General features: G+C 49.9%; 413 protein-coding genes and 1 tRNA gene (2 of these 414 only partly in view). 212 read left to right on the top strand and 202 right to left on the bottom strand.

The genetic code is table 11. From position 1 onward, the window contains the following. The 6 genes from BTA51_RS06680 to BTA51_RS06655 form a co-directional block, all read right to left on the bottom strand. On the bottom strand, nucleotides 1-798 hold the 5' end (the start) of the coding sequence (locus tag BTA51_RS06680; RefSeq protein WP_094706619.1) for an ATP-binding protein. 1,173 nt of this gene lie to the left of the window's left edge; only the first 798 of its 1,971 coding nucleotides appear in the window; it begins with the start codon at nucleotides 796-798; its stop codon lies beyond the left edge, outside the window. Between the two features lie 263 nt (nucleotides 799-1,061). After that, nucleotides 1,062-1,832, bottom strand: a complete 771-nt coding sequence (locus tag BTA51_RS06675) for an ABC transporter substrate-binding protein (RefSeq protein WP_094706755.1) — start codon at nucleotides 1,830-1,832, stop codon at nucleotides 1,062-1,064. A gap of 153 nt (nucleotides 1,833-1,985) precedes the next feature. Next, on the bottom strand, nucleotides 1,986-4,031 hold the full coding sequence (gene recD, locus BTA51_RS06670) for an exodeoxyribonuclease V subunit alpha (protein ID WP_094706618.1): 2,046 nt from the start codon (nucleotides 4,029-4,031) through the stop codon (nucleotides 1,986-1,988). Then, nucleotides 4,028-7,699 carry an exodeoxyribonuclease V subunit beta gene (recB, locus tag BTA51_RS06665; RefSeq protein WP_094706617.1) on the bottom strand — a complete coding sequence of 1,224 codons (3,672 nt, stop codon included), beginning with the start codon at nucleotides 7,697-7,699 and terminating at the stop codon, nucleotides 4,028-4,030. Before recB ends, recD begins: the two co-directional genes overlap by 4 nt. After that, a complete protein-coding gene (gene recC, locus BTA51_RS06660) occupies nucleotides 7,699-11,001 on the bottom strand; it encodes an exodeoxyribonuclease V subunit gamma (RefSeq protein ID WP_094706616.1) in 3,303 nt (1,100 codons plus the stop codon). The genes recB and recC overlap by 1 nt, the downstream gene beginning before the upstream one ends. A gap of 202 nt (nucleotides 11,002-11,203) precedes the next feature. Then, a complete protein-coding gene (locus BTA51_RS06655) occupies nucleotides 11,204-12,127 on the bottom strand; it encodes an NAD(P)-dependent oxidoreductase (protein ID WP_094706754.1) in 924 nt (307 codons plus the stop codon). Between the two features lie 185 nt (nucleotides 12,128-12,312). Between BTA51_RS06655 and BTA51_RS06650 the strand changes: the two genes are divergently transcribed. Further along, a complete protein-coding gene (locus tag BTA51_RS06650; RefSeq protein ID WP_094706753.1) occupies nucleotides 12,313-13,251 on the top strand; it encodes a DMT family transporter in 939 nt (312 codons plus the stop codon). A 126-nt stretch (nucleotides 13,252-13,377) separates the two neighbouring features. Here the strand turns inward: BTA51_RS06650 and BTA51_RS06645 are convergent, their stop codons facing one another. The 5 genes from BTA51_RS06645 to BTA51_RS06625 form a co-directional block, all read right to left on the bottom strand. After that, nucleotides 13,378-14,112 (bottom strand): bifunctional 2-polyprenyl-6-hydroxyphenol methylase/3-demethylubiquinol 3-O-methyltransferase UbiG, encoded by a 735-nt coding sequence (locus BTA51_RS06645; protein ID WP_094706615.1) that lies wholly within the window; start codon nucleotides 14,110-14,112, stop codon nucleotides 13,378-13,380. A 274-nt stretch (nucleotides 14,113-14,386) separates the two neighbouring features. Further along, nucleotides 14,387-15,331 (bottom strand): hypothetical protein, encoded by a 945-nt coding sequence (locus tag BTA51_RS06640; protein ID WP_246840947.1) that lies wholly within the window; start codon nucleotides 15,329-15,331, stop codon nucleotides 14,387-14,389. Nucleotides 15,332-15,375: 44 nt separating this feature from the next. Next, nucleotides 15,376-15,627 carry a hypothetical protein gene (locus BTA51_RS06635; protein WP_094706614.1) on the bottom strand — a complete coding sequence of 84 codons (252 nt, stop codon included), beginning with the start codon at nucleotides 15,625-15,627 and terminating at the stop codon, nucleotides 15,376-15,378. 3 nt (nucleotides 15,628-15,630) lie between these two features. Then, nucleotides 15,631-15,981 (bottom strand): hypothetical protein, encoded by a 351-nt coding sequence (locus BTA51_RS06630; protein WP_094706613.1) that lies wholly within the window; start codon nucleotides 15,979-15,981, stop codon nucleotides 15,631-15,633. 95 nt (nucleotides 15,982-16,076) lie between these two features. After that, nucleotides 16,077-16,736 carry an SGNH/GDSL hydrolase family protein gene (locus BTA51_RS06625; RefSeq protein ID WP_094706751.1) on the bottom strand — a complete coding sequence of 220 codons (660 nt, stop codon included), beginning with the start codon at nucleotides 16,734-16,736 and terminating at the stop codon, nucleotides 16,077-16,079. A 628-nt stretch (nucleotides 16,737-17,364) separates the two neighbouring features. On the opposite strand from BTA51_RS06625, the gene BTA51_RS06620 reads away from it, so the two are divergent. Beyond that, nucleotides 17,365-21,897, top strand: coding sequence for an RHS repeat protein (locus tag BTA51_RS06620; RefSeq protein WP_094706612.1), 4,533 nt, complete (start codon nucleotides 17,365-17,367; stop codon nucleotides 21,895-21,897). A 114-nt stretch (nucleotides 21,898-22,011) separates the two neighbouring features. Here BTA51_RS06620 and BTA51_RS06615 read toward each other — a convergent pair whose 3' ends face one another. Further along, the gene (locus tag BTA51_RS06615; RefSeq protein WP_094706611.1) at nucleotides 22,012-22,902 is read right to left on the bottom strand and encodes a hypothetical protein; all 891 of its coding nucleotides are present in this window, start codon (nucleotides 22,900-22,902) and stop codon (nucleotides 22,012-22,014) included. A gap of 228 nt (nucleotides 22,903-23,130) precedes the next feature. Here BTA51_RS06615 and BTA51_RS06610 point away from each other — a divergent pair, with 228 nt between their 5' ends. After that, a complete protein-coding gene (locus tag BTA51_RS06610) occupies nucleotides 23,131-23,613 on the top strand; it encodes a DM13 domain-containing protein (protein WP_094706610.1) in 483 nt (160 codons plus the stop codon). Here the strand turns inward: BTA51_RS06610 and BTA51_RS06605 are convergent. The 4 genes from BTA51_RS06605 to BTA51_RS06590 form a co-directional block, all read right to left on the bottom strand. Further along, nucleotides 23,579-25,339, bottom strand: a complete 1,761-nt coding sequence (locus BTA51_RS06605) for an alpha-amylase family glycosyl hydrolase (RefSeq protein ID WP_094706609.1) — start codon at nucleotides 25,337-25,339, stop codon at nucleotides 23,579-23,581. The genes BTA51_RS06610 and BTA51_RS06605 overlap by 35 nt on opposite strands. Before the next feature lie 130 nt (nucleotides 25,340-25,469). Beyond that, a complete protein-coding gene (locus BTA51_RS06600) occupies nucleotides 25,470-26,693 on the bottom strand; it encodes a glycosyl transferase (protein ID WP_094706608.1) in 1,224 nt (407 codons plus the stop codon). Between the two features lie 62 nt (nucleotides 26,694-26,755). Continuing rightward, nucleotides 26,756-27,619, bottom strand: a complete 864-nt coding sequence (locus tag BTA51_RS06595; protein ID WP_094706607.1) for a mannosyl-3-phosphoglycerate phosphatase — start codon at nucleotides 27,617-27,619, stop codon at nucleotides 26,756-26,758. Nucleotides 27,620-27,755: 136 nt separating this feature from the next. Continuing rightward, complete coding sequence (locus BTA51_RS06590; protein WP_094706606.1) at nucleotides 27,756-28,673, bottom strand: hypothetical protein; 918 nt, start codon at nucleotides 28,671-28,673, stop codon at nucleotides 27,756-27,758. A gap of 225 nt (nucleotides 28,674-28,898) precedes the next feature. Between BTA51_RS06590 and BTA51_RS06585 the strand changes: the two genes are divergently transcribed. Together BTA51_RS06585 and BTA51_RS30140 are read left to right on the top strand one after the other, a co-directional pair. After that, complete coding sequence (locus BTA51_RS06585; RefSeq protein WP_168188080.1) at nucleotides 28,899-29,657, top strand: DUF3800 domain-containing protein; 759 nt, start codon at nucleotides 28,899-28,901, stop codon at nucleotides 29,655-29,657. A gap of 535 nt (nucleotides 29,658-30,192) precedes the next feature. Further along, entirely contained in the window at nucleotides 30,193-30,369 is a 177-nt protein-coding gene (locus BTA51_RS30140) for a hypothetical protein (RefSeq protein WP_168188045.1), read from the top strand. An 11-nt stretch (nucleotides 30,370-30,380) separates the two neighbouring features. Here the strand turns inward: BTA51_RS30140 and BTA51_RS06580 are convergent, their stop codons facing one another. From BTA51_RS06580 to BTA51_RS06570, 3 genes are all read right to left on the bottom strand, one after another. Then, nucleotides 30,381-30,722 (bottom strand): hypothetical protein, encoded by a 342-nt coding sequence (locus BTA51_RS06580; RefSeq protein ID WP_141215557.1) that lies wholly within the window; start codon nucleotides 30,720-30,722, stop codon nucleotides 30,381-30,383. Nucleotides 30,723-30,960: 238 nt separating this feature from the next. After that, complete coding sequence (locus BTA51_RS06575) at nucleotides 30,961-31,215, bottom strand: hypothetical protein (protein WP_094706603.1); 255 nt, start codon at nucleotides 31,213-31,215, stop codon at nucleotides 30,961-30,963. Between the two features lie 186 nt (nucleotides 31,216-31,401). Next, a complete protein-coding gene (locus BTA51_RS06570; RefSeq protein WP_094706602.1) occupies nucleotides 31,402-31,875 on the bottom strand; it encodes a DUF4262 domain-containing protein in 474 nt (157 codons plus the stop codon). A gap of 445 nt (nucleotides 31,876-32,320) precedes the next feature. Between BTA51_RS06570 and BTA51_RS06565 the strand changes: the two genes are divergently transcribed. Then, on the top strand, nucleotides 32,321-32,530 hold the full coding sequence (locus BTA51_RS06565) for a cold-shock protein (protein WP_094706601.1): 210 nt from the start codon (nucleotides 32,321-32,323) through the stop codon (nucleotides 32,528-32,530). An 83-nt stretch (nucleotides 32,531-32,613) separates the two neighbouring features. Here BTA51_RS06565 and BTA51_RS06560 read toward each other — a convergent pair whose 3' ends face one another. Next, nucleotides 32,614-32,955: a hypothetical protein gene (locus tag BTA51_RS06560; RefSeq protein ID WP_094706600.1), complete on the bottom strand. Its 342-nt coding sequence runs from the start codon at nucleotides 32,953-32,955 to the stop codon at nucleotides 32,614-32,616. A gap of 238 nt (nucleotides 32,956-33,193) precedes the next feature. Between BTA51_RS06560 and BTA51_RS06555 the strand changes: the two genes are divergently transcribed. Continuing rightward, a complete protein-coding gene (locus BTA51_RS06555) occupies nucleotides 33,194-34,564 on the top strand; it encodes a thioredoxin domain-containing protein (RefSeq protein ID WP_094706599.1) in 1,371 nt (456 codons plus the stop codon). A 143-nt stretch (nucleotides 34,565-34,707) separates the two neighbouring features. On the opposite strand, the gene BTA51_RS06550 is transcribed toward BTA51_RS06555, so the two are convergent. From BTA51_RS06550 to BTA51_RS06530, 5 genes are all read right to left on the bottom strand, one after another. Continuing rightward, nucleotides 34,708-35,682 (bottom strand): SGNH/GDSL hydrolase family protein, encoded by a 975-nt coding sequence (locus tag BTA51_RS06550; protein WP_094706598.1) that lies wholly within the window; start codon nucleotides 35,680-35,682, stop codon nucleotides 34,708-34,710. Nucleotides 35,683-35,922: 240 nt separating this feature from the next. Next, nucleotides 35,923-36,921: a type I glyceraldehyde-3-phosphate dehydrogenase gene (gene gap, locus BTA51_RS06545; RefSeq protein ID WP_094706597.1), complete on the bottom strand. Its 999-nt coding sequence runs from the start codon at nucleotides 36,919-36,921 to the stop codon at nucleotides 35,923-35,925. Between the two features lie 205 nt (nucleotides 36,922-37,126). Then, on the bottom strand, nucleotides 37,127-37,825 hold the full coding sequence (locus BTA51_RS06540; protein WP_094706596.1) for an FKBP-type peptidyl-prolyl cis-trans isomerase: 699 nt from the start codon (nucleotides 37,823-37,825) through the stop codon (nucleotides 37,127-37,129). A gap of 76 nt (nucleotides 37,826-37,901) precedes the next feature. After that, nucleotides 37,902-38,402 carry a DUF4124 domain-containing protein gene (locus BTA51_RS06535; RefSeq protein ID WP_246840946.1) on the bottom strand — a complete coding sequence of 167 codons (501 nt, stop codon included), beginning with the start codon at nucleotides 38,400-38,402 and terminating at the stop codon, nucleotides 37,902-37,904. A gap of 33 nt (nucleotides 38,403-38,435) precedes the next feature. After that, entirely contained in the window at nucleotides 38,436-38,981 is a 546-nt protein-coding gene (locus tag BTA51_RS06530; protein WP_094706595.1) for a TIGR02444 family protein, read from the bottom strand. 78 nt (nucleotides 38,982-39,059) lie between these two features. Here BTA51_RS06530 and BTA51_RS06525 point away from each other — a divergent pair, with 78 nt between their 5' ends. After that, nucleotides 39,060-41,009, top strand: coding sequence for an ATP-binding cassette domain-containing protein (locus BTA51_RS06525; protein WP_094706594.1), 1,950 nt, complete (start codon nucleotides 39,060-39,062; stop codon nucleotides 41,007-41,009). A gap of 17 nt (nucleotides 41,010-41,026) precedes the next feature. Here the strand turns inward: BTA51_RS06525 and ppx are convergent, their stop codons facing one another. Then, nucleotides 41,027-42,565 (bottom strand): exopolyphosphatase, encoded by a 1,539-nt coding sequence (gene ppx, locus BTA51_RS06520; protein ID WP_094706593.1) that lies wholly within the window; start codon nucleotides 42,563-42,565, stop codon nucleotides 41,027-41,029. 250 nt (nucleotides 42,566-42,815) lie between these two features. On the opposite strand from ppx, the gene trxA reads away from it, so the two are divergent. The 4 genes from trxA (at nucleotide 42,816) to BTA51_RS06500 (ending at nucleotide 47,344) form a co-directional block, all read left to right on the top strand. Beyond that, nucleotides 42,816-43,142, top strand: a complete 327-nt coding sequence (trxA, locus tag BTA51_RS06515) for a thioredoxin TrxA (protein WP_094706592.1) — start codon at nucleotides 42,816-42,818, stop codon at nucleotides 43,140-43,142. A gap of 293 nt (nucleotides 43,143-43,435) precedes the next feature. Then, on the top strand, nucleotides 43,436-44,698 hold the full coding sequence (gene rho / locus BTA51_RS06510) for a transcription termination factor Rho (protein ID WP_094706591.1): 1,263 nt from the start codon (nucleotides 43,436-43,438) through the stop codon (nucleotides 44,696-44,698). Nucleotides 44,699-44,866: 168 nt separating this feature from the next. After that, complete coding sequence (gene ubiD / locus BTA51_RS06505; RefSeq protein ID WP_094706749.1) at nucleotides 44,867-46,339, top strand: 4-hydroxy-3-polyprenylbenzoate decarboxylase; 1,473 nt, start codon at nucleotides 44,867-44,869, stop codon at nucleotides 46,337-46,339. 3 nt (nucleotides 46,340-46,342) lie between these two features. Continuing rightward, entirely contained in the window at nucleotides 46,343-47,344 is a 1,002-nt protein-coding gene (locus tag BTA51_RS06500; RefSeq protein ID WP_094706590.1) for a 2Fe-2S iron-sulfur cluster-binding protein, read from the top strand. Between the two features lie 25 nt (nucleotides 47,345-47,369). Here BTA51_RS06500 and BTA51_RS06495 read toward each other — a convergent pair whose 3' ends face one another. The 6 genes from BTA51_RS06495 to BTA51_RS06470 form a co-directional block, all read right to left on the bottom strand. Then, a complete protein-coding gene (locus BTA51_RS06495) occupies nucleotides 47,370-48,620 on the bottom strand; it encodes a heme biosynthesis HemY N-terminal domain-containing protein (protein ID WP_094706589.1) in 1,251 nt (416 codons plus the stop codon). Continuing rightward, entirely contained in the window at nucleotides 48,617-49,786 is a 1,170-nt protein-coding gene (locus BTA51_RS06490; protein ID WP_094706588.1) for a uroporphyrinogen-III C-methyltransferase, read from the bottom strand. The genes BTA51_RS06495 and BTA51_RS06490 overlap by 4 nt, the downstream gene beginning before the upstream one ends. Before the next feature lie 56 nt (nucleotides 49,787-49,842). Continuing rightward, complete coding sequence (locus BTA51_RS06485; protein ID WP_094706587.1) at nucleotides 49,843-50,607, bottom strand: uroporphyrinogen-III synthase; 765 nt, start codon at nucleotides 50,605-50,607, stop codon at nucleotides 49,843-49,845. A gap of 8 nt (nucleotides 50,608-50,615) precedes the next feature. Continuing rightward, nucleotides 50,616-51,551, bottom strand: coding sequence for a hydroxymethylbilane synthase (gene hemC / locus BTA51_RS06480; RefSeq protein WP_094706586.1), 936 nt, complete (start codon nucleotides 51,549-51,551; stop codon nucleotides 50,616-50,618). Nucleotides 51,552-51,664: 113 nt separating this feature from the next. Then, nucleotides 51,665-52,399, bottom strand: a complete 735-nt coding sequence (locus tag BTA51_RS06475) for a LytTR family DNA-binding domain-containing protein (RefSeq protein ID WP_094706585.1) — start codon at nucleotides 52,397-52,399, stop codon at nucleotides 51,665-51,667. A 98-nt stretch (nucleotides 52,400-52,497) separates the two neighbouring features. After that, complete coding sequence (locus tag BTA51_RS06470) at nucleotides 52,498-53,532, bottom strand: sensor histidine kinase (protein ID WP_094706584.1); 1,035 nt, start codon at nucleotides 53,530-53,532, stop codon at nucleotides 52,498-52,500. Between the two features lie 216 nt (nucleotides 53,533-53,748). On the opposite strand from BTA51_RS06470, the gene argH reads away from it, so the two are divergent. Further along, nucleotides 53,749-55,146: an argininosuccinate lyase gene (gene argH / locus BTA51_RS06465; RefSeq protein ID WP_094706748.1), complete on the top strand. Its 1,398-nt coding sequence runs from the start codon at nucleotides 53,749-53,751 to the stop codon at nucleotides 55,144-55,146. A 5-nt stretch (nucleotides 55,147-55,151) separates the two neighbouring features. On the opposite strand, the gene BTA51_RS06460 is transcribed toward argH, so the two are convergent. The 3 genes from BTA51_RS06460 to BTA51_RS06450 all read right to left on the bottom strand — a co-directional run bounded on the left by BTA51_RS06460 (nucleotide 55,152) and on the right by BTA51_RS06450 (nucleotide 58,456). After that, nucleotides 55,152-55,961 (bottom strand): methyltransferase domain-containing protein, encoded by an 810-nt coding sequence (locus tag BTA51_RS06460; protein ID WP_094706583.1) that lies wholly within the window; start codon nucleotides 55,959-55,961, stop codon nucleotides 55,152-55,154. Nucleotides 55,962-56,061: 100 nt separating this feature from the next. Further along, nucleotides 56,062-57,927 carry an ATP-binding protein gene (locus tag BTA51_RS06455; protein ID WP_094706582.1) on the bottom strand — a complete coding sequence of 622 codons (1,866 nt, stop codon included), beginning with the start codon at nucleotides 57,925-57,927 and terminating at the stop codon, nucleotides 56,062-56,064. A gap of 25 nt (nucleotides 57,928-57,952) precedes the next feature. Beyond that, on the bottom strand, nucleotides 57,953-58,456 hold the full coding sequence (locus BTA51_RS06450; protein WP_094706581.1) for a hypothetical protein: 504 nt from the start codon (nucleotides 58,454-58,456) through the stop codon (nucleotides 57,953-57,955). A 129-nt stretch (nucleotides 58,457-58,585) separates the two neighbouring features. On the opposite strand from BTA51_RS06450, the gene BTA51_RS06445 reads away from it, so the two are divergent. The 8 genes from BTA51_RS06445 (at nucleotide 58,586) to BTA51_RS06410 (ending at nucleotide 68,473) form a co-directional block, all read left to right on the top strand. Further along, complete coding sequence (locus BTA51_RS06445; RefSeq protein WP_246840945.1) at nucleotides 58,586-61,522, top strand: class I adenylate cyclase; 2,937 nt, start codon at nucleotides 58,586-58,588, stop codon at nucleotides 61,520-61,522. 118 nt (nucleotides 61,523-61,640) lie between these two features. Then, on the top strand, nucleotides 61,641-61,790 hold the full coding sequence (locus BTA51_RS30880) for a lipoprotein (protein ID WP_094706579.1): 150 nt from the start codon (nucleotides 61,641-61,643) through the stop codon (nucleotides 61,788-61,790). A 41-nt stretch (nucleotides 61,791-61,831) separates the two neighbouring features. Further along, the gene (gene lysA / locus BTA51_RS06435; protein ID WP_094706578.1) at nucleotides 61,832-63,100 is read left to right on the top strand and encodes a diaminopimelate decarboxylase; all 1,269 of its coding nucleotides are present in this window, start codon (nucleotides 61,832-61,834) and stop codon (nucleotides 63,098-63,100) included. 10 nt (nucleotides 63,101-63,110) lie between these two features. Next, nucleotides 63,111-63,941: a diaminopimelate epimerase gene (gene dapF / locus BTA51_RS06430; protein WP_094706747.1), complete on the top strand. Its 831-nt coding sequence runs from the start codon at nucleotides 63,111-63,113 to the stop codon at nucleotides 63,939-63,941. 125 nt (nucleotides 63,942-64,066) lie between these two features. Beyond that, the gene (locus BTA51_RS06425) at nucleotides 64,067-64,786 is read left to right on the top strand and encodes a DUF484 family protein (RefSeq protein WP_094706577.1); all 720 of its coding nucleotides are present in this window, start codon (nucleotides 64,067-64,069) and stop codon (nucleotides 64,784-64,786) included. 36 nt (nucleotides 64,787-64,822) lie between these two features. Beyond that, nucleotides 64,823-65,752: a tyrosine recombinase XerC gene (gene xerC, locus BTA51_RS06420; protein ID WP_094706576.1), complete on the top strand. Its 930-nt coding sequence runs from the start codon at nucleotides 64,823-64,825 to the stop codon at nucleotides 65,750-65,752. 68 nt (nucleotides 65,753-65,820) lie between these two features. Continuing rightward, nucleotides 65,821-67,590 carry a GGDEF domain-containing protein gene (locus BTA51_RS06415; RefSeq protein ID WP_094706575.1) on the top strand — a complete coding sequence of 590 codons (1,770 nt, stop codon included), beginning with the start codon at nucleotides 65,821-65,823 and terminating at the stop codon, nucleotides 67,588-67,590. A gap of 259 nt (nucleotides 67,591-67,849) precedes the next feature. Continuing rightward, on the top strand, nucleotides 67,850-68,473 hold the full coding sequence (locus BTA51_RS06410) for a response regulator transcription factor (protein WP_094706574.1): 624 nt from the start codon (nucleotides 67,850-67,852) through the stop codon (nucleotides 68,471-68,473). Between the two features lie 53 nt (nucleotides 68,474-68,526). Here the strand turns inward: BTA51_RS06410 and BTA51_RS06405 are convergent, their stop codons facing one another. The 3 genes from BTA51_RS06405 to betC all read right to left on the bottom strand — a co-directional run bounded on the left by BTA51_RS06405 (nucleotide 68,527) and on the right by betC (nucleotide 72,887). Then, nucleotides 68,527-70,323, bottom strand: coding sequence for a SulP family inorganic anion transporter (locus tag BTA51_RS06405; protein ID WP_094706573.1), 1,797 nt, complete (start codon nucleotides 70,321-70,323; stop codon nucleotides 68,527-68,529). 39 nt (nucleotides 70,324-70,362) lie between these two features. Beyond that, entirely contained in the window at nucleotides 70,363-71,268 is a 906-nt protein-coding gene (locus BTA51_RS06400; protein ID WP_168188093.1) for a choline ABC transporter substrate-binding protein, read from the bottom strand. Between the two features lie 104 nt (nucleotides 71,269-71,372). Next, on the bottom strand, nucleotides 71,373-72,887 hold the full coding sequence (betC, locus tag BTA51_RS06395) for a choline-sulfatase (RefSeq protein ID WP_094706571.1): 1,515 nt from the start codon (nucleotides 72,885-72,887) through the stop codon (nucleotides 71,373-71,375). 205 nt (nucleotides 72,888-73,092) lie between these two features. Here betC and BTA51_RS06390 point away from each other — a divergent pair, with 205 nt between their 5' ends. After that, nucleotides 73,093-74,013 (top strand): LysR substrate-binding domain-containing protein, encoded by a 921-nt coding sequence (locus BTA51_RS06390; RefSeq protein WP_094706570.1) that lies wholly within the window; start codon nucleotides 73,093-73,095, stop codon nucleotides 74,011-74,013. On the opposite strand, the gene BTA51_RS06385 is transcribed toward BTA51_RS06390, so the two are convergent. Beyond that, a complete protein-coding gene (locus BTA51_RS06385) occupies nucleotides 74,010-76,001 on the bottom strand; it encodes a hybrid sensor histidine kinase/response regulator (protein WP_094706569.1) in 1,992 nt (663 codons plus the stop codon). The genes BTA51_RS06390 and BTA51_RS06385 overlap by 4 nt on opposite strands. A gap of 172 nt (nucleotides 76,002-76,173) precedes the next feature. Then, nucleotides 76,174-76,407, bottom strand: coding sequence for a DUF2789 domain-containing protein (locus BTA51_RS06380; RefSeq protein WP_094706568.1), 234 nt, complete (start codon nucleotides 76,405-76,407; stop codon nucleotides 76,174-76,176). A 233-nt stretch (nucleotides 76,408-76,640) separates the two neighbouring features. Here BTA51_RS06380 and BTA51_RS06375 point away from each other — a divergent pair, with 233 nt between their 5' ends. Both BTA51_RS06375 and BTA51_RS06370 read left to right on the top strand, forming a co-directional pair. Next, nucleotides 76,641-79,199, top strand: coding sequence for an ATP-binding protein (locus BTA51_RS06375; protein ID WP_094706567.1), 2,559 nt, complete (start codon nucleotides 76,641-76,643; stop codon nucleotides 79,197-79,199). Between the two features lie 182 nt (nucleotides 79,200-79,381). Beyond that, nucleotides 79,382-79,747 (top strand): phosphoribosylformylglycinamidine synthase subunit PurS, encoded by a 366-nt coding sequence (locus tag BTA51_RS06370; protein ID WP_141215555.1) that lies wholly within the window; start codon nucleotides 79,382-79,384, stop codon nucleotides 79,745-79,747. Between the two features lie 66 nt (nucleotides 79,748-79,813). Here the strand turns inward: BTA51_RS06370 and BTA51_RS06365 are convergent, their stop codons facing one another. From BTA51_RS06365 to BTA51_RS06345, 5 genes are all read right to left on the bottom strand, one after another. Then, nucleotides 79,814-80,005, bottom strand: coding sequence for a CPXCG motif-containing cysteine-rich protein (locus BTA51_RS06365; RefSeq protein ID WP_094706565.1), 192 nt, complete (start codon nucleotides 80,003-80,005; stop codon nucleotides 79,814-79,816). Between the two features lie 125 nt (nucleotides 80,006-80,130). Beyond that, nucleotides 80,131-80,937 (bottom strand): hypothetical protein, encoded by an 807-nt coding sequence (locus BTA51_RS06360; RefSeq protein WP_094706564.1) that lies wholly within the window; start codon nucleotides 80,935-80,937, stop codon nucleotides 80,131-80,133. Nucleotides 80,938-80,973: 36 nt separating this feature from the next. Further along, complete coding sequence (locus tag BTA51_RS06355; RefSeq protein ID WP_094706563.1) at nucleotides 80,974-81,270, bottom strand: DUF2470 domain-containing protein; 297 nt, start codon at nucleotides 81,268-81,270, stop codon at nucleotides 80,974-80,976. 10 nt (nucleotides 81,271-81,280) lie between these two features. After that, nucleotides 81,281-81,874, bottom strand: coding sequence for an alpha/beta hydrolase (locus BTA51_RS06350; RefSeq protein ID WP_094706562.1), 594 nt, complete (start codon nucleotides 81,872-81,874; stop codon nucleotides 81,281-81,283). A 48-nt stretch (nucleotides 81,875-81,922) separates the two neighbouring features. Continuing rightward, nucleotides 81,923-82,480, bottom strand: a complete 558-nt coding sequence (locus tag BTA51_RS06345) for a thioredoxin family protein (protein ID WP_094706561.1) — start codon at nucleotides 82,478-82,480, stop codon at nucleotides 81,923-81,925. Nucleotides 82,481-82,586: 106 nt separating this feature from the next. On the opposite strand from BTA51_RS06345, the gene BTA51_RS06340 reads away from it, so the two are divergent. Continuing rightward, nucleotides 82,587-83,174, top strand: a complete 588-nt coding sequence (locus BTA51_RS06340; protein WP_094706560.1) for a hypothetical protein — start codon at nucleotides 82,587-82,589, stop codon at nucleotides 83,172-83,174. Nucleotides 83,175-83,184: 10 nt separating this feature from the next. On the opposite strand, the gene BTA51_RS06335 is transcribed toward BTA51_RS06340, so the two are convergent. The 6 genes from BTA51_RS06335 to BTA51_RS06310 form a co-directional block, all read right to left on the bottom strand. Next, on the bottom strand, nucleotides 83,185-83,598 hold the full coding sequence (locus tag BTA51_RS06335) for a hypothetical protein (RefSeq protein WP_141215554.1): 414 nt from the start codon (nucleotides 83,596-83,598) through the stop codon (nucleotides 83,185-83,187). A gap of 17 nt (nucleotides 83,599-83,615) precedes the next feature. After that, a complete protein-coding gene (locus BTA51_RS06330) occupies nucleotides 83,616-84,281 on the bottom strand; it encodes a GntR family transcriptional regulator (RefSeq protein WP_094706558.1) in 666 nt (221 codons plus the stop codon). Between the two features lie 513 nt (nucleotides 84,282-84,794). Then, nucleotides 84,795-85,907: a dihydrolipoamide acetyltransferase family protein gene (locus BTA51_RS06325; protein WP_094706557.1), complete on the bottom strand. Its 1,113-nt coding sequence runs from the start codon at nucleotides 85,905-85,907 to the stop codon at nucleotides 84,795-84,797. Next, on the bottom strand, nucleotides 85,904-86,932 hold the full coding sequence (locus BTA51_RS06320) for an alpha-ketoacid dehydrogenase subunit beta (protein ID WP_094706556.1): 1,029 nt from the start codon (nucleotides 86,930-86,932) through the stop codon (nucleotides 85,904-85,906). Before BTA51_RS06320 ends, BTA51_RS06325 begins: the two co-directional genes overlap by 4 nt. Nucleotides 86,933-86,944: 12 nt before the next feature. Then, a complete protein-coding gene (gene pdhA / locus BTA51_RS06315) occupies nucleotides 86,945-88,048 on the bottom strand; it encodes a pyruvate dehydrogenase (acetyl-transferring) E1 component subunit alpha (RefSeq protein WP_246840944.1) in 1,104 nt (367 codons plus the stop codon). Between the two features lie 7 nt (nucleotides 88,049-88,055). Then, complete coding sequence (locus BTA51_RS06310) at nucleotides 88,056-89,093, bottom strand: amino acid dehydrogenase (protein ID WP_094706554.1); 1,038 nt, start codon at nucleotides 89,091-89,093, stop codon at nucleotides 88,056-88,058. 357 nt (nucleotides 89,094-89,450) lie between these two features. Here BTA51_RS06310 and BTA51_RS06300 point away from each other — a divergent pair, with 357 nt between their 5' ends. Further along, nucleotides 89,451-90,302, top strand: a complete 852-nt coding sequence (locus tag BTA51_RS06300) for a fructosamine kinase family protein (protein ID WP_094706552.1) — start codon at nucleotides 89,451-89,453, stop codon at nucleotides 90,300-90,302. A gap of 47 nt (nucleotides 90,303-90,349) precedes the next feature. Here BTA51_RS06300 and BTA51_RS06295 read toward each other — a convergent pair whose 3' ends face one another. From BTA51_RS06295 to BTA51_RS06275, 5 genes are all read right to left on the bottom strand, one after another. Continuing rightward, a complete protein-coding gene (locus BTA51_RS06295; RefSeq protein ID WP_094706551.1) occupies nucleotides 90,350-92,173 on the bottom strand; it encodes a diguanylate cyclase in 1,824 nt (607 codons plus the stop codon). A gap of 123 nt (nucleotides 92,174-92,296) precedes the next feature. After that, the gene (locus BTA51_RS06290) at nucleotides 92,297-94,429 is read right to left on the bottom strand and encodes a hypothetical protein (RefSeq protein ID WP_094706550.1); all 2,133 of its coding nucleotides are present in this window, start codon (nucleotides 94,427-94,429) and stop codon (nucleotides 92,297-92,299) included. Continuing rightward, a complete protein-coding gene (locus BTA51_RS06285) occupies nucleotides 94,426-96,741 on the bottom strand; it encodes a di-heme-cytochrome C peroxidase (protein ID WP_246840943.1) in 2,316 nt (771 codons plus the stop codon). Before BTA51_RS06285 ends, BTA51_RS06290 begins: the two co-directional genes overlap by 4 nt. A gap of 104 nt (nucleotides 96,742-96,845) precedes the next feature. After that, the gene (locus tag BTA51_RS06280; protein ID WP_246840942.1) at nucleotides 96,846-98,504 is read right to left on the bottom strand and encodes a cytochrome c; all 1,659 of its coding nucleotides are present in this window, start codon (nucleotides 98,502-98,504) and stop codon (nucleotides 96,846-96,848) included. 261 nt (nucleotides 98,505-98,765) lie between these two features. Beyond that, nucleotides 98,766-99,707: an NADP-dependent oxidoreductase gene (locus BTA51_RS06275; protein WP_094706549.1), complete on the bottom strand. Its 942-nt coding sequence runs from the start codon at nucleotides 99,705-99,707 to the stop codon at nucleotides 98,766-98,768. A 252-nt stretch (nucleotides 99,708-99,959) separates the two neighbouring features. Here BTA51_RS06275 and BTA51_RS06270 point away from each other — a divergent pair, with 252 nt between their 5' ends. Continuing rightward, nucleotides 99,960-100,916 carry a L,D-transpeptidase family protein gene (locus BTA51_RS06270; protein WP_094706548.1) on the top strand — a complete coding sequence of 319 codons (957 nt, stop codon included), beginning with the start codon at nucleotides 99,960-99,962 and terminating at the stop codon, nucleotides 100,914-100,916. A 43-nt stretch (nucleotides 100,917-100,959) separates the two neighbouring features. Here BTA51_RS06270 and BTA51_RS06265 read toward each other — a convergent pair whose 3' ends face one another. Next, nucleotides 100,960-101,265 carry an alanine-zipper protein gene (locus tag BTA51_RS06265; RefSeq protein WP_094706547.1) on the bottom strand — a complete coding sequence of 102 codons (306 nt, stop codon included), beginning with the start codon at nucleotides 101,263-101,265 and terminating at the stop codon, nucleotides 100,960-100,962. A 398-nt stretch (nucleotides 101,266-101,663) separates the two neighbouring features. Between BTA51_RS06265 and BTA51_RS06260 the strand changes: the two genes are divergently transcribed. After that, the gene (locus tag BTA51_RS06260) at nucleotides 101,664-103,580 is read left to right on the top strand and encodes an ATP-binding protein (protein WP_246840959.1); all 1,917 of its coding nucleotides are present in this window, start codon (nucleotides 101,664-101,666) and stop codon (nucleotides 103,578-103,580) included. Nucleotides 103,581-103,670: 90 nt separating this feature from the next. Then, complete coding sequence (locus tag BTA51_RS06255; RefSeq protein ID WP_305794053.1) at nucleotides 103,671-105,068, top strand: sigma-54 dependent transcriptional regulator; 1,398 nt, start codon at nucleotides 103,671-103,673, stop codon at nucleotides 105,066-105,068. A gap of 23 nt (nucleotides 105,069-105,091) precedes the next feature. Here the strand turns inward: BTA51_RS06255 and BTA51_RS06250 are convergent, their stop codons facing one another. Then, nucleotides 105,092-105,685, bottom strand: coding sequence for a GNAT family N-acetyltransferase (locus BTA51_RS06250; protein ID WP_246840941.1), 594 nt, complete (start codon nucleotides 105,683-105,685; stop codon nucleotides 105,092-105,094). Between the two features lie 251 nt (nucleotides 105,686-105,936). On the opposite strand from BTA51_RS06250, the gene BTA51_RS06245 reads away from it, so the two are divergent. After that, entirely contained in the window at nucleotides 105,937-106,509 is a 573-nt protein-coding gene (locus BTA51_RS06245; protein ID WP_246840940.1) for a macro domain-containing protein, read from the top strand. 95 nt (nucleotides 106,510-106,604) lie between these two features. After that, complete coding sequence (locus BTA51_RS06240; RefSeq protein WP_094706544.1) at nucleotides 106,605-107,528, top strand: DUF4124 domain-containing protein; 924 nt, start codon at nucleotides 106,605-106,607, stop codon at nucleotides 107,526-107,528. 41 nt (nucleotides 107,529-107,569) lie between these two features. Here the strand turns inward: BTA51_RS06240 and BTA51_RS06235 are convergent, their stop codons facing one another. After that, nucleotides 107,570-108,292: an FMN-dependent NADH-azoreductase gene (locus tag BTA51_RS06235; RefSeq protein ID WP_094706543.1), complete on the bottom strand. Its 723-nt coding sequence runs from the start codon at nucleotides 108,290-108,292 to the stop codon at nucleotides 107,570-107,572. A gap of 122 nt (nucleotides 108,293-108,414) precedes the next feature. Between BTA51_RS06235 and BTA51_RS06230 the strand changes: the two genes are divergently transcribed. Beyond that, nucleotides 108,415-109,296: a LysR substrate-binding domain-containing protein gene (locus BTA51_RS06230; protein ID WP_094706742.1), complete on the top strand. Its 882-nt coding sequence runs from the start codon at nucleotides 108,415-108,417 to the stop codon at nucleotides 109,294-109,296. A 59-nt stretch (nucleotides 109,297-109,355) separates the two neighbouring features. Here BTA51_RS06230 and BTA51_RS06225 read toward each other — a convergent pair whose 3' ends face one another. Continuing rightward, nucleotides 109,356-109,940 (bottom strand): TetR/AcrR family transcriptional regulator, encoded by a 585-nt coding sequence (locus BTA51_RS06225; protein ID WP_094706542.1) that lies wholly within the window; start codon nucleotides 109,938-109,940, stop codon nucleotides 109,356-109,358. 164 nt (nucleotides 109,941-110,104) lie between these two features. On the opposite strand from BTA51_RS06225, the gene BTA51_RS06220 reads away from it, so the two are divergent. The 5 genes from BTA51_RS06220 to BTA51_RS06200 all read left to right on the top strand — a co-directional run bounded on the left by BTA51_RS06220 (nucleotide 110,105) and on the right by BTA51_RS06200 (nucleotide 114,833). After that, entirely contained in the window at nucleotides 110,105-110,785 is a 681-nt protein-coding gene (locus BTA51_RS06220) for a glutathione S-transferase family protein (RefSeq protein WP_094706541.1), read from the top strand. A 12-nt stretch (nucleotides 110,786-110,797) separates the two neighbouring features. Further along, a complete protein-coding gene (locus tag BTA51_RS06215; RefSeq protein WP_094706540.1) occupies nucleotides 110,798-111,493 on the top strand; it encodes a glutathione binding-like protein in 696 nt (231 codons plus the stop codon). Between the two features lie 258 nt (nucleotides 111,494-111,751). After that, a complete protein-coding gene (locus tag BTA51_RS06210; RefSeq protein ID WP_168188079.1) occupies nucleotides 111,752-112,597 on the top strand; it encodes a transporter substrate-binding domain-containing protein in 846 nt (281 codons plus the stop codon). A gap of 92 nt (nucleotides 112,598-112,689) precedes the next feature. Further along, entirely contained in the window at nucleotides 112,690-114,384 is a 1,695-nt protein-coding gene (locus tag BTA51_RS06205; RefSeq protein WP_094706538.1) for a methyl-accepting chemotaxis protein, read from the top strand. Between the two features lie 92 nt (nucleotides 114,385-114,476). After that, a complete protein-coding gene (locus BTA51_RS06200; RefSeq protein WP_094706741.1) occupies nucleotides 114,477-114,833 on the top strand; it encodes a hypothetical protein in 357 nt (118 codons plus the stop codon). Between the two features lie 32 nt (nucleotides 114,834-114,865). Here BTA51_RS06200 and chrA read toward each other — a convergent pair whose 3' ends face one another. The 6 genes from chrA to BTA51_RS06170 all read right to left on the bottom strand — a co-directional run bounded on the left by chrA (nucleotide 114,866) and on the right by BTA51_RS06170 (nucleotide 121,350). Then, entirely contained in the window at nucleotides 114,866-116,203 is a 1,338-nt protein-coding gene (gene chrA / locus BTA51_RS06195; protein WP_094706537.1) for a chromate efflux transporter, read from the bottom strand. Then, nucleotides 116,203-117,045, bottom strand: coding sequence for a chromate resistance protein ChrB domain-containing protein (locus tag BTA51_RS06190; protein WP_094706536.1), 843 nt, complete (start codon nucleotides 117,043-117,045; stop codon nucleotides 116,203-116,205). Before BTA51_RS06190 ends, chrA begins: the two co-directional genes overlap by 1 nt. Before the next feature lie 200 nt (nucleotides 117,046-117,245). Next, nucleotides 117,246-118,310 (bottom strand): AbrB family transcriptional regulator, encoded by a 1,065-nt coding sequence (locus BTA51_RS06185; RefSeq protein WP_168188078.1) that lies wholly within the window; start codon nucleotides 118,308-118,310, stop codon nucleotides 117,246-117,248. A gap of 95 nt (nucleotides 118,311-118,405) precedes the next feature. Further along, nucleotides 118,406-119,926 (bottom strand): tripartite tricarboxylate transporter permease, encoded by a 1,521-nt coding sequence (locus tag BTA51_RS06180; RefSeq protein WP_094706534.1) that lies wholly within the window; start codon nucleotides 119,924-119,926, stop codon nucleotides 118,406-118,408. Nucleotides 119,927-119,930: 4 nt separating this feature from the next. Continuing rightward, a complete protein-coding gene (locus tag BTA51_RS06175) occupies nucleotides 119,931-120,365 on the bottom strand; it encodes a tripartite tricarboxylate transporter TctB family protein (RefSeq protein WP_094706533.1) in 435 nt (144 codons plus the stop codon). A 7-nt stretch (nucleotides 120,366-120,372) separates the two neighbouring features. Further along, nucleotides 120,373-121,350: a tripartite tricarboxylate transporter substrate binding protein gene (locus BTA51_RS06170; protein WP_094706740.1), complete on the bottom strand. Its 978-nt coding sequence runs from the start codon at nucleotides 121,348-121,350 to the stop codon at nucleotides 120,373-120,375. 139 nt (nucleotides 121,351-121,489) lie between these two features. On the opposite strand from BTA51_RS06170, the gene BTA51_RS06165 reads away from it, so the two are divergent. The 6 genes from BTA51_RS06165 (at nucleotide 121,490) to BTA51_RS06140 (ending at nucleotide 127,898) form a co-directional block, all read left to right on the top strand. Continuing rightward, nucleotides 121,490-122,170: a response regulator transcription factor gene (locus BTA51_RS06165; RefSeq protein WP_246840939.1), complete on the top strand. Its 681-nt coding sequence runs from the start codon at nucleotides 121,490-121,492 to the stop codon at nucleotides 122,168-122,170. Continuing rightward, a complete protein-coding gene (locus BTA51_RS06160) occupies nucleotides 122,157-123,608 on the top strand; it encodes a sensor histidine kinase (protein ID WP_094706531.1) in 1,452 nt (483 codons plus the stop codon). Before BTA51_RS06165 ends, BTA51_RS06160 begins: the two co-directional genes overlap by 14 nt. 5 nt (nucleotides 123,609-123,613) lie before the next feature. Then, nucleotides 123,614-124,684: an ABC transporter substrate-binding protein gene (locus BTA51_RS06155; protein WP_168188077.1), complete on the top strand. Its 1,071-nt coding sequence runs from the start codon at nucleotides 123,614-123,616 to the stop codon at nucleotides 124,682-124,684. 168 nt (nucleotides 124,685-124,852) lie between these two features. Continuing rightward, nucleotides 124,853-126,589 carry a serine/threonine-protein kinase gene (locus BTA51_RS06150; protein WP_246840938.1) on the top strand — a complete coding sequence of 579 codons (1,737 nt, stop codon included), beginning with the start codon at nucleotides 124,853-124,855 and terminating at the stop codon, nucleotides 126,587-126,589. A 183-nt stretch (nucleotides 126,590-126,772) separates the two neighbouring features. Then, nucleotides 126,773-127,123: an FHA domain-containing protein gene (locus tag BTA51_RS06145; protein WP_094706529.1), complete on the top strand. Its 351-nt coding sequence runs from the start codon at nucleotides 126,773-126,775 to the stop codon at nucleotides 127,121-127,123. A 130-nt stretch (nucleotides 127,124-127,253) separates the two neighbouring features. Next, entirely contained in the window at nucleotides 127,254-127,898 is a 645-nt protein-coding gene (locus BTA51_RS06140) for a LysE family translocator (protein ID WP_094706528.1), read from the top strand. A gap of 23 nt (nucleotides 127,899-127,921) precedes the next feature. Here BTA51_RS06140 and BTA51_RS06135 read toward each other — a convergent pair whose 3' ends face one another. Continuing rightward, entirely contained in the window at nucleotides 127,922-129,625 is a 1,704-nt protein-coding gene (locus BTA51_RS06135; protein ID WP_094706527.1) for an HAD family hydrolase, read from the bottom strand. 214 nt (nucleotides 129,626-129,839) lie between these two features. Here BTA51_RS06135 and BTA51_RS06130 point away from each other — a divergent pair, with 214 nt between their 5' ends. Together BTA51_RS06130 and BTA51_RS06125 are read left to right on the top strand one after the other, a co-directional pair. Continuing rightward, a complete protein-coding gene (locus BTA51_RS06130) occupies nucleotides 129,840-130,880 on the top strand; it encodes a PQQ-dependent sugar dehydrogenase (protein WP_246840937.1) in 1,041 nt (346 codons plus the stop codon). Between the two features lie 464 nt (nucleotides 130,881-131,344). Beyond that, a complete protein-coding gene (locus BTA51_RS06125; protein WP_094706525.1) occupies nucleotides 131,345-131,629 on the top strand; it encodes an EF-hand domain-containing protein in 285 nt (94 codons plus the stop codon). Between the two features lie 152 nt (nucleotides 131,630-131,781). On the opposite strand, the gene BTA51_RS06120 is transcribed toward BTA51_RS06125, so the two are convergent. The 3 genes from BTA51_RS06120 to BTA51_RS06110 form a co-directional block, all read right to left on the bottom strand. Further along, entirely contained in the window at nucleotides 131,782-133,119 is a 1,338-nt protein-coding gene (locus BTA51_RS06120; protein WP_094706524.1) for a sigma 54-interacting transcriptional regulator, read from the bottom strand. Nucleotides 133,120-133,122: 3 nt separating this feature from the next. Beyond that, nucleotides 133,123-133,752 (bottom strand): hypothetical protein, encoded by a 630-nt coding sequence (locus BTA51_RS06115; protein WP_094706523.1) that lies wholly within the window; start codon nucleotides 133,750-133,752, stop codon nucleotides 133,123-133,125. Between the two features lie 69 nt (nucleotides 133,753-133,821). Next, complete coding sequence (locus BTA51_RS06110; protein WP_094706522.1) at nucleotides 133,822-135,297, bottom strand: HAMP domain-containing sensor histidine kinase; 1,476 nt, start codon at nucleotides 135,295-135,297, stop codon at nucleotides 133,822-133,824. 437 nt (nucleotides 135,298-135,734) lie between these two features. Between BTA51_RS06110 and BTA51_RS06105 the strand changes: the two genes are divergently transcribed. Beyond that, nucleotides 135,735-136,094, top strand: coding sequence for a hypothetical protein (locus BTA51_RS06105; protein WP_094706521.1), 360 nt, complete (start codon nucleotides 135,735-135,737; stop codon nucleotides 136,092-136,094). On the opposite strand, the gene BTA51_RS06100 is transcribed toward BTA51_RS06105, so the two are convergent. The 5 genes from BTA51_RS06100 to BTA51_RS06080 all read right to left on the bottom strand — a co-directional run bounded on the left by BTA51_RS06100 (nucleotide 136,095) and on the right by BTA51_RS06080 (nucleotide 140,401). Beyond that, the gene (locus tag BTA51_RS06100) at nucleotides 136,095-136,988 is read right to left on the bottom strand and encodes a DUF4922 domain-containing protein (protein WP_094706520.1); all 894 of its coding nucleotides are present in this window, start codon (nucleotides 136,986-136,988) and stop codon (nucleotides 136,095-136,097) included. A gap of 139 nt (nucleotides 136,989-137,127) precedes the next feature. Beyond that, a complete protein-coding gene (locus BTA51_RS06095) occupies nucleotides 137,128-137,673 on the bottom strand; it encodes a hypothetical protein (protein WP_246840936.1) in 546 nt (181 codons plus the stop codon). A 238-nt stretch (nucleotides 137,674-137,911) separates the two neighbouring features. Then, nucleotides 137,912-138,934 carry an asparaginase gene (gene ansA / locus BTA51_RS06090; protein ID WP_094706518.1) on the bottom strand — a complete coding sequence of 341 codons (1,023 nt, stop codon included), beginning with the start codon at nucleotides 138,932-138,934 and terminating at the stop codon, nucleotides 137,912-137,914. Between the two features lie 7 nt (nucleotides 138,935-138,941). Beyond that, nucleotides 138,942-139,715, bottom strand: a complete 774-nt coding sequence (locus tag BTA51_RS06085; protein ID WP_094706517.1) for an alpha/beta fold hydrolase — start codon at nucleotides 139,713-139,715, stop codon at nucleotides 138,942-138,944. After that, complete coding sequence (locus tag BTA51_RS06080) at nucleotides 139,709-140,401, bottom strand: DUF1722 domain-containing protein (protein WP_094706516.1); 693 nt, start codon at nucleotides 140,399-140,401, stop codon at nucleotides 139,709-139,711. The genes BTA51_RS06085 and BTA51_RS06080 overlap by 7 nt, the downstream gene beginning before the upstream one ends. A 214-nt stretch (nucleotides 140,402-140,615) precedes the next feature. Between BTA51_RS06080 and BTA51_RS06075 the strand changes: the two genes are divergently transcribed. Both BTA51_RS06075 and BTA51_RS06070 read left to right on the top strand, forming a co-directional pair. Further along, a complete protein-coding gene (locus tag BTA51_RS06075) occupies nucleotides 140,616-141,026 on the top strand; it encodes a PilZ domain-containing protein (RefSeq protein ID WP_094706515.1) in 411 nt (136 codons plus the stop codon). A gap of 183 nt (nucleotides 141,027-141,209) precedes the next feature. After that, nucleotides 141,210-143,555: a molybdopterin oxidoreductase family protein gene (locus BTA51_RS06070; protein ID WP_094706514.1), complete on the top strand. Its 2,346-nt coding sequence runs from the start codon at nucleotides 141,210-141,212 to the stop codon at nucleotides 143,553-143,555. A 32-nt stretch (nucleotides 143,556-143,587) separates the two neighbouring features. On the opposite strand, the gene BTA51_RS06065 is transcribed toward BTA51_RS06070, so the two are convergent. The 3 genes from BTA51_RS06065 to queC all read right to left on the bottom strand — a co-directional run bounded on the left by BTA51_RS06065 (nucleotide 143,588) and on the right by queC (nucleotide 146,091). Next, the gene (locus BTA51_RS06065; RefSeq protein ID WP_094706513.1) at nucleotides 143,588-144,514 is read right to left on the bottom strand and encodes an AEC family transporter; all 927 of its coding nucleotides are present in this window, start codon (nucleotides 144,512-144,514) and stop codon (nucleotides 143,588-143,590) included. Between the two features lie 156 nt (nucleotides 144,515-144,670). Next, the gene (gene queE, locus BTA51_RS06060) at nucleotides 144,671-145,324 is read right to left on the bottom strand and encodes a 7-carboxy-7-deazaguanine synthase (protein WP_094706512.1); all 654 of its coding nucleotides are present in this window, start codon (nucleotides 145,322-145,324) and stop codon (nucleotides 144,671-144,673) included. A 26-nt stretch (nucleotides 145,325-145,350) separates the two neighbouring features. Then, nucleotides 145,351-146,091, bottom strand: a complete 741-nt coding sequence (gene queC / locus BTA51_RS06055; RefSeq protein WP_256385705.1) for a 7-cyano-7-deazaguanine synthase QueC — start codon at nucleotides 146,089-146,091, stop codon at nucleotides 145,351-145,353. A gap of 502 nt (nucleotides 146,092-146,593) precedes the next feature. Between queC and BTA51_RS06050 the strand changes: the two genes are divergently transcribed. Together BTA51_RS06050 and BTA51_RS06045 are read left to right on the top strand one after the other, a co-directional pair. Further along, nucleotides 146,594-147,223, top strand: a complete 630-nt coding sequence (locus BTA51_RS06050; RefSeq protein WP_094706511.1) for a hypothetical protein — start codon at nucleotides 146,594-146,596, stop codon at nucleotides 147,221-147,223. A gap of 230 nt (nucleotides 147,224-147,453) precedes the next feature. Beyond that, on the top strand, nucleotides 147,454-147,987 hold the full coding sequence (locus BTA51_RS06045; protein ID WP_094706510.1) for a hypothetical protein: 534 nt from the start codon (nucleotides 147,454-147,456) through the stop codon (nucleotides 147,985-147,987). 242 nt (nucleotides 147,988-148,229) lie between these two features. On the opposite strand, the gene BTA51_RS06040 is transcribed toward BTA51_RS06045, so the two are convergent. Then, the gene (locus BTA51_RS06040) at nucleotides 148,230-149,165 is read right to left on the bottom strand and encodes a LysR family transcriptional regulator (protein ID WP_094706509.1); all 936 of its coding nucleotides are present in this window, start codon (nucleotides 149,163-149,165) and stop codon (nucleotides 148,230-148,232) included. Nucleotides 149,166-149,315: 150 nt separating this feature from the next. On the opposite strand from BTA51_RS06040, the gene BTA51_RS06035 reads away from it, so the two are divergent. The 5 genes from BTA51_RS06035 to BTA51_RS06015 are packed head-to-tail and all read left to right on the top strand — an operon-like array spanning nucleotide 149,316 to nucleotide 154,129. After that, complete coding sequence (locus BTA51_RS06035) at nucleotides 149,316-150,524, top strand: acyl-CoA dehydrogenase family protein (RefSeq protein WP_094706508.1); 1,209 nt, start codon at nucleotides 149,316-149,318, stop codon at nucleotides 150,522-150,524. 56 nt (nucleotides 150,525-150,580) lie between these two features. Next, the gene (locus tag BTA51_RS06030) at nucleotides 150,581-151,474 is read left to right on the top strand and encodes an SDR family oxidoreductase (RefSeq protein ID WP_094706507.1); all 894 of its coding nucleotides are present in this window, start codon (nucleotides 150,581-150,583) and stop codon (nucleotides 151,472-151,474) included. A 43-nt stretch (nucleotides 151,475-151,517) separates the two neighbouring features. Continuing rightward, nucleotides 151,518-152,591 carry a phosphotransferase family protein gene (locus BTA51_RS06025; protein ID WP_094706506.1) on the top strand — a complete coding sequence of 358 codons (1,074 nt, stop codon included), beginning with the start codon at nucleotides 151,518-151,520 and terminating at the stop codon, nucleotides 152,589-152,591. Nucleotides 152,592-152,631: 40 nt separating this feature from the next. Next, complete coding sequence (locus BTA51_RS06020) at nucleotides 152,632-153,327, top strand: histidine phosphatase family protein (protein ID WP_094706505.1); 696 nt, start codon at nucleotides 152,632-152,634, stop codon at nucleotides 153,325-153,327. 34 nt (nucleotides 153,328-153,361) lie between these two features. Beyond that, entirely contained in the window at nucleotides 153,362-154,129 is a 768-nt protein-coding gene (locus BTA51_RS06015) for an SDR family oxidoreductase (protein ID WP_094706504.1), read from the top strand. Between the two features lie 191 nt (nucleotides 154,130-154,320). On the opposite strand, the gene BTA51_RS06010 is transcribed toward BTA51_RS06015, so the two are convergent. Continuing rightward, nucleotides 154,321-154,932, bottom strand: coding sequence for a glutathione S-transferase (locus BTA51_RS06010; RefSeq protein WP_094706503.1), 612 nt, complete (start codon nucleotides 154,930-154,932; stop codon nucleotides 154,321-154,323). 231 nt (nucleotides 154,933-155,163) lie between these two features. Here BTA51_RS06010 and BTA51_RS06005 point away from each other — a divergent pair, with 231 nt between their 5' ends. After that, entirely contained in the window at nucleotides 155,164-155,658 is a 495-nt protein-coding gene (locus tag BTA51_RS06005; RefSeq protein ID WP_094706502.1) for a TIGR00645 family protein, read from the top strand. Nucleotides 155,659-155,678: 20 nt separating this feature from the next. Here the strand turns inward: BTA51_RS06005 and BTA51_RS06000 are convergent, their stop codons facing one another. Beyond that, a complete protein-coding gene (locus BTA51_RS06000; RefSeq protein WP_094706501.1) occupies nucleotides 155,679-156,653 on the bottom strand; it encodes a LysR family transcriptional regulator in 975 nt (324 codons plus the stop codon). 104 nt (nucleotides 156,654-156,757) lie between these two features. Between BTA51_RS06000 and BTA51_RS05995 the strand changes: the two genes are divergently transcribed. The 3 genes from BTA51_RS05995 (at nucleotide 156,758) to amt (ending at nucleotide 161,112) form a co-directional block, all read left to right on the top strand. Next, entirely contained in the window at nucleotides 156,758-157,426 is a 669-nt protein-coding gene (locus tag BTA51_RS05995) for a DJ-1/PfpI family protein (RefSeq protein WP_094706500.1), read from the top strand. A 2-nt stretch (nucleotides 157,427-157,428) separates the two neighbouring features. Continuing rightward, a complete protein-coding gene (locus tag BTA51_RS05990; protein ID WP_168188076.1) occupies nucleotides 157,429-157,719 on the top strand; it encodes a putative quinol monooxygenase in 291 nt (96 codons plus the stop codon). A 300-nt stretch (nucleotides 157,720-158,019) separates the two neighbouring features. Further along, the gene (gene amt, locus BTA51_RS05985; RefSeq protein WP_094706498.1) at nucleotides 158,020-161,112 is read left to right on the top strand and encodes an ammonium transporter; all 3,093 of its coding nucleotides are present in this window, start codon (nucleotides 158,020-158,022) and stop codon (nucleotides 161,110-161,112) included. Nucleotides 161,113-161,117: 5 nt separating this feature from the next. Here the strand turns inward: amt and BTA51_RS05980 are convergent, their stop codons facing one another. Beyond that, nucleotides 161,118-161,894 (bottom strand): hypothetical protein, encoded by a 777-nt coding sequence (locus BTA51_RS05980; RefSeq protein ID WP_141215552.1) that lies wholly within the window; start codon nucleotides 161,892-161,894, stop codon nucleotides 161,118-161,120. Between the two features lie 251 nt (nucleotides 161,895-162,145). On the opposite strand from BTA51_RS05980, the gene BTA51_RS05975 reads away from it, so the two are divergent. Together BTA51_RS05975 and BTA51_RS05970 are read left to right on the top strand one after the other, a co-directional pair. After that, the gene (locus BTA51_RS05975; RefSeq protein WP_094706496.1) at nucleotides 162,146-162,478 is read left to right on the top strand and encodes a DUF6559 family protein; all 333 of its coding nucleotides are present in this window, start codon (nucleotides 162,146-162,148) and stop codon (nucleotides 162,476-162,478) included. Nucleotides 162,479-162,671: 193 nt separating this feature from the next. Then, complete coding sequence (locus BTA51_RS05970) at nucleotides 162,672-163,226, top strand: 2OG-Fe(II) oxygenase (RefSeq protein WP_094706495.1); 555 nt, start codon at nucleotides 162,672-162,674, stop codon at nucleotides 163,224-163,226. Nucleotides 163,227-163,346: 120 nt separating this feature from the next. Here BTA51_RS05970 and BTA51_RS05965 read toward each other — a convergent pair whose 3' ends face one another. Then, a complete protein-coding gene (locus BTA51_RS05965) occupies nucleotides 163,347-164,087 on the bottom strand; it encodes a hypothetical protein (protein ID WP_094706494.1) in 741 nt (246 codons plus the stop codon). A gap of 275 nt (nucleotides 164,088-164,362) precedes the next feature. Next, complete coding sequence (locus BTA51_RS05960) at nucleotides 164,363-165,151, bottom strand: radical SAM protein (RefSeq protein WP_094706493.1); 789 nt, start codon at nucleotides 165,149-165,151, stop codon at nucleotides 164,363-164,365. A 104-nt stretch (nucleotides 165,152-165,255) separates the two neighbouring features. Here BTA51_RS05960 and BTA51_RS05955 point away from each other — a divergent pair, with 104 nt between their 5' ends. Then, nucleotides 165,256-168,135, top strand: coding sequence for an AMP-binding protein (locus tag BTA51_RS05955; protein WP_210404772.1), 2,880 nt, complete (start codon nucleotides 165,256-165,258; stop codon nucleotides 168,133-168,135). A gap of 131 nt (nucleotides 168,136-168,266) precedes the next feature. Next, nucleotides 168,267-169,160: a DUF2167 domain-containing protein gene (locus BTA51_RS05950; RefSeq protein ID WP_094706492.1), complete on the top strand. Its 894-nt coding sequence runs from the start codon at nucleotides 168,267-168,269 to the stop codon at nucleotides 169,158-169,160. A gap of 157 nt (nucleotides 169,161-169,317) precedes the next feature. On the opposite strand, the gene BTA51_RS05945 is transcribed toward BTA51_RS05950, so the two are convergent. From BTA51_RS05945 to BTA51_RS05900, 10 genes are all read right to left on the bottom strand, one after another. After that, complete coding sequence (locus tag BTA51_RS05945) at nucleotides 169,318-170,619, bottom strand: NAD(P)/FAD-dependent oxidoreductase (RefSeq protein WP_094706491.1); 1,302 nt, start codon at nucleotides 170,617-170,619, stop codon at nucleotides 169,318-169,320. 257 nt (nucleotides 170,620-170,876) lie between these two features. After that, nucleotides 170,877-171,542: a ChrR family anti-sigma-E factor gene (locus BTA51_RS05940; RefSeq protein WP_094706490.1), complete on the bottom strand. Its 666-nt coding sequence runs from the start codon at nucleotides 171,540-171,542 to the stop codon at nucleotides 170,877-170,879. 2 nt (nucleotides 171,543-171,544) lie between these two features. Then, the gene (locus BTA51_RS05935; protein WP_210404771.1) at nucleotides 171,545-172,183 is read right to left on the bottom strand and encodes a sigma-70 family RNA polymerase sigma factor; all 639 of its coding nucleotides are present in this window, start codon (nucleotides 172,181-172,183) and stop codon (nucleotides 171,545-171,547) included. A 119-nt stretch (nucleotides 172,184-172,302) separates the two neighbouring features. After that, nucleotides 172,303-173,139 (bottom strand): LysR family transcriptional regulator, encoded by an 837-nt coding sequence (locus BTA51_RS05930; RefSeq protein ID WP_094706489.1) that lies wholly within the window; start codon nucleotides 173,137-173,139, stop codon nucleotides 172,303-172,305. Nucleotides 173,140-173,196: 57 nt separating this feature from the next. Next, on the bottom strand, nucleotides 173,197-174,123 hold the full coding sequence (locus BTA51_RS05925; RefSeq protein WP_094706488.1) for an MBL fold metallo-hydrolase: 927 nt from the start codon (nucleotides 174,121-174,123) through the stop codon (nucleotides 173,197-173,199). A gap of 187 nt (nucleotides 174,124-174,310) precedes the next feature. Continuing rightward, entirely contained in the window at nucleotides 174,311-175,030 is a 720-nt protein-coding gene (locus BTA51_RS05920) for a DUF1499 domain-containing protein (RefSeq protein ID WP_094706487.1), read from the bottom strand. Between the two features lie 26 nt (nucleotides 175,031-175,056). Further along, on the bottom strand, nucleotides 175,057-175,539 hold the full coding sequence (locus BTA51_RS05915) for a peptidylprolyl isomerase (protein ID WP_094706486.1): 483 nt from the start codon (nucleotides 175,537-175,539) through the stop codon (nucleotides 175,057-175,059). Nucleotides 175,540-175,841: 302 nt separating this feature from the next. Beyond that, nucleotides 175,842-177,242 carry a TRAP transporter large permease gene (locus tag BTA51_RS05910; protein ID WP_094706485.1) on the bottom strand — a complete coding sequence of 467 codons (1,401 nt, stop codon included), beginning with the start codon at nucleotides 177,240-177,242 and terminating at the stop codon, nucleotides 175,842-175,844. After that, a complete protein-coding gene (locus BTA51_RS05905; RefSeq protein ID WP_094706484.1) occupies nucleotides 177,239-177,835 on the bottom strand; it encodes a TRAP transporter small permease in 597 nt (198 codons plus the stop codon). The genes BTA51_RS05910 and BTA51_RS05905 overlap by 4 nt, the downstream gene beginning before the upstream one ends. 128 nt (nucleotides 177,836-177,963) lie before the next feature. Then, nucleotides 177,964-178,944, bottom strand: a complete 981-nt coding sequence (locus tag BTA51_RS05900; RefSeq protein WP_094706483.1) for a TRAP transporter substrate-binding protein — start codon at nucleotides 178,942-178,944, stop codon at nucleotides 177,964-177,966. 330 nt (nucleotides 178,945-179,274) lie between these two features. Between BTA51_RS05900 and BTA51_RS05895 the strand changes: the two genes are divergently transcribed. Further along, entirely contained in the window at nucleotides 179,275-179,886 is a 612-nt protein-coding gene (locus BTA51_RS05895) for a GDSL-type esterase/lipase family protein (protein WP_141215550.1), read from the top strand. 80 nt (nucleotides 179,887-179,966) lie between these two features. On the opposite strand, the gene BTA51_RS05890 is transcribed toward BTA51_RS05895, so the two are convergent. Then, nucleotides 179,967-183,092: an efflux RND transporter permease subunit gene (locus tag BTA51_RS05890; protein WP_246840935.1), complete on the bottom strand. Its 3,126-nt coding sequence runs from the start codon at nucleotides 183,090-183,092 to the stop codon at nucleotides 179,967-179,969. A 197-nt stretch (nucleotides 183,093-183,289) separates the two neighbouring features. Further along, nucleotides 183,290-184,342 carry an efflux RND transporter periplasmic adaptor subunit gene (locus BTA51_RS05885; RefSeq protein ID WP_094706735.1) on the bottom strand — a complete coding sequence of 351 codons (1,053 nt, stop codon included), beginning with the start codon at nucleotides 184,340-184,342 and terminating at the stop codon, nucleotides 183,290-183,292. A 264-nt stretch (nucleotides 184,343-184,606) separates the two neighbouring features. Here BTA51_RS05885 and BTA51_RS05880 point away from each other — a divergent pair, with 264 nt between their 5' ends. Both BTA51_RS05880 and BTA51_RS05875 read left to right on the top strand, forming a co-directional pair. Beyond that, nucleotides 184,607-184,879, top strand: coding sequence for a YiaA/YiaB family inner membrane protein (locus BTA51_RS05880; protein WP_094706481.1), 273 nt, complete (start codon nucleotides 184,607-184,609; stop codon nucleotides 184,877-184,879). 35 nt (nucleotides 184,880-184,914) lie between these two features. Beyond that, nucleotides 184,915-185,613 (top strand): PspA/IM30 family protein, encoded by a 699-nt coding sequence (locus BTA51_RS05875; protein WP_094706480.1) that lies wholly within the window; start codon nucleotides 184,915-184,917, stop codon nucleotides 185,611-185,613. A 68-nt stretch (nucleotides 185,614-185,681) separates the two neighbouring features. Here the strand turns inward: BTA51_RS05875 and BTA51_RS05870 are convergent, their stop codons facing one another. Next, nucleotides 185,682-185,969, bottom strand: coding sequence for a hypothetical protein (locus BTA51_RS05870; protein WP_141215549.1), 288 nt, complete (start codon nucleotides 185,967-185,969; stop codon nucleotides 185,682-185,684). Nucleotides 185,970-186,266: 297 nt separating this feature from the next. Here BTA51_RS05870 and BTA51_RS05860 point away from each other — a divergent pair, with 297 nt between their 5' ends. Then, the gene (locus tag BTA51_RS05860; protein WP_094706477.1) at nucleotides 186,267-187,250 is read left to right on the top strand and encodes an alpha/beta fold hydrolase; all 984 of its coding nucleotides are present in this window, start codon (nucleotides 186,267-186,269) and stop codon (nucleotides 187,248-187,250) included. A gap of 8 nt (nucleotides 187,251-187,258) precedes the next feature. Here BTA51_RS05860 and BTA51_RS05855 read toward each other — a convergent pair whose 3' ends face one another. Next, nucleotides 187,259-188,155 (bottom strand): LysR family transcriptional regulator, encoded by an 897-nt coding sequence (locus BTA51_RS05855; RefSeq protein WP_094706476.1) that lies wholly within the window; start codon nucleotides 188,153-188,155, stop codon nucleotides 187,259-187,261. A gap of 134 nt (nucleotides 188,156-188,289) precedes the next feature. On the opposite strand from BTA51_RS05855, the gene BTA51_RS05850 reads away from it, so the two are divergent. The 6 genes from BTA51_RS05850 (at nucleotide 188,290) to BTA51_RS05825 (ending at nucleotide 193,785) form a co-directional block, all read left to right on the top strand. Then, nucleotides 188,290-188,724, top strand: a complete 435-nt coding sequence (locus BTA51_RS05850; protein WP_246840934.1) for a DUF2000 domain-containing protein — start codon at nucleotides 188,290-188,292, stop codon at nucleotides 188,722-188,724. Between the two features lie 68 nt (nucleotides 188,725-188,792). Further along, nucleotides 188,793-189,413, top strand: a complete 621-nt coding sequence (locus tag BTA51_RS05845; RefSeq protein WP_094706475.1) for a LysE family translocator — start codon at nucleotides 188,793-188,795, stop codon at nucleotides 189,411-189,413. Nucleotides 189,414-189,874: 461 nt separating this feature from the next. Further along, nucleotides 189,875-191,083, top strand: a complete 1,209-nt coding sequence (locus BTA51_RS05840; RefSeq protein ID WP_094706474.1) for an RtcB family protein — start codon at nucleotides 189,875-189,877, stop codon at nucleotides 191,081-191,083. A gap of 208 nt (nucleotides 191,084-191,291) precedes the next feature. After that, nucleotides 191,292-192,221, top strand: coding sequence for a hypothetical protein (locus BTA51_RS05835; protein ID WP_094706473.1), 930 nt, complete (start codon nucleotides 191,292-191,294; stop codon nucleotides 192,219-192,221). A gap of 10 nt (nucleotides 192,222-192,231) precedes the next feature. Further along, complete coding sequence (locus BTA51_RS05830) at nucleotides 192,232-192,426, top strand: hypothetical protein (RefSeq protein ID WP_094706472.1); 195 nt, start codon at nucleotides 192,232-192,234, stop codon at nucleotides 192,424-192,426. A gap of 237 nt (nucleotides 192,427-192,663) precedes the next feature. Further along, nucleotides 192,664-193,785: a GGDEF domain-containing protein gene (locus BTA51_RS05825; RefSeq protein ID WP_094706471.1), complete on the top strand. Its 1,122-nt coding sequence runs from the start codon at nucleotides 192,664-192,666 to the stop codon at nucleotides 193,783-193,785. A gap of 71 nt (nucleotides 193,786-193,856) precedes the next feature. Here BTA51_RS05825 and pspF read toward each other — a convergent pair whose 3' ends face one another. After that, complete coding sequence (gene pspF / locus BTA51_RS05820) at nucleotides 193,857-194,876, bottom strand: phage shock protein operon transcriptional activator (RefSeq protein ID WP_094706470.1); 1,020 nt, start codon at nucleotides 194,874-194,876, stop codon at nucleotides 193,857-193,859. 212 nt (nucleotides 194,877-195,088) lie between these two features. Between pspF and pspA the strand changes: the two genes are divergently transcribed. Genes pspA through pspC form a run of 3 tightly spaced genes read left to right on the top strand, consistent with a single transcriptional unit; the run spans nucleotide 195,089 to nucleotide 196,436 of the window. Then, complete coding sequence (pspA, locus tag BTA51_RS05815; protein WP_094706469.1) at nucleotides 195,089-195,766, top strand: phage shock protein PspA; 678 nt, start codon at nucleotides 195,089-195,091, stop codon at nucleotides 195,764-195,766. Beyond that, entirely contained in the window at nucleotides 195,766-196,044 is a 279-nt protein-coding gene (gene pspB, locus BTA51_RS05810) for an envelope stress response membrane protein PspB (RefSeq protein WP_094706468.1), read from the top strand. Before pspA ends, pspB begins: the two co-directional genes overlap by 1 nt. A gap of 2 nt (nucleotides 196,045-196,046) precedes the next feature. Then, entirely contained in the window at nucleotides 196,047-196,436 is a 390-nt protein-coding gene (gene pspC, locus BTA51_RS05805; protein WP_094706467.1) for an envelope stress response membrane protein PspC, read from the top strand. 92 nt (nucleotides 196,437-196,528) lie between these two features. Here the strand turns inward: pspC and BTA51_RS05800 are convergent, their stop codons facing one another. Then, nucleotides 196,529-197,911 carry a KamA family radical SAM protein gene (locus BTA51_RS05800; RefSeq protein WP_094706466.1) on the bottom strand — a complete coding sequence of 461 codons (1,383 nt, stop codon included), beginning with the start codon at nucleotides 197,909-197,911 and terminating at the stop codon, nucleotides 196,529-196,531. A gap of 491 nt (nucleotides 197,912-198,402) precedes the next feature. Here BTA51_RS05800 and BTA51_RS05795 point away from each other — a divergent pair, with 491 nt between their 5' ends. Next, nucleotides 198,403-200,733 (top strand): methyl-accepting chemotaxis protein, encoded by a 2,331-nt coding sequence (locus tag BTA51_RS05795; protein ID WP_094706465.1) that lies wholly within the window; start codon nucleotides 198,403-198,405, stop codon nucleotides 200,731-200,733. 63 nt (nucleotides 200,734-200,796) lie between these two features. Here the strand turns inward: BTA51_RS05795 and BTA51_RS05790 are convergent, their stop codons facing one another. After that, a complete protein-coding gene (locus tag BTA51_RS05790) occupies nucleotides 200,797-201,093 on the bottom strand; it encodes a hypothetical protein (protein ID WP_094706464.1) in 297 nt (98 codons plus the stop codon). 231 nt (nucleotides 201,094-201,324) lie between these two features. Between BTA51_RS05790 and BTA51_RS05785 the strand changes: the two genes are divergently transcribed. The 3 genes from BTA51_RS05785 (at nucleotide 201,325) to BTA51_RS05775 (ending at nucleotide 204,132) form a co-directional block, all read left to right on the top strand. Then, the gene (locus BTA51_RS05785; protein ID WP_094706463.1) at nucleotides 201,325-201,762 is read left to right on the top strand and encodes a GFA family protein; all 438 of its coding nucleotides are present in this window, start codon (nucleotides 201,325-201,327) and stop codon (nucleotides 201,760-201,762) included. Nucleotides 201,763-201,861: 99 nt separating this feature from the next. Then, nucleotides 201,862-202,566, top strand: coding sequence for a glutathione S-transferase family protein (locus BTA51_RS05780; RefSeq protein WP_094706462.1), 705 nt, complete (start codon nucleotides 201,862-201,864; stop codon nucleotides 202,564-202,566). A 177-nt stretch (nucleotides 202,567-202,743) separates the two neighbouring features. Beyond that, a complete protein-coding gene (locus BTA51_RS05775) occupies nucleotides 202,744-204,132 on the top strand; it encodes a patatin-like phospholipase family protein (protein WP_246840933.1) in 1,389 nt (462 codons plus the stop codon). A gap of 12 nt (nucleotides 204,133-204,144) precedes the next feature. On the opposite strand, the gene BTA51_RS05770 is transcribed toward BTA51_RS05775, so the two are convergent. From BTA51_RS05770 to BTA51_RS05750, 5 genes are all read right to left on the bottom strand, one after another. Further along, nucleotides 204,145-204,702, bottom strand: coding sequence for a hypothetical protein (locus tag BTA51_RS05770; RefSeq protein WP_094706461.1), 558 nt, complete (start codon nucleotides 204,700-204,702; stop codon nucleotides 204,145-204,147). Further along, the gene (locus tag BTA51_RS05765; RefSeq protein WP_094706460.1) at nucleotides 204,702-205,868 is read right to left on the bottom strand and encodes a M48 family metalloprotease; all 1,167 of its coding nucleotides are present in this window, start codon (nucleotides 205,866-205,868) and stop codon (nucleotides 204,702-204,704) included. The genes BTA51_RS05770 and BTA51_RS05765 overlap by 1 nt, the downstream gene beginning before the upstream one ends. After that, a complete protein-coding gene (locus BTA51_RS05760; RefSeq protein ID WP_141215548.1) occupies nucleotides 205,865-206,482 on the bottom strand; it encodes a hypothetical protein in 618 nt (205 codons plus the stop codon). The genes BTA51_RS05765 and BTA51_RS05760 overlap by 4 nt, the downstream gene beginning before the upstream one ends. A 159-nt stretch (nucleotides 206,483-206,641) precedes the next feature. Then, nucleotides 206,642-207,292, bottom strand: a complete 651-nt coding sequence (locus tag BTA51_RS05755) for a hypothetical protein (RefSeq protein WP_094706458.1) — start codon at nucleotides 207,290-207,292, stop codon at nucleotides 206,642-206,644. A gap of 212 nt (nucleotides 207,293-207,504) precedes the next feature. Beyond that, on the bottom strand, nucleotides 207,505-209,202 hold the full coding sequence (locus BTA51_RS05750) for an NAD(P)/FAD-dependent oxidoreductase (RefSeq protein WP_094706457.1): 1,698 nt from the start codon (nucleotides 209,200-209,202) through the stop codon (nucleotides 207,505-207,507). A 220-nt stretch (nucleotides 209,203-209,422) separates the two neighbouring features. On the opposite strand from BTA51_RS05750, the gene BTA51_RS05745 reads away from it, so the two are divergent. The 3 genes from BTA51_RS05745 (at nucleotide 209,423) to BTA51_RS05735 (ending at nucleotide 211,408) form a co-directional block, all read left to right on the top strand. After that, on the top strand, nucleotides 209,423-209,965 hold the full coding sequence (locus BTA51_RS05745) for a PadR family transcriptional regulator (RefSeq protein WP_094706456.1): 543 nt from the start codon (nucleotides 209,423-209,425) through the stop codon (nucleotides 209,963-209,965). 100 nt (nucleotides 209,966-210,065) lie between these two features. Then, a complete protein-coding gene (locus BTA51_RS05740) occupies nucleotides 210,066-210,596 on the top strand; it encodes a DUF962 domain-containing protein (RefSeq protein WP_094706455.1) in 531 nt (176 codons plus the stop codon). 98 nt (nucleotides 210,597-210,694) lie between these two features. Next, the gene (locus BTA51_RS05735) at nucleotides 210,695-211,408 is read left to right on the top strand and encodes a Crp/Fnr family transcriptional regulator (RefSeq protein WP_094706454.1); all 714 of its coding nucleotides are present in this window, start codon (nucleotides 210,695-210,697) and stop codon (nucleotides 211,406-211,408) included. Nucleotides 211,409-211,495: 87 nt separating this feature from the next. Here the strand turns inward: BTA51_RS05735 and BTA51_RS05730 are convergent, their stop codons facing one another. Both BTA51_RS05730 and BTA51_RS05725 read right to left on the bottom strand, forming a co-directional pair. Continuing rightward, nucleotides 211,496-211,903, bottom strand: coding sequence for a CBS domain-containing protein (locus BTA51_RS05730; RefSeq protein WP_094706453.1), 408 nt, complete (start codon nucleotides 211,901-211,903; stop codon nucleotides 211,496-211,498). A gap of 418 nt (nucleotides 211,904-212,321) precedes the next feature. After that, complete coding sequence (locus BTA51_RS05725; protein WP_094706452.1) at nucleotides 212,322-213,314, bottom strand: aldo/keto reductase; 993 nt, start codon at nucleotides 213,312-213,314, stop codon at nucleotides 212,322-212,324. 232 nt (nucleotides 213,315-213,546) lie between these two features. Between BTA51_RS05725 and BTA51_RS05720 the strand changes: the two genes are divergently transcribed. Further along, a complete protein-coding gene (locus BTA51_RS05720) occupies nucleotides 213,547-214,440 on the top strand; it encodes an AraC family transcriptional regulator (protein WP_168188075.1) in 894 nt (297 codons plus the stop codon). 265 nt (nucleotides 214,441-214,705) lie between these two features. After that, a complete protein-coding gene (locus BTA51_RS05715; protein WP_094706450.1) occupies nucleotides 214,706-215,566 on the top strand; it encodes a DUF2971 domain-containing protein in 861 nt (286 codons plus the stop codon). 64 nt (nucleotides 215,567-215,630) lie between these two features. Here BTA51_RS05715 and BTA51_RS05710 read toward each other — a convergent pair whose 3' ends face one another. The 6 genes from BTA51_RS05710 to BTA51_RS05685 form a co-directional block, all read right to left on the bottom strand. Further along, nucleotides 215,631-216,629, bottom strand: coding sequence for a GTP-binding protein (locus BTA51_RS05710; RefSeq protein WP_246840932.1), 999 nt, complete (start codon nucleotides 216,627-216,629; stop codon nucleotides 215,631-215,633). Nucleotides 216,630-216,768: 139 nt separating this feature from the next. Then, nucleotides 216,769-217,581 (bottom strand): GntR family transcriptional regulator, encoded by an 813-nt coding sequence (locus BTA51_RS05705; RefSeq protein ID WP_094706449.1) that lies wholly within the window; start codon nucleotides 217,579-217,581, stop codon nucleotides 216,769-216,771. 113 nt (nucleotides 217,582-217,694) lie between these two features. Further along, nucleotides 217,695-218,840, bottom strand: a complete 1,146-nt coding sequence (locus tag BTA51_RS05700) for an ABC transporter ATP-binding protein (RefSeq protein ID WP_094706448.1) — start codon at nucleotides 218,838-218,840, stop codon at nucleotides 217,695-217,697. Between the two features lie 131 nt (nucleotides 218,841-218,971). Then, nucleotides 218,972-219,856, bottom strand: a complete 885-nt coding sequence (locus tag BTA51_RS05695) for a carbohydrate ABC transporter permease (protein ID WP_246840931.1) — start codon at nucleotides 219,854-219,856, stop codon at nucleotides 218,972-218,974. Nucleotides 219,857-219,869: 13 nt separating this feature from the next. Continuing rightward, nucleotides 219,870-220,829 carry a carbohydrate ABC transporter permease gene (locus tag BTA51_RS05690; RefSeq protein WP_094706730.1) on the bottom strand — a complete coding sequence of 320 codons (960 nt, stop codon included), beginning with the start codon at nucleotides 220,827-220,829 and terminating at the stop codon, nucleotides 219,870-219,872. Between the two features lie 175 nt (nucleotides 220,830-221,004). Then, nucleotides 221,005-222,279 (bottom strand): ABC transporter substrate-binding protein, encoded by a 1,275-nt coding sequence (locus tag BTA51_RS05685; RefSeq protein ID WP_246840930.1) that lies wholly within the window; start codon nucleotides 222,277-222,279, stop codon nucleotides 221,005-221,007. Between the two features lie 362 nt (nucleotides 222,280-222,641). Here BTA51_RS05685 and nagB point away from each other — a divergent pair, with 362 nt between their 5' ends. From nagB to nagA, 3 genes are read left to right on the top strand one after another with little or no spacing between them, the layout of a single operon-like run. Beyond that, nucleotides 222,642-223,427, top strand: coding sequence for a glucosamine-6-phosphate deaminase (gene nagB, locus BTA51_RS05680; protein WP_094706447.1), 786 nt, complete (start codon nucleotides 222,642-222,644; stop codon nucleotides 223,425-223,427). Then, on the top strand, nucleotides 223,424-224,302 hold the full coding sequence (locus BTA51_RS05675; protein WP_094706446.1) for a BadF/BadG/BcrA/BcrD ATPase family protein: 879 nt from the start codon (nucleotides 223,424-223,426) through the stop codon (nucleotides 224,300-224,302). Before nagB ends, BTA51_RS05675 begins: the two co-directional genes overlap by 4 nt. Beyond that, nucleotides 224,302-225,435: an N-acetylglucosamine-6-phosphate deacetylase gene (nagA, locus tag BTA51_RS05670; RefSeq protein WP_094706445.1), complete on the top strand. Its 1,134-nt coding sequence runs from the start codon at nucleotides 224,302-224,304 to the stop codon at nucleotides 225,433-225,435. The genes BTA51_RS05675 and nagA overlap by 1 nt, the downstream gene beginning before the upstream one ends. A 99-nt stretch (nucleotides 225,436-225,534) precedes the next feature. Here the strand turns inward: nagA and BTA51_RS05665 are convergent, their stop codons facing one another. Then, the gene (locus tag BTA51_RS05665; RefSeq protein WP_094706444.1) at nucleotides 225,535-227,061 is read right to left on the bottom strand and encodes a S41 family peptidase; all 1,527 of its coding nucleotides are present in this window, start codon (nucleotides 227,059-227,061) and stop codon (nucleotides 225,535-225,537) included. A gap of 271 nt (nucleotides 227,062-227,332) precedes the next feature. On the opposite strand from BTA51_RS05665, the gene BTA51_RS05660 reads away from it, so the two are divergent. From BTA51_RS05660 to BTA51_RS05645, 4 genes are all read left to right on the top strand, one after another. Continuing rightward, on the top strand, nucleotides 227,333-228,019 hold the full coding sequence (locus BTA51_RS05660; protein WP_094706443.1) for a DUF4336 domain-containing protein: 687 nt from the start codon (nucleotides 227,333-227,335) through the stop codon (nucleotides 228,017-228,019). 11 nt (nucleotides 228,020-228,030) lie between these two features. After that, nucleotides 228,031-228,315: a DUF211 domain-containing protein gene (locus BTA51_RS05655; RefSeq protein WP_094706728.1), complete on the top strand. Its 285-nt coding sequence runs from the start codon at nucleotides 228,031-228,033 to the stop codon at nucleotides 228,313-228,315. Between the two features lie 5 nt (nucleotides 228,316-228,320). Next, nucleotides 228,321-228,899, top strand: a complete 579-nt coding sequence (locus BTA51_RS05650) for a hypothetical protein (RefSeq protein ID WP_094706442.1) — start codon at nucleotides 228,321-228,323, stop codon at nucleotides 228,897-228,899. Nucleotides 228,900-229,003: 104 nt separating this feature from the next. Beyond that, the gene (locus BTA51_RS05645) at nucleotides 229,004-229,414 is read left to right on the top strand and encodes a hypothetical protein (protein WP_094706441.1); all 411 of its coding nucleotides are present in this window, start codon (nucleotides 229,004-229,006) and stop codon (nucleotides 229,412-229,414) included. Between the two features lie 192 nt (nucleotides 229,415-229,606). Here BTA51_RS05645 and BTA51_RS05640 read toward each other — a convergent pair whose 3' ends face one another. From BTA51_RS05640 to BTA51_RS30135, 4 genes are all read right to left on the bottom strand, one after another. Next, nucleotides 229,607-229,948: a hypothetical protein gene (locus BTA51_RS05640; RefSeq protein ID WP_094706440.1), complete on the bottom strand. Its 342-nt coding sequence runs from the start codon at nucleotides 229,946-229,948 to the stop codon at nucleotides 229,607-229,609. Nucleotides 229,949-230,017: 69 nt separating this feature from the next. Continuing rightward, a complete protein-coding gene (locus BTA51_RS05635) occupies nucleotides 230,018-230,434 on the bottom strand; it encodes a hypothetical protein (protein ID WP_094706439.1) in 417 nt (138 codons plus the stop codon). Further along, entirely contained in the window at nucleotides 230,428-230,916 is a 489-nt protein-coding gene (locus BTA51_RS05630) for a type II toxin-antitoxin system YafO family toxin (protein ID WP_094706438.1), read from the bottom strand. Before BTA51_RS05630 ends, BTA51_RS05635 begins: the two co-directional genes overlap by 7 nt. After that, on the bottom strand, nucleotides 230,909-231,061 hold the full coding sequence (locus tag BTA51_RS30135; protein WP_168188074.1) for a hypothetical protein: 153 nt from the start codon (nucleotides 231,059-231,061) through the stop codon (nucleotides 230,909-230,911). The genes BTA51_RS05630 and BTA51_RS30135 overlap by 8 nt, the downstream gene beginning before the upstream one ends. A 236-nt stretch (nucleotides 231,062-231,297) precedes the next feature. Here BTA51_RS30135 and BTA51_RS05625 point away from each other — a divergent pair, with 236 nt between their 5' ends. From BTA51_RS05625 to BTA51_RS05590, 8 genes are all read left to right on the top strand, one after another. Then, nucleotides 231,298-231,564 carry a DksA/TraR family C4-type zinc finger protein gene (locus BTA51_RS05625; RefSeq protein ID WP_094706727.1) on the top strand — a complete coding sequence of 89 codons (267 nt, stop codon included), beginning with the start codon at nucleotides 231,298-231,300 and terminating at the stop codon, nucleotides 231,562-231,564. A gap of 50 nt (nucleotides 231,565-231,614) precedes the next feature. Beyond that, entirely contained in the window at nucleotides 231,615-232,001 is a 387-nt protein-coding gene (locus BTA51_RS05620) for a YciI family protein (protein ID WP_094706437.1), read from the top strand. A 148-nt stretch (nucleotides 232,002-232,149) separates the two neighbouring features. Further along, complete coding sequence (locus tag BTA51_RS05615) at nucleotides 232,150-232,908, top strand: class I SAM-dependent methyltransferase (protein ID WP_094706436.1); 759 nt, start codon at nucleotides 232,150-232,152, stop codon at nucleotides 232,906-232,908. Continuing rightward, nucleotides 232,829-233,344, top strand: a complete 516-nt coding sequence (locus BTA51_RS05610) for a GFA family protein (protein WP_371333174.1) — start codon at nucleotides 232,829-232,831, stop codon at nucleotides 233,342-233,344. The genes BTA51_RS05615 and BTA51_RS05610 overlap by 80 nt, the downstream gene beginning before the upstream one ends. An 86-nt stretch (nucleotides 233,345-233,430) precedes the next feature. Continuing rightward, nucleotides 233,431-234,120 (top strand): hypothetical protein, encoded by a 690-nt coding sequence (locus BTA51_RS05605; protein ID WP_094706435.1) that lies wholly within the window; start codon nucleotides 233,431-233,433, stop codon nucleotides 234,118-234,120. Nucleotides 234,121-234,171: 51 nt separating this feature from the next. Beyond that, nucleotides 234,172-234,753: a class I SAM-dependent methyltransferase gene (locus BTA51_RS05600; protein ID WP_094706434.1), complete on the top strand. Its 582-nt coding sequence runs from the start codon at nucleotides 234,172-234,174 to the stop codon at nucleotides 234,751-234,753. A gap of 163 nt (nucleotides 234,754-234,916) precedes the next feature. After that, the gene (locus BTA51_RS05595) at nucleotides 234,917-235,996 is read left to right on the top strand and encodes an efflux RND transporter periplasmic adaptor subunit (protein ID WP_094706433.1); all 1,080 of its coding nucleotides are present in this window, start codon (nucleotides 234,917-234,919) and stop codon (nucleotides 235,994-235,996) included. Then, nucleotides 235,993-239,046, top strand: coding sequence for an efflux RND transporter permease subunit (locus BTA51_RS05590; protein ID WP_094706432.1), 3,054 nt, complete (start codon nucleotides 235,993-235,995; stop codon nucleotides 239,044-239,046). Before BTA51_RS05595 ends, BTA51_RS05590 begins: the two co-directional genes overlap by 4 nt. Nucleotides 239,047-239,156: 110 nt before the next feature. On the opposite strand, the gene BTA51_RS05585 is transcribed toward BTA51_RS05590, so the two are convergent. The 4 genes from BTA51_RS05585 to ytfE all read right to left on the bottom strand — a co-directional run bounded on the left by BTA51_RS05585 (nucleotide 239,157) and on the right by ytfE (nucleotide 244,570). Beyond that, on the bottom strand, nucleotides 239,157-240,761 hold the full coding sequence (locus BTA51_RS05585) for an alpha/beta fold hydrolase (protein ID WP_094706431.1): 1,605 nt from the start codon (nucleotides 240,759-240,761) through the stop codon (nucleotides 239,157-239,159). Between the two features lie 130 nt (nucleotides 240,762-240,891). Further along, complete coding sequence (locus BTA51_RS05580) at nucleotides 240,892-241,443, bottom strand: hypothetical protein (RefSeq protein ID WP_210404770.1); 552 nt, start codon at nucleotides 241,441-241,443, stop codon at nucleotides 240,892-240,894. A 180-nt stretch (nucleotides 241,444-241,623) separates the two neighbouring features. Next, nucleotides 241,624-243,903, bottom strand: coding sequence for a nitric-oxide reductase large subunit (locus tag BTA51_RS05575; protein WP_094706430.1), 2,280 nt, complete (start codon nucleotides 243,901-243,903; stop codon nucleotides 241,624-241,626). Beyond that, nucleotides 243,896-244,570: an iron-sulfur cluster repair protein YtfE gene (ytfE, locus tag BTA51_RS05570; RefSeq protein WP_094706429.1), complete on the bottom strand. Its 675-nt coding sequence runs from the start codon at nucleotides 244,568-244,570 to the stop codon at nucleotides 243,896-243,898. Before ytfE ends, BTA51_RS05575 begins: the two co-directional genes overlap by 8 nt. A 164-nt stretch (nucleotides 244,571-244,734) precedes the next feature. Between ytfE and norR the strand changes: the two genes are divergently transcribed. Further along, the gene (gene norR / locus BTA51_RS05565) at nucleotides 244,735-246,273 is read left to right on the top strand and encodes a nitric oxide reductase transcriptional regulator NorR (RefSeq protein ID WP_094706428.1); all 1,539 of its coding nucleotides are present in this window, start codon (nucleotides 244,735-244,737) and stop codon (nucleotides 246,271-246,273) included. Nucleotides 246,274-246,406: 133 nt separating this feature from the next. Here the strand turns inward: norR and BTA51_RS05560 are convergent, their stop codons facing one another. The 8 genes from BTA51_RS05560 to BTA51_RS05525 all read right to left on the bottom strand — a co-directional run bounded on the left by BTA51_RS05560 (nucleotide 246,407) and on the right by BTA51_RS05525 (nucleotide 255,493). Next, a complete protein-coding gene (locus BTA51_RS05560; protein ID WP_094706427.1) occupies nucleotides 246,407-247,465 on the bottom strand; it encodes a 2-dehydropantoate 2-reductase in 1,059 nt (352 codons plus the stop codon). A gap of 109 nt (nucleotides 247,466-247,574) precedes the next feature. Next, nucleotides 247,575-247,937, bottom strand: coding sequence for a RidA family protein (locus BTA51_RS05555; protein ID WP_094706426.1), 363 nt, complete (start codon nucleotides 247,935-247,937; stop codon nucleotides 247,575-247,577). A gap of 34 nt (nucleotides 247,938-247,971) precedes the next feature. Continuing rightward, nucleotides 247,972-248,265: a hypothetical protein gene (locus BTA51_RS05550; protein ID WP_094706425.1), complete on the bottom strand. Its 294-nt coding sequence runs from the start codon at nucleotides 248,263-248,265 to the stop codon at nucleotides 247,972-247,974. 380 nt (nucleotides 248,266-248,645) lie between these two features. Continuing rightward, nucleotides 248,646-249,704 carry a TRAP transporter substrate-binding protein gene (locus tag BTA51_RS05545; RefSeq protein WP_094706424.1) on the bottom strand — a complete coding sequence of 353 codons (1,059 nt, stop codon included), beginning with the start codon at nucleotides 249,702-249,704 and terminating at the stop codon, nucleotides 248,646-248,648. A 360-nt stretch (nucleotides 249,705-250,064) separates the two neighbouring features. Beyond that, on the bottom strand, nucleotides 250,065-251,396 hold the full coding sequence (locus tag BTA51_RS05540) for a TRAP transporter large permease subunit (protein ID WP_094706423.1): 1,332 nt from the start codon (nucleotides 251,394-251,396) through the stop codon (nucleotides 250,065-250,067). Next, complete coding sequence (locus tag BTA51_RS05535; protein ID WP_094706422.1) at nucleotides 251,396-251,902, bottom strand: TRAP transporter small permease subunit; 507 nt, start codon at nucleotides 251,900-251,902, stop codon at nucleotides 251,396-251,398. The genes BTA51_RS05540 and BTA51_RS05535 overlap by 1 nt, the downstream gene beginning before the upstream one ends. Nucleotides 251,903-252,131: 229 nt before the next feature. Beyond that, the gene (locus BTA51_RS05530; RefSeq protein ID WP_094706421.1) at nucleotides 252,132-253,112 is read right to left on the bottom strand and encodes a zinc transporter ZntB; all 981 of its coding nucleotides are present in this window, start codon (nucleotides 253,110-253,112) and stop codon (nucleotides 252,132-252,134) included. Between the two features lie 74 nt (nucleotides 253,113-253,186). Next, nucleotides 253,187-255,493 carry a thioredoxin domain-containing protein gene (locus BTA51_RS05525; RefSeq protein ID WP_094706420.1) on the bottom strand — a complete coding sequence of 769 codons (2,307 nt, stop codon included), beginning with the start codon at nucleotides 255,491-255,493 and terminating at the stop codon, nucleotides 253,187-253,189. A gap of 358 nt (nucleotides 255,494-255,851) precedes the next feature. On the opposite strand from BTA51_RS05525, the gene BTA51_RS05520 reads away from it, so the two are divergent. Then, entirely contained in the window at nucleotides 255,852-256,325 is a 474-nt protein-coding gene (locus BTA51_RS05520) for a DUF3429 domain-containing protein (protein WP_094706419.1), read from the top strand. 30 nt (nucleotides 256,326-256,355) lie between these two features. Here BTA51_RS05520 and trxC read toward each other — a convergent pair whose 3' ends face one another. Next, nucleotides 256,356-256,826 carry a thioredoxin TrxC gene (gene trxC / locus BTA51_RS05515; RefSeq protein ID WP_094706418.1) on the bottom strand — a complete coding sequence of 157 codons (471 nt, stop codon included), beginning with the start codon at nucleotides 256,824-256,826 and terminating at the stop codon, nucleotides 256,356-256,358. Nucleotides 256,827-256,876: 50 nt separating this feature from the next. Here trxC and BTA51_RS05510 point away from each other — a divergent pair, with 50 nt between their 5' ends. The 3 genes from BTA51_RS05510 to BTA51_RS05500 all read left to right on the top strand — a co-directional run bounded on the left by BTA51_RS05510 (nucleotide 256,877) and on the right by BTA51_RS05500 (nucleotide 261,945). Next, nucleotides 256,877-257,821 carry a histone deacetylase gene (locus tag BTA51_RS05510; protein ID WP_094706417.1) on the top strand — a complete coding sequence of 315 codons (945 nt, stop codon included), beginning with the start codon at nucleotides 256,877-256,879 and terminating at the stop codon, nucleotides 257,819-257,821. 245 nt (nucleotides 257,822-258,066) lie between these two features. Beyond that, entirely contained in the window at nucleotides 258,067-259,089 is a 1,023-nt protein-coding gene (locus BTA51_RS05505) for an ABC transporter substrate-binding protein (RefSeq protein ID WP_094706416.1), read from the top strand. 249 nt (nucleotides 259,090-259,338) lie between these two features. Then, nucleotides 259,339-261,945: an ExeM/NucH family extracellular endonuclease gene (locus BTA51_RS05500; RefSeq protein WP_094706415.1), complete on the top strand. Its 2,607-nt coding sequence runs from the start codon at nucleotides 259,339-259,341 to the stop codon at nucleotides 261,943-261,945. 111 nt (nucleotides 261,946-262,056) lie between these two features. Here BTA51_RS05500 and BTA51_RS05495 read toward each other — a convergent pair whose 3' ends face one another. After that, nucleotides 262,057-262,893 (bottom strand): ABC transporter substrate-binding protein, encoded by an 837-nt coding sequence (locus tag BTA51_RS05495; protein ID WP_246840929.1) that lies wholly within the window; start codon nucleotides 262,891-262,893, stop codon nucleotides 262,057-262,059. Between the two features lie 209 nt (nucleotides 262,894-263,102). Continuing rightward, nucleotides 263,103-263,741 carry an NAD(P)-dependent oxidoreductase gene (locus tag BTA51_RS05490; RefSeq protein WP_094706413.1) on the bottom strand — a complete coding sequence of 213 codons (639 nt, stop codon included), beginning with the start codon at nucleotides 263,739-263,741 and terminating at the stop codon, nucleotides 263,103-263,105. 111 nt (nucleotides 263,742-263,852) lie between these two features. Here BTA51_RS05490 and BTA51_RS05485 point away from each other — a divergent pair, with 111 nt between their 5' ends. Further along, a complete protein-coding gene (locus BTA51_RS05485; protein WP_094706412.1) occupies nucleotides 263,853-264,755 on the top strand; it encodes a LysR family transcriptional regulator in 903 nt (300 codons plus the stop codon). On the opposite strand, the gene BTA51_RS05480 is transcribed toward BTA51_RS05485, so the two are convergent. Beyond that, entirely contained in the window at nucleotides 264,733-265,752 is a 1,020-nt protein-coding gene (locus BTA51_RS05480) for a succinylglutamate desuccinylase/aspartoacylase family protein (protein ID WP_094706411.1), read from the bottom strand. The two genes, BTA51_RS05485 and BTA51_RS05480, sit on opposite strands and share 23 nt — an antisense overlap. A 73-nt stretch (nucleotides 265,753-265,825) precedes the next feature. Continuing rightward, nucleotides 265,826-267,298, bottom strand: coding sequence for a hypothetical protein (locus tag BTA51_RS05475; protein WP_094706410.1), 1,473 nt, complete (start codon nucleotides 267,296-267,298; stop codon nucleotides 265,826-265,828). 233 nt (nucleotides 267,299-267,531) lie between these two features. Between BTA51_RS05475 and BTA51_RS05470 the strand changes: the two genes are divergently transcribed. Continuing rightward, a complete protein-coding gene (locus tag BTA51_RS05470; RefSeq protein WP_094706409.1) occupies nucleotides 267,532-268,164 on the top strand; it encodes a DUF6639 family protein in 633 nt (210 codons plus the stop codon). Between the two features lie 79 nt (nucleotides 268,165-268,243). Here the strand turns inward: BTA51_RS05470 and BTA51_RS05465 are convergent, their stop codons facing one another. Then, the gene (locus BTA51_RS05465) at nucleotides 268,244-269,428 is read right to left on the bottom strand and encodes a GNAT family N-acetyltransferase (protein ID WP_094706408.1); all 1,185 of its coding nucleotides are present in this window, start codon (nucleotides 269,426-269,428) and stop codon (nucleotides 268,244-268,246) included. A gap of 128 nt (nucleotides 269,429-269,556) precedes the next feature. Here BTA51_RS05465 and BTA51_RS05460 point away from each other — a divergent pair, with 128 nt between their 5' ends. Next, nucleotides 269,557-269,880 carry a GIY-YIG nuclease family protein gene (locus BTA51_RS05460; RefSeq protein WP_094706407.1) on the top strand — a complete coding sequence of 108 codons (324 nt, stop codon included), beginning with the start codon at nucleotides 269,557-269,559 and terminating at the stop codon, nucleotides 269,878-269,880. Here the strand turns inward: BTA51_RS05460 and BTA51_RS05455 are convergent, their stop codons facing one another. Next, complete coding sequence (locus tag BTA51_RS05455) at nucleotides 269,881-270,831, bottom strand: alpha/beta fold hydrolase (protein WP_094706724.1); 951 nt, start codon at nucleotides 270,829-270,831, stop codon at nucleotides 269,881-269,883. Between the two features lie 192 nt (nucleotides 270,832-271,023). Between BTA51_RS05455 and BTA51_RS05450 the strand changes: the two genes are divergently transcribed. Continuing rightward, complete coding sequence (locus BTA51_RS05450) at nucleotides 271,024-271,947, top strand: hypothetical protein (RefSeq protein WP_246840928.1); 924 nt, start codon at nucleotides 271,024-271,026, stop codon at nucleotides 271,945-271,947. A gap of 174 nt (nucleotides 271,948-272,121) precedes the next feature. Here BTA51_RS05450 and BTA51_RS05445 read toward each other — a convergent pair whose 3' ends face one another. From BTA51_RS05445 to gcvA, 3 genes are all read right to left on the bottom strand, one after another. Continuing rightward, the gene (locus tag BTA51_RS05445) at nucleotides 272,122-272,667 is read right to left on the bottom strand and encodes an HNH endonuclease (RefSeq protein WP_094706406.1); all 546 of its coding nucleotides are present in this window, start codon (nucleotides 272,665-272,667) and stop codon (nucleotides 272,122-272,124) included. A gap of 262 nt (nucleotides 272,668-272,929) precedes the next feature. Further along, nucleotides 272,930-274,525: a BCCT family transporter gene (locus tag BTA51_RS05440; protein ID WP_094706405.1), complete on the bottom strand. Its 1,596-nt coding sequence runs from the start codon at nucleotides 274,523-274,525 to the stop codon at nucleotides 272,930-272,932. A 260-nt stretch (nucleotides 274,526-274,785) separates the two neighbouring features. Continuing rightward, the gene (gcvA, locus tag BTA51_RS05435; RefSeq protein WP_168188073.1) at nucleotides 274,786-275,679 is read right to left on the bottom strand and encodes a transcriptional regulator GcvA; all 894 of its coding nucleotides are present in this window, start codon (nucleotides 275,677-275,679) and stop codon (nucleotides 274,786-274,788) included. Between the two features lie 130 nt (nucleotides 275,680-275,809). Here gcvA and BTA51_RS05430 point away from each other — a divergent pair, with 130 nt between their 5' ends. The 7 genes from BTA51_RS05430 to BTA51_RS05400 all read left to right on the top strand — a co-directional run bounded on the left by BTA51_RS05430 (nucleotide 275,810) and on the right by BTA51_RS05400 (nucleotide 286,238). Further along, on the top strand, nucleotides 275,810-277,165 hold the full coding sequence (locus BTA51_RS05430; protein ID WP_094706403.1) for an aspartate aminotransferase family protein: 1,356 nt from the start codon (nucleotides 275,810-275,812) through the stop codon (nucleotides 277,163-277,165). After that, on the top strand, nucleotides 277,165-278,016 hold the full coding sequence (locus BTA51_RS05425) for a 3-keto-5-aminohexanoate cleavage protein (RefSeq protein WP_094706402.1): 852 nt from the start codon (nucleotides 277,165-277,167) through the stop codon (nucleotides 278,014-278,016). The genes BTA51_RS05430 and BTA51_RS05425 overlap by 1 nt, the downstream gene beginning before the upstream one ends. A 322-nt stretch (nucleotides 278,017-278,338) precedes the next feature. Next, entirely contained in the window at nucleotides 278,339-279,322 is a 984-nt protein-coding gene (locus BTA51_RS05420) for a TAXI family TRAP transporter solute-binding subunit (RefSeq protein ID WP_094706401.1), read from the top strand. 223 nt (nucleotides 279,323-279,545) lie between these two features. Further along, nucleotides 279,546-282,134 (top strand): TRAP transporter permease, encoded by a 2,589-nt coding sequence (locus BTA51_RS05415; protein ID WP_094706400.1) that lies wholly within the window; start codon nucleotides 279,546-279,548, stop codon nucleotides 282,132-282,134. Nucleotides 282,135-282,146: 12 nt separating this feature from the next. Next, nucleotides 282,147-282,593, top strand: coding sequence for a universal stress protein (locus BTA51_RS05410; protein WP_094706399.1), 447 nt, complete (start codon nucleotides 282,147-282,149; stop codon nucleotides 282,591-282,593). 11 nt (nucleotides 282,594-282,604) lie between these two features. Further along, a complete protein-coding gene (locus BTA51_RS05405; RefSeq protein WP_094706398.1) occupies nucleotides 282,605-283,462 on the top strand; it encodes a D-amino-acid transaminase in 858 nt (285 codons plus the stop codon). Nucleotides 283,463-283,658: 196 nt separating this feature from the next. After that, nucleotides 283,659-286,238 (top strand): EAL domain-containing protein, encoded by a 2,580-nt coding sequence (locus BTA51_RS05400; protein ID WP_094706397.1) that lies wholly within the window; start codon nucleotides 283,659-283,661, stop codon nucleotides 286,236-286,238. 106 nt (nucleotides 286,239-286,344) lie between these two features. Here BTA51_RS05400 and metE read toward each other — a convergent pair whose 3' ends face one another. Further along, the gene (gene metE / locus BTA51_RS05395) at nucleotides 286,345-288,630 is read right to left on the bottom strand and encodes a 5-methyltetrahydropteroyltriglutamate--homocysteine S-methyltransferase (RefSeq protein WP_094706722.1); all 2,286 of its coding nucleotides are present in this window, start codon (nucleotides 288,628-288,630) and stop codon (nucleotides 286,345-286,347) included. 102 nt (nucleotides 288,631-288,732) lie between these two features. On the opposite strand from metE, the gene BTA51_RS05390 reads away from it, so the two are divergent. Further along, the gene (locus tag BTA51_RS05390) at nucleotides 288,733-289,620 is read left to right on the top strand and encodes a LysR family transcriptional regulator (protein ID WP_094706396.1); all 888 of its coding nucleotides are present in this window, start codon (nucleotides 288,733-288,735) and stop codon (nucleotides 289,618-289,620) included. 44 nt (nucleotides 289,621-289,664) lie between these two features. Here BTA51_RS05390 and BTA51_RS05385 read toward each other — a convergent pair whose 3' ends face one another. After that, the gene (locus BTA51_RS05385) at nucleotides 289,665-290,213 is read right to left on the bottom strand and encodes a cupin domain-containing protein (protein ID WP_094706395.1); all 549 of its coding nucleotides are present in this window, start codon (nucleotides 290,211-290,213) and stop codon (nucleotides 289,665-289,667) included. A 243-nt stretch (nucleotides 290,214-290,456) separates the two neighbouring features. Between BTA51_RS05385 and BTA51_RS05380 the strand changes: the two genes are divergently transcribed. Then, a complete protein-coding gene (locus BTA51_RS05380) occupies nucleotides 290,457-291,761 on the top strand; it encodes an FAD-binding oxidoreductase (protein ID WP_094706394.1) in 1,305 nt (434 codons plus the stop codon). Nucleotides 291,762-291,801: 40 nt separating this feature from the next. On the opposite strand, the gene BTA51_RS05375 is transcribed toward BTA51_RS05380, so the two are convergent. The 3 genes from BTA51_RS05375 to BTA51_RS05365 form a co-directional block, all read right to left on the bottom strand. After that, entirely contained in the window at nucleotides 291,802-292,098 is a 297-nt protein-coding gene (locus BTA51_RS05375) for a hypothetical protein (protein ID WP_094706393.1), read from the bottom strand. Beyond that, nucleotides 292,095-292,559 (bottom strand): hypothetical protein, encoded by a 465-nt coding sequence (locus BTA51_RS05370; protein ID WP_094706392.1) that lies wholly within the window; start codon nucleotides 292,557-292,559, stop codon nucleotides 292,095-292,097. Before BTA51_RS05370 ends, BTA51_RS05375 begins: the two co-directional genes overlap by 4 nt. 223 nt (nucleotides 292,560-292,782) lie before the next feature. Then, a complete protein-coding gene (locus tag BTA51_RS05365; protein WP_094706391.1) occupies nucleotides 292,783-293,676 on the bottom strand; it encodes a LysR family transcriptional regulator in 894 nt (297 codons plus the stop codon). A gap of 106 nt (nucleotides 293,677-293,782) precedes the next feature. Between BTA51_RS05365 and BTA51_RS05360 the strand changes: the two genes are divergently transcribed. Further along, nucleotides 293,783-294,229, top strand: coding sequence for an SRPBCC family protein (locus BTA51_RS05360; protein WP_094706390.1), 447 nt, complete (start codon nucleotides 293,783-293,785; stop codon nucleotides 294,227-294,229). Between the two features lie 62 nt (nucleotides 294,230-294,291). Here BTA51_RS05360 and BTA51_RS05355 read toward each other — a convergent pair whose 3' ends face one another. Then, complete coding sequence (locus BTA51_RS05355) at nucleotides 294,292-295,062, bottom strand: carbonic anhydrase (RefSeq protein WP_094706389.1); 771 nt, start codon at nucleotides 295,060-295,062, stop codon at nucleotides 294,292-294,294. Nucleotides 295,063-295,323: 261 nt separating this feature from the next. Here BTA51_RS05355 and BTA51_RS05350 point away from each other — a divergent pair, with 261 nt between their 5' ends. The 4 genes from BTA51_RS05350 to BTA51_RS05335 all read left to right on the top strand — a co-directional run bounded on the left by BTA51_RS05350 (nucleotide 295,324) and on the right by BTA51_RS05335 (nucleotide 303,668). Next, on the top strand, nucleotides 295,324-295,728 hold the full coding sequence (locus tag BTA51_RS05350) for a YciI family protein (RefSeq protein WP_094706388.1): 405 nt from the start codon (nucleotides 295,324-295,326) through the stop codon (nucleotides 295,726-295,728). A 241-nt stretch (nucleotides 295,729-295,969) separates the two neighbouring features. Then, nucleotides 295,970-300,514: a PAS domain S-box protein gene (locus BTA51_RS05345; protein ID WP_094706387.1), complete on the top strand. Its 4,545-nt coding sequence runs from the start codon at nucleotides 295,970-295,972 to the stop codon at nucleotides 300,512-300,514. After that, nucleotides 300,511-301,464 (top strand): diguanylate cyclase, encoded by a 954-nt coding sequence (locus tag BTA51_RS05340; protein ID WP_094706386.1) that lies wholly within the window; start codon nucleotides 300,511-300,513, stop codon nucleotides 301,462-301,464. The genes BTA51_RS05345 and BTA51_RS05340 overlap by 4 nt, the downstream gene beginning before the upstream one ends. Nucleotides 301,465-301,709: 245 nt before the next feature. Then, nucleotides 301,710-303,668 carry a methyl-accepting chemotaxis protein gene (locus tag BTA51_RS05335; protein ID WP_094706385.1) on the top strand — a complete coding sequence of 653 codons (1,959 nt, stop codon included), beginning with the start codon at nucleotides 301,710-301,712 and terminating at the stop codon, nucleotides 303,666-303,668. A gap of 84 nt (nucleotides 303,669-303,752) precedes the next feature. Here BTA51_RS05335 and BTA51_RS05330 read toward each other — a convergent pair whose 3' ends face one another. Continuing rightward, nucleotides 303,753-305,267, bottom strand: coding sequence for an aldehyde dehydrogenase (locus BTA51_RS05330; protein WP_094706384.1), 1,515 nt, complete (start codon nucleotides 305,265-305,267; stop codon nucleotides 303,753-303,755). Between the two features lie 381 nt (nucleotides 305,268-305,648). On the opposite strand from BTA51_RS05330, the gene BTA51_RS05325 reads away from it, so the two are divergent. From BTA51_RS05325 to BTA51_RS05310, 4 genes are all read left to right on the top strand, one after another. After that, nucleotides 305,649-306,965 carry an aspartate aminotransferase family protein gene (locus tag BTA51_RS05325; protein ID WP_094706383.1) on the top strand — a complete coding sequence of 439 codons (1,317 nt, stop codon included), beginning with the start codon at nucleotides 305,649-305,651 and terminating at the stop codon, nucleotides 306,963-306,965. 148 nt (nucleotides 306,966-307,113) lie between these two features. Continuing rightward, nucleotides 307,114-308,601 (top strand): CoA-acylating methylmalonate-semialdehyde dehydrogenase, encoded by a 1,488-nt coding sequence (locus BTA51_RS05320; protein WP_094706382.1) that lies wholly within the window; start codon nucleotides 307,114-307,116, stop codon nucleotides 308,599-308,601. Between the two features lie 66 nt (nucleotides 308,602-308,667). Continuing rightward, nucleotides 308,668-309,027: a cupin domain-containing protein gene (locus tag BTA51_RS05315; protein WP_094706381.1), complete on the top strand. Its 360-nt coding sequence runs from the start codon at nucleotides 308,668-308,670 to the stop codon at nucleotides 309,025-309,027. Nucleotides 309,028-309,030: 3 nt separating this feature from the next. Next, nucleotides 309,031-310,317 carry an FAD-binding oxidoreductase gene (locus tag BTA51_RS05310; protein ID WP_094706380.1) on the top strand — a complete coding sequence of 429 codons (1,287 nt, stop codon included), beginning with the start codon at nucleotides 309,031-309,033 and terminating at the stop codon, nucleotides 310,315-310,317. A 100-nt stretch (nucleotides 310,318-310,417) separates the two neighbouring features. Here BTA51_RS05310 and BTA51_RS05305 read toward each other — a convergent pair whose 3' ends face one another. Next, nucleotides 310,418-310,678 carry a hypothetical protein gene (locus BTA51_RS05305; RefSeq protein WP_094706379.1) on the bottom strand — a complete coding sequence of 87 codons (261 nt, stop codon included), beginning with the start codon at nucleotides 310,676-310,678 and terminating at the stop codon, nucleotides 310,418-310,420. Between the two features lie 175 nt (nucleotides 310,679-310,853). Between BTA51_RS05305 and BTA51_RS05300 the strand changes: the two genes are divergently transcribed. Beyond that, nucleotides 310,854-311,279, top strand: coding sequence for a glutaredoxin family protein (locus BTA51_RS05300; RefSeq protein ID WP_094706378.1), 426 nt, complete (start codon nucleotides 310,854-310,856; stop codon nucleotides 311,277-311,279). Nucleotides 311,280-311,358: 79 nt separating this feature from the next. Here the strand turns inward: BTA51_RS05300 and aguA are convergent, their stop codons facing one another. The 4 genes from aguA to BTA51_RS05280 form a co-directional block, all read right to left on the bottom strand. After that, nucleotides 311,359-312,456, bottom strand: a complete 1,098-nt coding sequence (gene aguA / locus BTA51_RS05295) for an agmatine deiminase (protein ID WP_094706377.1) — start codon at nucleotides 312,454-312,456, stop codon at nucleotides 311,359-311,361. A 3-nt stretch (nucleotides 312,457-312,459) separates the two neighbouring features. Further along, nucleotides 312,460-313,329: an N-carbamoylputrescine amidase gene (aguB, locus tag BTA51_RS05290; protein WP_094706376.1), complete on the bottom strand. Its 870-nt coding sequence runs from the start codon at nucleotides 313,327-313,329 to the stop codon at nucleotides 312,460-312,462. Between the two features lie 112 nt (nucleotides 313,330-313,441). Continuing rightward, the gene (locus tag BTA51_RS05285) at nucleotides 313,442-314,803 is read right to left on the bottom strand and encodes a glutamine synthetase family protein (protein WP_094706375.1); all 1,362 of its coding nucleotides are present in this window, start codon (nucleotides 314,801-314,803) and stop codon (nucleotides 313,442-313,444) included. A gap of 101 nt (nucleotides 314,804-314,904) precedes the next feature. Next, on the bottom strand, nucleotides 314,905-316,353 hold the full coding sequence (locus BTA51_RS05280; RefSeq protein ID WP_094706374.1) for an NAD-dependent succinate-semialdehyde dehydrogenase: 1,449 nt from the start codon (nucleotides 316,351-316,353) through the stop codon (nucleotides 314,905-314,907). Between the two features lie 296 nt (nucleotides 316,354-316,649). Here BTA51_RS05280 and BTA51_RS05275 point away from each other — a divergent pair, with 296 nt between their 5' ends. From BTA51_RS05275 to BTA51_RS05240, 8 genes are all read left to right on the top strand, one after another. Next, entirely contained in the window at nucleotides 316,650-317,396 is a 747-nt protein-coding gene (locus BTA51_RS05275) for a gamma-glutamyl-gamma-aminobutyrate hydrolase family protein (protein ID WP_094706373.1), read from the top strand. Nucleotides 317,397-317,413: 17 nt separating this feature from the next. Then, a complete protein-coding gene (locus BTA51_RS05270) occupies nucleotides 317,414-318,766 on the top strand; it encodes a glutamine synthetase family protein (protein WP_094706372.1) in 1,353 nt (450 codons plus the stop codon). Nucleotides 318,767-318,841: 75 nt separating this feature from the next. After that, on the top strand, nucleotides 318,842-320,221 hold the full coding sequence (locus BTA51_RS05265; protein ID WP_094706371.1) for an aspartate aminotransferase family protein: 1,380 nt from the start codon (nucleotides 318,842-318,844) through the stop codon (nucleotides 320,219-320,221). A 112-nt stretch (nucleotides 320,222-320,333) separates the two neighbouring features. Continuing rightward, entirely contained in the window at nucleotides 320,334-321,431 is a 1,098-nt protein-coding gene (locus BTA51_RS05260; RefSeq protein ID WP_094706370.1) for an extracellular solute-binding protein, read from the top strand. Nucleotides 321,432-321,573: 142 nt separating this feature from the next. Then, entirely contained in the window at nucleotides 321,574-322,713 is a 1,140-nt protein-coding gene (potA, locus tag BTA51_RS05255; protein ID WP_094706369.1) for a polyamine ABC transporter ATP-binding protein, read from the top strand. 19 nt (nucleotides 322,714-322,732) lie between these two features. Then, on the top strand, nucleotides 322,733-323,635 hold the full coding sequence (locus tag BTA51_RS05250) for an ABC transporter permease subunit (protein ID WP_094706368.1): 903 nt from the start codon (nucleotides 322,733-322,735) through the stop codon (nucleotides 323,633-323,635). Beyond that, nucleotides 323,632-324,462 (top strand): ABC transporter permease subunit, encoded by an 831-nt coding sequence (locus tag BTA51_RS05245; RefSeq protein ID WP_094706367.1) that lies wholly within the window; start codon nucleotides 323,632-323,634, stop codon nucleotides 324,460-324,462. The genes BTA51_RS05250 and BTA51_RS05245 overlap by 4 nt, the downstream gene beginning before the upstream one ends. A 118-nt stretch (nucleotides 324,463-324,580) precedes the next feature. After that, on the top strand, nucleotides 324,581-325,933 hold the full coding sequence (locus BTA51_RS05240; RefSeq protein WP_094706366.1) for an MFS transporter: 1,353 nt from the start codon (nucleotides 324,581-324,583) through the stop codon (nucleotides 325,931-325,933). 89 nt (nucleotides 325,934-326,022) lie between these two features. Here BTA51_RS05240 and BTA51_RS05235 read toward each other — a convergent pair whose 3' ends face one another. Then, nucleotides 326,023-327,618 carry a DUF1521 domain-containing protein gene (locus BTA51_RS05235; RefSeq protein WP_094706365.1) on the bottom strand — a complete coding sequence of 532 codons (1,596 nt, stop codon included), beginning with the start codon at nucleotides 327,616-327,618 and terminating at the stop codon, nucleotides 326,023-326,025. A gap of 403 nt (nucleotides 327,619-328,021) precedes the next feature. Here BTA51_RS05235 and BTA51_RS05230 point away from each other — a divergent pair, with 403 nt between their 5' ends. Then, a complete protein-coding gene (locus tag BTA51_RS05230) occupies nucleotides 328,022-328,858 on the top strand; it encodes a hypothetical protein (protein ID WP_094706364.1) in 837 nt (278 codons plus the stop codon). Between the two features lie 275 nt (nucleotides 328,859-329,133). Here the strand turns inward: BTA51_RS05230 and BTA51_RS05225 are convergent, their stop codons facing one another. The 4 genes from BTA51_RS05225 to BTA51_RS05210 all read right to left on the bottom strand — a co-directional run bounded on the left by BTA51_RS05225 (nucleotide 329,134) and on the right by BTA51_RS05210 (nucleotide 334,037). After that, nucleotides 329,134-330,501: a calcium-binding protein gene (locus tag BTA51_RS05225; protein ID WP_168188072.1), complete on the bottom strand. Its 1,368-nt coding sequence runs from the start codon at nucleotides 330,499-330,501 to the stop codon at nucleotides 329,134-329,136. A gap of 687 nt (nucleotides 330,502-331,188) precedes the next feature. Further along, a complete protein-coding gene (locus tag BTA51_RS05220) occupies nucleotides 331,189-332,136 on the bottom strand; it encodes a PD40 domain-containing protein (RefSeq protein WP_094706362.1) in 948 nt (315 codons plus the stop codon). A 3-nt stretch (nucleotides 332,137-332,139) separates the two neighbouring features. Then, nucleotides 332,140-333,141 carry a PD40 domain-containing protein gene (locus tag BTA51_RS05215; RefSeq protein WP_168188071.1) on the bottom strand — a complete coding sequence of 334 codons (1,002 nt, stop codon included), beginning with the start codon at nucleotides 333,139-333,141 and terminating at the stop codon, nucleotides 332,140-332,142. Between the two features lie 212 nt (nucleotides 333,142-333,353). Next, nucleotides 333,354-334,037: a hypothetical protein gene (locus BTA51_RS05210; protein WP_094706360.1), complete on the bottom strand. Its 684-nt coding sequence runs from the start codon at nucleotides 334,035-334,037 to the stop codon at nucleotides 333,354-333,356. Nucleotides 334,038-334,483: 446 nt separating this feature from the next. On the opposite strand from BTA51_RS05210, the gene BTA51_RS05205 reads away from it, so the two are divergent. Beyond that, nucleotides 334,484-336,088 carry a DUF1566 domain-containing protein gene (locus tag BTA51_RS05205; protein ID WP_210404769.1) on the top strand — a complete coding sequence of 535 codons (1,605 nt, stop codon included), beginning with the start codon at nucleotides 334,484-334,486 and terminating at the stop codon, nucleotides 336,086-336,088. A gap of 77 nt (nucleotides 336,089-336,165) precedes the next feature. On the opposite strand, the gene BTA51_RS05200 is transcribed toward BTA51_RS05205, so the two are convergent. Next, a protein-coding gene (locus BTA51_RS05200; protein WP_371333173.1) for an IS3 family transposase occupies nucleotides 336,166-337,337 on the bottom strand; the annotation gives its coding sequence in 2 pieces (ribosomal slippage) (nucleotides 336,166-337,061 and nucleotides 337,061-337,337; 1,173 coding nt in all). 506 nt (nucleotides 337,338-337,843) lie between these two features. On the opposite strand from BTA51_RS05200, the gene BTA51_RS30475 reads away from it, so the two are divergent. The 4 genes from BTA51_RS30475 (at nucleotide 337,844) to BTA51_RS30835 (ending at nucleotide 341,345) form a co-directional block, all read left to right on the top strand. After that, the gene (locus tag BTA51_RS30475) at nucleotides 337,844-338,278 is read left to right on the top strand and encodes a hypothetical protein (protein WP_094706358.1); all 435 of its coding nucleotides are present in this window, start codon (nucleotides 337,844-337,846) and stop codon (nucleotides 338,276-338,278) included. Between the two features lie 211 nt (nucleotides 338,279-338,489). Then, a complete protein-coding gene (locus BTA51_RS05190) occupies nucleotides 338,490-338,930 on the top strand; it encodes a hypothetical protein (protein ID WP_094706357.1) in 441 nt (146 codons plus the stop codon). 93 nt (nucleotides 338,931-339,023) lie between these two features. Then, entirely contained in the window at nucleotides 339,024-339,797 is a 774-nt protein-coding gene (locus BTA51_RS05185; protein WP_094706356.1) for a hypothetical protein, read from the top strand. 237 nt (nucleotides 339,798-340,034) lie between these two features. Next, the gene (locus BTA51_RS30835) at nucleotides 340,035-341,345 is read left to right on the top strand and encodes a transglycosylase SLT domain-containing protein (RefSeq protein ID WP_305794051.1); all 1,311 of its coding nucleotides are present in this window, start codon (nucleotides 340,035-340,037) and stop codon (nucleotides 341,343-341,345) included. 48 nt (nucleotides 341,346-341,393) lie between these two features. On the opposite strand, the gene BTA51_RS05175 is transcribed toward BTA51_RS30835, so the two are convergent. Together BTA51_RS05175 and sctU (BTA51_RS05170) are read right to left on the bottom strand one after the other, a co-directional pair. Continuing rightward, a complete protein-coding gene (locus BTA51_RS05175; protein ID WP_094706355.1) occupies nucleotides 341,394-341,933 on the bottom strand; it encodes a hypothetical protein in 540 nt (179 codons plus the stop codon). Continuing rightward, entirely contained in the window at nucleotides 341,930-343,033 is a 1,104-nt protein-coding gene (sctU, locus tag BTA51_RS05170) for a type III secretion system export apparatus subunit SctU (RefSeq protein ID WP_094706354.1), read from the bottom strand. The genes BTA51_RS05175 and sctU (BTA51_RS05170) overlap by 4 nt, the downstream gene beginning before the upstream one ends. Before the next feature lie 380 nt (nucleotides 343,034-343,413). On the opposite strand from sctU (BTA51_RS05170), the gene BTA51_RS05165 reads away from it, so the two are divergent. Further along, nucleotides 343,414-343,728, top strand: a complete 315-nt coding sequence (locus tag BTA51_RS05165) for a hypothetical protein (protein ID WP_141215544.1) — start codon at nucleotides 343,414-343,416, stop codon at nucleotides 343,726-343,728. Nucleotides 343,729-343,770: 42 nt separating this feature from the next. After that, nucleotides 343,771-344,451: a hypothetical protein gene (locus tag BTA51_RS05160; protein ID WP_094706352.1), complete on the top strand. Its 681-nt coding sequence runs from the start codon at nucleotides 343,771-343,773 to the stop codon at nucleotides 344,449-344,451. An 89-nt stretch (nucleotides 344,452-344,540) separates the two neighbouring features. Here BTA51_RS05160 and sctT (BTA51_RS05155) read toward each other — a convergent pair whose 3' ends face one another. The 6 genes from sctT (BTA51_RS05155) to BTA51_RS05130 form a co-directional block, all read right to left on the bottom strand. Continuing rightward, on the bottom strand, nucleotides 344,541-345,347 hold the full coding sequence (gene sctT, locus BTA51_RS05155) for a type III secretion system export apparatus subunit SctT (protein ID WP_094706351.1): 807 nt from the start codon (nucleotides 345,345-345,347) through the stop codon (nucleotides 344,541-344,543). A gap of 6 nt (nucleotides 345,348-345,353) precedes the next feature. Beyond that, complete coding sequence (sctS, locus tag BTA51_RS05150) at nucleotides 345,354-345,626, bottom strand: type III secretion system export apparatus subunit SctS (RefSeq protein ID WP_305794050.1); 273 nt, start codon at nucleotides 345,624-345,626, stop codon at nucleotides 345,354-345,356. A gap of 12 nt (nucleotides 345,627-345,638) precedes the next feature. Beyond that, nucleotides 345,639-346,304, bottom strand: coding sequence for a type III secretion system export apparatus subunit SctR (gene sctR / locus BTA51_RS05145; RefSeq protein WP_094706349.1), 666 nt, complete (start codon nucleotides 346,302-346,304; stop codon nucleotides 345,639-345,641). Nucleotides 346,305-346,306: 2 nt separating this feature from the next. Next, nucleotides 346,307-347,467, bottom strand: a complete 1,161-nt coding sequence (locus BTA51_RS05140; RefSeq protein ID WP_094706348.1) for a FliM/FliN family flagellar motor switch protein — start codon at nucleotides 347,465-347,467, stop codon at nucleotides 346,307-346,309. Nucleotides 347,468-347,506: 39 nt separating this feature from the next. After that, nucleotides 347,507-348,112 carry a response regulator transcription factor gene (locus BTA51_RS05135; protein WP_094706347.1) on the bottom strand — a complete coding sequence of 202 codons (606 nt, stop codon included), beginning with the start codon at nucleotides 348,110-348,112 and terminating at the stop codon, nucleotides 347,507-347,509. A gap of 146 nt (nucleotides 348,113-348,258) precedes the next feature. Continuing rightward, on the bottom strand, nucleotides 348,259-349,404 hold the full coding sequence (locus tag BTA51_RS05130) for a sensor histidine kinase (protein ID WP_094706346.1): 1,146 nt from the start codon (nucleotides 349,402-349,404) through the stop codon (nucleotides 348,259-348,261). 884 nt (nucleotides 349,405-350,288) lie between these two features. Here BTA51_RS05130 and sctV (BTA51_RS05125) point away from each other — a divergent pair. The 12 genes from sctV (BTA51_RS05125) (at nucleotide 350,289) to BTA51_RS05070 (ending at nucleotide 362,584) form a co-directional block, all read left to right on the top strand. Continuing rightward, nucleotides 350,289-352,433 (top strand): type III secretion system export apparatus subunit SctV, encoded by a 2,145-nt coding sequence (sctV, locus tag BTA51_RS05125; RefSeq protein ID WP_094706345.1) that lies wholly within the window; start codon nucleotides 350,289-350,291, stop codon nucleotides 352,431-352,433. An 80-nt stretch (nucleotides 352,434-352,513) separates the two neighbouring features. After that, entirely contained in the window at nucleotides 352,514-354,292 is a 1,779-nt protein-coding gene (gene sctC / locus BTA51_RS05120; RefSeq protein WP_168188069.1) for a type III secretion system outer membrane ring subunit SctC, read from the top strand. Further along, entirely contained in the window at nucleotides 354,255-355,388 is a 1,134-nt protein-coding gene (locus BTA51_RS05115; protein WP_094706343.1) for an FHA domain-containing protein, read from the top strand. Before sctC (BTA51_RS05120) ends, BTA51_RS05115 begins: the two co-directional genes overlap by 38 nt. A gap of 108 nt (nucleotides 355,389-355,496) precedes the next feature. Next, entirely contained in the window at nucleotides 355,497-355,808 is a 312-nt protein-coding gene (locus BTA51_RS05110; protein WP_094706342.1) for a hypothetical protein, read from the top strand. A gap of 145 nt (nucleotides 355,809-355,953) precedes the next feature. Further along, a complete protein-coding gene (locus tag BTA51_RS05105) occupies nucleotides 355,954-356,355 on the top strand; it encodes a hypothetical protein (RefSeq protein WP_094706341.1) in 402 nt (133 codons plus the stop codon). Between the two features lie 9 nt (nucleotides 356,356-356,364). Further along, nucleotides 356,365-357,021 carry a type III secretion system inner membrane ring lipoprotein SctJ gene (gene sctJ / locus BTA51_RS05100; RefSeq protein ID WP_094706340.1) on the top strand — a complete coding sequence of 219 codons (657 nt, stop codon included), beginning with the start codon at nucleotides 356,365-356,367 and terminating at the stop codon, nucleotides 357,019-357,021. Continuing rightward, nucleotides 357,011-357,820: a hypothetical protein gene (locus BTA51_RS05095; protein WP_094706339.1), complete on the top strand. Its 810-nt coding sequence runs from the start codon at nucleotides 357,011-357,013 to the stop codon at nucleotides 357,818-357,820. Before sctJ (BTA51_RS05100) ends, BTA51_RS05095 begins: the two co-directional genes overlap by 11 nt. 19 nt (nucleotides 357,821-357,839) lie before the next feature. Then, complete coding sequence (locus BTA51_RS05090) at nucleotides 357,840-358,457, top strand: FliH/SctL family protein (protein ID WP_168188068.1); 618 nt, start codon at nucleotides 357,840-357,842, stop codon at nucleotides 358,455-358,457. Beyond that, complete coding sequence (locus BTA51_RS05085; RefSeq protein ID WP_094706337.1) at nucleotides 358,450-359,760, top strand: FliI/YscN family ATPase; 1,311 nt, start codon at nucleotides 358,450-358,452, stop codon at nucleotides 359,758-359,760. Before BTA51_RS05090 ends, BTA51_RS05085 begins: the two co-directional genes overlap by 8 nt. 100 nt (nucleotides 359,761-359,860) lie before the next feature. Then, the gene (locus tag BTA51_RS05080; RefSeq protein ID WP_094706336.1) at nucleotides 359,861-360,355 is read left to right on the top strand and encodes a hypothetical protein; all 495 of its coding nucleotides are present in this window, start codon (nucleotides 359,861-359,863) and stop codon (nucleotides 360,353-360,355) included. Between the two features lie 61 nt (nucleotides 360,356-360,416). After that, on the top strand, nucleotides 360,417-361,283 hold the full coding sequence (locus BTA51_RS05075) for a hypothetical protein (RefSeq protein ID WP_094706335.1): 867 nt from the start codon (nucleotides 360,417-360,419) through the stop codon (nucleotides 361,281-361,283). Then, a complete protein-coding gene (locus BTA51_RS05070; RefSeq protein WP_094706334.1) occupies nucleotides 361,277-362,584 on the top strand; it encodes an alpha/beta fold hydrolase in 1,308 nt (435 codons plus the stop codon). The genes BTA51_RS05075 and BTA51_RS05070 overlap by 7 nt, the downstream gene beginning before the upstream one ends. A gap of 30 nt (nucleotides 362,585-362,614) precedes the next feature. Here the strand turns inward: BTA51_RS05070 and BTA51_RS05065 are convergent, their stop codons facing one another. The 4 genes from BTA51_RS05065 to BTA51_RS05050 all read right to left on the bottom strand — a co-directional run bounded on the left by BTA51_RS05065 (nucleotide 362,615) and on the right by BTA51_RS05050 (nucleotide 365,362). Continuing rightward, complete coding sequence (locus tag BTA51_RS05065) at nucleotides 362,615-362,965, bottom strand: nucleotide pyrophosphohydrolase (RefSeq protein WP_094706333.1); 351 nt, start codon at nucleotides 362,963-362,965, stop codon at nucleotides 362,615-362,617. 3 nt (nucleotides 362,966-362,968) lie between these two features. Next, on the bottom strand, nucleotides 362,969-363,931 hold the full coding sequence (locus tag BTA51_RS05060; protein WP_094706332.1) for a hypothetical protein: 963 nt from the start codon (nucleotides 363,929-363,931) through the stop codon (nucleotides 362,969-362,971). Nucleotides 363,932-364,023: 92 nt separating this feature from the next. Continuing rightward, nucleotides 364,024-364,977 carry a UDP-3-O-acyl-N-acetylglucosamine deacetylase gene (lpxC, locus tag BTA51_RS05055; RefSeq protein WP_094706331.1) on the bottom strand — a complete coding sequence of 318 codons (954 nt, stop codon included), beginning with the start codon at nucleotides 364,975-364,977 and terminating at the stop codon, nucleotides 364,024-364,026. Between the two features lie 205 nt (nucleotides 364,978-365,182). Next, nucleotides 365,183-365,362, bottom strand: coding sequence for a CopG family transcriptional regulator (locus BTA51_RS05050; RefSeq protein WP_094706330.1), 180 nt, complete (start codon nucleotides 365,360-365,362; stop codon nucleotides 365,183-365,185). A 138-nt stretch (nucleotides 365,363-365,500) separates the two neighbouring features. On the opposite strand from BTA51_RS05050, the gene dauA reads away from it, so the two are divergent. Beyond that, complete coding sequence (gene dauA / locus BTA51_RS05045) at nucleotides 365,501-367,252, top strand: C4-dicarboxylic acid transporter DauA (RefSeq protein WP_094706329.1); 1,752 nt, start codon at nucleotides 365,501-365,503, stop codon at nucleotides 367,250-367,252. Between the two features lie 14 nt (nucleotides 367,253-367,266). Next, entirely contained in the window at nucleotides 367,267-367,497 is a 231-nt protein-coding gene (locus tag BTA51_RS05040) for a hypothetical protein (RefSeq protein WP_094706328.1), read from the top strand. A 45-nt stretch (nucleotides 367,498-367,542) separates the two neighbouring features. Here the strand turns inward: BTA51_RS05040 and BTA51_RS05035 are convergent, their stop codons facing one another. The 3 genes from BTA51_RS05035 to BTA51_RS05025 form a co-directional block, all read right to left on the bottom strand. Continuing rightward, on the bottom strand, nucleotides 367,543-368,271 hold the full coding sequence (locus BTA51_RS05035) for an ABC transporter substrate-binding protein (protein WP_168188067.1): 729 nt from the start codon (nucleotides 368,269-368,271) through the stop codon (nucleotides 367,543-367,545). Nucleotides 368,272-368,494: 223 nt separating this feature from the next. Further along, the gene (locus BTA51_RS05030) at nucleotides 368,495-369,232 is read right to left on the bottom strand and encodes an outer membrane beta-barrel domain-containing protein (RefSeq protein ID WP_094706326.1); all 738 of its coding nucleotides are present in this window, start codon (nucleotides 369,230-369,232) and stop codon (nucleotides 368,495-368,497) included. Continuing rightward, on the bottom strand, nucleotides 369,202-369,975 hold the full coding sequence (locus BTA51_RS05025) for an SH3 domain-containing protein (RefSeq protein WP_168188066.1): 774 nt from the start codon (nucleotides 369,973-369,975) through the stop codon (nucleotides 369,202-369,204). The genes BTA51_RS05030 and BTA51_RS05025 overlap by 31 nt, the downstream gene beginning before the upstream one ends. Before the next feature lie 684 nt (nucleotides 369,976-370,659). Here BTA51_RS05025 and BTA51_RS05020 point away from each other — a divergent pair. The 11 genes from BTA51_RS05020 to BTA51_RS04970 all read left to right on the top strand — a co-directional run bounded on the left by BTA51_RS05020 (nucleotide 370,660) and on the right by BTA51_RS04970 (nucleotide 383,529). After that, nucleotides 370,660-371,313: an AraC family transcriptional regulator gene (locus BTA51_RS05020; protein WP_246840927.1), complete on the top strand. Its 654-nt coding sequence runs from the start codon at nucleotides 370,660-370,662 to the stop codon at nucleotides 371,311-371,313. 4 nt (nucleotides 371,314-371,317) lie between these two features. After that, entirely contained in the window at nucleotides 371,318-373,102 is a 1,785-nt protein-coding gene (locus BTA51_RS05015) for a lipopolysaccharide assembly protein LapB (RefSeq protein ID WP_094706324.1), read from the top strand. Beyond that, nucleotides 373,092-375,935, top strand: a complete 2,844-nt coding sequence (locus BTA51_RS05010; RefSeq protein ID WP_168188065.1) for a tetratricopeptide repeat protein — start codon at nucleotides 373,092-373,094, stop codon at nucleotides 375,933-375,935. Before BTA51_RS05015 ends, BTA51_RS05010 begins: the two co-directional genes overlap by 11 nt. Further along, nucleotides 375,916-376,776: a tetratricopeptide repeat protein gene (locus BTA51_RS05005; RefSeq protein ID WP_168188064.1), complete on the top strand. Its 861-nt coding sequence runs from the start codon at nucleotides 375,916-375,918 to the stop codon at nucleotides 376,774-376,776. Before BTA51_RS05010 ends, BTA51_RS05005 begins: the two co-directional genes overlap by 20 nt. A gap of 36 nt (nucleotides 376,777-376,812) precedes the next feature. Continuing rightward, complete coding sequence (locus tag BTA51_RS05000; protein WP_094706321.1) at nucleotides 376,813-377,091, top strand: hypothetical protein; 279 nt, start codon at nucleotides 376,813-376,815, stop codon at nucleotides 377,089-377,091. Between the two features lie 55 nt (nucleotides 377,092-377,146). Then, complete coding sequence (locus tag BTA51_RS04995; protein ID WP_094706320.1) at nucleotides 377,147-377,812, top strand: MotA/TolQ/ExbB proton channel family protein; 666 nt, start codon at nucleotides 377,147-377,149, stop codon at nucleotides 377,810-377,812. 19 nt (nucleotides 377,813-377,831) lie between these two features. After that, nucleotides 377,832-378,365, top strand: a complete 534-nt coding sequence (locus BTA51_RS04990) for a biopolymer transporter ExbD (protein WP_094706319.1) — start codon at nucleotides 377,832-377,834, stop codon at nucleotides 378,363-378,365. Then, entirely contained in the window at nucleotides 378,362-378,865 is a 504-nt protein-coding gene (locus BTA51_RS04985) for a biopolymer transporter ExbD (protein ID WP_094706318.1), read from the top strand. Before BTA51_RS04990 ends, BTA51_RS04985 begins: the two co-directional genes overlap by 4 nt. A 14-nt stretch (nucleotides 378,866-378,879) precedes the next feature. Further along, nucleotides 378,880-379,806, top strand: coding sequence for an AgmX/PglI C-terminal domain-containing protein (locus BTA51_RS04980; protein WP_094706317.1), 927 nt, complete (start codon nucleotides 378,880-378,882; stop codon nucleotides 379,804-379,806). A gap of 113 nt (nucleotides 379,807-379,919) precedes the next feature. Then, a complete protein-coding gene (locus BTA51_RS04975; RefSeq protein WP_168188063.1) occupies nucleotides 379,920-382,814 on the top strand; it encodes a PD40 domain-containing protein in 2,895 nt (964 codons plus the stop codon). Between the two features lie 58 nt (nucleotides 382,815-382,872). Next, on the top strand, nucleotides 382,873-383,529 hold the full coding sequence (locus tag BTA51_RS04970; protein WP_141215542.1) for a hypothetical protein: 657 nt from the start codon (nucleotides 382,873-382,875) through the stop codon (nucleotides 383,527-383,529). Between the two features lie 167 nt (nucleotides 383,530-383,696). Here BTA51_RS04970 and BTA51_RS04965 read toward each other — a convergent pair whose 3' ends face one another. The 6 genes from BTA51_RS04965 to BTA51_RS04940 form a co-directional block, all read right to left on the bottom strand. After that, complete coding sequence (locus BTA51_RS04965) at nucleotides 383,697-384,449, bottom strand: anti-sigma factor domain-containing protein (protein ID WP_094706314.1); 753 nt, start codon at nucleotides 384,447-384,449, stop codon at nucleotides 383,697-383,699. Beyond that, complete coding sequence (locus BTA51_RS04960; RefSeq protein ID WP_094706313.1) at nucleotides 384,434-385,000, bottom strand: RNA polymerase sigma factor; 567 nt, start codon at nucleotides 384,998-385,000, stop codon at nucleotides 384,434-384,436. Before BTA51_RS04960 ends, BTA51_RS04965 begins: the two co-directional genes overlap by 16 nt. Nucleotides 385,001-385,056: 56 nt before the next feature. After that, entirely contained in the window at nucleotides 385,057-386,004 is a 948-nt protein-coding gene (locus BTA51_RS04955; protein WP_094706312.1) for a hypothetical protein, read from the bottom strand. 77 nt (nucleotides 386,005-386,081) lie between these two features. After that, entirely contained in the window at nucleotides 386,082-386,984 is a 903-nt protein-coding gene (locus BTA51_RS04950; RefSeq protein WP_168188062.1) for a calcium-binding protein, read from the bottom strand. 302 nt (nucleotides 386,985-387,286) lie between these two features. Then, on the bottom strand, nucleotides 387,287-387,754 hold the full coding sequence (locus BTA51_RS04945; protein ID WP_168188061.1) for a CesT family type III secretion system chaperone: 468 nt from the start codon (nucleotides 387,752-387,754) through the stop codon (nucleotides 387,287-387,289). 34 nt (nucleotides 387,755-387,788) lie between these two features. Then, nucleotides 387,789-388,829 (bottom strand): hypothetical protein, encoded by a 1,041-nt coding sequence (locus BTA51_RS04940; RefSeq protein ID WP_094706309.1) that lies wholly within the window; start codon nucleotides 388,827-388,829, stop codon nucleotides 387,789-387,791. A 247-nt stretch (nucleotides 388,830-389,076) separates the two neighbouring features. Between BTA51_RS04940 and sctC (BTA51_RS04935) the strand changes: the two genes are divergently transcribed. The 15 genes from sctC (BTA51_RS04935) to BTA51_RS04860 all read left to right on the top strand — a co-directional run bounded on the left by sctC (BTA51_RS04935) (nucleotide 389,077) and on the right by BTA51_RS04860 (nucleotide 409,060). Next, the gene (gene sctC / locus BTA51_RS04935) at nucleotides 389,077-390,843 is read left to right on the top strand and encodes a type III secretion system outer membrane ring subunit SctC (RefSeq protein WP_094706308.1); all 1,767 of its coding nucleotides are present in this window, start codon (nucleotides 389,077-389,079) and stop codon (nucleotides 390,841-390,843) included. A gap of 140 nt (nucleotides 390,844-390,983) precedes the next feature. Then, nucleotides 390,984-392,327 (top strand): type III secretion system inner membrane ring subunit SctD, encoded by a 1,344-nt coding sequence (gene sctD, locus BTA51_RS04930; RefSeq protein WP_094706307.1) that lies wholly within the window; start codon nucleotides 390,984-390,986, stop codon nucleotides 392,325-392,327. 42 nt (nucleotides 392,328-392,369) lie between these two features. Further along, entirely contained in the window at nucleotides 392,370-392,555 is a 186-nt protein-coding gene (locus BTA51_RS04925) for a hypothetical protein (RefSeq protein ID WP_094706306.1), read from the top strand. 1 nt (nucleotide 392,556) lies between these two features. Further along, complete coding sequence (locus tag BTA51_RS04920; RefSeq protein WP_094706305.1) at nucleotides 392,557-392,781, top strand: EscF/YscF/HrpA family type III secretion system needle major subunit; 225 nt, start codon at nucleotides 392,557-392,559, stop codon at nucleotides 392,779-392,781. After that, nucleotides 392,778-393,164 (top strand): hypothetical protein, encoded by a 387-nt coding sequence (locus BTA51_RS04915; RefSeq protein WP_094706304.1) that lies wholly within the window; start codon nucleotides 392,778-392,780, stop codon nucleotides 393,162-393,164. The genes BTA51_RS04920 and BTA51_RS04915 overlap by 4 nt, the downstream gene beginning before the upstream one ends. Nucleotides 393,165-393,199: 35 nt before the next feature. Then, nucleotides 393,200-393,610, top strand: coding sequence for a type III secretion system inner rod subunit SctI (gene sctI / locus BTA51_RS04910; protein ID WP_094706303.1), 411 nt, complete (start codon nucleotides 393,200-393,202; stop codon nucleotides 393,608-393,610). Between the two features lie 2 nt (nucleotides 393,611-393,612). Next, nucleotides 393,613-394,410: a type III secretion system inner membrane ring lipoprotein SctJ gene (gene sctJ / locus BTA51_RS04905; RefSeq protein WP_094706302.1), complete on the top strand. Its 798-nt coding sequence runs from the start codon at nucleotides 393,613-393,615 to the stop codon at nucleotides 394,408-394,410. 92 nt (nucleotides 394,411-394,502) lie between these two features. Further along, nucleotides 394,503-395,213, top strand: a complete 711-nt coding sequence (locus BTA51_RS04900; protein ID WP_094706301.1) for a SctK family type III secretion system sorting platform protein — start codon at nucleotides 394,503-394,505, stop codon at nucleotides 395,211-395,213. Continuing rightward, complete coding sequence (gene sctL / locus BTA51_RS04895) at nucleotides 395,192-395,815, top strand: type III secretion system stator protein SctL (RefSeq protein WP_094706300.1); 624 nt, start codon at nucleotides 395,192-395,194, stop codon at nucleotides 395,813-395,815. Before BTA51_RS04900 ends, sctL begins: the two co-directional genes overlap by 22 nt. 158 nt (nucleotides 395,816-395,973) lie before the next feature. Then, complete coding sequence (locus BTA51_RS04890; protein WP_168188060.1) at nucleotides 395,974-396,771, top strand: bifunctional 2-polyprenyl-6-hydroxyphenol methylase/3-demethylubiquinol 3-O-methyltransferase UbiG; 798 nt, start codon at nucleotides 395,974-395,976, stop codon at nucleotides 396,769-396,771. A gap of 321 nt (nucleotides 396,772-397,092) precedes the next feature. Then, nucleotides 397,093-403,914: an Ig-like domain-containing protein gene (locus tag BTA51_RS04885; protein ID WP_094706298.1), complete on the top strand. Its 6,822-nt coding sequence runs from the start codon at nucleotides 397,093-397,095 to the stop codon at nucleotides 403,912-403,914. 20 nt (nucleotides 403,915-403,934) lie between these two features. Beyond that, nucleotides 403,935-406,847 (top strand): transglutaminase family protein, encoded by a 2,913-nt coding sequence (locus BTA51_RS04880; RefSeq protein ID WP_168188059.1) that lies wholly within the window; start codon nucleotides 403,935-403,937, stop codon nucleotides 406,845-406,847. Further along, entirely contained in the window at nucleotides 406,844-407,329 is a 486-nt protein-coding gene (locus BTA51_RS04875; protein ID WP_141215540.1) for a hypothetical protein, read from the top strand. The genes BTA51_RS04880 and BTA51_RS04875 overlap by 4 nt, the downstream gene beginning before the upstream one ends. 737 nt (nucleotides 407,330-408,066) lie before the next feature. Continuing rightward, nucleotides 408,067-408,360: a hypothetical protein gene (locus BTA51_RS04865; RefSeq protein ID WP_094706294.1), complete on the top strand. Its 294-nt coding sequence runs from the start codon at nucleotides 408,067-408,069 to the stop codon at nucleotides 408,358-408,360. 208 nt (nucleotides 408,361-408,568) lie between these two features. Further along, a complete protein-coding gene (locus BTA51_RS04860) occupies nucleotides 408,569-409,060 on the top strand; it encodes a hypothetical protein (protein ID WP_094706293.1) in 492 nt (163 codons plus the stop codon). Nucleotides 409,061-409,124: 64 nt separating this feature from the next. Here the strand turns inward: BTA51_RS04860 and sctU (BTA51_RS04855) are convergent, their stop codons facing one another. From sctU (BTA51_RS04855) to sctN, 8 genes are read right to left on the bottom strand one after another with little or no spacing between them, the layout of a single operon-like run. Then, the gene (gene sctU / locus BTA51_RS04855) at nucleotides 409,125-410,171 is read right to left on the bottom strand and encodes a type III secretion system export apparatus subunit SctU (protein WP_094706292.1); all 1,047 of its coding nucleotides are present in this window, start codon (nucleotides 410,169-410,171) and stop codon (nucleotides 409,125-409,127) included. Nucleotides 410,172-410,190: 19 nt separating this feature from the next. Continuing rightward, nucleotides 410,191-410,976: a type III secretion system export apparatus subunit SctT gene (sctT, locus tag BTA51_RS04850; protein WP_094706291.1), complete on the bottom strand. Its 786-nt coding sequence runs from the start codon at nucleotides 410,974-410,976 to the stop codon at nucleotides 410,191-410,193. Then, complete coding sequence (sctS, locus tag BTA51_RS04845; protein ID WP_094706290.1) at nucleotides 410,976-411,245, bottom strand: type III secretion system export apparatus subunit SctS; 270 nt, start codon at nucleotides 411,243-411,245, stop codon at nucleotides 410,976-410,978. Before sctS (BTA51_RS04845) ends, sctT (BTA51_RS04850) begins: the two co-directional genes overlap by 1 nt. 21 nt (nucleotides 411,246-411,266) lie before the next feature. After that, the gene (gene sctR / locus BTA51_RS04840) at nucleotides 411,267-411,917 is read right to left on the bottom strand and encodes a type III secretion system export apparatus subunit SctR (RefSeq protein WP_094706289.1); all 651 of its coding nucleotides are present in this window, start codon (nucleotides 411,915-411,917) and stop codon (nucleotides 411,267-411,269) included. Continuing rightward, nucleotides 411,914-413,077: a FliM/FliN family flagellar motor switch protein gene (locus BTA51_RS04835; RefSeq protein ID WP_168188058.1), complete on the bottom strand. Its 1,164-nt coding sequence runs from the start codon at nucleotides 413,075-413,077 to the stop codon at nucleotides 411,914-411,916. Before BTA51_RS04835 ends, sctR (BTA51_RS04840) begins: the two co-directional genes overlap by 4 nt. Further along, nucleotides 413,064-413,747 carry a type III secretion HpaP family protein gene (locus tag BTA51_RS29885; RefSeq protein ID WP_141215539.1) on the bottom strand — a complete coding sequence of 228 codons (684 nt, stop codon included), beginning with the start codon at nucleotides 413,745-413,747 and terminating at the stop codon, nucleotides 413,064-413,066. The genes BTA51_RS04835 and BTA51_RS29885 overlap by 14 nt, the downstream gene beginning before the upstream one ends. A 3-nt stretch (nucleotides 413,748-413,750) precedes the next feature. Beyond that, on the bottom strand, nucleotides 413,751-414,257 hold the full coding sequence (locus tag BTA51_RS04830) for a YscO family type III secretion system apparatus protein (RefSeq protein ID WP_094706287.1): 507 nt from the start codon (nucleotides 414,255-414,257) through the stop codon (nucleotides 413,751-413,753). Beyond that, nucleotides 414,254-415,600 (bottom strand): type III secretion system ATPase SctN, encoded by a 1,347-nt coding sequence (gene sctN, locus BTA51_RS04825; RefSeq protein ID WP_094706718.1) that lies wholly within the window; start codon nucleotides 415,598-415,600, stop codon nucleotides 414,254-414,256. The genes BTA51_RS04830 and sctN overlap by 4 nt, the downstream gene beginning before the upstream one ends. A gap of 430 nt (nucleotides 415,601-416,030) precedes the next feature. Between sctN and BTA51_RS04820 the strand changes: the two genes are divergently transcribed. The 5 genes from BTA51_RS04820 to BTA51_RS04805 all read left to right on the top strand — a co-directional run bounded on the left by BTA51_RS04820 (nucleotide 416,031) and on the right by BTA51_RS04805 (nucleotide 419,310). Beyond that, nucleotides 416,031-416,774, top strand: a complete 744-nt coding sequence (locus BTA51_RS04820) for an ABC transporter substrate-binding protein (RefSeq protein WP_094706286.1) — start codon at nucleotides 416,031-416,033, stop codon at nucleotides 416,772-416,774. Between the two features lie 59 nt (nucleotides 416,775-416,833). After that, entirely contained in the window at nucleotides 416,834-416,971 is a 138-nt protein-coding gene (locus BTA51_RS30125; RefSeq protein WP_168188057.1) for a hypothetical protein, read from the top strand. 280 nt (nucleotides 416,972-417,251) lie between these two features. Beyond that, a complete protein-coding gene (locus tag BTA51_RS04815) occupies nucleotides 417,252-417,725 on the top strand; it encodes a CesT family type III secretion system chaperone (protein WP_141215538.1) in 474 nt (157 codons plus the stop codon). Between the two features lie 2 nt (nucleotides 417,726-417,727). Continuing rightward, entirely contained in the window at nucleotides 417,728-418,669 is a 942-nt protein-coding gene (locus BTA51_RS04810) for a hypothetical protein (protein ID WP_094706284.1), read from the top strand. 281 nt (nucleotides 418,670-418,950) lie between these two features. Continuing rightward, entirely contained in the window at nucleotides 418,951-419,310 is a 360-nt protein-coding gene (locus BTA51_RS04805; protein ID WP_094706283.1) for a nuclear transport factor 2 family protein, read from the top strand. 85 nt (nucleotides 419,311-419,395) lie between these two features. Here BTA51_RS04805 and BTA51_RS04800 read toward each other — a convergent pair whose 3' ends face one another. From BTA51_RS04800 to BTA51_RS04790, 3 genes are all read right to left on the bottom strand, one after another. After that, complete coding sequence (locus tag BTA51_RS04800; protein ID WP_094706282.1) at nucleotides 419,396-420,475, bottom strand: hypothetical protein; 1,080 nt, start codon at nucleotides 420,473-420,475, stop codon at nucleotides 419,396-419,398. 297 nt (nucleotides 420,476-420,772) lie between these two features. Further along, nucleotides 420,773-423,913 carry an efflux RND transporter permease subunit gene (locus BTA51_RS04795; RefSeq protein ID WP_094706281.1) on the bottom strand — a complete coding sequence of 1,047 codons (3,141 nt, stop codon included), beginning with the start codon at nucleotides 423,911-423,913 and terminating at the stop codon, nucleotides 420,773-420,775. Between the two features lie 14 nt (nucleotides 423,914-423,927). Then, the gene (locus tag BTA51_RS04790) at nucleotides 423,928-425,088 is read right to left on the bottom strand and encodes an efflux RND transporter periplasmic adaptor subunit (protein ID WP_094706280.1); all 1,161 of its coding nucleotides are present in this window, start codon (nucleotides 425,086-425,088) and stop codon (nucleotides 423,928-423,930) included. Nucleotides 425,089-425,864: 776 nt separating this feature from the next. Between BTA51_RS04790 and BTA51_RS04785 the strand changes: the two genes are divergently transcribed. The 6 genes from BTA51_RS04785 to BTA51_RS04760 all read left to right on the top strand — a co-directional run bounded on the left by BTA51_RS04785 (nucleotide 425,865) and on the right by BTA51_RS04760 (nucleotide 430,113). After that, nucleotides 425,865-426,257 (top strand): DUF4440 domain-containing protein, encoded by a 393-nt coding sequence (locus BTA51_RS04785; RefSeq protein ID WP_094706279.1) that lies wholly within the window; start codon nucleotides 425,865-425,867, stop codon nucleotides 426,255-426,257. A gap of 300 nt (nucleotides 426,258-426,557) precedes the next feature. Next, complete coding sequence (locus tag BTA51_RS04780) at nucleotides 426,558-427,022, top strand: type III secretion system chaperone (protein ID WP_094706278.1); 465 nt, start codon at nucleotides 426,558-426,560, stop codon at nucleotides 427,020-427,022. A gap of 45 nt (nucleotides 427,023-427,067) precedes the next feature. Beyond that, nucleotides 427,068-427,907 (top strand): hypothetical protein, encoded by an 840-nt coding sequence (locus BTA51_RS04775; RefSeq protein ID WP_094706277.1) that lies wholly within the window; start codon nucleotides 427,068-427,070, stop codon nucleotides 427,905-427,907. A gap of 793 nt (nucleotides 427,908-428,700) precedes the next feature. Further along, nucleotides 428,701-428,955, top strand: a complete 255-nt coding sequence (locus BTA51_RS04770; RefSeq protein WP_141215537.1) for a hypothetical protein — start codon at nucleotides 428,701-428,703, stop codon at nucleotides 428,953-428,955. A gap of 154 nt (nucleotides 428,956-429,109) precedes the next feature. Beyond that, nucleotides 429,110-429,691, top strand: coding sequence for a hypothetical protein (locus tag BTA51_RS04765; protein ID WP_094706275.1), 582 nt, complete (start codon nucleotides 429,110-429,112; stop codon nucleotides 429,689-429,691). Next, nucleotides 429,688-430,113, top strand: a complete 426-nt coding sequence (locus BTA51_RS04760; protein WP_094706274.1) for a hypothetical protein — start codon at nucleotides 429,688-429,690, stop codon at nucleotides 430,111-430,113. Before BTA51_RS04765 ends, BTA51_RS04760 begins: the two co-directional genes overlap by 4 nt. A 39-nt stretch (nucleotides 430,114-430,152) precedes the next feature. Here the strand turns inward: BTA51_RS04760 and sctV (BTA51_RS04755) are convergent, their stop codons facing one another. The 10 genes from sctV (BTA51_RS04755) to BTA51_RS04710 all read right to left on the bottom strand — a co-directional run bounded on the left by sctV (BTA51_RS04755) (nucleotide 430,153) and on the right by BTA51_RS04710 (nucleotide 438,463). Continuing rightward, a complete protein-coding gene (gene sctV, locus BTA51_RS04755; protein WP_094706273.1) occupies nucleotides 430,153-432,237 on the bottom strand; it encodes a type III secretion system export apparatus subunit SctV in 2,085 nt (694 codons plus the stop codon). Further along, nucleotides 432,234-432,593 carry a hypothetical protein gene (locus tag BTA51_RS04750; RefSeq protein ID WP_246840926.1) on the bottom strand — a complete coding sequence of 120 codons (360 nt, stop codon included), beginning with the start codon at nucleotides 432,591-432,593 and terminating at the stop codon, nucleotides 432,234-432,236. Before BTA51_RS04750 ends, sctV (BTA51_RS04755) begins: the two co-directional genes overlap by 4 nt. After that, entirely contained in the window at nucleotides 432,590-432,982 is a 393-nt protein-coding gene (locus tag BTA51_RS04745) for a hypothetical protein (protein ID WP_094706271.1), read from the bottom strand. The genes BTA51_RS04750 and BTA51_RS04745 overlap by 4 nt, the downstream gene beginning before the upstream one ends. Before the next feature lie 12 nt (nucleotides 432,983-432,994). Beyond that, nucleotides 432,995-433,372, bottom strand: coding sequence for a YopN chaperone SycN-like protein (locus BTA51_RS04740; protein WP_094706270.1), 378 nt, complete (start codon nucleotides 433,370-433,372; stop codon nucleotides 432,995-432,997). A 39-nt stretch (nucleotides 433,373-433,411) separates the two neighbouring features. Next, nucleotides 433,412-434,536 (bottom strand): type III secretion system gatekeeper subunit SctW, encoded by a 1,125-nt coding sequence (gene sctW, locus BTA51_RS04735; protein ID WP_094706269.1) that lies wholly within the window; start codon nucleotides 434,534-434,536, stop codon nucleotides 433,412-433,414. Nucleotides 434,537-434,829: 293 nt separating this feature from the next. Continuing rightward, the gene (locus tag BTA51_RS04730; protein WP_094706268.1) at nucleotides 434,830-435,819 is read right to left on the bottom strand and encodes a hypothetical protein; all 990 of its coding nucleotides are present in this window, start codon (nucleotides 435,817-435,819) and stop codon (nucleotides 434,830-434,832) included. 54 nt (nucleotides 435,820-435,873) lie between these two features. Continuing rightward, nucleotides 435,874-436,977: a type III secretion system translocon subunit SctE gene (sctE, locus tag BTA51_RS04725; protein WP_094706267.1), complete on the bottom strand. Its 1,104-nt coding sequence runs from the start codon at nucleotides 436,975-436,977 to the stop codon at nucleotides 435,874-435,876. After that, a complete protein-coding gene (locus BTA51_RS04720; RefSeq protein WP_094706266.1) occupies nucleotides 436,974-437,474 on the bottom strand; it encodes a SycD/LcrH family type III secretion system chaperone in 501 nt (166 codons plus the stop codon). The genes sctE and BTA51_RS04720 overlap by 4 nt, the downstream gene beginning before the upstream one ends. 19 nt (nucleotides 437,475-437,493) lie before the next feature. Beyond that, nucleotides 437,494-437,802, bottom strand: coding sequence for a hypothetical protein (locus BTA51_RS04715; protein ID WP_094706265.1), 309 nt, complete (start codon nucleotides 437,800-437,802; stop codon nucleotides 437,494-437,496). A 97-nt stretch (nucleotides 437,803-437,899) separates the two neighbouring features. Continuing rightward, nucleotides 437,900-438,463, bottom strand: coding sequence for a hypothetical protein (locus BTA51_RS04710; protein ID WP_094706264.1), 564 nt, complete (start codon nucleotides 438,461-438,463; stop codon nucleotides 437,900-437,902). A gap of 448 nt (nucleotides 438,464-438,911) precedes the next feature. Here BTA51_RS04710 and BTA51_RS30620 point away from each other — a divergent pair, with 448 nt between their 5' ends. From BTA51_RS30620 to BTA51_RS04690, 4 genes are all read left to right on the top strand, one after another. Beyond that, nucleotides 438,912-441,662 (top strand): LuxR C-terminal-related transcriptional regulator, encoded by a 2,751-nt coding sequence (locus BTA51_RS30620; protein ID WP_094706263.1) that lies wholly within the window; start codon nucleotides 438,912-438,914, stop codon nucleotides 441,660-441,662. A 47-nt stretch (nucleotides 441,663-441,709) separates the two neighbouring features. Then, entirely contained in the window at nucleotides 441,710-442,126 is a 417-nt protein-coding gene (locus BTA51_RS04700) for a CesT family type III secretion system chaperone (RefSeq protein ID WP_094706262.1), read from the top strand. A gap of 172 nt (nucleotides 442,127-442,298) precedes the next feature. After that, nucleotides 442,299-442,604 (top strand): NIPSNAP family protein, encoded by a 306-nt coding sequence (locus BTA51_RS04695; RefSeq protein ID WP_094706261.1) that lies wholly within the window; start codon nucleotides 442,299-442,301, stop codon nucleotides 442,602-442,604. Between the two features lie 459 nt (nucleotides 442,605-443,063). Beyond that, nucleotides 443,064-443,759 (top strand): GEVED domain-containing protein, encoded by a 696-nt coding sequence (locus BTA51_RS04690; RefSeq protein ID WP_094706717.1) that lies wholly within the window; start codon nucleotides 443,064-443,066, stop codon nucleotides 443,757-443,759. A gap of 320 nt (nucleotides 443,760-444,079) precedes the next feature. Here the strand turns inward: BTA51_RS04690 and BTA51_RS04685 are convergent. Continuing rightward, nucleotides 444,080-444,156 (bottom strand) — tRNA-Arg (locus BTA51_RS04685). A 723-nt stretch (nucleotides 444,157-444,879) separates the two neighbouring features. Here BTA51_RS04685 and BTA51_RS04680 point away from each other — a divergent pair. The 13 genes from BTA51_RS04680 to BTA51_RS04620 form a co-directional block, all read left to right on the top strand. After that, on the top strand, nucleotides 444,880-446,190 hold the full coding sequence (locus BTA51_RS04680; RefSeq protein ID WP_094706260.1) for a nucleotide sugar dehydrogenase: 1,311 nt from the start codon (nucleotides 444,880-444,882) through the stop codon (nucleotides 446,188-446,190). A 37-nt stretch (nucleotides 446,191-446,227) separates the two neighbouring features. Beyond that, the gene (locus tag BTA51_RS04675) at nucleotides 446,228-447,724 is read left to right on the top strand and encodes a glycosyltransferase family 2 protein (protein ID WP_094706259.1); all 1,497 of its coding nucleotides are present in this window, start codon (nucleotides 446,228-446,230) and stop codon (nucleotides 447,722-447,724) included. Nucleotides 447,725-447,902: 178 nt separating this feature from the next. Then, nucleotides 447,903-449,072 (top strand): PilZ domain-containing protein, encoded by a 1,170-nt coding sequence (locus BTA51_RS04670; RefSeq protein ID WP_094706258.1) that lies wholly within the window; start codon nucleotides 447,903-447,905, stop codon nucleotides 449,070-449,072. A gap of 85 nt (nucleotides 449,073-449,157) precedes the next feature. Next, nucleotides 449,158-450,534: an SEL1-like repeat protein gene (locus BTA51_RS04665; RefSeq protein ID WP_094706257.1), complete on the top strand. Its 1,377-nt coding sequence runs from the start codon at nucleotides 449,158-449,160 to the stop codon at nucleotides 450,532-450,534. 2 nt (nucleotides 450,535-450,536) lie between these two features. Further along, nucleotides 450,537-451,883, top strand: a complete 1,347-nt coding sequence (locus BTA51_RS04660; protein ID WP_094706256.1) for an alginate export family protein — start codon at nucleotides 450,537-450,539, stop codon at nucleotides 451,881-451,883. An 11-nt stretch (nucleotides 451,884-451,894) separates the two neighbouring features. Next, nucleotides 451,895-453,559, top strand: a complete 1,665-nt coding sequence (locus tag BTA51_RS04655) for a right-handed parallel beta-helix repeat-containing protein (RefSeq protein ID WP_094706255.1) — start codon at nucleotides 451,895-451,897, stop codon at nucleotides 453,557-453,559. 4 nt (nucleotides 453,560-453,563) lie between these two features. Further along, entirely contained in the window at nucleotides 453,564-454,979 is a 1,416-nt protein-coding gene (locus BTA51_RS04650; RefSeq protein WP_094706254.1) for an MBOAT family protein, read from the top strand. Nucleotides 454,980-455,000: 21 nt separating this feature from the next. Further along, a complete protein-coding gene (locus BTA51_RS04645; RefSeq protein ID WP_094706253.1) occupies nucleotides 455,001-456,197 on the top strand; it encodes an alginate O-acetyltransferase in 1,197 nt (398 codons plus the stop codon). After that, nucleotides 456,194-456,850, top strand: coding sequence for an alginate O-acetyltransferase AlgF (locus BTA51_RS04640; protein WP_094706252.1), 657 nt, complete (start codon nucleotides 456,194-456,196; stop codon nucleotides 456,848-456,850). The genes BTA51_RS04645 and BTA51_RS04640 overlap by 4 nt, the downstream gene beginning before the upstream one ends. 18 nt (nucleotides 456,851-456,868) lie before the next feature. Continuing rightward, nucleotides 456,869-458,302, top strand: coding sequence for an alginate biosynthesis protein AlgX (locus BTA51_RS04635; RefSeq protein WP_094706251.1), 1,434 nt, complete (start codon nucleotides 456,869-456,871; stop codon nucleotides 458,300-458,302). 4 nt (nucleotides 458,303-458,306) lie between these two features. Beyond that, nucleotides 458,307-459,452, top strand: a complete 1,146-nt coding sequence (locus tag BTA51_RS04630; protein WP_094706250.1) for a mannuronate-specific alginate lyase — start codon at nucleotides 458,307-458,309, stop codon at nucleotides 459,450-459,452. 128 nt (nucleotides 459,453-459,580) lie between these two features. Continuing rightward, entirely contained in the window at nucleotides 459,581-461,071 is a 1,491-nt protein-coding gene (locus tag BTA51_RS04625) for a mannose-1-phosphate guanylyltransferase/mannose-6-phosphate isomerase (protein ID WP_094706249.1), read from the top strand. A gap of 76 nt (nucleotides 461,072-461,147) precedes the next feature. Then, nucleotides 461,148-461,373, top strand: partial view of a phosphomannomutase gene (locus tag BTA51_RS04620; protein WP_094706248.1) — the 5' end (the start) only. It continues 1,121 nt past the right edge of the window; the window shows 226 of its 1,347 coding nt (coding positions 1-226); the start codon lies at nucleotides 461,148-461,150; its stop codon lies off the right edge, out of view.

Genomic DNA, 461,373 nt, shown 5'->3' with positions numbered 1-461,373 from the left:
GTACACCAACAGGGAGATCAGGAATGAGCCGATGGCTCCCCAGATGCGCAGTGCCCGGTAATGTTGTTCGGCTGACACAATGCCAAGAGGGAAAGCGTCCATGGTCCAGACGGCTCCTGGAAGCTGTATGGTCAGGCTGGATTTAGCCCGCGAAGGGTAGTCGCCCGTTTTGAAAAAAGTCTGGGTGCCGATGTCGGTGTCTCGCTTGAGAATAACTCCCAACTGTAGCTCGGCGGCGGTTTCCCTGACGACATCATACAGATGGTCTGCATTAATGACGGTACTGACCAGTCCCCAGTATTGATCGTATTCCAGAAACACGGGAACCCGGTAGATCAACCCATTACCACCCTGAACAAGCTCAATTGGACCGGCCAGCTTGGCCTGACGTTCCTTGATGGTTCTCTCCACTGCGGGCCATTGCTGAGGCAGGTCGGGGTAGTACAAACCTAGCGCGGCCTCATTGCCCTCCAATGGATATATGTAGGTCAGGCGATTGCCTGGTGCCAGGCCGATGTTGCGGATGTATTTGCCCTGGCGGATCAGACTCTCAAGCCAGAAAGACAAGTCGTCAGGCTTGATGATGCCTTTGTTGGCCTGAATGTAGGAAACCAGCCCGGTGGCCAAGTGCAGTGTGGCGTTCAGTTCGGACTGTAGAATGCCGCGAATTTCCCCTGCCTGGCTGAGAGTGTTCCGGTGCTGGATCAGTTCCTGGCGGCGAATCTCCTGAAACAGAATCAGTTCAACGATCCCTGTCACAAAGATAAAAATACTGCAGGCAACCAGATATTTCCGCAAGATTAAGTCCTTGTATATACCGACATGTCAGGGGCTGATCCACATATGGCTAAGGTGGCGGATGGATACTTATATCAGCATAGTCGATATATCCGGGCTCATTGAAATTCCGGGCGGGATAAGGGAGCTGAAGACGGCGGGACCAGATGGCCCCGCCGTAGAGATCGCTATACTCGATAGCAGCTATCGATACAGGATTTGAAATTCAGCTTTCGGTATGCAAACAGCTCTCGGTATACAAGCAGCTTTCGGTACACAAAAAGCTAGCGATATAACGAGAGGATGCGTTCAACGGTTCCATCGTCACGCATACCACTTAACACGGTGTTCAGGCGACTGATGTCCTGATCCGGTGTGTCCAGGTTCATCGCCAGATATAGTTGGGTTTCTTTGATCGTGAACACCGGCTCAATGGTATTAATGCCGGCCTGCATGGCGTAGTAAAGGCCAGAGGAGGTGCTGGTTATCCATAAATCCACCTGGCCTTCATCCAATCGCTTGGGATTCAGGCTGTCATCTTCCAGTTCCGACGCGTTATACCCGTTCTGTTTAAGGAACTGGGCGCGTGAATCATTCTTGTAGCATCCGATGATATATGGGTGAGCATCTTCGATTTTTTTCAGCTTGATACTGGAATTCTTTTTGGCGAAGAGTACCCAGTCATTGGTGGCCAGGGGGCCGACCCATTTAAAGAGGGGTTTTCTCGCCTCGGTATAGGTGGTGCCGAATACTCCCCGAAAAGCTTTCCGCTGGGCGAAGTTGTAGGCATAGTTCCAGTTTCTGAGTTTCAGGCGATAGTCGTAACCGGCGCGTCTGAACAACTCTTTAACAATATCGGTGTTGATACCGTGGATATTCTCGTCCTTGTGCTCAAACTTATTGTCCTGAAGGCTCATATTGAACGGTGGGAAATTCTCTGTGACCAGATTGAATTTATCCTCCGAAAGAGCCGATACCGTGAAAAAAAAGGTCGCGATAAATGTCATCAGACATGCCAGTTGGCGCACTGGCAGACAGTGTTTGACAGGACTCATAGATACCTCGGTTACAGCGGGTTCAATTGTGGACAGCCATGAAAAATCATGAACTGTCATATTAAGATTAGAATCTGGTTAAAATTTGCCCATAGTGAATTTCCACGTCAGTGAATACACGGATATGGAGAGTTTTTTGATGAAACGAAGGGGCTACCAGAGGTTCAGTTGCTCGCCGGAGGAACCGGATTTGTCAGTTTTATCCCCGGAAGATGAGGTTGGTGGCAGAATAGTGGAGGATGCCCCGGCAATCACCGCTTTTCCCCAGAGGCGTTCCGCCAACCCGGACATGCGATTGGTTTTTCGATGAACGGCCGCTCTCAGGGAGGCTTTGTTACCCCACAGGCTGACCTGCTTTTTAGCCCGTGTGATCCCGGTATACAGTAACTCCCGGGTAAGCAGTGATTGCTCCGGATCCGGCATTAGCACAGTACAGTGCTCGAATTCCGAGCCCTGACTTTTATGAATGGTCATCGCATAGACGGTTTCGTGCCTGGGAAGACGGTACAGGGGAACGGAGCGCACCTCGCCCTGGTCATCGGTAAACCAGGCTTTTAACCGGTCCTGTTCATCAGGCCAGATCAGGCCGATATCGCCGTTAAACAGTTGGGTTCGATAATCATTGTGAGTGACCATCACCGGTCGTCCCCGATAGTGGCTTTGAGCGCCCGTAACATTGCGGGGAATGGAGCCCTTGCGCTGAAGATGTTGCTCAAGCAGTTGATTCAACGTTTCCACGCCGTAATAACCTTCGCGGGTGGCGCATAGGATTCGGTAACGGTCAAAGGCCTTCAGAGCCTCAATGACCGTGCCTGACTGCAGATATTCATGATAGGCCTCTAACGCAGGTTTGAGCACAGCGACCGGAACCGGCTCCCCTGGTGGTAACGTCTGCCAGTGGACGTCCGGCCATTGTTGATCCAGAAGGATGGATACGGCGTCATCTGCACGACCTTCGTTGACTGATCTGGCGAGATGGCCGATGCCGCTGTCGGCAGTAAAGCGGTAACTCTGTGTCAGTCGGATAACGCGGTCAGTCAGCGGTGGCGGATTATGCGCAGTACCCAGTGTCGGCCTGAGGCCCAGACTTTCGGCGAACGTCATGAAATGATCACTGAGGCCAAAGGATTCCCGGTGGCGACAAATATCATCCAGAACATTACCGGCTTCTACCGAAGCCAATTGGTCGCTGTCACCGAGGAGTATTAACCGGCAGTGAGGTGGCAGGGCATCCAGGACGGAGCGCATCAGTTGGATGTCCACCATGGAAACTTCGTCTATCAGCAACAGATCCAGAGCCAGAGGATTATCCCGGTGGTGGCGGAACCCCTTTCCGTCCGGGCGGACCTTCAGCAAGCGGTGAAGTGTGGAAGCATTCGCCGGTATGCCGTTTTTAATTTCCTCTGAAGCCGGCAATTGGTTCCTGGCTTTGGCAATGGATTCCATCAGCCGGGCAGCTGCCTTGCCGGTTGGTGCAGATAGAGCCATCCGCAGAGGGTGTGGAGCAGTGTTAAGCTCCATCAGCATCGCCAGTATGCGGGTAACCGTCGTGGTTTTTCCGGTACCCGGGCCACCAACAATTGTGCAGAAATGGTGGGTGCAGGCGGATAACGCGGCCAAGGCTTGTCGATTGTCCGCTGCCAATTGTCCATTGGTATCCGCGAAGTATCGCTGCAGCAGTTCACGGGCTTTGACCTGGTCCAGATCACAACGGGTCTGTTGAAGTCGATTAAAGTGGATCGCCAGGGCTAACTCGGCTTCATAGTAGCGACTGAGATACAGACGGTGACGTTCATCCAGACACAGCAGTCCAACTGCTGAGATGTCGTCCGGTGAAGATATGGAGCCAGCTTCAGCGACTTGCCGACAACCCTGTAGAAAGTCCAGCCAACTTTCCAGAGGCGGCCAAACCGGCCAGGAATGGTGATTATCCTGCAACCATTGTTGCAAGCGTTGATTGCCGGGCCAGATTGGTTTTCCCGCCAGTTGGCTCAGGTCGAGACACAAATGCCCCTGAGTCAGACTTTGGGAAACCTGGGCTGTGGTCAGCGCCAGGAGGCCCCTTTCTTCCTGAGTCAGTCCCTCGGTACGGTGTCCGCTTTCCAGATCAGCCACCATCAGCCCCAGTGCGCGATCGAGTGGACGCAGGATTCCTGCAGCACTGGCAAGATCGATCAGAGGAATAAATGGCGCTGTCATGACGCTTCCCCCTGGACGATAGTTCTGAATTCTTCCAAAGCCGCCCTGGTCGGGCGATGGAAATATACGCCACTGGTCCTGGCAATATTGTCGGGGTTCTCTGTGGTCTCCCCTTTCAAAAACAACTCTGTGGTCATTCCTCTCAAAAACAGATAATAGGCACCGCCGAAATGAGTGTCGTAGTCATAATCCGGCAGACGTGCTTCCAGATAGCGATGCAAAGCCAGGGAATATATCAAAAGCTGCAGGTCGTACCGATGCTCCCGAATGGCAATCGTCATTGCCTCCTGATCATAGGCAGAGGCGCTGTCTCCGAGCTTGTTGCTCTTGTAATCCGCCAGATAAAAGCGGCCTTCGTGCATGAAAATCAGGTCAATAAATCCATGAAGTTGACCGCTCTGATTGGCGAAGTCCAGATGAATGTTGTCATCGTCGTTCCAGAAGCGCTGAAGGTAATCGTTAATTCGGCGGGCTTGTAAATCCCGGAACGAAAGAAAGAACTCCATCTCCACAATGCGGTCAGAAGCTGGAATCTGATGCAGGCAAAACGACCCCCGATCCTGAGAATCAGGCTGAACAAGGGGGGTGTTTAGCACCTTCCATAAATCGTTTCGCAGGGCCAGGGTCCAGTCCGGAGTCTGCTCTGGCGGGTATAGCCGGTAGAAGTCCAGTTGCCGGGCAATGACTTCATCGTGGACTGACGGATCTATTTCGGCAAAATCGATATGTTCCAGGATGCTGTGCAGGCACAGGCCACTGAGGCTACCCGCGGCAAAGCTGAGGAGCGACTTCTCGATGGGGTGAGCCGCCTCTTCAGGGCGGATGGTTTCTTCTTCGCCCAATTCTTCCGCACGGGTGGTGGCTGCAGTCACCCGTTCATCATGGCTGTACTGTGCCAGTTGGCTGTAGCTCGACTGGAACCATCGTTGCTGCACCGGGCGCTTGATGGCGAGTGCTGCCAGCGAACGGTTATCCAATGAGCCATCCTGACGCACGTATCCAGGTTCCGGCATGGGAAGGCAGGCAATGCCGGAATCGATTTCACTCAATTGAATCAGAGGAGCGAATATCCCTTCGTCGTCGGAAGGATATTGTTTGGTATCCGGCAGAAATTCGCTGTTTGCGGTATCTGCCTGCGCCCCGTAAAGCAACCAGGCCAGAGCCGTATTCTGCATTTGTTTAAAAGCGCCCCAGGGAAACACACAGTGTTGTTTTGCCCGTGTCATGGCAACGTAAAGCAGTCGCAGGTCTTCAGCCAGAGACTCCAGGTTTGCCTGGGTCTGTGCCTGTTCCCGGTCACCGAAATCCATGACCAGCTGGAAGTCCTGGTTCGGGTCATGGATACAGAAGGGTGCACTGGGCCAGTTTGAACCCAAGGCGATATACGGACAATAGACGAGGGGATATTCCAACCCCTTGGAACTATGAATGGTGACGATCTTCACCAGATCATCATCGCTTTCCAGTCTCAGCTGATGTTCATCCTGCTGTCCACCGGCGCCCTCGCGCTGGCTGACAAACCAGATACAGAGGGATTCAGGCGTAGGAGCTTCCTTTTGGGCGGCCTGCAGCAGGCTGGCAAGGTGCAGCAGATTGGTCAGCGCCCTGTCGCCCTGGGGCCGGGACAGTAATCGAGCCGGGATCTGATATTGATGCAGCCAACGCTGAAACATCACCATGAAACCGTGGCGCTGCCAGTCTTGTCTAAGCATCAGCAGTTCGTGCAGCAGTTTTTCCCAGGATCGTTCATCCCTGGCCAGTGTTTCCAGCCGGTTTGCATTGTAGCCCCAGCTATGTGTGACCAGTGCCGCGCGCAGCCTGCTCTCATCTGTCGGTTCCAGTAGTGCCTGCATCAAGTAAAACAGGTCTTCCGCCTCGATGGTTTGATAGACCGATTCACGGCTCAGAAAAACACTGCTGACATTGCATTCCTGCAGCGCTGTCTGAAGTTCCAGTGCCTCGGTGCCTTTGCGTACCAGAATCGCAATGTCACCGGGTTGCAGTGGTTTGTCTCCGAGCCGGGCCTGTCCCACCTGTCCCAGGTTGATCCATTGGGAAATCTCGCTGGCAATGGTGGCAGCTATGACCGGCACCACCTGTTTTTTGTCGAGAGATTTCTTTTGCTCATCTGCCTCCCGGTTCCACATCCAGCATTGCAAAGGGGGCACGGGTTTATCGTTGAGCATCAGTGGCGAAGCATCTGCATGGCCGGCAGCTTTGACCGGATAGAACTCAATGTCCTGCCCCATAAGAAATGCGTTGCTGTTGGACATAAACAGTCGGTTGACGGCATTGACCAGCTGGCTGTGTGAGCGCCAGTTGGTGTCCATGGTGAAGCGGGAGGGCGTGTCATGCTTGGCCTGAAGATAGGCATAGATATCCGCGCCACGGAAACTGTAGATCGCCTGCTTGGGATCACCAATCATCAGTAGTCCGCAGGTATTCTGATCAGCCGGGTAGACGGCATTGAAGATGGCATATTGGGCGGGATCGGTATCCTGGAACTCGTCAATCATGGCCAGGGGATAGCGCTGCCGCAGGGTGTTGCACAGTTGATCGCCCAGAGGCCCTTTGACGGCTTCCCTGAGACGGGTAATGAGATCATCGAAACCCAATACCTGGCGTTGTTGCTTGAGTCTGGAAAAAGCAGAGCGCACATCTTTCAGGAGCGTGACCAAAAGCCAGGGAGCTAATTGTTCGCCGTATTCCAGATAGGACTCCACTGCTTCAAACAAGGGATGCTGGGGGGCATCGAGTCCTTTTTTCACTGCTGCTTTCAACACCTGTTCATTGAGATATGACTGGGTCAGCAGGATCGATTGCTTCGGAAGCGAAAGAGCATCTTCCAACCCTGACCAGACATCCATTTGTTCCTGCAAAGCGTCCAACGTGGCCGGCCCATAGTTTTTGGCGCTCGCGCTGATGATTTTTGCCTGGGCAGCTTCTCTTAGGAGATCCAGTGCATCATGACCCTCGTTTTGCCAGTGCTGCTTGAGGGTCTGGGATTGCTGCTTTATGCCGTCAATGTCGAGGTTGAATTCCGGTAGTTGAAGATCAGTTTTATTCAGATAGCCTTTGAGTATGTCACGTAGGTGATCAGGCCCCTGATATCCGAGCTCAAAGGCGGTATGTGCCAGTATTGGATGCTTGTAGAACCGTTCTCTCCAGACTTCCTGGCAGGCTTGCTGCAACAGCCGGCTGGTATCCTGTTCCAGTGTGGTATCAAACAGGACGCCACTGTCGAAAGCATGGTCCTGCAGGGCTCGCTGGCAAAATCCGTGAATGGTGTAAATGGCCGCGGTATCCATCTCCAGAATGGCTTTTTGCAGACGCCAGCGGGTTTTTTCCAGAGCATCTGCACCATCAGCCTGTTCGGCGTCCGGATGGTTTTTGGCGATTTCGCGCAGCCATTGCCATTCATCTGTTTCTGCTGGGTCAGTCTGTAGTGCCTGCCAGGCATGATGCAGTCTTTCCCGAATCCGATTGCGCAGTTCGTCTGTTGCGGCACGGGTAAAGGTCACCACCAGTACATTGGCGACATCCAGATGGGATTCCACGATGGCCCGCAGATACAGCGTGGTGATCGTGTAGGTTTTACCGGTGCCCGCACTGGCTTCAATCAGTTGACGACCGTGTAGGGGAATACAATGGGGATTTAAGGACTCCACTAACTCTCCTCCCCTGTATCACCGGTATCGATCGAATGACCTCGTGTCCGGTGCTGGAGAATCGGCGTCCAGATTTGTCTGGCCAGGGACTCGAATTCCTCGTCCAGGGGATGCTCGATTTGTTGCCAGACCAGCCTGTTGTAAGGATGGAGAAGTTCACTGCGGTCGGGGGCGCTTTCATTGTACCAGCGCCGCTGAGCTTCGTTCGAAGCATCCTTGCCGGAGGTTAATGCCTCTGTATAAGCCAGAGCTGTATCCGGAAATAGCGGTAACGGGCGGCTGCCGGATTGATGGATAAGCTGCATGAATTGCTGGAGGTGCCCCAGCGCTTCCTCACGAGGAAGTGGGGGGAGCTGCCAGCTATCAATCGTACCTTTGCTGTAACCGATCAACTGCATCCGTTGGTGAACTTTTTCCGGCTGTAGGATATTCAACACCAGATGTTCCACCCAGCTCTGCAGCCATCGATTGCCCCTTAGTGAACCGGCGAACAATTTCAGCACTCCCTGCTCCCTGCAGCCATTGAGACGGCCATGCAGTGGGACACCCAATTCTGTCAGGTCAAAATCAAGGTGGCTCGGTTTACCCTGGAGCCATGGTTCTGCGTAGGCGGTCATTTCTGCGGTCGTGGTCCGCATTTGGGAAAGCCACTGTTCACCCCATTCTCCCAACGGGAGCTGCCCTTTGGCCCGCAACACTTTTTCAATCTGTTCGGGGGACTGACCTGCGACAACTCTCTCCATCCATTGCTCGCGAATCCGGTAACCGGTTAATGCGGCCAGTTCGAAAGGCTCGCTATCCTCCAGACCGGAGACCTGCTCCAGTTCAATATTCAGCCTCTGGCGAACAAAATAACGTGTGGGGTGGCCAACGAAACTGAGCAGCGAATTCAATGACAATGGATTATCCAGGCCAAACCAGGGAGGATCAGGGGCCTCAAGCGGGGTTTCAACAAAGGGGGAATCTTCGAGCAGGGTATCCGCATCTGATGAGACCGCACACCAGTCTTGTTGATAACTTTTCAGGGAAGTGCCGGACCCTTCCTTAAAATAGGATGGATGGAACGGTTGCAGGCGATGCTCCCGGATCAGGCTTTGTGCCAACTCGGAATCACCCTGTTCACTGATAAGATCAAGCAGTTCATTGATCACCACTGCAGGTGCACGCTCGCTGTTATCCTTGATGCTGCGGCCGACATAACTGAGATAGAAAACCTCCCGTGCTGACAACAGGGCTTCCAGAAACAGGAAGCGATCTTCATCCCGTCTGGCGCGGTCACCTTTGCGGGGGCTTCTGGCGATCAGGTCAAAACTCATGGGCTGGTCCTGACGTGGAAACAGCTCCTGGTTCATTCCGAGCAGTGCAACGACCTTAAACGGCAGGCTACGCATTGGCACCATGGCGCAGAAAGTGACAGTCCCGTTCAAAAAGCGTTGGCGCCGGTTAGGACCATCGAGACGTTGGGACAACTCCTGTTTGACGATCTCAAAGGGTAGTTCTGTATGGATATTCGCCAGGGCCAGCTCTTCTGCCCATTCCTGAACCGCTTCCCGTATCGACTCCACCGCGGCGGCTTCCTGTCTGTCCAGAACAGATTCTTGTGGGGCGAATAATTCCTCAACGATATCCTGTAATAAATGTACCCAGGCGTCCGGAGCTTGTGGCCTTTTCAGCTGCTGATGCCAGCGCCGCCAGGATTCGAATTGAGCGACAAGCGCACCGAGGGTTTCCGCATCTGCACTTTGCAGATGGGAGTAAGGTGCCAGCTCCTGATAGAGTTCCATTGATTGGGGCAGCATATAGCCCAATAGCATGCGCTGCAGACCTGCCTGCCAGGAGAAAAGACCGGTATCGTTCGAGCTGGAGGCGTCCCAGCCAAATCTTATGGCGGCTTCGTTAACCCAGCGACGTACCTGTTCCAGTTGCTCCATATCCCAGCCAAGTCGGCGAGTGATCGCTGGAACTTCCAATATTCCCATGACGTCCGGGGCATTCAGGGGGCCCTGCAGTAAATCCAGAAATGACAGAAAAATTTGCACCAGGGGCGTGTCGCTGGTGCGGCTCAAGTCCGCCAATGACCAGGGAATCACCCGATCGCCTTGCTGTGCGCCGAATACTGCTTCAATAAATGGGGCGTAAGTACCGATGTCCGGAGTCATGACCACCACGTCCCGCGGATCCAACGGGGCATCATCCGGTGCATTCTGAAACAGTGCCTGTAGTTGATCATAAAGTACCTCAACCTCTCGCAATGGGCTGTGGCAGCTATGAATCTGCAGGCTATGGTCCGGTGTCGGATGGTCCTCCCATGGAGTTTGTCGAAGGTAAAAAATGTCTCTCTGGAGCCTGTTTAATATGGTTGGGCTGGTAATATCCGACTCGGGAAATACCCCAATGTCATCCTGGGGCAGATTGATCAGTTGGTCGATATGATCCCTTAACGGCACTCCCCAGGAGGCTAGCAACCGGTGCCCTTCCTCAAATAATTCCGCTGCTTCGGGTGTGTCACTTAACCTGATTTTGGTAATCGTCTTCCTGGAAGTGATGTCGCCCCAATATTGTGGTGTGGGGGTAAACTGGAACAGTGTGATCGGTACTTTCTTTGATAATTCCGTGATGACCTGGAGATAGCCGGACGGCATATAGGGAATACCGAAGATACTGATTCTTTCCGGTAGTGCAGGGATTTTCGCCTCGGGCTGTGTCGCCTTTCCCTGAATCAGCTGGCTTAAACCTGAAAGTAACTGCTCACTTAGTTGTGCGCGATGGGGGACGTTGGTGTCCGTATTAAGCTGACGCCAGAGTATCGCCTGCCAGGCGTTTTCCCCCAGTGATTCAGGATTAAACTCCACAGATTGCCATTGCAGGCACCATTCAGGTCGATAAATCAGATAATGATCGAAAACGTCGGCAACCTGCCGGCTGAGCTGGTAAAGCCTCAGGTCGGGTGAGTCCTGTCGAAGGTATCGGGCGAGCACCTGAAATGTCGGATCGTCCAGTAGCCCCGGCAGAAGATGATATAGCCTCCAGGTCAGAACATTCTTGCTCCAGATATCCTGTTCGGGAATTTCCGGTAATACCAGCCGATAGAGCTGCCACATGAATTGTGCTGGCAATACCAGGTCCAGATTAGCCGCAATGCCGCTATGCTCCGCCATCTGTTGCTGTACCCATCGACCCATCCCCTGGCTTTGTACAATGATGGTTTCTTTCATCAATGGGTGGGAAAGAGGTTCACGCAGTGTCGCGGCCAGCAGATTAACAAGATGCTCCTGTCGGTGGCTGTAGATAACCTGAAGCATGAAACTCCTAAACTTAGTGAAAATGGCCGGGAGCAGAAGACGCCTGGTGCTTATTGTTTGAGAAAGGCCAACTGTTTGGGAAAGGCCACCTGTTTGTGAAACGCCTGGTGTCTGTGAAAGGCCAATTGTAGCCCATAGCCTGATGGTTGCCGATGGTCTGTCCGAATATACAGTAAACGTGTCTCATATTAACAGGACTGCATCAAGCCTTATGGGAGTTTTCATTCAAGGTCGATAAAGCCTGCAGGAGCATATCCTTCAAAAACGGCGTTTTATAACCCAGAGCCCGCGCTTTTCGGCTATCCAGGCTGGTGTCTTTTGGACGTCTGGCAGCCATAACAACATCGGACTGGGATTGCGCCCGGACCAGTTCAGTATTCTGGTTGAGCAGGGCTGCCAGTTGAGTCAGTAAATGGTAGCGGGTGATGGTTTCGATGCCCCCAAGATGGAGGGTTTCCCCATCTGCATGGTGAAAGCAGTGGGAAAGGCCTTCTGCCGCCACAGAATAAGTAACAGCAGAACGGTATTCGTCATTGAATGCCTGCAGAGTCTCCTGCCGGGAGAGCTGTTCAACCCAATGTTGTAGCGCGGATGACTTGGTCAGTCCGATGCCGAACATCCAGGGCAGCCGGGCAATGATGGAGGCCGGATGTATTTCCCGGATCAAATCCTCTGCCAGTGCCTTGTGCTCGCCATAGACATTGATCGGGTTCACTTTGTGGCTTTCTGCGTAGTTACCTTCCTGCCCATCAAATACCAGGTCGGTGGAGGTGAATAAAAAACGGAGTCCCCTATAGGCACAGCTGCTGGCCAGGTTTCTGGTGACTTCGACATTCAGTGCCATCGACAGATCTGGATTCTGTTCACAGGTATTGGGATCTGACAGGGCTGCGGCATGTATCACCCCGATTGGCCGCATGTTATCCAGCATGGCATTCACCAAAGGCTGGTCAGTGAGATCCAGTCTTACCCGGTAAGGAGCCAGAGCTTCCGGCAGCGCCATCCGATGACTGACTGCGACCACATCATAGTCCTTTGCAAACACCCGACACAGGTGCGCGCCGAGAAATCCGGAAGCGCCGGTGATAACTATTTTGGCATGGGAACTTGGGGTTTCGTTGAACATCGATACTGTCGGTTTTAATTCGAAACAGAGGGCGTCTGAAACGCGGTATTGTTCCTGCGGAAATTCAGATGCCTTGCAGGTATTTTTGCCTAGTCTGCATGGAAACTGATCATGATACAATCCGCCACCCGCTGGTGAGACCTGATAGTCATTCAGGTTCTTTTATGTCTGATGGATGTATCAAGATGAAAACGTTAAAAGCTGAAATTCTGTTGATTCTGGCCGCCGTTATCTGGGGGATGGCGTTTGTTGCCCAGGTAAAAGGGATGGAACATGTGGGTCCGTTTACCTTTAATGCTGCGCGTTTTCTGATGGGCGGCATTTCACTTCTGCCGTTGTTGTATATCCTGCCCCGCTTTCAGCGTGTCAGCCCGAAGAAACCGGCCTCCAGTGGCCTGTTGTTGGGAGGAATTCTCGCAGGTCTGTTTTTGTTTGCCGGAGCCAGTCTGCAACAAGTCGGGCTACAATACACGACTGCAGGTAAAGCTGGATTTATTACCGGTCTCTATATTGTGATCGTACCGATCATTGCCTTGTTCTGGGGGCATAGGGCTCTACCCAAAGTCTGGCTCGGAGCAATACTGGCGGTCACCGGACTGTACTTCCTCAGCATTCGAGGCGACTTCGTCCTCTCCTATGGGGACAGTTTGCAGTTGATCGGGGCATTATTCTGGGCTGGTCATGTGCTGCTGTTGGGATGGCTGTCGCCCCGATACAACCCGATTCAACTATCCATCATCCAGTTTCTTGCTTGCGGGCTGATCAGTCTGGTGATTTCCCTGGTATTTGAACCCACATCACCTGATACCTTGCTGGCGGCAGCCGGGCCAATTGCCTACGGCGGCATCATGTCTGTCGGCGTGGCCTTTACGTTACAGGTGGTTGGTCAGCAATGGGTTCCCGCTTCCCATGCGGCGATTATTATCAGCCTGGAAGCCGTATTTGCAGCCATCGGCGGTTGGTGGTTGCTGAATGAACATCTGGATGGTCAGGCATTTTTTGGGTGTGGTTTGATGCTGCTTGGAATGATCGTGTCCCAGTGGCCTTCGCGTCGTCGCGCAAAAGCTGACACAGCAGTAGCGAACGACGACAATCCCCTGCCAGCGGCACCTTTGGCCGAATAGCCCGGATTTACTCGACAGCTATCAAATCTTCTTCAGCTGGACAGCCATAAGAGAAAGCAGGCCGGAGACTTACCCTCTCGGATAGACAACTCCGGCCTGTTTCTCACATTGAAGAGCGTTTTTTAATTAAGACGGGCGCTGCGCCGCAGCGATGAAAAACATTGGTCGCTCTAACTCAACTTTCAGTTCAGGTTGCTGTTCTATCTGCTCCGCTGTGGGCTTCCATTCTTCAAGATGTCGAAGCATCAGTCCCTGCCTGAGCAGCATGTTCACGTAAGTTCCCAAAGTCCTATGTTGCTTGGTGACGCCATCGGCCAGCCAGTTGGTGATTCTTGGCCCCTCGACCAGGTATTGATTTACCGGCCATAGGTTCTGGTGATCATCAAGCTGAGTCCATCCTGGATTGGAAGGTGCGGTAAAAACCGGGTGCTCTGCTGAAAACACCAGCCAGCCTCCCGGTTTTAAAGCTCTGTGTATCTTCGCTACTAAGCCTTCAAGATCTTCCAGGTAGTGGAACGTCAGAGAGCTATAGACCAGATCATAAGAGGACTCGGCAAGAGAAACTTTTTCCAGGTCAGCCTGTTCATAATGGATTTCGGGATCACTGGTCATTTCCTTTGCCCGGGACAGCATGTTTTGGGAAACATCAACACCGAATGCCTCTGAAGCACCCTGCTCGCGAGCCCAGCGGCAAAACCAGCCGAACCCGCAGCCCAGATCTGCGATTCTGCGATCTTTCAGATCCGGAATCAGGCTCCTGATGGAAGGCCACTCCGGGGCACCGTCAAATCCGGCAACTGATCGGGGAAGCTGGCTGTAACCCTCAAAAAAGGAGGGGGTATCGTAGATATTTTGTGTCATTGGTTTGTACTCCGTTAATAAGCCATAGACGAACGGGATACAACCTACAGGCGTGACAAAACCCCGTCCGTGTGACGGCGGGGTTGCGTCGCTAAATCGCGAACTTAGTTGCTGGTTTCACGATTTACGGGCACCCCACCAGGAATGCCCTCAATTCGCGAAACAATGTGAATATCGATGTAGATCATGCGCGGATTATCGCAGAGCGCTAAACAAGCGTCAAAGACGGAAAGAGGACCTGACTGATTTCAAGGCATCAGCAGGAATGTCTCTGTCAAAGTCTGATTTGTTTGAGCAAAGCCAGGAGGTCAGGGGCCATCTGGCTGAGTGAGCCCAATGGCCCCATCATGTCCAGCATGTCTCCCCGGTTGTGGAAACTCTCACGCTCAATCTGATCGAGCATTTTATGTAAGTAGCGCTCGCCCCGGAGGCGATTGATCGCCAGTTCCGCCAGCGGAGACAGCAATGGTGCTGCGGCCAGGCTCGCCAGCATACCGCTACCCGCTCCTACCCAGCCGACCCAGGCGGGTATACCGGTCAGTTTGGCCCAGATGACTCCCCAGAAGGATTGCTGGGAGAGATACACGCCATTGGCCAGCGCCGCTCCAGTTGCCATGGCGCTGCCGAACGTGATCTGGCTACCCAGATGACCTGCCACCTGGCGCCCGAGGCCTCCAATCAACAGAAACATCAGCAGATCCCGGCCACCTTCCCTGGTGCCTCCAAATCTGCCCAGTCGGTCACGCAGAAACTCTGTGATCAATTCTGACTGCTGATCTGTCAACGGCTCCTGCAACATGGTCTCACAGGCCTCCCATTCGGGAATCCAACGCTCAATCACCTGATTCAACTGTTGCTGTAATAGGGACAGCTGAAGCAGCTCTTGCTCCAAGACCAGCAATAACTCTGCTTCCTTTCCCGACAGGGGAATAGGCGCCAATGGCCCTTTTTTCCATAACCGGGAGGACATTCTCCAGAATGTTTTCGGTACGGATATCAGATCGTGGGGAATATCCTTCTTGTTTTTCCAGTGCCGGGCAGAGATCCCTTTGAGCGAAACAAAGTGGCGTCGATAAAACCCCGGCACCCGATCATGAGCTGCAACGAAATGTGCATTGATGATCTGCGAAATTTCCTCGGCGAATTGTGGGGTATTGGGAGTGGTTATGGTGGTCACATCAGGTATCAGATAGAGGTTCTCTTTGAGTATAACGGACAAGTTTCTAAATCATACACAGAGATAGCCAAAGGCATGCCGGATAATCAGGGAGAACTCACCGCGTTTTGGGCTTTAACACATTTATTGTGTACTTCATCAAACATAGCGCCCTGGTCGAGGCATTGATCTATTTCAGAGCTATTTATTTCGGAACTACCTATTCCAGAGCCATCTCTTTCAGAAGAAGATTTAAGCAAGGGTAAAATGGCGGCCAATATGGCAATGGCGAGGAGAACGACCGGAAATAAAAGCATGATTAATGCTTCACGTTTGTAATGTGATGTTTGTTTTTGCATTTGTTATCCAGTCAGCATTGAACCAAGTATGCCTGTCAGTAGTGTTGTTGTCAGGACCGCATCCGCCCTTATCAATGTCTTGGCAAGGGAACAACGGGAATGGGCGATTGATACCTTGGGAGGGTATTTCAAAATCTCAGTTATTTGCTCAATAACATTCTCGAGTTTGGATGCGCTCTCGGTGGTAATGCTCACGTGTTGAGTGACGCTATCCAATTGAAACGCAAAATAGGTCGCGCCATTTTCTTCTGCATTGAAACTCCATCCTGCTATCGAAGCTACTGGAATCTCATAGCGAGGTCTGAATGTGCCACAGTCAATAATAAGACATCTTTCACTGATGCTAATTTTCACCTGTTCATTCCTGATATCACCTGGGAGATATTTCGAGTGCGGATAATTAGGAAATATACGTTCTTCTCTCTCTTTTTCCCATTACGTGATGGTTATCAACAGAGCTTGATGTTGGGGTTGTTCAGAGCCGAATAAATGCGGCTCTCATTGGCACCGTAATCATGAGTTCGAACCAGTTGATCAATCATCGCCGCAATCTTTGCGGACCCCTGGGCCGAAGGTTCAATTGGCGATACAGTCGAATAGTCGCTCTCTTCATTGCAAAGAATACGGAGATCGATCACAGGCAAACCGAGACTGACGGCTTCCTGCAGAATGACTTCATTGAACAATGCCAATGCCGTTAAAGCCCTTTCAGTAATGCCCGGGACACTGTTGTAAACCGTGCATACTGTAAGGTTTGGCGCCTTACTTAAAATACTGCTCAACATTTCCCGATAACGATCCTTGAATGCTTCGCGAATTAGGGTTAGTTCTTCGAGAGCTTCGCCGACGGTAGATACGGATTTATTGATAATTTCCACAGCACGTAATGCATCGTTGCCTCCGCAGCTGACGAATAAGTGAGTCACATCCTGAGGCAGGTTAAGTAACTGTTTCGTGACATCCGAAGTTATGTCACCGTCAATTGCCAACAGACTGATGCTGCTGTTTCGATCCACCATCGCCGAAAGTTGATCTGATACCGACTCACCTGGGTCGACATAGGAAGCATTATCAAATACGGAATCACCGAGGAGCGCAATGTGTGTCATGTCTGTGTCATCAATCATTACAATGAAAATTGTATGTCTTGTTCGATCCTGGTTATTGCAGAGATAGATTCGGAGTTAGACAATTTTTCTATGCTACTGACCGAAAATATTCCTATTGTGTCTAAGAACCATTCACAACTAGCGGATTATAAAGGCGTTTGAGAATTCTCTCATGCAGCGGGACTCCATGGAACTCGTGGACGTTGCGAAGGTGCCGGTGAGCTCGGTCTGTGGTTGGGACATCTTCTCATTAATTTGACGAAATATTAACGCGGAATGATCGGATCTTTACATCCCCTATTGATGTCTTCAAACTGGAATTTCCTCTAAATCAGGTAGATGGGATTCACCGCCAATGAATTGTCTACCGTTTGCGCTTGAGGGAGCTAAAGGGATTACAAGTATAAGGAGATTCGAATGCCCCCTGTTAACTACTCGCCAGTCCACATCACCAAACCTTTTCCTGATCGCTGATGATTTACCCTGTGTTTCGTAGATACATCTATAAAGCTGACATCTTGGAAATAACTCAGCTGACCCGAACACAGGGTATCAGTCGTATGGAAAATAGATTGGAATCTGCCGTTTTCCCCCAATAACCCTCAGCTTTCCATAAGGATATGAAAAGATGAATAAAAATAATCCGCAGCGCATATCTGCAATACACTCCAGTGCATTCAACTGCTCAAGTTTTCTGGACTCAGGGGTAGATCCCAGAACAGGTTTATATACCACGATCGTATCTTTATCTGATATCGGCCCTATTCAATGTCCGGAATTCCGTTGGCCTCTTTCCCTGATGTTCAACTCTTTGCAAAACCAGGACAAGGGATTGGGAGTTGGTTGGTCATTGCGGTTGAGTTCGTATGACCCCGAAAAATACCGCCTGACACTTTCTAGTGGGGAAACATTCAGAGCTCTGGATAGTGGTCACCATCTGGATATCCTGGATCAGAAAGTCAAAAATTTTCTTGTGGAGAAAACCGGTAACCACCTGCTGATCAAATATAAGTCCGGGATGCTTGAAAAACTGACCCAGTTCAAAGCCGGCATCTATGTTCCTACTGAAGTGATTACCCCCGAAGGTCATTCACTTAAGCTTCGCTATATGGATTTTCAGGGCCATCCGCTGTTGAAGGACGTGCGTGATGATGTTCAGACCCTGCTGAAAACAGAGAAGAGCGAGCAACAGGTTAAAATCACGCTGCACCCGGACACATCCAAGGAGAGCATTTACTCCTTGGTATTGAAGAATCACTGCACGGTGGCAATTCGACTTCCTGTGGATAATCTGGCCAGCTGGCGCTATCAATATAGATACATGGGAGGAATGCTATTCATCACCCGGGTGGATACGCCTATGGGGGGTGCCGAGATCATTCAGTATCAGGAGCAGGGCCACACTTTGCCCGCCTATGCCCCCATGCCTCATATGCCCTATGTGGTGAGTATTATCAGCACGCCCCGCTCCGGGCAGCCGGAAACCACAACCACCTATCGTTATACCACGAAGAACTTCCTCGGCTATGATGCTCCTCATCTGGTTTGGAATGATTATCAGGATAATCTCCATAAGGTGGCCGGTGAGTATGAATATGGGATGGTCGAGACGCTGATGCGCCACCATCAGGATGGTGACCGGGCGGTGAGAACCATCAGCCGGGTTTACAACCGCTATCATGTACTGCTGTCTGAAGTGACCAACCAGAACGGCAAGGTTTGCCGCAAAAAATACGAATACCCTATCCTGCCCGGATTACCCTATAAAAACCAACCCTCTCAGTGTCTTCTGCCGAGGCGGGAAATCGTTAGCTATTACCTTTCCTTTGATACCTCAAACCGGCACGAGGAAGTCACCGAAACTGATTACGATGAGTTTGGCAATATCTTGCGTCGTCTTTCACCGTGTGGTGTTGAGGAAGTCAAAAGCTACTATGGCTTAGAAGGAGAGCCCGGCTGTCCTCCTGATCCTCTGGGATTCGTTCGATGGGTCAAGGAAAGCACGGTGACACCGGCGCCTGTCACCCATGTGGCTCTTGCGGCTCCGGTGATGCAGACCCGTTACCGATATATGGAATTTCCTCCGGTGCATGAAGGGTATCCCAACTTTCTCCGTTTAGTGCATGAAAGTTTGTGGGAAACAGGTATCGGGCACGATGTCATTCGCGTGAACAAAGAGATGGAATATTGGGACGATCCAGCTAATGCCGGGATGCATGGGCGCCTGGTGGCGTTGTCAGAAACGCTGAATCATCTCACAACCACTCACAGATACCGATATATTGTCCATGCCCATGAATTGGCTATCAGCGAATTAGCTGTTCGTGAGTTGCCTGTTCGTGAATCGGCTATCCGTGAGTTGGCTATTCGTGAGTCGATAGTGGGTTACGACGGTAGACGTAGGGAGTTGCTTGAACATCGCTGTCAGCTGACAGGACGGCTTGTTCGAATGCAGGACGATGAAGATGTCTGTATGGAGTTTGAGTACGACAAATTGGGGCGGGTGATCCGTGAGACCACCGCTGGCGGTACCGAGTATGAAGCCAGTCGAATCTACCGTTATAGACTGACGACCTGTGATACTGATCAGGCGGAACTGTTGACCATCGATGCAACCGGCGTTCAGACACGGACATTGTTTGACGGCCTTAATCGAATCCTTCGAATTGAGTCCCAGGATGTGAATCAGGCTGACGGCGTGATTCGCACGATCTATGAGGCCAGCTATAACGAATTGGGCCAACTGGTGGAAGAAACCTGTATCGACTGGATGGATGGAGACGCTTTGGTTCTGACTTCCTCCTATGAATACGATGATTGGGGAAAACGGTGCAGTGTCCTGAGACCGGATGGAGTGAAGGAACGCCTGGAATGGGATCCTGTACTGTGCATGGAAACCTCCTGGGAGGAGACTGTATCGGGTGAAGCTGCCGGTGAGGTAAATAACCCGGAGGAGAATATCCAGGAGAGCTGTCATCAGGAAGATAGCGCTCAAGCAGCCTATGCCCAACAAGAAAGACCTGAAGCATCCTGGTCTGTCAATTGCTCTGCCAACAGCTCTGTCAACTGCTCCGCTAAAAAAGTAACGATCAAAAACCTGTTCGATCAACCGATAGTGGTCGATTATCTGGGGGCGCAGGAAAGATCACTTGGTCGAACGCTCTATGTATACGATGGATATGGACGTTGTATCTCCAGAACCGATGCGTCGTTACAGATCACCACTTATGAATATGATTATGCCGACCGTCTGGTGACTACGATCCTCCCGGATGATACGGATATTGTTTACTGCTACAGCCCTCATAGTCGACGTGATCTGGTCACGGAAGTCCGGATAAATGATCTGTGTATCGGTCGACAGGAATTTGATGGATTGGACCGCCTGGTCAAAAGGAAGGTCGGCGGCAGGAAAACCACATTTGATTATGAGGGCGGTATGTCCCGGCCTATGCGTGAACAAACGCCCAGTGGAAAATCGATTGAATACCGATATGACCCCAGATTGACCAGAAAGTATACGGATCGCCTGATTCCGGGAGAACGGGAAATCAGGAAGAACCAATATGAATTTCACCCGGTGAGTGGTCAGTTAATTCGCAGTCTTGATGTCAGTACCGAAAGTGAACACCTGTTGGATTACTTTCCTTCCGGCATGCTCCGGCGGGAAATCTGGATGCAGGGAGGTCTCATGGAAGAGGCTGCTTACCGGTATTCCATGCAAGGATTATTAACCGAATATAAGGATCCTTTAAGGAAGCTCCAGCGAAACTACTACGATGAGTGCGGGCGTCTGGAGCGGATTGAATATGAGCATGCCCAGGCGGTATTCAGCTATAACGGATTTGGTAAGTTATCCCAATGTGATCTTCATGATCTTCATCATAATGTCTTTATCACCACGATGCTGGAGTATGACGAACTCGGTCGGGAATGGTCGCGCTCGATTACCTGTCCGGGAAGAGATACCTATGTCATGACGCAAAGTTATACCTCCGAGGGTAAAATCGCGCGGCGTCTTACCATGCAAGGAGGGGCGCTAATGCGTGATGAAAGTTATGAGTATGACGCCCGGGGGCGGTTGCAATACTACTATTGCGACGGAGAAAATCCGCGTCGGAACAGGGATGGCGCAGGCATCCGCGCGCAGGCGATTGACTATGATTCTCTGGACAACATCATCAAGCTGGTCAATCGTACGGATGAAGGCGAAAGTGTGCTTATTTTTAAATACGATAATTTGCTCGATCCAACCCAGCTAACCGGAATCAGCGGACCCCACCATTATCGTCAGATTGATTTCACCTATGACGGTGACGGTAACCTTATTCGGTCAATTCTAAATGGCCACGCCCAGAGTATGCATTACGACCCACTGGGCCGGTTAGCGGAGATTGGTTCCGATGCCGAGGGCATAAACCGCCATTTTCGATACAACGCTTTTGATCAGTTGGAAGCAGTGGAGCCTTCCGGGTCCCCGCACATCAGGCAGCGTTATCAGGGGAATCAACCGGTCTGCGAAATTCAGGGCACCGTTCAGAATCGCTATTTTATTACCAAACAACAGATCTGGGGGGCGCAGGATCACTATGGCGAATCGGTCATGAGCCTGTTCGGGTTCGATCAGCAGAAGAATATGCTGCTCATGGTTTCAGGGGACAAGGTGGTTGATATGCCTGGTGATTCTACTACCCACCTGCCATTGAATACGATTCCCGTCGGGGCTCCGGGGTGTTTGGGAGAAATACTGAACCAGACAACGGAATATGATTTTCCGGTGCATGATTCCCGGGCATACAGTTCCGAAATGATGCGCTATTTCAGCCCGGACAGTAGTCGACCATTTTGTCCGGGAGGTAAGAATCCATACGCCTGTTATTTTGGTGATCCGGTCAGCCAGAGTGGGAGCCAGCGACAAACCCCCGATGAAATTCTGGCCACCCGGCAACCGGGAGGCGGAGAAGGTGTGAAGGTTGTGCAATGTCTTGTGGACGCATTACGCAGACCCACAGGGGGCTTTCTCCATCTTTTGGGCATCGACAGTCAGGGAGTGTCAAAGCGAGACGATCAGGCCCCGAAGCAGGAATATCTGGGACAGGCAATCTTCAGAGAGCTGGTCCCCCTGTTGGACCGATATGATATAGGCCATGATCGGGGCTGATTGATGAATGGGTCATCGTGTTTAGCTAACGGGTCATCGGGACTAGCTAGCAAATCGCCGTAACTAACTATCGAATCGCTGTGACTAGCTATCGAATCTACTGGATCAGCATGATTAGTTAGTTGATCCCTGCGCCTGGTGCGCGGGGAGTGACCCATTAAACAGACGGTCCGGTAATTGAAGTGATTTCATCAGACGGCGTGTGTCGTCACTCAGGAAAGGATTATCAATTTTGATGCGGAGGCTGTTCTTATAGCGGGACAGCGGAAAGGCCGATTGGGTGGCTTCATGGTGCTCCATAAATGAAAGCAGGCTTCCATCCTGCAGCATCTTGAGCAACCCGCTTTCAATGCGCTGGGCCATCTGTTCCTTTTTTTTGGATATAAAGAAAAACATGGGAAATGGGTAGGAAATCAGAATCCGGTCGTAGGTGTCGAACCGGTCGCTGCCATATTTGTTGACCTCCACATAGCCTTCAATCACTGCACGTGGAAAGTAATCACAGCGATCCCAGGTCAGCATATCCCACATCAGTTCGAAAACGATGATTCGTTCCACAGTGAACTGGTTCTGTTCCAGAATATCGCTGTCCGGCCAGTGTTGGCCCTGGCAGGCGATGAGAGTTTTCAGTTGCTGAGCGCCAGTGATTTTGTCGAACTCATCATGCCGGGATTTTTTGATGACCAGCAAGCGCTCTCCCAATAGCCCCATATTCAGCGGTACCCGGATTGCCCGGAGCATTTCTTCCCGCTCGCGGTTGGTTCCGGCCCACTCAACGTCGAGATAGTTGCTGTCCCTGACGAGCAGCAATGACCGCGCCTGAGACACGTTCAAATCTGTTACGACCACGTGTGCTTCGCCGTAGTCCTCGGTAGTGTTCTGCAGTACGGTCTGTAACAGGTCCTTGTAGTAGGCGAAAGCTGCATCCCCTGGACCTTGGGGAGCACGGATGCGTACTTGTTCCTCTCCAAATGCCGCAAAGGAGATTAGGGAGAGTACCGACATAAGAATGAACCATCCAAGTCTTATCATTGTCAGCCACAATGGTTGTTAACAACATTGCCTGTAACAGCCGGCTTTCGAAACACTGTTGTTCAGATTGCGTCTTTTGGACCGCGATGACCTGACATCATTTTCTAAGTCTAGGGGGTGACGGCATTTACTGCCATAAATCGCAGACTGGCTGTAAGCTAATCATGAACCCACAAGAAAACAGCTTCAGGAATCCTTCTGATGAAAAAAATACTGCTGCTTATCATCTCCCATGGCCTGGTTCTGTTCCTGGGATTTGCTGCTGGAATATACACCCTGCCTATTCTTATTGCACCAGACGCTCCAAGTGAGGATGAGATCTCGGCAGTTTCGGGTGAGGCGTTGTTTGGCGGTCGTTTTCGTCGGGATCTCGCGGGAAGCGATGGATTACATTGGGGAGAAGGTGAATTCTCGATCGGCCCCAGATCGGCGGTCTTAGAGGGGGAGCTGGCCCCAGGGCCTGATTATAAGCTGTATCTATCGCCCTCCTTTGTTGAAACCGAAGATCAGTTTAATGCTTTGAAATCCAGTATGGTCAGAGTTGGAGACATCAAAACATTTAAGAATTTTGTCGTAGAACTGCCGGCGGGAGTGAATCCTGCAGACTTCACCACCGCCGTGGTCTGGTGTGAGACGTTTGGTCAGTTCATTACGGCTGCTCAGTACCGCCGTAACGGCGATTAGTCAGCCATAGATATTGATAAGGCATGAGAGTGACCTGGGCAACCCGATCCTCAAAGACCTTATCAGTGGTGAGATCCACCCATTGGTCGGTGGCGATAAGATTGAGTTCCGACAGATTGAACGTCTGGGGCTGGTCACTGATGTTGTGGATGGCGAAGATACTCTGGCGGCGGTCCGCACTTTGACGCCAGAATGAGAACAGTGCCTCACCGGTATGCAGCGTGTATTGCACAGCATTAGGATGAAACGCTGGTTGCTGGCGACGAATCTTCAACAGTTTTCGAATCGCGTTAAACACCTTTTGGTTATGGGTGTCATGTTCGAGAGCCTGTTCCAGATTTTCCACCTGCCAGATATGACGGTTGATGGAACGGAAATGCCCGGTGTGCTCTACACGCTGATAATCATTTTCCGTCGCAAACAGACTGTGGATATAAAACGCGGGAATACCTTCCAGGGAAGCCATGATCGCGTGGGCGCACATGAAGCGGGCGAACTGCCATTGATCCGGACCGTGTTGGGCCGTGCCGGAAAGAGCATTCCATAGACTGATATTAATTTCGTATGGCTTGGCCTCTCCGGTGATGGTGGTTCGTGAACTGACCTTACCACCGAACCGCAGCATGGTGGATATCAGAGTGTCCAGTTCCCATTCGCTTAATAACCCTTCAGTGGGCCTGACCCCCACACCATCATGAGAGGCGATAAAGTTCAGATAAGTGGTGCCATACTGCGCCGGCGGCATCGTCATCAGCCAGTTTTTGAGATGCAGACAGGAGCCGGTCACCATGGTGTTGATCAGTAGTGGTGGCAGGGAGAAGTTGTAAATCAGATGAGCCTCATTGGCATTCCCGAAATAGGTAAGGTTCTCTCTGTTAGGAATATTGGTTTCTGTAATGATGACTGAATTCGGATCAAAGTGTTCGACCAGCAGCCGCAGAAGGCGGATCATTTCATGGGTTTCGGGGAGGTTAATACATGGAGTCCCCGGGGTTTTCCACAAAAAGGCCACCGCGTCCAGACGGAACCAGCGAATACCTTTGTCGAGGTAGAGCCGGATAATTTTCAGGAATTCCAACAGTACTTTTGGGTTCCTGAAGTCCAGATCCACCTGATCATGGCTGAAGGTACACCACACATAGCGATCACCTTCGGCGGTTTTCACTTCCCTTAGCAAGGGAGAAGTGCGTGGGCGTACGACGGCACTGTGATCGTCCTCTGGCGAGGCTTCAACAAAATAAGATGCCCCCGGCTCAATTCCATGCTTATAGTTCTCAAACCACATGCTTCGGCTGGAGCAGTGATTGATGACAAGGTCGCCCATGACCTTGAACTTTTCAGTAATCCCGTAAACCTGATCCCAGTTGCCGACGGATGGATTCACGGTGGTGTAATCCATGACGCTGAATCCGTCATCCGAGCTATAGGGAAAAAACGGCAGTATGTGTACCGTGGAAATACAGTCGTGCAGATGCCGGTTGAAGAATGTGGACAAGGTATGCAGAGGCGCCTCATCGTCCCTGCGCAGACTGTCCCCATAGGTAATCACCAGGGCATCGCTTTGGTCCCAGAGATTACGGTGTGGCGTCGGCGAGGGCGTGTCCGCTGCCAGCCCGAACTGATGCAGGCATTCCTTGGCAAACTCTGCGGCGTCCAGGTCCGGATACAGCAACTGCAGATGGCCGATCAGGCGTTGTTCCAAGGGTGACAAATGACTGCGTTCCATATAGCTCCTCTAGGGCTTGTTCACACTGATTTGATAGTCTTCTGCTTGTGGCTGGCGCTTTTATTTCCTGTTTGTTTCCTTCTTGTACCCTGCCAGGCAGTCTGGAAAATCGATGCCTGCGATTTCGTGATTATTCCGCGTATTGGGCCATATCCTCTTCCACCGCCGAAGTCAGTTGATCCAGAACGCCCGGAAAAGCACTGATCACCCGGTTCCAGCTGGATATGAACGGCGCTTCCATAGGAAATTGCAGGAAGTGATTACCGGCTTTCATGATATTGCTGGCAAACAGCTCTACGGCCTGTTCTTCCTGGTGTACGTCAAAGCTTAGTCCGTTGATCACTGCATCGTTGCGATAGGTTTCGACGAAATCCAGGGCGATCCGGAAATAGGTTGCCTTGATGGTTCGAAAGGTCTCCTGGTTAAAGACAATGCCGTTCGTCGCCAGTTTACGGAAGATTGCCTTGGTGATATCGATCGACATTTTGGAGAGACCGGTATCTTCGTTTTCCAGTGACAGATCCTGGTGTTTGTGGTCATAAACATCGGCAATATCGACCTGGCATAGCCGGTTATTTGAATAGTTACGCTTCATTTCGCTGAGAACACCGATTTCGAGTCCCCAGTCACTGGGGATGCGAATGTCGTTCATGACATCCCGGCGAAATGAAAACTCGCCTGCCAGGGGGTAGCGGTAGCTATCCAGATAATCCAGGTAGTCCATGTTCCCGAACACTTTCTTCAATGCTCTCAACAGTGGAGTGACCAGCAGCCGACTGACCCGTCCGTTCATTTTGCCGTTGGCTATGCGGGAGTAGAAGCCTTTGCAGAATTCATAATTGAAGTTGGGATTGGCTACCGGATAGATCAGCCGGGCGAGTAATTCCCGGTCATAGGTGAGGATATCGCAATCGTGCATGGCGACAGACTCTGCATTGCCGGAAGCCAGTGTATAGCCCATGCAAAACCATACGTTGCGGCCCTTGCCGGGCTCCAGTGGGGAAAGTTCCTCTCCTTTCAGCGTCTTATCCACAGCCCGTAGTCTTGGTCCATCATTCCATAGCACCTTGTGTTTCTGTGGTAATACGGAAAAGAACTTCAGGGCTTCTCTGTACTGATGTTCATCGGCCCGATCCAGGCCGATAACAATTTCTGTGAGATAGGGAACCTGTTTCAAATGCTCAATGATATTGGGCATTGCCTCGCCTTCCAGCTCAGAATAGAGACAGGGAAGGATCAGCGCCAAGGGCCTGGTTTTGGAAAACTGGACCAGTTCAGCCTCAAGTTCCTCCAGGGGACGCTGCGACAGGTTATGTAAGGTGGTGATAATACCGTTTTGATAAAAATCCCCCATAATGGGCTCCCGCTGTGTGCTGTTCTTTTGTGGTTGTGATTAGCGTCTATGGCTTAATTTCCCTAGGTGCCGGTGTATCCGAGCCGGTCCAGAGCTTTTCGTATTGCTTCTGCCCAGCCTTCCGGGCCTGTGTGCTCCGTCAGCCATGCATCGTTTCTCCCCGGGACCTGAGGGGGAGGATGAGCTGGTGATCGCACGACGACGGGAATGTCTGCTTTGCTCAACATGCCGACATCGTTTTGTCCGTCTCCCAGGGCCATCGTGATCACTGAGTCACCGCAGATTTTTGAGTAAAGATCGGCGACCCAGAGCATGGCCTGGGACTTGTCAGACAGCCCCATCACATGGGCAAAACGTCCACCCCTCTGGATTTGAAGGTCCATATCGGCCAGTTCATTGGCGAATTTCTTTAGTGCGGCGGGGGAATCCTGCCATAGGAGCGGTTCGGTATATTCCCGTTGCATGGCCTGGCGAGCCTGGGTCTCGGCAAGTCCGGTCAGGTCCATGACATCCTGAACCGTCATGTCAGAAAAGCCTGTAAACCGGTATCCATCCCGCAACTCCTGGATGATGTCGATCATGCGGGCCCGTTTGGGGGCAAATGCTTTGCGCCAGAATCGATCTGTTTCTTCCAGGCATTCCTGTTTCGCGAGTTCGGCTATATTTCTTTCGAACGGGGCTTTAGTGCCTTGAGAAGAGTCTTTGGGAATGTAAACCGCAGCACCGTTTTCCACGATGAATGCGTCTGTGTGTTGAAGCTGAGGCCTGAGATCAATGAGTTCGGCGAAGGTTTTGCTGGTGTTTAGAATGCATGGGACATTCAGGCGGCGAAGTACTTCAAGTTCGTGCTCCGCAGCGGCTGCACTGTAATTGTGATGGTCCAGCAGCGTTCCATCCAGGTCAGTTGAGATCAGTAGTTGGCTCATGCTGTTGTTTGGGTGCTTCCTTGTATCAAACACCCTGCTCTCAGTTATGGTGACCGCGGCTGATATCAACCTGAAAAACGATAGGTGCTGCAATCACCGGTTTATGTAATAACCAGGTGTGGCAGCATCACCGACCTCAGCGAAACCTCACCTGGCTGACTTTATGGTCTTCCTGCAATTCCAATACCACATCTGAAACTGAAGGAAGGGTTTCCAGGTTCCAGCGGGTCAATCGCTCATAGTGCTGGATAAATCGTTCCACCTGGCCGGGAGTCATGACTCTATCGGGTATGGGATCGCCCCTATCCAAATAGGATTGACGTAACTTATGCTCCTGTAATGACCGCCATTCCTTCACCTGTTCGAAACCCGGAACCTTCAGCAGGATCAAGTGATCCAGCAGCCCGAACCATTGCGCGTAACGGGTTCTCAATTGCTGATTAACGTAGTCTCTCCAAGTGCCTTCCCGGTCTTCATCGGCTTCCAGTTGATTGATCGGAGGCGTCAAAAGATCAGAGGGTTGTGGTTGGCTGCCGACGCACCATCCTTCAAACAGAATCACATCAAAGGGGCCGGTGACTGTCGGCCACTGAGCTTTATCAACGCAATCGTCGGTCGCCTTGTTAAACCTGGGCATCTGCACCTTTTGTCCTTCGCTGGCATTCTGCAGGGATATCAGGGTCTGCATACCCAGTTCAACATCGTGAGTACCGGGAACCCCTCTGGTGGCAAACAAAGGATGAATGTCCTCAGAGAGCTTTATACGGGCCGCCCGGGATAGATAAACATCGTCCAGTGAAAGGGATATGCATTTCAGGTGAAACTGTTCTTCTAATATGACCTGAAGAAAGTGCACCAAAGTGGACTTCCCAGTTCCTTGCGCACCACAAATGCCCCATATTGGTGCTTTTTCTGAATCATGATGGTGCGCGATGTAAGCCGCCGTCGGCAAGATGCCTTTTTCCAGGGTGGATTCAAAGCTCTCAGGTAACGCCTGCTGGTGCATGACGTCTCGTAGCTTTGATCTGAGCGTAGAGGAAAGTTTATCGGTCATGGTGTCGCATCCTGTTTCCCTGCTGTCGGTCATGGTGATAGTAAAAACATACTCTTGGAAGTTGAATGCAACAACTTTGCCTGGGGGGCTTTTTGAATGAGGTTAGGATCTAATTCTCGCTCGAAGCAGACATTGGGGGAGATGCTATATTGTAATCGAGTGAAGTAGACTTTTATGATTTTTCTAAAGTCACACTATGCAAAAATATGGAAGATTATGTACTTCATGTATGTTGACGAAAGTGGTGATAGTGGTCTGGTTGGCAGTCCAACTCGTTATTTCTGTTTATCAGGCTTGGTAATTCATGAGCTTCGATGGAATGAATATTTGGATAAATTGATCGACTTTCGAAAAAGGATGCGAAATAGTTTTGGGCTATTAATGCGCGAAGAAATACATTCTGCACACTTAATCAACAAGCCTGGTGATTTGGTTAGAATAAAGAGAAATGACAGGTTAACAATAATTCGTGCTTTTATTAATGAAATTGCTGCGTTCCAAGATATTAGCATTATAAATATTGTTGTTGATAAGACTAACAAGCCTGCCGACTACGATGTTATGAACAAAGCATGGGAAGCTTTGATTCAGCGCTTTTCAAATACGATGTCTCGTCGTAATTTTCCTGGGCCAGCAAACCCTGATGAACGAGGAATGATTATTCCAGATGATACTGACGCTAAGAAAATACAGCAACTTCTTCGAAAAATGAGGAAATATAATCCAATACCGAATCAAGCTATTTATGGTCAGGGTTATAGAAATTTAACAATCGGTAACTTGGTAGAGGACCCATTTTTTAAGGACTCTAGAAGCTCTTATTTAATACAAGCGGCGGATGTTGTTGCTTTTGCTCTGTATCAAAGGCAGTCTCCATCTTCATATATGAAAAAGAAGTCTGGACATAAATATTTCAACAGATTGAATGGTATATTATGTAAGGCTGCGTCAACAAACGACCCAGAAGGGATTGTGAGACTATAAAAAAATAAGGGGCCTTGTGGGGCCCCGGGTGAATCCTAATAGCCGATTAAGTCGACGTTCAGATCCGTGAAAGAGAGTAGTACCCTCGTAAATATTTGTCAAGTAAAATCGTATAAAAGATGTTTTTTAACCATTTGAATTTTAAAGAGAAATATAAATTAAAGCGGGTAAGATCCGGCAGAATAAAATGGCCGGAATCAAGCCTGACCCTGCAGATCTAAAGGTGACAGATCTATTTCTCCAATGTCTGCTCCGGGCGATCAGAAAACATTGACGTAATCGCAGTTAAAGATTGAATCCCATCTTTATCGATCCACTGTTATTTTGGGTAGTTACCCATATCAAATGTATCCCGGCATCTTTGCTCGTACGAAAAAGGGCCGAGTCTTGAGCCAAAGTAAGGAATGACTTGATAAGATAGCCTTTCGGAATTCTGAATAGACCATCTTGCTGATTTTTTAAGTCATTCAGTTTCTTTTAGGATTGTGTGCTTATGGATTCCTGCCAAGACTTTGCCGTCTAGCTTTGAGTATGCATGATGTTAAAAAACATCCTATTCCTATTGATTTGCGTTGCACTGGCCGGATTGGCCTGGGTGTTCTTTAACGTCTCTGGCCAATACGCCTTTCTGATCATGCTGGTGGTCACAATTGCCACGCTTTTGATGAAGGTCGGCAAACCCAAATTCAGCAATAGAGATAATCCAAAATAGATCGAGACGCTTCAGCCGGTCTGTTTTGCTTCGATGAAATCAAGAGAAGGTGTGAATGGGCCATAGACCAGCTCGCCGGTTTGGGAGGCTTCCTCGTAGGCTTCATTGACACGCCTGCTGATTTTGGAGTTATCCTGCCAGTCTTTCGCCTGGTATAGCTTGCACTCAATAATTTCTTGCAGCTCGAGCTTGACCTCCTTTAGCAGTGAAGCTCTTACCAGACCGATAGCCATTTCTGAATCACCCGCAAAAACAACGGAATATCCGTACATGAACTCTGAGTCGTCAAAGTGAATTGGGCAACCGTCAAGTATTGTCGACTTTGTAATAACCACCCATTTGACCATTAACAAATGTTGCTTCCTTTTAAATCAAAATTCAGTGCTGTTGCTCGAGGCTTCTTCCGCAAACGGCTGCAAGCAGATTCCACGTGCCTGTGTCTGCGCAGCTTCCAAATTTTATAAGTCATAACTGCACAATCAAATTGGCCATTTGGACGAACTTGGGCGGGGTGATCAGTAACCATTTCTATTGGTACTGACAGGTAACTCAGTGGAGACTCCGAAATTTGGACCAATATAATGAGTAACCTCATTCAAATGTTGGCTCTATCTTGGCACCATCTATCCAAACCGACATTTCATCGGACCAGCCATAGACAATGATATCTTCGCCGTCGAATTCAACTTCTATTGAAGAAGTGGTTTGTTTATCAGACTGAATTTTGACAGTCACTCCGTCATTTAGGGGGTATTCCTCTGACCATGGCTCAAGCACGAGTTTGATTTTTCTATGTGAGCTATTTTTAAATAGTAGCGACTGAGACATACCAATAAATTCCTGCATGTGTTCTCTATAAACCTACACCGCTAACCGGAATCATACCCACTTTCCAGTTGAGCCCACAGCCGGCTTCCATATGTTTATAACAGAGTGATGAAAGGCAAGGGGTCAGACCTTACATTTCACATAATTTACGTTGAATTAAGACTGACCAGAGTGTGCTGCTGACACATTGCCTTTCGCTTGCTTTTATACAAGCTCAAGAGCCTCTTGCTGGGAAATTCCTACATGGCCTTCTTCCCAAGGAAATAGATGTTGTTTATCCGGAAAGAAAACCAGGTTGGCCCGAAAGTTATCGTTGCCATAGTAATCGACTGCTATACCTAGATATTCGTCAAAACAGTCTTTGCGGATAGGCTTCAACCATACATTGAAAGGATCTTTTATTACACGACTCAGAGGTTTCTCTGTCTCAAGCGTTTCACCATCTTTCATAAGGTTAAAGCAGTGGCTCATTATCGAGTGGGCTGCCTTTTTGGGGAGTCCAAACATTAGCAATTCTGGTTGACCTAGTGTTTTTTCGAATCCGATCGAGTAATAAAACGGTTGCTCTCCGCTTTCAGTGTCTCCGTACACTTCTTGGAAATACCATCCGAATTTTTTGATTTTTTCTGCAATCACAAAGGCACCTATTTTTAACTTTTTGCAATCGACCCATACCATACAATTGCTCACTGACACGTGTCACCTGAGGTATTGAACCAGACTATAATATTTTCACTTCTGCTATATTGCCCAAGAAGCAAACGGGGTCAAGCCTAATGAGATGACCCACTTGCTCTATAAGCACCTGTCCGGGTTCTCCTGTAACAAATAAAGCGACCTTGCTACAGGAAGCTGTCAATAGTAATCAACCTCCGAAACCAAGCTAGAGAGCTTGAGGAGGCAACTCCATAGTAAGGCCTGAGAATATTCAAGAAACTGTTTGACTTAAACTTCCGCCCTCTATACTGTGCAGTGAGCTAGAAAGTAAGCCTCTTGTTTATATTCTCCATTGCGTAGCATCTTAGTAGTCCTTCGTCCTGTAGTTTCTAAATTCCAGTCTGATTTTTGTCGCTATTCATGCCTTTTGAAGGCACCACTATATTTTTCTACAGGTTATTATTTTATGTCTAATACAGTCACTGGCACCGTAAAATGGTTTAATGAGTCAAAAGGTTTTGGTTTCATTGAACAGCAGTCTGGTCCCGATGTTTTCGCACACTTCAGTGCCATTGTAAGCTCAGGTTTTAAAACTCTGTTGGAAGGCCAGAAGGTTGAGTTCACAGTTACTCAAGGCCCAAAAGGTCCGCAAGCTGAGAATATTGTCGCTGTTTAATCGCGCTTAGATTCCATAAAAAAAGCAAGCCACCATAGCTTGCTTTTTTTATGTCTGGAATAAACGCGATCAACGACACAACCTTAGTCCCGCATTGCCACAAACTCTTCTTCTGCCGTAGATTCAACCACGCTGTTGATAATGGCGACAAACTGGGCGTGTTGTTTCTTAGTCAGCACGGGCTCAAGCATGGCATAAGTTTCTTTGTACAGCGCCAGTTCCTCTTGCCAATCCCGAGTTTTAAGTGCGAGAAATTCCTCGCGCTGTTTTTGCATGATCTCGATATAGGCTGAGGCCTGTTCGCTATTTAATGCCAGTAGCTCAATCATTTCCTTGTCGACGTCAGCGTAGGGTTCCTCCGCCTTCACCACTGCCGTCATTGAAGCCAGCAGCGCAACGATGATCATCAGCACGAACTTCTTCATAAGACTTCTCCAATTAGTTATTAGCTCATGATTGAAGTTTGAAGGACGCCTGTGAAAAACCTGTGAGAAATACGAAATGCGTTAAAAATTGTGCTATTTAATACAGCATGAAAGCGTGATCGCTGGGCGCTGCACTCTGCAAATTTAGGGGCAGTTCTCAGTAACCTAAACGCTGTTCATCTAAAGTTGATATATCTAAGAGCTTTCTCGCATATAAAAACTATAAAAGGTGAGTAACGTGCATAAGTGCAAGACTCCATTCTCGGGTGTGTGGAACGACCATATTCATCACAGCTTCAAAGTATTACTGGTCCTATGTGTCGGTCTGATTGTGGGCTGTCATGAAGCGGGCGGATTAGGAAGTGACGGAGCGGAAGCCCAATCCATTGCTGAAAGTGTTGCTGCAAACGCGTCTCCCGGGCGTATCGCGGCCAGCCTGGACGGAGATGTCATAACCCTGGCAGAAGTAGATGAGTCGATAAAATTACCTCTCTATGATCTCGAAAGAGCCCGGTTTGATTTGCGTGCCATGGAGTTGAGGAGGCTTTTGCAGATGAAATCGACTCCGGAACACCTGGAAGTGTTTCTACAGCCACCTTTACCTCCAAGAATCGAGTTGCCCCAATCCACCATTCCTGTTGATGGACTGACAAATGCGCCGGTGACGTTATCGGTTTTCTGTAGTTTTCAGTCGATTCACTGTGTCAGGCAGCAGGAGATCTGGCAGCAGTTGCGCGATCAATACGGGCAACTATTGCGCTGGCAAGCGTTTGACTATCCATTGGAAATACATCGTTATGGCCGCATTGCAGCCAATGCTGCACGATGTGCCGGAGACCAGCAGCAATACTGGAGCTATTTCCGAAGTCTGTTCAGCTTTTATGATGATCTGTCTGACAGCCGATACCGGCTTTTGGCCCGTCAGATGGCGCTGGACGAGGATCGCTTTGACAAATGTCTGCAAGACCTGAAGTTTCGCGAACAGATTGAGGCGGATATCAGTGTTGGCGAACATCTCGGCTTGTCCAATGTCCCCGTTGTTTTTATTAATGGGTTATATGTCAGTGGACCGCAACCCCTTCAGGAGTACCAGCGCTGGATTGATTGGGAGCTTAATCGACAGGGGATTCGCCAGGCAGGTAATCTGAATAATACAGAGCTCGAGCCAAAATCCTCTGATGCTGCTGATGGAGAGGAAAGTGCTCAGCAGGATGATCAGCCACTCGAAGATTCTGATAGTGAATTGCCCGATGCCTCTATGGATGGGAGGCGACTGATGGCTGCTTCCGGCACCATCGAGATAAGCCGTGACTGGTTGCTGGTGCAACTGGAACAGCAGGAACAACTGGCCACCAGATTTCATTCAGCTGAACATGAGGTTGAGGGATTCCGGTTGATGCGTCTTGAATCAGTCAGTGATATGGAGTTTTTTCAGGTGCTTGGACTGCAGGATAATGATGTCCTGTTGCGGGTGGGCGATGAGTGGCTGCACGAAGGACAAAATCCCTTGTGGGATTCACTTTCCCATCTCGTTGATGAGCCGGGGTCCGTTTCGCTGATGTATTTCCGTAACGGACTGCCGCAGCATGTTATGGTGGAAGTCCGTTGATGCAGCTTTCTCACAAGCGACCTATTAGCTCGTAAAGACGCTAAACCTCATAGACACTTATGAATACCTGACAGGGAGGGTGCGAGGCCGATTCGTCAAGGTATTGCGGTGTATCCGCTTACATCATGTGAGCGGATACCGGATCAGTTGTCCGGATTGCTGTTCCAAAGAGTGTCAGCCACCAGATTCTGTCCGCGGATGCTCGGATGGAAGCAATCTCCCCCATCAATGTCATTGGGGCCGAATACATAAGTCCCGGCTGACGGAGTGTTCTCATCCACATAGTCGGCGACGACTTCAATGCCGCGGCTATTACGACCATTGCTGTTACTGTTGTAGGCGGCTGCCTCTTCAGCAAGGATTTCGTTATAGCGACGCTGCGCCTGATTGACACCGTTATAGCGTTGCTGGAAAGACTCACCGTTCATGGTGCCGCCGTTGGTGGCTATCCGACACACGTCAAACGTGGACCACAGGCTTTCACAATTGACGGTCCAGCTCTTCTTGGACTGCAGAGCCAGCCCGGCAGCACGCAGGTCCTGAACCCTGGGCACGCTGCCAAGGTGGACGGTGGAGCCACTGGGCAAGTTACCTACCAGGGTGTCCAGTCCTGTCTGCACAGAGCTGCGCCACTGGGAGTCCGTATATAGGGGATCGTTGCAGTTGGCGGGATCGGTACAGCCCCGGTTGCAGATATCGTTACCTCCTAGCAGAACCTCCACATGGTCCGGCTTGGTGGTCTGGGCAACAATGTTATTTGCCTGGGTGGCAAAATTGTTGCTCCCACCCCTCATTTCGGAGCCTGATGCAGCGGCATTTTTATTCGCCTTGATGGTGCTGTCCAGATTCTTGTAGCGGTCATAGACGCTATAGACATTGGACGCTGAGCCATCGAACCACGAGTGTTCCGGCTGATCCCCGCCCAGCAGGCAGAAGAGATCCCAAAACCAGATGTTACCCGTGCAATCGGCAGCAAAGCCCATGGTGATACTGTCACCGGCTGCTGTAGCTTTGGTAGGGAGGTCGGCTTGTGCACATTGAATTGATACGCCTAGTGCGATGAGCGTGGCGACGACGAAACGCCAGTAGGAGTAGCTTGATTGTTTTATTGTTGTCATTTGAGTCTCCATGAGGCGCCGGACCGGTGGTTGCTGATCCGGTGCATCTTGTTGTTATTTTAATCAGCCTCGCGAAACTCAGTGTAGGAGTAAGAAAAACAGCGTTCAATTTACTCCCGCCAATAATGTGAACTAGTGCCACATGTCTAACTTCAGCGGGCGGCTATTGTGACTGTCAGCGTTCAGAAAATATCGGGAGAATGGGGGGAGTCAGTGTCGAAGAGGGAGGCGCGTGATTGCTCACGCGCTCATCATGGTCAGTGCGGTATCCAGCATGCGATTGGAAAAGCCCCACTCGTTATCGTACCAAGCCAGCACTTTGATCATGTGGCCATGAGCCTGGGTATGATTGGCATCAAAGATGGCTGATGCGGGGTTGTGATTGAAATCGCAGGAAACCAATGGCCGGTCATTGTATTGCAGGACATGCATTTCCTGGCTGGCTGCGCGCATGACCTCGTTGATTTCCTCTTTGCTGGCTTCCCGGGTCACGTGGGCGGACAGATCCACCAGTGATACATTGGGTGTGGGAACCCGAACTGACATACCGGTCAGACGACCTTCAAGCCCTGGCAGAACCAGACCGATTGCCTGGGCAGCCCCGGTTTTGGTCGGTATCATCGACATCGCCGCCGCTCTGGCCCGGCAAAGGTCTTTGGGGTGAGCCAGATCCAGCAGATTCTGATCGTTGGTATAACTATGGATCGTCGTCATGACACCGGCTTCGATGCCAAAATTCTCATGCAGCACTTTGGCTATTGGAGCCAGGCAGTTAGTGGTGCAGGAGGCATTGGAAATGATCTGATGCCCGGATTCGATGATATGTTCGTTAACCCCGTAGACGACGGTTGCATCGGCATCCTTGCAGGGCGCCGATACCAGCACCTTTCTGGCGCCGGCGGAAATATGGGCCATGGCTTTATCTTTACTGTTGAAGCGTCCGGTGCACTCCATGACCAGATCAACTTCTGCCACGGCCCAAGGCAGCTCCAGCGGCTCTTTATGCTGTAACAAGGTAATGGCATCTTTGCCGACTTCCAGCAAGTCGCCGCTTAATCTGACCGGTTGCTGAAAGTGGCCGTGCAGTGAATCAAATTCCAACAAATGGGCGCAGGTCTCGCGATCTGCCAGGTCGTTAATTGCCACAACCTGCATCATGTCCCGGTAACCGGATTCGTAAATGGCTCTTAGTACATTACGACCGATACGCCCAAATCCATTGATGCCTATTCTGATCATAGTATTGCCTCATCATCCACGTCAGTGGGCCAGTTAAAACGGTGCTGGTAGTTACTGAGTATCATGCCAGATGATACGCCAACAGACCCTATTAATTATAGGTAGAAATATAGAGGTCGCGAATCAGATTAAACTTGTTATAAGTCAAATCTGTTAAAAGGAGTGATGCTCCCGGGCAGGATTGCCGGGGAGCATTAAAGCGGGATTACTTGATGGCGATAAGCTCAACTTCGAACAGCAGAGTTTCGTTAGGACCGATGCGGCCATTACCGCTGGGACCGTAAGCCAGGTCTGCCGGAATAAACAGTTGCCACTTACTGCCGGGCTTCATCAACTGAAGGGCTTCAATCCATCCAGGAATAACGCCGTTAACCGGAAAGGTTACGGATTTGCCACGTTGGACAGAGCTGTCGAATACGTCACCGTTAATCAGGGTGCCTGTGTAATGAACTTCGACGGTATCAGTCAGAGCAGGATTTTTGCCATCGCCCTTGGTCAGAACCTTATACTGCAAACCGCTCTCGGTGGTGACGACACCATCCTTCTTGGCGTTTTCAGTCAGGAACGCGGTGCCCTTTTCAAGGTTAGTGTTCGCGAGTTCTTCCATTTGTTGACGCTGTTTGGCCTGTTGCTGTGTCTGGTAGGCCTGCATCAAGGCGGCGATTTCTTCGTCCGTGAGCTTTGAAGGATTACCGGAGTAGGCATCCTGAATGCCCATGACAAAGGAATTGATATCCAGTTCAGGCATGCTGTCGCCCAGACGGCGGCCAAACATTTGTCCAAAACTGTAGCCAATCTTCTGCTGCTCGGTTTCCAGCCCGGTTTTGTTATCTTCAGCCAGAGTGGCAGTGCTCAGCATTGCTGCGCAGGCAAGACCGCTCAGGCAGGCTAGGGCCTTTTTCATATTTACTCCTTTATTGGATTGGGGCAAAAGTCGGTAAGGTAACCTGTTTTACGGTGCAGCACCACCCCGTGGTGAATTAATCGCCACCGGCAACTTCCTTGAGCTGCTGGTTCCTGGCATTCATCAATTCTCGTACGGCTTTGGCTTCTTCCATTATGTTCAGAGCCCGGTCTAACGACAGGACATCTTCATCGGCGGCTTCTTCCAGAGTTTTCTTTGCATCAGCAGAGATATCAAGTGGCTGCCCCTCACCAGTGGTGGGGTCATCTTTGGGGATTTTGGTGGCTTGAATGATATTGGCTTTATTGCTGACGGACAGTGTGGAAACTGCGGTGCCCTCAGGTGGCGGTTCGTCACTGTACTGCCAAACGCCATTGCTGTCTTTCCATTTGAAGACTTCTCTCACCACTTCCTCTTCAGGCAGTCGTTTGTCTAGCTGAATCAGGGTGGGGGTGTTCTGGTCCCTTAAAAAAGGCAAAGACCACATGGCATCCCCGCCTTTTCCCTTAATAAAAAAAGGAATCGCCAGTGCCACGCACAGGGAGAGAATAGTAAGTAATCTGAAAATCCACTTCATTCGTCAGTCAATCGCTCTTGTTCCATTTTAAACTTAGCTGGACAGTTTGCCGGTGATCAGCAGAAATGACAGCCGCTCTATTTCCCCGTCCACTACTGGGTGAGCGTGGCCCTCGCAGGTCAAAGTGTCAAGCAGGTTTTGGTTACAGATAGTGATAATGTCTTGGCTTTTCTCCGGTATTCCCTGGGGGGCTTTCTGAGCGGCGTTAATCTCTTGATCAAGCAGGAAAAAAATCAATGCCAGCTCAACTTGCTCAGCCCGAATTTCAAGCTTCAATGCGAGATTCCGTAGCCTTCGTTCCTGACAGTGCTGCTTGTTAAGGCTTTGGCGGCACTGTCTTATGGGGAGAATAATATGATGACGCCAATCTGCCACCTGGCTGTGGAGGCGGGCGGTTTCCATGCAATGCCCTTTTTGCGCTGCCCAACCGGCAGCCAGGACCAGATTCACGTCAGCCCCCCGGGTCTCCTGCAAATGCAAGCATAAATCCCTGAGTTCGGGATTGGCGTAACGGGCGCAAGCATAGTCCCACAGAGGGTTTTCAAGTCGAAGTGGATGCCTGTGCAATATACCTTCCATAGACCTCTTTCCAATTTTCCTGTTGCGTACGTTTCCGGGCATATTCACCCGACGGGCTGCATGATAGAATCCGCCGCCATGTTAACTATCAATCATCTATCCATACAGCGTTCAGGGCAATACCTGCTGGAAAACGTCGATCTGACGATCAATCCTGGCAGTCGTATAGCTATTGTAGGTGCCAACGGGTGTGGTAAATCCACCCTGTTCAGCTTGATCATGGGGCAGCTCACGGCCGATTCAGGAAATGTCCGAATGCCGGGAGGCACTCGAATAGCCCACATGGCGCAGGAAACCCCGGCATTGGACTGCTCGGCTCTCGACTTTGTGCTTGACGGTGATAAAGAACTGCGTCGTATTCAGGCAGCACTGCAGCAGGCTGAAGCGGATGGTGATGGTATGGCTGTGGCCCATTATCATCAGGCTCTGGATGCCATTGACGGATATACCGCTGAAGTGCGTGCCAGGCAATTGCTGGAAGGGCTGGGTTTTCGTCGCACACAGCAGGAACAACCGGTGGCATCCTTCTCCGGAGGGTGGCGTATCCGGTTGAATCTGGCTCAGGCGCTAATGTGCCCCTCTGATCTGATGCTGCTGGATGAACCGACCAACCACCTTGACCTGGATGCGCTGGTTTGGTTGGAGAACTGGCTGCTTCGTTATTCGGGGACCTTGCTGTTTATCTCTCACGATCGGGATTTTATCGATCATCTGGCGACGCATATCGTGCATTTTGAACATCGCTGCCTACAACTTTATACCGGCAACTATAGTCAGTTCGAAGTGGCAAGAGCCAGTCGTCTTGCCCAGCAGCAGGCAATGCATGAGAAACAGCAGACCCGTATTGCGGAAATCCAGAATTATGTCCGCAAATTCGGAGCCAAGGCGACAAAGGCACGCCAGGCCCAGAGCAGGTTGAAGGAATTGGCTCGTATGGAGCTGATTGCGCCGGCTCACGTAGATTCCCCGTTTAAATTCTCACTTCCTTGCAGTGATAAGATGTCCAGTCCTTTGCTGGTGCTGGACAATGCTACATTAGGTTATGGCCAGAAACCGGTAGTGGATAAGGTCAATCTAACCCTTTTGCCAGGGATGAGGATTGGTGTACTTGGGGCCAATGGTGAAGGTAAGTCCACACTGGTCAAAACCCTGGCTGGCGAACTCAATTTGTTATCCGGCGATCGTACTGGCGGAGAGCATCTGAAGATTGGATATTTTGCGCAGCATCAGCTGGAGGCTTTGGACGTCACCGCTACTCCGTTGCAAATGCTGCAGAAGCAGCGGCCTTCGGCTTCCGAACAGGAAATCCGAAACTTCCTCGGTGGATTTGGTTTTCCCGGAGATCAGGCGACTGGGGATGTGCGAAACTTCTCCGGTGGAGAAAGAGCTCGTCTCGCCCTGGCGCTGATTGCCTGGAACCGTCCGAATCTATTGCTGCTTGATGAGCCCACCAACCACTTGGACCTGGAGATGCGGCACGCCCTGAATATCGCGCTGCAGGAATATCCGGGAACCGTCATAGTGGTTTCTCATGATCGTCATCTTCTACGGGCGCTTGCTGACCAGTTTGTCTGGGTTCATGCCGGTAAAGTTGAGCCTTACGATGGTTCACTGGAAGACTACGAGGCTGAGCTGACTCGCCTGTTGAAACTGAAGGCTATTGCTGAGAAGGAATCAGAGCGTCTGGCCGGTCAGAATGGCGATGACATTAATGGTGAGGCTGAAGCGGGCAAAGATGTTGAGAGTGCCGAAGACAAGAAAGCCCGCAAACGCGAAGAAGCTGAGCGGCGCCAGAAACTCAGCCCTTTGAAGAAACAAATCGGGCAGCTGGAGCAGAAAATGGAGTCTCTGCATGAAACGCTGGCCAAGGTGGAAGACCGGTTGTCAGATAATGATCTCTATCAGGATCAGAACAAGGACCAGCTCAAACAGGCCTTAGCAGACCAACAGACTGTCAAACAGGAACTGTCTGATGTGGAAGAGCAATGGCTGGCCTTGAATGAGGAGCTGGAAAGCCTCTCATCCTAGGCGTGACAGTCCCTGTATCAGTTATCGTCGAAGGTTAACTTGAGGCCGAACTTATTCAGATAACCCTGTTCTGCCTCCAGTTCCGCCAGTATCAGGCTACGATCCTTGAGCCAGTTTTTGGGGAATTGTAGGTGCAGATTCTTCCGGCTTCCCTGGGCCGTCAGTCCTTCAGGAACTTCTCCGCTTCTGGTCCGCTGCAAGACAACTGCCAGACGTATAAGAACCGAAAGTGGTTTCAGGGTTTCAGCATCTTCTGTGCAATACTCACTGAATACGACATCATTGATTTTGCGTCGGTGAAACCTGACCATGACCGCCATGGCAAATTGGGACTGTCGGCTGAATCCGGCAAGGTCCGAATAACGGACAAGGTAGGCGCCATGTTTGTGAAATTGTGAATGGGAAATGGCCAAGCCTATCTCATGCAGCTCAGAAGCCCAGCGCAGTAGATCCCGATGGTCTTCACTGAGCTCCAGTGAACTGTGCAGTGCCTGCCATAACAAATCGGCAGTATTGGCAACGGCCCGGGCATGATCCCGGTCGACAAAATAACGCTCCTGCAGACTGTTAATGGTTCTTTCCCTGACATCTTCATGCTGATTGCGCCCGATCATGTCGTATAGCAAGCCCTCCCGCAAAGCACCGTCGCAGAACTCCATTTCCTCGATTTTCAGCACATCGAAGGCTGCCAGCAGAATGGCCAGACCCGATGGAAATATCGATAAACGGTCTTTTCTGACGCCCAGTTTGGTCAGGCGACTGATGCTCCCGAGCCGGACGACTTCACTGTGCAGCTTAGTGAGTCCTTCCATGGTGATGGCATCGCCCTTACTCCATTGATTGGCGATAAGGACCTGTGCAATGGTTTTGATGGAGCCCGAAGAGCCTACGCAATGGTGCCAGCCGACCTTTCGATAGCGATTACGAATGCTGAGTAACTCTCTGGATGCCTCCACGACTGCGCGGGCCATCTGTACAGAACTGATTTTGCCGTCGCTGAAATACTTGTCCCGGTATGAGACACATCCCATATGCAGGCTCTCGAGTTCTCTGGTTTCAAACCTTTGCCCGATGATAAATTCTGTACTTCCGCCTCCGATATCAATCACCAGCCGGTTGTCGGCATCGTCCGCCAGTGAGTGGGCCACACCCAGATAGATCAGTCTGGCCTCTTCCCGGCCGCTGATGATGGAGACTTTGTGTCCGAGAACCTTTTCTGCTTTTCGCAGAAAGCTTTTGGTGTTCTTCGCGACCCGTAAGGCATTGGTGCCGACCACCAAAACAGATTTGTCTGACATGCCCTGTAAGCGCTGTGCAAAGCGTTCCAGGCAGGCCAGAGCCCTATGTTGGGAGGCGTCATCCAGAAAATGCCTGCCATCCAGGCCGGCGGCCAGCTGCACCTTCTCCCCCAGCTTTTCCAGAGGACGGATCTCGTTGTGTACCAGTTGTGCCACGACCATGTGAAAGCTGTTGGAGCCCATATCAATGGCGGCAATAAGATCAGATTGAGCTGTGGAAGTCGGTTGGTTTTCCGCAGCAGCGGTGGGGTTTGTCATGAAGGCCCTTGAAATCCAGATTGGAAGCCTTATATTTAAGCAATCCCTAAGTTCATTCTCAACTGTGCGCGCGAAAACAAGTGTCTGTATCAAAGGGATCCGGCATCTGGTTCGTATGTATGTCTTATAGTTGCCTGTAGGTTCCATGCTGTTTAGTATTCTGCCACTGGAACAAACTGTGGAAACGCTTAACCCTAATTTCCTCTGCAGTTGAGTCAAACCGAATTTTTTAAAGCCCAGGAATAAACTTATGAGCAGTCAAATTGTGAATGTTACTGATGATTCTTTTGAGACCGAAGTTCTGCAGTCAGATCTGCCGGTGCTGGTAGACTATTGGGCAGAATGGTGCGGTCCCTGCAAGATGATTGCCCCGGTTCTGGAAGAGATTGCCGAAGAATACGGTGATCGTCTGAAAGTTTGTAAGCTGAATATCGACGAAAACGAGAAAACTCCTCCCAAGTTCAGTATCCGTGGTATTCCTACCCTGATGTTGTTCAAAGGCGGAAACGTTGATGCAACTAAAGTAGGCGCCCTGTCCAAGTCGCAATTGACGGCATTTTTGGACAGCAATCTATAAGTGATTCAAACAGCGGGGAAAATCTCCCCGCTGAAAAATTTGCAATTTTCTGGACGGCGGCTATAAATCAACCTATACTGATTTTGCTTTCATTTTATCGCGGTGAAAGTCCCCCCTCTCATCGCAAAGAATTCCAAGACGAGTGTTTTTAGATTGTAAGAATGACATTTGTCACAAGACGTTTGTCTTGCGGGCGTGGACCCGAAGAAAGCGTCTGACAGTTAACCCAAAGCAAATAATCTTTCCGACTAAACCCAACGTCCTCTCTAGTCAGGTCAATCATTTTCAATCCTATGAATCTTACTGAACTTAAAAAGAAACCCGTTCCAGAACTACTCACCATCGCTGAAGAAATGGGGCTGGACAATATGGCCCGCTCCCGTAAACAAGATGTCATCTTCAGTATTCTGAAGAAGCACGCCAAGAGCGGCGAAGACATTTACGGAGATGGTGTCCTTGAAATTCTCCAGGATGGATTCGGGTTCCTCCGATCGGCAGACAGCTCATACCTGGCCGGCCCGGATGACATATACGTCTCGCCCAGCCAGATCCGTCGTTTTAACTTACGTACGGGAGATACCATCGCCGGTAAGATCCGGCCTCCCAAAGACGGAGAGCGTTATTTCGCGCTGTTGAAAGTTAATGAAATCAATTTCGACAAGCCTGAAAACGCCCGCAACAAGATTCTCTTCGAAAACCTCACCCCCCTATTCCCACAAGAACGCCTGAGACTCGAAGCCGGAAACGGCAGTACCGAAGATCTTTCTGCGCGGATTCTGGATCTTGTGGCTCCGGTGGGGAAAGGTCAGCGTGGCTTGATTGTATCGCCTCCAAAGGCTGGTAAAACTCTGTTGATGCAGAATATTGCCCAGTCCATCACCCGTAACAATCCGGAATGTCATCTGATGGTGCTGCTGATTGATGAGCGGCCGGAAGAGGTCACCGAAATGCAACGTACGGTGCGGGGCGAAGTTGTTGCCAGTACCTTTGATGAGCCGCCTGCCCGTCACGTTCAGGTCGCAGAGATGGTTATCGAAAAGGCCAAGCGCCTGGTAGAGCACAAGAAAGATGTCGTAATCCTGCTTGACTCCATCACCCGTCTGGCGCGTGCCTATAACACGATTATCCCTTCTTCCGGTAAAGTGTTGACCGGTGGTGTGGATGCTCACGCTCTGGAACGCCCGAAACGTTTCTTCGGTGCGGCCCGAAATGTGGAAGAAGGCGGGAGCCTGACCATTCTGGCGACGGCCCTGATTGATACCGGATCCAAAATGGACGAGGTTATCTACGAAGAGTTCAAGGGAACCGGTAACCTGGAGGTTCATCTGGATCGCCGTGTTGCTGAGAAGCGTGTGTTCCCGGCAATCAATATCCGTCGTTCCGGTACCCGAAGAGAAGAACTGCTGATGTCGGAAGACGAGCTGCAGCGGGTTTGGATCCTGCGGAAGCTGCTCCACTCCATGGAAGACGATATCGCCGCAGTGGAATTCCTCATCGATAAGTTGAAGGACACCAAGACCAACGACGAATTCTTCCAGGCAATGAAGAAGCGATAGTGATCAAATTGTAATTGCCTGATCATCGACGATTAATAATCGAGCGATATCATCGAAGCCCCTGGTATCCCCGGGGCTTTTTGCTGTCAGGGGACTGGAAATTCTGTTCCATGACGAAAACATCCGCAGGCTATGCGGCGATTATCAAATCATGCTCTGGAAGCAGGTATGGGATTCAAGTACGACGACTTACGGGACTTTATCAAGGTTCTGGAGAAACGCGGCGAACTGAAAAGGATCAAAACGCCGGTGGATCCAAACCTGGAAATGACAGAAATCTGTGACCGCACCTTACGCCGTGGTGGTCCGGCGTTGCTTTTCGAAAACCCCAAAGGGTACTCCATGCCGGTGCTGGGTAACCTTTTTGGTACTCCTGAGCGTGTGGCTCTGGGTATGGGGGCTGAGAGCGTAGAGAGCCTGCGGGAAATCGGTCAATTGCTCGCTTTCCTCAAGGAACCGGATCCGCCCAAAGGATTTAAGGATGCCTGGAGCAAGTTGCCCATATTCAAGCAAGTGATGAATATGTCGCCAAAGGAGGTTCGCTCCGCACCCTGTCAGGAAGTGGTACTTGAAGGCGACGCCGTAGATTTGCATCAGCTTCCCATCCAGACCTGCTGGCCGGGGGACGTAGGGCCTTTAATTACCTGGCCTTTGGTGGTGACCAAAGGGCCTAACAAGCCTCGTCAGAACCTGGGGATATACCGGCAGCAGTTGATTGGCCGCAACAAACTGATCATGCGCTGGCTGAGTCATCGTGGCGGTGCGCTGGATTACAGGGAATGGTGTGAGGCTCATCCTGATAAGCCTTTCCCGGTAGCCGTAGCATTGGGAGCAGATCCTGCCACTATTCTTGGTGCCGTTACTCCGGTTCCGGATGGTTTGTCGGAATATGCTTTTGCCGGACTGTTGCGTGGTAACAAGACCGAGGTTGTACAGTGTATCGGCAATGACCTGCAGGTGCCGGCCAGTGCGGAAATAGTACTGGAAGGGGTGATCCATCCCGGTGAAACTGCGCCGGAAGGACCGTTCGGCGACCATACCGGTTACTATAATGAGGTGGATGAATTCCCTGTTTTTACGGTGGAACGCATCACTCAACGTAAAAACCCCATCTATCACAGCACCTATACCGGCCGTCCACCAGATGAACCCGCCGTGCTGGGTGTTGCTCTGAATGAAGTGCTGGTGCCGATTCTACAGAAGCAGTTTCCTGAAATTGTGGATTTCTATCTTCCTCCTGAAGGATGCTCCTATCGCCTGGCTGTTGTGACCATGAAGAAACAGTATCCAGGCCATGCCAAGCGGGTCATGATGGGGGTCTGGTCGTTTTTGCGACAGTTTATGTATACCAAATTTGTTATCGTGACAGATGATGATGTTAATGCCAGGGATTGGAAAGATGTGATCTGGGCCATCACAACACGCATGGATCCTGCGAGGGATACGGTGATGATTGAAAATACACCCATAGATTACCTGGATTTTGCCTCACCCGTTTCCGGCCTTGGGTCGAAAATGGGCATGGATGCGACGCATAAATGGCCCGGTGAGACCAGTCGTGAGTGGGGGCGGACGATCGTCATGGATCCGTCAGTTAAGCAGCGTATAGATGAAATATGGTCAGAATTGGGGATTGATTGAGCTATGCGGGAAGCCTTTAAGGTACGTTTTCAGCCAAGCGGCCATCAGTTCGAGGTGGCGAGCGGCAAAGCGGTACTCGAGGCGGCTTTGGAGCAGGATTATAAGATACCCCATGCCTGTGATAACGGCGTATGCCATGTTTGTAGTGCCGTCTTGCATCGTGGAGAATTAGAGAATGATCCGCTGGTCAATGTGACACGGAAGGGAGCGGCACAAGTACTGTTGTGTCGAGCGCGGCCAACCAGCGATTGTGAGTTTGAACTAAATGCCTTGTGGGGGCCGAAGGAATTGGAAACTAATAAGTTAGCGATGCAGGTCAAATCAATTGAGTCACTGTCTGCGGATATTTTCAGAGTGACATTGCTGGCTCCGGCCGGCCGGCTTCCGGAATTTTTTGCCGGGCAGTATCTGAAATTGCTGATACCAGGTCTGGATAGTGCGTTTTTCTCAATTGCGAATGCTCCCGGAGGCAGGGAGATAGAGTTGCATATACAGGTGCATCCTGACCAGCAGAGTGCGGTCACCATTTTGAGCTATCTGCGAGACAACCCGGTTGTAAAAGTCATGCTGCCATTAGGTCAGTGTCACCTATCATCGGTGCCTGACACGGATGTGGTGCTGGTCGCAGCCGGTACCGGCTTTGCCCAAATGAAGTCTTTGGCGGAATATCTTCTCAATAATGGTTTCTCCGGGAATATCACGCTCTATTGGGGAGTGCGCCAGCGCGAGGAAATGTATTTGCGCAAGTGGATGGAGGAGTGGGCCGCCCAGACAGTGCAGCTGACGTTTGTGCCGGTCAGTGCAGACAATCAGGATAACGAATGGCCCGGGCACCATGCAGAATTGGTCAGGGAAGTACTGGCAAGAGGTCATACCTGGGATAATTCCCTGATCTTTGTCAGTGGCTCTCCCACGATGGTATACACTGCTTTAGATGCTTTAACACCAGTGGGGCTTCCGACACAGCACTTCTTCTCCGATGTGCTGGAATATGCTCCCCGCTAAAGAGGGGGAGCTTCCTACCCGGCTACTAGGCCTGTTGTGCCTTGAGAGGTGGCATAGGCAGTTCAGGAAGTGGTGTTCCATGCTCAAGTGCGTGCAGGAGATAGCTGGCACCAGTGGCATGCTGATCCATATGAGAAAGCAATCTGCCGAGCTCTGCATAAGCTTCAGGGCTTTTCTTGAGCTTCAAACTGGCTTCAAAATACTCCCGAGCCTTGCCCCACAACTGATTACGCAGACATAGCCGCCCAAGAGCCAGCAGTAGTACGGCGTCATTGGGACGTTCTTTCAGCCAGCTTTCAGCATTCAGAAGTTGCTTGTCCACCTCTGGCGTGGCAATTTTTCCATAGAAGCCGACCAGTTCCTCGCTCCATTCCAGACGAAGCTGTTTACGGATCAATGCTTCGGCATGGCCGCTTGCTCCGAGCCTGACCAATTGGGAGGCATAGGCATATACCATGTCATCTGATTTACGCAGACCGGAAGGCATCTTATCCCAGACTTCATTCAAAGGCTGAGTGTACACTTCTGCACGATTGGCTTTCAGTGCCTCATCGGTGCCCTGCTTGAGCAGGTTCAGCCAAGTATCACTTTCCAGACGATCCAGCTCCTGCTCTTTCAGAACACGGTATTTGCGTAGTTCCGGAATCAATTGTCCCAGTTTTTGCCAGTCGTTGAGACGGCTATAAACCTGTTGCAGGAGCTTCAGTACAAAAGGGTGATGCGGAGTGCGTTTACGCAGGCGCAGCAGTGTGGATAAGCATTGTTCCAGTTGCCCGCGGGCTAGCTGTAGCTGAGCCTGGGTGACACCAATGGCGACATCACCGCCGGGCGTGCTTTCGAAGGCTTTCTGCAGGAGTTGATCACTTTCCTTTTCATTGCCGAGTTCGTTGGCTGCCTGAGCCGCGGCTAGATAGTTGATCAGCGGCGTTTCGGATTTCTCCGCACTGCCGGCCAGATAGCGTTGGGCTTTTTTCCAGTTACCTTCGGCGTACTCCAGCAGGCCGCGGGTTGTCGTGCGCTGGGCACGGCTATGTTTTACCGAGTGGCGCCACTGTACCCAACCGGCCTTAATTCCGAATGTACGAGCTAGAATACGGATAGCGAAGTGCAACGCAATATAAAAGCCTATTAGGAGGAATAGCCCGATCCAGATATTCGTTTCAATCAGGACAAAGTACCAGGATAGGCGTACGTAACCAGGGTCCAGTTTTATTAGAAAGCCCAGCCCTGATCCTGCGGCCAGGGCAATCAAGAGATAGACGGCAGTACGGTTCATGAAGCTGCTCCGTCACCTGTTGATTGTGGTGTCATAAAAGATTGGGCATCACTGGCACTGCGTTTGTAAACAGTCTCTAGAAGGTTTTTGAGCAGGTGTAGAGATTCAGTAATATCCGGCAGTTTGGGATCAATATTGTGTCCTTTCAATTCCTGAACGTTTTTCAGAATGGCCTTGGTGACCGGGCTATTGGTAATAAAGTAATTCTCAATCCAGGTCTCGGCTTTGCGCAGGCTCTGATCGTACACCGCTTGGTTTTTGTCGAGGAGTGCCAGTTCCGCCTGTTCCAGCATCAGACGCAGGTTTTGGCGGAGATAGTAAATCTGGTCAGGGGCCATCAGAGGTTTAACCGGATCCTCGGGGAACCGGATTGCAAAATACCTGTCCAGTTTCTTGACTGAATTTAGGGCCCTGTCATACCAAGTGCCTTCCTCTTCCTCCCTATCCGCCTCGGTGGCGGTCTCTGTCAAAAGAGGTGCGTCCTGGAAGAACAAGCGTTGATCGAGACCTTCGATTTGCTCAATCAGCGCTTCCAGCTTCAGATATATACCTTGTCGATCCACATCAGCAACGGCTTCCAGGCTAACAATTTCAGAAGCCAAGGCCTTGCGCACAGGGAAAACAGCTGCTTCCTTGGTTTCCGCCAATACTTGGTCCGCTGCCTGAAGAATGGCCAGAGAACCCACGTAATCCCTCTCCATATGCAGGCGCTGATTACCTAAACGCAGTAAGTATTCTGCTTCAGCCAGCAGCCAGTCGGTTCTTCCGGTCTCGCCGACGGTTAGAATACGCCGGGCGGTCTGGTCCAGTTGATTTCTGACTTCTTCCAGTTGGGAGGTCTGGCGTTGCAGAGAGGAATCTAATTGGGAGAACTTGGTTTCGTAACGCTGGCTGACCTGATTCATCATGGTCGTACCGGACTGGCTTTGTTCCATGGCCAGATCCACTTTGTTATTCCATGATTGCAATTGCATCCAGAACCAGCCGCAAGCCAATACCAGGGCGACCAGTAGAACTAACATTCCCAGCCACAGTGGCCATACTCTGGGGGCTCTCACAGGAGGGGCTGACTGAGAGGCCGATGAAGGAGGCGGGGAAACCGGTGTTGTCTCAGTTTCTGCCGGGGTTGTGGCAGGCAGGGTGGGGTTTGGGGTCTCTTCCGTCACTCTCGTTCCTACTTTATTCGTGTTATTTCTTGTTGGTTCCAGTGGTTGCTTTGACTCTATTGATTCAGGGAAGCATTGATCATATCGGCCAGGGACTCGTCATGCAGAGAGGCTGCAACTGCGACATTCAGATTTAGTGCCTTGGCTTTGTCGGCAACCCGTTGGCTGGGAACAATGCATCTGGTTGATTTTAAAGCATAGCCGATTTTACGGCATAGGGACCAGAGACTATCCAGCGCCTCACCGGATAGTACCACGATCTGATCCGGTTGCCATTGCCCGAATACGGCTTTCAATGTCTCATGCGGATACTCGGCTTGGGTCCGCCGGTAGAGTTCCAGAGTGTCAACACTGGCACCACGCTCGGTCAGTCCCTGGGCGAGGGTATCTCTGCCTCCCTCTCCTTTGACCAGCAAAACTTTGTGCTGGTCCAGATTCTGTAACTCCGGGCGCTGCAACATATCCTCACTGGTATTGCCGGTAACAGGCAGGCTTACTTCCAGACCATATTCGATAAGTGGAGTGGCACTCCCTGATCCCATTGCATACCAGCGGATACCAACGGGAATTTGCGGCCAGTAGGTGTCCAGCAACTGCATTAACCAGTTTGCCGCGTGTTTGCTGGTGCAAATCACTTCCTGGAATTGGTCAATGTTCATTGCCAGAGTCCTGATTTCCGGAGACTCGGGCAATTGCTCGATCTGCAGCAGCGGTAACTCTCTAACGTCAAAACCCTGATTGGTCAGCAGGGTTTTGAGGCTGTCATTGTCTGGTTCGGGGCGTGTTAAAAGCACTTTTCCCGTTTTGGAGGGGGTCATCATGACAAAGATCAGTCACCGTAGATTTCTCGCAGAATGTCCCCTGCTCCCCGGGCGAGAAGGTTTTCTGCCAGAGAGCGGCCAATTTTTTCTGCTTCATCGGCATGGCCGCTAGCGGTATCGCTGATAATGGTCAGGCCGTCAACGCTGCCGACCAGCCCCCGAAGTGTCAGTTGATCTCCGTGTAATTGCGCATAGCCCGCGATTGGCACCTGACAACCGCCTTGGAGCCGGTTATTCATGGCCCGTTCGGCGCTGACGCAGCGGGTTGTTTCCTCATCAATCAGGGGAGCGATCAAATGCAAGGAGTCCTGGTCTTCTATACGGCATTCAATACCCAGCGCTCCCTGGCCCACGGCAGGAAGGCTTTCTTCCGGCGGCATTTCCATCTTGATCCGATCATGAAATCCAAGGCGTTTTAGGCCGGAGGCTGCCAGGATAATGGCGTCGAATTCGCCTGCATCCAGTTTAGCCAGGCGGGTATTGACGTTGCCTCGCAGGGAAACAATTTTCAGATCCGGGCGTCTTGCTGCCAGTTGGCACTGACGGCGCAGGCTGGAGGTACCGACCACTGATCCTTCAGGCAGCTCATCCACGCTACTGAAAGTGTTGCTGACAAAGGCGTCCGTTGGTGTCTCCCTTTTCAGTATGGCACCAAGTCCCAGACCTTCTGGGAATTCCATCGGGACATCTTTCATCGAGTGTACGGCGATATCTGCCCGGCCTTCGAGCATGGCCTGCTCCAGCTCCTTGACGAAAAGTCCTTTGCCGCCGACTTTGGCCAGCGGTACATCCAGAATCTTGTCGCCTTTGGTGGTCAGTCCCAGTAATTCCACTTCCAGGCCCGGGTGAAGTTCTTCCAATGCGGCTTTGACATATTCTGCCTGCCACATGGCTAGAGCACTTTGCCGGGTGGCGATGACGAGGCGATTTTTAGTGATGGTCATAGGATTCTGTCGGCGTTCAGTCGTAGGGTGAATTGGTGTGCGTCAGGGCATCGTCCGGATGATCCGGGTACCTGCATTCAGGCTTGCAAGAATACCCTTTGACGCCGTCATTGTCATTGTTCGTTCAGAAAGCTTTTGACTTCGCTGACCAGGCGCCGGCTGACGCTGAGCCCTTGATCCACGCCTTTTAGGAACACCTCAAAGTGGCCGTCCTGAAGTCTTTGCAGCCGATCCAGATAATGATGGTTGATCAGGGTGTTGCGGTGAATTCGCAACATATGAGGTTTGAGTGTCAGTTCCAGCTCTTTTAGCGATTGATCGCTGAGCGTTTCTCCGGCTTTGTGCACGACCGTGACGTATTTATCAGCAGCCTGTAGATAGAGAACGTCGGCCAAGGGAATGCGTTGCACGCCCCGGACGCTGCGGCAGACCAAATGAGTATTCGAGGTCTCCTGATTCTGAGCCTGCTGCATGAATGTCTGTTGAGCCTGGGTCAGTTGGGTGACCTTGGACAGGGCTCCAAACAGGTCTTCTTTTCTGACGGGCTTTAACAGATAGTTTTGTGCCCGGACCTTAAAGGCTTCGAGGGCGTACTCATCATAAGCTGTCGTGAATACTATGGCGGGAGGGTGCTCAAGGGTAGCCAGACGGCTGGCGACTTCAAGACCATCAGTGCCGGGCATGCGAATGTCCAGCAGGATGACATCCGGCTGTTGTTCCTGGTTCAGGGTCAGGGCCTGCTCGCCGTCAGCGGCTTCTCCACAGACCTGATAAGGGGAATCGGCCAGCAGCCTTTGTAATCTGGCTCTGGCTAAAGGTTCGTCGTCAACGATAAGTACTTTTATCATGCTGATACATCAATGAGTTAGCTGGTCAATCCATGTTCTTAAACAGTTAGCCCAGTATAGACCAAACCCAGGCCACTTTCCGGGAGTTTCCCCGGATATCAACGGGTTAAGGGTACCCGGAGGGTCGCGGTAAATTGATTGTCCAGTTGGCTGGTTTTCAACACTGCCTGATCACCAAAGAACGCCAGCAGACGACTGCGGATGTTATTCATGGCGATCCGGTTACCCTGATGCTTGTGATCAGTTTTCTCGGCAATGGGATTTGATATCAATACATACAACCACTGCCCCTGCTCGTGGGCCATGATGCTGATCGTTCCTCCTTGAGGGTTGGGCTGAATACCGTGATAAATGGCATTCTCGATCAGAGGCTGTAGGGTCAGTGGGGGAACTTGGGCTGCTTTGGTCAAAGGTTTGATTTTCCACTCAACTTTGAGTCGGGGTCCGAGACGAAGTTTTTCGATACGAAGGTAGCGTTCGCACATTCCCAGTTCTTCCTTAACCGGAACCAGGGAGGAGGATTCCCGCAGTGCCGCACGGAACAGTTCAGCCAGGTCCAGCACGGCCTCTTCAGCTGATTCGGCGTCTTCCGGAATCAGTCCGGCAATAGAGTTCATGCTGTTGAACAGAAAATGTGGGCGTATCCTCGCCTGTAATGCCTGAACCCGGGATTCCAGTTCAGAGCGCTGCTGTTGGTGCCAAAGATGTTGCAGATAGAAGTAACGCAATAGCACACCGGTCAGAATGGCGGCAATAAGAATGGCTTGCAGAACGAACCAATAATCCCATCCGGTTTCCCCCACGCTGCGGAAGGAGCCGGCCAGGATGGCATAGATTGTTGTGGTGGCGATGACGATGCCATAGGTAAGCAAAGCCTGCTGCGAGATACTCCACTGCTGGCCCCACTTGCGTAACTGGCAAAGAATGACGGCACTAGTCAGCACTACCCATAGCATGAACAGGGAGGTCAGGGCGAAATAGTCCCAGTTAAAGTATTGCAGCCCGTAACTGATCAATGTGAACAGAAGAGCGCAGGTCTCCGTCCCAAGTACCAGAAACAACAGGGCCTGGACAGTGCAAAGGTTGGGAAGGAAAAAACTGCTGGGTGTTTCCGTTTTGCCTGTGGGCTCCATTAAAGTCTTCCGGGGGTTATAAATGTCATTCTTAGTGTGCTTGCAGGCTTTTGAATCCTGCGAGACACACAGTCGGCAGCAAACACAGTGTTAGAAAATTCAGACTCAGACGCTTATAATCGCCAACCTCGCCCAGGCTCCCCGTCAGCTCTGTTTGATGGTATGGGATGCCTGACGAATCTGTTAACTCTCTCAGTATGGGGCAAGTTGAACACCATGACAAAGCAGGATACCACCGATAAACCCTGGGGTGGCCGGTTTACCGAAGCCACAGATGCCTTTGTTGAACGCTTTACCGCTTCAGTTGGGTTCGACCAGCGAATGTATTTTCACGATATCCAGGGGTCTGTTGCCCACGCCACCATGCTGGCCAAAGTCGGTGTGTTAAGTGACGAAGAGAGAGACCAGATCATTGCCGGGCTCAATGAAATTCAGGAAGAAATCGAAGCCGGCCAGTTTGAATGGTCAGTGACTCTTGAAGATGTGCACATGAACATTGAAGCTCGTCTGACCCAGAAAATTGGTATCACCGGGAAAAAACTGCATACCGGACGTTCGCGGAATGATCAGGTCGCCACTGATATTCGCCTATATCTGAGGGACGAGATTGACGTTATCACTGAGGAACTGAAGCGCCTGATTGAAGGTCTGGTGGGGCTGGCGGAGCGTGAAGCGGATGCCATTATGCCCGGGTTTACCCATTTGCAGACTGCTCAGCCGGTGACTTTCGGTCATCACATGCTGGCTTGGGTAGAAATGTTGAAACGGGATTACGGGCGTCTTCAGGATTGTCGCGAGCGGGTCAATATTCTGCCTCTCGGGGCTGCTGCATTGGCGGGAACCACCTACCCCATCCAGCGTCAAATCACCTGCGATCTTCTGGGCTTCTCCGGGATAGCCGAAAACTCCCTGGACGCAGTGAGCGATAGAGACTTTGCCATTGAGTTCTGCAGCTTTGCCAGCGTTTTGATGATGCATATGTCACGTTTTTCGGAAGAGTTGGTACTGTGGACGTCAGCTCAGTTCAACTTTATCAATCTTCCGGACCGCTTCTGCACCGGGTCCTCCATCATGCCGCAGAAGAAAAATCCGGATGTACCTGAACTGATCCGTGGAAAGACCGGTCGGGTATACGGTCACCTGACCTCATTGCTTACGCTCATGAAGAGCCAGCCTTTGGCCTATAACAAGGACAACCAGGAAGATAAGGAACCCCTGTTTGATGCGATTGATACCATCAAGGGATCCTTGAAGGCCTACGGCGATATGATGCCTGCCCTGACGGTCAATCGTTCGGTGATGGAAGAAGCTGCCCGTCGTGGGTTCTCCACCGCGACGGATCTGGCTGATTATCTGGTGCGTAAGGGTGTACCGTTCCGCGATGCCCACGAGATTGTCGGTAAATCAGTAGCCTTTGGCGTAGCGGAAGGGCGTGACCTGAGCGAAATGACCCTGGAGGAATTGCAGCAATTCAGCCAGGACATTGATGCGGATGTTTTCGACGTCCTGACTCTGGAAGGATCAGTCAATGCACGTAACCATATCGGCGGTACCGCGCCGGAGCAGGTGCGGGAAGCGGCTGCCCGGGCACGGAAGTGGCTGGCTGACAGATAGCTTCGCTAAGCCATCTGTTTTTCTGGGGAGGGCTGGCTGTTCACCTGAACAATGCCAGCCCGGCTGACAAAGCGCTCGGATAGCCTGTTCGGGTGTCGATAGGCAATGTGCAGCTCTTCACTAAGCGAATGCAGGGTGAAGCCGTACTCCTGCAATACCCATTGCAGACTCTCCCGGGTGTGAAAAGTCATATGGGCATTTCGGGGGCAAACGTACCACCAGTCAGTGCCGAGAGTGTCGATGTTATCCGGCTGCAACAGGGTGCTTATCAACAGCACCCCATCGTTGGCAACCAACGAACACAAGTCCCTGAACAGGTCATATTGATCACTGACGTGTTCCACGACTTCAAAGGCGGTAACCAAATCGAATTCGAGTTCGGGTCTGGTGTCGTTCTCATGATGATGGGGGTCGTAAGTGGTGCAGTTCTGAATCCCCAAAGCCTTTAAATAGTCTTCAAGCTGTCCGGATCCCCCGCCGAAATCCAACATTGCCAGGTCTTTATGTTCATCTCCGAGTAAGCCTGCCAGATAATCTGCCAGACGGGCTGGCCGTTCTCCGGCAAAGGGGGGGTCTGCCAACAGGTATTCGTGGTTATATACCCGTTGTCGAAAATCATTGTCATTCCAGTCGTCGAAATAGGGGGTGAACATGAGCTTGCAGTGTTGGCAACGATAGTATGCGACCTGATCTTCAGCGACTGGAAACAGACGTCTGTGCTCAAAGTGATCGTTACCGGATTTGTTAAAATCCGTTGCACCCACGTATAGGGCATCGCTATGACAAACCCTGCATGAGAGAGATGACGTATCCATACCTGCGTCCATTTCTGTTGTTATAAAAATTCAGTCCGCGACTTCAGGGGTAATCTCCATTGCCTGACTACCTTGTGCGAACTTTAATCCTGTACTGACTTCAATCCTGAACTGATAAGTCTTTCCGCGAAGGTTGATACTGGCCGAGATATTGAAGAATGATGGATTTTGTGGAGGCAATATCTATCGGCTTGAGTATGAACTCGTCAAATTCCAGGCCCTGCTCCCTGGCTTCCTGACTGCCGTTCACATTGGCGGTGACCGCAATGATAGGAATATCCGACAGTCGGGGATCGTTTCTTAATAAAGCGCAGACCTCCAGGCCAGAAGTGGTTGGAAGATTCAAGTCCAGCAGGATTAACTGGGGCAGGCAGGAGCGTGCCAGGTCTAAACCCTGCTCAGCGGTTGTCGCAGTCATCAGGCGAATATTGGCAAAACTGTCGAACAGGCCTTCCATGACCCTGATGCTGGAGTCGTTATCTTCGATGTACAGGACTGTTTTCAGGCCGCTGGCGAGTTCCTTGAGGCCTTCCAGATATTCAAACTCCGGCAACGAATGAGCCGGGAATTGTTTATTCTCGGACCCTGTCGTTGCTGTCTCCTCAGATGGCGCAGTAACGACCTCCAGAACGGGGAGTTCGAGCCAGAAATAACTGCCTTGATCTTCCTTGGAGTTGAAGCCTATCTGTCCATTCATCAGTTGGACCAGTTGGCTGCTCATGGCCAGGCCAATACCGCTTCCCTCGATGGCCGGATCATGTGCAAGCCGCTCGAATGGTTTGAACACCTTGCAGTGGTCTTTTTTGGCGATGCCCATACCATTGTCGGCAACACTGATTCGCAGCATGCCGGTGATAGCATTATGATCGAGCTCGATTTTGACCCAGCCGCCCTTATGGTTGTATTTGATGGCATTGGTCAGGAAGTTGGTCAGTACCTGAACTGTACGGGTATGGTTGGCATTGATCAGGTAGTCCTGACGCAGATCGGGTTTGTAAATACTGATGCTGTTGGCCTGGGCCATGCTGCGCACCATTGCGACGGACTCATTGATGACCGGTTGGATCTGGCATGGGGCTAGCTCGATGCTCAACTGGCCGCTCTCTATCTTGGAAAGATCCATAATATCGATGATTAGCGACAACAGGTGTTCGCTGGCTTTGTATATTTGATTGATATATTGGGTCTGTTCGGTTGTCAGATTGCGGCTGTTCAGCTGGATAAGCTGGGCGAACCCCATGATTGCGTTCAGAGGGGTACGCAGCTCATGGCTCATGTTAGACAGAAATCTGCTTTTGGCGTCACTGTTGGATTCGGCCCGGCGACGTTGAAAATCTGCATCCAACTGCGCTTTTCTGGCCAGGTACATGAGCCAGTAAAGGGAAACCATGCTAATGACGATCACGCCGGCCAATACACACAGCAGAGCCTCTGTATAGTAGAAGGTGTCTGTCAGTTCACCCCTTTTGATAACCCGGTGTGTCACGTGCTCTTTATGGGCGGTGAGGGTCAGATCCCTGGCAGTGCGGCGGATGATTTCCAGTTTCTCTATCAGTGCCGGGGGAATCGCGTCTGGTGTTTTTAAAGCGCTCTCTATAAGCGGCCCGAGTGCTTCCACCCGCGTGGTAATTGTCATCATGAGATCGCGAGTATCGGGCAGGATATTGACCGCTTCGCGGAATTCCCCTTCCTTGAAAAGATCTGTGCGACTCAACAATACGGAATAACGGGTGTTGAGATCTTCCGGAGGGTGCTCTCCGTTCTGCATGGTGTGGGCGATGATCAGCAAGTTCATCGCTTCGGATTCGATCTGATGTATGGACCAGTACAGATCGTCCTTGGCGACTCTTACTTCCAGGGCTCCCTCACGTAACGAGCCGATCGTAGAAAATATAGCGACAGCTAATATGACGGTTGCTGTAACCAGTGCAATACCAACGATCCATCGAATTCTTTTGACCAACATCTTGCTCCTCCCTGCAGCATCAAATCTACTCAACAATTACCTGAACAAGCTGCCATATGCAACGTTGGAAAAACACCTCATTTCGGGTCTCAGGTATCTGGTCGAAGGGGTAAATGATAAAGAGAGGTCCTTTATCCCTGATGCTCAATATTTCTCCGTCGATACGTGTTGCCAATATCACATCGAAATCGTCAAAGTCCTGGGTGGGGATATCGATATGGTAATCATTGAGAGCGACAGCCCTGGCGTTAGTTCCGGACGCGCCCAGCAGTTTCAGAACATCCCTTGCCAGCGGGCCGGTGAATGTCTTGGGTTTATCAAACCATGGGGTTGTTGTATTGACTGAGTGTTGGGGCAGTTGGTCGAGCATGTTCAGATCGAATGCTGCCACATGGTCTTCGTTGGTTTTCAGGATGTTACCGGCTACGGTAAGTACGACGGCTCCCTCAGGGGCGCGGAGTCCGCTGGCAAATGACTGAAAGCAAAGGCCCAGGCCAAGCATCAATAAAAACAGGCGCAATGTTTTCATAAGATCCTCTATTGCGTATTTCCTTGTAGAAACCCCTAGGGTTCACAACACTGCAGGCAAAAGTAACCTATTTTACCGCCAAATATAAAGTGCACTGTGCTTTTGGTAACACTACTACTACAAAGTGGCATGTTTAGGCTGGCGGAGATTGTTACTTCCTCCGCTATACTCTTAGCCATGAATGTGCGCAGGCAGATAAACCCCGATTATAACGAAGGTGTCGACCGCAAAGTATTGAAGACGCTCACACAGCGCTTTCTTTCTTTGGTTGAATGCCGGCTTCAGCGCACCCGTATGGCACTGACTCCCCGTCAGCAAGTGGTCGTGGACCTTTTACCGTTGCTGGTTCATGTGAACCACCCGCTTCTGCCGGGATATGTTTCCCGTAAAACGCCCCACCGCCTGCATAATTACCAACCGGACAAGAACGTGATTCAGCAGGCACAACGCCTGTCCCGGTCATTCAATTTCAAAGAATCCGGCAAGAAGGTCCAGGCGGATATCGTCAGCCTGTTCCTGATGGGGAGTACCGGCTCTATTGCTCACTCAGGTAGTAGTGATCTGGATGTTTGGCTGTGTTATCGCCATGGCCTGGATGCGGCCGCCATTGCCGAGTTGGAGAAAAAGGCGAGGCTGATTTCTGAATGGGGCGAGGAAATGGGAGCGGAGATACACATCTTCCTCATGGATGCCCAGGAATTCAGGAGCGGCCGGCAGCAGGCGACGGTGGATAGTGAGGACTGTGGAACCGCACAGCATTTTCTTTTACTGGATGAATTCTACCGTACTGGAATCTGGTTGGGCGGGGCGTATCCGCTATGGTGGTTAATACCTGCCGGGGAGGAAATGAATTATCTGGCAGTAGCAAAACAATTGCTGGAAAAGCGCTTTGTCCGCAGCAGCGACTACATCGACTTCGGCGGGTGTGGGCGAATACCTCCCAATGAGTTTGTTGGGGCGGGCATGTGGCAGCTGTATAAGGGCATCGATTCCCCATATAAGTCCGTGTTGAAGCTGGTTCTGGCAGAGGCCTATGCCAATGAAGACGGTTCGGTTCCCCCATTATGCGTGACCTTCAAGAAAGCGGTATTCGATGATGAGATGGACCCGGATGAACTGGACCCATACGTAATGATATACCGGCGTATTGAAGCCTCTCTGAGTGCCCGCGAAGAGTGGCAGCGGCTGGATCTGGTTCGACGCAGTTTTTACCTCAAAGTGGGAGAGAATCTTTCCCGGCTGGTACCTGCACACCAGAAGAGCTGGCGAAGAAATATCATGGAAAAGCTGGTGGCGGAGTGGGGCTGGTCTGATACGGACATCCGTTATCTCGATCAGCGGAATAGCTGGAAAGTGGACGAAGTCATGCGGGAAAAACGCAGTGTCGTCAACGAATTGACCGGCAGTTACCGTTTTCTTTCCGGATATGCCAGGGATAAGGGCCTGGCGGTGGCGATCAGTGCTCGTGACATTCACCTGTTGGGGCGTAAGCTCTATGCAACCTTCCAGCGTAAAGCCGGCAAGGTTGAAATGATTAATCCGAACATCGCTCCCAATATTGCGGAAGACAACCTGTCTTTCCATCATTTGAGTAGTCAGGTGCTTGCTTCCAGCCAGAATGGCTGGCTGCTGTATCGTAATCTGGCTAACGTCAACGATGCGGATTTCTACCCTGCACTGAAGCGTTCCAACAGCCTGATCGAATTGATCGTGTGGTCATACGTCAATGGACTGCTGACCTCAGCCACCAGTGTGAGCCTGGTGGCCGGGGAAACGCAGGCCAGCCTGTTTGAGCTGCAACAGATCATCACCAGCCTGCGGACGCTGATGCATTTGCCGCTCCCGGAAGTGTCCCAGCAGGCCTATCGGGATAAGGCTCAGATCCGGGGTTCGATTCTCTATGTGAATGTGGGTGTTGATCCGATGCTGGATCTGACCAAGCGGGGTCTGCATAAACTCAGTGATCGTAATGATTCTCTGGGGTATTCATCTGAGCGGTCCAATCTGGTACTGACATTGGATCAGGTGACGGTCAATTCCTGGAACGAGGTGATGGTTCAGCGTTATGAGTCCGGTGATACGCTGGTCCAAAGTCTGAATAATACTCTTGCCGCTTTGGCCGAAGCTGAGCAGTATGGCGATAAAGTACCTGGTATTGCCGTGCTCTGTTTTTGTGCATCAAGGGCCTCAGCTATTGCCAGTCGGGTCAGCAAACTCTTTCAGCAGGTGATGGAATGCTTCTTCAAGTCGGACACGCCGAAACGATATCTGCTGGAGATGGAAGAGCGATACTTTGTGCTCCAATTTGAGGGGCGGCAACCCCGATTCACCTCTTTGTCCGCCTATCCTGAACTTTGTCGTTATCTGGAGCAGCCTCAGCGACAGTTCCGTGCCATTGAACTGGATGCTTATGCCCTGAAAGGGGATCCTCTTGAAGCTGCCTTCGCCAGCATGCGTCCGAATGCGATTCAGGCCTTTTATTGGATGCAGGAAGAGGTTCTGCAACTGATCGTTATAGATGAGCGGGGATCAGTCTTGCGGCGTAATGTATTGGTGCCTTCCGTTGAAACCTTCCTCGGCGCTTTGTCCAACTTCCTGTACAGCGTTCAGGAACGTAAGCAAATGCACGATACCCTGGCAGAAAATATGGCAGCCAGTGAAATCGAGTTCTACCAGCTGCTCAATGATTCCAAGGGATACAAACCCACGCCGGTGAGAGTGATGAGTCAGCAGGGCTTCGGAAAATACATCGAGGTACAGGCTATCGGTAACCTGACTGAGAAGGACCGTCTGGGTTTCAACCTTTATTGCGAGCACCAGGAGTTCAGCATGTTGGAATACGGGGAGCAGGTGGTGGGGGCGCTGGCCCACTACCTGCAGGGACGATTTGATCATCGACCGCCGCTACCTTGCTATCTGACTGATCTGAGTCTGCCCCACAGTCTGGCGGGGGAATCCCTTCGCCTGCAAACCATTGAATACGTTAAATACAAGCTGGAGCTTGAAAGCAGTATCAATGCTGCCAGACAGCTGCCCACCGACCAGGGAGCAGTGCGCAGTAATTAAATTTGTGCACTGGCTGAAAATACTCCGCAACCACTGACAGTTAAACATGACAGCGGTGTTTCTATTGGCTGTAGTGCCCGGTATACTTGCCCAATTTGATTGAATTTCGGGATAGTTCATGCGGATTATTGGCGTCGCCATCGTTGTAGCAGCTTGCCTCGGGTTATTGTCATGTGGCCAGAAAGGCCCCTTGCAATTGCCTCAGGAGCTCTGGCAGTGGTCAGCCCCGGACGGCGTCTGGGTGGCACCTGGTAATTTACCTGGGTGAAGTCGACAGTTGCATGATCTGTCTCACTGCTGAGTCGAATTATGGATTACTTTAATTACCGGCAAAATCAGCTGTTTGCTGAAGATGTTGCCGTTCAAGATATTGCCGAACAATACGGCACTCCCTGTTATGTATATTCCCGGGCCACTCTGGAAAGGCATTATCATGCTTACCAGACTGCCCTGCAGGACTATCCCCACCTGATCTGTTATGCGGTGAAGGCGAACTCCAATCTGGCAGTGCTGAATGTCCTGGCCCGGCTGGGTGCAGGATTTGACATCGTGTCCCAGGGTGAGCTGGAAAGAGTGCTGGCCGCAGGGGGCAGTCCGGACAAGGTGGTTTTTTCTGGCGTTGGCAAGCAAGCTGGGGAGATCCGTCGGGCACTGGAAGTCGGTGTACACTGTTTCAATATCGAGTCCGAAGCCGAACTCGGTCTGGTGGAACAGGTGGCTGCGGAATGCCGGAAAAAAGCTCCGATCTCTCTACGGGTCAATCCTGATGTGGATGCACAGACCCACCCCTACATTTCAACCGGCCTGAAAGAGAACAAGTTCGGTATCGATATTGATGTAGCTCTGGAGCTGTATCGTCGGGCTGCTAAGTCTCCCCATTTGGAAGTGATGGGCATTGACTGCCATATCGGCTCTCAATTGACTCAAATTGCGCCGTTCCTTGATGCACTGGATCGTGTGCTAGCAACTGTAAGGCAGCTGGCAGCTGAAGGTATTCCCCTGCGTCATTTGGATCTCGGGGGTGGACTGGGTGTGACCTACAACGAAGAGTCGCCTCCCCATCCGACGGAATATGCCGCTGCGGTGCTGGATCGAATGAAAGAGTCAGGTCTTACCCTGGTGTTGGAACCCGGGCGTTCCATTGCGGCAAATGCGGGCATCATGTTGACTCGGGTCGAGTTCCTCAAAGACAACGGGCATAAGCATTTTGCGATTGTGGATGCGGCCATGAACGACCTTATCCGCCCTTCCCTCTACGGCGCCTGGCAAAATATTATTCCGGTTCAGCCACATCAGGAAGGTACTGAAGCCAGCTTTGATATTGTCGGACCGGTCTGTGAAACGGGTGACTTCATCGGTAAAGACCGGTTGCTGAACCTCAAACCGGGAGACCTGCTTGCAGTAAGGTCAGCCGGGGCATACGGATTCACGATGAGTTCCAACTACAACTCCCGGGCTCGGGCGGCAGAGGTGATGGTCGATGGCAACGAGACGCACCTGATCAGACGTCGCGAGACCTTGCAGGAATTGTATGCTGCTGAGTCCCTGCTGCCTGATGCATCCGGTCATTCCGGGTAAGTGGGTGCAGATGCTGGTTAAGTTCACCAAGATGCATGGATTGGGTAACGACTTTATGGTGGTCGACCTGATATCCCAGCACGCTCACTTTCGTCCGGATCAAGTGCGGAAACTGGCTGATCGAAATTTCGGTATCGGTTTTGACCAGATGTTGCTGGTCGAACCTCCTGGCACCCCGGATGTTGATTTCCGCTACCGGATATTCAATGCGGACGGCTCTGAAGTGGAACAGTGTGGTAACGGAGCCCGGTGTTTCGCAAAGTTTGTTCGGGATAACCGTCTGACCAACAAGAAGAGCATCCGGGTAGAGACCAAGAACGGCATCATCGAGTTGCTGGCCAACAAGGATGGAACGGTCACGGTGGATATGGGGGTTCCGAGGCTGGAGCCAGCGCAAATCCCCATTAATTTCTCAGAACGCCGATTGCTATATCCATTTCAAGTAGGTGAGCGAACCTATGAACTGGCGGCTGTTTCCATGGGGAACCCCCACGGTGTATTGCTGGTGGAAGATATCAATCGTGCCCCGGTTCATAAGTTGGGGCGGGCTCTGGAATGCCATGAACTGTTTCCGGAGAAGGCCAATATTGGTTTTTTACAGGTGGTTCACCGTCGTTTTGCTAAGCTTAGAGTGTTCGAACGCGGCGCGGGTGAAACACTGGCCTGCGGGACAGGTGCCTGTGCAGCCATGGTCGCAGGAGTTCTGCAGGGTCTACTGGATGAAAAAGTGGAAATAAAGTTACCTGGTGGTAATCTGAAGATCAGTTGGGAAGGTGAAGGTCATTCAGTCATGATGACTGGCCCGGCAACCCGTGTATTTGAAGGCCAGGTTCGTATATAGCGCAGGTTCGTATTTATCGGTAGTTCACCGGCTGGGTCGTTCGTCGACTAGAAGGTGTCCTGCGTCAAAAATGACAACAACATCGGCAGGTGGGGGACTCCCCGAGCAGATATAGTGGAGTATGAATGAAAAATCAGGCAAAACGCCCCAATGATCAGGGGGAGCTGACGGCGGAAGAAGTGGTCGCCTATTTACGTGCTCATCCGGATTTCTTTGTGGAGCATGAATATCTGCTTGGTGAAATCAAGCTGCCCCACCGTTCAGGAAGTGCCATCTCTCTGGTTGAACGACAAGTCACACTGTTTCGTGAACAACGGGACAAGTACGAAAGGCAGTTATACGATTTGATTGAAACTGCCCGCCATAATGACCGTTTCTTTGAGAAGAGCAAACGTCTCCTGATGAACCTGCTGGAGGCTCAATCACTGGATGAAATGGTGATTGTTCTGGAAGACAGTTTCCTGACAGACTTCAATGTGGACTTCTGCAGCCTGATTCTGTTCGGAGATAAAAATCGCTATCCCGTCAGTAACATTATCATGCAAGACCTTGAAAAAAGCCGGGATGTCCTGGGGGATCTGCTTGATGGTGGCCGTGCCTATTGTGGACGCCTGGATGACGGTAAAAAGGAAATGCTGTTTGGAGGAGATGCTAACGAGGTGGCCTCTGCGGCGGTGATTCCCCTGCAATATGGTGAAACTCTCGGGGTCCTGAGTATTGGCAGCCGTAAAGGCGATTATTTCCAGAGCAGCATGGGCACATTGTTTCTTTCCTACATCAGCGACTCTTTGAGCCGAATGCTGCCTCCTCTGCTGGCAAAGGAAGGAACCGCTGGTTCCTCATAGATTGGTCGACTTAGAGGGTATAAAAAGGGGATAAAGATGCAGGTGCAGATTGATGCCTATGTTGATCATCTCCGCCATGAGCGCCGCTATTCCCCGCATACTGTCAGCAGTTACCAACGCGATCTTGAGCGTCTGCGTTCCTATGCTGAAGACCGGTCAGTTTCAAGCTGGCCGCAACTGCAACTGGCAGATCTCCGTCAGGCCCTGGCATTGTTTCATCGTCAGGGTCTATCCAGTAAATCTCTGCAGCGGTGGCTATCCGCCATTCGACGGTTTTACGATTACCTGATACGTGAAAACCTGGCTGAGCACAATCCCGCCAATGGACTTTCAGCGCCTAAAGCCCCCAAAAAACTGCCCATGACCCTGGATGTTGATCTAGCCAAACAATTACTGGATCAAGCGCCGGAAGATGAGCTTGATGCACGGGATACGGCCATGGCAGAGCTGTTCTACTCGTCCGGTATTCGATTGGCGGAATTGGCAGGTCTGGATATGCAGGACCTGGATCTGGAGGAAGGGATTGCCCGGGTACTTGGTAAAGGCCGCAAACAACGAATTGTTCCGGTAGGCTCTGCTGCCAGGGATGCCTTGCTGCAGTGGTATGACGTGCGGCGAGACATGACGTCGGCGGAAGAGACGGCTGTTTTTATCAATCGTCACGGCCAGAGATTGAGTCATCGCAGTATTCAATTGCGCCTGAAGCAGTGGGCGCAAGTCAGAGGGTATTTTGGGCGTCTCCATCCCCACTTGTTTCGACATTCGTTTGCCAGTCATCTATTGGAATCCAGCGGGGACCTACGAGCCGTGCAGGAAATGCTGGGCCATGCTGATATTGCCACTACCCAGATATATACTCATCTGAACTTTCAGCACCTGGCCCAGGTGTATGATCGTGCGCATCCCCGAGCCCGGAAAAGAAACGGTAAAGTGCAGGCGGACCAAAGCGGGTCGGGAGATGACTGAGCACGGCACTAAACGTCGCCGTCGCCCATCACAATAACAGCTGTATTTTGGGGAAATACCATCGCGTTATGACTTCTGAAAACGAGCGTTGGAAAAATAAGTATTTTGACAAACTGGAAGAAATTGAACGCCAGGAATCTGATTTCAAAGAGCAGATGAACACTCTGCAGCGATTGCTGATCAGAGTAAGCCTGGCAGCCCAGGGTCTGGATTCCAAAATGGATGCAGATCTCGACAAGCTGCGGAATTTATTGAGACAGGAGTCCCCCTCTTCCAGTGATCTTAACCGCGCATTGGACAATGTCGAAAAGTCCGTCCTTGCGCTGGACCAGAGTCGTTCTGTGACAGCTGAAGGCATTCTCCAGGCCTTCTCCAGTCTGGTGGATCGGTTGCTGGAGCTGGAGCTTCCCAGAGGGCAGAAAAAAGCTCTAAAGCGCTATGGAAAGCAGCTGGATAGCAAAATCAGTGATCTTCGACATTACCCTAAATTGTTATCTGAATATGCAGGTTTTCTGGGGGATGCCTTACAGGAAGTCGCCGGTCAGTCCGGCGCTGCTCCATCACAGGGATTTTTCGGGAGATTGTTTGCCGGACAGGGGGCTTCATCACCCGGGGCCAAAACGTTGTCACCGGAATCTGAAGAAATTCCCGGGGTCGATGAGCTGGAAGAGGCTGAAAGCGTTGCGCATACAGAGAGCGAGACCGCTGAGCCCTACGCCCTGGAAATTTCTGCGAGTGAACCCCGGCCTGTCTCAGGGGAGCAGTTTGAGCCTGGATTTTCCGCCATTGCCGACCATGTCAGTGCTACCCTCAGCCATCTGGTCCAGCACCTGCGCTTGCCTGATTCCATGCAGGCGGATTCGCAAAAAGTTCAGCAGAAGATCGCGGGCAGTCTGAATTGGTATGAGCTTGTTCCTACCCTGGACGACATTGCCAATCTCGTCATTGCGGCGTTTGGCCGGGGACAGCAGGAATTTGAATCGTTCCTCAAGTCACTGGATGATCGTTTGGTCAGTATCCAGAGCTTTTTTGAAAGTAGTCAGGCCAGCCAGACAGCCTCGAAGGAAAACAGTTCTGAGCTTCAGGAGGCGGTGCGCAGGTATGTCAGGCATATGCAGGAATCCATGCATGAAGCGGAGAATGTCGAGCAACTCAAGCTTTCTGTGAATACGAACCTGGATTCCATCCTGGTAACGCTTACCCAGTTTATGAACAAGGAATCGGAGCGTGATGCCGGGCTGAATGCGGAGCTTGAAAATCTACAGCACCGTTTGCGGCAGCTGGAGTCGGAATCCCGTGATATGCAAAAGCAACTGGTGGAGGAGCAACAGAGGGCCATCACAGATATTCTGACGGGGCTTCCGAATCGAATGGCCTACGAACAGCGTGCCCAACAGGAGTTTGAACGCTGGCGCCGCTATAAGAACCCGCTCACCCTGGTCGTCGTGGATATTGATAAGTTTAAAACGGTTAACGATACTTATGGCCACCTCGCTGGAGATAAGGTTATCCAGCTGATAGGGAAGGAAATCTCCCGCAGGATTCGGAAGACGGATTTTATTGCCCGTTATGGAGGGGAGGAGTTCGTCATACTACTTCCTGAAACGGATGTGGAAACTGCTGTCACTGTCATGGAAAAAACTAGAGAGATGGTGTCCCGGTTGCCTTTTCATTTTCGTAATGCGAGAGTACAAGTTACCATTTCAATCGGAATCTGCGGTTTTTCCGGAAATGCCAACCTCAACGGCGTTTTTGAAATGGCAGACAAGGCCCTATATCGGGCAAAATTAAACGGTCGTAACCGCGTTGAAAAGGCTGATAGCGCTGGCTCTGTATAAAAAATACCAAAAGGACTAGTCCATTTGGTATAGTAAAAATGATATATATAGGGCATTTGACGGGTTGCATATTGACGCTTGATTTTGAAGAATGGCTAATTTTGCATCAGTCGTTGCGCAGACTGAATGTGACCCATCGACCGACTGTCTAGGCAACTCAATGTAGCTCCTGAGAACACTGTTCTTGAGAGCAAAATATGGTTTTTCCGGTCGTCAGGTCGCACACTTGAGACCACACTGAGATGGATTGCGAATTACCATGAGCACGAAGTTTATTATCACGGACGACCACGGCATTTTCCGAAGCGGCTTGAAAATGATCATTCAGGGAATGTATGCCGATGCGGAAGTCTATGAGGCAGCCTCTGGAGCTGAGGTCAGGCAATGGCTTGACCGTTTGGGTCCCGTCGATCTGGTATTGCTGGATCTCAGCCTGCCGGACAGTCAGGGTCTGGAGTTGCTTAACCGCCTTAAACAGACCTACTGTTCCACACCTTTTGCAGTAATTTCCGCCAGCGAGGAAAGTCACCTGATTCAGGAGGCAATCAAGCTGGGAGCACTGGGTTACGTTCCCAAGTCCTCCTCCAACGCGGTCATTTCCAGTGCAATCCAATTAATGATGTCCGGTGGTATCTACGTTCCACATGAGTTATTGAGTGGTCGGCAGAGTGATCGACCCATTAATGAGGATATCAGCTTAACTCCCCGTCAATTGGAAGTACTGAGCCTTCTCGCAGAAGGAATGTCGAACAAGCAGATTGGGGTTCATCTGAGCATTGCGCCCGGTACCATCAAAGCGCATATCGCTGCGATTTTCCGAGAGTTGAGTGCTGCCAATCGTACCCAGGCAGTTCATCGTGCACGGGAATTGAAGCTGCTCTGATCCGCCTCTCATACAGTCAGGCATTGTCTGAACTTTTAATCGTTTCTGAACTGTTAATTGTTCTGCTTATCGCCAGTTATTTCCGGTTTGGACGGAAAAGCTGGCGATATTTCGTTTGGCTTCCCGGAACATTCATCAAAGATCCGGCTTGAACAGCCTGCACATATATCATCCTGAAGTATCGGTACCAGTTGCTTGATGGCAATTCCCTTTCCCGGGTAAATCCGATGACTCCCTACCACGTCGAGCAGACCGAACTTCCGAAACCGGTCCAGTTGCCATACATAGCGGATTACGAGGTGTACCTGCTTGCCTTCTTTCTGTTTTTGAAGGAATAGCTCTTTCAGCATGTGAGCCCCCTGCATATCAAGGTTGGAGATACCTCGACACAGGAAGACCCAGTGATGGGCGAGAGGGTAAGTGCTTGCGATTTCCTGTAGCTGGTGACTGATAAAGTCCACCGATCCGAAATATATCGGACCATCAAGCCGGATGAAGTTGATCTGGGGGCAGGTAGGCAGACCGAAGCGTTGAATATTGTGAAAATAAGTGCCCTGCGCGGTTTTCATCGGTGCCAATACTCTGACATAAGGCTTGGCCGTTTTGTTGAGAAACAGCGCAATGGACAATCCCACGCCGCAATATAAGCCGAACTCCAGACTGATTCCTATGCACCCTGTGAGCGTCACCAATGCTATCGCAAGTTCATCCTTGCTGGTCTGCCAGTAATGGCGCAGTTCAGCGAAAGCGATTAACCGCCAGCCCACCAGAATGATGACGCTGGCCATGGCGGGGATGGGTAGGTGTGCAAACAGTGGGGCCACAAAGAAGAGAATCAAAAATAAGAATACTGACATCAGAATAACAGCGAACGGTGTCCGACCGCCTGACTCCACATTGACGCCACTTCGGGTGAATGATCCGGAGCTCATGTATGACGAGAGAAAACTTCCGCCGATATTGGACCAGGCCTGCCCGATAAACTCTTTGTTGGCGTCGATTTTCTGGCCGCTCTTGAGACTGATTGCCCGTGCAATTGATACGGCTTCCAATAATCCGACCAGGGCGAGGGCAATTGAACCTGGAGCGAGTTCTCTAACCTGCTCCAGAGAGATATGGGGAATACTGAACGGTGGAATAACGCCCTCTAGCCTGCCTACCAGTTCCACACCATGCTGGCCGGCATCAAGGAAATGGCCCAGTATCGAGCCGCACAATAGAGCTAAAAGATAATGAGGCGCTTTTGGCACCAGCTGTTTGATCAGCAGTGCTGAGGCAAAGGTGGTCAGACCGATGGCCAATGCATAGGAATTGAAGGTCATCAGTGCGGGAATAAAGCCTCCCGCGAAGTCAATAATGTGCTCTGGCCGGGGCAAACTAATCTGAAGCAGGTGGCGGATCTGGCTGAGTATTATCAGTAAGGCTGCTCCGGTAATGAATCCTACCATGACTGCATGGGATACAAAGTTGGTCAGGCTGCCGAACTTCAAGATCCCCAATGCCAATTGCAATAGCCCGGCGAGGAATGTGATGGTAATTGCCGCTTCAATAAACTCAGGGCTGCCGGGGATGAAGTGACCCTGCAACGTGGCGAACAGGAGCGCCGATATGGCAGTGGTTGGTCCGCACACCATGTGCCAGGATGACCCCAGAAGAATGGCAATAACCGGTGCAACCAGCGCACAGTAGAAACCATACTCCGGGGGCAGACCTGCAATAGAGGCAAAGGCAACACCTTGGGGGATAGCCAGAGATGCACCGGTCAATGCGGCAAAAATATCTGCTCGCAGAGTCGGTGCATCCAGTTGTTTCAGCCAGGGCAGCCTGTGATGAAGTGTTCTGATCAGCATAGACCGGTGCTCAACACGGGCGTCTCCTGGCAGTAAGGGTTAATGGATACCCAAATGATTTTTTACGGCAGCCAGACCTGGCTTTCCATCAATGGTTTTAATGTTCTGAAGCCAGGCATCCAGTACCGATGGGTGGCTGGCCAACCAGGTACTGGCGGCGTCGGCGGGTTTCTTCCCATCGTTCAGCACAGCACCGATAATCTCATTTTCCATGGTCAGGCTGAACTGCAGGTTATTCAGTAAATTGCCCACATTAGGACATTCCTGGCTGAATCCCTTGCGCGTTACCGTGTACACGGTAGCGCCGCCGAGATTGGGCCCGAAGTATTTGTCTCCGCCAGTCAGGTAGCGAATATCGTAGTTTACATTCATTGGGTGAGGCTCCCAGGCCAGGAAGACAATATATTTATCGCGTTTGACCGTTCGGGAAACCTGGCTGAGCATGGCTTGTTCACCGGACTCTACCACTTTCCATCCCTTGAGGCCAAAATCGCCTTGATCAATCATGGTCTGGAGCTTTTGGTTGGCCGGTGCGCCGGGCTCGATGCCGTAGATTTTATGGTCAAACTGCTTTGAATGGGCTGCCAGGTCTGCAAAATCTGTCACTCCTGCCTGGTAGGCATAAGTGGGTACAGCCAATGTAAATTTGGCCCCCTCAAGGTTGGTTTTGATAATGTCGATATCGTTGCCGTATTTATCGATAAACTTTTGCTGGGCAGGCATCCAGTTGCCCATGAAGATGTCTATTTCACCGTTTTTCAGGCTTTCAAATCCAATGGGGACGCCTAGCAGGGTAATCGTGGTTTTGTAGCCGAGTCCTTCCAGCAATGTCGTCACAACCCCGTTAGTGGCGCCGATATCCGTCCATCCTGGATCGGTAAATCTTACCTCGCCACATTCCGTTGCACTGGCGGAAGTCACACTGACCAGTAGTAAAAACGCCATCAATAGACGTTGGCAGCGGGTGCCCGGGGGATTAATTGTGTTTTGTCTTGCCATAACGATGCTCCTCATACATTGTTGGGCCGCAAACTTCGGCATTAGTTGGATTACTCGACTTTCGGGAATCTTGATTTTCTCTCCAGGTCATCCAGGTCAATGTGGTTACGCATGTACATTTCACTGGCTTTGAAAATAGGTTGATGATCCCAGGAAACGATGTTGCCTTTGGTTAACGCTGAGAAAATCAGTCTCCGCCGTTTCTGGCTTTGAATAACCTCACGGGTGAGTTGGGGGCTGTCCCATCTGCCTGTTGCCTCCCGTCTGAATTCCTCCAGCAGGGTGGCGTAGGATGGATCCTCTGCCAGATTGTTTAATTCCTGTGGATCCTCTTTGAGGTTGAATAGTTGCTCAGGGTCAGGTTCAGAGCATATATATTTGTACTGCTCACGCCGGATCATGAACAACGGAGCAACGGCTCCTTCGCCAAAGTATTCTCCGATCACTTCATCATGTCCGCCGGACTCCTGCAAATGAGGCATCAGGCTTCTTCCCTGGATTGGCATGGCGTACTCCGGTTCAGTGCCGTGATTGGCAAGGGCTGCGAAGGTGGGGAGTAAATCCATGGTGGAGACTGACTGCTGCACCCGATGAGGCCGGAACTTGGCTGGGGCATGGACAATCATGGGAACCCTGGCAGACCGTTCGAACCAGGACATTTTGTACCAGAGATTGCGTTCTCCCAGCATGTCTCCGTGATCTCCCGAAAACACGATAATGGTGTTCTCAGCCAATCTTGTCTCTCTAAGTGCCTTTAGCAACTGCCCTATTTTGTTATCCACATAACTGATGGCCCCGTAATAGGCTCTTCGGGCATTAATAATCTGTTGATCGCTGATTTCCTGGTCGTATAAGCCGTAAACATACTGCAAGCGCTTTGAATGAGGATCCTGATCTTCCCGGGCAATCTGCACCTGTGGCAGATCGATTTCGTCATTGTCATAGAGATCCCAGTATTCCTTCGGTGTTGCATAAGGATCATGCGGGTGGGTCATGGAGACGGTCAGGCAGAAGGGGCGCTGGTCATTACTGCGAACGATATCGTAGAGATAACGGGTTGCGTGGAATACTACTTCATCGTCAAAGTCCAACTGATTGGTGCGGACGCATGGACCTGCCTGGGTAACCGAAGACATGTTGTGATACCAACTGGGCCGATGGGAAAAGTCCTCCCAGTCCGGAAACCACCCATAGTCAGCCGGGTAGATATCGGTGGTCAGCCGCTCTTCGAAGCCATGTAGTTGATCCGGACCACAGAAGTGCATCTTTCCGGACAACGCCGTTTTGTAACCGCTTGCCCGCAAGTAGTGGGCGAAGGTCGGAACATCCGCGGGAAAGTCTGCTGAGTTATCGTAGGCTCCGATTTTGGAAGGCAGCTGGCCGCTCATCAGCACATATCGTGAAGGAGCGCAGAGGGGGCTGTTGCAGTAGGCTGAATCGAAGACCACGCCGTTATTGGCCAGGGCTGATAGGTTTGGCGCCTTGACGACGGGATGGCCGTATACCGGCAGGGAATCCGCTGCCATCTGGTCAGCCATGATAAAAAGAATGTTAGGTTGTCTCATGATGCGGTGGATGTCCTGTTCAGTGGCTGTGTTTTATGACGATGTTTCGAAACTGAGATTGCATGAGATATTTGCAATAAGCTGAATTGATGTCATTCAGACAATAATTGGCTGTTGTTTAAGGATTGTCTGCTGTTTATAGATTGTCTAAGGAAAACGATGCTGTAAACTGACTGAAATCTTATTCAAGAGATAAGCTCAGCTTATGCCATATGACGACCGCCTGCCGCCGCTACAAAGTCTGCACGTTTTTGAGGTGGCTGCCCGCCACTTGAGTTTTACCGCTGCCGCCCGTGAAATGAATACCACTCAGCCGGCAATTAGTCAGCAGATTCAAGGGCTTGAAGCCCATCTCCAGGTTCCGCTTTTTATCCGGGTGTATCGCGGTGTGGAATTAACAGAGGCTGGTCAAAAGCTGTTTGTAGCCACTCAAAGTAGTCTGAACACTCTTCGTAAAGCTCTGGATGAAATCCGGTATCAGAAGAAATTTCCACGTATCAATGTCGCAACTGATTTCGCTTTTGCCGCTTTTTGGCTTTTGCTTCGTCTGCCTCAATTTCGAAAAAAATACCCGGAAGTGGATATCAGGATACAGACGTCACAGTCCGAATTTGAGTTGGCCGGGAGTGAGACGGATGTGGCGATTCTGTTCGGTGATGGTGAGTACCGGGGCTGTGTTTCGCAAATGCTGATACCTGAACAGGTCTTTCCGGTATGCAGTCCAGGGTATCTCAAGGAGCACGGCCCAATCGATTCATTAACCCAACTGTCCTCACAGGCATTACTCAAGCTGGATGCGGAGCCTGGTCATCGCTGGTTGGATTGGAACGGCTTATTCCGGTCTCTGAAAAGTTCGACCATTCCCGGGGAGCCTGTGTTGGAATTCAATAATTACACGTTGCTGGTGCAGGCTGCCATGGCGGGTCAAGGAGTCGGACTGGGGTGGACAACTCTGGTTGATCATCTGATTGATGACGGGCTACTGGTTGCTCTTCGGGATTTTACTGTCCACTCCAACCACGGCTACTTTCTGGTTCTCCCGGACAATTCGGAAAGCTCCCCGCCGGTGGAGAGCTTCGTCAAATGGCTCAGGGAGAACCTCGCTACGAAAGCCGGGGGCGTTTAAGCCTGTTGTGCGGAATCTGCGGTATTGAACTGCAGAATCGAGGTACACACGGAGCGCAGCTGGGCCGGTTTGATTGGCTTATGCAGCAAAGGATATGGGGATTCATAAGCCAAACGTATCCGTTCTGGAGAGGTGTCTCCGGTGATCAGCAGGGCCGGGACATTGGAACGGAAATGCTGATGCATGCGCTGAATCGCCATCACTCCAGTCACTTCATTACCCAGCCTAAGGTCGCTGATAATCAGATCAGGTTTATTCTGCCGGCTACCGCATACCCGCAAGGCATCTTCTACAGATCGGGCCAGGATGGGTTTAAGGTCCCACGACTCCAGCAAGGCCTTCATTCCCAGCAGGATGGCGGCGTCGTCATCAATCACCAGTACCTTCTGCAGGTTCATGGATGACATTGCGCCGTAGGTTGGTTGAGTCTCTCTGATGACGGGAGCCTGTCCAAGCGGGACAATGATCTCGAATCTCGTACCATTGCCCGGAGTTGAAAGGAATCGAATCTCGTGGTCCAGTAGCTGACAAGTACGTTTCACGATAGACAGACCAAGCCCCAGACCTTTACTGCGATCCCGTTCGGGGTTGGCTAACTGTACGAACTCCTTAAAGATGGAATTGTGTTCGTTTTTGGGAATCCCCGGTCCGCTGTCCCAGACCATGAAGCGGATCGAGTCTTTGTACCGTTTGCAGCCAACTAACACGTAGCCGGATTCTGTGTATTTGATGGCGTTGCCCACCAGGTTACTGATGACCTGCTCCAACAGATGCGGGTCGCTGTGGAGAGTGTAGTGGCTTTGGCCAATACGCAAATCCAGATCTTTTTCGATAGCCTGTTGTCGATAGACAACTTCCAGACGGTCCAGAATCCGCTGTACAGAGAAGTGCTCTATTTGGGGTTGCAGTACGCCCGCTTCCAGCTTGGAAATATCCAGCAGCGCGTTAAACAGCTCCTTCATGGTTTCCAGTGAGCGTTTCAAGTTGTCATGAATGGAAATGGCGGCTGAGTTGGTCAGCTGTGGGCGCAGCGCTTCGACAAACAGGCTCATGGCATGCAACGGCTGTCGAAGGTCGTGGCTGGCCGCCGCCAGGAAGCGGGTTTTGTCCTGGTTGGCTTTTTCTGCCTCCCAACGGGCTTGCTTGGCTTCCAAAGCGGAGGTTTTGGCGTCGAACTGCTGTTGCACAAACTTCTTATTCAGCTCAACCAGCTCAGCGGTCCGGGATTGCACGATCTTGCTGAGATTGCGTTGGTGGGCTTTAAGCTGTTCTTCCACCTGTTTACGGTTCTGCTGCTGGTTGTCGATCACCAGTAATAACTGGTTGATATAGCTGGCTAGCTCGTCCATCTCCTGCATCATACGCTGATGCCTGTGAGCTGCCAGCAGGTGGCGGGCGGGGCGCTCGAGCCGGACGTCACGAATTTCCTTGAGAATTTGCAACAGTGGACGTTGTACGGACCATTGCCAGTACAAGCCATGTACACCTACGGCCGCTGCCAGAAGGCCTGTTGCTATCAATGCCAAGGTAAAAAACTGCTGGATTATGGATGATTCCAGCAGATCCGGGTCGGGGGTGATAATCACTTCGTACTGGCCGTCCCCAAAACGATAGGAATAGGGCCAAAGGGTCAACCATCCCCGGTGCAACCCGGAATCGTTTAACGCCTGTTCCGGAGTGTCCGGGTAAAGCAGCCGGAAATCGCTGGTCGTCTTGCGAACTTCTGCAGTCTCAAACGGTGCAATTCGGGACAACGCTGCAAGAATGGCTTTGATCTGGATAACATCCTGCTGTTGGGCTGCATCGTGGAGGCTCGGGCCGACCAGATCGAGGCCGGCTGAAACCGAAGTCTGCCAACGCTCAACCTGCTGATTGATCACAAGTGAGCCAAGAGCGGCAAGAGCCGCCACCAATATGATCAGGTAAGCGCCTAGAATTTTGGCATTAAGCCAGGGATAACTCCCCTGCTTCCGCTGGCTGTTTGTCACCGTGGAATATCCTTTTTGACGGGTGGTTTCTGATGAGGGCACAGTATCAAGAGATTCATGGATAGAGCTAAGCGGCGCCCATCATATACTGATAATTTTTTGCATACCAAGATGGTGTTCATGATATGGACAATTTAATGTAAATCGATGGTTACGAAATGTATTCATTCTGTTAATGCCTGAGCAGCGCATCCAACTCATCTATTGCTTCGCACCAGTCTGAATCCAGTTCCCACTGCTGCCGTATGAAGTCCCTCTGTGATTCGTTCAGAAAGGGGGCATCCGACAGGTTCGTGCCATTGGAGAGAGGTGCATGCTCTTCGATAAAGGCCGTAACGGAATCCTGGTCACCGGGCAGACCAAGCTGTTCGAATAAACCGCGAAGATTATGAGTGGATGTGTCCATGGAATCCTCCCGAAAGCGTAGGTTAATGGTTAGGTGAACAAGGTTCAATATTCTGAATGGATTAGATTCACCACCGCTTTCCCTAAGCGTAGTCCAAAGTTTATAGACCTACCTCAGCTTTTGTGCCGGTATGGCGGTTAGCATGCCTCATCCGGATAAACGTGCCATAATAACGGCAACCTGGAGCCCAGCAGGCCAGGCGGAGAAATGAACTTGCCCAGTAATCCAGTTATATGAAATTCAGGTCTTTTTTCACCATCCTTATCATCGTGGCATTTGCTGCGGTGTTTCCTGCCGTTGTGTCTGCTGAGACTGATGAAGAGGAAACACCGGATATCCTGACGCCTTTCGAGCGCTCGTGGCTAAAGGCTCATCCCAACATTCGAATTGCCGGTGATCCCCATTGGCCGCCATTTGAAATGGTGGATGAGGAAGGTAACTATCAGGGCATTGTGGCTGACTATGTACAATTGCTGGAACAGCGGCTTGGCTACCAGTTCGAGCGCAAAGTCAGAAGCAACTGGTCTGAGACCCTTGATGCTGTCACTACCAATGAGTTGGACGTGATCGCTGCGGTTTCGGTGACTCCGCGCCGCGAAGGCCGCATGCTGTTTTCTGAATATTATCTGTCCTACCCCATTGTTATGGCTGTGCGTGAAGAAACCCGGTTTATCGGCTCACTGGAAGAATTGGGTGATGAAAAAGTCGCGGTGGTGAAAGACTATGCCAGTCAGGATTTTTTGCTGATCAGCCATCCCAACCTGAATCTGGTGTTTGTGGATACACTGGAAGAAGGGCTTCTTGGTGTGTCAAACGGGGATATCGACATCCTGATCAGTAATATTCCCAGTATCAGCTATCTGGTAAACCATCTGGGAGTCAGTAATATCAAGCTGACCGGCATTACCCCCTACACTAACGATATTGCGTTTGGGGTGCGGGCGGACTGGCCGATTCTGACACGGATTCTGGATAAAGGTCTGGAAACCATTACCCCGGATGAACGGGAGTCGATTTATAAAAAGTGGATTACGTTCAGCTACGAAGAGGAAATCGATTACACCCTGGTCTGGCGGATTACGACGGTGGCCATTGTGGTTATCATTATCTTCCTGTACTGGAACCGTAAGTTATCCCACGAAGTTGCGGAACGGATTCGTTCCGAAGAAGCCTTGCGAAAAAGTGAAGAGCGCTTGCGCGCGGCAATGAAACAGGCCGAACATCTGGCCCAGGCTGCGGATTCGGCCAACAAGGCCAAGAGTGAATTCCTGGCCAACATGTCTCATGAAATCCGCACGCCAATGAATGCGGTGATAGGATACACGGAATTGCTCGAGGGACTGGTCGCCGACGGCAAGCAGAAGTCCTATCTGGATGCTATCAAGAAAGGCAGTCGGGCGCTGCTAACCATCATTAACGACATTCTGGACCTTTCCAAGATCGAATCCGGCAAGCTCAGGATTGAATATGCCCCAGTGGATCCTCATCGATTGCTGCAGGATGTCGCGCAGATCTTCTCTGCCCGGATTGCCCAGAAAAACCTGGAACTGAAAATCAAACTGTCTGAAGAGTTGCCTCACTCGCTGGTGCTGGATGAGGTCAGACTGCGGCAGATCATTTTTAATCTGGTGGGCAATGCGATCAAATTTACTCACGCCGGCTATATCGAGTTGAGTGCCTCCGCTACCACGCTGCCGGGCGAGGAAGGCTTTGTGGAGTTAATTATCGGTGTCGAGGACAGCGGCATCGGTATCGCCCAGGACCAGCAGGCCAGGATCTTTAACGCATTTGAGCAGCATGAAGGCCAGAGCAGCCGCCAGTACGGGGGAACCGGGCTGGGACTGGCAATCAGTAAGAAGCTGATTGAGATGATGAACGGGGAAATCGGGATAAGAAGTTCCCTCGGTCATGGCTCGCATTTCGAAATCCGCTTGCATCATGTGGCGGTGAGTAGCCGCCAGGAAGAACTGTCTTCAGAAATGAAGAGTGTGAAGCCGCCCAAGTTCAAGGCTGCCAAGGTTCTTGTGGTCGATGATGTGGATATGAACCGGCAGCTGATCAAAGAATATTTCCAGGGCACCAATTTGACGGTAATCGAGGCTTTGGATGGCCGTGCCGGGGTCAATCTGGCGGCGAGTGAACATCCTGATCTTATCCTGATGGATCTACGGATGCCGGATATGAATGGCTATGATGCTACCCGGATCATCAAAGAGCATGACGACCTTTATGATATTCCGGTCATAGCCCTCACTGGTTCAACGCTGGCAGATGAGAGCCGGCGTATGTCAAAACTTGGGTTTGCTGACGCCCTGCGCAAGCCGATTGAACGGGCTGTTCTGTTTGGCGCCGTAGCCAAGTATCTGCCGTTACAGTCCTCTACTGCCAAAGGGAAAATCAAGGATAAGGAAAAAGAGAAAGAAAAAGAGGAAAAGGCCGCGCCGGAAAAAGACAAGTCCAAAAAGACCGACAGCAAAGTCAATTTGGAAACCCGGATTGTGCAAAAACGTATGATTTTGGAAGAGCTGCGCGGAGTCCTCTGGTCTGAATGGGAGGATCTCAAGGACAGTGGGGATCTGCAAAGGGTTCAGGAATTTGCTGAACGCATATCTGAAAGAGCCCATGAATATGACATTGATGGTCTGAATGAATACGCTCAAACCCTGCAGGGTTTGGTCGCTCAATTCGATTTGCAGGGATTGCAGACGCAACTATCTTCCTATCCCACCCAAGTGGAAATGTTGGCTCAGGAATGGTCGCTTTGCCTGGATGAAGCCTCTATGAAAATCTGATGAAGTTTCAGCCATTTGCTGTTTATGACGGAAATTTGGCGAAAATACATCAAAGGTGCGGCAAGTCATTGTCAGCATTGTGAATAATTGAAAAACAGCTATTCAAATAGGCTGAATTACCCAGAAATTCAAACTAGTATGTCCTCATGGTCTGTAACAAACTGTTACAACGCGAGGACGCCATGCGAAAGTTAATCATCACATTCCTAAGTACACTTCTGATGTTGTCATCCAATGTATTCGCTGCACCCTATTCGGTGTTGCATGCGGCGTTGGCGGATATTGATCAACAAACGAATGATGTGTATCTGATCGGATACCAGAGTGTTGAACATGTTCGTGCAGATGCTTATGGGGCCAGTAAGTATATTGTTCTGGACTTCCGGGCGGATAAGGCCAGATTGGCAGATGATGAAGCGGTCGCCAAAGTGGAATTCATATGCCGGAAAATCATCAGCAACCGTCCGCTGCTAAAAGATTTGTCCGAGTTGGGGTATGACATGGTTTCAGTGGCGTTTGATGAAACCAGCCAGTTTGATTGCCTGTAGGTCAAGCGGTAACCCAATAGCCCATGCAGGTTTTCATCCATTCGCGTGGGCAACAGGCTTTATAACCTATACTTCGTTCTCGGTCTTAATGACCAGGGTTTCCACTTCACCTTCATAATTGCATATCACGTGTACGGATATGGGACGGCAGCAAACACGGCAGTCCTCGTAATAATCCTGTACTTCCGCACTGCAATCCAGGGTCACCGTCTGGGTTTCCCCGCAATAGGGACAACATATTTCTCGATAACTCAACATCTGGCCAGCCCGCCATACTCTTTACCCATTCTAATTGGATAGATTAAAAAATAACCAATTGCAAGATTTATTATCGGGGGCAAAAGGATTTTTGGTGACTGGTTATAGCAGCGGAAGCCTCCCCATCAAGCAGTGCGCTCAGCGGATAGCCATTTTCTCAGTTGGTGGTAAGCACCCAGATAGGCAATTGCTCCAGCCAATCCGATAGCCGTTCCAGCTGCTATCCCCCAGGAATCGTAGCTCAGAGCCACTAGCAGGCTGTAAATAATCAGCGAGCCGAGCCCCAGGGGATAGTATCTGATCAGGGTGTAGACGGGTTGTTGTCCATAGTTGATATGGATAATGAACAGCAAGGGGAAGAACGTGATCGGGAAAGCCGCAAACAATCCGGCAATAGTGCTGCTTCCAAGATAGGCTAACAAGGTTACGGCCACCACGCAGCAGGCTGAGATGGCCCCTCTCACCAATACTGCCAGAGTCGACAGATTGATCGCCTGTTGTATGTTCTGATTGGGAATTATCCGATACCAGAAACCGAATCCAATCGTTGCCAGCACCACCAGAACAAAGTTGCTGGCCAGGTCCCCTGAAATAAGGCTTAACAGGCCATTGGTGACGGCGAATGCGGCAACGGCTGCGGCTGGAGCGATGACCACATGGTATCGAAATCTCAGGCACAACCAGTAGAAAGTTGTCATGACCTGGGCGGCAATAAACCCCAGTAATGTATGGCGGGCACTGACAGCGGCGAATTCCGGTCCCTGTTCGATACCGATGTAGGCCAGCGCAATGGCAGTGCCCAGAGGAAAGCCTGCCAGAACACCGGCGACCCGTGTGCTGACTCTCTCGGCAATCCAGGCCAGTCCCATCACGGTAGCGATGGTGACCAGGATTTTGCTCAATTGGATGGCCATATCACTCGCGTCTGTCATGTGGATAATGTCAGTGGGTGAGACGAAGTGATCGAGTTACTTTTGTTCGGCTTCGTCATGCAATCCCGATCGTGCCTGCTTGGCCATTTCCACCAGAATGATACGGGCATCTGTCACACTTGTCAGAGGACGAATGAGGGGGATGGCCAGCCGGCAAGACAAGCTGTGAGCCACCACATCGATATATATTTCATTCTGGTTAATGCTATGCAGGCTGGCCGAAATGACGCCGTCGACACCTCCGTAATAGCGCACATAATTCACGATGGTATCGGCATGGTCCTGGTTCATGTGGTCGACTATCGAAGTGATCTCATCGGGAGTTAATGGCATGGATGGCCTCTCAGCTTTGTGTCGCGGTTGATATAGAGTGGTGGGAGTTATCCGTCAGGCCTGTGACCCCCTCCACCCGGTTTGTAACCCCTTCTACCCGGTTAATATGCTCCAGAAACTGGGAAAACCAGAAGCCCAGTTGAGGCAAGGCCTGTTGAAGGCGGTGACCGTCATTGACCAGATGCAGGGTGCATTGATGTTGTTGGCTCCACTCACTGACGGTTGCTGCGGGGATCAGATGATCGGACCAGCCGTGAACGACTTCTGTAAAATCAGCAACCGGTTGAATCAGGGGATGTCGATATTCAGGGAGTCCCAGGGCTGGTGCAAGCAGGAATAGGCCTTTTACTGAATATTGGTGGGATGCGACCAGCGAAACATAAGCGCCCATACTGGAACCGACCAGTACCAGAGGGCTACGGTGAGGATCGGATTCCCGCAGGTGAGCCAATAGCTTTTCCGCACGTTGGTCAGGGTCATGCATGCCCTGATAATCGATGGTCTCGAAAGTGTATCCAAGCTTGAGGGCAAGTTCCGAGAGGTACCGGATTTTGCTTCCCCAGGGACCGCTTTCCTTGCCGTGAGAAAATATTACATGTCCCAAGATGTCCCCCTAAGCAGACGGTGATTACCGTCTCGCATGAACATTGATCTAGTCATCCCGCCACTTGATGTTGCAGCCCATACTGGGAGTCTGTTCTCCAATTACCGACTGACCAGCCAGTATCTGATTCACTGCATCCCGCAGATCTTCACCGGTGACGGGCACATTATTCCCGGGCCTGCTGCCATCGAATTGACCACGATACACCAGTTTGCGGTCACCGTCGAAGAGGAAAAAATCCGGTGTGCAGGCTGCATCGTAGGATTTGGCAACCTCCTGGGTTTCATCGTAAACATAAGGAAATACATAGCCATAACGCTCGATTTCCAGGGCCATGTTTTGTGGCGAGTCAGCCGGATAGGCATCTGCGTTATTGGCGTTGATCGCAATAATACCCAGTCCTTTATCACTATACTCCCGGGCGAATTTTGCCAGTGCGGATTTCAGGTGTACGACATAGGGACAATGATTACAGATGAACATGACCAGTAATGCTTTGTCATCACTGAAATCCGCCAAAGACCAGTGATATCCCTGCTGATCCGGCAGATTGAAGTTGGGCGCTTTGGTGCCCAGGGGAAGCATGTTGGATGCGGTTAATGCCATGGAATCGCTCCTTGTTTCTATTGGAATTGGGGCATTAGGAAATGTGGTTCACTGGCGATCTTGATGTTCAGAGTTTAACATTAAACGAAACAGAGGGGAGAAGAGCGTGGCCCAATACGAATTGGTTTTTTCAGGTCAACTGATAGACGGTTTTGACCTGGCACAGGTCAAACAGAATGTTGCGAATCTATTCAAAGCTTCACCGGCACAGGTGGAGCAGATGTTTTCCGGTCGCTCGGTGGTATTGCGTAACCGTCTGGATGAAGCGACGGCAAACAAATATCTGGCTATCCTGAAGAAAAATGGTGCCCGATGTGAACTGCGTATGATGGGCCAGCCTGCTCCTGCTGAAGCATCGGCTGCCGCAAAGCCTGCGCCGTCTCCACAGCCGCCTTCCCAGGCAGTGCCATCTGCGGAAGCAAGACCACCTGCGAAAGAAGGCGGTAAAGGTGTTCAGACACCACCAGGTGCACTACCTGTGGCAGGAGAAAAAGTGGATACGATTTTACAGGATGTCTCTTGGGATGTGGCGCCGGCGGGGACTCAATTAGCTGAGGAAGCTGATGATCTGCCTACCGTTGAACCGGATACCAGCCATCTTAGTCTGGCACCCGCTGGAAGTGATATGGGACAGAAGAAAGCCCCGGCTCCGCCTCCTGCACCGGACACCAGTCATCTCAAACTTGATAATTGAACAAGAGAGATCAGTTAAACGCCCCCAATATTTCAAAATAGTCTTCATCACAGGGCCCACTGGTATGGGAATAGCGTAAGGCGCGGAATTCCTCTCCCGGCTGGGTCTCACCGTTTTCCGAATGGTGGATAAAAGCGATATCCCCCGGATAAAACCTCATCATCCATTTGCCCTGCTCCACACTTTCCACCTCGGCGATCCCCTTGTTAGGGTGAAAGACGCAATTACTGGCCTGTTGTTCTATTGGAGCGGATTTGGTTTCGATGATCGTTTCGACAGGTTTCGAAGGTATTTCCTCAACCTGTGGTTCGGGAGCAATGACAAGTGGCTCTGGCTGAGCTTTTCCTGTGGGGGCGATTGAGCAGCCCTGCATAACCAGGAGAAGGGACAAGGCGGCAAGATACAGAATCCGTGATTCTGCCATGGGCATTACGTTCATTATCATTGACGGGTTTGAGCGCGAATACATTCGATGATCAGTTGGCATTGGCCTTGGGCATATGATTCTAGTATAGATTGAAGCCCGGCTTCATTATGTTGTTTTATTGCATCCAGGGAGGCTCGCATATACTCCAGGCTGTCATGAATCACCGCCGGACCCTGCCTCAATGCCAGAAAACTGCATCTTTTTGCTGACGGCCACAGATCGTTGATCATATTCACCAGAAATGGATTGTCCGCATAAGCCAAAGAGGCCTGGGTATATTCAATGCCCAGATTATGGAAATTCAGCAGATCCCCTTTTTCAAAACAGGCATTCATCTGGGTATAAAGGGATTCCATGCGTTCCATGTCGTGAGTTTGCCAACCGCGGACCAGCTTGGCTCCCGTGTGCCCGAGAATAAGTAATAGGGTTTCATACAGGCTGGAGACAAACTGCTCGTTGAGTTCCGTGACAAATGTCCCCTTGCGGGTGATGTTAGTAACGAGGTAGCGTTTTTCCAGCAACAATAACGCTTCGCGGATCGACCCATGGCTGACTTCAAGTTCCTTGGCCATGGCGTTTTCGTAAATTCTCTGACCAGACTGTAACTGGCCAAGGACAATCATATTTTCAAGATGCTGGGCGACCTGTTCTGTCAGGGTCTCCTTGGGCTTAAAGCTCATTCGGGCTCCGTATTACTACTATTCAGGGCAGCGATGCTCGGGTTTAACACCTACTTAGTTTTTAAATACCTACTTGGTTTTTAAATACCTACTCGGTTTTTAAATACTTACCTGGTTTTTAAACACCTACTTGGTTTTAAACTCCTGCTCGGTCTCAACTCCTACCAAGTAAAATACATGTGGGGTAATTAGCAAGCTGCGGCACCCCCGGATACTGCATAAGGGCGGTTGTTATTGTTTTTGGGTGTCGGATGAAATACTGGCACAGATGTGAAGGGTTTTGAACTGTTGATTGGGGTGAGTGGCGGGGATGTTCCATTTATTCCTAAAGTCTGCGGTTTTTATGCCGATAACCTGTTTCTGTGATCGATGTTCTGTGACTCATTTCGATCAGACAAAAAAAAGCGGAGCCTGACAGGACCCCGCTAAGCGCAGCAGATAAAGAACGACCTTCGCCGACTACACACGTACGAGAGCAATCGTGGCGTGTCTGGCGAGGGTTTCTCTCGTCCTTTAACTAAGTGTAGCCCGTTCTAAATCTTTTACCATTGCGGCCAAAAATCTTGCCGCTTCTCCTCCAGTAGCCGCTCTGTGGTCGAAAGTAAGGGACAGCGGCAGCCTGCGCCGGATCTGCATTTCGCCGTTTTTGGCGACCACTTCCTCACGAATAACACCTGCGCCAATAATGGCAACCTGCGGCGGTACTACGATAGGGCTGGCATAGCGACCTGCCATGGTACCGAAGTTGGACAATGTAATGGTCGCTCCCTGCATTTCCTGGGGTGGAATCTTGCGGGCCTTGATATCAGCGCGCATCGCATTGAGCCCCTTACGAAGATCATTCAGTTTCCGGGTGTTGACGTCCCTGAGCACCGGAACAAACAGTCCGTCCTCTGAGTCAACGGCGATGCCGATATGCACGGCTTCAAACAGTCGCCTGGAAGGCCCATGGCCATCGAACCAGGCATTGAGCGCCGGTGAGGCCTGGCAGGCGCCTGCGATCGCATGAACCAGACGCATGGTAATGTCGGTATCGCCCGGCCAGTCATGGATATCAGCGTCATCATAAAGAGAAACCGGCACCACCTCCGCATGGGATTTGGCCATATTCCTGGCCATGGTTCTACGGACGCCCCGGAGCGGTTCTGCTTCTCCAAAACTGGATTGCATCTCGGCCGCTTTCTCCACATCCAGAGCGGAAATTACATCCCCTTGAGAAGGTTTAACCAGATTCAGATCCACTCCCAGCCGTTTGGCCAGAGCTCTGACGGCAGGTGTCGCACGTGCCCGGTGGGAGGAGCTCTGTTGGGAGGCGGCGCCGATGATAAAGTGGTCCTCCGTGATGCTGGTGGCCCTTTTTAACTCGCCAACCACCGTGCCGGTATCCTCTCCGGCACCCTGGAATTCCACCAGCGGTTCACCCACGTGAATGACGTCTCCGGCGTCTCCAAATAAGGCGGCAATCGTCCCATTCTGGGGAGAGGGAACCTCGACGATGGCTTTGGCCGTTTCCACGGATACCAGGAGCTGATCGGTTTTTACCTCGTCCCCCTCTTTAACATGCCACGCAACGATCTCGGCTTCTGCCAGTCCTTCGCCCAGGTCCGGTAGTTTGAAGAACTTCATATGGCTTCCTCCATAAGCACCGTGGCCGCTTCGCAGATTCGCTCAACAGTGGGTATATAGTGCATTTCGTTGCGGAAATAAGGCATGACCGTGTCATATCCCGTGACCCGGCTCACCGGCGCTTTCAAATCGAACAGTGCTGATTCTGCCAGGCCGGCGGCTATTTCCGCGCCTACCCCATTGGATCGGGCTGCTTCGTGAATAATGCAGCAACGACCGGTTTTGGCGACAGAGGAGTTGATGGTGACCATATCCAGCGGGGAAATTGAAGCGACATCGATGACTTCTGCACTGATGCCCTGTTCCGCCAGCTGATCGGCTGCCTGCAGTGTTTCCTGAATCATGGCTCCCCAGGATACCAGGGTAATATCAGTACCTTCCCTCAGGGTAAAACAGGTGTCCAGCGGAAGAGACCGGCCGTCATCGGCCACTTCCTGCGAACTTGCCCGGTATATACGCTTGGGCTCCAGGAACACGACCGGATCGTTATTGCGGATCGCTGCCAGCAAGAGTCCGTATGCCCTTTTGGGAGAGCTTGGGATGACCACTCTCAGGCCGGGAATGTGGGCAAACAGGGTTTCAGTACTTTCGCTATGATGTTCGGGGGCGTGGATACCGCCGCCAAACGGCGCTCTGAGTACCATGGGGCAGCTTAACCGGCCGCGGGTTCGGTTCCGCATTCGGCTGGCGTGGCTGACCATTTGTTCCATGGCGGCATAGATAAATCCCATGAACTGGATTTCCGCCACAGGACGGATACCCTGTGCTGCCATGCCGACGGCCATACCTGCAATCAGGGTTTCGGCAAGCGGTGTGTCCATGACGCGTTTCAGGCCAAACTCTTCCCGTAGATCAACGGTCGCACGAAAAACGCCTCCGTTTATCCCGACATCTTCCCCCATGACCACGACATTTTCGTCTTCATGCATGGCCCTGGCCAACGCCATGTTGACGGCTTCGACCATGGTGACCTTGCGGGTAACCACACTGGCATCAGTGGTGGCTGATTTTGCTGCAACATTCATCTTGACCACCTCCTAATGATGAGAACCGGGCTGGTTGTCTGTGTATCCGGCCAGTGATTTGGCTTCGATCCTTTGTTCCACCAGCGTCGCCGGCATGTCGGCAAACAGATGATCAAACATGGATTCCGGTGGCTCGGGCGGCGTGTTGAAGTATTCCTGAACGACCGTCTCAATAATGTCGGCGCTTTTGGCCTGTAAGGCCTTTTCCTTGTCCTCGGACCAGAGATTCTGAGTGACGAGGTATTGCCGAAGACGCTGTACAGGTTCCCTCTCCCAACCGGCCTTCAGTTCCTCTTTGCTGCGATAGCGGGTAGCGTCATCTGCGGTGGTGTGATCTCCCAACCGGTAAGATAAGGCTTCGATCAATGTAGCGCCTTTGCCTGCATGTGCTTTTTCCAGCGCGTTCTGAACCGCGTCAGTGATGGCAAAATAGTCATTACCGTCCACCTGGATGCCGCTAATGCCGGCACCGATGGCTTTCTGGGCAATTGTCTGGCTGGCGCTCTGCACTTTGCGCGGTGTTGAGATCGCCCATTGATTGTTATTGACCACAATCACCATGGGAAGCTGCCAAACCCCAGCGACATTCAGGCTTTCCAGAAAATCACCTTTGGAGGTGGCGCCATCCCCACAGGTCACCACGGCAGCGCGTTTCTCACCACGGATCTTGAATGCGGTGGCGACACCGGCGGCATGGCACATCTGGGTTGCGATGGGAACGCAGTTGGGTAAATCTTCCGGGCATTGTTGATAACAGCTCCCACGCTCGTCGCCACCCCAGTACAACAAGGTTTCGACCAGTCGCACTCCCCGGAGATATTGAGCGGGCAGATCCCGATAGTACGGGATGAGGACGTCATCCTTGCGCATGCTTTGACCGATGGCCACACCAATGGCCTCCTGCCCCAGGATCGAGGGATAGGTGCCCATCTTGCCGGTGCGCTGAAGAGCGACGGCTTTCTGATCAAAGTTGCGGATGAGCACCATGGTCTCATAAGCCTGCAGTAACCTTTTTTGGTCTCGACTCCAGGCAGGCAGGGCTTGTTCCAGTTGTCCCTGTTCATTCATGAAGCGATTGTAGGGAACGAAGAAATCGAAAGTTTTCTGCATCATCATTCGCCTCCTAAGCCGCTTCGGAAAGTTTCTGGTAAAGGCGCTGCTCAGCCAGTTGGTCCGCAATCACACTGGTGGCCAGATCCTTTTGTTCTGATTGTTTGAAGATTTCTGACAGGGTATGGGCAATTCGTTTGGTTTTTTCTTCAATCAGATGTTGCGGCTTGCCAAGGTGATGCAGAGAAGCATATACGAGGCCACCGGCATTGATGACATAGTCCGGCGAATACAGTATCCCTTCATCGTGAAGCCACTGACCATGCTCATGATGTTTCAGCTGATTGTTGGCAGAACCTGCCACAACGGCACATTTGAGAAGAGAAAGGGTTTGGTCATTGATGATGGAGCCCAGTCCGCAGGGAGCGAACACGTCGCATTCCACACTGTAGATTTCGTCAACAGATACCACTGTAGCACCGAAGTCCTGGTGTGCTCGTTTGATTGCTTCCTGGTTGATATCGCTGACGATCAGGCTGGCCCCGGCCTCATGCAGCAGATGGCACAACTGGTAGCCGACATTTCCGATGCCCTGAACTGCCACGCGTATACCGTTTAACCGATCCTGTCCGAGTTTATGCCGGACAGCAGCTTTCAGACCTTCAAATACGCCACGGGCGGTATAATTCGAAGGATTGTCTTCTGAGCTGGTGCTGGTGACATGGCGGGTTTCTTTACTGATCCAGTCCATTTCCTTCGCAGTGGTACCGGAATCGATAGCGGTGATGTAGCGGCCACCGAGGTCGTCGACAAAACGTCCGAAGCTGCGAAAGATCGCTTCTGCATCAAACTGCCCTTTGGGTTTCATGATGACGGATTTGCCACCCCCTTGAGGGACTCCTGCAAGCACGGCTTTGTAGCTCATGCCCCTGGCCAGACGCAGTGCATCCAGTAAGGCATCGTCCGGAGAGGTGTAGGAGATAAACCGGCATCCACCCAAAGCGGGTCCGAAGCGGGTGTTGTGAATCGCGATAAATGACTTGAGGCCAGTGGCTGCATCGTCTCTGACATGCAACTCATTGACCCGATAATGATCGAGCAGGTCAAACATGACTGCACTCCTCTGTTGAAACTCACATTCAGGAGAGGGACAAGTGGCTTGTGGCCGATGACCTCAACCTTTACTGTGAAAGGTGATAACCTCGCGTTCGATTTAGAGGAAACGCGCTTTTTATTGTACGCCCCGATGTGGTCAGCCGATTGGTTGTACAGCGGGGTAAGCTTGCATGGACTGGCCGTAGCAGCATTGGATGTGGGTTGCACGGGGAGCCGCCAGGTCAGTGTTGCGATAGGCCGTGGGCATAATGCAACGACTGCACACTTATTGATCAGTATAGAACGAAATCGGCTGCCAAGGAGAAACCTCTAATTAAGAAACCGTCACTTTGGGGATCAAAAGGAGGGCATCATGTCCGGATTGTCTGGCCTGGAGAGCTGGCTGCAAAATAATGAAAAAGGTTGTCTCAGGGAGCGTGAATCTGTTGGCGGCGGTTGTATCAACGACACGGGCGTGGTGCGCACAGATAAGGGAGAGAGCTTCTTTTTAAAGCACAATCGTAACGCCCATGAAAGCATGTTTGAGTGTGAGGCAAAGTCCCTCAAAATAATGGCTGACACCGACGCTATTCGAATTCCCCGTGCGTATTATTACGATGATCATTGTTTGCTGCTGGAGTACCTGGAGCCTGGCAAACGAAAAGACAATTACTGGGAGCTGTTCGGTCAGCAGCTGGCCGCAATGCATCGCCACACGGCTCCTGAATTCGGATTGGATTTTGCGACTTTCTGCGGAACCACGCTGCAACCCAATTCGTGGATTCGGGATGGTTACCACTTCTTCGCCGCGCAACGATTGATGATGCAGGGAAAACTGGCCCATGAGCAGGGGTATCTGAAGCGAGGGGACATGGAGCAGCTGGAACGAATATGTCATCGCCTTCCGAGCCTGGTTCCCGAACAACCCGCATCGTTAGTGCATGGGGATTTGTGGTCTGGAAATGCTCATACGGGGCCGGAGGGTGAACCGGTATTGATCGATCCGGCACTGTACTTCGGCTGGCGCGAAGCTGAACTGGGAATGACAGCTCTGTTTGGTGGGTTCCCGGAAGCCTTCTACCAAGCCTATGATGAAGCCTGGCCGCTGGAGACCGGCTGGCGGGAGCGTCTGCCCCTGTATAACCTTTATCATTTGTTGAACCACCTGAACCTTTTTGGAGGTGGATATCTTTCCCAGGTTTGCGGTGTGCTCAGACGCTTTTGAAATGCAGATCGTCCTGTAACCCCTAATCCTATATCTGTGAATAGGCATCAGGGAGTCGCTTGTACTTCCTCCACTGCCTCGGGTGGCAAATGTTCCCCTGTGCGTTTGGATTCGCACATATCGAAATCAATTACCCGATTCCTGCCATTCTCTTTGGCTGTGTATAGGGCAAAGTCAGCCGCCACAAACAAGTCGTTGGCACTAATGAAGTTATCACGGCTGAGCGTGGCATGGCCCAGGCTGACGGTCAGATTCAAAGTACCCTTTGTGCCTTTTTCCACGCGGCGGCGAATCCTTTCTGCCAGGACGGAAACATCATGATGGTTGGTCTGCGGCAATATCAGAACGAATTCCTCTCCACCATAGCGGCACGGAATATTGGGCTTACGCACCGTGGCATTGAGAATACCTGCCACTGTCTTCAGCGCGCTGTCTCCCTGGGCGTGGCCGAAGGTGTCGTTGAAGTGTTTAAAGTTATCTATATCAATGACCACCATGGATAGGGGTTGCTCATGCTGTCTGGCACGGTCAAATTCTATATTGATCTGATCGTCAAAATAGCGCCGGTTGTAGAGCTGGGTAAGGGCATCCTTGTAGGTTTTGCGCTTGAATTCATTCAGCCGGCTGGCGACTGCGAGACTGAGCAGCACCATCTCGATCAGTGAACCGATCTGGAACGCATTCTGGGTGAAGGCATTGTGCGGAAGAATACCGAAGGTTTTCAGCATATAGATCACCACCCCAATCAGTAACGAGGAGAAGGCGACCATGTAGTAACGGGAGGCGCCAGACCCTTTCATCAGGGCAATAACCGCCATGGCGAATATATGGACGGCAATCACCAAGGTGAGGACGGCCAGGGGAATGATCATTGTGTGGTAGGACACCAACGGAGACAACGCCATGCAAACCATGCAGAGAATCTGCAGATAGTAAGAAATACGATCCAGCCTCGGAGAGGCGACCCGCGAGATTAGTATCGATCGGGTAAACTGCAACCCTCCCGTCAGTGACAGCGCGAGAAGAATGAGCAGGCTGTGGTTGGCCATCCAGGTATTGTCCGGCCACAGATATTGGAAACTTAGGCCGTTGTGTACGGACATGTACAACCCATAGCTCACCACATAAAGCAGGTAGTGGGCAAAGGTCCGCTCCCGCACCGTGATAAACATGATCAGGTTGTAAATTGTCAGCACGATGAATCCACCGTAGTAGATACCCAGCGCCAGGTATTCCTCGCTGATCAGATTCATGAGGTCCAGCGGAGAATGGACGAATAGCCCGATATTCATCGCTCCCTGGGTTTTGTAGCGGAAATAGAAGGTCTGGATTTTGTTGGGTGGAACTCTGACAGGAAAGAGAAAAACTCGATGGTTGACGGGGCGAGTATCAAAGTTGGTTCTATCTCCCGTGGCGATTTTGGTCCAGTTACCGTTCTTATCCTGTGACCAGAAATCGAGATAATCGATCAGTGGATAATCCTGCCTCAATACAACATCTACAGCGTCCGGGTAAGGATTGATTAAGCTCATCCGTGCCCACCAGGTTGATGTTGTAAATCCGAAATTGGGTGATTCGTCTCCGATCGGGAGAAACCGATCTTTATTGGCAGGGTCGCGGACTTCGGCAAAGGTCAGTTCGCCGGTTTTATCTTCCAGGAGATCGAGGTGGGGACCCAATGCCAGGCTGGTAAGTTCCGAAGTTAACAATACCGGTCGGGCCACTTCATGCGATGGCTTCTGGGGATCGGCCGCTCCGGCACTCAGGCAGCCCAGGAACAATAAGATCAGAAACAGCCCTTTTAGAAAAGGCTGTCGTGCACCGAGTTTGGGGGGGCTGCAGCGAGACTTGAAAATCACAACATCGATCATGTTATGGCCGGGCTAATTAATCGGTTTGAGGCATGGAAGTGGCTGGCTGGCATAGGATTTCCTGCTCCACCGAGTTCGCTCAGCTATTTCAAGGTAATTCCTTGTAGACCTTTTGGACTAAGTTTAGACAGTCTCTTTTTGTATGTCAGCCACAAATTCATTTTTACAATAATCTATCTGGTCATTATTTTCCGACAAATTGTCAAATAAGGCGGCGATTGTGCCAGTATCTGATGTTGTCATAGCCGTAAGTATGTCCAGACCGAGCCGACGATAACTGTCAAATTGCATTTCGTCAAAGAACTGATCCACAGTTGATTGATCTGGAAAACTGGGATTGGCGCGCCAGTAGGAATATACATCCGCACTTGGATAGTTACTGATCACCGCTTTGACATACAAGAGCTGTCCTTTGGTCCCATCATGGTACGTGATGCTTCCCAGAGCATAGGGTTTCTTGTGTCGACCCTGGTTGTCGACGTCCGTGATAGGACGAATATCCAGCTCAACTTCTGCGCCAAAGTCGGCCTGTACTCGCTGGATGGTTCTGCCAAGATCGCTTAGGGTCGTGTTGGGGTCCGCACTGGCATCGGAAATGATGATATACCGGCACTGCCGTCTGATCAGTTCATACAGCCCCATGTTGTCAAAGTGACCGCCATCGGAAAGATGAATATCCGCCTCGGTTTCTGACAAACCTACCCCCAGCATTTCCCGGAACATAAAGCGATACCATTCCGGCAGCCAGCGATGTTGATGAAGTGATTTGGGGTTGCGGGTCCAGAATCCCAGTCTGGCATTGATCAGCACCATCAATACACTGAGCGCCCGGGAACTGGTGACATAGGTGTTGGGGTCAATGGCGGCGCCGGAAATGGCGAAGGCATTGGACAGGGTCATCCGACCTTCAAGATAGTTGCTGGTATGCCGGTAGCCGGTTGCGGTAGATCCGCAATACAGGGGGCTGAGGAACAGGGATGCGCCATTGCGGCTGCGCAGCTTTTCATGTTTTGAACTGGTGGTGTTCAGTGTTGTATTCACAATGTGCAGAGGACCGCCGTTTTCCGGCTTGATGTCGGTCAGCAGAAACTGTGAGGGTGGCGGAAATGACGGTTCGCCGTCAATGACCGGCATATAGGCGTCCGTGAGTCTTCCGCGATAGTAACTGTGCAGAGACAATCCATTGATATTACAGATCAGTGCCAGCACCAGTGACAGGGCCAGCCAGGTAAAATAACCGGGACTTTCCACAAAAGCGGAATGGTCACATAGGTGGTAGAGGGCGGTGAGCAATCCGTAACAGAACAGCGATAAACCGGTGATTGCCAGTGCATTGCCCATATGGGATCCCGCTCGCTGTCGCGCCATCTTCACGGAAATAAGGCCGCTGACCAATGGTATGATGTAAGAGCTGTGCCGCGTCAGTACACCCAACCCCTGGTGGTCAAAATAGTGCAACACCATTTCTTCCACTCCGGCAAATACGGGCAGTAGACCCAGGGCCGTGGCAATGACGCCAACGGCTAGTAATCGTCCCATCAGAATGCGCACCGAGTTTTCCGATACCATTCTGCGCATAAGTGAAGTGGTGGTCAGTGCGAATACGAAAATGCTGAGTATAAATAATCCCAGACTGAGCAGGCCTGTGACCAATATCATCATGAAACCATCATGACCACCGATGGCCCGCGCTCCGGGCAAGTGGAGCCACAACGGCCATGAAATGATATGCCAGTCATTACTTGCGGCGGCCAGCAATCCAACCAGGATGGGCAGCAGGACAAACAGATTCAGCAGGGTTCCTGCCAGTATGGCGGCGCCCAGGGTCCAGCCGGAAAACCCCCGGCCGTTGATCAGATAGCTGCCATGTGCCCTGAGCCAATCCAGAACCGTACCATGGCCGTTTTTAAGCAGGGTGGATCCCATATCCTGGTGTTTATCCACAGGAATCTGGGAGCGTAACCAGGTAAAGCACGAGGATATATAGCCGCCTCCGGAAACAGAGGACAGATAGTCTACCTGAGTGAGCAGTCCGCGCCGGGAAAGGGCTTGCAGAATGCCCAGGTTAAAGGTGGCAGAACGGATTCCGCCACCGGAACATCCCAGCCCAACCAGGGGGGCTTCAGAATCACTGATACCCGCTGCATGTCGCCTTTTCTTAATCCAATTCGATTCCTGTTTCTGAACGTCCTCGAAATTGGTGGTGTACAGCGGTTCTTCCTGTTCTGAAGCCTGATCCTGGCTGTCTTTGCTCATAGTGATGCCCCCATTAATTGGCATTCCGGAGGTTTGTAACCGGCTGGTGTAGCAGGTTCGTCCTTATGAATCTTCAGGTATTCCAATATAGCCATACGTTCGTCATGCGTCAGCAACGGGCCAATGACGCCGGTCGGTAACGGATGGTCCTTGGGGGCTTTCAGATGCTGAGCCCACAGATCCGGATCTGCGGCAAAGGCATGACCGGTATTGCGATTACCGTCAATGCTGGTGTCCATCCAGAAACCTTCTTTGCTCACACCTTCACTGTCTTTAGTGATGAGCTGGTATCCCAGGTTAGCCGGATCATAGTCACGTTGTCCCAGCAGGAACATGTCGCTGCGGGTCTCGGGGGGAGAAAGCAACTGATAGATGGAGGGAACTGATCCGTTATGCAAGAACGGCGGAGTTGCCCAGACGCCTTCGAGTGGTCGGGGTTTGTATCCCAGAATCTGTTGTGGAAGATCCAGCGTGCCAAAGCCTTCCAGACACTGCTGCTCCTCAAAAGCCACGTTGTTGTCCTGGTAAAACTTGTTCTTGATCATGATGCCGACCACATTGAGGGCTTCGCCTTCCGTCAGCGTACTAATGTCCAGGGTCTCCATCTGGATTTCAGCGTTTTCCTGGCCATGTTTCATATTCCAGAGCAACGCGACGGTTTGACATGACAGGTTGCAGTTATAGGGCTCAGGAGGCGTGGTTCTCGCATCCGGGATAGCCGGTAACGGTGAAACCAATCGGGAGATTTCTTCCTCAATGGAGGCAAACAGCGCCTGCGGAAGTACCACCTCAGGTGACTCTGCGGGGTATTGATCCAGCAATTCGGGCAATGAGCCGTTATCCAGGCCTTGTGTCTGACGAGTGTCAATCAGGTCAGACAGCCGGAAGCGTACCTCCCGAATCAACTGCCGGTAGAGCAGAGGGCGAAGGGCGCTTTGCATGTCTTTGTCGGTCACGCCGGTCGCTGACAGATCGTAGCGACGTTCCAGGAATCCTTTGGCGGTGGAATCATCGGTGCCAATATGCGACACCGGAATGACTTCTATTTGCCATTCCAGTCCGGGGAACGGTTTCAGTGGTGCCAGGGATTTCTGGCGTGCGGCATTGGCAGGATGAGGGCCGTGGCAACCCTGACAGTGCTGAGCGAACAACTGACCTCCCTGGGAGGCCAGGGATTGATTGATTTTCCCGAACAGATCCTCCGGCCATTTGGGAGGCTGCAGTGTCTGCAGGGTATGTTCGATCCGCTGCAGATCGGCAATACGCACCGAGCTACGGAATCGCTCTTCCGCAGGCAGCGGGCCGCCGGTGTCGTTGATTAATGGGATTCGTGCTCCGACTCCCAATGCCTCACCGATGTTTCGGGCCAGAGGCTGGGCGACTGAGCCATTGTATTGAACCCAGTCAAATTTCCAGATATTCCATACGTAAGGGTAACTGACAGGAGCAGCACCAACCTGATAATTGCCGGCAATCAGATGGTCTCCGAAAACCGTGTTACCTATACGCCCCAGAGCATCAGTACGCCCATAACCTTCCACCACCGGATACAGGTGTTTCAGCGGATTGTTTTGGGGGCTGCTGACAAAGTGTTTGATAGAGGCCCACAGTTTGCTGCGCAGTGCGGACTTACCCTCTGGATAGCGTTCATCGAGAACGCCTTTGGCAAACTCGTCGAACTTGAAGGGGTTGATCGCAGTGTAAATAAGAGACGCCACCAGCATCGGAGCAAAGGATCCCCGAGTGGTGTCACTGATCGCATGCATGGCCTGCCCACCGTCTACCCTGATGGCGTAGGTTTTGCCGTCTTTGGTATATCTGAGCTGCCCGTTGTGGCAGGCGGCACAGGTGACATCGAGAACGTTGTCGCCGGTGTTGGGATCAAAGTGTTTGGTAAACCCCACGGGTAGCTGATCAGGGTTTTCATCAGAAGGAGCGGGGTCGACCAGGAAACGATAGCGGCGCATATGATCCGGATCGGCAAAACGCTGATCGGAGAATGGCAGCCTGAGATTTAAAAACCAATCGTATCGTACGGCGCTTTCTGAGGCCCCCTGAGGCATTGATGTGCCTTGGGGTGTGTAGTAATAGGTCTGGCGAGCCTCTGAATCCCGGGTTTCACCCCATCCCTGGTCCAGGTACACCAGTTCGTCGAAGTTTTCCTGGGGAGGAATGCTGGAAAGCGGCCATAAAACATACCAGGCGAAGGTAATGCTGGCAGCCAGCAGTAGCACCAGAGCCAAAATAACCAGCCATTTCAGTCCCTTTACAAACCATGACCAGAAGTGGCCTCCGATTCCGCGGGAATTCATAGTGAACCTCAGTTGATAATCGTCTGAATTTGTGGCCCAGGTGGGCAATGATCGATTCCTGAGAATCGGGCACTGCCACCTGAATTTTTTATAACTTTTGGGTTTTAAATACTTTTCAGGTACTCAATCAACGCGTAGCGCTGGGCATCAGTCAGGTCAGTACCGTAAATATGTCCATGGTTGTCATTTCCTGCCAGGGATGTATCGAAGAGACTGGTATTGTCTCCGGCCGTGGTTTGATAGCCGAGTTTGTTAATGTCCAACTCCCTGTTGCCGACGTGGAAATCCTTGGGTCTTTGCTCTGGAGGTAGCAGAAGGTCATAGACCGTGGGTACTGAGCCGTTATGCAGGTAGGGAGCTGTCGCCCAGATACCACTTAGTGGACGGGCTTTGTAATAATCCGGTTTGGTATTGACCGAAGCGCTGAGAACCTTGTGGTAGCCTTTGACTGAATCCACTGTTGCTTCCAGAGGATGACGCAGGGCGGCTCCGATAGCAGCGTTTACCACCAGGTCAATGGTGTTGGCTGTGGCACCGAAAGTGTTGCCTATATAGACCAACTGCTTGCGCCCCTCGAATGCGCCGGTTTTGGAGGTGGCATTCAGAAAGTTCTCGACCATGGTGGAATCGGTACCAACTTCTGTCACCGGCACCAGAGTCGACTTGAGTTCTTGCTCGTTGAGGCTGCGCTGGCTGATTTTATGACAGGCGGCACAGTTCTCTTTGTACAATTGTTCGCCCTGGGCGACCTTCTGCGAATCGAGCTTGCCAAGTACTTCGACTGGCCATGCGGGAGCTTTCAGTTTGTAAAAATTCTCCTGCAGAGTTCCCAAAGCTTCGAAATCCACAGAGCTGGGATAGCCGGTGAGTCCGGAATGGTTCTGCACATCTGCAGTGCCAAAAACTGCCAGTGCAGTTGTCACGTTCTGTATAAGTGGCCCCGGACCGGCATTCGGCGCGGAACCATTCCACTGCACCAGATCGAGGTGAGGGGCATTCCATAAGAACGGATAGCTGACGGGAGCGTCTGCCGGACGCGCATTTTCCGGGATGTTGAGCATGCCGGCGGCGACGGCGTTAAATATCTGACCGAAGGCATCGAGTCTGCCGTGCCCGTAGGCCGTATCGGAATGATTCATCTTTTGCCGCTGCTGCAACTGGACCAGCCTTGCATTAATGCTTTGCTGCATTTTGTCCTGGGCTTTGCCATCTGATGGGCCGCCCATCACTTTGGCGGTAAAGGCTTTCAGCTTCTGGGGATCTTTCTGGACGGCCTCCAGCGCTTTAATAACACTGTCTTCGAATGTGGGGAAATCAATCAGTGCGGCGCCACCGTCCACAATGACCTGCTGATTATTGTAGGTAAAGCTTCCTGTGTGGCAGGCGGTGCACGTCAGTCCCACCCAGGTGGTGCCCTGGTCATCCACGGCTTTGCTCAACCCCACGGGTAGTGCGTCGGGGTTCTGACTGGTTGAATTGGCTGGAATGAATCCGAGTTTACCGAGGAAGGCATCATCCCGAATCAGGGTATTGCTACCAGCTTGTTCAAGGTGGAGGAACCAATCATAAGGCAGCATCCGGGAGCCGAAACCGAGATGATGCATGGTATCCCGGGTCTGTTGATCCCAGCCTTGTTCGAGAGTGGTTAAGGGAGTGTCCGGCGGAGAGGCTGTCGAGCCTTGTGTGTCTTCACATCCGGAACTGGTTCCAATCAATAAGCCGCCAATGGCAACCGTTACGCACCTCTTAAATACTGCCAGCATTCGTATGATCCATCGATACAGAATAGGTTAATAAAAGTTAAGGAAGAAAACCGATGGAGTAACTATAGTAGAGATCTGATTTTTTTCAGTTTTTAAAGTGATAAAAGGTTTTGTTGAGGTGATTTCTCGGTAGCCGGGCTTGCCGGCTACCAAGGAGAGGTAAAAATGGACCTGAAAAAGCGGCTTGAAGTGGCCCTGAAAAAGTGGGTCGGAAGAAAGAGGTTCTAAAAATAGTGCGTCTGGAACTTTGGCCGGGGTCCCTTAGACGGCCAGGATAATTTTTCCGCGCGTATGGCCTTTTTCCAACAGCGCATGTGCCTGGGCGGCTTCTTCCAGAGGGAAGCGTTTCTGGATATTGATTTGCAGTTGTTTGTCTGCAATATATTCCAGAAGTGTCTGCAGCTGCTTGGCATCCGGGTGGACAGTATACCCACGCGCATGTTTGCCTCTTTCCTTGGCCGCCTGCATGATCTGTTCTGCTGTGATGGTCGGTAGTGTCACCAGAGTGCCCCCGGTTGCCAGAAAGTCCAGTGCCTGGATTCCGGTCTCTCCCCCGACGGCATCGAAGACGAAATCCATGTCTTTCAGCTTTTCCAGCGATTTTTCATCGTGATAATCCACAGGTTTGATGCCCATTTCCTCAAGGAAATCATGGTGGGAGACAGAGGCTGTTCCCCAAACCTGGGCACCACTGTGGCGGGCCAACTGTGCGGCGATATGTCCGACACCTCCGGCCGCGGCCAATATGGCAACGCGTTGCCCGGAACACAGGTTGCCGGTTTCATACAGCCCCTGCCATGCCGTCAGTCCGGCAAGAGGTAATGCGGCAGCATCGGTATCGCTGACTGAATCGGGAATTGCCGCCAGCATTTCAGGCATCGCCACCACATACTCGCTGTATCCGCCTGCCGGTAATGGAAAATTCACCATACCGCACACCCGTTGTCCTTCTTCCCATCCAGTGACGGCAGCGCCTTTTGCGTATACGACTCCCGCAACGTCATAGCCTGGAACCCAGGGCAATCTGGATTTTGCTTTTTCGGCAACAAAGCCAAGCCCGCGACGTGTTTTGTAATCGATGGGATTGATACCCATTGCATTCACTTTGATAACGACCTGGTGAGCCTGGGGTTCGGGAATTTCCACCTCAACGCACTGTAGTACGTCCGGGGCTCCGAATTCAGCTATCTGGATTTGTTTCATGAACTTGCCTTCGGTGTTATCTGATTTTTTGCCTTTAGCGCCGATGGTAAAGTTGCCCTATCAAGCGTCAATTTGGCAGTTAATTATGTGAAAGGGGCGAAGTATAACCTTTTCGGATTATCCTCTCCATGGCGAGCTCATGTCACGTCTAACCGGCGCAATAGAAAGGTTTGCACAAACGCGCGTCCTGCCTGACAATGCGGGATGTTGAGAAAGTTTCAACCGAATGACCCAGTATAAAGAACATTTGTCATGCTGAATGCAATAAAGAGTTTTATCCCTGGAAGGCTGGGCCTTTTGTTGTCTGCTACGCTGATGTTTGCAAGCCTCTCCGAAGGGGCTGAATTTGCCTGGCAGAAAGGTCAGCCAATGATCGGTGAGGAAAAGGTCCTTGTGGCCAAGCGCGAATATACCTTTGTCGATCTGGGGGAAGAATATAATTTTGGTTTCAATGAACTGATTCAGGCAAACCCTTCGGTTGATGCCTGGTTACCCACTGCCGGAGATCGGATCGTCCTGCCGGGGAAGTTTTTGCTGCCGGATACTCCACAGGAAGGCATTGTGGTGAACCTTCCCGAATATCGTCTGTATTACTACCTTCCGGGCAAAAAGAAAGTCATTACCTACCCGATTGGTATCGGCACCCTGGATTTTCCCACACCGGAAATGGACACCCGGGTAAAAATGGGACTCGAAAAGCCTACCTGGTATCCCCCCGAGTCTGTACGTCAGCAGAAACTTCGTGAGGACGGTGAGGTGTTACCGGCATCAATACCCGCCGGGCCTGATAATCCTCTGGGGCCGTTTGCTCTTCTGCTGGATTCCAATGGCTACCTGATACACGGTACCAATAAGGGAGTGGGCATTGGTATGCGGGTGAGTCACGGCTGTATTCGACTGTATAACTGGGATATTGAGGAGCTGGTAGGCATCACTGCCAAGAATACACCGGTGCGAATTATCAAACAGCCGGTGAAACTGGCCGTCAACGGCAGTCGTCTATGGGCGGAAGTTCATGCGGATTCGGACGACACCATGGTACAGCGCAAGCGATACTTTATTAATGCTCTGACCCGCCTGAATATACCTGCCTCACGCTATGATCTGGATGGAGATGCAATAGAGAAGATGCTGGAAGAAAACAGCGGTATCCCTTCAATCGTCGGAATTATGATGGAAACATCGCCATCCCTGGCTGTTGTGCAATGATCAAGGGCGCGGAAATCGCGCCGATCACACAAAGATCCGTTGATTATTTACGGCTGGCTTTTTCCAGCATGCGGCGTGCACGCTCATTGGCTTCTTCTGCAGCTTTCTGTGCCGCCAGAGCTGCTGCCAGGGCTTCTTCCGCTTTAGCATAAGCAGCATCCGCGCGAGACTGTGCAGAATTGGCTTTGCTCAGAGCCGTATCGGCAGTGCTTTGAGCAGATGCTACAGCCTGTTCTGCCTGATTGGCGGTTTGAGTGGCTTCAGCCAAGGACTGACGATCTTGTTCAGACATGCTGGCACAACCAGAAGCCAACGCGATTACGGATCCTAAAACCAGAATTTTTTTCATTGGTATCCCCTTTCTTGGGCTAAATTATTCAAATCGTAATATCGGAAACCCTGTCAACGACCTCCGGTGAAACAACCGCATTCAACAGGTTCCAACAGACGAGCGCCGTATAAAAACTGCCCACGGCGTTGCTGCGTGGTGTCAGTGTAATCCGGCTGAACGCGCAATTAAAGAGAATTTACCCGAGGCGTTGTCACGATCAAATAATGGGGAATTGTTGATATATCAATGGAATAGGCCATTTGAATAATGGCATGTGGCATTTTCTCACGATGAGCCTTTCGGCTGATAGGCAGGCAGCATTGAGATAAGAATGGCATAATGATGACAGGCTGTTCTGTGGCGCCAAGATTTTGTGGCCTTATGATAATAACAATCCGAGGTAACACCTTTTGTCCATGACCCGATATCGGCAAAATCTAGTGCTGTTGTTGATCGTAATGGGGTTGGCAGCCGCGATCAGTATGCTCACCCGGGATTGGGCTCATCGTTCTGCAGTCGCTGATCTGGATCGGGATGCCGGCTATGAGTTACGTCGTGCGGTATCCGGGTTACAGGCGATTCTGGCGGAGTATGAATCTCTGCCCCACATACTGGCGATTGATCCCCGCCTTTTGATAGCCCTTCAGGATCCGAATAATCCGGAAGTGATCGACGAAACCAATCGTTACCTTGAATCCATCAACCAGATTGGGAAAACTTCCGATGTCTATCTGATGAACTCAGAAGGCACCACCATCGCTGCCAATAACTGGCGCAGTGTTAAATCATTCGTTGGCAACAACTTTCGTTATCGTCCCTATTTTCGTGATGCGATGGAAGGTCGCACCGGCCGCTATTTTGCCCTTGGTACCACGTCCGATATACGTGGCTTTTATTTTTCATTTCCGGTTTCAGATGATGATGTCATCGTTGGAGTGGTGGTTGTCAAAATCAGTCTGTCCGATGTTGAGCAGCAGTGGGCGAGCCCCTGGGGCCAGAACAGTTTCGAAGTGATGGTGACGGATCAATATGGTGTGGTTTTTATCTCCACCCGGGCGGAATGGCGATTCCGCCATACCCGTCCACTGACACCGGCGCAAGAGTTAGTGCTGGATCTGGAGCGCCGATACTCCGATAAGGAATTGAAACCCATTACCTATCAGAATGCAGAAGCCCCTACTCAACTCCTCGGCACAGGAGCCCGTTTTGTTACAGTAGGAACTGATCCCGGTAACGAACAGACCTATCTGGAAAGGGAAGCTGACATGCCCGAAGCCGGTTGGCAGGTCAAACTGCTGATGCCGCTGGATCGGGTGAAACAGGAAGTCAGCAATGTGCTTCTGCTGAGTCTGTCCATGTTCCTGGTCATTGTATTGCTGGTCATGCTGTTACTGGAGCGCTATCGCCGGGAACGGGCCATGAAGCATGCACAGGAACAGCTTGAAGAGCGGGTGGAACACCGGACCAAGGATCTGTCTGAGGCAAACATACGTTTGCAGAATGAAGTGCAGGAGCGTAAGCGTACGGAAACGGCCCTCAAGCAAACCCAGGACGAATTGGTTCAGGCGGCTAAACTTGCGCTGCTGGGTCAGCTGTCTGCGGGGATCAATCATGAATTGAACCAACCCCTGACGGCATTGCGGAGCTATGCTCAGAATGCCCAGGCATTTATTGATCGACAGCTGCATGACAAAGCGCAGATGAACCTGCAGGAAATTGTGCATCTGATTGATCATATGGCCAGCATCATCGGCCAGCTGAAGGTCTTCTCTCGCAAGGAGTCCGAGTCCCTTGGCGCGATTCACGTGGGAGCCTGTATCACCGCTGCTTTGAAAATCACAGAATCCGAGATTCGTCGGCATCGTATTGAATTGATCATGAACGTCAATGAACAGGATGTCCTGGTCTTGGCGGATATGGTGAGATTGGAACAGGTGCTGATCAACCTGATCACCAACGCGGTACAAGCCATCGCTGAAATGGTTGAAAGCGAAGGAGAGGCCGCGCTGGATGGGTCTAGACGGCTTAGTATCAAGGTGATTGAAAATACGGATCAGGTACTGATTCAGGTTCAGGACAGTGGTCCGGGAATTTCCGATGAAGCGTTATCTCATCTGTTCGAACCGTTTTTCACCACCAAAAAGCAGTCCCAGGGGCTGGGCCTTGGCTTGTCGATATCCCATCGGATTGTTGAATCCATGGGCGGGAGCCTGACCGCCCGGAATGTCCCGGGAGAAGGGGCTGTTTTTATTGTTACCTTGCGCAAGGCTGATGTACAGGAAGAGCGCGAGGAATCGGCCGATTCCAAACCGGATATGTGGATGACAAAATAGCCGGTTGGTAGATTTGGCTCTAAATTACATATAGATGAGGGCAATCGCCCTGCTTTGCATACTTGAAAAATGACTTAACGGTGGAAGCCATTGCCAGACTCAGATAGCCAGAATGATTACGCGGAACTGCTCGCCAATATGCAGGTCCTGGTCATCGATGATGATCGCCATGTTGCCAACTCCCTGTGCCAGACCCTGGAACTTGAGACCATTCAGTCCAAAGGTTTTGATAATGCCCGCAGTGCACTTGAACAGATCACCAGCGATTGGAACGGCGTCATTATTTCGGATATCAATATGCCGGGTATGAATGGTCTGGAATTGATGCAGCAGGTGCACCAGATCGACCGGGATGTTCCGGTGATTCTGATTACCGGCCACGGAGATATTTCCATGGCGGTGTCGGCCATGCGAACCGGCGCCTACGATTTTATTGAGAAACCATTTAGCAACGAACGGTTGCTGGATACGGTGAAACGGGGCCTGGAGAAACGAGCCCTGACCATGGAAAACCGGGATCTGAAAAGAGAGCTGCAGGAGCAGAATCTTCCCGGTCCCCGGATTCTGGGGCGCACCCAATCGGTTCAGCGGTTAAGGCGGGTTCTGACGCAAATTATGAACACGCCGGCAGATATTCTGCTGATGGGCGAAACCGGCGTCGGAAAGGAGCTGGTAGCCCGTTATCTTCACGAACACAGCAATCGTCGCAATGGTAATTTTGTTGCCATCAACTGTGGAGCTGTGCCGGAAAATTTGATCGAAAGCGAGCTGTTTGGCCATGAAGCAGGAGCTTTCACCGGAGCGGACAAGAAACGGATCGGCAAATTTGAGCATGCCAATGGTGGAACCCTGTTTCTCGATGAAATTGAGAGCATGCCGCTGACCCTTCAGGTAAAGATCCTGCGAGTACTAGAAGAGCGCAAGGTTGAACGGCTGGGTTCGAACCAGTTGATACCATTGGATATCCGGGTAATCGCCGCCACCAAGGTCAGCTTGAAAGACATGGCGGACCAAGGGGAATTCCGCTCGGATCTGTATTACCGTCTCAATACGGTGGCGGTGGAAATTCCGCCTCTGAGAGAGCGCCTGGATGATGTGCCTTTGCTGTTTGAACACTTTGCTTTGATTGCGGCGGCCCGTTATCAGCGGGAAACCGTACCGATCAGTGTTGAACATCGTCATCGACTGTTGACCCATGACTGGCCGGGAAATGTGCGTGAGTTGCGAAACCTGGCAGAACGCTACGTCATCATGGGGGAGGATTGTTCTTTTGAAATGGAGCAGATGCTGAACGATCAGGAAATCCAGAGCCGCCAGACCTTGTCTGAAAAAGTGGAATTCTATGAGGAAACGTTGATCCGGGAATCACTGGCAGCCAATCATGGCAGTATCAAGGACACCATGCTGGCGCTGGGACTACCCCGTAAAACCCTGTATGACAAGCTGAAAAAATATGGGATTAACCGGCAGGAATATCGCGAGGACTGACCATCGTCAGTCCATCGGGGAACTTATACCGGCTTCTTAATCCAGAACACCATGGGTTTGGCGGTTTCCTCGGTATCACCGATATCCAGCCAGTTATAGCTGGTTCGTAGCTCAGGGTGTTTTTGATAACCGCGGGCTTCCCAGAACTTGTCCAGTGGCCTGTAATCAGACGGGCGTTTGGGATGGCTTTCGGGGCGTTCCACTGCGCAGAAAGTGGTTAGCCGGAATTTATTTTGCCAGGCGAACGCCTCCCGGGCATCGAAGAACATGTGGCCGATTCCCCTACCCCGAAAATTCTTGTCCAGCACTGATTCGCCAAAATAGAAGTATTGATCCACCTCCAGTCCGTGCTCAGTGAAGGGCTCCTGAAACTCAGGATCTGCGTCTCTGAGCGGCAGGCCTGTTGCGGCGCCAACCACCTGATTGTTGACCCTGGCCAGGATAAACACACTGTTTTTCGAGCGGGCATACTTGCGAAGATAATCAGCCTCATAGTCGAAGCTTCCCTCATACAAATATGGGAACTCATGGAATACCTGCAAACGCAGTCTGGCCATGTCCTCCAGCCATGGGGTGATTTCGTCACCACTGACGGTGTCAATTTCTATCTGGTCCACAATATCTCCCTGAGGTTGCTACAGTTTGGATTCCCGGTGGATTCAGTGCTTATGCTTCAACGTACCTGCACTACAGTATACCAACCTCATTCAATCCTGCTTACCCATTAGCGTCCAGCAGCGGCCAGCGACCAGTAGCGAACCTGAATGTGACTTCGATTGATCCGTGTCATGCCCTGAATCTGCGCAATGCGGTTTACTGTGCAATACTTAAAGTCAGCGTCGGATGATACTCCTTGGGCAAGTCGGCTATGCCACGTCCAAGTGTTATCCGGGTTGCGCCGACCCAGGTAAAGGAGCCTCACAAAATGATTGAATTGCTTCAGGGCGATATCACGCAGTTGGATGTTGACGCCATTGTCTGTCCCGCACATAAATACCTTAGTAAGGGCAGAGGCCTTTCCGCCATCATCCATGACAAGGCAGGTCCTGACCTGGACAAAGCCTGCCAGGAACTCTCTGACCAGTGTCCTGCCGGTCAGGCAGTCATTACTCCGGGATTTGATTTACCCTGCAGATTCATTATCCATACAGTAACGCCTCTATGGACTGGCGGAGATCAATGGGGAGGCTCCACTCTATCCGTCTTGGGAGATTGCTTTAAAAACAGCCTTGCTATTGCGGAGCAAAATAACTTCCGGAGTATTGCCTTTCCTGCCCTTGGAACCGGTGCCAGCAAAACCCCTCACTCGATCGTGGCACATGAAGCACTGGAGATACTGCAGCCTGCCGCAGAGCGCTTTGAGCGATTGACGATTTGTCTGCACAGTGCGGTTGAGCTGGAGGAATGGGAGAAGGTTTATCGGAAGTTTTATGGCGAATAGTGATTGTGAATTTACTTTGAGTCTCTGGCGGCATACTCTCGACAGCTGAAAGCGTTTCAGGTTTGAAAGCTGAGTATCAAGAAGTACCGGGAAGTATGCGGAATCTATTTATAGCTGCCATTTTCTTTATATTGTCACCAGTAGCCACGGCTGAGATATATCGTCATGTGGATGAAAACGGAAGGGTGCATTATAGCGATGTAAAACAGGATCAACTTGGTCAGACTCAAGTTGAGCTGAAGACGGAAAAAAACTATTGGAAGAAGCTTGATATCAGCGTTGAGGGTATCGGCGTCGATATATCAAAAGAGGATGTGGCTCGAATTCAAGAGGACGTAAACAACGTCTATCAGTTTTTTGACCGGAAGCTGTACTTTGATATCTACCAAACCATTCCGGTAAAGGTAAAAATCCTCAAGGATGCTGACAGTTACGACGAGTTTATCCGGGCAAACATAACCCACTACTATGGGCGTACCGGAGGGATGTTTTTCCCTCGACTCAATATCATTGCGACATACATGCGAAAGGACAAGGAGAGGTTTTTTCGAGTCGTAAAACACGAAACCAGCCACGCGATTATTCACACTACCTCCAAGTTTGTTCCCAGTTGGTTGGATGAGGGGCTGGCAGAGAATATGGAAATGCTGATCAGTGATCAGGGGAGCCTTGTTTTAAACCACCATGATTCTGGTAGCCGGTTTGTGAAGGCGGTGGATAAAAAAGGGCAACTGATGGGATTGCGGGAATTTCTATCTCTCCCAAGTACCGATTGGCGGAAAAAAGATAGAGCTACAGATTATGTGATGCATAGCCAGGCCGGTGAACTTACCCGAATGTTGCTGTCTTCTGCAGATCAAAGGAGCTTTTTAATCAAGCTGGTTCACGGATTTAAACAAGGAAGTAGAACGCTCACATTCTGGATTGTTGAGAAGGAGTATGTCGGCGGTATGGATGTTCTCGAGTTGAAATGGTCTCAATGGGTGCGTAGGGAAGATACTTCATCTATTAGATTATAACCTCCCTACCCACCTGCCAGCATGATCTGGCTGTAATGTTTTCAGATCTCTGAGTAGACGGGTTCCATGTTGCTTGGCTCTCGATCTGTGGATGCAGGCCCGGAAAGAAGTTCGTCTACCAACCTGTCGACGCGTATTTCTGCATCTTTAACGGACTGTGTTAAATGTTCACCTCCCTCTTCCTGGTATTCCACCGCAATACAATCGATCTCGGTCAGGCCGATGAATCCCAAGGCGGTTTGTACACTGGGCTCCAGATGGTTCATGTGGGCCAGTGCCCCTCCTGGTCCCATGTCGTAGCCGCCGCGTGAAGATAGCAATACCACGCGGCGTGGACGATCGGCCAACAGGGGAATGTAAGGAATCTCCAGGTTGGGATCGAATTCAAATGTTCGTCCGATGCGTACAATATTATCTATCCAGGCTTTGAAAGCAGAAGGTACATTGAAGTTGTACATGGGAATTCCGAGAACCAGTATGTCTGATTGAATCAGTTCATCCACCAACTCGTTGCTCTCCGCCAGAACTTTCTCCATCCAGGGCTCTGCATTTTCCGATGATGAGAAAGCGGCCTGTATCCAATCTCCACATATTGCGCCTGGTGGCTTTGCCCCGATATCCCGATAAATCACTTCGTCATTCGGCCGGAATTTTAACCAGCGGGATATGAACCGATGGGTCAGATTTCGAGTGTGAGAGCCATGAGATTCTGTACCATAGCGACCAGGGCGCGCACTGGCATCAAGATGTAGTATCCGGGTCATATAGCCTCCAAAAATTGATGAGAATGATTCATCTGTCAGTTGACAGCTTTCTCTATGAGGCCAGATACTCTGTATATCGACAAACGATAAATATTTTCAAAATGGATGAGATGAATTCATCTATGGCAGCAAATCGTATACCTTCCCTATCTGCTCTCAGAGCCTTCGAGGCAGCTGCACGCTATCAGAGCGCCAAGCGTGCGGCAGAAGAGCTGTCTGTCACACCGACAGCCATTAGCCACCAAATACGCCTGCTTGAGGATGAGCTGGGCCTTGCGTTGTTTGTGCGTAAGCCGAGACAGTTGATCCTCACGACGCAGGGAAAAGAGTTGCAGTCCGTTTTAAGTGACTCGTTTGATAGCATTGCCGCTGTCGTCCAGCGCCTGAAAACCAAGCCCGAACGGCAGGCCATCACTTTATCGACTACACCTGCCATTGCTGTTCGCTGGCTATTGCCCTGGATTTCCAGATTAAGAGAATCACATCCTAAACTGGATCTGCGAATCCACGCGACTCACGAAGTCGTGGAACTGGATGGAGTAACTGCCGATCTGGCTATTCGTTATGGAAAAGGTGACTGGCCTGGACTGGTCGCGGAGAAACTATTCGATAATCGATTTATTCCTGCCTGTAGTCCTAAGCTCCATATTCGCAAGCCGAAGGATTTATGTCGTTATCCATTGATTCATTTCGAGCCCAACAATGCCAAGAGTGTTCCTGTGGACTGGGAAATATGGCAGCATTTCGCCAAAGTACCCGGCCTCGACATCTCAGCAGGTCCGATATTTTCCGATGAAACCCACGCTGTATCTGCAACCCTCAACGGCGAAGGCGTTGCGCTGATGAGCAAAGCTCTGATTATGGATGAGCTGGAAAACGGCCGTCTGGTTCAACCATTTGGGCCTGAACTCAAGGCTGAGCCATTTCACCTGGTTTATCCAGAACGTAGACGGAAGGATCCTGCCATTATGTCGGTGAGAGATTGGATTATGGGGTTGTCATGATGAAACCATCGCAATGGTGAGCAGAACGAATATCGTCAGGAGTCCGAGAGTCGCTCTTTTCATTGGGCGTGGGTTGCCCACTTATCCCATGGCAGCCAGGGCAGTCCAGACTGCAGCGCCTTCAGCATGGCTTTCGGGCAGCGTCCTAGATAGCCATAAACACGGATACCGTAAGTATGAAGCATCAGGCTGGCGGCATAGAGGTGGGCTTGTTCCTTTGGATACTCCCGACATAGAAATTCTGTGTACAGCTCTTCCATAGCTCCAAGGTAACCACTGATTTTTTCCAGCAGTTCTCCCCCCATCGTGGCCAGTTCCAGTTGGCTTTTTATCAGGAAGCAGCTGCAGTAATCGGCTTGCTTTGAGTCTTCCACCATCTGGTTCAGTACCTGACAAATGCCTTCGCCAACGGAGGGGGCATTTTCCAGAGTTTGCCGGACTTTTCCCTGCGCCTGTATTGCATAGTGCTCCAATGCGGCTTCGTACAACCCTTCCTTGCTTCCGAATGCCAGATACAGGCTGCCCGGTTTCAGGCCGGTAGCCTTACATACCTGTTGCATTGAGGCTCCGCTGAATCCCTGTTGCCAGAACAACTGGGTAGAATCATGGATTACCTGTTCACGATCGAATTGTGCTTTGGCCATACAGCGTCAGTTCTCGGGACACGGTTTCTAATCTCGGATTAGCTGAAAGAATTATAACGCCATTTTGAATGAATGTTCAAAAAGATCTTGAACAATCGTTCAAGTAGTGCTTGAATGATCATTCAAGTTGATGTTCGTACCCACTCAAACGACAGGATGCCACGATGATCAAATTCTATTTTCACCATACTCCCAACCCAATGAAGGTTGCCTTGTACTTAGAAGAAACTGGCCTGCCATATGAAATTGCGCCAGTGGACACCTTAAAGGGAGAGCAGCATTTACCAGCCTTTCGGGCGATTAACCCCAATGGAAAAGCTCCCGCAATCGAAGATGAAGGTGTGAGGGTTTTCGATTCGACAGCGATATTGTTATATCTGTCTGAAAAGACCGGAAAGCTGAGGGGGGACCTGGAAAACCGTGCTGAACTACTTTCCTGGCTAATGTTCATAGGCACAGGGATTGGTCCATATTCCGGTCAGGCTGTGCACTTCAAACATATGGCTCCGGAAAAGCTTCCCTATGCCATCAATCGTTATCACCGGGAAGCTGTAAGACATTACCAGGTGCTGGATCAGCATTTGGAAGGGCGGGAATTTATCGTAGGAGACGGTTTCACCATTGCCGATATTTCCGCATGGGCCTGGATTGATCGTGCCCCAGTGGTGCTGGGTGAAGACGCCCTGACGCCATTTCCTAACCTGAAGCGTTGGTTTGATGCGGTCAATGCGCGGCCTGCCGTTGCGCGGGCGAGAGAGGTTGGAAAGGACATTGAGTTCAAAAAAGAGAGGGATGAAGAGGCCATGAGAGCCCTTTTTCCGCAAAACTACCCGGAAGCGGTGTAATGGAGAATATTCATGATTGATCTTTACTACTGGCCGACGCCGAACGGTCACAAAATCACTATCTTTCTTGAAGAAGCAGGACTTGCATACAACATCAAGCCTGTTGATATCAGCGCCGGCGATCAGTTCAAGCCCGAATTTCTGGCGTTCTCTCCCAATAATCGGATGCCTGCGATCATTGATCAAAACCCTACGGACGGTGGTGAGGCGATAACGGTTTTTGAATCCGGGGCTATCCTGATTTATCTGGCGGAAAAGATCGGTCGTTTTTTACCTGCCTCAGTCAGGGAGCGCAAGTCCGTGCTGGAGTGGCTGACCTGGCAAATCGGTGGACTTGGTCCCATGGCCGGCCAGAACCATCATTTTGTTCAATATGCCCCAGAGCGTATCCCATACGCGATGGACCGCTATATCAACGAAACTAATCGGCTCTACGGTGTGCTGAATAGACGTTTGGCAGACCATGAATGGGTTGCGGATGAGTATTCCATCGCGGATATGGCGATTTACCCCTGGATAGTTCCGTACAAAAACCAGCAGCAGAATCTGGATGATTTCCCTCACCTGAAGCGCTGGTTCCAGGCGATGGCTGAACGTCCGGCTGTTATGGCTGCGTACGAAAGAGCCAGACCGTGGACCAAACGACCTGCGGTGACAGAGGAAGGTAAAAAGGTTCTGTTTGGACAAAAGGCAACAGCTCAGGCATAAACTGTTATTAGAAGTGGTAGGGTCTGACTCACTGAGTCAGACCCTTTTTAACGTGGGAAAGCAATCGCTCAAGTTTCTCTATTTATCGTCGTAACGCCAGAATATCAGCAGTGAACTGTGGAGGGATTTCTCCGGAAGAGGATTGCGTCAACTAGGGTCAACCCTAGGGGAATGTAACCAGTGGTTATTTCATCCCCATGGTCAAGATTAACTACACTACTCTAGATGAGAATCAGTCCGTCTCCAGGAGTTATCCAGGTGAGAATATATTGGATGCTTGCAAGCGTCATGTCCCTTTGGTTGTTGATGTCCGGGAGTGGACAGGCTGCGGAAGTCGCCATTTATGCCCGCTCGAATACTCAATTTGATCAGCGCAATGAGTATCCGGTGAAGCTGCTGGAAATGGCTCTCAGGAACAGCGGTGCAGACATCACACTGGAATCCAGTAAGGAGATTATTCCCCAGGGGCGGGCGATGAATCTGGTGCTGCACAATGAGGGCGTTCATGTTCTATGGGCAATGACCAGCGAGGAAAGAGAAATCGAGTTATTACCGATCAAAGTTCCCATATACAAAGGATTGATCGGCTGGAGGCTATGCATCGTTCATCCTGACAATGCCGATAGACTCGCGGGAATAACGTCACTGGCAGAGTTGAGGGGAGTTGTATTCGTACAAGGTCATGATTGGCCGGATCTTGAGATTCTCAGATCCAACCAGCTCATGGTCGAGAGTGTTTCGAATTACCAGGCAATGTTCAAAATGATCGGGGCCAGACACGTAGATGCTTTCCCCAGAGCGGTGATTGAGATATGGCCGGAAGTAGAGGCCCACGACAACTTACAGGTCGACTCCCACCTGCTGATCCGGTACCCCGCAGCCGTTTACTATTTTGTGAACCGACAAAACAAACCTCTGCATGATGCTATTTCTGCCGGACTCAATACCTCTATTGCAAACGGCGATTTCGAGCGATTGTTCAATGCATTCTATTCCGATGCGATTAATCGCGCCCAATTGGAGCATCGCAAAATCATTGACCTCAAAAATCCATTATTACCAACTGATACACCTATAGATAATTTAAGTCTTTGGTATCGATAGCCATTTCCGTCGCGGCTGCTATATAGAACAAGATATTCTGTCATGCGGGGACTACACTAGATATTACCCTATGAATATCAGGAGTGACTGCTATGAAATCGCACTCTCTGATCTGGAAGATCACCGTTCCCGTTGTTGGCGTTTTTGCTCTCTCTGTTATTGCTATTTATTTTTATGTTCCCAGTGTGATGAAAGCCAACGCCGTCAAGGAGGCTACGGCATCGGCTGAGCAGATGGTCCAGCAGTTCAAGACATTGCGTGGGTACTACACCCGTAATGTTGTGCAAAAGGTCTTGGGCAACTCTTCGCTGACGGCTTCTTTTGATCATAGTCAAAACAAGAATGCGATTCCGTTACCGGCCACGATGATTCATGACCTGAGTTCGGAATTTTCCCAGGAGGGGATGACCCTCAAACTCTACAGTGCATTCCCTTTCCCCAACAGAGCAGATCGACGGTTGGACAGTTTTGGTCAGGAGGCGTGGACGAATCTGAACAAAAACCCGGACAAGACATACTCCATGGTAGAAAGTACGAGCGATGGCAGTTCTATTGTGCGAGTGGCGGTGGCAGACAAAATGGTGGCCCAAGCCTGTGTCGCATGCCATAACTCGCGTCCCGATACCCCTAAGAATGATTGGAAGCTGGGCGATGTCCGTGGGGTGCTGGAAGTGGATATCAATATTGATGAACTGATAGCGAATGGCCAGGCTCTGGGAACCAAGGTTGTGGTGGCTTTGATCATTATATTGGGGGTGGTATTGGCAGTGATAACCGGGTTGTATCGAGTCTTGATCCATCGAAGAGTTAACCGGGTGGCTCAGGCACTGGAGGGGATCTCCGGTGAGGGTGGAGACCTTTCTCAGCGGCTGGATGTTGAGGGGAGTGATGAGGTCAGCCGTATCGCTTCTGCTTTTAACCGTTTTGTGGAAGAGCTCAACAAAACGTTTGGGCGAATTGCCAGTCTTTCCGGAGACGTGGCGGAATCGGCAAGATCACTTTCGGAGATTACGCTGGAAACCAACCGCGATATTCAGCAGCAACAAAGTCAGACTGAAACCGCGGCAACCTCCATCAATCAAATTACCTCGACAGTGGATGGGGTGGCAGAGAATGCTACCCAGGCATCTGAGGCTTCGTCCAGGGCCGATGCTGCCTCTAAAGAAGGCCAGGCGGTAACACGTGCTGCCGCTGCGGCTATCAGCCAGGTTTCAGAAAGTATGCAGGATGCCAAAGAAGTGGTGCTGCGTCTGGCTGAAGACAGCAAGGGGATAGGGGCTGTGCTGGACGTTATCCGAGGAATTGCTGAGCAGACTAACCTGCTGGCTTTGAATGCAGCGATTGAAGCTGCCAGGGCAGGTGAACAGGGAAGAGGTTTTGCGGTAGTCGCTGATGAGGTCCGCAGCCTTGCTCAAAAGACCCAGGCATCCACCGAAGAAATTCACCAGATGATTGAGAAGTTGAATGCCGGTACCCAGGCGATGGTATCGGTCATTGAGCAAGTTTCGGATAAGACCGTTCAGTCCGTGGAATACTCCCAGAAAACTTCCCAGGCCATAGAAGAAGTATCCAATGCCATTGATATTGCCAATGAAATGAGTGCTCAAATTGCCGCCGCAGCGAGGGAGCAGCACACCGTTGTGGAAGAGATTAACCAGAATATCACTTCGATTAACGACTTGGCACATCGCTCATCGGATAAAGCATCGCAGATAGCTGAAAGTGCTGAAGGTCTATCACGCTTGGCCGGAGAGCTGGATGTGCTTACTGCGCGATTTGGTCGTTGACTTGAACATTTGGCAGCCGAGGTAAGAATAGACTTATTAGGATGAGAGGTAGTATCGTTTTGGTCGTCAAGTTAGAGAGATTCGAGTGGTATATGGAAGAAGTAGTTGAAATGTTCAGGCCAACTGGGCCAGAAGAGTTGGAATTAGTTAAAGAGTCAGGCTACAAGCGATGGCCACCTCGATTACCTGATCAACCTATATTCTATCCGGTAACCAATGAACTATACGCGAAGGAGATCGCCACCAAATGGAATATTAAGGATAGTGGCGTCGGTTATGTAACCCGGTTCTTTGTAAAGAAAGCCTTCATGTCCAAATACAATATTGAGCAAGTTGGCGCGTCTCACCATACTGAATGGTGGGTGCCGGCAGAGGAACTTGAAGCTCTAAACGACAATATTGTGGGTGACATTGAAGTTATTGGAGAGTATCGAAAGCCTGGGGCGTAACGACGAGATTGAATCTCGCCGTTACAAATAGTCTATAACACGGACAGAATTCCCCCAATTCCCGCAGAGACAATCAGTGTTAATGCAATTCCCTGCTTGAACCGGAATATCAGCACGGCACAGAGTACGGCCAGCAGGCAAGGTTGCCATTGAATACTGCTTAATTGTGGTACCCAAACCTGCATGCTCCCCACATGCTGAAGATTAACGTGCTGGAAAAATACGTGCATGGCGAACCACAGGCTGAGATTCAGTATGACGCCAACGACCACTGCCGTGATGGCATTCAGTGCTCCCTTCAATCGTGGTTGTTGGGTGATTCGGTCAATATAGGGAGCAAAAGCAAAAATCCACATGAAGCAGGGGACAAACGTCATCCACAGGGAGATAAGCGCGCCCGACAAAGCCTGTCCCAGGCCGCCCTGGCTGAAGGCGGCCATGAAACCGACAAACTCGGTCACCAGAATTAACGGGCCGGGTGTGGTTTCAGCTAATCCCAGACCATCCATCATCTGGCTGGCGGTCAGCCATCCATACTGTGTCACGACATCCTGTGCCATGTAAGCAAGCACTGAGTAGGCTCCTCCAAAGGTGACGACCGCCAGCTTTGAAAAGAATATACCTAGTTCTGTCAGAAGCTCCTGTTTTGTAAGGCTTAACAGCAGAATCGGCAGCCACCAGAGGGTGGTCCATAGGATGAGCGTTCTCAGCAACTTTCCGACTTTGTTTTGGTGATGGACAGCAGGGTGTTGGTGATGGACAGCAGGCTCCATTAACTGATGGTTGTTGGCGAAGAAGCAGAAACCATAGATAGCCGCTGCCAGAATGAGTAATGGATAGGGTATCGACAGAAAAAACAGGCCAATAAATGCCAGACCGGCCATGATCCAATTCTGTCGTTGGCTCAAAGCACGCTTGGCGACCCGATGTAATGCCTCAATAACGATAATCACCACCGCGGCTTTGATGCCGACGAACAGTGAGCTGACGATTGGTACTTCGCCAAAATAGGCATAGATCAGGGCAAGGCATAGGACCACCAGCGCCCCGGGCAGCACAAACAACAACCCGGCCAATAACCCCCCTATCGTTCCATGCAGTCGCCAACCGGCATAGGTGGCCAGTTGCATGGCTTCGGGGCCGGGCAGGAGCATGCAGAAGCTGAGTGCGTTAAGATATTGCTGTTCGGTGAGCCAGCCCTTGCGATCAACGATTTCATGATGCATCAGGGCAATCTGAGCAGCAGGTCCGCCAAAAGACATCAGACCAATGCGCAACCACACGATCAGAGCATCTGTCAGACTGGGGTGGTTGCCGGGGCTAGTACTGGTAGTGGAATTACGGGCAATGGTTAGCGAGGTTTCATTCATTACGAAGCTCTCCATTGTGATGGTGTAGAACTGCGATGGTTCAGAAACCATTGATAGCAGGCATCAAAAAGAGGGAGGCTGGCTTCCACCAGACTGATGTCGTCTTTATGGCAGAAGTACATACCTTCGATCACCCCCGCCAGATACGGACAGGCCGGTTCCAGGTTGCTATTCATGCATCGTATGTCCACGGTTTTCGAGATGTCATTCAGGGCAGGAAGATTTAAACCAAATAATTCGGTTAATCGGTGATAGTTTGGCGACGTTAGTTTTTCAGTATTCGCATCACTCATTGCAGGAGGTTGTCCATTAATGATGCGGGCGGAGAACTTATCTGCTGTAGCTGCGACCTCTCCAGGCTCGACAAAAAGCATCACGGCTTCTCTATCAATCCAGCGCCGAATCAGCCAAATGCAGGCTAGTGTTGCCGGATCGGGATGCGTGCCACAGACCCAATATGAGGGAGCCTGGGGATCAGTCCCATTCAGTTTGTTTAATTTCGTCAGAGGATAGTCGAGATCCCGCCACGCCAGATGTCCACCAGTAAGGCTTTGAGCGTGAATACCCTGATGACGAAGAATGGCGGCAGCGCCTTGACTGATTTTTCCGCCTTTCTGGCAATAGACTATGACGCTTTGGTTACCAATATATGGCAGCAGTGTGCTGACGTCCGTATAAGAAACGAGTCTGGAAGTTGGAATGATGCTGGGGCAATCCTCAATATCCTCACTTATACGAACATCAAGGAGTACAGGAGACCAGGGTGTTCCAATTAAATGATAAAGGTGTTCCGGGGATATGACGATAGAATCAGGTGAGCATGATGGATAGAGAACAGGCATTACACATCCTCCTAAAACAGGTGATAAGGATGCGAATCTTGGGCCTGTGCCTTACGGGGTGATCGCAACCCCGACGTCAGTATCAGTTGATACCGACAGAAGAATTGTGAGATGGACGGGGTGAGGAGTCAACGGTTATTTGGGGAGTGCTAGACGTCCTAACCTGTTAGTAGCCGTAAAGTGTTAGTTGCCGTAAAGCGTTAGCTACCGTAATCGGATTTCGTCATTTCTTGGTTTTCGGCGACAAAATATCTCAGTAAAACGGGTACCAGAAAGCTCATGAATATCACTCTCATGAGATGATGTGACGCCACCAGAACCGGGTCCAGTTGCAGGTTTGTTGCCAGCAGCACCATGGCTTCTATTCCACCGGGAGCGTAGGCAAGAAGTGCACTTAAGAAAGGTATGGGAAACAGGGTGCTGGTAAGCCCGGCGAAGCCGATGGAGAAAGCCAGGGTAATTATCAAGCCACCCAATCCGGCTTTGAGTTCAGGCAAACAGTGGCGGATCTTTAGACCGTTGAAGCGGGAGCCAATGAGTGCTCCCAATCCGATCAGAATGACAATCATCAGCGAAGAAGGGATGTGAAGCTGCCATCCCAATCCAATTTTGAGGACGATAGTGATCGTCATAGCGCCCAGTAACCACGGGGCAGGCATTTTGGCCAGGGCCGCCAGCCAGCCGCCCAGAACGGCTAAGGCGAGAGCGATGGGCAATTCCCAGGAAAAAGGATAGGAGGTCTGTTCCAGTGATACCTGTGGTTCCCCCAGAAGCGGGAGCAGGAAGGGGACGACTGCCACAAGGAAACCCAACCGGATACTATGGACCAATACGATTCTTTGGCTGCTGGCGCTTGAGTCCAGAGCCATGGTCAGGGTGATGGCCAGATTGCCTGGAACGCTGCAGAACAAAGCATCCGCCGCAGGCCAGTGCATTTTTTTACGATAAAACAGGTAAACGGCCCACAGAAGCAGCAGCAACATAAGGGCGAATAACAGATAGCTGGAAAACCAGTGCGACAGTTGTGACATCATCTGGTCATCAACGTTGGAGCCGATAGATACACCCAAGACAATACTGAGAATGTATTTTGAGCTCTCGGGAACTGAAATGCGAAGTCCGGACAGTGCTGCTCCGGTGACAAGAATCAGGCTGCCGAGAAGCCACCCGGAGGGAAGACCGGCGATATGCCCAAGAGTCCCACCTATTGTGGCCAGGACAAGGGTACGTGCAACCAGATATAGATTTCTCGGTGTCGTTTTCAATGCTGGTATCTGTGTTTAGCAAAATAAAGTGAAAAAGCCACCGGATACCATCGCATTCATTCTGATATCCGGTGGAAGGTCGTGACGCTGAATCGTCAATCAGTCGCTGCTACGTTGTCTGGTATCCGCTGCTTCTTCCAGCGGCTGACAAGTGTCGGCACTACCAGAACCACAGCCGTGGCACCAAGCAATACATAACTGATCGGACTATCAAACAGAATGGACCACTCTCCACCGCTCATGGCCAGGGCGCGACGCAGGTTTTCCTCCAGCACTTCACCCAACACCAGACCGAGGATGACCGGAGCCAGAGAGAAATGAAGCTTACGCAGGATAAACCCGAAAATTCCCAGAATGGTCATGAAAAACAGGTCGAAAGTGTCACCGTGAATTGAATAGATTCCGACAAACGTCAGCATCACGATAACCGGGACAAGGTAAGCCTGCCGGATGGACAGCAGACGGACAAAGATGCCGATCATCGGCAGGTTCATGATCAGCAGTGCCAAGTTGCCGATGAACATTGAGGCAATGAGACCCCAGGCGATTTGCGGTTGCTGTTCGAACAGCAAAGGTCCTGGTGTGATGTTGAACATCAACAAGGCTCCCAGCAGGATCGCAGTGGTCCCGCTGCCGGGAATACCCAGCGTTAACATCGGAACCATCGCACCCGCCGCCGAGGCGTTATTGGAGGCTTCAGGTGCTGCCAGGCCGCGAATGTCGCCGTTGCCGAACTGATCATCATTGCCTTCAGCAAACCGTTTTTCCGTACCGTAGGCGACAGCGCTGGCAATGGATGCCCCTGTTCCCGGTAGCACACCGATCAGGAAGCCAATGATGCTGGATCTTACCAGCACCCATTTCACTTTCATGATGTCTGCCACGCTGATAAAACTCTTGCCGACAGGGGTTAGCTGAAGATCGTTTTTGACCCACTGCTCAAGTAATACCAGTACTTCACTGATGGCAAAGATACCGATCACCACGACCAGGAAATCCACACCGTCAAAGAAATTGGGAATCCCCATGGTGAAACGCAGTACTCCGGTGCCGGAGTCGATACCCACTGTTGCCAACACCAGCCCGATCAGTGCGCCAATCAGGGTTTTCACCGGACGGCTACCGACCATCGTCGCCAGGCAACTGAAGGCGAATACCATCAGCATCACATATTCGGATGGGCCGAAACGAATGGCGAACTGACTCAGGATGGGGGCGAGTCCGACCATCAGGATCAAGGCAATCATACTGCCGACAAACGAGGACACTGCGGACAGAGCCAGTGCCCGGCCTCCTTCACCTCTTTTCGCCATGGGATAACCGTCAAGAGTGGTCATGATGGCTCCCGCGTCGCCGGGGACGTTGAGGAGAATGCTGGAAATTCGGCCGCCATATTCCGCGCCGTAATACACTCCCGCCAGCAGAATCAGTGCGGATTCCGGCGGCAGGCCGATCGCATAGGCCAGTGGCAACAGAATAGCAACGCCATTGATGGGACCAATTCCGGGAAGAGAGCCGATCAGGGTTCCCAGAAAACAGCCCAGTAGCACCAGCCCTAGATTCAGGGGAGTAAGCGCAACGGCAAACCCGGTTGCCAGATAACTAAGGACATCCATTATCTCAACCTCCAAAAATGTGGCCGGCTGGCACGTTAAGTTGAAGAAGCGTGGTTAGCAGAAAATAGCTGCATACACTGAGTACCAGAGAGTAGGCGCCGGCGCGCAGGGGTTTCTCTCCGAACATCCAGGAAAACACGCCACCCACAATGATTGTGGCGGTGATGAAACCGAGTCGGTCATACATCCAGGCATAGGCTAACAGGATAGCGAGCGCCTGGGTGATTCGGATCAGCACGGCTTTGTCCATCTGCCAGCTGTCGGAACCCGGTTTGACTGCGAGCCATATGGCGGAAACAGCCATCAGCGCCGACAAAATCAGCGGAAAAGCTTTCGGACCAAGAGGTTCATACTGAAAGGGCACCTGCAACTGAGTGGCTGCCCAGGCGACTAGCCCGGACAGCACCAGCAGCACGCCCGCAAATATACGGTCGTACATGGCTACCTCACTGAATCAGACCGGCCTCTTTCGCCAGGTCTCGCATATAACCCACTCGTTGTTTGACGTAGGAGTCGAAATCAGTGCCTGCCATCTTGAAAGGGATCAGCCCCTTATCGTTAACCACCTGGAGGAACTTCGGTGATTCATAGGCTTTCTGGAATTGGTTTGCCCAGTAGGTATAGGCGTCGTCTGAGACGTCTGGACCCAGATAGTAGCCACGTAGAATGACCCACTCCGCGTCATATCCGAGTTCCTTGGCGGTGGGCACTTTGCTGAACTCCCCCGGAAGCCGTTCTGGTGACATGACGGCCAGGATTTTCATGGTGCCGGCATCCAGTTGTCCTTTCATTTCGCCAATATCCCCGGGATACACCTGAATATGGCCACCCAGCAGAGCGGCGATGGCTTCACCGCCACCTTCGTAGGCAACGTAGCGCATTTTCTTGGGGTCGACGCCGGAAGATTTCATCAGGATGGCGGCCTTCATCCAATCCTGGCTGCCGACACCACCACCGGCACCAAGAACAAATTTGGAAGGATCCTTTTTAATGGCGGCGACCAGTTCCTGCAGGGTATTCCAGGGAGCATCGCTTTTCACAATGATGGCGCCATAATCCACGCCGGCTGCAGCCACCCAGCGGGCATCGTTTTCATTCAGGTTCTGGCCGAACTTGCCCTGGGCAATGTTCAGCAGTGATCCGGAACTGAAGGCAACTAACGCGTTGCCGTCACCCCGGCGAATCGCGTTGATATGGTTATAGGCGACTGCGCCTACACCTCCCGGCATAAAGGTCACGGCCATGGGGTTGGGTAAGAGGCTGGCGTCAGAAAATCCGTTTGAGACGATGCGGCAGGTCAGGTCGAAGCCTCCCCCTGGCTTGGCGGGGGCAATACATTCAGGTTTATTGGGGTCGAAGGCGGCGGCCTGAAATGATGTGAGTATTCCGGCTGCCAAAAGGAGAGATCGCTTGGAAATTCGCATATTACTGTCTCCGATTTTATTTTTTTTTGTTTGGACACAGATTTGGAAGACCTGTGTCCGCTCGAAGCCTGAATGTAAGTCAGGAAAGCTGACAGCACGCTGACACGGAGCGATCTTTTCAAGCGGAAGGGGTTCATCTATGCTCAAAAGCATGAGAGTGCTATTGATTGAAGATAACCCTGAGCTGGCTGAAGCGATTGCGGAGTATTTCCGACATCAGGGACATCCATTGGATTGGGTAAACAGTGCGGAAAAAGCAGAATCCGTGTTGCAGTATCAGAGCTTTGACATGTTGGTGCTGGACATCAACCTGCCCGGAAAAAACGGAGACCAGTTGTTGAAGGCAATGCGAAAGCGGGGGGATCCTACCCCGGTTCTTGTTTTGACTGCGCGGTCGGCGATCGACGACCGAGTGAGTGTGCTCGATCTCGGGGCAGATGACTATTTGGTCAAACCTTTTGATTCCCGCGAACTGATGGCACGTTGCCGGGCGTTGTTGCGACGTGAACGGGGGCTGGCCAGTAATGAAATTCGTTGTGGAAACCTGGTGTTTCAGCCCGATGCTAATCGAGTGCTGATCAATGGTCAGGAGGTGGAGTTTCGGCAGCGGGAAATCCAGTTACTGGAATGCTTTCTGCGCGACCTGGACCACATTGTCACCAAGGAAAAGATCTACCAGAGAGTTTACACGTTTGATGAAGCTCCCACCCCTAATGCTGTGGAACAGAATGTGGCCCGGTTGCGAAAAAAGCTGACCGGCTCTTCATTGGTGATCAAAACTGTCCGTGGCCTGGGATATCTGGCTCATGTTGACGACTGATACCATCCTGTTTTCTTCTCCTCATAGCGGCTCCCTGCATCGGCAACTGATCATTCGCATGTTTCTGTTGCTGATGGTGACCCTGTTGGTATTGGGGATTGGGGTCTGGATCTATGCTCAGCGGGCGTCGGACCTGTCCCATGACAGACTGCTGACAGGTGCTGGTCTGGCCATCCTCGACAGCGTGCGGGAACAAAGTGGCCGTATTGAAGTGGATATTCCCTATGCTGCCATGGGAATACTGGCCCTGGCGCGGGATGACAAAGTGTATTACCGGATTACGGGGCCCGGAGGCCGGTACCTGACCGGGTACCCGGACCTGCCTGTCAGAGATGTGGAGACGCATACGGGTACCCCTGTGTTTTACAACGCTGAGTATAAGGGTGAGTCTGTCCGCATTGCGCTGCAGGAAAAGTTCCTGACTGAACAAAATGTGCGTGGCTGGGTCACCGTGGCGGTAGCACAGACAACGCAAGCCCGTACGGAATTGTTTCGAGAAATCATGCTGGGTGCATTGGGCATCCTGTCATTGGTGATTCTGCTTGCCCTGGCGGGTACCTGGGTGGCAATCAGCCGGGCGTTGGGGCCGTTGTACGCTATCCGTCGGGAAATTCAGAGGCGTGAGCCCACGGATCTGACTCCCCTGACCATTGAGACTCCCGATGAAGTGACTCCTCTGGTTGAAACCATCAACATGTTCATGCGCCGTCTCCAGGAAAATCTGGACACTATCAAGATGTTCATCGCTAATGCTGCCCATCAGATCAGAACTTCTCTGAGCACTGTGCAGGCGCAAATCAATCTTGCACAACATGACCAAACGTTGGAGCAACTGTCCCAGCGGATAATGAAAATAAACGACGGGCATCAGCGGCTTAATCGCTTGACCAATCAGTTGCTGACCCATGCGCTTGTGACGCACCGGGCGGACACATTCCAGCCGGAATCCATTCATCTGACAGGACTATTGCAGGATATCCTCGTTCAGACGGTCAGGGACCATGCTCATACCAGTGTAGAGTTTGGTTTTCACAATGAGGCCGGAGATATCACAATCGCCGGAGATACCATCAGCTTACGCGAGGCTGTGAATAACCTGCTGCACAACGCCATTAAATATGGGCCGGAAAATAATCAGGTGACCATTCAGTTGCAGCCGGGAAGGGTGCCTGAAAATGTCCCAGCAGATGATGACAGGCAATGGGTTGAAATATGGGTGGATGATGAAGGGCCGGGGATTCCGAAGGACTTTCAGTTGGAAGCACTGAAACGCTTTTCCCGTCTTGGTGAAAAGCAGGCTCAGGAACATCAGGTACTTGGTTCCGGCCTTGGGCTGGCCATTGCCTGTGCGGTGCTGGAAGCTCACGAGGGCCGTATTGTTCTGGAGAATCTTCATCCTGTCGGGCTTCGCGTTCGCCTCTGTCTGCCGGTGAAATGACCTTTATGACTGATCGGAAAAGCATTCGCGGTTTTTATTTATGGATCGTATTCAGTTTGTTGGGCTGCGTACCTTCCTTGGCTGGAGCCGTCACGCTGACCTTGTACAGCGCGACTGACCGAGCGGCGATACAGCCGGTAATTGAAGCGTTTAACAGAAAGTATCCGGGTATAGTGGTGCGTTATGAAGAGTTTCAGAGTAACACGCTCTACCGGGTGCTGGCAGGCGAAGCGGATGATCCTACACCTGGGCAGCCACAACCGGACCTGATCATCAGTTCTGCGATGGATCTGCAGACGAAGCTTGTCAATGACGGCCAGGCGCAGCCCTATCAATCAGAATACACAGACAGTCTTCCTGACTGGGCTAATTGGCGCAATGAAGCCTTCGGTTTTACGTTTGAACCGGTGGTGTTCGCATACCGGAAAGACCTGTTTGTCGATCAACCCTTGCCTGATAGTCATGAACGGCTAACGGAGTTATTGCGATCAAACTCTAAGTTCTATTCCAATAGAATTGGTACCTACAATGTGAACATTTCCGGTGTGGGCTACCTGTTTGCCACCCAGGATGCCATTCGATCCAGTCTGAATGGACGATTGCTGGAAAGTCTTGGGAGGGTGCATGCCAAGACCTATTGCTGTACGGATGATATTTTGCGGGATCTCACCGATGGAAAGCTGGTGCTGGGATATAACCTGCTGGGCTCTTATGCATTGGCCCGAATCCGGGAGCATCCGGAACTGGGGGTTTTATTGCCCAAGGATTATACATTGGTTATGAGCCGTGTGGCTTTTATCCACAAACTTGCCAAAGAGCCCGGGTGGGCCGGCGTATTCCTGGACTTTCTGCTATCTCCGGAAGCCCAGAATATTATGGCCAGTCAAAGTGGATTAGTTCCCTTGAGAACCGATGCTGAAGGTACATATTCCAGGGCGGCCATTGATGAAAAGTATTCCACCAGCTACCAGCCCATTGGCCTGAAGCCCACATTATTGGTGTACCTGGACCGGCTCAAGCGCGCACGCTTCCTGAAAGAGTGGCGGGATGCTATCTTTTTTGATGAAGCGCTCTAGGATTAAACGCTCCAGGGTAAAAGGACTTCAGCGCCAATCGTTCATGAGCAGGCCGGTACTTTAGCTGACACACTTTGTAACACAAAGCTGCAAAAGCGCTCTGTTCGCAGGGCCACTCTAAGACTAGAGTTAGGGGACAGATCTGTATGCAATTCATAGGGTTAATCCTTGGCCGAAAATAATCAGACGGGGCGGCCTGCTCTAATGGGCAGGCTTTGGCGGTTCTATAGCATCCGTACGTTGGTGCTGATTTTTGCATGTTTGTTAATCATGCTGCCCGGCCGCCCTGCATCTGTTCAATTCCTGGATCAGCAACTCTTTTCCTCTGCGCAGTCGCTGAGCCCCGTCGTGCCTGTGCGTAATGCTTCCTACCCGATTATCGTCAACGAACAGCCCTGGTGGGCTGGAGTGATAAAAGGATTCGAGCAGAGAGAATCTGTTGTTGCCAATTCTGCTGTTACCAATAAAACCGTCATTTCCACGCCGTTCTGGCTCCCCTTGGTGGAACGTGTGGGCATTCTGTTGCTGTGCGGATATCTGGTGTGGGGCCTGGCAAGGATGGGGCTGGCAGCCGGGTTCTGGCTGACACTGCTGCTTTTGGCCGTGCTCACTGTGACTGAAGTGGGCATGTTAACTCTTCAAGGACAATGGTGGCCGTTGGGATCTGCGATCCAGTTTTTAGGGTTGGGCTACCTGTTAATGCTGTTCTGGCTTCGTCCGCATCAGGAAATTCAGATTCTGCAGCAGAACCAACATGATCTTGCTCTGAAACTGGCCGGGCAATACTACCGGCAGCAACGCCTTGACCAGGCCATGGATTCCCTGGAGTTCTGCTATGCCACAGATGAGGCGCTGGATCTTTGCTATAGCATTGCTATCGAGCAGGAGAAGAAACGCCAATACGATGCCGCGATGCGCACCTATGAGGCCATTCTGGAACAGACAGGTGCTTTCCGGGATGTTAAAGAGCGTCTTCATAATCTGAAAGCCGCCAGCAATGTGCTCACTCAACATGGAACCGGATTGGCGATGGCAAAGACCATGGCACTGCCGGAAGCTTCCGTGAAGCCTGTATTGGGACGCTATGAAATTCAGCAGGAACTCGGCCGTGGAGCCATGGGTATTGTCTATCTGGGCAAGGATCCCAAGATTGCACGGCTGGTGGCAATAAAGACCCTGAATTATCAACAGTATGATGAGCGTGAGCTTGAGGATCTGCGGGAACGTTTCTTCCGGGAAGCTGAGGCGGCTGGTCGTCTTAGTCACCCTAATATCGTGACGGTATATGATGTGGGAGAGGAAGCGGATCTCGCCTATATTGCCATGGACTATGTACAGGGCAGCCCGTTGGATAGATTCTGTCGGGCAGATGAATTGCTTCCAGTCCCGCGGGTTTATGAGTTGATGGTTCAGGTGGCAGATGCGCTCCAGTATGCCCATGAGCGAAATGTCATTCACCGGGACATCAAACCTTCTAACCTGCTCTACAACCCTGAAACCGGCCAGGTGAAAGTATCGGATTTCGGTATTGCGCGGATTTCCGATGATTCCAAGACCCGTACTGGTCTGGTGTTGGGAAGCCCGCTGTATATGTCTCCTGAGCAGCTAAAAGGTAAAGCAATCAAGGCCACCGCTGATCTGTACAGTCTCTCGGTGACCTTCTATCAACTGCTGACCGGGGCCACACCGTTCAAGGCCGATACTCTGCCGGAGCTGTCCATACAGATACTCAACAAAAAACATAAAAGCGTGAGGGAGGTTCGGAGTGATCTTCCAGCCAGTGCAGTAAGAATTATCAACAAAGGATTGCAGAAGGATCCGGCCAAACGATTCCAGAGCGCCGACGAAATGTCGAAAGCAATCCGTAAAGCGCTGGTCAGTGATTTTGGAAAGGAAATGGCTTGATACCCGGAGCTGTTCTGATAACCAAAAGCGAATTCAATAAATAGCCCGGCTGCGTCACTATCAGCATTGGTACATCAAAATGGTTGGTTCATCAAAATTATTGGATCATCACGAATATTGTTGTATCACTGCTGGCGGCGCACCACTAATAGTCATAACAGAACCTTGCGTGGAGGAAGTTTCATGCCTGTATTAGCACAACTGGTTGACGATGTTGTCGTTAACAAATTTAATCTGGAGCCCGGTCAGTACAAGATTGGCCGTCATCCGGAATCTGACATCCAGATTAACGACATTGCGGTGAGTGGAAATCACGCGCTGATTGACGTGGAAGTGAACAAGTACCTGGATGGGGTGTTTGATGTGTTTATCAGTGATCTGGGAAGTACTAACGGAACTTTTATCAACGATGACCCTGTCAGTAGTCGTCGACGTTTGAACAACAACGACATCGTTCGGGTTGCCTGGAATCAATTCAAGTTCATTGAAAGTCTTTCCGGAACATTGGAAAAAACCGCTTATACACTGGAATGAATGTCGGAACTGGAATAAATCTCATAGAGATTCACCTGATGCGGTGAATGCTGATTGCTAATGTGGGCCGGTGCTGTTAAATATTTCATCTCATTAACAGTATCATCATAACAACTAACGGTACCGGCCAATGGATATCGCTACCCTTTCTCTTTATGTTCTCGTCGCTTTCGGTGCCGTCGTGTCTCCGGGCCCTGCGGTGCTCCTGGCGATTACGCTCGGTACCCAGGTTGGCGTCAGGAAGACCTGGTTTGCCATTCTTGGCAATGTCATTGGGGTTGCCGTAGTGTCCGTGCTGTCTGCTTTAGGACTGGGGGCCGTGCTGGCAGCTTCAGGATTGGCGTTTACGGTGTTGAAGCTGATTGGTGCCGCCTATCTCATTTACCTGGGAATCAAGTCCTGGCGTGCCAGGGAGTTTATGAAAGTCCCTGAACAGAATTCTGAAACCGCGGCAATGCGTGTCAGCGGCTGGGAACTGTTTCGGCGAGCCTTTCTGATCGCGGTAACCAACCCTAAGGCTATTCTGTTCTTCACTGCATTGTTTCCACAATTTATCAGTACCCAAAGTGCCATGTTGCCGCAGTTGGTGGTACTGACGGGAATATTCATGGCAATGTCATTTTCCGTGCTGACGGGATATGCGGTGATTGGAAGTAAAGCACAGAAATGGTTATTTGAGCCGATTCGGATGCGCTGGTTCAAGCGTGTGACGGGTGGGTTGTTTGTCAGCATGGGGATATTGCTGGCCACTCAGAGTCGGGCTCAATCTGCCTGAACAATTTCTTTAAGAGTGCCTTTCTAACCCCTGTAGCAGGCTAAGATCAGGGCCCAGAATTCGGAAAAATCATTCACCACGACGTCCGGCTTATGTGGAAATCTCTCTGTCCCCGGAAAAATTTTCTGTAGCCAAGTCAGATCCCACTGAGCGCCATTAAAAAATACGCTGGTAATCCCGGCGGATTTGGCAGCAATGGTGTCGGTGGTGCTGTCTCCCACATACCAGATGGACTTATCAATCTCCAGACCAAGCTTATTGGCCGCCAGAAAAATCTGGTCCGGATGTGGCTTCCTCTGCGCGGTATCATCACCGCAGATATCCACATCAAATAGATGTGACCAGCCGCTGCCCTCAACAGCTGCCAATTCATGGACGAAGAACTCTCTGTCCCGATTGGTAATCACGCCTATTTTGAGCTTGATGCTCCGTAGTCCTTCCAGCATCAGACGAACCTGGGGTTCGAATGGTAGGACGGTACCGTAGTGGTTGCGGTAATGCTCATTAAAGGCGTTATGAGCGATTCGCTTGGCTTCCTGATCTTCACCGAATAACACTTCAAAAATATCGGTGCGGGAGATCTTTCGGTCTGCTTTTACTTTAGGGTGCAGCTGCTGGTAGTGGCGGACATGTTCCACCAGCCTGGCATCTTCCGGTGTTTTGCTTTGTTCCGGTTTGATCAGTCGCTGAATCAGGTTGAGCTTCTCCAGCAGAGGAAGCATATCGTCGACTGCGTGGTACATGGCATCCAGGGTGTCCACAAGCGTCGCATGCCAGTCAAACAGAATCAGATTCGGCGGAGGAATTCTGTAAGCATTGGGGTGCCAGTCGGGCTCAATGCGTTGGGGCGGTGGCGCTTTGGGTGGCCAGGCCGGTGGACGGTGGTTTCGGAGCTGTATTTCAAAGGCAGCCCCTTTTTGGTCCTGCAAAAACTCCAGGGTGTCCATGAGCTGCTCAAAGCTGTCGACGACCAACCTGGGCGCTTCAGGGTTATGCTCCTTATTGGCAATGATGCGGTCTATCCAGCGTTCCTCCCAATGAGCACCGTTATAGAAGACGGGTGTGATGCCCGCGATATACGCCGTCAGCATATCCGTATGGCTGTCTCCGACGTACCAGACATGGGGAGAAACCGGTTCCCCCAGGTTTGTCAGAGCCTGGTGAATGACATCCGGTGCCGGTTTGTACTCGGTTACATCGTCTGCACAGACCGTTGTGTCAAACAGCGGCTTCCAGCGGCCGTCTTCCACCAGGTCCAGTTCATGATCCAGAAATTCACGGCTGCGGTTGGTCGCAATGGCCAGCTTGATTCCCAATTTATGTAATGTGCATAGGTAGTCGTAGAGCCCACCCTGAAACGGAGTGACATCTCCATAGTGATGACGATAGCAGCGGTTGTAGGCTTGGTGAGCGATACGCTTGGCTTCCGTGTTGTCACCAAAGATGGCATTAAAAATCTCTGTGCGGGAAATCCTGCGTTCGGCCAGAATTTTGGGGTGCAGCTTGCGGAATATGCGAATGTAGCGGACCAGTTTAACGTCGTCAGGTGTTCTGCACAGTTCTTCAGGAATCAATTGTTGCACCAGGTTGAGTTCTTCCAGCTGGGGAAGCATCTCTTCCATGGTTTTATACATGGCATCGAGAGTGTCGACCAGAGTGCCGTGCCAGTCGAATAAGATCACCCGGGGGGTCGGCAGGGAAAGCTGATCAATGCTGGGCTCGGGCATCAGTACTGGAAACCTCTCAGGCTGGCGGAGCGGTTGTAGACCTATATAAAAATTAGCATTCCAGTGGAGAGCTGCAAGCCAGACTGATTCATTTGCGGGGCTGTAACGTATCAACTTCTGAACTTTTCATCCGGCAAACTCTTGAGATGTCTTTATGAATCAATCCTGTAGGCTCAGATACATCATATTTCTATTTTTATTTCAGATTTTTGCCGTGAGTGCTCACGCCGGCTTAAAGGTCGAAGTGCTTCTGAATGCTCTGGATTCACCCTGGGGGATGGCCTTTCTACCGAATGGTGAGATGCTGATCACCATGAAAGGTGGCGCTCTGATGAGAACGGATTTAAAGACAAAATCTTTTCGCTGGATCCAAGGACTGCCTGAATCCACTGTGCAGGGACAAGGAGGATTGCTGGATGTGGCGCTTCACCCCGATTTTTCCAGTAATCATTGGGTGTATCTGACGTTCACCCGCAAAGTTGCCGGAGGCTACACCACCGCTCTGGCGCGCGGACAGCTGAATAGTGACCGTTTGGACAACATGGCCATTCTGTTTACTGCCAATGCGGTGAATACCGAAGGAAGGCACTTTGGTTCCCGAATCGCTTTTGACGATAAAGGCTATCTGTTCATGAGCGTCGGGGAGAGAGGGGAAAGGGAATATGCTCAGGATCTCAGTCGCCACAATGGGAAAGTGCTTCGGTTTCGAGACGATGGCAGCGTTCCGGAGAGCAACCCTTTTTATGGCCGGCCGAATGCACAGCCGGAAATCTATTCATATGGGCATCGTAATCCTCAGGGACTTGCGTTTGACTTTGAAACCGGCCGTTTGTGGTTGCATGAGCATGGCCCCCGCGGAGGAGATGAGCTGAATCTGATCAAAGCAGGTAGTAACTACGGGTGGCCCTTGGTGACTTTCGGCCGGGAATATTCCGGTTTTGCGATTACCGATAAAACAGAAATGGCCGGGGTGGATTCGCCTGTTTTTTATTGGGATCCCTCCATTGCCCCTTCCGGACTTGCCGTCTACAGAGGCTCCCTTTTTCCCGAATGGAATGGTGATTTGATTGTTGGTGCCCTTAAGTATCAATTGATAACAAGAGTTCGAATGTCAGGAATTAAAGCGCTGGGCGAAGAGCGTTATCTGAAGGAGCGGCGCTCCCGTATTCGTGATGTGGAAATTGGTCCTGACAGCGCTATCTACGTGCTGACCGACGGGGATGATGGTCAGCTGTGGAGGGTTACCCCGAAGTAGGGGCGAGCAGCTCTGAAATTCCTTCTTAACGCTTAAGATAGTGATATGTCGCATTTTTGCGACATATAACTCATTGAAATAAAAAGGTATTTTTTTATGGATGTTGCCGTTGTCGCTGATTGGCGACAGATTCTCTTTGGTTTTCGCGTCAAATATATTTCGGAAAACATTTAACCTATTGATTTATAAGAAATAAATAAAACTGGCATTCAAATTGATATATACCTGATCAGTAAGGGAAGCCGATGAGGTGCCCACTGGTAAGCTGGTGTCCATAGGGAATCGGACGGGGTTTCGCAAGGATGTGAAATTCAATTCTTTGGATTGTGGCCAGTATTGCAAAGTCTCTCGCAGCCAAAGCCAGTGAATAGCCGAAGGGGACCCTTCCTATAACGCCAATGAATGAGGGTGTCGGTCAATATCTTCCTACCGCCACCTGAAATTTTCGAGATGAGGTTAGTTCGATGAAGAACTCTTTAGTAAAAACTGTTGCAGCATTTTCTCTCACCGCTCTGGTAGCAGGCGCCGGTAACGCTTTGGCTGGCGAAGCCAAGCAGGAAATGCTGGAATCTGAAGCAAAATTCGTTTCTCTGGATGCTGACAAGAATGGTGCTCTATCCAAGGAAGAAGCATCTGCCGACAGCGCATTAGCAGAAGCCTTTGCCTCTGCCGATGCGGATCAGGACGGTCAGATCAGCAAACAGGAATTTGTTCTGTATAGCGGTGACGCTACCGCTGCAGGGAGCTGATAGCTATCAGCTCTTGGTTGGTGTTGATGTTTATTCGATGCCAACCGATCTAGCGTCTTGGAAAGACTTGTCTTTCTAGCCCTGTTGATGTCGTTTATTGAACTCTTTTCTTGAGTTGCCGGCCACTTCACCTTTAATTCCAGTTCGGTGGATTATTGTTTCTTGAAGATGGCCGGATCTATTTCATATTTCGCCAATAGTTTGTAAAAGTCCGTACGGTTTCTTTGTGCCAGCTTGGCTGCCTGACTGACACTGCCGTTTGTGATGGCAAGCACCTTCTGTAAATAACCTGACTCAAAATGTGCTCTGGCCTCATTGAATGAGGGAAACTCAGGAGCGCGGTTAGCCAGTGCCTGTTTAACCAGTGCGGCGCCAATAATCGGGGTGGTGGTGAGTGCGATGGTTTGCTCGACCACGTTGACCAGTTGCCGGATATTGCCTGGCCAATGTGCTTCACACAATAGTGCCAATGCTTCCGGTGCAATACCCTTAACAAATCCTTCCCGCTGTTCACGCCGACTGGCAAGAATATGCTGCACCAGTGCCGGAATATCTTCACTGCGCTCATCCAGAGGAGGTAGTGTGAAGTTCACCACGTTAAGCCGGTAGTATAGATCCTCACGAAAATCGCCGGATTCCATGGCTTCGTCCAGATCCCGATGGGTAGCAGAGATGACCCGGACATTAATGGGAACCGTTTCCAGCGAACCCAGAGCCCTGACCTGGCGTTCCTGCAGTGCCCGCAGAAGTTTTACCTGTAGTGCCAACGGCATATCCCCGATTTCATCCAGGAACAGAGTGCCGCCGTCTGCTGACCGGAACAGACCAACATGGTTTTTGACCGCACCTGTAAAGGCACCTTTGATATGTCCAAACAGTTCTGATTCCAGCAGTTGCTCCGGCAGGGCTCCACAGTTGATGGCGACAAAGGGCTTGTCGGCCCTTGGGCTGGCCTTATGTACCGCACGTGCCAGAACTTCTTTCCCTGTACCGCTGGGGCCGGTGATCAGGATATTCACATCTGACTGGGCTGCCATTTTGGCTTGCTCCAGCAGCTGTTCCATGGCTTTGCTGTTGGTGATAATGTCCTGTCGCCAGCTGTCGGACAGATGGTGATGGGATTGGGTCAGTGCCTTTTCGATAGATTCAATCAAGAGGTGTTTTTCTATCGGTTTGGTCAGAAAACCAAAAACGCCTTGCTGGGCAGCGGCCACCGCCTCGGGAATGGTTCCGTGGGCACTCATGATGATCACCGGAAGACCCGGGTACCTTTGCTGTACCTCGGAAAACAACGCCATACCGTCCATGCCGTCCATGCGAAGATCCGAGATCAGCAGATGAACAGGTTCTCCTTGCAGTTGTTTTAGCGCTGCGGCGCCGGATGTTGCGGTGGAAACGCGATAACCGGCAGATTCCAGGCGTATGGTGAGCAGTCGAAGAAGACTGGTGTCATCGTCGACGAGAAGAATATGAGGGGGACTAACTGGCATGAATCAAGGTTCCGTTTGCGTGGCTTTTTTCTCAGTCAGGTTCTGCTCGATATTGGTCAGAGCATCAATTTGTTCTTTTAACTGAGATACTTCAGTCTCCAGCGCTTTGTTGGTCGTTTCCATTTTATGCAGGCGCTTATTCAAGTGGCCTAACGTTTTATAATTTTCCAGACGTCGATCCAGCTCGGCGGTCAGCCAGGATTTATAGCGGCTGAGTTCCGGCGTGCTTTGATCATCATTGACGTTCTTCAGAATTTCCAGGGCCTTACGCCACTGAGTATGATCTTTCTCATTAACACTCAGGATGGTCGCCTGTTCCATGGCCAGATTAAGATGATCCTGAGATGTGGCGGCTTCCTGCATCAAGGCGTTGATCGTCACCAGTCTGGCTTGTCGTTCCTGGGGAGTAAAAGACGCCGCGATTCCATATTTATCCATCCAGGAAAGCGAAGGCATATGTTCTGCCGGAATGGCCGAGGGCGGAGGTAAACCGTCGATGCTGTCCTCCGAGGGCTGATTTGCTGTGAGCTTGGGTTTTTCCACCATCAGCAAGTCCTGCAACCCGGCACATCCTGTTACTCCCGGAACAAAGCTGAGAGACAGAATGATTTTTAGTAGTACACGTTGGTTCATATCAGTGTTGCCAACATATCATGACATTCCTTTTAATGATGTTCGATTGGCGAATATCACATCCGTGGTTCAATAGGGCAGGCAGATGCTGAAGCAAATGCTTTCCGGTTGGTTGTCGGATAATTGCAGGTCACCTTTCAAAGACTGGATACTTTCTTTTGCCACCGACAAACCAATACCTGACCCCTTTACCGCTCCGGACCTTTTGGCCGACCCTTGGAAAAAGGGCTCAAAAATATAATCAGCCTCAGATGACGGAATAGGTGCTCCTGTATTTCGCACCTGGATTTCCAGAAGATTTGCACTCTCCGTCCATACTACCCATATCTTGCCACGTCTGCTTCCATAGGCAATGGCATTGGATATTAAATTGTCGAGAGTCGTGCGTAACTTTTCCTGGTGACAGTGTAAAGACACCTGAGGCCCCCCGATACAGACTTTTTGACCACTTTGGGAAAGTGCCAGCCAATGTTGTTGTACCGTGTGAGTGACCAGATCGTTCAGATCGAAGGCTGGAGCATCCGTGGGTAAAGGCGATTTATCCTGGTTATCAGGGGATTTCTGGCGGTTTTGGGTGTCAAAATTCAACCGATTGAATTGTAACAGGTTTTCAATCAGTTTCTGTAAGTATTTACCATTTTCATCGACCAGTTTGACAACTTCCTTTTGTTGTAACGATAACTCACCTACAAGTTCATCCTGTAACAATGATGTCCCCTCGCGAATACTGGCCAGGGGCGTTTTAAGTTCGTGGGAAACGTGACGCAGGAATTGCTGTTTCTGCTCTTCTACCTGGGCCAGACGGTGCTGCAATGAATTAAGTTCTTCCGCCAGCTGTACCAGTTCACTGGGGCCAAACAGTTGGATCTGTCTCTGTTGACCAGTGCCCAGTCGGCGGATAGCCAGACGAAGATGCCTGATCGGGCGCACAATCAGCACCGTAAACAGTGCTATCAATAGTAAGGTGATCGGCACCAGTATCAGGGCGGACTGAAAAACATTCTGCCGCACATCGGAGGCTTTGGATCCCAATGCACCTAACAATGCCTCGGTATGCTGACGGGTCAGTGAAATCAATTGGTCGAGCCTGTCCTGGATTACACTCAGATTGGTCAGACTTTGTGCCAGAGCTTTACTCTTGGCGCTGTCGTTTTGCAGGGACTTCGAGAGGATGGATTCAGCTTGCTCTATATCCCTTACCAGCTGATCTGCGCGGTAAGAGTTTAAGGTACTCCCAATCGTATGAAGGGGAGTCAGCAGGGATTCTGCGGAAGTCCTGTAAAGGTCCAGTAATGTCTTGTCTTCCAATACCACAAACTGCCTGGCAATACGTTCCATATCGATGAGGGCGGCACGTGCACTACGGCCACTTTCTGCAAGCGTGACAGATTCCTGGGTGACTTCGCGGCTGTCAATGGTCAGTGTTTGTAGCGAGATTGCTGTAGAATAGAGCAGCCAGGCCAGTGGAGTAACTACCACCATCAGGGCCATTACCACCAACTGCCAGACCGTCTGCGGTTGCAGGAATCTGAGAATCCAGTTCATCAAACCCTCGTGTACGCCAAATGTTCGGAGTTTACTCTGACAGTTGGCATGACGCCATGATTGCACCGGTGACGTCTGTTGATATGCGTGCACCTGTATTTGATCTGTTTGCACCTGTATTTGGTCTGTTTGCACCTATGCGGTGCGCATTATGCCTTCTTGGTGCATTCATTGCCTCATTATGGCGCAATCAGTTTCCCGTCCGGCTACCTGGGATTTACCCCTAGGTAATAAGGGCTAGTAAGAATGTCCTGTCAGGCCAAGCGTGGCATGGTGTCAACAGATCGACATCATTTCATCATTCCTGGGCCAATTAGTTGGCATAAGCGTTGCTGGGCTTATACCTTCCGATTTGATAACTCGTGCTGTCTGCCTGGAAAAACTAGCGTTAGCAGGTAAAGGATAAAACCGAGTTTAAATAAGGCAAGGTGGCTCTTATGGTCTTCAATAAAGAAATGATCGATCTACTGCAATTGCTGCGGAAACGGTTCAGGGAGGAAAATCTGGGAGTATTGCAGCTCAGCAGTCCAAATGTTCTGGATGAAATGGTGAGCATGGCAACTCGTTCCACATGTAATATCACCAAAGACCTCACCTACGCCGCTATCCAGTTAGCAGATATTTCACTCTCGCGAGAGGATCTGGACCCTCCCTCATTCGGGTATCCCGATGAAGGGCAGAATTACCGGACCTATCGGGGACAGAAGATAGTGAAGGATGACAAGCCCAAGCGAGCGGGCAATGAAAATGGTTCAGGGAAGGTGAGAATGTATCGGGGGCAGGTGGTCGCCTCCTGATCATCCTGGTTGCTGGGGAAAAGTCACACGAGATAGCAGGTGCAGTGGACCGGTTTCCTGTATCTGTTGCAGTTGCTCAGGTGTTCTTGCCAGCAAGGTACCGGCAAATCCCAGGGCGTTGACAGACATTCCTGCGAAATGCTCCTGTTTTCTCGGAACAATCATGAACCATTCCCTCGTCAGCAGCAGGTTATAGGCTCCCGGCAAGCTTTGTGGATCGTTTGCTATCCCCAATTCCTGAACCCATTGAAGATAAGTTTGATGAAGCGCGTCTGGGTCAGGGGAATAATCGACCTTGAGGCGATGCAAAAATGGTAATTCCGGAGACTGTACCTGTTGTGATGATGTCTGGGTAAGGACGTCATACAAAGGACAGACCAGCAGTCTGTCAGGGAACTCCGGAGCAGACGCTTCAGAGAAAGGAATTGCCTGCAGATGTTTGTGCTTCTGACTAGCGCCGGCAAGCTTCCCACCATTGAAAAACACCAGCCCCGGTAACTCTTTCAAAACCTGCAGAGATACTTCGAAGTCCTGTGGTGTCAGTAACTGGTTCTGTTCCTGGTATGTTGCCGTCACTATCAGGAAGTGGTTTGGTACCACATTGAACTTATTCAACAGGCAGACATAGTTATCATTGAAGTGCCCGACATAAAGATCCTGTTCATAGGGCAGGAAAGGGTTGGTTTTTCCTGTAGGGGCGGAACCGTCAGCAGTTAATGTTGCCGCTGCCTGTCGCTCTTTGTTGCGGGAGAGTACCCGCAGGACAAATGGAAGTTCATGATCACGGATCTGCACCGATTGGGTGGGAATGGACACCAGTGCTCCGCTGGATAACGCATGTCTGGTTCGGGATATGAGGGATGATGGAAGTTGATTGGTTTCTAACAGATTCATTCAGATACACACAGGCACTTAGCCCCCAATGCAAAGCTCTGGGACAAGTGCCGTTATCACAATAGCGGTTAATTCTTTAAGTTTAGATCTACAGGTTTAGACCTTTAAGTTTGGATCCTTAGGTTTGGATATCCAGTTCTCAGGCCGCACCCAACGCCGCGTGATGCGACTTGCACAGTTCCGAACCATCGGACCAATGATAAGTCATCTGGATAATCCTCGCATCGGAACTGGCTCTGTGTCGTCTCAGGCCCAACATCTGTTCCACTCGCTTACGCGTTTGGTGCCAGACATTTTTCTGCGATTCGGTCATCACGGAATTCAATGCCTCAAGTTTGAATTCCATAAGAATACCTGCTTCCTCAAACAGCAGCGAGAGCCAGGCATAATCCTGCCCCCAGGCATCTGAATAGACTGTTTCACCTCGCAGGTGGTTATTCAGCATATTGGCGACATCGCTGACTTCTCGTCCTCTGTCGGCCAATATCTCCCGTGTCAGGCCATGAACCTTGGCCGCTTCCGGGTCCCATGCGGTCCAGCTTGATTGGGGTTTGATGAGACTGCAGAACGAGGCTCCGTCGCTGCCAATGAAACCCACCTCTATAGGGTAACTGCCCTGGCCGAATCCGGACGCCTCTACATCAATAACAATTGGTAAGCCGTGCTTGCTTTCTTTGATTGTCATGATAACACCATTAGTGCTTGATTTAATTATTATTTTTTTGTGTATACGGGCATCGAACGATGCCGAGATTCTGATCAAATTGTGAGCCAAGGATGTGGCAAAATGATGAAGACTGCAACCCTTTTGTCGTGCCTGTTGATGCAGGTCAATGTGTCGGGCGGTTGCGATGCGGAAAGGCCTCCGGGAACTGTTTGATTTCGCGGAAATTACCGGAGGCCAGTGTGTATAAGGGAAGGAATTATTCTGTCTTGATGGTTAACTCTCCGGCGAGCGGAGCGGCAACCTGAAGGCGAATTTCTTCAGCACTGAGCTGCATGGCGCAGAGGTGATGAAGTTTGGTGAAAGCGGCTTCAACCGTCATGTCAGCAGAGGCGACCAATCCGGTACGGGCGAGTTCTGAACCGGCTGCATAACTGTCTGATTTAACACTGCCGGTAGTACATTGGGTCAAATTTACCAGTGCTACATCACGATGGTGAGCATCTTCCAGTGCCTTCAGAAACTCTTTATCCATACTGGGTCCATTACCGACGCCATAGGTGCGTAGAATCAGGGCACGGCAAGGTGGTTGTGCTAATAATCGGATAACTTCAGCTTCCATTCCCGGATAAAGAGAAATGACTCTTACCTGGTGATGATCGTAATCCGGCAACTGGAAATTGGTCGCCTCAGGTATCGGCAGCAAGACACTATGATTCAGCTCAATATAGATGCCTACATTGGCCAGCTCAGGGTAGTTGGGGCTTTCAAAGGCTTCAAAACCGGTCGCTTTCAGCTTGCTACTGCGGTTGCCTCTCAATAGATGGCCGTTGAAGTAGAGACAGACTTCCGGAATGGCGTAGCTGCTGGCCAGTTCAATGGCCGTTACCAGATTGCTTTGGGCATCATTGCGCAGCTCGCTTAACGGGATCTGTGAACCGGTCACGATCACCGGTTTAGTGAGGCCCTGCAGCAGAAACGACAGAGCTGAAGCGGTATAAGCCATGGTGTCAGTGCCATGGAGAACGACAAAACCGTCATAGTCGTCATAGCGATCACTGATATCGCGCGCAATGCGTAGCCAATCCTGGGGGCGTATGTTACTGCTGTCGATCGGGTCGGGATATTCGTACAGATCATACGACGGCATATCCACTGCAATCCGGGGAGGGATCTTGAGGTCGATCAGCTTCTGCAGGCCGCCAACCGGAATATATCCCATGGGAGAACGGACCATGCCGATGGTGCCGCCGGTGTAGATAATCAGGATACTCTTATGCATGAATCTGTCAGTCCTCCACTTGCAAAAAGCGTTTCACCACGCGGGTAAACAGCTCAGGTTTTTCGGCATGCAGCCAATGTCCGGTATTGGGGATGATTTTGACTTCCGCATTGGGGAAAAGCCTTGCGGTATGTTCCCTGTGTTGAGGCTGTATGTAATCTGACTTGCCCCCTTTGATAAACAACAGGGGCCCGGTAAACGGTTGGGTGCTGCTTTGGCCAGCCATGATCTGCTGATACTGGCTGTTGATCACGTCGAGATTCATACGCCATTGGAACCCTCCGGCTCCCTGTTTAACCAGGTTCTTCAGCAGAAACTGGCGTATGGGAATTTCCTCGACGTAGGGCTTCAATAACTCATCTGCCTGCTGTCGGGACTGAAGAGAGGAGGTGTCTATCAGTGACAGTCCTTTCAATATACCGTCATGATGCGGCGGATATTGGACCGGAGCGATATCTGCCACAATGACGTGGTCCATCCGCTCAGGGTAGGCCAGTGCCAGCTGCATGGCCGTTTTACCACCCATGGAGTGCCCCAGCACGTGGGCGCGTTCAATACCGGCGGACTGCATGTAGTGATACACGTCTTCTGCCATGCAGGCATAATTCATCTGTGGGTGATGAGGCGAGCGGCCATGGTTGCGGAGGTCCAGCATGTGAAGCTCAAAATGATCTGTCAGCAGCCGGGCAATACCCCCGAGATTTTCCATGGAACCAAATAACCCATGGAGCATGACCATGGGCGGGCCATTCCCCAGGACACGATGATTGAGTTTCAGCATGCAGAGTCCGTCGAATGAGTGGAAGTGAGCGCCCCATTATCGGGATACAGGCGCCAGCACCAATAGGCAAATTCCCCTAATGCGGTGGAGTGTAACAGATATTGGCACTGTTGCCTGAGTGCCTGTTGCTGAATTTCCCTGAACAGGTGAGGCAAGGGAGCAGTATCCGGTTTGAGAGAACTTGAGGACTTGATGTAGCCCCACATGTGTTGCACTGCATTACGAAGTCCCCCTTCATTCGGTGCTTGTTGCAGGGAGGTCTCCAACTGCAACCATAGCTCCCGGATGGTCAGGGCACCCCTGGCGAGCTCCGGGCCGATGCTTTGATACAAGGAGGGGCTTCGTGCCATCACAGAATATTTATGCTGAGCCCAAAGTTGCTGGCTGTTGGCAGGCAAGGGAATCCGGCCATCAGAAGATGAGTATGGAAGTAAGTCTTCGCTATCTGGTTGGGATGGCCAAAGCGGTTCGGAGATTTCATGTATAAATGGTCTGACAGGCCCATGACGAAGCGTCATTTCCGCCATTAGAAGATTCCATCGCCTCTGGTATAGGGCAATCTTCCCTTCTCTTTTGTTCTTCAGCGCCGGTTCGTTCTCCAGCGCCAGCTGCCGCTCAAATTCCTTTATCTGAACAAGGATTTGCTCGTCACTTGAATAGCCGGGATCAGGGAAACAGTCTGTCATCTGCCTATTTTATTTTACGGTGTTAAGAATTGCGCTAATTAACAAAATTGAAAATTAACACTGATATCAAGTGGATACATTACCACCCAGGATCTATAAAAAAAGAGCAATGATAATAATGAATGATGGATCGGTATTTCTTTTGGTCAGGCCGGGAGTCGCAATCGCCGGACGGCATACACTCAAAAATTTAACTGATTACAGGGGAAGTTAGGTGAATTCATCAACCGCAGCCCAAATGGAAAGACGTCGGGCACGTCGTTTTCCCGCCATCGAATTGCAAGCCAACATTCGTCATAAAAAAGGAATATTCGGAGACAGCTGGACAGAGGTCCGCGCCACAGATTTCAACCACTCAGGTGTTTGTATTGACAGTGATCACTTGCTCAAGGTCGGTCAAACAGTGATTTTATCGTTCTATCTCAAAATGGAGATCGGGGAAATATCCCTGGAAAAGGTTCAGGGAGAGATTCGGCATGTGAAATCTCTTGGAGGACAGTGCCGTTGTGGTGTGGAGTTTACCGGGATTCGCAAGGGCTCCGACATGGAGGCACAGCTTACCCGGCTTGAAAGCCTGTTGTCCCGTCATCAAAGTGTGGTTGAGAGAATTCAGGGACAGTCCTGATGTGTGTCTGATTCTCTGTCGACCCGTTTACCCCAGAAACTGGCACGTTAGGCTCTTGGCAGCCGGCGGTGTCGGTTTCTACGATGCTTGGTCTAATACGTGCTGTCCTTGTCAATCGCCATGGTTATGAGGCTAAATCAGATACAGGGCATGCCGCTCAACAAAAAATAAGAGGACAGGGTCATGGATCAAACCGCACAGGCTGTACCGGAATTGCATTTTCGTAATTGCACATTATGTGAAGCAATGTGCGGCATCAAGGTAGAAACCCGGGGAGAGGAAATTCTCAGCATCAAGGGCGATGCGGAGGATCCTTTCAGTAAAGGCTACATCTGTCCGAAGGCTGTGGCCCTGCAGGATATTCAAAACGACCCGGACCGCTTGCGTCAGCCGTTACGCCGTACCAGTGATGGTTGGGAGGAAATCACCTGGCAGGAAGCTTTGGACTATACCGCCCAGCGCTTGATACAGATTCGGGAGGAACACGGCAAGCATGCGGTCGGTGTCTATCTCGGCAATCCCAATGTGCATGACCATGGAAAAATGTTGTTCATGGTGCCATTTCTGCGCGCTTTAGCGACGCGAAAGCGCTTTTCCGCCACGTCTCTCGATCAACTGCCCCACATGCTGGCCAATCTCCAGATGTTTGGACATCAGGGAATGTTTCCGGTGCCTGACATTGATCGCACTGATCTGTTTATCTGTATCGGTGGCAACCCCGCGGCCTCCAATGGCAGCCTGATGACGGCAGCTGGTGCCGACAAGCGTCTGAAGGCAATTCGTGCCCGTGGTGGCCGGGTCATCACCATTGATCCACGCAGAACTGAAACCGCCCGTCTGGCGGATGAGCATATATTTATCAAGCCCGGCACCGATGTCCTGTTGTTGCTGGCGATGGTGCATACGGTGTTTGAGGAAAACTTGTTGCACCTTGGACACCTGCAGGATCACCTGGATGATATCGAATTACTTCGCCTGGCCAGTGATGCCTACTCTCCAGAAATGGTGGCTTCGGCAACAGGAATCTCTGCTGAACGTATTCGTGAACTGGCCCGGGAACTGGCAGAAACACGTCAGGCATTGCTGTACGGACGAATGGGAACCAGCGTGCAGGAATTTGGGGCGGTATCCACCTGGTTGATCTATTGTCTGAATATTTTGACCGGCCATATGGATCGCCGGGGTGGTCTGATGTTTACGCTGCCGGCCCTGGATCTGGTGACCTTTACCGGAATGGCGGGGCTGACAGGTCACTTTGGCAAATATAAAAGTAGCGTACGTGGCTTACCTGAATTTGGGGGTGAGTTACCTGCCGCCACTTTGGCAGAAGAAATCCTAACCGAAGGGCCCGAGAAGATACGTGCCATGGTGGTCGTGGCAGGCAATCCGGTGTTGTCATCTCCTAATGGCGGGAAGTTGGATGAGGCCCTGGAACAGTTGGATTTCATGGTCAGTCTGGACATGTATGTGACCGAAACCTCCCGTCATGCGGATATTATTCTGCCGCCTACGGGTCCCTTAGAGCACAGCTATATTGATGTGGTATTCACGTCAGTGGCGGTGAGGAATACCGTTAAATATTCGCCCCCGGTATTTCAGTCCAGCCCTGGTAGTTTCCATGATTGGGAAATTTTTCTTGAGCTGGCCCGGCGCCTGAGTAGTCGGGATTTCAAATCCTCTGTTCAGGCTGAATTGCGTCATCGTATTCTCTCTTCTCTTGGGCCGGACGGACTGGCCGATATCTATCTGCAACTGGGACCCTATGGCCGTGAACTGCCGGCTTCCGAGCATTGGGGTAAACACGTTGATAAAGTGCTACAGGTGTTCGATATCAAGCATCCTTTGAGGCAACTCTGGGAAGCTGGGGCGATGAATGAGGAGTATCAGGATCTCCCCAAGGGATTGAGTCTTTCCAAGCTGGCAGAGCATCCACATGGACTGGATCTGGGGCCGTTGCGACCCATTCTGTTGCAGCGGCTGTATACCCGTAATCGACGTATACAGCTGGCTCCCAGAATGTATCTGCAGGATCTGACACGGGTCAGAAAGCTGCTGAAAAAAACGTCCGACGATGGTCTGCTGCTGATCGGACGTCGTCATGTCCGCTCCAATAATTCCTGGTTGCATAACAGTCACCGCCTGGTGAAAGGAAAGAATCGCTGTACCCTTCTGATTCACCCCCGGGATGCCAGCAGGCTGGGGCTGCAGGACGGTGGAGAAGCTGAGGTGACTTCGCGGGTAGGGAAGGTGGTTATCGAAGTGGAGATCACCGACGATATGATGGAAGGGGTTGTCAGTATCCCTCATGGCTGGGGTCATAAGCGCCAAGGCGTTAACTGGAAAACGGCGGCTGAACATGCAGGTGTCAGTCTGAACGACTTGACCGATGAGCAGTTTATCGACCAGCTCTCCGGCAATGCTGCCTTGAATGGGGTTCCGGTAGAGGTGAAGTCCGCGACCCGCAAGCGTTCTACCTCAAAAGCGGCTAAAAGCTCCGGGAGAAAGTCACGCTCTGCTACAACAGCTTAACTCGAATGTAGGCCCCAGATTTATTCTGGGGTCTAGCTGTTAATCCACCACTGCAGCAGTGGAATCATCAGGGGCATGCTGGCCATGGCCAATAAGGTCTGGCCGCTGATCATGGCGGCCATCAGCGGGGCATCGCCACCAAGCTGACGGGCCAGAATGTAAGATGCCGTAGCGGTTGGCAAAGCCCCCAGGATGGCGAATGCCGTCAGCGTAATATCGGGAAGGCCAACGATCATCCCCGCCCCTACAAACACCCAGGGAAACAGGATCAGTTTGAACAGGGTGGCGCTGATCATGCTGCTGCCCTGATTGCTCAGCGCCTTGAGATTCAAAGCGGCACCAACGCATAGCAGCCCCATCGGAAGAGCCATATTTCCTACCAGATCCAATACCTGATCGACGGTATCCGGAAACCTGATACCCAATGTGTTGAATAACAGACCTGCCAGACTGCCTACGATAAGCGGATTGGTGGCAATGGCCTTGGCAATCCCCCGCCAGCCAGGCTGAGCCTGTTTTGCGTATAGGGCAAAATTGCCAATACAAAGCAGGTTCAGCAATGGAATCATGATCGACATCATTAAGGCCGCAATCGCGAGTCCCTGATCGCCCATCAGGGATTGTGCCGCCGCCAACCCAACATAACTGTTGAAGCGGATGCCGCCTTGATAGATCGATGTAAAGGTCGGTCCAGACCACTTTATCCAGCGTTGCATACCCCAAAGCATTACCGTACCGACGATAAACGCTAGGGCAATTGCGTAGAACAGTTTATCCAGCAATAAGCCTTCCCGGCTGGCGTAGGTTAACTTGTTCACCAGCATGGCGGGAAACAGAAAGTAATAGAGAAATTTTTCTGCCGGGCTCCAGAACTGATCTCCGGGAAAGTTCAAACGCCGCATGGCATTGCCAATCACGATCAGGATAAAAATGGGTAACAGGGCAAGGGTAATCTGCATGGACGCTTACTTCACTGACACTTGAGGCTAACCGGCGAATTCAAAATGCTGATGGAATTTCACGAGCCGGACAATACGCAGTATTCCGCACGGATAAGCGTTTTGGCAACTTAACGTCTGAATATCACAAGTTATCCCTGACGGACTGAGGTATGGCTATTCGATTCCCAAAATCTTATGCAACTGCACACTCAGCTTCCATTTGGGATGCTGCATGCAATACTCCAGTGCAGCCTGGGTATTGGACTGTTTAACGTCGTCATCCCCACTTCGTACCAGTGGATCTGCCATGGGTGACAGGTAGTAATGGGAAGCCTGAATGTGGGCAAATTGTTCGGGTAGGGCCTCGGGTTGTGGATATACCAGTTTGAGTTCGTCACAGGACTCAATCACCACCGGTGCTGTGCCTTTGGGGCTGACACACATCCAATCGATGCCGGGGGGAGCAGGCAGGGTGCCATTGGTTTCCACCGCTACCTCAAACCCTTTGGCGTGTAAGGCCTCTATCATTGTGGAATCAAGCTGCAGCAGAGGTTCTCCCCCTGTGCAGACCACAAACTTGCCTGCATGTCCTTGTGGCCAAAGTTCATCGATACGAGCGGCAAGTTCCTCAGCGGAGGCATATTTGCCCCCATTCTGGCCGTCGGTACCTATAAAATCGGTATCACAGAAGTTGCAGACAGCATTGGCCCGATCCTTTTCCCGGCCAGTCCACAGATTACATTTGCTGAAGCGACAGAACACGGCTGCACGTCCCTGTTGGGCACCTTCGCCTTGCAATGTGTAGAAGATTTCTTTGACCCGATACATACAGGGGTTATTCCACTAGCCGTGATTCAGGCGCCGGCCTGATCTGTTTCATAAGGAAGGGGGTCGGTGACACCGTTTTCGGCAAAAGCCTCCAGGCGTTCGACGCAGGAACCGCATTTACCACAGGCCTTTTCCCGGCCGTTATAGCAGGTCCAGGTATTGGAGTAGTCCAGTCCTAATGCCAGGCCTTCTCTCAGAATGTCGATCTTGGTCATTTTCAGATAGGGGGCTTTGACGGCTACCGGCTCATAGTTCGCCAACAGGGAGACTTCGTGCATCTTTTCCACAAAGGGAGGACGGCAGTCAGGGTAAATGGCGTGATCGCCACCATGGGCTCCGTAATAAACCGCTTCAGCTTTTAGAGACACCGCATAGCCGATCGCCAGCGACAGCAGGATCATGTTTCGGTTGGGGACCACCGTGGATTTCATGTTCTCTTCGGCGTAATGCCCTTCAGCAACGTCAATATCATCCGTCAGCGATGAACCTGCCAGAAGACTATTAATGCTGGTGATATCCACTGTTTTGTGGGGAACGCCCAGCTGTGCACAGACCTTCTCTGCGCATTGGAGTTCTTTGCTGTGGCGCTGTCCATAATTGAAGGACAGGGCATAGACCTCTTTGCCTTCGGCCACCAGTTGGTTCAGCAGGGTAAAGGAATCCATGCCGCCACTGAAAATGGTGACTACTTTTACTGGCTCTTGCGGCTCGTTTAGTTCTTTCGGGCCTTGGGTCTTCGCTTCTGTGTTTTGCTGTGTGCTGCTCATGTTATCGGTACAAATATCGGGTGGAGATGAAAAAAGGGCGCAAAGTATACAGGCGTTTGCACAAAAATTCGCCCCTATTGATGTAACTGGCTGATGTAACACGGCGCTATGGGTGCTTATGCTGAATTTTAGCGCTATCGCGGCTCAGATATTACATATTGGTACGATTATTTTTTAAGCAAAAAAACGACAGTTCAGAGTTTTTCTGCTATATCGATTAGTAAGGGCTGATGACGCTGGAGCATCATTGGACCCGAGAGAGATGTATTGTCTTTCGAGCGCCAAAGTGACATGAGTGGCCGCGCCAGGTGCCACAGGAGAGCGGGATTTTCTCTGGTATCAACTCCTTAGCGGGTGATGGCGACAGCGAAGTACAGTGCCGAAACAAGTCCTTCCACGGCTGCTTGGTGTGATCTGCTGAAGAGCTGGACACCATGCTGGAGTTTGAGCCCGGGTCAGCCGTGCCAGTATCTCCTGGTGATGTCTGGAAGGAGGTTTTGAAATGAGTACTTCAGGTCTTGCTTCAGTCACAGTCCTGGCTGTTATTCTGCTGATCATGGCCACTGCCATGCTGATGCACTACCGTCATCACATGAAGCCCAAGAAAATGGAAGCCCGGGTTCGTGTTGACGTACCTCGCCGACGTTATCCCTACAAATCCTTTCTGATGCTGAGCGGCACTATTCTGGCGGGAACAATGGCTGTTTCCATGCCAACAGACGTGCAGGCCAATGCCGGATGGTCAGCGACAACGGTGTTCAAGGTCTCTTCCCAGGCGGCTGATACGGCTTCTGCGGCCAGTACAGCGGAGGAAATTCTTGCAGCGCCCAATCATCCTGACTTTCTGAAGTTGCGCAATTACCTGACCCGCCAGCTAGTGGATTCAGAGAAATTTGACCAATTTCCTTCCCCGGTACTGGTGGATCTTTCCAAACATCGCGATAAGGAAACCATCAAATATCTGGTGACCCAGAGACCCGGTATCATGTCAGTGATTTATTACAGCCAGCAGCAGGGGCATCAGTTGATGTTGGTGTACTGGCCGGAGCTGTCCGGTGAGCAGGTGATATTCACTCCATTATCCGGATTTGTCCGGAATAATCCGTCAACGCCATTAACGTCTGCCCATTAGGTGCATATTGGAGTAATGTTGGGTTTAGTAACCTGTTCCGGAGATTTCAGATACAGTAACAGCGCCAGAGAAATGAAGTAGAACGAACAGGGTTTAACCTATTGCGGGGGCGGATTTCTATCTGGGAGTAAGGGAAATCACTTAGGCAATCTGTGCGGTGAAGCCAGACATTTTGGCGCACAGGGGGTATTATTTCCGCCCTAAAAAAAGATTTAAAAAAAGAGAGAGTGGTGAAAGAACAGCAGGGTCAGGTATTCGAAGCAGAGAGCAGCCCCAAGGACAGAGTGGCGCCATGTTTCATTGATTTTGAGGCATCCAGTCTCGATCTGATTTGCAGCTATCCTATTGAGGTGGCAGTTTGCCTGCCCGATGGGATCATCCACAGCTGGTTGCTTAAACCGGCTCCTCTATGGCGCGATTGGTCTCCCGAAGCTGAAAAAATTCATGGTATCAGTCGTGATCAGCTTGAAGCTGACGGCCACAATGTTATCGACGTGGCTCATGCATTGAATGAGCTGATTCCAGAAGTAACCTACTGTGATGCGTTGGCATTTGATTCGTTCTGGCTGCATCGCCTGTACAAAGCTGCAAAGCTGGAGTGTCGGTTTCGCCTCGAATCCATTTCCCACATTTTAACTCCCCAGCAAATGAATAATTGGGTCGACGTGCGCCGGTCCGTTATCGATGAACTGGGAGTTGATACCCACCGCGCTGCCAACGATACGCAGATTTTGTATCGTACCTGGCAAAAGATCTCACTTTAATTTCCTGATCACAGGCTAAGGTCTGAAGGGCAAAAAAAACGGGACAAGATAGACGATCTCGTCCCGCATAGGAGAGCACTTGGTGCTTATCAAGCAATTCAGAGCGTCCGTTAGGGGGCACGGAACCACTTAATCAAGGCAAGATTGAGTATGCGTCACATAGTCCCATCTGGCTGTAGGGGAATACCGAAAGCCTGTTTTTTGATCAATCGTCCCTATTATTCATCAGGTGATTCGGCTTCTTATTCATCAGGTGATTCGGCTTCCGGCCAATGAATATTGCCCATCGCCTGTTTCACTTGCTCTCGTAGCCAGCGGTGCGCAGGTTCCTGATCCAGGGAATGATGCCAGTAGAGATATAGCTCCAGTGGTGCCAGGGTCATTGGAAATGGCTTGATAACGAGGCCTAACCGGCGATGCAGAATCTCCGCAAAACGTTGGGGGGCACAAAGCACCAAATCACTTTGGGCAACAACCAGGGCAGCGCTGAAGAAGTGTGGAGTACGCAGCCCGATTTTACGTTGTAGCCCGTGTCGGGATAGCTGAACGTCTTCATAGCCCGGCCCATGCTCCCTTGAGGAGACCAGGGCGTGAGGCCACTTAAGCATTTCTGCCAGCGACCAATCACGGTTCAGAGCCGGATGTTCTTTTCTGAGCAGGCAAACCTGGTGATCCTGGGAGAGTTTTTCATGCACGATGCTTTCATCATGGCCGAGTAGTATGTCTGCGGCCACATCCACCCTTCCGCTGGCCAGGTCATGCAGCAGTTGTTCACGGGGAACCCGGGTACAGCTGAACGTCACCTCGGGTGCTGCGTGTCGGCAGTTGCGGATCAACTCCGGCAATAAAAGTGCCTCGAACATATCCCGCACACTGAGGCGGAATTGTGTGTTCAATCGTTCCGGAGAAAATTCCACACTTTGCTGCAACCCTCTCTGCAGCTGATTCAGTGACTGTCTGACGGTACCGATCAACTGATCCGCATAAGGGGTTGGTCTCATGCCCTTTGCGGTGCGTATGAACAGGTCGTCTGATAAAACCTCTCTCAGCCGTCCCAGGGCATGGCTGACAGCCGGTTGTGTCAGGTGCAGGACTTCGGCCGCGCGGGTAATGCTGCCTTCGCTGTAAATGGCTTCAAAGACGACGAACAGGTTCAGGTCGATACGACTAATATGCATGATTTTTATATTTAAGTATTTGTATTATTCATTTGTTTAATTATATGCCCTGCCCTAATGTTTAACCACAGAGGGTCTGCAGACACACTCCCAATTATTTATTCATGACGGTATCCGTCCTATAGCGGATCCTCGGGCGAGAGGTGATTTATGGAGTTTGAACATTCGGCACGGGCACAGTCCTATATCAAGCGTGTTCGGGAATTCGTACGGGAACGGATTGTTCCTGCAGAGGAAGCCTATTACGCACACCTGGCTGAGCCCGGACAGACCTGGACACAACCGCCGGTGATGGAAGAACTGAAGGCTGAAGCCAAAAAGGAAGGTCTTTGGAATCTGTTCTTGCCGGAAGAGGAATTCGGACCCGGCCTGAGTACCTTGGAATATGCCCCTCTGGCGGAGGAAATGGGTTATTCCTTTATTGCACCGGAAGTCTTCAACTGTAATGCGCCGGATACCGGCAATATGGAGGTTCTGGTTCGTTATGGTTCCAAAGCGCAACAGGAGCGGTGGCTGAAGCCGTTACTGGAAGGGGAGATCCGTTCAGCTTTTGCCATGACAGAGCCGGATGTGGCCTCATCTGACGCCACCAATATGCAGGGGACGATTGTGGCCGATGGTGACGAGGTCATCGTCAACGGCAAGAAATGGTGGACCTCCAACGCAGGCCATCCTAATACCCAGTTCTTTATCTTCATGGGATTGACCGATCCCAATCAAAGTCGACATCAGCAACACTCTATGGTGATTGTGCCCCGCGACGCCGAAGGCGTTGATATCAAGCGCATGTTGCCGGTGTTTGGTCAGCTGGATGAGCCCTATGGGCACGGTGAAGTGCACTTCAATAATGTGCGTGTGCCCAAAGAAAACATCATTGCTGGTTTGGGGCGCGGATTTGAGATTGCCCAGGGAAGGCTGGGACCTGGACGTATCCATCACTGTATGCGCGCATTGGGGGCGGCCGAAAGAGCACTGCAATTGATGTGTGAGCGGGCCTCCAAGCGGATCGCTTTTGGCAAGCCAATCGCCAAACTGGGTGGTAATCCGGACATTATCGCCAATGCCCGTATCGATATTGAGATGGCTCGTCTTTTGACGCTGCAGGCGGCTTATAAAATCGATAAGCATGGGGTATTTGCCGCAATGAGCGATATCTCCCAGATTAAGGTGGTAGCGCCGAATGTCTGCCAGCGTATTGTGGATCAGGCAATCCAGATGCATGGCGGTGGCGGTGTTTCCAATGACTTCCCTCTGACCGCGCTGTTTGGTTATGCGAGGGTATTGCGGTTGGCGGACGGTCCGGATGAAGTCCACCGTGCTCTGATCGCAAAGCTTGAACTGAAAAAATATAACAAATAACCCAAGCAGGCCGGGGTGCTACTCCGGCCATAGTGCACTGATACAGGACAACTGTTATGCAACGATTCCCTGAAAAACGGGTTGCCATTACCGGAGCCGCCAGTGGCCTGGGGTTGGCTTTGGCCCGTTTGTTTCTTAGCCGTGGCTGGCGTGTGGCTTTTGCGGATATTCAGGACGAGGCGGGTGAGAGCATCGTCAGATCCCTGCAACTACCCAAAGACCGGGCGTTCTATCAGCACGTTGATGTTACCAAGGTTCGCGATATTCAGGCCTGGAAGAAACAGATTTTGCAGACCTGGGGCGGTCTGGACATATTGATCAATAACGCCGGTGTTGCCACCCACGGTGCCATGGATACCGCTCCCCTGGAAGACTGGGAGTGGGTGCTGAACATCAATCTGATGGGAGTCGTGCGTGGTTGCCGGACTTTTATTCCGCTATTCAAGAAACAGAAGTCCGGTCATGTGGTGAACATTTCCTCAATGGCGGGCTTAATCCACTCGCCTGAAATGGGCTCGTATAATGCGGCCAAAGCTGGGGTGGTTGCGGTCTCTGAGACGCTGGTCGGGGAACTGGCCAGCTATGGCGTTGGCACCAGTGTGGTGTGTCCCGGATTTTTTGCCACCAACCTGGCCAAGAACGGACGCCTGGGCGCACCGCAAGTACATGAAACACTGGAAAAGCTGTTTGCGTCCTCCAAACTTTCTGCTGAAGACGTCGCGGAGAGAATTTTCAATGGCGTGACAAAGCAGGATTTCTATATTCTCCCCCATCGAAACTACCGGCCTCTCTGGCTGCTGAAGCGCTACGTTCCCTCGGTATATCTGGCCAGTTTGCGCTCATTGGGCAAACGCCTGTTGTCCAAGCATAAGGATTGGGATGCGAAGTCCCTGAGCCAGGAAGAGCATGAGGATGATGACCAGGATCACCGTAACCCCAGGGTTGCCTGAGATCGATCACATTCTGCATACGAACAGCGAGAGAGGATAACCAATGAGTGTTGTTGATAGTGCCGGTGAGATCCGGTCTGGGGAAGAACTGGATGTTCAGGCTATTGATACCTACCTGAAAGATCGGGTACCCGATTTGGAGGGCGATGTCAGCATCAGCCAGTTTCCGGGCGGGGCCTCGAATCTCACATACCTGTTGACCTACAGCAACAGGGAGTTTGTATTGCGTCGTCCTCCCTTTGGTCATAAAGCCAAGTCTGCCCATGATATGGGGCGGGAATTCCGCGTGATGCAGGGGCTACAGGATGTCTATCCCTACGTCCCCAAAATGATTGCCTTCTGTGACGATGATGCGGTCATCGGCAGCGAATTCTATGTCATGGAGCGTCTACGGGGAGTCATCCTGAGGGCTGATTTTCCCAAGGATCTGCAGTTGTCCGAAAACGATTGCAGCCAGCTATGCTACAGCATGGTGGACAGGCTGGTAGACCTGCACCAGATCGATTGGGAACAGACTTCCCTGAAAGAACTGGCCCGTCCCGGCGATTATGTGGAGCGCCAGATCAGTGGCTGGTGTGATCGCTTCCTGAAATCCCATACGGATGATGCACCGGATTACGCCGAAGTGATGGCGTGGTTGAAAGCGCATCAACCAGCACAGATTCGTCAGTGTCTGGTGCATAACGATTACCGTTTCGACAATCTGGTGCTGGATCCGGAAAACCCGATGAACATCATTGGTGTGTTGGATTGGGAAATGGCGACCATCGGAGATCCTTTGATGGATCTCGGCAACAGTCTGGCCTATTGGATACAGAAAGATGATCCCCAACCACTGCACCTGTTAAGGCGACAGCCCACACATCGCCCCGGCATGCTGACCCGCCGTCAGGTGGTGGATTATTACCTGGAAAAATCCGGACTGAATATCGACAGTTTTGATTTCTATGAAGTCTACGGAATTTTCCGTCTGGTGGTGATTATCCAGCAGATCTATTACCGGTATTTCCATGGTCAGACCCAGGACAAACGCTTTGCCGGTTTTATCCAGGTGGTGAAATATCTGGAAGGCTATCTGCGGGACAAGATTTCAGCTTCCAGTCTGAGTCAGGCCTAGGCATAAATCAGGGTAAAGGCATCAACCAGGAGAGATACGTATGGGAGCGGTATACCTGATACGCCACGGGCAGGCCAGCTTCGGCAGTTCCAACTATGACCGGCTTTCTGATACCGGACGTTTGCAGGCCGCCCACTGTGGGCGATACCTGGCAGCCAAAGGTCTGCGAATTGATCATTGGTTTTCCGGTACTTTGGAGCGTCAACGAGACACGGCTCGTCTGGCGCTGGATGCCATAGACAGCGGCTCGGTGGAAGTGATCGAGGACTCGGGATTTAACGAGTTTGATCACCAGGCAGTTATGGCCAACATTCTTCCGGTTTTGTCCCATGAGCCTGAGATATCTGCATTTATCAACGGTGAGATAGACCGGAAACGCCACTTCCAGAGAGTATTTGAGCGGGTGGTGGACACCTGGGTAAGCCAGGATCAATGGGAAGCCATGGAGTCATGGAACGATGTGGTCGAGCGGGTCAGTGGAGCGGCAGAACGGGTTATCGAAATGGCAGGCTCCAGCAAGAATATCGCTGTAGTCACTTCCGGTGGACCCATTGCGGGTATGCTGGCTTCGGTGCTGCAACTGTCACCACTGGCGGCAATTCAGCTGAACTGGTCCATTGCCAACACCTCTATCACCAAAATTTTCTATAGTGGCTCCCGGCGCTCCGTGGGCTATTTCAATCATTATGCCTACCTGCAGCAGGGAGCTGACCGCTCTCTGGTGACCTACAGGTAGGTGGTCGCCATTAGAACAAGAGGGCACGAATATCATGGAAAACAATTTATTTGATCTAACCGGCCAGATTGCCCTGGTGACTGGGGCCAGTCGTGGCATCGGTGAATCCATAGCCAGGACGCTTGCTGCGTATGGGGCTCACGTGATCGTCTCCAGCCGTAAGCTGGATGGATGCGAGGCGGTCGCCCAATCTATCCGTGAAGCCGGCGGTAAAGCGGAGGCGATGGCCTGCCATATTGGTGAGATGGAACAGATTGCGGCCCTGTTTTCACATATCCGCGAAACTCACGGCCGGTTAGATATCCTGATCAATAACGCGGCCACTAACCCCTATTTTGGTCATGTCCTGGACACGGACCTGGGGGTGTTTCAAAAAACCGTTGATGTGAATATCCGCGGATATTTCTTTATGTCGGTGGAAGCCGGCAAGATCATGCGGGAACAGAAGAGCGGCAAAATCGTCAATGTGGCATCGGTTAACGGCGTCATTCCGGGGGCACTTCAGGGCATTTATTCCATCACCAAAGCGTCAGTCATCAGTATGACGAAAACCTTTGCGAAGGAATGCGCGCCTTTGGGAATTCGGGTCAATGCCCTGTTACCGGGCGGTACCGATACCAAGTTTGCGTCGGCTCTTACCCAGAACGATGCTATCCGCAAGAAATTGCTTGAGCATGTGCCCTTGAATCGAATTGCCGAGCCATCGGAAATGGCGGGTGCCGTTTTATATCTGGTCAGTGACGCTGCCAGTTATACCACGGGAATCAGTATGCCGGTGGACGGAGGCTATTTGATTTCCTAGTCCCAAGAATTCCAGCCACCAGAATTCCAATCACCAGGAGCTCAGTCACCAGAGTCTCAATCACTAGAGTCTCAATCACCAGAGGTTCATGGCTTCGAAAATCCATCACCATGAAAACAAAATAGCCGGCATCTAGCCGGCTGCATTTACAGATGTTAATCGAGCGCTGCTGATGGAAACTGAAAGCAGCGCTAGATTTCGGGAGGGCGGGTTTCCTGAAACGATGGCCGTTCCCTTAAGCGCTCCAGATAGGCGGTTAATTTAGGCGCATCACTCTGCCAGCCTAAATCAGGGAGTCGGAAATTCAACCATTCCAGAATGACGCCCACCGAAATATCGGCCAGGCTGAAGGTCTCTGCATGGAGCCAGAGATTGTCTCCCAGAATATTCTCCAGCGCATCAATGCCACGCTTGATTTTCCCGTGCTGACGGGTGAGCCATTCGGGATTCTGCATCTCAGTTGCCCGCTTTTGTTCCAGGAAAATGGCAATGCCGGCTTCGACAATACCATCGGCCAATGCCTCCAGTTGCCTGACTTCAACCGCACCGATTTTTCCCGGGGGGATCAACATATGTTTGGTATGCAGAGCTTCAATGTATTCTGCAATGACAGGAGAGTCGAACCAGGTTTTGCCCTGTTCGTCGATCAGTATTGGAACTTTCCCAAGAGGATTATATTGAGGGGCTTTGGAATCCTCGCTCCAGGGAAGGTCTTCCAGCAGGGAAAAGGGGATGCCTTTTTCCAGCAGCATGACTCTGATTTTTCGAACAAAGGGACTGGTATAGGAGCCGATAAGTTTCATAGGGCCTGGTCCTCTTGTTAACCAGTAGTATCTGATTCTCCCCAAGCGCGTGAGTCCACGATGGCAATATGTTCGTCAAACGCCTGTATTAGTGTACAAATATGGCACTCACCTGCCAATGTGGAAAGTTTGATCTGACCATCGGTTCCTGGTGAAGGATAAATGGTAAAACGCTTGAGTTTTTCCTGTGAAATCCCATATATAGGGCGGGTATCTTAGGGAGACCTTAATTTGGAACGTTTAATAGAAAATCTGATGTATTCCGCACGCTGGATTCTGGCTCCGATTTATCTGGGGTTGAGCTTGGCGTTATTGATGCTTGGTATCAAATTTTTTCAGGAGTTGGTCCACTATCTTCCGATCATCTTCACCATGAAAGAGGCTGATCTAGTGCTTTTGGTGCTGTCTTTGGTGGATATGGCTCTGGTAGGTGGTCTGCTGGTGATGGTGATGTTCAGCGGATACGAAAACTTTGTCTCCCAGCTGGACATCGATGAAGGCCAGGAGAAACTCAGCTGGCTGGGCAAGGTCGACTCGGGCACGCTGAAAAACAAGGTGGCCGCCTCCATCGTGGCGATTTCATCCATTCATCTGCTGAAGATCTTCGTAAATGCGGAGAATGTGGATACAGACTATTTGAAATGGTATGTGATTATCCATCTCACTTTTGTGTTGTCAGCCTTTGTGATGGGGGTTCTGGATAAGATCACTCGCAAGGATCATTAGGCTCCGTTCCCCGAACCACTTTATATCGCGGGCGTTAACTCTTCTGCCCATGTGCGCAGGGGAGTTTCGCCTCGTGAGCGGACGGCCTGCTCAAGAAAGCTGACAAAAGCGTGGATTCTGGCAGGCAGGAACGTCCGTTTAGCGTAAATAACCCAGACACCAAAACCCGGGGGCCGCAAGCAGGGAGCAATGGGGACGATTTTGCCACTTTGCAGCCAGTCTCTGGCAATAAAATGTGGCAGTTGAGTAAGGCCAAGACCTTGCGCGCACAAGTCTGCCAGGGCTTCCCCGTCATCCACAATATATTGCCGGCCCGGGTCCAGATTGGTATGCCCGGCATAGGCGATGCCACTGGTTGTGACCAACGGATTTGGATTCTTCGAAACCATCACCGGCATTACCCGTCCAGTTTGACGAAAGCGAAAACGTATCCAGGGATGACGAGCATAGTCTTCCACTGAGATGCCTCCATTCTCCCTGAGATAGGCTGGCGAGGCACAGGTTAACATGTCTATGGGGCTCAGCTGTCTCGCAATCAGGGTGGATTCCTCCAACGTACCGCTTCGGACACAGACATCGATACCCTGTTCAACCAAGTCCACATAGGCATCATCAAAACTCAAGGAGAGTTCGATTTCAGGGTATTGCTTGTTAAATTCCGCCAGCAAAGGCATGACATAGCATCTGCCATAGGATACTGGCAGGTTAATAGATAAGCGTCCTTTCGGCTCACCATTTTCCCGTAGCAACATCTCCTCACAGCTATCCAATTCAGACAGCAGCTGCTGGACAGTATGCTGATAGGCCCGCCCTGACTCAGTCAGTGTCAGCGTTCGTGTGGTGCGGTGAAACAAGTGCAGTTGAAGATCTTCCTCCAGTCGCGCAATCGCCTTACTGACCGTGGAAGGTGACAGGCCCAGAAATGAGGCTGCTGCGGCAAAGCTTCCCCTTTCCGCGGCGACAAGAAATAACTTGAGCAGGTTGAGTTTGTCCATTCGTGAAAATAATTCACAAGTATTAAGAATGTGATGACATTTAATCACAGGGAATCGACCAATAGAATCCTGAGGGTCAATATTACAAACAACAGGAGAACTGTATGGAAATGACCGGAACTCGAAGCAGGATTCTGCTGGCTCTCTTCTGCCTGATTTGCTCATCGCAGAGCTGGTCGGCAGATAAACGGATAGGGATTATTGTCTTTGACGGCGTGCTGACCTCGGATATTACGGCCCCCATCGAAGTGTTTGGCATCGCCAGTCGCAAGAGCTGGTTTTCGGACTATGAGACCATCACTATCAACGTAGGTGAAAGCGATACGATCACCACAGAAGAGGGGTTGAAGCTGAAAGTCGATGCCTATCTGCGTGATCGTCCCGCGGTGGATGTCCTGTTGTTACCCAGCAGTTATAACATGGGACCTCTGCTGGAGAATGAAGCCTTGATCTCCTATATCCGCCAGACCTCTACTAAAGCCGAGTGGATGGCCAGTAACTGTTCTGGGGCGCGGTTATTGGCTGAAGCCGGTGTTCTGGACGGGCGTAATGCAACTACCTGGGCCGGCGGCGAAGCCGATATGGCGGATGACTATCCCAAGGTCAAGGTTCAGTACAACCGTAATTATGTAATAGATGGCAATGTCCTTACCTCCAATGGCAGTGTCGTCAGTTATGAGGCGGCACTGGCGCTATTATCCCGGCTGTCCTCTCAGGACAAAGCGGATGAAGTTAAGTCAGCGTTACAGATGCAGCGGGTATGGAAGGATTAATCATGAGCATATGGGTGATTTTGAAATCTCAGGTCAAATCGGAAAAGTACGATGATCTAATGGGATTCCTTGAGAAAAACCTACCTAGGGTTAGAAGTTTTCCCGGTTGCTTCGGCGTCAGTGTGCAGAGAAGTTCTGACGATCGTACGATGCTTTTCCAGGAGCGCTGGCTCTCCAGATCTCATCATGAATCTTATCTTGAATCCATCAGTCAAAATGGAGTGATGGAAGCTTTGGCAGGTTTTCTGGAAAAGCCACCTGAAATACTGTATCTGGAGGACGTAGACATCTAAGCAACGTGGCCCCGGCGGAAGTTAATGTCGGGGCTGCCCGTATTCCTTGGTCCATATTCTTTTCGGCCCATATTTTTGTTGGACCTCTCCAATCTCCCGGCAGCGCAGTTCCAATCAAACCCGCTACCGGCGATACCGACTCAGCCTTACTTTGGAATATAAATTGCTCCTGCTTTATCGGCGCATATATCGGAATGAATATCGGAGCATACGTCGTGTTATCGCCCTATTTCGGGGCGAATCGAATGTAGGAGCTTTGGATGCGCACCATATTATTTAGTTTGTGAGTTGGATAAAGCTATGGCTGAACACTTGTGGCTGCTGATGGCAGCCATTCTTGTTTTTATCATGCAGGCAGGTTTTTTGTGTCTGGAAAGCGGACGCATTCGCAGTAAGAACAGTATCAATGTTGCTGCCAAAAATATTTCTGACTTCGTCATCTCCTCCATTTTCTTTTGGATGTTTGGTTTCGCCCTGATGTTTGGAACTGGTGTATCAGGTGTGATCGGTATTGAAGGGTTCTTTTTCGGCGATACACAGAATCCCTATCAGGTCAGTTTTTTTCTGTTTCAAATGATGTTCTGTGGAACCGCGACGACTTTGGTGTCCGGCGCTGTTGCGGAGAGAATGACCTTTATTGGTTATCTGGCCATTACGGTGGTGCTCAGTGCGTTTATCTATCCCGTCGCAGGGCATTGGGCCTGGGCTGGATACTATGAAGGAGCTGGCGGCTGGTTACAGCATATGGGCTTTGTTGATTTTGCCGGTTCCACAGTGGTGCATTCAGTGGGTGGCTGGGTCGCTTTGGCGGCTATCATCATCATTGGGCCACGCTTGGGACGATTTGATCGTGGAGTCCGTCTGCCTCCGGGAAATAATCTACCGTTGTCGGTGCTTGGTACGCTATTGATCTGGTTGGGATGGTTTGGATTCAATGGCGGCAGCACTTTTAAACTCACAGAAGAAGTGCCTTTGATATTGCTGAACACCTGTCAGTCAGCCGTTTGGGGAGCCTTACTGGCAACCACTCTGCATTTCATTCGGCACAGGTATATGGATGTCTCTGCCATCGTGAACGGAACCATTGCCGGCCTCGTGGGCATCACGGCTTCCTGCCATGCGGTATCCCCTTCATCAGCCGCATTGATCGGGATGGTATCCGGGATCGTGGTCTATTTCGGTGGCGTATGGATTGAAAGGCTGAAAATCGATGATGCCCTGGATGTAGTGCCAGCTCATTTGTTTGCGGGGATCTGGGGAACGATTGCGGTGGCGATCTTCGGTAAAACCGAGCTTCTTGGTACCGGTCTGCAGCGCACAGAACAGTTGGTTGTCCAGTTGATTGGAGTGATGAGCATAGGATCGTACTGCTTTACAGTAAGCTATGTCCTGATCAGGACCATCGACCGTTATATTCCCTTGAGAGTGCTCGCAAAGTCGGAAGAAGAGGGACTGAATGTCTCAGAGCATCGTGCCACCACAGAATTGATTGACCTATTGACCTCAATGCAAAGGCAGCAGGATGAGGGGGATTTTTCCGCCCCGGTTCCAGAAGAACCGTTTACCGAGGTGGGTCAGATTGCCCGGAAGTACAATCAAGTGATCGAGCGGGTCAATACGGAAATAGAACTCAGAGACAATGCTATCGGGCAATATCGTTCCAGTGAAAAACGTAAGAGTGCAATCCTTGATTCCTCGATGGACTGCATCATTTCCATTGATCTGGATGGCAATATTATCGAGTTTAATCCCGCCGCAGAAAGAACCTTTGGTTGTCTTAAAAAGCAGATGCTGGGTGAAAACTTCATCGAGAGCTTTGTTCTGCCTGCCGACCGTTTTAGAGTGTACAGCAGTCTGCGCCAATTATTTTCATCATCTCAGGGATTACTACTGAATCGTCGCAACACGATTACCCTGCAGCGCAGCTCGCATTTGCAGTTTCCAGCGGAAATCACCATTACCGGCACGCAACTGGATAATGAGCTGCGTAATGAATTCACTCTGCACATCCGGGACGTCACCCGTCAGGTTAAGCTGCAGGATAAACTAAAATTCCTCGCCTACAGCGATCCGTTAACCAGCCTTTATAACCGGACTTATCTGATGGAAAAGCTGATCGAGGCGGTATCCTGTGCTGAACAGAAGAGAGAGTCTGTCGCTATTCTTTTCCTTGACCTAGATAAGTTTAAGAAGATCAACGATACCCTCGGGCATAAGGCCGGTGATGAGCTGTTGATTGAAGTGTCTTCCCGCCTGACCAAAGTCACTCGCGATACGGATGTCATTTCCCGCTGGGGTGGCGATGAGTTTGTTGTTATGTTGTCCGGCGATATTGACCGGAGAATTGTCTGTGAGAAAGCGGACGATATCCTGGAGGTTATGCGTTTTCCCGTGGAAATTAATGGCCGTGAAATCAATATTCCCACCAGTATCGGTATTGCCTTATCTATCTATGGTGAAACAGAGGCGGACAGCATGATTCAACATGCCGATATCGCCATGTATAACGCCAAGGAAAGGGGGCGTGATAACTGGCAGGTGTTCGAACCGGAGATGGCCAAGCAGGCAAGCCGACACTTCAACTATGAGCAGGAAATGAAGGAAGGCCTCAAGACTGGTCAGTTCTCTGTGGTTTATCAACCCAAGATATGTACCAGGGTTGTCCGGGGAGAGTTGCATAAAGAAATTGTTGGATTGGAAGCGTTGCTACGGTGGAATCATCCTAAGGAAGGGAGCATTTCACCGGCAGATTTTATTCCTCTGGCCGAGGAATCCAACCTGATCATTCAATTAGGGGAGTTCGCAATCCATCAAGTGCTGGAGGATCTTGCTGAATGGATTGACTCAGGGTTATCGTTGCTACCTGTTGCGATCAATATATCCGGAAAGCATCTGGTGTCAGATCTGCTTGTTCCTTCCATCAAAGAAAAACTTGAAACTGCCGGTATTGAAGGGCGTTATCTGGAAATAGAGATCACAGAAGGGGTTCTACTCTCAGATGTTAATCGATGCATCGACGTTATGTCCGATTTGAAAGATCTGGACATCAAAATATCCATCGATGACTTCGGCACCGGCTATTCCTCTCTCAATTATTTGAAACGCCTGCCTATAGATATTCTGAAAATTGATCAGTCCTTCGTTGAGGAATGCGCCACTAAAGAAGAGGACAGCCAGATTTGCCTGACTATCATCAACCTGGCCAAAAATCTCGACTTGATAACGGTGGCGGAGGGTGTTGAAACTCAAGAACAATGGGAAGTCCTGATGAAACACGGATGTGAAGTGTTTCAGGGCTACTTCTTCTATCGCCCGGAATCAAGCCAAAGCATTAAGCGGTTGCTGCACTCACTATCTCACTCCAATGCGGAGATAGTGAGTGTTGGTAGTTAGTGATTCTAGATGAGCCGTTTCTTACGATTGATTTGGAACAGGAAGAGTAGACCGGCGGCTAGGACTGCCATAGCTGTGGGTTCATCTACGTAGTGGAAGACGATACCTTCTGGTAGTGAATGCTCAACCACCCCTAAGCTTTTAAGAGCCCAAAATGAAAAGCTTTCTCCGTTTTCCCAAACGCCAGAGAGATGTCCTCGTGAATATTCAAATTCCCGTCCATAAATATTAACTTGAGAGTTATCACCCACCGTAAGCCAGCTAAGGTCGTCGACGTAAAATATATCGACAGTAGAGTGGTCAGACATATCCAGATAAGAAATATCGCCTCCAAAAACTCTAACAGTCGAATCATCGAACGCATAAATATAACTTACTTCAGAACCGGACTCGACTGATATAGAAGTACTGTCATATCCATAAATGTAGCTTACATCAGAGCCGGATTCGATTGATAAAGAAGTATTATCGTACCCATAAATCCAGGATACGTCGGAGCCTTGTTTTGTAGATATTGCGGTATTGTTGTGTCCATAGAGCCCTGCTATATCAGAGCCTGCATTAGCGTATATTGAAGAGGTGTCGTAACTTTCTGCACGTCCTATTTTTGCGCCGTTGGTAGCTATGATCGTGGACGAATCCATAGCGGTGACAGGTGAAACGCGATTATCAATTATTATAGTATCGTTCCCTGAAACTATTACGGAATCCAGCATGGTTCCGTGAGCCATGGATGAAACAATTGCTAAGTATGAGAGAATAAGGCGTAATTGTGATTTCAAATGGCGCTCCTATTAATGCTGTCGATCGGTGTTGATGTTCTGCAAGAAGCATCGAATCTATTTCCTTGGTTTTATAGATTTCATTAAGTCTGCTTTGTCATGCAGAGGAACAAATTCAATGCTTACTAATTGTATGATTTAAAAAGACAATATCTGTCGTTTTGGGAAGGATTTGAGCTCGAGACAACGAGAAATAGCGGGCCGACCTAGACATTGACGTGTGAATTGGGGACAGCTGGACAAGGTAATCAATGAATATCGTAGATAAAGTAAAAAGAAAGGAAGCCATCCGAAAATACATCGGCGTATTAGGCCCTGAGCTGAGAAAGCGCCATGGGAAACAGAAGGGATTTAGCGGAGCAGAAGTAAAGCAGGCGATTGCCTCTCTAGAGCTTTCTGACCAATTCATTCCCTATGCATTAGCGCTCTATTGCAGCAAGGAAGATTACGAAAAAGCCTTTCCCCAACCCGGTGGTAAGGTAATGAACTACGCTGAAGCTAAGACCATTGCCCTTAATATCGCGTTAGCTGGAAGCTCGCTTGGTGCGGGTGATGATGCCGGCGATGTGGAAGATCCTGTATAGCTGAGCACTTGAAGCCTGACAGACGTAGGGCGGAGGCAAACAAGTGTCATTTCTTGAATAGACTTTTCACCTATTTTTATACCAGGATATGCAAAGTTCTGTCATGAACGTTGGGAAAGGTATCAGATCTATTTCTTACTCTTTTTGACCACTGGAGAAAAGAGTAAGCAGAACCTGTGGAAAATCCAGAACAATGGAAAAAATAAGTTACGGTGCTGGAATCTTTGCAATAAAGGAATTCCTGGCAGTAGAAGAGTGTGACTACTACATCGGGCTGAGCAATCGCGTAGGATACGAAGAGGCGGCCATTCAAACCGCAAACGGGCAGCAAATCTTCAAAGCCATACGGAACAATGACCGTGTAATTCTTGATGATGAGGGGCTTGCTCAAAGACTATTTGAAAAAGCAGAACCTTGCCTGAGTGACCTGGAGGAATGGTCCCTGCTTGGCTTTAACGAAAGGCTCCGCTTTTACCGTTATACCCCAGGTCAATATTTTAAATGGCATAAAGACGGATTCTATTGCCGGAATGAGGATGAAACCAGTCAGCTTTCGTTTCTGATTTATCTCAATGATGACTATGAAGGCGGAGAGATTGATTTCCGTTGGGAGAAGATCAAACCGGAAAAGGGAATGGCGTTGGTATTCCCTCATTTGCTGATGCATCAAGGAGCGCCGGTTGAGAGTGGTGTTAAGTATGTGCTGCGGACAGACGTGATGTTTCGACGAATTGAGGTCAGTGGTTAATTAGTACCTCTAGATCGTAACGTAACTTATCGCGTAGATCTGTACCGAGTTTAGGCTCAATAATATGGCTTAAGAAAAGGGACTGGGAATTATCCCCAGTCCCTTATTTTCAATACATAATCAAGAACACAGCTTTCCGCGCCTATTCCTGCGTAGCAATAGAATTCCCACTGTTAGCAATGCTAAAGATGCCGGTTCACTTACATAATGGAAGTTGATGCCTTCAGGCATCGCAGAGTCGGGTAACAGTACATTCTCTACAGCCCAGAAAGAAAAACTTTCACCATTTTCCCAGACTCCTGAGAGGTGTCCGTCGGAATAGTTGAATTCCTTGCCATAGATGTTGACCTGCGAGTCATCGTTGAGAACCAGCCAGCTCAGGTCGTCTGCATAGAAGAGATTGGCAGAGGACTGACCATAAAGCTGGAGCCAGGAAATGTCTCCGCCAAAGACGTCAATCGTTGATTGTTTATAGCCGGAAATGGTGGTGACGTTGCTACCTGTTTGTACGGTAGTGGTTGAATTATCTCCCGCCAATACCGCCTTGATTTCCGAACCGGCCGCAACCTTAATGTCTGAATTTTCGTTAGCGTAGACAGTTTCAATCTTTGAGCCGGAAGCTGCCTCGAAATAAGCATTGTCAAAGATTCTGGCGTTGGTGATTTCCGCATGATTTCCGGCGATGGTTTTGGAAAATTCGAAAGCCCCCAAGTTGTCATATTGGGAGTTGATCACCATTTCACTATCGCCAGTATTGATAGTGGCTGTTATTGGGTCTTCTGTTATGGGCTGGCCATGAACAAGTGTCGCGGAGGTCAATAAGCCAAGGGTAAATATCCTGTTGAGTGTCTTCAACTTCATACTCCTTTTTGATGAAGAATTGTTATGCACAAGCCAAATCATTCCAGGGCGTTTGTAACACGCACTGATTGAGATATTGGTGATAGCTTGTATTTTTATTGGGGAGATGTGGGTTAGCGAGTCAGTTCGCTACTAACAATTTCCGTGTAAGAGGGGCGTTAGTCCATCAGCGCGGATTTATGACAGATCAACATTTTATTGTCAATATAGGATAGTCGGCTGGGTGAATATCTGAGGCTTGAGGTTGAATGGTAATGGCCGGTATTAAGGTGGATTCAGGAAGTGCGTACGATAACTTTCTTGGTTTCCTGATTGCGGATAAAACGGCAGCCTTTACAGCTCTGAGGCACTATGCCTTTGTGCATCTGTTCCCTGAGTTTCTGGGCAGAGACATACTGAGTGGTATCTTTGATAAAACAGCACGGTAATTCAATTCCCTCCACATTGAAGTAACGCATAATGTCCCGCTCAAGGTAGGGACATTTCAGGTGGTAGTCCTCCTTGTAGTCAAGTTTGTATTTGATCATGTAGTCGTCTTTGGTTTGCAGCGACTGGGCGGACACGTTTTTGATTCCGTTGCGGGTAGCAAAATTGATGACACTCTCGATATCCTTCCGGCCAATACTGACAATAACGATACCGACATTTTCTTTTCCCAACAGATCGCCGAATTTCAGGATATTGTCCATTACACGATGGATATTGTGTCGGCCGGTTTTTTCGGCACGTTCGGGATCAGTGGTATCAAGAGATACGTGAACTTTATTGAAGTATTGAATGAAGTTTTCCGCCATCTGGGGCGTGATCGTATAACCTGCATTGGTGATGATATAAGGCAACCCGCCTTTTTCATGCACTCTCTGCACGATCGACCAGAAGTGTTTGGCCAGGACTGGTTCCCCCTCGCCCTGAAGATTAACTTCCATACCCGGACGGACATGCTTGTCGATAATGCTATATGCAAGATCCAACGGCATATCTTTCTGGGGCATATGTCTGCCGGCGCAGTAGAAGCAATCGAAGTTGCATCTGGTGGTGATTTCAATCTGGATCTTGTCCGGCATACATCCATTCCGTTGTGAAAGAAGAGCGAGCGATAGGCGTCAGTGCTATGCTATATATTGCCACTTTTGCCTGTAAATGTTTAGCGTCCCACGGGTGGATAGCTATGAATGACGAAGCATCCGGCAACGATCATGACAGCTCTGGAATGGCGAAGAATCCGCCATTGTCGGGGGATGCGTCAGAACTGGTTTTGCTCACCATTCGCCAATTGCTGGATGAGTCACACCCCGAGAGAAAACACTCCTTAAAGGTTCGTCTGGACAGCCAGCTCGATCGAGATCTCGGTCTGGATAGCCTGTCGCGGGCCGAACTGATACAACGGCTTGAGCAAGTCTTTGCGATAAGTCTTCCTGAGAAAGCTCTGAGTGAAGCTGAAACTCCGCAGGATTTACTTCGAATGGTGCGGGAGGCTCTGCAATCACCATATCAGCCCGAGGGTAGGTATACTGCTAGAAAGTCTGGGGCCTATGCAATGTCAGAGGTTGTGGATGATGTTCCTGATATGGCAGACACCCTGATAGAAGTCCTCACCTGGCATCGAGAGCGGCATGCTGCCCGACCTCATTTGTATCTTTATGGTGAGGGGAATGAGCCGGAAATTATGACCTATGAAGATCTGTATTCCGGTGGTCAATGTGTGGCGGGGGGGCTGCAACATGCGGATATACAGCCTGGTGATACCGTAGCGATTATGTTGCCCACAGGAAAAGACTACCTGTTCAGTTTTATCGGTATCCTGATGGCGGGAGCGGTTCCGGTACCAATATATCCGCCGGCCAATCTATTTCAGCTGGAGGATCATCTCAGGCGGCACACTAAGATCCTTTCCAATGCACAGACTCGTATTCTGATTACGTTACCTGAAGTGGGGAGGCTTGCCGGCCTGATGAAAGCCCAGGTGGAGTCTCTTGACCTGATTATGTCGCCAAAGGAATTGAAGGAGGGTGAGTTTAAACCTTATGCCATGCCGGTTAGTAAAGATGATATTGCCTTCCTGCAATACACATCCGGTAGTACCGGGCAACCTAAAGGCGTGATACTGACTCATAATGATTTATTGGCCAACATCCGAGCCATGGGGGAAGCTGCCCGGGTGGATTCTACTGACACCTTCGTCAGTTGGTTGCCTTTGTATCATGATATGGGACTGATCGGTGCATGGTTGAATAGCTTGTATCACGCCATGCCCCTGGTCTTAATGTCGCCGTTAGCGTTTTTGGCTCATCCTGCCCGATGGCTATGGGCCATATCTCGACATCGGGGCACGATTTCCGGTGGGCCGAATTTTTCGTTTGAACTGTGTCTGAACAAGATTCCTGATCAGGACCTGGAAGGTCTGGACCTCAGCAGTATCCGCATTCTGTTCAATGGGGCTGAGGCGGTGAGCCCAAAAACCTTGGAGCTCTTTGCCGCAAAATTTGGCCCGTTCGGACTGAGGCCGGATGCTTTGGCTCCAGTGTATGGTCTGGCAGAAGTTGGAGTGGATCTGACAATTCCGCCTCTGGGTCGATTGCCGGTGATTGACCATATTCAAAGGGCGGCATTTACCTCTCGCGGAGTGGCTGTTCCGGCGACCGAGAATGATGCACACCAGCTGTCATTTGTGACCTGTGGACATCCCTTGCCGGGGTATCAGGTGCGAATTGTGGATGATCACGGCAAAGAGCTCCCTGACCGTCATCAGGGACACCTGGAGTTCATGGGGCCGTCGGCAACCCGTGGCTATTACCGCAATCCAGAGGCAACAAAACAGCTCTACCAGGGGGAATGGCTTTGTTCAGGGGATTTAGCCTATGTCGCTCAAGGTGACCTGTACTTGACCGGACGGGTAAAAGACATCGTGATCCGTGGCGGGCGAAATATATATCCCCATGAAGTAGAGGAAGCTGTTGGCAATCTGAACGGGATTCGCAAGGGGTGTGTCGCGGTATTTGGATCATCCCATCAGCAATCAGGTACGGAGAAACTGGTGATCGTGGCGGAAACCCGGGAGCAGGAGAGTGATGCCCTGGTTTCATTGCGCGAAGCCATTATCAGAATAGCTTCAGATCTTATAGGAATGCCGCCTGACGATGTATTGCTGGTGCCTCCGCATTCTGTATTGAAAACATCAAGTGGCAAGATCCGACGATCCGGTATGCGGGAGTTATACGAGCATGATCAGTTGGGGGGAAAGCCAAAACCGGTGGTGTGGCAAATACTGCGGATGGCTATGTCGGCGTGGCGGCCTGCGATCCAGCGCCTGAACCGGAGGATAAGAAAAGACAGCTATGCCTTCTATGTAAAATGTCTGTTTTGGGGGCTGGCACCATTTGTCTGGACGATGATAGCGCTCATCCGACATCCGCACAGGGCAAGAGCTTTTGGGCATCGGATGGCGGGAATATTTCTCAGAATGGCTGGATGGCGGCTTTCGGTTGAGGGGCTTGAAAATCTGCCGGTCGACAAGCCTTGTGTCGTTGTGGCAAATCATTCCAGCTACCTGGATGGTTTAGTGGTGGCAGCGGCGTTACCGATCCAGTTTGGATTTGTCGCTAAAGGGGAGTTAAAACGCCAGTTTTTTCCTCGAGTGTTTCTAAATCGTCTGGAGACGGAATTCGTCGAACGCTTTGATAAGCAAAAGGGAATTGCCGATGCCAGAAAGACGATCAGAACCCTGCAGCGGGGCCTGACATTGGTTTACTTCCCTGAAGGAACATTTACCCGTATGCCAGGGTTACTCCCCTTTCACATGGGAGCCTTCGTCGCTGCGGCTGAAGCCGGAGTATGTGTTGTTCCTTTGGTCATTCGAGGTACCCGATCCATTATGAGGGCCGAGGACTTCTATCCCCACAAAGGAGATATTCAAGTTTGCCTGTATCCTCCCATAAATCCGGAAGGAAGTGACTGGAATGCTGCGTCAAAGCTGCGTGTTGATGCGCGAAGGATGATTTTCAAACATCTTGGAGAACCGGATCTGGGAAACGAAAGACCATTGGTTTGATACTGAATGATGATTTGTCATTTTTTAACATGAAAATTTGTTAATGCTGGTATACTTCGCGATTCACCCGTCAGAATCCCTGGATCATCGGGGTCTGATCAAGGGAAATTTGTATTTAAAGGAGTATGCGAATGCATCGTTTTTTCACCCTTCTTCTGTCTATCCTGTTGTCAGTGATCACCCTGCAGGTTTTTGCTGATGAGCCATCCTCTGGGGAAATGAGCCAGGAAGAAGCCGAGTACTATGCCTGGGCTACAGAATTTGTTTCGAGTCTTAATAAGCAGACAGGCACAGTGACCCTTCCCAATAAGGTTGCTTCATTGAACCTGGGTGATGAGTATTACTATCTGTCGCCTGAAGACGCCGAGCGTGTCCTGGTGGAAGCCTGGGGTAATCCGCCTGATGACACTCACTTGGGGATGATTTTTCCTGCCCAGTACTCGCCGCTGGATGCAGGGGCATGGGGGGTTCTGATTGAGTACTCTGAAGAAGGTTATGTCGACGACTCCGATGCCAGGGATATTGATTATGATGATCTGCTGGAGGACATGCAGGCAGATACTCGTGAAGCTAGTGAATACCGCACACAGCAGGGCTATGAGACGATTGAGCTGGTCGGTTGGGCAGCCAAGCCTTATTACGATGCTACTCAGCATAAACTTCACTGGGCCAAGGAGCTGAAATTCGGTAACGATCCAGACCATACTCTCAACTACAACCTTCGGGTCCTGGGGCGCAAAGGCGTTCTGTCGCTGAACTTTATTGCGGACATGAGCCAGCTGCAGGAGATCGAAGGTAGCCTGGATTCAGTGATGCAGGTGGCACATTTTGACCCCGGATATCGCTATGACGAATTCAATCCGGATGTCGATAAAGTGGCCGCCTACGGCATCGGAGCTCTGGTTGCCGGTAAAGTACTCGCCAAAACCGGACTGCTGGCGGCAGGGCTGTTGCTGTTGAAGAAGTTCTGGTTCGTAATCGTGGCCGGGTTCTACGGGATTGCCAAGTTATTCAGACGCAAATAATGTAAGCCGTTTTGTCTTGTTCTGAAATCAGGATCAACGCTTTTCAGGACGGGAAATCGAATAGAAAAAGCCCCGAAATTCGGGGCTTTTGTTTATCTGTCCAGGACGATTTTCATATCGAATTGCTGTCTATACCTGACAGCTGACGATTTCAGCCCTAGTGAAGCTTCAGACGGGGGCGGATAATCCGATTAATCCTGGCTGAAAACATGATCAGCAGGGTCCGGATGTAGCCGTGCAGGGCAATCTGGTGCAATCGATATAGTGATATATAAACCACTCTCGCCACTTTACCTTCAATCATCATCGATTTGCCGGTGAGATTACCCATTAGGTTGCCAACCGTTGAATAGCGGCTGAGAGACACCAGAGAACCATGATCTTTGTAGATATACCCTTTCAATGGTTGCTGGTTGAACAGGTTTAACAGATTCTTGTACACATGGCTTGCCATCTGATGCGCAGACTGGGCCCGTGGTGGAACCCGTGAACCATCCGGCTGCGGACAGCTGGCGCAATCACCGATAGCAAATATGCGATCATCTGAGGTTGATTGCAGAGTGGGTTTAACTTCGACCTGATTGTTCCGAGTAGTGGCCAGTCCTTCTATCGTCCCGAGAAACTCCGGAGCCTTTACGCCTGCCGCCCACACCCGGGTGTCGGCTTCAATCAGTTCGCCATCCGCTGTTTCAAATCCTTTATCGGTGACTCGGGTGACCTTGGTATTGGTACGGATCGAAATGTTCAGCTTACCCAGTTCTTCCACAACAGAATTGGAGATTCGCTCCGGCAGCGCTGGCAACACGCGAGGACCCGCTTCAATAATGGTCACCTGCAGATTGTCCGCTCCCAGTTTGAGCCCATAGGCACGTAGCAAGGCGGTGGTATTGTGAAGTTCTGCGGCCAGCTCAACGCCGGTGGCACCTGCGCCCACGATACCGATTTTCAGCACCACAGGTTTGCCTTCCTCTGCATCGTTACTGAGTCTGAGGTAGGTATCCAGAAGCTGTCGATGGAAGCGGTCTGCCTGTTTCCGGCTATCGAGAAAAGCGCAGTACTCTGCTGCTCCCGGTGTTCCGAAATCGTTGGTTTTACTTCCTACGGCCAGTACAAGGTAATCATATTTCAGGGTGCGTTCCGGTTGAACCTGCCGTCCTTCTCCATCCATCGTGGGAGCCAGTGTAATAATCCGGTCCGTTTGATTCAGGTTACTCATGCTGCCCAAATGGAAATTGAAATGGTGGTAATAGGCATGAGCCCGGTAACTGACTTCATCAATTCCGGAATCAAGGGAACCCGTGGCCACCTCATGCAACAATGGTTTCCAGAGGTGAGTCGGGTTGGTATCCACCAGATGTATTTCGGCTTTCGCCTTTTTTCCTAGCTTACTTCCCAGACGGGTGGCTAATTCCAGTCCTCCAGCGCCGCCTCCGACGACGACAATTTTAGGTATGCTCATTAGTGCTACTAACGCCTCCAAGTTTTAAGTTTTCTAACGTTTTGATACTGGTTTAGGAGTAAGTTACCCAAGTGACGTCTGGAGATTGGTCAGCACCAAAATGTTAGTAAACTTTATAAAATGAAGTTGCGAGTGGACGATTATAAGGAATCTTTATCAGAATTTCGCATGAACTTTTGCAGAAAAGGCGGATGGGTGATCCGCCTGTTGGTGTGTTGCGAACTCAAGTAGATAAAACTTTAGGTGTTAGACAAGTCTCAGGTTGATTGAGAAGCCAGGTCTTCCTGGCTGAGGAACATATCTCTGAATCTTTCCAGCCAGCGCCCCACGGGGCCTGTCAGGCGTACTGGAGCCTCCATATAGGCCAGGCAAATGCAGTCCGTGTTTTCCAGGGCTCGGGGGCGGTGATTATGGTTACCGTCGCGAATCACAAAATCACCGACATCATAGACGCCCATTTCGTCGGAAAATCCGCCTTGTAGTACAACTGTGACTTCACGGCCGTAATGTCCATGAACGGGGGCAATACCGCCAGCGGATATTTTTTGCAGTGCCAGCCGCCAGCGACCCTGCTTGGGAACTTCCAATACATATTCGTAGAGCTTGAACCACTGTTTGCGCCAGGAGAGATCTGCCAGACCATCCGGCAACCAGGCCCCTAAAGGGTTGGCATCTTCTTTGACGGCCGGTTCCGGATGTACCAAATCGACCCGTTCGAGAATACGGTCGAAAATGGCATCATCGATAGCTTCACAAGGTAGTGTTTCCAGCAGCGCGCCACCCAGTGTGCTGAGCTTTTGGACCTGGGTCCGGCATTGTGGGCAGTGCTGTAGGTGAACCGAGACGCATAACGCCAAGTGAGACTTGATATTCCCGGCGGCATACTCAACCAGAGTGTCATCACTGGGGTGATGCTGAACCATACTTATACTTCCTGCAAAATCACTTTCAGTTTCTGGAGTGCAAGACGCACTCTACTTTTTACTGTACCAAGGGGCAGTTCAAGTTCATTGGCCACTCTCTGATGAGATTTATCTTCCAGATATACCTTGGCAATGACGTCTCGCTGGTCAATGGGTAATTCATCCAGCGATTCTCGTAAAAGCTTGCTGTATACCGCATGCTGAAAGGCTGAAGTGGGCTCGTCTTCGCCGGGTAGTGACCACAGGAAGTCATTTTCCACGTGGACTTCACCGGAGACCCGGTTCAGCTTGCGCAGCATATCGATACGCGCATTGCGTGTAATGGCGAACAACCAGGTGGAGGCGCTGGCCTTGCTGCGGTCAAATTGACGTGCTCGACGCCAGATATTAACCATAACCTCCTGTACCAGTTCTTCGGCATATTCCAGCATTCCCTGTTTGATCGCATACGACTTGATCTTAGGGCCGAAATCCTGAAATAGACGACGGAATGCCGCCCGGTCCTGTCTTTGGGCGACTGCTTCAATCAGCGGGGCCAGATGATCGACTTTGGCAGCGTCTTCAGCAGTCTGGTGTGCCTTGGGATGAGAATCCATAGTTCGGCTCAGTGGTAGAACAACGACGTTATTCGTTTTAACCATAGCCTACAGTTCCTGTTAGTCGCCAGCAATGAATGATCGTTTATACGCTGGCTTCACCTAAGCGGATGATTGTTTTTGCGATAAAAGGGGCGAATTCTCAGATGGAAGTGTCCCGGGATTTATAAATGACGCCACTCACCGAAGAACTCTTGAATGGAAGGGGAGACTATCGGGTTCCAGGCGATTCCCAGAGTGCGGGTGACTCTGGGTAAACCCAGTATGGTGGATAGTGGGCGGATATTGATCTGGCGTTCTCCCGGAGAGTCTGGCGCTGGGGCAATACAAGCGCCAAGGCCCGACTCTACCAGTGCCAGAGCCCATTCTTCAGAATCTGTCTGAGCGGTGATGTGCGGATTAAGTTGGTAGCTGGAGATAAATTCTTCCCACAATTGTGAGCGCTCACAAAAGGTTCGTTCGATAATCGGCAGATGCTGCAATTCATGTATCTCGATAGATTCCTTGGTGGCGAGAGGATGATCCAGTGGCAGCAGTAGGCAGTACTCATCCTCCCACAGTGGGCAAAAATGGAAGTTTTCAGGAAGATCATCCTGGCGGGTAATTCGAATATCCGCATCAGGCCGGCTTCGGGTGATCTCAAGTTGATAGTCATTTCGGAGTTGACTTAGACGGCCAAGCAGAAAACGGACTCGGGGAAGGCTCAGCGTGATATCCATCTGAAGGGTGAGAATGCTCAGGGGTTGTTTCTGCCGGAAGTAGCGAACAATCCCTTCGCTTTCTGCGAGGAGCCTCTGGGCTTTCAGATATAGCTCACGCCCTGCTGGAGTTGGTTGAACTCCTTTTTTTCCTCTTTGCAGGAGTGTGGTCTCCAGTTCTTCCTCGAGCTTGTTGATTGCCAGGGAGATGGAGGGCTGAGCCACATGACACTGCTCAGCAGCTGCGGTAATACTGCTTTGCTCGACGGCGGCAACGTAATAGCGAAGTGATCTCAGGTCCATAGTATTTCCGGCAAAGTTAGTTAAGAGGGTTAAGAAAGTTAAAAGGGCTAAGTGAGTTTAATTCATGGTTGAGCTGAACACCGGGAAATGGGGAAGCGTTGCCGCAACCCGCTCGTCATGTGCTGGCACAATCGCAAGTTGCGGACGGCTCTCATAGAGCTTGTGGACTTGTGCAATCCGCTCTTCTGCCAGCGTTTGATTATCTTCAAGATCCACCACCAGCTTGAGCATGCCGGGTCGCGGTTTGTTATTGATCACGCCCTCCAAAGTCCATGTTGTATCACCGATGAACAGATACTGACGATCTTCGGATAGCTTGAGATATAGACCCACCTGCGCGGCGGTGTGTCCGGAAAGATTAACTAAAACCACGCTGCCGTCGCCATAAATGTCCAGGCTGTTGGAAAAACCGAGAAAGGGGGTGTTCGTCAATTCAATGAAGTGCCAGTTAATGGTGTCTGAAGATAATTGAGAGTCAAGGAATGAAGGCTTTTCTCCCGCTCTAGCAGCCTCAAGCTCCCGCTGCTGAACCCAGACAGGAGTTCCGGGAAAATCCACTAACCCGCTGGCATGGTCCCAATGCAGGTGGGACGGAATAATGGCATCGATGTTCTCCACGGGATAATGGTTTTCCTGTAACTGAGTGACAACAGGATGCGGCTGGGTATAGGCAAACAGTTGTTTGGTCAGCCATGAATTCACTGCGTATTGTTCATCCACTTTGGTCCCCAGGCCGGTGTCATAAAGCAGGGTGCCCTGTGGGTGTTCGATGAGGACAGCGCCGTGGGTTAAGTGGCGTCTACTCCACCAACTGCCTCCCTTGACCACCATCGCCTCCTGGGCTCCTTTGGACTGACTGGTTTCGATATAGCTGAATCTGACAGGAGCGTTATTCCCTGCCGCCCATATGTTCTCTGCACACAGCAGACAAAGAGCTAATAGCCAGAGTGTCAGGCGGAATAGTGTCAGGCGGAATAGTGTCATAGTAGGTTCCTGGTCGCTAAGTCATGGAGAGACCAGAATAAGGTCACTATATTTATAAATAAAATATAGTATTTGTGTCTTTATTCAATAATTTATTTATGGATTGGGTGAGTACTGCGGCGAGGTGAGTTTTGGCTATAAAGTGAAGCCCAGCTTGGAGTGAAACGATGGCGATGAAATAAATTGATCAGTGTAGTGAGGATAATAACGCTTCAATTCTTGCCGCATTAGTACCCAGATCGCTCTTTCCGACCCGCGATGCAGAGCGGACGTCCACCCGGGTGCTGTTGTCCTCCGGAGTCAGCCGAACCACGATATCGTCTTTGAATTTAAACAACGGTGTCGTGACGACCGCTTCGATCAGATGATTGTCATCATCTGACGAAACAATTTCCCAGCCATGTTCCTGCATATAGTGCCGTATATTTCTGGCAAGAGCTGTGGCGGGTAGCGGACTGATTAATGGCTTGATCCCAGGATAAGACTGTGACTGCATGTCGATCAGTGCGGGATTGTAAGTCGTGGTATGGTCCGTGGCATCTCTTAGCAATAACGCCGCAGATAATGGCGGTGGGTTGGTGGTATCTGTTGTGATGTCGTGCATCACCGGATATTGGCTGGCGGCAATAATTTTCGTCAGAAGAACCGCAAAAGGACCTATGCCGAGAATCAGGTTGAGGCCATTTAACCCAGTGCTGCCATTTGTTCGACAACGACCGTTAAGCAGGCGGCGCAGTGACATGACTGATGTAATCACACTGACCAGTGCTCCCAATAGCAGGAGCACAAAGCCAATGCGAAAATACAGAATATGCTCTCGAATCAGCACAATTGAGAGTGCAATGACTGCATAGCTCCCAATTGTGATATAGAGGAGGGTATTTCCTGTTGTGCCAGGCCGTTCCATGGTGGCAAATGCACCAGAAAGGCTAATTAGTGCTGATGCCCACCGGGGCCGTGCACGTGGCCATGCTCAAGTTCTTCTGAAGTCGCGTCACGGATTTCCATCACTTCTACTTCGAAGTGCAGGGTTTGACCCGCCAGAGGATGGTTTGCATCAATAGTGGCGGTTCCTTCAGAAACTTCTTTCACGACAATCACTCGTGGACCTGATTCGGTCTGTGCGTGAAACTGCATACCGGCTTCCACTTTCTCTACGCCCTGGAATGCTTCCAATGGTACTTCCTGGACCAGTTCAGGAGAGTGTTCGCCATAAGCTTCTTCTGGCTCAACAGAAACTTTGGTTTTATCGCCCTGGGCCAGTGGCTTCAGTGCGTTCTCCAAACCGGGAATGATGTTCTGGGCGCCTTCCAGATAGTTCAATGGATCGCCGCCGATGGAGCTGTCCAGGACGTCGCCCTGGTCGTTAGTCAGAGTGTAGTGAATACTTACTACCCGGGCTTGGGAATCGGACATAAATGTCACCTTAATTATTGTGCACGTATCATGTGGTGCGTGTAACTTGACGCCTCTGGCCCGAAGGTTGAGGCAATGATGATCATCAGATTAATCGGACCAGGGTTGGAACACTCGGAGCGACAACATTGGAGGAACGATTAGCCATAAGGCCCAGTCTAGAGAGGTTAAAACCGTATCTCAAGGGATGAGATCAAAAAGACAAGTAAAAAAGGGGCAGCTGGGAAGCCTGCCCCGAAGTCACCTTAAAATGCTATAACAATACAGCGGTAAGGCGAGGGTGCGTTGCTATGGGAGAGATATCATTTATAGCCCTGTAGTTGATCAATCAACTCAGGCAGGAACAGAGATATCTTCGGAATGTAGGTAATCATGATCAGGAACAGCAGCAACAGCATCATCCATGGCAGTACCGCTTTGATTACCCAGCCGATGGATCGATTGGTGATGCCCGCCGTCACAAACAGGTTGAGCCCCACCGGTGGTGTCAGCATTCCGATTTCCATGTTAACCACCATAATGATACCCAGGTGAATCGGGTCGATGCCCAGTTGGGTTGCGATCGGAAACAGAATCGGTGCCATGATCAACAGAATGGCAGATGGCTCCATGAAGTTTCCGGCTGCCAGCAACAACAGGTTCACCACAATCAGGAAGCCCCAGGCCGGGAGTCCCCAGTGGACAATGGTTTCTGCAATGGCATGCGGAATGCGCTCGGTGGTCAGTACATGAGCAAACAACATGGCGTTGGCAATGATAAACAGCAGCATGAGGCTGACTTTGGCAGCGTCCAATACCACATGGTTGACTTCCTTGTTAATGAAAGACTTGGGAATGGCTGCCAGGATTTGAACGGTGTTGCGTGCTGTCGCTGCGCCAATGCCTTCGCCTTCTTTACGCCATGGAATACCTTTCAGCGGTCCGATATCCCGGTAACCGATGACGGCTACGAGGAAGGCATACACCGCTGCAACTGCTGCAGCTTCTGTGGGGCTGGCAATGCCTCCATAGATGGAGCCCAGAACGATCACGATCAGCATTAGGCCACCCAGGGCAATGATCGCTGATTTCAGCAGTGGCTTTATTCCAGGAAACGGTTGGGCAGGAAGCTTCTTTACCCGTGCCACGATATAGATGGCCAGCATCAGAATGCCACCCATCATGATTCCGGGAATCAGACCGGCCATAAACATTCTGGCGGCGGAGACTTCCGTAGCGGCAGCATAAACCAACATGACGATGGACGGTGGAATCAGAATCCCCAGCGTGCCCGCATTGGCAATAACCCCGGCGGCGAAACTTTGTGGATAACCTGCCCGGACCATACCGGCAATTACGATGGTTCCGATCGCGGCAACGGTGGCTGGAGATGATCCGGAAACCGCTGCGAACAGCATACAGGCCAGGACTGACGCCATTGCCAATCCTCCACGGATGTGTCCGACACTGTTCACCGCAAAATCGATCAGACGCCTGGCCACACCTCCGGTAGATAAGAAGGCTGAGGACAGGATAAAGAATGGTATCGCCAGCAGGGTGTAGTGGCCGGAGGTGGCTTCAAACAGCTTCAGGGCGATGGATGCCAGCGAGTCACTGGAAAAGAACAGAATCGTCACGACGCTGGAAAGGCCCAGTGCAATGGCGATCGGCATGCCCAGCAGCATGCATATCAAAAGGAGTAAGAAAAGGACGGCCGTGGTCATGAACGATCTCCTGAAGTGGGTGCTTGAGCGTTGGAAGACGAATCTTCTTTCAGCTCATCCGCCAGATGCATGCTCTCCTGGGCTTCGTCGACAAACTCAAAGCCTTTGGATTCGTTCTTGATGATTTTCCACAGCAGTTGCAAAAATCTGATCCCTAACAGCACAAAGCCAATCAGCAGAATACTTTGGGCGATCCACTTCTCTAGGGGGATGTCATTCAGTTCAATGCCGATGAGATGCATTTTTGTCAGGTAGACCCATGCGCCGTATATGAATATGCCGCAGTAGACCAGGCAACCCAGAACGGCAATAAAGCCGGCTCCGCGACGAGGGCCGTCAGGCAGCAGTTTTACGAAAGCGTCCACGCCAATGTGGGCATTTACCTTAACACCGTAAGAAGCCCCGAACAGAACCATCCAGGCACCAAGATAAAGAGTGGCTTCTTCTGCCCAGAGCAGACCGGTGTTAAAGCCAAAGCGTAGTAACGTTTCAAAAAATACCAGCAAAGTCATGGCCACGAGCAGAATGCAGAGTATGCTCTCCTCGAGGCGATTGATGACACGACCCAGCGTAATGAGACCCTGTTTTGTCATTATTGGAACCCAGGCTAGTGTGGTTTTCGGAATCTATCCGGTTATTGGAATGTGGCAGGGTAGTGAGCCCTGCCACCGTTTCACTCGTTGCCTGACCGACATCTCAGTGCAGGCAATTCCATGTCGACTTATTGATTTGAGGCTTCAGCCGCTTCAATCATGTCTGCCCCGATTTCGCTTTCAAACTTTTTCCAAACCGGTTTCATGGCTTTCACCCAGGCTTGTCTTTCGGCATCGCTCAGTTGGGAAACTTTGGTACGACCGGAGGCGATGATGGCTTGTTTATCGCTATCTGCTTTTTGCGCGGCGATTTTGTTGCCGTGGGCAATGGCTTCGTCCAGGCTGGATTTGATAACTTTGCGGGTGTCATCATCCAGACCCATCCAGAATTCCTTGGAAGTCACTACCAGGTAGTCCAGCAAACCGTGGTTGGACTCAGTGATGTAGTCCTGAACTTCGAAGAATTTTTTCGAGTAGATGTTGGACCAGGTATTTTCCTGACCGTCGATGGCTTTGGTCTGCAGCAAAGTGAAGACTTCAGAGAAAGGTTTCTTTACAGGAACCGCTTTGACTGCTTCAAACTGGGCTGCCAGAACGTCGGAAGTCTGGATACGGAATTTTTTCCCGGCGATGTCTGATGGACTGGCAATCGGGCTGTTGGCAGACAGCTGCTTCAAACCATTGTGCAGGTAGCCCAGACCGACCAGGCCTTTCTTCTCCAGAGAGCCCAGCAGCTTTTGGCCGGATGCACTGTTCTGGAAGCGCTCAACTGAGCCCATGTCTTTGAACAGGAATGGCAGATCGAAAATCTGCAGCTTTTTGGTGTAATTATCAAATTTGGACAACGAAGGCGCAGCCATTTGTACGTCGCCCAGAAGCATGGCTTCCAGTACGTTGTCATCGCCGAACAATTGTGAATTCGGGAAGACTTTAACCTCTACCTTGCCGGGCAGGCGAGATTCCACCAATTCCTTGAACTTGATCGCCATTTGTCCTTTGGGAGTGTTTTCAGCCACGACGTGGGAGAATTTGATGGTGACAGGTGCTGCCATTGCAGAAAGAGAAAGACAGGTGCCGATAGCGGCCATGATGAGACTTTTAAAACGCATAGGATTTTCCTCTCGTCATTGTTGTTGTATTCATGCCAAAATTTTTTTGTTTAAATCACCTCAAGCCTGGAAATTCACCCGACCGTGAGCGACCTGATACATGGATAGCAACCCCTGGGCCAACTTTTTTATTTATAATTATATAAGTTAAAACAACGAGTTATGTTTTTTGTTCGATGCTCGAAAAGTCTCTGTGTGTGGAATTCCACCCATCTGTAATTTTTGAATAGGCGGATTCCCACACCTTTATTTCAGGATCCGTAATCTGTTACGGCAATAGTGTTCAAGTGGTTTACACTCAATGAAAGATGTCTGGATAGGTGGTCTGAATTGAAACCGTTGAGTTTTGTGATGTTTCAGCTTTTCTGTTTGCTGGTGCTGGCAGGGTGTGGAGAATCAAAACAGCTGGCCCATGTACCCTCTCAGGGAATTATTGTGTCATTTGGCGATAGCCTGACGTATGGCACGGGGGTATCGGAGGACAGCAGCTATCCTTCCGTCCTGGCCAAACTGAGTGGTCGACAGGTGATACGCAGTGGAGTACCTGGAGAAACGACAGATCAGGGTTTACGCAGATTGCCGGCGGTATTAGAGACGTATCAGCCTGATCTGGTGATCCTGGAACTGGGGGGTAATGACATATTGAAACGGGCAAGTAAGCTGACTGCCAAGTCGAATCTGGCTGAAATGATCAGGATGATTCGGAAGCAAGGAGCGCAGATTCTTTTGGTAGGCGTACCGGAATTTGGATTAATTCCTGGAACCGCGGAATTCTATTTTGAGCTGGAGGAAGAATTGGATGTGGCTGCCGAAAATGATGTAGTGGCGAAGCTGATGAAGGATTCTTCCAAGAAGTCTGATCCTATTCACTTTAATGAAGAGGGTTACAGGGAGATGGCTGAAGCGATCCATACCAAGCTGGTGAATTTGGGAGCTCTTTGAGCTTATTACCAGAAAAGAAATTTCATCGATAGCGAGGGGGCAGACTGTGTAAGTCTACCCCCGGCACAATCACCATTCGGTCAAAAAGAAGCGGCGGGCTGTCCGTTTTCCTCTTGGTTCCCTTCTTGGTTCCCTTCTTGGTTCTCTCCCTGGTTTTCTGTCCTGATATCTCCCTTGCCTTCGAACAGGCGATACAATACGGGGACCACAAACAACGTCAGCAGCGTCGAGACGGCCAGTCCTCCAATGATGACCCAGCCCAATGGTGCCCACATGGATGAGCCGGTGAGAGTCAGTGGTAGCAAACCGCCAATCGTCGTTAAAGAGGTCAGAATGATCGGCAGTAATCGGGTTTTGCCGGATTCAGCCATTGCGTCTGTGACATTCATGCCTTCTTCCCGCAGTTGGTTGGCGTAGTCCACCAGGATAATCGAGTTATTCACAACGATACCTACCAGGGAGGTTAAGCCAATGAAAGCGGTGAAGGAAAACGTGTTGCCTGTCAGGAACAGCGCCAGGATAGCCCCAACCAAAGCAAACGGCAGTGCTGCGAACACCACCATCGGCTGGCGGAAGGAACGGAACTGCATCACCAATACAGCGAAGATACCAACCACAGCAATGATCAGGGCTTTGGCCATGCCGCCGAACGATTCCTTGCGGTTCTCCTGTTCGCCGCCCACGGCATAGGATACGCCTTCGGGCCAGGGGTAATTATCCAGCTTTTCAACAATGGCGTTGGTCACCACTTCCGTTTGATAACCAGGGAGTACATCTGCAGTAACCCTTGCCATGCGTTCCAGGTTGTAGTGTTGGAACTTCGGAATAGCTGTCTCCAACTCAATGTCTGCCAGTTGTTTCAAAGGGATAAGATCTCCCTTGATATTGGGAACCACCATACGATCAAACTGCTCCAATTCTGGTTCCCAGCCAGTCCGGGTGGTCACCATGATCGGATAGTCTTCACCCTGCTCATCACGCAGTGTACCTACGTTCAGACCAATCAATCCGCCGCGGATAGTTCTGTCGATGGTATCCAGGCTGACCTGATATAAAGCGGCTTTGTCACGCTGGATATTCACCCGCAGATCCACTTTATGCCGGCTGATCGGGGTATCTACGTTCACGGTTCCTTCCGTGTTTTCAATGATGTCCACGACGTCCTGGGCGACCTTGCGCAACGCATCGATATTGTCTCCCACGACTCTCATGGTAATGGGGGCTCGTAAAGGCGGTCCCTGGTTGAATTCCTTGAAGCGGATCGTGGCATCTGCAAATTCCTGGAAACGCTGGCGTTGGTTTGTCACCCAGGATTCGATTTCGGGATAAGGTCGTTCTTCCAGCTGCACCAGCAATTGGGCGTAGTTCGGCTGTTGCTTGCTATCCATGGTGTTGTAATACACCCGTGGATTGCTTTTGCCCACGTTGGTGGCAATGCTCTGGACCATGTCCTGCTGTAGGAGATCCTGTTCGAGATTGTGGGCCACGTTTTGTGTAAATCCGAAAGTGCTGCCCTCGGGAGTCTCAATATCCACCAGAATCATGGACTTTTCCGCCTTGGGAAACAGACTGACGCCGACCTTGGGAAACAGGCTGACACTTCCAACAAACACCATCAGCGCAATGATCAGAATGATCACCGGGTGCCGCAAGGACCAGCGAAGTGCCCGGCTATAGGGCCCTTCGGAAAATCCTTCCGCCCACGCCAGAACTTTGCCGGGTTGCTTGGCCGAAGCCCCATGTTTGAGGAATCGGCTGGCAAGAAGCGGGGTGATACTCAGTGCAATCAACAAAGAGGCAATCAGTGTCAGGGTGACGGTGACCGGCATGGAGCGGATGAAAGTGCCGGAGCCGCTCTGCATTAACAGGATAGGAACAAATGCCAAAACCGTAGTGAAGGTTCCGCTGACGACCGCCCATCCTACTTGCTGGGTTCCTTTTATGGCGGCTTCTTCTCTCGATAGTCCCAGACGCAGGTAACGCTCGACATTTTCGGTCACCACAATGGCGTTATCCACAAGAAGACCCAGAGCTATTACCAGTCCCACAATCGACATCTGTTGAAGGCCGAATCCGGTCAGATCCACCCAGCCAAGTCCTATAGCGATGGAAAAGGGAATAGCCAGCACGATGACCAGAGAGGCTCGTAGTCCGAGTACGACTAAAACCACAAACCCAACCAGAATTAACCCTTGCCAGAGATTACTGAAAAAGCCGTTAATGCGTTCTTCCACGCTATGGCTTTGATCATGCACGATCTGCAATTCAAAAGATTCCGGAAGACGTTTCTTAAAGTCCTCCAAAGTGGGGTTCAGGCCGTTGGTGATATCAAAAATATTGCTGCCCTTACGTTGTACGACAGCAAGAAATACAGCTGGCGTGCCCTGAAAACGTGCTTTATAGGTGGGTGTGGCGTCATTGAGATGGACGTCCGCGAGATCTTCCACATAGACCACATGATCTCCCACGGCACGAACCACGGTGCGGCTCAATGTATCGATGTCCTTATAATCACCACTGCTGCGGACGCTGAAGCGGCGATCGTCTGTATTGACATAACCACCGGGCAGGTTGGACGCAGCCTTTCCGACGGCGGCAGCAAGCTCATCCAGGGATATTCCCTGTTGCTGTAGTCTGACCCAGTCAGCTTTAACCTGGATTTCAAGATCCTGCACTGCCTTGATATCAACGCGTTTGACGCCACTGACCCGTTCCAGACGGGTCTCAAGTTGTTCTGCGTAATATTTGAATTCCTCGGAAGTGGCAGTCGCTGATGTCAGGGCGACCTGCATAATAACCACATCGGTAGGGGAAAGTTTCTGGGTGGTCAGAGTGCTCAGGTCCTGAGGCAATTCACCACGGATGCCCTGCAACGCTCCAATGACGTCTTCGTATTTGTCTTCTGGATCGCTTCCATAGAGAAATTCCACCCGAACCAGGGCCAAGCCATCCTGAATTTCTGTCTGGACGGATTTAAGATCTTCCAACTCGTTGATGGCATCCTCTATCGGGTCAACCACCAGCCGTTCCATGTCCACAGGGTTGGTGCCCGGGTAAAGTACAGTGGTCAGTGTTGTCGGAAAATCGAATTGAGGATCCTCAGATCGCGGCATTGTGATAAATGACACCACACCCAAACCGATCAGCAGCAAAGCTGCGACCCAGGAAAAAGCATGATTACGAATTGCAAGTTCGGGCAAACGCATCCCGTGACTCTCCTGTGTGACTGATAATCATTGGTTGGTGACGTGAGAAAATCACGTGTGTGAATTTTGATGAATCCGGAGGATGGCGGAGTCTAAAGTGGGTGGAACATCAGAGAAAAAGATGGTGCGCAGAGCGATCAATCCCATACGCACCAAGGCCACACACGTCTTACAGACTCACATGACGCTCCTCATGTTCATTGCAGGGAGGCAACTTCCCGTACAGGCAATACCTTGCGCCCTTCAACCACTCCGGTAGCCCCGCGGGTTACCACTGTGTCTCCCGGCTCCAGGCCGGTCAGGATGGCAACATGTGAACGGGAAAAATCTCGCAGAGTGACAGGGGTCAGGTGAGCCCGATTCTGGGCATCCAGGGTAAACACCTCAGCAGAATTCCCGGATGCGGAAATAATGGCGCTTAGTGGAATCAACACCAACTCTTCAAATTCTGAGGGAGTCAGAGTGACGCGGCTTACCATGCCAGAGAGTAGTCTGGTTTCGGTTGGGGCCACGCGGATCTCCACTTCGAAAGTGCCGGTGCTGTTGGTGGCTTTGGCAGCGGTTTCGTATACGGTGCCGTCAAACTCTTTGTCCGGGTAAGCGTCGACCCGGATTCGGGCAAGATCCCCTTCTTTGATCCGCACGATGTCGCGATCATTCAACCCCACGCGGATGACCCAGCCGGCTTCATCACTGGCGAAAATAAAAGCGCCCACCTGTGCATTGACCAATTCATTGGGTTCGATCAGCTTGCGCAATATGCGCCCGTTACCCGGAGCCTTTATGGTGGCATGCTTGAAATTGAATTTGGCAATGCGGAGATTGGAATCGGCCACATCAAGGCCGGTTTCGGCACTTTGCAATTGGTCCAGTGATACCACTTTGCTTTGGTAAAGTTTCTGAACCCGCTGCAGAGTTCTCTCCGCATTGGTATACAGTGACTGTGCCTGTTCCAGTTGTGCCTGAATTTCTTCCTTATCGAGTTCCGCCAGGATATCCCCTTTCTTCACTGACTGACCTTCACGGACAAAGATGCGTGACACTATGCCGGGTGTTTTGAATGCCAGGGATTGTTCGGATGGGTTCACCAGCAGGCCGCTGGTATCGATAGAGCGTTGAACCTTTTCAAGAGTGACGGTTTCGGTATAAACCGGAGCTTCCTGGGCATTGGCAATGAATACCGGCGCAAACAGCAATAGCCATAGCACAATCAGCTTCCAGTGAATGTCCAGATCTTTTATCGCGTTCATGAGCCAATCCCCGAAGGATAGTAAGTAATAGGTGTAAACATTGTATTCAGTGAATATATACAGTGTCAACATTGTTGAAGATCAAAATAAACACATCCTTACTTTTCGAATTAACGCTCCCAGGTATCGAAAAATAATACCCTTGGATGGGCTGAGTGCGATCTTTCTCAATTCGGTTTTAAATTCTATGGGTTTTGGAGACATTAGCTGCAACGAAGAGGCCTGAGTGATTGATCGGGTCATAACCCAACAGGAGAAAGCAAGATGTCAGTTGATGAACTTCAGAGTAATTCCAAGGGGTGGCTCTTTTACGTTAAAGCGTCCTTTGCCATCGCTTTGATTGCTGTCGGCGCTGGTATTTTTTTTATGCCGGCAGACCTTTTGGTCAAAGGATACTTTGGCATCAGCACGATGTTTCTGGTGAGTTCCACCATCACGCTCTCGAAAACCATGCGTGATGAACACGAGGCTCAACGCTTGTTGCACAAGATCAGTGAAGCCAAAACCAATCAGATTCTGCGTGAATATGCAGACTGATATTGAGATAGAAGTCGTTCAGGAGGATGGTTCATATGTATGTTATGCAGAAAATCACTACAGCCTTTCGGGGTGTAGCCCGCGAAGGGGCGGAGAAAGTAGTGGACGCTAACGCGATTCGGATTTTTGAGCAGGAAATCTATGACTGTGAAAATGCTATGGCTCTGGCCAAGCATGACCTGGCGAAGGTGATGGCGGAGAAAATCCGGCTGCAGCGGGTCCATGAGCAAAGACTGTCGTCAATCCAGGAGCGTGAAGGCCAGGCCGGAGAGGCTCTCGATAAAGGCCTTGATAGCTTGGCGAAAGAGTTGGCGGAATGGATTTTTGATCAGGAAAAAACGCTTGCTACCGAGAAAAAGGCGCTTCAGACACTGAAGGAACATGAGGCCAAGTTGCGCAAATCCCTCAATGCCGCTGCGAACCATATACAGCATTACCGTCGGGAGTTACGTCTGGTACAGGCGACACAGAGCTCACAGCGAGCAACCTCCACATTGACCTGTAAGGCTAACTCTCTGGGAGCCAGAATCATGGATATGCAGGAATCACTGGATCGGATTCGTACCCGCCAAAGTGAGTTTGAAGATTATCAGGAAGCGGTGCAGATCCTGGGCAATGAATTTTCTGATGACGCCCTGGATGCCAAGCTTGAGAAAGCCGGGATAGGTTCAGGGAGTGCTGCTGATGCGGTGCTGGAGCGAATCAAAAAGAACCGAAATGTGAATGAAGGGTAATTCACCGGTCCGAAACTAAAACGCGCCATTCACGGCGCGTTTGTCTCTAGGTACGGGAACCTTGGCGATCAGTTATTATTACCAATTTCCATCAGCTTCCGTTGGGCAGCAGTCAAGCCGTCATTAGCGAATTGTTCCTGACGGGTCATCATAGGTTCACTCATTGTTTGCCCAGCAGCAGTAGCTTCGCCCTGCTCAATGTAGTATTGAGCCAGTGCTTCACCTTGTAATTGGTAAACTTGTGACTCACTACGCTGATTGGCAACGCTGAATTCCCCACTATCCGCACTGGCCATTCCTGCACCGGCAGCAAAAATCAAAGAAGCGGTTAAAACAAGGGACTGTTTGACGTTCATTTTGTAGACCTCCATAAGCATGTGCACAATCATTATCCGTACTTTTTTATACGAACAACTTACGTCTCGTATGACTTTTCATACGCCGAATAGTTGCGGGTAGCTTGGTTAAATATTGTTCATGTTCATGAGGGGAATTATCCTGCTTTTCCGGAGTCAAAAATTCGAGGCTTTGGGCTGATGTGCTGGTCTGTGGCCTGAACTTCGGGGCTTTAGGATGAACAGGCAGGATCCGCGCTTTGTTTGGCTGCCCAACTTTGCTAAAGTCTGTCCGGTTTTCAGGAGAGCCGAACACTGATGTCCACGCCTTATTCCCACCCTTTCTATCGACCTAAGGAAAAATTTATAACCGCCAACGGAATTCAGCTCTGTTATGAAGCGTTGGGGGATCCAAAAGGTGAGCCTTTGGTCATGATCATGGGGCTGGGGACACAGATGACGGCATGGCCTCCAGAATTGCTGGAGCCCATTCTGGAAGAAGGTTTTCGAATTATTCGTTTTGATAATCGTGATATCGGCAAGTCTCAGGAACTGGAGTTTCATCAAAAGGTTCCGGCACCCATTGCCTACCTGCGGACCAAGTTGGGTCTGAAAATTGATGCTCCCTATCTGTTACATGACATGGCCGAAGATACGGCTGCATTGTTGAAGAGTCTTGATATTCAGCGGGCCCATGTCCTTGGCATTTCCATGGGGGGAATGATTGCTCAATTGCTGGCGAACCATGCCGAGATTGATGTGCTCAGCCTGTCTCTGCTAATGACGTCAAACAATCATCCAAAGTTACCGTCGCCGGATTTAAACACGCTATGGCGAATTAATGGTGGTGGCATTCGCGGGCATGATCAGGAATCAGCTCTAAAACGTGGATTGGCGTTTTGGGATACGGTAAAAAGCCCCGGATTTGCCACTCCCAAAGATCGAATATTACAACGGATTGCCCGTGACTATCAGCGCAGTTATCGGCCCATGGGTGTTGTGCGTCAGATGCGCGCGATTATGGCGACGGGGAGTATTGAAGACTATTCAAAAGCCATCACCGCTCCGACCCTGATTCTGCACGGGAGTGTTGATCCTCTCGTAAAACCTAAGGCGGCGCATTGGTTAAAGGAAAATATTCCTCATGCCAACCTCGATATGATTCCGGGATGGGGACATGATTTACCGTTGTCATTGCTGCCCAGGCTGGCGCACAAGATCACTTCTCATATGAAGGCCTCTACACATAACGCTTTTGGCCATAGCAATGTTTCAGGCCGTACGAAAGCCTCCAGCGGATGATTTCGTGGTCAGCCAGCTTGAGAAGACTCAATCTGATCGATCATAAACGCTACCAGCCGCATAGCAAGTTGATTGTATGAAGCATTTGGCGGCCAGACGGCGTAAACCCCCAGAGAGGGCGGATGCCAGGGAGGAGACACCATGGCCAGCTGTCCTTCCTGTATATCCTTTTCCACCATAAACATGGGGGGAGTGCATAGTCCAAGTCCGGCCAGGCAGAGTTGATAAACGGCTTCCATGCTGTCCGCACTGATTCTTGGTTTGATTTCAATGCTGAGCACTCCTCGTTTGGGATGCTGCAAGTCCTTTCTCCCCGAGCGTGTGGAGAGGCCAATCCAATCCCAATGTGTCAGATCCTCAGGCTTTTTCAGCTTGCTTTGTCTCTGTAGAAAACTGGTTGAAGCCACCAATGCCCGAGGCATATCGAACAACTTTCGTGATTTCAGAGAGCTGTCTTTGAGCGGTCCGATGCGTATTGCCAGATCAATACTGTCTCGAATCAGGTCCTGGGGATGATCGCTGTAATTAATATCCAGAGATACTCGAGTATAGCGATTTGCAAAAGCAGCTATGTGTCGGGTGACGGGATGATTGGCCAGCATCGAGGGTAGGGTCAATCGAAGCTTTCCGGATGCCTCTTCCTGGGTTTGCTTAATCTCATTTAAACCAGTTTCCGCAGCTGCCAGCATTTGTCTTGCTGCCGCGAAGAGTCGCGTGCCGTGGTCGGTGAGCGACAAGCGACGCGTAGACCGGTAAAGCAACGCCACACCAAGTCGTCTTTCGAGTTGGGATATATGGTGACTTACCACGGAGGGTGATAGGTGTAATTCCTTGGCTGCCATGCGAAATGAGCCACATTCTGCCGTTTTGGCGAACACTGCCATCGCCCTGAGTTCATCAATCATAGGGAGTCATTTTACTGTTCTAATTAATAGAACAGTAAAATTCAATTAACCCATATTATCAATCTTTGGTTTCACCGATAGAGTAATGGCATCAAATAACCCTTAACCATATTTGGGAATAAGCAGAGGATCCGATGCCGGAAATCACATCACATACTTCTGATAATAAATGGGCCATCGTAGTGGATCAGTCGTTGCCTGTTGGACTGATGGCCAATGCCACAGCGGTGCTTTCCCTGACATTGGGGAAACTGAAGCCTGAACTCATAGGGACGGATATGACAGATGGTGCGGGGCTTCCCCATATAGGCATTACCAAAATGGCGATGCCGGTATTGAAAGGAACCGGCGAACTCCTTAATCAACTTCGTGCAGCAATCCGTGAACACGAGCCAGAGTTACTGGTGGTGGATCTAACCAGTGACACCCTGAATACGCGCAGCAATCAAGAGTATCAGGAACGTTTGAGCGAAACGTTGCCCGAAGAAATTGAGTATCTCGGAATTGCTCTATACGGCAGCAAGAAACTGGTAAACCGGTATACGGGCAATCTGGGGCTACTGAGGTAAAGAGATAAGATAAAAAGATAAGGTGAATCAGAGAAGGGATAAGGCAAAACAAATAAGAGGGTAGAATCATGTGGCTTGGTTTTATTGTAGCGTCGATACTGATTACGTTGATGCCTGGGCCTTCAATGCTGGTTGTCATTATGAACACTCTGCAAAGGGGTGTCTCTGCGGGGATATTGTCGAGTTTTGGTGTCGTTGTTGCTGATGCGCTGTTGCTGATCCTGACATTGTCCGGCATCGGTGCTTTGTTATATTCGTCGGCGCTGGCATTTACTCTGGTGAAATGGTGTGGAGTTGCCTACCTGGTGTATTTGGGCATTCGCCAGCTGCTCTCGTCCAACAGCGTCAATTCCTCTGAGAATGAAAATGGTTCTGAGCGCCTGGCAACATCAACTCCAGGAAGCTTTGTGCAGGGATTTGCCACGACGATGCTGAACCCCAAAATTATTAGTTTCTTTATCGCATTTTTCCCTCAATTCCTTGATCCCGAATTACCGGCTATTCCCCAATTACTGATGTTGGGTCCGGTATTCCTGCTGATCGTGTTTGTTATTCTGGTGATGTATACAATGCTGGCAAAGGCTGCCCGAGTATTTCTGAGTAGCCCTCGTGGACAGCTATGTGTGCAGAAACTGTCAGGAGGAATGCTGATCGGATGTGGAATTGTGGCTGCCGGAATGGAGCGCTGATATTGAAAATAATCGATACCAATTATTAAAACATCTCACGTTATAAGAGATTGGTTTAAATAAAAGGTTGCTTTCTGAATAACGATCCATATCATAGGCGGCCATTATTTAGATCAATCGTGACAATCGTCACCTGCAAACAGTTATGAAGGAGGCATTTGAAAGTGTATTTAGTTCAACAAGTTAACGATTTCAACTAAACGCCTTTCAAGTGTCTCGACTTGAAAGGCAAAACAAGAGCCTTTCGAGTCAGGAATCCCAAAGAAGCCCTGGCCGAGTGATCTGCCAGGGTTTTTTCGTTTTAGGGCTGAATTTCCAGTCTTCGTTAATAACCCTCGAACCAGGCTCTCATATACCGCGTTAGGCGGTTTGTTTTCTCATTGAAATTGGTCTGACTACCGGCCGGGGACTCGCTCGGCCCGAAATAAGCGTCAGACTGATTCCAGGGCAAGGAAAAATGTATGCCTGTTTACATTGAATTAAATAAATCCAGAGATGGTGGTGCACATCCCGTCAAAATCTATACGGCAGATGTGGACTTTAGAGCGCTGACGCAGCTGAAAAATCTGTCTCAGTTACCGATTATTCACTCACACATCGCCGCGATGCCGGACGTACATGCCGGTATTGGAGCTACGGTGGGATCTGTCATCCCGACCCGTAACGCCATTATTCCTGCCGCAGTAGGAGTGGATATCGGTTGTGGGATGAATGCAGTGCGGCTGTCACTTAAAAGCAGCCAGTTGCCTGATAACCTGAAACCGTTGCGTCTTGCTATAGAGCGAGCAGTACCGGTGGGGAATGCTTCGCATAAGTTGGTATCTTCCCGGCATGCGGCCAGTAAAGAGCTATCTCATGGTATCGACGTGCTTCTGGAGAAACACAGCAAGCTGAGCAAGATGTTGCGTCGGCCCAGAGAAACCTGGTTAAGACAGCTCGGCACACTGGGAGGTGGTAACCACTTTATCGAACTGTGTATCGATCAAAGCAAGGATGTGTGGATCATGTTGCACTCCGGTAGTCGCGGGATTGGTAACGCTATTGGACGTTTCTTTATTGAGCGCGCCAGGAAGGACATGAGTCGGCATCAGGCGAATTTGCCAGATAAAGATTTGTCCTATTTTCAGGAAGGTAGCGAACACTTCCATGATTACGTGGAAGCGGTTAACTGGGCCCAGGAATATGCCCGGATAAACCGGCAGGAAATGCTGAATCTGGTATTGCGGGCTATTCAACCGTTTCTGCCGGATTTTCGGTTGACCTGCGAAGCCATCAACTGTCACCACAACTACGTGCAGAAAGAGCATCATTTCGGCGCGGATGTCTATGTGACACGGAAGGGGGCTATCAGTGCGAGGGAAGGGCAGCTTGGCATCATTCCGGGCAGCATGGGGGCAAAATCCTACATTGTTCGAGGAAAGGGAAATCCGGAATCCTTCTGTTCATGCTCTCATGGAGCGGGACGAAAAATGAGCCGGTCTGCGGCATTGCAGAAATTCTCGCGCCAGGATCTGGAGGCTCAGACTCACGGAGTTGAGTGTCGAAAGGATAAAGGAGTTCTCGATGAAATTCCTGGTGCTTACAAAGATATAGATAAGGTGATGGAGCATCAAAGTGATTTGGTGGAAGTAGTGCATGAGCTGAAACAGGTTCTGTGCGTAAAGGGATGAAATGAAAATGTTCAACATGGTTTGTTTGAGCAAGTTGTCATGCCCGTGGGCTTATGGGATTCGTAAGCCCTAGTGGGAATTAACGTTAATTGCAGGAGAAATTCCATGCGTTTGTATCGCAACGCCTTACCTAAGCGGTCAGGCAAAAAAATTCGAGATGAAACTGACTTAGAAAATCTGAGATTGAGATATCACTATGGAACTCAATATGATCAGGGAGGTAATGGGCTCTTTGCCAAAGGAGCGGACTTTATTCTGGTACTTTAAAGACCGCTATGCGCCTTACCTTCTACAGAAAGAGCTGGAAGAAAGAGGTCCCCGGACGGTAGGGGAATTAAAGCGTTGTCGTTTTGCGAAACTGCTACAAAAAACCGTGTGCAAGCCATTAGTCAGCCAGGCTGGAAACCGACCGGTGATGGCGAATGAATTTGCTGCCATCTGGCCTGAAGTGTCCAAACCATACGTGCTGACGGTAGACAAGTGGGGAGGTCTGACGGATTTTCATTGGAATCAGACGTCAGTTCCGGGATGGAATCTGGTGCTGCAAATGAATTTCAGTAATGAGCATGACCATGAATACCGTTGTTTGTTCGGTAAGGACTTCGACCATTTCGAGTTCTACAGTCACCCGGTTCACCGGGGGAAGCGTAATACGTTGGCATGGGCCAGAATTGACCTGGACTTCAACGAGGGTGTTGCGCTCATTGAGGAAATTCAGACTGACTGGATTCGGGAAGCCAGGGATGCATTTAAAGATGCCACTGAAGCTCGAAAGGCCAAGAAGAATACCTTTAAGCTTTGGAGTGATGAATTGGATGTCGGGCGTATGTGCACCTACTACGAAAGGGTGCTGACAAGCCATACGGAGCAATGGGCTGAAGCAATGCTGACGGCTGCAGTGAGTTTCATTCGTGATGAGCTGGGTTTTAAAACCATTTTTTATCACAGCTATGAAACCGGTAAGTCTCTGAAGCATATCGGTCGTCGGGGACCCCCAAGGTCTTTGTATACCGAGTTGCCGAAGAAGTTCTGTTTCGAAGAAACAGATCAGGGTCCACAGTTTGTTGTCACCCATAAAGAGGTGCGCAGGATGTGGAAAAAATTGAAGTACAAAAAGTGGTTTGTATTAAATCTATAGGAGAATAGACATGGCAAATCAGGTTAAAAAACGCAATCCGCACGCATGCAGTCCTATCATGCGTAAGGGAGGTGTTCATCAGAAATCCAACAGCGCAAAACGCTCGAAGGATAAACGTCAACTGAAGGAGCAGACCCGGGCACAGTCCCGGGACTGGTCTTCTTTTCTCTTTCCTCTCATATTGAAGTCAATCGATCTGCCATAGTGGCTGATGGGAGGCCGATCTCCCCCTCGCTTTATTCTACTTTCTTTTACAAATCTCCAGTTTTTTATCTCTCCGAAATGGGATTAAATGTCGTATTTGGCGTTGGGTGGACGTTTAGTTCATAGCCAGACGCAAATGTTCTTTCTTACTATTGAGCTGGATTGAAGCAATAGACGTTGTTTATAGCTGTGTTGGGCGAACGCGGATCGTGGCCGGCATTAACGTGTAGGTATTCAGATGCTGATGATAGGTCAGGCGATTTCTCTCTCCCGAGGCCGGCTGCAGTCATTGTTAAGGCAAATACTGCTTATTGGTACAGATAATCTGAATGCAACAGAGACCCACTCAACCCGTATAACCAATCTCCTGGCTTTGCTGGCCATTCCGCTCACTGTCTTGAACGGCCTGTTTCAAACCATCGAATTTCCTATTGATATTGGCTTTAATGTTGAATACCTGGGATTGGTGTGTCTCGGATACGTTTGCACGCTGTTATGGAATTACCACCATCTGCAAAAGTTTGCCAAAGTATGGATATGCGTGGTTTTCTGGTTTGATATCTGCTTTTCATCAACTTATCTATTCGGCCCAGAATCCGGTGTTATATGGCACCTGCTTATTGTTTTTCCCATCGCCTTTTTGCTGTGGCCAACGCATCAGCAGTTACATCGCTATGTTATCTTGCTTGTCACCACGGGGTTGTTCCATCTAGTGATAAAGTGGGACGGTGTGCCATTGATCGTTCTTGACGAAGCCCAGCAAAGATCAATGTTTTCCTCAGTTTTCCTGGACACCGCTGTACTACTTGGTTTCACGGCTTATTTGTTTGTGTCCGATACCATCAGTGTGCAACGTAAACTGGCTCATCTGGCAAGCCACGATGATCTGACGGGCATATTGAATCGAAGAGAGTTTGAGTATCTGGTCAATGTAAATATGGAAGCGCTGAGTCCAGGAGACTCATGTGCTTTGATACTGTTTGATATTGATGACTTTAAGAAAATCAATGACCGGTGGGGGCATTCTGTTGGAGATGATGCTATCCGGCATATGGTGACGCTGGTACAACCTTTGCTGCCCGAGCGAGCCATTTTCGGTCGTATGGGAGGCGATGAGTTTTGTGTGTTTTGCCCCGTGATCACGATTCGGAAAGTTGAACAACTGGCACGCTTGGTGCTGCACCAGATCGCCACTAACCCTTTGAATATTGAGGGACAGATAATACGGCTCTCTACCAGCATCGGAATCGCCTTTGAAGCGCAACGACAGGATATGAAACGGATCTATGTTTCAGCGGATAATGCAATGTATCGGGCGAAGAGAAACGGTAAGGGAGGTTACGAGGTAGAGCGATATTGACTGCCGCTATGTCGTCCTGGCAGCTTTCAATTTTGGCTGTCTATCGTTTCTTTTCAGTCGGTTTCCCCTTTCTACTCATTGTTCTCCCCTTTCAATATATCTGGATACTTCCTGAAGGCGGCGCGGAGCTGATGGTAGGTTAAGCCAAGTGCTTTCGCCGTACGACGCTGATTGAACTGGTTCTTTTGCAGTGTTTCGGAAATAAGTCGACGTTCAAATTCTGCAATCTTGCCGCGTAGATCGAGTGTTTCTGGTATCGATGACTCTTCTGCTTTCACTACAGGGCTCGCTGGAAGCCTAGTGTCAGTATCTCTCCAGGGTGTGATAAATGGATCCAGAATGATTTGCCCGATGGGCTCCTCCGGTTCGGGATTACGATAGACACTACGCTCCACCACATTCTTAAGTTCCCGGACGTTGCCGGGCCAATGATAGTCCATCAATTCTTTCTGAGCGTGGGCTGTGAATCCTGCAAACCAGTTGTGTCCAAGTTCCCGACACATTTTCTGTGCAAAATGATCGGCCAGTTCGGGGATGTCCTCCATACGATATCGAAGTGGAGGAATATTGATGACATCAAACGCCAGCCTATCCAGAAGATCGCTTCTGAATCTGTTGTCTCTCGCCAGACTGGGAAGGTCTTCATTGGTCGCGGCAATCACCCGGACATCTACTTGCAGGGTTTTGTTGCCCCCAAGTCTTTCGAAGCGGCCGTATTCGATGATACGGAGCAGCTTCTCCTGAATGGGAAGCGAGGCTGTCGCCAGCTCATCGAGAAACAGTGTGCCGCCGTCCGCTCGCTCAAACAGCCCGGCCCGGTTTTTGACCGCACCTGTATAGGCTCCTGCCTCATGTCCGAATAGTTCAGACTCCAGGAGGTTTTCATTCATGGCCGCACAATTCACCTGCAGGTAGGGCTGTTCCCACCGGCGGGACAGAAAATGCAAGCGCTCAGCTATCAGCTCCTTACCAGTGCCCCGCTCACCAATAACTAGAACGGGGCGGTTTAATGGAGCAACCTGAGACACCTGTTCCAGGACAAGATGGAGGATTTCCGAACTGCCTATTAAAGGCTGACGATGTGTTTCCATATGTGTCAATAATAGCTAAATAATCGTTTAAATAACCATATATTAGCCATAATGACAATTATATTTGTTAGTTGGAAGAACTGTTGAATGATCAAAGGACACTGATGACAGGCGATCGCGGGAGTTGGCATGGGAATCGCTCATACGGGGTAACGACTGTGCCGAATATTCTTAGATATCACTAAATCACGAGCAACGTAAGGAGACTGTCCATGGGTATTTTTTCTCGTTTTGGCGACATTATTAACGCTAATATCACAGCATTGCTGGACCGGGCAGAAGATCCCGCCAAAATGATTCGGATGATGATTCAGGAAATGGAAGAGACCCTGATCGAAGTACGAACAACCTCTGCGAGGGTGATCGCAGACCGTAAAGAGCTTGAGCGTCGAGTACAGTTTCTTCAGCAGGAGGCTGAAAAGTGGGAAGGCAAGGCGCGCCTGGCGTTGAGTAAAGAGAGGGAGGATCTGGCCCGTGCTGCCCTCGCAGAAAAAGACCTGATTGAGGAAAATCTGCAGATAGCCCGCCAGGAAATTACAAGCATCGAAGAGCAATTGGTGATTCTGGATGAAGAAATCGCGCAATTGCAGCAAAAGTTGGACGATGCCAAGTCGAAGCAGAAATCTCTGGTCGCACGTGAGCGGACTGTGCGTTCACGAATGGATATCCGTCGTAGCAGTAATCGGAGTAAGCTGGAAGAAGCGTTCAACAAATTTGAAACCTATGAGCGCAAAATGGACGACATGGAGGCTCAGGTTGAGTCAGAAGACCTGGGGCGCTCCAGGAATTTAATGGACGAGTTCGCTGAATTGGAGCGTGACGATAAGGTCAACGAAGCGCTGGCCAAGCTGAAGGAAAGCATGGCCGCTGAAAACAGGAGTGAAAAATAATGTCCCTGACGGCTTTCTTTTTTGTCCCGGCGGTAATCTTTCTGTCGGTCGTTGCGCCATTGTGGCTTCTTTTGCACTACTGGACTCAGGCGAAAGCCAGAAAAGGTCTGTCCAATGATGAGCAGGAGCTGCTGAATAATGCATTGCGTATCGCTGAGCGATTGGAAAAGCGGGTGGTCACACTGGAGACCATTTTGGATGCGGAACACGATGGCTGGCGTACCTTTGATAACCAGCAGGATAACCAGCAAGATGACCAAAGACCCAGGGAGCACTAGTCATGAGTAGAGCAACCAAAGAAAACGGGTATAACCGGGGTCTTTACCGGGACCCGGCCAAGGGGTGGATCGCCGGCGTCTGCGCCGGAGTGGCTGAGGCGTATGGTCAGCCGGTCTGGCTGGCGCGGATTCTGATGCTGACGATATTTATCTTCAGTGGGAGTCTGGGGTTATTGATTTATATCGCGGGTGTCTTCCTGCTGGAAAAAAGGCCGCGAGGATTGGAGCAGCCGCATTCCAGTCGTCCACTTTTCAACTATGGTGAAACTGCTTCTATAAGAGCCCGTCAGATAGCTGAGCGGTTAAAAGAAGTGGATCGCAAGGTGCAGGCTATCGAGCGCTATGTGACCTCAAATAGATTCAAGGTGAATGAGCAGTTCAAGGGATTGTAAGGAGCTGCAGTTCTATTCACCGGATCATTACAGGGTGGCCGAAGCTACCCTGTAATGGTTATCCAGCCGGGTAATCTCTCAGACTGTCCTGCTCAGGACTCTTCGAAAAAGAATTTATCCTTACCAAACGCCGGTTTTAAGTGGTTCAGCCAAGTGGCGGATTCATCATAGCTGGCGAAAAACGGTTTCTGCACCCAGTCGGGGTTGCGGCCCTGGATCATTCTTAATGCGATAACCTTTTCGCCATTGATTTCCGTAACACCCTGAATCTCTATTTTCCCCGGGTGTGAACTCATGGAAGGGCCGCGCGCGGTACGCGCAATGCCGGAAACCTGTTGCATAGCCTCCTGGTAAATTTTCCAGGCCTTGATCAGCGGAACTTCGAAGTAGTGGCGGGCACCGGTATCTCTCTCTACAAACATGTAGTAAGGGATGATTCCCAATTCCACCTGAGTCTGCCAGAGACGAGCCCAGACTCCGGCATCATCATTGATATGAGCCAGCAACGGACCCTGTGCCCGAATCTGTGCTCCAGTGCTGCGGACGCGCTTGATCGCTTCGCGGGCGATGGCCGGTTCCAGCTCACGCCAATGGTTGTAGTGGGCCATCAGAGCGAGGTGTTTGCCAGCAGCCTGGACCTCCTCAAACAGGCGCAGCAGGTCATCGGCGTCGTTATCTGTAACAAAGCGTTGGGGCCAGAATGTGAGGGCCTTGGAACCGATACGGATTGTACGAATGTGGTCGAACTCCGGAGACAGAAGCGGTTCCAGGTAGGCTCGCAGGTTTTTTGTCTTCATCACCAGAGGATCGCCGCCGGTAACCAGTACATCGGTAACTTCCGGATGAGCGCGGAGATAGCTTTGCAACTGGCCGGATTCCCGGGCTGCAATCTTCAGATCTTTGTCTCCCACAAACTGCGCCCAGCGGAAGCAGAATGTGCAATAGCTGTGGCAAACCTGCCCGGAGCTTGGGAAAAACAAAACGGTTTCCCGGTATTTATGCTGTACGCCCTGAACAATTTCGTTATCCAGTGTGGGGATGTTGTGCTCCATCTGTCCCGCAGGATGTGGGTTTAATGCACCGCGAACCTCGCGAATAACCTGGTTGAGGGTGTCTTTATCTTCCTCATTCATCGCCTTGGCTACCCGGTCAAACAGTTCCGGTGCCAGCATTTCTCTCTGGGGAAAAGTCAGTTGATAAATGGGGTCTTCGGGAATGTTGCTCCAATCAATCAATTCGTTGATGACGTATTCGTTCACCCGGAAAGGTAGCACATTGGCGACTACTTTCATGTCGAAGCGTTGTTGTTCCGTCAGTAAATTCAGTTGTGGAATCTGGTCTAATTGTTTTGCTGTGTAAACTTTAAATCGCTGTTCACCAAAGTTGGGTTGGGACTCCAAAGCATTAAAGTCTTCTCTGCTGGCGCTGGGGATCAGGTTTTCCTTGGCTATAGCGACAACGCTCTGACTGGGCATCTGTTACCTCACTAATAATATTTTCTTCAGGGCCGCATAGAGATAAGGATTGAATTCTCTGGGTTATCGCTACCTGATATCTTTTTGTTGATAGCGTTTAACGTATTCGAAAGCAGCTTCGCCGTCTGGCGACTCGAAGCCTGAAGCTGGGAATTGTCTTTTATAACGCCGCCTTCCAACGAAGGGGCGGGGAGGCGGATACTACATGATAAAAAGTTAGATGTCTAAGTAACGGAGTTAAATTGAGTGACTTAGATACCTTGTGTTACAAAGCAACTGCTTGTTTTTTGGTCATTCGGCTTCTAACCTTTTTAATGAGAATCAGGAATTATTCTTTCTACAGTCTGCCCTGCATTGTGTCTTTGGGAGCGCGGTGTACGTGCAATATGGGGCGAGGATCTCTGGTATACCGAAAGGGGATGAACGGAAGGAATCTTGTAGTTTTTAGCACCTAATGGAGTGGTGGCATATTTCGTAAGAGGAAAGCCACGATGACTCTAAAAAACAAGCTGATTCTTGTCTGCATTACGCTGGCTATTGTTCCGGTAATCATGGTCAGCGCGACTTTGGGTTATGAATCATATCAGAGCGGTCGACAGACTATTGAACAACAAGCCAGAGATCAGCTTATTTCAATTCGGGATATCAAAAAGCAGCAGATCGAAAGTTATTTTGACACCATCCGTAAACAAGTTTTAACGCTTTCCAATGATCGAATGATCATTGACGCCATGTCCCGTTTCAAAGAGGCCTTCACCAGCTATAAATCAACTCAGGGACTTCCGGGTATCAGCTCCATGAAGGAGCAGCTCAGGCAGTATTACACTGGGGATTTCCAACAGGAGTACGGCCGCCGCAACAATGGCAAATCTGTGGATGCCGGTCGTATTTTGGATCAGCTGGATGATGATTCCGTGGCGCTGCAATACCAGTTTATTCGGGCCAACCCAAACCCCTTGGGAAGCAAGGATTTATTGGATGCACCGGATGATAGCAGCACCTATGCGCAATTGCATCGTCAGTACCACCCTCATATCCGTGATTTTCTGGTGAAGTTTGAGTATTACGATATCTTCCTGGTGGATCCGGATAGCGGTGACATTGTCTACACCGTATTTAAAGAGTTGGATTTTACGACATCGTTGAAGAGCGGCCCTTATGCGAACAGTGGAATAGGTAAGGCCTTCCGTATGGCCAATGAGGAGGGGCGCAGTGAAAGTGTTGCGTTGACGGATTTTGAACCCTACTTCCCTTCCTATGAAGACCCGGCGGCGTTTATCGCTTCCCCGATATTTGAAAATGGGAAAAAGATCGGGATCTTGATATTCCAGATGCCCATAGACCGAATCAACGCCATCATGACTTATGATGGTCACTGGAAGGAGTCCGGTTTGGGAGACTCTGGAGAGACTTATCTGGTTGGAACGGATTTTAACATGCGCAGTATGAGCCGTTTTTTAATGGAAGATCAGGAAGGTTATTTTGCTTTACTGGCTTCGCTGCCGGCGATGGCAGGCGACGTTTTGGAGTCCATCAAAGCCAAAAATACGAGTATCGGTCTTCAACCGGTGAAATCCCGGGGAACCGAGGCCGCTATCGGAGGGAAAAGCGGATTCGATCACTTCCCGGACTATCGGGGGGTACAAGTGCTTTCCGCCTACGCACCTCTTTCAATTCCCGGTTTGCAGTGGGCTATCATGAGTGAAATTGATGAAGATGAAGCCTTTCTGCCTTCAGTGGAACTCCGTGGCCAGATACTATCCCTGGCTGTGGTTTGTGTTCTCATCGCCGTGGCCTTTGCCGGTGTCGTGGGCTGGTTCATCGCCCGTTCCCTGACTCAGCCTATTATTGCGTTTACCAATACGCTTACCCGCATCAATGAAACCTCTGATTTAACCGAACGGGTACCCGCATCCGGTAAAGATGAGATTGCTATGAGCGCAAGGGCAATCAATGGATTATTGGAGAAATTCCAGCAGACCATCCAGCATCTTGGTCAGACTAGCGAGCAGCTTAAACAGGCGTCTTCGACCATGGCAGAAGTGACCCATCAGGTGTTGGAGACCACCCAACAGCAGCAAGGCCAGAGCCAACAGGTGGCGGCGGCAGCTACAGAAATGACGGCCACAGCGCAGGATGTCGCCAAAAATGCGGAACAGGCTTCTGAAGCTACTACCCAAGCCAATGAGGCGGGGGCTGAGGGAAGCCGCATCGTTAGCAGGAGCATTGATAAGATCAACTCCCTGGCGAACAACATTGAAAATATGGAACAAGTGTTGAGTAAGGTGGCAACGGACAGTGATGCGATCGGCTCGGTGTTAAAAGTCATCAGTGATATTGCTGAACAGACCAACTTGCTGGCTTTGAATGCGGCAATAGAGGCTGCCCGAGCTGGAGAACAGGGGCGTGGTTTTGCCGTGGTGGCCGATGAAGTTCGGACGCTGGCAAAACGTACCCATGATTCCACTGAAGAGATTCGCTCCACAATAGAGCAGCTGCAAAGTGGTGTTAACCATGCGGTGTCTTCAATCAAGACCAGCGTGGAACAGGCGAATGACAATGTGGAAGATGCCAGCAGCATGGGACGCTCACTGGAAGAAATCACCCACCACCTTCAAAGTATTTCGGACATGAATAATCAGATTGCCGCGGCCGCAACAGAGCAATTGGCGGTATCGGAAGATATTTCCTCCAGTATCGTGTCGGTCAGTGATCTGGCGGGAACTTCAGCACAGGCAGCGGAAAGGACTTCCGGCGCAGGACAGGATGTTGAGAGGCTTGCTGTGGGTCTGAGTGACTATGTAGCCCAGTTTAAAGCCTGACAGTTCTGACCAACCTGAGATGAGAGGGGGATTCGCTCCCTCTCATTATTCCTATTCTTAACCTTATTCCCATTCTTCACCGGTCAGTACTTCGGTCAGGTAGACTTCCATAAACCTGGAATCGCTCACGACTCTGGTACTTGCCGGTATCCCTGAAAGCTGGTTGGAAGGTACCAGTTCGCTGGCCACAAGGATCGTTACACTATGATCGATCCAGGACTGAACTATCGCCCCGGCTTCCCGGGCCAGGTCTGTCAGGTAATCGATTTCGTTGTTATTGTTATCCTCGAATCCCGATAGGTTGACGGGACCAAGAAAAGCAACAACTTCCCCTTTGAGCGGCTGATGTTCGGATAGCATGATATGCCTCCTGGGTTGATTCCGCACAGTGAATCTGTTTGCCGATTCGCTTTCTTTTCCTTCTAGTCATTGTCTTTTCATTCTAAACATTGTGCGACGGACTGGAATGATCAAAATTTCCTATCAGATGGTGGTTTAAGTCCAAATATTGATGTTTTCTCCCAGCTGGCTGATTATGTGTGCTGATTGAACATCCCCCCGGGACTAATACCGATAACCAGGAGTTTTACCGTGTCTGAACCAACGACCCCGCCGTATCGTGGAAGCTGCCTCTGTGGTGAAATCCGTTATGAAGTGGATCAAATCGGTCCCAAGATGGGGCATTGTCACTGTTCTATGTGCCGGAAATTTCATGGCGCCGGGTTTACGACCTATGGAGAGGCTGATGCAGAGCATTTTCGTTGGGTGGCAGGCGAACATTTGTTGCAATCATATAAGGCTCATAATGGGACTGTGCGGCGTTTTTGTCGTCAGTGTGGTTCCAGTCTGACATTTGCATCATCAAATGACAGCGGGAAGGTCGTGGAATTTGCCCTCGGAACTCTCGACAGCGATATTCCCTGTCGTCCGGACGTGCATATCTTTGTCGGCAGCAAGGCGAACTGGAGTCGTATTGATGATGACTTGCCCCAGTATGAAGGTGATCGGCAAAGTCAGCGGATCAAGTAGTCTGACGAGTTCCGGCTATCTCCGGACTTGGAAAGATACGCATAGCGCCAGGGAAATGCACACAGGGTTAGAAAACCACACATAACATCAGGACTGAAAATGATTACACTTTATGGTTTTGGTAAAGGTATGGGGACGCTGGATCCCAGTCCTTTTGTACTTAAAACCCATACATACCTGCGTCTTGCAAAGCTTGAATACCAGGTTGTAAACCGGATTGGGAATTTGCAGAAAGCCCCAAAAGGGAAGTTGCCCTTTGCTGATATTGATGGAAAACGGATTGCCGATTCCAGTTTTATCATCGAGTACCTCACTGATCATTATCAGATCACTCTGGATGATTGGCTGACCGAAGAACAGAAAGCCTTGGCGTTCCTGGTAAGTAAGGCGTTAGAGGAACACTTCTATTGGTGCCTGGTTTGGATGCGATGGGTCGACCCGGCAGGCTGGGAACAAATCAGCCGGGTGTTTTTTGGAGGGCTGCCATTTCCGCTCAGAGCTCTGGTACCTCTGGTTGCCAGAAGTGGGGTTGTTAAAGCCTCCAAATCTCAGGGGATAGGTCGTCATAATCGAGATGAAATTTTGAAGATCGCCGAAAAGACATTGCGATACCTGTCGGTGTTTCTGGCTGACAAAGCCTACATGATGGGAGATAAACCCTGCTCATTGGACGCCACAGGCTATGGATTCCTGGCGCAGACGATTCTGACGGAGTTTGATAGTGATGTATGCGAGATGGCCAGACAACATGAGAACCTGGTGGCGTACTGCCGTCGCATGCAGGAAGAATTCTTTCCGGAATAGCGCATCGGTTTTATAAATGAATCATTGTATTTTTATCGATTTTCTCAATCGCCACTTGGTTGCCTGATGCGTTTTACAGCTTTTATGTTATATGGATTTCTAACACAACTTGGCCTCCGTCCCGACTATGCGCGATCAGGTAATACCGGGGTCAGTCGTGCTCTAAAGGATAAGCTTTTGATTGTCGGCCTATCGATATTGATGACTTCCTGCAGCAGTGTGTACAAGCCGCAAAATGAACCGTCATCTCCGCATCCGAAGGCGGGTTATCATCTGAATACCTACAGCCATCAGCATAATTTTGGTGATACTCTGCTGATCCTGTCATTTTCCGGTGGCGGCACCCGGGCAGCCGCTTTGAGTTACGGTGTCCTGCAGGAACTTCGCGAAACCTATCTACCATCCAAGATGACTCGTCGACGGCTGCTGGATGAGATCGATATGATTTCGTCAGTATCCGGTGGCAGCTTTACTGCCGCTTATTATGGTCTGTATGGCGAAGATATTTTTGAAACATACGAAAAGGCCTTTCTGAGGCAAAGCATTCAAAGCGCCCTGATACGTCAGTTGCTGACGCCGACCTACTGGTGGCGCTCATTGTTTACGGCATTTGATCGTACCGAAATGGCGATTGAGTACTACGATACCTTTATTTTTAATGGCGCGACTTTTGGGGATATTCCATTGGAGCGCAGGCCGTACATTCTCATTAATGCAACCGATCTGTCCGCCGGAAACCGCTTTTCTTTCACCCAGGATGTGTTTGATCTGTTTTGCTCTGACCTGGATAAACTGCCTATCGCCCGGGCAGTGACGGCGTCTTCTGCAGTTCCGGTGGCCTTTCCTCCTGTCGTAATGAAGAACTTTGCCGGTCAATGCGACCCCTCCCTATCCATGATTAACAGGCCTCCTTCTGGTGATGACCGGCTTCAGGATTTACGTCTGGAGGAACAGCGGCAGAGTTATCTGGGATATCTGAAGAAGGAACGTCGTCCCTACATTCACCTGGTGGATGGAGGCATCAGCGACAACTTGGGATTGCGAACTGTCAGGGAAAGCTTTGGCTATATTTCTCAGGATAAATCAGTCCGCCGGGAACTGAGTAAAGTGGAGCGGGTAGTGATCATTCTGGTGAATGCAGAAGTCAGGCCGTCTACTCCGATGGATCTGTCGTCCAACAAACCGGGTATCGCTGAAACGGTGGATGCGGTCAGTAATACGCAGATCCGTCACTACAACCTGGAGACTAAACTACTTCTCAGTAACTACGGCCAGAAGTTCATGGAAAAGGAAGGGAAGAAGTTCTACTTTATCGATGTCAATTTTGAGTCATTCAAGAATGACTCCTTCAAGCGGTTCTTCAATAATCTTCCCACCAGTCTGGAACTGAAAGACAGCGAGGTTGACTCTCTGATTGAAGGCGGCAGAACCCTGCTGCGTAATTCGCCTGAGTTTAAAGCGCTGCTTGAGGAACTGCATATCAAGCAAATGCCACGAAGTCTGCGGTTGGAAAGCACACTTTCGCCGTTTGAAGAAGGAGCAACGCCTGAAACGTTGGTCGATTGACCCGCTGGCGATCTATTTTTTCAGGATGTCCAGCGATGTCAGGAACGATTCAAAACCTTCTTCACCGCGCTCGTAATAAACGCGCTCCGTGCCGCGATAGAATACCTGATAGATGTAGTTCTCACCTGTCAGGACGAAGATCCTGCCCCGCATCCAGGGGCCATTGGCAACCTTGAAACGATATTTCAGGGTGAAGCCGGGAAGGCTGCCGTGCTCAACGGGTTCAAACGCCTCTCTTTCCAGGCGGGATACTTCGGGGTCGTTCTCAATGCTCTGCATATACAGCTCACCGAGTTCGCTGATCAGGGCCGTTTTTTCCAAAGCGCGATCAATATTCGGTAACTTTTTGCCATACTTGAAACGGGATATTGAGGCGGATTGCAACAGCTCGCCATCTCTGGTTAAAACAATCGCTCTGGGTCGAGGGTACAGATACCAGTTCTTGGGTACTTTGAAATCCACGTCAAGTCCATGGGTAATGGTCTCGTTGAGGACGGCTTCCTCCGCATGCGTATAAAGAGATGAAAATGCCAGCATGACCAGCACGATAATCGACGGTATCGCTCTCATTATTCGGTGTCCTTGTGTTCTTTGATTTCCCGTAAATAGGCTTCAATAAAAATGCGGTCTTTAGCCTCGGGAGACTGTTCCAGATAACGCGTCAGATGTTCGTAGGCGCTCTTCCACTCTTTGTTCTTATAGTTGAGGATGCCCAACTCACGCCTTACTTCCGGAAGATCCCCCAGTGTCAGCGCTTTGGTCAGCAGGTCCTGATACCGGTCATCTTCGCCCTTCAGCTGAGCAATCTTCGCCTCGTAATAGCGAAGCGTGGCGGTATCCCCTTCAATGTTTTTCAGTCTGGTCAGCAGGGAGTCAGCGCGATCTGATTTGCCCAGCTCAATATAAGTCACCAGTGTTTCCTTGGTGACATCATGAAAGAGTGTTGCGGGGGATGATTGAAGAGGATCCTTTTTCTGTGCTGGGGCTTTGGAATCGGACGACTCCAGCATACGAAAACTCTCCACCCTTTCTTTCATGCGCGGATGGGTGCTGAAGAAGTAAGGCGTGTCGTTTTCCCCGGTGCCTTGGGTGGCATTACTCAGTTTGGCGAATATTTCTGCCCCTTCGGCCAGGTTATAGCCGGCATAATCAAGTTGACCGACCGCATAATGATCCGCATCTCGTTCAAGATCTCTCGAATAGCCGCTGATGGAGCCGGCCATATGCAGGCCGCCGAATATATTGATCAGGGGGAGGGCGGAGAAGCCCGCATAGATATTGGCGGCGTTTTGACGTTGATCGGCTGCCCGGGTTGCATCGCGGTGAACCACATGGCCAATTTCATGTGCAAGAACGGCGGCCAGTTCCGCTTCTGTATCAACCAGACTCAAGAGCCCCGTATGGATGTAAATATGTCCGTTGGCTAATGCAAAAGCATTGTAGTCAGGATTTTCAATGATCTGAATATCCAGCTTGAGATCGCCCACCTGAAGTCCGCCTACCAGTCTTTCCGCCAGTTGATTCAGGTAGTTCTGGATTTCCGGGTTCTTATACAGATAGCGACTGTTTTCGATACGCTTGCTGAGCTTGTCTGCAGTTATCCGCAGGCGCATGTCATCTGTATCCGGCTTATAGCCTGGGTCCGTCATGGGCTTTACTGATGGGCTCGAACATGCCGTCAGCAGTGTGGACACCATGCCGGCCAATAATAAACGCTTAACTGATGCAGATCTCATTGAGGTGCCTTGGGAAAACTGTTCAGGACATTAGTCATAATATACTGATGGACGTTGTTATCCCGAAAATCGGTGCCCCCCATGGTTTGGCTGGAGTGCCAGAGTATAGCGCCGTTTTTGTTCACCAATGCCATGGTGATGGTGCCTTGGGGGTTGGCAAAATCGACCACGCCAAACACCAGTTTGACCACGGCGCTGGCGCTTTCAGATACTTTTCTGCTGGTACTGAGATAAGCATCGGCTCCAATGACAATGAGTACGGCATCTACATCGCGATGATCGAACAGAAATGAGAGATCACCAAGAGAGTAGTCAAAGTTATCTTTTCTTCCGGGCAAACTGATAGCACTGAATTGATCCATAACTCCTGCATTCAGAGTCGCTGCTACTCGTTTGTACAGATACATAATCTCATCAACCTGGCTTTCCTGACCGCTGAGGTCGATGGATTTCAGCTGATATGAGGACTGGCTGAAATAATCCGAGAGTAGCGCCTGAGTGGTTTCTTTTGCCTGAATCGCCCAGTCTTCGCGGGGCTCCACCAGATCACCGGGAAAAATTTCCATCATCTGGATGTCCAGGGGCAGTAGTCCGATATTGTGAATTTTCGACATTTCTTCCTGAATGTTCGGAACCTTCAAGAATTCTGAGAAGGCGGTTGTAGGAATGACCGATACTATGAAAAGAATGAACAGCCGGGCATTTAAGATTCCGCGTAAGCGCATGAAAGAGATCCTGGATTCCTTGGAGAGCATGTTATTTCTGATCACGGCCTAGTACCTGACAACAAAAGGAGAAATATAGGTAATAGGCAGTGAACCATTGATCACTTCCTTGCCTTCCAATTGTGGATACATATGTCTCAGTTCGGACACGTCGAATTCAAACCGTTCTTCTACTGCAATCTGGGCAGTTGTGATATTGCCCGAAGTTAACGTCTCCATAGTGAATGCACCAAGATAAGTGACTGTGCCTGGCGCAAACTCAACAGGGATGTAGTAATCGTTAAGGGCGTGGGTTGTGTAAGGTGAGGCAAAGACCGAAATGTCTGCCAGATAATACTCGCCTGGCACAATTTCCATCAGGAACAGGGAGTCATAGGGGGCTGGTGAGTCATCGGTATTCTTTTCTTTGTTGGTATTCCAGAAGACCGCATTAGAAGCGCCTGAATATTTCCAATCAAAGCTTAGTGTGTAGCTGTTATCTGTCGAATCCTGGAGTTCCAGGGAAGATCTGGTTTTCAGAACCAGGGCAGCGCTCGCTCTTCCTAATGAATCGGGAGCGGTTGTCAGGCTCCCTACAATCCATGCACGCTGATCCGTGAGCGGAGCCAGGCTGGCTGGCGATTGATTCTGTAGAACTCCCGGATTGGTGAGGCATCCTGAGAGTGAGGCGAGTAGAAAGAGAAGCACTGCAAATCGCATGACTATATCCGTTCGGGGCTCGAATGGCCCATCCATTTTTAGGCAGGCCCCAGTATAACGATATTTAATGTGATTTGTAGTCACGATAGCGGCATTCAATGCAAATATTGCCGCTATCGTATTGGTTTTCTGATCTATTTGCTGGTTTAGGAAGCTATCTATCGATTTAAGAGCCTATCTATTGTTAGAAATCTCTCTATAGATACAGGAATCTAGGCTTCTGCCAGTTGTGATGGCGACACCGGATTGCCCTTATCTACGAACATCTTCTTCATTAATGGCAGGCTGGCTCTCGTATCAACGGCCACAGTGGTGAGCAGACCGGCAATCATAGCGCCGACAACGCCACAACTCAGGATATCCTGGCCGGTCAGATACAATCCTTTAATGGCGGTTTTAGGGCGCAGCCAATCCTGATTGAAACGCTCGGGGGTGTGGTCCAGCCCGTAAATTTCACCGCGTGTATAACGGCAGAAGTAGTCGGTGGACAATGGTGTCGATAGTTCGAAGTAGTCTATTTTCCCTTTCAGCTGAGGTAGCTTTTCATAGACCTGGGCCAGTATACGCTCGCTCAGCTCATCCTTGAGTTGATCGTAATCTTCACCCCGTTTACCCCAGATTGTATCTTTCCATTGGGCGAATTGTTCATAGGTGGTCGGAGCAACTACTTCGATGGAGGAAGTGCCAGGGTAGCGGCTCTGATAGCTTGGATCCTTGGCAGAGGGAAACGAAATATAAACCACCGGGAAAGGATTATCCTGATCTTCAATAAAGCGCGCGACATTGCCGTCATGGTCCGGGGAGGGATAGATCCAGAAGTTGGTTTTTGGAAGCTTTAGTTCCTCAGCCGTGCTTTTCACCCCGATATACATGCCCAGGTGAGGCATGGAAGGCTGGATATGAGGACGTGTTTTAGGGTAGCCGGCCTTTTTGGCCATGGATTCCGGCATAAGCTTCTCAAACGTATTCAGCACCCCGGCATTACTGATGATGCGGGGAGCATAAAGGCAGTGATCATCCGCCATCCTGACGCCCACGGCAGTATCGCCGTCGAACAGAATCTCTTTGACATCGGCGTAGGTCAGCACATCCCCACCGGCACTCTGTATCACCGGAATAATGGTTTCTGCCATACGCGAGGCTCCGCCAATCGGATAGTAGCCTCCATGGATGTAATGTTTGGCGATCAGGGCGTGGATGAGAAAGCTGGACTCTTTTGGTGTCAGGCCACAGTCACCCCACTGTCCGGTCAACACGGCAATCAGTTTTTCGTTGCGGGTGATACCAGACAGGACTTCATAGGTGGTTTTGTTGATGTAGTCAGGTACCACGGGTTTGGTAGCTAGATTCAGCAGCTTGCGGACCGGCCAGGGCAATATTTTATTCAGGGTGAAAAACTGCATCGCCGAAGCGACTTTGCTCAGCATCTCCACGTAACGCCGAATAGCAGTTTCTTCTTCCGGGAAATAACTGACCATGCTGTTTATAAAGCCGTCTTTACCCTGACGGAGGTCAAACTGCTCATCGCCGATGTAGAAACGGTCGTAATTATCATCCATGGGGGCCCACTTGAGCTGGCCATCGGTGATGTAGTCGAAAAGTTTTCGTCCCAGCGTGTTGGGAGACCCCATGTCACCAATATAGTGAACACCTACATCCCACTCATATCCGTTGCGGGCATAACTGTGGGTGAAGCCACCGGCGGTGTAATGCTGCTCCAGAACCAGAACCTTTTTCCCTTGTTTGGCCATGCAGGCGGCTGTTGTCAGGCCACCGATACCGGAACCAATAACGATGGCATCATAGGTTCCTTCGACCCGGCTGGCGCGATAACGGGTACCGATTCTGATGGGGCTGGGTTTCAGCGATTTCTTCTTCGGGGAGCTATTTTTGTTTTCCGCTGTGCTCATGTGGATCTCCTGCATGTAGTGCCAAAAGTTTTTTCAGGATATATGCAAAAAATTGCATAATCAACGATCGTGAGTGATAATTTTTCGTACAGCAGACAATTATGTGAACTGGTGATACTCAACATTCCGGATCAAACATGATAACGTCGCCGGATCATGACGCCGCTTGTGGTGTCTGGATACCCTACAACAGCCCATTGGCACTGAGTTCCGAGTAGTTATGTCTTTAAAACATGCCATCCTGGCGATGCTTGACCTTGAAAAAGGTACCGGATACGACATCGTTAAGCGTTTCAACCTCAGTATCGGTCACTTCTGGTCCTCTTCTCACCAGCAGGTCTACAAGGAACTGCATAAGCTTCATGACGATGGGATGGTGGAATTTGAAGCGGTGGAGCAGGCCGGTAAGCCGGATAAAAAGGTTTATTATCTTACCGATGCAGGCCTTAAGGCGCTGAAGGCCTGGGTCAGGCAGCCGGCACGGGCATTCAAGATCAAAGAACCTCTGCTGGTAAAACTGTTTGCCGGACGGCATGGCGATAAAGACGAACTGCTCGAAGAACTGGCCCGACATGAACAGCTTCATCGTGAAACCGCAGAGCAGTATTCAAAGCTCGAGTCGCAAATGGAGCATCTGTCCTCCCGACAGCGCAAAAAGTATCTATTACCTTATATGACCCTGAGATTGGGTATTCATTTTGAAAAAGCCTGGCTGACCTGGCTGGCTGAAGTACGCAAGGTGATCCGGGACGAACTCGACTGATCCCGGGCAGTCATCTAAACCTTCCTCTTTGTCAGATAGGCGACAAATCAACGCCTCTTGATTGCATATACTCAGCTCAAACCAGAGGAGGTGTTGCTTGATGAAAACCCTTGTTGATCATCTTTCACAATATGCTGATTACCACCGGGATCGCCGTAATATTGCCACTCACTTTGTCGGCATTCCCATGATTGTATTTGCCGTGGCGGTGTTGCTGTCCCGTCCAGCCCTGGACGTTGCGGGCGTTCCTTTCACCATTGCCCTGATGCTGGCGGTGGCTTCAAGTATCTTCTACCTGCGCCTGCATGTGGGTCTCGGGGTGCTGATGACCGGCTTGATGGCCCTGGCGGTATGGGGAGGCCATAGAGTGGCCGCCGAAAGTACCATGGTATGGCTATCGACAGGAGTCGGGTTGTTTGTGGTGGGCTGGATAATTCAGTTTGTTGGTCATTACTACGAAGGTCGTAAACCTGCATTTGTGGATGATCTGGTCGGATTGGTGGTCGGGCCATTATTTGTCGTGGCCGAGTGGCTGTTCATGATGGGCATGATGCCTAGTCTGCAAAGCGCGATTGAGGAGCGTGTCGGCCCTACTCGTATTAACCCCGCCAAAACACCTCATCAAGTCTGAACCGGCGCACAGTCGGGTGTATTAGGGTCTAGCCGGACCCAACACAAGCGTTATACTGAAGGCTCCAATAACAATAATCCTTTGGAGCCTTTTTTCGAATGACTGCTGCTCAACGCCCGACACACTTTCTTGAACTGCTTAATACCGGGTCCTGGTTTCAAGGGTTGCCGGAGGGGCTGAAAACCAGCCTGATCCAGATGTCGGTTATCCGCCCATTGGCGTCAGGTGAACACCTGTTTGAGCGTGGCGACCAGCCTGATGGTATCTATGCGGTTGTACAAGGCGCTTTGAGGGTTACCGGCGTACGTGAAGACGGAAAGGAGGCGATACTCACCTTTGTCGAGCCTCCTAACTGGTTTGGTGAGATTGCCTTGTTTGACGGTCAGCTTCGGACCCATACCGCCATCGCAGAAGGCCCGGTCACAGTGCTGAATGCCCCTCAGAAAAAACTGATTCAATTGTTGGATCAACACCCCCAATACTGGCGGGATTTCGGATTGTTGCTCTGCAATAAGCTGCGTTTTGCGTTTCTGGCACTGGAAGACAATGCACTGTTTACTGCTTCAGAGCGTCTGGTAAGACGTCTGCTGATGATGTCAGAAGGATACGGCGAATGGACCGGAAAATCCCGCCGTGTTATCAGTTTGCATCAGGAACAACTGGGTATGATGTTGGGTATCTCGCGGCAGACGACCAACCAGATTCTCAGGAATCTGGAAAGTCAGGGCATCATTGCCCGAGCCTATGGGGAAATTGAGATTCTTGATCCCGTTCGACTGCGTGCATTAGGTTTTGGGAAAGACAAAATATAAAAGGGGCGGGCAGCCCCTGAAGTCCCTGCTGGCGCGTCATCCCGTGGAATTTGCCTGGCCATCCCATGATCAATAGCCTGGATGGGGCTATTTGGGGCGGGATATATGCTTACACATCTCACGTAAGATAATGCGTCTGGATATGACTCCCATCACTCTCTGGCGACCATCCACCACCGGATAAATCTTGGGTTTCTGCTGCTGCATCAGACTGGCCAGATCCAGCAGATTGTCGTCCTCCTTGGCGGCAAGTACGTCTTGGCGCATGATATCGGCCACAGTGGCTACTCGGTCGGCGTAGTACATCACCTGACTAACGGTGCCAAGACAATCCTGTTCTGAAATCCATCCGACCAGAGCTCCATTACCATCAATGACCGGTCCTCCGATCAGTTCGTTTTTTACCAGATTGGCGGCAGCTTCCACCACCGGCATCTCCGGGGTGAATGTAACAAACTTGCGACTCATGCAGTCGCTGACTTTCAGGTTATCCATCGACTCCTCCACGGTATAGGGTTGTGTACCTCTATTTTGCTAATGCAAAAAACAGGACACTTTTCCATCCGGAGTCTCAATTATTGAAAAAATCCGCATAAATACTGGGCTGAGAGTGTGAAAGCCTGATTTTCTGAAACTAAACGGGAGAGTTCTTGAGCGTTAAAGTGGTGCGTTATAAATTTCAATTGAAAATATAACGCACCAATTAGTCTCATATGGCGACTGAGGTTAAGTCGATAAATGCACTAAAAAGGTGCGTTTATCGATGAGTATATTGTTGCTTGTACTCGGTTGAATCAGTACCGAGTTGAAAAAGTACCTATCTGCTTGAGAAAAATACCTATCTGCTTGAGAAAAGTACGTATCTGCTTGAAACAGTAACTGGATTGAATAGATACATAGCTGAATCGCCACGTTATTGACGAAGCAATTGCATGGCCATTTCCGGATAACGCGACCCCTGGACCATATCTTTGGGAATTCCTGCGGTAATCTGCCCCAATTCCTCTTCTGACAGGGTGATTTCCACAGCACCGGCATTTTCTTCCAGGCGGGATATTTTTCGGGTGCCGGGGATTGGGACCAGATCTGCCTGTTGATGGAGCAACCAGGCAAGAGCCAGCTGTGCTGAAGTACAGCCTTTGTCAGCGGCCAGTTTGTTGACTTGCTCGACCAGCGCCAGATTGGCCTGGAAATTTTCTTCTGAGAATCTTGGATTTGTCAGGCGCCAGTCATTCTCATCGAAAGAGTCACGGTTTTTATAGGCTCCCGTCAGGAATCCCCGCCCTAATGGGCTGTATGCAACCAGACTGATACCTAGTTCACGGCAGGCGGGCAGGATCGAGTCTTCCAGCTCTCTCGTCCAGAGGGAGTATTCGCTTTGCAGGGCGGTAATAGGGTGCACAGCATTGGCTCTTTGCAGCAGTGTTGCGTTAGCCTCAGATAGCCCGATATGGCCGATTTTTCCTTCCCTGACCAGTTCCGCCATTGCTCCGACCGTGTCTTCAATCGGCACGGTTGAGTCCATCCGATGCTGGTAATAGAGATCGATATGGTCCACTCCGAGACGTTTAAGACTGTCCTCACAACATTGGCGTACATATTCCGGGCGACCACAAACCCCGAGAAACTGGCCGTCACTGTCGCGTTGAATGCCAAACTTTGTGGCCAACACCACTTCGTCACGGCGCCCGGACTCCTTCAGCACTTTGCCAAGCAGCAACTCATTGGTATGTGGGCCGTACATGTCTGCTGTATCCCAGAAATTAATACCAATATCCAGGGCGCGTAATAAGGTGTCTGAGGAGGCCTTGTCATCGTGATGTCCGTAGAAATCGGACATGCCCATGCAACCCAGCCCGATTGCGGATACTTCCAAACCGGAGGTTCCTAACTTACGTGTCTTCATCTTGTTTCCTCGCATCTGTCCTGATGATTGAGTCGGTGTGCCGACTGACCATTTCAGTATGCCGAAGCAAGTCATCTGGTCACTACAATAGAACTCCGCAATGTTTGCCTATTCCTACAAAAATATGTTTCCGCACTGGGCATATACTGGGTTTCGCACGCATAATGCTACAACAAGGCCGAAGGGCTCAGACGACTTGGCCGTCAAAAAATGGTTGTAGATAGAGATGGATATGCTCAACTTTGAACGATCACCAAGAACACCGCTCGCCAGGTTGGTGGAGATCTATATGCCCGAGGACGGCAAAGTGGAGACAGCAGTACCCGGCTTGTCACTTATTCGGGTTTCACACACCAATCAAAGAGGGCCGGTCGTTTATGAGCCCAGCCTTTATGTGGTGGCTCAGGGAAGCAAGCGAGCTTATTTCGGACAAGAAGTGTATACCTATGATGCATTGAACTATCTGCTGCTGACGGTACCTCTCCCCCTGGAAGCCCAGGTGATCCGGGCAACTCCTGAAGAACCCTATCTGGCGGTACGCATCGCGCTGGACCTGAATATGGTGACTGAACTGCTGATGGAGCTGGAGGAAGACCTTCCCACCGTTAAAGATGCTGTATTGCGCGGAATCTATTCGTCCCGGCTTGATGCCGAAATGAATGATGCCGTGTTACGGTTGGTGAAAACGCTGGGCAGCACTCAACGCTCGAAAGTACTGGCACCGATTGTCACGAAGGAAATCCTGTTTCACATACTTCAGGGGGAGCAGGGGCACATACTGAGATCCTTTGCCAGGCAGGACCGTCACAACCACCAGCTTGCCAGAGTCCTTCAACATATCCAAAGAAACTATTCCCAATCCCTGGAAGTTAATGATCTGGCTGTCATAGCGAATATGAGCGCTTCTTCGTTTCACTCTCACTTCAAAACAGTGACAGGGTGTTCACCACTGCAATATATCAAGAGTATCCGGTTGCACGAGGCACGCAGGATGATCCATCAGGATACCCAGAATGTCGGCGATGCCGCTTACCGAGTCGGGTATGCCAGCGCCTCTCAGTTTAGCCGTGAGTACAAGCGTATGTTTGGAGAAGCGCCCAGCCGGGATGGCCTGATAGTATCCTGACAGAACCTGTCAGTAGTGTTGCTTCCGTCTGTTGAATCAAATCCACGCCGGTTTAACAATAGAGTTCTTATGACACGCGAGATTGATGACTTCATTGTCCCATAGACTTCGTCTTCGAAGTTTCGGTTAGGGAAACCCAGGCGGTGGGTTTCCCTTTTTTTATTGCATGTTTTATGCGTGTTTTATTGCAGAGCTCCCAATGCGGGTTGCAGCGTGGAAATATCCGGTTAGCATTAGGGTAAATCCTAAGCCGCAGGTTGAAGCAATGATCGGATCCATCAGCGCCAAACTGTATTCGGACAATCCCACCGAAACCCTGTATCACTACACCTCGTATACCGGACTGATGGGGATTGTGGAATCCGGCACGATATGGGCCGGCGATATCCGCTACATGAATGACTCGGCTGAACTTCGCCATACGGCAGACCTGATTCGTCAGGAGACGGCACATCGTATCAGTGGCGGTCATACCAATCCGGTATTGCTGAACAGTTTTTTTGATTGGGTTTCCCGACGCATTACCAACGGCCATATGTTGTTCGGGGCCTCTTTTCGGGCGAATGGGAATCTGTTGAGCCAGTGGCGGGGCTACAGCACTCATGGAAAGGGAGTGAGTATCGGATTTTCACCCTCTCATATTCTGGAATGCTCCGGACAGCAGGGGTATCAGGTGGGCCGCTGCCTATACAACCCCAAGGCACAGCAGACGCTTATCGCAGAGGTAGTGGATGCGGTTGAAACCATGGCCGCGACCAGTAAAGACAACAGTGCCAGTTATGTGGATCTGTTTAGGTCTATTGAAGTGGATCTGCTGAGGATCGCTGCCATTCTCAAGCATCCTTCCTTCCAGGAGGAAGACGAGTGGCGAATAGTTTCACCGGTGGTGACTGATTTCATGACTTCCTCAGTGAAATTCCGGCAGGGGACTTCCATGCTGGTTCCCTATCAGGAATTCCACCTGAAAGACCGGGAGTCCGGGCAGATGCCCCTGGAGCATATCTTTTTGGGGCCGACCCCGAATATGGAGCTGTCCATGAATTCCCTGACGCTGTATTTGACGAAGCAGGGAATTCAGCCGGTGCAAGGGTTGAGTTATTGTCAGATTCCCTATCGGCTTCGTTAGGGATAAGGCAATTCGCTGGGGACAGGTAAGTCGAGGCGCTATCGTCGGAGCTTCCAGGGCAGTTTTATAAGACTGCTGCCCTGAGCTGTGCTTCCATGGAATCCCAATCCAGCTCTCTATCGTGAATGATTTCCACTCGGGATGTTTGTCCTTCCATCAGGCTTGATGTGGTGATCACTCCATCCTCGGCATTCACGGCCAACCAGTTTTCCTGGGTGTGCAAAACGGCTTTTGCCCGGACGCACCCGAGACTATAGAAAAGAGACAATACCTGCACCGGGTCGAACTGATAGGTTTCCGGGAATATCCATCCGCAGGCATGATACCCGTTATCAGAACGTTGTTTGCGGATTACCTCGGTGACACTTTGTGCCGGCAGGTCGAGCACTGACAATGGCGCTTGGTGCTGTAAAGGTTCGTGCTTTTGACGTGCCGGTTCAGCGGCATCCAGATTGAGCCATTCAGGATCCAGTTGTCCTTTGATAATGTTTGCGCTGGAGACCTTTTTACCAGTGCTCTTTTGTACCTGTTCAAGCCATGCCTGAAATCTCTCGAGATCTTCCGCTTCACACAAATCTGTTTTGGCGGCGACAATGACATCGGCCACTTGTGCCTGTTTGTTGAAAATATCGTGCTCCAGGTATTTGGCCTGATTCAGTTTGCGTGGATCCACCAGGGTGACCGTTGCCTTGAGCTCCAGCATCGGTTGATAGAATTCACCGCGCAGAATGGAAATGATTTCATCCGGGTGTCCCAGGCCGGAAGGCTCAATCAACAGACGGTCCGGGCGTTTGCTCAATAACATGTTGAGACCAATTTGCATGGGGAGCCCGTTCACACAGCACATGCAGCCGCCGGGGACTTCCCGGATCAGGGCTCCCTGATTTGCCAGCATGGCACCGTCGATCCCCACTTCACCGAACTCGTTGACCAGGACCGCCCAGGTTTCATCAGCGGGTTTGCTGTCCAGCAAATGGCGAATCGTGGTGGTTTTCCCAACACCGAGAAAGCCCGTAATGATATTGGCCGGAATGAGGTTGTCTGACACGATAGAATCTGACACAGGAAGGAATCCTTAATCCGTTGTAAATGTATGGGGTGCTCTTCTCATCCTGTGAATTCGACAGCCCATACATTTCGGTAGTCATACATTTCGGTAGTCATACATAGCTGTAGTCATACATAGCTGTACGGAGATGCGGTCAGTCAGAAGGGGGCTGATCCAGCATTTGGGAGACATGGGTTACGCTGCGGATTTCCGCCACAAAATCGTAGGCATCGCCAGGAAAATAAGAGCGGGTGAACTCTACCGGAACACCGTCTTCAAGCAAACCCAGACGTTCGATGTAAAGTACCGCACTGTCCTCCGGGATCTCCAGTAGCTTGGCACGCTTTTCATCGATGGATATCGCTCGCAGTCGCTGCAGGGCTTTTACCGGCCTGATACCGTTAACGGTTAAGGCATCATAAAGTGAGCTGGTCACCTCAAATGGGTTATCCAGGAAGCGCCGGGGGATGGTGGCGGTTTCCAGGGCCATGGGTTTGTCGTCTGCCAGCCGCAATCGGTAGAAGCGTACCACTTCATCTTCCGGCTTCAGTTTCAAGGCTCTGAGTTCGTCTTCATGGGGCATTCCGACGGATCGATCCAGCCAGCGTGAACCGGGCTTTTTGGAACGTTCCCGCATGATTTCGGAGAAGCTTTTTAGGTAATTCAGTGGCTGTTCAACACGGTCGGCGACAAAGGTGCCGGCACCCTGGCGTTGGGTAAGAATGCCCTCTTCTACAAGGTCATCAATGGCTCGTCTGACCGTGACTCGGGACACGCCCATAACAGATGCGATTTCCCGCTCTGCAGGTACCACGTCGCCGGGCTTGAGTACGTCATTCTCAACCGCTTCACGAATTTTCCTCTGCAATTGCAGATACAGTGGCGCCGTATGGCGGGAAAGTTCATCGGGGGTTCCGAATATCTGGCTGATATAGGGATGGATAATTTGCTGTTCAGGTTTATTCATAGCCTGTTATTACTTTTGTCCCCATGTAAGGCCAGGGTCTGTTGCTATATTGCATACTGCTCTTCAATGAGTTGGTGCAATCTTCAATAGTCCCTGGTGTTGTCGTTGACCTATTATGCCTGACTTGCTGTCATGATCGCAGGGTTATCTACAGGAATTTCTGTCGACCGGCGAACTTTTGGCATTGCCTTGCCATTCATATTAAACACATGAACGGACTCCGGGGCAAAGCTCGCTTCCAATTTATCGCCTACGCGGATTTCGGATTCACCTTCACCGCGAACGACAACTTCTGTGCCGTCGGCCAGGTTCATGTAGATATAGGTGACTTCGCCCAGGTGCTCGACCAGCTTTACTTCCCCTGTCAATGAACTCGCTAAATCCCGTCCCTCGAACAAATGCTCGGGGCGTATTCCAACCGTTACCTGCTGACCTTTCTGTACCTCAGAGGTGTCCACATAGGCTTTCACCTGAGCGCCGTCCTTGAGTGTCAGCGCCAGGTATTCAGTTGCGACCTGATCGACGGTTCCCTGTATGAAATTCATTTTGGGCGAGCCGATAAAGCCTGCCACAAATTGAGTCTGTGGATATCTATATAACTCCAGTGGCGAACCGCATTGTTCGATGCGGCCTGCATTCATGACCACAATCTTGTCGCCTAAGGTCATGGCTTCGACTTGGTCATGGGTCACGTAGATGATGGTAGCGCCAAGATCCTTGTGCAGCTTTCCGATTTCCACCCGGGTTTGTACCCGCAGCGCGGCATCAAGATTGGAGAGCGGTTCGTCAAACAGGAAGACGTTGGGATCCCGCACGATGGCCCGTCCAATCGCTACCCGCTGGCGCTGGCCACCGGACAGTTCACGGGGGAGTCGGTCCAGAAGGTGATCGATCTGGAGAATTCTGGCAGCTTCTTCGACTTTTTCCCGGATTGCCCGTTTGCCTTGTCCTGCGATCTTCAGTCCGAAAGCCATGTTCTTGAACACGCTCATGTGCGGGTACAGTGCATAGGACTGGAAAACCATGGCGATACCGCGGCGGGCGGGATCCAGGTGATTGACCACCTTGTTATCGATGATCAGCTCGCCTGCCGTGATTTCCTCCAGTCCGGCAATCAGCCGAAGCAGGGTGGATTTACCACACCCGGAAGCGCCCACGAGCACCACAAATTCACCGTGCTTGATGTCCAGGTCGATACCATGCAGAACATCGACTTTACCGTAGCTCTTTTTAATGTGATTCAGTTTTACGTCGGCCATTGTTCACCTCATTGTTCGACGTTTTCGCCCCTAATGCAGTATGGGACGAATGAAATATTGATTGCCTGTAAGTTTCAAAGATCGTTCAGATCTCATACTCATGTGTTACTGAACTGCTGACTGCGTTATCTCTACTTCACAGCTCCTGCTGTCAAACCTTTGATCAGCTGCCGTGAGAAAATCAGATACAGAATTAGTACCGGTACAATGGCCAGCGTCAGGGAGGACAGTACGGCGTTCCAATCCGTTACGAACTGCCCGATAAACTGCTGAACGCCCAGGGTAATGGTCTGGGTCGATTCGCCTGGCGCCAGAATCAATGGGAACCATAGATCATTCCAGATGGGGATCATGGTAAATACCGCGACCGTTGCCAGTGCCGGCCGGATTAACGGCAGCACGATCTGGAAGAAAATCTTGTATTCGCTGACATTGTCACAGCGTGCGGCTTCCTTCAGCTCTTTGGGGATCGTGCGGATAAACTCCGACAGAATATACACTGCGAGTGGCAACCCCTGGGCAATATAAACCAGTACCAATGCCGTCAGGGTATTGACCAGATGCAGATCGACCATGAGCTGAAGAATACTCACAGTCCCCAGCCGAATGGGAATCATGATGCCCATTGCGAACAGTATGGCGATGAACAGATTGCCGCGGAATTTATACTCCGTCAGCGCCCAGGCGGCCATAGCCCCGAACAGCAGGACGAAGAACAAAGACAGCAACGTGACGATCAGGCTGTTAAAGAAAAAGACGTCAAAGGTTGAGCGTTCCAGAACCTCGGTAAACCCCACCAGGGTAAACGAAGAGGCATCAGGAAATGCCAGTGGATCATTAAAGATGGCTTTCCGGGTTTTAAACGCGTTGACTAGAATGACCAGGATCGGAAACAGCGCAATCACGGTATAGACGATCAAGATCGTGTGAACGCTGGCTTTCTTCAGCAGTCCCGGATTCAGAAAGGCCGTTTTCCAGCTTTGCGCCGGAGCGGCGATGGCTTGTTTTGCTAGCATGATAAACCTCCGGTCACAGCTGGAAGCGCTGGATGCGCCGTTGTACGAAGAACAGATAAATCATGACGCCTGTCAGAATGATCAGGAACATCAAAGTGGCAACTGCGGCACCCATGGTGGGGCTCCCCTGTTGCAACTGGAATCCAAAGAACGTTCGATAGAACAGGGTTCCCATGATATCGCTCGAGAAGTTTGGTCCGGCCAATGCGCCTTTCACCGCATAGATCAGTTCAAAGGCATTGAAGTTGGCGACAAATGTCAGGATCGACACCATGCTGATCGTTGGCAGCAACAGCGGAAGCTTGATGTGCCAGAACACATGACGGCTCTTGGCTCCGTCGACCACGGCCGCGTCGGTCAGGTCTTCGGGGATATTCAACAAGGCCGCATAGATCAACATCATGGGGATGCCGACAAACTGCCACACAGAGATCAGTGAAAGTGTGATCAGAGCAGTGCTTTCTTTTCCGAGCCAGGCATCAAAGTAATTGCCCAGTCCGATGTTATACATAAAGTCTTCGCTGATGCCCCAGAGTGGGCTCAACAGCAGCTGCCAGACAAAACCGATAATGACGACGGACAGCATTGTCGGCATGAATATCAGGGTTCGGTAGGTGCCGCTCAAGCGAAGTTTGGGAGAGCTGAGCAGCATGGCAAGCAGTAACCCGATGGGATTCTGAAGCGCCATATGAATGGCGAAAAACTTCAGGTTGTTTTTCAGGGCATTCCAGAAGGGTTCTGACCAGAATTCGTTAAACAGCAGATTGCCGTAGTTCTGCAATCCGACAAAAAAGGTAGCGCCGGTTTCATCTTCACTGAACAGCCCGAGACGCAGGGTATCCAGCAGAGGATAAACACTGATCGAAATGTAGATCAGCAAGGCCGGTCCCAGGAAAAACAGGATGTGCCAGGGAAACGGTTTGGCAATGTTATTGGGAGCCCCGGTTTGGGGCTCTGGGTGATTCTGACTCATAGTGCGGTTCGTGGTTGATTTCATGGTGCCCAGCCTTTCATCTGATGAGTGGACAAGCAGAACCCAGTCTTTCAATAGTGACTGAATCAGCGATTTAAGACCATAGCAGATGGTTGGTGGTCGGATAGCCTGCCCGGGCTTAGTGCCCGGACAGTCTTACCCTGAAGTCAGAGGATTACTGGTGAGGTGGGTACCAGGCTTTCAATCCTGATTCCACTTCCTTACCGGCATCTTCCGGTTTCATGGTTCCGTTCAGTACCTGGACGGACACATTCCAAAGCTGGTTCTCCATGTTGGGAGTACCGCGGGAAAGGATTTGATAAGAGTTACGAATGGTTTGCTTGCACTGGCCTCTCCAGCTCAGGAACTCCTTGGCGACAGGGTCCTTGATGTTGACACTGTGGTTGGCCAGAGGGAAGAAACCAGGTAGGGAGTTGGCATAAAGCTCTGCAAACTCAGGTCCGGCCATCCAGGTCAGAAAAGTGCGAGCAGATTCTTTCTGCTTGGAAGCCGCGTTGAGTCCTATGCCGATATCTGTGTGGTCGCTGATATAGCAGGTTTTCTGTCCGTCCGGAGTAGGAGGAGGGAAGGCACCGAACTCAAAATCTGCCTGATCATTGAATGTGGTGATATCCCATGAACCGGCGGGATAGATGGCACCGCGACCGAGGGTGAACAGGTTCTGCGAATCAGCATATTTCTGTGCCTGGTAGCCACGGCCCATGTAGGGAGCCCACTTGGCCATGAAGTCCCAGACCTTCACATATTCCGGATCGGTCAGTTTGGCATCGCCGCTGATCAGGGCTGCACGTCCTTCTTCACCTTTCCAGTAGTTGGGACCTACGTTCTGGAAGCCCATCGTGGCGGCTTCCCATTGGTCTGCGGTACCCATGACCAATGGAACATAGCGGGAATTTTCCTTGATGCTTTCCAATACTTTAAAGAAATCACTTTCGGTTTTAGGAACAGAGAGTCCCAGATCCTTGAAGATTTCCTTGTTGTATATAAAGCCGTGAATGACAGAGGCCATTGGTAGGCAGAAGACATCATTACCGTCGTCAGTTGACCAGGCGGCTTTGGCAACCTCCGGGTAGTTTTCCATTCCTTTGAGACTGTTCAGTTTTTCCAGATTGCCTTTCTGGTACAGAGCCAGAGAGGTATCAAAGGGGCGGCAGGTGATCAGGTCGCCGGCGGTTCCGGCCTGCAGTTTTGCCTGCAGCGCAGAGTTATAATCCGCTGGTGGGGTGGGGGCGAATACCACCTTAATATCAGGGTGTTGTTTATTGAAAGCAGGAATAATCACATCATTCCAGATCTTGGCGTCATCATTCCGCCAACTTTCAATAACCAGTTTGTCCGCTGCGTTTGATAGAGGCGCTGCAAATATGGTGGCAACAAGCCCCAGTTTGGTGAGTCGGCTCAAATGGTTTTTTATCTTACTTATACACATCTTTTTGTTCTCCCATCAAGATGATCCAAGACCTAAGACATCTCTTTGCCCAATACCAGACTATTAATGGTATTTTTATTGTGTAATACCAATATAAACCCAATAGTAAACTCCAAGCAAGTGGTTTTTGGCTGCGTTTTGCCCGTTTATGTCGATTTTCGAGATGATGTAATGAAGAACAGGGTTGGAATTGAAAGGGTTTTGCTCTATTATCGGTATAGGTATTTAAATGGTATTGTTGGTGTGTACAGCTTAAGACCACTTTTCCGACAAAGTGTCGGGAATGCCTGCAAAAACAACCTGATAGGTGATAGTTTGTTGTAGAAAGCGGGGCCAAGCTGATCGCCAAATGGGAGATGAATATGCGTGTCATTATTGCTGAAAATGCTGCAGATGTAGCCTCGTATGGCGCCCAGCAGTGCATTCGGCAGCTCCAGTCGAAGCCTGAGTCTGTGTTGGGGCTGGCAACTGGAAGTACTCCGATCGCCTTATATCTACGCCTGATTGAAAGCTATCATCGGGGAGAGATCAGTTTTGCGGGAGTCCGGACATTTAATCTGGATGAATATATCGGAATCGATGCCAGCCACCCGCAAAGCTATCGCCGTTTTATGCAGGAACACCTGTTCAATCATATCGATGTTGACCCGGAGAATACCCATGTTCCCCTCGGAATGTCGGATCCGGAGGAGGAATCCCGTCAATATGAAGCTAAAATAAGGTCTGCCGGCGGTATTGATTTGCAGATCCTCGGAGTGGGACGCAATGGTCACATCGGATTCAATGAGCCAACATCCAGTCTGGGGTCTCGTACCAGGGTCAAGACATTGGCACCGGATACCATTAGAGACAACAGCCGCTTTTTCAGCCAGGACGAAGAGCAACCGCATCTGGCAATCACCATGGGAATAGGAACGATTATGGAAGCGCGGCAGATCATTCTGCTGGCAGCGGGAGAAAGCAAAGCAGACGCGGTCAGGGCTCTGGTCGAGGGGCCAATGACTGCGATGCAGCCTGCCTCCGTGCTGCAAATGCATCCTGAGGCATTGGTGATTGTAGATAAGGCAGCAGCAGGAAAACTAGAACTGGTCGAATATTATCAGTGGGTGCAGCAGGAAACTCTGCGTCTGCAAGGAGCTTATTGTTGAGTTCAGAAGTTTATTACTTGGGAGTCGATGGCGGCGGTACATCCTGCCGGGCACGACTCTGTGATGCCGCGGGCAAGGTGTTGGGGGAGGGGACCGCAGGTAGTGCCAATCCCCGGCTCGGGTTGGAATACGCCTATGCCAATATCATTGCGGCGACACAATCAGCACTGGCTGCCGCCGGGGCGGACAGATCCATTCTCTCATCAACCTACGCCGGTTTGGGGCTCGCCGGTGTCGCGCAACAAAAAGAGTACGATCTGGTGATGAGTCATCCTCATCCTTTTGCGGATATTGCGTTGATGACGGATGCCCATACCGCCTGCCTAGGCGCATTTGGAGGAGAAAGTGGTGCCATACTGATTATGGGAACCGGCTCCTGTGGCGTGGCATATGTGGATAAAGCATTCCACGTGGTAGGGGGATGGGGGTTTCCTGTATCGGATACAGGCAGTGGCGCCACGCTGGGCTTGATGGTGCTCCGCCATTCACTGCTTGCCTATGAGGGAATGGCTGAATTTTCGCCATTGGCCCGGGATATCATGGAAACCTTTTCCAACCAGCAACAGAACCTTGTGGCCTGGATGGATCAGGCTAAACCTCGCGATTATGCGAGCTTCGCTCCCAGAGTTTTTCAGTATGCGGATAAAGGTGATCCCGTTGCCTGCAAGCTGCTTACCGCGCTCGCGGAAGAAGCCGCTGTGATGCTGCGCAGATTGTTACAGCTGGGAGCGCCGAAATTATGTGTCATGGGAGGTTTAAGTCAGGTGATTAAGCCCTGGCTGCCGCAGGATGTAACCTCATATATAGAGGCGCCAGTGGGCGATGCCATGGATGGTGCCATTCGATTGATCAGACAGAAACAGGAGGCAGCCTGATGGCTTATGCCTTGACTGAAGGCCGGATATTCACAGGTGATGAAGTCCTATCCGGTCATGCAGTAATTGTAGACAGCGGACGCATTGAGTCTGTTGTGCCGGTAGATCAACTGCCTTCGGGCATAGACAAGCTAGCACTGAATGGAAATCTGCTAGCCCCCGGCTTTATTGACGTACAGGTGAATGGTGGTGGCGGGGCATTGCTCAATGATGACCCATCTTCGGTGACAATCAATACCATTGGGGAAGCACACCGTCACTTTGGTACCACCGGTTTTCTGCCAACCCTGATTACAGATACCCGGGATACGATGGAGGCTGCCATTCAGGCCGTGCGTGAGGCTCTCAGGCAAAAGGTCCCCGGCGTCAGGGGGATTCACCTGGAAGGCCCATACCTGAATACGTCCCGCAAAGGGGTTCATCGTAAAGAAGTCATTCGTGAGCCGGAGCAGGATGCCATTGATCTTCTATGCTCTCTGGGATCGGAAGGGATTACCCTGGTCACGCTGGCGCCGGAGAGAGTGCCGCCGGGGTTTATTCGGGAGCTTCGCCGCCGTGGGGTACTGGTTTCTCTGGGGCATACCGAAGCTTCCTATGACCAGGTTCTTCAGGCGCTGGAAGAAGGCGCTACCTGCTTTACCCATCTTTATAACGCCATGTCCCCTCTGAATCATCGTGATCCAGGGGCGGTCGGAGCGGCGTTGGATGATCCGGACAGCTGGTGCGGAATTATTGCCGACGGGCATCATGTACATCCGGCCAGCCTTCGTATTGCATTCAGGGCCAAGGCAAAAGGCAAGATGATGCTGGTGACCGATGCAATGCATACTGTAGGTATCGAGGGTGACAGGTTTGAATTACAGGGACAGACCCTGATCCGTAGGGATGGATTACTTGCCACGGAGGATGGTGTTCTTGCCGGCTCAGATCTGGACATGGCTACGGCAGTTCGGTACTGCGTAAACCATGCCGGTGTCAACCTAGAAGAAACCCTGCGGATGGCCTCTTTGTATCCGGCGACGTTTCTCGGCATCGAACAGAAGTATGGCCGTATTGCACCTGGATACTGTGCTGATATGGTTCTGCTTGATGAGAAGTTTAATGTTATCTCCAGTTGGGTGGATGGGAGTTGAATCTCAGGCGGTAAAGACCAGGGCAGGAATTCGGCGATAGCCTATCTCTGCCCCGGTAGCTTTTGGCTAATCAGGTGGATGGAAGACCATCCGCCTGGATTATTTGACCAGGCTCAATGCTTTTTCCATTCCGGTGTCTTTCCCCGCATATATATCGTCCGGCTCCATATACAGGGCCTCATATTGAGGGGGAATTCCGATGCTCTCAAAACGCTCCCCCTTAGGTGAAATGTAGACCTCGTTAGACAAAGAAAATTCCCAGCCATTGGGCAGTTCAAAAGTCAGGCTGTCGGAAAGAATTCCACCGGTTGGTTCACCAATCAATGTCACTTGGGGCAGGTTCCGCATGACGAGAGAAAATATCTCCGCGCCACTGTATGTACTACCGCTTATCAACAGATACACCGGCTTCGTATACTGAAGAGCGCCACTAGACTTCAGGTATACGTGTAGGGTGTCTGTGTAGCGGTCACGGTGTCGGGCCTTTTTGCTGAAAGCATGCAGACGGTTTTGAGTAAATCTTCCTGCTATTTCCAAAGCGCTACTGTCATAACCTCCGGGATTGCGACGTACATCGATAATCAGGGCATCTGTTGTATAGAGTGTCTCAATGGCATTGTCCAAGGCAGATTTTAGCGCTTGATCAATGGTATCGAAGTCAGCATGGGGTTCCGCTGAGTATTCATACATCGAGTCAACCCGGAGGTAACCGACATTCCTGAAGGACCTGGATTTCTCCACCATGCCGTAACAGATATTGTCGTTGGCAACACAGGTCAGGTCGTCCAGGTACTCAGTAAGGTTTACGCTGTTTCTGTTATCTACTTTGCGATAAAAGTTATGCAGGAAAGCGTTGTAGAAAGCACTGAAGTCATGATATTCCTCCTGCTCCTCAAACAATTTTCTCAGTTCATCCTGTGGGTACTGATCATCGAAATAAGTCCGAAGTCGCTGTAGCCAGGCAGGATCCTCCTCAGGGGAGAAAGACACGTCGTCGTTTTCCAGGTTGATATGTCCGTCGTCAATAGGCTCCAGCATTTCCTTGAGTAAATTGAAGAATGCCTCATTGCTGTGAACTTCTTTCAGCTTGTTCCAGCTAATAATGTTCGTATTAGCCCAGTCTACTTCACGGATGTCGAAGAATGCGTAATAGTCATTAAATGTATGCCAGAACACATCATAGTTGGCTTGGTAGTTCGTATCAGGCGCGGTTATATCCTCAAGGCAGTATTGAGGCAGATGATCTAACTTGTGTCGGGTATACGAATGAATATCTCCCGGTATGTTTTCTGGAATGGTATTAAAACGCTTTCCGTCGCCAGTGAGCGAGACTTTCCCAAGAATTTCATTAGCCTGTGTCAGGGAAACTTCATCCAGCTTGATACAATTTTTCTGGTTGTACTGATATATCGTAACCGTGTTCTCGGCAAACTCCAGGATCTGGCCATAGCCTCTTTGTTCCCAGGTTCCGGTCAACTCAGAGGCTGGGACGATTCTGGACTTACCGTTATTTTTAGCAGGTTCATCGTAATGGCAGGCTGCAATAGAAAAAGCCAAAGCCATGGTGCCGGCTAACTTAATTATTCCTGGCAGCCCCTTCTGATCCATAAAGAGTGCTGGTGTCATTGGGTTCTCCTTAATTTGACTGAAACAGAGGGAATTGTCATTTTTTACCGAGAGAAACTCTTTAGCGGGATTGGGAGCAATTGTCCCGTAACAGCATAACTGTGTGACGTATCAGGACAATTGGGGACAGTGTTATCCAGGCCAGACTCGTCAAGCCGGACTCTCCAGAATAGATTTGAGGAAAATTTGCTGCCGATATGAATCCGATCGGGCTCGCTATTCCGGCGGAGCTGGGCTTTAATAGCTAAAAAAGCCCAGTTTAGAAACCGTTATGCTAACCACACTCGAACCCATTGCCGACAATCTCTGGACCGTGTCAGCGCCGCAGCATTTTCTGGGATTCCATGTCGGCACGAAAATGACGGTAGTCAGGTTAAGCAACGGCAGTCTGCTGTTGCATTCACCGGTATCTGTCAGTCATCAGGTCAAAAAGGCCCTGGATGAGTTGGGGCCGGTTTCGCATATCGTTTGTCCGAACCTCTATCATCATCTTTATGCCGGTGAAGTATTAAAGCTATTTCCGACCGCCAAACTGCATGGGCCGGCGAAGCTTCATAAAAAACGCAAAGACTTACCGTTTGATTATGCATTGTCCGACAGCCCCCATTCTGATTGGGTGGATGATTTGGAAGTGCTCACTATCGAAGGCAGCATGCTTCACGAGACGGTCTTTTACCATAAACCTTCTGCCACACTGATCAGTTGTGATCTGGTGGAAAACTTCAGAACTTCCGGTCACTGGCCAACTCTGTTGTGGCTCAAGGTGGGCGGACTCCATGGCAAGGTCGGCTGGCACCATCTGTTAAAGTTGGTCTATTGGAAACGTTCTGCAGCCAGGCAAAGCATTTTGAAAATGCTGGAGTGGCCGTTTGAACGTGCCATTATTGCCCATGGCCGAATACTGGAGGAGGACGCGCATCATACGATGGAGCAGGCGTTCCGGTGGTTATTGAAATAGGGATGAATAATATGAATGGCGATCAAATCTCTGTCAGACGGGTTGTGCTGGATGTACTGAAGCCCTTGCAACCAAATGCCTTGGAGTTTGCCCGGCAGGTATCCGGCGCTGCCAAAGGTTGTCAGGTCAAAGTCAGGGTGGTGGAAGTCGATAGTCAGACTGAGAGTCTGATGGTTGAAATTTCAGGAAATTTTGTACCGGTTGATGACGTGATTACAATGATTCGTGACAGCGGCGCCACCGTCCATAGCATTGATGAAGTTGAGGCGGTAAATCACGAATCAACTCAGGATTAAGGCAAGTGGGTTTCCTGAGTAACCTGCAATACGTTATACGCCTCACCAAGTCTCAGGGAATTGCCCGACGTTATCTGATCACCAATGGTTTTGATGGTGCCTTCACTATGCTGGGCCTCAACATGGGGTTTTACGTCAGCAACCATACCGACCTCAATGTCGTTTTTCATGCCTGTCTTGGCGCTGCCATAGCGCTTGCCGTCAGCGGCTTATCCAGCGCCTATATCAGTGAATCCGCTGAACGCCTGAAATCACTCCATGAACTGGAGCAGGCGATGATCACCGACCTGTCCGATACCGTTCACGCAGAAGCCGCCAGAATTATCCCCATATGGGTCGCCTTCGTTAACGGAGCTTCACCGCTGATGGTTGTTACCGTCATCGCCAGCCCTATCTGGTTGGCCCTATTGGGATCGAACCCTTTTCCCAACCCGGTAGCCGGAGCGATCCTTGTCGCCTTTGTGGTGCTATTTGCATTGGGCGTTTATGCAGGGAAGATCGGCAGAACTTCTTGGATCAAGACGGGATTTCGAACGTTGCTGGTGGGGTTGTTGATTAGTTTGTTGGTGTTGTTGGTTGGATAAGGTAAATCTCAGTCTCTATGAGCGGTGGAGCGATGTCTGTGTATAACAGTATTTTCAAATGTTTTCCTAACTATCTTAAACAGACGAATAATGGGGCAGTTTAAATGGATGGTGCACTCTTATCTCTCATTGGCTTGATTGTGGGAGCTTCCCTCCAATATTTCTATACGAGGCATATTGAAAACCAGCGGCACATCCGTGACTTGCGTTCAAAGGCTTATATGGATTTTCTGAAGGCTGTATGTGAACTAGCAAATTATCGTCCCGCTAACGACACTAGGGAGAGAATTGAGATTTCTGAACGCACAGCCGATGCTAAAGCACGTATATGTTTATACGGATCAGCTAAAGTTATTCGAGCATACTCAGCGTGGGAAAAGTTGGGCCCTGCGATGGAGACTGAAGATCAGCGTTCTGCTTTCATCGAAATGGTTAAGCTCATGCGGATTGACTCTGGTGGGGAAGTTGAGATAAGCAATGAGGATCTTCGAAATGTATTGTTAGGTATCCACTAATACTCTGGTGACATTCTAAAAATGTTTTATGCCCTGTAACGGCTAGTCCCTCAGAAACACAAAGCTATTGTTTAGAAATAACACATACAGGAATTCAGATGGTTCAGACACCATACAACGAAAGAGATGAACAATAGAGCCGTACATCTCGTATTCTGCTGTGCTAAATATAGAACAATCGGCAGCTATTGGTTATGTGCTCTGCCCATGAAATTGTTCCCAAGCTAGAGATTCTAGTTGGCCGGTAAGCTCATTTGAGGTTTCATCAAAGAGCTTGTACATTATGTGATGCTGGCTAATTGCGGCAGTTCCTTCCAAACCTAACAGTACAGAATAGAGCGCATCCGTGAGCGCTTCATCGACTATGCACTTTACTAATTCTAGCTGTTTCTCATCTAGCCCTGCAGCCGACAGTTTCTTGCGTCGTGAGATACTTGACTCGTTTGAAAAGTAGCTACTGACCAGATAGTCCTTCAAATCTTTGAATTCCTGGACAAACTCTTCTGGGCTGATTGATAGGCCATCCCCGCTCATTTAGAGCTCCTAATGAAATATCGTGGTTTATTTTGGTCTGATCCGAAAAGTAGCTGATAAAACAGTAACCTACTTACCGAAGGGAAGTTCTCGTACTACCAGATCTAGTAGTTCATCGACCACAATATAGCCAGCTATAGAATCAATATAAGATGGCCATCCAAATTCTTCATCCCACTCGATTAGATCATACTCATAAGGCAATACGGCTAGAATTTTCCTGTCTCTAGGAGGTTCTCCAGTTTGCCAAAGTAGAGATCCTTTAGCTTCCTTTGTTTCCAGGGGAGATTCCATTCCTGTCAGAGTCTGCAGGGCGTTTCCCAGGCGAATATGACCTAAAATTTCTTGCTCTAAGCCTTCCCATTGGCCGTGAACCCAGGGGGCAATGTCGTATGCAATGCCTGATGGATTCTTTACTGCAACTAGGTAGTAGATACCTGACTTCTGGGGTTGTAGTGTTTGCCAAAGGTTTATTGCCTTTACCATTTCTCTACCTCTATATCGCGGTCAACTGCTTGTTCAAATTCTTCAACTAGATTTTCTAATTCTATTTTACGGCTGTGGTTGAACACATGTGCATTAGTTACGAAATCCAGAATTCCAAAGATTGATTTATCCTGCTCATCTTTGTGGGATTCCGTCCAATGTGTGCAATAAATCAACGCATTGTTGCTTGTCCATTTATACTGGTTTTTGGGGTATCTACGTTTGGCAATTATATGATCTTGTGAATCTTTCTCGAGCGCATGGATATGATAGGCGTTGTCAACACAAACTGGAGGAAGGTCATAAGGGGCATCCCTTCCTAGAACATATCGAGCATTAATATAGCCGATACCGTCTCCGTTGAATAACAGCGCTCCCTTTTTGTAAGCGACAAAATCTTTGATGAGATTATTAAGTTCAGGGTGTTGATTGAAGAGCTCCTTTAATTCGGGGCCAAACCAAATCTTGAATGTTCTACCCATTGTGAATTTCCATTGTCCATTTCTTGTTTTTTTTATTACTGAGCTTTGCTTTTTTAAATGCTTCAGAAAGCGCTTTTATGCTTTCTGGTGAGGCTTTGAACAATGGAGGTCGGCAGATTTCATGCTCCTTTGATTTTTTGCTCATGCTTAGTCCTTAAGTAAATGTACTATCATTATTGGCTGAGGATACAAAATGTACCCTCCAGATATGTATCTATCAATCGGTTAAATGGTCTATCAAATGTTCTCCAAGTAGAGGGAGATTAATGATGACGGTTCGATGTGTTGAAGCCATTGAAAATTGCCAGTATTTGGCAGATCCTTACCCGAAGGGGAAGCGCAATGGTTCAGGCTTCCAGAATATTGAAACAGGAGCAGGCGATGGCCAGTGGTTGGGCGCGTGATGGTGCTGTTCAGGACCAAATTGATGCGAGTATTGAAGACGAGGTGGCAAGAGCCAGGAGCCGGTTGGGCTCCGGTGAAAGTGCAATGACCTGTGACGAATGCGGCGGTGATATTCCGGAGGCGCGTCGCAAAGCACTTCCAGGTATTCGTCTGTGTGTCGGGTGTCAATCTGCCCTGGAAGAGCAGGAAACGACGTCGAACGGAATTAATCGTCGTGGCAGCAAGGATAGTCAACTCAGATAGCTGATCATTGGTCGCTCCATCATCGATAGCTAGCAGCGAATAACAACGTTATGGATACAAAGGAAAAACAGAAAGAATACCTGGTGATTTCCAGAGGACATTGGGATCAAGACAAGTCACCCGAACAGATCCAGGAAGCCATAGATAAGTTCTATCTCTGGATTGAACAACAGATAAATGAAGGCCGTATGATGGCCGGGCAGCGGTTGGTCAACGAGGGAAAGGTGGTGCAGAAGCAACGCATAACCGATGGCCCGTATACGGAAACGAAGGAAATCATCGGGGGATTCTGGTTTATTCTGGCCGACAGTCTCGATGAGGCGGCGCAACTTGCCTCAGAGAATCCCTGCCTGGAGTGCGGCCTCTTTTACGAGATACGGCCGATCGAAAATGAGCTAGCCAGCGCATATAACGAAACCTCTGAGACCCCAAGATAATTCTGATCTCCCTATTCTCCTGAGCGCAACAGTTACCTGAGAGCAATTTGCCTGCTGGTGTGAATAGTGGAGTGATTTTGAACCCCACACCCGATTCTATGTTGTATATTTAGGATAACAACGCCAGAAATAAGGATAGACTGGAGTCATGGAGACTGAAGGGCCAGGGTCGTTTAATCTTAGTTATGAGTATTTGTTTGAACAGTACTCTACCCGGACGGATAGCCGGGAAAAAATTGCAAACAGTCTGGTAAGCCAAATCAGCCATCCCCACACCCTGCACTTTCTGGATCTAGGAGCTGGAGATGGCCGCCTTACCCGAATTCTCGCCTCACATTTCCTGTGTACGACTGCTGTTGATAAGCGCTCCGCTTTCAATGAGAGATTGACAGGCATTCCCGGTGTCGAGTTTGTTCATTCTCCAATTGAATCACTCATACTGGAAAAACCGTTTGATATTGGCTTATTCGCATACTCGCTTTCAGGGGTTTCATGTGAGTCTTTGAATCGGGCGATCAACTCACTGTTTATGCAATCGTCAGATGTGGGGCGGCTTTTCTTCCTCACCTATGAGAACGGTTGCAGCTGGGATCGGTATGCCGATAGGGTTTATCGTGAGCTTGGTATTGCTCGTAATGGTGGAAGTGATCAGCATCTGAGAGATCTTCGTTCATCAGGATTTGAAGTGCGAGAGTTGGATTCCATCGAGACATTGATATGGGATACCTCAATCTCCGGGCTGTTCGACACACTCGCATTTTTCTTTTTTTCCAGAGCAAAAACCTACATCCAGCGAAAAGAGCATTTCCTGCGTTCACTGCAGGAGCATGCGAGGATCAGTGACAACAGGGGAGCCGAGCTTCCCGTCGTTGAAAAGTTATATGAAATTATCCGGTCCGGCCGCTAACAATCATAGTCATCGGGAAAATATCAATATGAGTAAGAGGGTTAAAGGTTCATGCCTCTGTGGAGAGGTGAGATTCACAATAGAAGGTGAATTTGAGAGTTTCTTCTTGTGTCATTGCGCATATTGTCAAAAGGATACCGGCTCGGCTCATGCCTCAAACCTGTTTTCGACCAACGCCAAGCTGAATTGGGTTTCCGGTCAAGAGAAGGTCACGGTTTATAATCTGCCGTCAACACGTCACGTAAAAAGCTTTTGCTCCCATTGCGGCTCTGCTCTTCCGAGTACTCAAATGGAAGGCCGTTTGATTGCGGTACCTGCGGGAAGCCTGGACGACAAAATCTCATTGAAACCCAATGCCCATATCTTTGTTGCCAGCAAAGCAGAGTGGGATCATGGTCTGGAAACAATTCACTGTTTTGATGGCTTGCCTGGCTAGAATCCATTTTTGCTTTTTAATAGCCTGGGAAACCGTTAGGCTTTCCCAGGTTTTTTGTATAAGTGCATTGGAATAAGGACGCTAGGATGAAGAGAGTTGTTTTTCTTCTATCAATGGTATTGGTGAGCTCCCATGGTATGACGAAATCCCTGGGTAGTACGACCGAATCCATGGAAAAGTATATGGTATCTTCCAGCGACTATGTTGCCGGGCACCCGGTCAGTGACTACGCTAATCGATGGTGGATGTGGGCATTTTCCGTACCCGATGATGTCAGCCCGGTTCGTGACAAATCTGGCGAGTTTTGTCAGGTTTCACAACAGGGGGACGTTTGGTTCCTGGCTGGAGGATACGGCTCGTCAAAAATAAAAAGGACCTGCGTCGTTCCAGCAGGCAAGTACTTGTTTTTCCCAGTAATCAATATGGCTTACTGGCCCCGAAAAGAGGGCGCAATGACCTGTGATGAGGCTAAGAAATTAGCCGCACTGAATAATGACAAGCTCCTTAATATTCAGGTATCGCTTGATTCGGTTGTTGCAAGGAATCCGGTTGATACTCGAATTTCTTCTACTTCGTGCTTTGATATCTATGAAAAGATTCCCCGGAAATACAACCCTCCCAAGCTATATCCGTCTGCTACAGATGGGTATTGGGTAATGTTGAAGCCGCTGGATAAAGGAAAACATATGCTGAAATTCAGCGCGCAGTATGACCGTGAGAAAGGGGCCTATAGCAAAATGGCTCAAGACATAGAGTATGAGCTGATCATTCAGTGAGCTCGAATTCCGTAGAATATGTCGGGTAAAACCTAAAGGAATAAGATAATAATGAGTGATAGTTGGGACGATTATGCGGAAGGTTGGGACAGTAATGAGGACGTTATTTCCTATTCTGAAAAAGCCTATAAAACCCTGATTGATATATACAAGGTTTCAGGGGCCAGAGTTTTGGACTTTGGCTGTGGGACAGGTCTGTTGACGGAGAAGCTCTCGCCCCATGCCAGTGAGGTTGTGGCAATTGACCCGTCTGAAAAGATGATATCCGTGCTGAACCAAAAAGGTTTGAAGAACGTCACGACCATTCAGGCTGAGTTGTCGGAAGCGCTTGTAAATGAAGAGGCAAGTTTGCAGCAGGGCTTTGATTTGATCGTTGCGTCCTCAGTGTTGGCGTTCATTCCCCAGTATCAGGACACCATTGCCTTGTTACAGAGGCTTCTTAAGAAAGACGGTTATCTGGTGCAATGGGATTGGCATAAGCATGAAGGCTTTGGCTTCAACCGGGATGAAATCGAGAAGGCCTATACCGACGCCGGCTTGTCAGAGGTGTTGGTTTCTGTGCCGTTCGCCATGGTAGGGGCTGGCGGATCAATGGAGGTGATCATGGGAGTTGGCAAAAAAACTTGTGATTAGCGACTCCGGCGAATGCCCATTACCGGGTAATCCGTAATACAGAGGTAAAGCTGATTGTGTTATTTGTCTTAGCCTGTCCTATTATTTGGGACTAAACCTCGAGAATCAGAATTCAAATCGTCTAATGGAACCCTTCACCAGGTTCATGATCTAGGGAGCAACGATGATCAGTCAAAGCAAATCCAGCTTTACCGCAATACTCTTATCAATATTCCTATTGCAGGGCTGTTCGGATGACAAGCAGGTCGTGGAAGAAAAACCATTGCGGCCGGTTAAGACCATGACCATCGGCGCGGCAGGAGAGGGTAACTGGCGCGAGTTTCCTGGCGCTGTGGATGCTGCCCAGAAGGCGGAGCTTGGATTTCGGGTATCCGGAAAGCTTAAGAGCCTCAAAGTGAACGAAGGTGAAGTGGTTAAGGCTGGAGATGTCATTGCCGAGCTGGACGATACGGATTTTGCCATTCAGCTGAAAAGCCGTCAGGCGGACTATCAGCAGGCGCATGATGACTTTCTCCGGGGTGAAGCGTTGATTGAGAAAGGCGTGATTTCCCAGTCTGATTTCAGCAAGCTCAAAGCCCAGGATGTTGCCGCCCAGTCAAACCTGGAAGCAGCGAAGCGCAATCTGGAATACACCCAGCTAAAGGCTCCTTTCAGTGGCCGTATAGCTGAACGTTACGTTGAAAATTACGAAGAAGTTTCTGCAATGCAGCCAATTTATGCACTGCAGGATGTTTCCTCCCTGCTGGTAAAAGTGGATATTCCGGAAAGCTTGATGATTCGCGCTGACGAAGGGCAAGACCCGGAAGTGGAAGCATTGTTTTCCGGTATACCCGGTGAGAAATTTCCCCTCACCCTGAAAGAAGTTTCTTCCCGGGCTGACCAGACAACCAAGCTTTTCAGCGTAACTTTCAATATGCCGGCCACGAATAAATACAACATCCTGCCGGGCATGTCAGTGACCGTAAGAGGCCGGGCGCCGCAGGTTGCTGACGAATCCGGATTGATATATATACCGCCTCATGCTGTTCAGGAAGACGAAGGCGGGCGTTATGTCTGGATTGTGAAATCCGCTGAGAACTCGACCGGAATTGTGGAGCGTCGGGAGGTTACTACCGGGCAACTTCAGAATAAGGGGATTGTGATTCTTTCAGGCCTGGAAGAGGGTGACGAGCTGGTGATAGCGGGTATGAGTAAGATGCATCCCGGTTTGAAAGTCAGGTTATCCATGGAGGGTACCAAGTGAATATCACCCGGCTTGCGATCGAGAACAATCGCTTGACGATTGTTCTTCTGTTAGTCGTCATGGTCGCCGGCACCATGACCTTTCTCAAAATGCCCCGCGCCTATGACCCTGGTTTTATCGTACGGGCAGCTCAGGTGATAACCTACTTTCCCGGTGCCAGCTCGCAGCGGGTAGAAGAGCTGGTTTCTGCTCAGATTGAAGAAGCGGTCAAGGAGATTCCGGAACTGGACTATGTTAAGAGTGAGTCCAGAACCGGGATTTCCATCGTCACGGTAAATATTAAGGAAAGCTACAAAAATATGCGCCCCATCTGGGATAACCTTCGGAGAAAAATTGAAGGTATTACCCCGGATCTGCCGAGTGGTGTGGTCGGGCCATTTGTGAACGATGAATTCGGTGATGTGTTCGGCATCGTGATGACCATCACTGCCGAGGGATTCAGCTATGCCGAACTGGAAGACGTTGCGGATGATGTCAAAACCGAACTGTTGCGCTTTCCTGATGTCGCTAAAGTGGAAATCTGGGGAGATCAGGAAGAAAGAATCTTCGTAGAGTACAACAATTCCAGATTGTCGGAACTTGGCCTCTCACCGAATCAGTTATCCCAGGCACTGGAGTCCCGCAATATCATCATTTCAGGGGGATCTTTTACCCTGGGGCATGAAAGTATCTCCCTGGAACCCAGTGGTAACTTTGAGTCGGTGGAAGATATCGGGCAGACGATCATCAATATCCCCGGTACAGATCGACTGATGTACCTCAAAGACATTGCCCGTGTATACCGTGGCTATGTGGACCCTCCCAGTTCCATGCTGCATTCCTCAGGGCAGTCTGCCCTGGCGGTCGCAGTTGCCATGCGTGAAGGCGGCAACAATATCGAGCTGGGTGAACAGGTCACCGGCATGATGGATAAAATGCTTCCGCAATATCCTTATGGCATCGACTTCGATTTAGTCAGCTTCTCGCCGAAAGAAGTGGACAATAAAGTCAGTGATTTTGTTTCGAACCTGCTACAGGCCATTGTGGTGGTTTCTGTGGTGATGTTATTCAGTCTCGGCCTGAGAACAGGCTTGGTGGTTTCCACACTGATTCCCTTGTCGATGCTGCTGGCATTTCTGGTGATGTCCTACTTCGATATCGGCCTTGATCAAATCTCCCTGGCGGCACTGATCATTGCGTTGGGCATGTTGGTGGATAACGGGATCGTGATGGCGGAGAACATCATGGTGCAGATGGAAAGTGGTAAGAAAGCCATCGATGCGGCGATCGATTCTGCCACTGAGCTGCGAGTCCCTTTGCTAACAGCTTCTCTCACCACAATTGCGGCATTCCTGCCGATCTATCTGGCGGAATCCAATGTAGGGGAGTTTACCGCATCGCTGTTCAAGGTGGTGGCAATTACGCTACTGGCTTCCTGGACCATTGCCTTAACCGTAGTGCCAATGCTTTGTGTCTATTTCTTGAAGGTGACCAAGCAAGGCGAGAGTTTTGATTCTCCTTTCTATGTGACCTATCGCCGCATTCTGAACACACTACTGCGTAATAAGGTTCCCACGCTGGTGGTGACGGTTCTGGTATTTATTGTGGCCATGAAAGGGTTCAGCTATGTGCCGAAGATATTCTTTCCCCCGTCGGATCGTGATTACTTCCAGGTAGAACTGAAATTACCGGAAGGTACGGCCATTGAGGAAACCCAGTTGGTTGTGGACGATATCGAACGCTATATCAACGACGATCTGAAAGTAAATGAAAGCCGCACGGATGGCGTGGTCAAGTGGGTCAGCTACATTGGTAATGCAGGTCCCAGAATCATCGCGTCCTACAACCCAAAACCCAATAACAACAGTTATGCCATGATCATTGTGACGGCCAGCGATCCGTTATTGGTACCGGAACTGATCGATAAGTTGAGTCGTTACGCCTGGGACCACCATCCTGACCTGGAAGCGACCATCAAGCCCATGGCAAACGGGCCCTCTGTGAATAATCCGGTTGAGATCCGCTTGAGCGGAACGGATTCGGACCTCCTGTTCAGTCGGGTCGCTGAGTTAAAGGAGAAAATGAGGGAGATTGGTGGTCTGACGAATATTTCTGATGATTGGGGACAGCGGATCAAGAAGCTGGTGATACATATCGATCAACCCCGAGCATTGCGTGCCGGTGTGACCAGTCAGGATATTGCCGTGTCACTTCAGGGAGGCATCAGCGGTCTGGAGCTGACGGAATACCGCGAAGGTGAAGACATTATTCCTGTGATATTCCGGGTTGAAGGCTCCAGCCGGAAGAATATCAGTGAAGTCCAGTCGCTTTCCGTGTATGTGCAATCCACCGGTCAGTCTGTTCCTCTATCCCAGGTGGCTGACATCGAAGTGGTATGGGATACCGCGACCATATTCCGTCGCAACGGCCTGAAAACCGTCGCCGTAGGCGCTCAGCTTGAAGGTGAGATCACAGCCGCAGAAAAGTTTGCAGAGTTAACCCCCTGGCTGGAAGAGCAACAAAAGCACTGGGGAACCAGCATGAAGTTTGAATTGGGCGGCGAGCAGGAAAGTTCAGGCAAAGCCAACCAATCGATTGTGGATAAACTACCTCTGGCGGGATTCGTCATATTGATCCTGATGGTGGGACAGTTTAATTCCATGCGCAAAGCATTCGTCATCCTGACGACCATTCCTTTAGGGCTGATTGGGGTTGTGGCAGGTTTGCTGGCTTTGGATAGTGAAATGGGCTTCATGACCTTCCTTGGTATCATTTCCTTGGCGGGAATTGTGATCAACAACGCGATCGTGCTGCTGGAACGAATAAAATTGGAGCTGGATGAGGGCGTGGAGCATGCCCAGGCGATTATCAATGCCGCTCAGCAACGAAGTCGCCCCATCCTTCTGACAACAGCGACAACAGTACTTGGATTGCTACCCCTGTACCTGGGCGGCGGACGTATGTGGGAGCCCCTGGCGATTGCCATTATGGCAGGTCTGCTGTTCTCAACCATCCTCACCCTCTGCGTAGTGCCTGTGCTCTACGCGACTTTGTATCGGGTGCGGTTCTAGAAGGTCTGATCAGGGGACAGAACTTGTCCCCTGATAGCTGACTGCAATGAAGGCGATGCGGTAGAAATAGATTCTGGAGTGAAGAGTTAAAGTAGGTTTCAGTTAAATTTCTATGGCGCTCCTGAATTGAGCAAATCCCCTGGCACAGCCGGGGCCTTTCTGTTAACCATCTCATGTAGCCTGGCTTCTGGATCACACCCTGTCAGAGAAGTCGGGCGAACATCCCCGGAAATGAATTTTGCAGCAACCTGCGATGAACAGGCCGACGATCCCAAGACATCATGGGATACCTGGAACGATACAACATAGCTGTTCGAGAAGTTTGACTGGAAATCAAGAACGTCTTCAAGCGGAGTAATGGTGTCGTACTCGCCCTGAAGAAAGAGGGTGGGGATAGATGTTTTTACCGGCTCTGCTTCAATGGGATCTCCTGCAATGACATTCATCTCTTCACAAAGATCTTCATCTACGGGAATCATGGTTAGAAGGGACTTTATCTGGCTGTCAGGTAAAGAGGCCAAATCCTTCTTAATCTGTTCAAAATCGGTGAATGGGCGGGTCTCATAGCAATAATGGCTACTGAAGCTTAGGTCTCCATAAGTCTCATCCAGCTCAAAAACAAAGTAGTCCACCAGATAGGGCATGATCGAGGAGGTATCCTGGTGTTCCAGGTCCCGGATAATAACCGGCAGCTCGCGGAAGACCTGGGTGCCGTACAAGCCTTGAACGATGCTCGACATAAATCTTGTCCCGTTGAGGACAACCTTGAAGTCTGAATCTTCACCCATAAAGTCGAGCTTTACATTAAGCGGCTGGTCATTCAGCTGATTGAAGAGCTTCCAGAAACGGGGCTGCAGGTTGTCGATGTCCACATCACAGTCTTCGGAAGCGCTGCAGTAAGTGAATAACGAATTCAACGGCCCCAAAGTCTTTTCCAGGTAACGATAGTGGCCTTTCAATTGAGGAAAGGCAGCGCTGTCGAGCACCATGGTTTTTATGGACTGGGGATATTCTCTGGCGATGATCTGGGCATAGATGCTGCCATAAGACACCCCGATGAGATTCCATTGGTTCACACCGACAGCTTTCCGCAGCATTTCCACATCCTGGGCAACCGCGAGGCTGTTGTAATGAGAAAAATTGATTCCCTGGGATTTGAACTGGCGGATACATTCCCGATAATCGTCCTTACTCTCTTCATAATCGTCGAGGATGCTTGTGTTTCGTTGCCACCGAAAAAATTCGTTATCGGTGTATACGCTGCAATTTAGCAATGGGTCTGCCAGACCAGCTCCTCGAGGGTCCATGACAATCAGTTCGCGGCTCTGGTCCAGAGACATTCCCCGGTGAATATCCAGGAAATATTTCATTGATTCCGTATCATCCAGGTACATGGCTGATCCTGGTCCACCGGCACCAAGATGCAACACGGGGGCTACTTTCCTGGAATTCCCTTCAGGTCTGAATATAGCCACCGGAAATGAAATGGGCTGGCTTTGTGGATCGCTATGATCCTCTGGAACATACATGCGATAGCAGCCGCTATTGGGCCAGACTTCATCTTTATTAAACCAACAGGGGACGGGGCTCAGTAAGCTGCTAAAAAATTCAGGTGAACCGTCAATTGAAGAGGGAGGCGAAGATTGGGCAGGGGCATACTGACCGTGCAATAGAAAGAATAATAGAACTGGAATGTTCAAGTATTTGACTGCCATACAGCTATTCCCGTGTCAGATGAAAACCCCTTAATTGCTGCAAATCATAGGTGAAATATAATCTGTCACAAATAGCTGAAATGATAATGGGCCAGACGGCATCCGATACCAGGCCCATTTCATAAGAGGGTTACTGCACCAGAGCAACCTGGTTGCTATCAATTTTCAACTCAGCCAATTTATTCAACAGTTGGCTGATATTTTCTCTTGCTGAGCCCTCATTTGCTAGTCTCAGGCGCTCTATAGCGATAAATGAATCGCCTACTGTGGCGGTGTAGGGAGCTTGTATAGATTGCTTGAAGATTGATTTGCCGGTTGCTTTCTCAGTCAAGGAATACTCCACAAGGGTGATGACTTCCATATCCAACCCTAGCAATGGTTGATCTACGCTGATCAGGTTTGCTGTTAATTCGTACTTGGTTTGGTCTTCTGAGCCAAGCAGGTTCTGTTGATGGAGCGACTGTCTGAGAGCGCTGGTAAATTCTGGATTGCCGATTTCAGATGTCCAGAGAGGATTGGTGGATTCGCCACCTTTAACGTCCGTTAGCTCGATGGAATGTTGCAGGTTTTTGTCATAGTTAAGATGCCCGGAGGCTACCATCTGGTCTACCCTGGCAGGGCTGGCGCAGCCGAACATTAATGAGGCAACAAAGGCTAAAACGGCAAGACGTAAGATTTTCATCAATTATCCTTAATAACTTTGAATGGGTATGGAGTGCCTTAAAAGTTCAGCACTTCAATATGATAGATTATTTGGGATGAAATGTTGCGTTTAAAGTTGATCGACCAGGGTATCGGTATTCTTAGGAAATGATGTGGGTCAGAAACCTGACGGTAACTGACCCAGGATAGCTAAAATGGTTTATTTCAGTTCAGTTGCTAGACCAGTTCGTGGTAACTCGTCCTTCTCCAATCCAAACACGCCTTTCACCACTTGCCAGGAGAAGGCAAACGCGCCAACGATAAACACCACATCACCGAAAGTTCTGACCCAGCGCAGAGTTTCCAGAAGGCCCGATTGCATGAACGCTTCGCTACGAGCGTACCAGAGGCCTTCGCTGGTGCTGGCGTAGAACTGAATCAACCCGATAGGGAGAAGGCTGGTGGCAATCATCAGCACCACTCCGGCATTTAACCACCAGAAACCGGTTTTCATCAGTTTCTCACTGAACACCAGTTGTGGGCGGATGTAACGCAACACCAGCAGGGTGAAGCCCAGGGCAAGGAATCCGTAGACACCAAAAAGCGCGGCATGGGCGTGCACCGGTGTAGTGTTGAGTCCTTGCACATAGTACAGCGAGATTGGCGGATTGATCATGAATCCAAAGACCCCGGCACCCAACATGTTCCAGAAAGCTACTGCGATAAAGCACATCAACGGCCATTTCAGTTGTTCCATCCAGGGGGCACTTTTACGTAGCCGCCAGTTCTCCCAGGCTTCGTAACCCAACACGATCAACGGTACCACTTCCAGCGCGCTGAAAGTCGCTCCCACCGCCATGACCGGTGTGGTGGTGCCGGCAAAATACAAGTGATGGAAAGTGCCGGGAATACCGCCAAGCATGAACAGCGAGGCAGATGCCAGACTGGCGGTGGTGGCCATGCGCTTGGACACCAGTCCCAGGGAACAGAAGATGAAGGCCAGAGCCGTAGTGGCAAAGACTTCAAAGAAACCTTCCACCCAAAGATGAACGACCCACCAGCGCCAGTACTCCATGATCGAAATATGGGTGCGCTCACCATAGAAGAACGCTGAACCGTAGAACAAGCCGATGGCGATTACAGAGGCTGTCAGCAATGCCAGCAGGTTTTTGTCGCCTGGTTGTTTCAGGGTATTGGTAATGCCTCGGAGCATGAGAACCAGCCAGAACGCGACCCCCAGGAATTTCCCGATCTGCCACAAACGTCCCAGGTCCACATATTCGTATCCCTGATGGCCAAGCCAGAAGTTCAGCTCAGGCGGCATGATCTGGGCAATCGCGAGCCAATTACCGGTAAATGAACCGACGACAACAAGCACCAGTGCCCAGAACAGGATATCCACACCCAACTTCTGGTACTTCGGATCCTTACCACCATTGATAATGGGAGCGAGGAATAGACCTGCTGCCAGGAACCCTGTGGCAATCCAGAATAAGGCACTTTGGATATGCCAGGTACGAACTAATGAATACGGGAACCATTGGGACAGGTCCAGGCCGTAGAACTGCTGGCCTTCGACGGTGTAGTGAGCGGTAAAACCTCCCAGGAGTACCTGGAAGCAGAACAGCGCCACCACCAGAAACAGGTATTTGCCAAGCGCCCGTTGGGAAGGTGTTAATCGAACCAGGGACAAAGGATCCTGAAGCGGTGCTTTCAGATCTGCATCTTCTTCTTTGTGAAGGAAGGACCAACCCCATACTAAGCCGCCAATACCGGCGATCAATAAGACGACGCTGATAATTGACCACATGATGTTCTCGGCAGTGGGGCGGTTATCGATCAGCGGTTCGTGCGGCCAGTTATTGGTATAAGTCGCTGTTGAGCCGGGACGCTCTGTTGACGCAGCCCAGGACGTCCAGAAAAAGAACGCGGTCAGGTCTTCCCTGCGCTCAGCGCTGGGTAAGGTGTTCTCCTTCATGGCATAGCTTTCACGGGTGCCATGAAGTTCAGGTGCATCGCTGAACAGGCGTGAATAATAGTCCGCAGTGGCCTGTATCGCCTGTGCACGACGCTCACTGATCAACACGGTATTGCTCTCGGTTTCGAGTGTATTGTGTCGATACTCGGATTTTAATCGATGCTGCAACAGAAACTGCTGTTCTTCATTGAGCTCTTGATAGTCAGTACCGAACTCTTCCTGAGCTGCCAGCTCCAGCCAGTTGGTCAGTTCTCGATGCAGCCAGTCTGCAGTCCAGTCAGGGGCTTGGTAGGCTCCGTGCCCCCAAATGGAGCCCAGTTGCATACCCCCCACGGATTGCCAGGCGGTCTGTCCGTCCAGAATGTCCTCGTGGCTGAATAGCGCTGAACCCTCCGTAGTGGCAAAGCTGTCTGGAATCGGCGGCGCCTGGCGATAAACTTCCTTGCCGAAATATCCCAACAGGGAAAAAGTGATGGCCACAACGATCAAAAGCGTCCACCACAGTTTTTTGTAATTAGCCATGCTGACCTCCCAAAGCATCCACGAACAGGATGTTGTTCTCCAGGTGAATGTGCTGCATGAGATCGTCGCGCAACTGATTCAATCCGGCATATAAGGCTCGCCATGTATTGCAAGCTCCTTTAGGAAGTTGAATGTCATTGGTCAAAGCGGCCAGCGTATCCAGCGCTTCGCCATGCTGATCATGCTCGAATCGCATGACGGAAACCGGGCCGTTGACCTGCATGCCGCCGATACCTTGTTGCAGTAGAGGAAATAGGACGTTCTCCTCTTTCAGCATATGGCTTTCCAATTCGTTGAGCATATTGGTCAGGTGGTCGGCCAGTCCCACTGGGCATTCCGGACGCTCACCGTGAACATGCTCCACACGGCGGGAGAGATGGATGAGCTCCGGTAGTTGTTCCCGGTGGCGTGCGTGATAGCGCCTTAAAATATGGTCTATCAATTGGTTTCTCGGGGCTTTGGACCAATCCAGACCTTTTGTCGGTTCGTCCTGCAAGGCGGCCAGCTTTTCCAATACCGGCTCCGGATCGATCCCCTTTTCGGACAGTGCATCCTTGAGCGGATGCTGGCCTCCACAACAAAAATCCAGTCCATACTCTCTGAACAAGCGGGTAGAGCCGGGGATATTACGTGCTACCCAGCCAACAGATTGATCAAGCAATGTCATGGTGAACTCCTCGTGTTGATACATTGTCTGTGTTGTTAATCTATATATGGCAAGGCATGTGCCATGTTTTAAGTTGTTGAAATAAAATGATTATAATTTTGATGTGGTAATTATTACCCTAATCGGGTAGGGTGTTTATTACCCTAGATAAGGTATTTTTAACCATGATCGAATCCGGACTATTGGCTGACCTGGTGACCGAGTTGCCTCAAGGTATTCGTCTGCAACGGCTGGTGGGGGCTATCCGTGCAGAATTCCGCTCTGGTGCGGTGGCGTTATTAAGACTGGATGGCGATGATCTGCGGCCGGAAGCCACGGTGGGTCTGGTCCATGAAACCCTCGGCAGACGGTTTGTTGTCGGGCAACACCCGCGACTGGCCGCGATCCTGGCAGATCGTAAACCGGTGTGCTTTGACCACGATTCAGGGTTGCCGGACCCCTACGACGGGCTGTTGGAAAGTTGTGTGGGGGAGCCTCTGCCGGTGCATGATTGCATGGGAGTCAGCCTGTTTGTGGAAGGGAACCTCTGGGGAGTTCTGACCCTGGACGCGATGGAACCGGGGACGTTTGATGCCAAAGCCCAGGAATTACTGGCACGTTATACCCTTCTGATTGAGGCGGCAATCAGGATCACCAGGCTGGAGCAGGAGCGGCGCAATCTGACAATACTGCGTCAGGATACTCAGGCAAATGGCTCTACCGTTACCGACAGCGACGAGATACTTGGCCACAGTCCGGTGATTGCCAAATTGCTTGCGGAACTGGATGTGGTGGCGGATTCTGAACTACCGGTGTTACTGACTGGCGAGACAGGTGTCGGTAAGGAACTGTTTGCCAGAAGGGTTCACACCCACTCGCCAAGAAACAAGGCTCCCCTGGTTCATGTGAACTGTGCAGCGCTGCCGGAGAGTCTGGCCGAAAGTGAGCTATTTGGCCACATTAAGGGAGCATTCTCGGGGGCTGCCACTGAGCGGGCAGGAAGGGTTGAGGCCGCCAATGGTGGGACCCTGTTTTTAGACGAAGTTGGTGAATTGCCGCTGACCGTGCAGGCTAAACTTCTCAGAACTCTCCAGAATGGTGAAATCCAGCGTTTGGGGGAAGATAAACCCCGTCGCGTTGATGTCAGGATTGTTGCTGCAACCAATCGTAATCTGCAGGATCGGGTTCGGGACGGAAAGTTCAGGGCGGATCTCTATCATCGCCTCTCCGTTTATCCCATTCCCATTCCGCCATTGAGGGAACGTGGCAACGATGTACTGGTGCTTGCCGGCCACTTTCTGGAACTCAATCGCGCCCGGTTGGGGGTGCGCAGCCTTCGTCTGTCTCCTGCGGCGGAGCAGGCCGTATTGAAATATCCGTGGCCTGGCAATATACGCGAGCTTGAACATGTGGTTAGCCGGGCGGCACTGAAAGCCATTAGTCATGGAGTGGATCGAAATACCATTCTGACGCTGGATCCTGTGTTGCTGGATTTGGAGATTGTTGATCCTCCGGTGACTACTGAAACCCTCGAAGAGAAAGCGCCTGGAACCTTTTCTTCCGAGATCGCAGGTTCACTTCGTTTGCAGGTGGAGAATTGTCAGCGGCAAGCTGTTCGTGAGGCGCTGGAAAAACATCATCACAATTGGGCGGCGGCAGCGAGAACACTTGAACTTGATCCCAGTAACTTACATAAGCTGGCCCGCAAGCTTGGTATGAAATAGCCTGAATATGGCTAAATCATGATCTCAATAGAAAACAGCTAAATGGAAGATCTGCTGGATCTAGGAGTTGCTAGATCGAAAATTAGCTAGACGGAATAACTGCCAGATGGAAGATCTGTAAGATGAAAGAACTCTAGGTGGAGGAATTGCTGAGTAGATCGCGATAAAGTGAGTCGGCATCCCAGTGTGTTTTAGTCCCTTTTTCGGCCTGATGTACCAGTTCCACCAGTCTTTTATTCACGGGGGCTTCCACTCCAAGGTTTTGTGCCAGCCTGACAACCTCGCCGTTAATCCAATCGATCTCAGTTTGGCGACCGGCCTGCAGATCTTCCCACATGGAAGAGCGGGCAATAGGGTCAATGGCCAGCATTCGTGAAGCCAGCCGGGTGAACAGCCAGTCTGGGAGTTTCATCACTTTGGGAATCCAAGGGGTTGGTACCGCCGTCAGACGAATCGTATCAATCCCTGCCTGACTTAATAAATGCAGTGTTTCCTGTTGGGCCAACGCCAGACAACGTCTGAACCCTCTCTGTGATAGCTGTTCCTTTAATGGAATATCAGACAGGGCATTGATTGGATTATTCAGGTTGAGCAATAGCTTGGACCACATGACTGAGGTCATGTCAGCACACTCTTCGATAGGAAGTCCGGCGTTATCGAAAACTCCGATAAACGGCGACAAAGACGGGTTTTTCTGGATGGCCAGGTGTCCCTCTGTACCCTGGTGAAAATGCCCGGGAGATTGCTGAAGAACGTTGAACGGTACCATTCCAGCCAGGACCGTGCACTGGGGTAATTTGCGACGCAAGGTGTCGGCATTGGATATCCCGTTTTGCAAACTAATGACCAGCGTTCCTGGTCTAAGTACGGGGGCAAGAATATCTCCGGCTTCCCCGGTGGCGGCTGACTTTACCGTAACCAGCACCAAGTCTGCGTTGCAGGCTTCTTCAGCGGTCAGATGGAATCGTTCAGCGGGTAGGGTTATTTGCTGTTGATATCCGAGATAGTCGGATACGCATAATGGGGATTTTTCCAGAGTCTTGCGTAGTCTTTCGCGGCCAATCAGATGAAGATCGGCTCCTGCGGCTAGCAAATGACCTCCGACATAACACCCAATACTACCGGCGCCAAAAATGAAAATACGGGGTGAGGAGGTTGTGGGTGTCGTATGGTTGGCAGGGGCGTTTGTCATGGTGTAACCCGCAATACATTGAGATCAGGTAAACGCCATACTGTAACGCAGGCTTCTGTGGGAGTTTGTCAAAAGCCCGACAATCTCCCACAGAAGTGGGTAGGATTCGTCAGGAAGATTCTTTTAATGCAGCTTCAACAGCAATTTCAACTTTCCATCCGGGAAGGGCCAATCCGGCCACCTGGATACAGGCTCTGACCGGTGCGTGTCCTTCCGGTAACCAGGCATCCCACACGGCATTAAAAGCGTCATAGTCAGCCATATCCGTGAGGTAGATTGTGGCCATCAGTAGATGAGCCTTGCTGCTACCGCCTTCTTCAAGCATTTGTTCCAGATCGTCAAGGAGGCCCTGGGTCTGGCTGGTAATATCGCCGTCTTCTGTTGGTGGGATATCTACCAGGCGAAGTACGCCATTGTAGGCGACCATATCGGAGGCGCGGGTGGTGATGGTATGTCTTGTAATTTTGCTCATATTCGAAACTATCTTACCAAGCCTGTGTCAGGGCTCATTCAACTTTGGGGGCAAATCGTCGTTTGCGTTTTACCACAACGGGTTTGGTGGCGGAAGAAACATCTCCTACAGGTCTGCTGTTGCGTGCAGCAGCGTTACCCAGTCCTGACTCTATGGCTTCCATACCTTCACGGATCAGACGGACCATTTTCAGGGAATCCATACCTTTGGGAACATGGCGGGGAGTTATCTGTTGCACCTGACCGTGGGATTCTGTAAACGCGAGGGTTAAACCGGTTTGATGTTCCGCAATACCGGTGTTGCGGTCGACTGTCCATGCCTGAGACATTGTTTATCCTGCCCTGTTGGGTTAATTATGTTAATTTATCGTTGTTCGGGAGCATATCTAATTGCACTTGCAAACCCAACCTAAAAATATGCCATTCTAGGTATATTTTTTTGATCATTTCGATCGGCTTTTCCATCCCTCTTATTTATCAATGTTTCATTATGTATCCACTTTGTTTACTTATGTTTTTCGCTTGTGACAAAACTTCACTTCCGTAGATTGAAGACTGGATTTCGCAGCGGAAAATGATTCGGGAAAGGGAAAGGGAAAGGGAAAGGGAAAGGGAAAGGGAAAGGGAAAGGGAAAGGGAAAGGGAAAGGGAAAGACCTAAGAAGAAGGGCCCGGAAGTTTCCGGGCCAAGGTCGAGAGCATTAGATTATTTAGGCTTGGCCATACCGGTAAGGACGACCAGCTTTTTGCATGGAAGAGTTGTAGGCTTTGAAGATTTCCACAACCCGTTTGCAGCGGGGGCTGGTTTCTGCGATTTCGTCCCAGAACTTCAGTGCTTCAGCCTCCACGGTATCCCACTCGGAATCCGGAATGGAGGTGAGCTTCATTTTCGTGCCCTTGGTTCGCAGTTTGGCCTCTCCACCCCAGTACCAGTGCTGGCGATAGTAATGAGAGCTGTCCATGCAGAGCTTGAACAGAGCTTTCAGGTGTTCAGGTAGTTCGTTCCAGCGTTCACTGTTGGCAAAATAGGAACCGCACCAAGCGCCTGAAATATTATTGGTCAGGAAATAACTGGTGACGTCGGCCCAACCTACGGTGTAGTCCTCGGTAATACCTGACCAGGCAATACCGTCGAGTTCACCGGTCTGCATAGCGACTTCCACATCCTCCCAGGGCAGGGTGACAGGGACAACGCCGAAGCGGGAAAGGAATCGACCGGCAGTTGGGAAGGTAAAAACCCGTTTACCTTTCAGGTCCGCAAGACTTTTGATGGGCGCCTTTGTGGCGAAATGGCAAGGGTCCCAGGCACCGGCACTCAGCCAGGTTACGCCTTCGACTTCACCGTAGGCTTCAGCCCAGATTTCATTCAGGCCCCACTCGTTGAACAGCACTGGAACATCCAGGCTATAGCGGGTGGCGAATGGAAAGTAACCTCCGAAAACGGCCACATCTACCGGTGCCGCGATGGAGTCGTCATCCGACTGTACCGCGTCGATGGTGCCTCGTTGCATGGCGCGGAACAGTTCGCCGGTTGGCACCAGCTGGTCCGCAAAGTACAGCTCGATTTCCATCTCGCCGTTGGCAACTTTGTTGAAGGCGTCAATTGAGGGTTTGATGACGTGTTCAGCCAGGGCTGGACCGGCATAGGTCTGCAAGCGCCATTTGATTTTGCTTTTGGCGTGCACTGCCGGTGCGCCAATTGCAGCAACACTGGCACCGGCTATACCGGCTGCGCCTGCTTTTTTAAGAAAGTCACGTCTGTTGGTCATGTTCTGGTTCCCCTTTGCATTTGTTTCGTTGAAACCCTACCGCCGGGTATGTGTTTTTTCCTCTCTGCCAGTGTCTTCCTGCGTTGTGCAAGCATAGAAGATTGGGAAAGGTCTCTTTACAACTAAGCCGCGTACCTCATTTCAACAGTTCTTATTTTTGGCAGAAGGTTTGATCGATAACCTATAGCCGATCTGAAGGAGCCGACTGTCCGCAGTCTTCCTTCACTGGCCTTCCCTGGTGAGTTCGCATCCAATCGTCTTCCTGTCCCTAAATCTCTGTTCTTTAATAAATACTCTTTCTCTAGTGAAAACTTTGTTCTCTGGTTGATGTTCTGTTCTTTAACTAAAGCTCCACCAGGCCTAGTAGCCTCCGTTTCCGTAGTGCTGGTCCGGCAGCCACATGGCAATTTCCGGGAAGATCATGACCAGAGCCAGGGCAATAGCCATGATCACCACAAACGGAATGATGGAGATATAAATGTCCTTCAGACCAACCTCCGGTGGTGCCATCGCCCGCATCAGGAACAGGTTGTAACCGAAGGGAGGAGTCATGTAAGCGATCTGGCAAGTGATGGTATAGAGCACGCCATACCAGATCAGGTTAAAGCCCAGAGCGTCCACAAGAGGGACATACAGTGGAGCCACGATAACCAGCATGGCCGTGTCATCCAGGAATGTGCCCATGAGCAGGAACGAAAGCTGCATCAGGATCAGGATCTGCCAGGGGCTCAGGCCGAGCTGATCGAGGAAAAAACCTTCAATGGCGCGGACGGCTCCCAGGCCGTCAAAGACTGAGCCGAAGCATAATGCGGCCAGGATAATCCACATGAACATGCAGCTGATCCCCAAGGTCTTGCGGACCGTTTCTTCCATGACCTCGCGGGTTAAGCGGCGCTTGATAATGGCGGCGGCAGTTGCGGCAAGTGCGCCTACGGCAGAGCTTTCCACCAGACTGGTAATGCCCATCAGGAACAGGCCCGTCATCAGAAAGAAAATCATCAGTGGGAGGATGCCCGCGTGCAGTAACTTGATCTTCTCCTTAAATGGGATATCGCGTTCTTCCTTTGGCAGAACAGGTCCCAGTTCGGGTTGCAGGTGGCAGCGAATCACGATGTAGACAATGAACAGGCCAGCCATCAGAAGACCGGGAAATACGCCGGCCAGCCAAAGCTGTCCCACCGGTTGCCGGGCAATCATGCCATACAGCACCAGAACCACACTCGGCGGGACCAGAATGCCCAGGGAGCTGCCTGCCTGAATGACGCCGGTGACCATGATCTTGTCGTAGCCTCGTCTGAGCAGCTCCGGCAAGGCGATGGTGGCACCGATGGCCATTCCGGCGACACTCAGTCCGTTCATGGCCGAAACCACCACCATCAGGACGATGGTGCCAATTGCCAGCCCGCCCCTGAGGGGGCCGAACCAGACATGGAACATCTCATAAAGGTCATTGGCAATGCCGGACTCCGATAACATGAAGCCCATGTAGATAAACAGGGGAAGGGTGAGCAGCGGGTACCACTTCATCAGTTTCATGGCCGCTGAGAAGCCCATTTCAGAGCCTCCGGTACCCCATAAGGCGAGCGCAGCGATAACAGCGACAGATCCGATAGCAGCGAAGACCCTTTGCCCGGTCATGAGCATCAGCATCATCGATGCAAACATCATCAGAGCAATCATTTCATAACTCATTAGAGCTCTTCCCCTCTAATTTTGGCGATATCTTTAAAGAGCATGGCAATGGCCTGGAGTAGCATCAGGAAGATACCGATACAGGCAATGATTTTGATCGGCGCCATGTATGGCCGCCAGGAGGAATAGCTTCTTTCTCCATACTGCAGCGCGTAGTCAGTACTGGAATACCCGCCGTAAAGCAGGATGATGAGATAGAAAATCAGAAAGAGAATGGTAAAGCAGTCTACCCACGCTTTGGTCTTGTCGGACCAGTGTCCGTAGAGGAGATCCATGCGCACGTGGTCACCGAGCTGCATGGAATACCCACCGCCCAACAGGTAATAGGCCACCATGGTGAACTGGGCCATTTCCAACGTCCAAAGGGACGGAACAAAGAAGGTTTTGGATATGGACGAATAGAGCAGGATGCCCATCATGGCGAAAATGAGGTACATCGCGGCTCTGCCCACAATTCGGTTAACGGCATCCACGTACCGTACATAGGTTCTTATAAAGTTGGGCATGATGGCACTTCCGTAATTGTCTGCCTTGTGAGGGCGACATTTGATGGGTGTACATCTTTGTACATAATCTATGTTTTATGTACATTTATGTACAAAGCATAAACATGCTTAATCCCAAAGTGCAAGAAAAAATTGAATTTCACGAATCAATTGAGCTTCCGACAGAGGGTGCCGGAAGCCTCAAAAGTGAGAAGAAAAAAGGGAGGTCAGGGAGTGGATGTAATGGTTTCTAAATCCATTTTTTCTTTTTCAGATAGACAAGCTCCAACAGGCAGAGCACAACCAGGGCTATTGAAAACCAAATAAACGCATGGGGAGACTCCACGCCAGGCATTCCGCCGATATTGATGCCGAACAACCCGGTCAGTATCCCCAGGGGCAGCGCGACGGCCGCCACGATGGACAGCAGGTACAGATTGCGGTTGAGGCGGTCGTTCATGGCGGCATTTAACTCGTCTTTGATGACCTGGGCGCGTTCTCTCACGCTGTCCAGATCCTCGCAGTAACGGGTGAGCCAATCTCCCACCTCAATCAATCGGCGGCGGCAGAAGTCATTCATCCAGGAAAGCTGGCTTTCCCTGAGGTAACTCACGACGTCCTTTTGAGGTGTAATATAGCGCCTCAAGATCATTGCCCGTTTACGAATATCCAGTATGGATTCGCGGACGTTCTCGTTCTGGCTGTGGAAGACTTCCTCTTCCAGTTTATCAGTCTCTTCCACCAGTCCGGTCACAGCAGACTGCATGTGATCATAAAGTTCCACGCAAACGTCAGTCAGCCATTCCCCGGCATCTTTGGGGCCCTTGTTTTGGGTGAATGACTCAACAATATCCCTAAGCGCTTTTAATGGACGTCGGCCGGCCGAAATAATGCTATTTTTGGTAATCCATATACGTAGGGACACCATATCTTCCGGTTCTGCCCCCTGATTCAGGTTGACGCCCCGCAGGATGATCAGCGCGGTATTTTCGTTATCCACAAGACGAGGGCGGGTTTCATCCGCCAGCAATGCTTCGCTGACGAGCGCATCCAGTTGCATTATCTCTAACAGGAACTGCTCAGCATCAGGATGAAGTGTATTGATATGAAACCAGGTCAGTTCACTGGAGGCTATCGCCTGGCGTATGGCTGAATCTGATTCGGGAGTCAGTTCTGTTGCTCCCCCTACACTGTCGAGGCGGAAGCTATAGATAATCGGTGTCTGGTTCACTATCGGAATCCCTGCTTCTAAGTGAGCTATTTAACGGGGTCTAAGGGGCTCAAGCCTATAACCACAAACTGGGTTTATAGCCATAGATTGAATAATAGCGTATGTGGCTGATGACAACTGGTTTCATTGCATGCCTGTAAATTCAACTGCAGGCGTACAGGCGCGGGATGATGGACTTTCAGGGTTAAGTTGATTTCGCATTGGTCGGAATAGATTTCAAGTAGCTTTCCATCGTTGGTCTTCCATGGCTCTGGTGATGGATAGCGAATATCCAGGCATTCATGATGGTTTTCTGAGAGTAACCGGACCTGGGTGCTCTGTCCCTGCGGGTCCCTACATTGATGGGTCTGGATATGCCAGCCCTCGCTCAGATGAATCTTCAGGGTGACTTCCCACAAGCCGGAGTCTGTTCGTTCGGTTTTGTATGCCTGAGCCCAGATCTGACCGGCGGTCGTGTATTGAAGACCGGTGGGATTCGGTTGCTCAACCTCCGCCAGTCCTTTGAGAAAGTAGGGACAGGACATGGGGTACTGACTGACAGAGTGGGCGAAGGCGGCTATATGCTCGTTGGTGATGGCCTGAATCTGTAAGTCTCCGGTACGCCTGTATAAAGCAGTCAATACACTGAGCATTTGCGAGTTCCCGGAGATTGTGGCCTGGTCTCCCAGGTTTTTACTACGCACCAACATAGGTCCCTGATGATCACCGCTACTGACAAAAAAGCCGCCGTTATTCTGGTCCCAATATTGTTCTTTGAGGGTGGTAAGCATGGCTTCCGTGCGCTCCAGCCAGATATGATCATGATTGGCGTCATAGATTTGCAGCAGTCCCTCTATCAAATGAGCATAATCTTCCAGCAGGGCATTGTCGCTACCGACCCGATCCATACTGAGTCGCCAGAACAATCCATTGGGTTGGCGATGAATTTGCCAGAGCTTCTCTGCCGCTCTGACCGCTTCATTCAGCCATGAAGGAACTTCCATAACACGGGCTGCTTCCGCCAGGGCAGCAATCATCATACCGTTCCACTCGGTGATTATCTTTGTGTCTGTCAGCGGAGGAACCCGGAGTCTGCGGTGTTCGTAGAGACGGGTTTTGATCTGCTGAAGTTTATCTATTAACTGTTCGTAGCGAGTCGTGGACTCCGTAGTCTTGTGGCCAAGGGGCAGATTTTCAGCCAGAGTAGCCATTGGGGCTGTCAGGTGGAGAATGTTGGCACTCTCGAAGTTCCCGGTGCCGGTGATACCGTAGGCTTTCCTAGCCAGAATCCATTCCTCTTTATTCAGTAGTGATTTCACCTCATTGTAGGTCCAGATGAAAAAGCGTCCTTCCATGCCCTCGCTGTCGGCATCGGTTGCGGAATAGAACAGGCCGTCTTCACTTCGCATGTCGCGAAGTACATAAGTGATGATTTCCGACACCACGCGACGATATTCCGGGTCTCCACAAATCTGGTATGCCTGGGTGTAAACCCTGATCAATTGCGCCTGGTTATACAGCATCTTTTCAAAGTGGGGCACTTGCCAGGCACTGTCGACGGAGTAACGGTGAAACCCACCGCCTATATGATCGTAGATACCTCCCTGCAGCATGTTATCCAGTGTCTGTCGAATCAGATCCCATTCCGGAATGCGGGGTAAAGGTCTGTCGTCCCGGGAAATCTGGTCCAGCAGGAATAGTAAAGTTGCTTCCTGGGGAAATTTGGGAGCCTGGCCAAATCCCCCGTGATGCTTATCTGCTGTTTGCAGCAGCTGGCCGCGTACTGCTTCGATAACATCATGTCCGACACTGGCTTCAGAAGAGGGTGGCGTGAGATATCGATCTATTGCTTCGGCAAGCCTTTTACCCTGCTCAACCAGATTGGCATTTTCAGTGTTCCATAGTTGTGAGATCTGCCCCAGGAGGCGAATAAACTGCTCTTTACTGAAATAAGTGCCTCCAAAAAAGGGATGACCCTCCGGGGTCAGGAAGGTCGACATCGGCCAACCGCCCTGGCCGGTCATAATCTGCACTGCCGTCATGTAGATTTCATCCAGATCCGGTCGTTGCTCACGATCCACTTTAATCGGGATAAAGGAACGGTTAAGCAGTTCTGCCACTTCCAGGTCATCGAAACTTTGTTCTTCCATCACGTGGCACCAGTGGCAGGTGCTATATCCAATCGACAGGAAGACAGGCAGATTCCGGGATTTTGCCAGGGCAAAAGTCTCTTCATTCCAGGGGTGCCAATGGACGGGGTTGTGAGCGTGTTGTAAAAGATAGGGAGACTGTTCGCGAATCAGGTGATTGGTAAAAAGCGGTTGGCCATCCTGGTCGAGATGACGGGTTCGAATATTGTACTGGCCTTGCTTGGAGCGCTGGATATCCCGGAGATCTTCCATATCTGTCTCTTTGAAGCTGGGTCAGATGAAACATCAACAGAGCCTGGGCCACCGTGTCATCAGTGTGGTGATTATTAAGAGTACTTAAATGTGGCAATCACCAAGACATCTAGGGCACCGCGATATTTCCTGTGGCGCTGCAATATTTATAGTGCCACGAATTTTATCCGGTAGCCCGACAATTATTTTTGTTCCTGACTAATCCTAACAAAAAGCGGACTCGTAAGTTCAAGCATCTACACAGAAAACGTATTTGCAGAAAATACATATACAGAAAATATAGAAACTGGTGGGAACGGGTAGATATCTGTCAGGGAATGGTTGATATCTGAGTAATCAGGGAATTGTCTGTCGAGTAATGGCGATGGAACTGAATCAGGGCGGCAACCCGGCCGTAGCGGAATTTTCCAAAATTCAAAAGCTTTCGTTGTGGTATGGCTATTTTGGTCTGGTGCCTTTCGTTGCTCTGTCTTTGGTCATCGCGGCGGGGATGTTCAACTCCGGCGAGGTGCGCTGGCTTTATGACTCGTATAGCGCCCTGGTGCTTTCTTTTATGGCAGGAATCTACTGGCCTATGGCGCTGAAAGAACATGGGCCCGCCTGTCCGGCGAGACTGATGCGGGCGAGTATTCTGATATCCCTGTGGGCCTGGTTTACGCTGATGCTCCCCCCGATTTGCCGGCCTTTGGCTTTCAGTGCAGGATTTGCTGTGTTGTTTGGAATCGATCGATTTGTCCTGGAGGATTTGTGGTCCTGGGACTACCTGAAGATGCGTTTGCATCTGACTATCGTGGTCGTGGCGAGTCAGTTTCTGGTGGCACTGGCCAACTAAGGCTTTTCTCAGCCCTTTGACAGTGCCCGCCTATGCTTGGAGAGACGACTGTAGCCATTGCTGCAGCTGGGGCAGACTTAGAACACCTGATTGCCTGGATTGTTCCCTTCCTCCGCGGAACAACACCAGTGTGGGGATGCTTCGGATCTGGTATTGCTGGGCCAACTGTGGCCACTGTTCTGTATCAACCTTGACACAGCGGAGCCGAGGCTCAAGAATCTGGGCCGCTTGGGCAAATATCGGGGCAAAAGTCTTACACGGACCGCACCATGGCGCCCAGAAATCCACCAGTACCGGAATATCATTCTGTAGATGTTTATGAAAATTGTGTGCTGTCAGTTCAATCACATGGCTGCTGAACAAAGGCTGTTTGCAGCGGCCACAGCGTCCGCCAGACGACAGTTTGGCCGTCGGCACGCGATTCTTGCTATCGCATTCACCACACACAATGTGCATGTTATCAGCCTCTACATGAGACTGATGGGCAAATTTCTCGCTCATACCCTTACAACCTGTCATATTGTCTGTAAAAGTTCCAACTCCTTCTCTAAATGGGGGAGTATCACGTTGCTTTCAAGGTTATGATCCCGCTCGTTTATCATCCCTGCTACAGTCCCGAATTCTCACCTGATCACCGTTTCCCCATGGAGAAATTCGGTTTGTTGGCCGAATTCCTGCGTAGCCGGTCCCTCCTGACGCCTAAAAATACATTTGTGCCGGAACCGGCGTCAGAGGCTGAGATCGTCATGACTCACTGCCCAGAATATGTCCGGCAGTTCAGGCTTAATCAATTGCCGGCCAAAGCCATGCGACGTATAGGCATCCCCTGGTCCGAAGGGGTGATGGAAAGAACCTACACCGCCGTAGGAGGCACTCTGTTGACCGCCAGATTGGCGCTTCAGTACGGATTAGCTGCCCATCTGGCCGGCGGCACTCATCATGCGCATGTGGATTTCGGCAGTGGTTTCTGTATCTTCAACGATCTTGCTGTTGTGGCGCGAGCGCTGGTAGCAGAAGGTGCGGTTGACCGGGTATTGATTATTGACTGTGATGTACATCAGGGTGACGGCACTGCCAGTATTCTGTCACGGGATGATCGGATATTTACCTGTTCCTTTCATTGTCGGGAAAATTTTCCTCATCGTAAGGCTCAGAGTGATTTCGACATTGAACTCGGTCGGGGGGAAGGCGGGCATGAGTACTATAAGGCTCTGGAAAACCACCTGCCGTACATTGTCAGTATTTCGCAGCCCGATTTCATTCTTTATGATGCGGGTGCCGATGTGCACCAGGATGATGCTCTTGGATATTTGAATTTGTCTGACGAAGATATGGCGCTTCGGGATGAATACATTATTCGAATGGCTCTTGATCAGGGAATTCCACTGGCCTGTGTGATTGGTGGAGGGTATTCCCGGGATCGTAAGGCGCTGGCGGCCCGACATGGCATTGTCCATCAGGTAGCTGCCCGCTTGTTTGAGGAATACGGTTTATAGTCCGTGAATCGTAGCTCTTTATAACCGATATAGCCCTTTACAACCGTTATTGTCGTGGCTTTACTTAATGAGGGTCGCCCGTCCCTTTGATGTGCATAGAAGTGCTGGAAGCCCCACACAGAATGAATTCAGAATTTGATTAACCTATCACAGGACATTGGAGTGAAGATCTCTGCAAGGCTCTGTATTAAATATCAATTGAGAGATTCTCCCTGCCGAAAGGGTGAAGCTTGCAGGACTGTTGAATGGAAAAAAACGTTGTAGTGGGAGACCGGAAATCGGTCCTGCTGAATATTTATTGTCTGGCGATATGGCTTCTGGTGTTGTCTTCCGGTGCTCAGGCAGATACGGAAATTGCCATTGCTGTGTCCAAGACTCCTTTATCGGCTCCCTTCTATGTGGCGGAACAGGAGGGCTTCTTCAAGGCCGAGGGATTACAGGTCAATCTCAGGGAATGTCTTGGAGGTCATCGTTGCATGCAGGACATGCTTGCCAGGGAAGTGGATTTCGCGACCTGCTCCGATATGGTGATTACCCAGCAGGCAGCATTAGGTAAGCCTTTCTATGTACTCTCCACCTTTGTTACCTCGGCAGATGACAGTCAGTTTGTGGTACGCCGTAGTTCCGGAATTACCAGCCCGTCGGATTTCATCAAAAAGCGCATAGGGTATGTGAGGGGCTCTGCCAGTCACTATTTTGCGGAGGTTTTCCTTCTACTGGGCGGTGCAAATCCTGAAAGCAATACGTTTGTAGAGCTTCAACCCGAAGATATGCCCAATGCTCTATACGAGGGACAGGTCGATGCCGTAGCCATCTGGCAGCCCTGGTCCTATCTCGCGCTACAGAAATCAAAACAGAATGCGTTTGTCATGGATGTGATCAGGCCATATACGGTGACTTTTAATCTCACTGGTAGCATGGCGTTGGTGGACAGCAACCCACAAGCGACGGTTCGACTGATTCGCGCCCTGGTGAGAGCTGAACAGTTCATTCTTCAAAACAGCGACGATGTTAAGCGCCTTGTTCAGCAAAGAACCGGTATGGGGGAGAATGTGCTGGATGCCATCTGGCCCGGTTACCATTTCCACGTGTCGCTGACTCAACAGTTTCTTTTGACCTTGCAGAACGAGTATTACTGGCTTCGGCAACAGGATACTGAGGGGAAACAGTTCACCAGGGAATCCCTGGACTTTATGGATTACATTGTGGCTGAACCGTTGCGGCAGCTCGATGTGAACAGGGTGCAACTGGTTCCCGCACTGGATTAGGCGTTTACAAGCCGGCATTTCATTTCAAACTGTCATCTTTTAGTCATTCAATTTTCATCATTTCCGTACAGACTTGCGGCATGCTTCTCGGCCGTCCCGCAGGATGCCCGTTATTATTCCAGGAACCTGTTAAGGTCTCATTTGCACTGAACGCCGGATGAAACTACAGGTTCTGGAAAAACCTCCCTGGCCCGCAGGTGGTACAAGACTTGCCTGTTCAGGGCTCAACCAAATTACAAGGACTGGAAAATGATAAATCTCAGCAAGCATAAGTTGAGTGTTGCCATTGCAGGAATTCTGTTTGTTCAACCCCTGATGGCAAGTGCCGCTGTGGATCTTTATTTCTCTGAATATATTGAAGGAAGCAGTAATAACAAAGCACTGGAAATATATAACAACACCGGTGCTGATGTGGATCTGAGCGCCTATGAGATTCAATTTTACTTTAATGGCAGCAGCACGGCTGGTGCCACGCTGAATTTAAGTGGCACGCTTCCGGACGGAGATGTTTATGTGGTAGCCAACAGCAATGCGGCTACTGAAATTCTCGATGTTGCTGATTTTACCAGTGGTGTGGGATTTTTTAATGGCGATGATGCCATCACCCTGCTAAATGGCGGTGTGGTTGTCGATTCCATCGGACAAATTGGAGTCGACCCCGGCAGTGAATGGGGAACCGGCGATGCCAGCACCCAGAACAATACGCTGCGCCGACTGGGTTCTGTGGGAGCGGGGGATGCGGATCCTTATGATGCTTTTGATCCCTCTGCTCAGTGGGAGGGTTTTGCCAACGATAGTTTTGATGATCTCGGCAGCTATGCCGGAGGACAGGATGATGGCGGCGACGGTGACGATGATAGCTCTGCCGGAGTTTGTGGTGACGCCGCCACCTTGATCAGCAGTATCCAGGGAGCTGGAGATGCCAGCCCTATGGTCGGGACCGAGGTGATGGTCGAAGGCGTCGTGACCGGTCAACGAGACGGTGGCTTTTTCCTGCAGGAAGAGATTAAGGATGAAGACGGCAACGCCTCAACTTCCGAGGGGATATTCGTGCTCAGCAATGAGGCTGTGGTTACCGGGCATCAGGTCCGGGTGCTGGGAAGCGTAACGGAAAGCTATGGGCTAACTGAAGTCAATGCGGTGAAAGATATTGTGGATTGCGGTGAAGGAGCATCCGTCACCCAGGCTCAGATAGCTTTCCCTTTACCTGAAGATCAATCCCTGGAGCGCTACGAAGGGATGATGGTTTCCGTCAATGATCTGCGGGTCACAGATATCAATAACCTCTGGCGCTATGGTGAATTTGGCCTGAGCCATGCTCTTAAAGTGCAGCCGACTGATCTGTACGCACCGGGTACTGAAGGGTATGAACAGGTTATTGCGGCGAATAGCCGTAACCGCATCTATGTAGAAGATAGCAGTGGTTCTTCCTATCCGGCACAACTTAGTTTCTTCCCGAGCTTCAGTTACGCCAATCCGATTAGGATCAATGATCTGGTGAGTGCCGCCGGGCCGCTGAACTATTCCTACGGGCTGTACAGAATCAATCCGCAGAGTGACATTGTGGTGCTCGGAGGGCGTGAATCTGCTCCGGATCTGATGTCGGGCAACCTGAGTATCGCCAGCTTCAATGTCTTGAATTATTTCAACGGCGAACCGACCGGTGACGGCGGAGTAACGTTTGACTATGAAGCCAATCGCGGAGCGGAGAACCAGGAACAATTCGACCTTCAGCAGGCCAGGATTATTGATGCTCTGACAGTGTTGGACGCGGATGTTGTCGGTCTCATGGAAATCGAGAATGACGGTTTCGACAATGTCAGTGCTATCCATTCCCTGGTCGACGCACTCAATGCCAACATGTCGGAAGACAAAGCTTACACCTTCATCGCGACGGCGGATGGCTCAGTGGTCGGCACGGACGCGATTGCTGTCGGTATGATCTACCGTGCATCTGTTGTGACGCCTAAAGGCGATGCGGTCAAAATCTCCATGCCGGTGCAGGATCTGGGCAATGGTGAAACCCAGGCGATGCGTACTGCCCTGTTGCAGACCTTCCAACATGTGGAAACCGGGCAGGAAGTTGCAGTGGTGGTCAACCACTTCAAGTCCAAAGGGTCGAAATGTTATGAAGACTTGAATTCTCCATCCGAAACCGACGCAGCCCAGGGGAGTTGTAATGCCCTGCGTGTATCGGCTGCTGTAACGCTGGGTAATGCGCTGGCCGAAGCCGATCTGCCTGAGCGGGTTCTGATTCTGGGAGATCTCAACTCTTATACCGCCGAAGATCCTATTGCGGTGTTGACCAGCTATGATGCTGCCGAGCGTGGTTATACCATCAAGACGGCTGTGAATACTGCAGCGAATGAGGGTAACTCGGTTGAAGTGACTGACACCTTTGGTTATGTGAATGTTGCAGAAGAGTTCGATCCTGAAGGTTTCTCCTATTGGTTCTATGGTAGCGGTCAGATCGGTTCACTGGATCATATTCTGGTGAATCCCGCATTGCTGGAAGATGTTGTCGATGCGACCCATTGGAACATCAACTCCCCTGAAGCCTATCAGTTACAGTATAACCAGGCGCTGACCCATTACCGGGATGAAGACGGCTATGCGTTTACCGATATCGGGCCGTTCAGAAGCTCTGATCATGATCCATTCATTCTGTCACTTGATCTGCCAATGAAAGCAGCACCAGGGGACTTCAATATGGATGGAAAAGTCGATGTTCGCGACCTGCTGGCACTGCTCAGACAGCTCTACCACAAGGTGACAGACGATAATCGTCAATTTGACCTGAATGGTGACGGGCGCATCAATCTGTGGGATCTGTTGGCATTCCTGAAACTCTGGTAAAGACCGGTTTCGTGCTACATTTGGGGCCGTTTCGGCCCCTTTTTTGTGCATATCGCTTGCTGATTGCCATGAGCATCCGTTTACGGATTAAAGTACCCAGTTTTATGCTGATTATAGGAAGTTGGCGCTCTCCTGAATTTCCTCTTTATCCGGGTGATCCTCCAGGCCGTAGTGCGACATGATCAACTTATAGGATGCGGAGGAACGAAAACTTTTGATCGCCTGATTGATGCTTTCAACATCTTCGGCAGTAGTCGACTTTCGGCTCAACAGAAAATGCACCAGATCCCGGTTCAGCACATGGTCGTGAACGGACACCTGCCCCCCAATCCCCATTTCATTAGCAATAAAGCTCAAGCTGACCCGGTCGCCTACGACCAGGTCGACCCGATAATTCAATAGCAGCGGAAGCAGGGCATGATTGTCTTTCAGCAGCACCAACTGATTTCTCTGGGAGAGCTGTTTGTGGTTCAGGGCTTCATATTCAGCGCCATAGTAGGCGCCTATCACGGCTCCCATAATCAGTTGATAGCTGTTTAACAGCTGATCCAGATCCTTGGCAGGAAAGTACCCTGACTGGTCTCGGCGGATAAACAGGACCATGGTTTCATCACGGTAACTTGCGGTAAAGCGCCCATACTTTTCTCTTGCCGGAGTAATCGAAGCTCCGGCCACCATATCTATCCGCCCGTTTTCCAATTCCAGTAAGGCTCGTTTGGAAGGCATCTGCACAAACTCGTAATTGCACTGTGCCGTTTCCAGTATGGCTTTGACCAGTTCATGATCCAGCCCGGCCATTTCCCCCTTGTCATTGATATACATATAGGGACGCCAGTTGGTCTGGTTGACCACAATAGTTTTTGAACAGTTTGAATAGGCTGCTGCAGATGAGAACAGGAACAGGATGACGACTACGGCTTTTACACTGAAGGCTGGAATTCGCAACATGGCGGTACCCTCCATTTTTATGGCCGTTTTTATAGGCTGATTAGGGCTCAAAATAGTGTGAATTAGCCCTTGTTAAATAATAGACGAAAAATGTCTTCGGAGGGTATCTGGAAACGATAAACGCCAGTCTGTTTCGATACCGAAAGGAAGACTGGCGTGGATGGAAGGACCAGTAAGGGTCAATAGGGACCCGTAAGGATCAATAGATATCAGTACGCAACGCCGATTCGCTCGTTGGGATGTGCATTGTTTTCCACCTGGTCCAGCATGGCTGCGGCGTAATCCTGGACAGAAATCCGGCTTTTGCCTTCTTCGTCAACCAATAGTGAGTCTCCACCCACTCTGTATTGACCGGATTTTTCTCCGGGGAAAATCTCGGCAGCAGGGCTGATAAAGGTCCAGTCAACGCTGCCACTGTTTTTGCGAAACACTTCAAGCGCCTGAGACTGGGCAAGTGCTTCACCTTTATAGGCTTCCGGAAATTCCGGGTTGCTTAACAATGTGATACCCGGCGCTGCTTCCAGACTTCCCGCGCCACCGACCCAGTACAGTCGATTGATATTGGCTTTGGGAAGTTCTTCAAGAAGTTTCCGGGCGGTGTCCGGAGTAATTTCATGATTGCCGGCGGCGCGTCCGCCAATACTGGCAATGACGACATCTGCCTCCAGGTTGAGTGAAGCGAGTGAGGCGTTATCTGTGAGATCAAACGCCTGACCGGTCAGATGATCGTGAGTAGGGAGTTTGCTGGTATCACGTACCAATGCCACGATTTCATGGCCCCGATTGAGAGCTTCCTGGGCAATGGTCCCACCAATCCAGCCGGTGGCTCCGAATATTGCGATTTTCATCACTATTCTCCAAGTTTCTGGTTCATTGAAAGTTGGAGCCAGTTTATTGGAGACTAAAAATGAGATAAATTATCAAAATAGAACTTGTTTGTATCAAATAGTGAAACAATTATGGATAAAATCGAAGCGATCCGCAGTTTTGTGGAGGTGGCGAAGACCGGTAGTTTTACCACCGCCGCGGATAACCTCGGTTACAGCAGAATTAAGGTGTCCCGCCATGTCAGCGAGGTGGAAGACTGGCTAAAGCTCCGGTTGCTACATCGTACCACTCGGAGAGTCAGCCTGACACAGCCCGGCGCTGAAGCCCTGCCACTGTGTGAACAGATTCTCAATGCTACAGCCGCTTTGGAGAGTCAGGCTCAGGTGCTGCATACAGAACTGGTCGGTAATATTCGGGTGGCTGCGCCGATCGGGCTCGGGCAAAACCTGCTGTTTGATGTGATTAAGACCTTTGCTCATTTGCATCCGAAAGTCAGAATCCAGCTTTTGCTGTCAGACCGTATCGCACAGCTTGTGGACGAACGAGTCGACGTGGCGCTGCGATACATCCACCAGCCGGATGAAAACCTGATCGCACGGCGGTTGTTGCAGGTGGATTCTGTTGTGTGCGCTTCCCCTGAGTATCTGGCGCGCTCAGGAATGCCGACACATCCCTCCGAGTTAAAGGATCATAATTGTCTGACCCACCTCGATGCCCGGATATGGAGCTTTGTGGTGGACGGTAATATTCAGGAAATTTCCGTTGCCGGAAACCTTGACGCCAATGATGCGAATGTACTGCTCAAAGCGGCTCTGGAAGGAATGGGAGTGGCCTTACTGCCGCTAGATATTGCCGGTCCTCACCTGAAACAGCGCAAGCTGGTGCAGGTGCTGTCCCAATATTCCACCATGGGGGCGGCGATTTGGGCGGTATACCTGTCTCGTAGTTACCAGCAACCGGCTGTCAGAGCCCTGATCGATTATATTGCCGAGCGTTGGCAGGAAGGGGCGTCTATTCCAGGCCTCCTTCGATGAAGTAGAGCAGGCAATCCTTCTCAGCAATATTTTTGTTGGTCGTCACCATAAACAACTTGAGGGTATGCCTGGCATACAGTTTCTGGTCCCGACAACAGAAATGCTTTTCCAGTACATCCTCTCCCAGATGGTTATTGGCCTGTAGCGCCCGCAGGCCCTCCGGGCCCAGCCGTGCGATCGGCTCATCCGGGGGGAGGGAGCCATAGTTGAGGCGGTCTGCGTCGACACTCAGGGTGATGTCGGCATCACAGTATTTATCATCCGTGTAGGCAACCTGAAACCCCGGTTTGAGTTCCAGCCTGACAGGATTCCGATAACAGGTGACGGCATAGTTCTCCTGAGGTTTAGCTAAAACCTCCTCATTCTGGAAGTAGCGCTGCAGACCTTCCTTGGCTATCAGCAATGAAGGCCGGTCATTGGCTCCGCCGCATTCGATGGTGACGGTTGGAACATTCTGCTCACTGATTTCCATCAAAGCGCCCAGACGAAGGTCCGTGACAATCAGGTCATTCGTCCAGAGTGAGGTGAGAGCCAGGTGGTTTTCGTCCCTGAGCACTGCTACGGCAAATGCGGGCCCGCTTCCTGAGGTGTTGTGCAGATCAATCAGACATTCAGGACGGGTCTCCCTGATGAACTCCAGGATATTATTTGCCAGGAGGCCTTCATCACCATTAAACGGAGGTTGGAAGCAGCGGTTCAGGTCCCGCTTTCCGGGTAGCATTCGGTAGGAAAAGCGTGGCTCTGTCAGTGCCGTTTGAACCGATGCGATCGCTATGTCGATATCCACAGCGGGTTCCAGTCCCTGTTGCAGGAAATGGTAAATTGCCTGAAGCCCCGAGGGCTCGTTGCCATGCAAAAGAGTACATAACATGCGGCGTCGACGGCGATTTTTGCCTTTTAGCCGGATGATCGTGGGATGGCCCAGATACTCAAGGAATTGCTCAACCGAGCCCTGCAGTGCCTGGGAATCAATCTGTTCAATGATTTGAAGATCCATATCTACTGTGACATTTTTGATGCCACTAAATTGGTGGCAGTTAATACTTCATTTGCCTCTTAACATACACTTGTTACTTCACCTTTGGCCAGTGGCTAACCGGCGTCCCCCTGAGGTAATTTTCCTGGTACTGCTTGACCAGTTCGATCAGGCCGTTATCCAGGCCCAGCCTGCTCTCTAATACCCGAATGCCTTCCAGTTGCCAGATTGCGCCGTTCTGACGCTGTTCCAAAGTCTGTTCGGCAACGCCCAGGTAATGGGAGATTTCATTGGCGGATACCTTGAGGTTCTTGAGCCCGGTTGCCGCCAGAGGGAGCAATTCTTCCAGGATATCCACAACCGGACGTTCTTCCAGTTTGTTGGCATCAATGTTTGGCCAGAATAGGTGGGCATTGAGCCCGTCTTTGGCTGCACGGTAAAAATTATGTTCGGCGTAACGAAACGGTATACCGGGCAGAATACTGTTGATAAAAGGCCTGATAGCTTCAATCAGGCCGATCAGCACCGCGGAGGTAGAAAGCATGTCGGTCGGTGTCGGACCGGCGGGGAGGGACCTTAGTTCTATGCGTAGGTGGCCTCCGGCTGAGGGGTCATAGATCGGCCGGTTCCAGCACCAGATACTTCCCTGGTGTAGCCTTAACCCAGACAATTTTGGCGGCATGGCGTCGAGTGGCTCTTCATCGCAGAAGGGGAAGAGGGGCTCAAACAGATAAATGGATTCTGAGAACAACTCGTGAACATCTTCTCTGACCCACCCGTGACCAAACAGGACTCTTGCCGGCAGGCGCATGGAGAGTGGGTCTTCCATTCGACAATCGATGGACTGCTTGAACAAGGCGACCCTGGTTTCGTGCCATAACTTTTTGCCCAGAAATACCGGAGAGTTGGCTGCGAGGGCTAAGCCCAGAGGTGTGACCAGTTGGGCGGCGTTAAAGGCATCACGGAAGTCTACCGGGTCGACCCGATAATGAAACTGGAATGAGGTATTGGCTCCCTCCAGTGTCACGTCGCTCCAATGCAGGTTGAGTTTTTCAATGCCGGCAATACGGATATGGAAGTCGCTTCCCCGCTTGTCCCGCAGGGCTTTGGCCAGTACGTGGTAGCGTGGTTCATCGGTCATCGCATGCAGGCCGATATCCGCGGTTTTCAGGGTCGGGAGGATACCGATTGGAAGAATGCTGGCATGGTGGTTGGCCGCCACTGTGCCAAGTCGTTGCAGCATGGTCTCCATTTCTGTCTGCAGGGTGGAAAAGGGGGCTCCAGCAGCAGCGACCGGTGCAAGGTTATATTCCAGGTTAAATTTGTTCAGTTCCAGCGTTAGCTGCGGATGATTGAATTCCGCCAGTATGGCTTTGTTGCAGCATACCGGGTGCGCCTGTTCATTAATGGCGTAAAGCTCCAGTTCTGCTCCAAAACTTGGCTGTCCCACGCCAAAGCCGGGGGTATTCAGCAGTTTTCTTAATTGAGACAGTTCATTATCGAGCCGGTCGCGGAATTTGGCGAAGTCCTGCTCAGTAAACTGGGTTTTTTCAATTGACTGTCCCATGCCCGTCTCCGTCAACAGCCCTTGATTTTATCTATGCAAAACAGCGCTTCTACTTCATTAAGGCACAACCTGCAAAATTTGAGAAGTCTACTGTTGCATCTGAAGTCCTTTCGAACACGTATTCACTTTTCAGGCCAGACTACTCGCAAGATGGTGCCACATTGTTACCTGAATCGTTACCTGTATCCGCGATATCCCGACTTGGGGCATTGCTAACCATGATGTGTCTCAGTATGTCCACATTAGGGCAGGTGTACTCATGTGCTGATGTACCGGTGATTGTCGAATCCGAGCAACCGGCGAACTTTAAGGAGATATGTTCAGCCGCCGCTGGCGCATTGGGATATTTGGCGGGTTATGGGTTGGTTCCCAAAAAAGATATTTCGATCAAGTTGGTGAATCATTCCCTGGAGCATTACGGCTACGTTGCTTTTGGCAGCTACGACCGGGGGAGCAGTGTTGTCAGCCTGATGTCTCTGAAAGCGATCACCAGCATGGAATCCGTACCGGCCATGTACGGTCAGGCCTTCGACCAGGTGCACTATCGTGGTGCTGTGGCCCACGAAATAGCGCATGCGGTGTTCCATCAGAACAGTCCCAATGCCCGGCTCTCGAATGCAGCGCAGGAATATCTGGCCCATGTAACGCAATTGGCGGTTTTACCGCCCGAGCGGCGTCAGAAAATTATTCTCAAGGCAGATGTTGGTGGGTGGGAATCCGGGGACGCCATCAGCGAGGTGTACATGGCCATGGCACCTGATAAGTTTGCCGTGAAGTCGTATCTTCACTTCACAAAGATGGATGACCCCAAAGCGTTTATCCAGATTCTGCTCAATAACAAATGGTTTTACGTATATGCTCCCTGAAAAACGGACAAGTGGCCCCTGCTTTTTCTCCTAAATTTTTCCCTTACCTTTCCGTTATCTTTTCCACTACTTGTTCCCGCTACTCGTCTTTTGGGGAGGGTTCTGTCTTTCGGTAAGGGAGGATCGTGCCGGCATCGGCCATGTAGGCCTCAACGCCTTCTTTTTCCTGCTCGAGGTAGTCAGCAATGGCACGCCTGAATTGCGGATGTTGAATCCAGTGTAAAGAGTATGTGGCAATGGGTTCGAATCCCCGGAGTATTTTATGCTCTCCCTGTGCCCCGGCATCGAAAACCTGAAGGTTGTGTGCGATGGCGTGGTCGATGCCCTGGTAGTAACAACATTCAAAATGAAGCTGGTCGAATTCTTCCACGCAGCCCCAGTAGCGACCGTATAGGGTCGTTTGGTCCTTAAAGAACAACGAGCCCGCAACCGGTCTCCCCGAGTATTCAGCGAGCAAAATCAGCATCTGTTCCGGCATCGTGTTGCGGATGGTGGTGAAAAAGTCGGGCTTCAGGTAGGGCGTTTGACCGCGTTTCAGGTAGGTCATCCGGTAGAAAAGATAAAAATCCTGGAGAACCTGATCGGTAATGTCAGTGCCTTCATACCACCTCATGGTGACCCCGGCCTCTTCGACTTTTCGTCTTTCTTTGCGGATATTTTTTCGTTTGCGGGAGGTCAATTGATTCATAAAAGCATCAAAGCTTTCGTAGCCACGGTTAAACCAGTGAAACTGGGTACCCTGTCGGCTTAGTAAGTGGGAGGGGATATCTGCCAATGACTGGCTTTGGGGATCAGGAAACAGGAAATGCCAGCCGGATAGCCCTTTATCAGAGAGTTCTTCCCCTATTGCCTGCAGAATTGCATGACCAACCGGTTCTAGGGGGACGCCTTTTCTGAGCAGAATACGTGGGCCAACGGAGGGAGTAAAGGGTATGGCCGACAGTAGCTTTGGATAATATTCCAGGCCATGACGGTGATAAGCATCTGCCCAGGCCCAATCAAAAACGTATTCACCATAGGAATGGCTTTTCAGGTAAGTGGGAACAGCCGCGACCAGGTTATCCTGCTCGTCGTGTATCAGCAGATGCCGGGGTTTCCAGCCGCTGCTGTCACCAACGCTGCCAGAGGACTCCAGTGCACTCAGGAATTCATGGCGACAGAAAGGATTATTCCCGGAATTAAGCTGATTCCAGTCTGAAGGACTGATTTTACTCAGGTCATCACAGAATGTGACCTTCAACCTGTCTGCCGCTAGTGTTTCCATATGATTATCAGAATATCTCCGCCTGTATGCCGGGTTACCGACGACCGGACGCTTGAAAATTGCTCTGGGTTGTCACAGGATACGGGCTCATCCGCCGTTTTTCCTTCCCGTAATCTGGAAAATTCTACATGAAGTCACGCTCGGTGACAGAAGAAAACCCTATAACATCGTGCCAGAGCAAACCAGCGAAGTCCGCCTGGTGGGTGTATATGATTCTGGCAGATGACCAGTCAATCTATACCGGGATCACAACCGATGTGGAGCGTCGGTTTGTGCAGCACCAGTCGGGACTGGGGGCGCGCTACTTTCGTGGCCGACGCCCGCTGAAAGTTCTATATATCGAGTCGGCGGATGACCGCAGCGCAGCCTCCCGTCGGGAAGCTGCTATCAAGAAATTGAACCGGCCCCAGAAACTGGCATTAATTGCCTCTAATCCTTCGGAAGGCGGATGATCAACTCCGGGAGGCCTTGGTCGTCTCAATAAAGGTCTTCAGGATTTCGGCAGACTTCTCCGGTTCCTCAATCATTGGCGCGTGCCCGACATGGGGAAGAATAAGCTTGCGGGAGTTGGGGATCAGGCTGGTAAATTGTTCGGCATTCTGCCAGGCAATAACCCGGTCCTGCTCACCCCAGAGAATAAAGGTCGGGGCGGAGATGGTTCTGATCTGTTGTTTGAAGTCGAGTTGAGCAAAGTCCTCCAGCAATTCCCCGAAGATTTTCTCGTTGATGGCTTTGTTTGCAATGGAGCGCTCTGCGATCACAGTGGTGATCGGCCATGGTACAAAGGGTGGTTCTTCCATGGCAAAATTCATGAGTTGTTCAAAATCCTCTTCATTTTCAACGATCAGAGGATTCTCTCCTTCCTTCAGCAACTTGGCGAATTCACTCTCGTGATCGTAGATCCCGGCAGGATCAAACAGGGACAGAGTCGTGATCTTGTCGGGATGCCGTGCCGCATAGAGGGAACTGATAGCGCCTCCCATGGAATTACCGACCAGATGGAATTGTGAAACTCCCAATGTCGTCATCAATTCATCCAGGTAACGCACCTGATCCTCGATATGGTAGGACAGATTCATGTCCTTGGTGCTGTCGCCATGCCCCGGCAGATCCGGAGCCAGGATATGGTACTGCGGAGTCAGATAGCGCGAAAAACGAAGCCAGTTTTCTTTGTTGGCGGCAAAACCGTGCAGAAGCACTATGGTTTCAGCCTGGGGGGCTGCGTTGCTCTCGTAATAGGCGGTTTCACGTCCGTTGACGACAACCGATTTTTGTTCCAAGCCGGCCTGGTCGCGTTCGTAGTCCATCGCCATGACGTAAAGCTTCTGGCGGGCCTCCGAGCAGCCTTGCAGCAGGCAGATCGAGATAAGCAGGGTAGCAGTAAGAATCCTGGCGCTGGGCATAATCTCTACTTCAATTGTGATAGTTGATGAACGATATCTGTGCATTTAAGCAAAAACCGTCAGGTCCTGACAATCCGCCGTTTGTCAGGACGAAGCCTGGGGGATGTATGAATCTTTTGTGACATCTGCGCAAAAAATAGCCGATTTCGACTACATTCAAATATGACAGTATTGAAATATTTTGAGGTGGCTATGGCATTGTCACTGATTTTGGGACTTTCACTGTCATTGTCCGCTTGTCTGATGCCGGAGACGGAAAACCAGGCCAGCTATCAAGTGGCAGTTGTCGATCGTTTTTATCCCGGCGATGACTTTTATAAGGACGCCGGGGAAAGAAAGACTCAGAGATGGCTATATGGATTGGTGGATCTTGATCGGGACCAGGATCGTGAGCCGCTTTACCATGGCGATATTGTCAGTCTTTTTGCCTCCGCGCCCGGTATTCAGGTGCGGCGCTATGTCATGCTGCAGGGGCAACCACCCCAACAGGAAATACTGCGTCAGCTTAAAGAAGTCCGTAAGCATGTATTCTGGGGCGAGCCTATTCACGCGCTAGTGCTGTCCTGGGAGTCTTCCACCCTGGCCAGTGCGTTTGAAAAACCACTTCAGGTTGCCCATGCAGCCGATTACAAGGAACAGGTCCGTCAGTGGGGGCTTGATCAGGAGACCTGGAACCTGAGCTACCAGATCATCAGATTGCTTGAGGATATCGCTGAAACCGGTGTGAACGTGTTCACCATCGCCGGTAATGGGGGGAGCGGAATGGTAAATACTTACTCCTTCGCATCAGGGGTGATAACGGTAGGTGCCAGCGAAGAAGGATTGCAGCACTTTATTTCGGAAAACGTATTTGTGTCAGCCCGAGCCAGGGCTGTCTACCAACCCGTATTGGTCCGGGACGGTGCCGGGGTGCCCGTGGGATACGATCTGGACGGTGATAACTGTGCAGAGGTTCCGATCAGTTGTCTGACCGGTTACTCGCCCGAAAGGATGGATTATCCGGAGCGGCCCTGGTCATTACTCAAGGGGTCTTCATTTGCTGCCCCGCAAGCCCTGAAGCATCTGCTGGCCGGTGGAGCCAATTACTGCCAAAGTTCCGCTCAGGGGAAGCGTTAAGTCTAATTGTGGCTATATAGCCATTCATTGAACATGTGAGTCTGCCGACTGCCAAATAATGGTAAAGAAAACCGTTATGGGGAGGGGCTGAATTTTGGGGGAAGGAAACCGCAGACGCTTTGGTCTGTATGGTCGAGAGGCGGTGTGGGCCTTGTATGTTATGGCTTCAGATTTTCAGGTCACCAGGTTTCTAAATCCTTTCTTTAGAAATTCCATTTGGTCTGCAAGGATGCGGCGATTCGCCAGATACAAATATTCATAGCGGTTAGGTGTATAAGGCACGGCCAGTAATTCCATTCCACAATCTGACAGAAGTTTGTTTCCTTTGTGGCTGTTGCAGCGCTTGCAGGCGGTAACCACATTGGTCCAGATATCCCGTCCACCCTTGCTGATCGGGAGGATATGATCCCGGCTGAGAAGATATTGCGGAAACTGGTCACCGCAATACATGCAACGGTATCCATCCCTGGAAAACAGGTATTTATTCATTAGGGGGGGAGTGGAGCGTAGCTCTCGCGGGTTCTGGCGGCCTACAAGGATTTGTGGGACGTCGATAGTCGATTGAACACCTTCGTTATTATAACCACCATGAAAAGTGGCACAGACATCACCAAAGCTGTAAAGAACTCTTTCACAAACAAGTTCTGTTACCGCGGAGTAAACGTCCAGCCAACACTGTGGCAAGCCCGAGGGTGTTATCTTGAGCACCATTGGGTACATCAGTCACCTCTCTAAAGGGTAAAATATTTGGGCTGATGAATATTCAGCAAACCCAAAGTCACTGGAGTGACGATTACTATCAGCCGCCTATTGAAACGGCATTCAGCCACTATAAAAACCAGTTCCTTTGACAGTTGTATTACAAGTTGAACATTTTTTCTACGTTTTTTTCCTCATCCCGGACCATCAGAAGGTTTAAATAAGCATAAAAAAGGCCAGCAATTGCTGGCCTTCGGCATATTGGTAAGTTACGGATTAACTGTCACTTATTTTTGTGGTGAAGTTTGTACTCTGAATTGAGTCCCTTGTAGAGGCTGACGCACATCAGGATCAGCACCACGGTGAATGGCAGACCCGTAGCGATAGCGCCGGCCTGCAATGCCGTAAGGGCTTCAGCTCCGCCACCGAACAGCAACGCTCCTGCGATCAAACCTTCCAGGGTTGCCCAGAAAATACGCTGAGGAACCGGGGCGTCGGTTTTACCACCTGCGGTGATGCTGTCAATGACCAGTGAGCCAGAGTCTGAGGAGGTGACAAAAAACACCAGAACCAAGGTGATACCGAGGAATGAGGTGATAGATGTCAGGGGCAGATTTTCAAGCATTTGGAACATCGCCAGGGAAACTTCTGAAATACCTTCACTCAGTGCGCCAACGCCTGCCTGGGCCTGATCAAGGGCAGATCCGCCGAATGCTGCCATCCAGATTAATGTTACGAGGGTGGGAACCAGCAGTACCGCAGTCATGAATTCACGTACGGTGCGGCCTTTGGATACGCGTGCGATGAACATACCGACAAATGGCGACCAGGAAATCCACCAGGCCCAGTAAAACACAGTCCAGCCATGGAACCAGGTCTGGTCTTCACGTCCGACCCAGTTGCTCAGGGGGATAATGTTTTCCACATAGGAACCAAGAGTCATGCCGACAGTGGATAAAATGGACAGGGTTGGCCCGGCAAATATGATGAATAGCAGCAGAGCTGCCGCCAGAATCATATTGATGTTACTGAGGAGTTTAACGCCACCATCAAGTCCTCGCACCACAGAGAATATTGCCACCGAGGTGACCCCGATAATGATGGCCACCTGAGTGTTGATGGTGTTGGGTAAATCAAACAGGAAATGCAGACCGCTGGCCGCCTGTTGAGCGCCAAGGCCAAGTGAGGTCGCCAGGCCGAAGATAGTGGCCAGTACGGCCAGTACATCGATCAGATTACCCAGATGGCCCCATACCCGGTCCCCGAACAAGGGAAAGAAAGCGGATCTGATGGTAAGAGGAAGATCCTTATTATAGGAAAAGAACGCCAGGGCTAGTGCCACTACGCCGTAAATTGCCCAAGGGTGAAGACCCCAGTGATACATGGTGGCACCCATGGCAGCTCTGGCGCCGGCCTGGGTATGTGCCTCCGCATTTAGTGGTGTGCCATACCAGTCGGTGTAATAGGCAATGGGCTCGGCGACACTCCAGAACATGAGGCCAATTCCCATTCCTGCAGCGAACAACATGGCAAACCAGGAGATAGTGGAGAACTCAGGTTTGGCATCTTTTCCGCCCAGACGGATTTTTCCGACCGGCAACACAATGATTGCCAAGCAGAAAATAACGAAGATATTGCCACCGATCATAAACAGCCAGTCAAAACGATCGATCGACCATCCTCTGGCACCGACTAGTGCCTCTTTGGCTTCTGCTGGGAATAGCAGGGTTCCGATGACAAATATCAGGATAAGAATTGCACTAATGAAAAAGACCGGATTATGAAGATCCATGCCCATCATCTGTACGTTATCCTGGCCTACCTCATAGTCGGTATCGTAATCTGGATCGACCGGCCGGGATGAGTCTGTATGATTCATAGGGGCTCCTGTTGATTCTTGTTTAGTGGCGATCTCACACGCCTGACTTCAATTAGTGTTGAAAATAATGCAGGTCAGGAATGTTTCGCCTGTAACAAGCCGATGACTTGTCTATTTTATTGATTCTACATGAAGATGATCAAAAATTAGAGTGTAGAAGAAAAATAGAGAAAGGAGACTGTGTAGAGTTCAAAGTAAAATTGTCTCAGGTTTTAGAGCGGCCGCTCAGGGCTGTTTTGAACCTCCAATTGATTCTCCTATTAACTATACGAACGCAGATTTTCCAAAAGCCAGCGATGAAATACATGGACTTTATGGAGCCCGGATTTATAGCCTGGACACAGCCAATAGTATTCGTAGTCACTTTTTATGGTAACCCCGAGTACGTTCACCAGTTCTCCACTGCGAATGGTTTCCTCTGCCAGGAAATCAGGTACCAGGCCGATACCTAAACCTGCCTTGACCGCCTGAAGGGTCATGAAGAAATGTTCCCATCCTGCTCCGTAATTGCCGAGTTCGGGGTTTACATCGAAGTTTTCCAGAACCCGGGTCCATTGGCCTGGCCGGGTGCTGTGAGGTAGTAATCGGTGACTTAATAGGTCAGCCGGTGTCTTCACCGGTTTTTCTGCCAGCAGCGTGGGGGCGGCCACGACCATCAAACGCTCCTGCAAAATTTGCTCTGCCTGGGTAGGTGCACGATCCCTATGCAGGCAACGAATGGCGACGTCGGCATTGGAATTGGCAAAGTTCATCTGCCCGTCTCCAGTGACAATATCAACCTGAATGTTTGGATGGCGCTCGTAGAAATACTTCAGCCGGGGTAGGAGCCAGATACTGGCAAGGGACGGTATGACATTTAGCAATAAAGGCTCACTGGCATCAACCTGCTCCTTCAGATTGCGGGTGGCATGGGAAAGGGTGTCGAAGACTCCTGCCACTACCGGGAGATACTGGTGGCCGGCTTCAGTGAGAGCAATTCCGCCGGCATGTCGCTCAAACAAAGGAGTGTCCAGAAAGGATTCCAGGATTTTGATCTGTTTGCTGATGGCGCCCTGGGTCACGCTAAGTTCCTCTGCCGCTTTGGTAAAACTGAGGTGGCGTGCGGCAGCTTCAAAGGCTTTAACAGCATTGAGCGGTGGTAGACGTCGGGGCATGAGAGGCCTGATTGGGATTGTGGCATGAGAAATTCTCATGAGGATAGCGTATTACTCCGTTGCGTACAAAAAGTGAACCGCTTTAAATGGCGTCATTCAACAGGCTTGTCTATCGCCAGGAGCTTTTCTCATGTCTCATGTGTTTCACCGTCAATGCCGTTCCCCGCTGCCAGTCGCTGTGTCCGGCCAGGGGCCATATATCGTGGATAGTACGGGTAAACAGTATCTGGACGGTTGTGGCGGGGCTGCCGTTTCCAGCCTGGGACATAGTCACCCTCGGGTGCTGGCGGCAATCAAACAACAAATAGAGGCGATTCCTTTTGCTCACACTGGCTTTTTTACCAATGCTGCGGCAGAAGAGTTGGCGGATCTGCTGGCAGAGAGTGCTCCAGGACATTTGAATCACGTGTACTTCACCAGTGGGGGATCCGAGTCCATGGAAGCGGCGCTCAAACTGGCAAGACAATACTTTTTGGAAAAGGGACAAAGCAGTAAGCGTTACTTTATCGCCCGTCGCCAGAGCTACCACGGGAATACGCTTGGAGCGCTTGGGGTGGGTGGCAACCAGTGGCGGCGTGCACCATATGAACCGTTGATGGCCCCCGCCAATCTGATTGCTCCCTGCTATGCATATCGCGACCGCTGGAATGACGAATCTGAATGGGAATATGGTCAGAGAGTCGCTGAAGAACTGTCGAGTGTGATTGCCGAGCAGGGAGCGGAGAACATTCTCGCTTTTGTGGCTGAACCCGTGGTGGGCGCAACCGCCGGTGCGGTTCCTGCCGTCCCCGGATATTTCAAAAGGGTTGGAGAAATTTGCCGTCAGCATGACATCCTTTTGATACTGGACGAAGTCATGTGCGGGATGGGACGTACGGGTACTCTGTTTGCCTGCGAGCAGGATGATGTTGTTCCCGATATGATCGCCATCGCAAAAGGTTTGGGAGCCGGTTATCAGCCGATTGGGGCGCTGATGGTAAGCGATGGGATATACGATGCCATCGCCGAAGGGACCGGATATTTCCAGAATGGCCACACCTATATGGGGCATCCGACGGCTTGTGCTGCTGCTTTGGCGGTTCAGAAAGTCATTCGTGAGGATGGTTTGCTGGAGCAGGTTAATGGCTTGAGTGGCCAGCTATTCCCATTGCTGCATGAGCGCTTCGGGTCTCACCCTCTGGTGGGAGACATTCGGGGACGCGGCTTGTTTATTGGTCTTGAGATGGTCAGAGACAGAATCACCAAAGCCCCCCTGCCGGAAACCACTCTGATGCATAAACTGATTAAGGCGTTCGCCTTGGAGGAGGGGCTGATGTGTTATCCCATGGCGGGCACGATCGACGGCCGCTTGGGTCACCATGTGCTGCTTGCCCCTCCATTTATTTTGAATACCTCCCAGCTCGAAGAGTTGGTCGACAAGTTATACGTCGCTGTTGACCGAGCCTCTCAGGCGATACAACCCATGCTATACCAGGAGGCTGTCTGATGACTGTAGATCCCACGTTACCACCGGCATTGATCATCGTAGCTCCCAACGGCGCACGTAGAGGGCGGGATGACCACGGCCGCTTACCTTTGTCGCCGGATGACATGGCGGAATGTGCCGCTCTCTGCCAAGAGGCTGGTGCTGCAATGATCCATATGCATGCGAGGGATGATGAAGGACGCCATTCTCTTGATCCTGATCTGAATCGCCGGTTTATCGATCGGGTGAAGGACACTGTGGGGGATAATTTGATTATTCAGATGACCACTGAAGCGGTGGGGCAATATACGCCGGCCCAGCAGATGGCTTCGGTCCGAAAAGTGATCCCCGATGCTGTCAGTCTTGCCATAGCTGAGCTACTACCTGTTTCCGAAGGAGAGGGAAAGTCCATGCAGGGGGATCGTGACATACAGGGAGTGGGGGAGTTTCTGGCCTGGGTGAGTGAATCCGGTATCTTGCCTCAATATATCTTATACGACGTCCATGATGTGCAGCGGTATCATCAACTGAAAATGTCAGGGTTTATTCCATCTACCGGACATCACCTGCTATTTGTCATTGGGCGCCGGGGGCAGGGAAGTCCTGCTGATCTTGCCACCATGCTGGCTGCCCATTGCGATGATACTCCCTGGGCGGTCTGCGGATTCGGGGCGCTTGAGTACCCGGTTTGTATGGGGGCGCTGGCGATGGGAGGTGATGTACGAGTCGGGTTTGAGAATAATCTGCTCCTTAATCACGGAGATACTGCGCCCGATAATGCGGCGCTTGTTCAACAGGTTGCAGGCATTGCACGGCAGCTGAATCGTCCTATTCTGAATGCATTGGAGGCCAGGCACCGTCTGTTGAAATAGAGTTTCATAACGTTCCAACTAAGAGTCATTTTTTATACGACTTTGGTCATAGGCCTAATTTTCTATAGATTTCTATAAGTGACTGTCACTAGTGGTCGATACTTAGTGTGAACCGCTTCGCTATGGACTATATTGATGTGAAAGGGAAAAAATCTGTACAAAAATTGCGCAGTTTCTGGGCTGGAAGTGAATCGAGAGAGAGAATTATCTCTCAGTTACTTTCAGTAGAAAGGACCATGAGCGAAGACCGGGCCTCAGTAATATGGGTGCGCCGGGCTTTTGTTTGTCAATGTCGATAAAAAAAGAAACAAGAGGAAACGTAATGAAGATCAAGACAGTGGGTACTGCAATCAAGTCAGTTGTAGCTGGAGTCGGAATTACCGTTGCAGCCATGACCACGCCTGTCCAGGCACAGGATTTCATTACTATTGGTACGGGCGGCGTCACCGGCGTTTACTATCCTACCGGTGGTGCAATTTGTAGTCTTGTTAACAAGACCCGTAAAGAGCACGGAATTCGCTGCTCAGTAGAAAGCACAGGTGGCTCTATCTACAACATCAATACCATTCGTGCCGGCGAACTGGATATGGGGGTTGCCCAATCCGATTGGCAGTATCACGCATACAATGGTACCAGCAAATTTGAAGAATCCGGTCCTTTCAAGGATCTGCGTGCAGTATTCTCCGTTCACCCAGAGCCTTTCACCGTTGTTGCACGCGCTGATGCAGGCATCAAGAACTTTGAAGATCTCAAGGGCAAGCGCGTTAACATCGGTAACCCGGGTTCCGGTCAGCGTGGCACCATGGAAGTATTGATGGGTGAGCTGGGCTGGAACAATGATACATTTGCCCTGACCTCAGAGCTGAAAGCTGCTGAACAGTCCAAGGCACTCTGCGACAACAAGATCGATGCCATGATCTACACCGTCGGCCACCCAAGCGGATCTATCAAGGAAGCGACTACTTCCTGTGACAGCGTTCTGGTTAACGTTACCGGTCCTGCTGTGGATAAGCTGGTTAAAGAGAATCCATTCTACCGTAAGGCAACCATTCCTGGTGGCATGTATCGCGGCAGCGATAACGATGTCCAGACCTTCGGTGTCGGCGCGACCTTTGTTTCTTCCGCCAAGGTTCCTGAAAAAGTGGTCTACGAAGTGGTGAAAGCCGTATTCGAAAACTTCGAAACCTTCAAAAAGCTGCATCCAGCTTTCGCAAATCTCAAGAAAGAAGAAATGATCAAAGACGGTCTTTCTGCTCCTCTGCACCCTGGTGCGATCAAATACTATAAAGAAGCAGGCCTGATGTAAGGCCGGCATACCCTGGCTAAGTCCGGTCAATACTGATGACCGGCTGGCCAGGGAAATTCCTTTCATACCGCCATTGTCAACACTGACCAGCTAACAGGTTTCGTGGTTATGCCCGAAATTGAAGCTTGTCTCCTTAACCTGACCGATATAGCCTCAATATCAACGCCCCGTTGTGTTGTCAGGCTATTGTGCCAATGCAGGCATCATTAATGGAGAGTCCAGGATGTCGGAATCCACGACCAATACTTCAGATAACTCTGCAGTAGACGAGTTGCTACGCTCTGAGACGGGTAGCAGAACCCTGACCGGACCTGTCGGAAAAATGGTGATCGGGTTGCTGATCGCCTGGTCCGCTTTTCAGCTATGGTATGCGTCGCCATTACCGTTTATTTTCAATTTCGGCACTTTAAATGAAGATCAGGCAAAGTTTATACACCTGTCCTTTGCATTGTTGCTTACATTCTGTTTATTTCCTGCCCGCAAAGCTTCAGCTCATGATCGTGTGACGATCTTCGATTGGGCCTATGCCATTGCCGGTGCAGTTGCCTGCCTCTATCTGCTGGTGTACCGGGATGAATTGGCCAACCGTATGGGAGCACCGATTCTGGCAGACGTTGTTATTGCAGTGATCGGCATGATTACTTTGCTTGAGGCTACTCGACGTGCATTGGGGCCACCTTTGATGGTGGTGGCGATTGTATTCCTGATCTTTACCTTCTTCGGCCAGTATATGCCGGACGTTATCGCCCATAAGGGAGCCAGTCTAAACAAGGTCGCATCACACCAGTGGATCACGACTGAGGGCGTATTCGGTGTCGCGTTGGGGGTATCCACAACCTTTGTATTCTTGTTTGTACTGCTAGGAGCCTTATTGGATAAGGCCGGAGCAGGGAACTATCTGATCAAGACGTCTTTCTCGCTGTTAGGGCATATGCGCGGAGGCCCTGCCAAGGCTGCGGTGGTTGCATCCGGATTGAGCGGCATTATTTCCGGCTCATCCATTGCCAATGTGGTGACGACCGGTACCTTTACCATTCCTTTGATGAAGCGGGTCGGTTTCCCCGGTACTAAAGCAGGGGCCGTAGAGGTCGCTGCCTCCACCAATGGACAGCTCACTCCACCTATCATGGGGGCAGCTGCATTTCTGATGGTGGAATATGTGGGGATTTCCTATATCGAGGTGGTAAAACACGCCATCCTGCCATCCATTATTTCTTATATCGCACTGGTTTATATCGTGCACCTGGAAGCTGTAAAACTGAATATGCAGGGTATTGAGCGTCGGAATAAGCCGACGATTGCCCAGCGTATGATGGTTTGGAGCATGAACATAGTCATTCTGCTGGCCTTGTCAGGTATTGTGTATTACGGCAGTACTTTCCTGGAGTCCATGTTAGGTGGCTGGTCATACCCTGTCATGATCCTGGCAGTAGTGGCCGCTTATTTCTGGCTGTTAAAAATTGCCGCAAGTTATCCAGAACTGGCGGAAGATGACGACAGTATTGAGCTGGATCACTTGCCCGAAGTTCGCCCAACGGTACTGTCCGGGCTTTACTTTGCCCTGCCGATCGTTGTGCTTCTGTGGGCGCTGGCCGTAAAACGCTATTCTCCTCAGCAATCGGCGTTCTATTCTGTCGTGTTCCTGATTGCTATCGTACTCACTCATCGCCCGTTAAAAGCGTGGTTTCGGGGCGAGACCGATTGGACCTCAAGATTTGCCCACTGCTGGAATGATTTTGTCGAAGGTCTGATCAACGGTGCCCGCAACATGGTCGGTATTGGTGTGGCCACTGCGGCAGCCGGCATTATTGTTGGAACGGTTACCCTGACCGGTCTGGGACAGATGATGACGGAATTCGTCGAATTCATCTCCGGCGGTAGTCTGATTCTCATCCTGATTTTCACAGCGATTATCTGCATCATTCTGGGAATGGGACTGCCTACAACGGCCAACTATATTGTGGTATCAACGTTGATGGCTCCGGTCATCGTCACCCTGGGGGCGGAAAATGGACTAATCGTGCCACTGATCGCGGTGCACATGTTTGTGTTCTATTTCGGGATCCTGGCGGATGACACACCACCGGTAGGACTGGCGGCATTCGCGGCCGCGGCGATAGCACGGTCTGATCCGATTAAAACCGGTATCCAGGGATTCACCTATGATATCCGGACGGCGATTCTGCCCTTCATGTTCCTGTTTAATACCCAGTTGTTGCTGATCGGCATCGACTCTGTGTTTGATTTACTTTTGACCATCGTCAGTGCGGTGATGGCAATGCTGGTATTTTCGGCTGCCACTCAAGGTTATTGGCTGGTAAAAAGTAAAATCTGGGAAAGTCTGGCATTGCTGCTGATTGCGTTTACATTGTTCCGTCCGGGCTTCTGGATGGATTATCTGTATCCACCCTATGAAACCCTGCCGGCCACTGAGCTGTATCAGACTGTGGACAAACTGCAGCCGGGTGAATTCATTCAATTGAATGTAGAAGGCGTCACTCTGGACGGCGACGAGGTGTCGAAGACCGTGTCGCTGAGCCTGAATGAAGCTCTGGATGGTGCAGAAGCCAGGCTGAATTCCATGGGGCTGATGCTGACGGAAGAAGAAAATGACTGGGAAGTGGACATGGTGGTTTTCGGTAGTCAGGCTCAGAAATCCGGGTTGGATTTTGGATGGAAAATTGTGGGTATCCAGCAGGCGTCTGACCGTCCTGCGAAAGAATGGATGTTTATACCTGCGGTACTGTTATTGGGATTGGTCGCCACGTTACAGCGCCAACGCCGGGCAAAATCGGCAACGGCGGTAGCCTGAAGGAGCTTAATTATGTACAAATCAATAGTTGTTCCTGTGGATATGTGTGAAGACGGTTTTTCCAGTCTGGCGTTAACCCACGCCAGAGAACTGTTGGACAAGAAAGGCTGTTTGCATGTGGTTCATGTGGTACCGGGCTATCAGAATCCCTGGGTAGGGTCATTTTTCCCTGATGATGCTTTTGACAAAGCTCTCAAGCAGGCGGAAAAGGACCTGGAGACCTTTCTTGAAGATTTCTTCACCGATGACAGTGTTACCTACAAGGCTTCCACCCTGGAAGGCAAACCGGCAGATATGATTCTGAAGATGGCTGATAAAGTGAAGGCGGATCTGATTGTCATGGCAAGCCACAAGCATTCCAGGATTGAAAAGGCGGTATTGGGTTCTATAGCCAACAAGGTAGTTGGTCGTGCCAAAATTCCTGTAATGGTCGTAAAAGCTCGAGATGGACGTAATTAAAGAGGTGGCAGGTGTCTGAAGCGATTGTGTTTGTGAATGGTGAATACGTCCCTGAATCGGAAGCCCGGATCTCCGTTTTTGACCGTGGCTTCCTGTTTGCCGATGGGGTTTATGAGGTCACGTCAGTGATCGAAGGCGGACTGGTGGATAACGCCGGTCACCTTGTCCGATTACGTCGTTCGCTGGGAGAAATCGGCATGAGCTGTCCCATGTCCGATGAGGAAATCACCCTGATGCAGAAGAATCTGATTGAGCGTAATCAGTTGGAGCAGGGCATGATATACCTGCAGGTCTCCCGTGGGGCAGCCCCGAGGGATTTTGCTTTTCCGGTGGATACCAAGCCTTCCATAGTAGCATTTACTCAAAGCCGTAACGTATTGAGCCCTCCGGTGGTTGAAAGAGGTCTCACTGTGGTTACGTTGCCCGATATTCGCTGGCGGCGCAGAGACATCAAAACGGTCGGATTGTTGCCCGCCTCCATGGCGAAGCAGCGTGCGGCTGAACAGGGTGCGGATGATGCCTGGATGGTAGAGGATGGGTATGTCACAGAGGGGACTTCCAATAATGCCTACATCATTGACCGTGAGCAGCGTCTGATCACCAGGCCCCTCAGTTCGGATATCCTGCCGGGAATCACCCGTAAGGCGATACTCGCCCTGGCTGAAGAGAGTGGCATGGAAATTCTGGAAAGATCCTTCACTCCGGAAGAAGCCTATCAGGCTCAGGAGGCATTCGTCTCATCCGCTACCACGTTTGTGATGCCGGTAGTCTCCATTGATGGCCATGCGATAGGTGATGGAAAGCCGGGACCTGTTGTAAAACGCCTGCGCGAGCTCTACATCGACTTTGCCAGACGAACTCTTTCCTGAGAAAGGACTTCTGTGAGTAAGGATTCCAGTGGATAAAGACACCTGATTGCTGTCAGGACTGAGTTTGTTCGAATTTTGTGCGAATTGTAGATAAATGTGATAAGTGGTGCGCTATTTCAGCGCACATCTGTACGCTTGAGCTCAATAGCGACTATAGTTACTGAGGTGAGCTTTTCTTATCACCATGAAGTGACTTATGTGGATCAGGCTGATTATCGCAACTATTCTCGTTATTCAGGGAGCGGTGTGCTTTGCGCTTCCGGTTAACGATATATCTGAGAAGCCTGGTCCATATGATATTGCCCTCGAGTTCCTCGAAGATCCTGATCTCACGCTAGGGATCGACAACATATCTCAAGTGCCGCCGGAGAACTGGCATTACATTGCCGGAGGCGGCACCAATTTCGGGTATAGCCGTTCTCAGTTCTGGACCCGTTTTGCCCTTCATAATCAGGGAAAGACAGTCGGCCACTATGTGGTGGAAGTGGGGTATCCACAGCTGGATCAGGTGGAATTTTTCCTGTTTTCCAATGGTCGCCTGGAAAAGGAATTGCTTATTGGCGATCGACATCCTTTCCAGCCACGGGAAATTGATCATCCGAATTTTCTGCTGCGGGTACCGCTGGAACCGGGGCAGTCCAAGACGATATATATTCGTACCCAAACCGAAGGGGCCATGCAGTATCCGTTAAGGGTGTGGCAGGAAAAGGCGTTTTTCGAAGCCGCTTCGGCTGAAACCAAGCTGCACTTCTATTACTACGGCCTCATCACCATGATGATCCTTCTCAACATTGCTATTTTCGTGATGTTGCGAGAGGTTACCTATCTGTATTACGCCCTGGCCTTGCTGGGGAATATGGTCTTTTTCTTCTGTCTGCGTGGATTCTTTGCGCAACACATATTGTCGAATCACACCTGGGTGCAGCATCAGGCCATGCTGTTGTCGATACCCACGTTGTCGCTGTTTTCCATTCTGTTTGCCCGTGCTTTTCTGGATACTCCGAAGGTGATTCCCAGGATTGATCTGGCATTGAGAATATTGGCTGTTATTTCCGCAATCAATCTTGTCGGTGCATTGTTTATTCCTTATGGGATATCAATTCGCATGTCTGCTTTGCTGGCAGCGCCGCTATGGCTCATTCTCATTGTGGCGGGGCCGATTGCCTGGGCTCAGGGCAGCCGGCCTGCCATATATTTTACTTTTGCCTGGTCAACCTTAACCACCGGCTTTGTTGTCACCATGGCGCATAAGTACGGAATTCTCCCAAATACATTCTGGGCTGATTACGGTATGCAGATCGGTTCCGGAATTGAAGCGACCATTTTGACCATCGCCCTGGCGGAACGTCTGTACCAGGAGCGGGAAGAAAAAGTGAAAGCCCAGATGCAGTCGTTGAAAGAAGGCAGGGAGCGTCGTGAGGCTCAGATGCAGCTAATTCAGATGGCACTGCATGACCCGGTGACCAGGCTGCCGAATCGCAACTTGTTCGAGATGGCCATTTACGACCATATCAAGTCCGTGAACGAGAAGACCTACCTTGTGGTTCTGATGCGTATGACCCGGTTTGAGGAGATCACCAAAACACTCGGGCTGGTACATGCTGAGTCTCTCTCCCGCAGGATCGGTAAGAAGGCCAATCAGTTGGCCGCTGAACTGGGAGGAGTGAAGGCAATTGAAAAAACCAGTGACGGCAGTCACTGGGTCAGTACCTGCGATAACGATACCTTCGGTTTCCTGGTGGAAGGGGATGCCCCTACGGCACATAGCGAGGAATACAATGAGTTCATGGCGCGAATGGCCGAACCTTTTGAGTACCAAGGGCTGAATATTGAAGTCGGTGTGGCTTTCGGGGTTTCCGTTTATCCCAAGAATGGCCGGGATGCAACGAAGCTTATCCGGCATGCTCATGTGGCGCTCGAAAATGCGCGTAAAAGAAATCCTCCGCTGGCATTCTATTCTCCGCGTCGGGATGGCTATGACCAGCGTCGTCTGACCCTGATGACGGATTTACGCCAGGCATTGAGAGAGAATCTACCCATTCTTTACTATCAGCCGAAAGTCTCACTGAGTAACAATCAAGTGGTGGGAATTGAAGCATTGATTCGCTGGCGCAATGAAGCCGGTGAGTTCGTGTCTCCGGATCACTTTATTCCTCTGGCGGAGAAAACCGGGGTGATTCGTGAACTGACCCGGTGGGTACTGCGAAGAGCTCTGGAAGATTTTAAAGAACTACAGATGCTTGGATACGTGAACTCGGTATCCGTGAATATTTCTGCCAAAAATCTGATGGAACCGGATCTTGAGAAGTTTCTCAAGGAGCAGATGGAGAGCCTGTCACTGCAGCCTCATTCGCTGGTATTGGAATTGACGGAAACTGCCATCATGGAGGATCCCGGATTAGGGCTCGAAGCCCTGAACAAACTCTCGGGCGATGGAGTCAAGGTATCCATTGATGACTTTGGTGCGGGATACTCATCGTTGTCATATCTCAAACAACTGCCTGCCCGGGAAATTAAGATCGACAGAGCCTTGATTACGGACATCTGTGACAAGGAGACCTCCCGGATCATTGTGCAGACAACGATCGATATGTGTCATAGCCTGGGTTACGAAGTGGTAGCAGAAGGCGTGGAAACCCAGGCAGTGCTCGAGGTACTTGGTGGTATGGGATGTGATACGGCGCAAGGCTTTTATCTAAGCCGCCCGATGCATTTTAAGGCACTCAAATCCTGGCTGGAGACCAGGCAGTCCAGTTCGAAAACGTTATCTGCCTGACCGTTGGGCATCAGATTCCCGCTAGCCTTCAGCTTGAGCATGCCGATCTTTAACTTGAACAGGTCGAAGAGCGGTGCCCGAAGTTTCAGAACACCGCCCATCAACTTTACTCGTGACGCAGACGCAATGCTTTGGCTGCATTCACCATGGCTCGAAGAGCTGGTCGGACTTCATCCCATCCCCGGGTTTTCAGGCCACAATCAGGATTGATCCATAATTGCTGTGCCGGAATATGCTTCAGTGCTTTCTCCATTAATTCCACGATGGCCCGTTGGGTTGGGATGTTCGGGCTATGAATGTCATAAACCCCAGGCCCGATATCGTTGGGATAACTGAAATTAACGAAGGCATCCAGTAACTCCATATCCGAGCGGGACGTCTCTATCGTAATCACGTCCGCATCCAGTTCGGCGATCGCACCGATGATGTCATTGAACTCCGAATAGCACATATGGGTGTGGATCTGGGTGGCAGGCTGTACGCCGTATACACTCAGGCGAAAAGCTCTGGTTGCCCAAGCCAGGTAGTTTTTCCACTCGGACTTTCGCAATGGAAGTCCTTCCCGCAGTGCGGGTTCATCCATCTGAATAATGCGGATGCCCGCTTGTTCCAGGTCCAATACTTCTTCCTGCAGGGCCAGGGCAATTTGCCATGCGGTCTGCTCTCTTGGCTGATCGTCGCGGACAAACGACCATTGCAGCATCGTAATCGGGCCGGTGAGCATGCCTTTCATTGGCCGTAGAGTCTGTTCCTGGGCAAACTGCGTCCATGCCACCGTCATGGCTTTGGGGCGGGCGACGTCGCCATAAATAATCGGCGGTTTGACACAGCGGCTACCGTAGGACTGGACCCATCCATAACGGCTGAAGCAGTATCCGTCCAGCTGTTCACCAAAGTATTCCACCATATCATTGCGTTCCGCTTCTCCATGAACGAGAACGTCGATATCCAATGCCTCTTGCTCTGCCACCGCTTTGCGGATTTCCTCCTGCATGGCTTGGTGATACTGTTCCTGGCTGATTTCCCCTGACTTGAACTGCTGACGTTGACGGCGGATATCCGCAGTTTGAGGAAACGATCCGATAGTGGTCGTTGGAAACAGGGGAAGACCGAGTGCCTGATGTTGAAGTTGTCGGCGTACTTCAAAGGTGTCAGATCGGAAGAAGCTATCGTCGCCCAGTTGTGCCAGCTTCTCCTTGACGGAAACGTTGTTTACCAGGGATGAATGACGCCGATTGAAAATGGCACTGGCGTTGACATCCAGCTGGCCGGCGACCTTGTCTTCACCATCATTCAAGGCTATTGCCAGAATATTCAGCTCTTCCAGCTTTTGTTGGGCGAAGCTCAGCCAACCGGCGACTCCTTCGGGTAATTGATCTTCCTGTTCAAGGTCTACCGGAACATGGAGCAATGAGCATGAGGGGGCCAGCCACAGACGATCCCCCAGCTTTTCGTGTATCGGTTTAAGCCACTGTAGCAGCGCATTCAGGTCTGACCGCCAGATATTGCGCCCATCAATCACACCCAGAGAAATGGTTTTATAACCGCTGATCTTATCCAGCACGATGGTGACTTCGTCTCGGCCTCTGACGGCATCTATGTGCAGACCTTCCACGGGTAAGTGGGCGATAGTGGTCAGGTTATCCGCGAGCGGGCCGAAGTAAGTCGCCATCAGGATTTTGAGACCGGGATGACGCAATTGGTGGTAAGTAACCTCAAAGGCCTTTTTCCAGCTGTCTGGCAGGTCTAGAGCCAGGATTGGCTCATCGATCTGTAACCATTCAACGCCCAGTCGGCTGATCTCGCTCAATAACCGTGAATAAAGCGGGATAAGCTGTTCAAGAAGATCAAGGGGTTGTATCCCACTATGGCCTTTACCCAGCCAGAGATAGCTGAGCGGGCCGAGAATGACAGGCTTTGCCGCATAGCCCAGGTCTTGGGCTTCTTTGATTTGGTTAAGCAGTCGCTCCGGGTTCAATTCAAATTGAGTCTCCGCTTCAAACTCCGGTACCAGATAGTGGTAGTTGGTATCGAACCACTTGGTCATTTCCGCTGCCCGTACCGGCTCTGCCTGAGGATCCGGCGACAGCCCTCTGGCCACCCTGAAATACTGATTCAACGTTGAAACAGACGGTGAGTTCTGAAAACGCGTGGGGATATTGCCGAGAAGAAAGCTGGTATCCAAGACCTGATCGTAAAAAGAAAAATCCCCCACCGGGATTAAATTCAGTCCGGCTTGTTTTTGCCTTTCCCAGTTTTCCTTACGCAGGGCTGTGGCGACAGCTTCAAGCTGATCAGCCGTGTCATCTCCTTTCCAGTAGCGCTCAAGAGCAAACTTCAGTTCTCGTCGGGCACCGATGCGGGGGAACCCCAGATTATGTATTTTGGCCATGTCCAGTTCCATGCTGTTTGGTTAGTAACGGTTTTGCACATCCTAGACCTGTGGTACTGTGAATAAAATTGATGTTTATTCACAGTTATATGAGCAGAATTCATGTTGGAGCGTTCTCATTTAGACATCATTGCGGCCATAGAGCGATACGGTACTCTGACCGAAGCTGCTGAGCGTCTGCATCTCACCCAATCGGCCCTGTCCCACGCTATCCGCAAGCTGGAGGAAAGAGCCGGCGTCGCGATTTGGTCCAGACAGGGGCGCAAGCTGGAGTTTACCCAGGCAGGGCAATACCTGTTGTCGGTGGCTCGAACAGTGCTCCCGGTACTGGAGCAGGCAGAGGAAATGATGGCGGGCTTTGCCGCGGGGAAACGCGGAAGACTGCGCATCGGAATGGAGTGTCACCCGTGCTACCAATGGTTGTTGCAGGTGGTGAGTCCTTACCTGAAGAAGTGGCCGGACGTGGACCTGGATGTTCGACAGCGATTTCAGTTTTCCGGGCTGCAGGCAATCAAGCACTATGAGATCGATGCATTGATTACACCCGATCCCATACAGGATGATCTATTGGAATTCCGTCCGGTGTTCAACTATCAACTTGAGCTGGCCCTGCACCAGGACCATCCCCTGACAAAGAAGGACTACATCGAGCCCGAAGACCTGCAGCACGAAGTGTTGATCAGCTACCCGGTTCCCCATGAGCGGCTGGATGTCTATACCAACTTTCTGATTCCTGCGGAAATAACCCCCAGACAGAACCCCCAAGTGGAAACCACTGAGATTATGGTGGAACTGGTGGCAGCGCAGAGAGGGGTCAGTGCGATGCCCGACTGGCTGATCAGGCGTTATGCAGGACAACTGCCGATAGTATCAAGGCCGTTGGGACCAGAGGGGGTGCAGAAAAGTATTTACGTGGGAACCAGGGTGCGGGACCGGGAGATCGACTATCTCAACGGTTTTATTGAGGACTGTCGTCGCATTCAACAGTAGGACGGTGTCCCCGTCCTACTGAAGACCGATATAGGTGTTACCTGTTAGAAGTTCGCCGGCGTGGTCGCCGAGACTATCTCGCAGGGTTTGTCGTAAGGGTTTCTGAACCGGTGTGGACGGGTGGAGTCGAAATAGTAACTATCGCCTTCTTTAAGATGATAAATCTCGCCACTGACGGTGAGTTCCAATTGTCCTTTCAGTACCATGCCGGCTTCTTCACCTTCGTGGACATACATGTCTTCGCCGGTATCGGCACCCGGCTCATAGGTCTCTACCATAAATGCCAGTGCCCGGTGGCCAAAAGACTTCCCGACCAGTTTCATCTTGATATCGTTAACGGAAAGGTCCAATAAATTGGCGGGGGGGTAGACTACAGTTTGAGGCTTTTCGTCTTCAACATCCTCCGCGAAAAATTCCACCAGGGATATGGGAATGCCAGTCAGTACTTTCTTCAGCGAGCTGACGCTCGGACTGACACTGTTTTTCTCGATCATTGAAATGGTGCTGTTGGTTACACCAGCACGTTTAGCCAACTCTCTTTGGGAGAGATTTTTCTGTTTGCGAATTGCCCTTAAACGAGCTCCTACATCCAACGCTTGTCACCTCCAGGCAGTCTTTGCGACCTTCCCAGCCCGCATGCGGATGACTCCGATTGCAGCTGAGCGTTAAATAAAACAAATGGCCATTCAGTATTTTTTACAAATGTTACCAAAAGGGTGGGGGGAGACCAACGTAAACTTTTCATTTAATGCGCCTCCAGTTCACAGGGCTTGCAACTTTAAGAGATGTGTGTCAAAAATACCGAACGTTAGAACAGGATAATTTACAAATAAGCCATGACCAAGTACTTGAATCCTCATACCCATAGCGACGCACACCCTGATTCCTATTATGTGGCCACCCGGCGATACGCCGATAGCTACCCCACACTTGAAGGTGAGGTCATCGTGGATGTCTGTGTCGTGGGAGGCGGGCTCAGTGGTATCAATACCGCCATTGAGCTGGCTGAGAGAGGGGATCGCGTCGCTGTGGTGGAAGCCCGCATGATTGGTTGGGGGGCTTCAGGTCGCAATGGGGGACAACTGATCCGCGGAATTGGCCATGGCCTGGAGCAATTCCGTAAATGGATCGGTCAGGAAGGGATTGATGCGATCTCCCAAATGGGTTTTGAAGCAGTCGATATTGCCAAGCAACGTATTGAAAAGTTTTCGATCGATTGCGACCTGAAAATGGGATACTGCGATCTGGCCACCAAGGATCGGCATTATCGCGACTTCAAGGAAGACTATGAATGGTTGAAATCGACCAAATATCCCCATCATATCGAGTTATTGTCAGCTGACCGCATGCATGAGGTGGTGGGAACCGATGCCTATGTCGGCGGCTTGGTGGATATGGGCAGTGGACATGTCCACCCTCTTAACCTGATCACAGGTGAAGCCCGCGCAGCCGCGTCGTTGGGCGTGCAGATTTTCGAAAACAGTCTGGTCACCAGAATTGAAGAAAGCCCCAGTATCGTTGTCCATACCGCCAAAGGGCGGGTAAGGGCCGAAAAGCTGGTCATCTGTGGCAATGCTTATGTGGCCGGGCTGCACAGAGTTCTGGAAACCAAAGTACTGCCGGCTGGTAGCTATATCATCGCTACTGAACCACTAACCGAAGAACAATGGAGGCGTACTTTACCCCAGGATATGGCGGTATGTGACCAGAATGTAGCACTGGACTACTATCGTCTGAGTGCCGACAAGCGACTGTTATTCGGTGGCCGCTGTAACTATTCGGGCAGAGATCCCAAATCCATTGAAGGTGTCATGAAGCCGGATCTGGTCAAACTGTTCCCGTATCTGAAGGACGTCAAAATTGAATATCAATGGGGTGGTATGATTGGCATAGGAGCCAACCGTCTACCCCAGATTGGCCGGCTAACGCCGAATATCTATTACGCCCAGGCCTATGCCGGACACGGACTCAACGCGACACATATGGCCGCCAAACTGATCGCCGAAGCCATGCACAAGGAAAGCAACCGGATAGATGTGTTCGAAAAAGTGCGGCATATGACATTCCCCGGCGGCGCAAAGTTCCGCTCGCCTTTGTTAGCAATGGGGATGTTGTACTATCGGTTTATGGATTTGTTTTAACAGAATACTGCTGTGGTGGAGGAAGAGAACAATGCAACGGCTATAGATCTTCCTCCCACTCTCTTGCATATCCGTGGCTTACAAGATACCCATTAAACGAATGGAATATATACTCCATCCAAGCTTCAGTACCTTCAGATTCAAGGACTGGTACGCCTGCGCCATTGTCGGCGATAGCCTGGTCTACCATTGCCCAGTAAAACTTATTGAGATGTAGTGCTTCATCCCCATTTAACACTTCGCTTCTATTAAGAATTTCCTTGGCCAGCCTATCATTTAGGACCTCTGCATAATGCAGTGCAATTGCCCTTTCTTCCTTGTATCTATACTCAATCATATGCCTACCTTTGCTTCCCGAATAATGGACATTCTATCGGCAACCCATTCGAGTTTAGTAACCAGTTCATCTACTCGCATTCTTTTTGTAACCGTTAGTAGATAGTGACGACTGTCCTTGGGGTCGGGAACAAATTGTAGACCGTCAGGAATCTCTGTCGCTTCGAGTACCCAATACACGTCTATAGGACGCCCTTTCGCATATTTTTCTTTAAGTTTATAGATGCGTTTTAAATGCTGCCAATGGGCAGAGAAGGATAAGCCCATTTTGTCGTTTGGCAGCACCCAGGATTCGCAAGGAGAGAACAAGTAATCGCGCTTTCTGATGCCTTGAATGACTGTTCCTTCTTGAACATTAAAGTAGAGCGTGGGGTGTTCATCCCTAAGAGTTGGTCTAGCGTAGTATTTTTCAAGATCCTTTATGTAGCCACGCAAGTCTTCAAGGGTTCGAAATTGCTCCATTTGATACCTCACTCCATCTGTCTGGGTAGAGCCTACATTTCTTCTGATCTTTTCGAAATTGGCTAGAAGTTATAGGATCACCTAGTTGCTGAATGACTATGAAATATTTGATCATAAATTTTTGAATTGATTGACGAAGGACGGCATTACCCAACAACTCCAATCTTACGGGGCTTTTAAGGTGAATCCGCCACATGGCGACCAGTTACCCATATAGCGGTATTTAGCGACTCTCCCGAAAACACCCTTTTATAAACTCTTTAAACAAAACACACCGTTGAAGTTGGAACTCTGACTTCTTAAGCATCAGATAAAGCGTTTTCTCCGGTAGTCTGATACTCGGAAAAATCTCTATCAGGCTTCCTTCAGACAGTTGCCTTTCAACCGTACAATCCAACATCAACCCAATGCACATGTCTGCATTTATCATTTGATACCCAGCTTCAATATCATCAACGCGATGATGTTGGATTGAGTATAAATTCACCTGTTGCTGTTTGAGGAATTGCCTGACTTGGTAGGATAGATAATTTGCCGGTAACAGCGCCAGATTGTGGTGGTGGAGGTCTGTGTAACTTTGTGGATGACCATGCTTGGTGAGATAGTCCGGTGTGGCGCAGAATATCGGCCTGACTTTTCGAAGAGGGATTGCGATCAATCGCGAGTGGTCTTCTAATTGGCCAATACGAAAAGCAAAATCTATTGCATTCTCCTGCAGGTCCTCAAATTTCTCCGAGAGTGATATATCAAATCTGATTTCGGGATAATTTGCAGTGAATTCTCCTAAATACTCAAAAATTCCGGACCGAATCAGTGACTTGGATAATGTTAGGCTAATTGTGCCTGATAAAGCGTCCAAAGTTTCTCTCAGGCTGTCTTCTGCTCGTGAGACTTCCATCAGGATTTGTTTGCAGTGTCGGTAAAACGCCAATCCGTATTCTGTGGGTTTAATGTTGCGGTTGGAGCGTTCAAAAAGTTGGACGTTGAGGTGGTTTTCAAGCGCAGCAATCTGCTTGCTAACGGCAGAGGGCGATATATTCAAAAGTTGGGCGGCAGTACTTGCGCTTCCTTCTTCTATTACTGTTGTGAATACCTTGTATTGATTGAATTTGGCCATTTCTGATTTTCCAAAGAGTTAAGTCAGTATTGATTAAACATCACTATTTGGAAAGTGATTCTTCTTCTATAGTGGCAGAGACAAAGACCAATACAGGGAGAAAGACATGATTTTACTTGCTCAGGCTGAAGAGCTGTTTCGGCAACCTACTTCTGACTTATACCAGTATGTGACAAATATGGAGAACTATGGGGAGTGGTTTCCTGGTGTGGTAGAAATCGCCTCATTGAATGCTTTGGAGCCTGGAGAAATTGGCAAGCAATATGTAGAAACTCTGGAACTGCCAATCGGGAAGGCCCATCTGACTATTGAAGTGGTTGAGGCAATCCCTGGGTGCATTTTTATAACAAAAGGTGATCTGCAGCCTCTCTTACCCAGGATGGAGATGAGATTTTATCCGGAATCCGAATCAGAATGTCGCTTCCAGCTAAGTTATTACAGCAGAAATGATGGGCTACAGGAGACAGGGGATATCATCGCCACCCTGCGTGAAGATCTGTCTAAGCGAATTGAGAAGGCTATGAAGAACCTGCATGAGCAAGTAGTAATATAATCAAATTGACACAAGGGGATGCCCCAAGGAAATGGGGCATCTCAAATTGATAGATATTCAATTTACTGAACGATGACTCTGGCATTCACTGGCTGCACGGGTCGGTTGTTATCAAACGGGATTGCCCGTTGAAACGCCTCAACCTGCTCCTTCGAAATAGAGACCGGCTCTTTCAATACCAGCCATCTCACCCCTTCAGTACAAGGCGGTGTGGTAAGAGAACCGTTAAAGCGATAATACTCTAAAGAAGAAGGCATCAATTTGGTCGCGTCGATCGGGACATCCAAAGTTTCCTGGCCTCCTGCATGAAGAGGGAGCTGATTCCAGGCCGGCTGAAGACCTTCATTGGCCGCGCCTTGTTCAAACATCACTCCGACGACTGCCAGATTGCCTCGTTTGTCCGCATGGACAAAATGAGCTTCGAGCGGAAAACTTTGTCCATTAATGGTGTTTTCACTTGGCGAATGAAAGTGGAACTGCTTTAGTTCAAACGCTTGCCCTTCCATCCGCAGAATGTTGCCCGAGGGGAAATTGACCTGAACTGTGTGGCCGTTGTTAATAACTTTGTCGCCCTGGGTTGGGTAGTGAAGTTCGATTTCCGGCAATTCGCCGTCAAGTAACTGCGTTAAATTGATGGGAGACTGGTTTTTGCCTTGCCCGCAACTGGCGAAGTCATCATCGAGCGTTGCCCAGTAGGCCGGCCCTCTTTTCCCTGAATATGACCAGCGTTCTCTATCTTCTGAAAAAGCTTCGGGAGAAAATGCCATTCCTTCCAATAATGCTACCCACGGCATGGTCAGTGATGAAATAACGGCGGTTGGTTTCTTCAACATTGATCGATCCTTGTCGTAATAAGTTTCAGTGATTAAAAGGCAGACCAGACTGGCTGCACGAAAGACTGTTATATATGAGCAGTACTAGAAATTGGAACTTATCGATTTTTCATCTTTTCGTAAGAAAATTTTTAAAAGACTGTGTCGAAATTACTAAGGTCTATTCGACTGACTTATAGAATCTTTCATGCCCGGTTCACAAAACAGCTATGAACGGGGCTTAATTCAGCAAGAAAACAGGCACTTCAAGGAGATATAAACATGCGATTCATGATGCTGATGATTCCCAAAGGGTACGAATCTGCCGAGCCCGGAGCGATGCCGGATGTTGCAGCCGTAGAAGCCATGATGGCTTATAACAGGGAATTACAGGAAGCGGGTGTGCTGGTAGCGTTGGATGGTTTGCATCCTCCTTCGATGGGAGTCAGAGTGAGTTTCAAAGAAGGGAAGCCAACCCTGATCGATGGTCCTTTCATTGAGACTAATGAGGTATTGGGGGGATATTGGATGATCCAGGTTAATTCAAAGGAAGAGGCAATTCAGTGGGCGATGCGTTGCCCGGGCTCTGATAATGAAACCATTGAAATTCGACAGGTTCAGGAATTCGAGGATTTTCCCGAAGATATTCAGCAGGCCGCTGCCGGATATGAGGAAATGAAGAAGTGAATACCTGGCCCGGTGTGGGACACAGAATGTCTCGCGAAGAAATGAGCTTTAGCCACCTCTAGATCTTTCCAGGCAACCCTCCAGGTTTCTCCCCTTCCCATCAGGATTGACTGTGGGAGAAACCATCTCACCGAATCTTTCTTATCCACAGGAATTTCTTGATTGGAATACCTGAGCTTTAAACTATATTAAGTTGAGTACCCCAAACATTTCAGCGGCATTTATTCTCCGACTAAGTTCTATGGATAAGATCTATCGGTCTCTCAGTTTTCGCATTTCTGCTGCGCTTATTGGCTTGGTTGCGCTATTCGCGATCGTGGCATTTGCCGGATGGCGCCTGGGTTATCAAAGCACTCTGCGGCATCTCGATGAAAATATGCAGGGACAAATCGGCCTCAGAATCGAAAAACTTTCCCAGGATCTTGAAAACTATCGCCAGGATTTGCTCTTCCTGGCTTCAGTACCGCCCGTTCAGGGAATTGTCAGGGCGACAAAAAATGGTGGTGTCGATACCTGGGAGAACAGCACCAAGTCACTCTGGATTCGTCGGCTGAATGCCATATTCAGCAGTTACATGAATGCTCACCCGGAAATTGTTCAGGTTCGCTATATCGGGATTGCTGATCAAGGGAAGGAAATAGTCAGGGTTAATCGAAAAGATGACAACATCGAAGTGGTGAGTGCTGACGAACTACAGGCAAAAGGAGACAGGGGATATTTCCTGAATGCGATAAAGCTTAGCCGTGGTGAAGTCTATTTCTCCAGCATTGACCTGAATCGGGAATATGGAGAAATCGAAGTTCCCCATATGCCTACCATCCGGGTTGCAACGCCGGTACGGGATACCGGTGGGGATATATTCGGTATCGTCATCATTAATGTTAAGGCTCTTCATCTGTTCGACAAATTATTGCAGGACGTGCCTGAAGGCTATGAGCTCTATCTGACAAATTTGCAGGGTGACTTCTTGATTCATCCCGAACTGGATAAAACCTTTGGCTTTGATCTCGGCCAACGATTCCGTTGGGATGATGCATTTTCCCCTACACCTGCAAAGGTCGAGGTTCCCTCCAGAGTGCAGTTTTTTAGCAGTCCCGAGGGAAATATTACGGCTGCAGAGCGTCAAATCCTGTTTACCGGGGAAAATCCGAGTCGAGGGGTCAATCTGCTGATGACCTATCCGGAAGACAAAATTGAGGGGCAGGTAGCTCAGTCAGTCATTTCCATGTTGCTCGCCCTTATCGCCGGTATGGTGGTTGCCGGTTGCTTTTTGTACCTGTATTGGCTGAACGTGAGGCAGAAGCATAAAGTCAGTGTGGAGCAGGCCCGGTTGGCGGCGATTGTGGAAAGCACTGAGGATGCTGTCATCGGTAAAACATTGAAAGGGGTCGTCACCAACTGGAATCATGGGGCGGAGGAGATGTTTGGCTATACCAGTCAGGAGGCCATCGGTAAGCGCCTGGTGGAGCTGATTGTCCCTCCTGACCGGGTGAAAGAAGAAGAAACCATTCTAGAAAGAATCAGCAAGGGAGAAAAAATCTCCCATTTTGATACCAAAAGGCTGCGTCAGGATGGCACAGAGCTTGATGTTTCTGTTGCTGCCTCACCCATCAAAGATGCCAACGGGGAGATCGTCGGGGCCGCTAAAACCATACGTGATATCAGTCCGCAGAAAGCGGTGGAAGAAAAGATCCTTCATCTGAATGTGACGCTGGAACAGCAGGTTGCCGATCGAACCCTGGAAATTCGTCGTTACCATGCTCTGCAGGAAGCGATTTTGAGTCATGCCGGCTACGCGATTATCGCCACAGACAAGGAAGGCGTGATCACCTTGTTTAATCCGGCTGCCGAACGCATGCTGGGATATCACTCGGAGGAAATGATTGGCCGACAGACCCCTGCGCTGTTCAATCTGCAGGAAGAGCTGACGGCCAGAGCAGAACAATACTCCCGGGATCTGGAAGAACCGGTGCAGCCTGGAATTGACACCATTGTCGCCAAGTCCCGACATCAGCAGCCTAATGAAGAAGAGTGGACCTATGTTCGCAAGGACGGTTCTCATTTTCAGGTAAACCTGTCGGTCACCATGTTATTTGATGAAGCAGGTAGCACGTCTGGCTACCTGTTGATGGCATCAGATATCTCCAGCCGGGTTCTGGACCGTCGTAACATGATGATTATGAGGGATCATCTCGTGAAGGCTGCCGAGGTGGCGGAGCTTGGAATCTGGACCTGGAACCTGCTGGATGACTCCCTTGATTGGAACCGGCAAATGATGGATATCTACCAGGTCCCGCAGGAGGTCATGGAGACGGGCCTCTATTATGATTACTGGGAGCGTTCCCTTCACCCGGAGGACAAGCAGGAAACCCTGGAGAAATTGTATCGGGCCCTTGAGGGTTCCGACGTATTTGACCCGGTCTTCCGAATTGTGCGTGCCGATGGTAGTACCCGGTACATCCAGGCGACAGCCGTTGTTGAACGTGATTCTGAGGATAATCCGGTGTTAATGCTGGGGATTAACAGGGACATTACCGAGCGGCAGGTGTATGAACAGCGGTTGCAGGAAGCCAAACTGGCAGCAGATCGTGCCAATAAGGCCAAGACAGAATTCCTGGCAAACATGAGCCATGAAATCCGAACGCCGATGAATGCCATTCTGGGTATGTTGCAGCTGATGAAGAATACTCAGATGAAACCCCAACAGGCCGATTATGTGGAAAAAACTGAGTCTTCAGCAAAAGCCTTGTTGGGTATTCTGAATGACATACTGGACTTCTCCAAAGTGGAAGCCGGTAAGCTGGTGCTTGATCCACAACCCTGCAATATTGATGACCTACTGAAGGAAGTCGGGGTCATATTGTCTGCCAATGTTGGCAGTAAACCTGTGGAAATACTGTTTGATATAGATCCGGATCTTCCTGAGAGTATCCGGGTTGATGGAATGCGTCTGCAGCAGGTGCTGATTAACCTGGCAGGGAATGCCATCAAGTTTACTGAATCCGGAGAGGTCGTCTTATCGGTGAAGACCTTCTCCAGGAGTGAAAATATCCTGATTCTCTCCTTCTCGGTAAGGGACACGGGCATTGGTATTTCCAAAGATTATCTACAGAGCATTTTTGAGGGCTTCACCCAGGCGGAGACTTCCACAGCAAGACGCTACGGTGGTACCGGACTGGGGCTGACAATTTGCCAGCGGCTGGTAACGTTGATGGGAGGGGACCTTAGCGCTGAGAGCGAAGAAGGGAAAGGAAGTACTTTCAGCTTTTATATTCCTTGTACTTTGATTGAGGAACACCAGCTGCATGTCAATGAATCCCTGCGTAATCTCAAGGTTCTGATTGTGGATGACAACGGCAGTGCGAGAGAAATTCTGCAGGGACTTGTCAGCAGCCTGGGGTGGCAGGTGGATACAGTTAGTTCAGGTGAGGAGGCCATTGAAATTATCCAGGGTACTCAGCCTGACTATCTACCATACGATCTGGTGTTGATGGATTGGCTTATGCCGGGGATGGACGGATGGGAGGCGAGCGAGAAAATCAGGGCTCTCTATCCTGTGGATAAACTTCCTCTTATCGTGATGATTACAGCCCATAAGCGTGAAGCTCTGGAAAAGCATCAGGCGAGTGAGCCGGGGGTTGTTAATGGGTTTCTGATGAAGCCGGTGACGGCCTCTATGATTCTGGATGCCGTGGCTGACGGAATGAAGGATTCCCGGCGACAGGTCCAACCTTCCAGAAAGCCCCGTCGCACCAGACTGCGCGGCATCTCAATCCTGCTAGTCGAGGACAATCCTACCAATCAGCAAGTAGCCATAGAACTGCTACAGGAGCAGGGGGCGAAGGTTGATTTGGCCGATGACGGAGTTAAAGCCGTTGAGAAGCTGGCAAATACTGAGACCACGTACGATGTGATTCTCATGGATATCCAGATGCCCGGTATGGATGGCTATACCGCAACCCGGAAAATTAGAGAAGAGCTGCAACTGACGTCCATACCGATTATTGCCATGACCGCCAATGCGATGGAATCCGACAGGGAGGCAGCATTAGCCTGCGGTATGAATGATCATGTAGGCAAACCTTTCAGTATCAATCAGTTGGTTGATGTGATTCTGCATCACGCTCGCGGTATTGTGAGTGAAAGTCCAGCGCCTGATAGTACTGACACAGCTGATGCCAATGTTGTGCTGGATACGGAAACAGCCTTGTTGAGAATGCAGGGTAATACAAGTGCCTATCGACGGGCATTGAGCCAATTTCTTTCGGAAACCCCCGAGTTAATCGACACACTTGCCGAGTCCACGGAGAAAGGGGATGACCCGGAAACATACCGGCGAATGGCGCACAGCATCAAGGGAGGGGCAGCCACGATCGGCGCAAACATCATGGCGGGTCTGGCCGCCGATCTGGAACAGATATTCATCGAGCAGGGCAATGTGGACGGATTTCGGGATCTGTTGGCAGAGTTACAATGGCAATTCACCATGGTGCAGGAAGATGCCCAGGCGTTTATAGCCTCGGAGCGGGAATTACCTGAAGAGGCTGCTTTACCCCGTACTCCGGCGCAGCAGAAAAATCTGGGCAAAGCGCTCATGGCCTTGGAAGGTCTGCTAAAAGAGGCTAACCTTCAAGCATTGGATATATTCGAAGGTATGAAGGATCAGTATTCCTCCATGTATCCGGAAGAATTTGAAGAGCTGGCTGAAGCCATGGAGCGGATGGATTTTGAGGTGGCTCTTGCGTGTTGTCAGAATGTGCAAAAGCAGGTAGAGGAGTCTGCATGACAGAGATGTTTCCGGATCACGTAGAATTGGAAGTCGAAAAACGGCGTGGGCGGATATTAATTGTGGATGACCAGCCCCTCATGATCCGGGTCATCCATCAGATTTTTGCAGACGAACATGAGTTATTTATGGCCACCAGTGGCGAGCAGGCACTGGAGTTCTGCCAAAATAATCTTCCTGATCTCGTGTTGCTAGATGTCGTGATGCCAGGTATGGACGGCCTGGAAACGTGCCGCCGTCTGAAAAAGGATGAGCGCACGGCATCCATACCCGTGATCTTTGTCACCGGACAAACCACGGAAGAAGAGGAAAATGAATGCTGGGACGCAGGATGTGTGGATTTTGTTAATAAACCGGTTAACGCAAGAACGCTGCTAAAGCGTGTCCGCTCTCATTTGACGCTGAAATTTCAATCTGATCTGTTACGCAGACTGGCAATGCTGGACGGTCTGACCAAATTGGCCAATCGGCGATATTTTGACCAATTCCTCAGTCAGGAGTGGCGGCGCTGCAAGCGAGCCGGCAAACCTCTCTCGCTTGTACTTTTGGATATCGATCACTTCAAGAGCTATAACGACAGTCTGGGGCATCAGCAGGGCGATGACAGCTTGCGAATGGTGGCCTCAGCAATCGCTAGGAAAGCCCATCGTCCAGCTGATTTGGCCGCTCGTTATGGTGGTGAAGAGTTTGCGGTTATTCTTCCCGAAACTGACCTGCCGGGGGCGGTGAATATTGGGGAGCAGATTGAACAGTCGGTGCGGGAACTGCAGATTGAACACCCGTCTTCGCCAGTCTGTAATGTACTCACTGTCAGTATCGGTGTCGCCTCCATGGTCCCTGTGGAGAGCAGCAACCCGGAGCTATTGATTAAGGTTGCTGATCAGCATTTGTATCTCGCCAAGAATAGAGGTCGGGGACAGGTGTGTGCGGAGGACAATACTTCCTCCTGACTCTTTTTGCCCTTCCTCTTGAGTCCTCTTGACCTATCTTTTGAGTTCTTTCGACTTGTAATTCCAGCCTTGATTTCGGACCAGTTTGTTCGGATACAAAAAACTGACAAAACTCCTGATGCCTTGATACAGGTGCGCCATAGGACTGTCATAAAACTGTTATATTCTTTTCGCGATGACTTATTAGCTATTTGACTGACCTCAACTTTTACCGAAGTCAGCCTGTTGGCGGGAGTGTACGCGCAATGAAAATCCGGACGTTGTCCAAAGTAAGCACAGGATTGTTGTTGCTGGTGGCTGTCGTACTCAGCCTCTCAGCATACTGGGGTATGGAGCAATTGCGTCGGCAAGTGGAAAGCAGCCGGTCGTTTTCTGAATATCGGGCATTTGTGAATGACCATGTTGCCGCCAGTATCAACGCCTATCTGCGCAGTGGCGATGCCACTGATCTGTCAGGTGCAGGATCGGCCATTCATCAACTTGATGAACTCATCATGTCTGATAGTCGGAACCAGTTGGGGCAATTTCATGATCTGCTCATTGAATTCGCAGAGTTTATGGCTTCGGAAGCGAGGGCGGCCGGGAAGCTGGCGGGAAATGAAGAAGGCCTGTTGATTCAAAATGAACGAGAAACCCGTGATGGGCTGTCCAGCCTGATCAACTACAGCGAGGAAGGCCAGGAAAAAAACGCTGGATTAGCGGCAAAATACAGAAAGGCCGCTTTGGATTTGTTGTTGATGTTGCAGGATCGAACCTTTAAGCGGCAACAGGCAAATGTCACGGATGAAACCGGACTTCAGGATCTGGAAAACATCAACCGGAAGATGCTCCAGCAGGCGGAATCCATTGAATCCATGGAGCGGATTGGAATCTATAACGAAGCAGAAGTGGATGACTTTGCCGCGTTGATGGGACTGGAGTCTGACAGCTCTGACAAGGAAGAAAAAGCTGATGAAATAACGGCCAATATCAGCTCTCTTATCAAGCGCTTTCCCAAGGAGCTGCGTAATACGGCAGATATTCAGCGACGTATCAAGCAGAGCTATTCGCGCATTGAAGATTACGTCCAGCAAATTAAAAAGCAGCTGGATCATGCAGAACAACAAGTCGCGACTGAATTTGAAGGAACCTTGCATACTGCCCGAAATGCCATGATCTCTGTCGTGGTGATGATTCTGATTTTTTCCGTGTCTATTGATCAGATTCAGCGCGGAATATCCCGCAGAATCAGCGAATTTGTTCCGTATTTTCAGACCTATGCCATGGGAGATTTTCGGGAAACGGTTATCGTCTCCGTTAAAACCAGCGAACTAAAAAGCCTGCGTGATTGTGCAAATATCCTACGGGAGAGCCTGGCGGGCCTATTGATGGATATTAAGGATCGGTCCGGTAAGGTTCTTGATATCGGGCTGAATGTCAGTGAGGCCTCTGAGCATGTTGCCGTAAAAATGGAAAACCAAATGCAGCAGGCGGCCTCGGTTTCCACGGCGATGCAGCAGATGACGGGATCCTTCAATGAAGTGGCAGAACATGCGGCTAAAGCTGCGGAAACCGCTCAGGATATCAGTCGGGCTGCTGCCGACAGCAGTATTGTAATGCGCGAGGCCATTGAAGAGGTTCGATGCCTGGCGGAGCAGGTAAACGAAACCAGTGAAGATATCGGACGTTTGGGAGCCGTTGCGAACAACATCAATGCGGTCCTGGAGGTTATCAGCGGCATTGCGGAACAGACCAATCTGCTGGCCCTGAATGCTGCCATTGAGGCAGCCAGAGCAGGAGAACATGGGCGTGGTTTTGCTGTCGTGGCGGATGAAGTGCGTTCACTGTCCCAGCGTACGGCGTCATCTACCCAGGAAATCAGGGAGATCATCGGCAATATTCAGGGACAGGCTGTACACTGTGTCGGGGCGATGGAAAGTCAGGTGCAGCGGGCTCAGGTGACGGTTAGAAAGAGTGTGGATGCCAGTGAATCCATGCAGAACATTGTGGACTCCATTGCCCTGATCCGGGATATGACGACTCAGATAGCTGTGACGACCGAGGAGCAGGCAGCGGTGGCAGAGGATATCAATCGCAACATTCAGAATATCCGGGAAATCAATGAAGAAACCCGGAATTCATCACACGATACTGCCAGTATGAGTCAGCAGTTGCAGCGGGAAAACCGGGAGCTGCAGGAAGCTCTAACCCGGTTTTCTGTCTGAGCCCAGGCGGTTTTGATCATCAGCTAGCTGATACCTGGGCTGTATCTGAAGTGCTGGAAAGATTCGCTGGGTTGCCGTTAATCGTCAGTCCAGCTTAATCCAGGTCGCTTTGATTTCGCTGTACTTGTCAAAGGCATGCAAGGACTTGTCACGGCCGTTGCCGGATTGCTTGTATCCACCAAAGGGAGCTGTCATGTCCCCGCCGTCGTACTGATTCACCCAAATGGAGCCTGCTCGCAGTGCTCGGGCCATTCGATGAGCACGACCGAGATTGCTGGTCCAGACAGCCGCCGCCAGGCCATAGATTGAATCATTGGCAATCTTCAGTGCCTGTTCTTCGTCTTTGAAGGTGATAACGGTCAGTACCGGCCCGAAGATTTCTTCCTGGGCGATGGCCATATCGTTGGTCACATTTTCAAAAACTGTAGGCTCTACATAGAACCCGTTTTCCACCACTTGGGAACGTTGTCCGCCAATGGTCAGTTCGGCTCCATCTGTACGGCCCTTTTCAATATAGGCGAGAACCCGGTTCAATTGGGTTTCATCAACAATGGCACCGATATTGGTCTGTGGATCGAGTGGATGCCCGGGGCGCCAACCTTTGAATGCTTCCCGCACTTTCTTTACAAACTCGCCGGCAATACTTTCCTCTACCAGGAGCCTGGAGCCAGCGGTACACATTTCTCCCATGTTGAAGCAGATAGCGTCAGCAGCGGATTGAGCGGCTTTATCCAGGTCGGGAGCATCGGCAAATACGATATTGGGAGATTTCCCTCCGGCCTCTGTCCACACCCGTTTCATATTGGATTCACCGGCATACACCATAAGCTGTTTGGCGATACCTGTAGACCCTGTGAATACGAGTGTGTCGACATCCATGTTCAGGGCCAGCGCTTTACCAACAGTGTGGCCATAGCCCGGCAGGACATTGAACACACCTGCCGGCAAGCCTGCTTCATGAGCCAGAGAGGCAAGACGTATAGCGGTTAATGGGGATTTCTCGGAAGGTTTGAGGATCACTGAATTGCCCATCGCCAGGGCCGGGCCAAGCTTCCAGCTGGCCATGATCATGGGGAAGTTCCAGGGCACGATTGCCGCGACAACACCGACGGCTTCGCGGGTTACCATTCCCAGTTCATCGGCACCAGTGGGGGCGATCTCATCGTAAATCTTGTCGATAGCTTCCGCACACCAGCGAATACATCGTGAGGTTGCCGGAACGTCTACATTCATTGCGTCCGCAATGGGTTTCCCCATGTCGAGCGTCTCCAGTAGCGCCAGTTCCTCTGCGTGCTGGTCAATCAGGTCGGCAAATGTCTGCAGAACTTTTTTGCGTTTTACCGGTGCCATTTGAGACCATTCGCCGGATTCAAATACCTTGCGGGCAATCGCAACGGTATCATCAGCATCGGCCTGGTCACAGGAGGAGACTGACGCCAGCAGCCGATTATCAACCGGACTACGGCATTCAAAGGTTTCTCCGCTTTTAGCCCCGGCATGTGTGCCATTAACAAAAGCCCTCCCTTCAATGGAAATTGAGCTGGCCAATGTCTGCCAATATTCAAAATGTTGAACGTTTGCCACGATCACCTCGTCCATCTTTGTCAAAAATGAGTCAGCACACCATACCCCACACTCGTGGAGGGTTTCAATATATTGAACGCATGATTTTTATGACCGATCCTCATCAGAAGGGCCGCTGTTATGGCAATTAGACCGAAATTAAGAGGACATCGGAGGAATTTGAAAAAAGTCGGAATTAACTATTGATGTTTTATTTATTTTACATAAACTGGGCTTAGAGTGTTCAAAATAACAAACGGTCATGTGCGTGAAAGGGTATGGCCCAAATTAGACCTAAAATGAATAGCTGCGCGCAAACATAGCTACACGCTAACAGAGTAGTAGACAGTTAAGCTGTGGGTTTCGTTGACCCGCATTGTTTGAATCAGATACAGGTAACAGTCAGGTAGATTGAATATGGCAAATACATCCCCTCAAGATCTCGATGCATTCTGGATGCCGTTTACCGCTAACCGCCAGTATAAGTCCAACCCGCGTCTGTTGGTGGCTGCGAGTGGCATGCATTATGAAACCCAGGATGGGCGTAAGATTATCGACGGAACGGCAGGTCTCTGGTGTGTTAATGCGGGTCATTCCCGTCAGGAAATCACAGATGCCGTCAGTCGCCAGATATCCACATTGGATTACGGCCCAACTTTCCAGATGGGGCACCCGCTACCGTTTGAGTTGGCCAATCGTCTGGTTCGCCATGCTCCGGATGGAATAAACAAAGTCTTCTTCACCAACTCTGGTTCCGAATCGGTGGACACGGCTCTGAAAATTGCCCTGGCCTATCACCGGGCGAAGGGGGAAGGGCAAAGAACCCGTCTGATTGGTCGCGAAAAAGGGTATCACGGTGTTGGTTTTGGCGGCATCTCTGTTGGCGGCTTGGTCAACAATCGCAGGATGTTCGGTACTCTGCTCAATGGTGTCGACCATATACGTCATACCCTTTTGCCGGAAAATGCATTCAGTCGCGGGATTCCCAAACACGGTGCAGATCTGGTCAATGATCTGGAACGCAAAATTGCATTACACGGTGCAGACACCATTGCGGCTGTGATTGTCGAGCCGGTAGCCGGTTCTGCCGGGGTAATTCTGCCACCGGAAGGGTATCTGCAGAGGCTGAGAGAAATTACTCGTCAGCATGGCATTCTATTGATCTTTGATGAAGTCATCACCGGTTTTGGCCGGGTAGGTCAGGCGTTTGCCTCGAACAGATTTGGTGTCACTCCCGACATTATCACGACAGCAAAAGGTCTGACCAACGGAGCTATACCGATGGGAGCAGTGTTCGTTTCCGGTCAGATATACGATGCCTTCATGGAAGGTCCTGAAGAAGTGATCGAGCTGTTTCATGGGTATACCTATTCCGGGCACCCTGTGGCGGCAGCGGCAGGTATTGCAGCCCTTGATATATATGAGAAAGAAGGGTTGTTTGAGCGGGCTTTGGAAATGGAGTCCTATTGGGAAGACGGTCTACACAGCCTTAAAGGTCTGCCGAATGTGGTGGATATCCGCAATATCGGACTTGTAGGGGCGGTGGAGCTCGCTCCTCGGGATAAAGTGGGTGCTCGTGGCTATGATATTTTCAATCATTGCTACTGGAAAGAGGACGCCCTGGTTCGTTGTACCGCGGACACGATCGCCATGTCGCCTCCGTTGATTATTGAAAAAGAACAGGTAGATCAGTTGATTGAACGTTTAGCCAACTCGATCAAAGCTGTGGAGTAATTGGCTCTGTGCACTGATTGACACAGTGGATTAAACAGAGCAATCGGATATTCAGACTGAATAAGTCCCAAGGGGTGGTCAAGCCATCCCAACTTTTAATACAGCCGTCTCAGACGGCTTTTTTTAAGCAATAAGATTCAGGTGTTTCATGCGACAGATTAATCACTACGTAAATGGCCACGTCACAGGGGCCAGCGACAGGCAGACCCCGGTGTTTAATCCTGCACTGGGTGAGCAGACAGGAAACGTATCCCTGGCCGGCAGCCAGGAAGTGGAGCAGGTGATTGCCGCCGCGAAACAGGCATTCCCGGCTTGGGCGGAAACTTCGCCGCTGAACCGGGCAAGGATACTGTTTCGTTTTAAGATGATGTTGGAAGAACGTATTGATGAATTGGCGCGGGTGATTTCTTCCGAGCACGGCAAGGTGTTTGAAGACGCCAAAGGCGAAATCATTCGGGGCATGGAAGTGGTTGAGTTCGCCTGTGGGATTCCCCACCTGTTGAAAGGGGAAATCACTGAGCAGGTCGGTCGAGGTGTGGACGCCTGGTCCGTTAATCAACCACTGGGCGTTGTGGCCGGTATCTCTCCTTTTAACTTTCCTGCCATGGTGCCCATGTGGATGTGGCCGGTAGCGATAGCCTGCGGTAACACATTCATTCTGAAACCTTCAGAGAAAGATCCCAGCGCACCTTTGTTAGTTGCCCAGTGGCTGAAAGAGGCAGGTCTGCCTGATGGTGTTTTCAACGTGGTTAATGGTGACAAGGAAGCAGTGGATGTCTTGTTAACTCACCATGATATCCAGGCTGTAAGTTTTGTGGGATCAACGCCCATCGCAGAATACATCTACAGTACTGCCAGCGCTCATGGAAAACGGGTCCAGGCACTGGGTGGCGCTAAAAACCACCTGGTCGTGATGCCGGATGCTGATCTGGACATGGCGGTCAATGCACTGACGGGGGCAGCATATGGCTCTGCAGGTGAGCGTTGTATGGCTATATCCGTGGCGGTAGCCGTCGGGGATATTGCCGATGAATTAGTGGCAAAACTGGCTGATAAAGCCCGCAACCTGAAAATTGGCAATGGCGAGCAAACCGGTCTGGATATGGGTCCTTTGGTGACCAGGGAACACCTTGCCAAGGTGACCGGGTATGTTGATCAGGGTGTGGAAGAAGGCGCAACACTGGTGGTGGACGGTCGTGGGATAGAAATACCCGGATGCGAAACCGGCTACTTTATTGGCGGATGCCTGTTTGATCATGTGACGCCGGAAATGACCATATACCGCGAAGAGATCTTTGGCCCTGTACTTGTCGTTGTCCGGGTACCGGATTATGTCTCAGCAGTTAAGCTCATTAATGCCCATGAGTATGGTAATGGAACCGCCATCTTTACCCGCAGTGGTGGCGCCGCCCGTCAGTTTGTTCGTGATATTCAGGTGGGTATGGTAGGCGTTAACGTTCCTATTCCGGTGCCTATGGCATTCCACTCTTTCGGTGGTTGGAAGCGTTCACTGTTTGGCAGCAATCATGTTCATGGAATGGAAGGCGTCAAGTTCTATACCAAGCGCAAGGCCGTTACCGCTCGCTGGCCTGACGGTGACATGGGAGCAGAATTCGTGATGCCCACAATGGATTAAGAACGGTCGGCCCCTCAAGGATGAGGGTCTGTAATCTGATGATCTAATAGCCTTGGATACCTGAAAATGAAAACTGTTGATGATATTGCGTCGGTCAAAACAGAGGGAGTTACATCGGAAACCTACTTGCCGGATCCTTCCAAGCTGATCAGTGGTCAGCCAACCCAAACCCTGTGGAATAACTTTTCTTCTCCGGATAACAAGTTCCATGTCGGGATCTGGGACTCCCAAGCTGGAGAATGGGCCGTGAATTACTCTGAGCAGGAGTTTTGTCTGATCCTTGAGGGTGAGTCGGTGATCCACGACGAGCAAGGTGGTCAGCGTAGTGTGAAGGCTGGTGACCAGTTCTATATTCCTGCGGGATTCAAAGGGCGTTGGGAAGTGCCGGAATACTGCAAAAAAATCTATGTAATTTACGAGGCCTGAACCATGACGCAACGAGCAAAGCATACCGGTTCTTTTTATGCGGCAACCCGTAATGATAAGACCGAGCGCCCGATTCTGACCGGGGATATGGAGGCAGATGTCTGTATTATCGGAGCAGGTTTTACCGGACTATCCAGTGCGCTGCACTTGGTGGAAGCCGGGTTCAATGTCATTGTGCTTGAGGCGTCCCGCATTGGATTTGGTGCCAGTGGCCGCAACGGAGGCCAGCTCGTTAACAGTTACAGCCGTGATATTGATGTGATCGAAAGTCATTACGGTACTGATCTGGCCCGGGTATTGGGGGATATGGCATTCGAAGGTGGACGTATCATTCGCGAGCGCATCGATACCTATGGCATCGACTGTGATTTTCGGGAAGGCGGAGTATTTGCTGCACTCAATCCACGGCAGATGCATGAGCTGGAAGAGCAGAAAAAGCTGTGGGAACGTTTCGGTCATCAGCAGCTGACATTGCTCGATCGCAACGCCATTCGTGGAGCGGTCAATACTGAAGCCTATTGTGGTGGCATGTTGGATATGTCGGGTGGCCATATTCATCCCCTGAATCTGGCGCTTGGCGAAGCTGCGGCAATCGAGAAGCTGGGTGGAAAGATCTACGAAGACTCCAAAGTCATTGCCATCGAACGCGGGGCCAGTCCGGTAGTCAGAACCTCAAGTGGTTCTGTGCGGTGCAAATACCTGATGATTGCGGGTAACGCCTATTTGGGAGGGCTTGTGCCGGAACTGGCAGCCAAGTCCATGCCTTGCGGAACCCAAATTGTCACCACGGAAGTGTTGGGTGAAGAAAAAGCCCGCTCCCTAATTCCCTCACTTTATTGTGTAGAAGACTGCAACTACAAACTGGACTATTACCGTATCACTGGGGACTTCAGGCTCTTGTATGGTGGTGGAGTCACCTATGGAGGGGGAGATCCAGCATCCATTGAAAGCTTTGTCAGGAAAAAACTGGAGGGTACATTTCCTCAACTGAGCGGAGTCAGGATTGAATTTGCCTGGGGCGGAGATTTCCTACTGACGCTGAGCCGCTTGCCTCAGTTTGGGCGAATTGGAGATAACATCTACTACGCGCAAGGCTATAGTGGGCATGGTGTGACAACCACCCATCTGGCTGGAAGGCTGGTTGCTGAAGCGTTAAAGGGCCAGGCGGAGCGGTTTGATGCTTTCACTCAGTTAAAGCATTTTCCTTTCCCGGGCGGACAGCTAATGCGAGTGCCATATACGGCGATCGGAGCGCTGTATTACGGACTACGTGACAAACTGGGAATCTAAACGCAGTCGAGGGGCGGCCCGTTCGCCCCTTCAACATATTTCCGCGACATTATCTAGCTGAGCTGCATTACTGCTGGTCTGCCGCTAATGGCGAATAACCTTAATTCTGGGCTTTTTTGTCGTCTGTTGATTGAGTGCTATTTTCTGCAACAGCGACTGAGGCTTTAAAAGTTCTAATTTCCCGTTGAAGATCGCTAATACTTCTCGTCGCGACATAAGGTTTCCAGACGCATACCCCCATAATTTCCATGTGGATATCTCCGCAGCCTTCTTCGGTGGGCATTTGAATATTGTCCCAAGCCAATGAAGATGAGCTGTAAAGGGCAATAAGAAGTAACGGTAGGGCGAGAATTCCCTTCATGTTGAGCTCCATAATAGATCTATATGATATTAAGAAATAATGCCTAAGCTGAAAGTAATAAGGCGACAGAATGTTACAACATTTCACATAAAATGCGATAAAAATTTTGTTAAATGTCCAAGTATCAACTGGACAGTGTATAAATTATGGTTAAGACACCATCGCAAGGAATGCTATGAAAAATATTTTATTGATAGTGATATTTTGGGGACTCTCTTGTCAGGCTTTGGGCGAAATCTATCGATGGGTAGATGAAAGCGGCAAGGTTCATTTCAGTGATCAAAAGCCAGAGAATTTATCTGCCGACACCATCAAGCTGGAAGTGAATACTTATAGTAGTGTGTCCTACGATACCTCGGTGTTCGACACCGGCAGACAGGTCGTAATGTATTCCACTTCCTGGTGTGGGTACTGCAAGAAAGCCAGGGAATATTTTCACGCCAATCATATTAACTATGTTGATTACGATATTGAGAATGATGACAGTGCTCGTCGTCGATATGATCAGCTAGGGGCTAAGGGAGTGCCTGTGATTCTGGTTGGCAATAAACGCATGAATGGGTTCAGTGAAAGCGGTTTTAAAAGGATCTATTCGGATTAATTTGTCATAGCCCGTTCACACAAAAAGCCCGGAGATTTCCGGGCTATCAGGTCCAAACTAACGGGCTGGTAAATCCAGACTAACTAGCTGGCTGTTGTTGGGTAATGCAGTGAATGTTCCCGCCGCCTAACAGTATTTCCCGTCCAGGGAGCTGTACGATTTCCCGATCAGGACACAGGTCAGAGAGAATATTGGCAGCTGTGTCATCCATGGCATCGCCAAATGCCGGCATGATAATACCGCCATTCACCATCAGGAAGTTGATATAGCTTGCTGCCATACGTTCCCCGGCGCGACGTGGCCATGCGTGAAAGGCTTTGTCTATGCCATCCACTTCATCTTCGGTCTGTACCAAGGGTTGGGGTAGCGGAACTTTAACCACCTCCAACTTACGGCCTTTTGCATCCCGTTGACTTTGCAGATACTGCAGGGCAGTCAGGCTTCGTTGATACTGAGGATCTCTCTCATCATCAGTCCAGGCCAGAGCAATTTTTCCCGGGCCAACAAAGCAGGCCATGTTATCCACATGACCATTAGTTTCATCGTTATAGATGCCCTCAGGTATCCAGAGGATTTTTTCAACGTTCAGGTAGTCTCTAAGCCGCGCTTCAATTTCTTTACGGTTCAGATGAGGATTCCGGTTGGGATTGAGCAGGCACTCTTCAGTGGTGATTAACGTACCTTCGCCATCAACGTGAATAGCCCCGCCTTCCAGTACGAAACCGTCAGAGCGATAACGTGCTACCCTTTCAATACTGCAGATCTTTTGGGCAACCTGGTCGTCTCGGTTCCAGGGCTGGTATAAACCACCGGTTAATCCACCCCAGGCATTGAACTCCCAATCGACACCGCGTAATTCTCCCTGACCGTTGATGACAAACGTGGGGCCGGTATCCCTGACCCAGGCATCATTATTGGATATCTCTACCACTCTGACGTGATTGCTCAGACGTGCACTGGCGTTCTCAAATTGATCTGCTGAAACGCCGATGGTCACTGGCTGAAAGCGGGCAATTGCTTCGGCAACAGCCAGGTAGGCTTTCTGAGCCGGCTTAGCGCCAAATCGCCAGTTATCCGGCCGCTCGGGCCACAACATCCATGTCTGGAACTGTGGTGCCCATTCCGCGGGCATGTAAAAACCATCTGCGCGGGGAGTGGAGGTGAGCGGCAATGCCATGGATCAACGACCTCCGTCTTTTGTCATCAAAGGTTGATAAAGGTCTGGGCGGCGATCTCGGAAGACACCCCAGGCGTGACGATGACCAGCCGTCTGGTCCAGATCAAAAGTATGTACCAGTACACCGGAATCTTTGCGATCAAACTCTTTGACCTTTTGACCGAATTCGTTAGCAATAAATGAAGAACCATAAAATTCGATGAATTGCTCTCCCTCGGTTTCCCTGCCGGTCCTGTTGGACGCAATCAATGGTGTAAGGTTGGCTGCGGCATGTCCCTGCTGGGTGAGCTGCCAATGATCCCTGGAATCGATGTCGGTGTCCTGGGGTTCGGATCCTATGGCGGTCGGATAGAACAGGAGTTCGGCACCCATCAATGCCATAGATCTGGCGGTCTCCGGGAACCACTGATCCCAACAGATACCCACACCAATACGGGCATAGGCTGTGTCCCATACACGGAATCCGGTGTCACCCGGAGTGAAATAGAATTTTTCAGAATAACCCGGGCCGTCCGGAATATGAGTCTTGCGATAAATGCCCAGGTTGGAGCCATCTGCATCAATAATCGCCACTGAATTATAGTAGGCGTTGTTGGCGCGCTCGTAGAAACTGATGGGTAACACCACCTGCAGTTCTCTGGCTATCTTCTGGAAATGAAGGATGGCAGGATTTTCACCGGCTGGAGTGGCAAATTGCAGATATTCCTCTTTCTGCTTCTGACAAAAATAGCAGCGCTCGAACAACTCTTGCAGGAGAATAATCTGGGCACCTTGAGCGGCGGCTTCCCGCACCAGCTTTTCGCCATTGGCAATATTGGTATCAACGTCCCAGCCACAACTCATCTGCGTGGCAGCTACAGTTACATTTCTCATGGTTTCTCCTGATAAGCCCCGTGACCGATGGTTCTCCGGGGCAAAAGTGATGTAAGTGGATTGTCCACGATTATATCAGCAGACCTTTAAGCTACGTTACTTCTTCCATGGTTCACAGATAAGGTAGCAACAGGCTGTATTCCAGCTCCGTAATCTGGTGCTCAAACAGTCGTACTTCAGACCATTTACAGAGACTGTAAATACGGAGGAACTCTTCGCCAAACCACGCTTTCAGCCTGTCGTCTTTTTCCATCGCGCGGAGGGCATCACGGGGGTTATCCGCCAAAGCAGGATGATCCTGGTCATAGGCGTTATTTTCTATCGGGGGCGGTGGCTCAATCTGGCTCATGAGCCCCTCACCGATTCCCGCCAGAACAATGGCAACGGCGAGATACGGGTTGGTGTCTGCGCCGCTCATACGGTGCTCAATACGAGTTGCTTTTACATCGCCGGAGGGAATTCGCAGTGCTGCTGTCCGGTTGTCATACCCCCAGGTTTTACTGGTGGGGGCAAAGGCGCCGGGTGCCAGGCGGCGATAGCTATTGATGTTGGGGCAAATCAGTGCCTGCACCGAGTCAGCCATATCCAGCAATCCACCCATAGCATGGCGCATGACGGGATGGCTCAGGGGATCATCGCAAGCCAATACATTGTTGCCGTCTTTATCCAGCAAGCTCACGTGAACATGGGTTCCGCTACCGGCTTCACTGATATAGGGCTTGGCCATGAAGGTCGCCTCCATACCATGCTTTTTGGCGACATGGCGGATGACACGTTTGAGTAACAACGCATGATCCGCTGCTGTCAGGGGATCGTTGACATAATTCAGGTTAACTTCGAATTGTGCCGGAGCATATTCAGCGATTACCGTATCTGCAGGAAGGTTCTGTGCGTGTGCGGTCTCAAGCACATCACGAATGAAAAAGTCATAATCGTCCAGGTCGTCCATTGAATAGACCTGCTTGGAGATCATGCGGCGTCCACTGACTGGGGAGATGGGGGGCTGCAGCGAGCCGTTTGCGTCTCTCTCCATATCCACCAGGTAAAACTCCAATTCGACGGCCACACCGAGGGAATAACCAAGGCTGTCGAATCTATCGATTACTCTTCGTAAGACTTGTCTGGGATCTGCCGGAAACGGGTTGATACCTTCCGCGTCAAACATGCTGACCAGTGCCTGGGCTCGGTCTTCGCCCTGCCAGGGAACGATCGCCAGAGTGCCGGGAACCGTATGACATATACGATCCTGGTCACCTTCAGCGGCGCCAAGTCCGGTTTCTTCCACCGTGGTGCCTGTAGCATCCAGGGCCATGACCGACCCGGGAAGGCAGAATCCCTGTGTGTAGACCTTTTCAAGCAGTTCTCTTTCGATACGTTTACCGCGAATGACACCGTTCAGATCACTGATTAGCAACTCTACGGTTTGGACTTCGGGATATTGTTCAAGGAATGCCGAGACTTCATCGATAGACATTTTATTCTACTCATTAAAATACAGGCTTCAGCGCCTGCGGCTTTTCATGTTTGACTGCGATACATGCAAATGGCTGGTGTCGCCAGGCCGTATGACGTGGATTACTCCAACCCACCCATACAGAGATATTTGATCTCCACATATTCGTCGATACCGTACTTGCTACCCTCTCGGCCCAGTCCCGATTCTTTGACACCGCCAAACGGTGCAACTTCGGTGGAAATGATCCCTTCATTAATGCCGATCATGCCGTATTCAAGCGCTTCCGAGACTCGCCATATCCGACCCATATCCCGGGTATAAAAGTAGGCGGCCAGTCCGAATGGAGTATCGTTGGCCATGCGAATGGCTTCGTCCTCAGTTTTAAAACGCAGCAGAGGAGCAACGGGGCCAAAAATTTCCTCGTTAAAAACCCGCATCTGTTCGGTAACGTCTGTCAGCACCGTCGGTGCGTGGAACAGGGCTCCGATGTCCGGACGTGGTCCACCGGTCAGCAATTGGGCACCCTTGGTGGTTGCGTCGTTGACCAGCTCAGTAACCTTATTGAGGGCGGCTGAATTAATTAGTGGGCCTTGTTCGGTGGCTTCGTCCAGGCCATTGCCAATTTGCATCTGGGCCACTTTTTCTGCCAGGGCTTTGGCGAACTTATCGTAGATGCCGTCTTGTACTAAAAAACGGTTTACGCAGACACAGGTTTGTCCTGTGTTACGGTATTTGGATGCAATTGCCCCTGTGACGACGGCATCAATATCCGCATCATCAAAAACAATAAAGGGTGCATTACCGCCTAACTCCATGGAGGCTTTCTTCACCGTGTCAGCGGCTTGTTTCAGCAATAGTTTTCCAACCGGAGTAGAACCAGTGAAGGAGACTTTTCTGACCAGAGGGTGTTGAGTCAGGACGGCCCCTACATCTTTACCATGACTGGCAGTGACCACATTAAATACACCATTGGGCAGACCCGCCTTTTCTCCCAGTTCAGCCAGAGCCAGTGCCGTTAGAGGAGTGGCTTCCGCAGGTTTGACGACTGCCGTACATCCGGCCGCCAGAGCCGGTGCACACTTGCGGGTAATCATTGCCAGGGGGAAATTCCATGGTGTAATGGCTGTGCTGACCCCAATGGGTTGTTTGATGGCCAGGATTCGACGATCACCTTTCGGTGGGGGAATGACGTCCCCGTAAACACGCTTGGCTTCTTCTGCAAACCATTCAACGAAGGAAGCGCCGTAGGCAACTTCTCCCAGGCTTTCTTTAATGGGCTTGCCGCATTCCATGGTCATGATTTTGGCGAGCTCAGTCTGGTTTTCCATGATCAGGTCAAACCACTTCCGAAGAATAATGGAGCGTTCCTTCGCCGTTTTTGCGCTCCAGGTAGCGAAAGCCCGGTGTGCGGCTTCGACAGCACGGGTGGCATCGTCTGCACTGCAATCTGCTACATCAGCGATTTGCTCGCCGGTGGCAGGATTAATAATGATGTAGGATTTTTGAGTGGAAGAGGTCGCCCAGGCGCCATCTATATAAGCCTGTTCGCGAATTTGCACAGTTGACACGATTTTCCCCCTTGTACGGAAAACTCAGACGTTTCCTGTACAGAAAAGTTGTTTTGCTGGAGCCTAGCTAAACCCATTCTGAGTAAATTCTCAAGTGTTTGTGAATAAAATATTTAACAAAATAGGGAGTAAATAGGCGTTAAGGGTCGTTTCGTGTATGAAATATTTTACAAAAGAGCGATTTCTTGTATTGTGTTAATTATTCTTTATGGTAATGTTGTAAAAAATAAACACTCAGTAAATGGGATCCAGACTGGCTCTGGAACCAGTAGAAAGCTGGATAAGAAAAGTCGTATATGTCTCGTAACTCCAAACCGCTCGTCGGTGTTATCAGTGACTTGAAAGTCGTACCTCCGCATCCGTTCCACATGGCGGGCGACAAATACCTTGCTGCCTTGGCGCAAGCTTCTCAGGTCGTACCTCTGGTTATCCCCGCAATGACTCAATGGATAGATGTTGCTGACTGGCTTGACCGAATGGATGGTATTTTCCTTCCTGGAGGTTATTCCATGGTGCACCCTTCTTTATATCAGCAGCAAATTTCTTCTGGAACGAGTGATCACGCCTACGACCAGCAACGCGATGCGTTAAGTTTGTCAGTCATTAAAGCCGCACTGGACCGAAACCTTCCATTGTTCGGTGTATGTCGAGGCTTCCAGGAAATGAATGTGGCGGCGGGTGGCACTTTGCTTCAAACGATCCATACTGTTGAAGAATTGGATGACCACCGCGAAAACAAGGAACTGACACTGGCAGAACAATACTCCGACGCCCATGAAGTGACACTGACCTCAGGCGGAGATTTGGAGCGGATCCTGGGTGTTTCCCGTATCAGGGTCAACTCCTTACACACCCAAGGGGTCGCGCAACTTGGCCGCAATCTGGCCATAGAGGCGACGGCCCCTGACGGATTAATCGAAGCCTTCCGAGTAGAAGGCGTCAGATTTGGCCTCGGAGTGCAATGGCACCCTGAATGGCAAGTGATGCAAAACCCCCAACAACGACAACTTTTTGAGGCATTCGGTGATGCGTGCAGAGCGTGACAACCGAATGGATAAACATGGAAAAGCTAGCGAAATGGCTTAAAGACAGACGTATTACTGAAGTCGAGTGTATTACCGCAGACCAGACCGGGATCGCGCGCGGTAAAATCATGCCGACCAACAAATTTATTGCCGAGCGGGGAATTCGACTGCCGGAAAGTGTCCTTCTGCAGACCGCTACCGGAGATTATCCTGACGACGAAGCCTACTACAGTATTCTGGATCCCAAAGATATTGATATGCTGCTGCGTCCGGATGAAAGGGCGGCCTTTATGGTTCCCTGGGCACTGGAGCCGACTGCGGTGGTCATCCATGATTGCTACGATGTGGACGGTGAGCTGATCACTTTGTCTCCGCGAGCAGTGCTGAAGCGGGTACTCGCCCTGTATACCGCAAAAGGCTGGAAGCCAATAGTGGCTCCTGAAGTGGAATTCTATCTTACCCAACGTTGTACTGATCCGGACTTGCCACTGGAACCCCCTGTAGGACGTTCCGGACGCAAGGAAAGTGGTCGTCAGTCTTTCAGTATTGATGCGGCGAACGAATACGACCCGATCATCGAAGACATCTATGATTGGTGTGAAGCCCAGGAACTGGACATTGATACCTTGATCCATGAAGAGGGCACCGCCCAGATGGAATTCAATTTCCGTCATGGAGATGCTCTGGAGCTGGCAGACCAGGTATTCATTTTCAAGCGTACTGTTCGTGAGGCTGCCCTAAAGCACAATATTGGCGCTACCTTTATGGCCAAGCCTATTACCGGCGAGCCCGGAAGTTCCATGCATATTCACCAGTCCCTGGTCGACGAGAAGTCCGGCAATAACCTGTTCTCCAATGAGGATGGCAGTGCGTCAGAATTGTTCCTGAACTATATCGGCGGGCTACAGAAATACATTCCCTTATTGATGCCGATGTTTGCCCCCAATGTGAATAGCTACCGGCGTTACCTGCCGGGAGCCGATGGTAACGCTCCGGTAAATATAGAATGGGGTGAGGAAAATCGTACTGTCGGATTGCGCGTACCCAGTTCACCTCCGGAGGCTCGTCGTGTGGAAAACCGGTTGCCTGGAGCCGATACAAATCCTTATCTATCGCTGGCTGCCAATCTGGCGGCGGGTTATTTGGGCATCGTTGAAGGTTTAAGTCCTCGCCCTGCCGTGTCAGGCCGTCGTGGAGAAGAGGCGGATCCGGATTTGCCGTTTAACCTCGAGGCTGCGTTGGTCGTAATGAGTGAGGCGGAGAATATCCGGGAGATATTCGGTGATCGCTTTATCGATGGGTTTATTGCAACCCGCTGGGCTGAATACGAAGGCTTCAAACGAGTTATCAGCTCCTGGGAAAGGGAATATCTGCTGGCGACCGTATAACGAATACACCCGGTGGCTAATGCCGGGTGAATATTCATCAATGAAAAACTACTTACGAAAATAATAGAGGTTGACATGACCCCCGAGGAAACAACCCGAGAGTGGCAAAAACAAGATGCCCGACACCATCTTCACCCGTTTTCTGACAGTGGTGCGTTGGCGGAGGAGGGCAGCCGGATTATTACCCGGGCAGAAGGCGTTCATGTTTGGGATAGTGAGGGACGGCGTTATCTTGATGCCTTTGCAGGACTCTGGTGTGTGAATCTGGGGTATGGGCGAAAGGAGCTGGTGGAAGCCGCTTCCCGCCAGATGCAGGAACTTCCTTATTACAATCTTTTCTTTAAATCCACCAACCCACCCGTCGTCGCTCTCTCCAAAGCTTTGGCCGAAATCGCACCTCCCCATATCAATCATACTTTCTTTACCGGCTCCGGTAGTGAATCCAACGACACCGTATTGCGTATGGTTCGCCGTTATTGGGATTTGAAGGGGCAGCCTGGCCGCAAGACGGTGATCGGGCGTATCAATGGATACCATGGTTCGACGGTCGCAGGTGCGAGTCTGGGTGGAATGAAACCCATGCATGAGCAAGGGGACCTTCCTATCCCCGGTATTGAACATATTTGCCAACCATACTGGTATGGCGAAGGGGGCGACATGAACCCTGAGGAATTCGGTCTTCATGCTGCCCGTGCCCTGGAAGAGAAAATCTTAGAGGTTGGTGAAGACAAGGTTGCGGCATTTATTGCTGAACCCATTCAAGGGGCTGGAGGCATTATCATTCCACCGGATTCTTACTGGCCCGAAATCCAGCGTATTGTGAAAAAGTATGGGCTTTTGCTGATCGTGGATGAAGTGATCTGCGGATTTGGTCGCACCGGAGAGTGGTTCGGTTCCGACTATTATCATCTGGAAGCCGACTTCATGCCTATCGCCAAAGGACTCTCATCCGGCTATTTGCCGATTGGGGGAGTCATGGTGTCAGATCGTGTCGCAGAGGTGTTTAAAGCCGAAGGAAAAGACTTCTTTCATGGCTTTACCTATTCCGGTCACCCGGTATGTGCGGCAGTAGCGCTGGAAAATCTGAGAATCCTGCGTGAAGAAAAAATTGTGGAGAAGGTGAAGCAGGAGACGGCACCCTATCTGCAGGAAAAATGGCAGACGCTGGCAGATCATCCACTGGTCGGGGAAGCCCGGGGAGTGGGAATGCTGGCAGCGATCGAGCTGGTCAAAAATAAAAAGACCCGGACCCGTTACTTCAGCGATCAGGCAGGAGGCGATGGAAAAGTGGGCACGATGTGTCGGGACGAGGCTCTGAAATTAGGGCTCATCCTGCGCGCAACGGGTGATACCATGCTGGTGTCGCCTCCGTTGGTCATTACAAAGGACGAGATAGATGAATTGGTTAGTCTGACGCGAAAAGCGCTGGACGCCACTCTGGTGCATCTTTCATAGTAATCACTGTGTGAACAGGTAAGATGTGAACCCGGTTTAAACGACACTTAATTAGTTCAGGCGTTAGACCTGAGAGCAGTACGGATGAAACTCGGAGGAGTGTAAAACCCTTATGAACAAGCTCAACAAACCTATCGCAGTCACGGCTCTTGTCGCAGCAATGACCACCGGCTTAACTGCCGAAGCGCGCGAAGTTCGTGTTTATAACTGGTCGGACTACATAGCCGAAGATACCCTGGCCAACTTTGAGAAGGAGACAGGGATTAAAGTGGTGTATGACGTGTTCGATTCCAATGAAGTGCTGGAAGCCAAGGTTCTGTCCGGTCAATCCGGATATGACGTTGTGGTGCCGACCAGCGACTACATGGCTCGTCATATTAAAGCCGGAGCTTATCAGAAACTGGATAAGTCAAAAATTCCGAACTGGAAGAACCTGGATCCGGAACTCCTGAAAAGCCTGAACAACTATGATGACGGAAACCAATATGGTGTTCCCTACGAGTGGGGAACCACCGGCGTTGGTTACAATGTCGCCAAAGTAGCCGAAGTGCTGGGAGAGGACGCAGACACCCTGATCGGTAGTTGGGATATGGTGTTCAAGCCGGAAAATCTGAAGAAGCTGAGTTCCTGCGGTGTATCCGTGCTGGATTCCGCCAGTGAAATCCTGCCGTTAGTGCTGCAATATCTCGAGCTTGATCCAAATAGCCTGAAACCCGGCGACTATGATAAAGCCGAGGAGCTGATGTTGAGTCTTCGCCCTTATATCACCTACTTCCATAGCTCACGCTATATATCCGATCTGGCGAACGGAGATATTTGTGTGGCCATCGGTTGGTCTGGTGATATCTTCCAGGCGGCAGCTCGTGCTGAAGAGGCGGAAAATGGTGTAGAGGTGGCATACTTCATCCCGAAAGAGGGAACCGCCATGTGGTCTGATATGATGAATATCCCCAAGGATGCCAAGAATGTTGAAGAAGCACACATCTTCATTAACTACATTCTGGATCCCAAGGTTTCTGCGAACATCACCAACTATGTCTGGTACGGCAACCCTAACAAGGCTGCGAGGGAATATATCGACAAGGAAATTCTGGACGATCCAGGCATCTTCCCACCTGCTGGGACTGAACTGTTCACCTTTGCGGTACTTCCCAACAAGATCGAAAGGTTGATGAGCCGTACCTGGACCAAGATCAAGTCTGGTCAATAAAATCTCAACTTATCAATTGTATTGATATCTGGGTAAATCTGCGGGGGTTCCTCCCCCGCAGACTGGCCACAGAGTTTCAGTTTTAAAATCACGCTGTTCAAACGACATAGCTGTTCAAATGAAAAAATAATGGGGAGTTCTGATGGCCATCGCAGCCGGTGCCCGCAAGAATCAAAAGGTGAATGAAGCAGAACATGAAACTCTGCTGAGTATCCGTAATATCACCAAATACTATGATGAAGCTCTTGCGGTAGACAACGTATCCCTGGATATCCGTAAAGGTGAGATCTTTGCCTTGTTGGGAGCTTCCGGTTCGGGTAAATCCACTTTACTTAGAATGTTGGCAGGATTTGAGCAGCCGACCCAAGGCAATATTATTCTGGACGGCGCCGATATCACCCGACTACCTCCCTATCAGCGCACCATCAATATGATGTTTCAGTCTTATGCGCTGTTTCCTCATATGACCGTTGAGCAGAATCTGGCCTTTGGTCTGAAACAGGACAAACTCCCCAAAGATGAGATCAGGGAACGTGTAGAGCGGATGTTGAAGCTGGTGCACATGGAAAAATATGCCCGCCGCAAGCCTCATCAGTTGTCTGGCGGTCAGCGCCAGCGTGTTGCCCTGGCCCGAAGCCTGGCCAAACAGCCGAAACTGTTGCTGTTGGACGAGCCCATGGGAGCCCTGGATAAGAAACTGCGTACTGAAATGCAGCTTGAAGTGGTGGACATTCTTGAAAATGTGGGGGTGACCTGTGTCATGGTAACCCACGATCAGGAAGAGGCGATGACCATGGCGGACCGTATTGCCATCATGGATGAAGGTTTCATCCAGCAGGTGGGATCGCCAGTGGATGTCTATGAGAGCCCAACCAGCCGCATGGTGGCTGAATTTATCGGGTCGGTGAATATATTTGAGGGCAGCATCCAGGATGACGAGGAAGATCATATGACCCTCAACTCACCGGATCTGGATGCCCTGATCTACATCGGCCATGGTGTGAGTAGTGGGATCGACGAGCGCAAAATGTTGTTTGCTTTGCGCCCTGAAAAAACGCTGATGACTGTCGACAAACCGGATCAGGAATTCAACTGGTCCAAGGGCAAGGTGCATGATATTGCCTATTTAGGTGGTCACACTGTCTATTACGTGGAGCTTGCCAGTGGCAAGGTAGTGCAGTGCTTCCTGGCGAACACCGTTAGACGGGCTGAGCGTCCGACATGGGAAGATCCTGTCTACATTCATTGGGCCGCCGATAGCGGTGTTGTATTGCGTTCTTAACCGAAACGGTATCGTCGCTATGAGTAAACTGGATCTATCACGTATGTTGCCGGGAGGAAAACGCTGGATTATTAGCGGCCCTTATTTATGGCTCCTGATTTTCTTCCTGCTGCCCTTTATTTTTGTACTAAAGATTTCTTTTGCCGAGGCAGAGCTGGCTATTCCTCCATACTCCTCGATGTTCCAGTGGACCGAGGATGCCCTGAGTATCACGTTGAGTTTTGCCAATTACATCTGGCTCACGGGAGATGAGCTTTATGTGGTGGCCTATTGGAACTCTATCAAGATGGCGTTCTTTTCGACGTTATTCTGCCTGATACTCGGATACCCCATGGCCTATGCCATCGCCAAAGCTCCCCCGCACCTGCAAACCACATGGCTGCTCTTGGTGCTCTTACCCAGTTGGACTTCTTTTCTCATCCGCGTTTATGCCTGGATGGGCTTGCTCAAGAATAACGGCATTATTAACGGTGTATTGATGTGGGCAGGTATCGTGGACGAACCTATCCAGATGCTGAATACCAACTTTGCAGTCTATGTGGGCATTGTTTATTCCTATTTGCCGTTCATGGTATTGCCTCTATACGCCAACCTGGTGAAGCATGACCTGACGCTAATTGAGGCCGCTTATGACCTGGGAGCCCGAAAGTGGGGAAGTTTCTTCAAGATCACGCTACCACTGTCAAAGAATGGAATTATCGCCGGTTCCATGTTGGTGTTTATTCCGGTCGTCGGGGAGTACGTTATTCCTGAGCTCCTTGGGGGAACGGAAAGCATCATGATCGGTAAAGTCTTATGGCAGGAGTTCTTTAATAACCGCGACTGGCCGGTGGCCTCAGCCCTGGCGACCATCATGATTGGAATCCTGATTATTCCGATTGCCCTGTTCCACCGCTATCAGAACAAGGAGAGCCAGTCATGATTGAAGAAACAGCCAAAGGTAAACGTTTTAGCCTGAGCAACGGCGTATTCTGGCTTGGAATCTTCTTTCTGTATGCTCCGATGCTGGTACTGATTGTCTATTCATTTAACGAATCCCGACTGGTCACAGTTTGGTCAGGCTGGTCAGTAAAATGGTACGTTGAGTTGTTTGATGACCAGCAGCTGATGAGTGCTGTCATGAGGTCCCTGGAAGTAGCATTTTACTCTGCCTCGGCGGCGGTGGTATTGGGACTGTTTGCGTCAATTGTCATCGTTCGGTTCCACAAGTTTCGGGGGCGAATGTTGTTTTCAGGAATGATTACCGCACCTCTGGTTATGCCGGATGTCATTATTGGCCTATCCATGCTGCTGCTGTTTGTCGCCATGGCACAAATTGTCGGTTGGCCGGCGGAAAGGGGATTGTTGACGGTATGGATTGCGCATACGACGTTCTGTCTTGCCTATTCAACGGTGGTTATCAGCTCGCGACTGCGGGAAATGGATCAGAGCCTGGAAGAAGCTGCGCTTGACTTGGGAGCTACGCCGGTAAGAGCTTTCCTGAAGGTAACTTTGCCTATTATATCTCCCGCTGTATTGTCTGCCTGGTTGCTGTCTTTTACCTTGTCTCTGGACGATGTCGTTATTGCAAGTTTCGTCACCGGCCCGGGGGCGACGACTCTGCCGATTGAAGTCTTCTCATCCGTCAGGCTCGGTGTTACGCCGAAAATCAACGCACTGGCTACCATTATCATTGTGTTGGTGTCCCTGGTAGCGTTTGGAAGCTGGTATTTTACCCGCAGGCTGGAGCAAAGTCGGCAGACCCATTAAAGGTCTTAATGATGCACGGAAACGGTGATGCGTCTCCGTGCATTTACGGGGTTTTCAAACTCAAAAATGGCGACTACAGTAGGTAGGTTAAATGTAGTTTATTTGATGTAAGGATTTCATGTCGCCAGCCCCTCTCAAATCGTCTATTTTCGGTATTGTCGCACCGCTGATCAGCTTGGTGACCTATTCCGTTGGTCATGGCTTGCTGAGTACTCTTGTCACTGTCCGTCTATCGGCGGAAGAAGTGTCCCCTCAATGGATTGGTTTTGTTTCTGCCGCCTATTTTGCCGGCTTGATTGCCGGAACGTTCATTAATACCAAGTTAATTCTTGGGGTGGGACACATCAGGGCCTATGCTGCTTATGCATCGATATTGGCGAGTACGTCTCTGCTGTTCGGACTGGCAGTGTATCCGGAGTTTTGGCTATTCCTGAGATTGATCGGTGGTTTCGCGACAGGTGGACTCTTTGTCGTGATTGAATCGTGGTTAATGGCGTCCACTTCCGCCAAAGTTCGCGGCCAGGTTCTGGGTGTCTATATGGTCCTTCTCTATGCTGCCATGGCTGGAGGGCAGATGATTCTCAAGTGGGTGGATATCATGATGTTGATCCCATTCGCTCTTGCGGCACTGGCAGCGTCGCTCTCGGTCATTCCTCTTTCGCTTCTGAAAAGTCAGTTACCTGAGATTGAAGATCATGGCAGGCTGCCTTTTAAGAGGCTGTTTAAGCTTACTCCGTCCGGGGTAATGGCTAGTTTTTGCGGTGGCCTGCTGTTGGGGGTGGTCTACGGACTGTTGCCTCTGTTCTTTTCTTCCGTCGGGTACGATGTCGGAGACACCGCCAATATGATGGCGGTCGTTATTGTTGGGGGTATGTGTATGCAGTATCCCCTTGGACGCATCTCTGACCGATATGATCGGCGTATGGTGATCGCCTTTCTATTCGGACTAACGATGGTCTTGGCTACGGCGTTTATCTGGATGAATGCCATCGATAATCAATGGATGACGGCCGTATTTATATTTCTGTTCGGGGGTGTCATGTTTTCGATTTACCCGATCAGTCTCAGCCATGCATGTGATGAGCTGCCTCCTGAGCAGGTTATCAATGGGAATCAGGGCGTTTTGTTAAGTTACAGCCTAGGCGCGATGATCGGACCAATGCTTGCTCCCTGGTTTATGTCTGTTCGCGGCCCGATGGGAGTTTTCGTGTATTTTACGACGGTTTCAGCGTTGATCGTTGTTTACCTTCTGTGGCGTAGAACGGTCAGAAGCCCAGTTCCAATTGAAGCGCATAACACTTTTACCGCTACAGTGCCGACATCTCCATTGATTGCTGAAATGGATCCAAGGGGTGACCCGGAAATCGAAACAACCATGGCCAGTCATGATGAGTCAGAGAATGCGGACCAAGAGGTGGCGGCGCCATCCAAAGATGGAGACGAAGTAGCGGAAAGAACCAGGGAAGACTAAGTTAAAATGTAATAGATCCGTTCCGGAAGGCCGGAACGGATCTATATGTAGAAGCTCATCTCTGATCTAAGCTGTACTTGCTCACCAGCTTAATTTTGATCGCCAAACATGCCGTTCAGAAGGCTCAGCAATGGCATAGAGGCAAAGATATTCAACGTAAACATTGCTTTTAACCCTTCAGCAATGCTGAAGTCGCTTTGTGCTCCTTTGGTTGCATTCAGATCCTGCTGAGTAACCTCTCTGAGGTTAAGTCCATCCATCACCATCCAGCCTTTTCCTTCGGTATTCTCATAAAGGCTCAGACCGTCTCCGGTAAAGGTATCCAACAGAGTGCCTGCTTTACCTTGCTCGATGCTCATATCGCCAATCTTGTTCTGATCAAGTCCTTTGACAACGATGGAGTCATTACCATTTGTAATGGTTAATTGACTGGATAGAGTCATCTTTTCGTTCTTGGCATAGGGCGTGGTATTGATGGTGATTTTGGTGCCACCTTCAAGGTTGAGGGTGAGGGTTCCCCAAAAATCCATATCTGTTTTGCCGTCGCCGTCAACATCGAAATGAGGGTCGCCCCAAATACGGGACTTTTCTCCCGTTTCCTTGTTGGTGATCCAGATTTCAGAATGTTTTTCGTTAAGGCTCAGTGTGTGTGAACCAAGATCGATCTCCGCCTTGCTGCCGTCCTGTTGAACGCTCCAGTTGTTGGTTTCAACTGGGTTTGGGAAATGAGGGCAAGGGCAATCGGGTTGCTGTGCCTGTTGAAGAGCATCATAGATGGCATGAGCCTCACAGCGGCTGATTCTACCGTCGCAGGTAGCCAGACTCACCATGCTCATCAACTCCTGACGTTCCCCGGAATCCAGCTTGGACAGATCGGCATTCTGGAAAGCACCGGATAGCGCATCACGGTTGAAGCTTGGCTGGCAGTTATCCAGCATACCTTCAATACGATTTGAGAAAATCGCGTCAGGACTGGGAAAACACCCCCCTGGAGAAGGTTGGTAGCAACCGCCTGCAGCAATCCCCATTATGCAATTCAATAATGGGTTGCCCTGCATTTTATCGCAGTTGATTTGGGGAAATGGCCAGAAGTTGTTAATACAACCTTTTCCTTTATCGTCAAACTGGCTAATCATGTCCAGAATCGCACGGGTTTCTGAGCCACTGAGCTGGGCGTCACCCGTAAAAGACTTTAATGTCGTGAGGATCGCGCTACGCTCCTTGATTGAAAGGCTGGCGCTGTCGACGGCGCTAAGTGCGCATTCAACCATGGCGGAGTTCCAGCCTTCGGCTTTATCAAGTGCTTTATCTGCTGCTTTATCAAAACTGGCGGGGTTCTTTGCCGCATTTTCAATGGATGAACCGCCGAGTTTAAAGCCGGCTTTGTCACCAAATCCCTGCCCAAAAAGGGTAAATATAGGGTGCTCTTCACCGAAGGATTTGATCATCTCTGATAGAGTACCGGCGTCCTGTTTGCGGATGTAGTGATCCCCTGCCATTTCCTTCAACGTGGTCAGAATGGCTGTCCGCTCAGTTTTGGAGAGCGAACTCAAGTCAACAGAACTCAGTGCATCCATCACCTCATTCTTATTCTTACCAAAGGTATCATTCATGATTCCTTTAACTTCATTATTAAAGCTGGCGTTAGCCATTGATTCTCTAGCAATATTAAACAAACCGCTCATCTTTTGGCTCCTGTTCTAACTAGTCCCTTTGATATTAAAAGTCACTTAATCATCGCTGAATGTGTATCGACTTATGCTGGCAAAGCTCCCGTTATTTCACAGTGAAGAGGGGCCTATTCCTATCGGTGCGTTCCCTAGCTAGGGCTGACCCTGATAAGGGGTGGGAGGATTTAATATCCTGATTTTCAATGCTCCTAGGGCAAGCACTAGCTGGGGATGGACCTAATAGTAAGCCTGCAATTAACACGTCACACTTCTTGCGACCTTTTGTGTGGTTTGTGCTATAGCGCTGATGAGTTGTTAGTGCTGATCAGTTGATATCGAATGAATCACCAACCTGATAGTAATGAGCTTCGTGAGAATCGAAGTCGATCAAATGTGATGTAAATAAGAGGAGATTATTATGGATGGGGCAGGTGGAGTTGGCGGTGCCGGCGGCGCTGGTGGAGCAGGTGGAGGTGTCGGTGGAAACGATGGTGGCCATGATAGTGGAATGGGCGATGCGGGTGTAGGTGGTGTCGGTTCGGGTACCGGTACTGGCGCTAACGATGCTGCCAATGAGGCGGCCGAAGCTGCTGCAGCGGCAAATACCGCTTCTCCTTCCAGTGTGGCAGAAGCCGTCAAAGATGCGATCGATGCTGTTACTGATGCTATTGGTAAAGCGGCGGCAGCAGTAGGGGCTGCAGTGGCAGAGGCCGTTACGGACTTGACCGGAAGCAAAGCCCTGGGCGAGGCTATCGGAGCAGTCGTTGAGAAAGTAACTGAAGTGGCTTTGACGGGAGTTTTAACCGGTAGTCCTGTAGGGTCTCTGGCTGCTCTTGGTAAGTCGATGATGGGGCAGGTTGCCATGGATATGGCGCTCGGTTTTTCGATGGATGCCATTGATAATCTGGGGTTGTCTAAAGAAATGACCGATCTGGCAAAACTCGGTGTGCAGGCTGGATTTGGTAAGCAATTGGATGCCTTTGATGCGACCACCAAGGCAATGGAAACTATTGGCAAGACCATGGGGGTTGCTGAGGTAGGCAACTTGGCCCGGGAGCTGGGTGACCTCAAGGAAACTGCAATCAACGAGGCAAAAGATAAATTCGGCAAGATGGCTGGAGAAAAAGCTGGTGCAATTGCTGGTAATGCAGTTGAAAGTGTCTTTGATGGTCAGCGTCCAGATGTCGTAGGGCAGGTGAAAGACGCCGTTAAGGACCACTTGGAGGATAAAGCTAAAGAGGCCATTGGTTTCTAAAGTCATGGGTAGCGGTTGATGGACTGTACTCAGCCGTTGCCTTTCCTATTCGACTGATTTATTAATCCACGCCCTGCCTATTATCGTCTCTCGTTTATCTAATAGATGCCGTTTTTCCAGTGGCATCTGGCCTTTCTATGTAAACCTTCTGATTTCTTTCCTTCTTGAGTTTGTTGGGCGCTAAATCAAATTGTATAAGACGAAATCATTGAGGACTTTGAGGTACCTGATTGTCGTCTACTACCTAGGACAACAATCAGGTGTGGAGCGGTAAATCAGCCGAATAATATGTCGAGACCACGACCACCGTTCAGGCGGTCATTCCCTGAGCCTCCAACGATAAAGTCATTACCTCGGTTCCCTGAAATTCTATCGTTACCTGCACCGCCAAAAATCGTGTCATTACCACGATTTCCGTGAATGTGATCGTTGCCCGATCCTCCGGTAATAAGGTCGTCACCGCGGCCACCGCTGATTCGATCATCGCCAGAACCGCCATGGATACTGTCGTCGCCATTATTGCCGTGGATATGGTCGTTGCCTGAACCACCAGTGATGAAGTCATCGCCACGCCCCCCGCTGACCCAATCATTACCGGAACCACCATGGATATGGTCGTTGCCCCGGTTTCCGTGAATGTGATCATTTCCGGACCCTCCGATAATATCATCATCGCCACGGCCTCCACTGATGCGGTCGTTACCAGAACCACCAAGAATGACATCATTGCCAAAGCCGCCGCTAATTCTGTCATTGCCGGAGCCGCCGTGGATGAGATCATTTCCGCGGCCGCCTTTTATACTGTCGTTACCAGAGCCGCCAAGAATGACGTCATGGCCACGTCCGCCGTCGATTTTATCGTTGCCGGCACCTCCGAGGATCACATCATTACCACGGTCGCCTTTGATACGATCATTGCCGGAGCCACCGTGAATGACATCATCACCGCGACCGCCTTTGATTTTATCGTTGCCAGAGCCACCAAGAATGACGTCATGGCCACGCCCGCCATCGATTTTATCGTTGCCAGCGCCTCCGAGGATCACATCATTACCACGGCCGCCTTTGATACTGTCATTGCCGGAGCCACCGTGAATGACATCATCACCGCGACCGCCTTTGATATTATCGTTGCCTGAACCTCCAAGAATGTCATCATTGCCACGTCCACCATCGATCTTGTCGTTGCCGGAACCACCGAGAATGACGTCATCTCCGTTGCCGCCTTTGATACGATCATTTCCAGAACCACCGGAGATGACATCGTTTCCCGCACCCCCATCGATTTTATCGTTACCGGAACCGCCGTTAATATGCTCGTTTCCAAAGCCGCCTTGGATAGAGTCATTTCCAGAACCGCCATTGATCGTGATATTTGGCTGACTAAATAATGCGAAACCGGAACTGGTTACTTTGTCGTTTCCTGAGCCTGCATGGATATGGAGGTTTTTCGCTTGCTCCTGGGTGAAGTGATATTTCTCCCCATTGACTGTCACGTCAACTGATCCGTTGAGATTGGTGTGAATATTGATGTTGTCGTTGCCGGCCCCGGCGTGGAGGTGATATTCGGTCTGCCCAAAACATCCGCCTGGTTTTACTGAAACAGTTGCCTCTTTTCCAGGAAAAGGGCAGCAACAATTCATACTAGTATTTGCACCGTTTAATTGCATATCGGTACTCTCCCTATACGGTTAAATTGAAAAGTTCTTTGAGAATAGAAACTACTTCTCAATAGAGGATTAGAGCATCCGCAACAAGTTGAAACTATTGGGGAGCGCCCTAAATAGGGAAGGCCCTAGGAGCTTGGTATGTATGACATAGGGAGAGCTGACTTGTGCGACCAGGATCTTCGGTCATTGTGTCCATGTCGGCATATCAAAAACGCAGGTAGGCGAGGGTTTACTTTTCTTATAGTGCTTAATCGCTATCGCCTATTGATTCCGATTCCAGATATAGAGTCTGCATTTATAGTAACGGCACACATAAGTGGGTAACGCGCAGTCACGGGAATCTCTCTGCCAAGGTCATTTCTACTTAAAATTTCATGCAGCAATTAAACTTGTATTGTTCAGTATTGGGTCGTTCTCTCAGAAACTATGCGGATGAAAGGTGGGAGATCTTGCAGGCTGTCAACAGCGCCAGGAAAAGGGTAATAACACTTCTTATTGATGTTACTTGTACCACTAAATATATAGGTGCTTAGGGATAGTCTGAATAAACCTATACCTAACGCCACTCCATTGCCCCAGACACGCAAATGTGGGAGAAACTGTTGGTATTACCAATCCTTTGTTTTAAAGGAAAAGCTTCCTCCGTATCTGGTTCTGAAGTTAAATCCACTCTTTTTGCATCTGACCTGATGATGTAAATGAAAGGGCACCCCTCTCCAGTTGGAGCTTCCTTGCATTTTCAAAGAAAGCAAGATAACGCCCATCTGGTGACCAGGCAGGCAATGCTTCAGGCTTAGTAGACACAGTTAATCGCGTCAGACCGGAGCCGTCCATATTCATAACATGGATATTCTGCTGGCTTTCAGTGGAGAGCGTAAAAGCCAATCTCTGTCCGTCTCTACTTACAGTTACATTATGTGGGCGGTATTGAAAAGCATTGATGACTTGAGGTTGATTGGTTGTCCTAGGATCAGCAGCAAAAATAGTATTACCGGTTGCAATGATTAGTCGTCCATCAGGATGCCAGGCAAAACTGTCGATATCATCCTGTGAGCTGGAGTAATCGGTAATTATTTCCCCTTGTCGATTATAAACTGTGACATTGGAAACATAACCCGTCGTTTTAGTCATAATGGCGACTAATTTGTCGTCAGGCGAAATTAATGGAGGTGACCAAAAACCATCGCTATCAGACTTTATGGAATTGCCCGTGATATTTCCCTCAAAATCCATAATCGTGACTACTTGGGCGTCTAAAAATGTTGATGGAGGATCTGTCCTCATTGCGGGCTCTGATCCATTGTAAGACAGGGCGATAAGTTCCGTCTCTTGTGTGGTAATAACCCTCTCTTCGCTGCTAGATATATCGAGCTCTAGAAACTCTCCCCCATCACCGTAGTATATCTTACCGGTCAGGTGATGATTAATTGATGATGCGTTGCTGGTACTATTATCTGTGCCTTCGTTTTCTTGGCTGGGGCCTGTGCCACCGTCACCACAGGCGTTAAGAAAAACAAGAAAAGGAAATAGTATCAATCGAGTTAAGAAGTATATAGTGAAACCCCTTTGATTAAACAAAGTGATTTCTTTGAGGAGTTGCAGCCGCAAAACTTACCTCCAATCCATCCCCGCAAATACACAAACTCGGGTACGGAGGTTATTGCTCAATGTTACTAATGGAAAAGCTTTATTTGTATTGGGTTCAGAAGATATATCTACTTCTGTTAAGTCTGAGTTAACGATATATATATAAGCGCATTTGCCGTAATCTGAGTCATATCTGGTATATGCGTCTTCAAGAAAGGCAATGTGTTTTCCGTCAGGAGACCATACCGGGACTGCCTCGGGCTTGTCAGACTTGGTCAGTCGTCTCAAACCAGAGCCGTCAATATTCATGACGTATACATTCTGTTCAGACTCAGTTGCAAGTGTGAAAGTCAATTGTTGCCCATTCCTACTTGCGGAAATAAAATGCGGATTATGGGCTAACTTTGCAATAACTTTCGGTTGATTTGTTGTTGTAGGGTCAACTGAAAATATTGTGTTGCCTGTGGCAATTACCAGTCGGCCATTAGGAAGCCAGGTAAAACTATCTAACTCCGTCTGGCTGCTAGAGTAGTCTGTGACCATTTCACCTTGTCTATTGTAGATTGCAAGGGTGTAACTGCCGGCAGCCCGCAGTAGCACCGCCACTAATTTATCATCAGGAGATACTAATGGCTCGGAATCAAAACTTCCGCTTCCGCTACTGATTGTTTCATTGGTAATCTCACCCTGAAAGTTTTTAATTGTTACGTAATCAGTATATCCACCGTAGCTATCTCTTCTCAACGCGTACTCAGATCCGCTATAGGATATTGCAATTAATTCACTTTCTTCTGAGCTAAATACTCTCTTCTTACCGGTACTAATGTCCAGCTCCATAAAATCGCCGGTACCACCGAAATATATTTTGCCGGTCAATCCCCTATTGGTTTCAGAAGTATTTCCCGCATCGCTATCTGGGTTGCTGTTTTGGCTTGAATTGCTTCCCCCACCGCCGCAAGCACTAAGAAAAACTATCAAAACGGGTAATATAGAGCGATGCAGAAAGGCTATAAGTAATTTGTCCATTAGTATTCCTAATAGGTTCGATTGCCTTTTGAATTCATTGTCAATGAGTGCTGTAGATATTAGGTTATTAGTGGTCGCCATAAAACCTAGGGTTGTTACTAGGTTTTCACCTGTTTATGTCTGAGGCTGATTAGAGTGAACATGAAAATCCCCGCATTTTGCGGGGACGCCAAAGTATTGGAGTGTTCCCCTCAAAAGAGGGGGAGGTAGTTTTACCCTTTCTGAGCTATGTTTGAAATACCCTGGCCCAGTGTTTTTATTACGTTTGAAGTGGTTTGTGAAATGATATTGAACATTTGCGATTGCGCTTGGAACTCAGAATTCGCAGTCATAAAGTCTTGGGCTTGATCTTTCATTGCTTGGTCATATTCGGCCTTCGCTTCGTCTGATGCGCCTTTTCCAGGGGCCTTCATATTATCCAAGCGAGAGTTAATTTCATGCATGTCATTAGCTTTTTCAAGCATCTCCCCTGCTCTCTGGCCTACCATTTCACCTAAGCTGCGCGCTAGAGCAATAAGCCAATTGCCCTCTTTGTCGTCTTTACCTTTTCCCTTACCTTGCTCAAGCATCATACCTGATAAATCGATAGACGCATCATTACATTTATGCTCGGATGAAGCTGCTTCGAAAGGCGATTGTTGGTGAAGTCCTTCGATCACTTCTCCGATATTTTGGATTCCACCAGGAATATCACCGATAGCAAAGTGAGCCGCTGACTGTGCTGTATCGATTAATGACTGAGGAAGCCCTAACTTCTCGCCTGCCATTTGGAGAGCGTTATCCAGAATCCCGCTTGCAATGCTGGCAAACATATTGCCTTTGCCAATACCGCCAATTGATTCTGCAACTTTTGATACTGCGCTAAAAGGATTCAAACCACCAAAACTAAGTCCCATTTTATTTCTCCTAATTCATTTCTCAATTAAAGTGATTGATGCGACCTCTTCACCCGCTTTTAAAGAAGAACTGGATTGCATCAAGTGGTTGTCAGTATCAAGCCTGTCCGCCTGACGTTAAATTGGTGCGTTCCCTAGCTAGGGCTAGCCCGAGATACGAAATACTTTAAATGGTGGGGGCCAGCCATGGTGAGATATATCGATTGTATGCATGTGTATTGGATTGAGGGGAGAATGCAAAGTGTATCCCACCATCTCTAATGCCAATCAGGACACGGCAACTTACCATTGATGTGCAGCAAAGCTTAATAGACTCATAAGGAAACAGGGCAAGGGTTTTCCCTAGGTGAAAACTCTTTTATTCCCCCTAGAATGTTTATCCGATCTAGTCGATTTCACTCATAACTTCAGGACGACATGTCGTTAATTTGATGCGTATAAGGATAGTGATCAAATTCGCCGCATTGCTGTTTATGCTCATACCGGTGTCGGGTTTAGCCTCGGAGACTATGTGCGGTGTAGATAAAGCGATGGATTGCCGTCGTTCAGAGGCTGCCAATTCCGACCGTGGTGTGGCTGCTATCCATTATAGTCCTACGCTGGATGGTAGGATCTTATACAGACATCATGACAATCTTGTTGAGTTCGATGTCGAGAGAGGAACTACCCATACAGTGCCGATCCCTGGCGCAGAACAGGTTGCTATTTCGTACAGCGGTACTGAGTATGCAGCAATCTATTCCCACAATAATGGGTCGGTGCAGTACGACGAAATATCTCTAGTGAGCTTTCGTGAAGGCGGTGTCTCCAGATTCTCCACCATTTTAGGTCAAGCTCTGTCGGCACCATTGATATCTCCCAATGGGCAATTTGTTGCTTTGTTATTGCGGTACTCTTCCTCGAACTTTGGGAAGCAGGGTGAGTCTATTGGGCTCTACAGCAAAGACGGCAACTTTATTAATAGCTATTCTGCAACTGATGGTGAGATCGGCGATTTTACTTGGCACCCAAATGGACGGTTGCTCGTCAGTGTCGACAACAAAATTATTTTTGTCGCAGTTGGTGACCCGGCACGACAGCACGTTATAACCAACCTCAGCCACAAGCCCCATAACCTTGCAATCAGCAGAGACGGCAAACAATTGGCTTTCAGCATGTACGATGAAGAAAGCCGGAATAACCACATTTTTGTAATGGGTGTTGACGGGAAAAATCTAAGGCGGATAACGGCATTTAATGGCTCTCAAGTCTATCCGACGTGGTCACCTGACGGTCAATACATTGCTTTCTTTGATGAATATTCAAGCTTTGAGAATGGAAACAATGTTTGTCAAGCTATCTATGTGGTTAAGGTTGACCAATATGGTATTGATGTATCCAAGCGAAACAATAGAGAAGTCTCTACCTTTCAACAAAAAACATTGACTAATAACGTTGTAGACACCTGTGTTAATCCGACAAGGATTGATTGGATTCCTAACCTGCCAGAGTCGCGCGGTGTTGCGGCCTCTATTTCAGGATCTGAGAATGGAACACCTGTTTTAGCCGGGCATTCTCAAATTGGACCTATTAAATACGATAACGAAGGTTGTTTATCCCTTGAAAAAGAAGGTTTAAGTTGGATGATTGCCAATGCTCAATCTCCACAAGGGGAATTTACCTGGTTTATACCGGGCAGTCAGGCCAATCCTGGCCATCAGGGAGGACCAAATCTGTGCCGAGGGATAGAAGCGTGCAATATCTCTGACTACCTCAGTTTGGTCAACCGTACCAAGCTCTGCGGTTATGATGACTGGAGATTACCCTCTCGCACAGACTTTAGAAGTCTTGAAGGATATGTATCTGAAGGCATGCTGAGGTCGCATTTTACCGACATACAGAATCATACCTATTGGACAAATGAAACGATGGAAGAGAGTGAGGACATGGCATGGGCCGCATTGTTATCAAATGATCAATTGGAAATTGTAAGTGGCTATAAGAATGGCCCTGCAAGAGTGATTTTGGTCAGAGGCGGTTGCCCGAGAGGGACTACGTGCATTCTGAACTAACTTTGATTGTGATAGATAAATTCGGGAGATGGAATAACCGGCTAAATGACGTGGTCAACTGATTTGTGACAACCCAGTTAAGCAACTTTTCGTAGTTCTCTCCAGGCTGATTCATATTGATTCGGGCTTTGATAATCCAAATATGAATGTAGCCGAAAGCTGTTGTAGAACATCGTGATGTAATGCAACACATCTTGCTGTGCTTCTCGTCGAGTCTGGTAATGTCGCCATTGAATCCGTTCTTGCTTCAGACTACCGAAGAAGCTCTCCACTACCGCGTTATCCCAGCAGTCCCCCTTTCGACTCATGCTACCGACAAAACCATGGGCTTTTAACAGCTGACGATAGCGTTGGCTGGCATATTGAGATCCTCGGTCAGAATGGACAATTAAGCCAGGCTTTGGCCGTCGCTGCCAGACAGCCATGGTCAACGCATCACATACCAGTTGAGCCTTCATGCGTGAACTCATGCTCCAGCCCACGACCTTACGGGAGAATAGGTCTATCACCACAGCCAGATACAGCCAACCTTCCTGCGTCCAGATATAGGTGATATCACAGGCATAGACCTGATCAGGATGATCTACCTGGAAGCCTCGGTTCAGCACATTTTCAAACACTGGCTGTCGGTGATTGCTGTTGGTCGTGACCTTGTATCTCTTTCGGTAACGAACCTGGATTCCCGCCTGTTTCATCAAACTTCGCGCTTTGTGTCTCCCAACGGGGAAGCCTAAAATATTCAAGGCTTTTCGCATCCGGCGGCTACCATAACTATGATCGCTGGCCTCCGCCATCTCACGTACACATTCCAGCATTTCCTGGTGCCGTGGATCATCGCGAGAAGTCGAACGGCTTCGCTTCTGGTAACCGTAAAAGCCATTACGGGGGACACCCAGAACTCGACACATCAGGTCAATCGGCCAGGTCTTCTTTCTTTGGGCGATAAACGAGTATTTCACTTCGTTTCTTTGGCAAAGAAGACCGCTGCTTCCTTTAAGATTTCCCTCTCCATTTTCAATTGGCGATTTTCCTGCTTCAGGCGCCGAATCTCTTCCTGCTCTGGTGTTAGCTTGCCGTTGCCACGGAAGGCTTGGCCGTCTTCTTTGCGATGCTCTTTAATCCAGCGCCCCAGCATAGTGGAGTTAATACCAAGGCTCCGAGCAGCATCGGTTTGACTGTAGCCCTGATCCAGAACCAGGCTGATGGCATCCAATTTAAATTCTTTTGAATATTTCTTTCGTGTGGTCAATTTCTTCATCTCCAGTTAAGGGTATTATCCTTAACTGGGTTGGTCAGTTCTATTAGGCCACGTCAAAACAATGCGACCTTTATATTTTCCTCTAGCTCGATACCCCTTAGCTAGACCCACGGAAACAGTTTATGCGAGCAATATAAAGTAGCGATCACCAGAAACCACTCGTCTTTCCTCATAAATTCATAACTTTTTGACAATAGTTTTTAAATTTTGTCGTAGATTTAAAATCGGCCAGCTAAGTAATGGACTTAGTTTTCGTCGCGTATGGTTTGAATAGAGGCGTGAAGACTTGGTGGGGCAGGTCAATGCTCCTTGGGACGAGGTATACCTCCCCAGATATTTTCATAAGGCTGACTAAGCCAAATGTCATACTCGGGTGTTTACTAGCTAGGGTTCTCACCGATAGAAAAATTCATTCTGTTTGAGAGTATATGAAGCATCAAGGAGTTTATTCTCAAACATCTTGGTGCTTTGTCTATTTTTCTGAAAAGAGGACGGTTATGAATATTGGTGGACTTATTGGTGGTGCTGGCGGTGGCGGCCTGGGAGGAATTCTGGGTGGCGGTGGCCTTGGTGGCCTTCTGGGCGGAGGTGGTGAAGGCTCCGGCGGATTGCTGTCGACTATCGGTGGGATAGTAGGAGGCATATTTGGAGGCCCCATAGGGTCTATGTTAGGCCAGCTGGCCGGGGATATTCTCGGTAAAGTCCTGGATGAGGGGATGCAGCAGAACGGGAATTTCACCCAACAGATGCAAGATGATGTGCATTCACAGTTTGGCACTTCTTCTCAACATGGTTCAACGATGGATGAGCTTCTGGGGCAAGCCTCAAAACTGCTTAGTGCTACAGACTTTAGTCGTTTGACTCGAGATATTGATGCATTGCGAAGTGAAGTAGACACTTCCCTAAGTTTATACGCTTCCAAAGCTGCATAGCAGGTTTAAAGGGCGGGAATCGACACTATCTCATGGTTCCGCCCTTTTCAGTTATTGCATAGTTTATCTGTGTGTATTCATCCTTTAGAAACAAAACTCATAACCCCTAGATAAGTAACAGTTGATAGGGTTTTCCCCAGATTTAATTGTCCGCTTATACGGCTACTATATTCCAACTTTTATCGACAGTCTCACGAATAGGGAGGTTCAAATGTTATTTCTCAATACTCGTAAAATAATCGAGCCGGTTATGGTGGCGGTTATCTCAGTTGCAATGATGGGATGCGTCAGTGGTAAGGCGATTACTAAGAAAGAATATGCCAATACCATTGAAAAAGCTGTAAACGCTGACTTTTTGTATGGCGAGTATCCACAGCTATCTTCTTGTTTCTCAGAGAATTCAGGTAAGTTAAAGAAATCTCTTGATCAGTCTATTGATCAATGTAGGAAATCCCAGCTCGCCAAAGTCTCTGACTCTGAAATGCTTTCAGCCGCAGCTCAGCAGAACTTCACTAAACGGGTAACGAAGTGTGGCCTATTTGATTACCTTCAGAATCACCGGGATAGCTACAAAGGTAACCAGGATGGAAATTGTAAGCTGGTATCAAATATGTACCGCAATATCATTCGTAAGAATGTCGACGTATTTTAAGAAATCACAACGATAGATATTAACGACGCAGGGCAATTTAAAAGTGTCGGCTAGAGAACAGCCGGTAAAGGAAATCGGTAGATTGGAGTTTGTATGAATAAGCAGTTTCTGAAAGTGGGTATAAGCGTTGGTTGTATCTCGTTGAGCATGTTGGCAGCGGCACAATCCCAGGACTTGGAGTATAGGGAGCCTACCAGGGGTTTTCTGCAGGAGTTTGGATACTCCTCAGGTGTTGGGAATGCATCGGTAGAAATGACTACTAGTATGGAAGATAGCGGGATTGGTGGTGGTGTTCGTTTGGGAATGCCGAATTCTGAACTGATATTGGATAGGTCGACTGATACTGATGAGAACACTGCAATACTAAAATGGGAATTGCCAGAGTTCCAATTGGGTGATCAAGCTAAACTCTATTGGTCTGTTATTGGTGGATTAGGGCTGGGGCACATTGAGGGGGATAACGATGTTGAGGCGGATTATTCAGAGATCGCTCTTGGTGTAGCTGCCACCGCAGAAATGGGTGATTTTCTGCTGAATATTCAGCCCGCTCTGATCAGATATGATGTAGAGAAAGATAACGGTGCCGGTAATAAAACTGAAAATGATGACACCTATTTCTCTCTAGGGATTGGAGCTTATTATAACCTGATGGATACTCAGGTAGGTCGATTCAAAGTTGGTTCCGAGATTAACTTTTCTTCTGCGGATGACGACAATGGAAATGAGAGTGATGATGACACCGTTTTCTTGATTGGGGCGCGTTGGATATATAACGAACATCTGACCCTGGATGTCGTTCCGCTGATTTTTGCGGACCAGGATAAACTTTCTTTTCCAGGATCTATCAGACTTAATGCCGCTTTCTGAGTGTACAGTGTCGCAAGAGGCATTAGCCTCTTGCGATTAAATTTTTTCCTGGCCAGTTATATATTTATTGCTGGAAGGATAGTGAAAGAAATCCCTCAGAAACGCTCTGTATAAATATGCAATGTTGGCCCATTGAATATGTTGCCCAAGAAAACCCGGACACAATTGATATTAGTTTCGGATAATAGAGGATCCGCTCTTGGTTCCCAGATAAATCTGGCTGAAAGCCAGGTATGTTTGATTGGAAAAGACAGTCTCTGTGATTTTGGCGGAATCAGTGAAGGTTTGCTCGATAAGCATTGTGTTGTAAGTTGTTGGCAGGGAAAGGTCTGGATCAAATCGCTGGCAGAGGCCACCCTTGAAGGGGCGCTGCTACCTATTGATAAGAGTTGTCTCTGGCAGGTGGGCCAAAAACTGACACTGGGCAATCTGGAGTTAGTGCTTCAAATTCGACATTCCCCATGGCAGAAATTATGTCGCTTCTACAATGATCATCTAACCGGCTTCTCTGCATTAACTTCCTATCCCTCCTATCGAGCGGCTCTTTTAACCGTTGTCAGTGCTCTACTATTGGCTGGCTGGTGGGAATATGATTTGAGTAAAGAATCTATTCCTATGAAGCAGGAGGTTGTGAATACTGTTTCAGAAGACTTTGTTGATTCGGGGTCTGCTGATAACGAAAAAATGGCTAAAGTCGCCGACGATGTGGCTGAAGTGTTTCGCCTTTCGGGACTGTCGGTAACGACTTCCGTTGCTGGAGTGGGAGAGATACTGGTGCGTGGACATTTTGTTGATGATCACCTGCTTAGAAAAGTCATCTATTCCAATACGATGAGAGAGGTCTCGGGACTCGGTAAAATTCTGGTCGAAAATTATAGAGCTAAAAGCCCTTTGGTATCAGGAGTACCGTATAGCTACATTGACCATGTTGTTGATGGTGAAGATAAATATATTGTCACTACTGACGGATCAAGGTACTACGTGGGTTCCAGGCTGCCAGATAATGGGAAGCTATCTGAGATAAACCAGAACTACATTGTGGTAGAGCGAGGTGGAGAATTCTTTGAAATACCAAAAGAAAAATTCACTGTTGTAGAAATGGAGGCACACTACAAGCAGGGTGAGGATCTGTTCTCTAAGAATGCGGATAAAGATTTGTATGATGGTTATATTAGTGAAGCTGCTCGCTTGTATAGTGTGTCAGAAGCCATTATACGAGCGGTAATTCACGTTGAATCCGGTTTTGATCCTCTGGCTGTTTCCCACGCCGGCGCAATGGGCTTAATGCAGTTAATGCCTGATACGGCAGATAGTCTCGATGTGACCAATCCCTTTGACCCATATCAGAATATCCATGGTGGGGCTAAACATCTGAAGTCATTACTTAAGCGTTATGGCAACAACTTAACACTGGCTCTTGCTGCATATAATGCGGGAGAGGGTGCTGTTGCACGGTATGGTGGAGTTCCACCTTATCAGGAAACTCGAGACTATGTAGCGAAAGTGCAGCGGCTGGTTTCTTCCTATGATGACACTCCTGTCCGATGATGTTGGACCTGGCGGTGTCAGGCCAGTGCTTCTGAATTGAAACTCTATCTAAAACCCCAAACTCTTTTTAAGTAAATTTTTCGCAGTAGCATCGGTCAGGTTTGGCTTATCGTCAGTGTCATCGAAGTATGAGGAGATATTGTCAAAGAGTTGCTCTTGCTTGGATCTCGGGCTATATGATGTCACTGAGTTGATTAGTTCAATACAGAGCCAATCTTCAGGGGCTGACAAATATAGGAGTTCCAGTTGTTGTGCTCCTAGTTCAATTGCTGCTTGATTGAAGAGTATTCCACGCTTTTGGGCTGGCATATGGCTGATGCCAATCATTGTGCTGTCGAGTGGGTTGTCAGTGGCTTTCTGGTGGGGAGTTCTCTTACGTCGTAATAATGCCTTTGTCGGTCCCTTCTGAGTCAGCCTGTCTAGAATTCTTAGTAGGTCTGACTGAGCGATATTATAAAATGCGGGATGTAACATGCCATCACTGGTTAAGAGACCCTGCATGTTTAACTGGTTGGGTAAAACGGGTTGTGAGTTTTGCTGCTGACCTACTAAGATCGAATTTAATGACGTGCCGATGCTATTTGTCATACTTGTCCATCGTCATGGGCAGTGAGAAATCCTTCTTGTCTCGCTTTATGTGCGGTTTCCTGAGCCCATCTTAGTAATTCGGCTACGGGTTCGAAGAAATCCGGAGTTATATAGGTGTCTAAAGCTATTTCCTGATTCAGACCCCGCGCCAAATCGATGTTTTGCATGATGGGAATGCCTTCTTCCTCCGCCGTTTCACGAATTCTCTGAGCCATATATCCTTCGCCTTTCGCCACAACCATCGGGAGATCCGTTTCCTCTTTGTCGTAGTACAAAGCAACTGCAATATGGGTGGGGTTTACTACGACTACGTTGGACTTACGTACTGCGGCAAGCATATTTTGCTGTGACCATTCCTGATGTAACTGACGACGCTGCCCTTTTACCTGAGGATCCCCCTCATTGTCCTTGTGCTCCTGTTTGATATCTCTGCGGCTCATCATCAAGTCTTTGATGAACATGTGTCGCTGGTATCCCATATCCAATATGCTGATAAAAAAGAAAATAAAAATAACGCTGGAGACAACCAGCATAATGGTGTCCCAATGAGCCAGCAGGGCATTTTTAGGCGACTCTGTATAGGGCAACAACAAATACTCTGGTATACGCTGGCGGGCAAGAAGGCCAACGATCAGGATCAGGGCCATGGTCTTAAACAGGGCCTTCACAACTTCAATAAAATTCTTTTGTGAAAACATGCGTTTAATTCCCTCTCCCGGATTGAGATGATTCATGTTTGGGGTGACACGCTTAAATGCCAGTACCGGACCAACCTGGAGGAACTCAATGAAAGTTCCAATGAGAGAAGCTGCTAGAAGGCAAGGAACTATGATGAGCAATAATGTCTTAGCTGATTCGATAATCAAGTGAATCAATGTCTGATTATCGATAGCCGGGACCGTTTGGAATACGGTCAGGAATAGAAAGTGAATTCTTTCATATGCCAAGGGGGCTGCATATGTGAGCATCAGTAGCCAGATAAGCAGGGACAGAGTCTTGCTCAGGTCCTGGCTTTTGTGAACTTGTCCATCTTTGCGTGCGTCTTTGAGGCGCTTGGAGGTGGGCTTCTCCGTTTGATCTGCACCCTTTTCCTGTCCCATGTTTTTCTAACCTCTAACCTCTAACCTCTAACCGAGAACACATATATCGATGCCCCTGATCTTGGCCTGTGATGCGTAATGCGCCTTTGTCGATATACTGCAAAGGGTACCAGCAGGCACTTGTGTATTGAGCTAGGGTATACCCGAGTTTAAGGATGGTATAAGGGCATCTAAAATTTATAAGACGATAGAGTCAGACGTATATTGTGTGCTGATTTCATTGCTGTGTTTGGTGCCAAAACTTTTTTTTGGTCTATATTATTGAACGTTGGGTAATTTGGGTGTGGTTGGAGTAAGAACTTAGGGTTCCGGTTTCCAATGTCGTCTGAATCTCCAGGAGATCTACCCATTAATATTTATTTGAATTAAGAACCACCGTTATGAGTATCGAACTATCTCCTCCAAGCAGATTAATGTCAGTGCTGAATGAACTTAGCCCGTCTAATCAGACGGCTAGTGTTGTTCATACAGCAGCTGAGGAAGTCTCTGCAGTGAACGCTCATGTCGATTTGCTGAATTTGGAATCTACTCAAACCCCGTCTTTGGATCCGGCTTCTTCGTTATTGTCTAACGATTTTGGGGCAGGGGATTTGTCCCCCTATGCTCAAGACAGCTTGCCAGAGATAGATGCTTCTATGGCTGTGGCGAGTCAGGCTCAGCAATGGGTGCAATATATACTTTCTGCCTGGTTATGAATGAGCATTCTGCCACTCAGTTGATAGTCCAGTTGTTATGATATGAACCATCATCAAATTCAGCAATTGATCGAAGAGCCGGAGCAAGGTGCTTCATCAGATCGTTGGTTATTTATGACTGGCAGACTACAGCAGGCTATGCTGGCCATTTCGGATATAGACGTGCGCCTTGGTGTTTTGAATCAGCTTTCTGAGCAGCTAGGCAACCATGGATACCCTGGGTTTATAAAGTTGCTGATGCTTTTGTCGAAAGTTGGCGATGCTAAGGCAAAAGCTATCCTGGCCGAAACTATTGCGACTGCGGTACAACGGACAGATGTTCCGACAGGTGTGTTAAATGCCTGGGGCAGTAGTCAGATTATTAATGGTGGGGACTACTCTTCACCCATCAGTGCCAGTAATTTGTTAAGAAGTTATTGGGGGGAAGCTCCCCAGCGAGGCCTGGGCCCGATTGAATATCTGACAGTCTGGTATGGGCAGAAAACCCAGCGTCCCTATTTATCAAATGACGCCTATGAAGAGGCAATTGCCAGTTTGATATCGTTGTTTAACTGCAGTAACCAGGCACGATTACTGTATGCAGGGAAGATTCTATCTGATGTGCAGTCTGTGTCCGAAGGAGCCTACACCCGTCAAACGAAACTCCGTTTGACCCGCCTAGGGGAAAGTTGGCTGGAAAATGATTCACCTGAACAAATTTCCAGAGATGTTATGAGTATCTAAGGACTCTCTTTAGTGGCCTAATAACCCGGACTCCAAGTTAGGTGGCTTTTCAGGCGGATCCTAAGTTGTACTCAAAAAGCTTCATTGGGTCAGGAAAACAGGTTTGCCATCACATCTAATAATTCCTGGTTTGCAAAAAGTTTCTTAAGTACCACTTCAACGATTGCCCCCAGACTGATTACCAGTATGAATGATGAAAGCCAAAACTTTATCGGCATGGAAAGAGACAGAACGTTAATCTGCTGAGCAAAGCGGTTAATCAAGCCCAGAGACAAATCCACCAAGGCCAGGACCAGCATACCTGGTAGGGCAATCATCAACGCCTTCGTCATAATAAATTCTAATTCCTGAATAAATATCATGGCACTGTGAAGGCTTAAATTAAGCAGTATTTCCTGAATGGGCCACAACTTATAAGAACCTAGTAGCACGTCAAGGAAGATCAGAAAGCCGCCGCTCACCATAAATAGCCAGGTAGCAAAGCGTGAAAGCCAAAGCCCAGTGGGCGTTGTTTGGTGTCCTTGAATAGGGTCCATTGCATTGGCCATATTGGAGCCAGTTTGAGTATCAAGTATTCCCCCCGCAATACTGAGTGCCCAAAATATAGAACCAAATAGAAAGCCCATACAAGCACCAAGAAAAATTTCCTTAAGCACAATAAAGGGCCAGATATAACTGGGGATTGATCCCGGATCAATGGTTGCAAAGGCTATGGGATAAACCATGATGGCCAGGCTGACAAACAGGCTGTTGCGAACCAGAGCTGGAACCGATTCCTGAGTTAATAGGGGAAGAACGACAAATGCCGCACCAATTCTGGGAAGGCATAAAGCGGTGCCCAGCAATGTGGTTTCAACCAGATTCAGTGCTTCGTTGTACATTGCCTGGGTAGCCATACAAGGTCAGTGGGTCCTGACTAATGTGGGAAACTCGGAGAAAATTCTATCCGCAAACTGGTAAAGCGTTTCTCCCAGAAATCCGGCAGTGAGAAATAAGGTCACAACAATCACCGTCAGCTTTACGGTAAATGCAAGAGTTTGCTCCTGCAGTTGGGTAACGGATTGCAAGAACGCTACCAACAAGCCAGACACTGAAGCGGCAATGATACAGGGAGCCGAAAGCAGTAGAACCAGCCATAAGGCGTCTTGGGTGAGTCTTATTACGTCGGAGTCCACAATCTCTGCTTCCTATAGATAAGTAATGACCAGTCCGTGGACTAAATGTGTCCAACCGCTGACAAATACAAAGAGCAGCAGCTTAAAGGGGAGTGATACCATGGTTGGTGCTAGCATCATCATCCCCAGTCCCAGCAGAATATTGGAAACCACCAAGTCTATCACCAGAAAAGGCAAGAATATCAGAAAGCCGATTTGAAACGCTGCGGTGAGCTCACTGACAGTAAACGCTGGAACCACAACCAACAAATCTGTGTCGGATACTGTCTTGGCCGCATCTTCCGGAAGTAATCTCTTGGCGCTGCGAAAAAAGAATGCACGTTCTGACTCACTGGAGTGTTTGATCAGGAAGTCCTTCAATGGATCCTTGCCAATTTCGGCTAGTGTCAACATTTTCTCCAGCGAGACTTTCTCATCTGGAGACTGCTCCATTTCTGTTGTGATTAAACTGTGAGTGCTCAATATCACCGGGTACATCACGTAGATGGACAAAATGAGAGCCAGCCCATTTAATACGACATTTGGAGGAACCTGTTGCAGCCCTAATGCATTACGAAGCAGGGAAAGGACTACGACAATCTTGGTGAAGGATGTGATCATGACCGCGACGAAGGGCGCCATGGCGACACCGACGACCATGATAATGATGGCCCCGGGACTTAAATTGCCAACGTCCATATTTAACCCAGCTCGGTAATGCGAATGCCCAGCTGGTCTCCTACGATAACCAACTCGCCTCTCCCAACAGGGTGACCGTTAGCTAGTAGTGTTGCCTCTCTGGTATGGTCCTCTGAAGGAATTTTAAGAGTATGCCCCGGTTCCAGTTGGTTTAGCTCATCAATAGAAAGGGAGAGTTTGCCAACGAGTATATTAATATCGATGGGGAGGTCGTTAATCTTGTAATGCTCCTGTTCTTGAACTTTTGGATCTAGGGGGGAGTCATCATTGGAAAGCGACTGCTGAGACGGGTTTTCCTGATTCATACACATAACATCCTTCATAGTTTTATGACTGCTCGCCAGAGCCGTCGTCTTATTCTGAAGACTTTTCTCCGGGCTGACTGCCGGGGAGAAAATGGAGCACAGAACATACTGCCTTTCATGCTTCGCAAGGTTCCAGAGAGGCCTGTTAGAGCTGGAATGAACCAGTCTCAACTGGCTCAGCAAGGCGTCTTTGGTTCCCGCTAAAAAAATATCTCCCGGTCGCAATGTAAGAAGTTCTTCATATTTTATTGGTTCGCCTGTCATTCTAATGTCGAGAGGCAGTTGGAGATCACTGATAAAGTTTTGGAATGGAAGATTTGCTCGCTCCCAAATGGGGCGTTTGGTCAGCAATAAAAGAGTGCTGGGGCACAGAGTCATAGTGCCCACTGTCAATTGATCCTGGTATTCAACCAGGAATTTCAGGTGCATGCTGTTTTCCTGTGGAAAACATTCGTGGTGGCTAACTTCCTCTACTCTCCAGGAGATCCCCGTTAACTCATCGAGATGATCAAGAAGGTGTTTGTGTGCAAGGCTAAAGGTCAACGGTTGGTGGTCCCGATGAAAGTGGGTCCAGTGTTTGTCATTAACAGGCTGATTCCAGTGATCGCTATCGATGGCAAGCCATAGGTGCTTCTCTTCACTTTTCAACTTAATCCAGTGCTTCGCGTTTCTACGTTCATATTGGAAGCGCCAATGAGACAGCTTGGAATCCACGTTGACTTTTGCATAGATTCCCCGGCTATGCAGGATGTTGATCTGCTGAAGAAGAGCGTCAGGAATAGAGGGGAGCTCCGGCCTTAACGATCTAATTTCCGGGGAGGTGTTCTCTATTTCGGTCTGATAACTGTTGTGGTCCATTGTCACGGGGACGTTCCATTTTATAGTTGGTCAGTATGCTCAGGCATAGCCCAGGGTTAGCTTAATAAGATCCTGAACATTTCTAACGCCTAACTTATTGGACATGTTGGCTCTATGGAGTTCGACAGTTTTAATGCTTATTCCCAATACATCCGCAATTGTCTTGTTGAGCTTTCCTGCGCAGACTAATTCCAGTACCTGTCGTTCTCTGGGTGAGAGCTTTGACAATAGATTGAATGATTCGACAGGGTTCCGTAGTCCGCTCATAGGGCTTGTGACGGCATGGCGAATAGCCTCAAACAACTTTTCCTGGTCAAATGGTTTTTCCAGGAAATGCGCGGCGCCTCTACGCATGGCTTCAACTGCCAATGGAATGTCGGCATGGCCGCTAACCATGATGACGGGATACTGTATGCGGTGATGCCACAGCTTATCCATTAGCTCGATGCCACTACCGTCAGGCATCCGCAGGTCTGTGATTATGCAGGCGCTCTCAGGCCGCCTTTTTACCTCCAGCAGGGTATCAACAAATGCCCTTCCTGAGGCGAATTCGCTCACGTGCATGCCCTCGGCTTCCAGAGCGAAAGCCGTTGACTGGCGAAATGGAGAGTGATCGTCAATTAGGTATACCTGTATGGCTTCCATGTATTCAGTCCTTGTTTCAAATTTCCTGTGTCTACTACTTGGTCTTATCACTTTTTTTAGTCTAATGACTTGCCGGTTGTGTCGAGACACTTGTTCTTATTTTTATGTGCTGATATTACTTTTTATATTTGAACGAAATGTGATTCCTACTTTGACGTTGGTAGCGTGCATACAAAGGTGCTTCCGGATTTGTCCTCAAAGTTCTCAAAATAGAGACGGCCCCCGTGAAGCTCAATAATGCTTCTACAGATCGCCAGTCCTGCCCCCATCCCGTTGTTTTTGGTTGAGAAGAAAGGGTTGAACACCTTGTGCTGGTTTTCTTCCGCTATTCCTGTGCCACCATCCGATACCCTGAATTCAATCCTGTGATCGGAAGCGCATGATGCAGATATGCGGATGACTCTTTTCTCTGCAGGTGTTTTATCCATGGCTTCAATGGCATTCCTGATGAGATTGGCAAAGACCTGTTCCACCATCACTTTGTCCGCTATCACAGCAGGTAGATCATCAGGAAATTCAAGTAATACTTTTATTCGTTGGCTATTCAGATCGATTTTTAGCATTGAAAGCGGGCGCTCGAACAATGAGAGAGCAGTGCTCTCGGTAAACTTCGGTTCCCGAGCCTGAACAAACTCTCGAATTCTGCTAATAACTTCTGCTGCCTGTAGAGCCTGCCGGCTGGCCAGTTGTATTGCATCGCATACCTGCTGGGGGGCGTTTTCCTTGAGGGCCAGACGATGAGCTGTAGACAAATAGTTATGAATGGCTCCGAGTGGTTGATTAAGCTCGTGTGCCAGCACTGTTGCCATTTCGCCAACAGAGAGGGATCTTGCCGTTTGCAAGAGTTGCTCATGGATGGCGAGTTTTTGACGCTGAACTGTAATCTGCGTCGATTGGTCTTCAATAATTAACAGATGCCGCAACTCATTGCCGATAGAGTATGTGGATCCGTTAAGTAAGTAACTGCGACCTGAAGACTTGCTATGGGCCTCTATCGGATAATCAATATTCCATGATGGGTCGATGGAAGGGCCATTGATTGACTTGGTTGAAGCGCTTGGGCAGCAGTCCAGATCTTCAAAAAGCAGGAATAGATCCTGAGTCACGACACTCTCAGGCAGTAATGCCTGAAAAGCGCTATTTGCGGCGACTAACCGGCCTTCTGTATCAAAGATCGCTCCCGGTAACGACAGCGATAGTAAAAGAGCTTGATCTAAATTGCTTTGAGAGAATGAATCAATCGCGAAAATTTTATCTACTTGCGGTTCTATTTTTTCTTTGGTATCGAGCATGATTCCCTACCGCTCCTGACTCGTGCATAGACGCTATGCATTTCTAATTAGAGATAAAGTTTATTCCCCATATTTATAGATATGGGCTATATTTAATTTAATACTGTTTAGTTACATCCTTTAAACAGTAAAAAAAGAGCGTAAAAGCTAACATTGTTTTCAGTATGCTTGTAGTAAGTTTAATTACTTATGTTTCTATACTGTCAAAATCAAATTTCAATTCTATACTTTTAAAGTCTCAAAAGACTCATGTGTTACAGGTAATATATTTATATTGTTACATGTAATATTGTGGTATTTCTGTCAAATAGACTGATGTGCTAATGCGCTTGAAAATCCAAGCCACATTAAGTGCATACAATAAATTGCGACATCCTGTCATTCTATTGGTCAAATGGACTAAACCATAGTTGTAGTGCTATCGATCCAAGTGACGTCTTCTATGTAACACCTGCAACAGATTAACTCAGCCGGATAATATTGAGAATGAATTTATCGATGTGTGATAAGTGTGGCTGTGTTTAACCTGTATATATTCGGCATAATAAGACTAGTCCGAATGCATTATTCAATCGGATGTATATATCTGCCAAGTCATAAACATTTCAGGATATTCGATAACAAATTGTCATCAACTAGGTAAAACCCTAGGTTTAGCGAAAGCGAATATGTGATATTTCTAAATAATACATTTCGGTTGTATTGATGAAGTAGTTCATCTGACAGGTTACGTAGACTGATTCTGGCGTGAGAAATATCGCACTGGCACGTTATCCTCATTTGGACAAGTCATCGTTGATGCAGCCTTTTCATATTCGTTCAGTTTAGTCGCCAATTTTGTTTGCGCTAGACAATCGGTTTTCAAGGATTGGAGCTTTTTATCCATGGGGGTTGAAACATCAGTGGGAGCAGGAAACGGATTACGCTCTGCCATTATGAGCGGCCAATACAGCGATTTTGTCCTCGCTTTTGGCGTTGTTGCCATTGTCGGATTGATGATTCTGCCGCTTCCACACGTCGTTATCGACATACTCGTGGCAGTAAATATTCTGATTGCCGTTGGGTTACTTCTACTCTCCATCTATGTGCCGTCCCCATTGGCATTTGCAAGCTTTCCCAGCGTGATTCTGCTGAGTACGCTGTTCAGGTTGTCCCTGTCCATAGCCATTACCCGCCTGATACTTCTTGAAGCAGATGCCGGAGACATCATTGATACTTTTGGGAATATGGTCGTTGGCGGCAATTTGGTCGTCGGTATTGTTGTATTCATCATTATCACGGTCGTTCAGTTTATCGTCATTGCAAAAGGCGCTGAAAGGGTGGCTGAGGTTGCCGCAAGATTCACGCTTGATGCGATGCCCGGCAAGCAGCTTTCGATTGATTCCGATTTAAGAGCCGGCTTGATAGACAAAGATGATGCCAAGAAGAAGCGTCGAATGCTGGAGCGAGAAAGTCAGCTGCACGGTTCATTGGATGGGGCAATGAAGTTTGTTAAGGGCGATGCCATAGCGGGTATTGTCATTTTGATTGTCAACATTCTTGGCGGCCTGACTGTCGGCGTGATTCAAAATGACATGTCATTCGGTGAAGCGGTTCATACATATAGCATTCTGACGATAGGTGATGGGCTGGTATCTCAGGTCCCAGCACTACTCACCTCTATAGCAGCCGGCCTGATAATTACTCGTACCGGATCTGACGAGTCCGAGAGACACCTGGGATCCGCGATTGGAAAGCAGTTCGGGGCGTTTCCTAGGGTATTTTTGATCGGTGGAATCCTGTCACTTCTATTGATGACGATTCCTGGATTTCCCTGGCCAGTATTCCTGGTGCTTGGATTGCTTCTGCTTGGATGGACTATCTGGAAAAACCCCAGCCCTATAGTCCTTCGCTGGTTTCCTGGGTTCGCTAAGGCCGCATCTTCCGAGGCGCAATCTGAAACGGACCATAGTAATGACATAAGGGCTATTGAACCTCTGGCGCCGGTAGCTCTCAGTGCCTCTAAGGATCTTCTGGATACACTCGGAGCTTCTGCAGTGTCGCTGGAACTAAATCGGGTTATCGGTGAGTTGAGAGACAATTATGGAGTGCCTGTTCCTGCAGCGGTTATACAGGAGGACCGCCAGTTACCAGCCGGTGGATATCAGTTGGAGTCTTATGGAGTCAGGCTCGCAAGAGGTCAGCTTGAGCTCGAAAAAAGCTATGCCCTTGAACAGGATGCATTGCAAATTCCAGCAAGGCTGCTGAGTTCAGATCAAGTACCGGATCCTTCGGGTTCAGATATGACTGCAGACCAGTTAGCTGGCCAGTCCGCTGCGTTTATTCCTGAAATGCCTGGTCGCTGGCAAAAGGAGACAGCAGAAAATATTGACTCTCGCCGACTCCTGACGCCAATGGAGTTGCTTGCTATTCACTGCAGGACAGCCCTAATCCGGTACTTACCGATGTTCATGGGGATACAGGAAGCTTCGAACATGGTTAATCAGTGGGCTCAGGCTTATCCTGATCTGATCAAGGAGACTTTAAGAGTTGTTCCACCGCAACGGCTTACTGAGATTCTTAAGCGGTTATTAAAGGAGGGAATATCGATCAGGAATTTGCGGGATGTTTTTGAAGCAATCGCTGATGCCGGTACCCGCGAGAAAGACTTGATCATGTTAACAGAGCTGGTGCGCCAGGCTCTTAAACAGCAGATCAGCCATCATCACACCGATGATCAGCATCGCTTGAGGGCTGTACTGATTCATCCCGACCTGGAGGATCAGGTGCGGCAAATATGCAGAAATATCCAACCTGCCCAGCCGGTTAGTTTACCTCCGGATGTATACGCACAGATAACAGAGAGTTTGAAAGGCTTTATCAGTCAGAGCCACAAATTTCCAAAGCCGATAGTGCTGCTTTGTAACGCTGATATCAGGCGGCAGTTTCGGCAGCTATTGGAAGACGATTTTCACTTACTACCAGTCCTCGCATACCAGGAATTGGTGGGCAATGTTCAAATTTTACCACTGGGGCACTTGAGTCAATGAAGTCACAAGCGTTGAACTATCGGTCAATTATTTCCAGGCATCAAATAAGTGCTCTTTGTGTACTGTGCATTGGTTTGTTTATGTCGGTTACTGTGCTCGCCAAGCCATTACCGTTTCTTAAATCTGAGGACACAACCTATCAGCTAAAAGACGACTCACTGGTTAACTTTCTGCAGGACTTTCTTGGTGACCAGGGAATGCGCAGTGTTCTCAGTGAAGATTTACAGGCTGACAAGCGTACGTTGAACGGCTTACGTCGTGGTCAACCTGAAAAAATTTATAGCAGCATTATCAACTCCAATGGACTGGTGAGTTACTACGATGGATTGACGGTATATATCTACAAAGCGGAGGAAATGCGTAGGGAGTTTCTTGTAGTGCCCCCTGAAAATGCGCGGATGCTGCAGAGGGTGATGGGTCGTATGCACTTGAGTGATAGTGAGAACTATACCCGTGTAGATTCGGAGACTGGATTGGTGGAAATTTCCGGCGTACCTCGTTACGTGTCTCAGGTTCAGAAACTAGTCGGCGTTGTCGCAGAGCGAGATGCTACTGAGGATATGGCATTTCATTACTTTCCACTTAAATACGCCTGGGCTTCTGATCGAACATTTGTTGTTGGTAACCAGCAAGTCAAGGTTGCTGGTGTGGCAACCATACTTCAGCAGGCGGTGTATGGAGGTAATCGCGGACAGTCTGCTGGTGGCGTAGAAGAAAGAACACTATCTGCCCGTGCAACATCTGTTAAAGGCAAGGGGCTGGCCTCAAGAGGAAGTCAGGAGCAGGGAGCCAGAGTTCTGACCCTTAAAGATGGCAAAGACTACACAGTGACGGGAGAGAAAGACGGTCACGCTGGCGACAACAGTTTGATGGGGCTGTCGTATGACATCGGGAGTGGCCCGGGAATTGTGGCAGACACGCAGCACAACGCGATTATTATCAGGGATTATCCTGACAGAATTCCGCTGTACAAAGAATTGATTACCGCATTGGATGTGCCCTCTCAGCTGATTGAAATAGAAGCAACAATCATCGACGTAGATACCAATAAACTGCGCAGTCTGGGTGTCGAATGGCGATATTCAGAGAATGAGAGCAATGGCGAAGTTCTATTTGGTAGCAAGGGGACTAAAGCAAACTTTGTCGATGTTCTTGCCGGCGGTTCTGTGCGGCTTCTGGATCAGTTGCCGGGCTTTCAGATTGGCGCAATCGTCGGTGATAAAGATCAGTTCATAACGAGAATAAATGCCTTGCAGCAGGAAGGTGTGGTGTCTGTAAGCTCTCGCCCCAAGGTCGCGACGCTAAATGATATGGAAGCTGTCATTGAGAGTAGCCGGTCGCTGTATGTCCCTGTAGAAGGGGCCTATGAAGTGGATCTGTTTCAAGTCTTTTCGGGGACGGTTCTCCGGGTAACACCACATGTGATTGAAGCAGACGAGAATACTCAGATTCGCCTAATCGTTGCGGTCGAGGATGGTAATGTTGATCTGCTGGAAGAGACTGAAACACCTGTTGCGACTCGTCATTCGGTGACTACCCAGGCAGTAATAAATGCTGGATACAGTCTTTTGTTGGGTGGCCTGGTACGGGAAGAGGAAACGTCCTCGGTCAGCAAAGTACCGTTGCTTGGGGATATCCCGATATTGGGGAAGCTTTTTCGTTCAGAGTCAAAAGTTCGTCAGAATGCTGAGCGACTGTTCCTGATTTCCCCCCGTATCAAGTTGCCCGATGGATCAGAGGACATGCTGTCCAGATTAGGAACGTCCACTCAGGGGAAGTCTGGCCTTTGGCCGGAAAGCCGTACATGCAAAGGAGATTGCCGTGAAGAACTCGGCAGCGATAGCCTCCTCGTATTCTGATGAAACTTTAATAGCGGCCGATGCGGATGACTACAAGTCATCCCGGCAAACGGGTCGTGGGAAACCTGCTGCCAACCACGCGAAGGACAGCATAGTAGGTACATTCGATGGCGAAGAGGAACCTTGGATTTCAGATGATCAATCGCCAAACGCACTATGGACAAATGGAGGCAATGGCGCTGGCCTAATCAAGATTACAGATGGTTTGCATAGAAATGCGGAGTATCTATGTCAACAGCTGGATATGGTGATGATCGGTGCCAGTACTGATTGTGATCTGGTGCTGGCAGATCCTCAGATTGCCCGTCATCACTGTTTGGTTGTTCTTGGTCAAGATGGATATCTGGTCAGGGCTCTCGATGCTTCAGTGGAGGTTTTGGGAAAAATATTGAATCCCGGTGATCAGGAAAAGGTTGCTGCGGGGACAATGCTGAACCTGGCGGATGTCTCTTTGGAGCTATCTTCCAGAGTTCTGGAAGAGCCTGATACAAATGGAACGATTTCCAGACAACTGAAGCTTTATACCTCGATATTTCTTGTGATGTTGATACTTGTGAGCGGATTGCTGATATGGGGCGGGGAGCTTTACGCAAAAGTGACAGCTGGAGCTGTGGATGAGGTTAAAGCTGTTGAGTCCTTACCTGCACCGTCGGCCGGCACGCCGGTTATTGAGACAAAAGCCAGTGATCTTGCCGGGCAGGTGGGTGAGATTCTGAGGCTCTCCGGGTTACGGGGTAAGACCGCAGAGTTAGGAGAAGGGAAGGTAGAGCTGGTAGGAATATTTCCGAACAAAGACAAACTGGAGCGAGTTATCCATTCACGTGCAATGCAGGATATCAAAGGTCTTCAGCAGGTGGTTGTGCGTAACAAGCTGGAAGAAAAAGTGGACGAGCCCAAGCAGACAGATGACAAGGAAATTGCCAGGGTCATTACCGGACACGATCCCTACGTTGTGACGCGCGATGATGCCAGATATTACCCAGGCGCTGAGTTAGACGTCGGAACAATAATCGATGAAATCAAGCCGGAAGGAGTCATCGTTATTCTTGCCAGTGGTGAGAAACGATTGCTGGAACCTGGAGCCATGTTGTACTGAAAGCTAAGGCTTCCCAGGATTTTTCTGCCAGTGATAAAAGGCAGATGAATGACAATGAGAGCCCGCTCGATCGGGCCAGTAAACCAATATGAAACAAGGAGATTAAAAATGACGAACGTAGTCGCTACAAATGACCTCACTCAAGCTGCATTGACCGCAAATACCGGAACTGGAAATTCTCAGTCTTCTGACCTGGGAAGCTGGTACGAAGCAATGGCCAAAGCATGGGGGAGTGCACTGGATACCCAGGCCGACAAAATTACCACCCTCTCGTCAGAAGTTGGTGAAAACGGTCAGGATAACCCATCAACTATTACTATGCTCACCGCGGAGAGTTTGCGAATGCAGTTTCTCTCAAATAATGCTTCTACTGCTACCTCCAGTGTTGGGCAGGCTCTGGACGCATTGGCTCGTAAATAACCGGAATGGCGTGTTTCAGTTGAAACATTCCCGGCTTGGACATAGAGGCCGGAGTCCATGTCTGATTTATCTGTCTGATATGGAGTTTGGCCAGGGCCATGCGTGTCACAGGTTGATGACTTGTGGCTGATAAGGAGAGAAGTATATGGTCGATGCAGTATCAACCCAGGTATTTGATATGTTGGCTGTCAATGAGCCTGCTGCCACGACAGCAGCTCAGCCGGCTCAGGTATTTGACGTTGCCAATTTTGAAGCCAGTTTGAACGAAGTTGCCCCGGAGCAGTTGGCTCCTGCAGCGGAAGCCAGTGCAAGCAGCAGTGGAGGTTTTAAGGCCGCTATACAGGTACTGGACAGTCTTAACGGAGGGATCGATGCGATTGGTGGAGATGCGCGCAGCATACTCTCCAATACCAACCAGATGACGCCTGGTGAAATGATCTCACTCACAATGAAAGCGCACTCTTTTTTATTTCAGAGCGAGCTGACAGCCAACATTGCTAACAAAACTTCTGAAGGTGTTCAGCAACTCTTCAGGCAACAATCATAGGAGCCATGTATGGAATATCGTGGCAGAAAAACTTTGATTGTCGCGTTGTTCTGTCTTTTATCGCTGACAGGGTGTGAAAAATCTGCATTATACAGCAGCTTGACGGAGCAGCAGGCCAATGAGGTGGAGGCCGCTTTATTGCAGGTGAATATTAATGCCGTGAAGGTGCGTGCTGAAAACGGTGAAGACTGGGCAATTAATGTGGAGAGGGATCAGCTGCCGCAGGCAATGGCTGTACTGCGTGAACAGGGATTACCCAGGTTCGACAGTTTGTCCATGGGCGATATTTTCCGAAAGGAAGGCTTTGTGTCATCGCCTATGGAAGAAAAGGCAAGATATCTATATGCCCTGTCACAGGAACTTTCTGCAACACTGATGGAGATCGATGGTGTTGTCTCTGCCAGGGTACACGTTGCCTTGCCGCAGCAGGGATTGCTGGATGAAAAGAAAGATTCGGCCTCCGTTTCTGTGGTGATTATTCAGCAACCTTCTGTCGATCTCAGCATCCATGAGACAGATATCAAGGCCATCATTACAGATGGTGTTGAAGGTGTTGATGATGTGAACCGGGTGACCGTGAAATTCTTCACTCGAAATGGCTATGGTAATTCAATGTCGGCAGCTTCTCAGGTGACAGCGCAGAGGTCATCCAAGAATGTCCTCTGAGTTTCATTGCCTGTCAGATAGTGGATTAGGCTCAGCGCTGGTTCGTCAGTCCTTCCTGGATATGTCCGAAGATTGGTGTGTGGAACCTGGGGATATCTCCAGTAATGCCCTGTCAAAGGAGTTAATTGATCTTGCTAAAGCGGATAAGCGTGGCAGGTATTATCTTGAGAAGGTCATCCTGGAACACTCGTTAATTGGTGCTGACGGTATTTTCAGTACTCCGATGGCTGCTGCCAAGAGTGATGGCACGGAACGGATATCCCCACAGTCCATGGCCGGATGGCTTGCTCAGCCGATGGAGATGATAGGGCCAACGTTGACCCGGATTGGAGCAGGGGTTGTCGCTCCATTGCTACGAGACCAGATAGAGCGGCAGGCGGTTGTGTTTTGGCGTGATCTTCTGGGTGACTCCCTATACACAGATACACTGTCCAGACGTCGGGATGTCAGTTTATTGGATTTAAAAAAAGATCATCATGGTGGTGCTCTAGGGCGGGTTATCGAGCTGAGTCAACGCAGCTCTGACTTGACCAATAATCTGACATTGATTGGGCAGTGTCTGGTTTATACGGGGGCTCAGGAGGTGTGGAGCTACCTGCATCGCCATATGCCTGATTTAAGAGAACGCATGATGTTGCTGATTCCACCCTCGCTATTCCAGAAGAGGTACAAGCCTCAGCTTTCGGATGTGCAACTGGAGGAAATGCTTCTATCTGCTATGAGTGATGCCGCGAACTATCAAAGTCACTCTGAGTCTGAGCATGCTGATAAACCGAGTTTATCCAACCTGGTTAAATGACAACGAACAGGGAGTACTAATGGTCAGACTTATCGATAAAGGTCAATGGCTGGCTGAGATCCAGGGCAGGAGGATTCCTGCAACGGATACAGACAGCTATCTAAGTGCAGCTGAGTTTCTGGAAACTGCTGAACGGATACATTCACAGACATTGCTGGATGCGGAAAGAATCAAAAGTGAAGCCTATGCAAAGGGATATGAATCCGGAATGGAGCAGGCACGTTCACAAGTGTATGAAGGGATGCTTGAGGTGACGAACACTATTCGTGGACATCTGGACAATCAACACCAGCAAATCGTGAAATTATCCTTGGCGATTCTTCAGAAGGTGCTACCCAGATTGTCCTCAGAAGAGACTGTTCTGGGACTGCTTCGCGAAGCATTGGCAGAGCTGCAGGATGAGAGGCAGCTCCAAATTTTTGTCCGTCCGGAACACCTTGAATTCTCAGAACAATGGTTGAGTAAATGGCGTCAGGAACATCCTGATATTTCCCGGCTGGAAGTATTCTCAGATGCAGAGCTTGGGCCTCTCGGGTGTCGTATTGAATCCGAATTTGGAATTTTGGTCGTGGACCCTGTACAGGATATTCAGGATATGACAGCGGACATTCATCGAGACATTCGCCGAAATGGATAGTGATTTTCCAATACTGCAGGAACTGCGTCAGAAAAAAACTGTACGCAGAGTTGGCAAGGTTGCGGAGGCGTTCGGAACGATTCTCAAGGTAACCGGTATTGACGCCAGGATCGGTGATATTTGCGATCTGGTTGATCCGGATTCTCAGCAGACGCTTAAAGCTGAAGTGGTGGGAATACAAGGCCGATACCTGATGCTGGCGCCGATGGGTGTATTGGAAGGTGTTTCCACTCGTATGCAGGTTCACCCCTCCAATCATGGCAACTGGATCGGGGTAGACGAGCGTATGTTGGGAAGGGTGGTCGACGCCTATGGAAATCCGCTTGATGGTGAGTTGCCATTGGAGGGGCTCCATCAAGTTCCTGTCTATAGGGAATCGCCAGATCCACTGAATCGACTTCCTGTGTCTGAGCCTCTGGAAACTGGGGTTAAAGCTTTGGATAGTCTTCTTACCACTGGTTTGGGCCAGCGGGTTGGTATTTTTGCCGTTGCCGGAGGGGGGAAAAGTACCCTTTTGGGCATGTTGGCTCGCGGTGCTGCCTCGGATATTAACGTGATCGTTCTGGTAGGAGAGAGGGGGCGTGAGGTACGGGAGTTCATGGAAGACAGTTTGGGGGATGAAGGCCTCAGACGTTCGATTGTTGTAGTGGCAACCTCCGATCGACCCGCGTTGGAGCGAGCCAGGGCTGCCTGTGTTGGGATGGCTCTGGCGGAGTATTTCAGAGATCAGGGAAAGAAAGTGATGCTGATGATGGACTCGGTCACCCGCTACGCACGGGCGTTAAGGGATGTTGGGCTGTCATTGGGGGAACCTCCTGTTCGAAGAGGTTTTCCCCCTTCCGTATTTTCAATGCTGCCAAGGTTGTTTGAGCGGGCTGGGAATAACGACAAAGGATATATCACCGCTTTCTACACGGTATTGCAGGAAGAAGAACAGGAAGGGGAAGATCCCATTGCGGAGGAAGTTCGCTCACTGTTGGATGGCCATATCATTCTGTCACGCAAACTGGCCGCTGCGGCTCATTATCCGGCAATTGATGTAATGACTAGTGCCAGTAGGGTTTTTGAGAAGGTAACGTCGCCGCAGCATCGTGATAGCGCCAGGCAGATGAGAAAACTGATCGCCAAATACCAGGAACTGGAGTGGTTGATACAACTGGGTGAATATAAAGCGGGTGCTGACCCGGAAGCTGATGAAGCCATTGCCAAGAAAAACCCTATTCGCGACCTGCTGCAACAATCAGCCCATACCTGCCATCCGTTTGAGGAAACGGTAAAGCAGATGGTGGAAATTGTTCAATAAGTTGAATGTGGTTAATGGGTAAAGGTTAAGGGTAAAGAGAAATGTTGACTGTACAGGAGCGAATATTAAGTGTTTCTGTCAAAGAAGGATATGACAACTGATGCATGCCGGCGACGAGCGACGAATGATTCATAATCTGGGGCGTCTTCTCTCACTTTGCCTGAAGCGATTGCAGCAGCTGGAGTCTGAACTCCTGGCTGTCCAGCGAGAGTTCGCTCAATGCGAGGAAAGGCTTCAAAGTGCTACACGAAAATTGAAGGAATGGCAGCAGAGTCGTTCTGCACTTTTGGCAAAGTGGGAAATTTTTACGGGAGAGGCTCCTGACTCTCATCTGGCACAGAAGCGCTCGGCCTACATCGATTCTGTTAATGATCAAGTGAGATACCAACAGCAGGAAGTCAATGAAGCTTTGAATGCAAGGGATGCAACTGGAGTGAGACTGCAGGAAGCAAAAATCCGGCTGAGCAGGCAATCGGCGCGCAAAGATCAGTTGGAAGGGCGAATCAAAGAATTGAAGTTGCAATTAAACAAGCGACAGGTGCGGCGAGGGGACAGTCTCGTAGAAGAGCGGTATTCGCGCAGTTGGAAAATTTAAATCGATGGAAAGCGTATGCGATGTGGCTATACGCAGCTATCAAAATTAACCTGAAGAAACTATGAGTATGGAATTTCGGGCTGACCAAACATCAGATTCCTCTGCTTGGTCAAAACCAGAAGAAACAGGGATCAAGGGTACACGCTACCCCAATCAGCATGATAACCCGGAAGCGTGGCGGTATCAGCAACGCCTCGACTTTGTATCATTGCTTGAAGCAAAGCCTGAACAACCCCAAGGTAAGCGTAATGTGACTCAAGGGGACTCTTCAGCTCGCATAATTAGAGAGAGTAAAGAGAGACCACCTGAGTCTGGATCCGGGGGAACAATTTCCGCAGTTCAGCGGCAAAAAACAATAGAAAAACGGGAACATTCTGTATTGGTTGACCATCCGGGATCAGGCAATGTTGATGGAGAGGAAATAAACAGAGAACCTTTTAAGAATCGACATCTGGACGACGAATACCGGATGTCCAAAGAACCGCTCTCAGTAACAACCGTCCAAGCCCTGATCAACGAGCAGAGTCAGCATTATGTGGTGACTTCGAATGCCACTACTGCCTCTACTATTTCTAGTACCTTGGACAGTACGATTAAGAATGAATCTGTCGGCTGGCAGGGACTTGAAAAAATGTTCGAAGCTCAGGTTGATAAGTTGCTCATTAATGCCCGCCAAACATCTTGGGATCCTACAGAAACTGTTCGTTTGCAGCTGAAAGAACATTTTCTACCTGGTACGACGCTCAGCCTTCAGCAGTGCTCTCCGGGGTGCTGGAGGCTGATGGCCAATTGTAGGCAAGCCGAGATAAGAGACATGCTGCAGAAAGCAATTCCTGGTCTTCAGTCGCGCTTTAAGGATAAGCAGTTAGGTGAGTTGAATATTGTGGAAGTAGTGCTAGATTCTGAGCCGGGAGATGAACTGTGGTAAAGCGTTGGCTGCATCGAATGGAACATGGCATGTCAGGGAGTGGTTGCCGGTTCAAGGCGTCAGGATATTGTTCAATATGGGTCATCCTGATTTTTCTGGTAACGGGGTGTGCTCACACAGTCAAGCAGCCGGAAGGTGATTTTGTCCCCAGAGTATACTCCGAGGCAAAGGGAAGCAGTTTCTGGAGGGATAGAGTTAAATATGCGTTTCCTGCGGACTACGTAAAGATTAAGGATCATAACAGTCGAATCTGGGAGGTCGCCTATCAGGATGTATACTGGGGAAACGACGACCCGGAGGATGCGGACACTATCGTACTGATACACGGGCGTTGTGCCAATATGGGCTACTTCAGCCAGTTGATTCGGGCATTGGCTCTGGAAGGCTTCCGAGTGATTGCCGCCGATCTTCCCAACTATGGTAAGTCTATCCCTGGAAATCTGGAGCAGACAATTCAGAGAAGTTTGCAGAATAGTCGGGAAGTGATTCACCTGTTGCTGGCCAATCATCTGAAAATTGGGAATTTTCATCTCTATGGACACAGCTTGGGAGGGCAATGGGCTGTTGGCTATGCGCTCGATTATCCGCAGAGTGTCGCCAGTCTGATATTGGAGTCGCCCTATGGTCTGGAAGAATACCCATCCGAATTTCGCACGGCAGACGGCCAGGCAATAAAGTTATTTGATCCATCATTGGCTGAAGATTTGAACCAATGGAAGTCTGTCTGGAACTCCCTTGGGCATCTGGAGGCGGAAATGTCTCGGACTGAGGCGGAAATACAGGCATTGCACTACTACAAGAAATTTAATCCTGATAGCGGCGAGCTTGAGGATTCTTCTACAGGTCTGTTTTTAACCCTGAATCAGGACTCTGCTTTTTTTACGGAGTCGAGAGTCCAGAGTGCTGTTGGTAATCTGGCCGAGTATGATCGATTTATCACCACCTGTGTCCGGGACATTTATACAATGGGAGTTGAAACCCGCAAAGAAGATCCGGAAAGTCTGACCAAGCGGCTTAGTCTATTGAGGGTTCCTGTGTTGATGATGTTCGGCTCTAAAGATTCGTTCCTGCCTAACGCGGCTTTGACCGGCCACGCTGATCTGGTCGGGCAGGTGATCAGACCGGTTTATCTCAGACTGAGTGCGGCAGGCTATCCGCCCACAGTGGTTTTCTACCCTGAAAGCGGGCACATACCACATGTGGATGCGGTAGATGAACTCTCCGCTGATGTGGTGTCATTTGTGAAGAGAGGAAAAGTCGAGTCTGATACCGTCAATCCTGCGGCAGCGCTGAGCCATTGATCGGTGGAAGAAGCCTTAAGACAGTGACGTTTAGATCTCATTGTATTTCCTGGCCAGACCTTTAAATTTTTCGACGGGATACTTTTCCCGATTTTTGTCAATTTTGGTGTGGATGGCGGATTCAAGGTCAATGTTGAGTTTGTCCGCCAGACGCAGAAGATATACGGCGACATCTGCCAGTTCATCCGTGACTCTTTGCGCCTTGTCGTGATCGGACATCACTTCTGATGCCTGTTCAAGGGTCAGCCATTGGAACTCTTCCAGGAATTCGGAGCACTCCACTGACATCGCTATTGCCAGGTTTTTGGGATTGTGGAACTGGTCCCAGTCTCTTTCTGTGGCGAACTCGGCAATAATGCTCTGGATCTTTTTAATATCCATGTTTTACTCCTTCAATGCCTTTTTAATCGATAGCTCTGGATTCGACGTGGCGAGCTCAGTCTGAACTAACTTTGCCAGCCATGGTAATGCTTCAGGGTAGTCGTCACAATCAAGAACAAATTCCTGTCCTCGAGCGGCTGCTTTCAGTAACACTCTGTCTTTGAATAACTTCCAGCGCTCAGGATTATGATGATAACTGAGTGGTGACTTACCTGAATCGGGGTACCACCAAGTGGGAAGCTGCCACTGGGTGAGCAGGCTATCGGGGGCGGTAAGGATTCTTTCTTTGCTGGCATACTGAAAGGTGCCCGATCCAGGAAGATTGGGGAATTCTCCTGGTATATTCAGCTTGTTGCTGGCCAGGTAAAGCGTATTATTCGGGTCTTTTCCACGATAAAAGTGTGGGTGATAACGAGCCCAGGGAAGATCAGACTCACCAAGTTCGTCAATCTGCAAGATTTGACCTACCTGCATCCAGCCCCAGATGATATGGCGCTTGGGTTGTTGAGTGTCAAAGTGCCATTGCTTCCGACCAGACGCCTGTCGTTGCTTCGTCGGCTTCTCAGTGCCAGTTGAGTGTTTTCTTCGGTTAGGGAAAACTCGATGGATGGATTGGAAAACCCCAAAGAACAGAAATATATCTCCGACGGATACCCCCTGTTTATGAAGATGTCCTTGTGCCGCTCCGGTCTGTCCCAGTAAAGGGCGCCAGTGGTGACTGCGGGGATAGTGGGTTGATACAAGATCCGGATCCAGGTGAGCGCCGTCTGATTTGGTGAGCTTGCCCTTGGTCAGTTGATTGACCAAGAGCCCGATGTTGTGCTCGTCATGACAAATGTCCTGGTACCGGATCGGAGATAGAGAATCTGGAATCGGAAGGGGAACTAACCGACCATCCGGAAGTATCGGGTTGGGACAACCGCCTGCGGCGGAGTCAAATCCTTTGCGGCTTAAAATAATGCGCATTGGGTGTGGATAAAAAAATAGTTAATTAAATATGGAAGGAAACAATTTAAGTGGCGGAATGCCTGTTGGGTGACAGACTTTCCGACGGAATTTTAAAGCTCAACCTTGTTCAACAAAGCTGCAGGGAACAGCAGATCTGCCAGAGCACCATTGTCTGCAGTTTCCTTGTTGCCCAGCAATTGATCTGCTGTGACGATTTCCCAGGCATCCTGATTGGCCATTAGTTCTCTCAGCAGAATGTTGTTGAGATGGTGTCCCGGTTTATAACACTGCAGTTCTGCCAGCATGTTGTAGCCGCACATACGCAAATCGCCGATCGCGTCCAGAACCTTGTGCCGGACCATTTCGTTGTCATAACGAAGGCCGCCAGGATTTAATACTCGGAACTCGTCAAATACAACGGCATTGTCCAAGCCACCGCCGAGAGCCAGACCTCTCTCATGCAGATATTCGATATCACGCATGAATCCAAAGGTACGGGCACGGCTGACTTCCTGAGTGAAGGTCTCGGAGCTGACATCCAGAATCATATGCTGTTCGCTTTGCTTGATGATCGGATGATTAAAATCGATCCTGGCATCAATGCGGAAACCGTCATACGGCTTTAATACAGCAAACTTATCTTCATGCTCTACCCTGATTTCCCGGGTGACACGGAGAAACTGTTTTGGTGATTCCTGTGTGACCAGGCCTGCTTCCTTGAACAGGAAGACAAACGGCATGGCGCTACCATCCATGATGGCAATTTCTTCACCATCAATGTCGATATACAGGTTATCGATTCCCAACCCACTGATAGCAGACAGGAGATGTTCAACGGTAGATATCTGATATCCCGCTTCGTTGACGAGGCCTGTGTTCAAAGTGGTATGGGCAACGGAATCGGCTTTCAATTGAAATCTCTGGTGGGGATTACAATCAATGCGTGTAAAGACTATGCCGGTATTCACTGGAGCAGGAGTGAATTGCATGTGCACTTTGCGTCCGGAATGAACGCCAACACCTACTACTTGAAAACCTTGTTGAATAGAAATCTGGTTGGGCATTGTCTTTTACGTAGTTTCCTTTTTTGCTGGCAAGAAGCCGCCGCTCCATATGACTGGTATGGTGCAGTTTGGGTATCGACTGGGAAAATGGAGCGCAATTGTAGTGGTTGGTGAAAATTTGTTCTAGTAAAAAAATGTAATCGAGCCGATAGTCCACTTGACTGATTTGCATGAATTGAGCTAGACGAAACTCTCTGTTTCTTTTTTAGGGCTTTTTCTCCAGTTCATTTTGCCATTCCGGGCCCACTTTCTGCTCAATGTAATCCCGTATAAATTGCCTGACCTTTTGCGAGGGAGTCACATCTTCCTGGGCGCAGAGTTTTTCAAATATTGCTTTTTTTCGTGGGTCTATCAGCAGAGTCAGGCGTGCAGTTCTTTGTTCCACGTTCTTGTTCCTACATTAATTTAAGCGTTTTGATATCAATTCAGGTGTTCTGCATGTTAATCAAATTAACATTGAATGAGGTGGTGATGAGAATATAATGCTCATTCAATTATTCTGCAACTTTCCCGGAGTCGTCCAATGAGCCATCGCGCCCACCTGTTCTCCTTACGTATCGGACATGCACTTAGGGAAAGCTGCTTTTCTGAAACCTACAATGTTCAAAGGCTTGCCCGGGATGTCCTGGCCGGTATCACCATCGGAATCATCGCAATTCCTCTGGCCATGGCATTGGCGATTGCCAGTGGCGTCGCTCCACAATATGGGCTTTATACCGCGGCAATCGCCGGCTTTCTCATCGCTCTAACGGGCGGATCCCGCTATAGCATTTCAGGTCCAACCGCGGCTTTTGTGGTGATCCTGTATCCGATAGCCCAAAAATATGGTTTGAGCGGGTTATTGATGGCAACCGTCATGGCAGGTTTGCTGATGATATTGATGGCCTTCCTTCGCCTGGGGCGTTTTATTGAGTACATTCCAGAATCTGTGACCCTGGGGTTCACCGGCGGGATTGCCGTGGTAATAGCCACGCTTCAGATGAAGGATTTTTTTGCCCTTACTATCGAAGAGATGCCGGAGAGTTATCTGGGTAAGGTTGAAGTGCTGGTTTCTGCTTTACCTGATGCGCATTGGTCAGGTGTCTCCGTCGCTATACTGACACTTGCGATCATGCTGATTTGGCCAAAACTGCGTACACCTGTTCCTGCTCATCTCCCGGCGGTGGTTATCGGCAGCCTGGCGGCCTGGGGGCTTAATCAGGCTGGGTTTCCGATAGATACTATCGGATCAAGATTTTATTTCACTTATCTGGATGGAACCCAAGGGCAGGGGATTCCTCCATTTCTTCCTGCATTCGAATGGCCGTGGCTTCAGCCGGGTCCCGGAGGAGAACTATTGGAGTTGAATTGGCAGCTCTTGCGGGATCTGTTACCCGCAGCATTTGCCATCGCGATGCTGGGGGCGATTGAGTCACTGTTATGTGCCATGGTGTTGGATGGCATGACTGGACGCCGTCACAGCGCCAATAGTGAATTGCTTGGGCAAGGGATAGGAAATGTGGTTGCTCCGTTTTTTGGTGGAATAACTGCCACAGCTGCCATTGCCAGATCGGCTGCGAATGTGCGTGCAGCTGCAGAATCACCGGTTGCTGCGATGGTTCATGCATTGGTGGTGTTGCTGGGATTGGTCGCGTTGGCGGGTGTGTTGGCATATTTGCCGATGCCAGCGATGGCGGCCATGCTGTTGATGGTCGCCTGGAATATGAGCGAGGCCCCAAAATCACTGAAGCTGATAAGGACCGCACCCAAAGCTGACATTTGGGTGTTCTTTACCTGTTTCTCGCTCACAGTTCTGTTTGATATGGTGATAGCTATCACTGCCGGTATCATGCTGGCGTCATTTCTGTTTATGAAAGAAATTGCAGAAATGACCAAGATTACTGATATCACCGGGAATTCGCGGATGGTCCCGGTAGCCCTGCCCGAGGGCTGGTCTGTGTATAAGATAACCGGTCCCCTGTTTTTTGCAGCGGCAGACAGAATATTTGGAGAACTGTCTGTGCTAAGTGAGGAAAAGCGGGGGATAGTGCTTTATCTGGATGGGGTGCCGATTCTTGATGCCGGCGGAGTCGCAGCTCTGAGCAAGCTTGTATCAAAGTGTCAGCGGGACAATACAAGGATCGTACTGGCTGACTTTCAGTTTCAGCCACTTAAAACGATAGCCAAGGCCCAAATGAAACCGATCGAGGGAGTGACACAGTATTTCTCAACCTTGCGGGAAGCATTGGATAGTCTGGTGCAATCGGAAGCATCCGAAATGCCAAGCAAATCTTGAGAGGCGATACGACAATGAAACTTGCAGATGCGAAAACCTTGGCCGAAGCAGGAATGTTGGCTGCTGCGGAATTGCTACGAAATCCTTCAGACCATACTCAATGGTTCATTATGATCATCGAGAAAAGTGGAAAGAGTTTTATTATTGCTGATGACGATGATCAGCCAATCGTGACCGACGAACTGGAAGCTCTCTTTTCCCTTCTTAAAGAATTAGGCTTCAGGAAGGCTCAGATTGCTTTTTAGACTCCTCAATCCACCAGAGGAGTCTCACGTCGGTCACTAACGGGCTTATAGCATTTCTTCAAAGATTCGGTCATAGGTACCGTTATTTTTAATGGTAGCGAGACCCTGGTTAAATGCCTTAATGATTTCCTGACCTTTAGGGTGTTTTCGACTGATGATCAGATGGAGATCATTGGTGGACAGTGCATTTTGCGTAAAGGTTATATCGTCTTTCAGGCTCGAAGCCTGTTCCCTGATGATTGACCGCGCAACAATTTCGTCTTCAAGTGCAAGATCGATTTTCTTTTGGGTTAGGCGGAGTAGATTGATATATAACCGACGTGCTTCTTTTCGAGAGAAGCTGTCCGCGGTCATAAAACTCTCCAGATAACCGTACTCCTTAATCGTTCCGATATTCTTTCCGGTCAGGGATTCCAGTCCTTCGTATTCGAACGGATCGTCCACCCGCTTTATAAACACAATACGATTTGAAAGGTAGGGATCTGAGAATATGAACTCTTTATTGCGTTCATCTGTATACCAGGCCCCTGGAACGACGTCGTATTTCAAGTCCGAAACTCCTTGGATGGCTCTGTTCCAAGGCAGCCATTTCATCTGAAATTCATAGCCTTGGGTTTTCAAAGCCTGGCGCACTATTTCTGTCGCCAGTCCTTCTTTTTTCAGATCCCTTCCGATAAACGGTGGCCAGCTGTGTTCCGCACCGACCAGTAATTGTTCAGCGTTTGCCAGAGTTGCAAACAGACTTAGGATAATCAGCAGTATGCGTTTAGCCATGTCCTGTACCTCTGTCATCAGGGCAATGAGACTGGCAAGACTATAAGGTTTCGGGAGATTTGTCGTTAGGCCACCGGGCCAGAGGTCGGTGCTGGATAAAAATTAGTCGGTTGTGGACTGAAACGAAGGGCTGAGTGAGTACTGGTTCACAAATATACGCAGTGTGCTGTCGTGAGAGAGAATACTCCGCCTGGTAATGGCGGAATATTCTCTTTTAGTGTCACTAGAAAAACAGCGTTATACCGGAAGAAATCTCAATATTATGAGTCAGTTGTGATTGTCGGATAAGGTCGCTGGTGAACATATGGTCGCGGAAATCCACATGCCAGGCCAACCAATCCCGGAAGATTATCCTGTAGCCGGTTCCTGCGATGGTGGTGAAGTTATTCTCGCCGCCAAATTCGGTATTGCCGACACCTCCAACCAGATAAATGGCGGAATTGAATGCCAGACGATCGGTGAAGAAAATCTCTCCAGGAAAAGCATTGTATCCGAGAAGAAAGTCGTAGTAGATATATTCCCGGTCGTCTTCGGTCAACAGGCGAACATTACTACCGCTGAGCTCTTCGAATGATGTCAGGCCTGCCGTTGCCAGACCATAATTGGCTTGAATGAAAAAGTCTTCGGTGGCATGAAATGATGCGCTGACCCCATACATTGGCTCGCTGCTGAAGTTGTCGATGCTGAGCATTCCAGCGAAGAGGCCTACTTCAAAGAATTCTGTATCGATGTCAGATTCTTCGATGGTGCGGGTCTTCACTTCCGGAGTTATAACCTGCACTGGCGCAGGCTTGTCTGCATCCGCCGGAGCGTCATCGGCGTTAGCTGCCAACGGAACTCCCATTGCGCACAACAAAGCAAGTTGTATGGCCAATCGGGGGAGAGGGAGGTAAATACCGCATTGTGTTATCTTCCGAGTGAAATAATTCATCAGAAGAAAGTATTGAGTCCAATTTTCCATTCACTTAAACCTGTTGTATCGGAATTTGAAGAAATTGAATACTGCCGATATTCGGCACGGATGAGAAAGTTGCGGCCGATGTAGTATCCTGCTCCGCCGCCGATGGAAAAAGCGTCGGCTTCCTCCGTACCCTGTACGAGCACTTTTTGCCTGGCATCAAATGCAAACTTTGAGGCTCCCAGAGTCAGATAGGGGGTGATATCCCATTGGTGGATCGGCTCAATCAACAGGTTCATGCTGTAGTAGTCACTGGTGACGGAGCGGCTGTATATTTTTCCGGCTTCTAGTTCCAATCCTGCCCAGGTAAGTGGACGATAGCCGAAGGTAAGACTGAAACTTGAGGCCCCCTCAAACTGACCTGCGGTAAATCCTGCCCGCCAACTTGAAGTCAGATATTCTCCATGGGTGACCTCCGGCAGGTCTGCGGGAATTCCGGTGGGCTTCAGAGTGCGTCCGAGCTGCTCGGCTTTTACCCATCCCTCCTGGCCATCAGGCGACATGACCTTATACCAATTGGTCTTGCGCTTCAGAATAACGACCTCTTCGCCTTCTTCTATAACATTGAATATAGGGTAGCCACGACCAGGGGCGGTATGCATCTCAATATAGGGGTCTGCTACTCGAAGAGTGACTGGCTGATCGTTGCCATCGAACAGTGAGTTGAACATTTCATCCGGGTCAAGAAAATCCAGGTCCAGAGCGGAAGCAGATGTTGGAATAATAATGAGAGCCGCAGTTGTCATCACTACCACTCCACACAATCGGCTCTTAAAAAGAGCCAACAGGATTTTAAAAAATGCTATGCCTGGGAACAGTTTCATACAGCTTAATAACCTATTTCAGGCTCTCAGTATGGATTAATCAGGTACCTGGTTTTATTGGCTGTGGAAACATTTTTCTAACTACTGGACTTGCATCGGTTTCGTAGCTCATCTGAGGCCTGAAAAGGCTTCTTCGGCACCATTTTGTATGGAATTAAATCTCTCTCCTGAGATACCTCTGTGTAAAGAAATGTTTCTTTTGTAACAAAATATATCAATAAAAACAGGGTGTTACGTATATGCGTCGCATCCTGCCAAGCAACTTGAGTCCTCTCAAGAATCATTTTTTTAAGTTCAGAAATAGTTCACATAATCAAAAATCCGGAGAGGAAAACGCGAGTCTTTTGGAAAACTCTATGTTAGCGTAATTGGGAAAATAATCCCAAAAGAGTTTGGTTGATACATAAAGCCAATACCACAAGGGCAAGGTCCAAAGAGACCAGAACACCTCAAAGAGAAATTCATTCCTAACGACAGGGCTACCCGGATGAGCCCCAGTCAATTCAAACAGCTATTGGATTAGGCGGGTCAGTTTGCGCCTGATATTCAATGCGCCTGTACAAATTCAGTTGAATTCTACTAGCCGGATGTTGGCAGAGGAGAACTATGGTGGACGGTGTCGTATCCAGACCTGTCGTAATGGGTTTAAGGGCTTTTACCGGCTCGTTAATCAGAATGCTGTTGGCCGGACTTATAAGTCTGTCCGGATTGCATTCGTATGCTGCTGATGCGGAAGAGGGAAGTATTCCGGCCGTCGAGCGAATTATTGAAACCCCGCTCTCAGTGGAGCGCAGCCGGCAGAAAGCTCAACAGGCGGTAAATGAATTGTCCCGTGAGATACAGGAACTTAAACAGTCTGTCGTCGTGCTGAATAAAGACTTGCGTGTAATGGAAGAGGACATGCTGTTTCCTGCCAATACCCGGCTAAACGTATTTCTTTCTTTGGATGTTGGAGAATTCTTCAAGCTTGAAGGTGTCAGGCTGAAAGTCGATAGCCAGGTTGTGGCCAGCTACCTGTACAGCGACCAGGAGAGAATGGCTTTGGCGAAAGGTGGGATGCACAAGCTTCATCTTGGTAATGTCGATACCGGTGAACATACCATTTCTGCGTTTTTTATCGGATCGGGTCCTAACGGACGTGAGTTCAATCGGGGTGCAACACTGAAATTCAATAAGGAATCCGGACCGAAATATCTAGAGCTGCAGGTTGCAGATTCTGAAGCCAAACAACAGCCAGAATTCAGTATCAGGGAATGGTGACAGCATGTGGTACGGTCTGGTCCTTCAACCTAAATCCCTATGCAGAAATTTTGCTGCATGGTGTGTTGCAGCAACGGTATGTATTTCCGGTACGGCCGCGCATGCCCAGGGAGTAAAGGATCTTAAATACGGAGCAATACTTTTCCAGTTTTACCAGCAGAATTATTTCGACACGCTGGTGGAATACGCATACGCCGAGGAGAAAGGAGGAATTTCGGGCCATGGAAATTATCCAGAGCTGCTGAAAGGCGGTGTCAGTCTCTCCTATGGTCTCGATGTACAGGCAGAGGACATCTTTACCCGCGTTGTTGAAGGCAATGTTTCAGAACAGGCGCGAAACCGGGCATGGTTCTACCTGGGGAAAATGCAGTATCTGCGTGGAGATACAAATCGGGCAGCTGCCAACCTTGCCAATATCAACGGTCGCCTTCCAGAAGAAATAGATCCCGAATACCGTTATCTCGCGGCATTGGTGAATATCAAACTGGGTTACTTTAACGTCAGTGACACTATTGTCGATGGTTTTGACGAGAGCAGCTCTTATGCCCCGTATTTTTATTTCAACCTGGGGATCGCCTTTGGTAAACATGCTGAGATAGATCGTTCCGTCAATTCTCTTAAGAAAGTGATCGCTTATAACGGTGCCAGCGAAGAGTTATCCCGCCTGTCAGACCGAGCATACATGGCGTTATCTTTCCTTTATGCACAAAACGATGATCTGGCGGATTCCAAGCTTCAGTTGGAGCAGGTAAAGAGCCATGGCGCCTATTCTAACCGCGGGCTGCTTGGGGCCAGTTGGCTGGCTGTCAATAAAGGGGATTTTAAAGAAGCGCTGGCGCCTTTGAATACTTTGGTGACCAGATCAATAGCCCTGCCCGAAGTGCAGGAAGCCATTCTGTTACGGCCTTATGTGTACGAAAAACTGAACCTGAATGGGCGAGCTGCCATGGGATTTATTGAGGCAGACACTCAATACGGTGATGCACTTGACTGGATCAAGTCAGCACGAGTCAGCCTGAAACAGGCCGATATGATGGAATTGTTCGTTCGTAACCTTGATAAGGTACTCGGGGAGAGTGACTGGTTCGGACAAGCACCATCAGTGTCTCTCAATAAACTCTCGCCATTTCTCGTAGAGTTGATGTCCGATCACAGCTTTCAATCTGTGTTGAAAGATCTGCGGGATCTGTATGCCATTCGCAATAATCTGCGGCAGTGGAAAGCACGGAGAAGTGATTTCGAAGTCATATTGCGCGCTCGTGCGGGAGGCTTAAAAGGCCACCAATCAACTCAGCAGTTCAGTCAAGCTTCTCAACAGGCAGCAGAGGCCAATGCCAAAGCGAAAGCTCTGGCGAATAGAGTATCCAGTCTTTCACCCCAGGATCGTCAAAAGGTTCAATGGGTATTGGATGATCTGAACTATGAGCTGGGCAGGACTCATGCCATGTTGAATGGTGTGAAAGAGTCTGGACCTGTGGCCAAAAGCAGCTATCAGGCTGAGGTTGAAAACCTGATGGCGACAGTGAGTCGTAAGGAGAAGTATGCCAATGATCTGATCGCCAAGCTTGAAAAGGTCATGCTGACTCTGGTTTCGACAGAACTTGATATCCATGAAGAGCGTCTGAAACATTATCAGATAGAAGCCCAGCTGGCGAAGGTGCGCATTCTTGATCGTTCCCTAAAAGATCTTGACGTTTCGGAACCTTCATTGAGCTCTGATGAGGCATCGATGAATACCTCATCTGTCAATGCTGAAAAGGAATCCGGGGAGAGTCAACATGCGATATAGCATACTGGCTCTGTTCGTGGTGCTCAGTGGTTGTGGCCTGATGCAGCAAGAGACCACCATCGGAAAACTCCAGCAAAATAATGACGTTGCCTTAAAGGATATTCCCTTACCGAGAGTCGGGCATGAAGAGGTGAGAAGGGAATATCGCCAGCTGTTGGAGATCGTTGAAGACTCTGGCTTAAAGGAGCAGATTGAACGCAGGATTGCCAGCGTTTATATGATGGAAGGTGATTATCAGCAATTGTTGGGGGTGACACCTTCCGATGACGGCTATTTTTCAGGAGCGATCAACTCTTATAAGGAGGTTATCGAAAAATACCCTGATTCACCTGATAACGCGGAATCATTATATCAGTTAGCCAAGGCCTATGATCTTAACGGTCAGGATCAGCAGGCGCAGAAGGTGTTGTACCGCTTTATTGGGGAATACGCTGAATCACCACGTCTTGCGGAGGTTCATTTCCGTAATGGCGATATTCATTTCCGTCACAAAGAGTATCAAGAGGCTGAAAAGTCTTATCAGGCGGTCATTTCAATTGGGCAGGAATCGGCATTCCTGAACAGCTCCTATTATCTGTTGGGTTGGGTGAGATTCAAGCTGAGCGATTACGACGGTGGCCTGGACGCCTTTGCGGAGGTCCTTGACCGATTGGTACCGGAAGACGGGAAAATTGAAAAGCTGGATACAGTTAACCGTTCACTGGTAGACGATACACTTCGGGTCATGAGTATCAGCCTTGCCTATTCCGGTGGAGCCGAAAAGATTGCGGCAACATTCGCCAAGCGTCCTCAAAGTGCGAAATATACCTGGATACTCTATTCCAGCCTTGGACAGCACTATCTAGAGAAAGAGCGTTATGAGGATTCTGCTTCCTCGTTTCGCGCTTTTGTGACGCAGAACCCCGATTCCGACCGGGCGCCGGAAATGCATGCGGAAATGATCAGGGCTTATGTCGACGGTGAATTCTCTCAGCAGGCGTTGCCAGAAAAAGAAAACTATGTCCGCAATTATGGTATTCGGTCTGATTTCTGGCGCACTAAGTCTGATGATGTTAAAGCGAAAGTGGTGCCCAATCTTAAAACTTATATTGATGAACTGGCACGTCACTACCACGCTAGCGGTCAGCGTCTGAAGCGTGAACTGGCTGACGCAAAAGGGGCTGGAGACGCGGCGGCTAAATCCAGAGAACAGAAGGTCAGTTTCCTGAAAGCCGCAGAATTCTATGGGGAATATATGCAGACTTTCCCCCAGGATCCCAAAGTTCCTGAAATGGTCTACATGCGTGCCGAAGCCGCATTTGACGGGGAAGACTACCCTGCCGCGATAGCTGATTACGAACGCACGGCCTATGAATTACAAAATCCAAAATACGGTGCTGAGGCAGGCTATGCGGCCATAGTGGCCTACCAGAAAGAGGCTGAGCTCATTAAATCCCGCGCGGGCGAAGACAGCGAGCAAATGATGGCCTGGCGCGCGAAGAGTGTTGATAGTCAGTTGCGCTTTGTTCAGACATTCCGCTCGGACGAACGTTCTGCCTCTGTGTTGGCGAATACCTCAGAGCAGCTGTTCAAACTTAAACGCTATGAAAAAGCCCTCGAAGTGGCCACTTCCGTGGTATCCAAAGACGGTAAGGTGGATCCGGAGCTAAACCGTACGGCATATGGCGTCATTGCCCACTGCCAGTATGAATTGAAAAACTACCCGGCTGCCGAGCAGGGGTATCGTGACCAGCTAAGGTTCATCGCCGCCAACAGTAAGGAGTATCGTCAGGTCACAGAGCGAATGGCCGTGACCATTTACAAGCAGGGTGAACTGGAGCTGGCCAATGACAATATGCAGGGAGCGGTTGATCAGTTTCTGCGGATCAAGGCCCAGGCGCCCAATACCGATGTTCGTGTCGTGGCACAGTTTGATGCTGCAACTCATTTGATGACCCTGGAGAATTGGGAAGCTGCATTGGTTGAAATGAACGAACTGCGCAAGCTTTTCCCCCGCCACAAACTGGCTGCCAAGCTGCCCCAAAAGATTGCCTATGCCTATGAGCAGGATGAGCAATGGGAAATGGCGGCGATGGAATATGAAAATATTTACCACAGTAATGCAGCCGCTGATGTCAGGCGTGACGCGCTGTTCCTTGCAGCTGAGCTTAATGAAAAGGCCGGCAAGGAAATGGAGGCTTTAGGGCAATTCAAGAAATGGGCATTTGATTATGAGGAGCCATTCGATACCCGGATGGAGGCTCGCTACCACGTGGCCTATCTGTATAAGAAGAACGACGACCTCAATCGTCATCTGTACTGGCTGCGCCGGGTCATTGACGGACATAACAATGCCGGAAGCAAACAGACAGAACGCTCAAAATGGCTGGCAGCCTGGGCGAATGCCGAATACGGGGACTACTGGCGGACCGAGTTCAATCGTGTCTCACTCCGTGCGCCCCTGAACAAGAGTATTCCACGTAAGAACGAGAAGCTGAAGAACGCTCTGGACCGGTATGAAAAGGCGGCTGAATACGGTGTGCTGGACCAGACGACAAGAGCAACCTTCAATATTGCAGACCTCTATGGCCAGTTTGCCCGCGAGCTGATGGATGCGCCGCGTCCGAAGGGGCTGAGTGCGCTGGAGATGCAGCAGTACGAAATTATTCTGGAAGAGCAGGCCATCCCATTTGAGGATCTGGCCATAGAGATTCATCAAAGCAACATTCAGAGATCCTGGGATGGTTATCTCAACTCATGGGTCGAGAGAAGTTTTGCCGCCATGGCCAAGCTGTCTCCGGCACGGTACAACAAACAGGAGATCCAATTGGCATATGGCGATGGTATCTATTAACACACTACGTCCAATCGGGATCGCCTGTATCGTTTTCATGAGCGGTTGTGCCTCTATGGGCCAACTGCCGGTAACGGATTCAGCGTCCGCTCCTGAGCAACAGAAAAGCAGCACTTCTGCTGTGAATAATGAAGCTTCTGCCGTCAGCAAGCTCGATGTGGATCGAAATCAATCTGGCTTCCTGCCACACCAGGAATATACCCCGGAAGGCAATAAAATTACGTATCAACCTTCCCCAAATCCGTACCTGAAGCAAAACATTCAGATACCCGAGGCTGCCCGAAAAGCGTTCCAGGAAGCCGATCGGAAAATGCAAAAGGGAGAATATCGGAATGCGAGAATTGCTTTCAGGGCAATAACCCGTGAATTCCCAAGTCTCTCCGGACCCTGGGTCAAGCTAGGTCTGATAGCGGATATTCGTGAGGACAAAGCCAAGGCTGAGAAAGCCTTCAAGAAAGCCATCGAAATTAATCCGCTCAATATCAATGCTTATATATCGCTGGCTCTGCACCAGCGGCGGAAAGGGGATTTTGACGGTGCCCATGACTCCTATATGGCGGTATTGAACGTCTGGAAAGACTGTCCGGATGCGCATCTCAACCTGGCCATTCTATACGACCTGTACCTGAACAAGCCTGAATTGGCGCAACCCCATTATGAGGCATACGACTTCCTGATCGGAGGCAAGAGTCAGGAGGTAAAAGACTGGCTTGCCGAGATTCGAAGGCGCACAGGTATAGAAAAGAGTTTTATCGATAATCCGCCACAACGACCTGTGGCTGAGTCCGGAGGAGTTTCCAGTGAAACGGAAGCCAAGCCGGAAACTGAAGAAAAGGGGTGATGCGTGAGAGGAGGTAGGTTATCAGGCGCTCCCGTAGTGGCCGTTTTGTCAGTGGTTCTTCTTACTGGGAAAACCTGCTGGGCGGCTGGGAAAGATAGCGTTGATCTGGAAAGTACATTTGTCGGAGACCGGGAACAGCCTTCGGTCAGTTACTTCATTCCATGGAAGCCGCCGGAAGGCCCGGAGAAGTTATATCGATCCATTACATCAGTATCCGGAAAGGTATTTGAAGTCGTGGATCGGGATATCCATTCAAGGACGATGCAATTTTACAACGAGCTCAAGCTGGAACAACCAGCTGACTCGAATAACTAAAACCAATTAAACGAAAACAACCTTATTCAACCGTTTGTAGTTCGGAGTTACGCCAATGAACTTTTATACAATGATCGTTTCCTTTTTTCAGGAAGGTGGTGCTTTCATGTACCCAATCGCACTGGTACTGATCATCGGATTAGCGATATCAGTTGAGCGCTGGGTATTTCTCAAGCGAGCCTTGTCCGCCAATAAATCCGCCTATAAGCACCTTCACCCACTCGTTAGCCAGAGTCAGTATGATGAGGCAGAGAAGTTTGCCCAGGACAACACGTCCGCTATTGGTCGGTTAATGTCTGTGGCGCTCGATACCATGCGGGCTTCTCCTCGTCGTGATGACATACATGCAGCGATGCAGGAAGGTGTTATGGAAAGTATTCCCCGTTTGTCAAAACGGACCAACTACCTCTCCATCCTGGCGAACGTATCGACCTTGCTGGGGCTGCTGGGAACCATCATCGGTTTGATCGCGGCATTTACCGCGGTGGCCAATGCAGATCCTGCGGACAAGGCAACTCTGTTGTCACAGTCTATCTCGGTTGCCATGAACACGACCGCCTTCGGGTTGATCTCCGCCATTCCTCTATTGCTGATCCACTCTCTGTTGCAAAGCAAAACCATGGAAATCATTGAGAGTATTGAAATGGCAGGTGTGAAATTCCTGAACTCTATAGTCCGTGGGAACCGTTCCGTGGTTGCCACCCGTGAGTCTGACGATTGATCTGTGACGGAGCTTAACCATGTTTTCAAACCGTAGAGAAGAGGAAGAAGCGGATATCGATATCACCGCGTTCATGAACCTGATGATCGTATTGGTGCCGGTACTGCTGATGAGCATGGTGTTCAATCACATCACGATTCTGGAGCTCAATCTACCTGAACTTACGGGGGCTGCCACAGCGAGCGGTGAAGAAAACCGTCAGCTGGAAGTAGTTGTTCGTAAAGCGGAAATTGAAGTGTATTACCCCAGTGGAAATCTGGTGAAAAGCATTCCCAATGTTGAAAAGGAGACCGACGGGGAGGTCGACAGCCGGCACGACTACAAAACCTTGTCTGCTGTTCTGCAGGAGATCAAGAAGCAGTTGGCGGCTAAATCCATCGACAAGCGCGATGCGCTGTTACTGTCTGAGGCTGGTGTGAATTACCAGTCAATTGTCTCCACCATGGATACGCTTCGAATGGCGAAGACCGTAGTGGTGACAGACCTGGTGGATGTGGAGCTTTTCCCCGAAATTTCATTGGGCGATGCACCCAAAAAGAAGGGTAAATCATGAATATTAAACCTGTCTCTTTCAAGCTCCAGGGAGGCCGCCATCCTTTGATGAAACCGGCCAAGCTGAACCTGGTATCGCTGATGGACATATTTACCATTCTGGTGTTCTTCCTGCTGCTCAATTCGGGAAATAACGAGATCCTTAAGGTCAACCGTGATATTGAGCTACCGGAATCCTCCGCAGAACAGCAGCCCGAAGAAACCATCACCGTCATGATTACAGCAGAAGATATTCTGGTTGATGGCCGACCGGTTGCGACAATGGAGGAGGTCACAAGCAGCAATGGTCTGATCAAAGGCCTGATGGATGAACTGAATTATCAGGCATCCAAGCGTGCTGAACTGACGGAAGAAGAAAAGGCCGCCGGTAGAGCCGTGACGATTCTGGGCGATCAGGAAGTTCCCTATGAGATCCTGAAACGTGTCATGTTGAGTTGCGCCAAAGTTAATTACCGGGATCTGTCCATGGCGGTATCCAGAGTTGCATCAAGCAGCACGTAGTTTGAGAGGCTTAGATGACGACATTAGCACTAAATCCATACGAGTTTGCTTTGCCCTGGGAGTCAAGCCAGGACGAAGACGACCGTTTTAAGAAAATTCTCAAGCGGCTGTTGCTGCTGCTTTTGCTCATTGCCTTGTTGTTTCCATGGCTGCCGCTTCCGGAAATTGACCGTGCTGAAAAGGAGCGCGTTCCACCGGCATTGGCCAAAGTATTGATTGAGCAACGCCAGGTGACACCACCGCCTCCCCCTCCCGTTCAGGAAGTTCAGGAGCAGCCTACGGAAAAGGCGCAGGAGAAGCCGGTCACGGCTCCGAAAAAGGAAGTGAAGGCGGCAAAGGAGAAGGTGTCCAAAATGGGAGTGGCTGCGTTTGCCAATGAGCTTTCTTCTCTAAGAAGCTCTGTGAACGTTGCCAAGCTGCAGGCTCAGAATACCAATGTTGAGTCCGGTGCTGCCCAGAAGAGCGCTCGTTCCCTCCTCGGTGCGACTACCGCTACACAAACCAGTGGTGGCGTCAGTAGCTCCGTAATGAACGGAACCGGGTCAGGCACTCAACTCGCCGGTCACTCGACCTCGACGGTGGAAAGCCCTATTGGTGGCGCCGGTGGAGGTGGTGGCAAAGGTGGTGGCTCTCACCGTTCGACGGTGGATGGTGGCCGTGATATGGAATCGATCAGACGGGTCTTTGAGCAGCACAAAGGGGCTATTTACGCGCTGTATAACCGCGCATTGCGTAGTGATCCCAACCTGAAAGGTAAGTTTGTCTTTCATATCGTGATTGAGCCTGATGGAAGTATATCAGCCATCAACCTGGTCAGCAGTCAATTGGGGGACAACAAACTTGAAATCAAACTGCTCGCAAGGATTCAGATGATTTCCTTTGGGGCAGAAGATGTCGCCACAACACCGGTGAACTACAAGTTTGATTTTCTACCAGGTTAAACATCTGACGCTGTATGGACTGTATCAATAAGAAGCAAGAACGGTACGACGATCCCTATGCAGGGACGTCTACCGTTTTTGAGGTGATCTCTAATAAGGGGTGGAGGAGTGTCATGGGCACTTTACTAAAGAAGTGTATGGTCATTACGTGGGTTGGGCTGACCGCCCTGATCCTCAGTGGCTGTGAAGGTGAATTGACCGAAGCAACGGGGATTGCCTCTGACCGTCCATTTGCCTATGTGGTCAGAGATTTTCCGGCTATGGGTGACACCTCATCTCTGAACTTGAGGCCCCCGCTTGATCCCAGAGCTCCTTACCAGTTCAATCCTGGAGCCCGGTTGATGGTCCGTGACAGGATCGCCCTGGACTCGGAAGAGAAGGATGTACTGACCTCCTATTTCGGTGGAGGCTCATATGACGTCAAGGATCTGGATGCTTCTCCTGATGGCGACAAGGTGGTATTTGCTGCGCATGGACCTTCCGGAAATGCGGCACACAGCAGTTGGAATATCTATGAATATAACTTCGCCAGTGGTGGTGTTCGCAGAGTTATTGCAGACAACGAAACGGCGAATCTTGGTAATGATACGAATCCGACATATACCAATGACGGCCGTATTATTTTTTCCTCAGACAGGCAGGTTTCCAAGGGAGATTACCGGGTCTCCGATATCAGGGAATACATTGAGGATTTTGATGAGCCGGCGTCATTACTTCATGTGATGAACTCCAATGGTTCCAATATTGAGCAGATTACTTTTGGGGCATTTCACGATATTGAACCCAGCACGATGGATGATGGTCAGGTGGTCTTCATTCGATTTGGACGCATTTACGAAGTCCTTGAAGACTGTACCCTGGAAAATATCGACGATCCCAATTTCAACACTCATCCCCATGGCGGGGGCTACGGCCAGGGTAATGGGAGCGGGTTTCCCCCAGGACTGGACGAACCTAAAGAATGGACCGTGGATGATAAGTGTGGGGCTTCCATAGAGGGCAGCACAACCACCGAAAGGATTTTTGTTGAGGACGTCTTCAGCCTGTACAGAATCACTCCTAACGGGGGTAATCTGCACCGTTATTTCGGCAGTTTGCATGAAGAGTTTTCTGATGCTTCCTTCATCAACTATATGGATCCTATTCCACTTCCTGATGGTAATCTCATCACCATCATGCGCCATATCTATAATCCGATATACGGTGGCGACGTGGTCAAGATCAATAGCAAGAATTTCTATGCCGTTGACAGGCCTGTTGATGACAGCATTACCGGTGAAGCTGAAGAATCGATGACCCCCGGGCTGGTTAACTTCTACCCCAATCAGGTTTCCCCTAACGGCTGGTACAGCGGGGTGGCTCCATATAACGATGGAACAGGACGCCTGCTGGCCGGTTGGGCTCAGTGCCTTGTGAAAGTGGATGGTTTGACGACCCCATGCCAGGGCTATGCTTCAGAAGAAAACATCAGTGATCCCCAGTATGGAATTTGGGCGGTAGACCCTGGTAGCAATACCCGTTTGCCTGTGGTTAAAGGTCAGGGCCAGGCGTTGTATACCGATATTGCCATAGGGGCATACAATGATCGGGCTCACCCGTATACCGGGGTCAAACTCGATCAATTGCTTGACGATAACTCAGCGGCATTCAGTATTCGCAGTGTGTACGATCGTGATGGCGTGGATATGGCCACGCCGGAAGGCGGGATTGTGACCATGCGCGATCCAAGTTTGACTCGACCGGATGATCGTTCCGAGCGCTTTATTCGGGTATTGGGGAAACGCAGTATCCCCGGCGATCTTGAGCAGGAGGTGTTGAATAATTCGGTGCTGAATCCCACGGACGGTAGTAACACCAAGCTCGGTTTAACACCGATATTGGGTTCAGGCGGCCGTGGTTTGTTCGATGTTCTCTCCTATGCCATGGTTGAACCTGATGGTTCGGCAATGGTGAAAGTGCCCGCGGAAACCAGTTTTGTCTTCGAAGTGGTTAATAAATATGGGAAGCGTGTCGATCTAATCGGCAGATCGGATTACAACTATAACTATCTGGTGAAGCATCCGGCCTCGTTGCTATTGGAGAAGAATGAAGTGCTGACTTGCAACGGCTGCCATGATCCGGAGAACGATATTCCCCATGCCCGTACGGATGTTCAGTTGGCGTCCGCAAACCCTGGAGCCCCGGGTGACGGCATGGCCTTTCCAAACGCCAATCCATTGATTCGTGCGATTAACTGGCAGGATACAATGGCAGAGGCCTTGGTCGACTATTTGGGACAAATTCCAGCGACCTGGGCCAATATTCTGTCGTTTGAGGATTTCTGGAGCGATCCACCGGATGACTCATTGGCCTTCAGTAATACCTATGCTGATTTGACCACACCGGTACCGGTGAATAATTCGACCTGTCTGACGGATTGGAATGCCGATTGTAAGGCGACCATTAACTATCTGGAGCACATCCAGCCGATATGGGATGCCTGTCGTACCATTCCTTCCGGTGATGTGAAATCCTGTACCAGTTGCCATGACAAAGCCGACAATAATCCTCAGGACAAATGTCCGGGAGGTGGTGGTTCCGGTGGTGATTTGCTTCTCGGTGGTGATCCGGCCCCTTGGGACCCGCGTCAGGTGCAGTCCTATGTGGAATTATTCAAACCGGACTACTACCAGAAGAACGTTGATGGCGATTGGATCGAAGTTGATCCGAACACAGACTGCCCAGATGGTGTTGAGGGGGAGCTGACGGTTTTACCGAATCCTGATGTCTGTTTTACCCGTCGATTGATGAGCGCCCGTGGAGCGATCGCCAGCGCTCGTTTCTTCAGCATGTTTGACGATGATCCTGATGATGATGAATACGAAGTGGATGCTTCAAGCAGTAGTGGTGGGGGAAGCACGCCGGAGCATATGGGAATGCTCACCGAGGCGGAACTCAGACTGATTGCAGAGTGGTTGGATAGTGGAGCCCACTACTACAACAACGCCGACAGTTTTGTTCTTCCCTAAGGTTGATGATGCAACCTGATAAGATCAATAACAAAGAGTAAAGGTAATGACCGCCAATATGAGCAATACCATAAACCTTGATCATTTCACTTTACCGGGCGCCCAGTCCGAAGTGAAAGCTGCTGCGATTCCAGAGAAAAAACACTGGAAGGTTCAGGACAGGATTATCCAGGTCACACGGGATGGGCGAACTCATACATACAGCCGCTTTAACCAGCGATACCTGGAGGTAAAAACTACTGACAGAAAAGGGCGGGAGGTTGAGGCAGTGATTGATATGTCTTTTCTACAATCCCGGCCAAGAATCGTGAAGGATTTTAAGTGGACACTCTGGTTATTGTCTTCACTATTACTGGCCTGGACGATCACCGTATTTGCCGTCACAGATATCGATCCGTTATGGCTGATTCCAACCCTGCTTTTAAGTTGTTTAGTCGCGGCTTTGGCAGTTCGCCTGAAGGTGAATAAGTACGAATTCCTGGCTGTGGGGAGTGAGATTCCCCTGTTTAGCCTGGAGGCCAATCAGCCAAACAAGGATACGGTGAAGTCTCTGGTTATCAAGCTTCAGGAGAACATAGAGGAAGCCAGACTCAGTTTGCCGGGAGGCAAGCAGCTAATCCCTATCGCGGTAACCGAAATGCGACGCCTGTATAAAGAGGGGCTGATCAGTCAACAGGATTACGAAACCATCAAATGGTATTTATTCCGGAATTGAAGCGATCGGCAGGGATGCCTGACAGGGATGTCTATTTTTTTATTTGTTGGTTCCGAGCCTTTATCTTTCAGCTATTCAGCTATTCAGCTATTCAGCTATTCAGCTATTCAGCTATTCAGCTATTCAGCTATTCAGCTATTCAGCTATTCAGCTATTCAGCTATTCAGCTATCCGGCCTTGCTTTGCCAGTCTTGAACCTTCACGCATAACCCTTTGGCGACCAGTTGCGTACTTGGCAGGCCGTTGGAGGAACCTCCTGCTGATTCAATAGAAACAATCAGGTGTTCGGCGTTCTTGATGAGCGCCCACTCGGGCTTGGTCAGATTTTTCTCAACATGTCCCTTCAGTTCCAGTACTCCCAGACTGGCCGTGCTGCCATCTTCACGAGAGACAGCCCAAAGCTGGAGAGTGGTGTTGTCCGGTACCTGAGGCTTCTTGAGTATGTCGAAGGACAGGAGTCGATCCGTTTTCTTCAGTGTCGCGACCATAATGGCTTGGGCATTGGTATCTTCCAGTACTGCCACATAGTTAATACCGGTAGGAGAAACAACGGCCGGTGATGTGATGACAGTCGATACGGAAACAACCCCAATAACCAGCGCAATAGAAAGAGCCGCCGCAGACAGATACTTGTAGAATCTGAGTTTGCTGAGAAGTTTTTCAATGACCTGGTCCGAAGTATGGTTAATCGCTGCGGTAATTCTGGACCAGGTTCTTTTCTGGGGAGACAAAGGCTTGGTCGCCTCGTGAAGCGGCTGCATCTTGTCTTCCCACTGGCGAACCCGTTTTGCGATATCCGGGCGTTCCCCCATGATTTTTTCAAACCGGCTGCGGGCTTTGCCACGCATGGTTCCGACGACATAGCTTGATGCCAGCCGATCCTGGAGCTCAGGCTCTTCGTATCTCAGCGACCCAGGCATTGTGCTAACCTCCCAAGGCCTCGCTTGAGCCAGGCTTTGACAGTATTGATGGGTTTCTCAATATGAATGGCAATGTCTTCCCGGCTATAGCCATAATAATAGGCCATTAAAATAGCATTTCGATTTAATACGTCCAGAGCCTGCAGGCATTTATGCAGCCGGTTATTACTGTCTTTGTGCAATATCTCAGCCAGTGGAGAACCCGAGACATCGGAGTTAAACAAAAGTTGGATCTCCTGATGCTGTTCCCGTCGCTTTTGCTCGCGATTTTCGGATTTCAATTTATCCAGCGCTCTGTAACGCAGTAATGAAGTCATCCAGGTCATGGGTTCGCTGAGGCCACGTCGATACTCACCGGCTTTGTTCCAGATCTGGAGAAAGGTTTCCTGTAATACATCGTTGGAAAGGTCTGCATCATGGAGCAAAATCATGGCGACACCGTTCAGCTTTGGCGATACTCTCTTGTAGAGTTGTTCCAAGGCTTCCTGATCTTTGAGTGCTATTCGGGCCAACAGCTTTTCAAGTACGTCCGGGTCGAAGGCTTTTTCCATGACAATTCCAAACCACGCCCCACCCTGAGGCGTTAGCCCAGGGCAGGGTACATTCGTTACTGGATCATTTTGGCAACATGATCAGGTAACTCCGAGAGTAATGCAAACCGTGGCGGGGTGGTTGTCAGGTCCAATACCTCAACATTGTCGACTGCGTCACCATTTGTAGTGACTTTGGGAGCGCAAACCACGTATTCAACATCCTTGGTGCTGATCGCAACGCGCAAGCCGTCATCATCTGTTCTGACGCCAGCTTCAAAATCCTCAGCCACGCCTCTCAATGTAAATCTGACGATATGGTCGAGATTCAGCAATTCCAGCTCCGTAGCGTTGGTGCCGCTATCCACGATAGTACAAAATCCGGGAGAGGTTGAAACGCTGACCACCGGGGAATTATTTTCATCCAGGAAAATACCGTCAAAGTCCTGGCTGCCATCTCTCCCGGGTGGATTGACGTTAAAGAAGGGGGCTCCTTCGGTCGTACCGTCGCTATCCCGCTGCTCACCGATAAGTCCCAGAATCAATACGTCGGTGCCTTCGCCTCCATTGAACAAGTCGCTACCGTCACCTGGTGCCCAGATGAATACGTCGTCGCCTCCGTTTCCAAAAGCGCGATCCCGATTATCTGCGCCTTTGTTGTCACCATCAACGCTGGAGTTAAAGTCTTCGGTTCCGCCGATCAGGATGTCGTCGCCGGAAGCGCCCAGCAATACATCCACACCCAGACCGCCGATCAGGATAGAATCTTCAGACTCTTCTGCCTGGAGGATATCGCCGGCACGCAAGCTTTGATTGGAAGAGCCTCCAGGACCGCCAGGATTGAAGGAAAGCAGCGCCGAGCTCTTGGTATTCAGATCATTACCCTGGAGTAAGGTAAAGCTCTTCGCATTACCGGCGCTATTGTCCTCGTCATCATTTCGGTTGACGCCATTATGATCTGAACAGCCGCTGACAATCAGCGTCATTAAGAAAGTGCTAATCAATGAGTGTTTGGTGCTAATCATGTTGATTCCTTGATCTATTGTGACTCGATAGAGATAAAAAGTGTGTTGGCGACTTCAATGCGAATAATCGAAGTCGCTTATTTCAATTCAGGGATCTCGACACGAGACGTACTCGCGGCAGTCTCCGGCAAGCTGTCGAGCGATACCTTTTGTGGAGGTGTCTGAGTCAAATCGAACGCTTCTATTTCTGTTCCGTCTCTTGAGGCACAAACCAGGAACTCGGTGTTTTTCAGGTGTACTGATATTCTTAAACCGGTGTCCAAGGTGCTTTGATCGATATCTGGATCAGCGGCTACGGCGGTTTCAAAGGCATTGGCGGGACTGCGCAGGACAAATTGAACCAGATGATCAATATTTAGTGGGGTCAGATCGCCATTGGCGTTATCAATAATTTCGCAGAAACCGGGAGCGGCCAGAATATCGATAGTTGGGACGATACTGCCGGGTTCGGTAAATATACCGTCGAAGTCTTGGCTGCCGGGAGTCCCGGGGGGGCTGACGTTGAAGAATGGAGCGCCATCAGTCTCGCCTGATTCATCGGTGTTTTCTCCAACCAAAGTGACAAGCAGGATGTCCTCGCCTTCCCCGCCATCGAAAAAGTCGTTACCGTCACCGGGAGTCCAGACGAAAATATCATTGCCCTGACCGCCAAAAGCGCGGTCACGATTAGAGCTGTTAAAGTCCTCAGTACCGCCAATAATGATGTCGTTTCCTGCGTAACCGAAGAGCACATCAATTCCCAAGCCTCCGATCAGCAGGTCTTCGCCTTCAGTACCATAAACCACATCACCAAACTGCAGGCTCTGGTCGCCACCGCCGTTTGTCCCCCTGTTTGCGGAATACAGCTGGTTGATTGCCTCATTGGCACCGTTGGCGGAATTCAGGTCGTTACCCACCACGATGTCGGCCCGGCTATACAGAGATGCGCCTATTAGAGCGAGGGAGAGCGCGGTCGCCAACAATGTCTGCGTCATATTCATACATTTACCCATTACGTGTTTTCCAATTTCAAATAAGTGGTTGAAAGTTGTTGTTGACGGCCGTCTTCCCATTTACGACACCGCATGAAGAAAAGTTACATTGAGCGTGAATTTTTTATGGGGAGGCTTGGGGTGAGATAATCGCTATTACAATATTTACCTGTAACTCAAACTCCAGGCGCAGACGAATCAAGCCAATCAATAAGGCTGAACAGGCAGGTTAAGAGGCTTGATAGGGTGGGGCAGAGACTCCGGCGGAGCCTCTGGGGGGATAAATACTCTTTAGTTAAACTTGCCCTTAGTTAAGCTCGAATCATCCCGGAGGACTCATTCGGCTCTGACTGAGGAGTTCCTGTGGGCATATGGTGCTCCAATTCGCGCAGGTTCTCGCGGATTTCAGTTGCGATACCGGCAAGGTTGTTCAATGTCGCCTCAAATGCCTCGTAGTCTTTTGACTGCATATCCTGGGTGGAACTCAAAATGAGGTAATTGGAACTGGGGTCGTAGCTAACCGCAGCGCCTTGGGTAACCTGTTGAAACAGATTGAGCGCCAGACTGTTGAGCAAATAAGCTTCGCAGTTTTCCTGCGGCAGCTCCATAATCTCTGAGGTGAAATAGACCTTGCCGCTAATATCGGGGACGTAAATACCTACCTGGTATCCATCTTCCGATGCAAGAACGCATTGGTCATTTTCATCCAGTCTGAAAGTTGCTCCAGCATCTTTTCCCAACAGACCAAGCCATTCATTAATATTTTCTGTAACTGACATGTTTTTCTCCATTCGTTAGTTAGTGCATTGGGAATTAGTATTGGACTGGTTGGAAACCTGTCCCAGGATTGTCCGAGACGCTTCCCAGTGTCGCTAACTCTTGTTCCGCATTTTGGTTAGCAATGTCAGGATCACCATTGAAGTAAGCTTCTACTCCATTTAACAGCTCGACCAAGGAATGCCCGTCATTTGAGTAATCCAATCGCTTATCGAGCCAATGTTGTGCTACTGCTAATGCAGCGGTTCTGGATTGTGGCTCATCCATACCCATGACTTCACACTGCTGCATCACTTTCATAATGGTGGCAGAAGAGCCGAACATGGTTGTCGGTAATTGATTCCCCTGAGCTGTCGCTCCGTGAAGAGCGTTGTTCCTTTCACGTATCCCCTCATAGATAGCGTTAACTGCTCCTCGAATATTTCCATGCGTCAGGTTATGCCAAAAATGAAATGGATGACGTGAACTCTCGTGAACGCCGGGAGCCATGATGTTGTGAGTTTGCCGATTTTGGATTTGGGCTGCTGCGGCTCTCGTTGTCGCTTTATCAGCGTCAGTGACGATGACCGCTAACCCTCCCAAAATGTGAATAGCCTTGTCACTCATGCCGTTTTGTCTGAACTCTGCCTGAAAGGCTTCCACTGCACCGGCAGGGCTTAATTGATGGAAGATATCATGCAGTCCATAGGAAAAGGTTGAGCTGTAGGCATTGACTCGATTTTTGACTTCAGGTGGCATCGCCTCCACTCGTGAACACAGCAATCCAGCAAATAGCTCCAGATTGTTCCGAGCATTAGGGGTTTCACCTAGCAATTTTTCTACTAGGGCCCGGTCTCTCTCCCAGGCCGCTCTTGTGTTGGTGTTGTCCAAATGCTGATTGGCTACAGGGCTTTGGGCAGGCGCTGTGTATTGCTGTTGAAGTCCCTGAACAAAGGCTCGTTTTGGATACGTAGGGTTATGAACAGGAATTTGAGGCGGAGGCACATTACCTCCCCCGGTCATCTGATTCCAGACAGTCGCTGGGAAATTCTGGATGGCTTCCTTCATATCCCGGAAAGGCGTAATGGAAGATAGCATTAATCGGCCCTCTTAGTGTTGGTGGAAACATCAGCATAAGGACCGTTGCCAGTGAAGAAATATATCAGTCGATCTAAATTCCAGGCGTGTTCCAATTATTCCTTCGTGCTGGTTTGATAAAAGAACTCTCCTCTCCAATATCGGATATCTGTGACAAATACATCGGTAGGCTGATATTGCCTGTTCACTTCAAAACCTAATCTAGCCCTAACCAAAGTTTCTCCATGAGGCTGCAAGGCCTCCACAGATGATGGGTAAGATGATGAGGCGGGTACTGTCACTAATCGTATTGGTAATCCTGTTTTTCGGTGCTCAGGCGCATGGTGCCGGCTGGCCCTGGGCGAAGCTCAGTTATGCCCATTACGCGGAGAACGAGCCCATCCGGGAGCTACTGCAACAGTTTGCCTCCAGCATTAATACCCCCATCGTTATCAGCGATAAAGTTCAGGGAGTGGTCAATGGGAATTTTGAGAAAGCTTCCGCCAGGGATTTCATTGACCGGCTGGCCAAAATTCACAGCCTGCTCTGGTATTACGATGGCCAGGTCCTCTATGTCTACGACACCAGCGAAGTGGAGACTGATCTGATACACCTCCAGTCTGTTTCTTCCCAGCGATTAATTAACACGTTGGCGGATCTTGGTGTTCTGGATCGGCGTTTTACTTTAAGAGCGATCGTGCAGGAAGGAATTGTGATGGTCTCCGGGCCTCCCCGGTATACACAGTTGGTCAGGGAGGTTGCTGATATTTTGCTACAGAGCGAGGATAACCCGACCAACGATGTTTATGTTGTCAGGGTATTTGAACTCAAGCATGCCTGGGCAGACGACCGTCGAATCGATACTGATGGGCAGCAGGTTCTTGTTCCCGGCGTGGCCACAACCCTGCAGTCTATTCTCGGTCGAAGCATTCCGGAGACTGAAGTTGTTTCCCCGCCATCCAGAACAGTGCCAAAACTGAAAGGAACAGGGTTGGTTCAAGAGCATAGCCGTTCTGATGACACCCGGAATAATAATACGCCTTATAGTGGGCCGCACAACGGAGATGGTAGCCGTTCTGGAGGCCAGGAAGCATCAGGTTATGTGGTGGCCAATGAGCGGCTGAATGCGGTGATTGTCCACGACCGCAAATCAAAGATGCCTCTGTACGAAGAGCTTATCGCCTCACTGGATCAACCTCGGGGCCAGGTGGAAATTGAGGTATCCATTATTGATGTCAGCACGGACCGGCTGGATGAAATGGGCTTCGAATGGCAGATCAATGGCAGCAACGGTAGTTTTACCAATGCGGATTTTTCTGAGAGCGTCCTGCCACGTCAGGTGAATGAGCTTTCGTTCATCGTCGGAGAGAGAGCCAGTTTTTCAACGTTACTGGACAATACCCAGGATCTCTTTCTCACCCGCATCAGAGCCTTATCTGAAGAAGGCGATGCCAGTGTCTTATCCCAACCCACCATCCTCACCCAGGACAATATCGAAGCGGTTCTTGATCACAGTACGACTTTCTATGTCCGTCTGGTGGGGGAGCGGGAGGTGGACTTATTCCCGGTATCCGTGGGCTCAGTGGTTCGTGTGACGCCGCATATTGTGAAGGATAGTGATCGCTCACAAATCCAGTTGGACATCAATATCGAAGACGGGCAACAGACTGGTCAGGCGGTGGATGAAATTCCCGCTATCAGCAAGAGTGTTATCAACACTCAGGCTCTGGTGAATGATCAGGGAAGTCTTTTGGTCGGAGGGTATTACTTTAACCAGGATACAAATTCCAGTCGCAAGATCCCCCTGTTAGGTGACATTCCGGTTCTGGGTCATCTATTCAGAACCGACGGTAACCAGTTGCAGAAAAAGGCCCGCCTGTTCCTGATCTCTCCCAGAATTATCACCAGTGATGATCCTCATCCGGAACTCAATGGTGATGCGGAGACCATTATCAGGGATTACCGGGAACAGATGTCTCTGACCCCGGCCGGTAGTTGTGACAAGCCTCATCCACGTCATGGGACGCTTAAATAGACCGGTGGATGTATGTCTTCAGGTTCAAGGGTGGAGCATCGTAAATCCATAGACATTGGCTTGGGGCACTGGAAAAACAGGACAGGAATCTTCGCCCGCAAGTTGAATCATCTAAACATTAATCAGGCAATCAGACAGCCATGAGCAAAGCGAAATGGATTATCAAGCTACTCTCCGGACCCCATGCGGGGGCGGAAATGCACCTCGAAAACAGGATGTATCGGGTTGGGCATTCTGACGAGTGCGATATTGTGATTCACGATCGAATATTGCCGGCAGAGGCATTCCAACTGGAAGTGAGCGATACCATCAGATTGCTCTGTGAGGATGAATCTCTGGTCTTGAGCACCCATGGGTCACCGATGTCAGAGAGAGCAATACAAATTATCGCATTTGAGGTTTATTCCGTGGGCTTGCTCCATTTTTGTTTCGGACCATCCGATTCAGGATGGCCGGAGATTCAGCTTCCCGGACTGGAGAATGTCGCCGGGGATAATGGAGATAGTGCCCAGAAAAAAGAAGCGGGAAACTCGCTGGAGGTTATTGAAAAAAGAACAGCTAGCACGCAACAAGCGGGAGATGGTTATGGCTATTTCAGCCGTTCCAAAGTGTTCATTAACCTATCGATATTTGTTTTCTTTGTCGCTTGTGGCGTGGTGTTTAACAGTAGCCGGCTGGACGCAGGAATGGTGATGCCTGCGAGCATCATTGATGTTAACGAAGTGGTTCTCAGTGAGCCTGGGTTTGAAGGGCTTGAGGCCATTCATCAACCCTCTGCGTCGAACTCAAATCAGTGGCTGGTAAGGGGATACGTCCACTCATTCACGGATACAGGTCGATTAGAAAAAAAGCTGCAGACCCTGAATATTCAATACGATTTGGATATCAGAAGCATGGAGGGCATTCAGCGTTCCACCGAAACCCTTCTGAAACAGTTCGACATGGACAATTTGGTGGTCGCCATTGGCGTGCTGCCAGGTGAACTGAGTATCAGCGGAGTCCAGCAGGATTTAGCCAAATGGCAGCGGGTAAAGGCGCTTCTGCTGGCTGATATTCCCGGGCTGACAGCTATTTCTGATCAGGTGGAGAATCCGGAAAGCCGCCTTGCGATGCTGCAGCGGTGGATTAGGGAGGAAAATCTGGATAAGGAAGTGATCGTGAATGCCAATGATGGGCGATTATCCATTTCCTCCGAAATCCAGCTGGAAAACTCGGAGGCCTGGCAACGAATCAATCGCAAGTACCATGACCTTTTTGGCAGCTCAATTGATGTGGCTGTCATGGCTGATAACAGACCGGTGATTGATATCCGTGGTGTCAGTCTTGGATCTATCCCCTATGTCGTGCTGGCGGACGGTCGCCGATATGGTCTCGGATCCCACCTGAAGAACGGGTTCTACCTTGAGCTGGTGCAGGAGGATGCGGTGGTCCTGAAGCGAGGTAAGGAGTTAGTGAAATACCGGGTTGGGGCTGGCGCTGAGTAGCCGGGATATGGTCTTGAATAATCAATATTGCGGTAAAGAGCCATGAACGATAGTGAAACTCGAACACACGATGAGTGGCTCCGGCTGCTGCAGGACTATCAGCGGAGTCTGAAATTGAGGCTGAAGACAGGATGTAAGCCGTCAGAATTCAGAAAACTGGCGAAACTGGAAGAGGCGGTGGATCTGGTGATCTGCCGGATGAAGAAAAACGGAACCAGAGGTGATTAACATGGCGTTTAACTTTGAAGCAATTAACGAGTCAATGGGGCGGCAGGCAACTTTGAAAGAGGACGAACTAAGGTCGTTTGCTGAAAGTATGGATCCTAACAGCTCAACAGACCTGATTCGTTTTCAACAAAAAATTCAGGAATGGGGACTGCTCAATAACCTACACAGCACAACCATCAAATCCCTCAAGGATACGTTCGCCAGCATCGTTCAGAAAATGCAATGAACCCGATCACCGAAGTCGATACGGACAGCCTTGTACTTCAAAAGCTGGCAAATGAGGCCTTTGACATGATGCTCAGTGGTGACATTGATCAGGCTGATAAAGTCTTCACGGCCATTGATCTGATCAGACCCGGTAATCGGCCGTCAGCACTGGGGCTGGCTATTACGGAAATGCTGCGTTCCCGTGTGTGTCGCGAGTTGGGCATGCCGACGGCTGAGTTATCGGATGACCCTATATTGTGCTGTTTCATAGGGTTGGAATGGCTTCAACAAGGCAGGACGGCAGACGCCAGGGCGATATTGGAAAGCGTGTCAGTAAGTGGAGAAATCGTTTCAGCCCGTCTGGCGCGCAATATCATGACTTATGAATTGGATCGGGGATAAACCCGCCCATCAATGCAGGACAAGACAGGTGAAATATGGAGCCGATCAGTATTCAGTACAGTTTGAATCTTCTTAGTACCGAACAGAGCGCTGGCAATAATGTCGGTGCGGATAGTGTGGCCGTGGAGCAGTTCCAGAATAGTCTGCAGCAACCGGCAGACCCTTCTAGGCTTGGTGATGGAAATATAGATGCCGTGACCACAGCGGAAAGTGCCGGAAATTCTCTGGGAGACAAAGTCTTGCAGGGGTTACAGAACATGAAGTCCGGGTATGACCGTCAGGTAGGTGCAGTACAGGAATCCATGAATGGTACCGATCCCCTGAGAATCAATAGCATGATGAAGTTGCAATTTGATCTCGCCAAGCTGACTTTGCAGGGCGAACTCATCAATAAAACGGTCAGTAAAAGCACCCAGAACCTGGATACACTGCTTAAGAGTCAGTAGCCATGAAAGTCATTGCTGAAATACACACCCATTCCATGATGCTTTTTCGCCTGTTAGCTATGGCGTTGTTTATCCTGCTTTCAGGTTGCAATGAAGAACTATATTCAGGGTTAACTGAAAAAGAAGGCAATGAGATGCTTTCCATTCTCCTGGAGCGGGGAATCAACACCGAAAAGGTATCTGACCAGAAGGGGCAACTGGTAACCTTGATGGTAGACGGTGAGGATCTGTCGAGGGCGATCCAGGTTCTGAAAAGCCGAGGATTCCCGAGGGACGACTTTGCCAGTGTGGGTGAGTTGTTCAAGAAAGACGGATTGATATCCTCGCCCCTCGAAGAACGGGCCCGGTATATTTATGGGCTTTCACAGGAAATCGCGGCAACCCTGTCACAGTTGGATGGTGTCATTACAGCCAGAGTTCATGTTGTGATGCCCGAAGTTGAAGGCAAGAAAGCGCCTCTGAAAGTCTCCTCTGCGTCAGTTTTCATAAAATATGCCAGCAACGTCAATCTCGATGACTTTGTGCCGCAGATAAAAATGTTGGTCAATAACAGTATCGAAGGGTTGAGTTATGACAATATTTCAGTGGCCTTGTTTCCTTCCCAATCTGCTTCCAATGACCCGTCCCAGACGATGAACAGTGTCTTTTCCATCAGTGTGGCGGCCAGTTCTACAGACCGTTTATATACACTGATTGGCATTGTCCTGGTTCTGCTGACAGGCGCTCTGGCGGGCAATGTTTTGCTGTACCTGCGGATTAGAAAACGTGAGACCCACCTGATTCCAGCAGGTCAGGCTTAATCGGCTGACGGACTCATTGGTTAAGACTGAATGGCTAACTAAGGTAGAAAGGGGCGGAAAGGGATGGATAGAAAAGCGGAAAAGAAGGTGAAATGCCGATGATATCCAGTGATCTGCTCATTCTGATGGCCAAATTTAATTGGCTGCCTGCGAGTTATGTGGATGCCAGTTGGTTGACTCCGTGGCTGAGCCCTCCGCAGTTGGCTGCCATTACAGCGAACCCTGAAGCTACCCGAACCCTCAACCGTTTTCTGTTGGAGCAACCGGAAGTTCTTGAGGAGGTGCCAGCCGAATCGTTTGCTGATCCGATGCTGCAATTGCTATTGCTTCCCGGAAATACTTTCCGTCAGGTAGTGCTTTATGCCGGGCTTGCGCTGAATCATCACCGAATCAGACAGATTATCTGTGGCCAGCAACAGCGGGAAATCAAGAAAAGTCTGGGGATTCCAGGGTACCGTTTCGCGCTCGAAAGAGCGCCTTTTATGGCGGGATCACTGTGTAAGGCTATCAACCTGGATGAATGGGAGTTCCTGGGCGGGGAGGAGACCAGGGCAGCAGTATTTGATTCCGGGCTGAAGCTTCTGTCACTTGCTTCAAACAACCTGTTGAAGCCTGCCATACAGAGAATGCTCTATTTCTTCGATAAGAAAGATGCAGAAAAAATTCAATCCCAATGGCAGGTCGGATTCCGTGCCTATGTTAATGACGTTCATCAGATTCTCGAAGTCCAAGGGCGCGCCCAGGGTTTGCTGTTGAAGATCGCTCAGGAGATTAATCCACAATGGAAACCGGTTACAGTTTAATCAAGCCGCTGTCGGCAGGAGTCAATCCAAATGGCGGTATTATCAAGGCGGCTGATTATGAATCTCTGCTCGAAGCGAACAACCTGCTTGATGCTGCCAGAAAAGAGGCTGATAGCATCATGGCTCAAGCCAGACAACGGGCAGAACAAGTATTGCAGGATGGATACAAAGACGGCATCTCCATTGCCCGACAGGAGTGTGCCGAACGTTTGATTACCGCTCGTATTCGGGCCAATCAGATGATGCAGATGGCGGAAACGGATTTAGTGCAATTGGTCAAACTGACGCTGGAGCGAATACTTGGCGGGATCGACGACGAGCAGAAAATGATCGGCATGATTCAGTCCGGCCTCACCTCATTGAGAAATGATTACCGGGTTCTGATACGCGTAGCGCCTGAAATGGAAAATAAGGTAAAGGCCACTCTCCCCCAGATTAAGGAAAATCATCCCGGTGTCGAATATTTTGAAGTCGTTGCGGACACTCGGATTTCCCGCGAAATGTGTGTTCTGGAAGGCGATGCCGGCATTATCAAGTGCTCAATATCTGATCAGTTTGCCCGGCTGAACGAACTGATAGAAACTGCCTTGGGGGATCGGTAGTTGGTGAGAACATGGGGACTCCTTTTCGTCAGCAGGTGTAGAATAATCTAATGACGAATTTTGTTGTCGAGTTGAGTGATAATCACTGCTGATATCGAAAGGCAAATGAGCAGGCTTGGTTCCTTTATTCAATGCGTCGGCACAGGAGGGCAATCAAGATGTCAAATGATAGTGATAGGTGGAGTAAGGCTTCAAGTTATGAGTATTTTATGGGCCGGTGGAGTCGACGTATTGCTCCAAGGTTCTTGTCATGGCTCGGATTACCCAGCGGAATTCATTGGTTGGATGTCGGGTGTGGCACGGGCTCGCTGACAGGTGCAATATCCAGTCAAGCACATCCAGCCTCTGTTGTTGGTTGTGATCCAGCGGAATCGTTCATTGAGTTTGCCCGGAGTAACTACCAACATGATCAGGTGTCTTTCGCGACGGCTGGAATTGGAAATCTACCGAGCCGGCCTGGCGGATACGACAGCATTTCTTCGATGTTTGCATTGAACTTCTTTCCGGATGCCGATACTGCTATTCACGAAATGCGCTCCCTGGCGGCCCCAAGAGGCACCGTTTCAGCATGCGTGTGGGATTATGCAAAAGGCATGGAGTTTCTGCGTTCCTTTTGGGATGTGGCAACAGAGTTAGATCAGTCGGCGAAAGAACTGGATGAAGGCAATCGATTCCCTCTTTGTCATCAAGAAGCACTGGCGGATTTGTTTGTTCATAGTGGCTTTCACGACGTGAAATGTGAAGCTGTCGAAATCCCAACGGAATTTGCTAGTTTTGATGACTATTGGAAGCCATTTATGGGAGAAACCGGACCGGCATCCGCATACGTCGCGTCGATAGGAGATGACCTGCGTGAAGAAATATCACGCCGACTGTCAGATGTACTTCCCAGAAAGTCGGATGGAAGTATTGCCCTTAATGCCAGGGCTTGGGCCGTTAAAGGAACGGTTGCATGAATCTCGCTTCATATAAAATAGATACACTAGTTCGGCCACTTATACTATATGTTATTTTTTTGAGGTCTGAGTTTAATTATGAGGGGGTATTAACCTCCGATCCAGAGCCAATTTAGCCAGCTAGTGTAGATGCTGTATAAGGTTTCTCAGACAATATGTCTTGCTCTTTTCATCTATTATCTTCATGAAATGTGAAACATTAAAAAAGATTCACAACAAAAGCTCCACTTCCGTTTCCATCCCGTATAATCGCGCCCTCGCATTACCACTGCGTAGTCTTCGTTGTGGATTACCCCTAAAGGATGAACTCAGGATTGCCTAATGATGCAGTATGTTGCCTCTTTCATTACGACTTTGATTCTTGGTCTACTCAGCTTTAGTGCTTTTGCCAAAGATTTTGGTCCAGCCCAGAAATATAATGCTTTTGTATTTGATGATTTTCGGGCTGATTCTTCCGATGTGGAAGGACGTTTGGCTGTTGGAGGGAATATTGCTCTCAACAATTACAGTGTGGGAGATAAACTAGAGCCGAACAAGGCTGGTGATGTTCTAGTTGCAGGTGGGAATATCGTATTTCCCAGTGGTCGGGTTTACCATGGAGGTATTGTTGCTGGAGGCTCCGTGAAGGGGATCGGAGACTCTGTACGGTACGGAATGGCGAAAGGGGCGGCCATTATGGGGTCTGCGCCGCCAGAGATTGATTTTCAGAGTGCGAAAGCATATCTGGAAGAACTTTCCCAGGACTTGTCCAAGTTGGAGGCGAGCGGTCAGGCAGAATTCTTATGGGGTGGGTTATACCTGACGGCAGCCTGCGACAGCAATCTACAGGTGTTTAACCTCTCGGGCGCGCAGTTACTTCAGGCACATACATTCGAAGTCGACTCGTCCTGTGCTCCCACTGATGCGACATACGTTTTCAATATCGATGGCCGGATAACCGGTATGTCCGGCATGAGTCTGCAATCCCTGGCCAATATTGCTGATAAAGTAGTTTTCAACTTTTACCAAGCCGAGGAATTGCGGCTCCAGTACATCGGTGTTGAAGGTTCCGTCCTTGCTCCTATGGCAACCGTGAGTAACCCTCAAGGTGTTATCCGTGGTCATTTGTTCGCAAAATCCTGGAATGGGTCAATGCAGATCAATAATGTGCCTTTCTCTGGTCAATTGTCGGGAATAAACACAGACAAGGCAGATATATGCTCACTGTATCCATTGACGGTTGATCTCAACTCTCTGCCGGCGGAAGGGGATTCGGTCACCTTGTATCCCGGAGTGAACCAGGGCAATTTTATCTGGTTGTCATGGAACGGTAGTGTAAAACAAAGTGCTCTGGTGAACTCGCTTTTTCCGCCAGGGAATGCCAGCGAATATGTCAACCCATATGATCCACAGGACAAACTTCTCGAGTTGGGGGATTGGGTTAACTCTGTACCGGGTGTGAAAAACAGCCGTGCAATGCGTCAGGCGATGAACCGGTTACTGAATCAGGAGATTACGATACCAGTCTGGACGAACCGGCAGGGAGCTGGTGCTAATAGACTGTATAAGGTCGGTGCCTTGGCTAAGGTGGTTATTACCAACTATGCGCTAAATGGCAAGGGCTACCTGCGCCTTCGTTATCTGGGAGAAGGCAGCTGTGGTGCCGAGCCACCAGTGGCCGAGGATCAGGAAGTTACTACCAATGAAGATCAAAGTACTGTCTTTACGCTGATTGCCTCCGGCGAATATACAGATGAAGCTCAATTCTTGGTGACTCAGGAACCCCAGTTCGGAACCATCGTCCAAAATAGTGAGGAATTGACTTATACGCCCAATGCGAATTTTAACGGCCAGGATAGCCTGCACTTTAAAGTAATTGATGGGGATCTTGAGTCCAATGAGGCAACGGTCAATATCATCGTAGCGCCCGTCAATGATGTACCTTCGGCCAATGATCAGGCGCTGACAGTTTCTGAAGACCAAGCTCTGGCTATTACCTTGACCGCGCTAGATAGTGATGCGGATACATTAACCTACACGCTGATTAATCAACCGACGAATGGTGTCTTGAGCGGTGAGGCGCCCGCATTAATCTATATGCCTAATGCGAACTTTCACGGGAAAGATGCCTTTGTATTTACAGTCAGTGATGGTCAAGAACAATCTCAACAGGCAACTATTTCCATTGCCGTAACACCGGTTAATGATCCACCTACTGCACAATCACTAACTCTGGCACTGGATGAGGACAGCTCTGCCGACGTTGTTCTGCAAGGAGCTGACATTGACGGAGACAGTCTAACTTTTGTAGTTGTCGACGCACCGGCCCACGGAACACTGAGCGGCGAAGTACCTAACCTGAGTTATCAGCCTCAGGAGAACTTTAACGGTTTGGATTCCTTCACCTATCTGGTCAACGACGGCACCCAGGATTCCACGATTGTTACTGTGTCTATGACAATCCAGCCTGTGAATGATGCGCCGATGTTGCAAGGTGAGCCGACATTTAGTACGCCTGAAGGACTGTCATATACCTATTCTGCATCTGCGATCGATGTTGATGGCGATTCCTTGACATATCGGTTAGATGTGGCACCAGAGGCTATGACGATCGATCCGGTCAGCGGACTGATCGCTTGGACTCCTTCGGCGGAATATACGCAGTCCGTTGCGGAAGCAAACAGTCAGTGTTACACCACCCATATTGGCGATGTTTCAGTTGATGGCGAGGTTAGTACGGAAACACGTTTGATTAACCACTCCGACTTACGTCTGGGCTCTATCCTCCTGGAGCCAGGTGCTGGTGGTGTGTATCAGCTCAGTACAGCATTGTCCAACAGAGGTTTGGAGGATGTAACAGCTCCGGTAGATGTGTACTTCTATGTAGGCTCGCCTGAACTCGGCAATCTGCTGGGTATCCAGCGCCAGACAGCGCTGGCAGCCGGTGAAACCTCTCGTGTAGGTATTAGTGTCTTTCCGCATCTCTTAACAGGGGATATCTACGTGAGTATGTCGGTTAGCTCGGTTGTAGAAGAGTGTGATGTCAGAAACAATCAAGCTCGTGCTGCGCTGGTAGAGTTGGCTGTGATGGATCCTGGAAATCTGGTTGATAATCGGTTGTTTACCCTGAACGTGGAGGATGTTAACTCAACTCCAGTAATCGTCAGTGAGGCTGAGCTGAGCCATCAGGCCGGACAATATTTCAATTTCCAAATTGAGGCAGAAGACGCTGATGCTGGAGATGCCCGCACTTATACTCTGATATCGGGTCCGGAAGGCCTGAGTATAGATTCCCGCACTGGTCGCCTGACTGCTGACATCGATGGATTAGCCGCTGGTGATTATCAGATTGTCGTGGAGGTAGAAGATCTCCGCGGAGCTACAACTCAGCAAACGCTAACTCTGTCCATTGCCGAAAACCTGCCACCGACGATTATCAGCACTCCTGTTGTCATGGGAGATGCGAATCTCCGATATGAATATGACGTCGATGCCACAGATCCGAACGAGGGCGATACGCTGTTATTCAGTCTTCTCGATAGCCCTGAAGGAATGGACATCGACCGTAAGAATGGATTGATTAACTGGATAGGATCTGAGCTTTATCTCGATAACCGTGCGGATGAGAATCTAAATTGTGCTTCAGACCCAGTTGAAGATTTGCGAGCGCTTGAACCCGTTATCAAATGGGAATGGCCTATCCCAGGGGAGGTGATTCCACATTCAGAATATAACCAGGTAATGCATGCTCCTATAGCGGTACCTCTGCAAGACACTAATGGCAACGGCAAATTGGATGAAGATGATGACATCGCTATCATCTTTCAGGCTTTCCGCAAAAGTGGTTACCAATACTCTGGATTCCTGCGAGCCATTTCGGCAAAAGATGGAAAGCATATCTGGACCGCTGAAACTGTGCGGCCTTACCCGCTGCGATCTTTGGCTGCAGCTGATCTTGATGGTGATGGTACGACGGAAATTGTCATTATAGATATTCAGGGCAAGCTCTCAGCGTTGTCCTATCAAGGGGAGTTGTTATGGCAGGCGGATACATACGAACAAGCCCAATGGGGCGGTCCTGCTATTGCTGATTTGGATCAGGATGGCTCGCCTGACATCATATTGGGACGTGCCTTATATGACAATAAAGGTAATCTGAAGTGGCTCGGGAAAGACCGCTATGGTTCCAATCCACAAGGAGAGAACCATTCTGGCCCTCTTACCTATGCGGCTGATATTGATCTGGATGGCGACATGGAGTTAGTTGCTGGACCGACGATATATGACCATACCGGTAAGCGTATTATTACTAATGGAGAGGGGACGTCCGCGCTTGGCAATTTTGACGATGACGATTACCCCGAGATCGTCAATGTATTGGATGGATATCTCTCTCTTTATAATCATGACGGGAGTCTCATATGGAAAGATAAGAAAATTGTAGGTGGAGGTAATGGTGGCCCTCCTTTGGTGGCGGATCTGGACGGTGATGGCATACCTGAAATAGGTGTAGCCGGAAGTAGCCGCTATACAGTTTTCAATGCCAATGGAGATATTGTCTGGAGCCAACCAACCCGAGATAAATCGTCAGGAAAAACCGGTTCTTCCGCCTTCGATTTTAATGACGATGGACGTATGGAAATCGTCTATGGCGATGAATACTACTTGCGCGTATACGACGGCGTAAGTGGAGAGGTTATATACGAAATCGAAAATGTTAGTGTGACTGCCTATGAGTATCCGCTTGTCGTGGATGTCGATCATGATGGTCACGCTGAAATTGTTGCAGCCAGCAACAGTTTTAATGATCCAGTGAATCCAGGTATCAGGGTCATCGAGGACACTTCCGATTCCTGGGTGGGAACGAGAAGCATCTGGAATCAGCATGCCTATAGTGTCAGTAATATCAATGATGATATGACTGTACCACTCAACCCGGATAAGAGCTGGCTGAAATATAATACCTTCCGTGCCAATGCCTATCCTGACCGTCCGGCATCGGGTCTGGCGGATTTGACGGTTCATGGCTTTAAGATTGATGAGGCTGCGGGTACTGTTGCAGTAACGGTGAAAAACCGGGGTCGTGCGTCTGTAACTTCTGACTTTACTCTCAAAGTTTCACTCCAGTCATCTGATGGAGAGACGCGGGAACTTGGTTCCCAGGCTATTTCCGGTTTGAGTCTTGGAGCCTCAGTGACGGTGCCTTTCACCGTGGATGTTTCAACTTTGTCAGGCGACCTGATTGCGGAATTGGTTGTTCCTGAAGGGGTGTCCGAATGTTTGACGGGCAACAACAGTGTGCATGCCGCTGTCGTCAGAGTGTCCGCAAAGGATCAAGCTGGACTGCACGACTCTCAGACATATGCACTCTCGATGCAGAAGCAAAACACTGCTCCCGTTATTACCAGTTCTTCTGTGTTGGAAACAACTGTGGGGGAGAATACAGGATTACAAGTAACGGTGAGCGACCCCGATCGAGGTGACAGTCATGAGTTTGAGCTTATCGATCCACCTAGCAATATTTTCGTCGGCAAATATTCCGGGCGGCTGAGTGTTAAGAATCCCATTGAGGGTAACTACACTATCACCATACGTGTGACAGACCTGGCGGGTGCGAGTACTGAGCAAGTAATCACACTCATAGTGTCGCCACCGGATAATTTGCCGCCAGTGTTTACCACAACGCCAAACACTTCCGCCAAGGAGGACTTCAAGTATGAATATCAGGCTAATGCTGTCGACCCGGAAGGCGATACTGTCACATATGCACTGAGTCGGAAGCAGGATGGTATGACGATCGACAGCACTACCGGGCTGGTCAAATGGACTCCTCTATATCGACATGTTGGTGTCAAATCTGCCGAAATCAGTGCCATTGACTCCAAGGGGGCTGTGACGAAGCAGTATTTTGTGATCGATGTAGCGATCGGTTTTATCTACAACGACGCACCCAGGATTAAGTCTATACCTGATGGTAGCGCCTATGCCGGTCAGTTGTATGAATATCAGGTCCTCGTGAGTGACCCGGATAACGATACTGATTTCACTTATAAGTTACTGGAATCGGCAGAAGGCATGAAAATTTCTGACTCTGGATTTTTTACTTGGCTGCCTTCTTCAGATTGGGTCGGGCGTTCGGCTGAGGCTTTGATTGAGGTTCACGATGGCAAGGGAGGTTATGCCGAACAGAGGCTTACTCTGCCGGTTAATGAAAGCGTCAATAGTCCGCCGGTGATTACAAGCTCACCCGTACAGACGGCCGCAGTTGGTATTCCATATGAATACACGTTGACTGCTGAAGATAATGATGGGGATAGCTTCAGTTATTTTCTTACTGATGGCCCGGTTGGACTATCGCTTTTTAATAATCGAATAACCTGGTTGCCGGAGTTCAGTCAGGCTGCGCAGTTGTTTCCTGTAAACGTAATGGTAAAAGACTCTCGTGGGTCAGCTTCGACGCAGACGTTCAGCATAGCAGTTGGTGATTTGTCCGGTGCTAATAGCAGACCCTGGATCTTGGGAGAGACCAGTGTCATAGCCATTGCTGGTCAACCCTTCCGTTATACGATATCTGCTGTAGATGCTGACGGTGACTCCCTGAGTTATCAACTTCTAAGTGGCCCCCCTGGAATGTCTCAGGTTGGCGATAGTGCAATTATCGAATGGCTTCCTGATGTCAGTATGAGCAACACTGTGCAAACGATGACGGTCCAAGTTACGGATAGTCTTGGTGCCTGGACTCAGCAAAAGTTTACTATCAATGTGAGTGATGAATCGGGAGATCCTGACTCGGGGACTGGTTCCGGAAATGGGCTAGAGCCAATATTGCTGAACCGTCCAAAAGCGGATGCTTATGTCAGTCAGCTCTACAAATATACTATTCAGGCAATAGATGCGGATGGATATGCAGTTGCAAACATGGAACTCATCGAAGCACCTACCGGGATGGAATTGCAAATGGATTCTGGCGCAGGACGTCTGAGGTGGACCCCCACGCAAGACCAAGTAGGTGTTCATTACTTTACCCTTCGATTAACGGATTATCACGGTGTCACCAAGGAGGAGACCTTTACGGTACTCGTCTATCCAGAACGGAAACTAAATCGTCGCCGTTGTGTGTTTTGTGACAGTGCAAATTTCTGTAGTCCGGTTGATTCATTGTAAGGGTAAAGGAGGTTATGAAAATGAAAATCAATCTTGGTTCTGCTAAAGAGAAAAATAGCCCGGCCTTTTACCCGGCTAGCAGAGTAATGCGTGTCATCGCTGGATTTGTACTGTTCGTTGTCAGTTTCGTTTGGTACACCCCATACGTTTACGCCTCATACCGTGAACTGACATCCCCTAAGCCTCTTAATCAACTGGAGGTCATTAGCCCGCTGAGTGCAGCGCTCAAGCAGCTTCAAGAAGAAGCTTTAACTTGGCGTAGCCGTGTTTCAAATAGTGGTGGCGACGTAAACGTTGACCAGAAGGGATGGCAGGAACTGGCGAGGTATATTGATCAGCTGGAACCACTCAATGATCAGTTCCAGGATCTACTCGAGCAAGACAGAAAACATTTGGAAGATAAGCTGCTAACTAAAAAGGCACTTGAGCGACAGAACATGTTTAGTGCCAACTTTAATCAGCAAATGGAAGAAATTGTTTCTACTCTTGAAGATCTTCAAAATGCAGATAACCAAGATCAGGCACAACATGAACTCGATAAACTGACTGATCTTCTGGCTTATCCTCTTGAAAGGGCCAGCCAAAGCTACAGCAACGACTTCGATTTTGTAGCTGCCCCACCCAGAGACATCTATCTCAATCAATCACAAGTCGAAGCTCTTGTGGGTTATTCAGGTGAGCCGGCAGTTGACCCGACTGTCTACCTGTCTACAGATTCTGCCACACAAACTACTGATGAAGTTCAGGCGCTATTGGATGAAGTTGGCGAAGATCCGCTCACACTATATAAATGGGTTCATGACAACATTCGCTGGCTACCCAGTTACGGAGTTATGCAAGGAGCCTCTTATACCTTGGAGGCAAGGCAGGGTAATGCTTTCGATACCGCTAGCTTATTGATCGCCCTTTTGAGGAAATCGGGGGTTCCGGCCCGTTATGTATACGGTACAGTCGCTTTACCCACAGTTGAAGTTCAAAACTGGATCGGAGACGTTAGGTATCCGGAAGCGGTTGCCAACCTCTTGAGTCAGGGCGGTATTCCTCATCGCCAGATCAGTTATGGCGGAGCACTGGAAGAGACGGAACTGGAACACGTATGGGTGGAAGCCCAAATTGATGGAAAGTGGATAAGTTTAGATCCCAGCTTTAAACGATATACCTATACAGAAGGGGTCGACCTAAAGAGTGCAATCCCATTTGATGGAGAATCCTTTTTAACGCAAGTTAAACAGGGAAGTATCGTGAATGAAGAAGAAGGTTGGGTCCAAGGAATTAACTCAGCTTTTATTGAAGAACAGTTTACTTCATTTAATGCACAGCTTCAGGACTACCTGGAAACGAATTATGCCGAAGCGACTTTAGAGCAGGTTTTGGGAAGCCAGAAAATTCAACCCAGCACGGCCTTATCTATTTCCGAAATTCAGGTGCCTTACCTGCGGGAAGAGACAAGACAAGTAGCTCCGGCGCTTCCCAGTTCGCTGTTTTACAAATTCAGGCTTCAATTAGGTAGTGTCAGTGGTGGAGTCTTTGATCCCGAAGAATGGGGGGCGGTAATTGCTGAATTGGAGGATCTAACGCCTAATTTGGTTGGTCATCGTCTGGCGATTTCATTCCGTCCATCTACTGCTGAGGATGAAGCGATTATCGCCAGTTATATTCCTGAAGGTATTACAAGCGTGGACGAACTTCCGAGCCAATTACCTGCCAACCTGATTCGAATGGTTGGCGAAATCACGAAAGACGGTGAAGTCGTTGCCACAACACCAGTAATGTCCTTAGGTCAGGCGATTCGATCTCGTCTGGGCTTTATTTCTCCGCAAGCTGGCTGGAAATTTAGTGAGAACAGTCTGGTGGCTGGTGAATACCAGGCGGTCGGGATTGATATGCAGGGCATGAGCTCAAAACAGCTTACTCAAATAAAGACAGATCTTGAAGAGGTTGAGGCAAAGGCAAGATCTGAGAACTACAACGGTCTGACCAAGCACAACTTGGTGGGGAATATTCTCCAGAGTGGCATTATAGGATATATGGCGATGACCTATGCTTTGGATCAACTAGCTGCTTGGGAATCGGATGTTGTGAGTTATAGGAGCCCATCCTATGGTACCTTTGGTACGAATGCACAGGTAACCTATTACTTTGGTGCACCCAGACAGTATTTGTTTGCCGGTATGGTGATGGACGTAGACCGGATTCAGTCTAATACGGAAAGTAAGAACAATTGTTATGAAGATTGGTTGGCGTTTAATCGGACTAGTGGCATTCGTAGTAGCGCATTCGAAAGCCAAATTCCTGAGATGATGTTTTCTACTAATGAACGTACAGCAGAAGGCGTTAGTACAGTAAAAGCCTTAGCAATTGCCATGGCTCAGGGACAGAGAATCTATACTTTAACTCAAGCGAATTCCGAACAATTAAGCGCGATAAACATTGATGACGGGGCACGAAATGAAATACGTCGAGCAATCCAAGAAGGCTTTGAAGTAACTGTACATCAGAGCCCGATTACAGTGAATGGATGGAAAGGGAGTGGATATTCCATTATCAACCCGCAGTATGGCGTAGGTGCATATCGGATCAGTGGAGGGGAAAATGGTGGGATTATTAACATTCCATCAATATCCTCTCTATTTGGTTTAACTGTGGCGTTATCTGCTGATTCAAGCTCAAGTAGCCCATCAACTAATCTTTTTTCCAATATTGCAACAATATTAACAGAAATAGTTAACGGATTAACTTCTCATCAATCGTGGATGAAGATAGCTGTGAATATAGTGGCCGCCTTGTTTATAGGTTGGCTCATCTCATTTATTATCGTTCAGGTTCTCGTGGCTTTAAGTGTCACAGTTGTCTTGGCTGAACAGATAGCAACATTAATTGGTGGATTTATGGGGCTCTTTGCCGCGTTTAAAATGCTAGGTGTATTCAAATGAGCTCTAATTATAGCGTGAGGTTAAAAGAAAGATGGTTGTATCATTGTGAACGTGTATCACTAGAGTTTCATATTTCATTGTTAAGCCTATGTGCTATCGGTTTTTTATTAGGAGTTACGTACATTATCGATGAAGGATATAGTCAGTTAGCTTGTATGGCTATTGGGCTGTCTATTTTGATAGGTATGAATGAAGTGATTTGTTGTCGATATAAAATTGTTCAACAGCCACGTACAATTAAGGATTTGATAATTAGTAAGAAGTTCTTTACGGAGTTCACCTTTATTTGTTTGTTGAGTGGGGGGATGTATATCAACATAGAACTTTCTTTTGCTCTCATTCGGCTAAATTTTGGTTCTTTAGCTCCATATCTACCATATTTATCCTTTTTGGCTTTTATTTTTAGATGTTGGAAGTATCGATTTAGTTATTTGATTTTGATATTTTTAATAGCTCTTGTACTTGGGGCAGTAGGAATATAAATGTTGGGTTTTTCAAAGGATGGCAAATACTTTTTATAACAGCTAACTCTCCTGGAGGATGTGGAGATATTTTGTAATGATTTGATGTGAATGGGCTGACATGAGCTTACTAATTTATATAGGCGTTGTCCTACTCATATTAGGAGTGGTTTTCCTCATTCCTAAATGGGTAATCCAGTCTTCGAGATCTGAAAGTGATTCGAACCACCTTTATTCTATTTTCTGGGAAGAAAGCGGCTATAGAGCACATAAAATTTTGTCCGTAATTGGAAGCCTCTTTCCTTTCTTGTTGATATCAAACCCCTCTTATGAACTGGAAGGCATCGTTTTAATTATTCTCATAGGCGTTACGTGCTTTTTTTATCATCTGACTATCTATAGAGGATATAACGTGTTCGATAGGCGGCTAAAAAAGCTCCTGCCCATAGCCCTCTTGTTCCTACTACTTATCTCATTTTCTGTAAGGTATGGCTATTTACCAGGTGCTGTGATGACTATTTCCTTGGTTGTTGTAGGAGGAATTTGGGGAAGCTATGCAGTGTATAAACGTGCAAAGCTAATTCAGCATGCTCTCAAAATCCAGCCACGCACCAAAAACGCCAATTAGAATCAGTTTGGTATTACAGACTGGGGGCCGTGTATACTTGTAGTTAATGCACTTCCATGAAAATCGCAGTGTGGCTAAACACTTTGACCACAATGATACAATGCTCGCCCAAGTAAGGATGTATGGATCAATGGATAAAATGAATTCTCTAAAAATATCACTCGCTTGGGCTTTGATAAGTATCCCGATTTCGTGGTGTGGGATTGAGTTTTCCTACGCTCTTGCTCATGGTGCTCTTCCGGTGCTGGTGCCGCTAATCGCACCGGGGCTTATTGTCGCTTTCAACATGGTTGATGATCAGGGATCTGAGCTAACGTTTAAGATCGTTTTCTATGTTGCTCAGTACATTTCTTACGCAGTCATTATTTTTATTGGAATACTGCTCAAAAATAAATTTCGAAAAGCTGCTAAACGCGAAAAGTAAGCGGATGTCGGTTACTCGATATTTGTTAAAGGGGTTATCTGATCCTCTTGACGATTTCCATGCTATCACTCTGGTATATAAGTCGAGACTCACCAGCTTAGAAAATATTTTCAAAAAAATTTCATCTCACCGCATCCAAATGCTGCATCCGTGTCGTCTTAGTTACAAAGAATGAAATTCAATTTGTAACAACTAAGAGGATATGAACATGAAATTGACCACTTTAGCCGCTGCTGTAACTCTGTCTGTACTGTCACTCGCCAGCCTGAATTCCTTCGCAGAAGGCAAAGCGGATAGCGTTGACTACTTTGCCAAAGACAAGCACCAGAAGAGTTCTTATAGCTATGAGGCGACTAGCAACAGCAGCCAAAAAAGTACGGGTGCCAATGGCGTTGTTAGCAAAGTAAACACCTCCCTTGGTATGGTGTTCGCAAACGCTCAAGGTATGACGCTGTATACTTTCACCAAAGATGGTGAGTCGGTTTCTAATTGCTACGACGGTTGTGCGGGAAGCTGGCCTCCATTCCTGGCGAAAGCTGATGCCAAGATCTGGGGTGATTTCACTGTGATTGAGCGTAAGGATGGGACTTATCAGTGGGCTTATAAAAATCAGCCTCTATACACCTGGGTTGGTGATCGTCAGTCAGGAGATACAACCGGCCATGGTGTGGGGAGTGTCTGGTTCGCCGCTCAGCCATAATTCTTCCAATTAGTCCCGGAAGTTTGAAACCAGAAAGCTATCCCAAGAGGATAGCTTTTTTGATTCAATGCTCCTGACTCTCCAGGCTTGCCACCCATTTCAGTACCTCAGCGACAGGCTCGATCAGGTCCGAGGGAATATAGTTATCCAACTCGGCTTCAGCATACAACGCCCGCGCCAGGGGGACATTTTCCAGAATAGGAACTCCCTCTCTTGCGGCAATCTTCTTCACCCTTTGCGCTATGTGGTTTTTGGCTTTCACTGTCACAATAGGAAGGCTGCGTTTATCACCGTCGTAGTAGATACCAAGTGCAAGGTGAGTGGGGTTGGTGACGATAACGGAGGCTTTCTTGATTTGTCCGATCATTCCACCCTCAAGCAACTCCCTATGGATCTGTTTACGCTGCCCGATAATTTCAGGGTTTCCTTCTGTATCTTTGTATTCGCGTTTGACCTCATCCTTCGTCATACGAAGCTTCTTCTGGTGGTCGTGCTTCTGATAAAGGAAGTCAATCAACGCCACGATGATAAAGGCGATGATGGAGACCACCGCCAGTTCAAACATCAGATGTCCAATAAAGGGAAGTACGCAGGCTGAACCGCAATAGGGCAGCTTGATGATGTCGTCCAGATTTGACTGGATGACCCAGTAAATCAATATGGATAGGAAGATGATCTTGAATATCGATTTGATCAGTTCCACCAGGCTTTTCATGGAGAACAGTTTCTTGATGCCTTCAACCGGACTGATTTTTTTCAGATCAAATTTAACCGATTCCAGCGCAAATAGCGGTCCAACATGACCGACATTAGCCGATATTGCGACCACGATGACCAGCAAAATAAATGGCATCAGTATTCCCAGAGTTTTTTCGGCAACGCCGTTGAGCATCTCCTTTAGTGCTTCCTGAAAAGGCAGCTCATAGAATTGAGCCGGGAGAGCGATCAAATTCTGCAGTTCCTGAACCAGATGATAGCCGGTGGCGAAGAGTAATCCGTAGATGGCTATCATCAGCGCTGTGGATACAAGCTCTTTGCTGTGGGCAACCTGGCCTTTCTTGCGGGCGTCCCGTAGCTTTTTCGGGGTGGGCTTCTCGGTTTTTTCGCTCATAGTTGATCTTAAGAAAAGGTCAGGACAGCAGTTCGATCACAGGAGTGACCAGTGCCTGCATATCCCTTAACAATTCACTGAAGTAATGGATGATAAAACCGGCATAGAGGCACAGTAAGGCGATACCGACGGCACTCTTGATTGGCATGGCCAGAATGAAAACGTTTAGTTGGGGAGCAAAGCGACTGATCAGGGCTAATCCAAACTCGGATAAAAACATCGCAATCACTACGGGAGCTCCCAGAAGGACGGTTAAGCGCATTAGGGTATCCAGTTGGGACAGGAAAAACGCCGGGGCGGAGGCCGCTAATCCAGGAAAGAAATCGAATATCGGCCAGAGGCTGTAGCTCATATACAGGGTATAGAGCATCAGCAGGAAGATGCCGCTGGAGAAAAATACGGTGACCAAGGATTGCGTCAGTAAAATACCCAAGGGTGAGGTTTGGGATCCGGACAATGGATTCAACGCACTTGCCAAGGTTGCGCCGCGCTGGTTATCAATAAAAAAACCAACGGACTCCACCGCCCAGAAGGGGATATTCACCACATATCCCAGGGCCAGTCCTATTAATATTTCTTTACCGATGATTAACAAGGTATGCCAACCGCTGATGGACTGTTGGCCAAGACTGTATTCCACCAATGGGAACGTCAGAAGTGAGAAACTGGCCACGACGCCGTTGCGGACCATCGCACTCCCCAGAGACTGCTTGGAGAGAAAAGGCATCATTGTAAAGGTTGCCAACATTCGGGCTGAGGACAGAAAGAAAACAAACATCACTCTGGAGACATGCTCAATATCCATTAGCCTGAAAGTCCCGGAATGGCATCAAATACTTGAATGGCGAAATGATAGATTTCTATACCCAGCCAGCGGGCCGTCAGATAGAGCGTCAGAACAATGGCCACCAACTTGACGGCGAATGCCAGGGTTTGCTCCTGTATTTGGGTGATGGCCTGTAACAGACTGACAATCACCCCGGTAATGGTTGCTACCAGAATTGGAGGCATGGACAGCAGCAGGACCAAAATCAGGGCCTCAGAGGTGTATTGGATGACTTCGGCTTCAGTCATGGGATATCTCCTGCGGATCGACTACTGGTAAGCCAGTACCAGACCATGGATCAGGCGTGTCCAGCCATCCATGAGCACAAACAGCAGTAGCTTAAAGGGAAGCGAAATCGTCATGGGTGACACCATCATCATTCCCATCGCGAGCAGGATGTTGGAAATGATCAAATCAATGGCCAGGAACGGCAGGTAAATCAGAAAACCCACTTCGAACGCACTGGTTAATTCGCTGGCGGTGAACGCTGGAATCAGTACAAAAAAACTATGTTCATCCAGGTTCTTGGCGATCTCTTCCGGCCAGATTTCAAGGGCGGTCTCCAGGAAGAATTCCTGCTCATCCTCGCTCCCATGGTGAATCAGAAAGTCTTTATAGGGTTTGGAGGCCGTATCCAGTATTGCCTTTAATTCTTCTGTGTTCTCCAGTGAAACCGGCTTGTCGATAAACTCCTCATAGGTTGCGATACCTACCGGCGCCATAATATAGGCAGTTAAAATGATGGAGAGACCGTAAATCGCCATGTTTGGGGGAATTTGCTGAATTCCCAGAGCGTTGCGCAGCAGCCCTATGACGACGGCGATTTTAACGAAAGAGGTTGCCATCACCGCGAAAAACGGTATCAGCGCAATAAGCGCCAACCCCAGAATGAGATAAAAAGGATCAGGCAGGGTGCTCATCTTTCACCGTTCCCTTCGCTCATCATGGTTTTCTCCGCAGAGCCAGAACGAGCGGACCTGTCTGCATCCGGCTTTAGTGGCACCAGTAACCGGGTAATCCTGGCACCGATTCGTTCATTGATCTGAACCAGCTCCGCCTCGGCAACCGCCTGGCCGTTAACCTGCATCGTTACGAGCGAGTCGGGGCGTTTTCCCAGCGCGAAAATCTGTCCGGGAACGAGCGATTTGAGGTGGCTGATTGTGGAGGTTTGCCGGGCGATCTCAAATACCACCTCCATGGGAATCTCATCCAGGTTTTTGATCGTTTCTCCGGGTATTTCGTCGATTGGTTTATCCATCCTTTTTTCCTCATTGATATGTGTGACTTCGAGCATCGAGTCCCGAAGTGCTCCATAAAAAAGACATCTGTTGGCGGTACGGACTTGAACTTGAAGAGGGCGAGCTTCAACACTTGGGCCAGAGAACTCATTGCTGGCTCCTCTCTGATCAAGAAGAACGATATCGTGGAGTTCCAACTGACTGATCTGCTGGTGGTTGAGAGCGATACCCGCAATCTGGATGCTGATGTCCTGACGCAGGTCACCAATGTTCAATTGAGACTGAGGAAGCCTCAATTTGCCTGATGGAATGACCTCCTGCAGCTGGTGGATCGTTTCTCTCGCAAAAGACACGGCTACCCATCCGGTTGAATCTCCAAGTGAGCAGCGACATAACAATCTGGAACCGGACAAAGCTGTCTGATGTAAAGGAATGATTTTTTCCAGATGGAGCTGCATGCCGCCAGATTCATTCAGTTGATCGCAAATGGGGGCAATGACGGTTTGCAGTAAGGCCAGTTGAAGCTGAGCCGGCAATTGATCGAAAGGTAGAGACTCAAGGCTTTGGTCAGAGGCAATGCTCGATACCAGAGCCATGATAAGGGGCTGATCGATCTCCAGTTCCAGGGGGAAATGATTAAGCGTGAATGCCAGTCGGTAGGTAAAGGACCCAAGTTCCTGCTGTGGATGAAGTTGGATCCTCAATCGACTAGACCCCAAATTCAAACTGTACGTTGCTCCCGCAGGTAGCATTGAATTTAACTCCACATCCAATTCCGTTACCTTGGGGAATTCCATGGGCCGCACCACTGTCGGTGATGATATCCGTTCAATACTCGTCATGATCATTCTGCCGGGATGCGAGTGGATGAGGCTGGGTGGCAAATTCTGAATCGGAATCCTCATGAGTTGGATCGCCGGGGGCCAGCCGATTGATTTTGACAGTGACTCCGTTTTGGCCATACCGCCGCTGCAGGAGATGTAAGAGTTGGGTTTTAGCCTGTGCAAGTTGCTGGTAACTTGCGGCCGCAGAGGTCGCGAACTGCACGGTCAGCAACCCGTCGGTACGATTGATGCGCAGCTCGGTGTTCTCTAGCTGATAGCTCTTCAGGTCCAACCTGACTTCCTCCTGATGGGGAGAACCAGAGCGTTTGACCCACATTTTATCCACCAGCGAAGAGACCAGCTCTGCCAGCTCTCGGGTTGAAGACAGGGCATTGACTGATGAGTTTTGATCTGCACCGGCATGGAGCGGGGAATAGGACCCTGAACCTGAAAGGAACTGGGATGGATCGCTGTCATTTGTCAGCTCGTCTTCTTTGGCGTTTTTGTGCTGTCGAATCAGCTGCTGGAAACGTTCAAGCGCGGACTCATCTATGGGCTCCTTTCCTGGAGCTGTTTGGGATTGCTTCCCTTTTTCATTCCCTTTGGTATCAGGAGGCCCTTTCTCCAACGATGATTGGTGAGAGCGGGGAGCCGCTAAGTCAGGGTGATATTGAGAACGGTCTACCATTGTTCATGCCTTCATTGCGGAATCGAATACGGAAAGGGGAATATGAGAACCCTGGTGGCTTTCCATAGCGGTTTCTTCTGCATTTTTCTCTTCCAAAAGACCGTTTTTAACGGCCTGCTCGCGAAGCATCTCTTTCGCCAGGTAATGGAACTTTTCTTCCACTCGTTGCGCTGCCAACAGTTGATCTGCGGCGTCTTGCAAATGTTTCTCTGCCGTAGCCTCCTCGGATTCAGCTTGTGTGACTTCAAGTGAGAGCCTGGTGATGCGTTCCTTAAAGGCAGACACCTTGCTGTTATATTCATCTATCTGGATCAAGGTGGCTGGCGCGTCGGCAAGCTGTTTAAACAGCTTTGCGGTTTCCTGTTGCTGCCAAAGGGTAAAGTCAATAAGAGATTGCTTGAGTTGCTCCCTGTTCTCACGCCGTTCCGCCAGCTCTTTGCTGAGCACCTTCACCTTTCTGGCCTGGCGTTCAGTCCGGTGCTTTTTGATTTTGGCAACATCAGCGATCATAGATTTACTGCCTTCTTGAGAAGCATCAGGGTTTGATCGAGGTCCTGGGCATCTGCATTCTGCTGTTTCAGAAAATCATTGATCCCATCAATGGAGTTAAGTGCTGAGTCGGCCAGAGGGTCGCTGCCTTTTTGATATTCGCCAATCCTGACCAGCAACTCGATCTCCTTGTACCTGGCGAGAAGCCGTCGCAACTGCCTCGCCGCCTGTTGGTGCTCTGGTGAGGTGATCTCATTCATCAAGCGACTGCTACTGGCCAGAATATCCACCGCTGGGAAGTGCCCGGATTCGGCTAGAGACCGGGACAATACGATGTGCCCATCCAGAATGGAGCGGACCTCATCGGCCACCGGTTCAGTCATATCGTCACCCTCAACCAGCACGGTATAGAGAGCACTGATCGAACCCTTCACTCCGGGACCGGCTCGCTCCAGCAATTTGGGAAGGGTGGCAAACACCGATGGTGGAAAGCCACGCCGGGCCGGCGGTTCTCCTGCGGCTAACCCTATTTCTCGAAGGGCACGCGCGAACCGGGTTACAGAATCCATCAACAGAAGCACGTGTTTGCCTTTATCCCGAAAATATTCGGCAATCGCGGTAGCGACATAACCGGCTTTGACGCGCTCCATCGCTGGACGGTCAGAGGTCGCGGCGACGACAACAGCCCGTTTCATCCCCTCTTCGCCCAGGTCCCGTTCGATGAAAGAGCGAACTTCGCGCCCCCTTTCACCAATCAATCCGATCACTACGATCTCTGCATTGGTGGAGCGGGTAATCATCGATAACAGGGTACTTTTACCAACACCAGCGGCAGCAAAGACCCCCATCCGCTGGCCTTCACCGCAGGTGAGCATGCCATCAATTGCTCTGACGCCGGTGGTCATCGGCGTTTCAACTAATCTTCTCGTCAGTGGGTTGGGAGGCGTTCCGCCGATGGAATAAGAATCCCCATCGGGTAATGGATCTCCCTCATCAATCGGTTCACCGAGCCCGTTCAATACCCGTCCCAGTACCTGTTCACTGAGATTGATTTCGTGACAGTGTCCGGTAGGAGCAACCTCGGTAGACGCAGAGAGCCCCTCCATTTCACTGAGTGGAGTCAGCAATGCTTCCTGTCTGGAAAAACCAATCACTTCCGCCGGAATAGCCCGATTGGATTCAGGATCAATCAACTGACAGATCTCACCAATGCGTACCCCATTGATAGAGGCTTTCACAATGGTGCCCACCGCCTGAGTCACACGCCCACGCTTCTGGGTGAAATCCGCCCGCTCAACCAGCGACCGCAATAACCGGGTTCTGGAGGAGTTGAGTGGGGGCAAGGCCTCGGCGGTTTGATTCATATTGGTATACATCCCAATGCCACGTTGCTGACGATGGTTGATATCAGTAGTTGGTGGAAAGGGTAGGTGAGGGATGAAGGGAAAATAATCGGCCGGGCGATCTAGTTTGGGGGGGGGCGGTTTTGAAATTGTTTCCGATTAGTTAAAGAGACTTTATCCAGGTCTCATATGAAAAAGCTGCATTAAAACCAAAAAGTATGTTCATTGACGTTTCACTAGCCGTCATGAAGGCAGTCTAAATCTCGCCCTAACTCGTCAAACTCAAACAAACTTATCGCTTTTTCAACGCTCATACTAAACTCATAAAACATAAGGGATTAATCAACGAATCTGAATTCTTATAGAAAGCCAAAGTTTCAGAGCCCCTGAATCTGGTAGGCCGGTATTAGCTTTTCATGGAGGATGTGAGGATAGGACGAAGCGTTAGTCTATGGCTCGTTTTCTGAAGACAATCGTTTTTCTGCTTGCGGGTATATTGACCTCCCGTTCCTTGGTTTATGCAGAAGAATTCAGAGTGCTGGGTCATCTCAAAGATCTCCCTCCATACTTTTTTACTCAGGGAGATGCCCTAACCGGATTCTATAAGGACTTTTTTGAAGCGATCAGCGAGATAACTGGCGATAGGTTCATCTTTCATCAACATCCGATAACTCGGGGGTTAGTGTTGTTTGAACAGAATCAGGTCGATATCGAACCTGGAGTCAATCCTGTCTGGCGCATAGGGCAGAAGACACACGGCCTCTATTCAATCCCATATGCGAAGTCCATCGACATTGTTCTATTTGGCTCTGGAAAGAGCTTTCCTGTTGCTAAGCCTTTTGATTTAAGGGGAAAACGAATAGGTGTTGTTCGTGGTTATCAATACCCGGGTTTTACAGAGCTCTTTCTAAGTGGCGAAATTGAACGATATGATTTGACGGGAGAATCACAGCTTTTAGAGATGCTGGTGTTAGGACGTCTTGATCAGGTGATCATTAACAAAGACATGGCCCTATATCGAATGCAGCAAGATCCTGCATATCAGAAACTTGAAGTGGGTTATCAGGTCAGTAGTGTAAATGTCATGCTGCGAATTCACCCCAATAAGAAGGAAGCTCTTCCCCGTCTGAATGCGGCAATTAAACAATTGATTGACCATGGTCGAATCGAGCAGATATGGAACAAATATCGTTGATTCACGTATTGTTCGATAGGCGATTCGATTAGACATTCTAATTCTTTGGTGTTCAAACCATGAAAATACTGAAGGTGTTGTTTGTCGTTGTTTTCATCCTCTACATCATCGGGTTCTTCGCGATTGCGCCATTGAAAATGCTGGCGGTTGATACCAGGAGCGCGCCTGTCATGCTGGTGGCAAATGAGGCCTATTAAAGCCTGTATTGGTCGTGGGTTCAGCATCTGGATGAGTCAAATATTATTCGGGTGACCTGGAACTGGAATGGTGTTTATTGGTGTGTCAGGATGGAAGTCTGCAGAGCCGCGATATCATCAGAAAACTCCCAACAAGAAGGGTCTGTGGAACAATAAGTGCCAGACCTTTGCCCCCTATCCCAAAACAAGTCGTACCTCAAAAAATAGATCTACAGGCCAATTGGGCGTGCCGAACCTGAGAGCTAACCTAAGAACTCTGTATTAATCGGGGTGCGTTCAGGTGAGTACTCAAGTCGAATTAGTGAATCATTGGCTCATGGAACTCAATAATCAATGGGGTGTGAGTTGTTTAAAGCTGGGTGCCAACCAGAGGTGTCATCTGACGGTCGGCGACAGCAAGATTTCCTTTGCCATTAGTCTGGACCAACAGGATATTCTCTTTTGGTCAGCCGTTGGTTCTGCCCAAAGATACCTTGAAGATCGTGAGTTGCTCATCCGGCTTCTGATTCTGAATTGCGACGAATTAACTTTGCGGGGCGCAACGCTTTCCGTCGATCGTGATCGGCGTCATATCCTGCTCAACTACCGGGTACCCATACAACTCCTGGATGCCCGGGAACTGGGCAATCTCTTGTATAGCTTCGCAGAAACAGTTGCAGATACAGAGCAACTGCTCACTCACCTGTTTGTTCAGCAGGAAGGAATGTCCCAAGAGCCACTCCACTCAAATCATTTTTACATCACGAGGCCATAACTATGGGAACCATACCGGTAAATAATGGACAGGCCACTAATCCTATGCATGAGGTGGCAAATAATGTAGGAGAAGATCATCTTCACGTTGAGGGGAATAGGAATCCCGCTGCTGACGATCGTCATGTTGCTCCTGGTCTGGTAGGCAATATTCCAAGGACTGCCAGCAATGAGCAGCTAAATGAAAATATCTATGAAACTCTTGTAGAGAGTAAGAAGGATCTGCTGTTCGGATCGGCGGAGCCAGAATTCAGAGAGCACGCTGTAGCTGCAGACAATGTAGGAGAGGTTCAGAGTAAGAAAGGATTCTTAAGCAGGTTATTCCCTAAAGCTACTCCCCCAAAGACAAACATCATCGGCGCTAACCCGGACAAACGTCAGCTAATTATCGCGGCGGAAAGCCGACTCCGAATTCTTACGACTATAGGAACTGGAGGCAAGGAAGCAAACAATGATGAATTCCATAAAGCTGTAGACTGCCTGAACCGAATGCGTCCGGAGATTCGTGAGAAGTTTGTTGAGATGCTGGCTCTGGAACATCGGGCTGAAGGATCGGGAATTGACCTTACCCAATGGAGTAATTTATTCGGTGCGGCTGAAATACCCTATAAAGTCATCGCCAATGGGATGGAGAACAAAGAATGGCAGTTCTTGCCATTACCAAAGAGCATTCGTGATGTGGAAGTTGATTTGTTGAGGAAGGACCAGATCAGGGGGGCATGGGATGATAATGATGGGCTCTCCGGATATCAACGTACGGAAAATTATGCGAATCGTATTTTAACCGAGGGGCTGGATTTGGCGGAATGGGGCGGCTGGCAAGGATCCTTCAATGAAGGGCGGGCACGTTCATGTGCAGGATACAAACTGGCCAACGACATGGGGCTGCATTGGTCATTGATGAGGTTCCCCGCCAATATGGACGAATTTCAACTTCTGGGATGAACGACTTTGGATATGGGCATTCCAGTTCCGACGGCGTAAGAATATCGCCGCTGATTCATGATTACCTATCGATGGATTTGTGTTCTATGCTTTTAAAGCAACTGTATACCTGAAAAATGAAGTGGTGTCTGAACAGGCGCTACGTATAAAGGTAACGGATAACTGTTCCCGGGGTGGTGAGGGCAAAGCACATACACAATGACCAGGGCCTGCTCATACTGATGATGACCGAGTGGCTATCAGGCTGTATGAGCAGACGCTAATAGAGGAGCACACGAAAAATGAGCTTAGCAGAGATCGTACAACGAGGATGGAATGCGGTTGGGACTGGTGATTTTGATGCCTTGGTAGCTGATTATCAGGATGAGATGACCTTCATCATGCCGGGGCAGACCAACATTCTTGAGGGGCGACAGGCATTTCGTGCTGCTTTGGATGGCATTGGGGAAATTCTCCCTCCAGGATTTGAAATCACGGGATTACGTCAAATCGAAGGTGGGAGCGAAGTGGTCTCAATTGTTGAGTGGAAGTCCCAGAAGATTGCGGGTTCCCAGCTGGCTGTACTGTTTAAGTTCAATGGGGACAAAATATATGAGGAGCGGTGGTTCGTTGACACCGAACAATGGAAGGGCGCTTTCTGAATCTGCCTTCCTTTCTTAAGGAATTCAAAAACAAGTGAGAGGCTGTCCGTCCCTCACTTGTTTCCTGGTACCTTCCTGAAACCTGTTACTGACGGTCAGCCAGTACATAGCCATAGGGCACATTAAAGACACTGTCTTTCACCATATCTTCGCTGACGTAAGTCACTTCATAGATATAGCGAACCAATGCGTCTTTTTTCCATTCGGCAATGATCTTATCTTTCTGGTTGCTCAGGAAGTCCCCGACCATGCCCATAGCAGCTCCTTCCAGTCCGTTTGACAGGTCCAGGCCCTCTTTGCTCTTGGGTGAGCGCTGGGTCTGACAGGCATTGGCTTGCTGAAACCATTCGAGCTTGATGGACAATGGGTAGCCTTTGATCTTATTCAGGGCTTTTAGAAATCCTTTATATTGCTTGGCATCGGTTTTTTCGACATCGCCTGAGAAGGCAGCAAGAGCCATATAGCCTTCTTTACCCAGAAGGTTTTTCAATGGATCGTTCTTGGCTTCTTCAAAATAGGATTCCTGGAACGCGCGATTGACCTTCCAGGCCGCGTTCATATCCGCCGTTGGTTCTGTGGTCCAGAAAACAAACTTAACCAGGTTGGTGTCTTTTTTTCCTGCCTGATCTGCAAATTCTGTTTTCCATTCCACAGTATATTCATGGGCATTCAGGCCGCCGATGACTCTTTCCTTGCCAGTAGGCGTCACGTCAAAGTCATTGCTCGCCAATGTGACCTGGCACCCCATCTCTTCGTAGCTCTCGTATTCTTCGCTGTCCTCTTCCTGGGAGTCGGTGCGATCTTTAAGCTGATCGAGCAAGCTGACTTCTGTGCAGCCGCTCATCGGGCACTCACGGTAGTTTTCCTTGTCATTATCAAGATTCCAGATCAATTTCTTATCGACCCGGGCAATATCGCTCTTGTCGCTGTTTGCCCAGCGCATCAGGAAGCTATCGAAATTGGTCTGGCTGTCGATACGGCGTCTGTCCCCTCGCGTGTAAACCGTCTGTTTGCCGCTGAAGTCCGGTGCATAAAGGCCGTTCAACGTATAGTTTGCTTTGAGCACGGAGGTTGGATTACTGGGAGTGTTGTCAACAGGTTTACTGGCACAGGCTGCAAGGGCGACTGAAAGTGCTGTCAGTGAAAATGTCCTTAAGAGGCTCATCTAATTTCCTTCATATTTTTCTGGTTTTTAAAACCTGACGAGCTTAAGAAAGTGTCAATGAGTCACGCAATAGACCAAATGGCCGAGTGGCGCTCATATCGGTCACTATTATGGCTTTAGGGTAAACTGGATGTGTTCGGGATAAACGGGATGGGCTCAGGATAAACCGGATGAACCCAGGATAAACTGGAGCTGGAGGAGATAGACCCATACCGTCGCAACGGGGAGGGGTAAAGTTGAAGTCCTCCGGACATAACTAAATAGGCAAATAGTTCAGTCCGGAGGAGATGGAGGGAGTTAGCCAGGCACTCTTTCTGTCAGCGTCAGAGGTTCGCTTTCCAGCTCGCCCTCTTCATGCTGCCTTGCGATCAGCATATACAGTGATGGAACCACAAACAGCGTGAACAGGGTTCCTACCGCCATACCGCCTACCAGCACCAGACCAATCGAATTACGGGCGGCTGCGCCAGGACCTTCCACTAACGTAAGTGGAAAGTGACCGGCGATAGTCGCGACGGAAGTCATCAGTACCGGGCGCAACCGGGTCATGGCGGCTTCATGTATTGCCGAGAGCTTGTCCTTGCCTTGCAGCTGTAACTGGTTGGCAAACTCCACAATCAATATACCGTTCTTGGAAATCAGGCCCACCAATGTGACTAACCCTACCTGAGCATATATGTTCATGGTGGTGGTCCAGCCGGTGGTCCAGAACGGAGTATTGGGGTCGGGCATTTTCAGCGTGGTGAATATCAGCGCGCCGAACATGGCTAATGGAACCGAGCCCAGAAGGATCACGAAGGGATCGCGGAACGAATTGAACTGCACGGACAGTACCAGGAAGATCATTAATATGGCTAGTCCCAGTGCCGGCAGGAACTTCCCGCCTTCCGTACGCAACTGTCGTGATTCACCGGTGTAATTGACGGTATATCCCGCCGGTAGAATCTCCGCCGCCGCTTTCTCCAGTGCTTTCAGCCCCTCATCCAATTGGGCGGTCATTCCGGATAGCTTTACAGCGTTGAGCTGTTGGAAGCGGTTGAGGGTTCGAGGTACCGTTGTATCCTTGATCGAGGCGACGGCACTGAGTGGCATCAATGTGTCATCCGGTCCGGATACATAGATGTCCTTCAGCTGGTCCGGATTGAGTCGCTCTACCCGGGATACTTGGGGAATCACCTTGTACGCCCGCCCATCCATATTGAGACGGTTAACATAGTTACCACCCAGAGCTGCGCTCAGGTCAGCACCGATTTGCGCATTGTTCAGCCCCAGCGCCGCCACCTTTTCATGATCGATCACGACTTCGGACTGTGGCTGGTCATACTTCAAGTCAATGTCCGGTGGGAAATAGAACAGCCCGCTCTGCATGGCTTTCGCCTGTAGCTGACGGGCAAACTCCAGCATCTGCTCAGGCTCCGCCGTAGAGGTGATCACAAATTCTACCGGGAAGTTACTGCCGCCGGGTAACGCCGGAGGCTGTGCAGCGAAGATCTGTAGCCCGGGGATACCGCTCAATTGACCCTGCATATCCTGCACGATTTCGGAAATGGACCGGTCTCTCTGGTTCCAGGGCTTAACCACCATTCCACTGAAACCTCCGATACCCAATGCAGCCGCAAAGGGATCGGAAGGTGACATCAGGATCTGGAAGGTCAATTCACGTTCCGGTGCATCCAGAAACACTTTTTCAGCGGCCCGGCCAAAATGAATCTTCTGGTCCGCAGAGGCGTCAGCGGCATTATTAATAATGCCGAACATGAACCCCTGGTCTTCCAGTGGCGCTAGCTCATTAGGTGAAAACATATACATCGGCACCACCATCAAACTAAGGACGGCCCAGATGGCGTAGACGGCAGGACGGATGTTGAGAATACGACTAAGAGCAGCTCCGTATAGGTCCCGCAGGCGGTCGAATCGATGATTGACCCAACCGGTGAAACCACGTTCTTCACTTTCGGCACTGCGCAGCAGTTTTGCGCTCATCATCGGAGACAGAGTCAGAGCCACGATACCGGAAATGGTCACCGCTCCGGCGAGGGTTAGCGCGAACTCCCGGAACAGTGCGCCAGTGAGGCCGCCCTGTAGCCCAATCGGAGTGTATACCGCGGCAAGTGTCATGGTCATGGCGATGACCGGTCCCACCAGTTCACGTGCGCCGATCCGGGCTGCTTCAGCCGGAGTGCGTCCTTCTCGTAAATGGCGTTCGACGTTTTCCACGACAACAATGGCATCGTCTACCACAAGCCCGACGGAAAGTACTATTGCCAGCAAAGTCAGCAGGTTGAGGGTAAACCCGAACATCTGCATCAGGAAAATAGCCCCGATCAGAGATACAGGAATGGCAACCACCGGTACCAGAACCGAACGGATAGACCCCAGAAACAGGAATATCACAATGACCACAATGACCAGGGTATCCGTCAGGGTGCCCACCACTTCATCGATGGCATTGCTGATATATTCCGAGGCATCGTAGCCAATGTCCCCTTGCAGTCCGGGCGGCAGATCTCTCTTGATGGACTCCATGTCCTTGCGCATCCGCGCGACCACGTCAATGGTATTGGCGTTGGGTAACGGGAAAATGCCCATGAACACAGCGGTCTTGCCGTTGAAGCTGACTTCGGTATCGTATTCCTCTGCACCTAACTCTACATCTGCAATGTCCTGCAGTCGGATGATCGTGTCGTTCTCTTCACGAACTACCAGCTGCTTGAATTGATCGACATTATGCAAATCAGTATTGGCTGTGAGGTAAGTCTGCACGTAGGCACCTTTGGTACTGCCCACCGGTGCAAGGTAGTTGTTGGCAGCCAAGGCCTGTCGAACCTGAGCCGGGCTGACGTTCAACGCGGCCATATTGTCAGGTTTCAACCATACCCGCATGGCGAAGGTACGCGCTCCAAAAATGTCGGCCCGCTGGACACCTGTCAGGGCTGACAGGCGCGGCTGTACCACACGTACAAGATAATCAGTGATTTCGCTCTGGGAGAGGCTGTCTGACCAGAAACTGAGATATGCGGCGGCAAACTCGGAATCGGCAGATTGAACGCTGATGGCAGGTAACTCCGAACCGGCAGGCAGTTCGTTGCGCACCTGATTCACCTTGGCGGTAATATCAGCGAGTGCCTTAGTGGCGTCATAGTTGAGCTTGAGCCGGGCAGTCACTAGTGACAGCCCCAGCATGCTTTTCGACTCGATGTAATCGATGCCGTCGGCAGAAGCGATAGCCCTTTCTATGGCGGTGGTCACAAATCCGCGTACCACATCGGCGCTGGCGCCCACATATTGGGTTGCGATGGTCACCGTGGCGTTCTCACTTTGTGGATACTGGCGCACGCTGAGAGAATTCCAGGACTGGATACCGGCAATGATAATGATGATGTTAACCACCAATGCCAGAACCGGACGCTTTACGAAAATATCGGTAAACGCTTTCATGGGATGCTGGCCTATCAGGTATTCTTCGGTTTGGGTTCCAGTTTGAAATCAGGAGCAAGCGTATTGTCGATCAACACGGACATGCCCGGGGCAAGCTTGAAAGCCCCCGTGGACACAATACGGTCGCCGGCTTTTATACCATCCTCCACAATCACGAAGTCACCCTGACGCTCGCCCAAACGAACCAGGCGCTGGCTGATCACCAGCTGTGAGCCGGATTCGGCTGCTGCTTCGCCTTCTGCGTTTTCTGTGCCTCCCTCTTCAATGACATAGACGGCATCACCGTAAGGGCTGTGTAGCACCGCTGTTGACGGGATAAAGAGCACATCAAGAGAGTGGGCCAGAACCATATCCACTGATACGAACATCCCGGGACGCAAACGATGATCCGGGTTATCCAGGGAGGCCTGAACACGGACATTACGAGTGTTGGGGTCGATATCCGGGTTGAATGCGGAAACAATACCTTCGAACTTCTGCTGCGGATAGGCATCAGAAGAAACCTTCACTTTCAATCCGTTCGACAATTCGCCTAAATGCCGCTGTGAAAGGGAGAATTCCACATACACAGGATCCAGGGATTGCAGAGAAACTACCGGAGTGCCTTTCGACAGAAATTCGCCGACACTGATCTGGCGTATTCCCAGACGACCGTTAAAGGGCGCCCGCAGGGTCTTTTTATCAATCACCGCCCGAAAATAGTCCAGCCGGGCCTCTGCCTGTTTCACTTCATTTTCGGCATTGTCCAATTCTGACTGGGAAATATTGCGAGTTTTATTGAGCTCTTTGGATCTGGCCAATGTTAACCGGGCCCAATCAAGTGCTACCTCAGCTTCGTGAAGCTCGGCTTGTTCAATCCGGTCATCAAACTGTACCAGGATATCACCGGCCTTGACCTCAGTACCGGCGGTGAATTTGATCTCCCGCACCGTACCTTCAATCTCGGTATTGATCATGGTGCCCTGGACAGGCTTAACAGAACCGACCATGGAAATCCGCGGTTGCCATTGCACCCGCTCGACAGTAAAAGCGTTTACCGGTGTTGGTGGCATGACCATATTGGCACCGGCGGTTTGCATGGCTTCAAACTGATTCAGCTTGATGCCGACAATACCCCCGACAATGATCGCGACGACCACCGTACCGGCGAGTGCTAAAAGCAGTTTTTTAAACATATGCACATTCCCCTGCATAGAGAGTTCGAAAAATTGTTATTCGTATCCCAAAAACACGAACCCCGGCCTCCGCCGGTTAATCCAAGCAGCGCCTGGCGGTGCTGCCGGAAGACTCCAGATGATTAAACTCCATGGCACAGCAGGCCAAAAGCCAGAATCTGCACACATACTGAATTCGCCCCAGAGATATGGGATATATCATATAGTCGGATAACCTTGATAGATTTCGACACCTGTGAGGCGAATAGGCGGAATTTTCCTGCTCTGAGTTTCCGTGACGAATCAGACGAAGATCGTATTCAGCGGCTGGTAGATGGTTCCATTCCAAGTATGATCTGTCGAGATGTCCGAACGGTTACACTCATTAGTCTTCCCTAAGCTGACTCATGGTATCACTTTCTGAGGCATTGTGTTTGTGATTGTTGCATCTCAAATAAAAGAAGCTGAAACAGCTTGATTTCAGCTGGTTTGAAGCCAGCTGCTATCTACTTGGGAGGTTAGGCTCAGGCTACTTGGGAGGTTAGGTTCAGGGGTAAATTCGATGGAGCCGCCTTACAGGTAAGACGTGGGAGAAGAACATGCTTTAAACAATTATTTATTCCGGCTGAACTTGTAATCTCCATATCCATAAACCATAAATTGATAAAGCAGAATTGATCATTAAGTGAACTATTGTGCTGAGAGGCTCCCGGCAATGCAGGACAAGCAATAAAACAGCTGGGTTGTGTTCAAGGTTTATGGGTTGTGTTCAAGGTTTATAGGGCGTGGAGGTCAATATGAATGGTTCAACGGAAATCTACAACGCTATCTTGGCGATGGAAAAAGAATTCATGGCTACCTTTAGTCAGGGGGATTCCGCCGGCATTAGTGCTTTCTATACGGAAAATGCCCAACTTATGGCTCCTCACAACGATTTCCTGACAGGCAGGCAAGCAATTCAGGCCGCATTTCAGTCTTTTATGGATATGGGTATCATCGCTATGAATCTGGATACTCTGGAAGTGGAGGGTAGCGGTGATCTCGCTTATGAGGTTGGCAAATACTCTCTGGAGATCGAGGGAGGTCAGGTGGTCGACGAAGGCAAGTATATCGTGGTCTGGAAACAAGTAGCGGGGCAATGGAAACTGCACCGTGACATCTTTAACACCAATCTTCCCGCTCCCGAGTAATCAGCAAGAACCAGACATGTGCATTTAGCTTGGGGTCCTGTCTAAATGCACATGCAGTTGTCATGCATGGCAATAAGTGTTCTTCATCTTGGGGAAATAAGTGTTGCCTATGAAGTGAATCATTTAAGCGACCCTCTCACCTCTCACCCAGTGAAATTCGGGCATCGGTATTGATTAAAAAATAGTCTTAGAGGCCTATTCTTTTCCTGTTTCTTACCCCCTAAGTTGAAATCTAATCAGAGCCTACTTGCCTTTTTCAGGCTGAAGAAGTCATGGCTCTACTTCGACTTGGAGAAAGCGATGACTAAAAACGATCTCATTGAGTGGCTACAACAAGTCGGCGATGACGACTGTTCATTGGATGAACACAGCTCAAGATGCATTGTTACTACAAGTGGCCTTGAATACTTCGTGGAATATCTAGAGCAGGAAGAGAAGCTCTTAATCTACTCTCCAGTGGCTCAGGTCTCATCGGCCAAAGAGGGGGCGACACTATTACTACGCGAAGCGCTTAAATTGAACTTCATCCTGGCTGGCCAATACAGCCTCGTCCTGACCCTGGACGAGCGGACGGACCATTTGGTGCTGCTGTTGGTGGTACCCTCCGGTCCTATGCTGGAAGAAGATTTTTATGCCGCTCTGGCACTCGTAATAGATAGGACTGAATGGCTGAGTTCATTTCTTCAAGACAATCAATCGGGGGCTTCGGATGCGTCCTCCCGGCAGGAATCAGCTGTCGGAAGCGCTAACTTGATGCGTGTCTAGCACACGCATTGATTCATCACTCACTAATGATATTGGAGAAATACTATGAGCAGAGTCATAGGTATGGTGGTTCAACCACGGGTGCCGATCATGGGAAGCGGGCAAAATAAGGATGCAAGCTTTCTGAAGAGCGTTAAAGAGCTGTTCTACCGAGCCGGATGTTCGTTCCAGGGAAGATCCAGACAAGGTTTCTTTGGGGCTCTTGCAGCCTCTTATGCCGGACATACACTTCTACATGGGAAAAATACTGCCCGACCCATGGAAGCTGGAGAGGGGAGGCCGGAGCCTGCCAGCATTTCGACTGGTTTTTCTCCGGACGGCCTCCTGGGCAGTCTCAAAATCTGGTTGTTCAACAAGTTGGGGAGGCCGAATGCGACTGCAATCGGTGCTGTCCATAATGAAACTGGAGTGATGAAAGATCCTAAAGCCATGGCGGTAACGATTCCAGTGGGTGCGGGTCTATATGCGGCCTTTGAGAACTACCAGCAAAGACTTGTAGGTGAAAAGGCTCCTTACTCATGGCGACCGAACGGTCTGGTAAATGACGGGACGCAGCAAAGGACGGAAAATTGTGTGACCAAAGCGATCGACAATATGTCCCAGTTTATCCAAACGGCGAAAGCTCATGGTCAGGTTATGGAACAGCTTCAGGAAGAATTTCAATTGAATCCCCTGAGCAAAAATCAGGCATTTGAGGCTGTAAATCTGGATAGAATGGAAGAGTTCGTGGGTGACCTGAGGGACCATGCCGTAAGAAGTGCCCATATGGGAACGGGTAATCAAAAGATTCTAAGCCAGCATTTTAAGGATACAGGGGAAGCTTTCGAAGCGGCTCATTCTGCAGAACTGGCTCAGCAGGAGCATACTATTAATTCTCAGCAGTAGCCCACTATTAATTCTCAGTAGTAGCCTACTATCAACTCACAGCTATAAGCTGTTAAACAGGCTTGATAGATATTGGAGTTTATATCTATCAAGTCGTTTCTCTCCGGATTTTTCTTTTAGGAAAACATGTAATCTGAGACTTTCTCGAACATATATTGAATGGTTAAACCAAAATCCACGACAGCATTCTGGCACCCGAATAATTGTATTGGCTGGTTGACAAGCTTATCGTGAGGCTTACTTCTAACGGGTAAGAATAAGCTGTGAAAAATAAAATGCTCGGAAAAATACTGAAATCGCTAATTGTTACCATCAGGGGACTTTTATTCATTGTACTGATTTTTGGCAGTGGCTTTTACAGTGGATGATTCCTTTCTGATTATAATGTTCTTTGCATGAAAGAATTCACACCGCATAAACTAAATAGCGTTTAATTCAGAAAGCGGTATTGTTCTTCCTGAAGGCACCGTGGTTTATCTAAGGAAATGTAAGCCAAATGCGGATGTAAGGTTAGAGTTATTTATAGATAACTCGGAATACAGCTATACCGAGGAGCTTGAGGAAGATCCCGCGTCAGTTTATTACTTGTATGAGGGGGGATTAATGTAAACTTCTCAGTCTGATCTTATAGCCACTCGCACAACTATCCGTGAACTGCATTTGTTTATCTCAACATATTGACCGAAACCGCTTATGCGATGTTATTTCTAGAGTATTTGGTATTAACCAAGAAAGTGTTGGTTACATTGAAAACTGTGGTGACTTCTATGATATAGAGCCTGGGACTAATTTGGTGTTAACCAGTTTAGCAGGTGACTTTCCTCTATGGATCGACATGTATGGGTTCCCAGAAAAAAGAAGTGACTTGGAAATAGCGGTACATATAGCGAAAGAGTGTGATGTAGAGGTGCTTTTCTCAGACAATACAATAAATGACTATCGTTGGAACCTCGCCACCGGAGCTCGTGTTAGGGCAGCATTCATTGATAGTGATTTTTTTGATGTCCATAATGGATTTAAGATTGCAGAAGTTTTGGATTGCTTATGATCCATTACCCTTTCTGGAGTGTGGCGATCACCAAGGAAGATCAATTCACCTACTGTCTAGTGAGATTTTTCTTACAGACAACTAATCTTGTGGAAGGCATACTTGTCTGTTTTTAAAGCAGCAAGAGCTGTTCCTGGCCATACAAGGAGTATTCATGGCACGAAGTTTAACAAGTAATGAAGTTGCGTTGGCGAAAAATCTTTTTGGCATTTCAGTAGACTATTCGGCAGTTAAAATTCATTTTCAAAAGGCAGTATTTTTCCAGCCTTCCAATAGTGGAATGACACCCAACGGAAACATATATGTCGATGGCAAGGTGGTAGCAGACTATGGGATTTCTAATTCTGTCGATGAAAAAGCATTCTTCCTGCATGAGATGACACATGTCTGGCAGAAACAGAATAGAGTATTGAACCCTATACTATCTGCAATTGGTAATTCATTACTCCACTTCGGCGATTATGGAAAAGCCTATTTTTATCGGCTAGATTCAAAATGGGATTTGCTTGATTACAGAATGGAGCAACAGGCTCAAATTCTTGAGGATTACTCAAGAGTGGTGTTTTTCAACGTAAACCCAAGACGATCAGGTCCAAATCAGTTTTTCCTGCAAAATTCGGGGCTTACACATTCTGCGAGACTTAAACTATACAAGGATGTGTTAAAAAATTTTTTGCTAAATCCGTCTTATGTCAAGACCTACCAGAAATCCTATTCTAAGCCGAATCTAAAATGAAACTATTAATTTCGATCACTATATTGATGTCGCTTGTTGGCTGTAGCCGCTGGTTTGTGATTACCGCGGAGCAGAAGGAAAACAAAACCTACTTTAGCAGCGAAGATGTTCTTGATGAATGCAACAACCTGCCGATCTATGTGGTTTCGGTGACGGTCTCCCGTAAAGACTGTGCTAATGACTGTGTATACTGGGAAGTCGTTGATGACCAGTTAGACACGGAAATAAAGCCAACGGATTTCCCATTTGTCTATGGAGAACCCGTTCCCGGACGGACAACTCGTGTTGAAGCCAAGGATCTGCTACCTGGTCAATACCATATCAGTGGAAGTATGGGATGCGAAGGATTTCTGCCCTATGTGAATGGTGATTTTGGTGTTGATGTAAGTAATGGGGCTATCAAACTGATCAATCTTGAATAGCCGTTTTTCTGGGCTCAATAGCAATAATTGGCGGTGAGGTTATAGCCCAACTCTCCCCAACGGTTGAATCGTAATCTCCGGTGTTAAATCCTGATAGGACAGCACCGGCAACTGATGTAACTCCCTTTCCAATAACTTTCTCATATAGCGGCGGATATCCATTGAGGTGATGAGTACAGGTTTGTGAGTTGTCTGATGGATATCTCCGACGGTCTTCCGAGTGACTTCGACGATCTGACGGGTCGTATCCGGGTCCAGGGCCAGGTAAGCGCCGGCGGATGTTTGTCGGATGCCGTTACGTATGCAGTCTTCCAGTGATTGATCCAGTAAATACCCCGGCAGGACATTCTGGCCATTGCTGTATTTGTAGCTGATGTAGCGGCGAAGGTTGTTGCGGACATATTCGGTCAGTAAAACGGTTTCTTTTTCCTTCTGCCCCCATTCCACCAGCGCTTCCAGAATATTACGCAGGTTACGGATAGAGATGTCCTCGGAAACCAGGCGCTGGAAAATCTCAGTGATTTTCTGGATGGGCAGTAAACGCTGTACTTCCTTAACCAATTCTCCATATCGATCTTCCATTTTTTCCAGCAGAAAACGGGTTTCCTGGATACCGATAAAGTCCTGGGCGTATTTTTTCAGGATAATGGAAAGGTGATAGCTCAGTACCCGCGGTGGCGTCAGATAGGCGACTTCCATTCTCTCCAGCGAGGAACGATGGCTCTGTTCCACCCAGTAGGCGGGTACATTGGGTAGTAACTCCACTTCGCTTTGATGTTCAATGGAGAGAAGCTCCAGCTGTTCCTTCTGGTCTCTGACCAAAATCTGTCGAGGTCTGATTTCCCCCTCCGCGATAGGCGTTTCCTGAAGATGTATCCGGTAGCAGCCGCCGCTCAGCGAATGATTGATGCGTAGATGTATGCCGGGAAAAGGGACGCCCAAGTCCAGATAGAGCGCGCGGCGTATCTTGAGGATTTCCTCATTCAGCTCGTTGGTATCCAGGGCCTCTTCTGCATCCGCAGCCAAGTCGACCATCAGGGGGACCGTGAAGGTGAACTCTTCCGCCTCATTCAGTTGTGCTCTGGTCGGAGGCTGCCCTGCCGCAGCCATCGCGGTGAGTGGCCTGTGATCACGGTCTGCTGTTGCCCGTGACTTCTTGAGGATCATGTACCCGGCAGTGAGCAATGTCACTGCCAGTGCAATGAATGTGAACGTTGGAAAGCCGGGAATCAAGGCGAACGCAAATAGCAGCCCCCCACCGATCAAAATGGCCTGGGGCTTGCCGGAGATCTGATTGGCGATATCAGCCCCCAGATTTTCAGATTCATCCGTAGTGACCCGGGTTACGATAATCCCGGCAGTAATGGCAATGAACAGAGCGGGAATCTGGGCCACAAGGCCGTCGCCGATGGTCAGGATGGCATAGAGTTCCAGGGCTTCGCCTGAGGTCATGCCGTTCTGTAGTGTGCCTATGGCAATGCCCCCCAGTATATTCACCGCGATAATGATCAGACCGGCAATACTATCGCCCTTCACGAATTTCATGGCACCATCCATCGAGCCGTAAAGCTGGCTTTCTTTTTGTACCTGTGAACGCCGATGCCTGGCTTCATCAACATCGATTACGCCAGCGCGCATGTCGCCGTCGATGCTCATCTGCTTGCCGGGCATGGCATCCAGAGAAAAGCGGGCACTCACTTCGGCGACCCGTTCGGAGCCTTTAGTGATCACCAGAAACTGAACCACGGTGATGATCAGGAAGATTACCAACCCGACGACCAGGTTTCCGCCGACCACAAAGCTGCCGAATGCCTCGATAATGGACCCGGCATCAGCCTGCAATAAAATCAATCGCGTTGTGGTGATCGAGAGTGAAAGACGGAACAGTGTCGTAATCAGCAGGACTGAGGGAAATGCGACAAACTCCAGTGGAGAATGCAGGTATACCGCGACCATTAGCAGTACAACGGCGAGCCCCATATTGATGCCGATAAGAACATCCACCAATCCGGTAGGGAGGGGCAGGATCATCATGAAAATAACCGCCACCAGCATGGTTGCAAACAACACGTCTTTGCGACCGGAGAGCATATGCAGGGTGGGGGTCAGGCGGGCAAGATTCATGGCATCATCCTCGAAGCCGAAAAGTAGTGGTAGTTGTCCGTAGCCAGGTTTTTATTTCCCAGCTTTAAGTGACAGAAAGATCGAAGCAAATAGAGTCGGCGGTCTTTTACGCCCTGTGCACTACTCTCACATCGATCACAGCACTTCAGTGCCTGTTCCGCATTTCCCTGTAAGTAGTGGAGATAGGCTAGTTGCATAAGCGGCTTCTGATCACTCGGATAGAGTCTGACCAGTAGCGATAAAAGCGGCTGTGCTTTGGCATATTGCCTGGTTTGCAGATATACCGTTGCTACGCCGCTTAGCCAGTCATACTGTTGTGGGTTGAGTATGTCTTCTGTCCTGAGATCCTTATTCACACTTTCTCCAGTGCCGTCAGGTTGCTTTTTAACAGTTGTCTGTCCTGTTCCAATGAATCGAGGACATCCAGAGCCCGTTTCAGGGTTCGAAGAAACGCAGAGTCCTTTTGATCTGTTGAATGAGGTTTCATATTCAGCAATGCCGCAAGCGTCGTTGAAGACAGGGCATCGTATTCATTGGGATCAACACCTTCATGACTGGCCGGTATGAGGAGTGAGCGCAATATATCCCGGTTGGTGGAGTGAGGCGTAAACAGCGCTTCGGTATGTTGTACGACGGATTCGCCCAGAGGAACAAAAGGTTTCGAAGGCGTTGTATCGACAGGAGACGCGCCACTTTCCTGTACGTGTATGCTTTGTATGCCTTCTGTAAAGGTCACCAGGTCCATAGATCAACGCACCTATTGAGTTACTTTATGATGCAGGTATTCCAGCAATCCTACCGCTTCGGTCAACCCGGGAATGCTGAGCTGTTGAGGGGATAGGGTAGTGATGAAGGCAAGCTGGTTGTGGCTCTTTATTCCTGTCTGAACGACCAATGGTAATGGCTTGTCGTAATGCACCAGGCGTAATGCTTTTGCGATGATATTTGCGGAGTCGTACTCGTTGATTTCTCTTAACTGTGCTATTAACAGGCCCCGATCAGTCATTTCCATATGAAGGGAACCTGAATGCTCAAATGACAGCGTCAAAGGTGCGCCATGCCAGGTAAAATCTGTAAAGCCAATCTGATATAGAAACTCGTTGAGGGTGTGGCCGATGGCTGGCGCCTGTATCATGATTGAACTCCCTTGTTGATATTGTCTGTTTTGAGATAATTACTCTTCATTTTCGATACAGAGATCCAGGCACTCCTGGACTGCGGAAATCAGTTTTTCCCGCTCGAAGGGGTCTTTGTAGACCTTCAGCGGAATCAGACGAATCAATTCCTTAAATCCCCGCCAGAAATAAATCGCCATATCTCCGGGAATATTTAATGCTTCGATGACTTTGCTTGTTTGGTCTGTACTGAGCCATTTCTTTTCAAGAAGCCCCAGTAGTTGTTCCATCAGCTTCAGCCTTCCGGGAATGCTGTATGACTGGTAAATCCGCTGCAGCTGCGAGAGAAACTCAGAGCATTCGTCATTCAGGCTTTCCAGGGAATGCAGCTTGTAGAGATCCTCGATGATCATTTCCAGCCTTTCTTTGGGGAGCGACGGACCTTCTGCAGCCAGATCTGCACCCAGTGCCGAAATCAGGTAGGTGAGAGAATCAGAAAAGTGCTCCTCTCCATACTGGGCCAGGATCTTTTGAAACGTTCCAGTAAGGCTACCGTAGTCTAATACCGCATCACGGTAGAGACGGCGCAAGTTGTTTAGCGTTCCCAGCTGTCTATCGGCATAGCTCGCCGCGATTCCGGTTACATTCATTCCAGCCTGAATCGCCACCCCGCTCTCATCCATCAGTTCATCCAGAGCGGTATCGACCATGGCCAGGAGTTGTTCGATGGATTCAGATTTACGCTGTTTTAGCTTGCGTCTAAGCTGGTCCCGTACGTAGGCGAGGGCCATGTACTGCTGTGAGACATCTTCAAATTGCCGCTGCAATAGTTGCCGAAGGTGTGTGCTTGAGGATATTGGCTGATCGAGTAGTTGTTTGACGAAGGGGTTGAGTTGCTTGTCCTTATCGAGATCTGCTGCTTTTTCCAGGTAGGCGAGGGCTCGTTCCAGCGCTTCTGCCCGCAAAGGTGAACGTTCTCCTATTTTCCGTTTACTCAGGTCGACTTCCTTCTTTTCCGAACGCAGGAAAGACATCTCTTCTGCAGCAGAGGCAAATAGAGATTTATCAGAACCCGCCAGTGCCACACTTTCTCCCCGCCATTGTCCGGCGGGCTGGGCCTGAGCGTCTTCAGCGGCGAAGCTTCTGCCGGGCTGCGATGTTATTCCTACGGGAATATTCGACATGAATGGACCTGTATCGATGGTTGTTTCACTTGGGTCTAGTGTTAATTTCTGAGACGTTGATGCAAATAGACCGGTAGATATAAATCTAATCAGTAGGTACAAATAAGCTCTGCGGGTCCAAACCTTATCTTGTTCAAACACTAGGTTGTCCAAACACTAGTTTCTCTAAACACTAGATTCTCTAAACAAAAGAAAGCCGGCATCCCTGCCGGCATCGAAGCCCCACTTCAAGTAGGCATTGAAGGATCTCTGTGGGGAAATGGAGGAGGTTAGATATGAGATTAGAGATGAGTTTAAGCCATGAGCTTAATATTGATCTGGGATCTTGAAGTGATGAACTGCTCCATGGAATCCCTGATGGCCTTTTCACCTTCTGCGGCCGATCTCACAAAATCCGCTTCACTTTCAACATCGGCTTGCGCTTTTGTCGCATCGGCCTCATCCCGCTCTTTGGCTGCCCGGTCCAACTCTGCAAAATAGGTTGGTATTGAGGAAATAATGCTGCCCATTCCAGTGAAGAACTGGCCCAAAGCCATACCCGTATTGGTGGTGTTTTGTGCCTGTGTGATCATGGCCTGTTGTTTGAACTGGACACTTTCTCTAGAGGGAGTATCTGCTCCAGTGTCCTTATTGCTGGCAGGGGGCGGATTGCTGGAATCACCGTTCTTGACTTGCGCATTCGGTCCAAGTACGGCCAAGTCCGGGGATAGGTCAGTCGTGGGCCTGGTTGGAGATACATCATCCAATCCGATTTGCGGCGCCTTGGGAACGTCCGTATCCAGTTTCATGGCATTTCGGGTCTGCTTAGAGGCGGAATATCCGGCGCGCATACCGCAGATTCCACCCGCCATGGACATGCCACCATTCACCATAGCCGCAGTAAAATCCTTTTTTGCTGCGCTAACGATTTTTTCAGCCTTTGCTTCGAATGCGGTCCATTGTGCAAGGTAAGCGTCTTGTTTAGACTCACTGGCCTGGCGACGCATTTCGGCTAATATCTCGTGGACGACTGCAAAAATGTTGAAGATATCAAAGCCACCGTAAGGTCCCTCCAGTTTAGACCTGAGATTGCCGGCATCGAAATCATCCCCCTGAATAGAGGGAGGTGGCAGAATGGTCACATCACTTGTGCTGTCTTGCTCTGTGCCGGACTCGTTAGAGCGGGATATCAGTGGGATATTTTCCTGTTCCCGGAAGCGGTTTGTCAGACTAAAGTCTTCAAAGTTGTCTGAATTGCCGGTCCGTTGTGTGGTTGGGTCTGTTATTCGATTAGTTGAATCCATAATTTCTGACCTCTAAAAGAAAAGGATTGATCATTGCAGTTGAAGCTACATCTGTCAGGCCATGTCCCGATTTAGCTTTTGGTTGGTCTGCTCTTGCTGGTTAACCTGATCGATCATCTGACCCATGGTGCTCTCACTGTTTTGGGTCAAATTCTTGATGTGATCAATGGTGTTCTCGATATAGGCTTTATTCTGGCTGATGACCTTGCGGACCCTTGCTTCGTCGGCCCTGGAAAATTCAGCTTCCTGCACGTGTACTGCGCTGTCTATGCTGGCTCCGGCGCCCCCAAACTCTGCTGCGCCCCCAACAAAAACAGAAATGTTTCTGGCCTGGTGGAGAACCATCTGCCACTGGATGACTGCTGTTCCTGTTTTACCCGCCGTAGACGCTACTGCAGCCGCTTCGCCGGCCGTGGACGAAGCAGAAGAGGCTGCTTTACCTGAAGTCGAAGCAACCGTGGATGCTTTACTGGCAGAGGAGGAAGCCGTGCCCATATACCCGGCCCCGGCGGTTGCTACGATCAGGATGGCTGCCACCAGTACAGTGGCAAAGATGGTGTTACCCGGTTCTTTCATGCCCGCTTTCTGCAGTCCTTCGGCGATCTTCGCGGTGAGTTCCGATAACCCGCTTTTACCGGTTATCATGCCAACTGTCTGGTCCACCGCGAGCCCGATCATAATGGCTCCGGCAACTGCTCCGCCGGGGGTGGCCATAAGCAATGCTCCTGCGACTAATGTGGCTGCAGCGGCAATCCAGCCGAAGGCCTTGGCAATTTTGCCGGACTTCTGGGCTCTCTCCATCTCAGCGATGGCTTTTTGAATGGCTTCCATGACTTCCTTGTGTCGTTCCTTATTGTTTTGGGCTAGTTGCAGTACATCCTCTTTGCCACGGGTGATGCCTTGTTCATCAAGCTTCAGTTGAATCGTTTGTAACGACAAAAGCAGGTCCGTGCCGGGTTTGGGAGAGGAAAGTGACACCAGAGTCGAGTTCTCAGTATTCTGACTTCCTTCGACATAACCTTCCCAGACGAAATTGTCCTGAGCGCGTGACGATTGTGAAGTCGGTATTTGGGATTGCAGAAGCTCGACTAATGAAGAAGCCAGCGAGTCGGTTTCGAAAGTTCCTATATCGGTTTCAAAAGTTCCTATAGTGCTCATATCTTCGTCCTCTTATCAAGGTCGTTAATTTTTTTAAGCAGCAATTGTGCTTTGCCCAATATGGCCTGGTGCTGGGGCTTATCCTGTGACCAGTGAATTGCCGCATTCAAACCATTCCGGGCCTGTTCCAGATTATTAAGAGCCATATAACACTTGGCTGCCTGTAATGGTGGTATGGGATTGTCGTGCTGGAGCAGGGCAGAATAGGAGTAGGCCTCAATAGCGGTCGCAAATTTGCCAAGGGCCTCCCTATTGGCTGCCAGGCCAACCCAGAAGCGAACATCAAGGTGGCTGTAGAGGCAGAGAAATGTGAAGACTTGCTCAGCCTGCTCAAACTTGCGTTGTTGGTAGAGGTTATAGGCGATGGTATAGATCGCCTCGATTTCCTCTTGAGTGAGACCTTTGGCCAGGGCCAGAGTACCTCCCTGTTCGAGAATCAAGGCAATCATCTCATCAGCTGAACAGGTCTGTTGATGATCCTGCGAGTTCTGGTTCATTGACATATCCTCGTTTTGCTTAAATGTGTTCCAGTAATTTGATGCGAAGCAGTCTGTTTCGAGGGCTGGTAAACTGCTGGTTGCTGTTCCCATTGAGCTCCTGTTCCAGCTCGTCCCGCCACTCTCTATCCCGCTTTTCCAGCTTTGCCAGGACTGAGTCCGGTAGTTGGGGTCTGTATTTACTGATCAGCGGACCCAGTAACTCCCGGCTTAATCCATATCTTTCGAGCAAGGTGTTGGTCTTCAGGAATGACGCTGAGACTGACGCCTGCAGTTTTTCCATTTCCTCCATCAGTTGATAAGAGAGTGATTCTGTATCGGTTGCCATAAATGCCTCCTGAGGGCATCGCTATGAAGACTTTTATGCAGAACTCTCAGCTTCTGCGAGAGTTCTGCATGCCCGTTCCGGGTGAGAGAATTCATTGCTAAATCTTGTTGAGAATTCCCTGGTTGGTCTGGTGGAGACTGTTGTTGGTGTTGGAAGGCATGGTGAGGGACTCATCGCGTTTTTTGATGAGTGAACTGATGCGAAGCATTTGGACCTGACTTCGACTATTTAAGCCGTCGATAAAAGCCTTCAGGTTTTCGATGCTGGTTTCCCACTCGTCGCTGTTCTGACAAAAATCGTAGCCCTCATCGTCGAGATATTTATTGCCGTGTGCCACTCCTTTGTGCTCTTTGTCGTATTTACTGAGGCCCTGTTGGACATCATGATCTTCAAAGAAATCGATCATTTCAGGAGGCATATCGCTATGGCCTTTGCCTTCCAGCTTGCCTTTTTCAGTTCGGGCGATGGAAAGCATCTTATTGGCTTCTTTCAGAAGATCGTTCAGTTCTGCCATGCTTTGCAGCTCATCTGCCAACTGCTGTTCCAGACTATCAACCCGCTCAAGCTCAAGAAGCATGATGAGTTCGTCAATGCTCATGACGGTATCGTTTACCAGGAATTTATCACTGCCCAGTGAAGTGATTGTGCCTATTTGGTCCATGGAGTTTTCCCCTTATCCAATAAGTAACGGCGAGCCACTTCGTTAGTGATGAGCCCGCCACAGTGAAGATGAATAACGAACCGTGATCGAGACTACTGCGGCTCGTAAGTTCAGTATTTTGGAAGGAGGGGGCAGTGGACATATATCCACCGGCTTATTTTTCGGCCGCTTCGAGGATTCGATATGAGTTTGAGCGATTGATGAAAAAATCAACGAATGTGAACGGTGTCATGAAAATTCCCATTACATGTAACTTTTTTGAATCTGGTGTCGTACATCGCGTGAGGACTACCTGTGGGACGCTTAAACCGCCGGCAACAAAAGGATGTTCAAAGGGATGGTGTGTTGGAGCAAGTATCCAGTTCAGATGCAGACCTGCGAGGTGTAGGTGGCCTCAGCTCGATATACACAAAGCTGATAATAACCAGAACAAAACAGGACGACGAAAATGGAAAAAGGGCTGTATTTCAAGGGGAAGTTTTCTGCACCGTTAGCCTCCCCGGTAGTGGTTTCACGGGAACGGCTGCATCGACTTCTCGATGTCGGTAGCAGGTCACAACTCCACAGCATTATTGCACCGGCGGGATATGGCAAGACGACCCTGATGAGGGAGTGGAGCCAACGGCAACGCTCGAAAGTTGTCTGGATCACAATGGAGTCCGATGACAACGATCCATACAGGTTTTGGTGCGGAGTTCTCATGGCATTTGCGGAGCAGGGCTACCAGACACCTACCCATAAGGATCTGATGGCCTGTCATAATGATGAGGTCGGTAGTGACAGCTGGATCAGCCAGACCGTGAATGAGATCGAAGAGGCGGTCGGTAAGGTCGAAGAACCCGTTATGCTGGTCATCGATGACCTTCAACTTCTGGATAACCTGGACGTTATCGATTCCCTGGCCCGCGTTCTCCGGTTTCTTCCTGCTGATATCAGTCTCTATATGCTCTCCAGAACCCGCCTTCCATCAGACTTATTTGCTCTGCTTCCCTGCGACAGAATAGAACAATTATGCTCGAACGATTTGGCTTTCACCTTGGAGGAAGGTCAACAGTTTATACAGGCGCTTGAGGAAAAGGGGGCCTACGGATGGTATACCACTTCCAGTCCAGCCGGGCAGAGCACCCGATTGGCCTCCCTATGGCGTCAGACAGAAGGATGGCCGGTTTTCTTCTGTGGAATGGTGGCCCGGTGGTTGAAGCAAGGTCCGGGTACCGCCGGCTTTGAGCAGCTTGCGGATTATCCTGAGTTCGGGGAATACATTGAAGATCAACTGATACAGCCGCTCAGTCCTGAGCATATGGAAATGCTGATGAGTTTGTCCCAGATTCATCGATTCAATCGGATCTCGGTGACTCAATGTTTTTGCCCCGAAGGATCTCATCAAGACTTTCAGGAGCTTGTTGGCTTTTATGGCATCGTCGCCAAAATACCGGAGTCTCAGGGCGACTATCGCATTCTGCGGCCGATTCGGGACTATCTGAAGCAACACCGGGAGTGGCGGAAAACCCACATGGGAATAATGACCTTTACGAAGGCTTTTCGGTGGTTTCTTGCCAACAACAAGTTGTATGAAGCCATTACATTGTGTGTTGAGAGCAGCTATTGGCAATCAGCTGTCCATATGATTGAAAAGCAGTATCAAATACTCGCTTGCTCTGGAAGGTGGGCAGAAATCACAGAATGGTTTGAGCTGATTCCGGATCACATTAGTCGACAGCGCCCCCTATTACTGATGTTACAAGCCTGGAAAGCTCACTTTGAATGTTTGCCTGCCAAAGCCCTGGGCTTTTTGGAGCGGGCAGATGAGATATTGATAGCCTGCAATCCGATTGACCATCCGGATGATTTGTATTCTGTTGCTTCGCAACATCAGCTGCTGAAGGAAGTCAGGATGCTGAGTAAGAACCTTCAATCGGCTTATTTTCATGAGTTGATCAGTCCGGCCCAAAGTACACAAGACATAGAGAGTAGTGGTGATGGTAGGAGTAGTGCGGATAGTGGTGAGAGTGGGAATAGCGGTGAGAGCGGGTGTTTACACACGGTTCTTTGTCAGGGGCTCGACTCACTGTACCGAAATCAGTTCAGTGAAGCGAAAATCACTCTGACGCGGGTGGTTGAGCAAGCCTTGCTATCCCAGCAGGCAGCGTTTTACCAGTCAGTGGCCGCACTCGGATGGACACACTATATCAGTGGGGATTTCGAACAATGGCACACTTTCTGTCGTTCAGTGAAAGAAAGAATATCCGGCATCACTGGTGACGGAGGCAATGCTGGCTGGATGAATGGGGCCATGGCCTATGGTTGTCTTGAAAACGGGGAGCATGATCACGCTTTGCATTATCTGCGGGAAGCCCTGTTCTCCTATGAGGCCTCCATACCAATGGATCTCCGATTCAATCTGTTGTTGATTCAGGCGCGCATTGATATCAGCCGGGAGAGTTTTCGTAAAGCGGAATTAGCAATTGATGAGGCTGACCTATTGGCGCAGGAGATGCCGAAGATTGTTCGTAGGAATTTTTTCTCCGTGGCAGGGCTCAGAGCTGAATGGCTGCTGGCAAAAGGCAGAAAGGAAGAAGCGCTCCATCAATTGGATGTGTTTGGAGGGAAGCTCGGCACCGCCAGCGTGACCTCTATGCATGAATGGTTGACCAGATCTGATGTCTATATGGCGATGGATAAACCCCGGGAGGCCATGACTTGTGCTATCCAGGTCAAAGATTGGGCGGTTGAATGCGGGGCTGATCTATTTCTGTTGCGCTCGCTGATTGCCGAGTCCGTTGCCTTGAAACGCATTGGGCGGGAGGAGAAAGCGCTGAATGTCTTCCATGATGCATTGGGCGTCGGACGGATGATGGGAAGTATCTCCTCATTCATGACAGGTGTTCCTGAGGTTCGAACATTGCTGGCTCAAGCGCAGAGTCATGGACGATATCCTGCCTACGTTACGAAACTGCTTGAGCGTCTCAGTGGTGAATCTGCGCCTGTAGATGATGAACTTCCAACCCTGTCTTCCTTAAGCAAACGGGAAAAGCAGGTTCTGGATTTGTTGGTGACGGGAATGTCCAACCCGGAGATTGCCGACACCCTATGTCGCTCATTGGGGACGGTAAAAATACATGTCCACAATATCTATAGAAAGCTTGGCGCCAGCAATCGGGTAGCAGCCATTAATAAGTACCTCGGAGCCACCGCCTGAGATAAAGCTCATCTGCCATTCTGAAATAGTTATACAAGGAGTTAAACGTGTACAAATATGCCCACTTTGAAAGCCTGCTCTATAACTTCTGCCTGCGCCACCGGGTGGCCATGATCCAGCCGGATGCCAACCTGCATTATGTGCTTTTTGTCGATCACATCGAGGTTCGTTGCTTTTGCAATGCTTCTTCTATTTACCTTCAAGTGGAGCTGGGGGTTGTGTCCGAACTGTCCGAGGAAAGGGATCAGGTATACAAGCATGTGATGCAACAAGCTTTACTGGATAGCTTCAGTTCCGGTTGTGTCTTGTCGTTGAATGAGAAAGGAGGGCTCACCTTATATCAAAGACTTCAGGTCGATGATTGTCAGCTACAGAGTTTCGAGGAATCCATGGAGATGCTGGCGAACCAAGTGGACACTATTAATAGCCTGCTCTCAGGTTATTCAAGCATCACAAAACGATAGGCCTTCATTGTGTGGAGTTGACATGGATGTGTCGGGTGCCGATTTATTAACTGCTTTAATATGTATATCAGTTAATTATGGAGCCTGGCCCCGGCATAATGGCATTCTGCAAAGTGCGTGAATCTATGTTCGTAAAAACTATCACCACATACAAGCTAGCCAGGAGTACCGAATGGTTACATGTTATTTGAGATACGTGATTGACCCCTATAAGTCAAAAGAGTTTGAGCATTATGCCAAGCTATGGATTCCTCTGGTTAATAAGTTTGGAGGGCAGCATCACGGTTACTTTCTTCCCTCTGAAGGTGCAAATGACATTGCTCTGGCATTATTCACCTTTCCAAGCCTTGCGGCATATGAGCAGTACAGAAAAGATTCTTTCAATGATCCGGATTGTCTGGCGGCATTCAAGTACGCAGAGGAGACTCGATGTATTGTGAGCTATGAGCGCAGTTTCTTTATGCCGGTATTTGAGTAACGTCACCACTTATTCTGGTAAATCCCACGTTAAAACATTCCTGAATCGTACGCGCTGGCAAGTGTGTGATGTGGATGTCGGAGTCTGCGGAATTCTGGTTTGAAGTTCTCTGGGTTTACCGGGTGAAATATTGAATCGAAGGTCATAGTCCCCTGTGAATAGAGGGTTGCATGGAGGAAGCAGTGAGAAAGGTTCACTGCTTTTCCCCGGAAATGATTGCTGATTTCCGGGGCACGTGACCGAATCATCAGCAGCTCAAACTGTATCGTTTTCAGTGATCGCTCAATCAAAATAGTCTGTTTTTTTTACATATCCAGAACAAAGTTTGAACAGATTTCTTATAAATCAATAGCATATAAATTGGCCTGGTATTTGCTTATTTGCGCAGGGATTGAGCAGGACGCTTTATTAATAGCATTCGCGCTTATTGGAATAGACCTACTGCAGTTTAGAGGACTTATGAAATTCGCATTTATTGCCAGCCTTCCACTCGTACTTGGCGCAGCCTGCGCTCAAGCTATCCCGCTGACCTATGGAAGCGCTACCCACGACACTACCGCATGGCAGGAACTTGCGGACGCTCCTAATGGCGACCCGTTTGGCGTTTCATGGAGCACGGACAACGGTACCACTTGGGGCCGTGATGATCTGACCGTGGGCCAAACCGTTCAATTCAAATTCAGCGTTCACAAGCAGAACGTGGGTAATCACTATGCTGACCTTCTTAAAGGTTGGATTGACTGGGACCAGAATGGTGTTTTCGATGTAAGCGATGAAGTGGCTTACGGTGAACACAAACTGACTGATTATGAGCCCGTACTGGGATCATGGCAGACTCCTGCTGTCCCTGACTTCGCTTACTATTCGGACGAATACACTCTGACCGACGACCACATCGGTGACTTCTGGTTGCGTGCTATCGTGACCTGTACTCACTCCATTACCAATATGTACGGTGGCCTCTGGGGTGATCAGTGGACCTCTGAGTATACCGATAACTATGAAAACCTGATGACTCCTACCGGTCATTACTATCAGGGCGAAACCGAAGAGTGGAAAATCACTGTGCGTGCAGTGCCTGAGCCAGCATCACTGGCAATACTGGGTATGGGCCTGATAGGTCTGGTTGCCAGAAGCCGCTCTAGAAATAAGTAATTGCTTATTATCTTGATTCGGACTTGAGGGTAAGAGGTATCTGCCCTTAGGTCCGGATTCCCTCTCCAGCCGCTTCATCCTGGCGTCACTTCTATAAGCTGCTTCGTCTCTCCCAGCCCAAATCATGGGTTTTCAAGACTTCAACCTCTAGACGCCAAGAATATTCTAAAAGCGCAATCAGCCGCTTCCAGAGGGGATTCTCTGCTTTGAATTTACAGAGTAAAGCGAGAGTGGAATTACAGCGCAATTTTAGGTGTAACGCCTGAAGAGCTGTGCTCATAAGGCCGGAAATCCGAACCGCAGAATGAAGTGAAACGAAATGGCGCGCCCGAGAGGATTCGAACCTCTGACCTCTGCCTCCGGAGGGCAGCGCTCTATCCAGCTGAGCTACGGGCGCGTGTAGAAAGGTTTCTGTATCTTAAATTCTGGAGTCTTCCAACCAGGAATGCGTTGCATTCCGCCTACGCCCAACTGAGCTACGGGCGCGTAAAAATACAGGCCGCATAGTCTAATCATTCATTAGGGTTTTGGCTAGTCCAAAGCGATCTCCAAAATGAACTTTTTAATCAACTTATCTTGCTTGGTAACAAGAGGGTGCTTTCGGTTGCGCTAAAGGTGAGCGCAATTTAGTCATTAACAGCCTGTTTTTGGGATTTATTTCGGAAACATTTGGGCTAGTCCTGTATATATTTTGTAACCGGAAGGACTAGTCCGGTTTAGTAATATTACATAGTCTTACAAAACAAAACACTAAGTTTTGTTCTCTTTGAGCGCCTATTTATGGTGCATTCGAGGTTCTATATAGGGCATAGTCCTTTTAATGTGATAATTTGTAAGTTGTTAAAATATAATAAATTTTTAACAATTTCTTGCTATGTTGAAGTCGAGTTGGATAGAATTTTCGGCAATTCAACAGCACTGAAATCAGATCGTATTGCTGTGTTTTATAACGATAACAATGTTACCAAATGTAGTTTTATGTAAGTTTTGATGTGTTTGGTGGCATAAAGCTTGCTGAAACGGATCAAACGGGAGTTTTGAATCCCGCAGGGGTTCTCAATTCGGAGTCGATATCGATCGGCTTCGGTGTGTTTGTTTATAAATTCATGGAGAGATTGTTATGCGTATCAGCATTTTCGGGTTAGGTTACGTCGGTGCGGTCTGCGCCGCCTCTATGGCAGCCCGAGGTCATCAGGTGATTGGTGTTGACGTTTCTGAAGAAAAAGTTGCACTGATCAATAGCGGTAAATCCCCCATTGTAGAACCAGGTCTGGAAGAACTTCTTGCTAAAGGTGTTGCTGACAAGCTCGTGCGTGGCACGACAGATGTTCAGGACGCCATTCAGAACAGTGAAATTTCCATGATCTGTGTGGGCACCCCCAGCAGACGCAATGGGGATCTGGATTTACGCTACGTGGAATCTGTGTGCCGGGATATCGGAAGAGCCCTGCGTGGTAAGGAAGAGCGTCACACTATTGTGGTGCGTAGTACTGTGCTTCCAGGAACGGTTAAGAATACCGTTATTCCAATTCTGGAAGACTGCGCACAAAAAGAGGCCGGGAAGGACTTTGGTCTGGCGACCAACCCTGAATTCCTGCGCGAAAGTACCGCCATTCAGGATTATGACTATCCTCCAATGACGGTTCTTGGTGAGTATGACAAGGAATCCGGTGACCTGTTGCAGGAACTGTACAAGGACTTGCCGGCTCCGATCATCCGTAAGCCTGTGGAAGTGGCTGAGATGATCAAATATACCTGTAACGTATGGCACGCTACCAAGGTGACCTTTGCCAACGAGATCGGCAATATCGCCAAATCCCTGGGTGTTGATGGTCGTGATGTTATGGATGTTGTCTGCCGTGACAGCAAGCTGAATATCTCGAAATACTACATGCGTCCGGGGTTTGCGTTTGGTGGTTCCTGTCTGCCAAAAGACGTGCGTGCGCTAACCTATCGTGCATCGCAAATGGATGTTCGTCATCCTTTGCTGGCTTCGATCATGGATAGCAATGCCTATCAGGTAGCCAAGGCATTTGACCTTCTCCACTCCTATGGCAAGCGCAACATTCTGATGCTTGGTCTGAGCTTTAAGGCCGGTACAGATGACCTGCGTGAAAGTCCTCTGGTAGATCTTGCTGAGATGTTGATTGGTAAGGGTTATGGTTTGCAGATCTTTGACCGTAACGTTGAATACGCTCGTGTTCACGGTGCGAACAAAGAATATATCAACAGCCATATTCCTCATGTGTCTTCTTTGTTAACTTCTGATCTGAACGCTGCTCTTGAAAAAGCCGAAGTCGTGATCATCGGTAACTCCGATGAGATCTTCGAAAAGGCTCTCATGAACATGCCGGCAGACAAGAAAGTTCTAGATCTGGTCGGATTCATGAAGACCAAGACTGTGGACAATCTTGAAGGTATTTGCTGGTAAGGCATTCATCTAATCAGATAGCTGACGAGGTTGTTCAATGCAGCACGCTGCGCACTCGACGTTTCTCAGAGGACTGAGGAATGCCTCTGGCTGGCTGTTGTACCTTAGTGCACTGGGAGGGCTTGCCCTTCTGGTGCCTGAAGAGGTATTCGTTCCTGAGTCGAAACACTTTCTGCTGCTGATCGGAGCTGTGGGGATCTGGCGTTATGGAGTCGGTCTGACTCACTTCGTGCGCGGGATGATTTTTCTTTATCTTGTGTATCCCTACTACCGGCGAAAAGCAGCACGCCTTGGTGACACAGTTATTCCGTCCCACGTTTACCTTATGGTGACCAGTTTCAGGATCGATAGCCGGACAACGGCGATGGTCTATGATTCTGTGATCAAGGAGGCGATCCGGACCGGGTGGCCGACAACGGTGGTATGTTCCATTGTGGAAGTATCAGATGAAATGCTGATCCGCTCCCTATGGCAAAAGAACTCCCCGCCGGAACAGGTGAAGCTTAAGTTTGTACGCATTCCGGGAACCGGAAAGCGTGATGGTCTGGCTTATGGTTTCAGGGCAATCTCCCGTGATTTGCCGGATGACAACGCTATTGTGGCAGTGGTTGATGGCGACACCGTGCTTGCTCCGGGAGTCGTAACCACATCGGCACCGTACTTCAAGCTGTTTCCAAATATGGGAGCCCTGACGACTAACGAGTTCTGTGAAGTACAGGGTGGCTATGTTATGTCCGAGTGGCACAAGCTGCGGTTTGCCCAACGCCACATCAACATGTGTTCCATGGCGTTGTCCAATCGTGTGCTTACGCTCACAGGCAGAATGTCGGTATTTCGGGCTTCGGTGGTGACCTCTCCCTTATTTATTGAGGATGTGGAGCACGACCAGTTGAACCACTGGCGTTTGGGTACATTTAAGTTCCTGACCGGTGACGACAAGTCCAGTTGGTACAGCTTGATGCGGATGGGGTATGACACCTGGTATGTACCTGATGCTGTTATCAATACAGTGGAACATCCGCCCGATAAGAACTTTGTTCGCGCCAGTCGTAAGCTGATGTTTCGTTGGTATGGGAACAACCTGAGGCAGAACAGTCGGGCCGCCAAATTGGGAGCCTCGAAGCTGGGATTGTTTGCCTACTATGTGGTCTGGGATCAGCGCATCTCCATGTGGACCAGTATCCTGGGTTTGACCGCGGCATTTGTGGCAGCTGTCAAATTTTCGATTACTTATCTGCTGGTTTATCTGTTGTGGATCGGATTGACCCGGACGGTGCTGACATTCTTGTTGCTGGCGTCCGGACACAGTGTGGGACCGTTGTATCCTCTGATTCTGTATTACAACCAGATTTTCGGCTCGATCATGAAAATCTATGTGGTGTTCCGGTTGGACAAGCAAAGTTGGACGCGTCAAAACACCAAACTTCGAAAGGACTCGGGGTCATTTCATGGCTGGTTTAATCAGTGGTCTTCAAGAATGATGACTTTCTCTTCAGTCAGCATATTTCTGGCCATAGTTTTTGCGTTGGTTTGAAAGTCGGTTTTAACCAGGTATTCGCGAGACGTTCGGTACAGCAATCATAAAAAGAACAAATCATTAAAAGAACAGCTCAATATGACTCGTATTGGGAGTATGAGGCTATTTAGGGAACATGGCCGGATGATGGTATGGATGTTCCCGGAAATGAATAACCAAATTATAGGAAGTGATCATGAATACTGCAGAAAATGTTAACGTCGTACATGAATCCGAGGCGCAGCGGCAGTACGCCAGGGTAAGGATGCCCATCGTTCTTGAAATGTCAGTGGTGGAAGACAGCGTCACTAAGGTTAAGCGTTATATGGTGCACGATATCTCAGCAGGAGGTTTCGGTCTGCACTGTTCCAAGCAAGACTTTCAACAAGGCCAGCTTTATGAAGGTGTGCTGAAGATCAATATTGATGGTTTTACCCTTGGGCTGGATGCCTCTTTCCAGGCTCGTAACGTTCAATCGGGTAAATCCAGGATAGGGTTTGAATTTCAGAACGTCGGTCCGAAGGAAGTCTCCGCTCTTCGCTACCTTATCACCTCTTACTTGAGCGGTGAGCTGGTCACAGTGGGGGATATGCTGAATACGTTGTCACGGGAGAATTTCACCAAGGCACGTAAATCAGGAGGCGACAAGACAACTGCAGCAGCTCGTATGCGAGCTGTCGCCGGCAGTCTGGTGTTTTTCAGTGTTGGCTTGTTGGCCGCGGGCTTTGTGGCGAAGCAGTTGTATAAGACCTACCTCGCCACGACTTCCAACAGCGCGGTCATCATGGCGGAAACCTACGATATCAGCATGCCTCGAGACGGTTTGGTGAAGCCTTTGGTCAGTATCAATGCAGAGGTGAAGAAAGGGCAGCCAGTAGCCACTTTTGATGCCCCGATTCTCGATTTCCTGAAGTCTGAAATGGCAGATTCCATGGACGCTAATTCCCTCAAGGAAATGACGGATACCTATATCAAAGGAACGCTCACTAGCCCCTGTGATTGTGTGGTATTGCAAACTCCCGCGGCAGACGGCCAATTCCTGCCCAAAGGTTCATCCGTCATGATGCTGGGTGCCACTGATTCCAAGCCGTACGTGCTGGCCACATTTGATTTTTCCAAAGCGGAAGAGCTGGCGCCCGGTGAGCGGGTTGAAGTGGAAATTGTGGGCGACAGTAGTGTCTATCAGGGATCGATAGCTGAACTCAAAGTAGCTGCTAACGGCGGTGCGCCCGGTCAATCGGTTGAGGCCAGAATCGTGTTCGACGATCAGCCTGCGGCCACCCCTGTAGGACATCCTGTAAAGGTCACCAAGTCAGATCTGCCGTTGGGCTTTATGTCATCTGCCGCGGCGGATAACCGTCAGTAGCAGGATCACCAGAACATATCTGGTTGTGAAGAAGATGATGGTTTGACCCGACGGCAATGAATCAAAGATCAGGATGGATCTCATTATGAGAATGAAAGTAATTGTACCCGCTGCCTTGCTGATGCTGCAGATGGCTGGCTGTGGGACGCTGCCTGACTACGGCCTTGCCCGTCAGGCGGCACACAATGGCGATCCGGATCTGGCTATCAGGCACTTGGAGCCGTTAGCCGAGTTCGGTATGCCGGAGGCTCAGGTATTGCTCGGTGATCTCTACCGGGATCGGGACGATCTTCAGTCATTCAGTAAGACAGAGGCTTTATACATCAAGGCTGCTGAAGCTGGGTACGCCCGAGCCTATGGGCGTCTGGGCAAGCTTTATCTTGAGCGTCTGGAAGATGGAGACAAATCCTATTTGGAGAAAGCACGGGACAACCTGGAGCTGGCTCTGGAATCGGGTGATACCTCTGTCATTATTTCCCTGGCGGAATTGTTTCTGTCGTATCCGGAGTCCGCAGGGGATCGTGATGTTAAAGCTTTGATTCTCCAAGCCATGGACGAAGGCAATCTGGATGCAAACTATGCATTGGTCCGTTACTACCAGTTGCATGGCGAAGCTGATGACCGCAAGCAGGAAATCGCCGATCTGTGTCGTAAGGCGCTTCCGGAAGTGCCGGAATGCTACCTGGAAATGGCGGAAATCTACCAACAGCAGCCCGACCTGGGAGATGTGGATACGCTGTTGGAAAAGGTAAAGGAGCACTTCATCAGTGGGCGCCTGAATTCCGGCCGTGTATGGAAGATCGCGATGTGGCTGGCTGATCGGGATCGTCTGCATCCCCGGCCGGCAGAATCCATGCAGCTGTTGAAAATGATCGAAAAGGATTTCCCCCGAGCTCTTTATGGACAAGCTCGTCTGATGATGGATTTTCCTGTGCTTGGTTCCACCGACCAGTTACTGGAAGTGTTACAGCGTGGGCGCGAGGCAGGTCTGGCTGAAGCAGAGATGTTAACCGGTAAGTTGTACTACAGCGGAAAGTTGGTTCCGTTGGATGCGGTAAAAGCGGAAAAGCATCTTTTGACCGCCAGTAAGGAAATTGCAAGAGCACACTATTTCCTCGGCAATATTTATCAGAAAGGCTTTCTGGGCAAAGATGATCCCCGGCGAGCAGTTGATCATTTTCTGATTGCAGCCCGGGCCGGCACTCCATATGCAGATTACGCACTGGCGGAATACTTTTGGAAAGGCGTCGGAATCAAGCGTAACGCAGGATATGCGTACTCATTTGCCAAATTGGCGGTTGCCGAGGGATACACCCGGGCAGAAGCACTGCTGGAAGAAATTAAAGCTAGCGTCACCCCTGAGACGGTTGCCCTGGGAGATATTATCGCCCTCAGGGAACAGACTCAGCGGAATGAGCAAATGGTTGCTCTGGTTAGTGATCAAGAGGAAGGAAGTAATTAGACATGAAGGGTTTGCAGTTTTGTAGAGGATTCACTGTAGCGGGCATCTCCCTGCTTGCAGGAACCGTGGCCACCCTGAGCCTTCCTGCTTATGCGGAAGAAGGTGAATGGCCGCAATTCGATTCCAAGGTGTACGTCAATCCATTTTTTATCTCGGACGCTGATCGTGATCTTGGAACCCGCGAAGGTGGAGAGTCCAATGAGTTTGGTCTGATTCTCAAGCCACGGGTCAAGATGCAGTTTAACGAGCATTGGAGTGGGCTGTTTTATGGCCAGGCTTTCTATTCAACAGATACGGTTTTCATCGACTCCGAAGAAGGAGGAGACAGCTCTGACGGCTTTGTTGGTCTGAGGGAGCTGTGGCTGGATTGGAATGGACTGACCGACTATCCGGGAGAATCCATTCGCCTTGGACGGGAGCGTCTTCAGGATGAGGACGGAATCTGGATTGATTCTGATATTACGCTGCTGCGCTGGCTGTGGGATACCAGCTTGTTTGATGCCACCGTTGGTGTCGCCGAAAAGCTCGGCCGATTCCGTAGCGATGATTCGGATTTATCCGAGGACGAAGAGGATTTGCTGAGGTTTTTCGCGAAGGGACGGTGGCAGTACGCCCGAAATCACTATGCGGATATCCGTACGCTGCATACAGAAGGTCATGGTAAATCCGTCACTGATCCATCGTTGACCTGGGTCAACCTGGGTGTGGATAGCGGATACATGGACTATCAGGACCGGCGGACGTTCTCCTACTCAGTTGACCTGTTTGATGTGTTCGGGGATGAGGAAATCAACGGCAACAGGGAAAGCGTGAACGGTTGGGCGGCTGATCTGGGCCTAAGGTGGCGTCCCACCGGACTGAATGATCTGGCCCTGGGCGCGCACTATGCGTTGGCCCCCGGCGATGATGACTCGGGCTATCGACAGACTGGGCTGGAAAGTAACCGCTCGGCATTCACAGGGACGAGAGCCAAATTCCACCGCTTTAACGAAGCCTTGAGAGCATCGCTTTATAACATTGAGGTGATGACTGCATATGTGAGTTACAGCCGCCCCGAATGGGATCTCAGCCTGGTGTATAACCAGTTCCGCCTGGATGACCCTGCTGCAGGGGTGATGGTGGATGGACTGGCGATTCAGCCGACACGACTGGAAAAGGATCTGGGTAATGGTGTGGATCTGGTGGGAAGCTGGTACTGGTCGGAAGAAGCGCCCATGTTTGACCAGTTGGCATTGGATACATATCTGCGTTTGCGGTTATCTGCCTTCTTTCCGGGAGAGGCATATAACGAGGGTGATCTCGACGAGATGCGTGAACGCATTACATTTGATTGGGTAATGAATTTCTAGGAGCGGATGGGATGATCAGAACTGAATCTGCTGTCGTCGCAACACTTCCACGCATGGGCACCCGGTGGCATCCGGTTGTGCTTGCTGGAGCGTGCCTCCTTTGGCTGATACTGACTGGCATCTCCACCTCCAGCCTGGCGGCAGAGGATCCCGAACTTGAGGATGAAGGCGATACCGGTGACACCATTGAAGAGTCTGCAGACATGTCATCCTATGAGATGGATTATATTCCAGCAGATTCTCTGGACATGCCTGCCCCCACTTTGCCGCCTACGGATATTTATAACGAAGAGTGGGTAAGGCAGCGTCTTGCGGAAAGGGCTCATCAGGGAGCTCCGGAAGTGAAAGTCGAACGCATGTTCAAAAAGTTCACTTTGCGGGAGTTCACTGCAGGTAAACGTGCGATTGAATGGACCAAGCGACAGTTATCTCATCCCAAGGCCATTTTTGTGCGTTCGGGAACGGTAACGGCGAAAGATATTCTGGAGGCGGTAAACAACCCAGGATTTTTTGAAGAGGAATCGCCTGGCGTTTTTATTCTGCGTCTGCCTTTGGTGGTAGAGCGCACGGCAACTCTGGTTCTGGACGGCAGCGAGGTCAAAACCCTGAAGCTGTCTCAGGATCGGGGAGCCTTTATGGAAGTGCACGGAAAGATGTTCACTCTGGGGACTGAGATGATCGCCTGGAATGAAGAAGCGCAGACAAATGCAGCCTACAAATCTTCCAAGGAGTTTCGACCGTTCCTGACCACCTGGGGTGGCAGTGAGCTGTATATGGTGAAAACCCGTGTTCTCAGCTTTGGTTATAACCAGAGTAAATCCTATGGTATTACCGTTACTCACTACAGTGAAGACGAAAACTCGATACTGAAGCAGGGCGGCCCCCAAGCCTGGATCATGGACTCCGATTTTGAAGACATATATTACGGCTTCTATTGCTATGAGGCAGAAGGCCTCGTGGTTATCCGGAATACCTATCATCACAATGTGATCTACGGGATAGACCCTCATGACTATTCGTCCCATCTGCTCATTGCTGATAACGTGGTTTATGGAACGAAGAAGAAGCACGGCATCATTGTGTCACGCTCCGTCAATGACAGTTGGATCTTCAATAACAAGAGCTATGACAACGCCATCTCCGGTTTTGTTCTCGACCGCTCCAGTGAACGGAATGTGATTGCCAACAATCTTGCCTATCGCAACGGCGGTGATGGCTACACGGTTTATGAAAGTAACGACAACCTGTTCTGGTCCAATGTAGCGTTTGATAATCGTAAGCATGGTATGCGGGCGCGTAACAGCTCGGATATCCGGTTATACGGTAACAGGCTGTTCCGTAACGGCGGTTTCGGCATTCTCGGGCATGTGGCGGATCTATCCGAGACCGACCGGGATTTCGTGATGGATCCATACACGATGGACATGTCCCTTGTTATTCATGGCGGTCGTTATGCCATGAACGGTCGCGGTCCTTTCCATGCGGAGCACCCCAAATCAGTGGTGTTATACGATCTGGATATGCGATTCCCATCCGGTTCCATGGGACTGCAGCTTTATGGATTGTTTAAGCCATATCAAAGCACCTTGCTGGAGGCGCTGATAAGAGACGCCAAGGCGGTCAAGCTCCAGCAGTCAGAAGATTCCAATCCAATCGAATCAGGCACGGAGAGCTGAAGCGATGGTCTTTTCATCAAATGTGTTTCTATTTCTGTTCTTGCCGGTTTTTCTGGCGTTGTATTACCTCACGCCTTTCAAATGGAAGTCTCTGACGGTTCTGATTGGTAGCTATCTGTTTTATGCCTGGTGGCGGGTTGATTTTCTGCTGCTGTTTGTTGCCGTTACGGTCTGGAATTATTGGATAGGAATTCATATCGCCAACGCGGAAAGTGCTTCTTCCAGAGCCCGCCGTTGGGTAGGTATAGGTGTGGCAGGAAACCTCGTTACCCTGGGCTATTTCAAGTATGCCAATTTCGGAGTGGATAGCCTGAATGCTGTGATGACCAGTTTTGGTTTTCAGCCGTTTGAAATCATGCATGTCATTCTGCCGATCGGTATTTCTTTCTACATTTTCCAGGCTATCAGCTACATCGTGGATGTATACCGCGGAGACACGGAACCTACCCGGCGCTTTGTTGACTTTGCTGCGTTTATAGCACTATTTCCCCAGCTCATTGCCGGTCCTGTACTGCGTTATAAGGATCTGGCTGATCAGTTTGCTGAACGTACCCATACGATGGACAAGTTCTCTGAAGGGGCTGCCAGATTCATGCAGGGGTTTGTGAAGAAGGTCATTATCGCAGACACCATTGCACCTCTGGTTGATCATCTTTATGCCCTTGATAACCCCTCTGCAGCAGATGCCTGGTTGGGAAGTCTGGCTTATGCAGCCCAGCTCTATTTTGATTTCTCCGGATACAGCGATATGGCCATTGGGCTTGGCCTGATGATGGGATTCCGGTTTATTGAAAACTTCAATCAACCCTATATCAGCCAGAGTATCACTGAGTTCTGGCGCCGCTGGCACATCAGTCTATCCAGTTGGTTGCGGGATTACCTGTATATTCCCTTGGGCGGAAACCGCCACGGTACGTTCAACACATACCGAAACCTGTTTCTGACCATGCTGTTGGGAGGGTTGTGGCACGGTGCGAACTGGACGTTTGTCATCTGGGGTGCCTGGCACGGAGTGTGGCTGTCCATCGAGCGTGCATTGGGATGGGGACATGAAGGAAAGGTATTGAAGCCTGTACGCTGGGCATTCACCTTCTTCCTGGTGCTGTTGGGCTGGGTCATTTTCCGGGCCGCGAATGTCGAAGAGGCTGTGAAGGTATACAACGCCATGTTCTTCTCAGGCCAATGGCAATTCAGCGACCTGTATCTGGAATCAGTTAACAGTCTGCAGATTGCCACGCTGGCGATTGCTTACCTGCTTATTCTGATGCTGGGTTTCAAAGAGAAATTCGGGGCAGATATCGTCCGTACTTCCTGGGTCAGGCGTTATGCCGTCTCGGCAATACTGTTGCCGCTGTTTGCGCTGTCTATTCTCAAGCTTTCCGCGCAAAGCTACTCACCGTTTCTTTACTTTCAATTTTAGGGCAGACGAGGATTGAGCATCATGGAAAAGTGGGCCCATCAATTATATGTCGCCGTATTTATCGTTCTGGTCGTCGCTCTGGGAGTCTGGAGTCTCGGCGCCTGGAGGGATTTTCAACAACCAGAGGAAATCAGTGCTATTGATGGTGGTTGGGCACAACAATATGAAAGCCACTACAACGAAGAATTTCCTGTTAAGAACTTTGGCACCAGTTTCTGGGCAGCAGTCCAGTATCTGTTGTTCTCAGAAGGCCGGGAAGGCGTCGTCGTCGGCAATGACGAATGGTTGTTCACGCAAGAGGAGTTCAAGGCTTATCCGGATTTCGCCGACCGGGTCAACAATCAATTGGAATTGATCTCCCAGGTTAAACAATACCTTGATAACCAGGGCGTTGACCTGGCGGTAGTCATCGTACCTTCGAAAGCCCGCGTGTACGCTGAGCACCTGCAAGACAGCATGCCATATGAGGGGCACAAAGACCTTTATTTCTCTGCCGTGGAAAAGCTGTTGGCGAAGGGAATTCACTCGCCATTGTTACTTCCCGGAATGATGGAAGGTAAAGACCAGGCCCGGATGTTCCTGCGCACTGATACCCACTGGACGCCAGAGGGGGCTGCAATTGCCGCCTCAGAAATTGTTCGCCAGCTGGAGCCGAAGGAAAAGAATATGGAGTGGCACACCAAGGCCTTTGAGACCGTGTCCCAGAAGCCCAGGGAGCATAAGGGCGACTTGCTGAATTACATTCCGCTGGATCCTTATTTTGCCTATCTGGGGCCTGGAACCGAGCCTCTTCTACCCAGGGAAACCTTTCCGCTTGATAGCGAAGATCAGGCAAGTGGTATGGATGACGACCTATTTGGAGAGAGTTCTGCCGAAGTCGCATTGGTTGGGACCAGCTATAGCGCCAACCCGCTTTGGAACTTTGTCGGCGCCCTTCAACAGCAGGCCGGCGTTGAGGTCATCAGTTATGCCCAGGAAGGGAAGGGGCCTGTTATTCCAATGATGGAATATCTGTTATCCGATGATTTTCTGGAGAGTCCACCCAATGTGGTGATCTGGGAATTCCCGGAGCGATATATACCCATGTCGTATGATCTGAGCGAGTACGCGCTGCCATTTACTGTGGCCGGCAACAGCTCAAATAGCTTAAACCACCAAGAAACAAATACCTTTAACCGCCAAGAAACAAATAACAGTGATTCAGGGAGAATCTTATGAGAATCCATGCAAAGTATTTTCTGTTTTTCATTTTGATGTTCGGGGGCGGAGTCGCCTCTCTGGCCCAGGCTGCCGGTGAAGGAGCTTTATACGGACCCGAGGCTCCGGCAGGATCGGCATTTATCCGTGTCTTCAATGGACAGATTAATCTTCCGGTAAAAGAAGCTTCCATTGCAGGTAAAGAGATGGGTGAAGTGGATCCGATTACCTCCAGTAAATATGTGTTTCTGGATCCAGGGGCACTGGAAGTCGACCTGGATGGCAAGAAGCATCCCGTCACTCTGGAAAAGGATTCTTACTACACGTTGATTCTGCTGGATGGTGGTGTCGTCAAGTTGGTGAAGGATGAAGCCTTTGATAACCGTCGCAAGGCGCTGGTGAGCTTCTACAACCTGACCAATGTGGATTCTCTGGACCTCAAAACCAGTAATGAAAAAACCGCCATTCTTGAATCGGTCAGTCAGCTCAACACCAAAAATCGTCAGGTCAATGCGGTCAAAATTTCTGTTGCCGCTTTCGAAGGCGACCAGAAACTGGCCGAAGCTGCCCCGATGAATCTGGAAAGAGGAAAAGTCTTCAGCCTGTTTGCCTGTGGGGATAAATCCAGTCCCAAGCTGGTATGGGTTGAAAGCCAGGTCAGCTCACAAATTTAACCAGGAGTCGAATGAGCCATGTACAGAGGTTATGAGATGTTTTCCCTGTTGCTGGCGGCATTCCTGCTGATGCTGGCAGGGAGGCCGGCAATGGCAATTGAGTATGAAGTTGAGCCTTGCTGCGATATATGTCCGGCTGCTGAGCAGTTGGAGAGTTATAACTCATCCTATCTTCGGTTGTTCAAGACACTCATAGAAGGTGAGGATGGCTGGTTGTTTCGTACCGAAGCCGAACTGCGAACTGAGTTTGGCCCGGATGATGCGGCATTGAAAGAGTTGTCCCGGTTCGCTCAGACGTTGAGAGCCAGGGGAACCGAACTGGTGATGATATATCAGCCGACTCGAGGGCTGGTACATCCGATGAAAGTCAGTGCTGAAGGTTATGATCAATTTGACTTTCAGTTGGCGGCCTCCAATTACAGAAGGGCGTTGGAACGATTCAGAAGCATCGGTCTGTACACGCCGGACCTGACGCCCCTGCTGAATCAACCTGCCGGTGAAGGGGATTTCTACTTTCGCCGGGACCACCACTGGACCCCAACCGGGGCGAGAATGACCGCAGAGCTTGTGGCGGACAGCGTTCGTCTTCATCCACTGTATCCCGATCTGAAAAAGCAGGATTTTGAGACCAAGCGTGTCGGGTTAATGCTCAAGCGGGGGAGTCTGCAGGTCGCCCATGCCACGCTGTGCAGGAACAGTTACGCTAATCAATACGTCGATGAATACATGACAGAACCCGTGGAAGAGGGGGATCTATTTTCAGAAGACGAAGAAGAAAGCGATAGCCTGTTCGGTGATGACAGTCTTCCGGAAGTCACTTTGGTGGGAACCAGTTTCAGTAAAGGTGCGGCCAACTATAACTTTGGTGGCTTTTTAAAGGAGGACCTACACCTGGATATCCTTAACGAGGCAGTCGCGGGTGGAAGTTATGACGGGACCTTGATTCAGTATCTGCCCAGTGAAGAATTTCAGCAGTCTCCACCCAGGATGATGCTCTGGGAGGTTCCCAGTTACCATGATCTCTCTACCATGCAGTTTTACCGGCAGGTGATTCCGATGGTTTATGACGGCTGTAAGAATCAACCGGCCGTATTGCAGAAAAGCATGGAAGTCAAAGCTGGGAATCAGGAAGTTCTATTCAACGGTGGTGGGGAATATCAGGACCTCCGAGGCGGCGACTACCTTGTTGACTTACAGTTCTCCGACCCGCAGCTGAAACAAACTGAATTGACTTTCTGGTATATCAATCGTCGGCATGAGCGGTTGCGTCTGGAACACGGTGATCGGGTAAACGGCCGGGGACGTTTTGTGGTTGAGCTGAAATCTGAAGAGGAATGGGCCGACTTTCGTTTCCTTTCGTTGGATCTGAATCTGCCGGATGAGGTTGAATCTGTAAATCTAACAGCCACCATGTGTCGTCGTCCGGACGACATGCGGGTGGCAGGGAAGTAGTGATATGCACCCCAGAGTTTTTCGGAATTCACGTTCGGGCTTATTGGTGTTGTCTACCTTTATTCTGGTTTCATTCGGGGGCTGTACCGCGAAAATTAACCCTGGAATGGTCAAGTCAGGCAATCTGGTAGCTCCAGCTGGGTTTATTCAAGTACAGGAAAATAGCTCCGGCCCCATAGAGTGCGCAGAGTTACCTGAACCATATACAGACTCCCTCGATATGCGCAGCAAGTATGAGGGGAGTGATAAATCGCGGGCAAACCTTAATAAGGCAGCATTAAAGGCTTACAAAAAAAGCACTGATGAGGTGCGTGAGTTTGAGAAGCGGAGCATTGATCTATCTGAAAAGCTGTTGGAAGGTCGTCCGGGAGCGGCCGTTTGTCTCACAAGACTGCTTGATGACTGGGCCCAGGCCGATGCCTTGATGAGTGAAGACGTCAACCATATTGGTGAAGCGGTCAGGAAGTGGGCGTTAGCCTGCGCAAGTCTGGCATACCTGAAGCTTGACCGGGTGGCTCACAATGAGGTGTCCGAAGAGCAGAGACAATCGATAGAAACCTGGTTATATGGCTTATCTGGCAAAGTGCGGCAGTACTACACTGATCGGCCGCTGAAGAAAGTAAATAACCACGACTACTGGGCCGGTTGGGCGGTTATGGCAACAGGCGTCGCTTTGCGGAATCAGGAGTTGTTTGATTGGGCGGTGACGAAATACCGTGAAGCGGCCGGTCAAATAGATGCTTCAGGGTATCTCCCTAATGAGTTGAGACGTCAGCAACGGGCCTTGGAATATCACAATTTTGCCCTTCAACCGTTGGTGATGATGGCGGTGTTTGCAGAAGCCAACGGCCTGCACCTTGCTGCGGAGAACCAAAATGCGTTGGAGCGGCTGGCCCGCCGGGTCGCCGATGGACTGAACAGTCCAAAATCATTTGAGTTATTAACAGGCCGGGAGCAATTGGTGGATGGATTGTTGAATCCCTGGTCCGTGGCATGGACAGAGCCATATGCCGCCACCTTTGGGCAGAGTGCTCTGAATAATATGCCCACACTCCCTTCTGAACACTTAAAGTCGTCGAGACTGGGAGGGGATCTGACCCGAATGTTTCAGCCGTCGAAAGAAAAGGCTGGTGCAGAGTCGGATTTGTAGGGCTCATAGCGTAGCTGTGAATGAGACGATGCCGTGGGAACAAGAACAATAGGATAAAACGACTATAGATCAGCACATCTATGGGCTGGCGGATAGTTACAAGATTTCAAAGGATTAAGGAGATAAACATGATTCCAGTCATACTGTCAGGTGGTAACGGTTCAAGACTTTGGCCACTGTCCCGCAAGTTATACCCTAAACAATTCCTTCCGTTGATCGGTGAGGAAACCATGTTTCAGCAAACCCTGAACCGATTGCCCGAAGAGTTGGGTGAGCCGGTGGTGGTTTGTAATGAAGAGCACCGTTTTATTGTTGCAGAACAAATGCAGCAGGTCGGATGTAAAGCTCAGGCCATTCTGTTGGAACCCTTTGGTCGTAATACAGCTCCGGCTGCAGCAATGGCGGCATTCCAGATTCTGGAGTCCGGGCATGATCAGATCATGCTGATTCTGCCGGCGGATCACCATATCAAGAATGTACCTGCCTTTCATGAAGCACTGAAGCAGGCTGCATTGGCGGCAGCGGAAGGCAAGTTGGTGCTGTTTGGCATTGAACCGGATTTACCCGAAACGGGTTACGGCTATATCCATAAAGGGGATTCTTTCAAGGATTTGGCATTCGAGGTTGAGGCATTCGTAGAGAAGCCCGACGAAGACACTGCCCGTGAATACCTGGCAAGCGGCCAGTATCTGTGGAATAGCGGCATGTTTGTGATGAGTGCAGAACGCTATCTTCAGGAATTGAAGCAGTATGAGCCGGATATTTACGATACCTGTCAGTTGGCATTCAACAACTGCCATGTGGATATGGACTTTAAACGTCTGCCGGCAGAAAGCTTTACCCACTGTCCCGATAACTCGATTGACTATGCCGTCATGGAACATACCCGGGATGCTGTGACTGTTCCACTGAATGCGGAATGGAGTGATGTCGGTGCATGGTCAGCCATGTGGAACGTGCATGAAAAAGACGAGTCGGATAATGCTTTGCATGGCGATGTGATGACTCAGGATGCCAAGGGATGTTTTGTCAGGGGGCATGACAAGTTGGTCACATTGCTGGGAGTTGAGGACCTGGTGGTCGTCGATACTCAGGATGCGGTTATGGTCGCGCATCGGGATAAGGTGCAGGACGTTAAGAAGCTGGTCAACCGGCTGGACGGCGCACAGAGAACGGAAACGATAGTGCACCGTGAGGTCTTCCGCCCCTGGGGGAGCTACGATTCCGTGGATCTCGGCCCTCGTTTCCAGGTAAAACGCATTAAAGTGAAACCTGGTGCGAGCCTGTCTCTCCAGAAGCATCACCATCGTGCTGAGCACTGGATTGTGGTTCAGGGAACCGCGAGAGTGACCTGTGGAGAGAGAGAGTTCCTGCTTTCTGAAAACCAATCCACGTATATTCCGATTGGTGAAGTGCATCGTCTGGTGAACCCGGGTAAGATTATGCTCGAAATTATTGAGGTTCAATCAGGTAGTTATCTGGGTGAGGATGACATTGTCCGTCTTCAGGATAATTATGGTCGGTCCGGAGATCACGGTAGGTCCGGTGACAACCAAAACAGCCAGGAACAATCTGCAAGCGCGGATGAGCAAAGTTCAGCGGGAACAGTCTCTGCCTGATAACATCTGATCTGGAACAGCTCCGGGCGTGGCCCGGAGCCCCTGGGCACATTATCAAAGTTAGGAGTCCATATTGATGGATTTAAGCGGTTTTAAAGCTTATGACATTCGGGGCAAAGTACCCGAACAACTCAATCCGGAAATCGTTGAGCGTATCGGCCGCGCCTACGTCCAGGTCACCGGTGCCAGGAAGGTGGTGGTTGGATATGATATTCGCCTGTCCAGCCCTGAATTGGCCGAAGCCTTGCGTAAAGGCCTGATGGCTGCGGGGGCGGATGTCTACGATATTGGATTATGTGGGA

The sequence above is a fragment of the Hahella sp. CCB-MM4 genome, assembly GCF_002260525.1.
Taxonomy (GTDB): domain Bacteria; phylum Pseudomonadota; class Gammaproteobacteria; order Pseudomonadales; family Oleiphilaceae; genus Hahella.
This window is presented reverse-complemented; position numbering and strand designations above follow the sequence as displayed.

Bases quoted from the DNA above. Each gene is read 5' to 3' on its own strand.
- BTA51_RS05760 (WP_141215548.1), bottom strand. From the start codon at position 206,482: ATGTCGAAAATTCACAATATCGGACTACTGCCCCTGGACATCCAGATG.
- BTA51_RS04625 (WP_094706249.1), top strand. From the start codon at position 459,581: ATGATTCCAGTCATACTGTCAGGTGGTAACGGTTCAAGACTTTGGCCA.
- BTA51_RS04730 (WP_094706268.1), bottom strand. From the start codon at position 435,819: ATGGATTCAACTAATCGAATAACAGACCCAACCACACAACGGACCGGC.
- BTA51_RS06190 (WP_094706536.1), bottom strand. From the start codon at position 117,045: ATGCCTGTTCTCTATCCATCATGCTCACCTGATTCTATCGTCATATCC.
- BTA51_RS05685 (WP_246840930.1), bottom strand. From the start codon at position 222,279: ATGTGTATAAGTAAGATAAAAAACCATTTGAGCCGACTCACCAAACTG.
- BTA51_RS05095 (WP_094706339.1), top strand. From the start codon at position 357,011: ATGTCCTCTGAGTTTCATTGCCTGTCAGATAGTGGATTAGGCTCAGCG.
- BTA51_RS06215 (WP_094706540.1), top strand. From the start codon at position 110,798: ATGATTGATCTTTACTACTGGCCGACGCCGAACGGTCACAAAATCACT.
- BTA51_RS06020 (WP_094706505.1), top strand. From the start codon at position 152,632: ATGGGAGCGGTATACCTGATACGCCACGGGCAGGCCAGCTTCGGCAGT.
- BTA51_RS06025 (WP_094706506.1), top strand. From the start codon at position 151,518: ATGAGTGTTGTTGATAGTGCCGGTGAGATCCGGTCTGGGGAAGAACTG.
- BTA51_RS05745 (WP_094706456.1), top strand. From the start codon at position 209,423: ATGTCTTTAAAACATGCCATCCTGGCGATGCTTGACCTTGAAAAAGGT.
- BTA51_RS05885 (WP_094706735.1), bottom strand. From the start codon at position 184,342: ATGAACGCGATAAAAGATCTGGACATTCACTGGAAGCTGATTGTGCTA.
- BTA51_RS05755 (WP_094706458.1), bottom strand. From the start codon at position 207,292: ATGCGATTTGCAGTGCTTCTCTTTCTACTCGCCTCACTCTCAGGATGC.
- BTA51_RS05855 (WP_094706476.1), bottom strand. From the start codon at position 188,155: ATGATTGATGAACTCAGGGCGATGGCAGTGTTCGCCAAAACGGCAGAA.
- BTA51_RS06535 (WP_246840946.1), bottom strand. From the start codon at position 38,402: ATGAAGTGGATTTTCAGATTACTTACTATTCTCTCCCTGTGCGTGGCA.
- sctN (WP_094706718.1), bottom strand. From the start codon at position 415,600: ATGAATCAAACCGCCGAGGCCTTGCCCCCACTCAACTCCTCCAGAACC.
- nagB (WP_094706447.1), top strand. From the start codon at position 222,642: ATGCGTGTCATTATTGCTGAAAATGCTGCAGATGTAGCCTCGTATGGC.
- ytfE (WP_094706429.1), bottom strand. From the start codon at position 244,570: ATGACATTGCTTGATCAATCTGTTGGCTGGGTAGCACGTAATATCCCC.
- BTA51_RS05245 (WP_094706367.1), top strand. From the start codon at position 323,632: ATGATTGAAGAAACAGCCAAAGGTAAACGTTTTAGCCTGAGCAACGGC.
- sctS (WP_094706290.1), bottom strand. From the start codon at position 411,245: ATGACTGAAGCCGAAGTCATCCAATACACCTCTGAGGCCCTGATTTTG.
- BTA51_RS06370 (WP_141215555.1), top strand. From the start codon at position 79,382: ATGCGAAAGTTAATCATCACATTCCTAAGTACACTTCTGATGTTGTCA.
- BTA51_RS06675 (WP_094706755.1), bottom strand. From the start codon at position 1,832: ATGAGTCCTGTCAAACACTGTCTGCCAGTGCGCCAACTGGCATGTCTG.
- BTA51_RS05400 (WP_094706397.1), top strand. From the start codon at position 283,659: ATGTGGATCAGGCTGATTATCGCAACTATTCTCGTTATTCAGGGAGCG.
- BTA51_RS05235 (WP_094706365.1), bottom strand. From the start codon at position 327,618: ATGAGCGGTTTGTTTAATATTGCTAGAGAATCAATGGCTAACGCCAGC.
- BTA51_RS05065 (WP_094706333.1), bottom strand. From the start codon at position 362,965: ATGGATATTAAAAAGATCCAGAGCATTATTGCCGAGTTCGCCACAGAA.
- BTA51_RS06620 (WP_094706612.1), top strand. From the start codon at position 17,365: ATGAATAAAAATAATCCGCAGCGCATATCTGCAATACACTCCAGTGCA.
- BTA51_RS05495 (WP_246840929.1), bottom strand. From the start codon at position 262,893: ATGTTGCGAATTCCAGCCTTCAGTGTAAAAGCCGTAGTCGTCATCCTG.
- BTA51_RS06355 (WP_094706563.1), bottom strand. From the start codon at position 81,270: ATGCCATTAACTCCCGATGAGATCACTTCGATAGTCGACCACATGAAC.
- BTA51_RS04990 (WP_094706319.1), top strand. From the start codon at position 377,832: ATGTTTTCAAACCGTAGAGAAGAGGAAGAAGCGGATATCGATATCACC.
- BTA51_RS05765 (WP_094706460.1), bottom strand. From the start codon at position 205,868: ATGAGATCTGCATCAGTTAAGCGTTTATTATTGGCCGGCATGGTGTCC.
- BTA51_RS04865 (WP_094706294.1), top strand. From the start codon at position 408,067: ATGGATAAAATGAATTCTCTAAAAATATCACTCGCTTGGGCTTTGATA.
- BTA51_RS06605 (WP_094706609.1), bottom strand. From the start codon at position 25,339: ATGGAACGCAGTCATTTGTCACCCTTGGAACAACGCCTGATCGGCCAT.
- sctV (WP_094706345.1), top strand. From the start codon at position 350,289: ATGGGGGTTGAAACATCAGTGGGAGCAGGAAACGGATTACGCTCTGCC.
- BTA51_RS30475 (WP_094706358.1), top strand. From the start codon at position 337,844: ATGAATATTGGTGGACTTATTGGTGGTGCTGGCGGTGGCGGCCTGGGA.
- BTA51_RS06365 (WP_094706565.1), bottom strand. From the start codon at position 80,005: ATGTTGAGTTATCGAGAAATATGTTGTCCCTATTGCGGGGAAACCCAG.
- BTA51_RS04945 (WP_168188061.1), bottom strand. From the start codon at position 387,754: ATGTCAGTTACAGAAAATATTAATGAATGGCTTGGTCTGTTGGGAAAA.
- BTA51_RS05800 (WP_094706466.1), bottom strand. From the start codon at position 197,911: ATGCCCAGTCAGAGCGTTGTCGCTATAGCCAAGGAAAACCTGATCCCC.
- recD (WP_094706618.1), bottom strand. From the start codon at position 4,031: ATGACAGCGCCATTTATTCCTCTGATCGATCTTGCCAGTGCTGCAGGA.
- BTA51_RS05705 (WP_094706449.1), bottom strand. From the start codon at position 217,581: ATGAATAAACCTGAACAGCAAATTATCCATCCCTATATCAGCCAGATA.
- BTA51_RS05535 (WP_094706422.1), bottom strand. From the start codon at position 251,902: ATGCCCAACTTTATAAGAACCTATGTACGGTACGTGGATGCCGTTAAC.
- BTA51_RS05025 (WP_168188066.1), bottom strand. From the start codon at position 369,975: ATGACAACTGCGGCTCTCATTATTATTCCAACATCTGCTTCCGCTCTG.
- BTA51_RS06100 (WP_094706520.1), bottom strand. From the start codon at position 136,988: ATGAATCTGTTAGAAACCAATCAACTTCCATCATCCCTCATATCCCGA.
- BTA51_RS05425 (WP_094706402.1), top strand. From the start codon at position 277,165: ATGACTGTAGATCCCACGTTACCACCGGCATTGATCATCGTAGCTCCC.
- BTA51_RS05860 (WP_094706477.1), top strand. From the start codon at position 186,267: ATGTCCACGCCTTATTCCCACCCTTTCTATCGACCTAAGGAAAAATTT.
- BTA51_RS05370 (WP_094706392.1), bottom strand. From the start codon at position 292,559: ATGGAGCAATTTCGAACCCTTGAAGACTTGCGTGGCTACATAAAGGAT.
- BTA51_RS05460 (WP_094706407.1), top strand. From the start codon at position 269,557: ATGAAGTCACGCTCGGTGACAGAAGAAAACCCTATAACATCGTGCCAG.
- BTA51_RS05935 (WP_210404771.1), bottom strand. From the start codon at position 172,183: ATGGTTAAAACGAATAACGTCGTTGTTCTACCACTGAGCCGAACTATG.
- BTA51_RS04800 (WP_094706282.1), bottom strand. From the start codon at position 420,475: ATGAGCCTCTTAAGGACATTTTCACTGACAGCACTTTCAGTCGCCCTT.
- BTA51_RS06380 (WP_094706568.1), bottom strand. From the start codon at position 76,407: ATGGACACATCCACTCATAATCTTCGCGGTTTATTCGAACAGCTTGGT.
- BTA51_RS05165 (WP_141215544.1), top strand. From the start codon at position 343,414: ATGAGTATCGAACTATCTCCTCCAAGCAGATTAATGTCAGTGCTGAAT.
- BTA51_RS06030 (WP_094706507.1), top strand. From the start codon at position 150,581: ATGCAACGATTCCCTGAAAAACGGGTTGCCATTACCGGAGCCGCCAGT.
- BTA51_RS05105 (WP_094706341.1), top strand. From the start codon at position 355,954: ATGGTCGATGCAGTATCAACCCAGGTATTTGATATGTTGGCTGTCAAT.
- BTA51_RS04760 (WP_094706274.1), top strand. From the start codon at position 429,688: ATGAAACTATTAATTTCGATCACTATATTGATGTCGCTTGTTGGCTGT.
- BTA51_RS06200 (WP_094706741.1), top strand. From the start codon at position 114,477: ATGGAAGAAGTAGTTGAAATGTTCAGGCCAACTGGGCCAGAAGAGTTG.
- argH (WP_094706748.1), top strand. From the start codon at position 53,749: ATGACAAAGCAGGATACCACCGATAAACCCTGGGGTGGCCGGTTTACC.
- BTA51_RS05635 (WP_094706439.1), bottom strand. From the start codon at position 230,434: ATGGTAAAGGCAATAAACCTTTGGCAAACACTACAACCCCAGAAGTCA.
- BTA51_RS06405 (WP_094706573.1), bottom strand. From the start codon at position 70,323: ATGCTGATCAGAACACTTCATCACAGGCTGCCCTGGCTGAAACAACTG.
- norR (WP_094706428.1), top strand. From the start codon at position 244,735: ATGATCGAATCCGGACTATTGGCTGACCTGGTGACCGAGTTGCCTCAA.
- BTA51_RS06265 (WP_094706547.1), bottom strand. From the start codon at position 101,265: ATGAAAAAAATTCTGGTTTTAGGATCCGTAATCGCGTTGGCTTCTGGT.
- BTA51_RS06595 (WP_094706607.1), bottom strand. From the start codon at position 27,619: ATGAGCCAACTACTGATCTCAACTGACCTGGATGGAACGCTGCTGGAC.
- BTA51_RS06050 (WP_094706511.1), top strand. From the start codon at position 146,594: ATGAGTACTTCAGGTCTTGCTTCAGTCACAGTCCTGGCTGTTATTCTG.
- BTA51_RS04985 (WP_094706318.1), top strand. From the start codon at position 378,362: ATGAATATTAAACCTGTCTCTTTCAAGCTCCAGGGAGGCCGCCATCCT.
- BTA51_RS04745 (WP_094706271.1), bottom strand. From the start codon at position 432,982: ATGGACCTGGTGACCTTTACAGAAGGCATACAAAGCATACACGTACAG.
- BTA51_RS04675 (WP_094706259.1), top strand. From the start codon at position 446,228: ATGCAGCACGCTGCGCACTCGACGTTTCTCAGAGGACTGAGGAATGCC.
- sctU (WP_094706354.1), bottom strand. From the start codon at position 343,033: ATGGGACAGGAAAAGGGTGCAGATCAAACGGAGAAGCCCACCTCCAAG.
- BTA51_RS06035 (WP_094706508.1), top strand. From the start codon at position 149,316: ATGGAGTTTGAACATTCGGCACGGGCACAGTCCTATATCAAGCGTGTT.
- BTA51_RS05420 (WP_094706401.1), top strand. From the start codon at position 278,339: ATGAAGATCAAGACAGTGGGTACTGCAATCAAGTCAGTTGTAGCTGGA.
- BTA51_RS05390 (WP_094706396.1), top strand. From the start codon at position 288,733: ATGTTGGAGCGTTCTCATTTAGACATCATTGCGGCCATAGAGCGATAC.
- BTA51_RS06140 (WP_094706528.1), top strand. From the start codon at position 127,254: ATGGATATCGCTACCCTTTCTCTTTATGTTCTCGTCGCTTTCGGTGCC.
- BTA51_RS05130 (WP_094706346.1), bottom strand. From the start codon at position 349,404: ATGCTCGATACCAAAGAAAAAATAGAACCGCAAGTAGATAAAATTTTC.
- pdhA (WP_246840944.1), bottom strand. From the start codon at position 88,048: ATGATGATGCAGAAAACTTTCGATTTCTTCGTTCCCTACAATCGCTTC.
- BTA51_RS05835 (WP_094706473.1), top strand. From the start codon at position 191,292: ATGATCAGGGAGGTAATGGGCTCTTTGCCAAAGGAGCGGACTTTATTC.
- BTA51_RS06095 (WP_246840936.1), bottom strand. From the start codon at position 137,673: ATGACAATCAAAGAAAGCAAGCACGGCTTACCAATTGTTATTGATGTA.
- BTA51_RS05840 (WP_094706474.1), top strand. From the start codon at position 189,875: ATGCCTGTTTACATTGAATTAAATAAATCCAGAGATGGTGGTGCACAT.
- sctR (WP_094706349.1), bottom strand. From the start codon at position 346,304: ATGGACGTTGGCAATTTAAGTCCCGGGGCCATCATTATCATGGTCGTC.
- BTA51_RS04740 (WP_094706270.1), bottom strand. From the start codon at position 433,372: ATGATACAGGCGCCAGCCATCGGCCACACCCTCAACGAGTTTCTATAT.
- aguA (WP_094706377.1), bottom strand. From the start codon at position 312,456: ATGGCATTGCCGCTCACCTCCACTCCCCGCGCAGATGGTTTTTACATG.
- BTA51_RS06155 (WP_168188077.1), top strand. From the start codon at position 123,614: ATGACTGATCGGAAAAGCATTCGCGGTTTTTATTTATGGATCGTATTC.
- BTA51_RS06295 (WP_094706551.1), bottom strand. From the start codon at position 92,173: ATGATCGATGTTGTGATTTTCAAGTCTCGCTGCAGCCCCCCCAAACTC.
- BTA51_RS06655 (WP_094706754.1), bottom strand. From the start codon at position 12,127: ATGTTCAACGAAACCCCAAGTTCCCATGCCAAAATAGTTATCACCGGC.
- BTA51_RS05780 (WP_094706462.1), top strand. From the start codon at position 201,862: ATGATTACACTTTATGGTTTTGGTAAAGGTATGGGGACGCTGGATCCC.
- BTA51_RS06165 (WP_246840939.1), top strand. From the start codon at position 121,490: ATGCTCAAAAGCATGAGAGTGCTATTGATTGAAGATAACCCTGAGCTG.
- BTA51_RS06495 (WP_094706589.1), bottom strand. From the start codon at position 48,620: ATGAACCGTACTGCCGTCTATCTCTTGATTGCCCTGGCCGCAGGATCA.
- BTA51_RS04650 (WP_094706254.1), top strand. From the start codon at position 453,564: ATGGTCTTTTCATCAAATGTGTTTCTATTTCTGTTCTTGCCGGTTTTT.
- BTA51_RS05345 (WP_094706387.1), top strand. From the start codon at position 295,970: ATGGATAAGATCTATCGGTCTCTCAGTTTTCGCATTTCTGCTGCGCTT.
- lpxC (WP_094706331.1), bottom strand. From the start codon at position 364,977: ATGCCCAACCAGATTTCTATTCAACAAGGTTTTCAAGTAGTAGGTGTT.
- BTA51_RS05970 (WP_094706495.1), top strand. From the start codon at position 162,672: ATGGAAAAAATAAGTTACGGTGCTGGAATCTTTGCAATAAAGGAATTC.
- BTA51_RS04875 (WP_141215540.1), top strand. From the start codon at position 406,844: ATGAGCTCTAATTATAGCGTGAGGTTAAAAGAAAGATGGTTGTATCAT.
- BTA51_RS05575 (WP_094706430.1), bottom strand. From the start codon at position 243,903: ATGGCTAATTACAAAAAACTGTGGTGGACGCTTTTGATCGTTGTGGCC.
- sctV (WP_094706273.1), bottom strand. From the start codon at position 432,237: ATGAATCTTGCCCGCCTGACCCCCACCCTGCATATGCTCTCCGGTCGC.
- BTA51_RS04805 (WP_094706283.1), top strand. From the start codon at position 418,951: ATGAGCTTAGCAGAGATCGTACAACGAGGATGGAATGCGGTTGGGACT.
- BTA51_RS04630 (WP_094706250.1), top strand. From the start codon at position 458,307: ATGCACCCCAGAGTTTTTCGGAATTCACGTTCGGGCTTATTGGTGTTG.
- BTA51_RS30125 (WP_168188057.1), top strand. From the start codon at position 416,834: ATGAAAATACTGAAGGTGTTGTTTGTCGTTGTTTTCATCCTCTACATC.
- BTA51_RS04720 (WP_094706266.1), bottom strand. From the start codon at position 437,474: ATGAACCAGAACTCGCAGGATCATCAACAGACCTGTTCAGCTGATGAG.
- dapF (WP_094706747.1), top strand. From the start codon at position 63,111: ATGCTGGTTAAGTTCACCAAGATGCATGGATTGGGTAACGACTTTATG.
- BTA51_RS05490 (WP_094706413.1), bottom strand. From the start codon at position 263,741: ATGAAAATCGCAATATTCGGAGCCACCGGCTGGATTGGTGGGACCATT.
- BTA51_RS06245 (WP_246840940.1), top strand. From the start codon at position 105,937: ATGCCACGTCCAAGTGTTATCCGGGTTGCGCCGACCCAGGTAAAGGAG.
- BTA51_RS05340 (WP_094706386.1), top strand. From the start codon at position 300,511: ATGACAGAGATGTTTCCGGATCACGTAGAATTGGAAGTCGAAAAACGG.
- BTA51_RS04640 (WP_094706252.1), top strand. From the start codon at position 456,194: ATGAGAATCCATGCAAAGTATTTTCTGTTTTTCATTTTGATGTTCGGG.
- BTA51_RS05975 (WP_094706496.1), top strand. From the start codon at position 162,146: ATGAATATCGTAGATAAAGTAAAAAGAAAGGAAGCCATCCGAAAATAC.
- BTA51_RS06445 (WP_246840945.1), top strand. From the start codon at position 58,586: ATGTTTAGGCTGGCGGAGATTGTTACTTCCTCCGCTATACTCTTAGCC.
- BTA51_RS05320 (WP_094706382.1), top strand. From the start codon at position 307,114: ATGCGACAGATTAATCACTACGTAAATGGCCACGTCACAGGGGCCAGC.
- BTA51_RS06160 (WP_094706531.1), top strand. From the start codon at position 122,157: ATGTTGACGACTGATACCATCCTGTTTTCTTCTCCTCATAGCGGCTCC.
- BTA51_RS06230 (WP_094706742.1), top strand. From the start codon at position 108,415: ATGGCAGCAAATCGTATACCTTCCCTATCTGCTCTCAGAGCCTTCGAG.
- BTA51_RS05005 (WP_168188064.1), top strand. From the start codon at position 375,916: ATGGCGATGGTATCTATTAACACACTACGTCCAATCGGGATCGCCTGT.
- BTA51_RS05920 (WP_094706487.1), bottom strand. From the start codon at position 175,030: ATGGAACGGCCTGGCACAACAGGAAATACCCTCCTCTATATCACAATT.
- BTA51_RS06560 (WP_094706600.1), bottom strand. From the start codon at position 32,955: ATGAAGAAGTTCGTGCTGATGATCATCGTTGCGCTGCTGGCTTCAATG.
- BTA51_RS06220 (WP_094706541.1), top strand. From the start codon at position 110,105: ATGATCAAATTCTATTTTCACCATACTCCCAACCCAATGAAGGTTGCC.
- BTA51_RS05355 (WP_094706389.1), bottom strand. From the start codon at position 295,062: ATGTTGAAGAAACCAACCGCCGTTATTTCATCACTGACCATGCCGTGG.
- dauA (WP_094706329.1), top strand. From the start codon at position 365,501: ATGAGCCATCGCGCCCACCTGTTCTCCTTACGTATCGGACATGCACTT.
- BTA51_RS05850 (WP_246840934.1), top strand. From the start codon at position 188,290: ATGCCGGAAATCACATCACATACTTCTGATAATAAATGGGCCATCGTA.
- BTA51_RS05140 (WP_094706348.1), bottom strand. From the start codon at position 347,467: ATGGACCACAACAGTTATCAGACCGAAATAGAGAACACCTCCCCGGAA.
- BTA51_RS04710 (WP_094706264.1), bottom strand. From the start codon at position 438,463: ATGGACCAAATAGGCACAATCACTTCACTGGGCAGTGATAAATTCCTG.
- BTA51_RS06260 (WP_246840959.1), top strand. From the start codon at position 101,664: ATGACCCGATATCGGCAAAATCTAGTGCTGTTGTTGATCGTAATGGGG.
- BTA51_RS04960 (WP_094706313.1), bottom strand. From the start codon at position 385,000: ATGGAAAAAGCCTTCGACCCGGACGTACTTGAAAAGCTGTTGGCCCGA.
- BTA51_RS04955 (WP_094706312.1), bottom strand. From the start codon at position 386,004: ATGATTAGCACCAAACACTCATTGATTAGCACTTTCTTAATGACGCTG.
- BTA51_RS05300 (WP_094706378.1), top strand. From the start codon at position 310,854: ATGAAAAATATTTTATTGATAGTGATATTTTGGGGACTCTCTTGTCAG.
- pspF (WP_094706470.1), bottom strand. From the start codon at position 194,876: ATGGAAACACATCGTCAGCCTTTAATAGGCAGTTCGGAAATCCTCCAT.
- BTA51_RS05240 (WP_094706366.1), top strand. From the start codon at position 324,581: ATGTCGCCAGCCCCTCTCAAATCGTCTATTTTCGGTATTGTCGCACCG.
- BTA51_RS06110 (WP_094706522.1), bottom strand. From the start codon at position 135,297: ATGAACTGGATTCTCAGATTCCTGCAACCGCAGACGGTCTGGCAGTTG.
- metE (WP_094706722.1), bottom strand. From the start codon at position 288,630: ATGGCCAAAATACATAATCTGGGGTTCCCCCGCATCGGTGCCCGACGA.
- BTA51_RS05595 (WP_094706433.1), top strand. From the start codon at position 234,917: ATGATCAGTCAAAGCAAATCCAGCTTTACCGCAATACTCTTATCAATA.
- BTA51_RS05900 (WP_094706483.1), bottom strand. From the start codon at position 178,944: ATGCGTTTTAAAAGTCTCATCATGGCCGCTATCGGCACCTGTCTTTCT.
- BTA51_RS05080 (WP_094706336.1), top strand. From the start codon at position 359,861: ATGCATGCCGGCGACGAGCGACGAATGATTCATAATCTGGGGCGTCTT.
- BTA51_RS06225 (WP_094706542.1), bottom strand. From the start codon at position 109,940: ATGGCCAAAGCACAATTCGATCGTGAACAGGTAATCCATGATTCTACC.
- sctR (WP_094706289.1), bottom strand. From the start codon at position 411,917: ATGAGCACCCTGCCTGATCCTTTTTATCTCATTCTGGGGTTGGCGCTT.
- BTA51_RS05540 (WP_094706423.1), bottom strand. From the start codon at position 251,396: ATGAGTTATGAAATGATTGCTCTGATGATGTTTGCATCGATGATGCTG.
- BTA51_RS04890 (WP_168188060.1), top strand. From the start codon at position 395,974: ATGTCAAATGATAGTGATAGGTGGAGTAAGGCTTCAAGTTATGAGTAT.
- betC (WP_094706571.1), bottom strand. From the start codon at position 72,887: ATGAGACAACCTAACATTCTTTTTATCATGGCTGACCAGATGGCAGCG.
- BTA51_RS04915 (WP_094706304.1), top strand. From the start codon at position 392,778: ATGAACCCGATCACCGAAGTCGATACGGACAGCCTTGTACTTCAAAAG.
- queC (WP_256385705.1), bottom strand. From the start codon at position 146,091: ATGAGCAGCACACAGCAAAACACAGAAGCGAAGACCCAAGGCCCGAAA.
- BTA51_RS05230 (WP_094706364.1), top strand. From the start codon at position 328,022: ATGGATGGGGCAGGTGGAGTTGGCGGTGCCGGCGGCGCTGGTGGAGCA.
- BTA51_RS05605 (WP_094706435.1), top strand. From the start codon at position 233,431: ATGAAGAGAGTTGTTTTTCTTCTATCAATGGTATTGGTGAGCTCCCAT.
- BTA51_RS06015 (WP_094706504.1), top strand. From the start codon at position 153,362: ATGGAAAACAATTTATTTGATCTAACCGGCCAGATTGCCCTGGTGACT.
- nagA (WP_094706445.1), top strand. From the start codon at position 224,302: ATGGCTTATGCCTTGACTGAAGGCCGGATATTCACAGGTGATGAAGTC.
- BTA51_RS05930 (WP_094706489.1), bottom strand. From the start codon at position 173,139: ATGGACCTGAGATCACTTCGCTATTACGTTGCCGCCGTCGAGCAAAGC.
- BTA51_RS05545 (WP_094706424.1), bottom strand. From the start codon at position 249,704: ATGACCAACAGACGTGACTTTCTTAAAAAAGCAGGCGCAGCCGGTATA.
- BTA51_RS06070 (WP_094706514.1), top strand. From the start codon at position 141,210: ATGGATCAAACCGCACAGGCTGTACCGGAATTGCATTTTCGTAATTGC.
- BTA51_RS06205 (WP_094706538.1), top strand. From the start codon at position 112,690: ATGAAATCGCACTCTCTGATCTGGAAGATCACCGTTCCCGTTGTTGGC.
- sctJ (WP_094706340.1), top strand. From the start codon at position 356,365: ATGGAATATCGTGGCAGAAAAACTTTGATTGTCGCGTTGTTCTGTCTT.
- lysA (WP_094706578.1), top strand. From the start codon at position 61,832: ATGGATTACTTTAATTACCGGCAAAATCAGCTGTTTGCTGAAGATGTT.
- BTA51_RS06065 (WP_094706513.1), bottom strand. From the start codon at position 144,514: ATGCAGATTACCCTTGCCCTGTTACCCATTTTTATCCTGATCGTGATT.
- BTA51_RS05905 (WP_094706484.1), bottom strand. From the start codon at position 177,835: ATGACAAAACAGGGTCTCATTACGCTGGGTCGTGTCATCAATCGCCTC.
- BTA51_RS06500 (WP_094706590.1), top strand. From the start codon at position 46,343: ATGCGGGAAGCCTTTAAGGTACGTTTTCAGCCAAGCGGCCATCAGTTC.
- BTA51_RS05445 (WP_094706406.1), bottom strand. From the start codon at position 272,667: ATGTACCCAATGGTGCTCAAGATAACACCCTCGGGCTTGCCACAGTGT.
- BTA51_RS06345 (WP_094706561.1), bottom strand. From the start codon at position 82,480: ATGGCATTAACCGCATCCAACATGCTTCCCCTGGGCACCAAAGCGCCC.
- BTA51_RS06425 (WP_094706577.1), top strand. From the start codon at position 64,067: ATGAAAAATCAGGCAAAACGCCCCAATGATCAGGGGGAGCTGACGGCG.
- BTA51_RS05020 (WP_246840927.1), top strand. From the start codon at position 370,660: ATGGTGGACGGTGTCGTATCCAGACCTGTCGTAATGGGTTTAAGGGCT.
- BTA51_RS05260 (WP_094706370.1), top strand. From the start codon at position 320,334: ATGAACAAGCTCAACAAACCTATCGCAGTCACGGCTCTTGTCGCAGCA.
- BTA51_RS06475 (WP_094706585.1), bottom strand. From the start codon at position 52,399: ATGATAAAAGTACTTATCGTTGACGACGAACCTTTAGCCAGAGCCAGA.
- gcvA (WP_168188073.1), bottom strand. From the start codon at position 275,679: ATGCCCCGACGTCTACCACCGCTCAATGCTGTTAAAGCCTTTGAAGCT.
- BTA51_RS05215 (WP_168188071.1), bottom strand. From the start codon at position 333,141: ATGGACAAATTACTTATAGCCTTTCTGCATCGCTCTATATTACCCGTT.
- BTA51_RS05715 (WP_094706450.1), top strand. From the start codon at position 214,706: ATGATCGGATCCATCAGCGCCAAACTGTATTCGGACAATCCCACCGAA.
- BTA51_RS05720 (WP_168188075.1), top strand. From the start codon at position 213,547: ATGCTCAACTTTGAACGATCACCAAGAACACCGCTCGCCAGGTTGGTG.
- BTA51_RS06125 (WP_094706525.1), top strand. From the start codon at position 131,345: ATGAAGAACTCTTTAGTAAAAACTGTTGCAGCATTTTCTCTCACCGCT.
- BTA51_RS04920 (WP_094706305.1), top strand. From the start codon at position 392,557: ATGGCGTTTAACTTTGAAGCAATTAACGAGTCAATGGGGCGGCAGGCA.
- BTA51_RS06175 (WP_094706533.1), bottom strand. From the start codon at position 120,365: ATGTACGACCGTATATTTGCGGGCGTGCTGCTGGTGCTGTCCGGGCTA.
- BTA51_RS06565 (WP_094706601.1), top strand. From the start codon at position 32,321: ATGTCTAATACAGTCACTGGCACCGTAAAATGGTTTAATGAGTCAAAA.
- BTA51_RS05305 (WP_094706379.1), bottom strand. From the start codon at position 310,678: ATGAAGGGAATTCTCGCCCTACCGTTACTTCTTATTGCCCTTTACAGC.
- BTA51_RS06040 (WP_094706509.1), bottom strand. From the start codon at position 149,165: ATGCATATTAGTCGTATCGACCTGAACCTGTTCGTCGTCTTTGAAGCC.
- BTA51_RS05010 (WP_168188065.1), top strand. From the start codon at position 373,092: ATGCGATATAGCATACTGGCTCTGTTCGTGGTGCTCAGTGGTTGTGGC.
- BTA51_RS05750 (WP_094706457.1), bottom strand. From the start codon at position 209,202: ATGAGCACAGCGGAAAACAAAAATAGCTCCCCGAAGAAGAAATCGCTG.
- BTA51_RS05620 (WP_094706437.1), top strand. From the start codon at position 231,615: ATGGATACAAAGGAAAAACAGAAAGAATACCTGGTGATTTCCAGAGGA.
- BTA51_RS05700 (WP_094706448.1), bottom strand. From the start codon at position 218,840: ATGGCCGACGTAAAACTGAATCACATTAAAAAGAGCTACGGTAAAGTC.
- BTA51_RS05375 (WP_094706393.1), bottom strand. From the start codon at position 292,098: ATGATTGAGTATAGATACAAGGAAGAAAGGGCAATTGCACTGCATTAT.
- BTA51_RS05695 (WP_246840931.1), bottom strand. From the start codon at position 219,856: ATGCTAGCAAAACAAGCCATCGCCGCTCCGGCGCAAAGCTGGAAAACG.
- BTA51_RS04795 (WP_094706281.1), bottom strand. From the start codon at position 423,913: ATGAAAGCGTTTACCGATATTTTCGTAAAGCGTCCGGTTCTGGCATTG.
- BTA51_RS06135 (WP_094706527.1), bottom strand. From the start codon at position 129,625: ATGCCCGAGCCCAGCATTGATCAGCTTTCCCTGCCGACCCCCCGGGTG.
- BTA51_RS05825 (WP_094706471.1), top strand. From the start codon at position 192,664: ATGCTGATGATAGGTCAGGCGATTTCTCTCTCCCGAGGCCGGCTGCAG.
- BTA51_RS05945 (WP_094706491.1), bottom strand. From the start codon at position 170,619: ATGAGCATACCTAAAATTGTCGTCGTCGGAGGCGGCGCTGGAGGACTG.
- BTA51_RS05160 (WP_094706352.1), top strand. From the start codon at position 343,771: ATGAACCATCATCAAATTCAGCAATTGATCGAAGAGCCGGAGCAAGGT.
- BTA51_RS05075 (WP_094706335.1), top strand. From the start codon at position 360,417: ATGAGTATGGAATTTCGGGCTGACCAAACATCAGATTCCTCTGCTTGG.
- BTA51_RS05940 (WP_094706490.1), bottom strand. From the start codon at position 171,542: ATGGTTCAGCATCACCCCAGTGATGACACTCTGGTTGAGTATGCCGCC.
- trxA (WP_094706592.1), top strand. From the start codon at position 42,816: ATGAGCAGTCAAATTGTGAATGTTACTGATGATTCTTTTGAGACCGAA.
- BTA51_RS05560 (WP_094706427.1), bottom strand. From the start codon at position 247,465: ATGACAAACGCCCCTGCCAACCATACGACACCCACAACCTCCTCACCC.
- ubiD (WP_094706749.1), top strand. From the start codon at position 44,867: ATGGGATTCAAGTACGACGACTTACGGGACTTTATCAAGGTTCTGGAG.
- BTA51_RS06415 (WP_094706575.1), top strand. From the start codon at position 65,821: ATGACTTCTGAAAACGAGCGTTGGAAAAATAAGTATTTTGACAAACTG.
- BTA51_RS04660 (WP_094706256.1), top strand. From the start codon at position 450,537: ATGAAGGGTTTGCAGTTTTGTAGAGGATTCACTGTAGCGGGCATCTCC.
- BTA51_RS06450 (WP_094706581.1), bottom strand. From the start codon at position 58,456: ATGAAAACATTGCGCCTGTTTTTATTGATGCTTGGCCTGGGCCTTTGC.
- BTA51_RS05925 (WP_094706488.1), bottom strand. From the start codon at position 174,123: ATGACACTATTCCGCCTGACACTATTCCGCCTGACACTCTGGCTATTA.
- BTA51_RS06625 (WP_094706751.1), bottom strand. From the start codon at position 16,736: ATGACACACATTGCGCTCCTCGGTGATTCCGTATTTGATAATGCTTCC.
- BTA51_RS05480 (WP_094706411.1), bottom strand. From the start codon at position 265,752: ATGGATCTTCAAATCATTGAACAGATTGATTCCCAGGCACTGCAGGGC.
- BTA51_RS05730 (WP_094706453.1), bottom strand. From the start codon at position 211,903: ATGGATAACCTGAAAGTCAGCGACTGCATGAGTCGCAAGTTTGTTACA.
- BTA51_RS06375 (WP_094706567.1), top strand. From the start codon at position 76,641: ATGAAATTCAGGTCTTTTTTCACCATCCTTATCATCGTGGCATTTGCT.
- BTA51_RS05185 (WP_094706356.1), top strand. From the start codon at position 339,024: ATGAATAAGCAGTTTCTGAAAGTGGGTATAAGCGTTGGTTGTATCTCG.
- BTA51_RS06105 (WP_094706521.1), top strand. From the start codon at position 135,735: ATGGTCTTCAATAAAGAAATGATCGATCTACTGCAATTGCTGCGGAAA.
- BTA51_RS05090 (WP_168188068.1), top strand. From the start codon at position 357,840: ATGGTCAGACTTATCGATAAAGGTCAATGGCTGGCTGAGATCCAGGGC.
- BTA51_RS06590 (WP_094706606.1), bottom strand. From the start codon at position 28,673: ATGACCGATAAACTTTCCTCTACGCTCAGATCAAAGCTACGAGACGTC.
- BTA51_RS04950 (WP_168188062.1), bottom strand. From the start codon at position 386,984: ATGAATATGACGCAGACATTGTTGGCGACCGCGCTCTCCCTCGCTCTA.
- BTA51_RS06650 (WP_094706753.1), top strand. From the start codon at position 12,313: ATGAAAACGTTAAAAGCTGAAATTCTGTTGATTCTGGCCGCCGTTATC.
- BTA51_RS06635 (WP_094706614.1), bottom strand. From the start codon at position 15,627: ATGCAAAAACAAACATCACATTACAAACGTGAAGCATTAATCATGCTT.
- BTA51_RS05510 (WP_094706417.1), top strand. From the start codon at position 256,877: ATGGGGGAGTATCACGTTGCTTTCAAGGTTATGATCCCGCTCGTTTAT.
- BTA51_RS05365 (WP_094706391.1), bottom strand. From the start codon at position 293,676: ATGGCCAAATTCAATCAATACAAGGTATTCACAACAGTAATAGAAGAA.
- BTA51_RS05265 (WP_094706371.1), top strand. From the start codon at position 318,842: ATGACCCCCGAGGAAACAACCCGAGAGTGGCAAAAACAAGATGCCCGA.
- BTA51_RS05505 (WP_094706416.1), top strand. From the start codon at position 258,067: ATGGAAAAAAACGTTGTAGTGGGAGACCGGAAATCGGTCCTGCTGAAT.
- BTA51_RS04830 (WP_094706287.1), bottom strand. From the start codon at position 414,257: ATGATCGCTGATGTTGCCAAAATCAAAAAGCACCGGACTGAACGCCAG.
- BTA51_RS06085 (WP_094706517.1), bottom strand. From the start codon at position 139,715: ATGCTGAAACTCAATCATCGTGTCCTGGGGAATGGCCCGCCCATGGTC.
- BTA51_RS04925 (WP_094706306.1), top strand. From the start codon at position 392,370: ATGAACGATAGTGAAACTCGAACACACGATGAGTGGCTCCGGCTGCTG.
- sctT (WP_094706351.1), bottom strand. From the start codon at position 345,347: ATGGCTACCCAGGCAATGTACAACGAAGCACTGAATCTGGTTGAAACC.
- BTA51_RS05600 (WP_094706434.1), top strand. From the start codon at position 234,172: ATGAGTGATAGTTGGGACGATTATGCGGAAGGTTGGGACAGTAATGAG.
- BTA51_RS04680 (WP_094706260.1), top strand. From the start codon at position 444,880: ATGCGTATCAGCATTTTCGGGTTAGGTTACGTCGGTGCGGTCTGCGCC.
- BTA51_RS06145 (WP_094706529.1), top strand. From the start codon at position 126,773: ATGCCTGTATTAGCACAACTGGTTGACGATGTTGTCGTTAACAAATTT.
- BTA51_RS06410 (WP_094706574.1), top strand. From the start codon at position 67,850: ATGAGCACGAAGTTTATTATCACGGACGACCACGGCATTTTCCGAAGC.
- BTA51_RS05830 (WP_094706472.1), top strand. From the start codon at position 192,232: ATGGCAAATCAGGTTAAAAAACGCAATCCGCACGCATGCAGTCCTATC.
- BTA51_RS30140 (WP_168188045.1), top strand. From the start codon at position 30,193: ATGATGTTAAAAAACATCCTATTCCTATTGATTTGCGTTGCACTGGCC.
- BTA51_RS04765 (WP_094706275.1), top strand. From the start codon at position 429,110: ATGGCACGAAGTTTAACAAGTAATGAAGTTGCGTTGGCGAAAAATCTT.
- BTA51_RS06645 (WP_094706615.1), bottom strand. From the start codon at position 14,112: ATGACACAAAATATCTACGATACCCCCTCCTTTTTTGAGGGTTACAGC.
- BTA51_RS05250 (WP_094706368.1), top strand. From the start codon at position 322,733: ATGAGTAAACTGGATCTATCACGTATGTTGCCGGGAGGAAAACGCTGG.
- BTA51_RS04785 (WP_094706279.1), top strand. From the start codon at position 425,865: ATGAATGGTTCAACGGAAATCTACAACGCTATCTTGGCGATGGAAAAA.
- amt (WP_094706498.1), top strand. From the start codon at position 158,020: ATGGCTGAACACTTGTGGCTGCTGATGGCAGCCATTCTTGTTTTTATC.
- ansA (WP_094706518.1), bottom strand. From the start codon at position 138,934: ATGCATAAGAGTATCCTGATTATCTACACCGGCGGCACCATCGGCATG.
- BTA51_RS05455 (WP_094706724.1), bottom strand. From the start codon at position 270,831: ATGCCCAGCGCCAGGATTCTTACTGCTACCCTGCTTATCTCGATCTGC.
- BTA51_RS05060 (WP_094706332.1), bottom strand. From the start codon at position 363,931: ATGCGCATTATTTTAAGCCGCAAAGGATTTGACTCCGCCGCAGGCGGT.
- BTA51_RS30620 (WP_094706263.1), top strand. From the start codon at position 438,912: ATGGAAAAAGGGCTGTATTTCAAGGGGAAGTTTTCTGCACCGTTAGCC.
- BTA51_RS05085 (WP_094706337.1), top strand. From the start codon at position 358,450: ATGGATAGTGATTTTCCAATACTGCAGGAACTGCGTCAGAAAAAAACT.
- BTA51_RS06540 (WP_094706596.1), bottom strand. From the start codon at position 37,825: ATGAAAAAGGCCCTAGCCTGCCTGAGCGGTCTTGCCTGCGCAGCAATG.
- BTA51_RS06180 (WP_094706534.1), bottom strand. From the start codon at position 119,926: ATGGATGTCCTTAGTTATCTGGCAACCGGGTTTGCCGTTGCGCTTACT.
- BTA51_RS05335 (WP_094706385.1), top strand. From the start codon at position 301,710: ATGAAAATCCGGACGTTGTCCAAAGTAAGCACAGGATTGTTGTTGCTG.
- BTA51_RS05040 (WP_094706328.1), top strand. From the start codon at position 367,267: ATGAAACTTGCAGATGCGAAAACCTTGGCCGAAGCAGGAATGTTGGCT.
- BTA51_RS04810 (WP_094706284.1), top strand. From the start codon at position 417,728: ATGGGAACCATACCGGTAAATAATGGACAGGCCACTAATCCTATGCAT.
- BTA51_RS04995 (WP_094706320.1), top strand. From the start codon at position 377,147: ATGAACTTTTATACAATGATCGTTTCCTTTTTTCAGGAAGGTGGTGCT.
- BTA51_RS04900 (WP_094706301.1), top strand. From the start codon at position 394,503: ATGCCGATGATATCCAGTGATCTGCTCATTCTGATGGCCAAATTTAAT.
- BTA51_RS06400 (WP_168188093.1), bottom strand. From the start codon at position 71,268: ATGGCGTTTTTACTACTGGTCAGTGTGACTTCCGCCAGTGCAACGGAA.
- BTA51_RS05625 (WP_094706727.1), top strand. From the start codon at position 231,298: ATGGCCAGTGGTTGGGCGCGTGATGGTGCTGTTCAGGACCAAATTGAT.
- BTA51_RS04635 (WP_094706251.1), top strand. From the start codon at position 456,869: ATGTACAGAGGTTATGAGATGTTTTCCCTGTTGCTGGCGGCATTCCTG.
- BTA51_RS06320 (WP_094706556.1), bottom strand. From the start codon at position 86,932: ATGAATGTTGCAGCAAAATCAGCCACCACTGATGCCAGTGTGGTTACC.
- BTA51_RS05015 (WP_094706324.1), top strand. From the start codon at position 371,318: ATGTGGTACGGTCTGGTCCTTCAACCTAAATCCCTATGCAGAAATTTT.
- BTA51_RS05660 (WP_094706443.1), top strand. From the start codon at position 227,333: ATGCTAACCACACTCGAACCCATTGCCGACAATCTCTGGACCGTGTCA.
- BTA51_RS05465 (WP_094706408.1), bottom strand. From the start codon at position 269,428: ATGGAAACACTAGCGGCAGACAGGTTGAAGGTCACATTCTGTGATGAC.
- xerC (WP_094706576.1), top strand. From the start codon at position 64,823: ATGCAGGTGCAGATTGATGCCTATGTTGATCATCTCCGCCATGAGCGC.
- sctE (WP_094706267.1), bottom strand. From the start codon at position 436,977: ATGAGCACTATAGGAACTTTTGAAACCGATATAGGAACTTTCGAAACC.
- BTA51_RS05645 (WP_094706441.1), top strand. From the start codon at position 229,004: ATGGATGGTGCACTCTTATCTCTCATTGGCTTGATTGTGGGAGCTTCC.
- pspC (WP_094706467.1), top strand. From the start codon at position 196,047: ATGAGTAGAGCAACCAAAGAAAACGGGTATAACCGGGGTCTTTACCGG.
- BTA51_RS05225 (WP_168188072.1), bottom strand. From the start codon at position 330,501: ATGAATTGTTGCTGCCCTTTTCCTGGAAAAGAGGCAACTGTTTCAGTA.
- sctD (WP_094706307.1), top strand. From the start codon at position 390,984: ATGAGCAAAGCGAAATGGATTATCAAGCTACTCTCCGGACCCCATGCG.
- BTA51_RS05330 (WP_094706384.1), bottom strand. From the start codon at position 305,267: ATGGACGAGGTGATCGTGGCAAACGTTCAACATTTTGAATATTGGCAG.
- BTA51_RS05175 (WP_094706355.1), bottom strand. From the start codon at position 341,933: ATGACAAATAGCATCGGCACGTCATTAAATTCGATCTTAGTAGGTCAG.
- BTA51_RS06300 (WP_094706552.1), top strand. From the start codon at position 89,451: ATGTCCGGATTGTCTGGCCTGGAGAGCTGGCTGCAAAATAATGAAAAA.
- sctW (WP_094706269.1), bottom strand. From the start codon at position 434,536: ATGTCGAATATTCCCGTAGGAATAACATCGCAGCCCGGCAGAAGCTTC.
- BTA51_RS04790 (WP_094706280.1), bottom strand. From the start codon at position 425,088: ATGTTTAAAAAACTGCTTTTAGCACTCGCCGGTACGGTGGTCGTCGCG.
- BTA51_RS04775 (WP_094706277.1), top strand. From the start codon at position 427,068: ATGAGCAGAGTCATAGGTATGGTGGTTCAACCACGGGTGCCGATCATG.
- BTA51_RS04970 (WP_141215542.1), top strand. From the start codon at position 382,873: ATGAGCAATACCATAAACCTTGATCATTTCACTTTACCGGGCGCCCAG.
- BTA51_RS05035 (WP_168188067.1), bottom strand. From the start codon at position 368,271: ATGGCTAAACGCATACTGCTGATTATCCTAAGTCTGTTTGCAACTCTG.
- BTA51_RS05270 (WP_094706372.1), top strand. From the start codon at position 317,414: ATGGAAAAGCTAGCGAAATGGCTTAAAGACAGACGTATTACTGAAGTC.
- BTA51_RS06285 (WP_246840943.1), bottom strand. From the start codon at position 96,741: ATGAATTCCCGCGGAATCGGAGGCCACTTCTGGTCATGGTTTGTAAAG.
- sctU (WP_094706292.1), bottom strand. From the start codon at position 410,171: ATGAGCGAAAAAACCGAGAAGCCCACCCCGAAAAAGCTACGGGACGCC.
- aguB (WP_094706376.1), bottom strand. From the start codon at position 313,329: ATGAGAAATGTAACTGTAGCTGCCACGCAGATGAGTTGTGGCTGGGAC.
- BTA51_RS06460 (WP_094706583.1), bottom strand. From the start codon at position 55,961: ATGGATACGTCATCTCTCTCATGCAGGGTTTGTCATAGCGATGCCCTA.
- potA (WP_094706369.1), top strand. From the start codon at position 321,574: ATGGCCATCGCAGCCGGTGCCCGCAAGAATCAAAAGGTGAATGAAGCA.
- BTA51_RS05845 (WP_094706475.1), top strand. From the start codon at position 188,793: ATGTGGCTTGGTTTTATTGTAGCGTCGATACTGATTACGTTGATGCCT.
- BTA51_RS05955 (WP_210404772.1), top strand. From the start codon at position 165,256: ATGAATGACGAAGCATCCGGCAACGATCATGACAGCTCTGGAATGGCG.
- BTA51_RS05030 (WP_094706326.1), bottom strand. From the start codon at position 369,232: ATGGAAAATTGGACTCAATACTTTCTTCTGATGAATTATTTCACTCGG.
- BTA51_RS05870 (WP_141215549.1), bottom strand. From the start codon at position 185,969: ATGAACGTCAAACAGTCCCTTGTTTTAACCGCTTCTTTGATTTTTGCT.
- BTA51_RS06000 (WP_094706501.1), bottom strand. From the start codon at position 156,653: ATGGACAAACTCAACCTGCTCAAGTTATTTCTTGTCGCCGCGGAAAGG.
- BTA51_RS04645 (WP_094706253.1), top strand. From the start codon at position 455,001: ATGGAAAAGTGGGCCCATCAATTATATGTCGCCGTATTTATCGTTCTG.
- BTA51_RS06470 (WP_094706584.1), bottom strand. From the start codon at position 53,532: ATGGAGCCCACAGGCAAAACGGAAACACCCAGCAGTTTTTTCCTTCCC.
- BTA51_RS05665 (WP_094706444.1), bottom strand. From the start codon at position 227,061: ATGACACCAGCACTCTTTATGGATCAGAAGGGGCTGCCAGGAATAATT.
- BTA51_RS05550 (WP_094706425.1), bottom strand. From the start codon at position 248,265: ATGTCTCAGGCATGGACAGTCGACCGCAACACCGGTATTGCGGAACAT.
- BTA51_RS05640 (WP_094706440.1), bottom strand. From the start codon at position 229,948: ATGAGCGGGGATGGCCTATCAATCAGCCCAGAAGAGTTTGTCCAGGAA.
- BTA51_RS05610 (WP_371333174.1), top strand. From the start codon at position 232,829: ATGCGAGGATCAGTGACAACAGGGGAGCCGAGCTTCCCGTCGTTGAAA.
- BTA51_RS05580 (WP_210404770.1), bottom strand. From the start codon at position 241,443: ATGAAAATCTTACGTCTTGCCGTTTTAGCCTTTGTTGCCTCATTAATG.
- BTA51_RS06525 (WP_094706594.1), top strand. From the start codon at position 39,060: ATGTTAACTATCAATCATCTATCCATACAGCGTTCAGGGCAATACCTG.
- BTA51_RS05380 (WP_094706394.1), top strand. From the start codon at position 290,457: ATGACCAAGTACTTGAATCCTCATACCCATAGCGACGCACACCCTGAT.
- BTA51_RS30135 (WP_168188074.1), bottom strand. From the start codon at position 231,061: ATGAGCAAAAAATCAAAGGAGCATGAAATCTGCCGACCTCCATTGTTC.
- BTA51_RS06335 (WP_141215554.1), bottom strand. From the start codon at position 83,598: ATGGCAGAATCACGGATTCTGTATCTTGCCGCCTTGTCCCTTCTCCTG.
- BTA51_RS05960 (WP_094706493.1), bottom strand. From the start codon at position 165,151: ATGCCGGACAAGATCCAGATTGAAATCACCACCAGATGCAACTTCGAT.
- BTA51_RS06120 (WP_094706524.1), bottom strand. From the start codon at position 133,119: ATGCCAGTTAGTCCCCCTCATATTCTTCTCGTCGACGATGACACCAGT.
- chrA (WP_094706537.1), bottom strand. From the start codon at position 116,203: ATGAATGAAACCTCGCTAACCATTGCCCGTAATTCCACTACCAGTACT.
- BTA51_RS06310 (WP_094706554.1), bottom strand. From the start codon at position 89,093: ATGTTTGACCTGCTCGATCATTATCGGGTCAATGAGTTGCATGTCAGA.
- BTA51_RS06390 (WP_094706570.1), top strand. From the start codon at position 73,093: ATGCCATATGACGACCGCCTGCCGCCGCTACAAAGTCTGCACGTTTTT.
- BTA51_RS04965 (WP_094706314.1), bottom strand. From the start codon at position 384,449: ATGCCTGGGTCGCTGAGATACGAAGAGCCTGAGCTCCAGGATCGGCTG.
- BTA51_RS05585 (WP_094706431.1), bottom strand. From the start codon at position 240,761: ATGGCAGTCAAATACTTGAACATTCCAGTTCTATTATTCTTTCTATTG.
- BTA51_RS05440 (WP_094706405.1), bottom strand. From the start codon at position 274,525: ATGAATCATACAGACTCATCCCGGCCGGTCGATCCAGATTACGATACC.
- BTA51_RS05915 (WP_094706486.1), bottom strand. From the start codon at position 175,539: ATGTCCGATTCCCAAGCCCGGGTAGTAAGTATTCACTACACTCTGACT.
- BTA51_RS04670 (WP_094706258.1), top strand. From the start codon at position 447,903: ATGAATACTGCAGAAAATGTTAACGTCGTACATGAATCCGAGGCGCAG.
- BTA51_RS05500 (WP_094706415.1), top strand. From the start codon at position 259,339: ATGATAAATCTCAGCAAGCATAAGTTGAGTGTTGCCATTGCAGGAATT.
- BTA51_RS05325 (WP_094706383.1), top strand. From the start codon at position 305,649: ATGGCAAATACATCCCCTCAAGATCTCGATGCATTCTGGATGCCGTTT.
- BTA51_RS06585 (WP_168188080.1), top strand. From the start codon at position 28,899: ATGTATGTTGACGAAAGTGGTGATAGTGGTCTGGTTGGCAGTCCAACT.
- BTA51_RS05910 (WP_094706485.1), bottom strand. From the start codon at position 177,242: ATGACCACGGCCGTCCTTTTCTTACTCCTTTTGATATGCATGCTGCTG.
- BTA51_RS05990 (WP_168188076.1), top strand. From the start codon at position 157,429: ATGAGCATATGGGTGATTTTGAAATCTCAGGTCAAATCGGAAAAGTAC.
- BTA51_RS05725 (WP_094706452.1), bottom strand. From the start codon at position 213,314: ATGAAGACACGTAAGTTAGGAACCTCCGGTTTGGAAGTATCCGCAATC.
- sctL (WP_094706300.1), top strand. From the start codon at position 395,192: ATGGAAACCGGTTACAGTTTAATCAAGCCGCTGTCGGCAGGAGTCAAT.
- BTA51_RS04860 (WP_094706293.1), top strand. From the start codon at position 408,569: ATGAAATTGACCACTTTAGCCGCTGCTGTAACTCTGTCTGTACTGTCA.
- BTA51_RS06485 (WP_094706587.1), bottom strand. From the start codon at position 50,607: ATGATGACCCCCTCCAAAACGGGAAAAGTGCTTTTAACACGCCCCGAA.
- BTA51_RS05655 (WP_094706728.1), top strand. From the start codon at position 228,031: ATGAATGGCGATCAAATCTCTGTCAGACGGGTTGTGCTGGATGTACTG.
- BTA51_RS05310 (WP_094706380.1), top strand. From the start codon at position 309,031: ATGACGCAACGAGCAAAGCATACCGGTTCTTTTTATGCGGCAACCCGT.
- BTA51_RS05615 (WP_094706436.1), top strand. From the start codon at position 232,150: ATGGAGACTGAAGGGCCAGGGTCGTTTAATCTTAGTTATGAGTATTTG.
- trxC (WP_094706418.1), bottom strand. From the start codon at position 256,826: ATGAGCGAGAAATTTGCCCATCAGTCTCATGTAGAGGCTGATAACATG.
- BTA51_RS05135 (WP_094706347.1), bottom strand. From the start codon at position 348,112: ATGGAAGCCATACAGGTATACCTAATTGACGATCACTCTCCATTTCGC.
- BTA51_RS05740 (WP_094706455.1), top strand. From the start codon at position 210,066: ATGAAAACCCTTGTTGATCATCTTTCACAATATGCTGATTACCACCGG.
- BTA51_RS06270 (WP_094706548.1), top strand. From the start codon at position 99,960: ATGCTGAATGCAATAAAGAGTTTTATCCCTGGAAGGCTGGGCCTTTTG.
- BTA51_RS06280 (WP_246840942.1), bottom strand. From the start codon at position 98,504: ATGCTGGCAGTATTTAAGAGGTGCGTAACGGTTGCCATTGGCGGCTTA.
- BTA51_RS05285 (WP_094706375.1), bottom strand. From the start codon at position 314,803: ATGTCTATCGATGAAGTCTCGGCATTCCTTGAACAATATCCCGAAGTC.
- BTA51_RS05415 (WP_094706400.1), top strand. From the start codon at position 279,546: ATGTCGGAATCCACGACCAATACTTCAGATAACTCTGCAGTAGACGAG.
- BTA51_RS05690 (WP_094706730.1), bottom strand. From the start codon at position 220,829: ATGAGTCAGAATCACCCAGAGCCCCAAACCGGGGCTCCCAATAACATT.
- BTA51_RS06550 (WP_094706598.1), bottom strand. From the start codon at position 35,682: ATGACAACAATAAAACAATCAAGCTACTCCTACTGGCGTTTCGTCGTC.
- BTA51_RS05890 (WP_246840935.1), bottom strand. From the start codon at position 183,092: ATGCGTTTGCCCGAACTTGCAATTCGTAATCATGCTTTTTCCTGGGTC.
- BTA51_RS06010 (WP_094706503.1), bottom strand. From the start codon at position 154,932: ATGAAACTTATCGGCTCCTATACCAGTCCCTTTGTTCGAAAAATCAGA.
- BTA51_RS06530 (WP_094706595.1), bottom strand. From the start codon at position 38,981: ATGGAAGGTATATTGCACAGGCATCCACTTCGACTTGAAAACCCTCTG.
- BTA51_RS05525 (WP_094706420.1), bottom strand. From the start codon at position 255,493: ATGGAAGATCTCCGGGATATCCAGCGCTCCAAGCAAGGCCAGTACAAT.
- BTA51_RS06240 (WP_094706544.1), top strand. From the start codon at position 106,605: ATGCGGAATCTATTTATAGCTGCCATTTTCTTTATATTGTCACCAGTA.
- BTA51_RS05485 (WP_094706412.1), top strand. From the start codon at position 263,853: ATGGATAAAATCGAAGCGATCCGCAGTTTTGTGGAGGTGGCGAAGACC.
- BTA51_RS05470 (WP_094706409.1), top strand. From the start codon at position 267,532: ATGTCCACATTAGGGCAGGTGTACTCATGTGCTGATGTACCGGTGATT.
- gap (WP_094706597.1), bottom strand. From the start codon at position 36,921: ATGATCAGAATAGGCATCAATGGATTTGGGCGTATCGGTCGTAATGTA.
- BTA51_RS05770 (WP_094706461.1), bottom strand. From the start codon at position 204,702: ATGAGAGCGATACCGTCGATTATCGTGCTGGTCATGCTGGCATTTTCA.
- BTA51_RS04885 (WP_094706298.1), top strand. From the start codon at position 397,093: ATGATGCAGTATGTTGCCTCTTTCATTACGACTTTGATTCTTGGTCTA.
- BTA51_RS04835 (WP_168188058.1), bottom strand. From the start codon at position 413,077: ATGACGAGTATTGAACGGATATCATCACCGACAGTGGTGCGGCCCATG.
- BTA51_RS04880 (WP_168188059.1), top strand. From the start codon at position 403,935: ATGAAAATCAATCTTGGTTCTGCTAAAGAGAAAAATAGCCCGGCCTTT.
- BTA51_RS04655 (WP_094706255.1), top strand. From the start codon at position 451,895: ATGATCAGAACTGAATCTGCTGTCGTCGCAACACTTCCACGCATGGGC.
- BTA51_RS06570 (WP_094706602.1), bottom strand. From the start codon at position 31,875: ATGGTATGGGTCGATTGCAAAAAGTTAAAAATAGGTGCCTTTGTGATT.
- recC (WP_094706616.1), bottom strand. From the start codon at position 11,001: ATGCTTCAGGTTATCTACAGCCACCGACAGGAGCATCTTGTTAATCTG.
- BTA51_RS05630 (WP_094706438.1), bottom strand. From the start codon at position 230,916: ATGGGTAGAACATTCAAGATTTGGTTTGGCCCCGAATTAAAGGAGCTC.
- BTA51_RS05315 (WP_094706381.1), top strand. From the start codon at position 308,668: ATGAAAACTGTTGATGATATTGCGTCGGTCAAAACAGAGGGAGTTACA.
- pspA (WP_094706469.1), top strand. From the start codon at position 195,089: ATGGGTATTTTTTCTCGTTTTGGCGACATTATTAACGCTAATATCACA.
- BTA51_RS05350 (WP_094706388.1), top strand. From the start codon at position 295,324: ATGCGATTCATGATGCTGATGATTCCCAAAGGGTACGAATCTGCCGAG.
- BTA51_RS06600 (WP_094706608.1), bottom strand. From the start codon at position 26,693: ATGGGGGATTTTTATCAAAACGGTATTATCACCACCTTACATAACCTG.
- BTA51_RS06360 (WP_094706564.1), bottom strand. From the start codon at position 80,937: ATGACAGACGCGAGTGATATGGCCATCCAATTGAGCAAAATCCTGGTC.
- BTA51_RS05735 (WP_094706454.1), top strand. From the start codon at position 210,695: ATGACTGCTGCTCAACGCCCGACACACTTTCTTGAACTGCTTAATACC.
- BTA51_RS04665 (WP_094706257.1), top strand. From the start codon at position 449,158: ATGAGAATGAAAGTAATTGTACCCGCTGCCTTGCTGATGCTGCAGATG.
- BTA51_RS05450 (WP_246840928.1), top strand. From the start codon at position 271,024: ATGGCATTGTCACTGATTTTGGGACTTTCACTGTCATTGTCCGCTTGT.
- BTA51_RS04715 (WP_094706265.1), bottom strand. From the start codon at position 437,802: ATGGCAACCGATACAGAATCACTCTCTTATCAACTGATGGAGGAAATG.
- BTA51_RS05520 (WP_094706419.1), top strand. From the start codon at position 255,852: ATGGCGATGGAACTGAATCAGGGCGGCAACCCGGCCGTAGCGGAATTT.
- BTA51_RS30880 (WP_094706579.1), top strand. From the start codon at position 61,641: ATGCGGATTATTGGCGTCGCCATCGTTGTAGCAGCTTGCCTCGGGTTA.
- hemC (WP_094706586.1), bottom strand. From the start codon at position 51,551: ATGACCATCACTAAAAATCGCCTCGTCATCGCCACCCGGCAAAGTGCT.
- BTA51_RS06615 (WP_094706611.1), bottom strand. From the start codon at position 22,902: ATGTCGGTACTCTCCCTAATCTCCTTTGCGGCATTTGGAGAGGAACAA.
- BTA51_RS05875 (WP_094706480.1), top strand. From the start codon at position 184,915: ATGTATGTTATGCAGAAAATCACTACAGCCTTTCGGGGTGTAGCCCGC.
- BTA51_RS05995 (WP_094706500.1), top strand. From the start codon at position 156,758: ATGGAAATGACCGGAACTCGAAGCAGGATTCTGCTGGCTCTCTTCTGC.
- BTA51_RS06610 (WP_094706610.1), top strand. From the start codon at position 23,131: ATGAAAAAAATACTGCTGCTTATCATCTCCCATGGCCTGGTTCTGTTC.
- BTA51_RS05965 (WP_094706494.1), bottom strand. From the start codon at position 164,087: ATGAAGTTGAAGACACTCAACAGGATATTTACCCTTGGCTTATTGACC.
- BTA51_RS04780 (WP_094706278.1), top strand. From the start codon at position 426,558: ATGACTAAAAACGATCTCATTGAGTGGCTACAACAAGTCGGCGATGAC.
- BTA51_RS06325 (WP_094706557.1), bottom strand. From the start codon at position 85,907: ATGAAGTTCTTCAAACTACCGGACCTGGGCGAAGGACTGGCAGAAGCC.
- pspB (WP_094706468.1), top strand. From the start codon at position 195,766: ATGTCCCTGACGGCTTTCTTTTTTGTCCCGGCGGTAATCTTTCTGTCG.
- BTA51_RS06235 (WP_094706543.1), bottom strand. From the start codon at position 108,292: ATGACCCGGATACTACATCTTGATGCCAGTGCGCGCCCTGGTCGCTAT.
- ppx (WP_094706593.1), bottom strand. From the start codon at position 42,565: ATGACAAACCCCACCGCTGCTGCGGAAAACCAACCGACTTCCACAGCT.
- BTA51_RS05210 (WP_094706360.1), bottom strand. From the start codon at position 334,037: ATGGGACTTAGTTTTGGTGGTTTGAATCCTTTTAGCGCAGTATCAAAA.
- BTA51_RS05190 (WP_094706357.1), top strand. From the start codon at position 338,490: ATGTTATTTCTCAATACTCGTAAAATAATCGAGCCGGTTATGGTGGCG.
- BTA51_RS05410 (WP_094706399.1), top strand. From the start codon at position 282,147: ATGTACAAATCAATAGTTGTTCCTGTGGATATGTGTGAAGACGGTTTT.
- BTA51_RS05430 (WP_094706403.1), top strand. From the start codon at position 275,810: ATGTCTCATGTGTTTCACCGTCAATGCCGTTCCCCGCTGCCAGTCGCT.
- BTA51_RS04980 (WP_094706317.1), top strand. From the start codon at position 378,880: ATGACGACATTAGCACTAAATCCATACGAGTTTGCTTTGCCCTGGGAG.
- sctI (WP_094706303.1), top strand. From the start codon at position 393,200: ATGGAGCCGATCAGTATTCAGTACAGTTTGAATCTTCTTAGTACCGAA.
- BTA51_RS06115 (WP_094706523.1), bottom strand. From the start codon at position 133,752: ATGAACCAACGTGTACTACTAAAAATCATTCTGTCTCTCAGCTTTGTT.
- BTA51_RS04690 (WP_094706717.1), top strand. From the start codon at position 443,064: ATGAAATTCGCATTTATTGCCAGCCTTCCACTCGTACTTGGCGCAGCC.
- BTA51_RS05795 (WP_094706465.1), top strand. From the start codon at position 198,403: ATGACTCTAAAAAACAAGCTGATTCTTGTCTGCATTACGCTGGCTATT.
- queE (WP_094706512.1), bottom strand. From the start codon at position 145,324: ATGTATCGGGTCAAAGAAATCTTCTACACATTGCAAGGCGAAGGTGCC.
- BTA51_RS06455 (WP_094706582.1), bottom strand. From the start codon at position 57,927: ATGTTGGTCAAAAGAATTCGATGGATCGTTGGTATTGCACTGGTTACA.
- BTA51_RS06275 (WP_094706549.1), bottom strand. From the start codon at position 99,707: ATGAAACAAATCCAGATAGCTGAATTCGGAGCCCCGGACGTACTACAG.
- sctC (WP_094706308.1), top strand. From the start codon at position 389,077: ATGATGGGTAAGATGATGAGGCGGGTACTGTCACTAATCGTATTGGTA.
- BTA51_RS04975 (WP_168188063.1), top strand. From the start codon at position 379,920: ATGGGCACTTTACTAAAGAAGTGTATGGTCATTACGTGGGTTGGGCTG.
- BTA51_RS29885 (WP_141215539.1), bottom strand. From the start codon at position 413,747: ATGGTAGACCGTTCTCAATATCACCCTGACTTAGCGGCTCCCCGCTCT.
- BTA51_RS04820 (WP_094706286.1), top strand. From the start codon at position 416,031: ATGGCTCGTTTTCTGAAGACAATCGTTTTTCTGCTTGCGGGTATATTG.
- BTA51_RS05275 (WP_094706373.1), top strand. From the start codon at position 316,650: ATGTCTCGTAACTCCAAACCGCTCGTCGGTGTTATCAGTGACTTGAAA.
- BTA51_RS06330 (WP_094706558.1), bottom strand. From the start codon at position 84,281: ATGAGCTTTAAGCCCAAGGAGACCCTGACAGAACAGGTCGCCCAGCAT.
- BTA51_RS06575 (WP_094706603.1), bottom strand. From the start codon at position 31,215: ATGCAGGAATTTATTGGTATGTCTCAGTCGCTACTATTTAAAAATAGC.
- sctT (WP_094706291.1), bottom strand. From the start codon at position 410,976: ATGGATATTGAGCATGTCTCCAGAGTGATGTTTGTTTTCTTTCTGTCC.
- BTA51_RS05555 (WP_094706426.1), bottom strand. From the start codon at position 247,937: ATGAGCAAAATTACAAGACATACCATCACCACCCGCGCCTCCGATATG.
- BTA51_RS06080 (WP_094706516.1), bottom strand. From the start codon at position 140,401: ATGACAGACTGTTTCCCTGATCCCGGCTATTCAAGTGACGAGCAAATC.
- BTA51_RS04695 (WP_094706261.1), top strand. From the start codon at position 442,299: ATGGTTACATGTTATTTGAGATACGTGATTGACCCCTATAAGTCAAAA.
- BTA51_RS04940 (WP_094706309.1), bottom strand. From the start codon at position 388,829: ATGCTATCTTCCATTACGCCTTTCCGGGATATGAAGGAAGCCATCCAG.
- BTA51_RS06290 (WP_094706550.1), bottom strand. From the start codon at position 94,429: ATGAGCAAAGACAGCCAGGATCAGGCTTCAGAACAGGAAGAACCGCTG.
- sctC (WP_168188069.1), top strand. From the start codon at position 352,514: ATGTCGGTTACTGTGCTCGCCAAGCCATTACCGTTTCTTAAATCTGAG.
- BTA51_RS05475 (WP_094706410.1), bottom strand. From the start codon at position 267,298: ATGGGACAGTCAATTGAAAAAACCCAGTTTACTGAGCAGGACTTCGCC.
- BTA51_RS06170 (WP_094706740.1), bottom strand. From the start codon at position 121,350: ATGCGAATTTCCAAGCGATCTCTCCTTTTGGCAGCCGGAATACTCACA.
- sctJ (WP_094706302.1), top strand. From the start codon at position 393,613: ATGAAAGTCATTGCTGAAATACACACCCATTCCATGATGCTTTTTCGC.
- BTA51_RS05110 (WP_094706342.1), top strand. From the start codon at position 355,497: ATGACGAACGTAGTCGCTACAAATGACCTCACTCAAGCTGCATTGACC.
- rho (WP_094706591.1), top strand. From the start codon at position 43,436: ATGAATCTTACTGAACTTAAAAAGAAACCCGTTCCAGAACTACTCACC.
- BTA51_RS05360 (WP_094706390.1), top strand. From the start codon at position 293,783: ATGATTTTACTTGCTCAGGCTGAAGAGCTGTTTCGGCAACCTACTTCT.
- BTA51_RS05880 (WP_094706481.1), top strand. From the start codon at position 184,607: ATGTCAGTTGATGAACTTCAGAGTAATTCCAAGGGGTGGCTCTTTTAC.
- BTA51_RS05950 (WP_094706492.1), top strand. From the start codon at position 168,267: ATGCATCGTTTTTTCACCCTTCTTCTGTCTATCCTGTTGTCAGTGATC.
- BTA51_RS05790 (WP_094706464.1), bottom strand. From the start codon at position 201,093: ATGCTATCCGAACATCAGCCGCTCAAAGGGGAAGTTGTTGCTTTTCTT.